406 protein-coding genes and 15 pseudogenes (2 of these 421 running past the window's edge) are annotated in these 452244 nt (G+C 71.7%); 204 read left to right on the top strand and 217 right to left on the bottom strand.

Translation table 11 applies throughout. From position 1 onward, the window contains the following. The 4 genes from ACGFW6_RS05180 to ACGFW6_RS05165 all read left to right on the top strand — a co-directional run. On the top strand, window positions 1-1298 hold the 3' portion of the coding sequence (locus tag ACGFW6_RS05180) for a fumarate reductase/succinate dehydrogenase flavoprotein subunit (RefSeq protein WP_393504781.1). The gene continues 649 nt to the left of window position 1, outside the view; the window shows 1298 of its 1947 coding nt (coding positions 650-1947); its start codon lies off the left edge, out of view; it ends in the stop codon at window positions 1296-1298. Continuing rightward, window positions 1295-2041 carry a succinate dehydrogenase/fumarate reductase iron-sulfur subunit gene (locus ACGFW6_RS05175; RefSeq protein ID WP_393504779.1) on the top strand — a complete coding sequence of 249 codons (747 nt, stop codon included), beginning with the start codon at window positions 1295-1297 and terminating at the stop codon, window positions 2039-2041. Before ACGFW6_RS05180 ends, ACGFW6_RS05175 begins: the two co-directional genes overlap by 4 nt. A 374-nt stretch (window positions 2042-2415) precedes the next feature. After that, complete coding sequence (locus ACGFW6_RS05170) at window positions 2416-3186, top strand: GNAT family N-acetyltransferase (protein WP_393504777.1); 771 nt, start codon at window positions 2416-2418, stop codon at window positions 3184-3186. A 14-nt stretch (window positions 3187-3200) separates the two neighbouring features. Next, window positions 3201-4178 carry a lysophospholipid acyltransferase family protein gene (locus tag ACGFW6_RS05165; protein WP_393504775.1) on the top strand — a complete coding sequence of 326 codons (978 nt, stop codon included), beginning with the start codon at window positions 3201-3203 and terminating at the stop codon, window positions 4176-4178. Here the strand turns inward: ACGFW6_RS05165 and ACGFW6_RS05160 are convergent. Continuing rightward, a complete protein-coding gene (locus tag ACGFW6_RS05160; RefSeq protein ID WP_393504773.1) occupies window positions 4168-6501 on the bottom strand; it encodes an ABC transporter in 2334 nt (777 codons plus the stop codon). The two genes, ACGFW6_RS05165 and ACGFW6_RS05160, sit on opposite strands and share 11 nt — an antisense overlap. Before the next feature lie 168 nt (window positions 6502-6669). Here ACGFW6_RS05160 and ACGFW6_RS05155 point away from each other — a divergent pair, with 168 nt between their 5' ends. Then, window positions 6670-7986, top strand: coding sequence for a phytase (locus ACGFW6_RS05155; RefSeq protein WP_393504771.1), 1317 nt, complete (start codon window positions 6670-6672; stop codon window positions 7984-7986). Between the two features lie 25 nt (window positions 7987-8011). On the opposite strand, the gene ACGFW6_RS05150 is transcribed toward ACGFW6_RS05155, so the two are convergent. From ACGFW6_RS05150 to ACGFW6_RS05130, 5 genes are all read right to left on the bottom strand, one after another. After that, window positions 8012-9010: an LLM class flavin-dependent oxidoreductase gene (locus ACGFW6_RS05150; protein WP_393504769.1), complete on the bottom strand. Its 999-nt coding sequence runs from the start codon at window positions 9008-9010 to the stop codon at window positions 8012-8014. Between the two features lie 85 nt (window positions 9011-9095). Then, the gene (gene rpmF, locus ACGFW6_RS05145; protein ID WP_393504767.1) at window positions 9096-9266 is read right to left on the bottom strand and encodes a 50S ribosomal protein L32; all 171 of its coding nucleotides are present in this window, start codon (window positions 9264-9266) and stop codon (window positions 9096-9098) included. Between the two features lie 96 nt (window positions 9267-9362). Next, window positions 9363-10967, bottom strand: coding sequence for a cation acetate symporter (locus ACGFW6_RS05140; RefSeq protein WP_393505103.1), 1605 nt, complete (start codon window positions 10965-10967; stop codon window positions 9363-9365). Next, window positions 10964-11410, bottom strand: a complete 447-nt coding sequence (locus ACGFW6_RS05135; RefSeq protein WP_393504765.1) for a DUF485 domain-containing protein — start codon at window positions 11408-11410, stop codon at window positions 10964-10966. The genes ACGFW6_RS05140 and ACGFW6_RS05135 overlap by 4 nt, the downstream gene beginning before the upstream one ends. Window positions 11411-11689: 279 nt before the next feature. Continuing rightward, window positions 11690-12382, bottom strand: coding sequence for a class I SAM-dependent methyltransferase (locus ACGFW6_RS05130; protein WP_393504763.1), 693 nt, complete (start codon window positions 12380-12382; stop codon window positions 11690-11692). 113 nt (window positions 12383-12495) lie between these two features. On the opposite strand from ACGFW6_RS05130, the gene pgm reads away from it, so the two are divergent. Together pgm and ACGFW6_RS05120 are read left to right on the top strand one after the other, a co-directional pair. After that, window positions 12496-14136 (top strand): phosphoglucomutase (alpha-D-glucose-1,6-bisphosphate-dependent), encoded by a 1641-nt coding sequence (gene pgm / locus ACGFW6_RS05125; protein WP_393504761.1) that lies wholly within the window; start codon window positions 12496-12498, stop codon window positions 14134-14136. Window positions 14137-14316: 180 nt separating this feature from the next. After that, entirely contained in the window at window positions 14317-14808 is a 492-nt protein-coding gene (locus ACGFW6_RS05120) for a hypothetical protein (RefSeq protein ID WP_393504759.1), read from the top strand. Between the two features lie 31 nt (window positions 14809-14839). Here ACGFW6_RS05120 and ACGFW6_RS05115 read toward each other — a convergent pair whose 3' ends face one another. The 5 genes from ACGFW6_RS05115 to egtA all read right to left on the bottom strand — a co-directional run bounded on the left by ACGFW6_RS05115 (window position 14840) and on the right by egtA (window position 19492). After that, window positions 14840-15055, bottom strand: a complete 216-nt coding sequence (locus ACGFW6_RS05115; RefSeq protein WP_380845274.1) for a dodecin — start codon at window positions 15053-15055, stop codon at window positions 14840-14842. A 66-nt stretch (window positions 15056-15121) separates the two neighbouring features. Then, the gene (gene egtD, locus ACGFW6_RS05110; protein WP_393504757.1) at window positions 15122-16084 is read right to left on the bottom strand and encodes an L-histidine N(alpha)-methyltransferase; all 963 of its coding nucleotides are present in this window, start codon (window positions 16082-16084) and stop codon (window positions 15122-15124) included. Continuing rightward, window positions 16081-16872, bottom strand: coding sequence for an ergothioneine biosynthesis protein EgtC (gene egtC, locus ACGFW6_RS05105; RefSeq protein WP_393504755.1), 792 nt, complete (start codon window positions 16870-16872; stop codon window positions 16081-16083). The genes egtD and egtC overlap by 4 nt, the downstream gene beginning before the upstream one ends. Then, window positions 16872-18191, bottom strand: coding sequence for an ergothioneine biosynthesis protein EgtB (gene egtB, locus ACGFW6_RS05100; RefSeq protein ID WP_393504753.1), 1320 nt, complete (start codon window positions 18189-18191; stop codon window positions 16872-16874). Before egtB ends, egtC begins: the two co-directional genes overlap by 1 nt. Next, window positions 18188-19492 (bottom strand): ergothioneine biosynthesis glutamate--cysteine ligase EgtA, encoded by a 1305-nt coding sequence (gene egtA, locus ACGFW6_RS05095; protein WP_393504751.1) that lies wholly within the window; start codon window positions 19490-19492, stop codon window positions 18188-18190. The genes egtB and egtA overlap by 4 nt, the downstream gene beginning before the upstream one ends. Window positions 19493-19705: 213 nt before the next feature. Between egtA and ACGFW6_RS05090 the strand changes: the two genes are divergently transcribed. Both ACGFW6_RS05090 and ACGFW6_RS05085 read left to right on the top strand, forming a co-directional pair. Then, the gene (locus ACGFW6_RS05090) at window positions 19706-19843 is read left to right on the top strand and encodes a hypothetical protein (protein ID WP_393504749.1); all 138 of its coding nucleotides are present in this window, start codon (window positions 19706-19708) and stop codon (window positions 19841-19843) included. Then, entirely contained in the window at window positions 19840-20652 is an 813-nt protein-coding gene (locus tag ACGFW6_RS05085; protein WP_393504747.1) for a TIGR02452 family protein, read from the top strand. The genes ACGFW6_RS05090 and ACGFW6_RS05085 overlap by 4 nt, the downstream gene beginning before the upstream one ends. Before the next feature lie 16 nt (window positions 20653-20668). Here ACGFW6_RS05085 and ACGFW6_RS05080 read toward each other — a convergent pair whose 3' ends face one another. The 4 genes from ACGFW6_RS05080 to ACGFW6_RS05065 all read right to left on the bottom strand — a co-directional run bounded on the left by ACGFW6_RS05080 (window position 20669) and on the right by ACGFW6_RS05065 (window position 24485). Next, entirely contained in the window at window positions 20669-21115 is a 447-nt protein-coding gene (locus ACGFW6_RS05080) for a type II toxin-antitoxin system PemK/MazF family toxin (protein ID WP_393504745.1), read from the bottom strand. Between the two features lie 77 nt (window positions 21116-21192). Then, a complete protein-coding gene (locus ACGFW6_RS05075) occupies window positions 21193-22668 on the bottom strand; it encodes a flotillin family protein (RefSeq protein ID WP_393504743.1) in 1476 nt (491 codons plus the stop codon). A 134-nt stretch (window positions 22669-22802) separates the two neighbouring features. Further along, window positions 22803-23021, bottom strand: coding sequence for a hypothetical protein (locus tag ACGFW6_RS05070; protein WP_228049104.1), 219 nt, complete (start codon window positions 23019-23021; stop codon window positions 22803-22805). Window positions 23022-23060: 39 nt separating this feature from the next. Then, a complete protein-coding gene (locus ACGFW6_RS05065) occupies window positions 23061-24485 on the bottom strand; it encodes an amidase (RefSeq protein WP_393504741.1) in 1425 nt (474 codons plus the stop codon). Window positions 24486-24731: 246 nt separating this feature from the next. On the opposite strand from ACGFW6_RS05065, the gene ACGFW6_RS05060 reads away from it, so the two are divergent. The 3 genes from ACGFW6_RS05060 (at window position 24732) to ACGFW6_RS05050 (ending at window position 29815) form a co-directional block, all read left to right on the top strand. Next, entirely contained in the window at window positions 24732-26120 is a 1389-nt protein-coding gene (locus tag ACGFW6_RS05060; RefSeq protein ID WP_393504739.1) for a glycoside hydrolase family 43 protein, read from the top strand. A 149-nt stretch (window positions 26121-26269) separates the two neighbouring features. After that, window positions 26270-27967, top strand: a complete 1698-nt coding sequence (locus ACGFW6_RS05055) for a stealth family protein (protein ID WP_393504737.1) — start codon at window positions 26270-26272, stop codon at window positions 27965-27967. A gap of 21 nt (window positions 27968-27988) precedes the next feature. Next, window positions 27989-29815 carry a stealth conserved region 3 domain-containing protein gene (locus ACGFW6_RS05050; protein WP_393504735.1) on the top strand — a complete coding sequence of 609 codons (1827 nt, stop codon included), beginning with the start codon at window positions 27989-27991 and terminating at the stop codon, window positions 29813-29815. Here the strand turns inward: ACGFW6_RS05050 and ACGFW6_RS05045 are convergent. Together ACGFW6_RS05045 and ACGFW6_RS05040 are read right to left on the bottom strand one after the other, a co-directional pair. Further along, window positions 29751-30779 (bottom strand): RNA polymerase sigma-70 factor, encoded by a 1029-nt coding sequence (locus ACGFW6_RS05045; RefSeq protein ID WP_393504733.1) that lies wholly within the window; start codon window positions 30777-30779, stop codon window positions 29751-29753. The genes ACGFW6_RS05050 and ACGFW6_RS05045 overlap by 65 nt on opposite strands. A gap of 153 nt (window positions 30780-30932) precedes the next feature. Further along, window positions 30933-31790 (bottom strand): RNA polymerase subunit sigma, encoded by an 858-nt coding sequence (locus ACGFW6_RS05040; RefSeq protein WP_393504731.1) that lies wholly within the window; start codon window positions 31788-31790, stop codon window positions 30933-30935. Window positions 31791-31996: 206 nt separating this feature from the next. On the opposite strand from ACGFW6_RS05040, the gene ACGFW6_RS05035 reads away from it, so the two are divergent. Continuing rightward, window positions 31997-32245, top strand: coding sequence for a WhiB family transcriptional regulator (locus ACGFW6_RS05035; protein WP_393504729.1), 249 nt, complete (start codon window positions 31997-31999; stop codon window positions 32243-32245). Window positions 32246-32382: 137 nt separating this feature from the next. Beyond that, a complete protein-coding gene (locus ACGFW6_RS05030; RefSeq protein ID WP_393504727.1) occupies window positions 32383-33063 on the top strand; it encodes a sigma-70 family RNA polymerase sigma factor in 681 nt (226 codons plus the stop codon). 126 nt (window positions 33064-33189) lie between these two features. Here ACGFW6_RS05030 and ACGFW6_RS05025 read toward each other — a convergent pair whose 3' ends face one another. The 4 genes from ACGFW6_RS05025 to ACGFW6_RS05010 form a co-directional block, all read right to left on the bottom strand. Then, a complete protein-coding gene (locus ACGFW6_RS05025; RefSeq protein ID WP_393504726.1) occupies window positions 33190-33936 on the bottom strand; it encodes an SDR family oxidoreductase in 747 nt (248 codons plus the stop codon). A gap of 112 nt (window positions 33937-34048) precedes the next feature. Further along, window positions 34049-35749: an FAD-binding protein gene (locus ACGFW6_RS05020; RefSeq protein ID WP_393505101.1), complete on the bottom strand. Its 1701-nt coding sequence runs from the start codon at window positions 35747-35749 to the stop codon at window positions 34049-34051. A gap of 192 nt (window positions 35750-35941) precedes the next feature. Further along, entirely contained in the window at window positions 35942-36838 is an 897-nt protein-coding gene (locus ACGFW6_RS05015; protein ID WP_393504724.1) for an RNA polymerase sigma-70 factor, read from the bottom strand. A gap of 83 nt (window positions 36839-36921) precedes the next feature. Then, window positions 36922-37692 carry a class I SAM-dependent methyltransferase gene (locus ACGFW6_RS05010; protein ID WP_393504722.1) on the bottom strand — a complete coding sequence of 257 codons (771 nt, stop codon included), beginning with the start codon at window positions 37690-37692 and terminating at the stop codon, window positions 36922-36924. Window positions 37693-37869: 177 nt separating this feature from the next. Here ACGFW6_RS05010 and ACGFW6_RS05005 point away from each other — a divergent pair, with 177 nt between their 5' ends. Next, the gene (locus ACGFW6_RS05005; RefSeq protein ID WP_393504720.1) at window positions 37870-38769 is read left to right on the top strand and encodes a UTP--glucose-1-phosphate uridylyltransferase; all 900 of its coding nucleotides are present in this window, start codon (window positions 37870-37872) and stop codon (window positions 38767-38769) included. Window positions 38770-38778: 9 nt separating this feature from the next. Here ACGFW6_RS05005 and ACGFW6_RS05000 read toward each other — a convergent pair whose 3' ends face one another. The 6 genes from ACGFW6_RS05000 to ACGFW6_RS04975 all read right to left on the bottom strand — a co-directional run bounded on the left by ACGFW6_RS05000 (window position 38779) and on the right by ACGFW6_RS04975 (window position 43096). Then, complete coding sequence (locus ACGFW6_RS05000; RefSeq protein WP_393504718.1) at window positions 38779-39720, bottom strand: hypothetical protein; 942 nt, start codon at window positions 39718-39720, stop codon at window positions 38779-38781. Continuing rightward, window positions 39717-40202, bottom strand: coding sequence for a hypothetical protein (locus ACGFW6_RS04995; RefSeq protein ID WP_393504717.1), 486 nt, complete (start codon window positions 40200-40202; stop codon window positions 39717-39719). The genes ACGFW6_RS05000 and ACGFW6_RS04995 overlap by 4 nt, the downstream gene beginning before the upstream one ends. 3 nt (window positions 40203-40205) lie before the next feature. Beyond that, window positions 40206-41429: a macrolide family glycosyltransferase gene (locus ACGFW6_RS04990; RefSeq protein ID WP_393504715.1), complete on the bottom strand. Its 1224-nt coding sequence runs from the start codon at window positions 41427-41429 to the stop codon at window positions 40206-40208. Beyond that, window positions 41426-41989 carry a patatin-like phospholipase family protein gene (locus ACGFW6_RS04985; protein ID WP_393504713.1) on the bottom strand — a complete coding sequence of 188 codons (564 nt, stop codon included), beginning with the start codon at window positions 41987-41989 and terminating at the stop codon, window positions 41426-41428. Before ACGFW6_RS04985 ends, ACGFW6_RS04990 begins: the two co-directional genes overlap by 4 nt. A 116-nt stretch (window positions 41990-42105) precedes the next feature. Further along, window positions 42106-42588 (bottom strand): cupin domain-containing protein, encoded by a 483-nt coding sequence (locus ACGFW6_RS04980; RefSeq protein ID WP_393504711.1) that lies wholly within the window; start codon window positions 42586-42588, stop codon window positions 42106-42108. 34 nt (window positions 42589-42622) lie between these two features. Next, entirely contained in the window at window positions 42623-43096 is a 474-nt protein-coding gene (locus ACGFW6_RS04975; RefSeq protein WP_393504709.1) for a carboxymuconolactone decarboxylase family protein, read from the bottom strand. Window positions 43097-43551: 455 nt separating this feature from the next. On the opposite strand from ACGFW6_RS04975, the gene ACGFW6_RS04970 reads away from it, so the two are divergent. Continuing rightward, on the top strand, window positions 43552-46401 hold the full coding sequence (locus ACGFW6_RS04970; protein WP_393504707.1) for an ATP-binding protein: 2850 nt from the start codon (window positions 43552-43554) through the stop codon (window positions 46399-46401). 248 nt (window positions 46402-46649) lie between these two features. On the opposite strand, the gene ACGFW6_RS04965 is transcribed toward ACGFW6_RS04970, so the two are convergent. The 3 genes from ACGFW6_RS04965 to ACGFW6_RS04955 form a co-directional block, all read right to left on the bottom strand. Continuing rightward, window positions 46650-47342, bottom strand: coding sequence for a LuxR C-terminal-related transcriptional regulator (locus tag ACGFW6_RS04965; RefSeq protein ID WP_393504705.1), 693 nt, complete (start codon window positions 47340-47342; stop codon window positions 46650-46652). A gap of 421 nt (window positions 47343-47763) precedes the next feature. Beyond that, window positions 47764-50538 carry an AAA family ATPase gene (locus ACGFW6_RS04960; RefSeq protein WP_393504703.1) on the bottom strand — a complete coding sequence of 925 codons (2775 nt, stop codon included), beginning with the start codon at window positions 50536-50538 and terminating at the stop codon, window positions 47764-47766. 3 nt (window positions 50539-50541) lie between these two features. Continuing rightward, window positions 50542-53154, bottom strand: a complete 2613-nt coding sequence (locus ACGFW6_RS04955) for an AAA family ATPase (RefSeq protein ID WP_393504701.1) — start codon at window positions 53152-53154, stop codon at window positions 50542-50544. Window positions 53155-53864: 710 nt separating this feature from the next. Between ACGFW6_RS04955 and ACGFW6_RS04950 the strand changes: the two genes are divergently transcribed. From ACGFW6_RS04950 to ACGFW6_RS04930, 5 genes are read left to right on the top strand one after another with little or no spacing between them, the layout of a single operon-like run. Continuing rightward, on the top strand, window positions 53865-54050 hold the full coding sequence (locus ACGFW6_RS04950; protein ID WP_393504700.1) for a hypothetical protein: 186 nt from the start codon (window positions 53865-53867) through the stop codon (window positions 54048-54050). Between the two features lie 22 nt (window positions 54051-54072). After that, window positions 54073-54783, top strand: coding sequence for a hypothetical protein (locus tag ACGFW6_RS04945; protein ID WP_393504698.1), 711 nt, complete (start codon window positions 54073-54075; stop codon window positions 54781-54783). Next, window positions 54780-55796, top strand: a complete 1017-nt coding sequence (locus ACGFW6_RS04940) for a DUF6895 family protein (protein WP_393504696.1) — start codon at window positions 54780-54782, stop codon at window positions 55794-55796. Before ACGFW6_RS04945 ends, ACGFW6_RS04940 begins: the two co-directional genes overlap by 4 nt. Further along, window positions 55793-56713: a DUF6895 family protein gene (locus ACGFW6_RS04935; protein ID WP_393504694.1), complete on the top strand. Its 921-nt coding sequence runs from the start codon at window positions 55793-55795 to the stop codon at window positions 56711-56713. The genes ACGFW6_RS04940 and ACGFW6_RS04935 overlap by 4 nt, the downstream gene beginning before the upstream one ends. After that, complete coding sequence (locus tag ACGFW6_RS04930) at window positions 56710-57816, top strand: serine hydrolase domain-containing protein (RefSeq protein ID WP_393504692.1); 1107 nt, start codon at window positions 56710-56712, stop codon at window positions 57814-57816. The genes ACGFW6_RS04935 and ACGFW6_RS04930 overlap by 4 nt, the downstream gene beginning before the upstream one ends. 83 nt (window positions 57817-57899) lie before the next feature. Here ACGFW6_RS04930 and ACGFW6_RS04925 read toward each other — a convergent pair whose 3' ends face one another. Next, window positions 57900-59270, bottom strand: coding sequence for an alpha-lytic protease prodomain-containing protein (locus ACGFW6_RS04925; RefSeq protein WP_393504690.1), 1371 nt, complete (start codon window positions 59268-59270; stop codon window positions 57900-57902). A 200-nt stretch (window positions 59271-59470) separates the two neighbouring features. Here ACGFW6_RS04925 and ACGFW6_RS04920 point away from each other — a divergent pair, with 200 nt between their 5' ends. The 7 genes from ACGFW6_RS04920 to ACGFW6_RS04890 all read left to right on the top strand — a co-directional run bounded on the left by ACGFW6_RS04920 (window position 59471) and on the right by ACGFW6_RS04890 (window position 66066). Continuing rightward, the gene (locus ACGFW6_RS04920; RefSeq protein ID WP_393504688.1) at window positions 59471-59920 is read left to right on the top strand and encodes a Fur family transcriptional regulator; all 450 of its coding nucleotides are present in this window, start codon (window positions 59471-59473) and stop codon (window positions 59918-59920) included. A 24-nt stretch (window positions 59921-59944) separates the two neighbouring features. Next, window positions 59945-62158 (top strand): catalase/peroxidase HPI, encoded by a 2214-nt coding sequence (gene katG / locus ACGFW6_RS04915; protein WP_393504686.1) that lies wholly within the window; start codon window positions 59945-59947, stop codon window positions 62156-62158. Window positions 62159-62389: 231 nt separating this feature from the next. Then, window positions 62390-63496 carry an NAD(P)/FAD-dependent oxidoreductase gene (locus ACGFW6_RS04910; RefSeq protein ID WP_393504684.1) on the top strand — a complete coding sequence of 369 codons (1107 nt, stop codon included), beginning with the start codon at window positions 62390-62392 and terminating at the stop codon, window positions 63494-63496. Window positions 63497-63656: 160 nt separating this feature from the next. Further along, a complete protein-coding gene (locus tag ACGFW6_RS04905) occupies window positions 63657-64349 on the top strand; it encodes a nucleotidyltransferase family protein (protein WP_393504682.1) in 693 nt (230 codons plus the stop codon). Beyond that, window positions 64346-64633 carry a BON domain-containing protein gene (locus ACGFW6_RS04900; protein ID WP_393504680.1) on the top strand — a complete coding sequence of 96 codons (288 nt, stop codon included), beginning with the start codon at window positions 64346-64348 and terminating at the stop codon, window positions 64631-64633. The genes ACGFW6_RS04905 and ACGFW6_RS04900 overlap by 4 nt, the downstream gene beginning before the upstream one ends. Next, the gene (locus ACGFW6_RS04895) at window positions 64630-65379 is read left to right on the top strand and encodes a metallophosphoesterase (protein WP_393504678.1); all 750 of its coding nucleotides are present in this window, start codon (window positions 64630-64632) and stop codon (window positions 65377-65379) included. Before ACGFW6_RS04900 ends, ACGFW6_RS04895 begins: the two co-directional genes overlap by 4 nt. A gap of 159 nt (window positions 65380-65538) precedes the next feature. Next, window positions 65539-66066: a hypothetical protein gene (locus tag ACGFW6_RS04890; protein ID WP_393504676.1), complete on the top strand. Its 528-nt coding sequence runs from the start codon at window positions 65539-65541 to the stop codon at window positions 66064-66066. Window positions 66067-66124: 58 nt separating this feature from the next. Here the strand turns inward: ACGFW6_RS04890 and ACGFW6_RS04885 are convergent, their stop codons facing one another. Beyond that, window positions 66125-66688 carry a hemerythrin domain-containing protein gene (locus ACGFW6_RS04885; protein WP_393504674.1) on the bottom strand — a complete coding sequence of 188 codons (564 nt, stop codon included), beginning with the start codon at window positions 66686-66688 and terminating at the stop codon, window positions 66125-66127. A 130-nt stretch (window positions 66689-66818) separates the two neighbouring features. Between ACGFW6_RS04885 and ACGFW6_RS04880 the strand changes: the two genes are divergently transcribed. Further along, entirely contained in the window at window positions 66819-67598 is a 780-nt protein-coding gene (locus ACGFW6_RS04880; RefSeq protein ID WP_393504672.1) for an SDR family NAD(P)-dependent oxidoreductase, read from the top strand. An 89-nt stretch (window positions 67599-67687) separates the two neighbouring features. Here the strand turns inward: ACGFW6_RS04880 and ACGFW6_RS04875 are convergent, their stop codons facing one another. Together ACGFW6_RS04875 and ACGFW6_RS04870 are read right to left on the bottom strand one after the other, a co-directional pair. After that, a complete protein-coding gene (locus ACGFW6_RS04875; protein ID WP_393504670.1) occupies window positions 67688-68260 on the bottom strand; it encodes a GNAT family N-acetyltransferase in 573 nt (190 codons plus the stop codon). A gap of 67 nt (window positions 68261-68327) precedes the next feature. After that, complete coding sequence (locus tag ACGFW6_RS04870; protein WP_393504668.1) at window positions 68328-68981, bottom strand: phosphoribosyltransferase; 654 nt, start codon at window positions 68979-68981, stop codon at window positions 68328-68330. A 278-nt stretch (window positions 68982-69259) separates the two neighbouring features. Here ACGFW6_RS04870 and ACGFW6_RS04865 point away from each other — a divergent pair, with 278 nt between their 5' ends. The 3 genes from ACGFW6_RS04865 (at window position 69260) to ACGFW6_RS04855 (ending at window position 70646) form a co-directional block, all read left to right on the top strand. Continuing rightward, a complete protein-coding gene (locus tag ACGFW6_RS04865) occupies window positions 69260-69499 on the top strand; it encodes a hypothetical protein (RefSeq protein WP_393504667.1) in 240 nt (79 codons plus the stop codon). A gap of 103 nt (window positions 69500-69602) precedes the next feature. Beyond that, window positions 69603-69935 (top strand): hypothetical protein, encoded by a 333-nt coding sequence (locus tag ACGFW6_RS04860; RefSeq protein WP_393504665.1) that lies wholly within the window; start codon window positions 69603-69605, stop codon window positions 69933-69935. Window positions 69936-70004: 69 nt separating this feature from the next. Further along, window positions 70005-70646: a phosphoribosyltransferase gene (locus ACGFW6_RS04855; protein ID WP_393504663.1), complete on the top strand. Its 642-nt coding sequence runs from the start codon at window positions 70005-70007 to the stop codon at window positions 70644-70646. A 3-nt stretch (window positions 70647-70649) separates the two neighbouring features. On the opposite strand, the gene ACGFW6_RS04850 is transcribed toward ACGFW6_RS04855, so the two are convergent. Together ACGFW6_RS04850 and ACGFW6_RS04845 are read right to left on the bottom strand one after the other, a co-directional pair. Then, entirely contained in the window at window positions 70650-71768 is a 1119-nt protein-coding gene (locus ACGFW6_RS04850; RefSeq protein ID WP_393504661.1) for a CapA family protein, read from the bottom strand. A gap of 31 nt (window positions 71769-71799) precedes the next feature. Then, entirely contained in the window at window positions 71800-72255 is a 456-nt protein-coding gene (locus ACGFW6_RS04845) for an archease (protein WP_393505099.1), read from the bottom strand. A gap of 105 nt (window positions 72256-72360) precedes the next feature. Between ACGFW6_RS04845 and ACGFW6_RS04840 the strand changes: the two genes are divergently transcribed. The 3 genes from ACGFW6_RS04840 (at window position 72361) to ACGFW6_RS04830 (ending at window position 75662) form a co-directional block, all read left to right on the top strand. After that, window positions 72361-72813, top strand: a complete 453-nt coding sequence (locus ACGFW6_RS04840; protein ID WP_393504659.1) for a TIGR03668 family PPOX class F420-dependent oxidoreductase — start codon at window positions 72361-72363, stop codon at window positions 72811-72813. Window positions 72814-72966: 153 nt separating this feature from the next. After that, window positions 72967-74304 carry a gluconate:H+ symporter gene (locus tag ACGFW6_RS04835; RefSeq protein ID WP_393504657.1) on the top strand — a complete coding sequence of 446 codons (1338 nt, stop codon included), beginning with the start codon at window positions 72967-72969 and terminating at the stop codon, window positions 74302-74304. A gap of 29 nt (window positions 74305-74333) precedes the next feature. After that, window positions 74334-75662, top strand: coding sequence for an enolase C-terminal domain-like protein (locus ACGFW6_RS04830; protein WP_393504655.1), 1329 nt, complete (start codon window positions 74334-74336; stop codon window positions 75660-75662). A 9-nt stretch (window positions 75663-75671) separates the two neighbouring features. Here the strand turns inward: ACGFW6_RS04830 and ACGFW6_RS04825 are convergent, their stop codons facing one another. Beyond that, complete coding sequence (locus tag ACGFW6_RS04825; protein WP_393504653.1) at window positions 75672-76484, bottom strand: amidohydrolase family protein; 813 nt, start codon at window positions 76482-76484, stop codon at window positions 75672-75674. A 32-nt stretch (window positions 76485-76516) separates the two neighbouring features. Further along, entirely contained in the window at window positions 76517-76942 is a 426-nt protein-coding gene (locus ACGFW6_RS04820; protein WP_393504651.1) for a PaaI family thioesterase, read from the bottom strand. Window positions 76943-77010: 68 nt separating this feature from the next. Here ACGFW6_RS04820 and ACGFW6_RS04815 point away from each other — a divergent pair, with 68 nt between their 5' ends. From ACGFW6_RS04815 to ppk2, 3 genes are all read left to right on the top strand, one after another. Continuing rightward, complete coding sequence (locus ACGFW6_RS04815; RefSeq protein WP_393504649.1) at window positions 77011-77451, top strand: MarR family winged helix-turn-helix transcriptional regulator; 441 nt, start codon at window positions 77011-77013, stop codon at window positions 77449-77451. Window positions 77452-77520: 69 nt separating this feature from the next. Next, entirely contained in the window at window positions 77521-78000 is a 480-nt protein-coding gene (locus ACGFW6_RS04810) for an SRPBCC domain-containing protein (RefSeq protein WP_393504647.1), read from the top strand. Window positions 78001-78107: 107 nt separating this feature from the next. Then, entirely contained in the window at window positions 78108-79001 is an 894-nt protein-coding gene (ppk2, locus tag ACGFW6_RS04805; protein ID WP_393504645.1) for a polyphosphate kinase 2, read from the top strand. Window positions 79002-79013: 12 nt separating this feature from the next. Here the strand turns inward: ppk2 and ACGFW6_RS04800 are convergent, their stop codons facing one another. From ACGFW6_RS04800 to ACGFW6_RS04780, 5 genes are all read right to left on the bottom strand, one after another. Continuing rightward, window positions 79014-79397, bottom strand: a complete 384-nt coding sequence (locus ACGFW6_RS04800; protein WP_393504643.1) for a luciferase family protein — start codon at window positions 79395-79397, stop codon at window positions 79014-79016. A 103-nt stretch (window positions 79398-79500) separates the two neighbouring features. Further along, window positions 79501-80403 carry a YceI family protein gene (locus ACGFW6_RS04795; RefSeq protein WP_393504641.1) on the bottom strand — a complete coding sequence of 301 codons (903 nt, stop codon included), beginning with the start codon at window positions 80401-80403 and terminating at the stop codon, window positions 79501-79503. 67 nt (window positions 80404-80470) lie between these two features. Continuing rightward, window positions 80471-81553, bottom strand: coding sequence for a maleylacetate reductase (locus tag ACGFW6_RS04790; RefSeq protein WP_393504639.1), 1083 nt, complete (start codon window positions 81551-81553; stop codon window positions 80471-80473). Continuing rightward, complete coding sequence (locus tag ACGFW6_RS04785) at window positions 81550-82413, bottom strand: intradiol ring-cleavage dioxygenase (RefSeq protein ID WP_393504637.1); 864 nt, start codon at window positions 82411-82413, stop codon at window positions 81550-81552. Before ACGFW6_RS04785 ends, ACGFW6_RS04790 begins: the two co-directional genes overlap by 4 nt. A 76-nt stretch (window positions 82414-82489) precedes the next feature. Next, complete coding sequence (locus tag ACGFW6_RS04780; RefSeq protein WP_393504635.1) at window positions 82490-84229, bottom strand: FAD-dependent oxidoreductase; 1740 nt, start codon at window positions 84227-84229, stop codon at window positions 82490-82492. Window positions 84230-84395: 166 nt separating this feature from the next. Between ACGFW6_RS04780 and ACGFW6_RS04775 the strand changes: the two genes are divergently transcribed. Further along, complete coding sequence (locus ACGFW6_RS04775) at window positions 84396-86120, top strand: helix-turn-helix domain-containing protein (protein ID WP_393504633.1); 1725 nt, start codon at window positions 84396-84398, stop codon at window positions 86118-86120. An 11-nt stretch (window positions 86121-86131) separates the two neighbouring features. On the opposite strand, the gene ACGFW6_RS04770 is transcribed toward ACGFW6_RS04775, so the two are convergent. Beyond that, a complete protein-coding gene (locus tag ACGFW6_RS04770) occupies window positions 86132-86713 on the bottom strand; it encodes a hypothetical protein (protein WP_393504631.1) in 582 nt (193 codons plus the stop codon). A 217-nt stretch (window positions 86714-86930) separates the two neighbouring features. Between ACGFW6_RS04770 and ACGFW6_RS04765 the strand changes: the two genes are divergently transcribed. The 4 genes from ACGFW6_RS04765 (at window position 86931) to ACGFW6_RS04750 (ending at window position 91696) form a co-directional block, all read left to right on the top strand. Continuing rightward, window positions 86931-88097, top strand: a complete 1167-nt coding sequence (locus tag ACGFW6_RS04765; RefSeq protein WP_393504629.1) for an FAD-dependent oxidoreductase — start codon at window positions 86931-86933, stop codon at window positions 88095-88097. A gap of 120 nt (window positions 88098-88217) precedes the next feature. Then, window positions 88218-90314: a molybdopterin cofactor-binding domain-containing protein gene (locus tag ACGFW6_RS04760; RefSeq protein WP_393505097.1), complete on the top strand. Its 2097-nt coding sequence runs from the start codon at window positions 88218-88220 to the stop codon at window positions 90312-90314. Window positions 90315-90336: 22 nt separating this feature from the next. Continuing rightward, window positions 90337-90792 (top strand): (2Fe-2S)-binding protein, encoded by a 456-nt coding sequence (locus ACGFW6_RS04755; RefSeq protein WP_393504628.1) that lies wholly within the window; start codon window positions 90337-90339, stop codon window positions 90790-90792. Between the two features lie 37 nt (window positions 90793-90829). After that, a complete protein-coding gene (locus ACGFW6_RS04750) occupies window positions 90830-91696 on the top strand; it encodes a fructosamine kinase family protein (protein WP_393504626.1) in 867 nt (288 codons plus the stop codon). 21 nt (window positions 91697-91717) lie between these two features. Here ACGFW6_RS04750 and ACGFW6_RS04745 read toward each other — a convergent pair whose 3' ends face one another. Both ACGFW6_RS04745 and ACGFW6_RS04740 read right to left on the bottom strand, forming a co-directional pair. Then, window positions 91718-92578: a hypothetical protein gene (locus tag ACGFW6_RS04745; protein WP_393504625.1), complete on the bottom strand. Its 861-nt coding sequence runs from the start codon at window positions 92576-92578 to the stop codon at window positions 91718-91720. Window positions 92579-92669: 91 nt separating this feature from the next. Further along, window positions 92670-93506, bottom strand: a complete 837-nt coding sequence (locus ACGFW6_RS04740) for a helix-turn-helix domain-containing protein (RefSeq protein WP_393504623.1) — start codon at window positions 93504-93506, stop codon at window positions 92670-92672. A 101-nt stretch (window positions 93507-93607) separates the two neighbouring features. Between ACGFW6_RS04740 and ACGFW6_RS04735 the strand changes: the two genes are divergently transcribed. Beyond that, window positions 93608-94315, top strand: a complete 708-nt coding sequence (locus ACGFW6_RS04735; protein WP_393504621.1) for an SDR family oxidoreductase — start codon at window positions 93608-93610, stop codon at window positions 94313-94315. A 21-nt stretch (window positions 94316-94336) separates the two neighbouring features. Here ACGFW6_RS04735 and ACGFW6_RS04730 read toward each other — a convergent pair whose 3' ends face one another. Both ACGFW6_RS04730 and ACGFW6_RS04725 read right to left on the bottom strand, forming a co-directional pair. Beyond that, window positions 94337-95530, bottom strand: coding sequence for a CaiB/BaiF CoA transferase family protein (locus ACGFW6_RS04730; protein WP_393504619.1), 1194 nt, complete (start codon window positions 95528-95530; stop codon window positions 94337-94339). 113 nt (window positions 95531-95643) lie between these two features. Then, window positions 95644-96102, bottom strand: coding sequence for a MarR family winged helix-turn-helix transcriptional regulator (locus ACGFW6_RS04725; RefSeq protein WP_393504617.1), 459 nt, complete (start codon window positions 96100-96102; stop codon window positions 95644-95646). Window positions 96103-96248: 146 nt separating this feature from the next. On the opposite strand from ACGFW6_RS04725, the gene ACGFW6_RS04720 reads away from it, so the two are divergent. After that, entirely contained in the window at window positions 96249-96608 is a 360-nt protein-coding gene (locus tag ACGFW6_RS04720; protein WP_393504615.1) for a hypothetical protein, read from the top strand. Window positions 96609-96905: 297 nt separating this feature from the next. Here the strand turns inward: ACGFW6_RS04720 and ACGFW6_RS04715 are convergent, their stop codons facing one another. The 3 genes from ACGFW6_RS04715 to ACGFW6_RS04705 all read right to left on the bottom strand — a co-directional run bounded on the left by ACGFW6_RS04715 (window position 96906) and on the right by ACGFW6_RS04705 (window position 101281). After that, the gene (locus ACGFW6_RS04715; RefSeq protein ID WP_393504613.1) at window positions 96906-98174 is read right to left on the bottom strand and encodes a helix-turn-helix domain-containing protein; all 1269 of its coding nucleotides are present in this window, start codon (window positions 98172-98174) and stop codon (window positions 96906-96908) included. 443 nt (window positions 98175-98617) lie between these two features. After that, complete coding sequence (locus tag ACGFW6_RS04710) at window positions 98618-99592, bottom strand: alpha/beta hydrolase (RefSeq protein ID WP_393504611.1); 975 nt, start codon at window positions 99590-99592, stop codon at window positions 98618-98620. A gap of 159 nt (window positions 99593-99751) precedes the next feature. Further along, complete coding sequence (locus ACGFW6_RS04705; RefSeq protein WP_393504609.1) at window positions 99752-101281, bottom strand: MFS transporter; 1530 nt, start codon at window positions 101279-101281, stop codon at window positions 99752-99754. Between the two features lie 55 nt (window positions 101282-101336). Here ACGFW6_RS04705 and ACGFW6_RS04700 point away from each other — a divergent pair, with 55 nt between their 5' ends. Continuing rightward, a complete protein-coding gene (locus ACGFW6_RS04700) occupies window positions 101337-102317 on the top strand; it encodes an ArsR/SmtB family transcription factor (protein ID WP_393504607.1) in 981 nt (326 codons plus the stop codon). Between the two features lie 68 nt (window positions 102318-102385). Then, window positions 102386-103267 carry an LLM class F420-dependent oxidoreductase gene (locus ACGFW6_RS04695; protein ID WP_393504605.1) on the top strand — a complete coding sequence of 294 codons (882 nt, stop codon included), beginning with the start codon at window positions 102386-102388 and terminating at the stop codon, window positions 103265-103267. A 9-nt stretch (window positions 103268-103276) separates the two neighbouring features. On the opposite strand, the gene ACGFW6_RS04690 is transcribed toward ACGFW6_RS04695, so the two are convergent. Beyond that, on the bottom strand, window positions 103277-103501 hold the full coding sequence (locus tag ACGFW6_RS04690) for a hypothetical protein (protein ID WP_393504603.1): 225 nt from the start codon (window positions 103499-103501) through the stop codon (window positions 103277-103279). Between the two features lie 116 nt (window positions 103502-103617). Here ACGFW6_RS04690 and ACGFW6_RS04685 point away from each other — a divergent pair, with 116 nt between their 5' ends. Then, window positions 103618-104523: a LysR family transcriptional regulator gene (locus tag ACGFW6_RS04685; protein ID WP_393504602.1), complete on the top strand. Its 906-nt coding sequence runs from the start codon at window positions 103618-103620 to the stop codon at window positions 104521-104523. Between the two features lie 84 nt (window positions 104524-104607). Here ACGFW6_RS04685 and ACGFW6_RS04680 read toward each other — a convergent pair whose 3' ends face one another. Next, window positions 104608-105171, bottom strand: coding sequence for an NAD(P)H-dependent oxidoreductase (locus ACGFW6_RS04680; RefSeq protein WP_393504600.1), 564 nt, complete (start codon window positions 105169-105171; stop codon window positions 104608-104610). Window positions 105172-105272: 101 nt separating this feature from the next. On the opposite strand from ACGFW6_RS04680, the gene ACGFW6_RS04675 reads away from it, so the two are divergent. From ACGFW6_RS04675 to ACGFW6_RS04660, 4 genes are all read left to right on the top strand, one after another. After that, window positions 105273-105947 (top strand): TetR/AcrR family transcriptional regulator, encoded by a 675-nt coding sequence (locus tag ACGFW6_RS04675; RefSeq protein WP_393504598.1) that lies wholly within the window; start codon window positions 105273-105275, stop codon window positions 105945-105947. Between the two features lie 90 nt (window positions 105948-106037). After that, the gene (locus ACGFW6_RS04670) at window positions 106038-107072 is read left to right on the top strand and encodes a LacI family DNA-binding transcriptional regulator (protein ID WP_393504596.1); all 1035 of its coding nucleotides are present in this window, start codon (window positions 106038-106040) and stop codon (window positions 107070-107072) included. A 79-nt stretch (window positions 107073-107151) separates the two neighbouring features. Next, a complete protein-coding gene (locus ACGFW6_RS04665; protein ID WP_393504594.1) occupies window positions 107152-108330 on the top strand; it encodes a 4-hydroxybenzoate 3-monooxygenase in 1179 nt (392 codons plus the stop codon). Between the two features lie 30 nt (window positions 108331-108360). Beyond that, a complete protein-coding gene (locus tag ACGFW6_RS04660) occupies window positions 108361-109797 on the top strand; it encodes an aldehyde dehydrogenase family protein (protein WP_393504592.1) in 1437 nt (478 codons plus the stop codon). 46 nt (window positions 109798-109843) lie between these two features. On the opposite strand, the gene trxA is transcribed toward ACGFW6_RS04660, so the two are convergent. Then, the gene (gene trxA / locus ACGFW6_RS04655; RefSeq protein ID WP_393504590.1) at window positions 109844-110230 is read right to left on the bottom strand and encodes a thioredoxin; all 387 of its coding nucleotides are present in this window, start codon (window positions 110228-110230) and stop codon (window positions 109844-109846) included. Between the two features lie 122 nt (window positions 110231-110352). Between trxA and ACGFW6_RS04650 the strand changes: the two genes are divergently transcribed. Then, complete coding sequence (locus tag ACGFW6_RS04650) at window positions 110353-111786, top strand: dihydrolipoyl dehydrogenase family protein (RefSeq protein WP_393504588.1); 1434 nt, start codon at window positions 110353-110355, stop codon at window positions 111784-111786. A gap of 21 nt (window positions 111787-111807) precedes the next feature. Here the strand turns inward: ACGFW6_RS04650 and ACGFW6_RS04645 are convergent, their stop codons facing one another. Beyond that, window positions 111808-112455: a peptide deformylase gene (locus ACGFW6_RS04645; RefSeq protein WP_393504587.1), complete on the bottom strand. Its 648-nt coding sequence runs from the start codon at window positions 112453-112455 to the stop codon at window positions 111808-111810. 145 nt (window positions 112456-112600) lie between these two features. Between ACGFW6_RS04645 and ACGFW6_RS04640 the strand changes: the two genes are divergently transcribed. Then, window positions 112601-114013 (top strand): PepSY-associated TM helix domain-containing protein, encoded by a 1413-nt coding sequence (locus tag ACGFW6_RS04640; RefSeq protein ID WP_393504585.1) that lies wholly within the window; start codon window positions 112601-112603, stop codon window positions 114011-114013. A 75-nt stretch (window positions 114014-114088) separates the two neighbouring features. Here ACGFW6_RS04640 and ACGFW6_RS04635 read toward each other — a convergent pair whose 3' ends face one another. Genes ACGFW6_RS04635 through ACGFW6_RS04625 form a run of 3 tightly spaced genes read right to left on the bottom strand, consistent with a single transcriptional unit; the run spans window position 114089 to window position 115429 of the window. Continuing rightward, window positions 114089-114436, bottom strand: coding sequence for a tetratricopeptide repeat protein (locus ACGFW6_RS04635; protein ID WP_393504583.1), 348 nt, complete (start codon window positions 114434-114436; stop codon window positions 114089-114091). 49 nt (window positions 114437-114485) lie between these two features. After that, window positions 114486-114941, bottom strand: a complete 456-nt coding sequence (locus ACGFW6_RS04630) for a MarR family transcriptional regulator (protein WP_393504581.1) — start codon at window positions 114939-114941, stop codon at window positions 114486-114488. Continuing rightward, window positions 114938-115429 carry a MarR family winged helix-turn-helix transcriptional regulator gene (locus tag ACGFW6_RS04625; RefSeq protein ID WP_393504579.1) on the bottom strand — a complete coding sequence of 164 codons (492 nt, stop codon included), beginning with the start codon at window positions 115427-115429 and terminating at the stop codon, window positions 114938-114940. The genes ACGFW6_RS04630 and ACGFW6_RS04625 overlap by 4 nt, the downstream gene beginning before the upstream one ends. A gap of 113 nt (window positions 115430-115542) precedes the next feature. Here ACGFW6_RS04625 and ACGFW6_RS04620 point away from each other — a divergent pair, with 113 nt between their 5' ends. Beyond that, window positions 115543-116508: a pirin family protein gene (locus ACGFW6_RS04620; protein WP_393504577.1), complete on the top strand. Its 966-nt coding sequence runs from the start codon at window positions 115543-115545 to the stop codon at window positions 116506-116508. Between the two features lie 1615 nt (window positions 116509-118123). Next, on the top strand, window positions 118124-119284 hold the full coding sequence (locus ACGFW6_RS04615; protein ID WP_393505095.1) for a glutathione-independent formaldehyde dehydrogenase: 1161 nt from the start codon (window positions 118124-118126) through the stop codon (window positions 119282-119284). Between the two features lie 209 nt (window positions 119285-119493). Here the strand turns inward: ACGFW6_RS04615 and ACGFW6_RS04610 are convergent, their stop codons facing one another. Beyond that, complete coding sequence (locus tag ACGFW6_RS04610; RefSeq protein ID WP_393504575.1) at window positions 119494-120111, bottom strand: cysteine hydrolase family protein; 618 nt, start codon at window positions 120109-120111, stop codon at window positions 119494-119496. 39 nt (window positions 120112-120150) lie between these two features. Beyond that, on the bottom strand, window positions 120151-121107 hold the full coding sequence (locus ACGFW6_RS04605) for an LLM class F420-dependent oxidoreductase (protein ID WP_393504573.1): 957 nt from the start codon (window positions 121105-121107) through the stop codon (window positions 120151-120153). A 215-nt stretch (window positions 121108-121322) separates the two neighbouring features. Between ACGFW6_RS04605 and ACGFW6_RS04600 the strand changes: the two genes are divergently transcribed. Further along, window positions 121323-121919: a diguanylate cyclase gene (locus tag ACGFW6_RS04600; RefSeq protein WP_393504571.1), complete on the top strand. Its 597-nt coding sequence runs from the start codon at window positions 121323-121325 to the stop codon at window positions 121917-121919. 257 nt (window positions 121920-122176) lie between these two features. Continuing rightward, window positions 122177-122503, top strand: a complete 327-nt coding sequence (locus tag ACGFW6_RS04595; protein WP_393504569.1) for a plasmid stabilization protein — start codon at window positions 122177-122179, stop codon at window positions 122501-122503. A 361-nt stretch (window positions 122504-122864) separates the two neighbouring features. Here ACGFW6_RS04595 and ACGFW6_RS04590 read toward each other — a convergent pair whose 3' ends face one another. The 3 genes from ACGFW6_RS04590 to ACGFW6_RS04580 form a co-directional block, all read right to left on the bottom strand. Continuing rightward, window positions 122865-124391, bottom strand: coding sequence for an FAD-dependent oxidoreductase (locus ACGFW6_RS04590; RefSeq protein ID WP_393504567.1), 1527 nt, complete (start codon window positions 124389-124391; stop codon window positions 122865-122867). Window positions 124392-124464: 73 nt separating this feature from the next. Further along, window positions 124465-124683, bottom strand: coding sequence for a DUF6480 family protein (locus tag ACGFW6_RS04585; protein ID WP_393504565.1), 219 nt, complete (start codon window positions 124681-124683; stop codon window positions 124465-124467). 37 nt (window positions 124684-124720) lie between these two features. Next, window positions 124721-125143 carry a CBS domain-containing protein gene (locus tag ACGFW6_RS04580; protein ID WP_393504563.1) on the bottom strand — a complete coding sequence of 141 codons (423 nt, stop codon included), beginning with the start codon at window positions 125141-125143 and terminating at the stop codon, window positions 124721-124723. 196 nt (window positions 125144-125339) lie between these two features. Between ACGFW6_RS04580 and ACGFW6_RS04575 the strand changes: the two genes are divergently transcribed. From ACGFW6_RS04575 to ACGFW6_RS04555, 5 genes and pseudogenes are all read left to right on the top strand, one after another. Then, window positions 125340-125696 (top strand): DUF6479 family protein, encoded by a 357-nt coding sequence (locus ACGFW6_RS04575; RefSeq protein ID WP_393504561.1) that lies wholly within the window; start codon window positions 125340-125342, stop codon window positions 125694-125696. A gap of 949 nt (window positions 125697-126645) precedes the next feature. After that, window positions 126646-127551: an SDR family oxidoreductase gene (locus ACGFW6_RS04570; RefSeq protein WP_393504559.1), complete on the top strand. Its 906-nt coding sequence runs from the start codon at window positions 126646-126648 to the stop codon at window positions 127549-127551. Between the two features lie 876 nt (window positions 127552-128427). Beyond that, window positions 128428-129441 carry an SDR family oxidoreductase gene (locus ACGFW6_RS04565; protein ID WP_393504557.1) on the top strand — a complete coding sequence of 338 codons (1014 nt, stop codon included), beginning with the start codon at window positions 128428-128430 and terminating at the stop codon, window positions 129439-129441. A gap of 141 nt (window positions 129442-129582) precedes the next feature. After that, window positions 129583-130142, top strand: a pseudogene (locus ACGFW6_RS04560) (hemerythrin domain-containing protein). A gap of 75 nt (window positions 130143-130217) precedes the next feature. Beyond that, window positions 130218-133289 carry an FAD-binding and (Fe-S)-binding domain-containing protein gene (locus ACGFW6_RS04555; protein ID WP_393504555.1) on the top strand — a complete coding sequence of 1024 codons (3072 nt, stop codon included), beginning with the start codon at window positions 130218-130220 and terminating at the stop codon, window positions 133287-133289. Between the two features lie 100 nt (window positions 133290-133389). Here ACGFW6_RS04555 and ACGFW6_RS04550 read toward each other — a convergent pair whose 3' ends face one another. Beyond that, complete coding sequence (locus tag ACGFW6_RS04550) at window positions 133390-134514, bottom strand: enolase C-terminal domain-like protein (RefSeq protein WP_393504553.1); 1125 nt, start codon at window positions 134512-134514, stop codon at window positions 133390-133392. Then, a complete protein-coding gene (locus ACGFW6_RS04545) occupies window positions 134511-136355 on the bottom strand; it encodes a thiamine pyrophosphate-requiring protein (RefSeq protein ID WP_393504551.1) in 1845 nt (614 codons plus the stop codon). Before ACGFW6_RS04545 ends, ACGFW6_RS04550 begins: the two co-directional genes overlap by 4 nt. 290 nt (window positions 136356-136645) lie before the next feature. On the opposite strand from ACGFW6_RS04545, the gene ACGFW6_RS04540 reads away from it, so the two are divergent. From ACGFW6_RS04540 to ACGFW6_RS04530, 3 genes are all read left to right on the top strand, one after another. Then, on the top strand, window positions 136646-136867 hold the full coding sequence (locus ACGFW6_RS04540; RefSeq protein WP_393504549.1) for an HAD family hydrolase: 222 nt from the start codon (window positions 136646-136648) through the stop codon (window positions 136865-136867). A 27-nt stretch (window positions 136868-136894) separates the two neighbouring features. Then, the gene (locus tag ACGFW6_RS04535) at window positions 136895-137020 is read left to right on the top strand and encodes a hypothetical protein (RefSeq protein ID WP_393504547.1); all 126 of its coding nucleotides are present in this window, start codon (window positions 136895-136897) and stop codon (window positions 137018-137020) included. Window positions 137021-137162: 142 nt separating this feature from the next. Next, the gene (locus ACGFW6_RS04530; RefSeq protein WP_393504545.1) at window positions 137163-137669 is read left to right on the top strand and encodes a DinB family protein; all 507 of its coding nucleotides are present in this window, start codon (window positions 137163-137165) and stop codon (window positions 137667-137669) included. A gap of 85 nt (window positions 137670-137754) precedes the next feature. Here ACGFW6_RS04530 and ACGFW6_RS04525 read toward each other — a convergent pair whose 3' ends face one another. Both ACGFW6_RS04525 and ACGFW6_RS04520 read right to left on the bottom strand, forming a co-directional pair. Further along, entirely contained in the window at window positions 137755-138141 is a 387-nt protein-coding gene (locus ACGFW6_RS04525) for a hypothetical protein (protein ID WP_393504543.1), read from the bottom strand. 210 nt (window positions 138142-138351) lie between these two features. After that, window positions 138352-139431, bottom strand: a complete 1080-nt coding sequence (locus ACGFW6_RS04520) for a glutamate--cysteine ligase (protein WP_393504542.1) — start codon at window positions 139429-139431, stop codon at window positions 138352-138354. Window positions 139432-140213: 782 nt separating this feature from the next. Between ACGFW6_RS04520 and ACGFW6_RS04515 the strand changes: the two genes are divergently transcribed. Then, window positions 140214-141563, top strand: a complete 1350-nt coding sequence (locus ACGFW6_RS04515) for a PP2C family protein-serine/threonine phosphatase (RefSeq protein WP_393504540.1) — start codon at window positions 140214-140216, stop codon at window positions 141561-141563. Between the two features lie 27 nt (window positions 141564-141590). Here ACGFW6_RS04515 and ACGFW6_RS04510 read toward each other — a convergent pair whose 3' ends face one another. Then, window positions 141591-142265 carry a type III effector protein gene (locus tag ACGFW6_RS04510; RefSeq protein ID WP_393504538.1) on the bottom strand — a complete coding sequence of 225 codons (675 nt, stop codon included), beginning with the start codon at window positions 142263-142265 and terminating at the stop codon, window positions 141591-141593. Between the two features lie 127 nt (window positions 142266-142392). Here ACGFW6_RS04510 and ACGFW6_RS04505 point away from each other — a divergent pair. The 3 genes and pseudogenes from ACGFW6_RS04505 to ACGFW6_RS04495 all read left to right on the top strand — a co-directional run bounded on the left by ACGFW6_RS04505 (window position 142393) and on the right by ACGFW6_RS04495 (window position 144338). Continuing rightward, window positions 142393-142824, top strand: a pseudogene (locus tag ACGFW6_RS04505) (Hsp20/alpha crystallin family protein). Between the two features lie 163 nt (window positions 142825-142987). Further along, entirely contained in the window at window positions 142988-143425 is a 438-nt protein-coding gene (locus tag ACGFW6_RS04500) for a DUF2267 domain-containing protein (protein ID WP_393504536.1), read from the top strand. Window positions 143426-143675: 250 nt separating this feature from the next. After that, the gene (locus ACGFW6_RS04495; RefSeq protein ID WP_393505093.1) at window positions 143676-144338 is read left to right on the top strand and encodes a GAF and ANTAR domain-containing protein; all 663 of its coding nucleotides are present in this window, start codon (window positions 143676-143678) and stop codon (window positions 144336-144338) included. A gap of 47 nt (window positions 144339-144385) precedes the next feature. Here the strand turns inward: ACGFW6_RS04495 and ACGFW6_RS04490 are convergent, their stop codons facing one another. The 4 genes from ACGFW6_RS04490 to ACGFW6_RS04475 form a co-directional block, all read right to left on the bottom strand. Continuing rightward, window positions 144386-145393, bottom strand: coding sequence for a Ppx/GppA family phosphatase (locus tag ACGFW6_RS04490; RefSeq protein WP_393504534.1), 1008 nt, complete (start codon window positions 145391-145393; stop codon window positions 144386-144388). A 66-nt stretch (window positions 145394-145459) separates the two neighbouring features. Beyond that, window positions 145460-146218 (bottom strand): aminopeptidase P family N-terminal domain-containing protein, encoded by a 759-nt coding sequence (locus tag ACGFW6_RS04485; RefSeq protein ID WP_393504532.1) that lies wholly within the window; start codon window positions 146216-146218, stop codon window positions 145460-145462. 142 nt (window positions 146219-146360) lie between these two features. Then, window positions 146361-146597 carry a hypothetical protein gene (locus tag ACGFW6_RS04480; protein ID WP_126897549.1) on the bottom strand — a complete coding sequence of 79 codons (237 nt, stop codon included), beginning with the start codon at window positions 146595-146597 and terminating at the stop codon, window positions 146361-146363. Window positions 146598-146721: 124 nt separating this feature from the next. Next, window positions 146722-147192, bottom strand: a complete 471-nt coding sequence (locus tag ACGFW6_RS04475; RefSeq protein ID WP_393504530.1) for an ATP-binding protein — start codon at window positions 147190-147192, stop codon at window positions 146722-146724. 138 nt (window positions 147193-147330) lie between these two features. On the opposite strand from ACGFW6_RS04475, the gene ACGFW6_RS04470 reads away from it, so the two are divergent. Beyond that, window positions 147331-147708: an STAS domain-containing protein gene (locus ACGFW6_RS04470; RefSeq protein ID WP_393504528.1), complete on the top strand. Its 378-nt coding sequence runs from the start codon at window positions 147331-147333 to the stop codon at window positions 147706-147708. A 96-nt stretch (window positions 147709-147804) separates the two neighbouring features. Here ACGFW6_RS04470 and ACGFW6_RS04465 read toward each other — a convergent pair. The 15 genes and pseudogenes from ACGFW6_RS04465 to ACGFW6_RS04395 form a co-directional block, all read right to left on the bottom strand. Further along, window positions 147805-148171: pseudogene (locus tag ACGFW6_RS04465) on the bottom strand (hypothetical protein); the annotation flags it as partial. Window positions 148172-148330: 159 nt separating this feature from the next. Beyond that, window positions 148331-148615, bottom strand: a complete 285-nt coding sequence (locus ACGFW6_RS04460) for a hypothetical protein (RefSeq protein WP_393504526.1) — start codon at window positions 148613-148615, stop codon at window positions 148331-148333. 356 nt (window positions 148616-148971) lie between these two features. Next, a pseudogene (locus tag ACGFW6_RS04455) lies at window positions 148972-149710 on the bottom strand (SDR family oxidoreductase); the annotation flags it as partial. Window positions 149711-149739: 29 nt separating this feature from the next. Further along, window positions 149740-151358, bottom strand: a pseudogene (locus ACGFW6_RS04450) (phytoene desaturase family protein). Beyond that, window positions 151351-151836: an SRPBCC family protein gene (locus tag ACGFW6_RS04445; protein ID WP_393504525.1), complete on the bottom strand. Its 486-nt coding sequence runs from the start codon at window positions 151834-151836 to the stop codon at window positions 151351-151353. Before ACGFW6_RS04445 ends, ACGFW6_RS04450 begins: the two are co-directional and overlap by 8 nt. A 177-nt stretch (window positions 151837-152013) precedes the next feature. Continuing rightward, window positions 152014-152505, bottom strand: coding sequence for a hypothetical protein (locus ACGFW6_RS04440; RefSeq protein WP_393504523.1), 492 nt, complete (start codon window positions 152503-152505; stop codon window positions 152014-152016). Next, a complete protein-coding gene (locus ACGFW6_RS04435; protein ID WP_393504521.1) occupies window positions 152502-154961 on the bottom strand; it encodes a molybdopterin oxidoreductase family protein in 2460 nt (819 codons plus the stop codon). The genes ACGFW6_RS04440 and ACGFW6_RS04435 overlap by 4 nt, the downstream gene beginning before the upstream one ends. Window positions 154962-154972: 11 nt before the next feature. Further along, window positions 154973-155299 carry a plasmid stabilization protein gene (locus tag ACGFW6_RS04430; RefSeq protein WP_393504519.1) on the bottom strand — a complete coding sequence of 109 codons (327 nt, stop codon included), beginning with the start codon at window positions 155297-155299 and terminating at the stop codon, window positions 154973-154975. Window positions 155300-155570: 271 nt separating this feature from the next. Next, on the bottom strand, window positions 155571-156176 hold the full coding sequence (locus ACGFW6_RS04425; protein ID WP_393504517.1) for a flavodoxin family protein: 606 nt from the start codon (window positions 156174-156176) through the stop codon (window positions 155571-155573). 641 nt (window positions 156177-156817) lie between these two features. After that, window positions 156818-156976 (bottom strand): annotated as a pseudogene (locus tag ACGFW6_RS04420) (DUF5133 domain-containing protein); the annotation flags it as partial. 122 nt (window positions 156977-157098) lie between these two features. Then, on the bottom strand, window positions 157099-157365 hold the full coding sequence (locus tag ACGFW6_RS04415) for a DUF4235 domain-containing protein (RefSeq protein ID WP_126897560.1): 267 nt from the start codon (window positions 157363-157365) through the stop codon (window positions 157099-157101). Between the two features lie 5 nt (window positions 157366-157370). Beyond that, the gene (locus ACGFW6_RS04410; RefSeq protein ID WP_393504515.1) at window positions 157371-157817 is read right to left on the bottom strand and encodes a DUF3618 domain-containing protein; all 447 of its coding nucleotides are present in this window, start codon (window positions 157815-157817) and stop codon (window positions 157371-157373) included. Beyond that, entirely contained in the window at window positions 157814-158185 is a 372-nt protein-coding gene (locus ACGFW6_RS04405; protein ID WP_393504513.1) for a phage holin family protein, read from the bottom strand. The genes ACGFW6_RS04410 and ACGFW6_RS04405 overlap by 4 nt, the downstream gene beginning before the upstream one ends. Before the next feature lie 248 nt (window positions 158186-158433). Next, a complete protein-coding gene (locus ACGFW6_RS04400) occupies window positions 158434-158982 on the bottom strand; it encodes a phosphatase PAP2 family protein (protein WP_393504511.1) in 549 nt (182 codons plus the stop codon). Between the two features lie 71 nt (window positions 158983-159053). Further along, on the bottom strand, window positions 159054-160118 hold the full coding sequence (locus tag ACGFW6_RS04395; protein WP_393505091.1) for a YihY/virulence factor BrkB family protein: 1065 nt from the start codon (window positions 160116-160118) through the stop codon (window positions 159054-159056). A 403-nt stretch (window positions 160119-160521) separates the two neighbouring features. Here ACGFW6_RS04395 and gvpJ point away from each other — a divergent pair, with 403 nt between their 5' ends. Both gvpJ and ACGFW6_RS04385 read left to right on the top strand, forming a co-directional pair. Further along, complete coding sequence (gene gvpJ, locus ACGFW6_RS04390; protein ID WP_393504509.1) at window positions 160522-160938, top strand: gas vesicle protein GvpJ; 417 nt, start codon at window positions 160522-160524, stop codon at window positions 160936-160938. Continuing rightward, window positions 160935-161684, top strand: a complete 750-nt coding sequence (locus tag ACGFW6_RS04385; protein WP_393504507.1) for a GvpL/GvpF family gas vesicle protein — start codon at window positions 160935-160937, stop codon at window positions 161682-161684. Before gvpJ ends, ACGFW6_RS04385 begins: the two co-directional genes overlap by 4 nt. Here the strand turns inward: ACGFW6_RS04385 and ACGFW6_RS04380 are convergent. Then, window positions 161677-161754 (bottom strand): hypothetical protein, encoded by a 78-nt coding sequence (locus ACGFW6_RS04380; RefSeq protein WP_393505089.1) that lies wholly within the window; start codon window positions 161752-161754, stop codon window positions 161677-161679. The genes ACGFW6_RS04385 and ACGFW6_RS04380 overlap by 8 nt on opposite strands. Window positions 161755-161819: 65 nt before the next feature. Between ACGFW6_RS04380 and ACGFW6_RS04375 the strand changes: the two genes are divergently transcribed. Next, window positions 161820-162146, top strand: coding sequence for a Scr1 family TA system antitoxin-like transcriptional regulator (locus ACGFW6_RS04375; protein ID WP_393505087.1), 327 nt, complete (start codon window positions 161820-161822; stop codon window positions 162144-162146). Window positions 162147-162499: 353 nt separating this feature from the next. Here the strand turns inward: ACGFW6_RS04375 and ACGFW6_RS04370 are convergent, their stop codons facing one another. After that, the gene (locus ACGFW6_RS04370) at window positions 162500-163093 is read right to left on the bottom strand and encodes a dihydrofolate reductase family protein (protein WP_393504505.1); all 594 of its coding nucleotides are present in this window, start codon (window positions 163091-163093) and stop codon (window positions 162500-162502) included. Between the two features lie 69 nt (window positions 163094-163162). Between ACGFW6_RS04370 and ACGFW6_RS04365 the strand changes: the two genes are divergently transcribed. Further along, window positions 163163-163741 carry a TetR/AcrR family transcriptional regulator gene (locus ACGFW6_RS04365; protein WP_393505085.1) on the top strand — a complete coding sequence of 193 codons (579 nt, stop codon included), beginning with the start codon at window positions 163163-163165 and terminating at the stop codon, window positions 163739-163741. A 489-nt stretch (window positions 163742-164230) separates the two neighbouring features. Here ACGFW6_RS04365 and ACGFW6_RS04360 read toward each other — a convergent pair. The 3 genes and pseudogenes from ACGFW6_RS04360 to ACGFW6_RS04350 all read right to left on the bottom strand — a co-directional run. Continuing rightward, a pseudogene (locus tag ACGFW6_RS04360) lies at window positions 164231-164383 on the bottom strand (antitermination regulator); the annotation flags it as partial. Between the two features lie 353 nt (window positions 164384-164736). Beyond that, entirely contained in the window at window positions 164737-165084 is a 348-nt protein-coding gene (locus ACGFW6_RS04355; RefSeq protein ID WP_393504503.1) for an STAS domain-containing protein, read from the bottom strand. Between the two features lie 367 nt (window positions 165085-165451). Further along, window positions 165452-166474, bottom strand: coding sequence for a magnesium and cobalt transport protein CorA (locus ACGFW6_RS04350; protein ID WP_393504501.1), 1023 nt, complete (start codon window positions 166472-166474; stop codon window positions 165452-165454). A gap of 656 nt (window positions 166475-167130) precedes the next feature. On the opposite strand from ACGFW6_RS04350, the gene ACGFW6_RS04345 reads away from it, so the two are divergent. Beyond that, a complete protein-coding gene (locus ACGFW6_RS04345) occupies window positions 167131-167352 on the top strand; it encodes a hypothetical protein (protein ID WP_393504499.1) in 222 nt (73 codons plus the stop codon). 312 nt (window positions 167353-167664) lie between these two features. Here the strand turns inward: ACGFW6_RS04345 and ACGFW6_RS04340 are convergent, their stop codons facing one another. The 10 genes from ACGFW6_RS04340 to ACGFW6_RS04295 all read right to left on the bottom strand — a co-directional run bounded on the left by ACGFW6_RS04340 (window position 167665) and on the right by ACGFW6_RS04295 (window position 180000). Next, complete coding sequence (locus ACGFW6_RS04340; RefSeq protein ID WP_393504497.1) at window positions 167665-168447, bottom strand: Fpg/Nei family DNA glycosylase; 783 nt, start codon at window positions 168445-168447, stop codon at window positions 167665-167667. Window positions 168448-168449: 2 nt separating this feature from the next. Then, on the bottom strand, window positions 168450-169172 hold the full coding sequence (locus ACGFW6_RS04335; RefSeq protein ID WP_393504495.1) for a UdgX family uracil-DNA binding protein: 723 nt from the start codon (window positions 169170-169172) through the stop codon (window positions 168450-168452). 358 nt (window positions 169173-169530) lie between these two features. Then, the gene (locus tag ACGFW6_RS04330; RefSeq protein WP_393504493.1) at window positions 169531-169890 is read right to left on the bottom strand and encodes a hypothetical protein; all 360 of its coding nucleotides are present in this window, start codon (window positions 169888-169890) and stop codon (window positions 169531-169533) included. Between the two features lie 715 nt (window positions 169891-170605). After that, window positions 170606-172657: a CocE/NonD family hydrolase gene (locus ACGFW6_RS04325; protein ID WP_393504491.1), complete on the bottom strand. Its 2052-nt coding sequence runs from the start codon at window positions 172655-172657 to the stop codon at window positions 170606-170608. Between the two features lie 16 nt (window positions 172658-172673). Beyond that, window positions 172674-173969 (bottom strand): acetyl-CoA carboxylase biotin carboxylase subunit family protein, encoded by a 1296-nt coding sequence (locus ACGFW6_RS04320; protein WP_393504489.1) that lies wholly within the window; start codon window positions 173967-173969, stop codon window positions 172674-172676. A 342-nt stretch (window positions 173970-174311) separates the two neighbouring features. Then, window positions 174312-174995 carry a DUF6766 family protein gene (locus ACGFW6_RS04315; RefSeq protein ID WP_393504487.1) on the bottom strand — a complete coding sequence of 228 codons (684 nt, stop codon included), beginning with the start codon at window positions 174993-174995 and terminating at the stop codon, window positions 174312-174314. A 1288-nt stretch (window positions 174996-176283) separates the two neighbouring features. Beyond that, window positions 176284-176538, bottom strand: a complete 255-nt coding sequence (locus tag ACGFW6_RS04310) for a DUF4253 domain-containing protein (protein WP_393504485.1) — start codon at window positions 176536-176538, stop codon at window positions 176284-176286. Between the two features lie 473 nt (window positions 176539-177011). Further along, window positions 177012-178211: a PP2C family protein-serine/threonine phosphatase gene (locus tag ACGFW6_RS04305; protein ID WP_393504483.1), complete on the bottom strand. Its 1200-nt coding sequence runs from the start codon at window positions 178209-178211 to the stop codon at window positions 177012-177014. A 705-nt stretch (window positions 178212-178916) separates the two neighbouring features. Next, complete coding sequence (locus tag ACGFW6_RS04300; protein ID WP_393504481.1) at window positions 178917-179156, bottom strand: ANTAR domain-containing protein; 240 nt, start codon at window positions 179154-179156, stop codon at window positions 178917-178919. Between the two features lie 208 nt (window positions 179157-179364). Continuing rightward, on the bottom strand, window positions 179365-180000 hold the full coding sequence (locus tag ACGFW6_RS04295) for a maleylpyruvate isomerase family mycothiol-dependent enzyme (protein ID WP_393505083.1): 636 nt from the start codon (window positions 179998-180000) through the stop codon (window positions 179365-179367). A 102-nt stretch (window positions 180001-180102) separates the two neighbouring features. On the opposite strand from ACGFW6_RS04295, the gene ACGFW6_RS04290 reads away from it, so the two are divergent. Next, window positions 180103-180543 (top strand): MarR family winged helix-turn-helix transcriptional regulator, encoded by a 441-nt coding sequence (locus tag ACGFW6_RS04290; protein ID WP_393505082.1) that lies wholly within the window; start codon window positions 180103-180105, stop codon window positions 180541-180543. Between the two features lie 113 nt (window positions 180544-180656). Here ACGFW6_RS04290 and ACGFW6_RS04285 read toward each other — a convergent pair whose 3' ends face one another. Beyond that, window positions 180657-181103 (bottom strand): hypothetical protein, encoded by a 447-nt coding sequence (locus tag ACGFW6_RS04285; protein WP_393504479.1) that lies wholly within the window; start codon window positions 181101-181103, stop codon window positions 180657-180659. An 83-nt stretch (window positions 181104-181186) separates the two neighbouring features. Here ACGFW6_RS04285 and ACGFW6_RS04280 point away from each other — a divergent pair, with 83 nt between their 5' ends. Next, window positions 181187-181864 (top strand): helix-turn-helix transcriptional regulator, encoded by a 678-nt coding sequence (locus ACGFW6_RS04280; protein ID WP_393505080.1) that lies wholly within the window; start codon window positions 181187-181189, stop codon window positions 181862-181864. Between the two features lie 49 nt (window positions 181865-181913). On the opposite strand, the gene ACGFW6_RS04275 is transcribed toward ACGFW6_RS04280, so the two are convergent. Genes ACGFW6_RS04275 through ACGFW6_RS04260 form a run of 4 tightly spaced genes read right to left on the bottom strand, consistent with a single transcriptional unit; the run spans window position 181914 to window position 184672 of the window. Further along, entirely contained in the window at window positions 181914-182786 is an 873-nt protein-coding gene (locus ACGFW6_RS04275) for an SDR family oxidoreductase (protein WP_393504478.1), read from the bottom strand. Then, window positions 182783-183793, bottom strand: a complete 1011-nt coding sequence (locus tag ACGFW6_RS04270; RefSeq protein WP_393504476.1) for an iron-containing redox enzyme family protein — start codon at window positions 183791-183793, stop codon at window positions 182783-182785. The genes ACGFW6_RS04275 and ACGFW6_RS04270 overlap by 4 nt, the downstream gene beginning before the upstream one ends. Beyond that, complete coding sequence (locus ACGFW6_RS04265; RefSeq protein WP_393504474.1) at window positions 183790-184005, bottom strand: CDGSH iron-sulfur domain-containing protein; 216 nt, start codon at window positions 184003-184005, stop codon at window positions 183790-183792. The genes ACGFW6_RS04270 and ACGFW6_RS04265 overlap by 4 nt, the downstream gene beginning before the upstream one ends. After that, the gene (locus ACGFW6_RS04260) at window positions 183989-184672 is read right to left on the bottom strand and encodes a HemK2/MTQ2 family protein methyltransferase (RefSeq protein ID WP_393504472.1); all 684 of its coding nucleotides are present in this window, start codon (window positions 184670-184672) and stop codon (window positions 183989-183991) included. Before ACGFW6_RS04260 ends, ACGFW6_RS04265 begins: the two co-directional genes overlap by 17 nt. Before the next feature lie 322 nt (window positions 184673-184994). Here ACGFW6_RS04260 and ACGFW6_RS04255 point away from each other — a divergent pair, with 322 nt between their 5' ends. Next, window positions 184995-186149 carry an aromatic acid exporter family protein gene (locus tag ACGFW6_RS04255; protein ID WP_393504470.1) on the top strand — a complete coding sequence of 385 codons (1155 nt, stop codon included), beginning with the start codon at window positions 184995-184997 and terminating at the stop codon, window positions 186147-186149. A gap of 904 nt (window positions 186150-187053) precedes the next feature. Beyond that, window positions 187054-187218: pseudogene (locus ACGFW6_RS04250) on the top strand (pirin family protein); the annotation flags it as partial. 171 nt (window positions 187219-187389) lie between these two features. On the opposite strand, the gene ACGFW6_RS04245 reads toward ACGFW6_RS04250, so the two are convergent. The 9 genes from ACGFW6_RS04245 to ACGFW6_RS04205 all read right to left on the bottom strand — a co-directional run bounded on the left by ACGFW6_RS04245 (window position 187390) and on the right by ACGFW6_RS04205 (window position 195745). Beyond that, window positions 187390-188640: an NAD(P)/FAD-dependent oxidoreductase gene (locus ACGFW6_RS04245; RefSeq protein ID WP_393504468.1), complete on the bottom strand. Its 1251-nt coding sequence runs from the start codon at window positions 188638-188640 to the stop codon at window positions 187390-187392. A 180-nt stretch (window positions 188641-188820) separates the two neighbouring features. After that, window positions 188821-189711, bottom strand: coding sequence for a YihY/virulence factor BrkB family protein (locus ACGFW6_RS04240; RefSeq protein ID WP_393504466.1), 891 nt, complete (start codon window positions 189709-189711; stop codon window positions 188821-188823). Window positions 189712-190147: 436 nt separating this feature from the next. Continuing rightward, the gene (locus ACGFW6_RS04235) at window positions 190148-190807 is read right to left on the bottom strand and encodes a fasciclin domain-containing protein (protein ID WP_393504464.1); all 660 of its coding nucleotides are present in this window, start codon (window positions 190805-190807) and stop codon (window positions 190148-190150) included. Between the two features lie 31 nt (window positions 190808-190838). Next, window positions 190839-191231: a hypothetical protein gene (locus ACGFW6_RS04230; protein WP_393504462.1), complete on the bottom strand. Its 393-nt coding sequence runs from the start codon at window positions 191229-191231 to the stop codon at window positions 190839-190841. A gap of 187 nt (window positions 191232-191418) precedes the next feature. Further along, window positions 191419-191724, bottom strand: a complete 306-nt coding sequence (locus ACGFW6_RS04225) for a DUF4429 domain-containing protein (RefSeq protein ID WP_393504460.1) — start codon at window positions 191722-191724, stop codon at window positions 191419-191421. Between the two features lie 138 nt (window positions 191725-191862). Then, complete coding sequence (locus ACGFW6_RS04220) at window positions 191863-192564, bottom strand: response regulator (protein ID WP_393504458.1); 702 nt, start codon at window positions 192562-192564, stop codon at window positions 191863-191865. 169 nt (window positions 192565-192733) lie between these two features. Continuing rightward, window positions 192734-193411, bottom strand: coding sequence for a CBS domain-containing protein (locus ACGFW6_RS04215; protein WP_393504456.1), 678 nt, complete (start codon window positions 193409-193411; stop codon window positions 192734-192736). Between the two features lie 24 nt (window positions 193412-193435). Beyond that, window positions 193436-193900 carry a cyclic nucleotide-binding domain-containing protein gene (locus tag ACGFW6_RS04210; protein ID WP_393504454.1) on the bottom strand — a complete coding sequence of 155 codons (465 nt, stop codon included), beginning with the start codon at window positions 193898-193900 and terminating at the stop codon, window positions 193436-193438. 123 nt (window positions 193901-194023) lie between these two features. After that, window positions 194024-195745 (bottom strand): SulP family inorganic anion transporter, encoded by a 1722-nt coding sequence (locus ACGFW6_RS04205; RefSeq protein WP_393504452.1) that lies wholly within the window; start codon window positions 195743-195745, stop codon window positions 194024-194026. Window positions 195746-196050: 305 nt separating this feature from the next. Between ACGFW6_RS04205 and ACGFW6_RS04200 the strand changes: the two genes are divergently transcribed. The 4 genes from ACGFW6_RS04200 to ACGFW6_RS04185 all read left to right on the top strand — a co-directional run bounded on the left by ACGFW6_RS04200 (window position 196051) and on the right by ACGFW6_RS04185 (window position 201800). Next, window positions 196051-196968 carry a universal stress protein gene (locus tag ACGFW6_RS04200; RefSeq protein WP_393504450.1) on the top strand — a complete coding sequence of 306 codons (918 nt, stop codon included), beginning with the start codon at window positions 196051-196053 and terminating at the stop codon, window positions 196966-196968. A gap of 12 nt (window positions 196969-196980) precedes the next feature. Next, a complete protein-coding gene (locus tag ACGFW6_RS04195; protein ID WP_393504448.1) occupies window positions 196981-197847 on the top strand; it encodes a universal stress protein in 867 nt (288 codons plus the stop codon). A gap of 112 nt (window positions 197848-197959) precedes the next feature. Then, window positions 197960-200341 (top strand): phosphoketolase, encoded by a 2382-nt coding sequence (locus ACGFW6_RS04190; protein ID WP_393504446.1) that lies wholly within the window; start codon window positions 197960-197962, stop codon window positions 200339-200341. 385 nt (window positions 200342-200726) lie between these two features. After that, window positions 200727-201800 carry a zinc-dependent alcohol dehydrogenase family protein gene (locus ACGFW6_RS04185; protein WP_393504444.1) on the top strand — a complete coding sequence of 358 codons (1074 nt, stop codon included), beginning with the start codon at window positions 200727-200729 and terminating at the stop codon, window positions 201798-201800. 97 nt (window positions 201801-201897) lie between these two features. On the opposite strand, the gene ACGFW6_RS04180 is transcribed toward ACGFW6_RS04185, so the two are convergent. After that, entirely contained in the window at window positions 201898-202395 is a 498-nt protein-coding gene (locus ACGFW6_RS04180) for a pyridoxamine 5'-phosphate oxidase family protein (RefSeq protein WP_393504442.1), read from the bottom strand. A gap of 492 nt (window positions 202396-202887) precedes the next feature. On the opposite strand from ACGFW6_RS04180, the gene ACGFW6_RS04175 reads away from it, so the two are divergent. The 11 genes and pseudogenes from ACGFW6_RS04175 to ACGFW6_RS04125 all read left to right on the top strand — a co-directional run bounded on the left by ACGFW6_RS04175 (window position 202888) and on the right by ACGFW6_RS04125 (window position 215063). Further along, complete coding sequence (locus ACGFW6_RS04175; protein ID WP_393504440.1) at window positions 202888-204615, top strand: GAF domain-containing protein; 1728 nt, start codon at window positions 202888-202890, stop codon at window positions 204613-204615. Window positions 204616-204759: 144 nt separating this feature from the next. Further along, on the top strand, window positions 204760-205629 hold the full coding sequence (locus ACGFW6_RS04170) for a universal stress protein (protein ID WP_393504438.1): 870 nt from the start codon (window positions 204760-204762) through the stop codon (window positions 205627-205629). A 225-nt stretch (window positions 205630-205854) separates the two neighbouring features. Then, the gene (locus ACGFW6_RS04165; RefSeq protein WP_393504436.1) at window positions 205855-207021 is read left to right on the top strand and encodes an acyl-CoA dehydrogenase family protein; all 1167 of its coding nucleotides are present in this window, start codon (window positions 205855-205857) and stop codon (window positions 207019-207021) included. A 103-nt stretch (window positions 207022-207124) separates the two neighbouring features. Beyond that, window positions 207125-207871 carry an SOS response-associated peptidase gene (locus ACGFW6_RS04160; RefSeq protein WP_393504434.1) on the top strand — a complete coding sequence of 249 codons (747 nt, stop codon included), beginning with the start codon at window positions 207125-207127 and terminating at the stop codon, window positions 207869-207871. 141 nt (window positions 207872-208012) lie between these two features. Next, window positions 208013-208930, top strand: coding sequence for a metal ABC transporter solute-binding protein, Zn/Mn family (locus tag ACGFW6_RS04155; RefSeq protein WP_393504432.1), 918 nt, complete (start codon window positions 208013-208015; stop codon window positions 208928-208930). A gap of 38 nt (window positions 208931-208968) precedes the next feature. Next, window positions 208969-209765: pseudogene (locus ACGFW6_RS04150) on the top strand (metal ABC transporter ATP-binding protein). Further along, window positions 209762-210634 (top strand): metal ABC transporter permease, encoded by an 873-nt coding sequence (locus ACGFW6_RS04145; protein ID WP_393504430.1) that lies wholly within the window; start codon window positions 209762-209764, stop codon window positions 210632-210634. Before ACGFW6_RS04150 ends, ACGFW6_RS04145 begins: the two are co-directional and overlap by 4 nt. Before the next feature lie 46 nt (window positions 210635-210680). Next, a complete protein-coding gene (locus tag ACGFW6_RS04140; RefSeq protein ID WP_393504428.1) occupies window positions 210681-212657 on the top strand; it encodes a heavy metal translocating P-type ATPase in 1977 nt (658 codons plus the stop codon). Window positions 212658-212844: 187 nt separating this feature from the next. Beyond that, on the top strand, window positions 212845-213561 hold the full coding sequence (locus ACGFW6_RS04135) for a transcriptional regulator (protein ID WP_393504426.1): 717 nt from the start codon (window positions 212845-212847) through the stop codon (window positions 213559-213561). After that, entirely contained in the window at window positions 213558-214544 is a 987-nt protein-coding gene (locus ACGFW6_RS04130) for a pyridoxal-phosphate dependent enzyme (protein ID WP_393504424.1), read from the top strand. The genes ACGFW6_RS04135 and ACGFW6_RS04130 overlap by 4 nt, the downstream gene beginning before the upstream one ends. Window positions 214545-214706: 162 nt before the next feature. Further along, on the top strand, window positions 214707-215063 hold the full coding sequence (locus ACGFW6_RS04125; RefSeq protein WP_346180902.1) for a cupin domain-containing protein: 357 nt from the start codon (window positions 214707-214709) through the stop codon (window positions 215061-215063). Between the two features lie 46 nt (window positions 215064-215109). Here the strand turns inward: ACGFW6_RS04125 and ACGFW6_RS04120 are convergent, their stop codons facing one another. After that, on the bottom strand, window positions 215110-216087 hold the full coding sequence (locus ACGFW6_RS04120; protein ID WP_393504422.1) for an NAD(P)-dependent alcohol dehydrogenase: 978 nt from the start codon (window positions 216085-216087) through the stop codon (window positions 215110-215112). Window positions 216088-216274: 187 nt separating this feature from the next. On the opposite strand from ACGFW6_RS04120, the gene ACGFW6_RS04115 reads away from it, so the two are divergent. Beyond that, a complete protein-coding gene (locus ACGFW6_RS04115; protein WP_393504420.1) occupies window positions 216275-216976 on the top strand; it encodes an SDR family oxidoreductase in 702 nt (233 codons plus the stop codon). Here the strand turns inward: ACGFW6_RS04115 and ACGFW6_RS04110 are convergent, their stop codons facing one another. Further along, window positions 216977-218335 (bottom strand): VWA domain-containing protein, encoded by a 1359-nt coding sequence (locus ACGFW6_RS04110; RefSeq protein ID WP_393504418.1) that lies wholly within the window; start codon window positions 218333-218335, stop codon window positions 216977-216979. After that, window positions 218332-219189, bottom strand: a complete 858-nt coding sequence (locus tag ACGFW6_RS04105; RefSeq protein WP_393505078.1) for an AAA family ATPase — start codon at window positions 219187-219189, stop codon at window positions 218332-218334. The genes ACGFW6_RS04110 and ACGFW6_RS04105 overlap by 4 nt, the downstream gene beginning before the upstream one ends. Window positions 219190-219375: 186 nt before the next feature. Here ACGFW6_RS04105 and ACGFW6_RS04100 point away from each other — a divergent pair, with 186 nt between their 5' ends. After that, window positions 219376-219945, top strand: coding sequence for a TetR/AcrR family transcriptional regulator (locus ACGFW6_RS04100; protein WP_393504416.1), 570 nt, complete (start codon window positions 219376-219378; stop codon window positions 219943-219945). 42 nt (window positions 219946-219987) lie between these two features. Here the strand turns inward: ACGFW6_RS04100 and ACGFW6_RS04095 are convergent, their stop codons facing one another. Continuing rightward, entirely contained in the window at window positions 219988-221298 is a 1311-nt protein-coding gene (locus ACGFW6_RS04095; protein ID WP_393504414.1) for an FtsX-like permease family protein, read from the bottom strand. Between the two features lie 3 nt (window positions 221299-221301). Next, window positions 221302-222093 carry an ABC transporter ATP-binding protein gene (locus tag ACGFW6_RS04090; RefSeq protein ID WP_393504412.1) on the bottom strand — a complete coding sequence of 264 codons (792 nt, stop codon included), beginning with the start codon at window positions 222091-222093 and terminating at the stop codon, window positions 221302-221304. Window positions 222094-222264: 171 nt separating this feature from the next. Here ACGFW6_RS04090 and ACGFW6_RS04085 point away from each other — a divergent pair, with 171 nt between their 5' ends. From ACGFW6_RS04085 to ACGFW6_RS04075, 3 genes are all read left to right on the top strand, one after another. Continuing rightward, window positions 222265-222855 (top strand): hypothetical protein, encoded by a 591-nt coding sequence (locus tag ACGFW6_RS04085; RefSeq protein ID WP_393504410.1) that lies wholly within the window; start codon window positions 222265-222267, stop codon window positions 222853-222855. Window positions 222856-222950: 95 nt separating this feature from the next. Then, window positions 222951-223880: a hypothetical protein gene (locus ACGFW6_RS04080; RefSeq protein WP_393504408.1), complete on the top strand. Its 930-nt coding sequence runs from the start codon at window positions 222951-222953 to the stop codon at window positions 223878-223880. A 177-nt stretch (window positions 223881-224057) separates the two neighbouring features. Further along, entirely contained in the window at window positions 224058-227177 is a 3120-nt protein-coding gene (locus ACGFW6_RS04075; protein WP_393504406.1) for a family 78 glycoside hydrolase catalytic domain, read from the top strand. Here ACGFW6_RS04075 and ACGFW6_RS04070 read toward each other — a convergent pair. The 6 genes from ACGFW6_RS04070 to rhaI all read right to left on the bottom strand — a co-directional run bounded on the left by ACGFW6_RS04070 (window position 227150) and on the right by rhaI (window position 234877). Beyond that, a complete protein-coding gene (locus tag ACGFW6_RS04070) occupies window positions 227150-227821 on the bottom strand; it encodes a lactate utilization protein C (protein ID WP_393504404.1) in 672 nt (223 codons plus the stop codon). The genes ACGFW6_RS04075 and ACGFW6_RS04070 overlap by 28 nt on opposite strands. Then, the gene (locus ACGFW6_RS04065) at window positions 227818-229296 is read right to left on the bottom strand and encodes a LutB/LldF family L-lactate oxidation iron-sulfur protein (protein ID WP_393504402.1); all 1479 of its coding nucleotides are present in this window, start codon (window positions 229294-229296) and stop codon (window positions 227818-227820) included. Before ACGFW6_RS04065 ends, ACGFW6_RS04070 begins: the two co-directional genes overlap by 4 nt. Then, a complete protein-coding gene (locus tag ACGFW6_RS04060) occupies window positions 229293-230048 on the bottom strand; it encodes a (Fe-S)-binding protein (protein WP_393504400.1) in 756 nt (251 codons plus the stop codon). Before ACGFW6_RS04060 ends, ACGFW6_RS04065 begins: the two co-directional genes overlap by 4 nt. 70 nt (window positions 230049-230118) lie before the next feature. Then, complete coding sequence (locus ACGFW6_RS04055) at window positions 230119-231567, bottom strand: rhamnulokinase family protein (RefSeq protein ID WP_393504398.1); 1449 nt, start codon at window positions 231565-231567, stop codon at window positions 230119-230121. Then, window positions 231564-233603 carry a bifunctional aldolase/short-chain dehydrogenase gene (locus ACGFW6_RS04050; protein ID WP_393504396.1) on the bottom strand — a complete coding sequence of 680 codons (2040 nt, stop codon included), beginning with the start codon at window positions 233601-233603 and terminating at the stop codon, window positions 231564-231566. The genes ACGFW6_RS04055 and ACGFW6_RS04050 overlap by 4 nt, the downstream gene beginning before the upstream one ends. A 113-nt stretch (window positions 233604-233716) precedes the next feature. Then, a complete protein-coding gene (rhaI, locus tag ACGFW6_RS04045) occupies window positions 233717-234877 on the bottom strand; it encodes an L-rhamnose isomerase (RefSeq protein WP_393504394.1) in 1161 nt (386 codons plus the stop codon). Between the two features lie 285 nt (window positions 234878-235162). On the opposite strand from rhaI, the gene ACGFW6_RS04040 reads away from it, so the two are divergent. The 10 genes and pseudogenes from ACGFW6_RS04040 (at window position 235163) to sigJ (ACGFW6_RS03995) (ending at window position 245912) form a co-directional block, all read left to right on the top strand. Beyond that, a complete protein-coding gene (locus ACGFW6_RS04040) occupies window positions 235163-236680 on the top strand; it encodes a sugar ABC transporter ATP-binding protein (RefSeq protein WP_393504392.1) in 1518 nt (505 codons plus the stop codon). Beyond that, window positions 236677-237717, top strand: coding sequence for an ABC transporter permease (locus ACGFW6_RS04035; RefSeq protein WP_393504390.1), 1041 nt, complete (start codon window positions 236677-236679; stop codon window positions 237715-237717). Before ACGFW6_RS04040 ends, ACGFW6_RS04035 begins: the two co-directional genes overlap by 4 nt. Continuing rightward, window positions 237710-238684: an ABC transporter permease gene (locus tag ACGFW6_RS04030; RefSeq protein WP_393504389.1), complete on the top strand. Its 975-nt coding sequence runs from the start codon at window positions 237710-237712 to the stop codon at window positions 238682-238684. The genes ACGFW6_RS04035 and ACGFW6_RS04030 overlap by 8 nt, the downstream gene beginning before the upstream one ends. A gap of 101 nt (window positions 238685-238785) precedes the next feature. Then, window positions 238786-239868: a rhamnose ABC transporter substrate-binding protein gene (gene rhaS / locus ACGFW6_RS04025; protein ID WP_393504387.1), complete on the top strand. Its 1083-nt coding sequence runs from the start codon at window positions 238786-238788 to the stop codon at window positions 239866-239868. Between the two features lie 17 nt (window positions 239869-239885). Continuing rightward, window positions 239886-240206, top strand: coding sequence for an L-rhamnose mutarotase (locus ACGFW6_RS04020; RefSeq protein ID WP_393504385.1), 321 nt, complete (start codon window positions 239886-239888; stop codon window positions 240204-240206). Between the two features lie 56 nt (window positions 240207-240262). Beyond that, entirely contained in the window at window positions 240263-241693 is a 1431-nt protein-coding gene (locus tag ACGFW6_RS04015; protein WP_393504383.1) for a BNR repeat-containing protein, read from the top strand. An 84-nt stretch (window positions 241694-241777) separates the two neighbouring features. Continuing rightward, window positions 241778-242791 carry a LacI family DNA-binding transcriptional regulator gene (locus ACGFW6_RS04010; RefSeq protein ID WP_393504381.1) on the top strand — a complete coding sequence of 338 codons (1014 nt, stop codon included), beginning with the start codon at window positions 241778-241780 and terminating at the stop codon, window positions 242789-242791. A gap of 101 nt (window positions 242792-242892) precedes the next feature. Further along, a complete protein-coding gene (locus ACGFW6_RS04005) occupies window positions 242893-244194 on the top strand; it encodes an alpha/beta fold hydrolase (protein WP_393504379.1) in 1302 nt (433 codons plus the stop codon). A 28-nt stretch (window positions 244195-244222) separates the two neighbouring features. Then, window positions 244223-244968: pseudogene (locus ACGFW6_RS04000) on the top strand (PIG-L deacetylase family protein). Between the two features lie 32 nt (window positions 244969-245000). Then, window positions 245001-245912, top strand: a complete 912-nt coding sequence (sigJ, locus tag ACGFW6_RS03995) for an RNA polymerase sigma factor SigJ (RefSeq protein WP_393504377.1) — start codon at window positions 245001-245003, stop codon at window positions 245910-245912. A gap of 1 nt (window position 245913) precedes the next feature. Here sigJ (ACGFW6_RS03995) and ACGFW6_RS03990 read toward each other — a convergent pair whose 3' ends face one another. Continuing rightward, entirely contained in the window at window positions 245914-246114 is a 201-nt protein-coding gene (locus ACGFW6_RS03990; RefSeq protein ID WP_393504375.1) for a DUF5999 family protein, read from the bottom strand. A 158-nt stretch (window positions 246115-246272) separates the two neighbouring features. Between ACGFW6_RS03990 and ACGFW6_RS03985 the strand changes: the two genes are divergently transcribed. Further along, a complete protein-coding gene (locus ACGFW6_RS03985) occupies window positions 246273-247103 on the top strand; it encodes a pentapeptide repeat-containing protein (protein WP_393504373.1) in 831 nt (276 codons plus the stop codon). Here the strand turns inward: ACGFW6_RS03985 and ACGFW6_RS03980 are convergent. Further along, the gene (locus ACGFW6_RS03980; protein WP_393504371.1) at window positions 247065-248582 is read right to left on the bottom strand and encodes a cytochrome P450; all 1518 of its coding nucleotides are present in this window, start codon (window positions 248580-248582) and stop codon (window positions 247065-247067) included. The genes ACGFW6_RS03985 and ACGFW6_RS03980 overlap by 39 nt on opposite strands. Window positions 248583-248699: 117 nt before the next feature. Here ACGFW6_RS03980 and ACGFW6_RS03975 point away from each other — a divergent pair, with 117 nt between their 5' ends. Both ACGFW6_RS03975 and ACGFW6_RS03970 read left to right on the top strand, forming a co-directional pair. Next, window positions 248700-249308: a TetR/AcrR family transcriptional regulator gene (locus tag ACGFW6_RS03975; protein WP_393504369.1), complete on the top strand. Its 609-nt coding sequence runs from the start codon at window positions 248700-248702 to the stop codon at window positions 249306-249308. Between the two features lie 104 nt (window positions 249309-249412). Next, on the top strand, window positions 249413-250138 hold the full coding sequence (locus ACGFW6_RS03970; RefSeq protein ID WP_393504367.1) for a DUF2470 domain-containing protein: 726 nt from the start codon (window positions 249413-249415) through the stop codon (window positions 250136-250138). Here the strand turns inward: ACGFW6_RS03970 and ACGFW6_RS03965 are convergent. From ACGFW6_RS03965 to ACGFW6_RS03950, 4 genes are all read right to left on the bottom strand, one after another. Next, entirely contained in the window at window positions 250106-251323 is a 1218-nt protein-coding gene (locus ACGFW6_RS03965; RefSeq protein WP_393504363.1) for a lactonase family protein, read from the bottom strand. The two genes, ACGFW6_RS03970 and ACGFW6_RS03965, sit on opposite strands and share 33 nt — an antisense overlap. A gap of 133 nt (window positions 251324-251456) precedes the next feature. After that, a complete protein-coding gene (locus tag ACGFW6_RS03960) occupies window positions 251457-252509 on the bottom strand; it encodes a hypothetical protein (RefSeq protein ID WP_393504361.1) in 1053 nt (350 codons plus the stop codon). Between the two features lie 45 nt (window positions 252510-252554). Next, window positions 252555-253811: an aromatic acid exporter family protein gene (locus ACGFW6_RS03955; protein WP_393504360.1), complete on the bottom strand. Its 1257-nt coding sequence runs from the start codon at window positions 253809-253811 to the stop codon at window positions 252555-252557. Between the two features lie 392 nt (window positions 253812-254203). Beyond that, window positions 254204-254698 (bottom strand): FBP domain-containing protein, encoded by a 495-nt coding sequence (locus tag ACGFW6_RS03950; protein WP_393504358.1) that lies wholly within the window; start codon window positions 254696-254698, stop codon window positions 254204-254206. Between the two features lie 135 nt (window positions 254699-254833). Here ACGFW6_RS03950 and ACGFW6_RS03945 point away from each other — a divergent pair, with 135 nt between their 5' ends. Further along, window positions 254834-255706: a DUF3626 domain-containing protein gene (locus ACGFW6_RS03945; protein ID WP_393504356.1), complete on the top strand. Its 873-nt coding sequence runs from the start codon at window positions 254834-254836 to the stop codon at window positions 255704-255706. On the opposite strand, the gene ACGFW6_RS03940 is transcribed toward ACGFW6_RS03945, so the two are convergent. Continuing rightward, entirely contained in the window at window positions 255637-256236 is a 600-nt protein-coding gene (locus tag ACGFW6_RS03940) for a PAS domain S-box protein (protein ID WP_393505076.1), read from the bottom strand. The genes ACGFW6_RS03945 and ACGFW6_RS03940 overlap by 70 nt on opposite strands. Before the next feature lie 189 nt (window positions 256237-256425). On the opposite strand from ACGFW6_RS03940, the gene ACGFW6_RS03935 reads away from it, so the two are divergent. From ACGFW6_RS03935 to ACGFW6_RS03925, 3 genes are all read left to right on the top strand, one after another. Next, complete coding sequence (locus tag ACGFW6_RS03935) at window positions 256426-259587, top strand: cytochrome P450 (RefSeq protein WP_393504354.1); 3162 nt, start codon at window positions 256426-256428, stop codon at window positions 259585-259587. Between the two features lie 60 nt (window positions 259588-259647). Continuing rightward, window positions 259648-260931 (top strand): ROK family protein, encoded by a 1284-nt coding sequence (locus ACGFW6_RS03930; protein ID WP_393504352.1) that lies wholly within the window; start codon window positions 259648-259650, stop codon window positions 260929-260931. Between the two features lie 65 nt (window positions 260932-260996). Then, window positions 260997-261236 carry a hypothetical protein gene (locus tag ACGFW6_RS03925; RefSeq protein ID WP_393504350.1) on the top strand — a complete coding sequence of 80 codons (240 nt, stop codon included), beginning with the start codon at window positions 260997-260999 and terminating at the stop codon, window positions 261234-261236. 18 nt (window positions 261237-261254) lie between these two features. On the opposite strand, the gene ACGFW6_RS03920 is transcribed toward ACGFW6_RS03925, so the two are convergent. From ACGFW6_RS03920 to ACGFW6_RS03910, 3 genes are all read right to left on the bottom strand, one after another. After that, window positions 261255-262283 (bottom strand): SDR family oxidoreductase, encoded by a 1029-nt coding sequence (locus ACGFW6_RS03920; RefSeq protein WP_393504349.1) that lies wholly within the window; start codon window positions 262281-262283, stop codon window positions 261255-261257. Window positions 262284-262365: 82 nt separating this feature from the next. Continuing rightward, window positions 262366-263328: an SDR family NAD(P)-dependent oxidoreductase gene (locus tag ACGFW6_RS03915; protein WP_393504347.1), complete on the bottom strand. Its 963-nt coding sequence runs from the start codon at window positions 263326-263328 to the stop codon at window positions 262366-262368. A gap of 309 nt (window positions 263329-263637) precedes the next feature. Further along, a complete protein-coding gene (locus ACGFW6_RS03910; protein ID WP_393504345.1) occupies window positions 263638-264645 on the bottom strand; it encodes a PHP domain-containing protein in 1008 nt (335 codons plus the stop codon). A 125-nt stretch (window positions 264646-264770) separates the two neighbouring features. Between ACGFW6_RS03910 and ACGFW6_RS03905 the strand changes: the two genes are divergently transcribed. Further along, entirely contained in the window at window positions 264771-265007 is a 237-nt protein-coding gene (locus ACGFW6_RS03905) for a hypothetical protein (protein ID WP_393504343.1), read from the top strand. A 9-nt stretch (window positions 265008-265016) separates the two neighbouring features. Here ACGFW6_RS03905 and ACGFW6_RS03900 read toward each other — a convergent pair whose 3' ends face one another. Continuing rightward, on the bottom strand, window positions 265017-266246 hold the full coding sequence (locus tag ACGFW6_RS03900; protein WP_393504341.1) for an RICIN domain-containing protein: 1230 nt from the start codon (window positions 266244-266246) through the stop codon (window positions 265017-265019). 216 nt (window positions 266247-266462) lie between these two features. Between ACGFW6_RS03900 and ACGFW6_RS03895 the strand changes: the two genes are divergently transcribed. Beyond that, on the top strand, window positions 266463-267239 hold the full coding sequence (locus tag ACGFW6_RS03895; RefSeq protein ID WP_393504340.1) for a sulfite exporter TauE/SafE family protein: 777 nt from the start codon (window positions 266463-266465) through the stop codon (window positions 267237-267239). Between the two features lie 4 nt (window positions 267240-267243). On the opposite strand, the gene ACGFW6_RS03890 is transcribed toward ACGFW6_RS03895, so the two are convergent. After that, window positions 267244-267699 carry a VanZ family protein gene (locus tag ACGFW6_RS03890; RefSeq protein ID WP_393505074.1) on the bottom strand — a complete coding sequence of 152 codons (456 nt, stop codon included), beginning with the start codon at window positions 267697-267699 and terminating at the stop codon, window positions 267244-267246. A 521-nt stretch (window positions 267700-268220) separates the two neighbouring features. Here ACGFW6_RS03890 and ACGFW6_RS03885 point away from each other — a divergent pair. Genes ACGFW6_RS03885 through ACGFW6_RS03860 form a run of 6 tightly spaced genes read left to right on the top strand, consistent with a single transcriptional unit; the run spans window position 268221 to window position 271951 of the window. Continuing rightward, complete coding sequence (locus tag ACGFW6_RS03885) at window positions 268221-268403, top strand: hypothetical protein (RefSeq protein WP_393504338.1); 183 nt, start codon at window positions 268221-268223, stop codon at window positions 268401-268403. Further along, window positions 268400-268852 carry a monovalent cation/H+ antiporter complex subunit F gene (locus ACGFW6_RS03880; protein WP_393504336.1) on the top strand — a complete coding sequence of 151 codons (453 nt, stop codon included), beginning with the start codon at window positions 268400-268402 and terminating at the stop codon, window positions 268850-268852. Before ACGFW6_RS03885 ends, ACGFW6_RS03880 begins: the two co-directional genes overlap by 4 nt. After that, on the top strand, window positions 268845-269096 hold the full coding sequence (locus tag ACGFW6_RS03875; RefSeq protein ID WP_393504334.1) for a Na(+)/H(+) antiporter subunit B: 252 nt from the start codon (window positions 268845-268847) through the stop codon (window positions 269094-269096). Before ACGFW6_RS03880 ends, ACGFW6_RS03875 begins: the two co-directional genes overlap by 8 nt. Beyond that, window positions 269093-269833: an MnhB domain-containing protein gene (locus ACGFW6_RS03870; protein ID WP_393504332.1), complete on the top strand. Its 741-nt coding sequence runs from the start codon at window positions 269093-269095 to the stop codon at window positions 269831-269833. Before ACGFW6_RS03875 ends, ACGFW6_RS03870 begins: the two co-directional genes overlap by 4 nt. A 10-nt stretch (window positions 269834-269843) precedes the next feature. Further along, window positions 269844-270191: a sodium:proton antiporter gene (locus ACGFW6_RS03865; protein WP_393505073.1), complete on the top strand. Its 348-nt coding sequence runs from the start codon at window positions 269844-269846 to the stop codon at window positions 270189-270191. Beyond that, on the top strand, window positions 270191-271951 hold the full coding sequence (locus tag ACGFW6_RS03860; protein ID WP_393505071.1) for a complex I subunit 5 family protein: 1761 nt from the start codon (window positions 270191-270193) through the stop codon (window positions 271949-271951). The genes ACGFW6_RS03865 and ACGFW6_RS03860 overlap by 1 nt, the downstream gene beginning before the upstream one ends. Window positions 271952-271954: 3 nt before the next feature. Here ACGFW6_RS03860 and ACGFW6_RS03855 read toward each other — a convergent pair whose 3' ends face one another. Then, window positions 271955-272617 (bottom strand): DUF4230 domain-containing protein, encoded by a 663-nt coding sequence (locus ACGFW6_RS03855; RefSeq protein WP_269639657.1) that lies wholly within the window; start codon window positions 272615-272617, stop codon window positions 271955-271957. A gap of 200 nt (window positions 272618-272817) precedes the next feature. On the opposite strand from ACGFW6_RS03855, the gene ACGFW6_RS03850 reads away from it, so the two are divergent. Further along, window positions 272818-273771 (top strand): ribose-phosphate diphosphokinase, encoded by a 954-nt coding sequence (locus tag ACGFW6_RS03850; RefSeq protein WP_393504330.1) that lies wholly within the window; start codon window positions 272818-272820, stop codon window positions 273769-273771. A gap of 12 nt (window positions 273772-273783) precedes the next feature. On the opposite strand, the gene ACGFW6_RS03845 is transcribed toward ACGFW6_RS03850, so the two are convergent. Next, entirely contained in the window at window positions 273784-274164 is a 381-nt protein-coding gene (locus ACGFW6_RS03845) for an anti-sigma factor antagonist (RefSeq protein ID WP_393504328.1), read from the bottom strand. Between the two features lie 153 nt (window positions 274165-274317). Then, entirely contained in the window at window positions 274318-274755 is a 438-nt protein-coding gene (locus tag ACGFW6_RS03840) for a MarR family winged helix-turn-helix transcriptional regulator (RefSeq protein WP_393504326.1), read from the bottom strand. Between the two features lie 103 nt (window positions 274756-274858). On the opposite strand from ACGFW6_RS03840, the gene ACGFW6_RS03835 reads away from it, so the two are divergent. Next, window positions 274859-276310: an aldehyde dehydrogenase family protein gene (locus tag ACGFW6_RS03835; protein WP_393504324.1), complete on the top strand. Its 1452-nt coding sequence runs from the start codon at window positions 274859-274861 to the stop codon at window positions 276308-276310. Window positions 276311-276334: 24 nt separating this feature from the next. Beyond that, the gene (locus ACGFW6_RS03830) at window positions 276335-277441 is read left to right on the top strand and encodes an NAD(P)-dependent alcohol dehydrogenase (RefSeq protein WP_393504322.1); all 1107 of its coding nucleotides are present in this window, start codon (window positions 276335-276337) and stop codon (window positions 277439-277441) included. A gap of 19 nt (window positions 277442-277460) precedes the next feature. Here ACGFW6_RS03830 and ACGFW6_RS03825 read toward each other — a convergent pair whose 3' ends face one another. Further along, a complete protein-coding gene (locus tag ACGFW6_RS03825) occupies window positions 277461-278411 on the bottom strand; it encodes an NADP-dependent oxidoreductase (protein ID WP_393504320.1) in 951 nt (316 codons plus the stop codon). Between the two features lie 71 nt (window positions 278412-278482). Between ACGFW6_RS03825 and ACGFW6_RS03820 the strand changes: the two genes are divergently transcribed. Beyond that, complete coding sequence (locus ACGFW6_RS03820; RefSeq protein WP_393504318.1) at window positions 278483-279445, top strand: GlxA family transcriptional regulator; 963 nt, start codon at window positions 278483-278485, stop codon at window positions 279443-279445. Window positions 279446-279461: 16 nt separating this feature from the next. On the opposite strand, the gene ACGFW6_RS03815 is transcribed toward ACGFW6_RS03820, so the two are convergent. After that, window positions 279462-281096, bottom strand: a complete 1635-nt coding sequence (locus ACGFW6_RS03815) for an amidohydrolase (RefSeq protein WP_393504317.1) — start codon at window positions 281094-281096, stop codon at window positions 279462-279464. A 21-nt stretch (window positions 281097-281117) separates the two neighbouring features. Beyond that, window positions 281118-282626: an APC family permease gene (locus ACGFW6_RS03810; protein WP_393504315.1), complete on the bottom strand. Its 1509-nt coding sequence runs from the start codon at window positions 282624-282626 to the stop codon at window positions 281118-281120. A 126-nt stretch (window positions 282627-282752) separates the two neighbouring features. Between ACGFW6_RS03810 and ACGFW6_RS03805 the strand changes: the two genes are divergently transcribed. The 3 genes from ACGFW6_RS03805 (at window position 282753) to ACGFW6_RS03795 (ending at window position 284463) form a co-directional block, all read left to right on the top strand. Then, window positions 282753-283511: a TetR/AcrR family transcriptional regulator gene (locus tag ACGFW6_RS03805; RefSeq protein ID WP_393504313.1), complete on the top strand. Its 759-nt coding sequence runs from the start codon at window positions 282753-282755 to the stop codon at window positions 283509-283511. Window positions 283512-283526: 15 nt separating this feature from the next. Continuing rightward, the gene (locus ACGFW6_RS03800; protein WP_393504311.1) at window positions 283527-283991 is read left to right on the top strand and encodes a pyridoxamine 5'-phosphate oxidase family protein; all 465 of its coding nucleotides are present in this window, start codon (window positions 283527-283529) and stop codon (window positions 283989-283991) included. A gap of 79 nt (window positions 283992-284070) precedes the next feature. Then, window positions 284071-284463: a VOC family protein gene (locus ACGFW6_RS03795; RefSeq protein WP_393504309.1), complete on the top strand. Its 393-nt coding sequence runs from the start codon at window positions 284071-284073 to the stop codon at window positions 284461-284463. Window positions 284464-284704: 241 nt separating this feature from the next. Here ACGFW6_RS03795 and ACGFW6_RS03790 read toward each other — a convergent pair whose 3' ends face one another. After that, window positions 284705-285019 carry a DUF4235 domain-containing protein gene (locus ACGFW6_RS03790; RefSeq protein WP_393504307.1) on the bottom strand — a complete coding sequence of 105 codons (315 nt, stop codon included), beginning with the start codon at window positions 285017-285019 and terminating at the stop codon, window positions 284705-284707. Window positions 285020-285043: 24 nt separating this feature from the next. Further along, window positions 285044-286057, bottom strand: a complete 1014-nt coding sequence (locus ACGFW6_RS03785) for a glutathione S-transferase family protein (RefSeq protein WP_393504305.1) — start codon at window positions 286055-286057, stop codon at window positions 285044-285046. A 158-nt stretch (window positions 286058-286215) separates the two neighbouring features. Here ACGFW6_RS03785 and ACGFW6_RS03780 point away from each other — a divergent pair, with 158 nt between their 5' ends. Next, window positions 286216-287187 (top strand): cation diffusion facilitator family transporter, encoded by a 972-nt coding sequence (locus ACGFW6_RS03780; protein WP_393504303.1) that lies wholly within the window; start codon window positions 286216-286218, stop codon window positions 287185-287187. A gap of 63 nt (window positions 287188-287250) precedes the next feature. Here the strand turns inward: ACGFW6_RS03780 and ACGFW6_RS03775 are convergent, their stop codons facing one another. The 3 genes from ACGFW6_RS03775 to ACGFW6_RS03765 all read right to left on the bottom strand — a co-directional run bounded on the left by ACGFW6_RS03775 (window position 287251) and on the right by ACGFW6_RS03765 (window position 288737). Beyond that, window positions 287251-287700, bottom strand: coding sequence for a nitroreductase family deazaflavin-dependent oxidoreductase (locus ACGFW6_RS03775; RefSeq protein WP_393504302.1), 450 nt, complete (start codon window positions 287698-287700; stop codon window positions 287251-287253). Between the two features lie 81 nt (window positions 287701-287781). Further along, window positions 287782-288408, bottom strand: a complete 627-nt coding sequence (locus ACGFW6_RS03770; RefSeq protein WP_393504301.1) for a LysE/ArgO family amino acid transporter — start codon at window positions 288406-288408, stop codon at window positions 287782-287784. Continuing rightward, the gene (locus ACGFW6_RS03765; RefSeq protein ID WP_393505125.1) at window positions 288405-288737 is read right to left on the bottom strand and encodes a hypothetical protein; all 333 of its coding nucleotides are present in this window, start codon (window positions 288735-288737) and stop codon (window positions 288405-288407) included. Before ACGFW6_RS03765 ends, ACGFW6_RS03770 begins: the two co-directional genes overlap by 4 nt. On the opposite strand from ACGFW6_RS03765, the gene ACGFW6_RS03760 reads away from it, so the two are divergent. Both ACGFW6_RS03760 and ACGFW6_RS03755 read left to right on the top strand, forming a co-directional pair. Next, window positions 288727-289935 carry a cytochrome P450 gene (locus ACGFW6_RS03760; RefSeq protein ID WP_393504299.1) on the top strand — a complete coding sequence of 403 codons (1209 nt, stop codon included), beginning with the start codon at window positions 288727-288729 and terminating at the stop codon, window positions 289933-289935. The genes ACGFW6_RS03765 and ACGFW6_RS03760 overlap by 11 nt on opposite strands. A gap of 42 nt (window positions 289936-289977) precedes the next feature. Next, entirely contained in the window at window positions 289978-290178 is a 201-nt protein-coding gene (locus tag ACGFW6_RS03755) for a ferredoxin (protein ID WP_393505069.1), read from the top strand. An 80-nt stretch (window positions 290179-290258) separates the two neighbouring features. Here the strand turns inward: ACGFW6_RS03755 and ACGFW6_RS03750 are convergent, their stop codons facing one another. Further along, window positions 290259-290813 (bottom strand): TetR/AcrR family transcriptional regulator, encoded by a 555-nt coding sequence (locus ACGFW6_RS03750; RefSeq protein ID WP_393504297.1) that lies wholly within the window; start codon window positions 290811-290813, stop codon window positions 290259-290261. A 107-nt stretch (window positions 290814-290920) separates the two neighbouring features. Between ACGFW6_RS03750 and ACGFW6_RS03745 the strand changes: the two genes are divergently transcribed. From ACGFW6_RS03745 to ACGFW6_RS03735, 3 genes are all read left to right on the top strand, one after another. After that, the gene (locus tag ACGFW6_RS03745; protein WP_393504295.1) at window positions 290921-291388 is read left to right on the top strand and encodes a nuclear transport factor 2 family protein; all 468 of its coding nucleotides are present in this window, start codon (window positions 290921-290923) and stop codon (window positions 291386-291388) included. Window positions 291389-291401: 13 nt separating this feature from the next. Continuing rightward, window positions 291402-291950, top strand: a complete 549-nt coding sequence (locus tag ACGFW6_RS03740; protein ID WP_393504293.1) for a flavoprotein — start codon at window positions 291402-291404, stop codon at window positions 291948-291950. A gap of 97 nt (window positions 291951-292047) precedes the next feature. Continuing rightward, window positions 292048-293016 (top strand): aldo/keto reductase, encoded by a 969-nt coding sequence (locus ACGFW6_RS03735; RefSeq protein WP_393504291.1) that lies wholly within the window; start codon window positions 292048-292050, stop codon window positions 293014-293016. Window positions 293017-293077: 61 nt separating this feature from the next. Here the strand turns inward: ACGFW6_RS03735 and ACGFW6_RS03730 are convergent, their stop codons facing one another. Next, on the bottom strand, window positions 293078-293899 hold the full coding sequence (locus tag ACGFW6_RS03730; protein WP_393504289.1) for a phytanoyl-CoA dioxygenase family protein: 822 nt from the start codon (window positions 293897-293899) through the stop codon (window positions 293078-293080). Window positions 293900-293962: 63 nt separating this feature from the next. Here ACGFW6_RS03730 and ACGFW6_RS03725 point away from each other — a divergent pair, with 63 nt between their 5' ends. Beyond that, the gene (locus tag ACGFW6_RS03725; RefSeq protein WP_393504287.1) at window positions 293963-294970 is read left to right on the top strand and encodes a helix-turn-helix domain-containing protein; all 1008 of its coding nucleotides are present in this window, start codon (window positions 293963-293965) and stop codon (window positions 294968-294970) included. A gap of 349 nt (window positions 294971-295319) precedes the next feature. Then, the gene (locus tag ACGFW6_RS03720) at window positions 295320-297953 is read left to right on the top strand and encodes a ricin-type beta-trefoil lectin domain protein (protein WP_393504286.1); all 2634 of its coding nucleotides are present in this window, start codon (window positions 295320-295322) and stop codon (window positions 297951-297953) included. A 9-nt stretch (window positions 297954-297962) separates the two neighbouring features. Here the strand turns inward: ACGFW6_RS03720 and ACGFW6_RS03715 are convergent, their stop codons facing one another. Further along, the gene (locus ACGFW6_RS03715; RefSeq protein WP_393504284.1) at window positions 297963-298649 is read right to left on the bottom strand and encodes a DUF4232 domain-containing protein; all 687 of its coding nucleotides are present in this window, start codon (window positions 298647-298649) and stop codon (window positions 297963-297965) included. 32 nt (window positions 298650-298681) lie between these two features. Continuing rightward, window positions 298682-301066 carry a SpoIIE family protein phosphatase gene (locus ACGFW6_RS03710; protein WP_393504283.1) on the bottom strand — a complete coding sequence of 795 codons (2385 nt, stop codon included), beginning with the start codon at window positions 301064-301066 and terminating at the stop codon, window positions 298682-298684. Between the two features lie 190 nt (window positions 301067-301256). Here ACGFW6_RS03710 and ACGFW6_RS03705 point away from each other — a divergent pair, with 190 nt between their 5' ends. Both ACGFW6_RS03705 and ACGFW6_RS03700 read left to right on the top strand, forming a co-directional pair. Then, a complete protein-coding gene (locus ACGFW6_RS03705) occupies window positions 301257-304355 on the top strand; it encodes a glycoside hydrolase family 2 TIM barrel-domain containing protein (protein ID WP_393504281.1) in 3099 nt (1032 codons plus the stop codon). A gap of 201 nt (window positions 304356-304556) precedes the next feature. Beyond that, on the top strand, window positions 304557-306800 hold the full coding sequence (locus tag ACGFW6_RS03700) for a glycoside hydrolase family 9 protein (RefSeq protein WP_393504279.1): 2244 nt from the start codon (window positions 304557-304559) through the stop codon (window positions 306798-306800). 76 nt (window positions 306801-306876) lie between these two features. Here the strand turns inward: ACGFW6_RS03700 and ACGFW6_RS03695 are convergent, their stop codons facing one another. The 3 genes from ACGFW6_RS03695 to sigJ (ACGFW6_RS03685) form a co-directional block, all read right to left on the bottom strand. Beyond that, window positions 306877-307671 (bottom strand): acyl carrier protein, encoded by a 795-nt coding sequence (locus ACGFW6_RS03695; RefSeq protein ID WP_393504277.1) that lies wholly within the window; start codon window positions 307669-307671, stop codon window positions 306877-306879. Between the two features lie 141 nt (window positions 307672-307812). Continuing rightward, window positions 307813-309297, bottom strand: coding sequence for a cytochrome bc complex cytochrome b subunit (locus ACGFW6_RS03690; RefSeq protein WP_393504275.1), 1485 nt, complete (start codon window positions 309295-309297; stop codon window positions 307813-307815). Continuing rightward, complete coding sequence (gene sigJ, locus ACGFW6_RS03685) at window positions 309294-310226, bottom strand: RNA polymerase sigma factor SigJ (RefSeq protein ID WP_393504273.1); 933 nt, start codon at window positions 310224-310226, stop codon at window positions 309294-309296. The genes ACGFW6_RS03690 and sigJ (ACGFW6_RS03685) overlap by 4 nt, the downstream gene beginning before the upstream one ends. Window positions 310227-310437: 211 nt before the next feature. On the opposite strand from sigJ (ACGFW6_RS03685), the gene ACGFW6_RS03680 reads away from it, so the two are divergent. From ACGFW6_RS03680 to ACGFW6_RS03670, 3 genes are all read left to right on the top strand, one after another. Beyond that, window positions 310438-310683, top strand: a complete 246-nt coding sequence (locus ACGFW6_RS03680; RefSeq protein WP_393504271.1) for a hypothetical protein — start codon at window positions 310438-310440, stop codon at window positions 310681-310683. 3 nt (window positions 310684-310686) lie between these two features. Then, window positions 310687-311064, top strand: a complete 378-nt coding sequence (locus ACGFW6_RS03675; RefSeq protein WP_393504269.1) for a toxin Doc — start codon at window positions 310687-310689, stop codon at window positions 311062-311064. A gap of 525 nt (window positions 311065-311589) precedes the next feature. Beyond that, a complete protein-coding gene (locus ACGFW6_RS03670) occupies window positions 311590-313206 on the top strand; it encodes an RICIN domain-containing protein (RefSeq protein WP_393504267.1) in 1617 nt (538 codons plus the stop codon). Between the two features lie 105 nt (window positions 313207-313311). On the opposite strand, the gene ACGFW6_RS03665 is transcribed toward ACGFW6_RS03670, so the two are convergent. From ACGFW6_RS03665 to ACGFW6_RS03645, 5 genes are all read right to left on the bottom strand, one after another. Further along, complete coding sequence (locus ACGFW6_RS03665; protein WP_393504265.1) at window positions 313312-314289, bottom strand: 2-hydroxyacid dehydrogenase; 978 nt, start codon at window positions 314287-314289, stop codon at window positions 313312-313314. Beyond that, the gene (locus ACGFW6_RS03660; RefSeq protein ID WP_393504263.1) at window positions 314286-315455 is read right to left on the bottom strand and encodes a lactate 2-monooxygenase; all 1170 of its coding nucleotides are present in this window, start codon (window positions 315453-315455) and stop codon (window positions 314286-314288) included. Before ACGFW6_RS03660 ends, ACGFW6_RS03665 begins: the two co-directional genes overlap by 4 nt. 73 nt (window positions 315456-315528) lie before the next feature. Continuing rightward, window positions 315529-316227, bottom strand: a complete 699-nt coding sequence (locus ACGFW6_RS03655) for an alpha/beta fold hydrolase (protein WP_393504261.1) — start codon at window positions 316225-316227, stop codon at window positions 315529-315531. Further along, on the bottom strand, window positions 316224-317798 hold the full coding sequence (locus tag ACGFW6_RS03650) for a purine-cytosine permease family protein (protein ID WP_393504260.1): 1575 nt from the start codon (window positions 317796-317798) through the stop codon (window positions 316224-316226). Before ACGFW6_RS03650 ends, ACGFW6_RS03655 begins: the two co-directional genes overlap by 4 nt. Before the next feature lie 195 nt (window positions 317799-317993). Next, the gene (locus ACGFW6_RS03645) at window positions 317994-318545 is read right to left on the bottom strand and encodes a hypothetical protein (protein ID WP_393504258.1); all 552 of its coding nucleotides are present in this window, start codon (window positions 318543-318545) and stop codon (window positions 317994-317996) included. Window positions 318546-318869: 324 nt separating this feature from the next. Here ACGFW6_RS03645 and ACGFW6_RS03640 point away from each other — a divergent pair, with 324 nt between their 5' ends. Further along, window positions 318870-319304: a protease inhibitor gene (locus ACGFW6_RS03640; RefSeq protein WP_393504256.1), complete on the top strand. Its 435-nt coding sequence runs from the start codon at window positions 318870-318872 to the stop codon at window positions 319302-319304. A 143-nt stretch (window positions 319305-319447) separates the two neighbouring features. Here the strand turns inward: ACGFW6_RS03640 and ACGFW6_RS03635 are convergent, their stop codons facing one another. After that, on the bottom strand, window positions 319448-319864 hold the full coding sequence (locus ACGFW6_RS03635; protein ID WP_393504254.1) for an STAS domain-containing protein: 417 nt from the start codon (window positions 319862-319864) through the stop codon (window positions 319448-319450). Window positions 319865-320067: 203 nt separating this feature from the next. On the opposite strand from ACGFW6_RS03635, the gene ACGFW6_RS03630 reads away from it, so the two are divergent. Together ACGFW6_RS03630 and ACGFW6_RS03625 are read left to right on the top strand one after the other, a co-directional pair. After that, complete coding sequence (locus ACGFW6_RS03630; protein ID WP_393504252.1) at window positions 320068-320436, top strand: ArsR/SmtB family transcription factor; 369 nt, start codon at window positions 320068-320070, stop codon at window positions 320434-320436. Window positions 320437-320442: 6 nt separating this feature from the next. Beyond that, complete coding sequence (locus ACGFW6_RS03625) at window positions 320443-320973, top strand: SRPBCC family protein (protein WP_393504250.1); 531 nt, start codon at window positions 320443-320445, stop codon at window positions 320971-320973. A 4-nt stretch (window positions 320974-320977) separates the two neighbouring features. On the opposite strand, the gene ACGFW6_RS03620 is transcribed toward ACGFW6_RS03625, so the two are convergent. The 5 genes from ACGFW6_RS03620 to ACGFW6_RS03600 all read right to left on the bottom strand — a co-directional run bounded on the left by ACGFW6_RS03620 (window position 320978) and on the right by ACGFW6_RS03600 (window position 328070). After that, window positions 320978-323794 carry an NHLP bacteriocin export ABC transporter permease/ATPase subunit gene (locus ACGFW6_RS03620; RefSeq protein ID WP_393504248.1) on the bottom strand — a complete coding sequence of 939 codons (2817 nt, stop codon included), beginning with the start codon at window positions 323792-323794 and terminating at the stop codon, window positions 320978-320980. A 1-nt stretch (window position 323795) separates the two neighbouring features. Continuing rightward, the gene (locus tag ACGFW6_RS03615; RefSeq protein WP_393504246.1) at window positions 323796-326018 is read right to left on the bottom strand and encodes an NHLP family bacteriocin export ABC transporter peptidase/permease/ATPase subunit; all 2223 of its coding nucleotides are present in this window, start codon (window positions 326016-326018) and stop codon (window positions 323796-323798) included. Continuing rightward, window positions 326015-326821 carry an HlyD family efflux transporter periplasmic adaptor subunit gene (locus ACGFW6_RS03610; protein WP_393504244.1) on the bottom strand — a complete coding sequence of 269 codons (807 nt, stop codon included), beginning with the start codon at window positions 326819-326821 and terminating at the stop codon, window positions 326015-326017. Before ACGFW6_RS03610 ends, ACGFW6_RS03615 begins: the two co-directional genes overlap by 4 nt. 144 nt (window positions 326822-326965) lie before the next feature. Further along, the gene (locus tag ACGFW6_RS03605) at window positions 326966-327181 is read right to left on the bottom strand and encodes a hypothetical protein (protein WP_030950723.1); all 216 of its coding nucleotides are present in this window, start codon (window positions 327179-327181) and stop codon (window positions 326966-326968) included. A 475-nt stretch (window positions 327182-327656) separates the two neighbouring features. Next, window positions 327657-328070 (bottom strand): PaaI family thioesterase, encoded by a 414-nt coding sequence (locus ACGFW6_RS03600; RefSeq protein WP_393504242.1) that lies wholly within the window; start codon window positions 328068-328070, stop codon window positions 327657-327659. Window positions 328071-328258: 188 nt separating this feature from the next. Between ACGFW6_RS03600 and ACGFW6_RS03595 the strand changes: the two genes are divergently transcribed. Next, window positions 328259-329590 (top strand): S1 family peptidase, encoded by a 1332-nt coding sequence (locus ACGFW6_RS03595; RefSeq protein ID WP_393504240.1) that lies wholly within the window; start codon window positions 328259-328261, stop codon window positions 329588-329590. 165 nt (window positions 329591-329755) lie between these two features. Here ACGFW6_RS03595 and ACGFW6_RS03590 read toward each other — a convergent pair whose 3' ends face one another. Continuing rightward, window positions 329756-331906 (bottom strand): SpoIIE family protein phosphatase, encoded by a 2151-nt coding sequence (locus ACGFW6_RS03590; RefSeq protein WP_393504238.1) that lies wholly within the window; start codon window positions 331904-331906, stop codon window positions 329756-329758. 296 nt (window positions 331907-332202) lie between these two features. On the opposite strand from ACGFW6_RS03590, the gene ACGFW6_RS03585 reads away from it, so the two are divergent. Next, window positions 332203-332811 (top strand): LuxR C-terminal-related transcriptional regulator, encoded by a 609-nt coding sequence (locus ACGFW6_RS03585; RefSeq protein WP_393504237.1) that lies wholly within the window; start codon window positions 332203-332205, stop codon window positions 332809-332811. Between the two features lie 237 nt (window positions 332812-333048). Here the strand turns inward: ACGFW6_RS03585 and ACGFW6_RS03580 are convergent. The 4 genes and pseudogenes from ACGFW6_RS03580 to lanKC form a co-directional block, all read right to left on the bottom strand. Continuing rightward, window positions 333049-334347: pseudogene (locus ACGFW6_RS03580) on the bottom strand (ATP-binding cassette domain-containing protein); the annotation flags it as partial. Window positions 334348-334727: 380 nt separating this feature from the next. Beyond that, window positions 334728-336461 carry an ABC transporter transmembrane domain-containing protein gene (locus tag ACGFW6_RS03575; protein ID WP_393504235.1) on the bottom strand — a complete coding sequence of 578 codons (1734 nt, stop codon included), beginning with the start codon at window positions 336459-336461 and terminating at the stop codon, window positions 334728-334730. 94 nt (window positions 336462-336555) lie between these two features. Further along, on the bottom strand, window positions 336556-336666 hold the full coding sequence (locus tag ACGFW6_RS03570; RefSeq protein ID WP_030956464.1) for a SapB/AmfS family lanthipeptide: 111 nt from the start codon (window positions 336664-336666) through the stop codon (window positions 336556-336558). 47 nt (window positions 336667-336713) lie between these two features. After that, on the bottom strand, window positions 336714-339353 hold the full coding sequence (gene lanKC / locus ACGFW6_RS03565) for a class III lanthionine synthetase LanKC (protein WP_393504233.1): 2640 nt from the start codon (window positions 339351-339353) through the stop codon (window positions 336714-336716). Between the two features lie 190 nt (window positions 339354-339543). On the opposite strand from lanKC, the gene ACGFW6_RS03560 reads away from it, so the two are divergent. From ACGFW6_RS03560 to ACGFW6_RS03540, 5 genes are all read left to right on the top strand, one after another. Then, window positions 339544-341994, top strand: coding sequence for a SpoIIE family protein phosphatase (locus ACGFW6_RS03560; protein WP_393504231.1), 2451 nt, complete (start codon window positions 339544-339546; stop codon window positions 341992-341994). A gap of 94 nt (window positions 341995-342088) precedes the next feature. Then, window positions 342089-343156: a glucose-1-phosphate thymidylyltransferase gene (locus tag ACGFW6_RS03555; RefSeq protein ID WP_393504229.1), complete on the top strand. Its 1068-nt coding sequence runs from the start codon at window positions 342089-342091 to the stop codon at window positions 343154-343156. Next, complete coding sequence (gene rfbB, locus ACGFW6_RS03550) at window positions 343153-344142, top strand: dTDP-glucose 4,6-dehydratase (protein ID WP_393504227.1); 990 nt, start codon at window positions 343153-343155, stop codon at window positions 344140-344142. Before ACGFW6_RS03555 ends, rfbB begins: the two co-directional genes overlap by 4 nt. Continuing rightward, entirely contained in the window at window positions 344139-345020 is an 882-nt protein-coding gene (rfbD, locus tag ACGFW6_RS03545; protein ID WP_393504225.1) for a dTDP-4-dehydrorhamnose reductase, read from the top strand. The genes rfbB and rfbD overlap by 4 nt, the downstream gene beginning before the upstream one ends. Beyond that, the gene (locus ACGFW6_RS03540; RefSeq protein WP_393504224.1) at window positions 345007-345810 is read left to right on the top strand and encodes a class I SAM-dependent methyltransferase; all 804 of its coding nucleotides are present in this window, start codon (window positions 345007-345009) and stop codon (window positions 345808-345810) included. The genes rfbD and ACGFW6_RS03540 overlap by 14 nt, the downstream gene beginning before the upstream one ends. A 153-nt stretch (window positions 345811-345963) precedes the next feature. Here ACGFW6_RS03540 and rfbC read toward each other — a convergent pair whose 3' ends face one another. Beyond that, complete coding sequence (gene rfbC / locus ACGFW6_RS03535) at window positions 345964-346566, bottom strand: dTDP-4-dehydrorhamnose 3,5-epimerase (RefSeq protein ID WP_393504222.1); 603 nt, start codon at window positions 346564-346566, stop codon at window positions 345964-345966. 4 nt (window positions 346567-346570) lie between these two features. Beyond that, window positions 346571-348514 (bottom strand): glycosyltransferase, encoded by a 1944-nt coding sequence (locus tag ACGFW6_RS03530; protein WP_393504220.1) that lies wholly within the window; start codon window positions 348512-348514, stop codon window positions 346571-346573. A 194-nt stretch (window positions 348515-348708) separates the two neighbouring features. Between ACGFW6_RS03530 and ACGFW6_RS03525 the strand changes: the two genes are divergently transcribed. Next, window positions 348709-349209 carry a metallophosphoesterase family protein gene (locus tag ACGFW6_RS03525; protein WP_393504218.1) on the top strand — a complete coding sequence of 167 codons (501 nt, stop codon included), beginning with the start codon at window positions 348709-348711 and terminating at the stop codon, window positions 349207-349209. 217 nt (window positions 349210-349426) lie between these two features. Here the strand turns inward: ACGFW6_RS03525 and ACGFW6_RS03520 are convergent, their stop codons facing one another. Further along, entirely contained in the window at window positions 349427-350539 is a 1113-nt protein-coding gene (locus tag ACGFW6_RS03520; protein ID WP_393504216.1) for an XdhC family protein, read from the bottom strand. Window positions 350540-350871: 332 nt separating this feature from the next. Here ACGFW6_RS03520 and ACGFW6_RS03515 point away from each other — a divergent pair, with 332 nt between their 5' ends. The 3 genes from ACGFW6_RS03515 (at window position 350872) to ACGFW6_RS03505 (ending at window position 354015) form a co-directional block, all read left to right on the top strand. Then, window positions 350872-351228: a DUF6479 family protein gene (locus ACGFW6_RS03515; RefSeq protein WP_393504214.1), complete on the top strand. Its 357-nt coding sequence runs from the start codon at window positions 350872-350874 to the stop codon at window positions 351226-351228. An 87-nt stretch (window positions 351229-351315) separates the two neighbouring features. Further along, complete coding sequence (locus tag ACGFW6_RS03510) at window positions 351316-351666, top strand: hypothetical protein (protein ID WP_393504212.1); 351 nt, start codon at window positions 351316-351318, stop codon at window positions 351664-351666. Window positions 351667-351897: 231 nt separating this feature from the next. Then, window positions 351898-354015 (top strand): SpoIIE family protein phosphatase, encoded by a 2118-nt coding sequence (locus tag ACGFW6_RS03505; protein ID WP_393504210.1) that lies wholly within the window; start codon window positions 351898-351900, stop codon window positions 354013-354015. Between the two features lie 7 nt (window positions 354016-354022). Here ACGFW6_RS03505 and ACGFW6_RS03500 read toward each other — a convergent pair whose 3' ends face one another. Further along, window positions 354023-354544 (bottom strand): hypothetical protein, encoded by a 522-nt coding sequence (locus ACGFW6_RS03500; RefSeq protein WP_393504208.1) that lies wholly within the window; start codon window positions 354542-354544, stop codon window positions 354023-354025. A 278-nt stretch (window positions 354545-354822) separates the two neighbouring features. Here ACGFW6_RS03500 and ACGFW6_RS03495 point away from each other — a divergent pair, with 278 nt between their 5' ends. From ACGFW6_RS03495 to ACGFW6_RS03480, 4 genes and pseudogenes are all read left to right on the top strand, one after another. After that, window positions 354823-356874: a GTP-binding protein gene (locus ACGFW6_RS03495; RefSeq protein WP_393504206.1), complete on the top strand. Its 2052-nt coding sequence runs from the start codon at window positions 354823-354825 to the stop codon at window positions 356872-356874. Window positions 356875-356947: 73 nt separating this feature from the next. Beyond that, window positions 356948-358807, top strand: coding sequence for a cellulase family glycosylhydrolase (locus ACGFW6_RS03490; protein ID WP_393504204.1), 1860 nt, complete (start codon window positions 356948-356950; stop codon window positions 358805-358807). Window positions 358808-358872: 65 nt separating this feature from the next. Continuing rightward, window positions 358873-359109: pseudogene (locus ACGFW6_RS03485) on the top strand (MerR family transcriptional regulator); the annotation flags it as partial. Between the two features lie 5 nt (window positions 359110-359114). Next, window positions 359115-360241 (top strand): annotated as a pseudogene (locus tag ACGFW6_RS03480) (glycosyltransferase). On the opposite strand, the gene ACGFW6_RS03475 reads toward ACGFW6_RS03480, so the two are convergent. After that, complete coding sequence (locus ACGFW6_RS03475) at window positions 360242-361495, bottom strand: YncE family protein (protein ID WP_393504202.1); 1254 nt, start codon at window positions 361493-361495, stop codon at window positions 360242-360244. A gap of 187 nt (window positions 361496-361682) precedes the next feature. Here ACGFW6_RS03475 and ACGFW6_RS03470 point away from each other — a divergent pair, with 187 nt between their 5' ends. Next, a complete protein-coding gene (locus ACGFW6_RS03470) occupies window positions 361683-362345 on the top strand; it encodes a TetR/AcrR family transcriptional regulator (RefSeq protein ID WP_393504200.1) in 663 nt (220 codons plus the stop codon). A gap of 29 nt (window positions 362346-362374) precedes the next feature. Here ACGFW6_RS03470 and ACGFW6_RS03465 read toward each other — a convergent pair whose 3' ends face one another. Next, window positions 362375-363598 (bottom strand): glycosyltransferase, encoded by a 1224-nt coding sequence (locus ACGFW6_RS03465; RefSeq protein ID WP_393504198.1) that lies wholly within the window; start codon window positions 363596-363598, stop codon window positions 362375-362377. 211 nt (window positions 363599-363809) lie between these two features. Between ACGFW6_RS03465 and ACGFW6_RS03460 the strand changes: the two genes are divergently transcribed. Then, window positions 363810-365774 carry a ricin-type beta-trefoil lectin domain protein gene (locus ACGFW6_RS03460; protein ID WP_393504196.1) on the top strand — a complete coding sequence of 655 codons (1965 nt, stop codon included), beginning with the start codon at window positions 363810-363812 and terminating at the stop codon, window positions 365772-365774. Window positions 365775-365784: 10 nt separating this feature from the next. On the opposite strand, the gene ACGFW6_RS03455 is transcribed toward ACGFW6_RS03460, so the two are convergent. Both ACGFW6_RS03455 and ctaD read right to left on the bottom strand, forming a co-directional pair. After that, window positions 365785-366108, bottom strand: coding sequence for a hypothetical protein (locus tag ACGFW6_RS03455; protein WP_393504194.1), 324 nt, complete (start codon window positions 366106-366108; stop codon window positions 365785-365787). Continuing rightward, complete coding sequence (gene ctaD / locus ACGFW6_RS03450; RefSeq protein ID WP_393504192.1) at window positions 366105-367727, bottom strand: cytochrome c oxidase subunit I; 1623 nt, start codon at window positions 367725-367727, stop codon at window positions 366105-366107. Before ctaD ends, ACGFW6_RS03455 begins: the two co-directional genes overlap by 4 nt. Window positions 367728-367832: 105 nt before the next feature. Between ctaD and ACGFW6_RS03445 the strand changes: the two genes are divergently transcribed. After that, a complete protein-coding gene (locus ACGFW6_RS03445; RefSeq protein ID WP_393504190.1) occupies window positions 367833-368366 on the top strand; it encodes an RNA polymerase sigma factor in 534 nt (177 codons plus the stop codon). Continuing rightward, window positions 368359-369348, top strand: coding sequence for a CU044_5270 family protein (locus ACGFW6_RS03440; RefSeq protein ID WP_393504188.1), 990 nt, complete (start codon window positions 368359-368361; stop codon window positions 369346-369348). The genes ACGFW6_RS03445 and ACGFW6_RS03440 overlap by 8 nt, the downstream gene beginning before the upstream one ends. Window positions 369349-369537: 189 nt before the next feature. Here the strand turns inward: ACGFW6_RS03440 and ACGFW6_RS03435 are convergent, their stop codons facing one another. Further along, window positions 369538-369903: a nuclear transport factor 2 family protein gene (locus tag ACGFW6_RS03435; protein WP_393504186.1), complete on the bottom strand. Its 366-nt coding sequence runs from the start codon at window positions 369901-369903 to the stop codon at window positions 369538-369540. A gap of 170 nt (window positions 369904-370073) precedes the next feature. On the opposite strand from ACGFW6_RS03435, the gene ACGFW6_RS03430 reads away from it, so the two are divergent. Further along, complete coding sequence (locus tag ACGFW6_RS03430) at window positions 370074-370379, top strand: hypothetical protein (protein ID WP_393504184.1); 306 nt, start codon at window positions 370074-370076, stop codon at window positions 370377-370379. A gap of 78 nt (window positions 370380-370457) precedes the next feature. Here the strand turns inward: ACGFW6_RS03430 and ACGFW6_RS03425 are convergent, their stop codons facing one another. The 4 genes from ACGFW6_RS03425 to ACGFW6_RS03410 all read right to left on the bottom strand — a co-directional run bounded on the left by ACGFW6_RS03425 (window position 370458) and on the right by ACGFW6_RS03410 (window position 376439). After that, the gene (locus ACGFW6_RS03425; RefSeq protein WP_393504182.1) at window positions 370458-371687 is read right to left on the bottom strand and encodes a type III PLP-dependent enzyme; all 1230 of its coding nucleotides are present in this window, start codon (window positions 371685-371687) and stop codon (window positions 370458-370460) included. After that, window positions 371684-373435 carry an IucA/IucC family protein gene (locus tag ACGFW6_RS03420; protein WP_393504180.1) on the bottom strand — a complete coding sequence of 584 codons (1752 nt, stop codon included), beginning with the start codon at window positions 373433-373435 and terminating at the stop codon, window positions 371684-371686. Before ACGFW6_RS03420 ends, ACGFW6_RS03425 begins: the two co-directional genes overlap by 4 nt. A 152-nt stretch (window positions 373436-373587) precedes the next feature. Further along, window positions 373588-375240, bottom strand: coding sequence for an IucA/IucC family protein (locus ACGFW6_RS03415; protein ID WP_393505067.1), 1653 nt, complete (start codon window positions 375238-375240; stop codon window positions 373588-373590). A 23-nt stretch (window positions 375241-375263) separates the two neighbouring features. Beyond that, a complete protein-coding gene (locus ACGFW6_RS03410; protein ID WP_393504178.1) occupies window positions 375264-376439 on the bottom strand; it encodes an acetyl-CoA carboxylase biotin carboxylase subunit family protein in 1176 nt (391 codons plus the stop codon). 434 nt (window positions 376440-376873) lie between these two features. On the opposite strand from ACGFW6_RS03410, the gene ACGFW6_RS03405 reads away from it, so the two are divergent. Further along, entirely contained in the window at window positions 376874-377710 is an 837-nt protein-coding gene (locus ACGFW6_RS03405; protein WP_393504176.1) for a (2Fe-2S)-binding protein, read from the top strand. Between the two features lie 92 nt (window positions 377711-377802). Here ACGFW6_RS03405 and ACGFW6_RS03400 read toward each other — a convergent pair whose 3' ends face one another. Further along, entirely contained in the window at window positions 377803-379557 is a 1755-nt protein-coding gene (locus ACGFW6_RS03400; protein ID WP_393504174.1) for an ABC transporter ATP-binding protein, read from the bottom strand. A gap of 124 nt (window positions 379558-379681) precedes the next feature. Then, entirely contained in the window at window positions 379682-380260 is a 579-nt protein-coding gene (locus ACGFW6_RS03395) for a rhodanese-like domain-containing protein (RefSeq protein ID WP_393504172.1), read from the bottom strand. A gap of 62 nt (window positions 380261-380322) precedes the next feature. On the opposite strand from ACGFW6_RS03395, the gene ACGFW6_RS03390 reads away from it, so the two are divergent. Continuing rightward, on the top strand, window positions 380323-380610 hold the full coding sequence (locus tag ACGFW6_RS03390) for a metal-sensitive transcriptional regulator (RefSeq protein WP_393504171.1): 288 nt from the start codon (window positions 380323-380325) through the stop codon (window positions 380608-380610). Window positions 380611-380655: 45 nt separating this feature from the next. Here the strand turns inward: ACGFW6_RS03390 and ACGFW6_RS03385 are convergent, their stop codons facing one another. Both ACGFW6_RS03385 and ACGFW6_RS03380 read right to left on the bottom strand, forming a co-directional pair. Further along, window positions 380656-381405, bottom strand: coding sequence for a sulfite exporter TauE/SafE family protein (locus tag ACGFW6_RS03385; RefSeq protein WP_393504169.1), 750 nt, complete (start codon window positions 381403-381405; stop codon window positions 380656-380658). Between the two features lie 51 nt (window positions 381406-381456). Further along, a complete protein-coding gene (locus ACGFW6_RS03380; RefSeq protein ID WP_393504167.1) occupies window positions 381457-383130 on the bottom strand; it encodes a rhodanese-like domain-containing protein in 1674 nt (557 codons plus the stop codon). Between the two features lie 217 nt (window positions 383131-383347). Between ACGFW6_RS03380 and ACGFW6_RS03375 the strand changes: the two genes are divergently transcribed. The 3 genes from ACGFW6_RS03375 (at window position 383348) to ACGFW6_RS03365 (ending at window position 386107) form a co-directional block, all read left to right on the top strand. Next, window positions 383348-384439 carry an S-(hydroxymethyl)mycothiol dehydrogenase gene (locus tag ACGFW6_RS03375; protein WP_393504165.1) on the top strand — a complete coding sequence of 364 codons (1092 nt, stop codon included), beginning with the start codon at window positions 383348-383350 and terminating at the stop codon, window positions 384437-384439. After that, a complete protein-coding gene (locus ACGFW6_RS03370) occupies window positions 384436-385065 on the top strand; it encodes an MBL fold metallo-hydrolase (RefSeq protein ID WP_393504163.1) in 630 nt (209 codons plus the stop codon). Before ACGFW6_RS03375 ends, ACGFW6_RS03370 begins: the two co-directional genes overlap by 4 nt. Before the next feature lie 127 nt (window positions 385066-385192). Beyond that, on the top strand, window positions 385193-386107 hold the full coding sequence (locus tag ACGFW6_RS03365; protein ID WP_393504161.1) for an SDR family oxidoreductase: 915 nt from the start codon (window positions 385193-385195) through the stop codon (window positions 386105-386107). Here the strand turns inward: ACGFW6_RS03365 and ACGFW6_RS03360 are convergent. After that, the gene (locus ACGFW6_RS03360) at window positions 386098-386646 is read right to left on the bottom strand and encodes a hypothetical protein (protein ID WP_393504159.1); all 549 of its coding nucleotides are present in this window, start codon (window positions 386644-386646) and stop codon (window positions 386098-386100) included. The genes ACGFW6_RS03365 and ACGFW6_RS03360 overlap by 10 nt on opposite strands. A gap of 50 nt (window positions 386647-386696) precedes the next feature. On the opposite strand from ACGFW6_RS03360, the gene ACGFW6_RS03355 reads away from it, so the two are divergent. Both ACGFW6_RS03355 and ACGFW6_RS03350 read left to right on the top strand, forming a co-directional pair. Then, the gene (locus tag ACGFW6_RS03355) at window positions 386697-387494 is read left to right on the top strand and encodes an SDR family NAD(P)-dependent oxidoreductase (protein ID WP_393504157.1); all 798 of its coding nucleotides are present in this window, start codon (window positions 386697-386699) and stop codon (window positions 387492-387494) included. 147 nt (window positions 387495-387641) lie between these two features. Then, the gene (locus ACGFW6_RS03350; protein ID WP_393504155.1) at window positions 387642-388343 is read left to right on the top strand and encodes a L,D-transpeptidase family protein; all 702 of its coding nucleotides are present in this window, start codon (window positions 387642-387644) and stop codon (window positions 388341-388343) included. Window positions 388344-388386: 43 nt separating this feature from the next. Here the strand turns inward: ACGFW6_RS03350 and ACGFW6_RS03345 are convergent, their stop codons facing one another. Genes ACGFW6_RS03345 through ACGFW6_RS03330 form a run of 4 tightly spaced genes read right to left on the bottom strand, consistent with a single transcriptional unit; the run spans window position 388387 to window position 392865 of the window. Further along, the gene (locus ACGFW6_RS03345) at window positions 388387-389589 is read right to left on the bottom strand and encodes a Gfo/Idh/MocA family protein (RefSeq protein WP_393504153.1); all 1203 of its coding nucleotides are present in this window, start codon (window positions 389587-389589) and stop codon (window positions 388387-388389) included. Window positions 389590-389603: 14 nt separating this feature from the next. Beyond that, window positions 389604-390953 carry an ABC transporter substrate-binding protein gene (locus ACGFW6_RS03340; RefSeq protein WP_393504151.1) on the bottom strand — a complete coding sequence of 450 codons (1350 nt, stop codon included), beginning with the start codon at window positions 390951-390953 and terminating at the stop codon, window positions 389604-389606. 10 nt (window positions 390954-390963) lie between these two features. After that, a complete protein-coding gene (locus ACGFW6_RS03335) occupies window positions 390964-391881 on the bottom strand; it encodes a carbohydrate ABC transporter permease (RefSeq protein WP_393504149.1) in 918 nt (305 codons plus the stop codon). A gap of 18 nt (window positions 391882-391899) precedes the next feature. Next, window positions 391900-392865, bottom strand: a complete 966-nt coding sequence (locus ACGFW6_RS03330; RefSeq protein WP_393504147.1) for a carbohydrate ABC transporter permease — start codon at window positions 392863-392865, stop codon at window positions 391900-391902. A 166-nt stretch (window positions 392866-393031) separates the two neighbouring features. Between ACGFW6_RS03330 and ACGFW6_RS03325 the strand changes: the two genes are divergently transcribed. Both ACGFW6_RS03325 and ACGFW6_RS03320 read left to right on the top strand, forming a co-directional pair. Continuing rightward, a complete protein-coding gene (locus ACGFW6_RS03325; RefSeq protein WP_393504145.1) occupies window positions 393032-394192 on the top strand; it encodes an ROK family protein in 1161 nt (386 codons plus the stop codon). Between the two features lie 99 nt (window positions 394193-394291). After that, entirely contained in the window at window positions 394292-394477 is a 186-nt protein-coding gene (locus ACGFW6_RS03320) for a hypothetical protein (RefSeq protein ID WP_190070112.1), read from the top strand. Between the two features lie 153 nt (window positions 394478-394630). Here ACGFW6_RS03320 and ACGFW6_RS03315 read toward each other — a convergent pair whose 3' ends face one another. After that, the gene (locus tag ACGFW6_RS03315; RefSeq protein ID WP_393504143.1) at window positions 394631-395986 is read right to left on the bottom strand and encodes a S1 family peptidase; all 1356 of its coding nucleotides are present in this window, start codon (window positions 395984-395986) and stop codon (window positions 394631-394633) included. A gap of 217 nt (window positions 395987-396203) precedes the next feature. Here ACGFW6_RS03315 and ACGFW6_RS03310 point away from each other — a divergent pair, with 217 nt between their 5' ends. Then, window positions 396204-397382, top strand: coding sequence for a MalY/PatB family protein (locus ACGFW6_RS03310; protein ID WP_393504141.1), 1179 nt, complete (start codon window positions 396204-396206; stop codon window positions 397380-397382). A 51-nt stretch (window positions 397383-397433) separates the two neighbouring features. Next, window positions 397434-397820 carry a PPOX class F420-dependent oxidoreductase gene (locus ACGFW6_RS03305; RefSeq protein ID WP_393504139.1) on the top strand — a complete coding sequence of 129 codons (387 nt, stop codon included), beginning with the start codon at window positions 397434-397436 and terminating at the stop codon, window positions 397818-397820. 27 nt (window positions 397821-397847) lie between these two features. Here the strand turns inward: ACGFW6_RS03305 and ACGFW6_RS03300 are convergent, their stop codons facing one another. Continuing rightward, window positions 397848-400622 carry a hypothetical protein gene (locus ACGFW6_RS03300; protein ID WP_393504137.1) on the bottom strand — a complete coding sequence of 925 codons (2775 nt, stop codon included), beginning with the start codon at window positions 400620-400622 and terminating at the stop codon, window positions 397848-397850. A 281-nt stretch (window positions 400623-400903) separates the two neighbouring features. On the opposite strand from ACGFW6_RS03300, the gene ACGFW6_RS03295 reads away from it, so the two are divergent. Beyond that, complete coding sequence (locus ACGFW6_RS03295) at window positions 400904-402340, top strand: Gfo/Idh/MocA family protein (protein WP_393504135.1); 1437 nt, start codon at window positions 400904-400906, stop codon at window positions 402338-402340. Here ACGFW6_RS03295 and ACGFW6_RS03290 read toward each other — a convergent pair. Both ACGFW6_RS03290 and ACGFW6_RS03285 read right to left on the bottom strand, forming a co-directional pair. Continuing rightward, window positions 402322-402735, bottom strand: a complete 414-nt coding sequence (locus ACGFW6_RS03290; protein WP_393505065.1) for a Zn-ribbon domain-containing OB-fold protein — start codon at window positions 402733-402735, stop codon at window positions 402322-402324. The genes ACGFW6_RS03295 and ACGFW6_RS03290 overlap by 19 nt on opposite strands. Window positions 402736-402901: 166 nt before the next feature. Then, window positions 402902-403666, bottom strand: coding sequence for a TetR family transcriptional regulator (locus ACGFW6_RS03285; RefSeq protein WP_393504133.1), 765 nt, complete (start codon window positions 403664-403666; stop codon window positions 402902-402904). A gap of 152 nt (window positions 403667-403818) precedes the next feature. On the opposite strand from ACGFW6_RS03285, the gene ACGFW6_RS03280 reads away from it, so the two are divergent. Both ACGFW6_RS03280 and ACGFW6_RS03275 read left to right on the top strand, forming a co-directional pair. Next, window positions 403819-404652, top strand: coding sequence for a hypothetical protein (locus tag ACGFW6_RS03280; protein WP_393504131.1), 834 nt, complete (start codon window positions 403819-403821; stop codon window positions 404650-404652). Window positions 404653-404760: 108 nt separating this feature from the next. Further along, a complete protein-coding gene (locus ACGFW6_RS03275) occupies window positions 404761-405546 on the top strand; it encodes a cellulose binding domain-containing protein (protein WP_393504129.1) in 786 nt (261 codons plus the stop codon). Window positions 405547-405599: 53 nt separating this feature from the next. Here the strand turns inward: ACGFW6_RS03275 and ACGFW6_RS03270 are convergent, their stop codons facing one another. From ACGFW6_RS03270 to ACGFW6_RS03250, 5 genes are all read right to left on the bottom strand, one after another. Next, the gene (locus ACGFW6_RS03270) at window positions 405600-405974 is read right to left on the bottom strand and encodes a hypothetical protein (protein WP_030959331.1); all 375 of its coding nucleotides are present in this window, start codon (window positions 405972-405974) and stop codon (window positions 405600-405602) included. Window positions 405975-406361: 387 nt separating this feature from the next. Continuing rightward, on the bottom strand, window positions 406362-407285 hold the full coding sequence (locus ACGFW6_RS03265; protein WP_393504127.1) for a MurR/RpiR family transcriptional regulator: 924 nt from the start codon (window positions 407283-407285) through the stop codon (window positions 406362-406364). Window positions 407286-407364: 79 nt separating this feature from the next. Next, window positions 407365-409104 (bottom strand): ArnT family glycosyltransferase, encoded by a 1740-nt coding sequence (locus tag ACGFW6_RS03260; RefSeq protein WP_393504125.1) that lies wholly within the window; start codon window positions 409102-409104, stop codon window positions 407365-407367. A 36-nt stretch (window positions 409105-409140) separates the two neighbouring features. After that, window positions 409141-411057 carry a phosphatase PAP2 family protein gene (locus ACGFW6_RS03255; protein ID WP_393504123.1) on the bottom strand — a complete coding sequence of 639 codons (1917 nt, stop codon included), beginning with the start codon at window positions 411055-411057 and terminating at the stop codon, window positions 409141-409143. A 186-nt stretch (window positions 411058-411243) separates the two neighbouring features. Continuing rightward, window positions 411244-412140 (bottom strand): N-acetylglucosamine kinase, encoded by an 897-nt coding sequence (locus ACGFW6_RS03250; protein WP_393504121.1) that lies wholly within the window; start codon window positions 412138-412140, stop codon window positions 411244-411246. A gap of 256 nt (window positions 412141-412396) precedes the next feature. Here ACGFW6_RS03250 and ACGFW6_RS03245 point away from each other — a divergent pair, with 256 nt between their 5' ends. From ACGFW6_RS03245 to ACGFW6_RS03220, 6 genes are all read left to right on the top strand, one after another. Then, window positions 412397-413530 (top strand): ROK family transcriptional regulator, encoded by a 1134-nt coding sequence (locus ACGFW6_RS03245; protein WP_393504119.1) that lies wholly within the window; start codon window positions 412397-412399, stop codon window positions 413528-413530. A gap of 274 nt (window positions 413531-413804) precedes the next feature. Further along, window positions 413805-415136 carry an extracellular solute-binding protein gene (locus ACGFW6_RS03240; protein WP_393504117.1) on the top strand — a complete coding sequence of 444 codons (1332 nt, stop codon included), beginning with the start codon at window positions 413805-413807 and terminating at the stop codon, window positions 415134-415136. A gap of 115 nt (window positions 415137-415251) precedes the next feature. Next, window positions 415252-416163, top strand: coding sequence for a carbohydrate ABC transporter permease (locus ACGFW6_RS03235; protein ID WP_393504115.1), 912 nt, complete (start codon window positions 415252-415254; stop codon window positions 416161-416163). Then, entirely contained in the window at window positions 416160-417062 is a 903-nt protein-coding gene (locus tag ACGFW6_RS03230; RefSeq protein ID WP_393504114.1) for a carbohydrate ABC transporter permease, read from the top strand. Before ACGFW6_RS03235 ends, ACGFW6_RS03230 begins: the two co-directional genes overlap by 4 nt. 2 nt (window positions 417063-417064) lie before the next feature. Next, window positions 417065-418819 carry a hypothetical protein gene (locus ACGFW6_RS03225; protein ID WP_393504112.1) on the top strand — a complete coding sequence of 585 codons (1755 nt, stop codon included), beginning with the start codon at window positions 417065-417067 and terminating at the stop codon, window positions 418817-418819. Between the two features lie 13 nt (window positions 418820-418832). Next, window positions 418833-420665 carry a hypothetical protein gene (locus ACGFW6_RS03220; protein ID WP_393504110.1) on the top strand — a complete coding sequence of 611 codons (1833 nt, stop codon included), beginning with the start codon at window positions 418833-418835 and terminating at the stop codon, window positions 420663-420665. An 8-nt stretch (window positions 420666-420673) separates the two neighbouring features. Here the strand turns inward: ACGFW6_RS03220 and ACGFW6_RS03215 are convergent, their stop codons facing one another. Continuing rightward, window positions 420674-421354: a nucleoside/nucleotide kinase family protein gene (locus ACGFW6_RS03215; RefSeq protein WP_393504108.1), complete on the bottom strand. Its 681-nt coding sequence runs from the start codon at window positions 421352-421354 to the stop codon at window positions 420674-420676. Window positions 421355-421581: 227 nt separating this feature from the next. On the opposite strand from ACGFW6_RS03215, the gene ACGFW6_RS03210 reads away from it, so the two are divergent. Together ACGFW6_RS03210 and ACGFW6_RS03205 are read left to right on the top strand one after the other, a co-directional pair. Continuing rightward, window positions 421582-423078, top strand: a complete 1497-nt coding sequence (locus tag ACGFW6_RS03210; protein ID WP_393504106.1) for a hypothetical protein — start codon at window positions 421582-421584, stop codon at window positions 423076-423078. Then, the gene (locus ACGFW6_RS03205) at window positions 423075-424019 is read left to right on the top strand and encodes a YbhN family protein (protein ID WP_393504104.1); all 945 of its coding nucleotides are present in this window, start codon (window positions 423075-423077) and stop codon (window positions 424017-424019) included. The genes ACGFW6_RS03210 and ACGFW6_RS03205 overlap by 4 nt, the downstream gene beginning before the upstream one ends. Before the next feature lie 74 nt (window positions 424020-424093). On the opposite strand, the gene ACGFW6_RS03200 is transcribed toward ACGFW6_RS03205, so the two are convergent. Beyond that, window positions 424094-425065: a hypothetical protein gene (locus ACGFW6_RS03200; RefSeq protein WP_393504102.1), complete on the bottom strand. Its 972-nt coding sequence runs from the start codon at window positions 425063-425065 to the stop codon at window positions 424094-424096. 11 nt (window positions 425066-425076) lie between these two features. Next, entirely contained in the window at window positions 425077-426552 is a 1476-nt protein-coding gene (locus tag ACGFW6_RS03195) for an APC family permease (RefSeq protein WP_393504100.1), read from the bottom strand. A 312-nt stretch (window positions 426553-426864) separates the two neighbouring features. On the opposite strand from ACGFW6_RS03195, the pseudogene ACGFW6_RS03190 reads away from it, so the two are divergent. After that, a pseudogene (locus tag ACGFW6_RS03190) lies at window positions 426865-427218 on the top strand (DUF5709 domain-containing protein). Between the two features lie 25 nt (window positions 427219-427243). Here ACGFW6_RS03190 and sthA read toward each other — a convergent pair. Beyond that, window positions 427244-428647 carry a Si-specific NAD(P)(+) transhydrogenase gene (gene sthA, locus ACGFW6_RS03185; RefSeq protein ID WP_393504098.1) on the bottom strand — a complete coding sequence of 468 codons (1404 nt, stop codon included), beginning with the start codon at window positions 428645-428647 and terminating at the stop codon, window positions 427244-427246. 167 nt (window positions 428648-428814) lie between these two features. Between sthA and ACGFW6_RS03180 the strand changes: the two genes are divergently transcribed. Beyond that, window positions 428815-430023, top strand: a complete 1209-nt coding sequence (locus tag ACGFW6_RS03180; RefSeq protein WP_393504096.1) for a sulfite oxidase — start codon at window positions 428815-428817, stop codon at window positions 430021-430023. Between the two features lie 163 nt (window positions 430024-430186). On the opposite strand, the gene ACGFW6_RS03175 is transcribed toward ACGFW6_RS03180, so the two are convergent. Next, complete coding sequence (locus ACGFW6_RS03175; protein WP_393505063.1) at window positions 430187-430393, bottom strand: hypothetical protein; 207 nt, start codon at window positions 430391-430393, stop codon at window positions 430187-430189. Between the two features lie 126 nt (window positions 430394-430519). After that, complete coding sequence (locus ACGFW6_RS03170) at window positions 430520-431725, bottom strand: beta-1,3-glucanase family protein (RefSeq protein WP_393504094.1); 1206 nt, start codon at window positions 431723-431725, stop codon at window positions 430520-430522. A gap of 487 nt (window positions 431726-432212) precedes the next feature. Here ACGFW6_RS03170 and ACGFW6_RS03165 point away from each other — a divergent pair, with 487 nt between their 5' ends. Next, the gene (locus ACGFW6_RS03165; RefSeq protein WP_393504092.1) at window positions 432213-433109 is read left to right on the top strand and encodes a GNAT family N-acetyltransferase; all 897 of its coding nucleotides are present in this window, start codon (window positions 432213-432215) and stop codon (window positions 433107-433109) included. 168 nt (window positions 433110-433277) lie between these two features. Beyond that, window positions 433278-433603: pseudogene (locus ACGFW6_RS03160) on the top strand (hypothetical protein). A 12-nt stretch (window positions 433604-433615) separates the two neighbouring features. Here the strand turns inward: ACGFW6_RS03160 and ACGFW6_RS03155 are convergent. Next, window positions 433616-434521 carry an AraC family transcriptional regulator N-terminal domain-containing protein gene (locus ACGFW6_RS03155; protein ID WP_393504090.1) on the bottom strand — a complete coding sequence of 302 codons (906 nt, stop codon included), beginning with the start codon at window positions 434519-434521 and terminating at the stop codon, window positions 433616-433618. 146 nt (window positions 434522-434667) lie between these two features. Between ACGFW6_RS03155 and ACGFW6_RS03150 the strand changes: the two genes are divergently transcribed. Then, complete coding sequence (locus tag ACGFW6_RS03150) at window positions 434668-435429, top strand: SDR family NAD(P)-dependent oxidoreductase (protein ID WP_393504088.1); 762 nt, start codon at window positions 434668-434670, stop codon at window positions 435427-435429. Here the strand turns inward: ACGFW6_RS03150 and ACGFW6_RS03145 are convergent. After that, window positions 435426-436313 (bottom strand): Gfo/Idh/MocA family protein, encoded by an 888-nt coding sequence (locus tag ACGFW6_RS03145; protein WP_393504087.1) that lies wholly within the window; start codon window positions 436311-436313, stop codon window positions 435426-435428. The genes ACGFW6_RS03150 and ACGFW6_RS03145 overlap by 4 nt on opposite strands. Before the next feature lie 324 nt (window positions 436314-436637). Between ACGFW6_RS03145 and ACGFW6_RS03140 the strand changes: the two genes are divergently transcribed. Then, entirely contained in the window at window positions 436638-437495 is an 858-nt protein-coding gene (locus tag ACGFW6_RS03140) for an aldo/keto reductase (protein ID WP_393504085.1), read from the top strand. A 115-nt stretch (window positions 437496-437610) separates the two neighbouring features. Then, window positions 437611-439377, top strand: coding sequence for an ABC transporter ATP-binding protein (locus ACGFW6_RS03135; RefSeq protein ID WP_393504083.1), 1767 nt, complete (start codon window positions 437611-437613; stop codon window positions 439375-439377). A gap of 58 nt (window positions 439378-439435) precedes the next feature. Here ACGFW6_RS03135 and ACGFW6_RS03130 read toward each other — a convergent pair whose 3' ends face one another. Together ACGFW6_RS03130 and ACGFW6_RS03125 are read right to left on the bottom strand one after the other, a co-directional pair. Next, entirely contained in the window at window positions 439436-441901 is a 2466-nt protein-coding gene (locus ACGFW6_RS03130) for a CBM35 domain-containing protein (RefSeq protein ID WP_393504081.1), read from the bottom strand. Window positions 441902-442007: 106 nt separating this feature from the next. Further along, window positions 442008-443045 (bottom strand): LacI family DNA-binding transcriptional regulator, encoded by a 1038-nt coding sequence (locus ACGFW6_RS03125; RefSeq protein ID WP_393504079.1) that lies wholly within the window; start codon window positions 443043-443045, stop codon window positions 442008-442010. A 93-nt stretch (window positions 443046-443138) separates the two neighbouring features. Between ACGFW6_RS03125 and ACGFW6_RS03120 the strand changes: the two genes are divergently transcribed. The 4 genes from ACGFW6_RS03120 to ACGFW6_RS03105 all read left to right on the top strand — a co-directional run bounded on the left by ACGFW6_RS03120 (window position 443139) and on the right by ACGFW6_RS03105 (window position 448281). Then, window positions 443139-445247 carry an alpha-galactosidase gene (locus ACGFW6_RS03120; RefSeq protein WP_393504077.1) on the top strand — a complete coding sequence of 703 codons (2109 nt, stop codon included), beginning with the start codon at window positions 443139-443141 and terminating at the stop codon, window positions 445245-445247. A 64-nt stretch (window positions 445248-445311) separates the two neighbouring features. Continuing rightward, window positions 445312-446577 carry a glycosyltransferase family 4 protein gene (locus tag ACGFW6_RS03115; protein WP_393504075.1) on the top strand — a complete coding sequence of 422 codons (1266 nt, stop codon included), beginning with the start codon at window positions 445312-445314 and terminating at the stop codon, window positions 446575-446577. Next, window positions 446574-447407: a transferase gene (locus ACGFW6_RS03110; protein ID WP_393504073.1), complete on the top strand. Its 834-nt coding sequence runs from the start codon at window positions 446574-446576 to the stop codon at window positions 447405-447407. Before ACGFW6_RS03115 ends, ACGFW6_RS03110 begins: the two co-directional genes overlap by 4 nt. Window positions 447408-447432: 25 nt before the next feature. After that, on the top strand, window positions 447433-448281 hold the full coding sequence (locus ACGFW6_RS03105; RefSeq protein ID WP_393504071.1) for an SDR family oxidoreductase: 849 nt from the start codon (window positions 447433-447435) through the stop codon (window positions 448279-448281). Here the strand turns inward: ACGFW6_RS03105 and ACGFW6_RS03100 are convergent. Together ACGFW6_RS03100 and ACGFW6_RS03095 are read right to left on the bottom strand one after the other, a co-directional pair. Next, window positions 448278-448910 (bottom strand): TetR/AcrR family transcriptional regulator, encoded by a 633-nt coding sequence (locus ACGFW6_RS03100; protein ID WP_393504069.1) that lies wholly within the window; start codon window positions 448908-448910, stop codon window positions 448278-448280. The genes ACGFW6_RS03105 and ACGFW6_RS03100 overlap by 4 nt on opposite strands. A gap of 127 nt (window positions 448911-449037) precedes the next feature. Continuing rightward, window positions 449038-449688, bottom strand: coding sequence for a TetR/AcrR family transcriptional regulator (locus tag ACGFW6_RS03095; RefSeq protein ID WP_393504067.1), 651 nt, complete (start codon window positions 449686-449688; stop codon window positions 449038-449040). 129 nt (window positions 449689-449817) lie between these two features. Between ACGFW6_RS03095 and ACGFW6_RS03090 the strand changes: the two genes are divergently transcribed. The 3 genes in view from ACGFW6_RS03090 to ACGFW6_RS03080 are tightly spaced (each overlapping or abutting the next) and all read left to right on the top strand, a layout consistent with a single transcriptional unit that may run on beyond the window. Beyond that, window positions 449818-450951 (top strand): VOC family protein, encoded by a 1134-nt coding sequence (locus ACGFW6_RS03090; RefSeq protein WP_393504066.1) that lies wholly within the window; start codon window positions 449818-449820, stop codon window positions 450949-450951. Further along, window positions 450948-451910: a fumarylacetoacetate hydrolase family protein gene (locus ACGFW6_RS03085; RefSeq protein WP_393504064.1), complete on the top strand. Its 963-nt coding sequence runs from the start codon at window positions 450948-450950 to the stop codon at window positions 451908-451910. The genes ACGFW6_RS03090 and ACGFW6_RS03085 overlap by 4 nt, the downstream gene beginning before the upstream one ends. Beyond that, window positions 451907-452244, top strand: partial view of an acyl-CoA synthetase gene (locus ACGFW6_RS03080; protein WP_393504062.1) — the 5' portion only. It continues 1564 nt past the right edge of the window; only the first 338 of its 1902 coding nucleotides appear in the window; it begins with the start codon at window positions 451907-451909; its stop codon lies beyond the right edge, outside the window. The genes ACGFW6_RS03085 and ACGFW6_RS03080 overlap by 4 nt, the downstream gene beginning before the upstream one ends.

Raw genomic sequence — 452244 nt, 5'->3', positions numbered from 1 at the left:
GCGACCTGATCACCGGCCGCATCGACACGTACTTCGCGGACGCGGTCGTCCTCGCCAGCGGCGGCTACGGCAACGTCTTCTACCTGTCGACGAACGCCATGAACTCCAACGCCACCGCCGTCTGGCGGGCGCACCGGCGCGGCGCCTACTTCGCCAACCCCTGTTTCACGCAGATCCACCCGACGTGCATCCCGCGTACCGGCGACCACCAGTCCAAGCTGACGCTGATGAGCGAGTCGCTGCGCAACGACGGCCGGATCTGGGTGCCGAAGGCCAAGGGCGACGACCGCCCCGCGAACAAGATCCCCGAGGACGAGCGCGACTACTACCTGGAGCGCATCTACCCGTCCTTCGGCAACCTCGTGCCCCGCGACATCGCCTCGCGCGCCGCGAAGAACGTGTGCGACGAGGGCAGGGGCGTCGGGCCCGGCGGACAGGGCGTCTACCTCGACTTCGCGGATGCGATCGAGCGCATGGGCCGCAAGGCCGTCGAGGCCAAGTACGGCAACCTCTTCGACATGTACCAGCGGATCACCGACGAGGATCCGTACGAGGTGCCGATGCGGATCTACCCGGCCGTGCACTACACGATGGGCGGCCTGTGGGTGGACTACGACCTGCAGACCACCGTCCCCGGCCTGTTCGCGATCGGTGAGGCCAACTTCTCCGACCACGGCGCGAACCGCCTCGGCGCGTCCGCCCTGATGCAGGGCCTGGCCGACGGCTACTTCGTGCTGCCGGCCACCATCAACGACTACCTCGCCCGCAACCCCCACCACGAGCAGGTCACCGACGACCACCCCGTGGTCCAGGAGACGCTCGCCGAGACCCAGGACCGGCTCAACCTGCTGCTCGCCGTGGACGGAGACCGCACACCGGACTCCTTCCACCGCGAGGTCGGCGAGCTGATGTGGGAGTTCTGCGGCATGGCCCGTACGGAGAGCGGGCTGCGCAAGGCCCTGGAGCGGATCCCGCAGATCCGTGAGGAGTTCTGGCGCCGGATCAAGGTGCCCGGCACCGGCGAGGAGTTCAACCAGTCGCTGGAGAAGGCCAACCGTGTCGTCGACTACCTCGAGCTCGCCGAGCTGATGTGCCTCGACGCGCTGCACCGCGACGAGTCGTGCGGCGGCCACTTCCGCGAGGAGTCGCAGACGCCGGACGGCGAGGCGGCCCGCAAGGACGACGAGTTCGCCTACGCGGCGGCCTGGGAGTTCACCGACACGGGCGCCGCTCCCGTGCTGCACAAGGAAGACCTGGTCTTCGAGTACGTCCACCCCACCCAGCGGAGCTACGCATGAAGCTCACCCTGCGCGTCTGGCGGCAGAAGAACGCCGACGCCGACGGCGCCATGTCCACGTACGAGGTGGACGGCATCTCCTCCGACATGTCCTTCCTGGAGATGCTCGACACCCTCAACGAGGAGCTCATCCTCAAGGGCGAGGACCCGGTCGCCTTCGACCACGACTGCCGCGAGGGCATCTGCGGCGCGTGCTCGCTCGTCATCAACGGCGACGCGCACGGGCCCGAACGCACGACGACCTGCCAACTGCACATGCGGTCCTTCCAGGACGGCGACACGATCGACATCGAGCCGTGGCGGGCGTCGGCGTTCCCGGTGATCAAGGACCTGGTCGTCGATCGTTCGGCGTTCGACCGGATCATCCAGGCGGGCGGATACATCACGGCGCCGACGGGGGCGGCTCCCGAAGCGCATGCGACGCCGGTGCCGAAGCCGGACGCCGACCTCGCCTTCGAGCACGCCGAGTGCATCGGATGCGGCGCGTGTGTGGCGGCGTGCCCCAACGGGGCGGCGATGCTGTTCACCTCCGCCAAGATCAACCATCTGAACGTGCTGCCGCAGGGGGCGCCCGAGCGGGAGACGCGGGTGCTGGACATGGTGGCGCAGATGGACGACGAGGGGTTCGGGGGGTGCACGCTGGCCGGCGAGTGCGCGACGACGTGCCCCAAGGGCATTCCGCTGATGTCGATCACGAGCATGAACAAGGAGTGGCTGCGGGCTACGCGGAAGGTGAAGCGGTAGCGCCGTAGCGGGGACGGCGGTTCGGCGGGTGCGGGCTCGTCGTGGCTTGTCGCGCAGTTCCCCGCGCCCCTTCGGGGCGTTGCAGTGGACGTTCGCCGTCAGGTGCGGACGGGCGGGGCCGGAGTGGTGCTCTCCGGCCCCGTTTCGCCTTTCCCGCACCCGTCAGGTGAACGGCGCCGGACCTTCCGGCTGACCGGACGGGCACCGGAATGTGGACGACCGGTACCGGCCCACGCCGTTCAACATCCGCACATCCGCGCTCCTGGCACAGGTCACGCGTACGCCAACCGGCATAGGAAGAACAGGGGCGGCACACCGCACCGTTCGCACCTGCCCGCCGCTCGCCGTCCCCGGCCCGTGACCAGGAGTAAGCCATGACCGGCGTACTGACCGTCGACCGTCCCCCGCAGCCCACGGCACCCACCCGTTACACCGTGGGGCTCGCCCGCAACGAGGAGGACGTGCGCGCCGCCCAGCGGCTGCGGCACGACGTCTTCGCCGGCGAGATGGGAGCCCTGCTGACCACCCCGCAGCCGGGCCACGACATCGATGCCTTCGACGCGTACTGCGACCACCTGCTCGTCCGTGAGGAGGTGTCCGGACAGGTCGTCGGCACCTACCGGCTGCTCCCGCCGGAGCGGGCCGCGGTCGCGGGCCGACTCTACTCCGAGGGCGAGTTCGACCTCACCCGGATCGACTCCCTTCGTCCGAATCTGGTCGAGGTGGGCCGCTCCTGCGTCCACCCCGACCACCGCGACGGCGCCGTGATCAGCCTCATCTGGGCCGGCATCGCCCGCTACATGGTCGACCGCGGCCACGAGTGGCTCGCCGGCTGCTGCTCGATCCCGCTCGCGGACGGCGGCACCCTCGCCGCCGCGACCTGGGACCGCGTGCAGGCCAAGCACCTGGCCCCGGAGGAGTACCGGGTACGGCCGCTGCGGCCCTGGGAGCCGACCGCCCCGGCCCCCGCCACGCGCGTCGAACTCCCCGCCCTCCTGCGCGGCTACATCCGCCTGGGCGCCTGGGTGTGCGGCGAGGCCGCCCACGACCCGGAGTTCGGCGTCGCCGACCTGTACGTGCTGCTGTCGATGCGCCGGGTCAACTCGCGCTATCTGCGGCACTTCCTCTCGCTCGCCCCGGCGTGAGCGACGTGGCGGCCATGAGCACCTCCTCCCTCGGTGCCGTGGGTGTCCCCACGGCCGTCGCCCCCTCGGCCGGCACACCGGCCGAGGGCCGCACGAGGCACGCGGCCGACGCCGGAACCCTGTGGCGGCCCAGTGCTCCCTGCACCCCGCGGACCTGCATCGAGGGCACCGGTCCGGCCAGGGCCGTGCCGCTGGCCGCCCTGCGGATCGTGGCGGTCCTGTTCCTGCTGGCCCTCGGGTGCGCGGCCATCCCCCTCGGCGGGCGGATCCCCGCCGGACTGATCCGCCGCTGGAGCCGGTGGGTCGTACGGGCCGCGGGGGTCCGGGTACGGATCACCGGCCCCGCGGCGCCCGGGGGCGGGCTGCTGCTGGTCGCCAACCACGTCTCCTGGCTGGACATCCCGCTGCTCGCCGCCGTGCGCCCGGCCCGGATGCTCGCGAAGTCGGAGATCCGTGACTGGCCGGTCGCGGGATGGCTGACCGCGCGCAGCGGCGCGCTGTTCATCGACCGCGACCGGATCCGCGCGCTGCCGGAGACGGTGGCCCGGATCGCCGGGGCCCTGCGGGCCGGCGAGGCGGTGACCGTCTTCCCCGAGGGCAGCACCTGGTGCGGCCGGGCCCAGGGCAGCTTCCGACGCGCCGCCTTCCAGGCCGCCCTCGACGCGGGGGCCCCCGTGCAGCCGGTGCGGCTGAGCTACCGCGTGACGGACGGCGCCGCCGGCACGTCCGCCGCCTTCGTCGGCGACGACTCGCTGCTGGCGTCGGTGTGGCGGGTGACCAGGGCACGCGCACTGGTCGCCGAGGCGGAGGTGCGGGAGCCGATCGTGCCGGGCGGCCGATGCGACCGCCGCTCGCTGGCCGAGGCGGCCGAGGCGTCCGCGCTGCCGCGGGAGCGTCCGGTCCGGGTTCCCCGGCAGCAGCGCGCCGTGCCCGTCACCGCGGCGGATCAGCCGGTGTCGCCGACCCCGTCGTGCGAGCCCCTCACGGCATGACCCGGGTGAGATAGGGAGCGGTCGCGCTCCCCGTCTCCTGTGCCACCCGAGCGGGCGGACCCGCCGCCACGATGTGTCCGCCCGCGTCACCGCCGCCCGGCCCCAGGTCGATCACCCAGTCCGCGCCCGCGACGACGGACATGTCGTGCTCGACGACCACGACCGTGTTCCCGGCGTCGACCAGCCCGTGCAGCTGACGCATCAGCACCTCGACGTCGGCCGGGTGCAGTCCGGTCGTCGGCTCGTCCAGCAGGTAGAGCGTGTGGCCGCGCCGGCCACGCTGCAACTCGCTCGCCAGCTTGATGCGCTGTGCCTCGCCGCCGGACAGCTCGGTGGCGGGCTGGCCCAGCCGGAGGTAGCCGAGACCCACGTCGAGGAGGGTGGCCAGGCTGCGCGCCACCGTCGCGGTGTCCGCGAAGAACTCCGCCGCGCTCTCCACCGTCAGGTCCAGCACCTGCGCGATGTTTTGTCCCCGGTAGGTCACTCGCAGCGTCTCGGGGTTGTAGCGGGCTCCGTTGCAGTCCGGGCAGGGCGCGTACGTGCTCGGCAGGAACAGCAGCTCGACGCTGACGAACCCCTCGCCCTGACAGGTCTCGCAGCGGCCTCCCGCGACGTTGAACGAGAAGCGCCCGACGCCGTACCCACGCGCCCGCGCCTCGTCGGTGGCCGCGAACACCTTGCGCACGACGTCGAAGAGGCCGGTGTACGTGGCGAGATTGGAGCGCGGGGTACGGCCGATGGGCCTCTGGTCGACCGAGACCAGGCGCCCCACCCCCACCAGGTCCTCGGTGATCTCGCCGATCAGCGTCGACTTGCCGGAGCCGGAGACGCCCGTCACGGCCGTGAACACGCCGAGCGGGAACTCGGCGGTCACTCCGCGCAGGTTGTGCCGGGTCACCGGCCCGACCTTCAACCGGCCGTGCGGGGAGCGCACTTGGCGTGCGGCGGCGGGGGAGTCGTCGAACAGGAAACGTGCCGTCGCCGACTCCGCGACCGACGCCAGCTCGGCCACCGGACCGCTGTGCAGCACCCGCCCGCCGTGTTCACCGGCACGTGGCCCCACGTCGACCAGCCAGTCGGCGCCCCGCATGACGTCGAGGTGGTGCTCGACGACGAACACCGTGTTCCCGGCGGCCTTCAGCCGTGCCAGCACCCGCAGCAGAGCCTCCGTGTCCGCCGGGTGCAGCCCGGCGGACGGCTCGTCCAGGACGTACACGACTCCGAAGAGCCCGGACCGGAGCTGGGTGGCGAGCCGCAGGCGCTGGAGCTCACCGGCCGAGAGGGTGGGTGTCGCCCGGTCCAGGCTGAGGTAGCCGAGACCGAGCTCGACGACGGGCCCGATACGGGACTTGAGGTCCTCGGTGAGGACACGGGCCGTCTCCGAGGCGCCGCCCTCCAGCGAGCCCGCCAGCTCGGTCAGCGGCAGCGCCGCCAGCTCGGCGATCGTGCGGCCCGCGAAGGTCACCGCCAGCGCCTCGGGCCGCAGCCTGCTGCCGCCGCACGCCGGGCAGGGCGCGGCCGCCAGGAACCGCTCCGCCTTCGCCCGCAGGGTCGTGCTCCTGGAGTCGGAGAACGTCTTCATCACATAGCGGCGGGCACTCATGTACGTGCCCTGGTACGGCCGTTGGATACGGTCCGCGTCGCGCACCGGGTGCACGGTGACGACCGGCTGCTCGTCGGTGAACAGGATCCACTCCCGCTCGCCGGCGGGCAGCTCGCGCCAGGGCCGGTCGACGTCGTACCCGAGCGCGTCGAGGATGTCGCGCAGGTTCTTGCCCTGCCAGGCGCCCGGCCAGGCGGCGATCGCGCCCTCGCGGATCGACAGCGCGGGATCGGGGACCAGCAACTCCTCCGTCGTGCGGTGCACCTGGCCCAGCCCGTGGCACTGCGGGCACGCCCCGGCGGCCGTGTTCGGCGAGAACGAGTCCGAGTCGAGCCGCTCCGCGCCCGGCGGGTACCGACCGGCCCGGGAGTACAGCATCCGCAGGGAGTTGGAGAGGTTGGTGACCGTGCCGACGGAGGAGCGCGACATCGGTGCCGAGCGGCGCTGCTGCAGCGAGACCGCGGGCGGCAGCCCGGTGATCTCGCCGACCTTCGGCGCGCCGACCTGGTGGATCAGCCGGCGGGCGTACGGCGCGACCGACTCGAAGTAGCGGCGCTGGGCCTCGGCGTAGATCGTGCCGAAGGCGAGCGACGACTTCCCGGACCCGGACACCCCCGTGAACACGGCCAGCACATCCCGCGGAATGTCGACGTCCACGCTCTTGAGGTTGTGCTCACGGGCGCCACGGACACGGACGTTCGGATCGTGCGGGGAGTGCATGGGCGGACGCTCCGGAGGGTGGGCGGTCGGAGTGCGGGCAAACCCCGCGATTGTATGCGAACCAGGCGCGCCGCCCGCATGAGCCACCTGTTGTTCACGACGGCGTCGGCTCTCCCACACCGGTCGCCCATAGCGTCTCGCCAGTCTCTCTTCCTACCGAGGAGTATCGTGAGCGCTTCCGCTCTGAGCACTCTCACCGCCGCGCTGCTGATGGTCACGGGCGCCTCCGCCCCGCAGCCGGTCTCCGTCTCCGCGCGCGCGGAGACCCCCGCCGTGTACGACGACGAGGCGGGCGGCAACGCCGACGCCGACGACCCGGCCGTCTGGGTCGACCCCCGCGACCCGGGCCGCAGCCTCGTCATCGGCACCCTGAAGGAGGCCGGCCTCGACGTCTACGACCTGGCCGGCCGGCGTCTGCAGCACATAGCCGCCCCCGCCGCGCCGGGCGAGGACGCCGCGCCGGGCCGCTTCAACAACGTCGACGTCGTGTACGGCTTCGAACTGGGCGGCAAGAAGACCGACTTGGCCCTGGTCAGCGACCGCGGCCGGGACCGCGTGCGGGCCTACGCCATCGACCCGGCGGCCGTGGCCGCGGGCCGGCCCCCGCTGAGGGACGTCACGGCGGCGAACGCCGCGCCGGTCTTCTCCGCGGGCGAGAGCGAGGTGGACGACCAGCGCACGGCCTACGGCCTGGCGGCCTTCAGCGACGACGACAACGCCTACGCCGTCGTCTCGCGCCGCTCGGAGACCCGTGTCCGGCTGCTGCGGCTGGAGGACCGGGGCGGCCGCGTCGGCTACAGGACCGAGGACACCCTCGACCTGCCCGGCTCCTTCACCCTGCCGAACGGCAGCAGCTGGACGCCGTGCGCCGACCCCGGCGATCACGCGCAGGTCGAGGGCATGGTCGTCGACCAGGAGAAGCACGTCCTGTACGCCGCCCAGGAGGACGTCGGGCTGTGGCGGGTCCGGCTCGACGACGAGGAGTTCGAGCGGCCCGAGCTGATCGACCGGGTGCGTGAGTACGGCACGCCGTGGACCTACGACGCCGAGGAGGAGGAGTGCGTCATCGACACCGCCCACGACCCCGGCTTCGGCGGTGACCACCTCAGCGCCGACGCCGAGGGCGCCGCGATCTACCACGCCGCCGACGGCAAGGGGTACCTGCTCGCCTCCAGCCAGGGCGACAACACCTTCGCCGTGTACGAGCGTCAGGGCCGCGGCGCCTACCTCGGCTCCTTCGCCGTCACCGACAGTGCCGCCACCGACGGCGTGCAGCACTCCGACGGCGCGACCGTCGTCAACGTCCCGCTGGGCCGGTCCTTCCCCAAGGGCCTGCTGGTCACCCACGACGGTGAGGCGGCGCCCGCGGACGGCGACCGGGAGGGCACCAACTTCAAGTTCACGCCCTGGGAGTCGGTGGCCCGCGCGTTCCCGAAGCCGCTGACGATCGACACCAGGTCCTTCGACCCGCGCGACACGGACTGACGCGCCGTCCGGCGGCCCGCCCGGATCACCCCGCGGCGATCCGGGCGAGCCGCCGGTAGGAGTCCACCAGCGCCGCGCGGTCGTAGGTACTCGTCGTGACCAGCACCTCCTGCGCCCCGGTCTCCTTCAGCACCGTCTCCAGCTCGTGCGCGACCTGGTCCTCCGTACCGGCGATGTGGCCCGTCAGGCCGCCCTCGTAGAAGCCGCGCTCCTTGTCCGTCAGGGGGAGTCCCTCGACGCGCTCGGCCGGTGGCAGCGGCGGGAAGGTGCCACGGGTGCGCGAGTGGGCCATCGACCAGGCCTCCGGCACGAGCAGCCGGCGGGCCTCCTCGGGGCTCCCGGCCACCGCGATCGTGCCGGAGATCACGACGTACGGCTCGCTCGCCCACGGGGAGGGCCGGAAGTGCTCTCGGTAGTGGTCGATGCCGCGCCGCATCTTCTCCCGGTTCCGCAGGTCACCGATCACCATCGGCAGCCCGGCGCGGGCCGCGATGTCCGCGCCCTCGCCCATCGCCAGCACGAACGGCGGCACGGCCAGCCCTTCGGCGGGCCGCGCGTGCACCCCGGTCGGCGAGGTGCCCTCGAACCAGCCGAGCAGCTCCTGGATCTGCGCCGCGAAGTCCTCCGCGTCCCCCTTGTCCCGGCCCAGCGCCCTGCGCACGCCGTCGGTGAAACCCACGGACCGCCCGATCCCCATGTCGATCCGGCCGGGGAACAGGGACTCCAGTACCCCGAACTGCTCGGCCACGACCAGAGGCCGGTGGTTGGGCAGCATCACCCCGCCGGTGCCGACCCGGATGGAGTGCGTGGCACCGGCCACGGCGGCCGCCAGCACGGTCGGCGCCGAACCGGCGACCCCGGGCACGCCGTGGTGCTCCGAGACCCAGAACCGGTGGTAGCCGAGCGCCTCGGCCTCCCGCGCCAGCCCGACGGTGTCGCGCAGCGCCTCCGCGTTCGTATGGCCCTCCCGGGTGCGGGAGCGGTCGAGAACGGAGAAGCGGGTCGCGGCGATCACGGAGCTCATACAGGGTTCAACACCACGGAGCCCGCAGGATTCCTCAGCGGTTCTCAGGGTGCGACGGTGTGATTCGCCGGAACGGGTCGCCCGGTCAGCCCTCGGGGCGCAGCAGGCCCCGTTCGTACGCCTTCACCAGGTGCTGCGGCACGAGGTGGCGCACGCCGTCGATCGTCACGGGGACGAGCGACGGCGTGGTCGCCTTCCACTGGGCGCGGCGGTGGCGGGTGTTGCTGCGGGACATCTTCCGCTTGGGAACAGCCATGAGGGTCCTCCTCGGTGAACGAACACCGAGGAAGCTACATGAAAATGGATCCCATTAACAATTGGTGGACGGTGTGGTCCGGCGTCGCTGCGGGGCTCACTCCTTGGTGCCCACGAGCATCCGCACTTCGAACTCCTCGTAGGCGGTGTCGTCCTCCGGTCGCCGCCGGTCGCTCAGTACGGTGCCGAGCCAGCCGAGGAGGAAGCCCGCCGGGATCGAGACGATGCCCGGGTTCTGGAGCGGGAACCAGGCGAAGTCGGAGTCCGGGTAGAACGAGTCCGGGGTGGAGGAGACCACCGGCGAGAACAGCACCAGCAGGACCGAGCAGAGCAGGCCGCCCCAGAGGCCGAGCAGCGCTCCCTCGCCCGTGAAGCGGCGCCAGAAGAGGGTGTAGACGATCGTCGGCAGGATCGCGGACGCCGCGATGGCGAAGGCGAGGAACGCGAGCGTGGCGGTGTTGGCGCCCCAGGAGACGAGCGCGAGCAGCATCGCCAGGACGCCGATGACGACCGCGGACAGTCGGGCCACCATCAGCTCCTCGGTCTCGCTCGCGCGGCCCCCGCGGATCACCTCGCCGTACAGGTCGTGGGCGAGCGAGGAGGCCGCGGCCAGGGTGAGGCCGGCCGCGACGGCGAGCAGGGTGACGAAGGCGAGGCAGGACAGCAGGGCCGTGAGGATCCCGCCGCCGAGGGCGTTGGCGAGGAGCAGGACGGCCGCGTCGCCCTTGTGGTCGGTCTCGGCGATGGTCTCCCGGCCGACGACCGCGGTGGCGCCGAGTCCGAGGACGCCGGCCGCGAGGCAGACCAGACCCACCAGGCCCACCGCCCATACGAGGGAGGAGCGCAGCACGTCGACCTTGCGCGGCGCCAGCAGACGCATCAGGACGTGGGGCAGTGCGGCGAGCCCCAGCACGATCGCCAGTTCCAGGCTGAGGAAGTCGAGCTTGCTGGCGGTGCTGGCGCCGTAGCGCAACCCCGGTTCGAGGAACCGGGCGCCGGCCCCGCTGTGGTCGGCGGCGGCCGTCAGCAGGGCGCCCGGGTTCCAGTCGTAGCGGTGCAGCACCATGACGGCGGTGAGCGTCACGCCGGCCAGCAGCATGACGGCCTTGATGATCTGGATGACCGTGGCGCCGGGCATACCGCCGATGGCCGCGTACACGATCACCACGGTGCCGATCACGATCACGCACAGGGTGCGGGTGGCGGGGCTGGGCTCCCCCGTGAACTGGGTCAGCAGGGCGATGCTGCCGACGAGCTGGGCGACCAGGTAGAGGGTCGTGATGACCAGCGTGCACACCGCGAGGGCGAGCCGCGCGGGCCGTTGCAGCCGGGTCAGGCGCAGTGCCAGGGTGTCGCCGAGCGTGAACCTGCCCGCGCGGCGCAGGGGTTCGGCGATCAGCAGCAGCACCGTCATCCAGGCGACCACGGTGCCGCCCAGGTACAGCAGGCCGTCGTAGCCGGTCAGGGCGACCAGCCCGGTGCTGCCGAGCAGCGTCGCGGCCGACACGTAGTCGCCGCACATCGCGAGGCCGTTGCGCAGCGGGGACATGGTGCGGTTGCCGAGGTAGAACTCGCTGATCTCGTCGCGCTGCGGGGCCGTCAGCAGCGCCATGAACAGCGTGACCACGACCACCGACAGGAACAGCACGAAGGTCAGTTGCAGGCTGAACCGGTCGACGATGCCCTGGGACAGGGTGGTCACCACGTGCGGTACCCCCTGGAGCCGGGACGGGCGGTCCGCCCGGCCCCGCCGTGCCGGGAGGGTGCGCGCAGCCGGGCCGTCTCGTGCTGGTGCAGACGCGAGCCGAGGCCGCGGGCGATCGGGTCGACCCGGGTGCGCATGTGGCGCAGGTACCACCAGGCCGTCAGGCCCATCACGGCGAACTGGCCCAGACCGATGGCCAGGCCGAGGGTCAGGTCACCGGTCAGACGCCGGTTCATCAGGCCGGGAACGGAGTGCGACACCAACACGTAGAGCAGGAATCCGCCGGCCGACAGGAGCGTCGCGCGGACACCGAACCTGCGTTGCGTGCGGCGCAGGGTACGGAATTCTGGATCTTTGGATATGCGTGAGGCGGGCGCCGGTTCGATAGTGGGCGAACCGTATGTGAGGGAATTGTCGTGCCATGGTGAAAACTCGGGCACAGGCGCACCTTCTTCGCTGCGTCATGCCGAACGCACTGGTGGGTGCGGGCTGGTGGGGGACGCTTGACGGGGGAGGGGGAGCGGTGACGGGTGGGGCGGCGAAAAGCCGGAAGCCGGAGTATGTCAGCGGCCTCATTCAACAATCAACCGTCGTGGTGAATTACCGGTCCCCGGTGGCGCATTAACGCCGGTCCCGAAATGTTTCGCTGTCTTCCGATGCCTGCGCAAAAGAGCTGTCCGGTGCGGCATCCGGCAATTGGTCCGTACCGTGGGTTTCGCTTACACGTGGGCGTCGGAGTGCGGGTGCACGTCCCGGCGGCAGTACAGGAACACGTGCGGCTCGGGGCCCGCGCCCGGATGGGCCGGGGTGAACGTGGTGCTCCGGTGGGCCAGTACCGTCAGGCCCGTCGTCCGCAGCAGGGCGGTGAGGTCGTCCTCGGGGAAGCTCGTCGCGAGGGCTCGGTGGCCCATGAAGGAGACCTCGACGTTCTCCACGTCGGCGGGCACCGTGGCCAGTACCAGGTGGCCGCCCGGCTTCAGGGCCCGGCTAAGTCGCCCGATCAGGGCCGACTGCTCGGCGCGGGTCATCTGGAGCAGGGAGAAGAACACACAGACGCCGTCGAACGACTCCGCGTCGAGGGGGAGCTCGCGGATGTCGGCGCGGCGGAACTCGGCCCCGGGGACCTGGCGGGCGGCGAGTTCGGTCATGACGGGGGAGACGTCGACACCCAGCACCGAGTGCCCGGCCCCGACGAGCGCGGCCGCGGTGGGCCGTCCGGTGCCGCTGCCCACGTCCAGCGTCCGCGCGGCCGGCGGCAGCCGCTCGAGCAGCCACTCCAGCGCGGCCAGGTGCGCGGGGGCATGGGCGAACGCCTTCTCGTAGTCCGGGCCCAGTGCGTCGAACAGCACGGCCGCGGGCGGCCGTTGGTCCTCGTGCCCCACGTCGGTGTCCCTTCGCTCGCCGACCGGCATCCTCGCATCCGTACGACGCGTGCCACAACGGGCGCCCGGTGCGCGCCCGGACGGTCGGGGCAGGGGAGAATGAGGGCCGTACCCAACGGTCGACCTTGCGGAGGAGCCCGGACATGCAGGACGAGCGAGCGGGGCAGGTCGCCCGGCCCGAGGACCTCATCGACGTGGCCCGTCTGGTCACGGCGTACTACGCGCTGCACCCCGACCCGGCCGAGCCAGGGCAGCGCGTGGCGTTCGGCACCTCGGGGCACCGCGGATCAGCCCTCGCCACGGCGTTCAACGAGGACCACATCGCCGCCACCAGCCAGGCCATCTGCGAGTACCGCACCGCCCAGGGCACCGACGGCCCCCTCTTCCTCGGCGCCGACACCCACGCCCTGTCCGAACCGGCCCGGGTCACGGCACTGGAGGTCTTCGCCGCCAACGACGTGACCGTCCTCATCGACCAGGCCGACGGCTACACGCCCACCCCGGCCGTCTCCCACGCCATCCTCACCGCCAACCGCGGCCGCACCACCGGCCTCGCCGACGGCGTGGTGGTCACCCCCTCGCACAACCCGCCCGCCGACGGCGGGTTCAAGTACAACCCGCCCAGCGGCGGCCCCGCCGGCTCCGCGGCGACCTCCTGGATCCAGGACCGCGCCAACGAGATCATCACCGGCGGCATGAAGGACGTACGGCGCATCCCCTGGACCCGGGCCCTGGCCGCCCCCGGCACCGGCCGCCACGACTTCCTCGGGCAGTACGTGGCAGACCTGCCGAACGTGCTGGACCTGGAGGCGATCCGGTCCGCCGGCGTACGCATCGGCGCCGACCCGCTCGGCGGCGCCTCGGTCGCGTACTGGGGCCGCATCGCCGAACAGCACCGGCTCGACCTCACCGTCGTGAACCCGCTCACCGACCCCACCTGGCGCTTCATGACGCTGGACTGGGACGGCAAGATCCGCATGGACTGCTCCTCGCCGTACGCCATGGCCTCGCTCATCGAACAGCGTGACCGGTTCGACATCGCCACCGGCAACGACGCCGACGCCGACCGGCACGGCATCGTCACCCCGGACGCGGGCCTGATGAACCCCAACCACTACCTGGCCGTGGCGATTTCCTACCTCTTCTCGCACCGGGAGCGGTGGCCCGCGGGCGCCGGGATCGGCAAGACCCTGGTGTCGTCCAGCATGATCGACCGGGTCGCGGCGGACGTCGGCCGCACGCTCGTCGAAGTCCCCGTCGGCTTCAAGTGGTTCGTGGACGGCCTCTCCGACGGCACTCTCGGCTTCGGCGGCGAGGAGTCGGCCGGCGCGTCCTTCCTGCGCCGCGACGGCTCGGTGTGGACCACCGACAAGGACGGCATCATCCTGGCGCTGCTCGCCTCCGAGATCACGGCGGTCACCGGCAGGACCCCGTCGCAGCACTACGCCGCGCTCACCGACCGCTTCGGCGCCCCCGCCTACGCCCGCGTCGACGCGCCGGCCTCCCGCGAGGAGAAGGCGCTGCTCGCCAAGCTGTCCCCGCGCCAGGTCACCGCCGACACCCTCGCCGGAGAACCCGTCACCAAGGTCCTCACCGAGGCCCCCGGCAACGGCGCCGCCCTCGGCGGCATCAAGGTCGCCACCGACAACGCCTGGTTCGCGGCCCGCCCTTCGGGCACCGAGGACGTCTACAAGATCTACGCGGAGTCCTTCCTCGGCCCGGACCACCTGAGCCGGGTCCAGGAGGGGGCCAGGTCGGTCGTACTGACCGCGCTGGGCGGCTGAGGTACGGCACGCGAGGAGAGCGAGAGCGACGGGGGCGCCGCCCACGCCGCCGCGGTCCCCGACCCTTGTCAGGGACCGCCCGCGCTTCGGCTCGCCACATGTGCGGCGCGAGGACCGAGGGGGCTGCCCCGGGAGTCGACCCGACGGGGCCGGTCGGGGCCGTCTCGTAGGGTGAGCGGTGTGACCGACAGCAACAAGCCCCCGCTCGCCGTGTTCGACCTGGACAACACCCTCGCCGACACCGCGCACCGGCAGCGGTTCCTGGAGCGCAAGCCGCGCGACTGGGACGCCTTCTTCGCGGCCGCCCCGCAGGACCCGCCCCTCGAGGAGGGGGTCGCCATGGCGCGGGAGAGCGCCGGGGAGTGCGAGGTCGTCTACCTGACGGGACGCCCCGAGCGCTGCCGGCGCGACACGCTCGACTGGCTCGCGGCGCACGGGCTGCCGGAGGGGCGGCTGTACATGCGGCGCAACGACGACCGCAGGCCCGCCCGGCGCACCAAGCTCACGGTCCTGCGCGACCTCGCCCGCACCCGTGAGATCCGGGTGCTGGTGGACGACGACGAGCTCGTGTGCGAGGACGCCGAACGGGCCGGGTTCACCGTCGTACGGGCCCGCTGGACCGCCCCCTCCGCAGCGCTGAAGGCGGCGCAGGAGCGGGAGGGGCGGACCTGAGGACCTGGGTCCGGGGGCGGTACCCGGCGTGCTACCCGGCTTCGTCCAGACGGAAGCCGACCTTCATGGTCACCTGCCAGTGCGCGATCTGCCCCTCTTCGAGCTGGCCGCGCACCTCGGTCACCTCGAACCAGTCCAGATTGCGCAGGGTCTGCGAGGCTCGCTCGATACCGTTGCGGATGGCCTGGTCCACGCCCTCCGGCGAGGTGCCGACGATATCGGTGACCCGGTAGGTGTGGTTCGACATGTGGGTGCTCCTCTCACACGCGTCACTCCACGGTGCCCCAAGGCGGGGCAACGCGCGAGCCGTCGGTCACCGTGCCACGCTCAGTGACAGCGCGAACCGGCCCTGACCGTCCGTCCACCAGTGCGCCAGCTCCAGTCCGGCCGCCGACAACTCCGCACGGACACCGTCCCTGCGGAACTTCGCCGACACCTCGGTGCGCATCTCCTCACCGGCGGCGAAGTGCACGGCGAGGTCCAGCGCCGGCACCTTCACGGTCTGCGCCGTACGGGAGCGCAGCCGCATCTCGATCCACTCGTGGTCCGCGTCCCAGACGGCCACGTGCTCGAAGGCGCCGGGATCGAAGTCGGCGCCCAACTCGCGGTCGATCACCGTCAGGACGTTCTTGTTGAACGCGGCCGTCACCCCGGCGGCGTCGTCGTACGCCGCGACGAGGACGCGTTCGTCCTTGACCAGGTCCGTGCCGAGCAGCAGCGCGTCACCGGGGGAGAGCAGGGCCCGCACGGCGGCGAGGAACGCGGCGCGCTCGGCCGGCAGCAGATTGCCGATCGTGCCGCCGAGGAACGCCACCAGCCGGGGCCCCGGTGTGTCCGGCAGGACCAGCCCGGCGGTGAAGTCCGCGATCAGGGCATGCACGTCCAGCCCCGGCCGCTCCTCCACCAGCGCCTGTCCCGCCTGGGTGAGCGCGCTCTCGCTGACGTCCACGGGCACGTACGTGTGCAGCCCGCTCAGCGCGTCGAGGAGGAACCGCGTCTTCTCGGACGAGCCGGAGCCCAGCTCGACCAGGGTGCGGGCGCCGGTGGCCGCGGCGATCTCGCCGGCCCGGTCGACGAGGATCTCGCGCTCGGCCCGCGTGGGGTAGTACTCGGGCAACTCGGTGATCTTCTCGAAGAGTTCGCTGCCCTGCGCGTCGTAGAACCACTTCGGAGGCAAGGTCTTGGGCGTACTCGTCAGGCCCTTGAGGACGTCGGCGCGCAGTGCGGCGTCGGTGGCGTCCTCGGGCAGGGTGCGGGTGAGAAGGAACGGACTCACGTGCTGGGCTCCTTCGGTGGTGCCGGTACCAGGGTGTCGCTCGGGTCCTTGAGCGGGGTGAGCAGCACATCGGTGCCGCTCGCGGCGAGGAGGGTCCGGTCGGGGACCTCCTGCCAGTGCGGATCGTCGTCGTAGGGCTCGGAGGCCACGACGGTGCCGCCGCCCGGCCGGGTCAGATACCAGAGGGTGTCGCCCCAGGCCGTCGCGGCGATGCTCTCGCCGTTGGTGAGCAGCAGGTTGAGCCGGGAGCCGGGGGCCGCCTCGGCGACCTCCACGACCGTGTCGGCCAGCGCCTGGCCCTCCTCGTCGCCGCCGCGCAGCCGCGCGAGCACCAGCGCCCACACGAACGCGGAGTCGTTGCGGGCCTCCAGCGACAGCAGATCCACCGCGGGAAGGCCGGCCACGAGCGGTGCCAGCGAGCCGGGCCAGCCCTTCACCGCGCCGTTGTGGCTGAACAGCCAGGGGCCCGTGGCGAACGGGGCCGCCGCGGCCTCCTGGTCGGCGCCCGGCACCGTCGCGTCCCGCACGGCGGCGAGCAGCGCGGTGCTCCGCACCACCCGCGCGATGTCGGCGAAGGACGGATCGGCCCAGATGGGCCCGGCCCGGCGGTAGCGGGCCGGCGCCGGGTCCCCCTCGGCGTACCAACCGACCCCGAAACCATCGGCGTTGACGGTTCCGTACCGCTGCCGCCGTGGTGCCCACGACTGGTGGAACAGACCGTGCGGGGGCGCCACGAGGAGCCGGCCGAGCGGCTCCTCGGGCCCCAGATAGGCCAGATGACGGCACATCAGACGTCCCCCGCGGAACGGGCCGTGCGGAATCCGGAGAAGATCTGGCGCCGGATCGGATAGTCCCAGTTGCGGAAGGTGCCCCGGCAGGCGACGGCGTCCACCGCGAACGCGCCGCCGCGCAGCACCTTGTACTCGGGCCCGAAGAACACCTCCGAGTACTCCTTGTACGGGAACGCCTGGAACCCCGGGTACGGCAGGAAGTCGCTCGCCGTCCACTCCCACACGTCACCGATCAACTGGCGTATCCCGAGCGGCGATTCGCCCTCCGGGTAGCTCCCGGCCGGAGCCGGCCGCAGATGGCGCTGGCCGAGGTTGGCGTGCTCCGGCGCGGGATCGGCGTCGCCCCACGGGTAGCGCCTGGAGCGGCCGGAGGCCGGGTCGTGCCGGGCCGCCTTCTCCCACTCGGCCTCGGTCGGCAGCCGGCGGCCGGCCCAGCGGGCGTAGGCGTCGGCCTCGTACCAGCACACGTGCAGCACCGGCTCGTCGGGCGGGACGACCTCGGTGACGCCGAAGCGGCGCCGGAGCCACTGCTTGCCGTCCCGGTGCCAGTACAGCGGCGCGTGGATCGAGTGCTGCCGGATGTGCGCCCAGCCCTCCGGCGTCCACCAGCGCTCGGTGTCGTAGCCGCCGTCCGCGATGAACGCCTGGAACGCGGCGTTCGTCACCGGTGTGGTGTCCATGTAGAACGCCGGCACCTCCCGCCGGTGCGCCGGGCGTTCGTTGTCCAGCGCCCACGGTTCGGTGGACGTGCCCATGGTGAACGGGCCGCCGGGTACCAGGACTTCGGACGGACCCGTGAACAGGGGCACCGGGTCCGGGTCCGGGGCGGTCAGAGCCTGCGGGCCCTTGCGCAGCTGATGGGTGATCAGCATCGTCTCGTCGTGCTGCTGCTCGTGCTGCGCGATCATCCCGAAGGCGAAGCCCGCCTCGGTCAGCCGTGTCCCGTGGAACGCGGTGCTCTCCAGGATGTCCAGCACCCGGCCGCGCACCTCGGAGGCGTAGTGCCGGGCCTCGGCCGGCGGCAGCAGCGGCAGCGAGGGACGTTCGGAGCGCGGGTGCTCGAAGGCGTCGTAGAGGCCGTCGATCTCGGGCCGCATCGCCTCGCGCCCCCCGACCGCCCTCAGGAGCCACATCTCCTCCTGGTTGCCGATGTGGGCGAGGTCCCACACCAGCGGCGACATCAGCGGTGAGTGCTGGGCGGTCAGGTCGGGCTCCTCCACGCAGGAGGTGAGCAGCGTCGTGCGGGCACGTGCGGTGGTCAGAGTGGTCAGCGCCCGCTCGCGGAGAGTGTCGGCGTCGAAAGCGGGGTCGGTCATGTGCGGATGTCCTTCCCGAGCAGAGTGCGGTCCGTGCCGTAGAGCTCGTCCAGCAGGTCGTCGGCGGGGCAGCGGCCCCGTGCGACATAACGGTCCCGGTACGCGGCCACCGCGTCCGTGACCTCGGTCGTGGCGCCCAGCCGGGGCAGGGCCTCCAGCGCCGCCGCGAAACAGGCGACCGCCACTTCCCGCAACTCGGGGTCGGCGAGGCCCGAACGGGCCGCGTCGAGCCACAGCGGGTTGTGCGGCGCGGGCCGCGACACGGCGCGTTCGGCCAGCGGCTTCACGGCCCGGTAGGCGGTCTCGGCGGCCTCCGGATCGTCGAAGAGCGCGGTCGTCACGGCGAGCGGCACGATCCAGCCGTCCTCGCCGGGCTGCGCGTCGATCATGCGCAGCTCCAGATGACCGCGCGGTCTGACCGGCGGGAACAGCGTGGTGAGGTGGTAGTCCAGATCCTCCTGCGTGGGCGGTCTGGGCGCCCCCGATCTGGTCCACTCCCGGAACGACAGGCCCTCGGGCACGTCCCACGGGCCACCGTCCTGCCGTACGCACATCACCGGCGCGTCCACGACGTGCCGCGCCCAGGCGGCCCGGGGGTCGCCGTCCAGCGGGGGAGCCCCCGCACGGTCGGGGCCTATCTCCATCCACAGCAGCTGCCGGGTGGAGAGCCAGCCGGTGGGCTCGTGCCCGGCCAGCGGCGAGTTCGCGAAGGCCGCGACCAGGACCGCGCCGAGCTGGTGCGCCAGCCACCAGCGCCGGCCGTGCCCGAGCGGGCCGGGCTCCTCGTAGCCGGCGTCCAGGCACACCTGTACCGAGGCCGAGGTGCACATCATGGCCCGGCCGGCGGGGCCGGCGCGGTCGAGGCAGGTCTCCATGGCGTCGTAGCGCGGCTGGCGCAGGAAGCGCCGCGGCGTGTGCCAGGGGTCGTTGCCGATGCCGACCAGACCCAGATCGTGCTCGCGCAGTACGGCGCGGGCGGTGTCGAGGTCGGCGGAGACGGTACCGATGCACTCCATCAGCGAGGCGGCGGGCGGCGAGCTCAGTTCCAGCTGGCCGCCGGGTTCGACGGTGAGCGCCGACCTCAGGGGCACGGTCCGCAGGGCGGCGTAGGCCGCTTCGAGTCGTTCGGGTGGGACGGGGAGCTGCGGGCTGCGCAGCTCGTGGACGAGCCATTCCACTTCGACCCCGAGGGTGCGGGGCGGGCCGGTCTTGAAGCAGATGCCCCGGACCAGGGCCTCCACCTCTGCTTCGGTGACTGCGGTGCGGGGTCGCTCCGTACAGTCACTTACCGAATCGGACATATCGGGATCCTCCTGAAGAGTCCAGAGTGCCACCGGCCCGGATCTTCGGGCCGGGTCGGCACACTCGACCCACCCAAGACCCTCGCGTCGATTCGCACAAGGGTGCGTACCGGCACGTTCCGGGGCGGTAATATCCGCTCTCCGGGCGTTAGCAGGGGCTTTCCCGGTCGTTCTCTCGTTCGGCTTCGGGACCCGGGAATTCTGTTGCACCGCATGACCAGCATCGCTCAGGATGCCGGAGTGAGCACGGCGGGGGAGATCGCACACGGCCGCAACGGCCGCAACGGCTGCAACGGCCGGAAGACGGGGACGGCGCACGGCGTCAGGACATGCCCGGCGGTGACGCCGTGAGCGCGCGCCTGCGCGGCATCGCGCAACAGACGGAGCAGATCGTGGCGGCGGGAATCTACCGCGCCCCGGACGGCCGGGACGTCTCCCTCGCGGCGGCGATCGAGGCGGCCAGGTCCGGCACGCGGATGTACGGACCGGAGCCGGTGGAGGTGCCGCGGATCCCCGAGGGCGAGACGTTCTTCGAGGTCACCGGGGAGAGCAGCCTGGAGGCCGCCCGCCGGCTCGGGGGCGATCCGGCCGTACTGAACTTCGCCTCGGCCCGCAACCCGGGCGGCGGATATCTCAACGGCGCCCAGGCCCAGGAAGAGGCCCTGTGCCGCGCATCGGCGCTGTACGCCTGCCTGGTCGGGGTCCGGGCGTTCTACGACCATCACCGCGCCCACCGCGACCCGTTCTACACGGACCGTGTCATCCACTCACCCGGCGTGCCGGTGTTCCGGGACGACCGCGGCCGGCTGCTGGACGAGCCGTACACCGCGGGCTTCCTCACGGCCGCCGCCCCGAACGCCGGCGTCGTACGGCGCACGGCTCCCGGGCGCGCCCCCGAGCTGCCCCGCGCACTCGCGATCCGCGCCGAACGGGTGCTGGAGACCGCTGTCGCGCACGGGTACCGGCGACTGGTGCTGGGTGCCTGGGGCTGCGGGGTGTTCCGGAACGACCCCGCGCAGGTGGCGGGGGCGTTCCGCGCGCTGCTCGGGCCCGGCGGACGGTTCGCCGGGGCCTTCGAGCACGTGGTGTTCGGGATCCTGGACCGCACGCCGGACAGCGCGGCCCGAGCGGCGTTCGCACGGGCCTTCCCCGAGGGGTGAGCCGTGCCGGCGGCCCTCAGGTCCAGCCGTAGCGCTCGTGCAGCCGCTTCCTGACCAGGTTGAACCGCCCCCGGTCCAGCGCGCACGCCTCACGGCGCATGCCCTGCTCGTGCAGTCGCAGGATGCGGTCCACGTCCACCCACGAGTCGCGGCCCGACCGGTCCCAGGGCCCGCTGCCGATCGCCACCCACTCGCGGTCCCCGTCGTGCCGTTTGCTGGAGAGCTGCACGGCGAGGACGGTCCCGCCGGCCTCCCGCGCGACGACGAGGACGGGGCGGTCCTTGCCCCGGCCGTCGTTCTCCTCGTAGGGCACCCAGGTCCAGACGATCTCCCCGGGGTCGGGGTCGCCGTCGTGCGCGGGGGAGTACTCGGTGCGCACCTTGCCGACCGCGCGCGGGTCGGCCTCGGTCGTGGCGGTGGGGCCGAAGCGGCCCGGGACGTTCTCGTCGGTGTACGTGCTCACGGGGGCACCTTAGGGGCTGCCCCCGTGAGTGGTGCGTGAAGGGTTACTTCCCGTCCACCGTCACTTCTTGTCCACCGTCACTTCTCGTCCACCGGGACCTTCTGGTTCGGTGTGAGCCCGTTGAGCGGCGCGGCCTCTCTCGGCGCCTGTCCGTTCTGCTGCATCGAGGCGAGCAGCTGACGAGCCAGACCCAGCCCCGTACCGCCCATGGTGAGCGCCTTGGCGAACATGTCCGCCATGCCGTCGGCGCCGTTGAGCAGCACCATGTTGTCGACGTTGCCGAACGCGGACGCGCCCGCCCGGACGATCTCCGGCCAGTTCTCGGCCAGTTGCTGGGCGACGACGGCCTCCTGGTTCTCGGCGAGCGCGGCGGCACGGGCCTTGATGGCCTCCGCCTCCGCGAGCCCCTTGGCCTTGGTCGCCTCGGCGTGGGCGAGCCCCCTGGCCTGCGCCGCGGCGGCCTCGGCCTCGCCGGTGGCGCGGGTCGCGGACGCCGTGGCCGCACCGCGCGTCTTGGTCGCCTCGGCCTCGGCGCCCGCGGCCGTCTTGACCCGGGTCGCCTCCGCGGCGGCCGCCAGCTCCGTCTCCTTCGCCTTGGCTTGCGCCGCCGAGATCCGCGCGTCGCGCTCGGCCTCGGCCAGCGTCCGCTTCTCGTAGGCACTGGCGTCGGCGGGCTTGCGGACATCGGCCTGCAGTTGCTGTTCGCGCCGGTGCGCCTCCAGCTCCGCCACCCGTGTCTCCTGGACGACGACCTCCTGCCGGGCGGCCGCGTCGGCGAGCGGCCCCGCCTGCCGGGCCTTGGCGCCCGCCTTGTCGCGCTCGGCCTGATAGCCGGCCTGCAGGATCTCGCTGTCCCGGGTCGCCTCCGCCATCCGCGCGTAACTCTGCTGCTCCGCCTCGGTGGCCAGCCGGTTCGCCTCGGCCTGCGCGATACGCGCGTCGCGCTGCACCGCCGCCGCGTGCGGGGCGGCCAGGTTCTGGATGTAGCCCGTCGGGTCCTCGATCTCATGGATCTGGAGCGAGTCGACGATGAGCCCCAGCTTCTCCATCTCCGTGCCGCACGCGGCACGCGTCTGCCCGGTGAGCTTGTCCCGGTCGCGGATCATGTCCTCGACCGTCAACCCGCCGACGATGGAGCGCAGATGACCCGCGAAGACGTTGTGCACCCGCTCCGACATCAGCTTCTGCTGGTCCAGGAACCGGCGGGCCGCGTTGGCGATCGACACGAAGTCGTCGCCCACCTTGAAGATGACCACGCCCCGCACCTTCAGCGGAATGCCCTGGTGGGTCACGCAGTCCACGTGCAGTTCGGTCTCGTTCAGGTCGAGCGACAGCTTGCGCACCGCCTGCACCCCGGGGAGCACGAGGGTGCCGCGCCCGGTGACGATCCGGAAGCCCATCCCCTCCTCCAGGCCCTCCGTGCGGTGCTTGGAGCCCGAGATGACCAGAGCCTCGTTGGGTTCGGCGACCCGCCACATCATCTTGAACAGACCGATCAGAACGAGAACGGCGGCAACCGCCACCCCCGCCACGACGCCGACAACCATCGGCATACGCCCCCTTTGCATGGTGCCCTTTCGGCACCGAACGAATGGGAGTGTGCGCCTGCGCGGAGCGGAGGTACAGACGTTGACGGATCCTTGTCGCAACCTTGACACACAGGTCTCTCACCTGCGGGAGAGCGAGCTCAACTGTCGTACGCCGCTTGGACGTAGACCGTGCGCGGCGGCTGGTACTCCACCACCATCACCACCGTGCCGCGCTCGATCCGGTCGGTTCCGGTGGCCGGATAGGCGAGGAAGTGCTCGGCGCCGCCGCGCACGCGCACGATCACCTCGCCGACGAGCCCCGGTCCGACCGTCCCCGTGACCCGCCCCATGAGCCCGACCATCGACGCGTCGTCCATGGTCACAGCGTAGGGCCTGGGCCGAGGAGTTGGTCCGGCTCAGGCGACCGCGCTCGGTGCCGTCTCGTCCTGCTGCGGCGGCCACAGCTCGTGCCACCGCAGCTCCGCCTCCAGTTGCGCGGCCAGCGAGATCAGCAGCGGCTCGCTGTTCGCGGGGCCGAGCAACTGGCCGCCGACGGGCAGTTCGCCCACGAATCCGGCGGGGACGTTCACGCCGGGCCAGCCCAGCACGTTCCACGGCCAGGCGTAGGGGCAGGCGGCGATCATCGCGCGGTCGGTGGCGAAACCGCCGAGGCCGAGCATCGCGCCGATCCGGGGCGGGGGCGCGGCCGTCGTGGGCGCGAGGACGACGTCGTACGACTCGTAGAACCTGCCGATACGGCGGTGCAGTGCCGCCTCCGCGCGCCGGGCCGCCCGCAGCGGGGCCCCGCCGAGGAGCCGGCCCAGGCGGGCGGCGCTCCTGGTGCGCGGGTCGAGCAGCGCGGGGGAGGGCACCTCGTCGGCCCACTCGGCGATCCCGGCCGTCGCGCGCGGGAGGAATGTCAGCCCGATCTGGCCGTAGGGCGGGTCGGCCTGCTCGACGTGATGCCCCAACGCGCTCAGTTTCTCGCCGAGTTCGACGATCCGGGCGCGCACCCGGGCGTCCAGCCGGGCGGGCAGGGCGGTGAACGGCGGCTTCAGCGCGAGCGCGATGCGCAGTCTGCCCGGGTCACGGCCGACCGCCGCGGAGGCGTCGATCGACGGCGGGCGGTGCGGGTCGAGTTCGTGGTTGCCGGCGGCGGCGTCCAGCAGCAGGGCCGCGTCGGCCACCGTGCGGGCCAGGGTGCCGTTGACGGTGATGCCCTTGAAGGACTCACCGCGCGGCCAGGTGGAGACACGGCCGCGCTGCGGCTTGATGCCGATCAGATGGGTCCACGACGCCGGGATCCGTACCGAACCGGCGCCGTCCGAGCCGAGCGCGGCGGGCACGAGCCCGGCGGCGACGGCCGCGGCCGAACCGCCGGACGAGCCGCCCGGCGTGTGCTCACGGTGCCACGGATTACGGGTCGCGCCGAACGCGGGCCCTTCGGTGAACGGCCATTGCCCCAGCTCACAGGTGTTGGTCTTGCCGACGATCACCGCGCCGGCCGCGCGTAGCCGCCGTACCGCCTCGGCGTCCTGCGCGGCGGGCGGGAACTGGCCCGAACAGCCGAACGCGGTGGGTTCGCCCGCGACATCCGTGTCGTCCTTCACCGCGATCGGCACCCCGAGAAGCGGTCGCCGCTCACCGGCCGCCAGCTCCCGGTCGGCGGCGTCCGCCTCGGCGAGCGCGGCCTCGGCCCGCACCACCCGGAAGGCGTTGAGGGAGCCCTGGGACGCCTCGATCCGCGCGAGCGCCTCCTCGACCAGGGTCCGCGACGTCACCTCCCCGTCGGCCAGCGCACGGGCGGACTCGACGAGGCCTGCGGGACGATCGGGCGTCATACGGGCACCTCCGGGACGACGTTGTCTACCGAACGGTAACCTCCGGTGGCGCGACGGCGGAACGTTTTCGCCCGGTGCGGCTCCCAGGTTCACCACAGGTTTCCGCCGGCCCCCTCCTCCTCGTGCGCGAACCATTGACGCGCCGGAACCCCACCCCTACCTTCTGATCGAATTTCCGAACCACGTTCGAGATGACGAACGCTCGCCGGGTCGGAGTCGTCCCTTGAGCCGTAGGGAGAGCCGCACGTGACCAGACGTCCGCACACCCCGTCCCGCCGCACCCTGCTCCGCGCGATGGCCGCCCTGCCCGCCTCGGCGCTGCTCCTGGGCGAGGCCCCCGGTCTGCTCGGCACCGCGTCGGCGGCCGCGCCGCCGAGCGGCTCGGCCACCCGGTACACGATCGTGCCGTTCCTGAACAGCGACGACGGGACGGTGAACGTCTATCAGTCGGACGACGCCCATGACTTCCGCCTCGCCCGTGCCTCCGCCTACACGCCGCCGAGCAACCGCATCCGCGACGCGAGCATCTTCAAGCACTCCAACGGCTTCTACTACCTCACCTACACGACCCACACCTGGCAGGACACCAGCACGACCATCGGCTTCGCGCGCGGCACCGACCGGGTCAACTGGACGTTCCTGTACGACTACACGGTCCCGATCGCCGGCCTCTCCCGCGCCTGGGCGCCGGAGTGGTTCGTCGACAGCGACGGCAGCGTGAACGTCATCGTGTCCTGCTCCACCGGCGACGACGAGTGGATCTTCACGCCGTACCTGCTGAGGGCCACCAACTCCACCCTGACGGCTTGGAGTTCGCCCGTCGCCCTGTCCGGCATCGGCGAGAACCACATCGACACCTTCCTCGTCAGGACCGGCTCCACCTACCACGCGTTCACGAAGAACGAGACCACGAAGTACATCGAGTACGCGACGGCCCCCTCGCTCACCGGCCCCTACACGATCTCCAGGACCGGCGACTGGGCCGGCTGGGGCAGCTACCGCGAGGGCCCCGCCCTCGTCCAGCTGGACAACGGCGGCTGGCGGATCTTCTTCGACGGCTACGGCGACGGCACGTACTACCACAGCGACAGCTACGACTCCTTCGCCACCTGGTCCGCCCCGGCCGCCCTGCCCGCCGTCTCCGGAACGGCCCGCCACTTCACGGTCGTCAAGGAGACCGTCTCCGGTGGCCCGGCCCTGGCGAGGAACGTCACCCGCTCCTTCCGGTCGGCCAACTACGGCACCCGCTACTGGCAGACGCAGTCCTCCCTGCTCAACCTCCCGGTGGTCAGCGCCTCCAGCACCACCGCCGAGAAGCAGGCGTCCACGTTCACCGTCGTGCCCGGGCTCGCCGACGCGAACGGCTACTCCTTCCGCGACTCGTCGGGCAAGTACCTGCGCCACTGGGACTTCCGCGCCCGGTTCGACACCACCGACGGGACGTCGACGTTCGCCGAGGACGCCACGTTCATCGCCCGCACGGGCACCGCGAGCGGCTCGATCCGCTGGGAGTCCTACAACTACCCCGGCCACTACCTGCGGCACTACGACTACCAACTGCGGGTGGACCGGGCGGACGGCACGGATCTGTTCCGGCAGGACAGTTCGTTCGTACCGGTGACGGCCTGGGCCTGACGGCTCACTATCACACGCAGATGTGGGGCTGTTGTGCGGACAGCCCTTCATTCGTTAATTCTCGGAGAACTCTTCTACAACCTTCCGTCCCGTGCGTCTGTCTGGCTAACGCAGGGATGTTCAAGGGTCGATGAAGAGGAGCTCAGAACGTGACCGTGCGTTCCTTTGCCCGGCGGATGCGACCGCGAGTGGAGCGGAAAGCCGCCGAACAGGTCTGGCAACTGCGCACCATGCGGCGACGCCGCAGGGCGGCGGTCGACGACCTGGCGCTCCGCCCGGTGGCGGTGCGCGGCCAGCGGCTCTACGGGCGGGTGGTGACCCGGTTCAGCGCCGCTGAGGCCGCCGCCGCCAACCTCGGCCTGGTCACCGCCGCCCTGGAGCAGGCGGGCATCGGGTACTTCCTCGTACCGGCCTCGCGTACGCGCCACACGGTCGGCGTGAACTCCGTGGACCGGGAGCGCTTCCTCACCGTCCTCGAGGAACAGAACGCGGGCAGGGCGGTGTTCATCGGCAGACCACTGCCCGGCGGCAAGCTCAGGAACCCCGCGCTGTTCCTGGACGGTGTACTGCCGGCCCCGCTGCGCAGGGCCGCCGTCCTGCGGATCGGGGAGAACCACCTCGGACCCTCCGGGCAGTTGCTCGCCGGACCCGAGCTGGCCTGCGACGTGGAGTTCTGGGACGACGGGGCACAGCTCCTCGCCTCCGACGACGGGCCCCGCCGACTGGCCAAGGTGCAGCCGCAGGCGTCCGAGGACATCTTCGCGGAGTCCCTCGTCGCGCCGCGGAACAACGGCATCACGGACGTGCTGCCGGCGTCCGAGCAGCAGCCGGCCGTGGTGCGGGTGGGGACACGGGAACTGCCGAGCTTCGCGCCGCTCACGCTGCCCACCGTGCACGACGTGACCTTCCCCGTCGACGTCGTCTACACCTGGGTGGACGGCGAGGAGCCGCAGATGCGGGTCAAGCGGGCCCGGTACCAGGAGCACGGCATGGCCGAGATCCTGGACAAGGAGACCAACGCCTCGCGCTACACCAGCCATGACGAGCTGAAGTACTCGCTGCGCTCCCTCGCGATGTACGCGGACTTCGTCCGGCACATCTACCTCGTGACCGACGGCCAGAAGCCGCACTGGCTCGACGACCGGGCCCCGGGCCTCACGGTCGTCGACCACCGCGACATCTTCCCCGAGGGCGTCCTGCCGGTGTTCAACTCGCACGCGATCGAGACCCGGCTGCACCACATCCCCGGCCTGTCGGAGCACTACCTGTACTTCAACGACGACGTGTTCGTCGGACGCCGGGTCACCGCGGAGCACTTCTTCCACGGCAGCGGTCTGATGAGGATCCCCGTCTCCCCGCTCAAGATGGGCGTCGGCAAGCCGCACGCCGAGGAGACCGCCACCAACTCCGCGAACAAGAACGTCCGGCGGCTGCTGCTGGAGAAGTTCGGGCGGATGACCACGAACAACTTCATGCACACCCCGCTGCCGCAGCAGCGCGAGATGCTTCGGGCGCTGGAAGAGCTCTTCCCGCAGGACGTCGGCCGCACCACGGCGTCCCGCTTCCGCTCCCCGCAGGACGTCGCCATGACGGCTCCGCTGCTGTACCAGTACGCGCTGATGACCGGCCGCGGAGTACCGGGGAAGTACAGCTTCCGGTACGTGAACATCAGCCGCCCGGACGCCGAAGGACGCCTGGCAGATCTGCGCCGCACCCGGCGTTTCGACTTCTTCTGCCTCAACGACGTCGATGTGCCGCCCGAGGAGCGCGAGCGGGTCGGTCTTCGGATGAACGCGTTCCTCGAGGACTACTTTCCCTTCCCGAGCCCCTTCGAGAAGCAGAACTGACGGGGGCCGGGGGACATGCGCATGGGGGGCATGGACATCCGTCGGCGTCTGGGAACGTCCGGGGGCCTGCGGGCCGTGCGGGACTCCCTGGTGCGACTCGGGCTCTGGCTGTCGGCCCGGCTGTGGGCGCTGCGCGCGACCCGCTCCCGACGGCGCCTGCGAGCCGCCGACCCGGGACTGCGCCGGGTCACCTTCGGACCGACACGCCTGTACGGCCGTACCGTCGTCCGGTACACCGCCGCGGACGCCCTCGAAGCCGATCTCGACCGGGTGTGCGCCCTGCTGGAGGAGCTGGGCGTCCCGTACTTCCTCGTTCCCGCCGACCCCGGGCAGGGCGGGCCGCGGCAGGTCGTCGGCGTCGAGGAGCGACACCGCGGCGCCGTCCTCGCGCAGGCCGCCCGGCGCTTCGCCGGCACCGCAGCGTATGTCGGCGCCGTCGGTCCGGACGGAGCCGTGACGAGCGCGGCACTGTGGGCGGACGGGAGGCTGCCGCGCGCGCTCGAGCGGGCCGCGGTGCTGCGCACCGGCGTGGTGCGCCTGGGCCCGGGAGGGCAGGTGCTCGCCGGCCTCGAAACGGGCTGCGACATCGAGTTCTGGCGGCACGGCCGGGACCTCGGCACCGCCCCGGGCAAGGACCCGTCCTGGGTCACCGTGCCCGGCGGCGGACTGCCGGACGCCTTCGGCCCGGCGCTCGTCGCCCCGCGCCGCAACCCCGTGTCGGAAGTGCTGCCGCTGTCCGCGCAGCAACCGGCCGCGGTGGTGCGCCGCAGCCGCAGCGTGCCGACGTTCGCGCCCTTCGCCGAGTCGCGCGTCGACGAGGTGTGCTTTCCCGTCGACGCCGTCTACACCTGGGTGGACGGGGACGACCCCGTGCTGGCCGCGAAGCGGCGCACCCATCAGGCGCTCTGCGACGACGCCATCGCCCCGCGCGAGACCGGAGCCTCCCGCTACACCGACCACGACGAACTGAAGTACGCGCTGCGCTCGTTGGAGATGTACGCCGGCTTCGTCCGGCACGTCTACCTCGTGACCGACTCCCAGCTCCCCGCCTGGCTGGACCCGGAGGCGGAGGGCCTGACCGTGGTCGACCACCGGGAGATCCTCCCGGCCGACGCGCTCCCCGTCTTCAACTCGCACGCGATAGAGAGCAGGTTGCACCACATCCGCGGCCTGTCGGAGCACTACCTCTACTTCAACGACGACGTCTTCATCAATCGCCCGGTACGGGCCGAGCACTTCTTCCACGGCAACGGCATCGCCCGGATCCCGCTGTCACCGTGGAAGCTCGGTGTCGGAGCCCCGCATCCACTGGAGCCGGCCCCGAACTCCGCGGGCAAGAACGCCCGTGAGGTGATCAGACGCTTCCACGGCCGGCACATCACCCACAAGTCACTGCACACCCCGCATCCCCAACTGCTGTCGGTCATGCGGGAGATGGAGAGCCTCGGCATCGAGGAACTGGAGCGGACCTCCTACTCACGCTTCCGCTCCACCTCGGATGTCGCTCCGGCGTCCACGCTGCACCACCACTGGGCCATCACGACCGGCCGGGCCGTCCCGGCCGACTACCGGTTCCGTTACGTGCAGCTGGGCACACCGGACATGCGGCACCGGCTGGCCCGGCTGGCGGCCGGTGAGGACATCGACTTCTTCTGCCTCAACGACGTGGACACCGCACCGGCCGCCCGATCGGCGGCGCAGGCGGTCATCCACGACTTCCTGGAACGCAAGTACCCGTTCCCGAGCCGGTTCGAAGGGGCCCACCCGACCACCCCGCCCCCGGTCACGCCACGTGCGGAGAGTCTCCCGCCGCAGCCGGTCCGAAGGGCAGCTCAGCTTCACGACTGACGGGGCGCGCACCCGCGCGAGGGGGCCGCGGGGTGCGTTCGTCGCAGAGGGCCAGAGCCCTGGTGGTGCGGGTGGCGGAGTCCAGGAACGCGGCGATCTTGCTCGGGTCGAACACCCACATCACCTGGTGGATGCCCTCGCGCGAGGCCGCGAGGGTCATGAACGCCGACGGTCTGCCGTCCCGGTGGAGCAGGACGCCGGCGCGTCCGTTGGCCTCGACCCGGCGGACGTCCGCCCCGCGCCAGAACCGCCGGGTGGCCGTGGCCAGGTTCGCCACGCGCGCGCGACCGAGGACGGGGACACGAGCGGCGCCCCGGACGCCGTTGCCGTCGGAGAGGCTGACGGCGTCCGGCGTGAGGACGGCCTCCAGCGACGCGACGTCGCCGTCGCGCGCCGCCGACACGAAGGCGTCGAGGAGTTGGCGATGCGCCACCGTGTCCACGACCTCCCGCCGCCCGTCGTCGATGTGCCGCCGGGCCCGGCTCACGATCTTGCGTACGTTGGCGGGGCTGAGCCGCAGCATGCGCGCGATCTCGGGGTAGGCGTAGTCGAACGCCTCCCGCAGCACATAGGCGGCCCGTTCCGTGGGATTGAGTTTCTCCAGCAGCAGGAGCAGCGCGAATTCCAGGGCCTCCGCGCGCTCGGCCCCCACGTGGGGATCGTCGCTGGTGTCGACCGGTTCGGGCAGCCACGGGCCGACGTAGGTCTCGCGCCGGACGCGGGCGGACCGGGCGACGTTGATGGCCAGCCGGGTGGTGGTGCTCGACAGATACGCGGCGGGGCTGATCACCGCCGAGCGGTCGGTCCGCTGCCACCGCATCCACACCTCCTGCACCACGTCCTCCGCCTCGGCCGCGCTTCCCAGTACGCGGTACGCGATGCCGAACAACCGCGGCCGCAGTTCCACGAAGACAGAAACGGCCTCGTCCAGGGTGTGTTCCGTGGGGGACGTCTCCAGACGCATGATCCTGGTGTCTCCGTTCCTCCGAGCGGCGCCGCCCGGTGGTGGTCACCGGACCTCGACGGCTCTTCCCGACTCGTCCTCCCTGATTGACCGGTGGGCTTCCCGTTCTGTGACAGGTCCGCCGCACCGGAACACGAGATGAGGGCCCCGGTGTCAGAGGGACCGGACCGGGTGATTCCAGGAGCGCAGTTTGTCGGGGTTGAGGGTGACCCAGACCTGCACGACCTGTGCGCCGGCGACGTCGAGGCTGACGACCGCGCCGACCTGGCGGCCGTAGCGCACGACCAGTCCGGTCCGGCCGTTGACCGCGTGCGTGACCAGCGTGGTCCGCGGATGCCGCGCCAGCAGGGTCACCAGGCTCCGGGCCACCGGGACGTCCCCGTGCACCGGGCCGGCCGGCGCCCGGACCTTGCCACCACTGTCGAAGACGGCGGTCGCGTCCGCCGCGAGCAGCGACGTCAGCACCCGTTCGTCCTCACCCGCACATGCCTCGCGCACCGCCCCCACCACCGCGTCGTGCTCTCCCGCCGACGTCGGACGCGCCCGCCGGTCACGCAGACTCCGCCGCGCCCGCTCCGCCGGCTCCACGCACTGCGGCTCGCTGCGCCGGACGGTGCGGGCGGCCGCCTCCGGCGTCGTCCCGAACACATCGTTCGCCACGAACGCCGAGCCCTGCGCCGGGGACAACGCCTCCGGAGCCTCCAGCGGCACCTCACCGCCTCCGTCCGCGACGACACCCGCCCTGTCCGGTCCGGGCCCCGCCGACCGGTCCTGCCCGGGCCCCGCCGCCCGGGAAAGACACACGCCCCCCACCACCCGTACCAGCCACGACCACGGCTCCTCGATCCGTGCCCGCTCCGCCTCCGGCAGCCCGAACCACCGCCGGTACGCCTCGTCGATCACCCGTTCGGCCCCGGGTCCGCCGCCGAGCAACCGGCACGCCACGTCCAGCAGGTGCCGCCGCTCCTCCAGCAGCTCCACCAGCGACACCGCACCGCCCGCACCCGCCACCGCCCGACCTCCCTCGTGCGCAGCCCCCTACGACGACCACCGCACCGATCGCGTGATGCGTCCGCTCGTCAGGTGTGACCGGGCAGCCCTGTGTCCTGTGACACGCGCCCGCATGTCACATCCGCGCCCGCCGATCGGTCTCCCTTTACGACAGACCGTGCCGCGCCCCATGCGGCACCGGCAGTCGATCGCCGAGGAGGGCTTCCGTGGAGTGGCGTGAGAGGGCGATCTGCCTGGCCGAGGACCCTGACCTGTTCTTTCCCGTCGGGAACAGCGGCAGTGGCCCGACCTTGATCCAGACGGACGAGGCGAAGGCCGTGTGCCGGCGCTGCCCGGTGCGGGAGCAGTGCCTCGACTGGGCCCTCGACGCCGGCCCGATGGACGGCATCTGGGGTGGCACCACGGAGCAGGAGCGCCGTGCCATGGCCCGCCGCCTGGTCCCCTCCGGCGGATGAGAGCAGGGCGTGCCGGGCCGGGCGCGGCGGTGAGAACACGCCGTCGTGCCCGCCGTGAGGTGCGGCCGGCCGCCCGTGGCGAGATGTTGGAGTAGGCCGCTTCGGGGCCGCCCACTCACCGAGCTAGGGAGCCGGTCGTGGAGACACATCTGGTCGAAGCCGGGCCGGGCCGGAGGCGGGCAGGCCCGGCCCAGGCCCCGGCGATGGTCGTACCCGACGACGTGACCTCGGTGTTCGTGCAGGCCAGACCAGGGCTCCTCAAGATCGCCCATCGGATCGTCGGGGACCGGAACGAGGCCGAGGACGTCATCCAGGAGACCTGGCTGCGCTGGCAGCGAGCCGACCGTACGGTCGTGCGCAACCCGTCGGCGCTGCTCAGGACGACCACCGCCCGGCTGGCGATCAACCTCGTCCGGTCGGCCTGGAAGCGCCGGGAGACCTGCGCCGGTCCCTGGCTCCCGGAATCGACGGACCTCGACGCCACGCCGGAGGCGGTGGCGGAGCGGCACGACGCCGCCGAGGAAGCGGTTCTGCTGCTGATGGAGTCACTGACGCCCAGGCAGCGCGCGGCGTACGTGCTGCGGGAGGGATTCGACTATCCGTACGGCCGCATCGCCGAACTGCTGGGCATCGGCGTCGCCAACACCAGGCAGCAGGTCTCCCGGGCCCAGGAGCGGCTCGCCGCGGACCGGGCCCGGCGGCCCGTGGACGCCGTCGCACACCGGCGGCTCGTACAGGCCTTCCTCGCGGCGGCCCAGTACGGCGACCTCGCGCGCCTGGAAGCGGTCCTCGCGGCGGAGGCGAGGTCGCCCGCATAGGCCGTTCCGGCGTCCGCGCATTGTCTTCGCGTGTGTGTGCCGGAACGTGTGTGTGCCGGAAAGGGAAAAGAATTCAGGAACCCGAAGTGGCCCCGGCCCGCCGGCGGGGGCCACGTCGACGGTTCTCTACTTCTGCTGAGCCATCCAGTCGGACAACTTGGTCTCCGCGATGTGGGCGTCGGGACCGGGCAGGAGCGTGGCGTCCTCGAGCTGGGCTCCGGAGTACGCCGCCTTCGGGTCCGTGACGACCGTGCGGGGGTCGTCGTTGTCGGCGAGCGTCCGGCGGATCAGCTCGTCGAGCTGGAACACGTCGGGCCCCGCGATCTCCACCACGCCGTTGACGGGAGCGCCGACCGCGGTGCGGCCGACGGCCGCGGCCACGTCGTCGGAGTAGATCGGCTGGAACTTGGCGGGGGGCAGGTGCACGGTGTCGCCGTCCGTGGAGATGTCCGCGATCCCCTTGATGAACTCGAAGAACTGGGTGGCGTGGACGATGGAGTACGGCATGCCGGACGCCTTGATCAGCTCTTCCTGCGCCTGCTTGGCCCGGAAGTACCCGCTCTCCTGGAGCCGGTCCGTGCCGACCACGGACAGCGCGACGTGGTGCGTCACACCGGCCTCGGCCTCGGCCTGCAGGAGGTTGGTCGTGGAGGTCCGGAAGAAGGTCAGGACGGCGTCGTCCTCCCACGAGGGGGAGTTGGAGACGTCGACCACGACCGAGGCGCCCTTCAGGACGTCGGCGAGACCCTCGCCCGTCAGCGTGTTGACGCCGGTGTTGGGCGCGGCCGCCACCGCCTCGTGCCCGTGCTCCTTGAGCTTGCCGACCAGCTTCGAGCCGATGAGCCCGGTTCCACCGATCACTACGACCTTCATGAGGAATTCCTCTCGGAGAAAATTCGGTCTGCACTGGAAGAGACAGGACAGGGGTTCTGTCTGTGACAGGCCCCGGGCGGAAATCCGGAATTCCTCCGCCCGGAGACCCGGCTCACTCGACGAGCTTTCCCTCGGTCGAGACCTCCTGCATCAGCGCGGAAATCTCCTCCGGCACATCCGGGATGCTTTCGCGGGTCACACCGGTCGTCGGGGACCACACGAGATTGACGCGCAGGGCCGGATCCTGGTCCGGGTGGTCGCTGCGGTTGTGGCAGCCACGGGTCTCACGGCGCTCCAGCGCCGATTCGAGGGTGGCCCGCGCGGCCATGGCCGCGGACTTCAGGTCGAAGGCGTGCGCGAGGTCCTGATAGCCGGCGATGTCCGGGTGCACGCCGACGTCCGCCATCCGCTTCTCGATCACGGAGAGCTCCGCGAGTCCGGCGCGCAGGCCCTCCTCGTCGCGTACGACACCCGCGTGCTCCGTCATGGTGTTGCGGAGGGCGCGCTGCAGTGCGCGCACGTTCTCCGGACCGTCCGCGGCGAGCAGGTCGTCGACCTCCGCGCGGGCCTCGGCCACGGCCGCCGCCGAACGCCGCTGCGCGGTCAGCGACTGCGAGTAGGCGGCCGCCGCCCGCCCCGTGATCCGGCCGAAGACCAGCAGCTCGATGAGGCTGTTCCCGCCGAGCCGGTTCGCGCCGTGCAGCCCGCTCGACGCCTCACCGATGGCGTACAGGCCCGCGACATCGGTGCTGTGGTCCTCGGGACGCACCCACACCCCGCCCATCGAGTAGTGCGCGGTGGGCGCGATCTCGATCGGCTCGCGGGTGATGTCCAGCATCTGCAGGTCCAGCATCGTCTGGTAGACGCGGGGCAGCCGCGTCATGATCGTCTGCCGGGGCAGATGGGAGACGTCGAGCCACACGGCCCCCTTCGGGGTGCCCCGCCCCTCCTTGATCTCCGTGTAGGAGGCCAGAGCCACCCGGTCGCGGGTGGACAGCTCCATGCGCTCGGGGTCGTAGCGGGCCATGAACCGTTCCCCGAGGGCGTTGCGCAGGATCCCGCCCTCGCCGCGGGCGGCCTCGCTGACCAGGGTCCCGGCCGCGTTCTCCGGCTCGATGATCCCGGAGGGGTGGAACTGGACCAGTTCGGCGTCGCGCAGCCGGGCGCCGGCCTCCACGGCCAGCCGGAAGGAGTCACCGGTGTTCTCGTCACGCCGTGAGGAGGTGCGCCGCCAGATCCGGGTGTGGCCGCCCGCGGCGAGGATGACCGCGTCCGCGTGGATCAGGTAGCGCCGTCCGCTCGCCAGGTCGAAGCCGTAGGCACCGAAGACGGCGCCGTCGTGCACCAGCAGCCGGGTGATGTAGACGCCGTCCAGCACGGGGATGTCGAGCTGCTGGGCGCGCCGGATGAGCGTGCGCTGGATCTCCAGACCGGTGTAGTCGCCGGCGAACGCGGTCCGCCGGAACCTGTGCGCGCCGAAGAACCGCTGCGAGATACGGCCGTCCTCCTCGCGGGCGAACGCCATGCCGTACCGCTCCAGGTCGTCGATGCCCCGGGCGGCGCCCTGGGTGACGATCTCGACGGTGCGGGGGTCGGCGAGGAGATAGCTCTCCTTGATCGTGTCCGCCGCGTGCTGCTGCCAGCTGTCCTCGGGGTCCATCGTGGCCAGAGCCGCGTTGATGCCGCCGGCGGCGAGCGCCGTGTGGGCGTCCTCCTTGGGGCGCTTGCCGACCGCGAGGACGTCGACGCCGGCCTCCGCCAGTTCGATCGCCGCACGCAGACCGGCACCGCCGGTGCCGATCACCAGCACCATGGTGGAAAGACGTTGTTCGGTGATAGCCACGGGTCTTCTCCGATCGCGGGATGTCACCCATTACGACCGGGCCGCCGCCTCATCTGTGACAGCGTTCCGGCGTCAGGGCACCCGTTCGGGGTGTGTCCGTGGTCACCTGCCGGGTCCGGCCACCTCGACGGACCGCACGGCTCGGGCGCGCGGTCATCGCTCTCAGTCCGTCAGCGAGGCGACGTAGGGAGCCAGCTTGGCCGGGTTCATGACCCACATGATGCGTTCGATTCCCCGCTCGGAGACATCGACGCAGAGCAGCGCCACGGGGTGTCCGTCGGCCGAGACGAGGACGGCCGGCCTGCCGTTGGCCTCGACCCAGCGGACCTCCGCCGGAGGCCAGAAGCGCGGCGCGAACGCGGCGAGGTACTTGGAGACGTGCGGACGGCCGACGACGGGGATCCTGGACGCCCCGCGGATGCCGCCGCCGTCGGAGTAGCTGACCACGTCCTCCGCGAGGACGTTCTCCAGCCCCGACAGGCTGCCGGTCCGGGCCGCGTCGAGGAACACCTCCAGCAGGCGCCGGTGATCGCTCGAACTGACCGGCTCCTTGCGCTCCGCCGCCAGGTGCTTGCGGGCACGTGTCACCAACTGGCGGGTGTGGACCTCGTTCGTCTCCAGGATCTCCGCGATCCGCTTGTACGGGTAGTCGAAGGCCTCCCGCAGCACATAGGCGGCGCGTTCCACGGGGTTGAGCCGCTCCAGGAGCAGCAGCACCGCCATGTCGAGCGCCTCGGCCCGCTCCGCGCCCAGCTGCGGATCCGCCCGGGTGTCGACCGGCTCCGGAAGCCAGGGCCCGGTGTACGACTCACGCCGCATCCTGGCGGACTGGGCCACGTTGATCGCCAGCCGGGCGGTGACGGTGGCCAGGAACGCGGCCGGCTCCTTGATCTCGGTGCGGTCGGTCTTCTGCCACCGCACCCACGCGTCCTGGACGACGTCCTCCGCCTCCGCCGCGGTCCCGAGGACGCGGTAGGCGATACCGAACAGCTGGGGGCGCGCCGCCATGAACTGCTGTGCTGCCCGGTCGAGGGAGTCTGTGCCGTCCTCGGCGCGCATGGATGTCCTCCAGTCCTGGACGCCCCAATCTACAAGCGGGCACCGCCGCACGCGCGGCCGGGCCGGTCCTCGCCGGACGTCCGTCAGGGCCGGCCGAGCCGGACCGCCAGCACGGCGGGGTCGGCCCGCTCGGGCAGCGCGACGAACCCGGAACCGGCGAGCTCCGCGATCACCTCCGCACGGGCGGCGGGCCACATCCAGAACGTCTCGGTGTACTCGCGCAGGACACCCCGCGCACCGCGCACCCAGTACTCGAACCGCGTGCGGATCCGGTCCGTGTCGGCCGACATCACCATGCGTCCGCCGTACAGGTGCTGGCCCACCTTCTGGGCCGGCAGGACGTGGGTGGCCTCGCCGTGGGGGAGGCGGTCGGGCGGGAGGTGGACGAGGAGCACTCCGCCGGGCACGAGGGCGTCGGCGACGGCCGGCCACAGGGCGCGGCGCGCGTCCGGCGCCAGACAGCCGACCGTGTTGTGGCATATCGCCACGTCGGCGACGTGGCGCAGCCCGGCCTCGCCGAGCCCCTGGGGATGCACGGTGACCCGCCCCCTCAGGTCGGCGGGCAGCGCCGCCAGCCGCGTCATCAGCAGCGACCGCATGGAACGCGCCGGCTCGACCGCGTGCACCGCGACCCGCGATCCGGCGAGGCTCATGAACGTGACCCGCCCGGTACCGGCACCCACGTCCAGCACGCCCAGGCGGGCGGCCCGCACGTCCCGGGCGTAGAACCGGTGCACGCGGGCCCTGTCGCGGTCCGCCTGCAGGATGTCGTAGAACTCGGCACTGACCTCGTAGGCGTCCCGTGGCTCCGGGCGCGGAGACTCAACGGTGACATCTGGCAGGAAAGGGAGCATATAGAGATAGACCGGCCGGCCGGCCCATCTGTGACAGCGGGCTCGACCGGGCTCACGGGCCCACAGGCGCCCCGCGGCCCTGCTCGGTGGGCGCCGGGCAGGGGCACGGCGGGCGTTGGTAGCGTCGACCGTGCCGCGCCCGCCGGTGCGACGCGCCGACCGACCGAGAGAGATGCGATGTCCCCGACGATCCGCAGGGCTGTGATCCCCGCCGCCGGACTCGGCTCCCGACTGCTGCCGCTGACGAAGGCGACACCCAAGGAGATGCTCCCGGTCGGCGACAAGCCGGTCATCGAGCACACCGTGCGCGAGCTGGTGGACTCCGGAATCACCGACATCACCATCGTGGTCTCCGGCGGCAAGAGCCTCATCCAGGAGCACTTCCGGCCCAACCCCGCCCTCGTCGAACAGCTCCGCGCCGACGGCAAGACCGCCTACGCCGACGCCGTGGAGGAGGTCGCCGAGCTGGCCCGCAAGGGCCACATCACCTACCTCGACCAGTACGGCCCCTACGGCAACGGCACCCCCGTGCTGAACGCCGCCCGCTCCTTCGGCGACGAGCCCGTGCTGGTGCTCTGGCCCGACGACGTCTTCGTGGCCGAGGTGCCCCGCGCCCAGCAGCTGATCCGCGCCTACGAGCAGACCGGCTGCCCGGTCCTCGCCCTCCTGCCCATGGATCCGACCGAGTCCCAGCGCTACGGCGTCCCGATAGTCAAGGAGGACCTCGGGGACGGCCAGCTGCGCATCACCGGTCTCGTCGAGAAGCCCGAGCCCGCCGCCGCCCCGTCGTCGTACGCGGCCATCGGCGGTTACGTCGTCACCCCCGGCATCATCGACGAACTGCGCGAGCAGACCCGCCGCTGGTACGAGCACCGGACCGGCGAGGTGTATCTGACCGACGCCATCAACGCCTACGCCGCCAGCCGCGCGGTGTACGGGCAGGTCATCAAGGGCCGCTGGTACGACACGGGCAACCCGGCCGACTACCTCGTCGCCCAGATGGCGTCCGCCCTCGCCCACCCGGAGTACGGCCCCCTCCTGCGCGGCCTGGTCGCCGGACTCGACGACGGCAGCTGACCTCGTCGCTCACGGCACCGGCCGGTCCGGCGTCGCCGTCGTGGCGCCCTGCCGCGCCCGGACGAGGGAGACCACCGTGTCGGTCGTGCGGTCGAGCAGGCTGCGCCCGTCGGGGAGTCCGTGCTCCGGACTGATGTAGCTGCGCGGACCGAGGTGGGTCGCCGGATCGAGGCGATGCACGGTGATCTTCCCGGCGCGGCGGGCACGGTTCCAGCCGCTGCGGCGGAACAGGCGCCAGCGCTGCGGGAAGATCCAGGTGCCGACCCGCTCGATCCGGTCGTACGCGCTGGTGAGCTGGTGCAGGTGCTCGGCCCGTGAGAGGTCGTTGGCGCCGTTGTGGAACCCGCCCAGCGTGATCACCACGAGCGGGCAGCGCAGCCGGGTGTGCAGCGCGTCGACCGCGCCGGTGGCGACCTGCGCCCCGCCGCTGTAGCTGAGCAGCACGACGGGCACCCCGCTGTCGGGCCGGTAGCCGGCGAGCCGCAGCTGTGTGGCGATCTGGGAGCCGACGGCCCGGTTGTACAGGGGCCGGTAGCGGTGGTCCGCGGCGACGAAGATCTGCATGACGTTGTGCAGGAACAGCAGCAGGCCGATGCGGCGGCGCAGCCACGCCCACACCGGACGGTCGGCGAGCGGGTCGGCCAGCGGCGAGTAGGGCTGCACCTGGCCGAGCACCCGCAGCTCGGGCGCCGCGGCGAGCACGGCCCTGACGAGCTGGCCGCCGTCCCGGGTGTCGCGGACGCGGCGCTTGCCGATGCCGTCGAGGTAGACCAGGTAGGCGTCCGGGGGAGCGTCGGCCGCCGCGCCCCGGGCGTAGGGCATGCCCTCGGGCAGCTCGATCGTCGGTGCCCGGAAGCCGGCGCTGTAGGCCAGCACCTCGTAGCGGGCCAGCAGGCCCTCGGCGAGCAGCACGGGCCCGAGCACACAGGCCCAGAGCAGGAAGTCGTTCATGAGACCCCCTCCGTCGTCCGGGGCGCACCGAGCCCCACGACCAGCCGCCGCACGGCCTCCACGGCGAGGCCGAGTCCGGCCCCGGCGGCGGCCACGCAGCCGGCCGCGCCCCACCAGCCCAGCTCGGTCGCTGTCGCGAGCGGTTCGGCCAGACCGGCCCCGACGCCCATCAGGAGCAGCAGGTGGAGCAGGGGTCCGAGCAGCGGGAACGCCAGCACGGCGCACAGCAGCAGGGGAGCGGCGAGGCCCGGCGTCCATGCCAGGGAGTCGCCCGGTGGGGAGGTGGACGTCACCAGTTCGGCCAGCGTCCACGCGGTCAGCGGCCACAGCGTGAACACCGCGGCCTCGACCAGACCGGCGCCGAACAGCAGCCCGACGACGAGCGTCCTCGGCATGCCGGGCCGCCGGGCCAGCAGCGGCAGGATGCGCCCGGCGGCCTCCGACAGCCCCGCGAACAGCAGCAGCACGATGACGAAGGACATGACTCAGCCTCGCTGTGCGGGATCGGCGGGGAGCGGCGGGCGGGCCGCGCCGGCCGCGTTCAGGTACCGCTCCAGTTCGTCGGCGGCCCGCCGGTAGCCGCCCGCGTCGCGCTGGGCGGCCTTCAGGGCGGTCGCGGCGGCCCGGAACCCGGGTTCGTGCAGCAGACGTCGGGCGAGGGCCCGCACGGAGCCCTTGGTGACGTCCTCGGTGCGGATCGACAGGCCCGCGCCGAGCTCGACCACCCGGGCCGCGGTCATCGGCTGGTCGGCGCCCTGCGGGATCACCAGCATCGGGACGCCGGCGTACATGGCCTCGTTGACGCTGTTCATCCCGCCATGGGTGACGAACAGCGCCGCACGGTCCAGCACCTCCGGCTGCGGCACGGAACGGCGCGGGAGCACATGGGCGGGCAGCGGGCCGAGCGCGTCGGGGTCGGTCTGTCCCGTGGAGACGATCACGGTGCCGGCCAGCGGGGCCAGCGCGACGGCGAACGTGCGCAGCAGCCCCGGGTCGGCGCCGAACACCGTGCCCAGCGAGGCGTACAGCACCGGGCTCCGGAGCCGCTCGGTCTCGAACGACGGATCGGCCGGGCGGGCGCCGATGCTCGGGCCGACGAAGCGGTACGAGTCGTCGAAGTGCTCGACGGCCGGCTGGAACGCCCGTGACGTGTAGACGAGGTTGAGCGGCCGGCGGATGTTCAGCAGGTCGAAGAAGGGCAGCCCGCGCGCGTCGAACCGGCGGCTCAGCTCACCGCGGGCCCGCATGTAGGCCAGGACACCGCGGCGTCGTCCGCGCTCCCCGGCGAACAGCTCCCACGAGGCGCGGGTGGGGCTGGGCACGTGCCGGTTGAAGGCGAAGGTGGTGAACGACGAGGCCGCCGGCACGCCCAGTTCGCGTGCCGCCACCGCGCCCCACGGACAGGAGGCGTCGTGGACGATCAGGTCGGGCCGGTCGCGGCGCAGGTCGTCCAGCACGGCGGGCAGCAGACGCAGGCTCGTGCTCGCGAGCGACTCCAGCAGGGTGAGCGGCGTCGGCGGATCGGGCAGCGGCTGCTCACCGCCGGGGTAGAGGCGCACGGCGGCACCGGCGGCCTCGATCTCCTGACGGAACGCGGGCGAGGTGTGGTACGTGACGGTGTGGCCGCGCCGGACGAGCTCGGCCACGACCGGCAGGGTCGGGTTGATGTGCCCGTGCATACCGATGTTGAGGAACGCGACGGTGCTCACAGGCCCGCCTTCCGCACGGAAGATGTCGACGCCACGCCCGGACCGGTGGCCGTCGCCATGCCCGGTACCGCCGCGCCGGCGAGCAGCGCGGACTCCAGGTCCCCGCGGTCGAGCAACGCCGGAGCGCCGGTGTCCGGGTCCAGGGCCACCGCGGTGAAGGGGACCGCCAACTCCTCGATGCGAGAGGGTAGTTCGGCGCGGGCGATCAGCCGGCGCAGTCCGCGGTCGGTGAAGACGCTGCCGCGCGCCGAGAGCCGCCCGGGCGGATACACCTCACGACGGCGCAGCCGGGTCCCCACGTGGTCCAGCCACGGTGCCGCCCGGTCGGGATGGGCGGCCGCGACGGCGCCGTTGAGAGCGCCCACCGACGTGCCGATGATCATGTCCGGCACGAATGCGCGCTGCTCCGGCGCGTGGCCGGCACCGACATGTGCCGCGCCCAGCACTCCGCCGGCGCCGACCACGACGGCGACGGGACGGGGCAGGGCGTCCAGCCCCGTCGCCGGGTCCCCGGTCGACGGGACCGGCGACAGATGACGGGCCCGCTCGGTTCGCGTCATGATCCACCTCTCGTCCTGAACCGGGTGCTGACAACAAGGACCGGGCAGCGGCCCGACGTGTGACATCCGGCCGGGGGAGCCGTGTGCCCTCGGCCGCCGCCCGGCCCGGTCCGGGCCTAGTCCACGAAGTACGAGTCGTGCTCGTCGAAGAACCTCGCGCGTTCCTCGTGCGTGGCGTCGGCCAGCTGTGACAGCCCCTCGAAGTACGCCTCGCGCGGCGCCCCCGGTGTGAAGAGGAGCAGCATCTCGGCAGGGGCGTCGGAGTCGTTGCGGAAGGCGTGCAGTCCGCCCTGCGGCACATGCAGGAAGTCGCCCTGCCGGGCGTCCACCCACTGATCGCCGTCGAAGAGACGAACCGTGCCGCCCAGGATGAAGAACGACTCCGAGATGGTGCGGTGGAAGTGGGTCTTCGGACCGCCCGCCCGCGCGCTCATCCGGACTCGGTAGAGCCCGAACTCGCCGCGCGTGGTGGTCGTGGTCGCGAGGTAGTGAATCGCGTCCTGACCGGCTGTGCCGAGCTCCGGCGGGGTGTCCGCCGGCCGGAAGTCCGCGTTGATCTCGCCGCCGTCACCGTCGTAGACCCGCTGCGGATACGACATGCCGACCGCTCCTTTCGTACGGGTGGCGTGCCGGTCAGCCGAACTGGCCGGGCTGGTAGTCCCCGGCGGGCTGCTGGTTGATGACGTTGATGCGGTTGTAGGCGTTGATGACGCCGAGCAGCGAGATCAGCGCGACGAGCTGCTCCTCGTCGAAGTGCTTGGCCGCGTCGGCCCAGGCCTCGTCGGTGACGCCGCCGGCCGCGTCCGCGATCCGGGTGCCCTGCTCGGCCAGCTCCAGGGCGGCACGCTCGGCCTCCGTGAAGACCTTGGCCTCCCGCCAGGCCGCGACCAGGTGCAGACGCTGCACGGTCTCACCGGCCTCGGCGGCGTCCTTGGTGTGCATGTCCGTGCAGAAGCCGCAGCCGTTGATCTGGCTCGCGCGGATCTTCACCAGTTCCTGGATCGTGGTCGGCAGGGACGAGTCCGAGAGCAGCTTGCTCGCCGAGTTGATGTGCCGCAGCACCTTTCCCGCGAGGGGGTTGCCGAAGTAGTCGAGACGGGGTTCCACGGTGTTCTCTCCTTGCCGTTGGGATGGGCTACACACCACTGACCGGACTGGGCCGGAAGGTGTGACAGCACGGCGGGTGTGAACCACGTCTCACCCTTGTTCGCCGAGGCCGTCGCCGGGCGCAGCCACGAGCGGGCCCCGCCCGCGGGCTCGCACCCCATTTATGTGGGGTGCGCCACATTCGAAGGTGAATCGCACTCACCTTCCGTGTCCCGGACGCGGATTGAACCGGACCAGGCGAATCCGCTCCACCGTCTGACCGGCGGAAGGGTGTGACGGGCCGGTGGTGTGCGGGCGGACGCGAACGTGCGAACGCCTCGTCGGAGGGGGTGCGACCGCGCTGGGCGCGGGCCGGGAACACCCCTGCTCGTGCGTATGATCGGACGAGGGAAACGGTCGTTCGGTTCGTACATTCCGCCAACTGCTCGGTGTGGCGGCGCAATACAGGAGACGCGGTGGCGTTAACCCCCGGCCTCAAGGCGGATGACGAGCCCACGCTCGTCGGTCGAGACCTGGAACTGGCCCTGATCCGTGAGCATCTCCACGGCACGGCCGAAGGCCGCGCGGTCCTGCTGCGCGGACCCGCCGGGATCGGCAAGACCCGGCTGATGCACGAGATGATCGCCGACCTCGACGCCCACGCGCGTGTCCTCACCGTCAAGTGCCAGGAGACGGGCGGCGCCGCCTACGCGGCCGTGCGCGGGCTGCTGGAACCGCTCGGCCTCACCGACGGCGACCCCGCCCGCCATCCGCTGCTCGCCGACCGTCCCGAGTTGGCGGGCAGCGCCGCGCTCGCCCTGCCCGCCCTCACGACGGACGGCGCCCCCGACGGCCGGCCCGCCGACATGTACGGCGTCATGCACGGCCTGTACTGGCTCACCGCCTCGCTCGCCGCCGAGCGCCCCCTCGTCCTGGCCGTCGACGACCTCCAGTGGTGCGACGAGGCGTCGCTGAGCTGGCTCGGTTTCCTGCTGCGACGGGCCGAGGGCCTGCCGCTGTCCCTGCTCGTCACCCTGCGCACCGAGGTCGAGCCCGCGCGCCCCGACGTGCTGGACGAGATGGCCGACGCCCCCTCCTGCCTCACCGTCGACGTCGAACCGCTCACCGACGACGCCGTACGGGACATGCTCGCCGCGTCGCTGGCCGCCGCACCGGACGCCTCCGTCGTCGCACGCTGCATGGAACTCACCGGCGGCATCCCGTTCCTGGTCCAGCTGCTCACCCGTGAACTCGGGGACGCACCGGACGCCGTACTCGACGCCGACGCACTGCGCGGCGGCCTCGGGCACGACACCGTCGCCCGCTTCCACCTCGACCGGCTCACCCCCGAGCGCCTCGCCGTGGCGAAGGCGCTCGCGGTCCTGGAGTCCGACGACACGGAGACCGTCGCGGCCCTGGCCGGCACCACCCCGGGCCCCGCCGCCGGCGCCGTCGAGGCCCTGCGCGCCGCCGGACTGCTGCGCCCCGACTCCCTCGCCTACCGCCACGACCTCATGCGGCAGGCCGTCCTGGACGCCACGCCGGCCGACGAACGCCGTGCGCTGCGCGAACGCGCCGCACGCCTGCTCAACGACTCCGGACACCCCAGTGACCAGGTCGCCGTCCAGCTGATGCACCTGCCCGCGGTGCCCGAACCCTGGATGGTCACCGTCCTGCGCTCCGCCGCCCTCGGCGCCGAGCAGCGCGGCGCACCCGCCATCGCGGGCCAGTACCTCTCCCGCGCCCTGCGCCACGATCCCGACGACATCGAGCTGCTGTCCGCCTCCGCCCGCGTCCTCGCCCACTCCGACCACCCCACCGCGCTCAGCCGGCTGGAACGCGCGCTGTCCCTCGCCACCGACCCGCGCCTGCGCTGCCGTCTCGTCCTTCAGTACGTCATCACCTCCCTCGGCGTGCAGAACTCGCTGCGCGCCTTCGAGTTGGTCGGCGAGACGGTGCCCGTGATCGACGCCGAGCTCGGTGACGCGCCCGACGAACAGGCACTGCGCACCCTCATGGAGGCGATGGCGCTGGTCTCCGGGCTGGACGAGAAGGCCACCGTCCGCCGCGTCAGCGAGCGCTTCCGCGACCACGGCATGCCGCCCGGCGAGACCGCCGAGGAGCGGCTGCTGCTCGGCATGCTGTGCGCGCTCGGCACCCTCGAGGGCCGGCCCGCCGCCGAACTGGTCCCCGCCGCCCAGCGGGTCCTGCGGGTCGGGGACGTCTCGCTGGGCGGCTGGGGCGCTCTCGGCGCCAGCCTCACCCTGTACCTCGCCGACGAGATCGAGCCCGTCGAGCTGGTGCTGACCACGCTGCTCGAACACGCCCAGAAGCGCGGCCAGGCGTGGAACAGCGCCCTGGCGTCCAACACCCGCGCCCAGGTGCACCTGTGGGCCGGCAACATCACCCAGGCGCTGGCGGACGCGCAGCTCGCCTTCGACCTCGTCCACCGCGACCTGCAGGTGCAGAGCGCCGTCGGCCCGCAGTGCACCCTCGCCGACGTCCTGGTCCTGCGGGGCGACGCCCGCCGCGCCGAGGAACTCCTCGATCTGGTGCGCCGGCCCCGCCTGGACGAGTTCGCACTGGAGTCGCACACCTACCTGATGAGCCGGGCCCGCACCCGCGCCGCGCTCGGCGACCCGGAGGGCGCCCTCGGCCACCTCCTGCGGTGCGGCGACAGCCTGGCCGAGGCCGGCATCGGCAACCCCGTGCTGGCGCCCTGGTGGTACGAGGCCGCCCAACTGCTCGCCGAACTGGGCCGGTACGGCGAAGGGAAGGACGTCGTCGACCGGGTCGCCCCCGCGGTGCGGCGCTGGGGCACATCCCGGGCCCGGGGCATGCTCGCCGTCGCCCGAGGCGTCCTGACCCCGGGCGACACCGGCATCGACGAACTGACCGAGGCGGCCGAACTCCTCGACGCCGGTCCGGGCCGTCTGGAGCAGGCCCGCGCCGAGTACCTGCTGGGCCGGCGGCTGCTGGAGCGCGGTGACTTCGAGGGGGCCCGCGAACGGCTGCGCCGCGCCATCGACATCGCCGTGCTGTGCGGCGACCGGCAACTCCTCGACCGGGCGGTGCCCGCCCTGGGCGCGGCGGGCGGCCGGCTGCGGCGCGGTACCGAGTCACCGACCGACGCGCTGAGCGGCAGTGAACGCCAGGTCGCCGAGCGGGCTGCCGGGGGAGCCACCAACAGGGAGATCGCCGAGGCCCTCTTCCTCACCCAGCGCACCGTGGAGTTCCACCTCACCAGCGTGTACCGCAAGCTCGGCATCCGAGGGCGGGGCGAACTGGAGGCCGTCCTCGCCGCCGAGCGCAGGCCCGTCGCCTGAGACGGCCGCGGCGGTGTGCTCGGCGGGGCATGTCTGGGGTTTTGCGGGTGGCGGCCCGGGTTCAATGGGCGGCGACGGCGGGCCGGTTGCCGCTGTCGCACTGACCGCAGCCCTGGAAAGGACGCCCATGCCGCGTGACGCCCCCCGGGTGTGGCCGCGTACGGCTGTATCCACCCGGTGCGGGTGCGCTCCGCCCCGAAGGCCCCGCCGGGGGAAGCGGCAGGGCCTCGAAGCGGCGGAACGGGCGATCAGTCGGACACGAACTCCGGGCGTACCCGCGGTGGCCACTGGCCCAGGGCGAAGACACCGAGGGAATAGCTCTTCGATATCAGCGCCGGCCGGTTGGTCACCTTCATCTTCCGCAACAGCGAGGAGACGTGATACTCCACTCCGCCGCGGCTGAGGAAGAGTTTCGTGGCGAGCTGTACCGTCGACTCACCTGATGCCACTCCCTCCAGAATGCGGGCGTGCATCGGGCTGAACAGTTCGCGCCGGGCGTGGGCGAGTCGGGGACCGTTCTCGGACTCCTCCGGGTCGACCAGCACCAGAATGCGGTCCACTCTGCCGACACCGCTCCGCACCGCTATCCCTGTCATTTCGCCGCGGAATACGGCGTCCTTCGCGCCCAGTGCGACCAAGTGGTCCGCGAACCGAGGGCTCTGACCGTCCGCCAGGCGGATCAACTCGTTCTTCAGCTTGCTCTGCACGCTGGGATGCAGGAGTTTACAGAAATCTATTCCCGTGCCCTGCCCGGGTGTCCAGTCGAATTGCCGGGCGAAGGATCGATTGGCTTCCATTATCCGGAATTCAAGATCGAGGTTCGCGATGCAGGCCGGGGACTGCTCGAAAAGAGCCAGATAATTTTCGCGATAGGGTTCAGGAGACCAGTTCCGTGGCGTGTCGGGGAGGATCTCTGCAGAGTCTGGGCCGACGTTCTTCATGGGGGGTGGGCCACTCTCTCTCAGCGCTCATGACCGGTGGTGCGTCCCGCAGCGGGGAGTGTTCCTTCATCTGTGACATTGCCACCGAATGAAAATGCATGTCAAGGCGCACCGGGTTGGCGAGGCCCTATTCTCCGTTAAGACTGCGGTGCCCGCCGGCGGTGGTTCGGTGCGCATTGCGGTTCCGTACGCGGCGCCTTTCGAGTACCGTTCGGTAACCGGCGAACGGGACGTGCGGCAGCGGCGACACGAGGAAACGTGCAGGTCGGAGCGACCCCCTCACCTTCCGGTGGGGGCGCCCCGGGTGTGCGGTGGTGAAGATGACGGAAATCAGCGGCTTCGGGTTCCCCGGATTCCGTGAACACAATGAACAAAACTCCGCGGGGGTCGGCGAGCATGGATCAATGCCGTCCGGGGAAGATCAGTCGGTTGCGTCCATTCCCATGGCGTGGGCCAGTTGTTCCCGGCCGGTAATGCGGAATTTTCGGTACGTGCTCGTGAGGTGTCTTTCCACGGCCCGCAGACTCGTATCGAGTTCCTCGGCGATCTCCCGGTTGCTCAGACCACGTGCCGCGCGTTCCGCCACCTTGGTCTCGGCCGGTGTGAGCCCGGCCGTGCGCGCCCGCGCCGGGCGCGCCGCGGTGCCGGAGTCCGCACGCGTGTCGGTCAGTTCCGCGGTCAGGCGACGGCCGCGCCGGGTGAGCCGGTCGCCGTCCGGGAGGGACTCCCGTTGCAGACGTCGGCCCAGTTCGACCAGGGCGTGGGCCAACTCCAGCCTGCTGCCGTCCGTTTCCACGAGGTCGACGGCCTGCCGCAGCAGCGCGGTTCCCGGTGGCCCCTCGGTGACGACGCCGAGCACGCGCAGCGCCCGGCTCAGTGTGGTCGGCGCGCCCCAGGCCAGGGCCCGCTCGTGATGGGTCCGGGCGGCGGCGAGGGCCTCGGCGGTCCGGCCCGCGCGGTGGTGGATCAGCGCGACGCGGACCTGCCAGTGCGCGAACGCCGCGTTCATCCACCCGGCGCGTTCCAGGACGCGCCCGCAGTCCAGATAGTGGGCCAGGGCCAGCGGCAGATTCCCTCGCTTCTCCGCGAGCATCCCGTGCAGATTCCCGAACAGGGCCGACATCCGCAGGTCGGTGGGCGGTTCCGCGGGGCGCAGCAGTCGTTCGGCGAGCTCGGCGTCGCCCGCCGCGAGAGCGACCCGGCCCAGGACGAGCGTGGCGTGCACCGTGTCCCCGGGCGCCCCGCCCCCGGCCAGCGCGAGCGCGCGCACCCCGAACTCCCGGGCGGCGCCGACCTCGCCCCGCGACAGCAGCGCCAGCCCCTGCACCGCCTCGATGAGGGACAGCGTCGTGCGGTCGCCCTCCTGCGAGGCGTGCAGACGCGCCGCGCCCAGCCAGGAGGCGGCGAGGTGCGGGCTGTCCGTGCAGTGGAGGACCGAGGGCAGCAGTTCGAGCGCCAGACCGGACAGGGCGCTGTGCGCGGGCTCCTCCTCCAGGACCTGCCGGGCCGTCCGGGCCACCGTGCGGTGATCGGCCTGCCCGCCCATGGCGGCCGAGAACACCAGGACGGTACGCAGTTCGCGCTCGGCGGCCGAGATGCCGTAGCGCTGCTCGCCGAGGTCGAGCAGCCGGCGCGCCGCCGACCTCACCAGGCCGGGATCCTCCAGCCCGGCGTACCGCAGGCGGGCCTCCAGCCGCATCGCGAGGTAGCCGCCCTGCCGGTCGCCCTCCCGCGGAGTTCCGAGGCCGGCGGCGGTCTCCCGGACGAGAGCGGCGACCTCGGGATCGCTGCGCACGATGTCCATCGGGGTGCTGGAGAGGACCTCGGCGCGGCGCCGCAGCCGCGGCATCAGCCGCGCCGCCTGCACGAAGTGACGGCCCGCCGCGGGGGACTTGAGGTCCAGCTCGGTGACCCCGAGTTCGTACAGCAACTCGGCGCGGACATGGCTGCCGGCCGGCACGTCGACGAGGGCGCGGCCGAGATAGCGCACGGCCGCCTCCGGAGCGCCCCGGCGACGCGCGGCCGCGGCGGCGGCGCGCAACTGGTGGATCTCCCACGGGTCGCCGAGCCGGTCGACATGCAACAGGGGCCGCACGACGTCCTCCGGTCCGGCGCCGCACGCGTCGAGCACGGCGGACGCCCGCCGGTGGAGGTGGGAGCTCTCCTCGTCCCCCATGGTCCGCAGGACGACCGCGCAGGCCGCGCGGGTGTGGGCGGCCCCGTCGTCGCCGGGCGCGGGCGGCCAGGCGTGCGTGAGGACGTCACGGGCGTACGCGCACTGCTGCCCCGTCAGCTCCGCGACCCGGGCGACGAGGTCGTCCGTGGCGTGGTCGGCGAGCACGGCGCTGGCCTTGAGGAAGGCGTCGAGGACGGGTTCGCGTCGCAGCAGCGACAGCAGCCGCTCGCGGCGCAGCGACTCGCCCAGCCCGCGCAGGCGCTGCGTGTGCCAGTGGGGTGCGCCGAGCCGCCGGAGCCGGGCCCGGTCGCACAGCACCCGCAGTTCCTTGGGCCGGCCGCCGGTGACGTCGTGGCAGGTCCGGCGGAAGTCGTCGGGGCAGCCGTCGCCGAAGTGACGGGTCACCAGTGCCGCCGAGCCGCGGTGGGACAGGCCGCGGGCCCGGACGCGGTGGGTGGCGGCCGCCGAGATCTCGCCGACGAGCGGGTCGCGGGAGCCGAGGCCGTCCTTGCTGACCACGGCCAGCAGCATGCGCAGGCCGTCGCGGCGGGCCGCGAGATGGGCGAGCGCCTCCAGCGAGTCGTCGTCGACCCAGCCCAGGTCGTCGACGGCGACCGTCACGGTCCGCTCGGCGCTCAGGCCGGCGAACAGGATGTGCAGCCAGTGCAGGACGTCGGCGCGCACGGCGGCGTCGGCCTCGCCGTCCGGGCACGAGGGGCTCGGGCCGGTGGCGGTGGTCGGTACCGCGGTGAACAGGGGTGCGGGCAGGTCGCGTTCGGCGACCAGCGGAAGCACGAGCCGGCGCAGCGCACCGAAGGGGACGGTCCGTTCGGCGGGGATGCCGCCGGAGCGCAGGACCAGGGCGCCGGCCGCCGTCGCCCGCTCGGCCAGCCGGTTCAGCAGGGCCGTGGTGCCGGTGCCGGTACCGCCCTCGACGACGAGGAGGACGCCGTCGCCCGACCGGGCCGCGGCGACCGCGTCGTCGAGTACGGTCAGCTCCCGCTCGCGCTCCAGCAGCATGGATCAGCCGGCCGTGTGCCGGGCTCGCAGCTGGGCGACGAGGGCCGCGCGCCCCTTCACGCCGAGCTTGCGGTAGGTGTGCGTCAGCCGTAACTCGACGGTGCGGGTGGCCAGGCCCAGTCGGTGGGCGATCTCACGGTTGGCCAGTCCGGCCAGGACGAGGTCGGCCACGTCACGCTCGGACGGTGTGAGCGGGTCGCGCTCCGGGGCGTTCGCGTCGGTCACCGCCGTGGGCCCGTTGGGGGAGGGCGGCGAGGTCCGGGCGGAGGGTGGTTCGGCCGCGGCGGCCGCCCAGGGGACTTCGACGCCGTTGCGCTTCAGCGCCGCGTGGGTGTGGGCGCGCAGTGCCGTGAAGGCGCCCCACGTGCCCCAGCGCTCGGCGACTTCCCCTTCCCTGAGGAGCAGGTCGTCCGCGGTGGCCGGGGCGCCGAGGTGATGGTGGGCGACGGCCGCGGCGCTGCGCCACGGCAGGAGCAGGGGGTTGCGCCAGCGCTTGGCCCGCAGCATGCGGCCGCACTCCTCCAGCAGGAGCAGGGCACGGGCCGCGTCCTGATCGATGAGGGCGAGTTCGGCGCGGGCGTACAGCAGGAACGGCGTGGTGACGCTGTGCCCCTCGGGCCGGCTGTGAGCGCTCTCCGAGACGCGCCGGGCCTCGGCCACCCGGCCGCAGCGGATCAGGGCGAGGATCTCGGCCGCGGCGAGGCGCGGGGCGAGGAGGCTGTGCCACGACGGGGGCGGCAGGGCGCGGGTGGCGGCGGTCAGGTCACGCAGCGTCTCCTCGCCGCGGCCGACGCGTAAGTGTGCCTCGGCCCGGCTGAGCAGGGCCTGTGCGGCCGCCGCGAGGGCGTCGCGGCGGCGGGCGTCGGCGGCGACCGCGTCCAGCTGGTCGAGGCCGGTGGACAGGTCGTCCGCGCACAGCAGGGCCCGCGCCGCGGCGATACGGCACATGAACGGCACGGATGCGGGCTCGTCCAGGGCCGTTCGGGCGAGTTCGAGGACCCCGGCCCGGTTCTCGGCGCGGGTGGCGAGGGTCCAGGCGAGCACCGCGGACTGCGCGGGGTGTCCCGGCCGGTCGGAGTGGGCGGGGGGCGGGGCGACCAGCGGCAGGCCGCTCTTCTCCTTGTGGGCGAGCCGGCCGAGGGCGCGCAGCGGACGCAGCTCGTCGTCGGGGATCTTGGTCAGGGCCCGCTGGTGCACGTCGGCGATCACCCACCGCGCGGTCTCGGCGTCACCACGGCTGAGCAGCAGGTCGGCGGCGTCGAGTACGTCCGGCCAGGTCTCGCGGCTGAGGTGGCGCAGCATCACCTGGCGCAGCCGGCCGTCGGCCGCCTGCGGGGCGGTGACGGTCTCGGCGGCCGCCAGGCGGATCAGGCGGCGGGCGCGCTCGACCTCGGTCACCGGCTCGCCCAGCGAGTGCCGCAGCGTCGCGGTGGCGAGGTCGGCGGTCTGCCGCGGGGGCGGGGAGGCGGCGAGGTCCGAGGGTGTCCACGGGCACGCGGGCGAGGTGGCGCCGCCGGGGAGTTGGGCGTTCGCGCCGGAGCAGGAGCTCTCCCGGCCGTGCAGTGCGGCGGCGCGGCGGTGCAGCAGGTCGCGCTCGGGTCCCGTCATGCCCGCCAGGACGTCGTCGGCGAACCAGGGGTGGCGCAGTCGGGGTGTGCCGGTGTCGGCGAGCAGCCCGCAGGCCCGCAGCGCGTCCACGGCGTCGGTGAACGCGCCGTCGTCGAGGCCGGCGAGCGCCGCGAGCCGCCCCGGGTCGAGTCGCTGACCGCCGACGGCGGTGGCCCGCAGCAGCGACACCACGCTCTTGGGCAGGCCGCGCAGGGTCGTCAGGGCGCGGGCCGACCAGGCCGTGCGGGCCGCGGCGGTGAGTTGGGGTACGGCGTCGCCGCCCAGGGGGCGCCCGAGCGCGGCGATCCGGTCGGCGACGGCGTGCAGCACGGCGGGGGACCAGCCCGCGACCCCGGCCACCGTGAGCACGGACCGCGGCACGGGGTGGCCCACGCGGGCCTCGAGAACGCAGCGCGCCTCGGCGGTGGTGAGGGCGCCGAGGCGCAGGGTGCGCACCGGGCGGGGCGCCGCGGGCCGGGCTCCCGCCGCGGTCAGGACCTGACGGACCGGCACCGGGGTGGTGACGACGGCGAGGACGGCGCCCTGCAGGGCGCGGTGGATCAGGCCGACCAGCCGGCGCAGGGAGTGCGGGTCGGCGAGATGGAGGTCGTCCAGCGCCAGCAGCACGGGCCGGCCGGCCGACAGGGCCAGGAGCGTGTCGCACATACGGGCCACGGTGTCCGTGGGCCTGCTCGTGGGGCCGATGCCGGAGGCGAGCGCACCGATCCGGGAGGGGCGGCACAGTGTGCCCAGGAGCTGGGTGATGGCGCCGTACGGGAGCCGTGACTCACGCGGTGAACAGCGGGCGACGCCCACGGCGAGACCGGAGGCGCGAGCCCGGTCGACGGCCCATTGCAGGACGGCACTGCGTCCGGAGCCCACGGGACCGGTGACGACAACGATGTCCGAGACGCCGCTCTCCAGCCGTCGCACGAACCCGTCGAGGGAGTCGAGAACGGCCTGCCGGCCGACGAGTTGAGGGGAGGAAGAAGCGGGGATGGCGGTCATGGGCGATCCTGGGGGGTCACGGCACGCACCTGCTGGGCGGTGAGGGGCCGATGGGCGAGCCGCGGACGGTTGCGCATGCGCACCTCTCGTCTGATGACTGCGGGTGACCTGCTCCTCCTTCGAATCGGAGATTAGCGAGCCATGCACCACTACTACAGGTTCACCCGGGAATCCCTGAGCTTTTTTTGAGGTTGCCCGGTAATCAACACGCGTTGATAAGCACAACGACACCCGTAGGGCGTGTCGGCCGAATGCCGCGGCGCTCTGCCGGAGGTTCCCGGTCGGCCTCAACCGGGCTGATCAGGCCAGGTACTTGGTCCCTTACCGGCCATCGGCGGGCCATCTGCGAGAAACTGGCCGGTAACACTGATGAAGGCCGGATTCCCGTTCCCGGAACCATAGTTGGGCGGGCCGCCACCCGGTGGCGCGAAAACGAATCCGGGCAGCCCGGGGACAGCTCACTGACTGTCTTTCAGTCGACTCGCACGGCATTTCCCGGACCGGCCCGGGCGACCGGCGCGACCCTCGTCCCCTCAAGGAGGAGCGGCGGGCGGGGAGCGCCTGGGTGCCCCCTTGTTGGGGCCCATGGCGCGCGCCCGGGAATGTTGAACAAGTGACGTATGGCGCCCTGTGGGAAAAGATGCGCGCTTTGTGACTGTGTGGTGCTCTTGGTTGTGGAGGCTATGGCTGACCCCAGAGGAGATGGTGATATGCCTTCCATTGACAAGGCGATCGAGGAAACGACCGGCGTGCGGACCGACCTCGAAGCGGCACTCGACCCGGCCGAACCCGACGGCGTCTTCCGCGACAGCCGCGAGTGCGCAGCACTGGCGCTGCTCTCCGCGGACACCAAGCTGCTGCTGTCCCCGCCGACCCCTCGCCCGAAGAAGGGCTGAGCGGACGAACGGGAGCGACTGAATGGAGCAGTCAGGCACTTCGGCCCTCTTGCAGGGCGCTGTGCAGGACATTGCGTCCGACGTGGTCTCCGCCCTTCGGGGCGGAGACCACGTGCGCATGTCAGGCACCGCGGCGATGAACGACGTCGAAGGAGGCATGGCCCTCGCGGCCGTACGCGTGGTGGGAGCGGACCTGCTGCTGCCGCACGTCCTCTTTCCGACTCCGCCCGCCCCGGAGGCACTTGAGGCGTTCCGCAGGACGGTGGAGGCATTCCCGCCGCGTCCCGACGCGGCACCCACCGTGATGTGGAGCCACTGGGCCATGCGCCGCACCCTGGTGCGGCTGGACCCGTCCCTGACCGGCACACCCGCCGGTGAACCCGACACCCGACCCGGCGCCGACTGGCTCGAGGAGGCGCCCTGGCAGTACCTGACCCACCAACTCGCGGTCCTGGCACCCCTCGCCCTGCCCGGCGAGGACTGTGCCGTGGCCCGCGTGGCCCGCGGCCGGCCGGTCGACGTGGCCCGCGGCTTCGTACGGGCCGTGCGCCGCAGGGACTGGCAACAGGCGGCCGGCGCCGGTCGCTGGCTGACCCTGCTGGACGGCGTACCGGACACGCTCGGCCTCGAAACGGGCCTGGACTTCGTGGAGTTGATGGGCGGAAGCGATCCCCGGGTGGCTCTGCAGGTGCAGGCCGCACGGGTGATGCGGGCGGCCGGAGCACTCGTATGACGGCGACCGCCATGGGTGTCGCGGACATGCGCGAGGTGGCCGCCGCGGCGTTCGCCTGGCTGTCCGCGCACACCGCCGACTTCGCGCTGGACGAGGACGCGTTCACCGAGGACGGCCACGTCGACGTCACCTGGAAGCCCCTCGGGGAACTGGCCCAGACCTGCCAGAGCGTACGGTCGCACCTGCCGCCGTCGGACCCGCTGCACGGGTGCGCGTCGGACCTGCTGCGGTTCGCGTGGCAGCAGACGGGCCGCGGCGAACTCTTCCTCCGCCTCCAGCGGTTGGAGCCCTTCGCCACCTACCCCCTGGAGGTCTACTCGGTGTTCGCCGCGGCAGGACTGCGGCATCCCGGGTACGAGGCGGCGGCCGCCACGACCGCCCGGACCCGGGGCTGGCGGCTCACCGAACAGGAACCCACCCGCCGGCTCGGCGTGCTGAAGGCCGAACGGCGCAGCGGGATCGAACGGCCCGACGAGTCCGCCCAGGTGCTGCGGCGCACCTGGCTGGGCGGCCTGCCGGAACCCTGGACGTTCGAGCGGTCCTCGGGGTACGCGCTCACCCACGTCGTCTTCCACCTCACCGACTGGGGACGCGCCCCCGCGGGCGTCCCCGCCGACCTCGCCGCCTATCTCGCCCACTGGCTGCCGTCCTGGCTCGACACCTGCCTCGACGCCACGATGTGGGACCTGAGCTGCGAACTGCTGGTCGTGGCCGCGAGCCTGCCGGCCCCGCCCGACCTGCCCGCCTTCCAGTCCGCCTGGACCCGGATCGCGCGGGCGCAGCACGACTCCGGAGCGCTGCCGCAGGAGGGCCCCGGCGCCGACGCGGGGGGCCCGGAGCCGGACTTCCTGCGCTGCTACCACTCCACCCTGATGGCCGCCTTCGCGGCGGCACAGACCGTCAAGCGCCTCACCGGCGAGGGCGACGACGACTTCGACGCGGGCGGTGACGGTCACCGATCGCGAGCGGGCCGCGCGCGGACCCGCCACGACGGACAAGGAGTGCCCGGATGACCGACACCCGTCTGATGCACACCGTCGGCGTGCGCGCCCTGGAGTGGCTGTGGGCCCACCGCGACGGGTTCCGCCTGGAGCCCGACGTCGACCCCGAGGTGGGCTTCCTGGAACGCTTCAAGCCGGTCGGTGAACTCGCCCTGATCTGCCGGGTGCTGTTCCGTGAGGGCGTCGCCGGGTCCCGGCAGGCCGACCTCGCCCGCCGGCTGCTGGACCACACCTGGCGGCACACCCTGGACGGCGGTCGCATGCTGGCGCGCGGCCAGCGCATCGAGCCGATGTCGCCGATCCCCTTCGAGGTGTACCTGCCGTACAAGGAACTCGGGTACAGCGAGCCCGAGGTGGAGCGCGCCACCGTCCTCTACCACCGGCTCGAGAGCTGGTCGGCCCTCGAACTCGACCCGACCCGGCGCCTCGGACTGGCCGCGTTCCAGCGCCGCTTCGGCCTCACGCCCCGCCCGCCGGAGGCGGCGCTCGTCGGCCCGACCTGGCTCGCCCGAAGGCCCGAACCCTGGACGGTCAGCGGGCACATCGCCTACGACGTCACCCACACGGTGTTCCACCTCACCGACTGGGGCGCACACCCCGAGGCCCTGCCGCCGGACATCGCCGACTACCTCGCCACCTGGCTGCCGGTCTGGATCGACGACTGGCTGGACCTGAAGCGCTGGGACCTGCTCGGCGAACTCCTCGTGGTCGACGCCTGCCTGCCCAGGCCCACCCTGGACGAGCGGGCCTGGGAGGGCTTCGCCGCCGCACAGCAGCCCGACGGGGCCATGCCGGCCGTGCGGTCGATGCCGGAGGGCGAACCCGACGAGGTCTTCGACATGATCTACCACCCCACGCTGGTGGCCGCGTTCGCCTCGCTGCTGGCCACCTCCCGCGCCCTCACCGAGCTGACCCACGCCACCTCATGACCGCCGGGCTGATGCCGTGGCCGGGCGTCGACGACGACAAGGACGCGGCGCGGGAGGACGGCGGCCCCGGCAACGCCGGGAGGGACCCGTCCGGTCCGAGCGCGGGCTCCCTGTACGAGCGGCTCGCGCGTGCCGTCGACGCCGTCGACGCGCCCGACGTGGTCTTCGCCGTCTCGCGGTCCGGCCTGCGCACCGTGTACTGCGGGGGCGGCACCCCGCATCCCGCCGTGCCCCGGGAGGACCTGCGGTACGAGATCGGCTCGGCCTCGAAGACGTTCACCGGCCTGCTGCTGGCCCGGCTCATCGAGCGCGGGCTGCTGACCGGGGGCGAACCGGCCGCCGCGTGGCTCGACCCGGGCCGCCGTACCGGCGCGACCTCGGCGACTCTCGCGCACCTGGTCACGCACACGGCCGGACTGCCCACCCTGCCCGCCGACTTCTACCGCCGCGCGCTGCCCGCCTGGCGCACCAACCCCTACGGCCGCTACCCCGCCGAACGGGTGGTCGACGCCTTCCTGCGCCACCGCCCACGGCATCGGCCGGGCACCCGGTGGCGGTACTCCAACTTCGGCGTCGCCGTACTCGGCCACGCACTCGCCGCCGCGACCGGCACGGCCTGGGAGGACCTCCTCGGCACGCACGTGCTGCGTCCGCTCGGCCTCGGCGGCACGGCCCTGCGGCCGGAGGACCCGAAGACCGACGCCGTCGGCCACGGCAAGGACGGCCGTACGCCCACGCTCGCCTTCGACTCCGGAGGGTTCGAGGCGGCCGGCGCCGTGCGCGCGACGCCGCACGATCTGCTGACGTTCCTGGAGGCCCACCTCGACCCGGCGGGCTCCCCGCTGGCCGGAGCCCTCGGCGCGGTCCGCACCCCTGTACTGCGCCGGGGCCTCGGGCACCGGCATGTGCACACGATGGCGTGGTTCCGGCACCCCACGGACGGCGGGCCGCTGTACTTCCACAGCGGGGCGACCCTCGGCCAGCAGGCATTCCTGGGCTTCCGACCCGACACGGGCACGGCCCTGGCCGCGCTGTGCACCCGCCGCTTCCGCGCCCGCGACACCTTCATCGCCACCGCGTACGGCCTCCTGGCCGACCAGTGACCGGACCGGCCCGTCCGGAACGACGGACGGTGCGGGGCAGGCGCCCCGCACCGTGAACCGTACGACGCGTGCATCCGCCCCGGTTACATCCGCTGCCACAGGGCCGGAGTGGCACCCGGAGACCAGCGGCCCTGCGCCTGGTGGCTCTGCAGGCACTGGTAGCGCACGCCCGCGTGGGTCACCGTGGCACCCGCCTCGTAGACCCGGCCCGCGGCCCATGCCGACGCCCCGTTGTCCTGCGGGGCGGGGGAGCCGGCCTGCGCGGTCGCGGTCTTCAGGACCAGGCCGAAGTCGCTGAGGATCGGGTTGATCGGCTGGTAGAAGGTGGTCCCGCCGCTCGTGCAGTCGCCCGAACCGCCCGAGGTCACGCCCTGCGCCTGCGAGCCGGACAGGTACGGGCCGCCGGAGTCACCCGGTTCGGCGCACACGGTCGTCTCGGTGACGCCGTTCACGGTGCCCTCGGAGTAGCTGACGCTCGTGTCGTGCTGCTCGATGGTTCCGCAGTGCCAGCCGGTGGTGGAGCCGGAGCGGCAGATCGAGGCGCCGACGAGCGCCTGGACCGAGCCGGTGACCTGCGTGCGCTGGCCGCCCTCGCCCTTCACGTCCGGCGTGGCCGTCCAGTTGCTGTTCACACCCACCCAGGACATGTCCTTGCCGGGGAACGTGGACGCCTTGAAGGTGCCCTGCGCGGCCATGTTGAACCCGGCGGTCGAGTCCGCGGCGTTGCCGCAGTGGCCCGCCGAGGCGAAGCCCTGCTGGGTGTCCTTGGTCACGGAGAACCCGATGGAGCAGCGGGCGGAGCCCTCGATGTAATAGGCCTCGCCGCCGACCAGGTCCGCCAGCGGGCGCGGCCGTGCCGCCGACACCCGCACGGTCACGCCCTTGTCCTGGACACCGGCGGCCTTGATGAACGCGGTCGCGGCCGGCCGCTTGATCGCCTGGACGACCACGCGGTTCGTCGGCACATCGACGTACCAGACCGGGGTGTCGCGGGTGTTCGCGCTGGTCGCGGCCTTGTCCAGCTTCGCCTTGACGGCCTGGAGCTCGCTCAGGGGGTGCTTGACGACGACGGCCTTCGCGCCCTGCGCCTCGATGGCCGACACGTCGTCGGCGTGTGTGGTGGCGACCGCGAGCTCGGCGGAGGTCGCGCCCCGCAGCCAGGCGCCCGCGAAGCGCTTGCCCAGCGAGTTGCGCAGGCGTCCCGCGCGGACGCCCGCCTCCGCCTCGTTGACCAGCCGCTCGGCAGCCTGCCCGGGCTTCAGCTTCAGGTCACGCTCCATGGCGCGCACCACCGCGGCCGGCGGCCGGTCGGCCCCGAGCGTCTGCGCGGCGGTGGACGCGGGCGCCGGGGGCGGCGGCGCGGCCGTGGCGGCCGTGGTGACGCCGGTGAGCACGAGAGCGCCGAGAGCGGTGAGGGCGGCGCGGCGACCGGCCGCGGTATGTCTGCGGAGCATGCGATGTGCCTCCATCGAGTACGCGTGGGATTCCGAGCAGATGGAGGTCTTGACGCAAAGACATGAGTCAATGTCAGAAAAGATGCTTTTTCGCGCTTTGGGGGGTCCCGTTGGCTGCCATGTGCGCCAGCGGGAGGATCACCAGAGTTTCATCGTTCGTTTTCTTGAATCGTTCGTGTTTAGAGAGGTAGGTTGGCCACATGACCGCATCCCAGACTCCGACCCCCGCCGAGGAGCTGCGCGGTGCCGGCCTGAGGGTGACGGCGGCGCGGGTCGCGCTGCTCGACGCCGTCCGGGCCGGTGACCACCTCGGTGTCGAGGCCATCGCCTCCGGGGTGCGTGATCGCGTGGGTCATGTCTCCCTGCAAGCCGTGTACGAGGGCCTCCACGCGCTCACCGCGGCGGGACTCATACGTCGTATCGAACCGGCCGGCAGCCCGGCCCGGTTCGAGGGGCGTGTCGGCGACAACCACCACCACATCGTGTGCCGCTCCTGCGGTGTCGTCGCCGATGTCGACTGCGAGGTCGGCGAGGCGCCCTGCCTGACCGCGTCCGACGACCACGGCTTCGCGATCGACGAGGCCGAGGTCATCTACTGGGGCCTGTGCCCCGACTGTTCCACTGCCGGCAGTGCACCCCGAGCACTGTGATCCACCTAGTTCGGAAGGTTTCCCATGGCTGAGAACCCCGATGCGATCGTCACTGACGCGAAGACGGAGGGCACCGGTGGCTGCCCCGTCGCGCACGGTCGCGCCGCGCACCCCACGCAGGGCGGCGGCAACCGTCAGTGGTGGCCGGAACGGCTCAACCTGAAGATCCTCGCCAAGGACCCCGTCGTCGCCAACCCGCTCGGTGCGGAGTTCGACTACGCGGAGGCGTTCGGCGCCCTCGACCTGGCGGCCGTGAAACAGGACATCGCCGAGGTGCTGACCACCTCGCAGGACTGGTGGCCCGCGGACTTCGGCAACTACGGCCCGCTGATGATCCGGATGGCCTGGCACAGCGCCGGCACCTACCGGATCAGCGACGGCCGCGGCGGTGGCGGCCGTGGTCAGCAGCGCTTCGCGCCCCTGAACAGCTGGCCGGACAACGGCAACCTCGACAAGGCCCGCCGTCTGCTGTGGCCGGTCAAGAAGAAGTACGGCCAGTCCATCTCCTGGGCCGACCTCATGATCCTCACCGGCAACGTCGCCCTGGAGCAGATGGGCTTCGAGACCTTCGGCTTCGGCGGCGGCCGCGCCGACGTCTGGGAGGCCGACGAGGACGTGTACTGGGGTCCCGAGACCACCTGGCTCGACGACCAGCGCTACACCGGCGACCGTGAGCTGGAGAACCCGCTCGGCGCCGTCCAGATGGGTCTGATCTACGTCAACCCCGAGGGCCCGAACGGCAACCCGGACCCGATCGCCGCGGCCCGCGACATCCGCGAGACGTTCCGCCGCATGGCGATGAACGACGAGGAGACCGTCGCCCTGATCGCCGGTGGTCACACCTTCGGCAAGACCCACGGCGCCGGCCCGGCCGACGCGGTCGGCAACGACCCCGAGGCCGCCGACATGGAGCAGCAGGGCCTGGGCTGGAAGTCGACCTACGCCTCCGGCAAGGCCGGCGACGCGATCACCAGTGGTCTGGAGGTCACCTGGACCACCAAGCCCACCCAGTGGAGCAACGACTTCTTCGACATCCTCTTCGGCTACGAGTGGGAGCTGACCCAGTCCCCGGCCGGCGCCAACCAGTGGGTGGCCAAGGACGCGCAGGAGATCATCCCCGACGCGCACGACCCGTCGAAGAAGCGTCTGCCCACGATGCTCACCACGGACCTCTCGCTGCGCTTCGACCCGATCTACGGCCCGATCTCGAAGCGCTTCCACGAGAACCCGGCCGAGTTCGCGGACGCCTTCGCCCGCGCCTGGTACAAGCTCACCCACCGTGACCTGGGCCCGAAGTCCCTGTACCTCGGCCCGGAGGTCCCCGCGGAGACCCTGCTGTGGCAGGACCCGCTGCCCGCCGCCGAGGGCGAGGCCATCGACGCCGCCGACGCGACGGCGCTCAAGGCCAAGATCCTCGACTCCGGCCTGACCGTCCCGCAGCTGGTCAAGGCCGCGTGGGCGTCCGCCGCCACGCACCGCGCCAGCGACAAGCGCGGTGGCGCCAACGGCGGCCGCATCCGCCTGGAGCCGCAGCGCGGCTGGGAGGTCAACGACCCGGACGAGCTCGCCCAGGTCCTGCGCACCCTGGAGAACATCCAGGGCGAGTTCAACTCGGGCGCCAAGAAGGTCTCCCTGGCCGACCTGATCGTCCTCGGTGGTTCCGCCGCCGTGGAGAAGGCCGCCAAGGACGCCGGTGTCGAGGTCGAGGTGCCCTTCACCGCGGGCCGTGTCGACGCGACCGAGGAGCACACCGACGTCGAGTCGTTCGCCGCGCTGGAGCCGTCGTACGACGGGTTCCGCAACTACCTCGGCAAGGGCAACCGCCTGCCGGCCGAGTACCTGCTGCTGGACCGCGCCAACCTGCTCGCGCTGAGCGCCCCCGAGATGACCGTCCTGGTCGGCGGTCTGCGTGTCCTGGGCGCGAACCAGAACGGGTCCAAGCACGGCGTGCTCACCGAGACCCCGGGCAAGCTGACCAACGACTTCTTCGTCAACCTGCTCGACCTGGGCACGACGTGGAAGTCCACCTCCGAGGACCAGACCACGTTCGAGGGCCGTGACGCCTCGGGCCAGGTCAAGTGGACCGGCACCCGTGCCGACCTCGTGTTCGGCTCCAACTCCGAGCTGCGCGCCCTCGCCGAGGTCTACGCGAGCGACGACGCGAAGGAGAAGTTCGTCAAGGACTTCGTCGCGGCGTGGGTCAAGGTCATGAACCTGGACCGGTTCGACCTCGTCTGATCAGTCCCCGCAAGACGTCCAGGCCGGCCCGCACGGGTCGGCCCGGACGTTTTTCGTCTGCGCGCGAGCGGTGCCTCACGCGTCCCACCCTTCACAGAACGCACACCCCGCCCCAGCAATTATTTAGGTTTCAAGCGATAGTCTCGCGGCACCAGGGGAGAGGCCGACGACGGCCCACCCGTCGCGCCACTCGCTCCTCCTGCCCCCCCCCACCAGCACAGGAGACTCGGCGTGGTTGACGGCGACGTAGTGGTGATCGGCGGCGGCTATGCCGGCGTCCGTCTGGCCAAACGACTCGACACGACCGCGCGGGTCACGCTCGTGGACCGCAAAGAGGTCTTCTTCCACCGCATCGCCTCCCTGCGCGCCGGAGTGCGTCCGGACTGGTCGCACAGCCCGTTCATCCCCTACGACCGGCTGCTGCGCAACGGCCGCGTAGCCGTGGGCAAGGCGGTCCGCATCGACACCGGCGAGCGAGAGGTCGTCCTCGCCACGGGCGAGCGGCTCCCGTACGACGTCCTGGTGATCGCCACCGGCGCGGACTACCCCGAGCCGGCCCGCTTCAGCGGCACCACCACCGACGAGGCGGTGAAGTCCTTCGTCACGCACCAGCAGCACATCGCCGAGGCCGAACACGTCCTGGTCGTCGGCGGCGGGCCCTCCGGTGTCGAGCTCGTGGCCGAGATCCGGCTCGCCCGGCCCGACGCCCGGGTCACCCTCGCCCACTCCGGGCCGGAACTGCTGCACTCCACGGGCAGCGCGCGGGCCGGACGCAAGGCGCGCGGCTGGCTGGAGTCCCACGGAGTGGAGGTACGGCTCGACTCCTTCATGTCCCCGGGCAACGACTTCGGCACCTACCGTGACGCCCGCGGCACCATCATCGAGGCGGACCGTTCCTTCTGGGCGACCGGCACCACGCCCAACACGCTCTGGCTGCGGCTGGCCGGCCACGGGGACTGGCTGAACGCCACGGGTCACGTCAAGGTCGACGAGGCGCTCCGGCTGCGGGGATGGCTCGAGGTGTTCGCGGTCGGCGACGTCAACGACGCCACCGACCTGAAGATCACCCCGGCCGCGCTCGCCCAGGCAGACCTGGCCGCCCACAACATCCGCGCCTACCTCAACAGCACCGGCAGGCACCGCAAGCAGCCCCGCTTCTACCGGCCGGTCCACCGCACCCCCCTCATCGTCCCGTTCGGCCCGGCCGACGGTGTGACGGTTCTGCCGGTGCCGGGCGGCGAGACGGCCGTCCTGGGCAGCCGCACCACGACCGTCGCGAAGGCCAGGAACCTCATGACGCCCTACATGCGACGGCAACTCGGCTACACCGCCGCATAGCCGCATAGCCGCACAGCCGCATAGCCGCTCCGCCGGCCGCGTCGACTTGCGGCTCCGCGTCCCGCAACGGCTCCTGCCGGCTGTATCGAATCCGGGCGCCCCGGGTACTCGAAGCCTCCGCAGAAACCCGGCACGGCGCCGGGTGGCGAACGGAGGCGTGATGACGCGGAACCGGGAGAGGGCGACATCCACTCGGCCACCGGGATTTCCCGACCTGCGCCCGGTGGCGGGAGGGGCGGATCAGCCGGCGCTTCAGCCGCTGCCGCCGAACCACCAGGAGCCGTCCCCCGACCGCAGCCAGCAGATCCTGGAGGCGGCGAAGCAGGTCGGCGCACTGCTCAAACGCGAGGGGTACCCCTTCGCCCTGGCCGGGAGCGTGGCCGTGTACGCCCACGGCGGCAGCGGCCATCTGCGGCACGACGCCGACTTCTGCGTGCGCCGCTCGGACGCCGAAGCGGTGACGCGGACCCTGACCGACGCCGGGCTCACGGTGCGTACACCGCCGGAGGACTGGCTGATGAAGACCACATGCCTCGGCCAGGAGGTCGACATCCTCTTCGAACTGGCGCACCGCCCGGTCACCGAGGACATGCTGGACCGGGCGCAGGAGGTCCCGGTCGACTCCGTGCACATGCCCGTCCTCGCCCCGACGGACCTCGTACGGGGCCTGATCGAGGCGTTCTCGGAGCACTACTGCGACTTCGGGCCGGTCCTCGCCGCGGCCCGGGCCCTGCGCGAGAAGGTCGACTGGCAGGACGTACGCGCCTCCTGCGGCGAGGAACCGATGCCGGCGGCGTTCCTCTATCTCCTCGAACGCCTGAACGTGATCGCGCCGCCGCGGGAGCACCGATGAGCGGGCAGGCCGGCCCGCCGGCTCCCGGCGCGGGCGCGGCGCGTCACCTGGACTACCGCGTCGCCCACGTCGCCGAACACCTGGCCGCGGGCGACCTCGGCGAGCTGGGCGTACGGATCGAGATCCGCGGCGAGTCGGTCCTGCTGACCGGCACGGTGCCCTCCGCGCGATGCCGGGACGACGTCCTGCGTCTGGCCCGCGACGAACTGCCCGGAACGCCCGTGCACTGCGACATCGTGGTCGCGGACACCTCCGCGCCCGACCGTGCCGAGGAGGTCGGATGATCCGGATCGCGGCCGTCGGCGACATCCATCTGGGCCCCGAGAGCGAGGGCACGCTGCGCCCCTCCTTCGAGACCCTGCACGAGAACGCCGACGTCCTGCTGCTCGCCGGGGACCTCACCCGCCACGGCACCCGCGAGGAGGCCCAGGTGGTCGCACGGGAGATCAAGGACCTCGGGGTCCCCGTGGTCGCGGTCCTCGGCAACCACGATCACCACGCCGACTGCCCCGAGGAGGTCGCCGCCGTGCTCCGGGAGGCGGGCGCGCGGGTCCTGGAAGGGCAGTCGACCGTGGTCGGCAACGGCGACGTGCGCATCGGAGTGGCCGGGACCAAGGGCTTCGGCGGCGGGTTCGTGGGCCGGTGCGCCGGCGAGTTCGGTGAGCCGATCATGAAGGAGTTCGTCAGGTACTCGCGCCGGCTCGCGGACGGTCTGCGCGCCGGTCTCGAGGAACTGCGCGGACAGGACTGCGACGCACGCATCGCACTGACCCATTTCTCCCCGGTGCCGGACACACTCGCCGGCGAACCGCCCGAGATCCACCCGTTCCTCGGCAGCTATCTGCTCGCCGAGGCGATCGACACGGCGGGCGCCGACCTCGCGGTGCACGGACACGCGCACCTCGGTACGGAACACGGCACGACCAGCGGCGGCGTGAAGGTGCGCAACGTCGCACAGCCCGTGATCGGCCGGGCGTTCCACGTCTACCACCTGACGCGGCCCGGGCCACCGGGCACCCCGGAGGGCTGAGTGGCCGTCCCGGTGTGGGGGAGGCCACGCCGCGCACCACGGTCCGGCCATTTCGGCGGGCGGGGCCACGGGCTACCGTTTGGTGGAGTCCCGTACCTCTGACGGTCCCCGTCCGTCAGCGGAAGCCCGCCCCTCGCCAGTACCTCGGACGGCCCGGCAGTGCTCGCAGATCTCTCGCCGCTCATCGCGGCGACCACCGAATGGCTCACGCGCTCCTACCCGGCGTGCGGCGGCGCCCTCCAGGCTGCCCTGGGTGAGGTGCAGGCCCGCCAGGCCGTCACGGCCGCGGCGTGGCTGCGCTACCCGACGCCGATGGACGCCGCCCTGGTCCACATGGCCGGCCCCGGCGGCTCGGCCGCGCTGGACTGGATCACCGGCGCCGACCCGGCGGGCCTCGCGGAGCCGGACGACGTCGCCTGGCGCACCTGGGTCGACGAGGTCGTGGCGAGCTGGGCCGCCTGTCTGCTCACCGACCCCGAACTGGCCCGGCTCGCGATCGCCGCGATCGCCGACGGCGGGCACACGAGGGCCGCCCCGGTCGAGTTCCGGCGCCTGGTGTCCCCCGACGCCGACGACCGCGAGGCGGCGGCCCTGCTGCGCCATCCCGATCTCCTCGCCCCGGTGGCGTCCCTGCACCGCCCGGCCCTCCACGAGCGGCTCGACCCCGGCCGGGCCCTCATCGCCTGAGGGGACACCGGCGAGGACGGCCGTATGCATGAGGCGTACGGAACCGGCGAGACAGGCCTCAGGGCTTCTTGCCGCGGCCCGTGAGCGCGTCGCGCAGCCGGTCGACCAGGCCGGCACCGGGCGCCAGCATCTTGTTGGCCGGCGGCTTGTCCGGAGCGGACGGGTGCGGGCGGGTCGGCGCGACCTTCTTGGCCTGACGCACCTTGTCGCCCAGGTCGTCGAGCGCGTCCGGCGCACAGGCCGCCCGGAGCTGCGGGAAGAGGTTCTGCTCCTCGTCGGCGATGTGCGAGCGGACCTCCGACATCAGCATCCCGATCAGCCGGTCGAACTCGGGATCGCCGGCGTCGCACGCCTCCAGGTCCTTCATGATGCGCTCGGCCGTGGAGTGGTCCTCGATCTCCCGGTCGGCGATCTCGTCGCCGCCCGCCACATGCTTGCGCACGGCCGGATACAGGTAGGCCTCCTCGGCCACCGAGTGCCGTACCAGCTCCATCGTGACCTGGTCGGCGTACAGCTTGCGGTTCTTGCTGCCGGGCGTGAGCCCCTCGATCCGGCCGAAGAGCTCCTCGACCTCGCGGTGATCGGTCATCAGCTCGTCGATGACGTTCCCGCCGTGACCCATGTTCTCCACCTCCAGCCTCGACCGGCGGCCCGGGCGGGCACGCCGTGCGCATCGAGTGCCCGCACGGGACGGCCTCACACGACACCGCCCCGAGCGTCGGCGCCGCGCGCACCCGGCCTAGGGTGCGGGCATGACCTCGCAGGGATACCTCTCCGAACTGTTCTCGCTGGATGGCCGGGTCGCCGTGGTGACCGGTGGCAGTTCCGGCATCGGCCGCGCCATCACCGAGGCCCTCGCCCGGGCGGGCGCGAGCGTCGTGGTCGTGGCACGCAGGGAGGCGGAGCTGGCCGCGACCGTCGGCGAGCTGGAGACCCACGGCTGCCGCGCGGCCTCGGTCAGTGCGGACCTGGGCACCCGCGAGGGGGTGCGAGCCGCCGCCGAGGAGGCGGCGCGGGCATTCGGCGAGCCCGACATCCTCGTCAACTGCGCCGGGATCAACCTGCGGCCCCCGATGGACGAGCTCGGCGAGGACGTCTGGGACACCACCATGGCCCTGAACCTGGACGCGCCCCACCTGCTCGGACAGCGGTTCGGACCCGGCATGGCGGAGCGCGGATTCGGACGGATCATCCACATCACCTCGCAGCAGGCGCACCGGGCGTTCGTCCAGAGCGGCGCCTACGGCGTCTCCAAGGGGGCGCTGGAATCGCTGGCCCGCTCCCAGGCGGAGGCGTGGTCGCCGTACGGCGTCACCTGCAACACGCTCGTGCCCGGGTTCGTCATGACACCGCTGAACACGCGCCTGTCGTCCGACCCGGACAAGGTGGCCGCGCTCGCCGCTCGGACGATGGTCGGACGCAACGGCCTCGCGGAGGACTTCGCCGGCGCGGCCGTGTTCCTCGCGAGCCGAGCCTCGGCCTACGTCACCGGACAGTCGATCTTCGTCGACGGCGGCTTCTCGGTGCACTGAGACGGGGCTTCTCGGTGCACTGAGACGGGGCCGCTCGGTGCACCGAGAAGGCGGTTTCCCGGTGCACCGAGCCCGCGCGAGCCGGCTCGTCAGCGCAGGTCGAGCCGCATCAGGATCCGCGGATGACCGGCCAGGACCGAGGTCGTGTCGGCGGCGTGGACGAACCCGGCACGCTCGAAGTTCCTGCGGATCCCGGCGTACGCCATCGTCAGATCGACCCGCGCGTCACCGTTGTCGAGCGGGTACGCCTCGATCACCGGGGCGCCCCGGTCGCGGGCGAACGCGACCGCTCCGGCGATCAGGGCGTGGGTGATGCCCTGCTTGCGATGGCCGGGGCGGACGCGGACGCACCACAGCGACCAGACCGGCAGGTCGTCGACGTGCGGGATCTTGCGGTTGCGGGCGAAGGACGTGGCCGAGCGCGGCGCCACCGCTGCCCAGCCGACCGGTTCGTCACCGTCGTAGGCCAGCACCCCGGGTGGGGGATCCGCGCGGCACAGCTCCGCGACGTACGCGCCGCGGGCCGGTCCGCGCAGCTCGTTGTTGAGTTTCGACGGGATGCGGTAGCTCAGGCACCAACAGACGTTCGCCGTCGGCGACTTCGGGCCGATGACCGCACGCACGTCCTCGAAGACGGATGCCGGACGGACTTCTATGGCCATGGCACCACCCTGTCACGGCAGCCGGCCGGGCGCCGGGTGCTCCGAGGAGCGGACGGCCCGCCCCGCGTCACGCTGTGGCGTGGAACGCGTGCAGTGTCCTCGCGACCTGGGTGTCGGTGATCCGGCCGAAGTCCTCGTACCACTCGCCGGCCACATGCAGGCCCGGCGGCTGTTCGAGGCACACGAGGTCGTCGCACTCGGGGCGCAGCGCGGCGACGGTCCGCGCGCTGCCGACGGGGACGGCCAGGACGAGCCGCGCCGGACCGTGGCGGCGCAGGAAGCGCAGCGCGGCCGAGGCGGTCAGTCCCGTGGTCAGGCCGTCGTCGACGAGGACGACCGTGCGGCCGCCGACGGACGGTGGCGGGCGGCGGCCGCGGTAGAGGTATTCGCGGCGGTGCAGCTCGTTCCGCTCGTGGACGACGACGTCGCCGAGCCGGTCCTCGGACAGGTGCATCATGGCCAGGCTCCGCCGGTCGTACAGCGGCGGATCGTCGGCGACGACCGCGCCGATCGGCGTCTCCGGCCGGATCGGGGTACTGATCTCACCGGCGGCCAGCACGTCCAGCGGGGCGTGCAGGGCACGGGCGACCTCGCAGGCCACGGGCACACCGCCCGGGGGCAGGGCCAGCACCAGCACGTCGGTCGGGTCGCCCGGTCCGGCCCACTCGACCAGCCGCAGGCCGAGTTCCTGTCCGGCGTGGGTACGGTCGCGGAACGGCACGGCGCACCTCCCTCGCGATCGGCGCAGCCGCCGAGTGCCCGGCCCGACGCACGGCGAAACGAGCAGAACCCGCCGGGAACGGCCGAACCGGGTGTTGCCGTCGCCAGGGATGGGTAGTGCGGCGCATGAAGTCCGTCGCCGTCGTGGGGTCGGTGTCCGGCGGGCGGGCGATGCCGCTGCGCCGGTACGCCGAACACCGACAACCCGAATTGATGACGATTCAACTGTGGCCGGTACGCCGGGCTGCGTACACGCCACTCAGAGCGCATGGTGGTGGCATGAGCACGCGTCCCCCCGTGGTGGTGTCGCCGCCGGAGCCGGACGGCGGGCGTCAGGTGACGATCCGTGACGAGCCGACGGGCACCGCCTACAGCCTGTTCGACGTCATGGACCTGGTGCACCGCGCGGGTCTGCCCGCCGAGGACCGGGCCGTCGACGACCCCGAGCTGATCGAGTGGCGCGGCGGCGGGCCCTACGACTGGAACAGCCCGGACCCCTCCGACAAGGCCAAGGGGTGAGGGGCGAGTGCCACCCTGGTAAGTCCGAGGTTCCCGGTGCGGAGCCCGTGGCCTTCACTGAAGTCGGCACGTACGAACGGACCACGACTTCACGGGGACTGACATGAACCGCAGGAAGAGCATCGTCGCGGCAGGCCTGACCACCACCCTCTCCGCCCTCGCCCTCACCCTCGGCGGCCCGGCCGCCCCCGCGCAGGCGGCGGGCACCGTCGACTGCGACGGCTGGGTGCACAACAACAACCCGGACTACGGCATCGCCGGCTGCCACAACAACACCGACCGCACCGTCACCTTCCGCGCCGAGATCGTCTGCGGCTGGGCCCCGGACGTCTCCGGCCAGTGGGTGACGCTGGCACCGGGCCAGTACGGCGAGTCCTCCGGTGTCTGCGCGATCTACAGCTCGGGCGTCGGCAGCGTCGGCTGGACCATCCAGTAGCGGCCGAGTCCGGTGGGGTGTCCGATACCGGAGCCCGGGGTACGCGGCGACGGACGGAAGGGGAGACCCATGCGGTTCCGTGACCGCGCCCAAGCCGGGCGGGAGCTGGCGGAACAACTGCGCATCCGGCAGGACAAGGGAGAACTCCCGCAGCCGGTCGTGCTCGCGCTGCCCCGCGGGGGCGTCGCGGTCGCCCGGGAGATCGCCGCGGTGCTCGAAGCCCCGCTGGACGTGCTCGTCGTACGCAAGATCGGGGCGCCCTTCCACGAGGAGTTCGGGGTCGGCGCGCTCGCGGGGGAGGACCCTCCGCTCCTCGACGAGCGGACCCTCTACCGGCTGGGGCTGAGCGAGGCGGACCTCGCGCCGGTCGTCGAGCGGGAGCGCGAGGAGCTGCGGCGGCGCGAGGAACGCTATCGGCAGGGCCGCCCGGCGCCCGAGCTGCGCGGTCGTACCGCGGTGGTCGTGGACGACGGGGTGGCGACCGGCTCCACCGCCCGCGTCGCGCTGCGCGCCGTACGCAACCGGTCGCCCGAACGGCTGGTCCTCGCCGTGCCCGTCTGCGCTCCGGAGGCGGCCGAGGCACTGCGCCGGGAGGTGGACGAGTTCGTCTGCCTGCATCAGCCGCGGCTGTTCAGCGCGGTCGGCGAGTGGTACGAGGACTTCCGTCAGCTCACCGACGCCGATGTGCTGGAGGCGCTGCGGGACGGCTGAGTCTCACCCCGGGGCCGCCGGCAGGCGCAGGGCGAGCGCGCCGTCCGGGCCGAGGGTGACGTGGGCGCCGTAGCCGATGCGGTCGAGGGTCGTGCGCAGCCAGCCGCGGGCCTCCGCCGGCGCCGGCTCCAGACGCATCCGGCGGGCCAGCAGGGGCTCCATGCGCAGTCCGGCGAGTTCGCCGGTGTCCGGCGCCAGCGTCACGAGGTAGGCGATGCGCAGGTCGTCGCGGTACTGCTCGTAGCCGGGGATGCCCTCGTAGTCGTCGATGAAGTCGCCGCAGCCGTGCAGGATCAGCCGGCTCCGGTAGACCTCGACGGCCCGCGGGTGGTGCGAGGAGTGGCCGTGGACGACGTCGGCGCCGCCGTCCACCAGGGCGTGGGCGAAGCGGCGCTGCTCGCGGGGGACCGGGTAGCCCCAGTTCGAGCCCCAGTGCACGGACACGACCACCAGGTCGCCGGCCCGTTTCACCTGCCGTATCCGCCGTACCGCCGCGGCGGCGGTGGCCGGCGACAGTTCGGGCACGTAGGCGACACCGGACCGGTCCGTGGTCGCCGCCCAGCCCGCGGGGATGCCGCTGTCCGCGGCGCCCAGCGCGAAGACCAGCACCCGGCCGCCCTGGGGGAGCGGCAGCGCCACGGGCGCGTACGCCTCCTGCGCGGCACGTCCCGCGCCGGCCGTGCGCAGGCCGGCCCCGTGCAGCACGTCGAGCGTCTCCCTCAGGCCCGGGCGGCCGAAGTCCAGCACATGGTTGTTGGCCAGGACGCAGACGTCGGGCCGGGCCACCGTGAGAGCCGGCAGATTGGCCGGGTGCATGCGGTAGTGGACCGCCTTGCCCGGCTCGAACGCGTCACCGCGCGTCACGGACGTCTCCAGGTTGACGATCCTGACGTCCGCGCCGCCCGCGTCCAGCAGCGCCAGCGCCTCGCCCCACGGCCACGACGCGTCCACCGGGGCCGGGATCGGGCCGCTCACCGACTCCGCCATGCTCACGTAGGCACGGGCGTCCGTGAGGTAGCCCTCCCGCAGCTCCGGGTCGCCGGGCCGGGCCAGGATCTGGTCGACACCGCGTCCGAGCATCACGTCGCCGCAGACGAACAGCGTGACCGTGCCGCCGCTCATCCCTCCACGGTACGAGGCCCGGCCCGTCGCCTCACACGTCCAGGGTCACCGCGCAGGACCACCCGTACGGGCCGGGTCCGATGCGCAGCCCGTGCCAGGAGACGTTCCTGGGGTCGGTGCCGGTGACCGCCACGTCGGAGAGTTCGGCGAGGGCGAGCCGTACGTCGAGCTCTCCTTCCGTGACATCCGCCTCCAGGTCCACCGGTACCCGGCCGTCCTCGTCGAGGCGTACGGCGACCTCGTCCAGGAGCGCCGTCAGGAGCCCCTCGTCGCTGTCCTCGGCGAGCCGCACCCGCTCCACGGAGGTGGGTCGTACCGTGGTGACGTCGGCGAAGCACTCCACCATCCCCAGCGCGGCCTCCACCAGGCACCGCTCGCGACTCACCCCCCACGCCTCGATCCGTACGTCGTCCGGGTGCGGTACGGCCCGATGGCCGCTCTCGCCGCGCCGCCGCGCCTGGATGTCGTCGTCCGTGTCGCCGACCATCGGCATCACCTGATCCACCGAGTCGTCCCCGAGGAGAGCTACACGGACAGGGATACCCGACACGGGGCCGGGCGTACCGCCACCGCACAGGCCGAAGGAGCCGAGATGCCGGACATGGAGCAGGACGAAGCACGCGACCGGTTCGCCGCGGCGCCCGTCGCGCGGTTGGCGACGGTCGACCCCGAGGGCCGGCCGCATCTGGTGCCGGTCGTGTTCGCGTCGGACGGCGACGAGATCGTGACCGCCGTGGACGCCAAGCCGAAGCGGTCCAAGGGGCTCAAGCGGCTGCACAACATCTCCGTGCGCCCGGCCGTCTGTCTGCTCGCCGACGAGTACGACGCCGACTGGGACCGGCTGTGGTGGGTCAGAGCGGACGGCGGCGCCCGGATCCTGTCGCCCGGCGCGCAGGACCGGGCCACGCGCGCCGAGTACGCCGATGCCGTGGAGCGGCTGCGGCAGAAGTACCCCCAGTACCGGCAGGAGCCCCCGGAAGGGGCCGTCATCGTGATCACTGTGCTGCACTGGAGCGGATGGCGGGCCGTGCAGAACGGCGCCTGATCCCACCGGCCGGGCAATCGGCATCCGCACACCCATTGACCTTGACCATCCACGAACATAATCTCCGTCCTCATATGTAGATGACGTCTTCATGTGAGGACCCCATTCAGTGGGGTGAACGTAGGCGGCCGGCGTTCGAAGGAGAACTGACATATGCCGCTCGTGGTGGTGGGGATCAGCGTGCTGGTCCTGCTCGTCCTGATGACCCGGCTCAAACTGAACGGCTTCGCGGCCCTGCTCCTGGTGGCGGTGGGCGTCGCCCTGGTCCAGGGCATCGCGATGGAGAAGATCCCCGACGTCCTCGCCGAGGGCATCGGCGACCAGATCGGCGACACCATGCTCACCATCGGACTGGGCGCGATGGTCGGCCGGGTGCTCGGCGACTCCGGCGCAGCCCAGCGAATAGCCGGCCGGCTCCTGGAGGTGTGCGGACCGCGCTGGGTGCAGGTGGCCATGGTGCTGACCGCCATGCTCATCGGCGTGACGATGTTCTACGAGGTGGCCTTCGTCATCATCGTCCCGATCGCGTTCACCCTGGTCCGGGTCACCCGCGCGAACCTGCTCTGGGTGGGCCTGCCGATGTCGATCGCCCTGTCCACCATGCACAGCTTCCTGCCGCCCCACCCCGGCCCCACCGCGGTGGCCGCCACCTTCCACGCCTCGGTCGGACTGACCCTGTTCTACGGCCTGTTCATCGCCGTCCCCGTCGGTGCGTTCATCGCCCTGCTGTGGCCGCGCCTGCCGTTCGTGCGGGCCATGAATCCGAGCATCCCCAAGGGCCTGGTCAGCGAACGGGTCTTCGAGGACGACGAGATGCCCGCCATGGGCTGGTCGCTGTCGGTCGCCCTGCTGCCCGTCGTGCTGATCGCCGGAGCGGCCGTCGCGGACCTGGCCGGAGCGGGCGACGGCGGCCTGATGCACTTCGTGGCGTTCCTCGGCTCCGCGCCGATCGCCCTGCTGCTGACCCTGCTCGTCGCGATCTGGGCGTTCGGGCCGCGCATCGGCCGCAGCCTGGCCGAGGTCAGCGCCTCCTGCAAGGAGGCCGCCCAGGCCATGGCGATGATCCTGCTCGTGATCGGCGCGGGCGGCGCCTTCAAGAACGTCCTCGTGGAGGGCGGGATATCCGACTACATCAAGGACGCCACCGACGGCTGGTCCATCTCCCCGATCATCCTGGCCTGGCTGATCGCGGCCATCCTGCGCGTCGCCCTCGGCTCCGCGACCGTCGCCGTCGTCACCGCCTCCGGCGTCGCTCTGCCCCTGCTCGCGGGCAGCGGCGTCCACCCCGAGGTACTGGTCCTCGCCGTCTCCTGCGGCTCGATCGCCCTGTCCCACGTCAACGACCCGGGCTTCTGGATGTTCAAGGAGTACTTCAACCTGTCCGTCCTCGACGCCATCAAGGCCCGCACCACGTACACGACGGTCCTCGCGATCCTCGGCCTCGGCGGCGTCCTGGTCCTGGAACAGGTCCTCGACGCCCTCAGCATCTGACCTCCTCACGAGAACGGCATCCGCCAGCCATGAGCCAGCCCGTCATCACCCGCTTCTCCGTGTATCCGGTCGCCGGCCGGGACTCGATGCTCCTCAACCTCTCCGGAGCCCACGCCCCGTACTTCACCCGCAACGTCGTCGTCCTGGAGGACTCCGAGGGCCGTACCGGTCTCGGCGAGGTGCCCGGCGGGGAGAAGATCACGCGGACCCTGCGGGACGCCGAATCCCTCGTCGTCGGCGCCCGCGTGGGCGACTACAAGAGCGTCCTGCGCGCGATCGGGTCCACGTTCGCCGATCGCGACGCGGGCGGCCGCGGTGCGCAGACCTTCGACCTGCGCACGACCGTGCACGCGGTCACCGCCGTCGAGTCCGCGCTGCTCGACCTGCTCGGGCAGCACCTTCAGGTCCCGGTCGCCGCCCTGCTGGGCGACGGCAAACAGCGCGACGCGGTACGGGTGCTGGGCTACCTCTTCTACGTCGGCGACCCGGACCGCACCGACCTGGACTACGTCCGCGCACCCGACGCGGACGTCGAGTGGTACCGCGTCCGGCACGAGGAGGCGCTGACCCCCGAGGCGATCGTCCGCCAGGCCGAGGCCACCTACGACCACTACGGCTTCCGCGACTTCAAGCTCAAGGGCGGCGTCCTCGCCGGAGCGGAGGAGGTCAAGGCCGTGACCGCGCTCAAGGAACGGTTCCCCGACGCACGGATCACCCTCGACCCCAACGGCGCATGGTCCCTGCGTGAGGCCGTCGAGCTGTGCCGCCCCCTCCTCGGCACCCTCGCCTACGCCGAGGACCCCTGCGGGGCGGAGGCCGGCTACTCGGGGCGGGAGATCCTCGCGGAGTTCCGCCGGGCCACCGGTCTGCCCACGGCGACCAACATGATCGCCACGGACTGGCGCCAGCTGACGCACGCCCTGGCCCTGCAGTCGGTGTCGATCCCGCTCGCCGACCCGCACTTCTGGACCCTGCAGGGCTCGGTCCGGGTCGCCCAGCTCTGCAACGCGATGGGGCTGACCTGGGGCTGCCACTCCAACAACCACTTCGACATCTCACTGGCGATGATGGCCCACTGCGGGGCCGCCGCGCCCGGTGAGTACAACGCCCTGGACACGCACTGGATCTGGCAGGAGGGCCGGGAACGGCTCACGGCCGAGCCGCCGCGGATCACCGGCGGCGAGGTCGCCGTACCCGACACGCCCGGACTGGGAGTCGACCTGGACAGGGACCGGCTCCTGGCCGCGCACGAGCTCTATCAGCAGAAGGCGCTGTCCGGCCGGGACGACGCGGTCGGGATGCGGTACCTGGTGGAGGGCTGGACGTTCGACGCGAAGCGGCCGTGCCTCGTGCGCTGAGGATCGCCGTCACAGGGCGAAGACGCGGCGGGCGTTGCCGTGCAGGAACAGCTCCCGCGTCTCCTCGTCCAGGCCCAGGCCGTCCAGGTGCTCGAGCGCCCGACTCGGCGTGATCATGGGGTAGTTGGAGCCGAACAGCACCTTGCGGCGGCCCCGGCCGCGCAGGTACTCCACCAGCTCCGGCGGAAACCGGCGCACGGTGTAGGCGCTCGTGTCGATGAAGACGTTCTCGTGCTTGTCGGCGACCGCGATCATCTCCGTCGTCCACGGGTGGCCGATGTGCCCGCACACGATCGTCAGCTCGGGGAAGTCCAGCGCCACCTGGTCGATGTACGGGATGGGCCGGCCGGTCTCCGACGGCCGCAGCGGGCCGGTGTGCCCGACCTGGGTGCAGAAGGGCACGCCGAGGTCCACGCAGGCCGCGTACAGCGGGTAGTACAGCCGGTAGGTGGGCGCCAGCCCCCACAGCCACGGCACCACGCGCAGGGCCACGAAGCCCAGCTCCCGCACGGCGCGGCGCAGTTCCCGTACCGCCGTCATGGGGCGGGCGAGGTCGGCGCCTGCCACGCCGCGCAGCCTCCCGCCGGACTGCTCGACGAACTCGGCCACCTCGTCGTTGTCGATCAGCGGACCCTGCGGCCCGTACCAGGCCGCCGCGAGGCCGGTCTCCACGTCCGCGGCCGCCAGCGCCGCCACCGTGACCTCGACGGGCAGCGGCTCGTCGAGCTGCTCCATGCCGGTCCACCGGCGCAGCGACGCGAACATCTCCTGGTTGGCGTGGCGCGGGGTCGGGTGCTGCATCCAGGCGTCGATGACGGGCACGGGGCGGCCTCTCTGCACGGTCGGGGGCGGGATCAGCGAGCGGGTCCGGTGACGGCGACGGTGCCCTGGGCCACGGCGCACAGCGTGGCGGTGCCGTCGGTGTCGATCGTGGTCAGGTCGCAGCGGCACACCGCGCGGGTCCGGCCGGCGCGGATCACGCGAGCCTGGGAGCGCAGCAGTTCGCCCTTGGCGGGGCGCAGGAAGTCGACGGTGAGTCCGGCGGTCACCAGGCCGGGGCCGAGCGCGCTGCCGGCGGCGAACGCCGCCGCGTTCTCGGCCGCGTAGCCGAGGACACCGCCGTGGACCCGGCCGTGCTGGTTCAGCAGTTCCTCGCGCAGGTCCAGTTCCAACGTCGCCTCGCCGTCACCGAAGGCCGTGAGCCTGGCACCCAGCAGCACGCTGAAGGGCTGGGCCGCCAGCACCTTGCGGGCGAGGGGCAGATCGAGGGTCCCGTGCATGCCGCACACCTCACTTCACTAGTGAAGTGAGCATGGCGCCGCCCCTTCGGGTCTGTCAACATCGGTCCATGTCCGAGCCCGATCAGCGTCTGTACTTCCTGCTCCAGCGAGCGGCACACCGACTGCGCACCGCTTCCGACCGGCGGCTGGTGGCCACCGCCGGGATCACCACGGCCCAGCTGGGCGCGCTGTTCGCGGTCCGCGACGAGCCGGGCATCACCCAGCAGGGGCTGGCCCGCGCCCTCGGGCTGCGCGAGTCCGCCGTCACCGGGCTCGTCGGCCGGCTCACCGGGGCCGGCCTGGTCTACAAGCGGGCCCACCCCCGCGAACACCGCGCGGTGGTACTGGAGTTGACCGAAGCCGGCGCCGCCGCGCTCGACGCCGCGCAGCCGGAAGTCGACCGCTTCAACGCGCAGGCCCGGGCACTGCTGGGCGAGGAGGGGTTCACACGGACCGCGGCGGCGCTGCGGACCCTGGCGCACTGGGAGTCGCCCGAAACGGAAGGGTGACCGGGCGAGCGACCGCGGCTCAGTCCCGTCCCGACAGCCTTCGCGCGTCCCCGCCGCTATCGTGAGCCCATGCACTCGACGCGAGTCACCCGGCATGTCGACGCCCCGCGCGCGGCCGTCTACCGCGCGCTGCTGGACGCGGACGCCGTCGCGCGATGGCGGGTGCCGGACGGCATGAGCGCGCGGGTGCACGCGTTCGACGGCCGGGAAGGCGGCAGCTTCCGCGTCTCGCTCACCTATGACGTGCCCACCGGCACCGGCAAGTCGGACGCGCGGACCGACACCTATCACGGGCGATTCGTGCGGCTGCTGGCGGACGAACTGGTCGTCGAGGAGGTCGAGTTCGAGACCGACGACCCCGCCCTCCAGGGCGCGATGACCATGACGACCACCCTCGTCGACGCGACGGGCGGCGGCACCGACGTCACGATCGCGCACGAGGGGATCCCCGACTCCGTGTCCGCCGCGGACAACGAGACGGGCACCCGGATGGCCCTGGCCAACCTCGCCCGGCTCGTGGAGAGCGCACCGCCGCCTGCTCACGCGTGAGCCGTGCTCACGACGCGTCGGGCCTCACTCACACGTGGTCCGGCGGTTACGTGATCTTTGCCCTGGGTTCGCCTCGCGTACGAAAGCGCTCGCTTCCATGCGGAAGTATGGACACCGAACTGCTGTCAGGGCTGCGCGTCGACTACACCGACCAGGACGACCCCGTACTGATCCGGCCGGACGGCAGCCCGGTGGACACCTGGCGGGAGAACTACCCGTACCAGGAACGCATGGAGCGTCCCGAGTACGAGTGGTACAAGCGGCTCCAGCAGATCGAGCTGCTGAAGCTGCAGAGCTGGATCAAGGAGTCCGGCCGCCGGCTCGTCATCGTGTTCGAGGGGCGGGACGCGGCCGGCAAGGGCGGCACCATCAAGCGCTTCACCGAGCACCTGAACCCGCGCGGCGCCCGGGTGGTGGCGCTGGAGAAGCCGACCGAGCGGGAACGCGGGCAGTGGTACTTCCAGCGGTACGTCGAGCATCTGCCGACCGCCGGCGAGATCGTGCTGTTCGACCGGTCCTGGTACAACCGGGCGGGCGTCGAGCGCGTGATGGACTTCTGCTCCGACGACGAGTACCGGCGCTTCATGCGGCAGGCCCCGGCCTTCGAGCGGATGCTCGTGGACGACGGCGTCGACCTGGTGAAGTTCTGGTTCTCGGTCTCCCAGGGAGAGCAGCGCACCCGCTTCACCATCCGCCAGGTCGACCCCGTACGGCAGTGGAAGCTCAGCCCCATGGACCTGGCCTCACTGGACCGCTGGGACGACTACACCGCCGCCAAGGTCGCCATGTTCCGTGAGACGGACACCGAGCACGCGCCGTGGACCGTGGTGAAGAGCAACGACAAGAAGCGGGCCCGCGTCGAGGCCATGCGCAGTGTGCTGGCCCGCTTCGACTACGCCGACAAGGACGAGGAGGTCGTCGGCGCCCCCGACCCGCGGATCATCGGCGCCGCCGCCGGTCTGCTGGAGGCCGGCGAGGACGACACCGGCGACGAGGGCTAGGCCGCCCCGGCGCTAGCCGCGGGGAAGTACCGTGACGCGACGGAAGTTGCAGGGCTTCCCCGTCGGCTGTCCGGCCGGATCCGACCGATGCTGATGGGCCTTGAGCGCGGCGCTGACCAGGCTCATCAGCAGGTCGACGTCCGTGTCGCAGTCGAGGTGCACGGTCACCCAGTCCGACCCCGGGACGAGGTGGATCGCGGTGGAGACCCGAAGGTCGTCGCGCAGCCGCCGGATGGCCGGCACGGTCAGGTGCAGGTCCACGTCCCGGTCGGAGTGGAAGTGCACGATCTCGCTGTGGACGGTGCGCAGTGCCCGCCCGGTGCCGCAACCGGCCTGGCCCGAGCTGAGATCGGGCCAGGCCTGCAGTTGTTCGATGGCACGTTGGGCCAGTGTCATACCCCCATAGTCACCCGATCACCGCGTCGCAACCAGAGGTTGAACGATTCGTAACCGGTGTGTGAGGTGTCTGACAGCCGCCCGCCGTCGGGTGTGAGGGCTCCTAGTCCGGTGGCGTCGGGGTGTCGTGCGTGCGGTACATCGCCTGTACGTCCAGCTCCAGCTGGACCGTCGGCCCGACCACCGCGATGCCGCGGGCCAGCATGCTGCGCCAGTTCAGGGTGAAGTCCTCCCGGTGCAGCTCGGCCCTCGCCAGCGCCGCGCACCGCAGCTCCTCGCCGTAGCCGCCGTTGACCGACCCCAGGTAGGTGGTGTCCAGGTCCACGGAGCGGCTCACGCCGTGCATGGTGAGCGAGCCGTGCAGCGTCCACTTCGCCCCGCCCCGGTAGGCGAAGCGGGTGCTCGCGAAGTCGATGTACGGGTAGCGCTCGACGTCCAGGAAGTCCCCCGAACGCAAGTGGGCGTCCCGGGTGTTGTTGCCCGTCGTGATGCTGGCCGCGTCGATGCGCACGGACACCTGTGAGGCCGCCATGTCCGGCGCCACCCGGATGCCGCCCGTGAACCGCTCGAAACGGCCGTGGACATGGGCCATGCCGACGTGCTTGGCGATGAACCGGATCGCCGTGTGCGGCGGGTCGAACAGCCAGGTGCCGGGCGCCGGAAGTTCCAGCTGCCGGGCCGACGCCAACCGGACGCGGACGGCGGGCCGGTCCGTACCGGCGACCACGTCCAGCGGTTCGCGGTGCGGGGAGAGGCCCTCGGCCGTGATCATGAGGCTGTAGCGGCCCGGCGGCAGGGCGGCGAAGAAGAGGCCGTACGGGTCCGTCGTCCCGGACGCCACGACCTCGTGCGAGTCCAGCGCGGTCACGGTCACGTCGGCGCCGCGCATCGGAAGCCCCATCGGATCCACGACCTCGCGGCCCACGACGCCCGCTTCGGGCGGCACGGGCAGGGGGACACCCGGGGCTCCTCGGGAGCGTCGACTCCTGAGCAGACCGAGGGGCATGCTGATCACCTTTTCTTCCGGCGTGGGGGGAACTGCGGACGAGTGGGGGGCGAGTTCGGGGGAGGGATCAGCCGGCGACCGTGGCCGGCGGAGCGCCCTCGTGGGCGGCACGCAGCAGGGCGAGCACGCCGTCCACCGTCACCGGGCGGGGGTTGGCGTACGCCTGTCCCGCGGCCTGCCCGGCGGCCGTCGCCAGGTCGGCTTCGGTGAGACCCAGTCCGGCCAGCGAGCGGGGCGCGCCGAGGCGCCCGGCCAGCTCCCACAGGGCCGTCGGCGCGTCGGAGGCGTCCAGCGCGCGGGCCACGGCGGCCGCCGCGTCCGGGGCGGCCGGGGCGTTGTACGCCAGGACGTACGGCAGCACCACCGTGTGCGTCTCGGCGTGCGGCAGCGAGAAGGTGCCGCCCAGGACATGGCACAGCTTGTGATGCAGGCCCATCGTGGTCGCACCCAGGCAGGACCCGCACAGCCAGGCCCCGTACAGGGCACGCCCGCGTGCCTCCCGCGACGCGGGGTCCGCGGCCACCGCCGGGAGCGCCCGCGCCATCGCCCGTACGCCCTCCTCGGCCATCAGCGCGACCAGCGGCGAGGTGTCGGGGGCGTACAGGGCCTCCACGGCGTGCGCGATCGCGTTGACACCGCTGGTCACCGACAGCGGTACCGGCAGCGACAGGGTGAGCTCGGGGTCGTAGACCACGCTGCGGGGCAGCACCTTCGCGTCGCGGCCGGTGCGCTTGACGCCGTTCTCGGTCAGGCCCCACACCGGGGTCATCTCCGAGCCGGAGTACGTCGAGGGCACGGCGATCAGCGGCAGGCCGGTGCGCAGCGCGATCGCCTTGCCCAGCCCGATCGACGAGCCGCCGCCCACCGCCACGCAGCCGTCGGCGCCCACCGCGCGAGCCGCCCGCACGGCCGCGTCGGCGACCTCGGCGGGGACGTGCATCCTGGCCCGGTCGTGCAGCCCGGCGCACGCCGGACCGAGCGCGTCCGCGACCGCCCGCGCGGTGTCCGCGCCCCGCGTCCCGCACACCACCAGCACCCGCCGCAGCCCGAGCCGCTCCACCTCGCCGGGGGTCGCCGACACGGCCGCGCCGGCACGGAAGACGACCCGCACGGGCCGGCTCTCGTAGGAGAAGTCGAGGGCGTGCGTCACGACGGCTCCAGCACTAGGTCGAAGCGAGCCCGCCGGAAGGGGCTCGCCACGCCGAACTCCCGTGCCGCGGACGGGTCGTCGACGACGACGAAGTCGGTGACGAGGCCCGGCTTGACGGCGAACACCGCGTCCGAGTCCAGGAAGTCGCCGCCCGCCACGAAGATGTGCGTGGTCACCGGGGTGTGTCCGTCGGCCGACGCGATGAAGTGGATGTGCGCGGGCCGGTAGGGGTGCCGTCCGGTGGCCCGCAGCAGCCCGCCGACCGGTCCGTCTGTCGGGATCGGATACGGGCTCGGCACACACGTGCGGAACCAGAACCGGCCCTCGCCGTCCGCGGTGAACAGCCCGCGGCCGTTGCCGGCGGGCTGCACGTCCGGCTGCTGCACGTCGTAGAAGCCGTTGCCGTCGGCCTGCCAGACGTCGACCAGCGCGCCCGGCAGCGGGGTGCCGCCCCGGGACAGCACCCGCCCGCTGACCACGCACGGCTCGCCCGTGCCCACCAGGTCGAGGTCCGCGCCCAGCTCACGCACGGGCGAGGCGGTCATGTGGAAGGGGCCGAGCACCGTCGACTCGGTGGCGCCCGCGCCGCGCCGGTCGTTGACCGTCTCCACCAGCATCGACAGGCCGAGCACGTCCGACAGCAGGATGAACTCCTGCCGGGTGTCCGTGCACATCTGCCCGGTCGCCGTCAGGAACTCGACCGCCCGCTCCCACTCCCGCTGCGTCAGCCGCGTCTCCCGGGCGAAGGCGTGCAGATGCCGCACCAGCCCGCCGAGCAGTTCCCGCAGCCGCGGATCGGCGGTGTCCCGCAGACTGGCGACGACCTCGTCGGTGACTGTCGGCTCGTCCGAGTCCGCCATGTCGGCTCCCTCTCCGTGCTCCCGCACGCCCGTCCCGGCCGTGCCCGTCCCAGCTCCGCCCATCCGGCCGTACCTCTCAACCGTGCCCGAGAATCCGCCGCAGCGCGTCCGTGAGCAACCGCTCCGCGTCCTCGGGCGCGTCCGCGTGCCGGAACGCCACGTACCCGTCGGGACGGACGAGCAGAGCGCCCCCGTCGGAGATCTCGCTCCGGGCCGCCCAGTCGCCGTAGGGGTCCTCGAACTCCTGCCCGGGGCCCACGACGACCGTCGCGATGTCCAGGCGCTGAGCCCCGGCCGCCCGCAGCCACGCCTCGCCCCCGATGCCGGTGAGCAGCGTGAACCGGCCCCTGCCCACAGTGTCGAGGGTGGACAGTGTCCGCGTCCCGGAGGTGATCCAGGCGTGCGGGAGCTTCGCGCCGGGGCGGGAGGTGGGCTGGTGGTGCAGCTCGGGATCGCGCGCGGGGACGGGCTCGGGCGTGCCGTCGGGCACGATCGCGGCGGAGGTGTAGCGCTGGTTGAGGTCCACTCCGTGCGCGTTGAACTCGTACACCTTGAGGGCGATGGCCTCGCGCAGCGCGGCCCGCTGCTTCGCGGCGGCCTCGGTGGCCTCCTTGCGGGCGGCGATGTTGGCCCACAGCCGCTCCGGTGTCTGCGGGGACAGCCCGTCGAGCGCCTCGAAGATCGGCGCGGTCTCCGCGATGGACTTGTTGGCGCGGGTCACCACCTGTCTGCCGATCGGCGCCCGCTCCGCGCTGTAGGTGTCGAGCAGCCGTGGCGAGGCCTGACCTTCGAGGACGAGCTTCAGCTTCCAGGCCAGGTTGTAGGAGTCCTGGATGGAGGTGTTGGAGCCGAGCCCGTTGGACGGCGGGTGCCGGTGCACGGCGTCCCCCGCGCAGAACACCCGCCCGGCGGCGTACGTCTCGGCGTACATCTCGTTGACCGTCCACGCCGAGGACGACCTGATCGTCACCGGGATCTCGTCGTCGCCGACCAACTGCCGTACGACGGACAGGGCGTACTCCTGCGTGAGGTCGGGGGCGCCCGCCGTCACGTCGTAGCCCCACACGATCAGCCACTCGTTCCAGGGCCGCACACAGCGCACCAGGCCCGCGCCGATGCCGCCGACGGTGGCGCCGGGCGCGAGCACCCAGTACAGGGTGGAGGGGCGGTGCGCGGTGTACTTGCTCAGGTCCGCGTCGAAGACGATGTTGATGCTGCCCGCGACCCCCATCCGCCCGCCCATGGGCAGCCCGGCGTCCTCGGCGACCTGGGATCGGCCGCCGTCGGCGCCGATCAGATAACGGGCGCGGATCGTGTACGCGTCGCCGCGCAGCCGGTCCTCGACGGTGACCGTCACGCCCGAGTCGTCCTGGACGAAGGAACGGTAGACCGTGCTGAAGCGGAAGTCGGTGCCGCGGGCGATCGCCGCGTTCACCAGCACCGGCTCCATCAGATGCTGCGGCATGTCGCACATACGGGTCGGGCCGGCCAGCTCGTGCGCGGCCTGCACGAGCGGATCGTTGCCCCACGAGCGGACCCGGCCGAGCTCCTCACCGGCCAGACTCGTGCAGAACGTCGTGTTGCCCATCAGGTGCTGGGGCGTCGCCAGGGCGACCACGTCCTGCTCGACGCCGAGATCGCGCAGCACCTCCATGGTGCGCTGGTTGGTGATGTGCGCGCGGGGCGTGTCGGCGAGGCTCGCGTACCGCGTGACGACCATGTTGCGCACGCCGTACGTGCTCAGCGCGAGCGCGGCCGACGCGCCCGCCGGGCCGCTGCCCACGATCAGTACATCGGTCTCGACGACGGTGTGCACGACAGAACGCTCCAGGAGATGAGAACCGGCCCCGGTCTTTCAAGATCATGGAACGGAGCGGCCGTTCGCGGGTGTCTCATTACGAGACAATCTCCGGTCCCCGGCGTGGGGTGGGACGACCCGCCCTCGCCCCGCGTGCGGCGCCCCGGATACGGTGAGGGACGCCATGACCACAGCGGAACCATCCCTTGCTCTCGCCCCGCTGCGCCAGGCCCGCGAACGGTTCCTGACGGGGCGTCCCCTCCCGGACGGTGTACCGGACGACGTCGTGGCCGCCTGGCGGCGCGCCCGCTTCTTCGGCGTACGGCCCGATCTCGACGGCCCCGTACGGGAGTCGGCCCACCCGGCCGACTCGCCCCTGCTGGACGCGGCCCGCCCCGCGCTCACCCGCATCGCCCCGGCCCTCGACGCCGGACGCACGGCGCTGGTGCTCACCGACGACCGGCTCCGGGTGCTCTGGTCGACCGGCAGCGCGCCCGGCGACGAAACCTGCGCCGACCTGTCCGAGCGGGAGGTCGGCCACAACAGCGCCGCGCTCGCGCTGCGCATCCGCGGCCGGGCCGAGGTGCACGGCCCCGAGCACTTCCTCGACGTCTGGCAGGACGTCTCCGCGGTCAGCGTGCCGGTTCTCTCCCCGCAGACGGGGCAGGTGCTCGGCACCGTGACGGTGGCCCGCGCCCTGGGGGCGGGCTGCCGTCCGCATCCCGGCGCCGCCCTCGCCGAGGCGGCGGCCGGCGCGGTGGAGGCGGAACTGCGGGCACGCGCGCGTACCGCGGAACGGACGCTGCTCGACGCCTACGAGCGTGCCGTGCGGGGACGCGAGCGGGCGGTGGTCGCCCTGGACGGCCGCAACCGCCTGATCAGCGATGCGGCGGCCGCGCTCGCCTCACCGCAGGTCCTGGAGGCGCTGGAGCGCGGAGCGCGGGCCTGGGGGAGGGGGAGCGGCGAGGCGTACGACGTCGCGCTGCCCGACGACGCCGGCTGCACCGCCGAGATCACCGCGGTGCGGCACGAGGGCCGGGCTGTCGGTCTGGTCGCCGTGCTCGCCCCGCGTCCCGTGGCGCCGGTGCAGTCGGCGCCGGGCCCGGCCGGCGCGCTCGTGGGCGGCTCGGTGCCGTGGCGGCACGCGGTCGCCCGGGCGGCGGAGCTGTTCCGTACGCCGGGTCCCGTGCTGGTCACCGGCGAGCGGGGAACGGGCAAGACCGCCCTGGCCCTGGAACTCCTCGACGGCACGGACCCGTTGGTCGTGGACGCCGCCGAGTCACCCGAACTCGGCCTCAGGGACGGGGCATGGGACGACGGGCGCCCCGTGCTCCTGCGCCACACCGAACGCCTCTCCCAACCGGACGTCGCCGCCCTCAACTCCCTCCTGGAAGGGCGCCCGGACGCCCGCCTGGTCGCCACCCACACCCCCGGAACCTCGCCCGGGCCCTGCCTCCAGCGCCTCCTCGACACCCTGGGGGCACGCTCGGTGACCCTGCCCGCCCTGCGCGAACGCCGGGAGGACATCAAGGAGTTGCTGCCCGTCCTCACGCCCGGGCCCCGACCCGGCAGCCCGCCGTTGACCTGGACACTGGACGCGCTGCGCGCGCTGGAACAGCACCCGTGGCCGGGGAACGTCACGGAACTCGCGCACCTGGTGCGGGCGTTGGCCGGCCGGCGCCGGGTCTTCGGGCCGGTGCGGCGCGGCGAACTGCCCGATCCCGTCCGTGAGGGACCGGCCGGACGCACCCTCAGCCCGATGGAGCTCGCCGAACGCGCCGCGATCCTGGAGGCGCTGCGCCGCCACGGCGGCAACAAGGCACGCGCCGCGGCGGCGTTGGGCATCGCCCGCGCCACGCTCTACCGGAAGCTGCGCGAGTACCGGGATGCGGGCCCTGAACGCCCCTGACCCGTCCGTGTTCAGCGGGCCCCGGTCCAGTTGTGGGCGACGTCGACGACGACGCGGCCGGCGGCCACCCACACCCGGAACGGGAGCCGGGCGCGGACGCCGAGCCCGATCTGCGTGTCCCCCTCGAAGCTGCCGACGAACCGGGCGTCGCGGAACGTGCGGTAGCCCGTCAGGTTCACGCCCGTCAGACGCTGACCCGCCTTCGCGGGGTACGTCGGCTTCCCGGTGGCGGGGTCGTACGCGGGCGCCGCCACGCGCACCTCGATGACGGCGCCGCCGCCGACGGTGATCTGCCGGCCCGAGCCGTCCTGGTAGAGGCGGCTGACGTACCGGACGGAGTAGCCGAGTTCGGCCGAGTCCGCCCCCGGGACGTCGACGACCATCCGGTCGAAGCAGGCGTGCCGGCCCGTCCTGATGTTCGTCACCGGCTCCGACGTGGCGGCCGACCGGGTCTCGGCCAGGCTGCCCCAGCCGGTGGGGCAGGCCGTTGCCTGCGCGCCGGTGGCGGCGGTGGCCTGGGCCGGGACCGCAGCCACGCCCAGCGTGGCGACCATGAGTGCCGCCGTCGCCCAAGCGGTTCTGTTTCGTGCCATTGCGTCCCCCGAGAGGTGATGTGCCTGATATCAGAGAAGACAACCGACTTGGCCCGATGGTTGCACTGTTGCGGAGCCCGGCGGTCCGGACTTCCCCGCGATCCTCTGCGCGATCGGCGGCCCGCTCGGGAACCCGTGCCGGACCTGGGACGTTCCACGAGGGACGGCCGCGATCAGCGGGCGCCGAAGACCTGCCGAGGACGTAACAGGGGGCGATGTGACGCGGTTACTGGTCGTAGGGGGCGGAATCGCCGGCACCGGGGCGGCACTGGCCCTGCACAAGGCCGGATGCGACGTCGCCGTGTACGAGGCGCACCCCGACTCCGCTGAGGACATCGGCGCGTTCCTCACCCTCGCGAGCAACGGCATGCGCGCCCTGGCGGAGGTGGACGCCTCGGCGGCGGTCACGTCGATCGGATTTCCGCTGACCTCGATGCGTGTCCTCGACGACACCGGCTCCGAGGTCGCCCAAGTGCCGCTGGGCGACGCCGGAACACCGCATCTGCGGTACCGGTGCGTGCGGCGCGGCGACCTCAACGCCGCCCTCCAGAAAGAGGTCACCCGCCGCGGTATCGGCATCCGGCACGGCATGCGGCTGATCACGGTCGACGACGGCCCCGACGGCGTCACCGCCCACTTCGCCGACGGCAGCACCGCCACCGGCGACCTCCTCATCGGCGCCGACGGCCTCAACTCCACCGTCCGCGGGCTCACCGACCCCGGCAGCCGGCCGGCCCACGCCGGGCAGCAGGTCTTCTACGGCTACACCCGCGAAGCGCCCCCGCAGGCCCGGCCCGAGACCATCACCATGGTGCGCGGCAGCGCCGTCGCCTTCGGGTACGCGGTCTCGCCCGAGGGAGAGACGTACTGGTTCGCCCGCGTCGCCGCCGAGCCCCTGGCCTCGGACGACATCGAGCACGCCACCCCGGCCCGTCTGCGCGACCTGCTGCTGCCGCTGCTGAGCAAGGACACCACCCCGGCCGCGGACCTCGTCGCCGCCACCTCCGACGACCTCATGGTCACCGACGCCACCGAGCTGCCCACCGGCACGCCCTGGCGCTCCGGCCGGACCCTGCTCATCGGCGACGCGGCCCACGCGGCGTCCCCCGCCACCGGACAGGGCGCGTCGATGGCGCTGGAGGACGCCGTCGTCCTCGCCAAGGCCCTGCGCGACGCACCGGACACCGGCGCCGCACTGTCCCTCTACGAGACCCTGCGACGCCCCCGCGTGGAACACAACGTCACCGTCAGCGGCAACATCTCCCGAGGCACCCACAACCCGGCGGCCCGCGGCCCCGGCGGCGCCCCGCCGACCCGGCCCGGCGACGACGCGCTCGCGCGGCACCTTGCGTGGGACACCGCGCTCCAACTCCCCGCGACATAAGTCGATGCAGAGGCCAACCGGCGCAACCCCGCAGCGCACAGGCCCCTCATAGAGGTCGAACCACTCCGGGTTCGCCGAGAGGAGCCCCTGTTGGCCCGTCAGTTGTCCCGTCGACAGTTCGTGGTCCATTCCCTCGCGGCGACCACCCTGACCGTCGCGGCCCCGCTCGGCTGCGACGGCTCCACCGCCGAGGGCGCCGAGCGAGCGGACGGCGCACGCGGCCCGTCCGACGTCCTGGTCACCGGAACCGACGAGGAGATGCTGGTCCTCGAGGTCACCCAGGCCAACAAGATCGTCGTCCGGCTGCCGCGCGTCGAGGTCGGACAGGGTGTCACCACCGCGGTCGCCATGATGATCGCCGAGGAGCTCGACGCCCGGCTCGCCGACGTCGAGATCCCGCTCGCGGAGGCCCGTAGCAAGGGCAACCAGTTCACCGGCGGCTCCAGCTCGGTCAGTTCGCTGTACGGCCCGGCCCGGCAGCTCGCGGCCACGGCCCGCGCCAAGCTCGTCACCGCCGCCTCCCGTCGCTGGCACGTCCCCGCACGGACCCTGCGCACCCGCGGCACCCGGGTCATCGCACCCGACGGCCGCATGGCCACCTACGGATCGCTGACCAGGAGCGCCGCCCCGATCACGCGACCCACCGTGCCGGCCACGCCCAAACCCGCGTCCCAGCACCGGCTGATCGGCCGGCCGACGAACCGGATCGACGCCCGCGACATCGTCACCGGCAAGGCCGAGTACACCGGCGACCTCGCGGTGGCCGGAGCGAAACCGACGGTCGTGGCCCGGCCGCCGACGCTCGGCGGGAAGATCGTCTCGGTGGACTCGACGGCAGCCCGCGCCATGCCCGGCGTACACGCGGTCGTCCGGTTCACCGGCGGCGTCGCCGTCGTCGCGGAGACCTTCCACCACGCCTTGCGGGCCCGCGACGCGCTGCGCGTCAAGTGGGCGCCGGGACCGCTGGCGGGCGTCTCCGACGCCCAGATCCGCTCCCGGCTGCGTGCCGCGGTCCCGAAGCTGGGCAACCCGCCGGGCGGATCCGCGCAGACCGAGGCCGAGTTCGAGTTCGCCTTCGTCAGCCACGCGCCCATGGAGGTCCTGACGGCCGTGGCGGACGTACGGCCACAGCGCGCCGAGATCTGGTTCTCCGCCCAGACGCCCATGTCCGCGCGGGAGGACATCGCCGCCACCATCGGCGTGCCCGTCTCGAAGGTGCGGGTCCATGTGATGCGCGGCGGCGGCTCGTTCGGACGGCGCCTCGATCACGACGCCGCGATCGAGGCGGCCGTCATCTCCAAGAAGGCGCGCCGCCCGGTGAAGCTGATGTGGAGCCGGACCGACGACATCCGCCACGGCCGGATGCGCCCGGCCTCCCACCACCGGGTGCGGGCCAGCCATGCCCAGGGCCGGGTGGTGGCCTTCGCGCACGCGACCGCCTCGGTCAGCGAGTCCTACGACGAGCGCGGCCTGTCCGCCCAGGGCGGCGCGCGCTCCGCCGTACGTGCCCCCGCTGCGGCGCCACTCCCCAGCGACAGCGGCCTCTACCACTTCGGCCGCCTCTCCGGCGACTCCGGCTCGGTCGAACTCGCGATCCCGCTCGGCGCCTGGCGCTCGGTGGACTCCGGCACCGTCCGCACCGCCGAGGAGATCGTCGTGGACGAGGTCGCCCGCGCCCTCGGCCGGGACCCCGTCGCCTTCCGCCGTACGACCCTGCGGAGCAAGGCGGTCAGGGCCGTACTGGACAAGGCCGCGGCCGCCGGGAAATGGGGCCGGACCCTGCCCCGGGGGCACGGACAGGGGGTCGCCGTGCACGAGGAGTACGGCTCCTGCGTGGCCTGCCTCGTCGAGATCGACGCCGCCGATCCGAAGAACCCGCGGGTGACCAAGGTCGTGATGGCCGCCGACGTCGGAACGGCCGTCAACCCGCGCGGCCTCGAGGCCCAGCTCATGGGCACCGCCGTCGACGGCATCTCCACCGTGCTGCGCGCCGGACTGCACATCGACAAGGGCGCCGTGCGCGAGAGCAGCTTCGCCGACTTCCACTACGCCCGCCAGCGGCACGCCCCCCTGCACTTCGAGGCGCACATCCTGCCCTCCCGGCGCGAGCCCGGCGGAGCCGGTGAACTCGGCGTGCCCGCCGCGGCCGGAGCCGTCGCCAACGCCTACGCCCGGGCGACCGGCACCAAGCCGCGCCGCTTCCCCCTGAACTTCTGAGCCACCCGAAGAGAAGGTCCTGATGCCCTCCTACTCCTTCACCCTCAACGGGAAGCGGGTCACCGTCGAGGCACCCGCCGACATGCCCCTGCTGTGGGTGCTGCGCGACCTGCTCGACGTCACCGGCCCCAAGTACGGCTGCGGGGTCGGCGCCTGTCGCGCCTGCACCAGCCACCTCGACGGCGACGAGATCCAGCCCTGCGTCGTCCCGGTCGCCGACTGCGCCGGCCGCGACGTCACCACCATCGAGGGCCTCGCCGACGGCGACCGGCTGCACCCCGTGCAACAGGCCTGGCTCGACTGCGACGTCGCCCAGTGCGGCTTCTGCCAGCCCGGCCAGATCATGGCCGCGGCCGCTCTGCTGAAGAAGACGCCCCGGCCGACGGACGCCGACATCGACGGCATCGAGAACGTCTGCCGGTGCGGCACCTACTCCCGGATCCGCGAGGCGATCAACAAGGCCGCCGCCAACGGCTGACTTCGGCAGCGCTCCGGACCGCCGTACGCTGAGGCCCGTGCACACCACCTCCGAGGGCCCGGGGGCCACGGCCGCGCGGTTCACCGGGCTCGCGGTGACCGGTGAACGCCGGCTGTCCGCGACGCTCGCCGAAGTCACCCTCGACGACGGCCGAGTGGTCATGGTCAAACGAGGCGACGGCGACCGGGCCACCTGGGCCGAGGCGGCCGGACTGCGCTGGCTGGCCGAGGCCGGCACCGTCCGTGTCCCCGCGGTGCACGGCCGGGACGCACACTGGCTGGTCACCGACCGCGTGGCGACCGGCCGGCCCGACGCCGGGGCGGCCGAGCGGCTCGGCCGGGAACTGGCCGGCCTGCACGCCCGCGGGGCACGCGCGTTCGGCACTCCGCCGCCCGGCGGCCCCGAGGACGCCTACATCGGGCTCGCCCCGATGCGCAACGTCACCGGCCCCGACTGGCCCCGCTGGTACGCCGAGCACCGCGTGCTGCCGTATCTGCGCGGCGCGGTCGACGGTGGCACGATCCGCCCCACCGAGGCACCCGTCATCGAGCGGGTCTGTGAACGGCTCCCCGAACTGGCCGGACCCGCCGAGCCGCCCGCCCGGCTGCACGGCGACCTGTGGAACGGCAACGTCCTGTGGGGAACCGACGGCCACGCCTGGCTGATCGACCCGGCCGCCCACGGCGGCCACCGCGAGACCGACCTGGCCATGCTGCACCTCTTCGGCTGCCCCCACCTGGACCGGATCCTCGACGGCTACCGGGACGCCGCGCCCCTCGCCGACGGCTGGACCGACCGCATCGCCCTCCACCAACTGTTCCCGCTCCTGGTGCACGCCGTCCTCTTCGGCCGCGGCTACGCCGAACAGGCCCTCGCGGCCGCCGGATCGGCCCTCACGGGCTGACCGAGCGGCGGAACACGACAGTCACCCGGCGCCGCGCACGGGGCGGCCCGTGAACGCGTCCAGCAGGATCCGGTCGCCGAGCGGCCGGTCCAGTTCGACCGTCACCTTCTTCGCCAGCAACTGCGCCGTGCAGACACCGTCCTTGGTTCCCACCATGTAGCCGGACAGCACCACACTGCCCTTCGTCTCCAGCACGTCCACCGCCGGACCGTCGTCGCATGCCCCGTGGTGGGCCCGCACGGTGACGGACCGCCCGTCAGAGGCCACCCCGACGACCTGGTTGAGCTCCCACAGTTCGGAACTGAGCGAGCCGACCGGCGCGATGGGCGGCTTCGGCGGCTTCGCAGGGCTGAGGGCGACACGCTTGAGCGGAGTGTCGTAGCCCTCGATCGTGAACAGCCAGGCCGGGACGGTGGCCGGGCCCCGGCTGGTCACCAGCGTCGTCTCGCCGAGCTTCGCGCCGGTCACGGTCAGGCGCGGCCCGGGGCGGTCGTTGCCACCGAGCGTGTCGTACGCCGCCCGCGCGTCGATGAGCGGGAGGGTGAGCGAGTCGCCGTTGCGCCACGTCACCTTCGCCTTCCGCGGACTCTCGGGGAGGTCGGCGCGCAGGGCGAGGTTCTGCGAGAGGTACGCCTCCTTGTCGGCGCCGCTGTGGAAGGCGCCGTCGGGCAGTTGTACCGGGTCGCCGATTGGGTAGTAGCCGGAGCGCCAGACCTCGGCGGCCGTCGAGCCGTCCCAGGCCTCGGCCACCGCGAGCGCACGGGCCCTGGTGTGCGGTGCCGGGCTGGATTCGTCGGAGCCTGCCGTTCCGGTACCGCATCCGGCGGTGAGCAGGCCGAGCGCGGTGAACGACAGGACAGTGCGGTGAGCGGTCGAGCGCATGGATACCCCCGAGTGGACGGCGACGAGCCGGTCGAGGCGGCGTCGGCGCGCCGCCCGACACTGAGACGCACGAGGCACGCTCCGCGTTCGGTCAGACCAGGGACTGCGTGCCGAGCACACCGAGCAGCGCGAGGCGCTCCGCGTCCTCGGTACCGGGTGCCGCCGTGTAGACCATCAGCCGCAGATCGCTGCCCGCCACCGTGAGGATGTCGCAGTCCAGGGTCAGGGGGCCGACCTGCGGATGGTCGATGATCTTGTGGCCGGCCTCGTGGCGCCCGATGGTGCCCGTGTCCCACAGTGCCGAGAAGCGCGCGCTGTACGCGCGCAACTCGGCGATCATCCGCCGCAGTTGCGGGTCCGACGGGTAGCGGCTCGCGGTCGCACGCAGGTCCGCGACGATGCCCGCCTCGAACGCGGCCCTCTCCCGCGGGGTCTGCCGTGCCCGGCCGCGCGGGCCGAGGAACGCCCGCCACACGCCGTTGCGTTCGAAGCCGCGCCAACCGGACGGGTCGCCCATCAGAGCCGCGTAGTGGGGGTTGGCCATGAGCAGCGTCCAGGCCGCGTCGTGGACCCCGACGGGTGTGCCGCTCAGCCGGTCCAGCAGACGCTGCACACTCGGCGTGATGTGGGCGGGGACCGTGTCCGGGCCGGGCGGCGCCAGGCCGGCCAGCCGGAACAGGTGCCCGCGTTCGTCCGCCGACAGCCGCAGCGCCCGGGCCAGGGCCTCCACGATCTGCGCGGACGGACTGCTCGCCCGGCCCTGTTCCAGGCGCGTGACGTAGTCGACCGAGATCCCGGCCAGCAGCGCCAGCTCCTCGCGGCGCAGTCCCGCCGCGCGCCGGTGCCCGCCCGCGGGCAGACCCGCCGATTCGGGTGTGACCCGGTCGCGCCAGCGGCGCAGGGCCTGGCCGAGTTCCGTCGCCGTCATGCCCCCAGTGAACACCTCGGGCCCGACGCGTGCCTGGTACCCGTGGTCCCAGGAAGACGGTACGGCTGGTTGACCGGCGCGCGGCGCAGGACGCTGAGGACATGACGACAACACTCATCACCGGAGCGAACAAGGGACTCGGCTTCGAGACCGCCCGTCGGCTCACCGAAGCGGGTCACACCGTCTACGTCGGAGCCCGGGACGCCGAGCGCGGCCGCCGCGCCGCCGAACAGCTCGGCGCCCGCTTCGTCCAGCTGGACGTCACCGACGACGCCTCCGTCCGGGCGGCCGTGAAGACCGTCGAGGCCGACGGCGGACTCGACGTCCTGGTCAACAACGCCGGCGTCGAGGTGCGCGGCGAGAACAACGGCATCCCGGCCGCCGCGGACACCACCGCCGACGAGCTGCGGACGGTCTTCGAGACGAACGTCTTCGGCGTCGTCCGTGTCATCCACGCCTTCCTGCCGCTGCTCCAGCGGTCCGAGGCACCCGTCGTGGTGAACGTCAGCAGCGGCCTGGCCTCGCTGACGACGCTGTCCGACCCGCGGTCGCCGGCCCACTTCTACCAGGCCGTCGCGTATCCGACCTCGAAGACGGCGGTCAACATGATCACCGTGCAGTACGCGAAGGCGTTCCCGCGGATGCGGATCAACGCCGTCGAGCCCGGCTTCACCGCCACGGACCTCAACGGGCGCACCGGCACCCAGACCGTCGCCGAAGGGGCCGAGATCATCGTCCGCATGGCCCAGATCGGCCCCGACGGCCCGACCGGCGGCTATGTGGACGTGAACGGGCCGCTGCCCTGGTGACGGAGGTCCCGGCCGGGCCCCTCAGATGACGGCGTCGGCGCGCAAGGCCTCGATCTCCTCGGCGGTACGGCCGAGTTCGGTCAGGATCGCCTCGGTGTGCTCGCCCACGGCGGGCACCGGGTCCATGCGCGCGGGCACCCCCGCGAGGTCGGCCGGCGGCAGCAGGGCCCGCGCCGTCGCGCCCCCGGGCACCGCCACGTCGCGCCAGCGGTCGCGGCCGGCCAGCACCGGGTGGTCCAGGAACGCGGCGACGTCGTTGACCCCGGCGCAGGCGATGTTGATCGACTCCAGGTCCTTCAGGATCTCCTCGGCGTCGGAGCGGGCGCAGCGCTCGGCGACGACGGCGTTGAGCGCCTCGCGGTGGGCGACGCGGGCCGAGGACGTGGCGAAGCGCGGATCGTCGACCAGGTCGGCCCGGCCGAGGAACTCCCCGCACAGCACCGCCCACTCGCGTTCGTTCTGGATGGAGAACAGCACCTCCTTGCCGTCGGCGGCCGGGTAGGCGCCGTACGGGGCGAGGGTGGGGTGCTGGGTGCCGAGCCGGGGAGGCTGGGTCCCGCCGTACTGCGTGTAGTAGGCGGGCTGGCCCATCCACTCCGCCAGCGCCTCGAACAGTGACACCTCCACGGGGCGGGCCGTGCCGGTGGTGGCGCGTGTGTACAGGGCGGTGAGGATGCCGCTGTAGGCGTACATCCCGGCGGCGATGTCGGCGACGGAGATCCCGACGCGCGCGCTCTCCTCGGCGGTGCCGGTCAGGGACACTAGCCCCGTCTGGCACTGCACCAGCAGGTCGTACGACTTCCGCCCGGCCCACGGCCCGGACGTGCCGTACCCGGAGATCGTGCACGGGATCAGCCGCGGCCACCGCTCGCCGAGCGCCTCGACGCCGAGGCCGAGACGGTCGGCGGCGCCCGGCGCGAGGTTCTGCACGAACACGTCCGCGGTGTCGAGGAGCCGGTGCAGGATCTCCCGGCCCCGCGGGGCCTTCAGATCCAGGGTGAGGGACTCCTTGGACCGGTTGAGCCAGACGAAGTAGCTGGACTGCCCGTGCACCGTCGTGTCGTACCGGCGGGCGAAGTCCCCGTCCCCCGGCCGCTCGACCTTGATCACCCGCGCCCCGAGATCGGCCAGCTGCCGGGTGGCGTACGGGGCGGCCACGGCCTGTTCGAGGCTGACGACGGTGACGCCGGACAGGGGGAGGTGGGGCGTGTTCATGAGGCCATTCGTACGGCCCCGGCGGAGATCCCGTCAACGCCGCCCCTCGCCGGAGCGCGCCAGACGCGGGGGACGCGCTCGCGAAGGGCGGAGACGGCGGAGGCGGTGCCGGCTCAGACCGGTACGCGAAGCGTCTCGACGGCCCGGACGAGCGGCGCCAGTTCGGGATTGCGGGCGGCCTCGTCCAGGGCCTCGCGCAGCGCCGACTCGTTCGTCGGGCGGGCTTCCTCCAGCAGTTGGAGGCCGGCGTCGGTGACGTCGGTGTAGATGCCGCGGCGGTCGGTGGGGCAGAGGTAGCGGGAGAGCAGACCGCGGTCCTCGAGGCGGGTGACGAGGCGGGTGGTGGCGCTCTGGCTGAGGACGACGGCGTCGGCGACCTGTTTCATCTGGAGGTGGCCGCCTTCGCCGTGGTGCTGGCGGCTGAGGACGTCGAGCAGGGAGTACTCGCGCACGCTGAGGTCGTGGCGGGTCTGCAGGGCGCGTTCGATGTGCGTCTCGATCCTGCCGTGGAGCAGGGAGAGGGCGCACCAGCCCTGGGCGAGGGCGGTGAGCGCGGGGTCCGTCGCGGTCATGGCGCCGGTGTCCTCCGTCCGGGGTGAATGACTCTCAAGGATAGGGCATCTGCGAAATTTCCAGCGATTGCGTGTAGAGCGCGCGTGCAAGGACCCGGCGCACACTCCGTGGCCCCGCTCCCATGACCCGGATATCGTCAGCGCCCATGATCGGCAGGCCCCCGACCACCACGCTCTGGCGACCCACCGGCCCCGTGGAACTCGACCTCGTGCGCGCGCTGAACTGGCGCGCCTGGCCGCCCCGGCTGCCCGAGCAGCCGATCTTCTACCCGGTGCTCAACGAGGACTACGCGGTCAGAATCGCCCGGGACTGGAACGTCAAGCACGACGGCGCCGGGTACGTGACCCGCTTCGAGGTCGACTCGGAGTTCCTGTCCCGGTATCCCGTCCGGCAGGCGGGCGGCGAGACGATCCTGGAACTGTGGGTGCCGGCCGAGGACCTCGACGAGTTCAACCGGCACATCGCCGGCGCGATCGAGCTCGTGCACGAGTTCCACGCGGCGTAGCTGTCGAGGCCGAGCTCCAGGGGCGCCGGCTGCCGGGCCGGGGGCGGCGCCGGGTCGGGGGTGGTGCTGGGCCGGGGGTGGCGCCGGGTCGGGGGTGGTGCTGGGCCGCGGGTGGTGCTGGGCGGGGGGTGGTGCCTCGGCGGCGGCCTAGGGCGGCGCTGGGCGGGGGGTGGCGCTGAGCGGGGTGGTGCCCCGGCGGCGGCCGAGGGTGGCGCCGGGCCGGAAGTGGTGCCTCGGCGGCGGCCCAGGGCGGCGCTGGGCCGGGGGTAGCGCTGGGCCGGCGGCGGCGCCGGGCCGCTAACCCCGTGCGAGGTGCCGCATCGCCAGCGCCAGGCCCAGTCTGAACCGGCCCTGCGGTGTACGCAGCGCCCAGCCCAGCAACTGCTCGGCGTGCGCCAGCCGTTCCTGCAGCGTGGAGTGGTGCACGTTGACCTCGGCCGCCGCCGCCCGCAGGCTCACCGTCGAGGCGACCGCGTGCAGCGTGCCGAGCAGCCAGGGCGCCGCCGCCGCGGCCGCCTCCAGCGCCTGCACGTCGGGCGGCGGCTCGGCGCCGGGCGCGACGAGGTCGGCGAGGAGGGCGACACCGCCCAGCTCCTCGGCGTGGACGACACCGGGACCCGGGTCCTGAGCAGTGCCCTCGGCCGTGAACCGCAGCGCGACACGCGCCTCGGACCAGGACCGCGGCAACTCGAGCACCGGAACAGCGGAGCCGACACCGACGCGGCCGAGGGTCGGCGCGAGGCTTGGGTGGGCGGCCGTTCCGGCGCGGCCGGGGGCGGGGGTGGGGGTGGGGCCTGGGTGGGCAGGTACCCCGGTGCGGCTGACGGTGGGCGCGAGGCCCGGGCGGGCGGGCGTTCCGACGTGACCGGGGGCGGGGGCGAGGCCCGGGTGGGCAGGTACCCCGGTGCGGCCGAGGGGCGGCGCGGCGCCTGGGTGGGCCGGCACTCCGGTGCGGCCGAGGGGCGGCGCGGCGCCTGGTCGGCCGGGCACTCCGGCGCGGCCGAGGATCGACTCGACATCCGCGTGGGCGGGCACGACCAGGGGACGTCCGTCCAGCGGCACCAGTACCCGGGCCGGGGCGGCGGGGTCGAGCCCCAGCCGCCGGGCGGCGTGCAGCCGTGCCGCCTCCGGCGCGGACGCGTCGAGAACGGTCTCGACCAGCGCGGGATCATCGGCCGGCGCCCTGCCTCGCGTGCGGTCGAGTACCAGCCGTATGACACCCGCGGCCCGCTCCAGGATCACCGCGTCCACGACACTCGGCTCCGCCTGCTCGGCCCGCTCCAGCCACAGCGCGGCGGCACCGCCCGGCGTCAGCGCGGCCGACGGCCAGGCGGGGTCGGTCGCGACCTCGGACTCCCGGCGCGTCCCGTCCGCCTCGACCCGGACATGCACCCGCCGCTCCACGTCCACCAGCCGCGCCGGCACCCCGGCCAATACGGCGGCCCCCCGTACCAACGCCTCCAGCCCGGCCCGCCCCTCAGCGAGTCGATCAAAGTAGGCGATGACCCGAACAGCGGCCCCCGCATCCGGATCCAGCGCAGTCAACCGCCCGGCCAGCTCTTTCATGGGCCCATGGTGCGCCATGCCCCCGGAATCGAGGGAGGCCCGAGACCATGCTGAACTCAGAACACCGCCCCACGCAGCCGACCCGAGGACGCGCGGGAAACCCAGCACGCCGCCAGCGGCACACGCTCAGTCCCACCACCCCCACCCCACCACACCGGCCCGGCCGGCCCACGTGAAGGGGCGCGGGGAACTGCGCGACCAGCCACCCACAACCGGCACCCGACGATCCACCGAACCCCGCAGCTCGCCGACCCTGTCCGTCACACCGGTCCAGCCGGCCCACCTGAAGGGGCGAACCCCGCAGCTCGCCGACCCCGCCCGTCACACCGGTCCAGCCGGCCCACCTGAAGGGGTCGCGGGGAACTGCGCGACCAGCCACCCACAACCGGCATCCGACGATCCACCGAACCCGGTAATCCCTCACCCCCTCGCCCCCTCACCCCTCACCGGCTCAACAACCGCCGCAACCACCCCACCTGCGCCCCCCGACACGCCCGCGACACCGCCGCCTGCGGGGCGAATCCGTCGAAGCCATGAAATCCCCCGGGCCACACATGAAGCTCCGCCACACCCCCCGCCTGCCAGATCCGCGAGGCATACGCCACCACCTCGTCCCGAAACGTCTCCGCCGAACCGACGTCCAGAAAGGCCGGCGGCAGCCCGGACAGATCCCCGGCCCGGGCCGGCGCGGCATACGCCGGCACATCCGCCCCACCCCGCCGCTCCCCGAGCAGCGCGGTCCACCCGGTCTCGTTCGCCGTACGGTCCCAGACCCCCAGCCCCGCCATCTGGTAGGTGGACGGACTGTCGTTCCGGTCGTCCAGCATCGGACACATCAGCATCTGCCCGATCAGCTCGGGCCCCTTGCGGTCCCGGGCCAGCAACGCCACCGCCGCCGAGAGCCCGCCCCCGGCGCTGGCCCCCGCCACCACCACCCGCTCCGCGTCGCCACCGAACTCGCCCGCGTGCGCAGCCGTCCACTCCAGACCGGCGTACACATCCTCCACCGGCGCCGGATGCGGATGCTCGGGCGCCAGCCGGTACTCCACCGACACCACCACCGCGTCCAACTCCTTCGCCCACGCCAACGGAGCGTCGACGCCGACACGGTTGTTGCCGATGATCATCCCGCCGCCGTGGACGTGGTAGATCACCGGTCGCGGTCCCGGATCGACCGGAGCGGCGGGCCGGCAGATCAGCACCGAGATGTCCGGGGCACCCACGGGGCCCGGCACCGTCCGGTCCTCGACCTCGAAGTACCCGTCCATCGTCAGGTCGAGGTCGGCCAGCAGTTGGATCCCCGCACCCTGACGGACGTCGGCTATCTCCTCCATTGTGAGGCCGGGTGAGATCACGTCCTTGATGAGCTCCAGCGCGGCGGCGAGCTCCGGATCGAACGGGGGCGGGGCCTGGGTCATGGCTACTCCTCACACAGGGGGCACACACGTGCCTCGCGGCTCTGCGGTCAGCATCCGCGCACCCGCCCTTGCCGCGGGGCCGCCGGGCGGCGGAAGCTGCCCGCCGCTCGGCGGGTGGCACACCGGTTCCCCGGAGCCTGCCAGGAGACGACCCGCTGTTCACCCGTCCTGCGAGGATCGGATCACGGGCGCCGACAACGCCCCCAGAGCGCATGCCCTCGAAGCGCATGCCCCCAAAGCGCATGCTCTCGAAGCGCACGCCCCCGAAGCGCACGCCCTCGAAACGCAGGTCGCCACGGCACACGTCCCCGAAGCGCACGACGGCAACCGGCCCCGAGCCGCCCCGCTCACGGCCGACCGACCCACCCGCCACGCCGACCGACCCACCCGCCACGAGGAAGCAGCGGCGCTCAGCGGCCGACCCAGCGGCCGAACCAACGGCCGAACCAGCGGCCGAACCAGCGGCCGAACCAGCGGCCGAACCAGCGGCCGACCCAACGGCCGAACCCTCCCGAACTCATGCAGCAGATGCCGTACGAGCGCCACTCCCGTCAGCACCGCGACCAGCGCGCACACACCGAGCCAGCCGAAACGGCCGTAGGCGCGCGCGGCCAGCCACGAGCCCGCGGTGCCGCCGAGGTAGGCGCAGGTCATGTACGCGGTGTTCAACCGGCTGCGGACATCGGCGCCGAGGCCGTAGATCCGCACCTGGTTGGCCACCTGCCCGGACTGCATGCCGACGTCGAGCAGGAGCGTGCCGACGACCAGCGCGCTCAGCCCCGGTCCGCCGCCGACACCGCCGAGCGCCAGAACGGGCGCCGCCCCGCCGACCAGGAGCAGGCACACCAGGCTGACGCGGTCCGGGCCGTGGCGGTCCACCAGCCGTCCCGCGACCGGCGTGCACAGCATCGTCGCCGCGTTGACCAGGGCCAGCAGCCCGGCCGCCGTTGCGTCCAGGCCGTACGCCGGACCCGTGAGCAGCAGTGCCACGCCCGTCCACACCGCGGAGAACCCGGCGAACACCATGGCCTGGTACAGGCACGAGCGGCGCAACTCGGGCTCGGCGCGCAGCAGACGCAGGGGCGCGGCGAGCAGGGCCGGGTAGGGCTCCTGGGTGGAGGGGGCCGGCGACGGCAGCATGCGGGCCAGCAGCACGGCGACCGTGAGGGACAGCGCGGCGGCGGCGACGTACGGCGCCCGCCAGCCCAGCCAGTCGCCGAGGGCGCCGCCGAGCGCGCGGGACAGCAGCATGCCGGCCAGGCAGCCGCTGAGCAGCGTGCCGCCGACGACGCCCTGCCGCTCGGCGGGTACGAGACCGGCCGCCAGCGGGCCGGCGAGCGGGGCGATCACCGTCGCCGCGCCGACCAGGACGCTCGCGGCGGCGAGGGGCACGAGCGTCGGCGCGGCAGACGCGGCGAGCAGACCGAGGCCGGTCACCGTGAGCAGGGTGACGAGCAGCCGGCGCGGCGGCAGCCGGTCGCCGAGCGGGACGAGCAGGAAGATGCCGGCGGCGTAGCCGAACTGGGTCGCCGTCACCACTGTCGTCGCCGCGTCGGGGGAGACCCCGAGCCCGGAGGCCACCAACGGGCCGATCGCCTGCGGGAAGTAGACATTGCCCACGGCGACTCCGCAGGCGAAGGCGAGCAGCGCGACCGCGGCGGTAGTCTGCCGGTCGTGGAGATCCGTCATGTGAGAAGTCCACGCCGGTGACGGCCGGTTGCCAAAGGATGTAGCCCGGGGCTCAATGATCAGCTTCCTGCTCGACGTCGACGACCTCGCGGACACCCGGTTCGCGATCTCGCCGCTGCGTGAGGTCATGGGCAGCCTGCGGGCCCTGTGCGCCCCCGCCCTCTTCCCGTTGCACACCCCGTGGCGCCGCAGGGTGCTCGACCGTCTCGACCCCGCCGACGCCCGGCTGCTGCGGGCCCTGGTCGGACAGAACCTCGTCCTCCCCGACTTCCTCACCCCACGCCCGAGGAACTTCGCGCCGGCGCTGGAGGACCAGCTCGCCGTCGTACGGGCGACGCCGCCCGAGCTCGTACGCCGCGACCTGGGCGCCACCCATGCCCCGCGCCCCCTCCCCGACGCCCTGCGGCAGATCACCGCGCCCGGTGACGGGCCGGTGGCGGAGCTGCTGGAGGAGCTGTCCGAACTCCTTTTGAGGTACTGGGAGTTGGCCATCGCACCGGACTGGCCGCGGATGCGGCTGGTGCTGGAGGCCGACATCACGCATCGCGCCCGGCAGCTGGCCACCGGTGGCGCCCAGCTCCTCTTCTCCGATCTGCACCGCAATGTGCGCTGGCACGAGGGAGTCCTGCGTGTCGCGCAGATGATCGGCCGGCACGAGGTGGACGGGGCCGGGCGCGGACTGCGCCTGGTGCCGTCCCTGTTCGCCCACAAACCGGCCCCTCCGGTGAGCGCCGACGAACCGCCGATGCTGGCCTACCCGGGCCGGGGCGCGGCCACCCTGTGGGAACCACGGCCCGAGCCCGACGCCTCCGCGCTCACCGCGCTGCTCGGCGCACCCCGCAGCACGGTGCTGCGTCTGCTCGCCGAACCGCTCCCCACGGTCGAACTCGCCCGCCGCCTCGGCGTGACGCCCAGCGCGGTCTCCCAGCACCTGAAGGTGCTGCACGCGACGGGCCTCGTCACCCGGGCCCGCGACGGACGGCACGTGCTCTACCGGCGTACCGGACTCGGCGACCGGTTGGCCGACGGGGCTTGACTTCGAGAGCGCTCGAAGTTCTAGCGTCGTAAGGGACGGGGCAAGGTCCGGGCGAACGGAGACAGGACATGCGGGTCGGCGTGCACATCAACCGGTTCGACCATCCCGGAGGGGGCCCCGCGCTCGGCGCGGAACTCGCCGCCGCGGGCGCCGCCGCCGAGGCGGCGGGCCTGAGCTGGCTGTCGGTGATGGACCACTACTTCCAGATGGAGTTCAACGACCGGGCCGAGGACCCCATGCTGGAGGCGTACACGACCCTCGGCTTCCTCGCCGGGCACACCTCCACGGTCCGCCTCGGCGCCCTGGTGACCGGTGTGACGTACCGCTACCCCGGTCTGCTCGCCAAGATCGCCACCACGCTCGACGTGCTCTCCGGCGGCCGGGCGACCCTCGGCATCGGTGCCGCCTGGTACGACCGGGAGCACGCCGGCCTCGGCGTGCCGTTCCCGCCGGTCGCGGAGCGCTTCGAGCGGCTGGAGGAGACCCTGCGGGTCTGCCTGCAGATGTGGGACCCGGACGCGAACGGTCCGTTCGAGGGCAGGCACTACCGGCCGGCCGAGACCCTCTGCGTCCCGGCACCCGTCAGCGCCCCGCACCCCGAGATCATGATCGGCGGGGGCGGCGAGAAGAAGACGCTGCGGCTCGTGGCCCGGTACGGCGACGCGTGCAACCTGTTCACCAGCTCGCCGGAGGAGGTCCGGCACAAGCTCGACGTGCTGCGCGGCCACTGCGACACCGAGGGACGTGACTATGACGCCATCCGCAAGACCGTCCTCTACTCGGGCGAGCCCGCCATCACGGGCGATCTGGAGGCGTTCACCCGCGACATCGCGGGCTACACGAAGCTCGGTATCGACACGGTGATCCTCGGTCCCCGTACGGGGGAGCCCGCGGCGTTCATCGAGAACTTCGCGGCGCCCGCCGTACAGCGGCTGGCCGGGCTCGACTGAGCCGGGGGTTCATCGGCACGGGGTGTCCGAGCGGGTGCCGGCGTCGGCGGGGCGGCTGCGCGAGACGATCCGCATCCCGCGGGCGTCGACGACCCGGACCTGCAGCGAACCGCAGCCGCACCGCGTCCACACGGTGCTGCCCGCCGCCGTGCTGTGCCGGGAGATGATCCGGAAGGGCTCGGCGCCGTCCGGCCACCCGCAGTGCGGGCAGACGGTGCCGGTCGTGCTGGTCATGGTGACTCCTCGTTCCTCGTGCGGCTGATCGACCGTCGCGACACGTCCAAGGGTGCGATGAGCCTTCGTACACGTCCAGGTTGACTTTGTGGATGTCACCTTGAAGCGTGGGCTTCATGATTGACCTGCGCCGACTGCACGTACTGAGGGCCGTGGCGCACTACGGCACGGTCACCGCGGCCGCCCGCGCGCTGCACTTCACACCGTCCGCCGCCTCGCAGCAGATCCGGCAACTGGCCCGCGAGCTGGGCGTCGACCTGCTGGAGCCGCAGGGGCGCGGGGTGCGCCTCACCTCGGCGGCCGAGAGTCTGCTCCAGCACGCGGACGCCATTCAGGCGCGCTGGGAACAGGCGGAGCTCGATCTGCGCGCCGACCACGGCGCGCCGGCGGGGCTGCTGCGGGCGAGCGGCTTCCCGCTGGCCGTCTCGGTGTTGCTCGCGCCCATGGCGTCGCGGCTGCGCACACGTCATCCGCGCCTCGGTGTCCGGATCCGGGAGACGGAGGTGCCGGTCAGCTTCGACCTGCTCTTCGAGGGCGAGATCGACCTGGCCGTCGTCGAGGCGACGATCTACAACCCGCCCCTCAGCGACGGCCGCTTCGACCAGCAGCCGCTTCTGGACGACCCGTTCGACCTCGTCGTGCACGAGGACCACGCGCTCGCCGGGCGCGACGGCGTCGACCTGGCGGAGGCGGCGCACGAGGAGTGGGTCGCGCCGGTGCCGGAGAGTCCCTGCCGCCCGCATGTGCTGTCGGCGTGCGGTGAGGCCGGCTTCACCCCGGACATCGTCCATCACGCGATGGACTGGAACGTCATGGCCCACCTCGTCGCCCATCGCCTGGGTGTCGCCCTGATCCCCCGTCTCGCCCAGCTGACCCCGCACCTGCCGATCACGCGGGTCCGCTGCACGGGCAACCCGCACCGCAAGCTGCTGACCTGCACACGAGGTGGCGGCCACGCACGGCCGGCGGTCGCGGCCGCTCTGTCGGAACTGCGCGTACTGGCGCCCGAGGCGGTGGCCTGAGACACGAGAGGAAGCCGCTGGAGACACGGAGAAGGGCCGGAGCTCCCGGCTCCGGCCCTTCTCCTGCGGTCACCCGTGGTGGGATCAGGCGGCGACGGTCTCGTCCGCGTGGCCGTGCACGCGCGCGACGACCTCGGTCAGCTGGGCGGCGACCTCGGCGTCGTCGACGGGGTGGATCTCGGCGAAACGGGTCACGGAGCCGGGGATGGACAGCTTGACGTCCTCCAGCACCTTGCCGCCGGCGATGCCCACGGCCTTGCGGGTCTCGTCCTGCGCCCACACGCCGCCGTACTGGCCGAAGGCGGTGCCGACCACGGCGACCGGCTTGCCGCCGAAGGCGCCGGAGCCGTACGGGCGCGACAGCCAGTCGATGGCGTTCTTCAGGACGGCCGGGATCGTGCCGTTGTACTCGGGGGAGAAGAACAGGAACGCGTCGGAGGACTGCGCGGCCTCACGCAGCTTCGCGGCGGCGGCAGGGACACCGCCCTCGACGTCGATGTCCTCGTTGTAGAAGGGGATGTCGGCGAGGCCCTCGAAGAGCACGACCTCGGCGCCCTCGGGGGCGAGCTTGACGGCCGCCTCGGCCAGCTGACGGTTGTGCGAACCGGCACGAAGGCTGCCGACGAGCGCGAGGATGCGAACAGACATACGAACTCCAAGGGGGGCTGAAACACTGCCGTAACGAACCGGACCGAGGTCCGCTTACGTTTCTAGCACCCTAACCGGACCGCGGTCCAGTTTCATTCCCGATGCTTTACGCTGGCTTCATGTCCGCCGCCCTGCCCCCCTTCCCCAGGCCCGAGGAGCCCGACGGCACGCCCGGGCTGCTGGAGGTCGGCTCCGCCCCCGACGAGCCCTGCCTGCGCGCCGACGCGGCCCGCAACCGTGCCCGGCTGCTGGAGGCCGCCTCCGAGCTGATCGCCGAGCACGGCGCCGCCGGGGTCACCATGGAGGCGGTGGCGGCCGCGGCCGGCGTGGGCAAGGGGACCGTCTTCCGCCGCTTCGGTGACCGGACCGGACTGCTGACGGCGCTGCTCGACCACTCCGCGCGCAAGCTCCAGGGCGACTTCCTGGGCGGACCGCCGCCGCTGGGCCCCGGCGCGCCCCCGGTCGAGCGGCTGCGCGCGTTCGGCGTGGCGGTGCTCTACCGGACGGCCGAGCAGCTCGACCTGCAGATGGCGGCCCAGCCCGAGCCGGCCCGGCGCTTCAGCCACCCCTCGGTCAAGGCGCTGCACACCCACGTCGCGGTGCTGCTGCGCCAGATACAGCCGGGCGCCGACTGCGACCTCCTCGCCCAGACCCTGCTGGCGTACCTCGACCCGGCCCTGATCCACCACCTGACCAGGCAGTGCGGGATGCCCATGGACCGGCTGGAGGCGGGCTGGCTCGACCTGGTGGACCGGGTGACGGACACGCAGGTGTGAACGTTCCGGGGGCCCCGGAACGCCTCAACGGGGCGGCCGCGCACCCTCATCGGAACCGCGCGCACAGGTTCTGCAAAGATGCCGTACGTCATGGTGCAGATACCGAAAACGCCCGCGCCCGCTTCGCCCGCACAGCGCTCGGTACCCACGAGCGCCGACGTGGCCCGCCTGGCCGGCGTCTCGCGCGCGACCGTCTCCTACGTCCTCAACAACACCAGTGCCGTCCGGATCAGCGAGCCCACCCGCCGCCGCGTCCACGAGGCCGCGAAGGAACTCGGCTACGTCCCGCACGCCGCCGCCCGCAGCCTGCGCGCCGGGCACAGCCGCATGGTCCTGATGCCCGCGCCGAGCTTCCCCGTCGGCTCCCTGTACAGCCGCTTCCTCAGCGACCTCCAGCTGGCCCTCGGCCGCCTCGACTACACGGTCGTCCAGCACGGCAGCGTCGGCCTGCACGGCGACGAGGCCGCCCGCGCCTGGGCCGAGCTGCGGCCCGTCGCCGTCCTGGTGTCGGGCACCGGCCTCGGCCCCAAGGGCGTGACGGTCCTCAAACGCTCCGGCGCGCGGGCCGTGGTCACCCTCGGCCCCGAGTCCGTCGACGGGGCGCACGCCCTGCTCATGGACTACGAGGCCGTGGGCCACTGCGCCGCCCGTCACCTCTACGACCGCGGCCGGCGCCGGATCGGCGTCGTCGTGCCCGAGGAGGACGGCCTGGAGTCCTTCTCGGCGCCCCGTCTCGAAGGGGTGCGCCGCGCTCTGCACGGCACCGACGCCACCCTCACCGAGCTGCCCCTCGCCTACGAGGAGGCGTCCGCGGCGCGGCTCGCCGCACGCTGGCGCGACCTCGGCCTCGACGGCGTCTTCGCCTACAACGACGAGTACGCGATGCTGCTGACGCGTGCCCTCCAGGACGAGGGCGTCCGCGTCCCCGCCGACACGGCCGTCATCGGCGCCGACGACCTGATGCTCGGACGCCTGCTGCGCCCTAGGCTGAGCACCGTCCACATCGAACTGCCGTCCGGCCGGGACCTCGCGGCGCTGGTCGACGGCGCGGTGCGCAACCCCGGCGCCGCGCCCGGGACGCACACGGTGCTGGGGGCGACGGTGGTGCACCGCGAGTCCAGCTGAGCCCGCCGCGCCTGCCGCGGGGCGTCCAGCAGGCCCTGACGCGCCCGGCCGTCGTACCGTCGAACTCAGGGAGGCGTGAATGCGCACGACGGTCGGCATCATCGGCGGCGGGCCCGCCGGGCTGCTCCTCGCCCGGCTGCTGCACCGCGCGGGCATCGACTGCGTGGTCCTGGAGGCCAGGACCCGCGAGTACGTCGAGCAGCGTCAGCGTGCCGGAATGCTGGAACAGGGCACGGTCGACGCGCTGCGCGAGGCCGGCGCCGACGAGCGGCTGACGGCCGAGGGGCTGGTGCACCAGGGCATCGAGCTGCGCTTCGACCGGGAACGCCACCACATCGACTTCCCGGCCCTGACCGGCGGCCGTACGGTGACGATCTACGCCCAGACCGAGATCGTGAAGGACCTCGTCGCGCTGCAACTCGCCGACGGACCACCGCTGTTGTTCGAGGCCGAGGCGCTCGCCGTCGAGAAGCCGGAGAGCGCTGCACCCGTCGTACGGTTCCTGCACGAGGGCCGCGAGCGCACGCTGGCCTGCGACTGGATCGCCGGCTGCGACGGCTTCCACGGCGTCTCCCGTGACGTCTTCCCGGCGGGAGCCGTCCGCTCGTACGCGCACGAGTACCCGTACTCCTGGCTCGGTGTCATGGCCGAAGTCGCCCCGTCCTGCGACGAGTTGATCTACGCGCGCGGTGAGCGCGGCTTCGCGCTGCACAGCATGCGCTCACCGTCGGTCTCCCGGCTGTACCTCCAGGTCCCCAACGGCACCGAACCGGACGACTGGCCCGACGACCGCATCTGGGACGAACTCGCCGCCCGCTTCGCGATCGACGGCGACTGGACCCTGGAGCGGGGCCCCATCACCGCCAAGTCGGTGACGGTGATGCGCAGTTACGTCCACGAGCCGATGCGGCACGGCCGGCTGCTGCTCGCCGGGGACGCCGCGCACATCGTTCCGCCGACAGGCGCCAAGGGCCTCAACCTCGCCGTGTCGGACGTCAGGGTGCTGGCCCGCGCCCTCATCGGGCTGCACCGCACAGGGGACACACAACTCCTCGACAGATACTCGGAGTTGTGCCTCCAGCGGGTGTGGCAGGCCACCCGGTTCTCGGACGACATGACTAGGATGTTGCATGCTCAACCAGATGGGGACGCGTTCGACCACCGGATGCAGCTCGCACGTCTGCGCCGGATCACCGCATCCCGCCACGCCGCCGCCGAACTGGCGGTGAACTACTCGGGACTTCCGCTCCCGTTGTGAGTCCCGCCGGTGATCGAACGGAGAGTCGCCATGCCGTTGCTCGACCCCAGCACCTGGCAGTCCCCCTCCCTCTCGGGAGGCGAGCACGCCGTCACCGAACCCGCCACGGGTGAGAAGCTCGGCACCGTCACCCTGGCCGGCGCCGAGGACGTCGCCGCCGCGACGACGGCCGCCCGTGCCGCCCGGACGGAGTGGGGCCGTGTCCCGCACTTCGTCCGGGCCGCGGTGCTGCGCAAGGCCGGCGACCTGTTCACCGCGCACGCCGACGAGCTGAGCGGATGGCTCGTCCGGGAGTCCGGCTCCATCCCCGGCAAGGCCGCCTTCGAGCTGCACGTCGCCGCCCAGGAGTGCTACGAGGCCGCCGCGCTCGCCTCCCGTCCCGCCGGACAGGTCCTGCCCAGCGAGGCACCCCGGCTGTCGTACACCCGCAGGGTCCCGGTCGGCGTGGTCGGCGTCATCGCGCCGTTCAACGCCCCGCTGATCCTCTCCATCCGCTCCGTCGCCCCGGCTCTCGCGCTCGGCAACGCCGTGGTGCTGAAGCCGGACCCGCGCACGGCGGTCTGCGGCGGCCTGGCGCTCGCCGCGGTCTTCGCGGAGGCCGGTCTGCCCGAGGGACTGCTGCACGTGCTGCCGGGCGGCCCGGAGGCGGGCCAGGCGCTGGTCGCCGACCCGCGTGTGCCGGTGATCTCCTTCACCGGCTCCACGGCCGCGGGCCGGGCCGTCGGGGAGGCGGCCGGGCGCCTTCTCAAGCGCGCGCACCTGGAACTAGGCGGCAACTCGGCCCTGATCGTGCTGGAGGACGCCGACCTCGACGCGGTGATCTCGACGGCCGCCTGGGGGTCCTTCTTCCACCAGGGCCAGATCTGCATGACGACCGGCCGCCACCTCGTCCACCGGTCGCTGTACGAGGAGTACGTGGAGCGGCTCGCCGCCAAGGCGGACTCCCTCGCGGTCGGCGACCCGCACCGCGCCGAGGTCCATCTCGGCCCGCTCATCGACTCCGGTCAGCTCGGCAAGGTGCACGGCCTGGTGGAGGCCAGCACCTCACGGGGCGCGAAGCTGGCCGCGGGCGGCACCCACGAGCAGCTGTTCTACCGGCCCACCGTGCTCGCCGGGGTGGACGACGAGACTCCCGCGTACACCGAGGAGGTGTTCGGGCCGGTCGCGCCGGTCCGTTCCTTCGGCACGGCCGACGAGGCCGCGGCCCTCGCCGCGGCGAGCCCCTACGGGCTCTCCCTGGGCATCGTCACCCGTGACGCGGCCCGGGGCCTCGACCTGGCCGAACGGATCCCGACCGGCATCGTGCACATCAACGACCAGACCGTGAACGACGAGGCCGTCGCCCCCTTCGGAGGTGTCGCCGCCTCCGGCACCGGCGCCCGCTTCGGCGGCGAGGCCAACCTGGAGGCGTTCACCGACGTGCGCTGGACGACGGTGCGCGGCGACGTGGCGCCGTACCCCTTCTAGGCCGGGCCTCCGACGGCCGCCTTCTGGATCCGGTCCGTGCGGGTTCCTACTGGCCGTCCTGCTCGGCCTGGTCCTGCTGGGCGGCGACGGCCTTGCGGACCTCGTCCATGTCGAGCTTGCGGGCCTGCCCGATGACGTCCGTGAGGGCGGTCTCGGGCAGGGCGCCCGGCTGCGCGAACACGGCGACACGGTCGCGGACGATCATCAGCGTCGGGATCGACTGGATGCCGAAGGCGGCGGCCAGCTCCGGCTGCGCCTCGGTGTCGACCTTGCCGAACACGAGGTCCGGGTTCTCCTCGGCCGCCTTCTCGTACACGGGGGCGAACTGACGGCAGGGCCCGCACCAGGACGCCCAGAAGTCGATCAGAACGAACTCGTTGTCCGTGACCGTCTGGTCGAAGTTCTCCTTGGTGAGCTCCACGGTGCTGCTCATGGCGTAATTCCCTCTTCCTGGTGTCGGGGGCGAAGCCGTCGGCGACAACACGACCGTACGGTCACGTATTCCGCGCGCGTACCCGTGTGGCCACGCCGCACACCACCCGTAAGACTGACCCCATGACGGAAACGGATTCCATCGCTTACGACGTCGTGGTGCTCGGTGCGGGGCCTGTCGGGGAGAACATCGCGGACCGCACCCGTGCGGCGGGCCTGTCCACAGCGGTCGTGGAGAGCGAGCTCGTCGGCGGCGAATGCTCGTACTGGGCCTGCATGCCCAGCAAGGCCCTGCTGCGTCCCGGTCTCGCCCAGGCCGACGCCCGCCGCCTCCCGGGCCTCTCCCAGGCCGTGCAGGGCCCCCTGGACGCGGCCGCCGTCCTCGCCCGGCGCAACGCCTTCACCGGGAACTGGAACGACGACGGTCAGATCCAGTGGCTGGACAGCATCGATGTCGACTTCTACCGCGGCCACGGCCGCCTCGCCGGACCCCGAACGGTGGAGGTGACCGGCTCGGACGGCGCACGGCACGTCCTGACCGCCCGGCACGCCGTCGCCCTGTCCACGGGCACCCGGGCCGTCCTGCCGGACCTGCCGGGACTCGCCGAGGTCAAGCCCTGGACCAGCCGCGAGGCCACCAGTGCGCAGAGCGTGCCCGGCCGGCTCATCGTGGTCGGCGGGGGAGTGGTCGCCACCGAGATGGCCACGGCCTGGCACGCCCTCGGCTCACAGGTCACGCTCCTCGTGCGCGGCAAGGGCCTGCTCAACCGCATGGAGCCCTTCGCCGGAGAAATGGTCGCCGAGGCGCTCACCGAGGCGGGCGTGGACGTCCGCACCGGCACCTCGGTCACCTCGGTGACCAGGGAGAACGGCACCGTCGTGGCCGTCACCGACACCGGCGACCGCATCGAGGCCGACGAGATCCTCTTCGCGACCGGCCGCGCCCCGCGCACCGACGACATCGGCCTGGACACGGTCGGCCTGGAGCCCGGCTCCTGGCTGGAGGTCGACGACAGCCTGCGTGTCACCGGCAGCGAGTGGCTGTACGCCGTCGGCGACATCAACCACCGCGCGCTCCTCACCCATCAGGGCAAGTACCAGGCCCGGATCGCGGGCGCGGCCATCGCCGCCCGTGCCTCCGGTGTCTCCCTGCTCGAATCGGAGCCGTGGAGCGCCCACGCCGCCACCGCCGACCACGCCGCCGTCCCGCAGGTCGTCTTCACCGACCCGGAGGCCGCCGCCGTCGGTCTGTCCCTGGCGGAGGCGGAAGCGGCCGGTCACCGGGTGCGTGCCGTCGACTACGACCTCGGCTCCGTCGCGGGCGCCTCGCTGTACGGCGACAACTACCGGGGCCGCGCCCGGATGGTCGTCGACCTGGAGCGCGAGATCCTCCTCGGCGTGACCTTCGTCGGTCCCGGCGTCGGCGAGCTCATCCACTCGGCGACGATCGCGGTCGTCGGCCAGGTGCCGATCAGCCGGCTCTGGCACGCGGTCCCGTCGTATCCGACGATCAGCGAGGTGTGGCTGCGGCTGCTGGAGTCGTACCGCGACAACTGACGCACGCGCCGCCCCGCCCGCTCACTCCGGCAGCGGGAAGCCGAGGGCCCTGGCCGCCTCGTCCGGGGCGGGCTGGGCCCAGTGCTCCGCCATCGCCTGATGGGACGACAGCGAGCGCAGTTCGGCCCGGTCCAGATAGAGCACACCGTCGAGGTGGTCCGTCTCGTGCTGCACGATGCGGGCGGGCCACCCCGAGAACACCTCGTCCACGGCACGTCCCCTCTCGTCCTCGCCGGTCAGCCGCACCTCGGCGGGCCGCGCCACCACGGCCTGATAGCCCGGGACGCTCAGACAGCCCTCGAAGAACGCGGCACGCCCGCCGCCGAGCGCCTCGTACGACGGGTTCACCAGCACCCGGAACGGCTGCGGCACCCGCCCGCGCACCAGCCGCACCTCCTCCGGCACGGGTGCCGGATCCTCGATCACGGCGATCCGCAGTGAGACGCCCACCTGGGGCGCGGCGACGCCGACGCCCGGCGCCGCGCGCATGGTGATCCGCAGGGCCTCCACGAAGCGCGCCAGCAGCGCCGGCTCCAGCTGACCGTCGAAACGCTCGGTGGGGCGCCGCAGCACCGGGTCGCCCGCCGCCACGATGGGCAACGGACCCTCGGTGGCCAGGAGTTGCTCGACCTGCTCGGCCAGCGGTGCGCGATGGTTCGGAAGTGCCATCGCGCCAGGATGCCACGGCCCCCGCGCCACGGCCGGACTTCCTTGTGGCGTACGTCACTTGAGTTGCCGGGAACTCGGCGGCCCCGCGCTCCGACTACTGGACCGCCACTGCACAGAAACTCCCCACTCCCCGGAGAAGCCGCCGATGTCCACCGCTCCCACGACCACCAAGGCGGAGGCGTCCCCGCCCGACGCCCCGGCGTCGTCGCCCCGCAGATGGGCACCGCTGCGCCCGCTGATCCTGCGTCTGCACTTCTACGCCGGCGTCCTCGTCGCGCCGTTCCTCCTCGTCGCCGCGACCACCGGGTTCCTCTACGCCGGGGCTTTCCAGGCCGAGAAGCTCGTGTACTCGCACGAGATGACGGTCCCGGTCGGCGACACGAAGCTGCCGATATCCGAGCAGGTCGCCGCCGCGCGCAAGGCCCACCCCGAGGGCACGGTCTCGGCGGTACGGCCCTCCCCGGCCGACGACGAGTCGACCCGGGTCATGCTGTCCGGGGTCGAGGGCGTCGACGCCGACCACGCGCTCGCGGTGTTCGTCGACCCGTACACCGCCGAGGTGCGCGGCGCTCTCGAACAGTACGGCTCGACCGGCGCGCTGCCCCTGCGCACCTGGATCGACGAGTTCCACCGCGACCTCCACCTCGGGGAAACCGGCCGTCTCTACAGCGAGTTGGCGGCCAGCTGGCTCTGGGTGATCGCGGCCGGCGGTCTGGTGCTGTGGTTCTCGCGCCGCCGCGCCCTGCGCAAGGTGCGGGGCACCAGCGGTCGCCGCCGCACGCTCGGCCTGCACGGCACCGTCGGCGTCTGGGCCGCCCTCGGCTTCCTCTTCCTCTCCGCGACCGGGCTGACCTGGTCGACGTACGCGGGCGCCAACATCGACGAACTGCGCACCTCGCTGCGCCAGGCCACCCCTTCCCTCTCGGTCTCGGCGGGCGGCGAGCACGGCGGTCACGGTGGAGCCGCCGGCGAGGGCGGCAGCGGCGACCACGGGGTCGGCCTCGACAAGGTCCTGGCCACCGCGCGCGCCGAGGGCCTGGGCGACCCGGTGGAGATCGTGCCGCCCGCGGACGCCTCCTCCGCGTACGTCGTGAAGCAGGTCCAGCGCAGCTGGCCGACCAAGGGCGACTCGGTCGCGATCGACCCGGCGAGCGGCGAGGTGACCGACGTGCTGCGGTTCGCCGACTACCCGGTGCTCGCCAAGCTGACCCGCTGGGGCATCGACCTGCACACCGGGGTCCTGTTCGGCCTGGCCAACCAGATCCTCCTGATGGGGCTGACCCTCGCCCTGATCCTGCTGATCGTGTGGGGCTATCGCATGTGGTGGCAGCGCGGCCGCGGCTCCGCCTTCGGCCGGCCCGTTCCGCGCGGCGCCTGGCAGCAGGTGCCGCCGCAGATCCTGGTCCCGCTGGTGGCGGTCGTCGCGGTGATCGGCTACGTCGTGCCGCTGCTCGGCATCTCGCTGGCGGCCTTCGTCGCCGTGGACGTCGTGCTCGGCGAGATCTCCCATCGGCGGGGGAAGCGGACGCCGGCGGAGCCCGGCGAGAGCGCCGGCTAGTACGCGTGCACGGCTCGGGGCCCGGTTCCGGGGGGAACCGGGCCCCGCTCGCGGCAACGCGCCGGCGAACCGGCCTCAGAGCTGCTCGAAGTCACCCGTCAGCGCGGCCGCGAGACGGATGTGCGGCTCCGCCTCCTCGTCCCGTCCCTGACGCTGGAGCGTGCGGCCCAGCATCAGCCGGGCGTACTGCTCGACCGGGTCGCGCTCGACGATGACGCGCAACTCGGTCTCCGCGCGCCGCAGTTGGGCCGAGTGGTAGTAGGCGCGCGCCAGCAGCAACCGCGGACCCGTCTGCTCCGGCACCTCCTCGACCAGCGTGCCGAGGACGCGCGCGGCGCCCGCGTAGTCCTTGGCGTCGAAGAACAGCTGCGCGCGCTCCCAGCGCTCGGCCGGTGTTCCGTGGTCGTAGTACGTCGTCTCCACTCTGACCTCCTTCGTCGCGCTCAACGAAGGCGAGTGGTTCAATATTCCACTACTTGGCCGCGGTGGTCAGGGCCGCCAACTCGGCGTCGGCGCGTTCGGTGATGAGCGTCAGCACCCTTCCGGCTACGGCCAGGTCCTCCTGCGGAATGCCGTCGTAGATACGGGCGGTGAGGGGGGCGGTCGCGGCGGACGTGCTCGTGAAGCGCTCCCGACCGACGTCCGTGATCCGCACCGCGGACGGCTCCTGGGCGGCCAGCAGTCCTGCCGCGATCAACTCGTCGACGACGGAGCGGACCTCCGCCGCGTCGGCCTTCAGGGCGCCGACGACGCCGGCGACCAGGGCGTCGCGGTCGACCGGGCCCTCGGCCACCGCCACCAGGCGCAGTGTGACGGACTGCTGGAAGGTCGCGCCGTGCCGGTCCAGCACGTTCTCCAGCAGGGCGCGGCTCGCGTAGTGGGCCAGGGCTATGACTCGGGGATCGACCAGGGGAGTGGTGGTGGTCATGACTGCTCCTTGTCGGACTCGCTGTCGATGACGGACGGGTCGAGAGGTACGTCGAGCAGGGTCGTCAACTCGCGGGTGAACTCCCGTGTGCGCGCGCTGTGGAGCCCGCCGAGGGGTGCCAGCAGCTGTTGCAGGAGTGCCTGGACGACCTCGATCGCCTGCCGGGTCCGCTCCCGCCCCTGCTCGGTCAGCGCGAGCTGTACGGCGCGCGGGTCGCGCGGATCCCGGGTGCGTTCGAGGAGGCCGGCCGACTCCAGGGAGCGCGCCAGCTTGGAGACGTAGAGCGCTTCCAGTCCGGTGTGGTCGGCGAGGCGCCGCTGACTGGGGCGCTCTCCGCGGTGCTGCATGCCGTAGAGCGAGGCCACCAGTGCGTACTGCGCGTGGGTGAGCCCCAGCGGGGTGACGGCCCGGTCGACCGCGACCCGCCATTTCGTGGACAGGCGCCACACCAGGAACCCCGGTGAGACGTTCTCGGAACCCTTGCTCATGGCAAATACAGTACATGGCGATTATATCCATGGCTACTATTTCCTCGAACGCATCGAGCCAGCCCGGGGGTACGGACTGACGAGGCGGCCCCGGCAGGGCTAGGTTGGGCCTCATGAGCAATCTTGATCGCGAAGCGGTGCCCGCCGTCTGCGGCGGCCGCGGCTTCGTCGTGGCGGAGCCCGTACGCGAACTTCTCAGCCCGCGCCGCGTCAAGCTCGGCGAATCCACCGAGGTCCGTCGCCTGCTGCCCAACCTGGGCCGTCGCATGGTCGGCGCCTGGTGCTTCGTCGATCACTACGGTCCCGACGACATCGCCGAAGAGCCCGGCATGCAGGTGCCACCGCACCCGCACATGGGCCTTCAGACCGTGAGCTGGCTCCACCAGGGCGAGGTGCTGCACCGCGACTCCACGGGCAGCCTCCAGACGATCCGCCCGCGCGAGCTGGGCCTGATGACCTCGGGCCGGGCGATCAGCCACTCCGAGGAGAGCCCCAAGTCGCACGCCCGCTTCCTGCACGGCGCACAGCTGTGGGTCGCCCTGCCCGACAGCCACCGGCACACCGACCCACACTTCGAACACCACGGCGAGCTGCCGCTCGTCACGGCACCGGGTCTGCGCGCCACGCTCATCCTCGGTGACCTCGACGGCGCGACCTCGCCCGGCACGACGTACACCCCGATCGTCGGCGCCGACCTGACCCTGACCCGCGGCGCCGACGTACGCCTCCCGCTGGAGCCCGACTTCGAGTACGCCGTCCTGGCCATGTCCGGCGAGGCCCGCGTGGACGGCGTGCCGGTGCTGCCCGGCTCCATGCTCTACCTCGGCTGCGGCCGCACCGAACTCCCGCTGCGCGCCGAGTCGGACGCCGGCCTGATGCTCCTCGGCGGTGAGCCGTTCGAGGAGGAACTGATCATGTTCTGGAACTGGATCGGGCGCACCCAGGCGGAGATCGAGCAGGCCCGCGAGGACTGGATGCGGGGCTCACGCTTCGGCGAGGTGAAGGGGTACGACGGGGATCCGCTGCCGGCCCCCGACCTGCCTCCGGTGGCTCTGAAGCCGCGGGGAAGGGTCCGCTGACCCCGGCGGACGACGGGATCGCCGATCGACGGGCGGCTGGGCGTGCCGCTGCGGCTCGGCCCCTGCCCGTCGGCCCCACGCGGGATTCGTCCTCCACCGCTTGGTGCCGTTGAGGACCCAGCCGGAGTCGATGCGGTGTGCCTGGGTCTGTACGGCGTTCGGGGAGAGGCCGCTGGATGCGCAGGGCTCGCTGGTGGCGAACGCGCCAACGGTGCGGCCGGCGACCAGTGGGCGCAGGCAGCGCTGCCGCTGTTCGTCGGCGGCGTGCAGGACGGCCTTCCTGCGAGGTTGCAGTGCAGGTCGAGGAGGGCGGCGATGGTGTGCGCTGTGGGTGCCACGACCTCGTCCGGGCTGAGGATCTCGTGGTAGAGCCGGGCGGACTGGCGGATGACAGCGGCGGCGTACAACCATCCCGTTGCCGACCAGCCTTCGACGCGGGCGGTAACATCCGCGCACGGATAGCCACCCTGAGTTCTCCTTCGCGACCAGCCCCCCATCACGCGTGCTCGATCACCTTGCCGAACAACCGACGTGGGGCACCGACTGGGCGGCGTGCCCCTGGCTCGGTGTCACCCTGTCACAATCGGCGGCCGGCGACGTCGCCGCCGGAGCTGCCGGCGAGCACGATCGTTGTGGTGATGCGTTTGCCTACGGGTTCGTGGTGAATGGCGAAGCTCCAGCCGACCGCCATGACGACAGACCAGATGAGGATACGTCTCGGCGCAGTACTCGAACGGAGGGTTGAGCCGCGGCTCGCGGGTTACCCGCGCGGCTGCGGCCCTGGTGCGTCGCGGCGGCGGCCCGGGCGGCTTGTCCGCGTGTGTCTGGCAGTTGGGGCTGCCGGGCATGCAAGCCGGCCCGCTCATGCAGGTTCCGAGCGGGTCGGCGCACGCATGAGAACCCAGCGGGTGCTGACAGCGACATTGTGGGTGGCCGGGGGCCAGCGGGTCGCCACCGCCAGGGCGCTGGTGAACAACCGATGCGGCTGGGCTGAGTCCGGTCGCCTTGACCACCTGCGGCTGTTCAGCGTCATCCACAAACGGGTGATCCGCCGCTCCTGAGGCTCTGCGACTCCTCTGCTCGTTTGACCAGGCTGCCGCGGCTCCGAACGCTTCCGCGGTGCGGCACCCGGCCTGCTGGGACGAAGGGTGTCGACGAAGCTGTAGGGCGGCAACCGTCCGCTCTGCGTCAGTCGCCTCGCGTGCGTGTCGTCCACCGTTGCGTCTGAAGGCCAGACCGTGTTGAGCGGCGACCTAGGGCGCCTTCGCCACGACCTGGTCGCCGGCCCCTCCTCGACGGTCGTCACGACGAGTCGGCGCAGCGCGCCGTTGCAATACGCGAGGGCCGCTTCGGGGTCGTTCCTGGGAGTTCCGCGACGACCCTGCGCGCCGGGCGTTCCGGCCCGCCCTCCCGTCGTACGCGGTCGGGCGTCTCTTGCTGGAGTGCGGTGCGGTCCCTGGTACCGGACCGTTGGGGCTGCGGGCAGACGGTGAGAGGTAGTAGGTCATTCATCCGTTTCGTCGGAATCAAGGGCGGGGACCCGGTGCGGACCGGTAACAGGCCAGTCAGCTGCCCTTTCGGTCGACAGGATCGGGGCGGTGTGAAGGGAGCGATCGTGAAGGCCGCCGTCTACGAAGGACCGCGTACCGTGACTGTCAAGGACGTGCCGGACGCGAAGATCGAGCACCCCTGCGACATCATCGTCAAGATCACCAGCACCAACATCTGCGGTTCCGATCTGCACATGTACGAGGGCCGCACGTCCTTTGAGACGGGCCGCAGCCTGGGGCACGAGAACCTCGGTGAGGTGGTGGAGGTCGGGCCGGCCGTCAGCAAGGTGAAGGTCGGCGAATACGTCGTCCTCCCCTTCAACATCGCCTGCGGCTTCTGCAAGCAGTGCGAGCAGGGACTGACCAATTACTGCCTCACCATGCAGCCGGAGCCAGCGCTGGCCGGGGCCGCCTACGGATTCGCGGAGATGGGGCCCTACGCGGGCGGCCAGGCCGAGTATCTGCGGGTCCCGTACGGCGACTTCAACGCCCTGCGCCTGGGCGAGGACGCTGTCGAGCGGCAGAAAGATTACGTGATGCTCGCGGACATCTTCCCGACGGGCTATCACGCCACCGAGATGGCCAATGTGGGTCCCGGTGACCAGACCATCGTCTACGGCGCCGGGCCAGTCGGGTTGATGGCCGCCTACTCAGCAGTCCTGCGGGGCGCCGGCCGGGTGTGGGTCGCCGACCATCAGCAGGACCGGTTGCGCAAGGCCGAAGAGATCGGCGCCATCGCGATCGACACGGCCAGCGAGGACCCGGCCGAGGTCGTCAAGGAGGCCACGCTCGGGCTCGGCGCCGACAATGGCTGCGAGTGTGTTGGCTACCAGGCCCACGACTCGAGCGGACAGGAGGACGCCGCCCTCACCCTGAATGGTCTGATCGACAGCGTCCGATTCACCGGATCCCTCGGCGTGGTCGGAGTGTTCCTCCCCGAGGACCCGGGCGGCGTCGAGGCCCAGGGCGAGCACGAGGCCCGCGGCAAAATCCCGTTCGACTACGGTCGGCTGTGGTTCAAGGGCCAGCGCATGGGCACCGGCCAGGCTCCCGTGAAGAGGTACAACCGCGCACTCCGCGACCTGATCGCCGGGGGCAGGGCCGAACCCGGATTCGTGGTCTCGCACGAACTGAGCCTCGACGAAGCCTCGTCGGCCTACGAGCACTTCGACAATCGGGACGAGGGCTGGACCAAGGTGATCCTGCACCCTGACGGCCACGGGTGAGGCACCCAACGCGGCCGGCTCCTTCGGGGAATTCGCTCAAGGAGCCGGCCCTGCCTTCCCGGCGCCGACGACAGTCACCGTCGGCCCGGCGGAGAGAGGTCCAGGAGGAATCGAACAGCACCGACCAAGCCCACCCGGGCGACCATCGTGCCCAGGCCCTTCCTCAACGTGGCAGACCGAGGCGTCGAGGGTGGCTTTCTGGGGCCCGATCACCGGACTTGGGTGTGTGCGGAACCGTTCTGTGGCGAGGCGGGCGCCCTTGTGTCGGGGCGATCGAAGTCGATCTCCTTCGCCGTGGTGATCCGGGCTCCCATGTTGCGTTGCATCATTTCCAGGGCGGCGGAAGCCAGGTGGGGGTGGATGGAGGCGACAGCGTCCCTGGGCACAGTGACCCCCAGGTGGCGGATGTGTGCGTCCAGGGCGGAGTAGAGGACACATTGCTCGGTGACCTGTCCGCTCAGCACGACCTGTTCCGCGCCCAGCCGTGAGAGGAGGTAGGCCAGGGGAGTCTCGTAGAAGACGGAATGCCGGGCCTTGACGACGAAGAGCGACTCGTCGTCCGGCCTGATCGGTTCGATCAGGTCTGCGTGCGGACGGTCCAGCGCGGTGCTTACCAGTTCGCCGTGGTGGGAACGCCACAGTCCGAAGTTGTCGTTGGTGTAGATCACCGGTACGTCCGTCTTCCGGGCTCGGGCGATCAGATCCGCCAGAACGGGTACGACCCGCTGGACGGACGGTACGAGCAGTTCGGCGTCCTCGTGGTCGTATGTGTTGATCATGTCGATCACGATCAGAGCGAGCTGCGTCGAGTTTGCCGTTCGTTCCACGGCCGTCACCGCCCGTCTCGTCCGGTGCTTGCGGTCCCGCTAGCCGCGCAGTTGCGGCAGGACCTTCGTGCGGTAGAAGTCGAAGAATCCCCGCTGGTCCTTGCCGATCTGGTTGACGTACACGGTGTCGAATCCGGCGTCGACGAATGGGGCCAAGGCCTCGGTATGCGCGTCGGGGTCGTCTCCGCACGGTACTGCGGACGCCACTTGGTCCTCGGTGACCAGCTCGGATGCCTGCTCGAAGTGGTGCGGGGTCGGCAGGATCTGGGGGAGTTCTCCGGGAAGCTGCTCATTGGCCCACAAGCGGTGTGCGGTGCGGACCGCGTCCTGGCGGTCCGAGCCCCAGCACACCTTGAGCCCGCCCTGGACCGGCTTGGTGCCGCCCCCGCCGCGACGGAAGCGTTCGACCTGGGCGGGGTCGGGCATCATCGTGATCAGGCCGTCGCCGATGCGGGCCGCGGTCTCGGCGGCCTGTGGGCCGAAGGCGGAGACGTCGATGGGCACCTGCTCGTCGGGCAGGGTGTACAAGCGGGCGTTCTGCACCGTGTAGTGCTTGCCGTGATGGCTCGTTTGTTCACCGGTGAACAGCTGCCGGATGATCTGCAGTGCTTCCTCCAGCATCTCGAGACGCACCGATGCTTCGGGCCAGGGGGTGCCGAGGACGTGTTCGTTGAGTGCCTCGCCTGTGCCGACTCCCAGGCGAAACCGGCCGCCGAGCTGGGTGGCGCTGGTGGCGGCCGCCTGAGCGATGACAGCGGGGTGCGTGCGGATGAGGGGGCACGTCACGGCTGTCTCCACCGGCACTGAGACAGCCTGTGACAGGGCGCCGATCACATTCCACACGAACGGACTCTGACCCTGGCGGTCGTTCCACGGGTGGTAGTGGTCGGAGATCCAGAGGGAGTCGAAGCCGGCCTGCTCGGCCATCCGGGCCTGATCGACGAGTTCGGCGGGGGTGTGTTCCTCGCACGACAGGAAGTATCCGAAATCCGGCATGTGCTTCTCTCCGGGGACGTCGTGACGGCGGTACTGCGACGTGCCCGCGAGTACCCGGTGGGCTGCGGGGTCTAACTACGGCGTGCGCGCGTTCCCGGTGCGAGGGAGGGTACTGGGAGGCGGTCCACCGCAGGTGCGGGTCAGGCAACCGGGGGTCTTCACAGGAGGATGTCATGGGAATGGAGCGACTTCTCCCACGTAGGAGTTTGCGTCGGTTGCGCCGCGCCGGCGCTCAGCAGCCCGCGCCGACCCCCACGGACGTCGAGTCGGCGGCCCGCCGGTTCCTGCTGCTCGGGATCCTCCCCCTTTGGGTGGTGCCCGGCCTCGCCGACTGGTGGTTGCACCGGCGCACACGCATCGAGCGCACCAGCGGCGCCAAGGAGTCCGCGGTGCACGCGCTGATGATGACCGAGACCGGCGTACCGGTGGTCATGGGGCTGCTCGCCCGAGTCAACCCTCTGGTGCTGACCACGATGGGGGCGGCAGCGATCGCACACGGTGCCACCGCGGTGTACGACGTGTCGCTGGCCACCGGTGAACGGGAGGTACGGCCGATCGAGCAGCACATCCATAGTTTCCTGGAAGTGCTGCCCCTCACCGCGTTGGCCTTCACCGCTTGCCTGCACCCGGACCAGGTCCGCTCGACGCTGCGCGGCGGACCGCAAGCGCAGGACTGGCGCCTGCTGCCCAAGGAGCATCCGCTGCCGCCCGCATATCTCGCAGGGCTGGCCTGCGTGATCGGACTGGGCGTAGTCGTGCCTTACGCCGAGGAGCTACGACGGTGTCTCCGAGCACGTCCCGGTGCGGCTTAGGGCGTGGGGCGGGGCGAGCCGTACTGGCCTGGCCAGCCTCTTCGGGGAAGAAGTCGATTTGTGCGAATCCCTCACGCGAACCAGGCCCCACAAGTGTCCTATCCCGGCAAGGGAAACAGCGCCGCAGCCAGCTGAGCAGCCCTGATCGGAAAGTTCCTGCGATGCCCGTCGCTGCGGGGCGGTCTCGCAAATGCAAGCCGCAGGTTGACCGCGTTGGGAGGATCTCACCGCGGTGCTGATGCGAGAGGAGAACCGTCATGCCGGCAGGTTCGAGTTCGAAACGGGAGCGCCAGTACGAGCACGTCAAGGAGAGCGCCCGGGATCGTGGCGAGTCGCCCAAGCGGGCCAAAGAGATCGCCGCACGGACGGTCAACAAAGAGCGGGCGAGGTCGGGGGAGTCGAAGACGTCAAGCAAGACCTCGACCCGCGATCCGAGGTCCGCGTCCCAGCGCGGCGGACAGCGCTCGCACAGCGGGGCCGAAGGGCCGACCAAGGACCAGCTTTACGAAGAGGCCAAGAAACGAAACATTCAGGGCCGGTCCTCGATGACGAAGAAGCAGTTGGAGAACGCCCTCGGCCGCTGACACGCCGGGCTGGCCTGCTGGTTTACGCGTGTCTCCGCCTCCGTCGGATCGGACGAACGGCGTCGGCGGCTGGTGTCGCACAACCACACCAGCAGCGATGCCGTACTGCGGCCGGAGGCCGACCGACCCGGCGGGCGGGTTCAGGCGTGCTCGGCACGGATCAGTGCCGCTCCTCGGCTGAGCGGTCAGCCCTCGGACGCTGACCGCTCAGCCTCTGATCAGCTGATGGCCGCAAAGGCGGCACGGACCCGGTCCGTGCCGCCTTTGCGAGGTTGGTTCCACTCCACGGTCGGCCTGGGAGTCAAGCCTGTGGGGTTTTCATCCAACCGCGCTCGGGCACGTGCAGGCTTCCTCGTCTGCCTTACAGGTCGCGCTTCTTCAGCGGCCGTACCGCGGGGCCTTGGAGGACTTGGCCGTCCGGGGCGAAGCGGGAGCCGTGGCACGGGCATTCCCATGCCTTTTCCGCACGGTTGAAGGCGACGGCGCAGCCGAGATGCGTGCAACTGGCCGAGACCGCGTGGAGTTGGCCGGCCTCGTCGCGGTGCACGGCATACTGCCCCGCGCCCATCCGTACCACGGCGCCGTCGCCCCGGGCGATGTCGTCCGGCGCCAGCCCGGTCAGTGGCGGTATCCGCTCACCGACGAAGTGCCGGGCCACCTTGGCCTGATGCTTCAGGAACGCCCCTCCCTCGCGCACGACGGAGGCGATCCGGCGGGGATCGTAGAGCCCGCTCCACTCGACCGTTTGTCCGGCGATGAGGTCGCTCAGCAGTTGGCCCGCCATGATGCCGCCGCTGAGACCCCAGCCGCCGAAGCCCGTCGCCACGTAGGTGTGGCGGCTGCCGGGGCGGAGCGGTCCGATGAGGGGGACGGAGTCGGTGGAGTCGTTGTCCTGGGTGGCCCATCGATGGGTGACTGCGACTCCGGGGAAGCGGGCCTCGGCCCAGCACGACAGCCGGGCGAAGCGTTCCTCGACGTCGGCCGTGCCGGGAGTGAAGTGCTCCCCGGTGACGATCAGCAGGCGTCGGCCGTCGCCGAGGGGTGCCGTGCGCACGGAGCGGGTCGACTGCTCGGGGGTGATGTACATGTTGCGAGGCGCTCGCTCTTCGTCGATGACCCCGGCCACGACCAGTTCCCGGCGTGGGGACAGCCGGGTGAACAGCAGGGCCCGGTCGAAGACGGGGTAATGCGTGGCGATCACGACCTCGCGGGCGCGCACCGACACCCCCGCTTCGGTCGCCAGCATGCAGGGTTCGCCCTCGGTGAGGCCGACGACCCGGGTGTTCTCGTACACCGAGCCGCCGCGTCGTCGCAGGTCGTCCGCGAGCGCCAGCAGGTACTTCCGGGGATGGAACTGGGCCTGGCCGGTCACTTGGACTGCTCCGGCGACGGGGAACGGCAAGTCCGTCTCCGTGACGTATTCGGCAGGCAGGCCCGCCTGAGAAGCCGCTTCCGCCTCCGCGCGAAGTTTCTCGGCGTGGCGCGGGTTCTCGATGTAGGTGAAGGCTGTCGCTTCCTCCCAGTCGCAGTCGATGTTCAGCTCGTCCACGATGTCCTCGGCATGCCGGATCGCGGCGGTCTGCGAGCGGGCGTACAACCGGGCGCCTTCGGGACCACGGGTACGACGCAGATGGTCGTAGATCAGGGTGTGCAGTGCGGTGAGTTTGGCGGTCGTGTGCCCGGTGACGCCGGCTGCGAGGCGTCCGGCTTCGAGGACGGCGACCTCGCGTCCGCGGCGTGCGAGTTCCCACGCCGTGCTGAGTCCCGCGATACCGCCGCCGACAACGGCGACATCGACGCTCAGCTTGTCTTCCGGTGGGGGAGCGGGGTCACCCGCCGGTGCGGAATCGAGCCAGTAGGAGCTTTGCGACGCTCGCTCTGCGTTCATGGCCGCCGAGTTCCCCCTCCATCGACATGGCACTCGGACGATTCGGCCCGCGCCTTCCGATTCCCTCCCGACGTCACAGAGCGATGGCCATGGCGATCAGTCCGATCACCACCAGGACCACCACGACCATGATCACGATCAGGGGCATTGCGCCCCATCCCTTGCGCAGTTCGGGCGGGTCCGGGTGCGTGCCGAAGGTGCCCCCTTCGGCGGGTGGGGTCTCCCCCGGGAAGACCTGACCGCCTGGCTCGAGTCCAGGAGTCCGGGTGGGCTCGGGGTCGGGAGTGGTCATGACTGCCCTCCTTCCGGCTACTGGCCGGGCGGAACGGTCAGGTATTGGGACTGGCGGCACTGATGTCCCCCAGTGCCGAGTGGGGATCACGCTCGATGGCCAGGTCGCCGAGGGAGACGACACCCACCGCGTGCTGCTTCTGGTCGACGACCGGGACACGGCGTACGGAGTGCTCACGCATCACGTCGATCGCGTGCTCGAGGTCGTCTCCGGGCCCCACTGTGATCATCTCGTCGCTGCACGCGTCGATGACGGTCGTGCTGCCCGGGTCGTGTCCTGCCGCCACCGAGCGAACGACCAGGTCGCGGTCCGTGACCAGCCCGCGCAGCTGTTCACCGTCGGTTACTAGTACGGCTCCGACGTCCTCGTCTCGCATCATCTCGGCGACGGATATCACCGATGCCTGGGGTGCGACGGTCACGAGGTCGGTCGTCATGACGTCGCGGACATGCTGAGCCATGGGAAGCGTCCCTTCATGCGATGGGCGGTGCGGTTCCCCGCCGCTGTGGCCCGAGTACCCGCAGATGACCGCACCCCACATCGCTACGAACTGGGCTCACCTCGACCTTTGCCTGAGCCCAGGGTTCTTCGCGCGCAAGGCGACTCAGTTGGCGGGGCCACAGGTGAATGTCTGATGCCAGGGGTACTCGCGCGACATGGATATCGCTTGGACTGACATCGCGGCGCGTGGCGCACTCGGCATCGGATTGATCGTCGCCGGTCTGGTGGTTGTGGGGCTGCTCATCGGTGCTTTCGTGGTGGGTGCTCGGATCAGGCGCCGGGCACCATCTCCGCCCCGCCCTCAGGAACAGCCACGGCGGCCCGAGGACGGCCCGGTTCACGAGGCCAGCGAGCGGCGGGAGCCGGACGAGGTGCCCAGAAGCGACCACCGGTTGACCCCGCACGAGATGCCCGGCCACGGCAACATGCCCTCCCGCCGGAGCTCGTCCCAGCAGCGGCCCCGTTGGGACGACGGCAGAAGTGGATCGTTCGGCAGCGGCGGACAGGGCTAAGACCGGCGCCGCCGAGAGCCTGACCGCGAGCTGACTGGCTGCAAGGACCTGGCGCTGATCAGCGGCAGCATTGGAAGGGCGATCACGTGCAGGTTTTCACCTGTGGTGGCATGGCTACGGTGAGGCCCCTTTCGTTCACAGGAGCTTTGTGCCATGACGTGTGGTGCGCTGCCCGGCTGACCGCTGGTAGCGCAATAATTGCACCCGTCGGTGGCATGGCGTGTAGCCCCGCAAGCTCTCGGCTGGCTCGCCCGTGTGCCCAGGTGTGGCACGTAACGCCGGCCCGCTCAGCGGGTTGGGCGGGCCGACGGGCTCCGATACGGCCGCCCCCCGGCTGCGGCTCCGCTCCTCGCCCGCGACATCCTTCGACGCGGATGTACTAACTGTCGGTTCTCCGCCCCGCGTTCGTGTGAGAGGACCGTTGGGCGGGGCCTCGGTGGATATGTCCGTTCCTCGTCGTTGACCCGGTACTGGCGTGCGGTCGCGCCGCGCTGCCGAGCTGGTTCAGAGGACGCGAAGGGAGACTCCTCGACCGGCACGGCCGTCCCCAGATCCCAGGCGCCCCCGCTAGCCGGCACGCTCACCGCCTGGCCGTGCTTTGTCGCGCCACCAAAGCGGGGTAGCCCGCCACCTCGGTGAACGAGGCCGCCCGTCCTGAGCCTGAGTGGCCCACCGGCGGGAGGTCCCAGTCGTCGCCCCTCACGATGTTGCCTTCGAGCCCGCGCCTGAGCTGTATGTCATCTCCGTCCACGGTTGCCCGCACACACGTCCTGATCCTGCGACCGCGCAGGCGCCGTGCCCTGGCCCACTCGGTGTAGGGCCTGCGTATCGTGCTTCCGGACCAGTCGATTGATTGGTCGCCGGCGGACTGGGAACGCGACGCCCGCAAGCACGGTTCGGCCCGAACAAACACGGCCCGCCGCGAGCAACTCTGCTGAAGGGAAACGCTTTGCACTCCGAGCAGGAAGCGTCCGCACCGCAGGTAGTCTCCGAGCCCGCTCCTCCTTACGACTCCGACAAGCAGCAGCGGCCCGGTCTGGAAGCCGACATGCGCTCCGCCCCGCGCTACCGGGCCAGCCGGTACCGTGCCAGCGGGAAGCTGGAGGGCAAGGTTGCCTTGATCACCGGCGGTGATTCCGGCATCGGACGGGCGGTCGCGTTGCTGTATGCAAGGGAAGGCGCTGATGTCGCCATAGTCCACCTTCCCGATGAACGAAGCGACGCCGAACAGATACAGCGTGAGGTGCAGGACGAGGGCCGTCGCTGCCTGCTGTTGCCCGGCGACCTCATCGACCCTGCATTCTGCAGCGAGGCCGTCGAACGGACCAGGGCTGAGCTCGGCGGATTGAACATCCTGGTGAGCAACGCCGCTTACCTGAACAGCAAGCTGGAACTGGAGCAGCTGACCGCCGAGGACTTCGACCGAACGTTCAAAGTCAACATCTACGCGTACTTCCACCTGCTCATGGCGGCGCTGCCCCACTTTCAACCGGGGGACGCGGTCATCGCCACGGCGACAGAGGAAGCCCTCAAGGGCAGTGAGACGATGATTGATTACGCCGCATCCAAGGCAGCGTTGATCGCCTTGACCAAGTCCGTCGCCATCCACCTGGCCCAGCGCGGGGTGCGGGCGAATGTGGTCGCCCCCGGCCCGACCTGGACGCCGCTCAACGAGGCGGACCAGCACATGCCACCCGATGGCCTGGCCCAGATCGGAAGCGACGCCCCGCTGGGCCGCGCAGCCCAGCCGGAGGAGATCGCCCCAACGTACGTCTACCTCGCCTCCGACGCCGACTCCAGCTACACCGTCGGCGAAGTGATCGCCGTAACCGGCGGCATGGTCGACACCCGGTAGGAGACCCAGGGCCTCACTTCAGCCTCCACAGCGCGCCGCACCTCGAACCCGCGGGGACAGGGCTTCGACCATCGACTCGGTTTTGGTATGTGTGGGGTCGCCGCAGGAACGCCCAGCTGGGCGGGGAGGAACCGTTTCGACCTCCCCAGGCGTGCAACAGCCCCTCCCCGCCAAGCACGAATCCGGCTACCCCAACCATCCGCGCTCAAGCCTGAGTTGCCGTAGCGCGCCCGCGCTCCGTAATGATTCGGGTGACACGTAAGTTGCTCCGGAATGGCTCGCCCTCGACTGGGAAACCCTCGCCTGCGCAGCCGACCCCGACCAACTCGTCGTCTGGACCGCCGCTCCTGACACCACCAGCTACGACAACCAGCAGGCCGAAGGGGATCTTTTAGGCCGAGCAGGATGAGGCCGAGGTAGCTGGCCAGCAGGCGCCGGGGTATGGCTCGGCCTCCAGGAGCGCCCCTCGGCCTCGGCCGCGGGGCCAGGGCTGCGGAGGCGGGGCCCTCGGCGAGGTCTCGATCCAGTCGGGATTGCCTAGTTTGCGGCGCAGGGGTTGCGGAACTTGGTGGTTATGCCATGGCTACGTGGAACAGCGCGCCTACCTGGGAGAGGTAAACGTGCTGGTCAGACGGTGTGCCCCCGGCAGGATTCGAACCTGCGACCCCCACTCTACGAGGGCGGCTGTGTGCTGCGGAGGGCATTGCCCGAGCACCGGTCCTTCCTACTGGGCAAGATCGCCCTGTGCAGCTTCAAGGTCTGCTGCTCGCCGGCGTCTGACTGAACGTTGTTCTCCCACCCTCCATAACGGAGGTTGTCCACCACGGCTCGTACAGGCCGCTTCGAGGGGTGGGTGCGGGCAAGCGAGGAGGATCGATGAGCGGGACGACAGGGCAGACGGTCGTGGTCACCGGGGCGAGTGCCGGAATCGGGCGAGCCACCGCCGTCGTGTTCGCCGCACGCGGTGCCAAGGTCGCTCTGCTGGCCCGCGGGCAGGCCGGACTCGACGCGGCCGCGGCCGACGTGCGGGCGGTCGGCGGGCAGGCACTGCCCATCGTCACCGACGTGGCTGAGTGGGATCAGGTGGAGCGCGCCGCCCGCCGCGCCGAGGAGGAATTCGGGCCGGTCGACGTCTGGGTGAACAATGCCTTCACGGCGGCATTCGGCAAGTTCACCGACGTGTCCCCCGAGGAGTTCTCGCAGGCGACGCGGTCGACGTACCTCGGTTACGTGCACGGCACACGGGCGGCACTGCAGAGCATGGTCCCGCGCGATCGCGGCACTGTCGTGCAGGTCGGTTCAGCGCTCGCCTACCGGGGGATTCCGCTGCAGAGCGCGTACTGCGGCGCCAAGCACGCCATCCAGGGCTTCACCGAGTCCGTGCGCTGCGAACTGCTGCACGACAAGTCGGCGGTGCGGGTCACCATGGTCCAGATGCCGGCGGTCAACACCCCGCAGTTCACCTGGCTGCGCACCCACCTGCCGCGCCACGCTCAGCCGGTGCCGCCGATCTACCAGCCCGAGGTTGCCGCCCGCGCCGTACTGCGCGCCGCGGACCACCCTCAGCGACGCGAGTACTGGGTAGGGACGTCCACGGCCCTGACGTTGCTGGCCAACGCCGTCGTGCCCGGGTTGCTCGACCGCTATCTGGCGCGCACCGCGTTCGACTCGCAGCAGTCCGACGCCCTTCCGCAGCCCGAGGGACACGGCAACCTCCTCACGCCGGCGGACGAGAAGGAGGACTACGGGGCGCACGGCGTGTTCGACGACCAGGCACACACCTTCGACCCGCAGGTGTGGGCGAGCCGGCATCACATGGGCAAGGCGGTCGCCGCCGCGAGTCTCGTCGGCGCGGGATACGCACTGCTGCGCCGTCGAGGCAGCCACTGAGCCCGACCGGCCCGTGTGCAGTCCGCACGGTCGCGCGTGGGCCATCCGATGCGATGCACCGAATGCCTCGCCGGTTTGCGGACGCGGCGCCGGGGTTACACGGTCGAGGCGTTCCGGTCAGCGCGCGGAAGGGGAGCACCCATGGGGCACGGCGGGGATGTCATCGCGGAACTGACCACCGATCACCGCGAGGTGGAAGAGCTGTTCGGGAAGATCGCCGCCCTGCCCTCGGGGAACGAGCAGCGCAAGGAGTACGCCGATCAGGCCGTGATCGAGCTGGTGCGGCACTCGATCGCCGAAGAGGTGTACCTCTATCCGGCCGTGCGCGAGGTCTTGCCCGACGGTGACACGGTCGCCGACAAGGAACTCAAGGACCATGCCGAGGCGGAGCGGACGATGAAGGCGCTCGAAGGAGTCGACGCTGCAGACGCGGAGTTCGACCGGCTCATCGGCGAGCTGATGACCGAGATCCGTTCGCACGTCCGGGACGAGGAGGAAAATCTCACCCCTCGGTTGCGGTCGGCGGTCTCCGAGGACGAGCTGATGAAGCTGGGCGACAACGTCCGCCAGGCCAAGAAGCTCGCTCCCGCCCGGCCGCATCCGTCGGATATCCGGACACGCCACCGGCCAACAAGCTGGTCCCGGGCGTGGGCATGGTGGACCGGATCAGGAAGGTCCTGACGGGACCCGGCTGGGACTGACGGCAAACGTCGGCCGTCCCGACACCGCCTTCCCCGTAGTCAACAACCCATTTGCTGCCCAGTGGAGTTTCGTCCATGGAACCGGTCGATCTGCCCCTTCCCGTCGCCAGGCGCACGCAGGCGCCGGCAGATGTGAGCTCTCTGGAGCGTGATCTTCGCGCTCGGGTCGACGGGGAGGTCCGCTTCGACGCGGGTACGCGCGCGGCGTATTCGACGGACGGTTCCAATTACCGGCAGGTGCCGATCGGGGTGGTCGTCCCGCGGACGGTGGAGGCGGCCGTCGAGGCGGTGACGGTCTGCCGGGAGCACGAGGCACCACTGCTGTCCCGAGGGGGCGGCACGAGCCTGGCCGGCGAGTGCTGCAACATCGCGGTGGTGGTGGACTGGAGCAAGTACTGCAACCGGCTGCTGTCGGTGGACCCGGAGAACCGGCGCTGCGTGGTCGAACCGGGCATCGTCCTCGACGAGCTGAACAGGCAACTGGCCGAGTACGGCCTGCAGTACGGGCCCCGGCCGGCCACCCATCCGAACTGCACCATCGGCGGGATGATCGGCAACAACTCGTGCGGGTCGACGGCACAGGCGTACGGCAAGGTCGTCGACAATCTCCACCGCCTGGAGGTCCTCACCTACGACGGTGTGCGGACGTGGGTGGGGCGGACCGGCGACGGCGAACTGGAACGGCTGACCGCTGCCGAGGGGCGGCAGGCGGAGCTGTACCGGGGCATGGTGGCCCTGCGCGACAGGTACGCCGAGCTGGTGCGCGAGCGCTACCCCGACGTCCCGCGACGGGTGTCCGGCTACAACCTGGACTCGCTGCTGTCCGAGCACGGGTTCGACGTCGCCGGACTCCTCACCGGCTCGGAATCCACGCTGGTGACCGTCCTGCACGCGGAACTGGAGCTCGTACCCGTGCCGAAGCACACCGCCCTGGTCGTGCTCGGCTACGAGGACATCTGCCAGGCGGCCGACCATGTGCCGGATGTTCTTCGGCACGAGCCGGCTGCCCTGGAGGGCGTGGATCACCAGCTGATCCACTTCCAGCAGGTCAAACACCTCAACCCGGACGCCCTGGGGGAGTTGCCCGAAGGCCGGGCCTACCTGATGGTGCAGCTCACCGCGGACACGCGTGAGGAGGTGGAGGCCAAGGCCAGGGCGCTGATCGACGCCAAGCCGGACGACGTGGACCACACCTGGTACGACGACTACCAGCACGTCCAGGAACTGTGGCTGATCCGCGAGTCCGGCCTGGGCGCCACCGCGCATGTCCCCGGCAAGCCGGACACCTGGGAGGGCTGGGAGGACTCTGCGGTCCCGGTCGACCGCCTCGGCGACTACCTGCGCGACCTCAAGCGGCTGTACGAGGAGTTCGACTACGGGCACCCGTCCGTGTACGGGCATTTCGGCCACGGCTGCGTCCACACCCGCATCCCCTTCGACCTGGAGTCCGAGCATGGCGTCGCACGGATGCGGGCCTTCGTGGAGAAGGCCGCCGACCTGGTGGTGTCCTACGGCGGATCGCTCTCGGGCGAGCACGGAGACGGCCAGTCCCGGGGCGAGCTGCTGGAGAAGATGTTCGGACCGGAACTGATCGAGGGCTTCGAGCGGCTGAAGGGACTGTTCGATCCTGGAAACCGCATGAACCCGGGGAAGATCGTTTTGCCGTACCGTCTCGACGAGAACCTGCGCTTGGGCGCGGACTACCTGCCGTGGGAGCCGGAGACCGTCTTCTCCTTCCCCCACGACGAAGGCAAGTTCAGCCGGGCCGCCGCGCGCTGTGTCGGCGTCGGCAAGTGCCGCTCCTTGGAGGGCGGCGTGATGTGCCCCAGCTACCGGGCCACCCGAGAGGAGGAGCACTCCACCCGGGGCCGTGCCCGGCTGCTGTTCGAGATGGTCAACAACGACGGCGACTCGCCGATCGGGGACGGCTGGCGATCCCACGAGGTCCACGACGCGCTGGACCTGTGCCTGGCCTGCAAGGGCTGCAAGACGGACTGCCCGGTCAACGTGGACATGGCCACGTACAAGGCGGAGTTCCTGCACCACCACTACAAGCGCCGGCTGCGGCCCCTCGCTCACTACTCCATGGGCTGGCTGCCGGCGGTCGCGCGGGTGGTCGCCCTCGCCCCGCGCAGTGTCAACGCGCTCACGTCGGTGCCGTGGGCGGCTCGCGTGGCCAAGGCGCTCGGCGGCGTCGCCCCGGAGCGCGCCGTGCCCCTCTTCGCCGAGCAGCGCTTCACGCAGTGGTGGCGTGCGCGGGGCGGCCCGCGTGGCGAGGGGCACCGGGGTGAGGTCGTGGTGTGGCCCGACACTTTCACCGACCACTTCCACCCCGCGATCGGCAGGGCCGCGGTAGAGGTCCTGGAAGCGGCCGGGTTCCGGGTCAAGGTGCCCGAGTCGGCGGTGTGCTGCGGTCTGACCTGGATCTCCACCGGGCAGTTGGACGTCGCCAGGCGGATCCTCGGGAACACGATCGACGTGCTGCGCGAGGAGTTGCGCCGCGGCACTCCCGTGGTCGGCCTGGAACCGAGTTGTACGGCCGTCTTCCGCGCGGACGCGGCCGAACTCCTGCCGAAGGACCCCGATGTGACGCGGCTGCGCGAGCAGACCCGAACGCTGGCCGAACTCCTCGTCGAACGAGCCGGGGACTGGCAGCCGCCACGCGTCGACGCACGCGCGGTCGTCCAGCGCCACTGCCACCAGTACGCCGTCCTGGGCTTCGACGCCGACCGGGAAATCCTGAAACGCGCCGGAGTCGACGCCGACGTCCTGGACGCCGGCTGCTGCGGACTGGCCGGCAACTTCGGCTTCGAGAAGGGGCACTACGAGGTGTCCATGGCCTGCGCCGAGGCGGGACTGCTCCCGGCCGTGCGGGAGGCGGACGACGCGACGCTGGTGCTCGCGGACGGTTTCAGTTGCCGTACCCAGGTCGACCAGGCCGGCACCGGGCGGACTCCACTGCACCTGGCGGAAGTTCTGGCGGCCCGGCTGACGGGCCAGGAGGCCGTTCCGGAGAGGCCCGAAGCGCCCGGGCCCCGGGCCCTGCTGCCGTGGGGCATCCTCGGTGCGGCCGTGGGGACGCTTGCGGTGCTGGCCGGTGTGCGGCGCTGGTGTCGTACGCGCTGCGCGGGCCGGCTTCGGAGGTGAGCCGGCCCCGCCGCGAGACCGGGATCGCTGCCCGGTCTGGCCCCACGATCCAACGGCAGCATCGTGATCAGGAGGCCATCGGTCGGTGAACCGGGCCTGGTCAGGTGATGCGGTGGCGATCGGCGGCCGTCCGGTTCAGGGTGAGGCCGTGGCCCGGTTCGCCGGAGGCGCCGGGCGTGACGGTGCCGCCCTGCGGGTCGAGTGTGCCGTGGAACAGCATGTCCTCGATGCGGACGTGGTCGTGGAACCACTCCAGATGACGGGTGTTGGGCACGGCCGCGGCGACGTGGGCGTGCAGGTGCGGTGCGCAGTGGCCCGATATGTGCAGACCGAGCCCTTCGGCCAAGGCGGCGGCGCGGAGCCAGACGGTGATGCCGCCGCAGCGGGTGACGTCGGCCTGTAGGCAGTCGACGGCGCCCGAGGCGGCCATCCGGGCGAAGTACGGGAGGTCGTAGCCGTATTCGCCGGCAGCGACATCGGCGGCGACGGCTTCGCGTACGTCGCGCAGGCCGGTCAGGTCGTCGGAGGAGACGGGTTCCTCCAACCAGGTGACACCGAAGTCCGTCATGGCGGCTGCCATCCGTACGGCCTGCTTGCGGGTGTAGCCGCCGTTCGCGTCGACGTACAGTTCGGCCCCGTCACCCACGACACGGCGGGCCAGCGCGGTGCGGTGCAGGTCGTGCGCCTCGCGGCGGCCCCAGGACTCGGCGACCTTGATCTTCACGCGGTCGATGCCCTGCTCGGCCCAGCCGCGCAGCTGCTCTTCGAGCTGCCGGTCGTCGTACGTGGTCAGGCCGCCGCTGCCGTACACCGCGACCTCGTCGCGGGCCGCGCCCAGCAGACGCACGAGCGGCAGACCCAGAATGCGGGCCTTGAGGTCCCACAACGCGGTGTCGACGGCGGACACTGCGCCGGCGGCGATTCCGGGCCTGCCCGCGTTGCGCAGAGCCCGGCTCATGCGGTCGTTGGCGGCGGGGACGTCGAAGACATCGTGCCTGACGACGAGGTCCGCCAGTTCGTGCTCGATGACGGGGGCGGTGGCGGGTGAGCCGTAGGTGAAGCCGAGGCCCGTTCGGCCCGCCGCGGTGGCCTCGATCAGCACCAGGGTGGTCGCGTCCCAGGTCAGGGTCGCGTCTCCGCCCGGCAGGTCCGTGGGAATCCGGTACGCCGAGGCGTCCAGGCGCTCCACGACCGGCCCGTCGAGGTGTGGTGCCTCCTCGGTCACTTGTCCTCTTCGGCGCTGTCGTGCGGACCGGCGCCGGGGCGGTCGTGGCGGTGGCGGCTGCCGGGCAGCATTTCCTGGACCTTCGCCTTGAAGCCCTGCTTCACCATTGAACCGCGGTCGCTGTCGCCCTTGAGGATCGCGGTGGCCGCTGCCTCGATCTGGTCCAGTGAGGCGTGCGGCGGGATCGGCGGGACGGCCGGGTCGGTGCGGAAGTCGATGACGAAGGGCCGGTCCGCGGCGAGGGCCCGGTCCCACGCGGACTCCACCTGCTTGGGCTTTTCCACCCGGACGCCGTCCAGGCCCATTCGCTGGGCGAGGTCCGCGTACGGCAGGTCGGGGATGTGCTGGGACTCCTCGAACTGCGGTGCGCCGGACATGGCGCGCATCTCCCAGGTGACCTGGTTGAGGTCGCCGTTGTTCAGCACGGCGACGATCAGCCTCGGGTCCGACCACTCGCGGTAGTACTTCGCCGCGGTGACCAGCTCCATCAAGCCGTTCATCTGCATGGCACCGTCCCCGACAAGGGCGATGGCGGGCCGGTCGGGGTGGGCGAACTTCGCGCCGATGGCGTACGGCACGCCGGGGCCCATCGTCGCCAGGGTGCCGGACAGCGAGCCGCGCATCCGGCCGCGCAGCCGCAGGTGGCGGGCGTACCAGTTGGCGGCCGAGCCGGAGTCGGCGGCGAGGATGACGTCGTCGGGCAGCTTGCCGTCCAGGGCGTGGACGACGTACTCCGGGTTGACCGGGTCGGCGCTGACGGCGGCGCGCCGCTGCATGACCTCCCACCAGCGGGCGACGTTCTTCTCGATCTTCTCCCGCCATGCCCGGTCCTCCTTGCGGTGCAGCCGGGGCAGCAGCCGCTGCAGGGTCTCGCGGGCGTCACCGACGAGGTTGACCTCGTTCGGGTAACGCAGGCCGATCATGTGCGGGTCGATGTCGATCTGCACCGCACGGGCCTGGTCCAGCTCCGGCATGAACTGGGTGTACGGGAAACTGGATCCGATCATCAGCAGGGTGTCGCACTCCTGCATCAGCTCGTACGAGGGACGGGTGCCGAGCAGCCCGATGGAGCCGGTGACGTAGGGCAGGTCGTCGGCCAGGGCGTCCTTGCCGAGCAGGGCCTTGGCCACGCCGGCGCCGAGGACGTCCGCCAGCCGTTCGACCTCGGCGCGGGCGCCGCGGGCTCCCTGTCCGATCAGGACCGCGACCCGCTCGCCGGAGTTCAGCACGTCGGCGGCACGCTGGACGTCCTCGTCGGCCGGGACCGGTGCGTACCTTCCCAGACCGAGGCTGGAGGGCACCATCTTGAAGGCGTGCGTGGGCGGGCTGTAGTCCAGCTCCTGCACGTCGGCGGGGATGATGATCGCGGTGACGGTGCGCTTGGCGTACGCGGTGCGGAAGGCCCGGTCGATCAGGTTCGGCAGCTGTTCGGGAACCATGACCGTCTCGCAGAAGTCCGAGGCGACGTCCTTGTACAGGCTGGCCAGGTCGACTTCCTGCTGGTAGGAGCCGCCCATGGCGCTGCGGTTGGTCTGCCCGACCAGTGCCACGACCGGAACGTGGTCGAGCTTGGCGTCGTAGAGCCCGTTCAGCAGGTGGATCGCGCCCGGTCCGGAGGTGGCCGCGCACACCCCGACCTTGCCGGAGAACTTCGCGTAGCCGACGGCCTGGAAGGCGGACATCTCCTCGTGCCGGGACTGGACGAACTTCGGCTTGTTGTCCGCGCGGCCCCACGCGGCCAGCAGCCCGTTGATGCCGTCACCCGCATAGGCGAAGACATGATCGACGTCCCACTCGCGCAGGCGCTGGAGGATGTAGTCGGACACCTTCGTGCTGGCCATGCGAGCTCCGTTTCTGACACCTGGTGAATGGCTGTCCCCGGCGTCGGGACGCATGGGGGCACGACATTCCATGGGTAACCGTGCGGATAGGCGGGAAACGTCGCCCGCGCGGGGCGATGGACTGTACGCAGGCCGCCCTCGTCCAAAACTGGCAGCGGACCGACAGGGCCGCCTCCCGGGGCACGGCCGGGAAGGCTGCTGGATCGCGTCCAGGGAATCCTCGCTCGTCGCACGGTCTCCGTGTGGGCCCCGGGTGGGTGGGTAGCCGGTGGGCGTAACCAAATCCGTCATTGAAGGAACGCGGTCACCGACTGGTGCTGGCCAGCTCCGGCAAGCAGCGTCACGTCGACGCTTTCCTGGACAAGCTGGAGGCTCGGGGCATCGCCGACGACTGGACCAGCAGCGCCGATGTCGAGTCCTCCAAGCCGGCACCCGATCTGCTGCACGTGGCACTGAAGAAACTGGGTGCTCCGACCGACGCGTCGAGTGTGATGGTCGGCGACTCGGTCTGAGACGTCGAGGCGGCGAAGAGGGCCGGGATGCCGGCGATCGCCGTCCGTTCCGGCGGCTTCGGCGACGACGGACTGCAAGAAGCCGGCGCCATCGCCATCTACGACACCCCCGGCGACCTCGCGAAGGCAGCGGACGACACACCGCTCGCCTGAAGCCTGTCCGGGCAGAGCCTGCCGGGAGGCCCTGCGGCGCGGAATCGCTGTAGCGACCTGCTGGATGAGGAGCTGGGGGAGCAGGTTGCACCCGGCGGTAAACCCTCGACATCGGTCGCGGTGATCGGGGACGCTTCGCGCGATGACCAGAATCGATGACACGCCGCCCGCGTGGGACGAGCGCAGCCAGCTCACCACGTTTCTCGACTACGCACGTGACACCGCCCGCGCCAAGTGCGCCGGCGTCTCGGCCGAGAACGCGCGCAAGGCGCTCCTGCCGGGCTCACCGCTGATGACCATGTGCGGAGTGATCAACCATCTCCGCTGGGTGGAGTACTACTGGTTCCAAGTGGTCTTCCTGGCCGAGGAGGACCGGGGCCCCTGGACCGACGAGGACCCTGACCGCGAGATGCGTATCGCCGTCGATTTCCCGCTCCCGCAGCTTCTTGACGAATACGCTGAACAGAGCGCCCGCTACCGCGAACTGGTCGCCGGGAACGACCTGAACAAGCATGCCGGGCGAGCCGTCCGCAACGGCCTCCACGTCGACTTGCGCTGGATCCTCCTCCACGTCACCGAGGAGACGGCCCGCCACAACGGCCACCTGGACATCCTGCGCGAGATGCTCGACGGCACGACCGGCGGTTAGGAGGCTTCTGGGCGGAGCCGGAGCGGATCGAGGCCGGATGACAGTGCGGTGGATGATGCGCGACGATGACGGGCCTCAGCGGGATTTATCGCGGGCGGCGTCGGGATGGTGGGTCCTGAGGGTCGACGCCGGTCACCGCGGAGGCGTCCTTGGTGCCGCTCGGGCGCTGAGAACGGCCCCGGCGCCCCGTGTCCCGCCTGCCTTTCTCGTCCCCACCGGCGTGCTCCTCGCCCCGCTTGCTGCTGCTCTTGACCGTGTCACCCGGCACGGACTTCGTCTCCTCCTTGGACTTCGTCCTCCCCGGGCCCTTTCCGCCGCCGTACTCGGCGGTGCGGAAGGAGCGCTCGGCACTCGGATTGTCCTGCTGACGGGTCTCGTCCACGTCGGTGGCCCAGCCGTGCTGACCGGTGCCCCCCTGACGGCTTGGGCCCTGACCCTGGGCCGGCTCTGATGCGTCTGGCTTCTTCGTCATGGGATGACCTGCCTTCGAAGAGAGGCGGTGCAGATGTAGGCATCCGCCCTTTGCTTGCCCCTCGCCGCCGAGTGCCCTCTGTGGTGGGTGGTATGTACCGATATGGAAAATTCTCCCGGCGAGTGTGCGGCGGACTGCCAGGCGGCCATGTCCACATCACCGGGGACGGTGCCCGGCAGCGCTGTCCGCCCTCGACGCGGCTCGGTCGGTCTAACCGGCGATGAGGTCGGTCACTGCCGGGAGGCCGCCCGCGGCCAGCGCCGCGCGCTGCCGGGCCGCGCCGGTTCCCTCCTGGAGGAGCCGGCGACACCCGGCAGTCACCTGCCGGGTGTCGCCGGCCGCGTCGAGCGCGGGGGTGACATGCCGAAGGAGTTCGAAGAGCGCTTCCTCCGCCGGGCGGGTGTTGCGCTCCAAGTCGACGAGAGTGTCGTTGAGACCGTGCCGGGCGGCATGCCACAGGCCGGCCCGCAGCAGCTCGGGGTGCCATTCGGGCGCTGGGGCACCGGCCGAGACCGCTTCGAGCTCCGTGGTGACGAGGGCCCTCACGAGACCTGCGAGCATCACCGCGTCGTCGACGCGCAACTGTACGTCCAGGCACCGCACTTCGACCGTGGGGTATCGGGCGGACAGGCGGATCACCCAGTACAGCTGCCCGATGTCCGCGATCAGCCCGCTCTTCAAGAGCCGCTGGACTCGTCGGTCGTAGTCGGCCACGTCCTGGAAATACGGGGGCATGCCGCTGACCGGCCAGCGGCTGAAGACCACCGTGCGCCAGCTGGCGAAACCGGTGTCGTGACCGTCCCACAGAGGCGAGTTCGCCGACATGGCCGTCAGCGTCGGCAGCCAGACCAGGAGCCGGTTCATGATCTGGATGCCCTCTTCGCGGCTGGGTACGGCGACATGGACGTGCATGCCGTTGACCAACTGCTCGGCAACCAGTTGTGGCGCCTGTGAGTGCATGGCCCGGTAGCGGGCCTCGTCGGTCACGGCCTCGGGGCGGTCGTGACGCCGCGGGGACGTCCCGCAGGGCGCCGGCCGGCACCCGTGCTGTTCGGCCGCCGTCCAGACGGCATGCCGCAGCCGCAGCAGATGGCTGCCGACCTCCTCCAGCGTGTCGCACACCGGGGTAGCCACCTCGACCTGGGCCTGAAGCAGTTCCCTCTGTACCTCCTGGCCCGTCGCGAAGGGCGTCAGGCCGGCCGCCGCGCGCACTTTGCCGGCCAGCGGTACGGGCAGGCCCGTGGCCGGGTCGAGCAACAGGTACTCCTCTTCCACACCGATCGTCGTCATCGGCCGCTCTCTGTTCCGCCCCGTCGCCGGGAGTCCCGATCTGACCGTGGCGGCCACCGCAGGCGGGTGCACGCTCACCGGTTACCGAGTGCCGCGGAACCGGTGGGAGAAATGGAATTGCTGACGCATGTGCCGGATCCGGTCACGCCCGAGACCCGGCGGCGGGAGCACCTGCAACAGTCCTGGCAGCACCGCACCCGAATCCGGATAGCCGCCCACACAGTCCGGGCGGAGGCAACCCGAACGCCTGGTGTCTACAACCCGGCCCGCTCAGGCCCAGGGAAAGTACGCCGGATCGAGCCGGTCCCAACGGGCGCCAGCGTGCCAATGTGGAATGGGCCGCTGCCAAGGGCCGGTCCACTGCGGCGGTCACTCCCGCGCGAGGGACGCGCCGTTCCCCCAGCGTGAACCTCTGGCGCGGGTCAAGGCGATCGACTTCACCTCCGAGTACGCCTGGGCGGACCGGAAGCAGTCACGGTCCGAGCCCTGTGGCACGGGAGTCACGCAGAGGCGCGACCCGGCGTTGCACGAGAACGTGTGTGCTACAAATGGCGCTGTGGCCTTTCGTGGCCGCTCGGTCGGTTGTTGGGGAAACAGCAGCCATCACCAGGTAGTTCCTCACATCGTCAAGCACCGACCGCAGCACATCGCCCGGCACCGCAGGGACCGGGCGTTCGCCGTCACCCGCCCGCGAACGTTGTCCGCTCACCGCGGGTGAGCGTGCCGCCGGGCTTTGGCTGCTCCGTTCTGCGCCGCGTGGCACGGCTCGACAAGGAGCGGTCATGACCGACACCACCATCGAACCTGGAGTGCGGCCCGTTTCGCCCCCGGTCGCGCCCGCCCGAGCCCTGTCGGAGCTGGAACGGCTGGCGCTGCTCGCCGACACCACCGCGCAGCTCATCTCCAACAACGACGTGGACGAGGCGCTGAACCGAGTGGTCGCTCTGGTGCTGCCTCGTCTCGCGGAGTGGGCTGTCATCGACCTGATCACGGAGAGTGGCGATGTGTCACGGTACCGGGTGGTCCGCGCCGATGCCGAGGGCCTGACCGCGCGCGAGGACCTCCAGGGCCCTATGCCGCCGGTCTCCGACGCCTCCCTAATGCCGCTGTCCAGAGCTCTGCGAGGAATGGCCTCCAACCTCGCCGGCCCGCAGACCTACGAAGGAGAACCGGACAGCGGCATCGCCGTCGAGCAGCGCAAGCTGTTCCAGGTGACGGGGATCAAGACCGCGGCCATCGCCCCCATCCGGGGGCCGTGGGAGGTGCTGGGTGCGCTCACGCTCGGCCGCTCCGACGCCAGCGAGGCCTTCACCATGCACGACCTGGCTCTGCTGGAGGACATCGCCCGGCGAATCGGCCTCGCGCTGGAGAACGCCCGCCACTACCAGCGCCAGCGCCAGGTCGCCGAGACCATGCAGCGCTATCTGCTGCCCCAGCTGCCTCATCTGCCGGGTGTCGGCATGACAGCCCGCTACCTCTCCGCCCCGGATGCCTCCTACGTCGGCGGCGACTGGTACGACGCGTTCCACCTCCCCGGTGGGGACACCGCGCTGGTCATCGGTGACGTCGTCGGTCACGACCTCGAAGCGGCGGCCGGCATGGCGCAGTTGCGCAACATGATCCGCGCGTTCACCTGGTCGCAGGACCAGCCGACGCACGGCGTCGTCCAGCATCTGAACGAAGCGATGACGCAGATCACCGATGTCCGCATGGCGACAATGATTCTGGCCCGGCTGGCGATCGACGCGGCCGGCGCCTGGCAGCTGCGGTGGAGCAGCGCCGGTCACCCGCCGCCGCTGCTCGTCGGTCGTGACGGACTGACCCGCTATCTCTCCGAGGCCAACGGACTCCTGCTCGGCATGGCCTCGTCCCACCCGCGTTCCGAGGCATGCATCACCCTCCCCGCGGCCTCGACACTCGTCTTCTACACGGACGGCCTGATCGAATCCCGCAGACAGCCGCTGGACGTGGGCATGGAGAACCTGCGCCGGCACGCCGCCTCTCTGGCCCACCGCGACCTGGATGCCTTCGCCGACCAACTGCTGCAACGCTCCCGGCCCCACGACAACGACGACGACGTCGCCCTTCTTGCCATCCGCCTCCCGGCCGACACCGGCAGCCGAGCCTCCTGAACCCGACCCAGGGGCAATAGCCGGTCGTCAGGTCCGGTTGCCGCGCTCATTTCCGCTGTGCCAGCGGAGTTGGTCGGTGTGGCAGGTCAGGTCCTCGACGCGCGCGGCGATGTCGGGGTGGCCGGATGCCAGATACGGCTGCGTGTCCGCCAGGGGTGCGAGGAGGGCGGCCGGGTCGTTGTCGGCGAGGGCGGCGGTGAGCTCGGCGAGCGGAGCGCGTACGGAGAGGTCGGTGAGGGTGGTGATCTGTCCGGCGAGCCGGCGCAGGTCGCCGGCGTTGGCGCGGGCCCAGGCAGTGACGCTGCGGTCGGCGGCGCGGCGGTCGCGGGTGGCCTGCACCCGCTGTTCGCCTGTGGAGCCGGGGTTTCCGGGGCGGCCGCGCAGGTAGCGGCGTTCGGCGGCCTGGCGACTGGCGACGCCGAGGGGGTGAGCGAGGTCGGCCCAGCTGGCTCCGGCGTCGCGGGCGGTTTCGATCAGTCCCGTCTCCCATCCGGCGAGCTGCTCGCGCACGTGCCGCAGCAGCAACAGCGAGGCCAGCGCCTGCTCCGCCCCGGGACCGGGCGCCTGTGGAGTATCCGGGGACCCCCGCTGGGCGTCACGCAGGGCGTCGTCAATGGCGGTGAGGGCCGCTTCGGCGGCGAGAAATGAGTCCGGGCTGTGGGCGTTCGCATGGGACGTGGGCGGCTGGTCGGCTGCGGTCACGGGCGCCCCCTGAGATCGTCATCATGTAGACGACATCGTGTTTGTCATCCATTGGATGACATGTTACAACCGTGTCAGTGGGGCGCATTGGCAGTGACTGCCTGGACCCGCTGGAGGTATTTTCACGATGTTGATGCGCACTGACCCCTTCCGTGAGCTGGACCGGCTGGCGCAACAGCTGACGCGCCCGGGCACCTGGTCGAAGCCGTCGGCGATGCCGATGGATGCCTAACGCGAGGGCGACGCGTACGTGGTGGCCTTCGACATCCCCGGCGTCACCGCCGACGCGATCGACATCGACGTCGAGCGGAACATGCTCACCGTCAAGGCCGAGCGCCGGCCGGCGGCGAAGGCCGACGACGTGCAGATGGAGCTGTCCGAGCGGCCGCTGGGGGCCTTCTCCCGCCAGATCGTGCTCGCCGACACCCTCGACACCGAGCACATCCAGGCCGATTACGACGCCGGCGTGCTCACCCTGCGTATCCCGATCGCCGAGCGCGCCAAACCCCGCAAGATCTTTATCGGCGTCGGATCCCGCCGCAAGGAGATCTCCGGCTGACACCGGCCTGACCCAGCGGAGGGCGGGCGCCGGAGCCCCCGTACCCGCCCTCGCACCCCCGCGGCCAGTCCGCACGACCTGCTGTTCGGACGCCCTCGGTCTACGCCACCGCCCGCACGCCGGTACCCGAAACCCGGCCACAGCATGAAAGGCAACCACCCCAGTGAGCTCCGACCGGCACGCATCGCCCCAGCAGCTGTACGGGACGGCATACGAGCAGATGCTGGAGAAGGTCCGCTACGAGGGCGCCTACCCCACCCGTGAGAGAGCCGACGAAGCCGTCCGCCTGGTTCTCGCCGGGCTGGGACGACAGCTGACCGGCGACGAACACGTTGACCTGGCACGCTGCCTGCCCCTGGAAGCAGCACGCGCGCTGACCGCGCAGATCCCCGACACCCAGCCCCTGACCGGCTGGGCCTTCGTCAAGGACCTCGCCGCCCGCACCGGCGCCTCCCAGGCCACCACCCGCTGGGACACCGGATCCGTCCTCTCCGCCGTCGCCGCCTACGCCGGCCCCGACCTGATCACCCGCATCCTCCACCAACTTCCCAGCGGGTACGCCCTACTGTTCGGCCGTGCCGAACTCATGCAAGCCGCATAGGACGACGCAACCGCTCAGGCGGGCGCGAACGACACGCTGACACACGCGGACGAACGCACCCTTCAGCCGGTAGGAACGCCGGCAGCGTCCGCAACACGATGAGTGCCGCGTAGGCGAGGCGCCCGCCGCACCACCCGTCGGGTCGACGACCGAGTTCACCGCGCGGATCGCGTGGAAAGCTGGGTACAAGACTTGTCCAGGCGGATGAGTGACGGAGGACGAAGTGGACTGGGGTCGGTTCGCGCAGGAGATGGCCACGATGGCACGGGACCTTCTGGCGCAGGCTTCGGTGACAGCCACGCTGGAGCGGATCACTGCTTCGGCCACCGAACTGGTGGAAGGCTGCGACGCGGCCGGAATCCTCGTGCTGCACGACAGCACGGTGCAATCGCTGGCCCCCACTCACCAAATGGTCATCGACAGCGACCAGTTGCAACAGCGCCTCGGCGAAGGACCTTGCTTCGATGCCGCTCGTACCGCGCAAGGCGAACGCGTCTTCCGCATCGCCGACCTCACCGGATTGCAGCAGCGCTGGCCTGCCTACGCTCCCCAGGCCCACGCCCTCGGAGTGGGCAGCATGATGGGTTTCCTGCTCTTCACCGAGGACGAAGACCTCGGCGCCCTCAACCTCTACTCCCACAAGCCCGGCGCCTTCACCGATGCCAGCGAAGTGGCCGGCTGGCTGCTGGCCTCCCACGCCGCGGTCGCCTTCTCCAGCGCCCGTACCCACGCCCAGATGGAGCAGGCTGTCGCCACCCGCCACCTCATCGGCCAAGCGATGGGCATCCTGATGGGGAGCCGTCACCTCACCGAAGAGCAAGCCTTCGACGTGCTGCGCCGCTATTCCCAGGAGAACAACATCAAGCTTCGTGAGGTCGCCCGCCTGGTCTGCGAACAAGGCGGCCTTTCATAACCCTGCGGGCGGCTCCCGCAGCACGTTGCGGGTCCCTCAGGGAGAGTTCAGTGCGGCGGGGTCGCGATCCGCAGGGGCGCTCCGCCGACCGGCACAGGAGCCTCGCTACGCTTCGCAATCTCAGACCACCAGCCGGCGCCGTCCTCGATGTAGCGCAGCAGCACGCCTTCCCGGATCGCCCACGGGGAGATGGCAGCGGTCTTGATCCCGGTGAGCTTCATGACGGTGTGCCCGACCACCGCGCCCGCCAGGCTCTGCTCGGCCCGCGGTGCGGAGATCCCCGGCAGCTCCGCACGCTCGAGCGCAGACAACTCGGAGAGAGTGTCGATACAGCTCCGGAGGTCACGGCGAGCCAGGTGGCGGGAGACGAATGGGCCCTCCCGGCCCGGGGCAGCCCCGCACAGACGCCCCAGCTGCTGGAAAGTCCGCGAGGTCGCCACCGCCGTACGAGGACCCTCCCAGCGGACCCGCTCAGCGACATCACGCAACTGGTGGCGCACCTTGCGACGAAGGGCCTTGACCGCCAGCGCGCTAGGCCGGCCCTCCTCGTGGAAGAACTGCCTGGTCAGCCGGTTCGCTCCGAGTGGCAGCGAGGCCGTGAAGTCGGGCAGCCGGCCGAGCCCGAAGGCCACCTCCAATGAACCGCCGCCGATGTCGAACAGAGCCAGTGGCCCCGCCCGCCAACCCAGCCAACGTCGCGCACCGAGAAACGTCAGCTCGGCCTCCAACTCGCCCGGCATCGTGCAGATGGGCACACCCGTCCCGGAACGGACCGCATCCAGCACCTCCCGCCGGTTCGGGGCGTTGCGGACCACCGCCGTCGCAAAGGCCAACGGTCCGGCTGCACCCCACCGCTGGGCCGTCCTGCCCGCTGCGGCAACCGCCTCCACCAACCGCGCAACAGAATCCTCGGACAGGCGCCCATCGGGAGCGACGTGCTCGGAAAGCCTCAGCTTCCACTTGGCCGTATGCACAGGCAGCGGCACTCCGTCCTCCGCGTCCGCCACCACCAGCCGGACCGTATTCGAGCCCACATCCACCACACTCAGCCGCATGGGCCCCCGAGTACCCGCGCAACGCCCCACCAGTCCGCCATGCAACCACACGGCTGCCCCGGGTCGTCACAGGCGCTGCGGCCGAGCATGTACCGGAGCAAGGCTGCGGCGCAGTCCTGTGCGGTTATGCGGGGAGCACGGGATATCGCGGCGTGGCGGGAGGGGTTCGCCGCCCTCGCTCTGTTCGACAGGCCGCACGAGGGGCACGAATCCCGGGTGGTCGCTTCCAGCCGACAGCATCGCGTCCTGTATCGCACCTACGACCTCCCCGCCCGAGCACTCGCCCGCGGCGGCGTCGATACCGGCCTCGACGCCGATGTCGGACAGCCTGCCGGCCTCGCGCAGGCAAGCGATCTCGAGGTCGGTGCGAATTGCCTGCGCCTCGGCCAGCACCCCCGCGCAATCGACCCACACCGGAGAGCTGAGACGACGGTCCATGCCTCGCCATACGGCCACGGGCAACGACAGGGAATCAGGCTGATGGCCGACCCGCCGCTCGTCGCCCGTCAGCGGCTGAACCACCTCGTACAGCACGTCGCACGGATCCTGGCCGTCCCGGTAGCCGGCGAACGCGCAGCCGTCGGCTTGCTGCGCTGCCGTCGCAGCCTCCATCTCTCGCGCCACCAGCGTCGCGGTCCGCGAACGTGTGTCCAGTACCAGTGCGGTGAAGACGAAGTGCCCCTGGTTGTGCAGGCCGCTGAGGTAGTACACGTCCTCCGGGGCCGTGACGATCGCGGCAGTGACCTGCGACTCCGCCAGCAGAGCCAGGGCCTCGGCGCGGCGCCGCTCGTATTCCTCGACTGGGAACGTCACTGCCGAAGCCATGGAACCTCCGTGCGCAAGACGGGTCAGCATCGAAACCGCCAGCAAGCCCCGAGGTAGACGGCGCCACTGACCACGGCGACCGGGGGATACGGAAGCGGGCCGCCGCATGCGGCGGCCCGCTAGCGCGAGACCCGAGGGCGAGTCAGCTGTCGTTGAGCCGCGTGCGCAGCAACGTCTTGCCGAGTTCTGCGCCCTTGCGGCTGTCGGCCTGCGCCTTGCGGAATAGGTCAGCCACCTCGGTGTCCTTCGTCCGCTCCGCGTCCTGGATGTAACCCTCAAGGCGTAGAGCGTTACTCAGGCACGCTTCCACGTACCAGACAAGGTTGTAGTCCTTGTCCTGTGTACCGGTCGCGCCGCCGGTCTCGCTGGTGCTGGTCATGTGCGCCTCCTCCATCGAACGAGTCGCTCTAGACCGCCCGAGTACCCGGTCCGGACTGAACATGCAGTACTGAGTTTCCGATGGACCCACCACCGGTCTCAAGGTCGCGCAGCGGAGCGAGTCTCTACCGGGGGCTGCGCCCGGGGGAGTCGGTCTCCTCTTGCAGGGCGATGCGGGCGGTGACGCGTTTGCCGACCGGCTCGGGGGCGACGGACAAATTCTCGGTGACTGCCTGGACGATCTCCAGGCCGTGCTGCCCGATTCTGCCGGGATCCGCGGCCCGCGCAGTGGGAATGGTGGGATCGCTGTCCCACACCACGATGTCCACGGCTCGAGCGGTGATCCGCAACTCCATCAGCACCGGGCCGGGAGCGTATTTGCGGGCGTTGGTGACCAGCTCGCTCACCACCAACTGGGTGAGCTCCAGAACCTGCTGCGAGACCGGAAGGCCGTCCTCTTGTGCCTGGGAGAGGAATTCCGTGGCCCGGTGACGGGCCTCGGCGATGCTGGTGCCGCCCCCTTCCAAGGCCAGGGCAGTCTGCATCACCCGACAGCCGCTCCCCGCAGTGTCGTTTCCTCCCGCGTCTGATCCCATCGCGGTGTTGCCCTCATTCCCCGTGTCAGACTTCCGCGCGTACCCCGGAAATCATCAATAACTCTCTGCTCGTGACGCTCCAGTAAACCGGTGGCTCGGCTCTACGGGATAGCGGCCGGGTGTGCCACGATCACTCGCATGACTGACGGGCGAGAAGGACGAACCGAACGGGCTGGGCAGCCGGGACGGCTGTCAGTCAAGACCAGCGTGAGCGACGGTATCCGCGTGGTCACAGTGGCCGGGGCGATCGACTACGACACCTGCGAGGAGCTCCAGCAGGCCCTCGAACCCTCCGGTCCATTGCCGCCGCGCGTGGTCGTCGACATGCACCAGGTCACCTTCATGGACTCCAGCGGCATCAACGTCCTTCTCGGCGCCTACCGCACCCACAGCACAGCCGACGGGTGGCTGCGCCTGGCAGGACCTACCGGCGCGGCGAAGCGCGCCCTGCAGCTCGTCGGCCTCGATACCGTTATCAGCTGCCACGAAACGCTCGACCAAGCACTCAACGCCTGAGAAGTCCGCATTCAGAGGTTCCCCGACAGGGCAGCGGCGGCCGCGCCCTCACCATGGCCCGCGGCCGGTGGCCGACAGTTGATGCGGTGCGGGGGGTCATTCGTCGGATTCGTCGCTGCCTGGAGGCCGTGCGGTGTGGTGGGGATGGCCGACGGTGCGTCGTGTCTCTTTCATCTCGGCCTCGTACAGGTGGCTGCGGCCCTGGGCCAGTCGATCGACGGCTTCACGCTCCAGGAGCGTGAACGGCCGGTGGTAGGTGGCGTCGTATGCCTCCACGATCTGAAAGGTCCAGTGGCCCGGGATGACGTTTCGGCCCAGGATTTCCGACCGCACCCGGTCTGCCCACTGAGGGTGACCGGCTCGGCAGCAGCTCAACTGCCTGATCCAGCTGGAAATCGGCGGTGCCGGTCAGCTGATGGAAGCTGTAGAGGTGGCCTCTGGCGCATTCCGTGGTCTCCAGTGCAATGTCCCTTTCTCGTGATCACCGGCGCCCCAATGGGACGGCGAACCGCAGCCCAGCTGGTCAGACAGCCCTTACGGCTCATTTCATCCTCACGAGAGGCCCATATCGATCAGCGCGCCGACGGCGCTCAAACTGCGAGGGCATTGACGGCGGCTGTTCTCACGCCTCCGTGGTCAGCGCGGTGGCAGTCGCGATCGCCGTATCGGCGCGGGCGTGGATGACCAGCCGTATGCCTCCCGGGCCGGCACCGGCTGCGAGGAGACGCCGTACGGGGGCGCTGTGCGTAGCCACGGACAGCACCAGGTCGAGGCGGCTGCACAAGTGGTGGGCGTGGAGAACCACGTTGAGGGCGGCCTGGGTCGGCGAAGGCTGGGCGAGGATGATCACTACCGAAGCGGGCTTGTGTCCGTGGACGAGATCGCTGATCTCAGTCAGCAGGGCCACTCGCGCATCGACGCCGGGGTCGTCATGCATCGTGATGACAAGGACACGTTTTTTGAGTGTGTGAGACATCATCACAGTTCATTACCTTCCGCCCATGTCCGCCCACATTCGGACTACCCTGGTCTGGGCATTCAATTCGATACGAGCCCTACACTGCGCCGGGCGTACGCGGTGGGGGAGAGGTTGCGGCCGATGCGCTGCAGGGATGGCACGGACCGGATGCCTGGTCCGCAGGAATCGAGCCGGTGCTGGTACGTCCGAGAAGGGTCTGCGTGCGGTCGCCCGCTCACTTCTTGCGCAGCACGGAAGGGTTGTGGAGGCTTCACTGCCTGCGCGTGGACGCCGCGTGGTCAGCCAGGCAGGGTGAGACGTAGCCACGCCGGCGCGTACACGGCCGTACGGCGGTGTTCCAGTCCGCGCACGAGGCGGGTGGCGACCGTTTCCACCTGGGACACGCGGCGGGCGGGTCCGGGCATGTGAGCCCGCAGCTCCCGCAGGACGGCGAACCGGTCGGCGTCGCGGATCATGTCGGTGTCCGTCCAGTTGAGATAGGCGATTCCTACAGCGACCCCCCGGTGCGCCACTTCCGCCCGAAGGGCGTGCGCAAAGGCCTCGGCACCCGCCTTGGAGGCGCAGTAGGAACTCATCAGAGGTGCGGCGCCGATCGACGCCGACGACGCGATCTGGAGGAAGTACCCCGCCGTGTCGAAGAGGTCCGGCAGGAAAGCACGGGCCGTGTGGGCAGAGCCGGTGAGATTGACGTCGATGACGCGGCGCCAGGCCGCCGGGTCCGTGGCCAGAACGGGTCGCCCTCTGCGATGCCGGCGTTCGCTACCACGGCCGAGGGACGCCCGAGGCCGGCCCGTACTGCGCGTGCCGCGGCGTCCAGGGCGCCGGGGCGGTGACGTCGACCTCGATGGCCAGAGCCGGAGTTGGCAAGGACTCCGCCACTGCCTCCAGCGCGGCCTTCTCGAGGCCGACGAGCGCCACCCGTGCGCCGCGTCGCGCGGTTTCGTGCGCCAGCGCCGCGCCGACGCCACGTGCGGCGCCGGTAACGACGACCGTACGGTCGGCGAGCGGAGTGCTGCTGCGCATGATCGGCTCCTGCCTTGCCTACGACCCGGTCAGCGCCGGGTTCCGGTGCGGTCGCGGTGCGTCAGGAGCCGTTGGGCGCGGGCGAGGCCGGGGGGCCGGCGGCGGTGCAGCGCGGCACGAGCGGCGTTCGCTCCCGGGGCGCCGTGCACGCCGCCACCCGGATGGGCACCGGCGGAGGCCAGGAAGAGACCTGGTATCGGGGTCTCGGGGCGCCCGGTGCCGGGCACGGGGCGGAAGACGAGCTGTTGGTGGATCGCGGTCGTGCCCCCGTTGATGGCGCCGCCGCACAGATTGGCGTCGAGTGCCTCCAAGGTGGGGGGCGCCAGGATGCGGCGGGCACGGATCAGGGCGCGGAAGCCGGGTGCGAAGCGTTCCACCTGGCGTTCCACACGGTCCGCCATGAGTTCCTGGTCCTGAGTGTCCCACCGGCCGCTGATGCCCTCGTCGGCGGCGTCGCCGGTGATATCGCGGGAGACGTGGGTGTACGCCCAGGCGGACTCCGTGCCCAGCGGCGAGCGGGTGGCGTCGGAGGTGGTCATCTGGCCGAACAGCAGGAAGGGGCGGTCCGGGACCTGGCGCATGGCGATCTGCGCGGTGAATCGGGTGAGCTCGTCCAAGCCGTCGGCGAGATGGACGGTGCCCGCCCGGGAAGCCTGCTCCGCCTGCCAGGGCACCGGGCCGTCGAGTGCCCAGTCCACCTTGAAGGTGGCGAAATCCCACTGGAAGCGTCGCAGGTCGGCCAAGAGCTGCGCGGGCACGTGCTCGGGGTCGAGAAGTTCGTCGTAGAGGGCGGGCACCGACACGTCGGCCAGCACTGCGCGGCGGGCCGGGACGGTGTCGCCGGCCGCTGTACGTACCCCCACGGCCCGCCCGCCGCGGACCACGATCCGCTCGACGCGCTGTTCGCAGCGCACGCGCCCGCCCTGTGCCCGAAGGCGCTGGATCAGGGCCTGGGTCAGCGCGCCCGACCCGCCCGTGGGCAGGGGGAATCCGTACGTCTGCCCCAGCATGGCCATCAGCCGGCCGAAGCCGCCGCTGCCCGCCGACTCCGGGGCGAGGCCGGCGTGCAGGGCGTTGCCCGCCAGCAGCAGCCGCCCGCCGTCGCCCTGGAACTCCTCCTCGCCCAGGCGGCGCACCGGCAGGACGAGGGAGCGTGCGATGCGTAGTCCGCCCGCGGCCCGTAGCCGCAGCGCCAGCCGCGCTGTCGAGCGGATGGGCGGGAACGGGGTGAACAGTGAGTTCAGCAGGTCGGGGTGCAGGCGCTGCCACACGTTGTGCAGTCGCCTCCAGGCGTCTCCTCGCCCGGCGCGAAGGCTTCGAGAGACGCGGCTGTGGTGTCGAGGTCCCGGTTCAGTACGGCGCAGCTGCCGTCGGTGAGGGGATGCGCCAGCACACTGGGCGCGTGACTCCACCGCAGGCCGTGGTCCTGCAGACGCAGCGCGGCCAGGACGGGCGAGGCGGCAGCGAGCGGGTAGAAGGAGCTGAAGAGGTCGTTGACGAAGGCGGGGTCGACGCCGCGGTCGTGGCGCACTGCTCCTCCCGGCTCCGGCTGCTCCTCCAGCACCTCTACGCTCCACCCCGAGTCCGCCAGCAGGTTGGCGGCCACCAGGCCGTTGGGGCCGGCACCGATCACGACGTCGTCAGGCATGACCGGCTCCGTCCGCACCCGGCATCGCCGCCACGACCGGGGGCTTCTCCTCGTGCGCCTCGCTCTCGCACAGCCGGGCGAGCATGGCTCGATGACGCAGTTGGATGAGCGCCTCGAAGCCGACGTTGTGCAGTCGGCCGCCCGCTCCCTGGAGGGGGTGCTCGTCGACGATCACCAAGCACAGCTCGCCCCACGGCCGCAGCTCGATGGCGATCCGTGCCGTGCCCAGAACGCCGGCATGAGCCTCCAGCTCCAGACGGACGCCCTCCTCGCAGTGGCGGACAACCGTCTCGTTGACCAGCTGGATCGGGCCGAGACGGACTTCGTGGCGGATCGCCGCATCCAGGTGTGGCCACTGCCCGCGAACCGGGCGGGACCGAGAGGTTCCCACCACCCGGTCCGCATACCGGCTGCCGTCGGCGAGCACGGCCCACACGGCATTCGGACTCGTGTGGACAGGACGGTGGCGAACGGCCACGGAGACCTCCAGGGGATGTCTGAGACCGGGTCGACCATCGGCCTTGGCCCGAGTGCCCGTGCATCCGGCCTTGGCCCGAGTGCCCGTGCATCACTGGCCCAACCAGTGCCACCGGCTTTCAAATGCAGATAGGCGGATCAGGTCGCTCGGATTCCAGCAGTGACTTGCCCCTCGCGATCACAGGCTGGTGAGCAGCTGGGGCGACAGGGTTTTGATCATGGTGTTGGTCCAGCGGAGCTGGCGCAGGGTCTGGGGATGGCAGTCGGCAGCAAGGTCGAGAAGGCGGGTGTCCTTGGCGGCCTGTGCGACCTGGGCGAGCATCTCCCAGCTCAGGGAGTTCTCGGTGGCCGTGAGGTGAAGGTCGCGCAGATCGCGCAGCAGGAGGAGACCGGGAGCGGGCTGCCGGCCGACGGACCGGCCCAGGGCCTCGCGCACGGTCGGCAGCCGGCCGGGCTCCGGATGGTTCATGGAGCTGGGCAGACGCAGGTCGTGCGATGCGGCGGCGCGGGTGATGCGTTCGGCGTGCTCGTGGGACCAGCGGGCGACGTCCTTGGCGACATGGCGAAACTCGGGCTCGGCGCGATGACGGTCGGCTGCGGCGAGGAGCTGCCGCTCCAGCTCGCGTTCGCCGTCGTGCAGGGCACGCAGGACGATCGGGATGCCGTTCACTGCGGGTCTCCGCTCTGGCCGGCCGTGGCTGCCGGCCCGCCCGCTGTGGGTGAGGCGTGCCGTGGGTCCACCGGGGCCGACGCGGTCGTGGTCGGGGCTGTGCAGTCGGTGCCGTCGCCGCGCTCGACCAGGGTCAGGCGGGCCACGGCGGTCTTGAACAACGGTTGCTTGGAGACGGGGTCCCAGTCGGTGATCGTCGTCTCGTTCGCGGCGCGGCCGCCGTGTGCGCCGGGGCGGTGGCCTGCGGGAGTGTCCCAGTAGCCGTAGTGGAACGGCAGGAACACCAGTCCGTCACGGATGCCGGTGATCCGCAGCCGCCCGCGCACCGAGCCACGAGAGCTCGTGACATCGACCAGATCACCCTCTGCCACACCGTGCCGCAGCGCCTCCGCGGCGGACAGCTCCACCCAGACCTCGGGGGCCGCGCGGTTCAGCTGTGGGGTGCGGCCCGTCTTGGTGCGGGTGTGGAAGTGGTACAGGGTCCGACCCGTGGTCAGTTGGAGGGGGTAGTTCTCGTCGGTCGTCTCAGAGGGAGGCACGTACTCGGCGGCCTTCAGTACGGCCTTGCCGCCGGAGTTGAGCGCGCGGTACTCGGTCTCGGAGACGGACGCGCCGGTCACCAGGTCACGGCCGTACGTCTCGCAGTCGTCGGGAGCGGCCCACCGGATGCCGTCGGCGTACAGCCGCTCGGTGCCGTCCGGCGACTGCCCGGTGCAGGGCCACTGGATACCGCCGGCGCTGCGCAGCCGCTCGTAGGTGAGCCCGGTGTAGTCGCACGGCCGGCCGCGGCTGCACTCCTTCCACGCCTCGAAGGCGGACTCGGCGTCGTGCCAGGCCACGAGCGGACGGCCGTCCCTGTCACGGAAATCCATCCGGCGGGCGAAGTCCAGCAGGATGTCCAGGTCCGGCCGGGCCTCGCCCGGTGGATCGACGGCCTTCTCGGACAGATGGACCGTCCGGTCGGCGTTGGTGAAGGTGCCGGTCTTCTCCGCCCAGGTCGCCGCCGGCAGGACGACATCGGCCAGCTGGGCGGTCTCAGTCACGTACAGATCCTGTACGACGGTGAAGAGCTGCTCCTGGCCGAGGATCTCCCGGATCCGATGGAGGTCGGGGAGAGAGACCAGTGGGTTGGTGCCGGAGATCCACAGCATCCGGACCGAGCCCTGCTCGGCGTAGCGGAAGATCTGCATGGCCGGGGTGGGAGGAGCGTAGTGCGGGATGCGGGAAGGATCGACGTTCCAGATCCTCGCCAGTTCCTTGACGTGGGCGTCGTTCTCCCAATTGCGGAAGCCCGGCAGATCGCCGTCGGCGCCGCACTCCCGGGTGTTCTCGGCTGTGGGCTGGCCGTTCATCTGCAGGACGCCGCAGCCCGGCCGGCCGAGCATGCCGCGGATCAGCTGCAGGTTGTTGACCTGACAGGCCGCTGCTGTGGCCTGGTGGGACTGGTAGACGCCCTGGAGGACGGTGGACAGCAGCCGCTCGGCATCGCCCAGGATCTCCGCGGCCCCGGTGATCTTCCCGGCAGGTACGTCGCAGATGCCGGCGGCCCAGGCAGGCGTGCAGTCGGAGACCTGCTCGGCGAGTTCATCGAAACCCACCGTGTGCGCCTCGATGAAGGTGCGGTCGATCCGATCGGTGCGGATGATCTCGTGCAGCAGTGCGTTCAGCAGGGCGACATTGGTGCCCGCGCGAGGGGCGAGGTGGACGGTCGCACGGCGGGCTACCGGGGTGGGGCGCGGATCGACGCACACCAGGCGCGGCGGATCGGGACCTTCCAGCCGGTCCAGGACACGCATCCACAGCACCGGCTGGGTCTCGGCCATGTTGTGCCCGAACAGGGAGATGACGTCGGCGTGGTCGACGTCCGTGAAGGAGGCGGGCTGGCCGTCGCAGCCAAAGGTCTCCTTCAGGGACTCGGCGGCGGTGGCGGTGCACAGCCGCGTGTTGCCGTCGAGGTGGTTGGTGCCGATGCCGGCGCGGGCGATCACCGACAGGGTGTAGTAGTCCTCCAGGAAGAGCTGGCCGCTGGTGTAGAAGCCGATGGATCCGGGGCCGCTGTCGTCCATCAGCTCCCGGGTCCGGTCGGCGATCCGGTCCATGGCGGTGTCCCAGCCGCACGGGACCAGATGCCCGTCCTTCCGGACCAGGGGAGTGGTCAGCCGGTCGGTGGCGTGGTTGGCCTGCCATCCGAACAGATCCTTCGGACCCAGTCGGCCGTGGTTCACCCGGTCATCGGGCCGCCCGCGGACCCCGACGATGCGCCCGCCGGCGACCGCGACGTCCATCGCGTCCCCGTTGGAGTGCAGCAGCGACGCCGTCGGGACCCATCGCTCGACCATGTCGGCCGTGACGCCGGGTTCGAGGTACGAGTCGACCCGCACCGGCCATACCGCACCGCGGCCGTACGGCGTGCGATCACCCCAGGGCGCCGCGATCCTGTCCACCTCGGGCCGCATCGGCATCAGCCTCAACGGCCGAGGGCGTTCTGCAGTTGCTTCTTCGTCATCGAGGAGCGGCCCTCGATGTTGCGCTTCTTCGCCTCCGCGTACAGCTGATCTTTCGTCGGCCCCTGCGCGCCGCTGTGCGACCGCTGCCCGCCGCGCTGGGACGCCGATTTCGGATCACGCGTCGAGGTCTTGCTGCTCGTATTCGACTCACCCGACCTCGCCCGCTCCTTGTTGACCGTCCGCGCGGCGATCTCCTTGGCCCGCTTCGGCGACTCACCACGGTCCCGGGCACTGCTCTTCACGTGTTCGTACTGACGTTCCCGCTTGGAACTCGATCCGGCAGGCATGCTGCCCTCCTCACATTGGCCTGGGCCGCAGGACTTTGCATGCCCTCAGTGGCTTGACTGATCGGACCGCTGGTCCGCAGGCACGGGCCCCGAGTTCCCCGAAAATGTCGTCCGACCCGTCGGTCCTGCCGCTGCACGTCAGCCGGTGAACGGCCCGTCCTGGACCGCTCTCAGCCGCAGTTCCTCCAGCGTGTTCACTAGCGCTCGGCCCGTCGGGTTCCGGCTCATCGAGGCGGCTGCCCGCCTCGGTCAAGTGCGCACTGTCGAGGGTTCAGGAGGGCGGTGCGGGCAGTGGACTGGTGGTGAGGGCCTGGGCGGTGTGGACGAGGTTGGAGGCCATCGCGCGGCCGGTGGAGAGGGACCAGTCGTGGCCGCGGTCGTCGTCGAGGTAGTCCGGGCCGGGCCCTGGACCGAGATGCCAGTAAGTCCACGCCTGGCCGGGGATCGTGTAGCCGATGTCGCCGAGCGCTCCGCTGATCTCGCTGATGACGTGATGGGCACCGTCCTCGTTGCCGGTGACCAGGACGCCTGCCACGCGGTTGTAGGCGACGGGGCGGTTGTCGTCGTCGGTCTCGCTCAGCATGGCGTCCATGCGCTCCAGGACACGCTGGGCGACCGAGGAAGGCCGGCCGAGCCAGGTGGGTGAAGCGATGACCAGGATCTGCGAAGCCAGCAGCTTGTCGTGTACGGCGGGCCAGTCGTCGCCCTCACCCATGTCGGTCTCCACGCCGGGTTTGAGGTTCAGGTCGACGGCCCGCACGATGTCGACCTCCACGCCGTAGCCCTGCAACGCCGTGATGACAGCGCCGGCAAGGGCCTCGGTATTGGATGTCTGCGGTGAGGGCTTGAGAGTGCAGTTGATCACCAGAGCATGCATGGCTCCCACAGTTCCCTCAACGGGAGGCACTAACCTGAGGGGCCGCGCCGGGGTTCACCCGACCGCACCGGACGATCGGGCTACTCGTCGATGCCCCGGGGGTGGAGCGAGGGTCTTCAGCCCGGCATCGAAGCCCGCACGACGACCAGCTCTTCCCTCTGGTCCACGGCGGAAAGCAAGCCGCACTCCCGAAACCAGACCTCCCGGGATCCCAGCACGGGCCGCAGAAATCTCCTGAAGGCGGGCCACTGACGCCGTCAAGCCCGCCCTCGTTCAGGTCCTCCAGCGTCCGGTCGGGGCGGCTGCGAGTGCAAGACCAGGAGGAGCCCCGCAGGGCGCAGGAGGGCGGCAGCCCCTAGAAGACATTCGCGCCTCGTGGCAGTGACTCGTACCGCAGGGCATCGATGACCAGATCGGTGTCTTCTCGAGAGGGAGTAGACACACTGCCCCCTTCAGCCAGCCGAGCGGCTCGGGTGCTTCACTCGGCCTGATGCCAGGCCCCCACAGTCGCCGCATGTGGAGGCTGAGTGACTTTCCTGTGACACGAAACGGTGCCGGGAACGACAGAAGCCCGCACGGTGGCAGGCCGTCGTAACGTCTGGGTTCGGGCCCTCCTACGAAGCCTGCGGGCATGAGTTGGCCTACGCGACCAGTGTCTCTTGCTCGTGCGTGGCGCTCTGCCCATTCGCGCGATACCGCTGCAGCAGTGCATCCGCCGCGAGCAGAGCCTGGTCGGCGGCACGAACTCCAGTCATCACGCAGAGCGTGTATGTCATGTCTTCGAGAGCGCGGATGGTGCGAGGGCTCCGGCTGGAGGGTGGTGATTCGGCCTCGAGACCGCTTGGCCAACCTCTACGAGGTGGCGTGGGTCTGAACGACCGTTCTCAGGGGCCGGGTCCTGTCGACGCACCACAGGTGCAGGTCAGCCTGGCCAAGTGCCGGTCAGACGGCGGGTTGCGGTGGCTCCGCTCCGATCGACTGCTGCCTTGACCGCGGCGAAGATCGCGCCCTGCAAGGTCGCGGCAAGCACCACTTCGGGCCAGGTGCGCTCCTCATCGGTGGCGTCAGGCGCGTCCTCGTCGTGGCCGAGCATCTTCCACGCCTGCTTGAACATGGCGCCGGCGATCACGCCGCTGACGGCGCCGAGGGCTAGGCCGAGCGGCTTGTAGGCGATCTTGGATGCTTTCATTCCTTTCACCCCTTCCGGCGGCGGCAGGCAAGCCACATCAGTGTGGCCGCGCCTGTGGTCGCCAGCAGCAGTGTGCGGTTCTCGCGTGCCGTCCGGGCGCCCTGGGCGGTTTTCTGACGTACCGGTTCGGGGGCCTTGTCCTGCCACAGCTGGCCGGCCTGCGCTGTCTTCAGGCCTGCCTGTTCGGCGGCCTGGTTGGCCTTGTCCTTGACCGGGGCGGGCATTTTGTCGCGGGCTTGATGTGTCAGATCGGCGGCCTCGGCCTTCAGTTCGCCGGCCTTGACCGTGGCTTGTTCCCTGGCCGCGGTGGCCTTTTCCTGGGCCCGGCTTTTGAGGTCGGTCTTGGCGGTGAGCGCCTGGACGGTTTCGCCGCGTTCGGCGCGGGTCTGCTCGACCTGCTCGCGCAGTTCCTCGGGGCTGGCCGTGGTGGGGTCGGGTTCGGGCTGGGTCATCGGCGTGCGCTCTCCTTGATCTCGGCCACGTCGGCCTTGACGTTCTGGACGGTCTGCTCGGGTGCTGGCGGAGCTGCCTGGCTGACCTGCTTCTTTCCACTCAGGGCCATCACCGCGGCGATTACACCCAGCGCGGCGGTCACGATCAGCGCCGCAGCCCAGACAGGCAGCGGTACGGCCAGCGCCGCGATGACGGTTGCCACCATTGCCTGCAGCATCAGGAAGCCGACCACACCTGCGCCGCCGAACAGCCCTCCACCCTTGCCGTAGCGCTTGCCCTTGTCCTTCATCTCCGCCTGCGCCAGGCGCAGTTCACCGCGCACCAGCTCGGCCAGCTGCTGCGAGGCCTGCTGTACCAGCTCACTCACCGGCTCCTGGCCGGAGTGACGCGGATTGTGATCAGGCCCGGACGCATACGGCTGTGTGCCCGTCACGGCGCTCACCTCCCGTCCCATTCATTTCTTGGCCGGCCGGTCCGGCCTACCGCGCGCGAGTACCCGACCCGCTTCAGGAGACATGGGGCCAGATTTCGTAAATCACTCCTTATGGCGTTCGAGCGGTACGGTCCCTGACCGGCCGCGCCAGTCCCGCATAGCGACAGCAGGCACGCTTCGGGCTACGGCCATCGGCGCAAAAGCAGGCCCGGGACATGTCGGGTGAGCCAGGCGCTGGCCAACCCGATCACGACGCCGGCGGCGACGTCGCTGGGGTAGTGGGCTCCCGACTGCACCCTCTCGACGGCCACCACGGCGGTCGGTATTGCGCACAGGGCGCCTACGGCCGGCCATGCGGTCGTGACAGCGGCGGTGAAGGCGACCGCGGCCGTGGTGTGTCCGGAGGGGAATGACGAAGAGTCGGGGCGGTCGGCGGTCTCGTCGTGCGGGATCCACTCCTCGGGCGGTCTGGGGCGGTCGGTGAGCTGCTTGGCCAGGCCGTTCGACGCCAGCTGCGCCATCACCAGTGCACCCAGGCCTGCGGCCGCCGCCTTACGGCCGCGCCACCCGCCCAGCCAGGCCATTGCGGCGCCAGCACCGCACCACAGCTTGGTGCTCTCCGCCGCTTCCTCCACCATCGACAGCGCCTTGCCCAGGCCCGTCGGTATGCGGGACGCTGCACCCTTGGTCAGCGCCCGGTCGGCATCCTGCAATCCCGTCAGTAGCCTCATGAACTGCGGTTCTCCTCAAAGCGCTCCGCGATGAGCCAGTTGCGATCAGGACCAGATCGCCTGGCCGACGGTCAGGTTTCGTCCAGGCGGCGCAGGTCCTCCTCGTCCCACTTCCGGGTGTCGCGCGGCTGCGTGTAGGGCTCTTTCTCGGGCGGCAGGCCGCCGGCGATCGCCCGTTGCCGGACGGTCTCCGCGTCGAATTCCAGGCCCAAGAGGATCGCGAGATTGCTGATCCACAGCCAAAGCAGGAAGACGATGACACCGGCCATGGTGCCGTAGGTCTTGTTGTAGGAGGCGAAGTTCGCCACGTAGACGGCGAACCCGGCGGAGGCGACCATCCAGATCAGCAAGGCGAGGAAGCTGCCCGGCGTGATCCACCGGAACCCCTTCACCCTGGCGTTCGGGGTGGCCCAGTACAGGATCGCGATCATGATCGTGACCAGTGCCACCAGCACGGGCCACTTGGCGATGGACCACACCGTCAGGGCGGTGTCCCCGATGCCGAGCGTCTTGCCCGCCTGCCGGGCAAGGGCGCCGGTGAAAACCACGATCAGGGCGCTGGCCACGGCCATCACCATGAGCACGACCGTCACTCCGACGCGCACCGGCAGGATCTTCCACACCGGGCGGCCCTCTGGAATGTCATAGACCCGGTTGGCCGCGCGGATGAAGGCGGCCACGTACCCGGATGCCGACCACACTGCCAGGAGCACGCCGACGATCGCCATGATTGAGCCGACGCCGGCGTTGTTCTGCAGCTGTTGCACGGCTCCCGTGATGATGTCGCGGGCGGCGCCGGGAGTGAACTGCTGGAGATTGTTGAGCACCGTGTCCGTGGCGGACTTGCCGGTCAGGCCGAGTATCGACACCAGGACCAGCAAGGCCGGGAAGAGCGACAAGATGCCGTAGTAGGTCAGCGCGGCGGCCCGGTCGGTCAACTCATCGTCTTTGAACTCTCGCAGACTTCCTTTCAGTACCGCCTTCCAAGCCGTCTTCGGGAGCTTCGTCGGGGCGTCCGGTGCCTGGCGCTCCACCGCGGGTCCGGGTCCCACCTCCTCGGGCGACGGGACCTCACGCTGCGGGGCCTCGTCGGTGCTGTCGTGCTCTTTCCGTCCGGGCATATGCAGCAGCTTCATGCGCCGCCGTGTACCCCCGGTGGCCGCGTTCACAAATCCCTCACCACATTGTTTCGCCCAGCTCGGGACGATCCGTCCGTCGGCGCTACGAAGCGAACGAGCCGACGCTGGGCAATCTCATCCCGTGCAGCGGCGCTGTACCGGCCAAAACTCATCACGGGCCAGCGGGTCTAAGCCTGCGGCGGTGGTCACCTGGCGCGAGAGGCTCGTAGCCGAGCGACAGCACCGGCCGGGCGGTGGGGGCGGCCCCGCTCACAAACCTCCGGCATCGACATGTACGTCGTTTGGCTCAGCAGGGCGCGGTTACTCGTGCGTGTTCGGCGTACTGCGGTGGGAGCCGGTGCCGAGCTGGCTGCCGTACCGAAAACGCATGTCAGCCGCGGGACCCAAGGAGCTGGTCAATATGACTGTGACTACGCAAGGCGGTGGGGGCGGTGGCTCCAGCGGACTCTACGACGTGTTGGAGTTGGTGCTTGACCGGGGCTTGGTGATCGACGCGTTCATCCGGGTCTCCTTGGTCGGTATCGAGATCCTGAAGATCGATGTGCGGGTGGTGGTGGCGAGCGTGGACACCTACCTGCGCTTTGCCGAGGCGTGCAACCGCTTGGATCTGGAAGCCGGGTCGCGCAAGCCGGCCGGGCTCCCAGAGGTGGTCGGCGGCCAACTCGCGCAATCCGGCGGCGAAGCCAAGACAAAGGGTGCCCTGTCCGGAGCGGCCGAGACCATATCGGACGCCTCCCGGCAGGCCCGTGGCGAGGACCGGGACCGGGAACCCGAAGAGGCGGCACGGCCCCGCCGGCGCCGGAAGGATGAGCGATGAGTGTCTATGTCTACGGCATCGCCGAAGCCGCGAACCCTTCACTTCCGGAGCAGGCCGACGGCATCGGCGACCCGCCACACCCTGTGCGCGTCCTGCGGGAGGGCGACCTGGCTGCCGTCGTCAGCGACGCGCCCGAGGATCTGCGCCCCAAACGGCGTGACCTGCTGGCCCACCAGCACGTTCTCACCCAGGCCGGCATTAGCGGCCCCGTGCTGCCGATGCGTTTCGGCAGCCTTGCCCCGGACGACTCTGCGGTGACGGCTGCCCTGGCCGAGCGTGCCGCCCACTACGTGCAACGGCTGCGGGACCTTGCGGGCACGGTCGAGTACAACGTCAAGGCCAGCCACCACGAAGAGGCCGCCCTGCACCTGGTCCTGGCACAGAACGAAGCCATCCACGCTCTGGTCAAGGAGACCCGCCAAGCGGGAGGCGGCAGTCAGCAGGTGAAGCTGGAGCTCGGAGAAATGATCGCCACAGCCGTGCAGGCCCAGGAGAGGCGCGACGCGGCCCTGCTGCAGCAGGAACTGCAACCGGCCGCCGAGGCCGTCAGCGTCGGACAGCAGGGCACCGGCTGGTTGGCGAACCTGTCCTTCCTGGTGGACCGCGACCACATTGATCCGTTCCTGGCTGCGGTCGACCAGGTGCGGGGAGATCATCCGCACCTGAACATCGAGGTCAACGGCCCGTTGCCGCCCTACAGCTTCGTCGAACCGCCACCACGACCGCGGACATGGCCGGCTACTTGACCTCGTACCGGTCGTGCGGGATGGCCCGCTCCCAGACTCGCTCGAACGCCGCGGCATGCTGGCGGATCAAGTCGGGATCGTCGCAGAGTTCCTTACTGATCCACTCGCCGTCAAGGCGACCACCGATTCGCCACCCTGATCGATGTCCTCAACCAGCGAATCGGCGACCAGGACGTGATGGCCGGCCAACTCGGCAACCTCCTCGCTGCGATGACCTTGCCCTCTATGTCGATCGGCATCATTCCGACCGCAGCCGCACGTGAAGGAGTCATGTGGCCACTGGAACAGTTCACCGTGTTCGACGACTCCCGCATCCACGTGGAGCTGCTCGCCGCGAAGGTGACCGTCACCGCCCCGGGGGAGCTGGACATCTACCTCCGAGCATTCGCCCGGCTCACGGAACTCGCGGTGTACGGAGCCGAGGCCCGAGCCCCCATCCTGGAAGCCATCGAGGCACTCTGAGGATCTGGGCCCGGAGGCGCACTTCCGCGACAGGGCGCCGGTGATCCGCCAACCGACCCGCCTCACTTGCCCAGTTGGCGGGTGGGGCAACGGAAACCCTCGTGGGTGTTCCTGAGCGTCTTGGAGGGCCCTTTAAGTGGCCGCACCGGGCCTCCTTTCGTGACAACCCGACGCGTTGATCACGCAGACCCCATGAGTGGGACAGGCTGCCCCCGAGACGGGCCGAGCGGCTCTTGGCCACGGGGGTACCCGGACAATGTCGTCAGCAGGCGGAAGTGGCTCCGCCTGGTCGACCACGGGTGCCCGAGGACGGACGAGCTCCCGAACGCCCATGTGATCGCCCGGACAGGGCCCTAGCGGCGGGTGAGGCGGGTGAAGGTGGCCCCGTTGGGGAAGGCGGTGCGCTCGGCGACGTCGAAGACGGTGGGGTCGAAGACGCCGTCGACTACCGCGACTCCGGTGCCGGCAATGACCGGATACGTCTTGATCAGCAGCTCGTCAATCTCGGGCAGCAGGGTGCCCGCGAGCCGGCCGCCCCCGCAGAGCCAGATGTCCAGTTCGGTGCCCACCTCTCCCTTGAGCTCGCGGACGAGGGCAATCGGGTCGCTCGGCACGACGGTGACGGCTGGGTCGGTGTCCGGCTTGAGAGTGCTGGATACGACGTACTGGCGCAGGTGGACGTACGGGCTGGTGATTCCGTTGTCGAGGGCTGGGCGGTAAGTGCCGAGGCCCATGATGACAGTGTCGAAACGCCGGTTGGGCGCGTCGGCGACGCCGACGGCCGCGCGATAGGCGGTCGGGATGGTCTCCGGGTACAGCGCATTCATCCAAGTCGAATAGGCGGCGGCTTGCTGCTCGTCGCCCTGCGGAAAGAAGTCGAACTCGCCTCCGGGACCGGCGATGCGGCCGTCGAGCGTGACGCCGATGTAGTACACGAGTTTCCGCAAAGTGGTCCCCCACACGTAGTACTCTGGTTGAAGTGGTTTGAACGTAGTACTGCATCTGGAGTGGTGTCAATGGTGAGACGGAATGACCGGCGGCGCGCGGCCCTCGTCGACGCGGCGATCGAGGTGCTGGCCCGGGATGGCGCGCGTGGCCTGACTTTGCGGGCCGTGGATGCTGAGGCGGCCGTTCCCGCCGGTACGGCGTCCAACTACTTCTCCAGCCGCGACGACCTGTTCACTCAGGCAGGCGCCCGGGTCTACGAGCGACTCCAGCCTGACGAGGCCACGATTGCCCGCCAGCAGGCGGCCGGCCGCGACCGGGCCACCTACGTGGAGCTGATGCGTGAACTCGTGGGCCGCGTCGCCTCCTTCCGCACCGGTTACCTCGCGCTGCTGGAACTCCGCCTCGAAGCCACTCGCCGCCCCGAATTGCGCAAGGTCCTCACGGAGCGAGTCCGGGCCGACGTGGATGCCAATATCGCCTATCACGAGACTTCCGGCCTCCCCGGCGACACCACGGCGGTCAAGCTCCTCATGCTGACGCTGAACTGGCTGATCGTCGAACAGCTCACCCTGCCGGACGTCTTCACGGAGGCAGAGCGTGAACAACTGGTAACGGCCGCAGTGGAGCGCATCGTGGCGGCGGAGTAGCCACCGGCCCAGGGTCACTCCAGTCTGCAGCGGTGGCAGCGGGCTGGACCGGACCGGCCTCGGCAGTCACCTGCTCTTGGATTCGTCTGCTGATCCGAACGAAGCGGCCTAGCCCACGCCGGGCTTCGTCGATGGCCAGGGAACGATCTGCCGGCGCTGCACCACTTTTCTCGCGGGCCGAGACCGACCGCCCACCTTCCGGCCCGTACGCGGACGTTCGCGTGGCAGTTCTGGCGGCTCGCACGAACTGGCTGAACCACGGTGTATGTCCACGCCCTGGCCCCCAACACGCTTTCCCACTGTGGGGTGGGGCTGTGGGCTGAGTTCAGGGACGTGCACCTGCGTTCACGGGTGGCGCGGCCTATGGTCCCACCGGGACCGTGGTCTCCTCTGAATGGTCGTGAAGCCCGATGGACGAGACGGGAACTGAGATGGGACCACTGCGACTTCGCGAGTTGCGACAGTCGGAGGCGGCCGATAGGCGATCCGGGTAGGGGCGAGGGTCTGCACCTTGGTGTCGTGCAGCGCGAGGATACCGGCCGCGTCGCAGCCCTCGACCAACTCGGTGACCGATGCCGTGATCCGTTGCAGCATGGCCTCGACGGACTCCTGTGCGAGCAGGTCGCGTGCCATCAAGGCCATCTGCTGGGCGAACCGAGCCCAGTCCGCAACCGTCCTCCCCGTTCGGCCGGAAACTTCGGCAGGTTGGTCATCCTCCTGCCCCGACTTCCGGGGCAGCCACCTCGGGGATGACGCCACGCGCTGCACGGATCTTTGGCGACACGAACGGACCATCTTGGGAGCAGGCCAGCACGGGCGTTTACGCCTGGCGCCTTGATCTTCAAGGGGGTTGCGAGCGCACCTTTGAACTTCGGGCGTAGCCGTAGTGGGGTGCTTATCTTTCGGCGTAGATCTTGTACCGGGGGATGTCCCTCGCGGCGAGCGCGTCGCGGCCACCCGTCTGATTGCTCAGGGCCGGCAGCCCGCTGCCTGCGTCAGGCCGAGTGCTTGAGCAGCGACGGTCCTGTTTTCGTGAGCTGGAACAACCGGGCGACCACGGGCGCAACCGGACCGCGCACGCAAAAGTAGGACCCTGCCCGCAGTGCGCGAGCACGGGCATCCAGCAAGGCGGTTAAGCCGGAGCAGTCACAGAACTCAACCCGGCGGAAGTCGACCTCGATATATGGGGCCCCACTGGTCACGGCGGTGTCCAGCTCTGCCCTGAGCCGGGGCAGCGTTGCGAAGTCGACCTCGCCCACCACCGGCACTGTCACCCGGTCCTTTGCCCTCGCGCTGGACACACGCACTCGCAGATCAGCCTTCTGTCCGTGCTTGTGCCTCATACCCATGTCCCCAGCCTGCCCCAGCCGTCAGCAGGCACAAGTTAGGTCGGCGACATTGACACACAGTCTTCAGAAAACCGTCCTCACCAACGCTGCATGTCACTGTCCGAACTTCATCGGGCAGTCGACACAGAACCGGCGCTGTCCCGCCGGCCGAGGGCCGGTGCTCTTGGCGCGACGCATCCGGTCACTCAGGCGCTTCGGAGCAAAGGACGAGCCCCCCGAGCACGCCAAGGAAGTATTCCGCGACGTCTTGGACGTCGCGCCAGTGCCTCCCCCTCAACAACGCCACGTGGTCACCACCCGCGTGCCTTGAGTGATCACCTTCACCGCGCGGAGCGGGCAGTTGGCCCGGCCCGGTTTGCTCTCACAGCCAGCCGTTGCGCCGGAAAGCCCGATACAACAGCCCCGCGCCGAGGGCCATCGCGGCTAGTGCGCACGGGTAGCCGTAGCGCCAGTCGAGTTCGGGCATGTGGGCAAAGTTCATGCCGTAGATGCCGGCGACCATGGTGGGAATGGCGAGGATGGCTGCCCAGGCGCTGATGCGGCGCATGTCGTCGTTCTGCCAGGTGCCCACCTTCGCAAGGTGAGCGTCCAGGGCGGAGCCGAGGAGGTCGTCCAAGGCTCGGACTTCGGCGTCGGTGCGGGTGAGGTGGTCGGCGACGTCGCGGAAGTACGGCACGATCTGCCGCGGCCAGTCCTGCCGGACCGTGGTGAAGGGCTGCAGGACCGGGACCAGGGGCTGGATGGCGTCACGGAACTCCACCACCTCGCGTTTGAGCGAGTAGATCCGCTCGGTCAGGTCTTCGCGGGCGGGTGAGAACACCTGCCGCTCCAGTTCCGTCAGGTCCGTCCGCACCTGGGCGGCGGCCTGGCCGTATGCGTCGACGATCACGTCGGTCACCGCGTGCAGGACGGCGACCGGCCCGAGCTGTGCCATATCCGGCTGCTGCGCGAGCCGGCGCTCCGCCTCCACGGTGGGATCGGTGGCGCCGTGCCGTACGGTCAGCACGAACGACGGGCCCAGGAAGATCATCACTTCGCCGGTCTCCACATCGGCGGTCTGCTCGATGAACCACAGCGTCTTCAGCGCGACCGCGAGCACGTCGCCGTAGTGTTCCTGTTTTGGCCGTTGGTGAGCCTGGACGGCGTCCTCGATGGCCAGAGGGTGGAGATTCAGAGATTCGCCCATCCGCTGCAGCTCCTCCTGGCGCGGCCCATCCATGCGGATCCAGGCGAACTCGTCCGGCTTCAGGCCCGCCAGACTGTCGAGGGCGGCCTGAGACCCTCCCTCCGCCTGCCGGCAGTCGATCCGCTCGCCCGCACCCGTCTGTTCCCGGTAAATCACACACTCCATGCCTTCTCGGGTGCTTCCGCGGCCGCGTTCCATGCCTCAGGGAGCGCTAGACCCGCAGTGGTGAGCGGTTCGCGCCCGGCGCTCACCAGATGTGCTGCTCATGGTCGTCTTCTCAACCTTCAATTGCAGGCGGTGGGACGAAGGGCTCCCGCGAGGACGTGACTCGCGGGAGCCCTTCGGGTGTCTCCGGAAGCCCACCGACCAGGAGCGGCCGTCGAGTTGGATGCGGCTCCGCGTGGAGGCGCACCTCAGGTCCTCATTCGGTTGCCAACGGCCCGTTACGTGGAGAGCTCACCACGGCGGACCCAATTGCCCTGTAGGTTGCAGGAAAGCTCCTTCCCCCGAGTGGGTCCTACTCGGGGCCCCCGACGAGGGCATGGACGACGCAGGCACGCTCAAGCCGCCCGTCGCAGACTTCCTGGGGCCGTCTGGTTAGTAGCCGGGGGTCAGCAGTACGAGCAGATCGGCCGGCCTGAGCCCTGCCCGGCGGGTCGGCCGATCACCGTCCTGCCGACCGGGACGTCCGGACTTGCCGGGGTCTCGCCCTCCGTCCTGCGCCGAGATCTCCGAAAGCGCACGGTGACAGGAAACGGGACGCCGACACATGCACTGCGCGAACACTCTCGCCCCGCGGCGGGCGGCATGCTGGACCCAATACTGGGAGGCGGGTCGGAATGGCTGTCTAGAACGTGGTCGAGCATATCGGTGTGCTGGCTCCTGACTCGGTGGCCCGCATGCCCGATTACCAGGCGGCCGCGGTGCACGCCCAATCGCAGATCCGTGCCTTCCTGGCCGCCACCGGGCTCGCCGATGAGATCGCAGAGGACGGCGTCAGTTCTCGTGCCGGGGAACGGTCCGCACAGTTTTCCGACACCGACTGGAGCCGGTGCGTCTGGATGACTCCATACTGAGCGACCGAGCCGAAGTCATCGTCAGGGTGGTTGCCCGTTGTCCACGGCTGAGAGGCTGCTGAGCTTCCGTCTATGCTCCGGCGCCGCTCCGTGTCAGCTGAGGGTGTGCGCGGCATACAGCGCGCCCAGGTGCGGCGAGTGTGCCGAGGAGAAGGCGCAGAGCTGCCTCGGGCAGGTGGGGCTGGAGGCGAGACCTCGGGCTCGACGGCCATGGGTGAGACGGCGGGACCGATTTCCCCGGCGACTGGGCATTTCAGGTCGGTGGAGTGGGCGAGGACGCCGCGCGCCGTCGGGCTGAGCGCGGCCCTGCGATCAGTGCTGGCAGTGTTCGCACCAGACGGTACGTCGGCCGGCAACGCGGCGTGCCCGCAGCCCTCGGCCGCAGCGGGGGCAGGCCGGTTCGCGGTCGTCGCGATGACCCGTGAGCCAGTTTCGCCTCGGCGGTACGCACCCGGCGCGGATAGCAGTGGCGAGCACGCCGCGCATCGCCGTGAACACATGACGTGCCTCTGTGTCGTCAAGGGCCCTCGCCGGTCGCCGGGGCACCACTCGGGCCCGCCAGAGGATCTCGTCGCTGAGCAAGTTGCCGAGACCGGCGATGAGGGACTGGTCCATCAGCACGCCCTTGACCGCGCCCCGTCGCTCGGCGAGAAGGTCCACGAAGTCCTCGCGGGTCATATCCAGGGCGTCAGGACCGAGCCGGTCCAGCAGTCGCGCCAGCGCGCTTTGATCCATGGTCAGCCGTATGCCCTGGAGTTTGCGCTGGTCGCGGTAGCGCAGTTGACGTTCGTCATCGAGAGTCAGGACGACCCGGTCATGAGCGACCGGCGGTTCGTCCGCTCCCGCGCAGATCAGTTCGCCAGTCATGCCGAAGTGCCAGACGAGAGCGGGCCCGTCAGAGAATGGGACGACCAGCAACTTCCCGTGACGCCATGGCCGACCGAGGCGCTGCCCCTCCACCTCCCCGCGTAGGCGTCGGGCGCTGACTCCGCGCAGTACGCCCGTGTCGCGCACCTCGACCCGCTGGACGCACCGGCCGCTGCCACATCCGTCCAGTACCTCACGGAAACCCTCGACATCGGGCAACTCCGGCATGTCTAACTCCTGGTGCCGTTCTCGGCTTGTCGGCCGGACCTGTCGCCGCCTCCCAGCAGGTCGGCCACGATGCCTAGATCGGCGACAAGGCCGTCGTAGACACGTGTGCGGTCGGAGTCGTCGGCGCGCAGCACGGCGGACGGATGGATCGTTGCCACCAGCCCGCTGATCCCTTTGGCACCGCCCGTATCGTCTTCGTCGCCGAGGCCGGGCCAGGGCAGCAGGGCGCCTCGCTGCTCCGTCACCCGGAATCCCGAGCCGAGCAAGGCCTTGCCCGCCGTCCCGCCTAGCGCGACGACCACGTCTGGTTCCACGACTCTCAGCTCGGCCATGAGCCAGGGCCGGCAGGCCGTCATCTCGCGGAGGGTCGGGGCCTTGTGGATACGGCGTTTACGGCCCTCGGGGATCGTGAACTTGAAGTGCTTGACCGCGTTGGTCACGTATGCCCCATCCGGTTCGATGCCGGCGTCCGCGAGGGCGCGTCGCAGTACTCTGCCCGCAGGGCCGACGAACGGTTTGCCCTGGCGGTCCTCTTGGTCGCCGGGCTGCTCACCGAGGAGCAGGACGCGTGCGTCCGTGTGGCCCTCGCCGAACACGGTCTGGGTCGCGTCCTGGTACAGGGGGCACCCCCGGCAGTCCGCGGCCGCCTTACGCAGCCCTGGCAGCCGCGCGCGCCGTCCCGGGAGGAAGGGGGTCGCATCATATTCCTGACTGTTCCCCGTCATGGCTCGTCACCTTTTCTCCTTCGGGGCCGCTGCTCTGCGGTGGCCCTGCGGCCCCTCGACATCCAGTGGGAGTGGCATCGGCCGGCGCGAGCGGACCCGGTGGCAAAGCTCTGCGGATTCGCGGCGGCGTCCACGGCTGTGAGGACTGCGATCTTGAGGGCGCGGGTCGCTGCCGTACGCTCCCCGCCCTCCGCCCCGGCGATACCGATGGACTCGGTGCCATGGTTGACGAGGAGGACGCGGATCTCGTCGTACGGCTCCGTGGCGTCGAGGTACTGAGTGGGTGCGCCGCGGCAGGTCTGGGTGCTGAAGACGGCCCAGTCTGATGCTGCGGGGTATCCAGGGCGACCGGTGGTCCTCATGCTGCCGTCGTCCGTGCTGTGGCTGTCGCGATCGCTGTGTCGGCGCGGGCGGGGATGACCAGTCCGATGTCCCTTGTGCCGGCGCCGACCGCGAGGAGGCGTCGAACGTGGGCATCAGGGGTGGCCACGAACGTCACGAGGCCGAGGTGGCTGCACAGATGGTGGGCTCGCAGGACCACGCTGAGCGCTGCCTGGGTCGGTGAGGGCTGGTCGAGGAGGATCACGACGGAGGCAGGCTTGTGCCCCTGGACGAGATCGCTGATCTGAGCGAGCAGGGCGGCCCTCATGGCAATGCCGGGGTCCTCGTGCATTGTGATGACGAGAACACCTTGCTCGAAGGCGTGGGTCATCATCATGGGTCGGTCCTTTACCCACCAGAACAGGACATATTCGGACTACCCTCTTATTGAGTTTTCAATACGACACGTGGCCATGCGGCGGCAAAAGCATGAGGTGGGCTCGCGACGGGACATGCTTGCTCGACCCGCGTCGTGCTCGCGCGCCCCGCGGCCCCCAGTCGGCGGCAGCGCGCCGGAGCGCACCGCGACCAGGCCGTTCAGTGAACCGCTCAATCAGGTGGCGGCGCTCGCGCGGCAGGTGATGTCCACTATGGTGACTCGACCACCGGAGCGGGCCGCCACCATCGTGAGAAGGTCGCTCCCGGTGCCGAGAGTCTGCCACTGCGGTGATCGCCTTGTGGTGCTTCGCCCGACCCAGGAGTTAGGCGCCGATCTGCGGGGGATAGGTGCCCCGAAGCCACATGGTCGTGGCGAGAGGATGATCTTCCTCGTCCGTCTCGGACATCGTCGCGCCCATGCGCTTGGCCACAGCCATACCGAGCTCCTGGAGTCGGAGATATTGATCATCGCTTCGCCCAGGGGCGTTACTCGCCGCAGATGACTTCGATGGGGGCGGCGTAGTGGTCGGACCGGAGGCCGTGGCGGCCACGGCCAGGGTCCGCCCCTCTCCTGCCCCGCAAGGCGCGGACTGGTTCCAGCGACGGAGGCAGCTAGGGCCAGGGCACCTTGAAGTAGTTCAACAGTGCAGACCGGCAACGTACTGCACCGAGTTCTACAGCAAATCCCGCGGCACGGTCTCGTTCCAGGTGCGCGAGAACACCCGACGGTCGGCCTCGTACGCGTCCAGGCTTGCGTCCACGAAGAAGCTCGTTTCGTTGCAGCTGAGCTGGGTGCGCGTTACGACGCGTACGTCCCAGTCGTCGCGCCGGAAGCGCATGGTCCACGTGGACGAGCCGTTGGCCGAGGTGAAGTCATCGGCAACCGTCGTGTAGCGCTCGTGGGCACGGCGGCCCGCCTCGAGCCCGATGTCTTCGAAGCGGACCGTGCCCCGGTCCTTCACGATGTCCAGCTCGGCGTGATAGCCGACCAGGTCCCGCTTGACCTCCCAGCGCTCCTCGGGCGGCGTCACCTGGCTGGTGGCGAGCGGTGGCGCGCCCTCGGGCTCGCCGAAGGGGGCCGACGGCACCTCGTCGGGTTCGTCCACCGGCCTCACGGGCAGGGTGAGTGTGCTGGAGCGCTCATGGACGCTGAGCAGTGCGGGCTTCGGCGGCGGCCAGGCGAGTGGCCAGTAGGACGTGGAGAGGGAGAGCCTGATGCGGTGGCCCGGCGGGAACGCCTGCGCCACTCCGTTCAATGGGATGGTGGCGCGGTAGCGCCGTCCCGGTTCCAGAGGCTCGGGAGCCTCTGGACTGTTTCGGCGGGTGAGGTTCAGCAGGCCGTACGAGACACGGGTCGCGGCGCCGTCCGGGCTGACGTCGGACAGGCGCGCGGCCACCATGGCGACCGGTTCATCGGCCGACAGATCGAGCTCCACGCTCGGCGAGCCGAGTATCTCCAGCGGTTCGGCCAAGGGCTCGCTGTCGAAGACGAGTGAACCGCCGTCCTCCTCGCGCTGGTCGTACGGCAAATCCGGAGGCGCGTTGTAGGAGGCCCACTTGCCGGCGAACTGGCCTACGGACAGCGGTGACTGCACGGTCATCGTGTCACCGTCGTGCGTCTGGACCGGGTCCGCTGTGTCCGCCGCGTCCCGCGGAGGTTCGATCGTGTGACGGGTGAGCGCATACGCGACCGGCCGGATGTGGGGAGAGGGCCATTCGGGCTCCCCAACCCAGCGTCCCGGCCGCTCTTCGTAGGAGGTGGAGGGCGGCACGCTGTCCTGCATCCACGCCCGCAGCATGGGACCGTCCATCACGCCGTTGTCGACGCCCTTGAGCCAGTGGTCCCACCACCGCACGACCTCCTGGAGGTAGCCGATGGCGGGGCCGGGCTCCCCGAGGTGGGGGAACTTGTGCGACCACGGACCGATCAGACCCTTGCGTGGCACGTCCAGGTGGCCGAGCAGCCTCGTCACGGCGTTGGAGTAGCCGTCCGCCCATCCGCTGGAGGCCAGGACCGGGCAGCGTACGCTGCTGTAGTCCTCGCACACCGAGGCGTGGCGCCAGTAGTCGTCGCGGCGCTGGTGGCGCAGCCACGGAAGGACCCAGGGCTCGGTGTGCTCCAGTCGTTCGTGCCACATCTCGCGCCAGTGGTCGCCCACGACGGCGGGGTCGGGCGGGCAGGTGGCGTAGGCGAACATGGTGCCCGCCTCGGCCAGGCTGTCCGACAGCAGGGCGCCGCCCATGTAGTGCATGTCGTCGGCGTGTCGGTCGTCGGTGAAAGACGCGATGACGATGGCCTTCAGGCTGGGTGGGCGGCGAGCTGCCACCTGGAGTGCCGCGAACGCACCCCAGGAGATGCCCATCATCCCCGTGCCGCCGTCGCACCATGGCTGCTCCGCCAGCCAGGCCAGGACCTCCTCGGCGTCGGCCTGCTCGCGTTCCAGGTACTCGTCCCGCAGCACGCCTTGCGAGTCGCCGGTGCCGCGCAGGTCGACGCGGACGCAGGCATAGCCGTGTCCGGCGATGTAGGGGTGGTGGATCGAGTCCCGTACGGCCGTCAGGTCGCGCTTGCGGTACGGGATGTACTCCAGCACCGCCGGCACCGGCTCGTGGTCAGAGGAGGTGGGACGCCAGATGTGCGCGGAGAGCCGGACCCCGTCGGACATGGGAATCGTGACGTGTTCTTCTTCCTTGGTCACGTACGGCAGGTTGGTCACATAGTGCATCGGACCGACGTCCTCCTTACTCGCGCGGGACTTCGTCAAAGGTGAGGCTCAGGGCCGCCACGCATTGGTCGTACTTCTCTCGCAGCTCCTCCTCGCTCGCCCCTCCCGTGAAGATGTGCGCCAACTCGAAGCTGTAGCTGTCCTGTTGGGGGAGCTCCGAGAGCCGGCTGCCCTTTTCGGGGATCACCTCGACCCGTACACCCGGTATCTCCCGCTCGATGCGGGCGATGTCCTCGGGCCCGGGGACGTGGCACAGCACGCCGTCGGTGAACCAGCGGTGGTACCACTTCGCAGCCATCGCGTACGGGCCCTCACGGTGCGGCATGCGCGGGTCCTCGCCGAGCGCGAGGCTGACCATGCAGTGGTGGTTGGGCACGCCGTCGACGTACTGAAACAGCTCGGCGTGCGACTGGGAGTGCCGGGGGTTGATCTCCAGCAGGTTGATCTGGCGCGTCCGCGGGTCGTAGAAGTATTCGACGCTGAAGGTGGCCGAGTCCATGCCGATGCGCCGCATCACGCGCTCGGTGACGTCGTGGAGCTGCGCGATGACCGGCTGGGGCAGCATTGAGGGGTACTGGTGGCGCAGGAAGGAGCGGGAGTCCGGGTAGTTGATGGAGTCCAGGACCCCGTAGACCGTGACCTCGCCCTGGTGGACATAGCCCTCCACGGCCACCTGGACGCCGGACAATGCTTCCTCGGCGAGGCAGACCCGGCCGCCGACGCCATCCATCTGTGGGGGCAGGTCGACGCGTTCAAGGATGTTCTCGAAGGGGCGGCCGATGCGGGCGATTCCCTCGCGGATCTCGGAGACGGCCGTGCGGAACTCCTGCTCGTCGCGGACTCCGAAGGCGAGTTCGGAGGAGTACGACAGGGCTGGCTTGACCCACATCGGGAACCCGACATCCTCCGGTGGGCGTGGCGGCTCGGCTGTCAGGTCGACCCTGTCGAAGCGTGGGTGCCGGTCGGTGACCTCCTGCTGCTCCAGCCGGCTCCAGTACTTGTGCTCGCACTTGACCACCGACTCCAGGCTGGTGCTGCGGGTGCCGTAGCGTTCGCTGAGTATCGGGACGAGGGTGCTGGCGGGGAAGTCCCAATAGCCGACGATTGCGTCGATGCTGCCGTCGAAGGCATCCAGCATGCCTTGCGCTTTCTCGATCAGGGCGGGCAGATCCACCTCGCCGAGCTGTAGCTCCTCGATCGTCAGCAGCTGGTGGAAGCGCAGTGAACGTGCTCCCGGCACCTGCTTCAGCGTCGGCAGATTGGCCTCGTCGAGTCCGATCACGAAGACGTTCTTCACCTTTTCGCCAGGCACGGTTCTCCTTCCGAGTGGTCCGGCTCAGGGGCCGGTCTCCCAAGATCGTCGGAGTACCCGTTCGCGCGGCGGTCAATCTGGCTCGGACCGCCCTCGGCATGGCGGAGCGACGGCCAGGCACGGGGTGCGCGCCTGGCGCCGTAGTCCGCGTCGAGGCGCTCTGCTCCGCCTGTGGAGGACACCTCACATGAGGCAAGCCAGTCGTGCAATTCATCTGTGTCCACATCGTCGGACGCAGCCAAATGGCCCGGTGCGCTGCCCACTTTCTCGACGGCGTCGCCCCTCTCGGCATCCGCCTCCCCCTTGGCGGCCGTGGAGACCTACGGTCCGTCGGCTGAACGTCTATCCCTCGACGCCGGTCGAGGTATGGGCCGCGCCTACTGGCTTGGATTCGGGGGAGCCTCTTTGGCGCAAGTACACCGAGAGGATGGCCATCGATGCGACTGCCAGGAGTTCGGACTGCCAGTTCTGCAGGGTGCGATTCCAGAAGTCGGCGGAGCCGAGGTACTGCGTCCACGGGATGGGGGCCTGCAGATCACGTAGGTGCTGCTCGTTGTAGGCGGCTGAACCGTTGATGGACTGGGCAAGCCAGGACCACACGAAGATTGCGGCCATAACGGTGCCCAGGGAGCGTGAGTACAGTTTCTGGCGCCACCCCCTGTCGGCGGCCCACCGAGGCGAGTGAGTTCCGGCATGTTCGCCGACCCTTTGCTCGTGGTTGCTCTCCACGCCGGCCTTGTGGAGTTCTTTCGATTCCGGTGAGCCGCGTTGAAGCAGCCATACAGTGCCGAAGATATAGAGGAAGAATTGCAGATACTCCGACTGCCAGTTCTCGGTGACATCAACGGCGAAGTCGGAGGTCGCAAGATATTGCCAGAAGCTCAGCGGATGCAGTCCCTGGGCTACGAGTTGATTGTTGAAGTCTGCGTGGCCGGAGACGGCTTGCCCGGTCAGAGTGAGCAAGAACCCGGTACCGAAGGCGAGGGTGAGGCTGTTGTGCTTCACGAACTGGGTCAGGGAGCTCATCGCTGCATCAGCCCAATGGCGGTGAAATACGCCAGGCCGGCTCCGACCGTCAGCAGCAGCAGAGTGAACAGGACGCGCACGGTCCGGTCACCCGCCCTTGACCTGGCAAGCGTAGGGCTGATGAGGGCGCGGCACACAGCCGGCTGCGGTGATCCTCCAACCGGCGGGGAAGGAGGACAGGAACAGAGTGTCGGCAGTGAGGACAGCCCGGGCCTGCTGCCCATACACCTCAATACTTTGCAGTGCCCCCGCCCCCGGCAGCTGCGAGTCGAGAATGGCCTTGGCGCACGAGGTCTTCGCGGACTGCTCGAGTTCCTGGCGCGTTTCCGGGGCCAATGCCGCGCAGGCGCGCGCCCCATCGGAGTGACGAACGCTGTTCGCGAAGTTCTCGGCGGCCGCCGACGCCGCCGTCTCACGCTCGCCAGGGGTGCTGCAGCCGGTGAGGACAGCGCACGCGAGGGCGAGCAGCGCTGCGCATCTCGACTGTGGCAAGGAAACCTCCACTCGGAAACCGGGCCTGTCGAGCCATGCTGATGGGGCGCGGGTGCATCGAGCGGGAGCCGCTCCGACCGCTGGGTCAACCTCGTGCGTTTGGGCTATGCGGCCAGCAGCACGATCCTGCCGTTCAGGCGCTTATCGATCAGCGCGGCGGAGCGAGCCGTGGGGCGGACCAAGCCATGGCTGGTCGAGGAGCGGAGCCGGGAGGCCGGTCTGATGCTCTCCCACGACACGGCCTGGCAGGCCCTCGGCCCCATGTTCAACTCGCGCTCCCGTTCAGCGGTGTCCACTCGCCCGCAGTCGACGCGCCGCCCCGGATTCTGTCGAGCAGCATCGTCAACTTGCGCGTGGCCTGGCGCCAGCCCATCAACCGCTCGAACTCTTCTGCGCCCCGGGCCGGCTGTCGTTCCGGGCCGACTGCTCCTGGCGCCGGGCATGTCGGTCGGTGAGTATGGGTGGGCTGACTGTGGCTGCCTCACCAAGCAGCGCCCCGCCGAGAGCACCGGCCAACCCGTACCTCGCTTCTGACACAAAGTCATGGTGCCGCGCCGAGCCCATCTGTCTGGGCAACCACTGCATGATGATGTCTGAGCTCTCCACTGCGCGGCCGTCGTGCGCGTAGTACTGAATCTGCCACGGAGGAACAGGCATCCCTGCGCGGCCTCATCACTGGCGACCTGGTCCTAGCCAACGAAGCGGCCGCGGGCCTCGACGGTGCCGTGCACCAGCAGCAGTCCGGAGTGAAACACGGTGTGTGCGACCAGCTCCCACAGCAAGCGTAATAGGTTTCTCAGTCCCACCAGAAAAACCAGGCACCGGTCGGGACCTGCCGGGAGGCGGCCTCGGGCAGCCCCCCGACGGCCTGGTCGAGGTCAGGACAGTAGGCGTAGTGCTCGATCGCGACCCGTGCTGTCTCGAAGGGGTCTGACGGGGGGTGCTCGACGGACAGCAGTACCGCATGGGACTCGAGGGAGCAGATCTCCTCTCCCCCGCGTGACCGGCGCTCACGTTTGAGGCGGGCCGACGGTCGCCGGCTCCCACACACTCCTGGATCTCACGGGGCACGACGCGTTCCATCGGCCACCGACACCGATTCTGGCTGGTGACAGAGTCGTATCACCAGGCCATTTCCCCGAGGGCGCCCGCAGCGCGCCGAAGCCCAACCCCTCGCCCGAGACGGAACTTGCCTTCTACGTCCGAGTTCCGCTTCCCGTCGTTCCGGTCAGTGCCTCGGCCAACGTCAGTCGGCAGGGCAGCTCTCGGGACCGGATGGTCTCGGAGACTTCGTCGTCTACGGCGTGACGCGGACGGTGCGGCCTCGTTGAGCAGCCCACCCCCCGACCGGGCCCCAGGTATGTCTGCTCTTCCTGGGGCCCGTGGTGTGCGTAGCGTGCTGATCCGTCACGTCCGGCTGCCATGGTGAAGGCGCGGATGGCGGGCTTGGGCAGGGCAGGTGCTGCTGCCTGAGGGACCTCGCTGTCGGGTGCCCGTTGGCGTGCTGTGTCTCGGGCGCTGCTGTCAGGTGGGGTGCCAGTGCGCGAGCAGCAGGGTGGCGTCGTCGCGCAGTTGATGGTCGTGGTGGATGTTCTGCAGGAGACGTCGCAGGGTTTCGGGCGCGTTGTCGCCTGAGGTCATGGAGCGGATGACGGTGTCGCCCAGGCGCTGTTCGCCGAAGAGGGTGCCTTCGGTCGTGCGGGCTTCGATGACGCCGTCGCTGTAGAGGAGGATGCGGTCGCCGGGCTGAAGGCGGGTGTGGTTCTCGGCGGGCGGATTGCCTGTGTCGAGTCCCAGGCCGAGGGGCGGCAGGGGGGAGCGTTCGAGGGCCTGCGGCAGGACGTGGCCGTCGCGGATCAGCAGCGGTGTGGGGTGGCCGCAGTTGATCCAGGTGAGCGAGCCGTCGGTGACATCGAGGCGAGCGATGACGGCGGTCATCATGCGGTCGGGGATCCACTGATTCAGCGTGTCGTCGATGGTGATGGCGATGTCGGTGAGGGTGCCGCCGTCGCGGTGGGTGGCGCGGGAGGCGGCAAGAGCGGCCGCGCTGGCGCCGCCGGAGGCCAGGTCGTGGCCCATGGCGTCCAGCAGGCTCAGGTGCAGGACGTTGTCGGTGAGGCTGTGGTCGAAAGCGTCGCCGCCAGCGTCGTAGGCAGGCTCCAGGAGAGCACTGGACGTGACCTGCCGGGTGCCGATGGTGCGCGGAGGCATGAAGGCCCACAGCAGCTCCGCCTGGATCGTCATGGCACGGGTGCGCTCTTGGGTGATCAGCTCTTCGGTATAGGTGGATTTGGACACCACCAGCAGTGCGACCACTCCTGCCAGTGCCGCCGAGGCTTCGAGCAGTTCAGGTTCCATGGTGGGAGCGGTGGCCTTCAGGACGCCGAGCCGTTCGACTCCGTCGATCAGCGGTACCCAGGCCGTGGCGCCGTCACGGGATGGCTGGGTTTCCTGGGTACGGTAGGCGAGGCCTGCCAGCGAACCGTCGATATCCAGCGTCGCGCCGCCGTCCGGCGCTGCGTCTGCGGACAGGGCGACCAGCCGGCTCTGCTGCAGATCAACCAGGTACACCCGCGCCCCTGACAGGCCAAGGTGGCGTCCCGCTGCCTCGACAAGCGATGGGATCTCCCCGGCGGACACACGGTGTGAGCGCGCCACAAGCTCTGACAATGCGGCATCACCGCTGGCCACAGTCGCTCCCGGTGCCCTGGGCAGCGTCCACATGCGCCGCCCTCTCCTCATACTCGCCGACGTGGCCATCGATGGCAGCCTGAGAGCGATTGGGCAGGGTGCAGTGGAACCCTCGCAGAGGTGGGGGTCAGGCGGCCCTCTTCTTGCGCCCGCCGGTCTGGGCGAGGCGTCAACCAGATAGTCCCGGCAGCTCTTAGACCGGCCTGCGACGTTGCGCTCGGTGGCCGGTTGGTACAACACCGCCTGGTTGAGTTTGCGCAGTTCGCCCTTGGTGACAGCGGTGCCCTGCACCGCCGACGAGGTCTTCTTGCCGCGGGACTGCTTTGCCGATGACTTACGTTCAGACTTGCTCTGCCGTGTCTTGCGCTTCGTGCCGCCAGCCTGCTCGGGACTGCTCTCGAGCACAGACGTCACGTCCAAGGTGTCGGCGCCTTTTCGTCGACCGCGTTCTCCTCGCCCTCCGACTTCACCAGTGGCTGCACCTGCTCCTGGAAGGTGTCGCGGTCGCGGGCCAGCTGCCGGGGCGCGCTCAGGGCGTCGATCAGTTGGACCCCACGGCATCCCGTTCTTTGCCTTCGGCGGCCCGCTGCGTGGGCAGCTCAGGTAGCTCCTTCCCCGGGTCGTGACCAGGTCCTGACGCCTGCATGCAGGTCGGCCCGCAGCAGCAGCCGGCGTTTGTTCCCCGTGGGCTCCGGCAGCGGAGCCCACGGGCTCTTTGGCGTCCAGACGGGAATGTGGCTACTCGTGTTCGGGTGTGGTGCCCGGGACCTGGGTGGGGCCGTTGCGGTCGAGAGCGTCTTCGAGTTCGGCGCGGATCGCGGAGGGAATCTGGCCCTCGCGTCCCCACAGCACGACCAGCTCGGCGACGCGGCGCGGCTTGATGTTGGTGTGCTGCGAGACCTCACGCAGCACGGCCCAATCCTGATCTGGGGTGACACGGCCCAGCGCCACCATCATTCCGATGGCCTGGTCCACCACCGTTCACCCGTACGGTCGCAGCCGTCGGTTCCCGGCGCATCCTGAACGAGGGGACTCCCGTTCGTGAGCTGGGCTTTTCGTCCTGGCCGACTGGCTGTTGCGGAGTATGTCCGACTGTGGTCATGCTGAGGCTCGCGCGGACTGCGATGGGCGTGAGCTGGTGGCGAGACGGCCGGTCTCTGAGTTCCCTCTGACCGTGCCGCAGCGCTCACTGCTCCGGTACGTCCGCCCTGGCTTGCCCGAACCATGTTTTCGCCGCCTCCGGACGCCCGGTGAGCAGCAGTAGAAGCGCGGCGATCGGGCCACGGATCTCCTCGCCCTCGCCGCGGGTCCATGCGATGTCGGTGGCGGCGAGCTTGTTGCGCGGCAGGGGCCAGGGCCGGGGCGGGAGCCGCATCGTCCACACGCGGTCGGCGGCGTCGCGGGCGCCTTCGGGCGGGATCTCGCGCATCCGGCCGAGTGCGAGGGCGATGTCCTGGCCGTGGACCAGTACGTCGAGGAGTGATTCGCGAGGCGTGGTGAGCACCGCCATGCGCCGGGAGCCGACGATTGAGCGGAGGTTGGCCACGATCTCGGTGATGGGCAGCTCTGCCTCGCGGATGGCGGAGTCGTGGATCATCCGGTCCAAGTTGCCACGGGCGCGCGCCGCTTCTCGCAGGACGGTCCGCAGCGGATAGCGGGCACCGATGGTCAGATGCGCGGCGACGTCCCGCACCCTCCAGTCGCCGCACGCGGTTGGCGTCTCCCACTCCTGAGCGCCCAGCCCGTCCAGCAGATCGGCCAGGCTCGCACGCTCACGGTCCACGATCTGCCAGAGCTCGTCCGTCCCCAGCACCGCGCCCATCGGGATCACCACCTACTCAAGTGGTAAGCTTCTCTGACTAAAGTAGTCAGAGAAGCTTACGAGTGTCAATGGGCGAGGCAGGGAGGGGGCGTGGCGTCGGCGATGGCGGCCGGGACCGAGCTCAACACGGGGCTACTCCTGTTCATCCCGTACCGCGCCCTGGAGACTCGTATATTCGCGGTGCTCGCCGAGGCCGGCTTCGACGACCTCACGCCCGCCCAGGCCCGGGTCCTCCAGCGTGTCGGTCCGGACGGCACGCGTCTGACCGAGCTGGCCGACCAGGCCCAGGTCACCAAGCAGACGGCCGGCTTCCTGGTTGATCAACTGGAGAAGGCGGGCTACGTACGCCGAGTGCCGGATCCGACCGACAAGCGCGCCCGGCTGGTGTGCCTGGCGAGCCGGGCGCTGGCGGCCAAGGAGATCGCCGACGGCGTGGTCGCAGAGGTCGAGCACGAGTGGGAGGCGCACCTCGGCAAGCGGCGCATGAAGCAATTGAGAGAAGCCTTGACTCTGCTTCGGGAGATCACCGACCCCTGGGCCTAGGGAGGTCGCATTACGCGTAGCTCCGCAGCAGCATGCGCAATGCGAGGTCGTTGACTTGGGACGCCGGGGGCGGTCACCCGGGCTTCGGCTCCCGGTGACCGCCCTCCCGTCCGTCACCGCCGCACAGTGCCGTGGTACCGCTGCGCCAGCCGTGCGAGTGCGACCGCGCCGAGCAGCAGGCCGAAGTCGCGAAGTGCGACGTCGTAGTAGTCAGGGATTGTCAGCAGGTTGATGATGATCCCCGCGAGCCAGCCGGCCACCAGCCAGCCCCCGAAGCGAGGGGCCACCGCGACGACCAGTCCGGCGATGATCTCGATGACGCCGACGGCGTGCATGGCGCTCTGTGCGCTGCCGGGGACCACGTCGTTGATCCACGGGGCGAGGTAGCCCGGCCAGTCGACGAGCAGGTTGGCGAATTTGTCGAGCCCGAACAGCACGGGGGCGACGGTGAACCCGACGCGGAGGATCCAGAAGGCCTGGTAGCCGGGGTCGGTGGTGATGGCTTGCCGCGCTGTGACGGGTGAGGCGGTTGAGGGTGCGGGTGCAGGAGCGGATGACATGACGCTCTCCTTCTATGAACAACTTCCCTTGTCGATAGAAGCGCATCCAGTTTCTTTAGTCAATGGCAGTGGGTTTTACACTGGTGTTCGTGGAGCACTCGAAGGAAGCACCCCGCGACGATCTCTCCGCCGTAGCGGCGCTGGACGAGCCGACGCGCCGTCGGCTGTACGAGCACGTGGCGCGCAGTTCCGGCGCCGTGGGCCGGGACGACGCGGCCGAGGCGCTGGGCCTGGCCCGGCAGACCGCGGCGTTCCATCTGGACCGCCTGGCCGACGAAGGGCTGCTGGACGTCGTCTACGAGCGGCGCAGCGGACGAAGCGGACCCGGGGCCGGGCGGCCGGCCAAGCTGTACCGCCGCTCCGAGCGGGAGGTCGGCGTCAGCGTGCCCGCGCGGCAGTACGAGATGGCCGGGCAGCTGCTGGCCGAGGCGGTGGAGGAGTCCGACAGCACCGGCGAACCGGTCCGCGCGGTGCTGTACCGCAAGGCGGCCGAGCTGGGTGAGCGGCTGGGCGGCGAGGCCATGACGGGCATCATCGACCTGCTTGAGCGGTACGGCTTCGAGCCGCGCCGTGAGGGGGAAACCGTCGTCCTCGGGAACTGTCCCTTCCACCTGCTGGCGCGCAAGCACGTCGAAACGGTGTGCGGGATGAACCTCCACCTGTTGCGCGGAGCGCTCGCCACCTCTGGAGACACCGCCTACCAGGCATGCCTGGCGCCGGCTCCCGGTCGCTGTTGTGTGGTGCTGGAGCCGGCTTCCTGAGACTTCGGGCCGGAGTCGGCGCACTCAGGCGCAGGTGGGGAAGGGCCGGTCAGGGCAGGGGAGTACCTCCGGTGGCATTGAGGATCTCCGCCGTGATGAAGCTGGCGCGCGGCGAGGCGAGGAAGACGTACGCGGGTGCCATCTCGGCGGGTTGGGCGGGTCGGCCCAGCGGGGCCTGCTTTCCGAACTCGACCGTGTCCGGCATCGTCGCCGGGATCAACGGCGTCCACACCGGGCCGGGTGCCACCGCGTTGACCCGTATGCCGTCACCGGCCACCATCTGCGCGAGCCCCTGTGTGAAGGTCACGATGGCGCCCTTGGTCATCGCGTAGTCCAGCAGGTGTGGGCTGGGCTTGTATGCCTGCACGGATGCGGAGTTGATGATGGAGCCGCCCGAGGGGATGTGCGGCAGGGCCATCTTGCACAGCCAGAACATGCCGTAGAGATTCGTCCGTACGACACGGTCGAACTGGTCCGTGGAGATGGCTTCTATGCCGTCCGGCTGTGACATCTGATAGGCGGCGTTGTTGACGAGGACGTCGATACGTCCGAATTCGTCGACGGCGCGATCCACCAGCTGCCGGCACGCGTCCTCCGTACGGATGTCGCAGGGCACGGCGACGGCCTTGCGGCCCGCCTCCTCCACGAGGGCGGTGGTCTCCTCGGCGTCCTCCTTCTCGTCCGGCAGGTAGGTGAAGAGCACATCGGCGCCCTCGCGGGCGTAGGCGAGCGCGACGGCCCGGCCGATGCCGGAGTCTCCGCCGGTCACCACAGTCTTGCGATCGGCGAGGAGACCACTGCCTTCGTAGGAGCCCTCGCCGTGGTCGGGCGGCGGGTCCATGGGGCCGGTCCAGCCCGGGTGTTGTTGATCCTGGGCGGGAAAGTCGGGGCGGGGGTGCTTCTGAGTGGGGTCCTGGGTCATGTCTGCCGGCCTCCTTCGGCGTCGTTCAACGGCATACGCAGGGCGCTGTGCTGCTGTCTCCAGGCCTTGAGCAGATGGGCGCTCAGCCGGTCCTCGAGGAAGCCGGTGGCGTGGACGCCGAAGGCGATGTCGGGCCCCAGGTGCGGCTCGTCGGCCAAGAGTCCGCCGACCACCTCGTGGCGTACGACCTGCTCGTGCACCGCGTCCGCTGTCACGTGCTCGTCGTAGAAGCGCTGGGCGGCCGCACCCGCGCCCATGCGGCGCAGCGCCGCGGCCAGTCGGCGGGAGCCCGGCGACGACGTCACCTCCACTGTCGCGAAGTGGCCGACGAGCGCGCCGCGCAGGGCCCGGCGCAGTCCGAACAGGGACATCAGGTTCACGGTGGCGAGGGCTTCGGCGGGGGCGGCGTCCAGGTAGTGGCCGTAGGCCGTCTCCAGGCCGAGGTCATCCATCAGGTTGGAGAAGAGCCGGGCGTGGATCTCCTCCGCTCGGCCGGCGCCGAACTCGTCGTACTCGATCGCCACCATGCCCGCCTTGGCCCGGCCGCGCAGCCGTGGGATGACCCAGGCGTGCGGGTCGGCCTCCTTGAGGTGGTAGAGGGAGCGCATGGCGGCGTACTCGCGGAAATGCCACAGCTCGCCGTCCCGTTGCAGGTGATGGCTCACGCTCGCGTCGTCGTGCCCCGCCGGTTCCACCAGCAGGGCGCCCAGCGCCTGTTCGGCGTCGGTGTGCGGCTGCGGGACGTTGCTGCGCAGGGCGTCGAGGAACCGTTGCTCCAGGGGCCGGCGCACGGCCAGTAGGTTCGGGTCCCATTCGCGGTCGTCCGGTACGCCCTCGAAGCCGTGGTAGTGGAGTTCGTAGAGCATGTAGAGGGCGAGCTGCAGGTCGTCGCCGTACGGGTCGCAGGCGTCGCGGGGTGGGGCCAGTGGTCGGCCCTCTTGCAGCCCGCTGAGCACAGCGGCGGACAACTCGCCTCGGGCAGTGGGGAGTTGGGGTGCGGTCGTCACTTCGGGTCCCGGTCCGGCTTCGTACGGCGGCGGTGGCTGGTGTCGCACCACGGGTACGTACGGCTGCGGCGGCACGTGCAGATCGCGGCCATGAAGCGCCGGGAAGTGGCGTGGCTGCCGTCGGCGAGCTGCACCTCCACCGGGCCCTCCACGAGAAGCGGGCCGCCGGGCTCGACGGTCGCGCGGCGCGGACGCTCAGGCGTGTTCGGCACGGATCACCACCAGTTCCTCTCGGTTCTCGGCGAGGCCGACCAGGCCTTCCTGGACGAGCCATCGCTTCCGGGACCGCAGTACCGGGCCGTACGGCACCGTGGCGCGATCCGTGACGCAGGCGCGCAGCCCGGCGTCCGACAGGCGTCGGAGGGTGGTTCGGCTGTCGCACAGGCCGGAGTGCACCATCAGGAGAACGCCGCCGGGGCGCAGGACACTTGGCGCGGTGGTGCAGATCCGGTCCACCAACGCGCGCCCGTCCCGGCCCGCCTCCCAGGCCCGGGAACGGCCGCGGAGGGGCAGTCGGGCTGCGGGCGACGGTACGTAGGGCGGATTGCTGACCACGAGGTCGTACGAGCGTCCCGGCACCGCGTCGGCCAGGTCGCCGCGACGGACGCGGACTCGCCGGCGGGCCAGCAGTGCGTTGATCCGCGCGGTGAGCACGGCCAGCCGGGAGATGTCGACGGCCGTCACCCGAGCGCCCAGCCGCGCGGCCTGTATAGCGAGGGCGCCGCTGCCGGTTCCCAGGTCCAGTACCTCGGTCGCGGAGCCGACGTTCTCCCGGCCCAGGGCGCGCGCCAGCAGGCCGGTGTCCCACTGCGGGGTGTAGACGCCGGGCGGCGTCCAAGGGAGAACCGGCGGGGCGAGCGCCACTGTGTCAGCCGTCATCACACATCTCCGTTCCGCGGGGCGCCCACAGCGGGGCATCGGTCGCACACCTTCCTCACCCTGTTCTGCTCCTCATCACCGAGATTCACCATGTGATGACTTATGGGTAACAGTGCGGATGTGCGCCGGAATGCTTCACCGCGCTGGGTGCCCAGCCCTCGGTGATCCACACACATTTCGAGCGTGTGCTGTCTTTCCGGCGCCGCACGGTGACGTCACTCGCGTCGTGCGGTGATGCCGGAGATCGTGAAGATGGCGGGTCGGAGAACTTGAGTGGCCTGGGCGTGTGTGTTCCCACCTCTGGAGTGGCACCTGCTGTCCCATGGAGTGGGTGCGCAGTGCGACAGAGCAGGTCCGGCGCCGCACCGCGGCAGCCGCGCTCGCGGTGCGGCACGCGTGGGCGGGGCCGGGCCCCGAGCGGGACATGGCGGTGCAGGCAGGGAAGGCCGCGCTGGCCGCCTGGGTGGCGTGGGCGGTCGTGGGCTGGTGGCTCCAGGCCCCGATGGCGTTCGTGGCGCCGTGGGTCGCGGTCCTGCTGGTGGAGTCGACGGTGTACCGGTCGATGGCCCACGGACTGCAGCAACTCGCGGCGATCGCGGTGGGCACGGTGATCGCGACGGCGGTGGCCCTGCTGCTCGGCAGCACGATGGTCACGATGGCCCTCGTCCTTCCGGCAGTGCTGCTCCTGGGGCAGTGGCAGCGCCTGGGAAGCCAGGGCATCTACGCCGCCACCGGTGCGCTGTTCGTGCTGACCGGTGGTCAGGTGACCGTCACCTCGTCGGCCGCACGCATCGCCGAGGCGGTGTTCGGCGCCTTGGTCGGCGTGGTGGTCAACGCGCTGATCCGCCCGCCGGTGTACTGGCGCGACGCCCGCTCCGCGCTGGAACACACCGCCGGAGAGGCGCAGAAGATCCTGACCGCGGTGGCCGACGGCCTGGCCACGGGGGAGTGGGACCGACACGTGGCCCGGGACTGGCACGAGCGCGCGTTGCGCCTGAGTCGGCTGGTCGACCAGACCCGGTCCGCGATCGGCTGGGGCCACGAAAGCATGCGCGGCAATCCGAGCGCGCGCCGTGCACGGACTGCTCACCCGTCAGCCGAGGCGTACGCGGATGCAGTGGTCGTGCTCGACTACGTGGCCGTCCACACAGCGGGCGTGACCCGGACGGTGTGGGAGGCCGCCGACAGCGTGAAGGCGGTTCCGCCGACCGCCGGGCTCACCCGTGCCTACGCGCGTTTCCTGCGCCACACCGCACACACCATCGGGCTGTACGGCCGGAGCCGGCTCGCCCCGGACGGCCACGACGGCTTGGCCGTGGAACGGCTGCGGGAGGCGGTCGAAGAGCTGCACGGGACGCTCGAGGAGTTCCGCGGGCAGCTGCCGCGGGGCATGCCCGACGACCCGGACGCGCTGGTGATCTACGGGACTCTGCTGGCGCAGGCGCATCGCCTGACCGATCAGCTCGTCGCTGTCTGACGCCGGCGGCCGCCGTGGTGTGACGCTCAATGCTGCGAGGAGGCCGGCTTCGTTCGGGCGAGACCCAGCGGCGGCAGTGACCTGCTCGGTGATGCGGTAGACGTCGTCGGCGACGATGTTGTTGAGGTTGACCGCGAACGCCTCACCGTTGCGCATGCCGCACCCGCTCATCAGATCGGCGACCAGTAGGAAGCTGTCGTCGCCGGCGGTGCGTATCTGACCCAGCTGCTCGGGGGAGGGGATCACCACTCGCTTGGGGTCGTACTGGGGCGGCTTGATGCCGGCCACCGGGTTGTCGTCGAACAGCCCGAGCCGGTTCGCGTCCAGCAGGATCGCCTTCAGCTTGTCGTAGGCGTTCGCCTGAGCGGCCAGGCCGATGCCATTACGTTCCATGCTCTGCAGGAACCCCTCGACCACCTTGTGGTCGAAGGAGTTCATCCGCCGGCTGCCCAGCAGCGGCAGCAGATGGATGTTCAGCAGCGACTCCAGGTGCACCACAGACGCCGGCCCCAGATCCCGCTGCCCGGCCTTCCACTCGCCGGCGTACTCCTCAAACCGCACCGCCCCGTACCGGGCGATCCGCTCCGCCTTCGCCTGGCCCCGCGGGGCCGCCTTCCTCGCCTTGTAGATCTCCGTCAAACGCTCGATGGCCGCATCCTGGGTCGCGAACCCGGACTCCTCCAACTGCCGCCCCGCCGCCGACCGGTACCGGGCCTTGTAAGGGTGAGGGCACTTCGACCACCGCGACCGCGGATGCTCACACTCCTTGAAAAACGAACCCATCCCACGAACCAGGACAGCGGAACCCATGGTTGCTGACTCCTCCACGACCGATGCTGGCAGCTTGCTGACCCTCACCGGCTCGGTACAGCGCTGACCTGCACTGATGCGCGCAGGATCCGCTATGTTCTGGAACTGGATCGGGCGCACCCAGGCGGAGATCGAGCAGGCCCGCGAGGACTGGATGTGGGGCTCACGCTTCGGCGAGGTGAAGGGGTACGACGGGGATCCGCTGCCGGCCCCCGACCTGCCGCCGGTGGCTCTGAAGCCGCGGGGAAGGGTCCGCTGACCCCGGCGGACGGCGGGATCGCCGATCGACGGGCGGGTGGCGTGCCGCCGCGGCTCGGCCCCTGCCCGTCGGCCCCACGCGGGAAGGCGGCCGGGGCCGACGCCGCTTCGCCGTCCGATGCCGAGCGGTCCCTCGTCCCACCGTCCGCGGCAGGACAGTCGCCCACCCTTGTCAGCGGCCTGCCGAATCAGCCCTGACCTCCCTGGCGGCGCGGGTCCCCGAGGCCAGCGCCCCCTGTACCGATCCGGTGGCCCGGTGATCACCGCACACGTACCGGCCCGAGCCGAAACGGGTCGGGCGGCTCAGCGGCCACGGCGGCCGCATGACGGGCAGCGCGTACGGGACGGTGCAGGTGCCCACGTGGCGCCATCCGCTCGTATCGGCGTCGTACATCTCGGCCAGGCGCCGCAGCACGGCATCCTGGGCGCCCGGTTCGTCCGCGGCCGGCACGGACGTCGAGACCAGCGAGGTTCCGGGCGGCGCGTAGGAGGCGGCCACCTCCGTCAGGACGCACGTGTTGAGCACCGAGCCGGTGCCGTCCACCAGGAGGGTCGGCTCCGTCATGGGCCTGGTGTCGGCCGCGTGGTAGTAGGTGGTGACCGTCCGTCCGTCGGGCACGGGCAGCCCCGGCAGCAGGCGGGCCGCCGTGGCCCCGTCCGTGGCGACCACGACGGTCGGCGCCGTGAGTTCCTCCCCGTCCGCGAGCAGCACACCCGACGCGGTCACGTCCGCGACGGGTGTCTCCAACCGCAGGACGCCGTCGGGCAGGTGCCGGGCGAGCTGGGCGGGTACGGCGCCGATCCCCTCGGCCGGCAGGCACAGGGTTCCGCGGACCATGCTCCGCCAGACCAGGTGGAAGAAGCGGGCCGACGTCTCCAGCCGGTCCTCCAGGAACACACCGGACAGGAAGGGCCTCAGCAGGTCGTGCACCGTGGCGTCCGACAGCCCTGCCCGGGTGAGGGAGGCCGCCACGGTGCTGTCGGTCCGGCGCTTGAGCAGCCGGGCGGGCAGCAGCGCGTCCGCGGCCGTGATCGCTGCCAGCGCGGCCAGATCGCGGGGCGGCAGGGCGTGGCGCTTCAGCAGGGAGACCGCGGCCTTCCGGTCACGGGTGGGATCCGTGAGCCGTACGGGCCCGGAGGGAGTGTGCGCGACGAAGCCGGGAGTGAAGGGGCGCAGCCTCAGCCCTCGAAGATCCATACGGCGTTTCACCTGCGGGTAGGCGGTGTTGAAGACCTGGAACCCGCGATCGAGCAGGAAACCGTCCCGCGTGTCCGTTCTCATTCGCCCGCCGACGCCGTCCGACGCCTCCAGAAGGGCCACGCGCCGGCCGGCGCGGCAGAGGTCCAGAGCGCAGGCGAGTCCGGCGAGCCCCGCACCCACCACAACGGTGTCGAGCCGTCCGTCCCGACGACGAAGGGTCATCGTGCTCCTCCTCGGTCTCGGCACGGGCGCCTCGGGTCGGCGCGGCGCCAGTTCACAGCATCACGTCGTCGCACCGAACGCCAGGCGCCATGGCGGCCGCGCGGCGAAGGGCTCCGCCCTGTCACCCCGTCACCGCAGATTCAGGCGCCCCGGAGGCAGCCGACCGCCGCCCCAGGACGGCTACGACACCGTGGACTTCCCCGCGCTCCGTTCCTTGGACCCCGCGAGTTCCGCGGCGAACTGTGCTCCCGTCAGCAGCGCCAGGTTCGACAGCCACAACCAGACCAGGAAGACGACGACGCCCGCCAGCGAGCCGTACAGCCGGTTGTAGGCGGCGAGCGTCGAGGCGTACAGGGAGAAGCCGGCGGACACGGCGAGCCACAGCGTGGCGGCCAGCACCCCACCGGGCAGGCTGTGCGCGCGGCGGCGGGCTGTCGCCGGACCGGTGTGGAAGACCACCACGACCAGCAGGGCGACGAGACACACCAGCAGGGGCCAGCGCAGCAGGCCCCACACCCAGGCCGCGGTGGCGTCCACACCGAGCGGGCGGCCCACGGCCTGGGTGAGCGGGCCGCTCAGTAGCAACGTCAGCGTGCCGACCAGGAGCAGTCCGACCAGCGCGAGAGCCGTGAGCACGATCCGGTGCGCCGTGCGCCAGGGCGAGCGGCGGTCCTCGACGCGGTGCATGTGGTGCAGGGCGCGGCGGAACACGGCCAGATAGCTGGCGGCCGACCACAGCGCGCTGGCCGCGCCGATCGCCATCAGGGACCAGGCCGCGCCGCCCCTGCTCAGCGCCCGGGTGAGGACGGCGTGCAGCTCGGCACCGGACTGCGCCGGCGCGTACGTGGTGACGTGGGTGACGAACTGCTCGGCGGTGTCGGGGCTGATCATCCCGAACGCCAGGACGGTGGCCGGCAGCGCCGGAAGCACGGCCAGGATCGAGTAGTACGTCAGCGCCGCCGCGTAGTCCGATATGTCGTCGTTCCACAAGGACAGCGGCGTGCGCCGCAGCGCCGGCCACCAGGCCGTGTGCGGCCGTGTCCGGCCGGCGGCGCCGGCTTCAGCGGACATGGGGCGTGCGGTGCGAGGCCGCGCTCGCCGGATCCTGGCACGGATGGTGCCGGGCGCCACGGCCGGCTCTGCTTCCGCCGCCAGGGCTCGTGGTCCGGACAGGGACGTCGCACGGGCGGACAGGACTTCGGCCAGGGCTCCGCCGCTCTCGAGCCGGCGGCCCGATGCCCGGCCCGGGCCGCCGAGCGCGGCCATGAGCCGGACGGCCCGGAACCCGCCGGCCAATGCCTGGGCCGTGCCCGCGCCCGTCCCCACCCACGGGGTCCTCATACCGATCCGCCTCTCACCCGGTTCCGCTCCTGTCATTCCTCGTGCCCGGGAGCCGCCGCTCCACGCAGGTCACGTCGGTGGCCGTGCGCGGCCGGGGTCCTGTCGCCGGATCCACCGTCGTGACGGCCGGACACCACGGGTGCGGTGTCCGGCAGGCGGGTGCGTGTCAGCTGCTGGGCATCAGCACGGTGTCGATGATGTACACGTTGGCGTTGGCGGTCTTGACGTTGCCGCACACGACCTTGGCGGAGTCGTTGACGGTGTAGGTCTCGCCGGAGCCGGAGGTGTTGAGCTTCGACTTCTCCAGCGTGTCGAAGGAGCCGTTCTCCAGATCCTGCGGCGTGAGCTTCTGGCCCACGACGTGGTAGGTGAGGATCTTCGTCAGCTGGGCCTTGTCGTTGAGGACCTTGTCCAGCGTCGCCTTGGGAATCTTGGCGAACGCGTCGTTGGTCGGCGCGAACACGGTGATGTTCTGGGCGTTGTTGAGGGTGTCGACCAGGCCGGCCTTCTTGACGGCCGTCACCAGCGTGGACAGTGCCGGGTTGTTGGAGGCGGCGGTGGCGACGGGGTCCTCGGCCATGCCGTCGAAGGAGCCGGCGCCGCTCGTCGGAACGGCGGAGCAGGCGGGTCCGAACGGCTCGTCCGCGGAGGCGGTGCCGCCGGAACCCGTCATGCCCGGGTCCGATGTGGAGGCGGACGCGGACGCCTTCGACGAGGAGTCGGACTTCGCGGAGGCGCTGCCGCTGTCGGAACAGGCACTCAGAGCCAGCGGCAGGACGGCCGCGGCGGCCAGGGTGACGGCGGTGCGGCGGATACGGGTGTTCATGATGTGTCTCCTGTTCACGGGAACTGCCTGATCAGGGGGGAGGGCTCGCGGAAGGCGGCTCGGGGGTGTCCGCCGGCGCGCCGATCGCACCGAACTGCATTGACCCCGCACGCCCGGAGCGCCTGAAACGCGGCGCGACCATTCCCGGCAGCAGCACGAAAAGAGCCCGCGCCGTCAGAATTCCGAGCGGGAGAACGAGTTTGTCGTCAGTGCCGAATTGGCGGATCGCCCAATCCTTCACCGTGGCGGGCGTACGGTCGATCGCGGTGCCACCGACGGCCACGACGGGACCGGCCTGCGGGCGGACCGCGCCCGCCACCAGCCCGGCAACCGCGAGCGCGGCGAAACCGGTCAGCACACCGCTGAGGGCGCCCAGCGCCACCAGGCCGGGCTGGATCCGGTATTCCTTGTCGGTTTCGGTCACGTGGGGAATCCGGCCCCGGAGCCCCGGTGGATTGGTCTCTCCCACGATCGGATTAATTTTTCTCCCGGGCCCATCCAAAACGGCTCCGGCTACGGATCACACGAAACTGCACTGTTTTCGCGCCCCGTATCCGTGCTCGGTACGGGAGAGCTCAGCAAGGTGGGTTGCGGCGAACCCCCGTCGCCGGCTAGCCGCGGGCCTGCTCCACGGCGGCCAGCAGTTGGGCGGCATCGGCGTTCCGGTCCTTGCCGAAGTCCACACGATGCTCGTCGCGAAGGACGCGCTCGCTCCTGCCTTCCCGGGTGACGAGGGCCTTCGGGACGCTGAACTGCAGGTGCCCGTTACGCCACGATCCCCCGGACCTGTAGCGGGAGGCTGTGACATCGGCTGCGCGGAAGCGGACGGTTGCCTCCTGCGGCGTCGCGGGGTTCCTGCTGACGGTGATCCAGCCGTCCTCGAACCGGATCAAGGCCATCACGCATGTGATCTCCACGGCGTCATCCCCCTCGCGGTAGTCGCTGGAGGGGATATGGCAGCACTGTTCAAGGCGAAGCGGAAGGGCGTGAGACGGGAAGCCCCGGAGATGAGTGCGCTGATGCCGGCCCTTGCTTCCGGGCACCGTGTGGTGCGCTCACCGGGTCGGACGGTCGCCGTTGTCCGGCTGCTCCAGGTGGGAGGCCAGGACCGCCGCCTGGACGCGGCGCTGTACGCCCAGCTTGGCCAGCAGCCGTGAGATGTGGTTCTTGACGGTCTTCTCCGAGAGATAGAGCTTCTTGCCGATCTCGCGGTTGGTCAGGCCGTCACCGATGAGGGCGAGGATGTCCCGCTCACGAGGGGACAGGCTCGCCAGCTCCGGGGGCACGGCCGGTGTCTCGGCGGGATCGGCGCGCAGCGAGCGCATCAGGCGGGCCGTCGTCGCGGGGTCCAGCATGGACTGGCCCGAGGCGACCGTGCGGACCGCCGAGACCAGGTCGGAGCCCCTGATCTGCTTGAGGACGTATCCCGAGGCGCCGGCCATGATCGCGTCGAGCAGGGCGTCCTCGTCGTCGAACGACGTCAGCATCAGACAGGCCAGCTCCGGCATCTGGCTGCGCAGTTCACGGCAGACGGTGATGCCGTCGCCGTCCGGGAGGCGTACGTCGAGCACGGCGACGTGCGGGCGCAGGGCCGGGCCGCGGACCAGTGCGTGCTCGACGGTGTCCGCGTCGCCGACCACGGAGATGTCCGGTTCGGCGTCGAGCAGGTCGGTCAGGCCCCGGCGTACGACCTCGTGGTCGTCCAGCAGGAACACGCGGATCGGGTTCTGCTCCGTGAAGGCGCCTTGCCCAGTCATGACGACCCCTTGTGCCCGGTGTGGCTTCTGATGACGATCATCGCTCGCCGGGGCCGGACGCACCAGGGCCGACCGGCCCCACTCGGCCACGAGAACCGGCCCGCTCGGCCACGAGAACCGGCCCCGCTCGGCCACGAGGAGTGCCCCTGTCGGCCCGGGCCAGGCACCTTCACCGGCTCGTGACGGCGCTGTCGCTCACCCCCAGAGGGGCTTCCAGGGCGAAGTCCACGTCGACCACTCCCTCGACGGCACGGATCAGACGGGCGGCGACGGGGATCAGGGACGTGTCCCGGACGCGCCCGGCGAGGCTCACCACACCGTCCTGAACCTCGACCCGGATCGCCGCGGACGACACGGGGAACAGATGGGCGACCACCTCGCGCCGCGCCTCCTCGGCGATCTCGTCGTCGCCGCGCAGGAAGACCTTCAGCAGGTCGGACCGGCTGACGACGCCCTCCAGCATGCCCAGCTCGTTGACCACCGGCAGCCGCTTGACCTTGGCGCGGGCCATGGTCCGGGCGGCCTGGGCCAGCGTGGCGTCCGGGCGCGTGGTGAGCGCCGGTGCGGTCATCAGCTCCTCCGCCGTGATCGCGCCGGCCTTCGCCAGGTCGGACAGCCGGCGCAGCTGGGTGTACCGGTCGGGGTCGCTGTCGCGGAACTCCTCCTTGGGCAGCAGGTCGGCCTCGGAGACGACACCGACCACCCGGCCCTCGCCCTCCAGCACCGGCAGGGCGCTGACCTTCCAGTCCTGCATCAGCCGCACGATCTCCACGAACGTGGCCCGGCGGCCGACCGCGGCGACGGTGTGGGTCATCACGTCGCTGACGATGTGCGGATTGCCGTACATGATCGCTCCTCCTCGCGTGCCGGGTCAGACGGTGCTGCCGGCGCCGTACGGGGCGTACAGGTCCAGCAGCCTGGTCCGGGCCGAGCGCAGCCGGTGCGCCAGCACGTCGCCGACCCACTGCGCGATCGCGTTGCCCAGCGCCGGATCCTCCCGGCACATCGTGCGCACGGTCGCCGCGTCGAACTCGTACGCCCGCACGGGGGTCGTCGTCGCGGCGCCCAGGTGCCAGACGTGCGGGGTGAACAGCCAGGACCAGCCGACGAGTTCGTTGTGCCGCAGGCTCTCGATGACGGCCGGCCGGCGGCCCGGTACGCGCATGTCGAGTTCGACGGTGCCGGTGCGGATGATCCAGAACCGGTCGGCCCTGCCGCCCTCCTCGAACAGGCGCGTCCCTTCCGCGAAGGACACCTCACGGGCCATGTGCATGAGCCGTTGCCGGTGTTCGGCCGGCAGCGCCCGCAGCATGCTGGGCGTAGGGGTGGTGATCATGGCGTGCCTCCCGACGGGGTGCAGGGACTTCCACTGCCAGCGTCCGCCCGCCGGGCACGGTGGACCATGGGCCACCCGGCCCCTGGCCACGGGCCATCCGGCTCCGGCCGGCCCGGGCCCCGTCTACCGGTCGCCCGACCACGCCCGGTACGCGGAGACCGCGGTCGGCAGCGTCGGGAAGATCCGGTCCGCGCCGACCGAGTCCGCGAGGCCGTACGCCCGGAGCTCCTCCAGAAGGTCCTGCTTCACGCGGGCGAGGGCGAACACGATCCCGCGGTCCGTGAGCTCACGGCGCAGCTCGTCGACGGCGTCCAGCGCCGTGATGTCGACCTCCACATTGGCCTCGGCGTTGAGGACGAACCAGCGGACCCGGGTGGTCTGCTCGTCCACGGCCGCAAGGGCGCGGCGGCGGAAGTTCTCGGCGTTGGCGAAGAACAGCGGGGAGTCGTAGCGGTAGACCAGCAGCCCCGGGATGGTGCGGGCGGTCGGGTAGTCGTCGACGTCGTGCATGCCGGCGATCCCGGGCACCACGCCCTGGACCGCGTCGTGCGGCCGGGCGACCCTGCTCAGCAGCTCGGCCACCGACAGGCCGACCGCGACGAGGACGCCGTACAGGATGTCCAGGGCGAGTACGCCGGCCAGGCAGCCGAGCGCGAGCAGGAGTTCGCGGCGGCGGAACGACGCCAGGCGGCGGAAGCCCGCGAGGTCGATCATGCGCACCGCCGCGTACACGACGAGCGCGCCGAGCACGGCGGACGGTGTGCGGCTGAGCAGCGGGCTGAGGAAGAGCAGCACAGCGAGGACCACGGCTCCGGCGACCAGCGAGTACACCTGACTGCGCGCGCCCGACGAGGAGGCGAGCGCCGTACGGCTCGCGCTGCTGCTGACGGGGAAGCCGTGCAGGGCGGCGGCGCCGAGGTTGGCCGCGCCCAGCGCCAGGAACTCCTGGTCGGCGTCGAGCTCGGGGCCGTCGTCCGCGTCGTCCGCGGAGCCGGAGAACGCCCGCGCGGTCAGGATGAAGTCCGTGTAACCGACCAGGAGTACGCCGAGGGCGGGCAGCACCAGACCCGGCACCTCGGCCCAGTCCGGCCCGGCGAGTCCGGGCAGGCCCGAGGGGATGTCGCCGATCACCTTGACGCCGTGCCGCTCGTCCAGGTCGAACAGCACCACGACGAGCGTGCCGAGGATCACCGCGAGCAGCGGACCGGGCACGGCACGGGCGTACCTCGCCATGAGGAAGAGCAGGACGAGCGCGGCGGCCGAGAGCAGGACCGTGGGCGCGTGGGCCTCGGCGAGGTCGCCCGCGAACGACCACACCTGGGGGAAGAACTTGGATCCCGTCGTCTCGACCCCGGTCAGCTTGGTGAGCTGGTCCGCCATCATGATCAGCGCCACGCCCGCCATGTAGCCGATCAGCACCGGCCGGGAGAGCAGGTCCGCGAGGAAGCCGAGCCGCACCGCCCGCGCGACCAGACACAGCAGACCGACCGTGACCGCGAGGGTGACGGCCAGGGTGGCGTACCGGTCGGGGTCGCCGGCGGCGAGCGGGGCGACCACGGTGGCCGTCATCAGCGCGGTCGTGGACTCGGGGCCGACGGACAGCAGGCGCGAGGATCCGAACAGCGCGTAGAGGACCAGCGCGGGCAGGATCGCCCACAGTCCGGCGACCGGCGGCAGCCCGGCCACGCCCGCGTACGCCATCACCTGCGGGACGAGATACGCCGCGACGGTGACGCCGGCGAGGACGTCGCCGCGCAGCCAGGAGCGCCGGTAGCCGAGGAGGGTGACGACTCCCGGCACCAGACGCCGCCACTGCGCAACGTGCCCGTTCTTGCCCTGCTCCATCGGCCACCTTTCTCCTTCGGGCCTCAGGATCCACCGGCGTGCCCACGGCCGCGGGAGGTGAACCGATCCCGGCCGAGCATGCACCCCGACGAGCCCTCCCGGCACCTCCGTTCAGCCCACCGCCGCCTCGACGGCGCCCCCGTCGTCCCCGCGTCCGGGCCGGACCGCCTCCGGCGCGCCGCGGCGAACGGCGAGGGCCGGTCGGCCCCTTGCAGGGACTAGCGGCCCCTGCCGGGCGGGGCAACCCATGGACGACGCTCGGATCGGGACCCCGACCCAGGCCCCCCGACTCAGGAGGTGGAACCATGACCCGCACCGTCACTCTCAGCGTGACCGCCGGTCTCGACGGCTCGCGTGAGAGCCGCGCGGCGGCCGAGTGGGCGGCTCGCGAAGCACAGTTGCTCGGTCTGCCGCTGAAACTGGTCCAAGTGTGGGAGCCCGTACCGGAACCCATGGCGCAGGCGCCCCTCCTCGGAGCCGAGACCCAGCAGCACTGGACCGAACGCATTCCGCGGGACGCGGCCGAAGGCATCCGGGCGCGCCACCCCGGCCTGGCCGTACAGGTCGAGCAGTTGTCCGGGCAGCCCGCCGAGGTGCTGGCCGACGAGGCGAAGGACGCCGAGCTTCTCGTCCTCGGCTCCCGCGGACTCAGCGGTCTGCGGGGGTTCCTCGTCGGCTCGGTCGGACTCTCCGTCGTGGCCCGCGCCGACCGGCCGGTCGTGCTGGTCCGCGCCGGCGAACAGGCCGCCGACGAGCACGAGAGCGACCCCGTCGGCATCCCGTCGGCCGCGACCCCGTTCCGGCCCGTCGTCCTCGGCCTCGACATCGACAGCCCCGACCGGGAGCTGATCGAGTTCGCGTTCGCCGCCGCCGCCCGCCGGGGCACCTCCCTGCGGGTCGTACACGGCTGGAACCCGCCCCCGTACTACGCTTACGGCCTGTCCGCGGACCTCGAACTCCATGCGTCCCTCGCACAGCGCGAGACCACGGTCCTGACCGAGGTCATGCGCCCGTGGCGCAAGAAGTTCCCGGAGGTCGAGGTCACCGAGGAATCCCACTACGGCACCCCCGGCAGCCATCTCGTCGACGCCTCCCGCGAAGCCTCTCTGGTCGTCGTCGGACGCCGGATCCGCCGCGGTCCGCTGGGCGCCCACATCGGTCCCGTCACCCACGCCGTGCTCCATCACGCCGTGGCCCCCGTCGCCGTCGTACCGCACAACTGAGGGAGTCGAGCCATGAGGGCGACGGACCTGCCGATCGTCGTCGGCGTCGACGGCTCGGAGCCCGGCCTGCGGGCCGTCGACTGGGCCGCCGACGAGGCCGCGCTGCGCGGCCTGCCGCTGCGGCTGGTGTACGCCTCGCTGTGGGAGCGGTACGAGGGCGACGCGCTCGCCCACGACCTGGGCAGACCGTCCGGACAAGTGCGGGCCCAGGACGTCGTCACGACCGCGGCCCGGCGCGCCCACCGCCGCCAGGCCGACGTGAAGGTCCTGACCGACACGCTGCCCGAGGAACCCGAGTACGCGCTGGTGCGGGAGAGCCGCAGCGCGGCGCTGCTGGTGACGGGCACCCGAGGCCGCGGCGGTATGGCGGAGGCACTGCTCGGCTCCGTGAGTCTGACCGTCGCCGGGCACGCGCACTGCCCGATGGTCGTCGTGCGCGGCGGCCACGACCACGCGGTCCGGCCCGGCGGCCGGATCGTCGTGGGGGTCGGCGCGGAGGCACCGGTACGGTTCGCCTTCGAGGAGGCGCGGCTGCGCGGAGCGTCGGTGGACGCCGTACGGGCCTGGCGGGTCCCCGCCCGGGAGACCACCGATCACCCACTGCTCGCCGGCGCACCCGCCCGACTGCACGAGCAGCAGGCCGCGCAGGCCCTGGAAGCAGCCCTGCGGGGGACACCGGCCGATGTCGAGGTGCACCGGCGGCTCGTGGAGGGCCACGCCAGGACCGTGCTGGCGGACGCCTCCCGCGACGCCGACCTGCTCATAGTCGGCGCCCGGCGCCGTCCGCGGCACTTCGGGCTCCAACTGGGCCGTGTGGCCCACGGGGTGCTGCATCACTCCGTCTGCCCGGTCGTCGTCGTGCCCGAGCACGAGGGATGAGGCGCACCGGGGTACCCGGCCGGGCGAACAGCCGACCGACTTTCACTTCGATCACCGACCAGCCCTGAAAACAAGGCAGTTCGAAACAACGACGACTTGCGGAGTCGCCTCCATGTCCAAGGCCGAGCACCAGGACACCACCGAACTCTCCGACGACGAGCTGCGCACGCTGGACGCCCACTGGCGGGCCGCCAACTACCTGGCCGCGGGCCAGATCTACCTGATGTCCAACCCTCTGCTGACCGAGCCGCTGACGCCGGAACACATCAAGCCGCGGCTCCTCGGCCACTGGGGCACCTCACCGGGCCTGAACCTCGTGTACACCCACCTCAACCGGGTGATCGGGGCGCGCGGCCTCGACACCCTGTGCGTGTGGGGTCCGGGACACGGAGGGCCGTCCGTGCTCGCCGGGTCCTGGCTGGACGGCAGCTACAGCGAGACCTACCCGGACGTGTCGCGCGACGGCGAGGGGATGGCGCGGCTGTTCCGGCAGTTCTCCTTCCCGGGCGGCGTGCCGAGCCATGTGGCCCCCGAAGTGCCGGGATCCATCCACGAGGGCGGCGAGCTCGGCTACTCCCTCGCCCACGCCTACGGCGCCGCCTTCGACAACCCGGACCTGCTCGTCGCCTGTGTGATCGGCGACGGCGAGGCGGAGACCGGGCCGCTGGCCGCCTCCTGGCACTCCAACAAGTTCCTCGACCCCGTCCACGACGGCGCCGTCCTGCCGATCCTGCACCTCAACGGCTACAAGATCGCCAATCCGACGGTGCTGTCCCGGCTGCCCGTCGCCGAACTCGACCAGCTCCTGCGCGGCTACGGCCACGACCCGCTCCACGTCACCGGTGACGACCCCGCCACCGTCCACCGGGCGATGGCCCGCGCCCTCGACGAGGCGCTGGACCGGATCGCGCTCATGCAACGGTCGGCCCGGGACGGCGGCGTCGCCGAGCGCGTGCACTGGCCGATGATCGTGCTGCGCACACCGAAGGGCTGGACCGGCCCCGCAGAGGTCGACGGCCTGCCGGTGGAGGGAACCTGGCGCGCCCATCAGGTCCCGCTCGCCGGGGTGCGGGAGAACCCGGAGCACCTGCGGCAGCTGGAGGCATGGCTGCGCTCCTACCGGCCCGAGGAACTCTTCCACCCGGACGGCAGGCCCGTCGACGACGTCCTCGCCTGCGTCCCCGACGGCTCCCGCCGCCTGGGCGCCACGCCGTACGCCAACGGCGGGCTCATGGTGCGGGACCTGCCGATCGACTCCCTCGACTCCTTCGCCGTACCCGTCGACAAGCCCGGCGCGACCCTGCACGAGCCGACCCGGGTCCTCGGGGACCTGCTGAGCCAGGTCATGCGGGACACCCGCACCCGCCGTGACTTCCGGGTCGTCGGCCCGGACGAGACCGCCTCCAACCGGCTTCAGGCGCTCTACGACGCCAGCGGCAAGGCGTGGCAGGCGGAGACCCTGCCGGTCGACGAACACCTCGACCGGCACGGCCGTGTGCTGGAGATCCTGTCCGAACACACCTGTCAGGGCTGGCTGGAGGGCTACCTCCTGACCGGACGGCACGGACTGTTCTCCTGCTACGAGGCCTTCGTCCACATCGTCGACTCCATGGTCAACCAGCACATCAAGTGGCTCAGGACGGCCCGGCGGCTGCCCTGGCGCGCCCCCATCGCCTCCCTCAACTACCTGCTGACCTCGCACGTCTGGCGGCAGGACCACAACGGCTTCTCGCATCAGGACCCCGGGTTCGTCGATCACGTGCTGAACAAGAGCCCCGAGGTCGTCCGGGTCTATCTGCCGCCGGACGCCAACACCCTGCTCTCCGTCGCCGATCACGCGCTGCGCAGCCGCGACTACGTCAATGTGATCGTCGCCGGCAAGCAGCCCTGCTTCGACTGGCTGTCCATGGACGCCGCCCGCGTCCACTGCGCGCGCGGCGCGGGCATCTGGGACTGGGCCGGCACGGAGAACGGCGACGAACCGGACGTGGTGCTCGCCTGCGCCGGGGACGTGCCCACGCAGGAGGTGCTGGCCGCCGCGCAACTGCTGCGCCGGCACCTGCCCGGCGTCGCGGTGCGGGTGGTCAACGTCGTCGACATGACCCGGCTCATGCCGCGCGAGGAACACCCGCACGGCATGACCGACTTCGAGTACGACGGCCTGTTCACCGCCGACAAACCGGTGATCTTCGCGTACCACGGCTACCCGTGGCTGATCCACCGCCTCGCCTACCGCCGTGCCGGCCACCGGAACCTGCATGTGCGCGGCTACAAGGAGTCCGGCACCACGACCACACCCTTCGACATGGTCGTCCGTAACGACCTCGACCGTTTCCGCCTGGTCATGGACGTCATCGACCGTGTCCCCGGCCTCGCCGTGCGCGCCGCCGCCTTGCGCCAGCAGATGGCCGACGCCCGCACCCGGCACCACGAGTGGATCCGGGAGCACGGCACCGACCTGCCCGAGATCGCCGAGTGGACCTGGAGCACCTGACGGACCCGGAGGGGGCCGGCGCCGCCGATCGCCGGTCCCCTCCGTCAGGGCCCGCCGGGGTACCGCGTTCCGGGCCGAACGGCCACCGGGACGGCCCCGGGCGACCCATCGGAGCCGACGGTCGTCCGCGGCACGGTGGGAACGAAGACCGAGGAGTGGGCGGGGCGCGTGGCCGCCGAGCTGCGGTAGCGCGGAGGTAGGGAGGTAGAGGTACCCCTTCCGGTCCCGCCGGCGTCCCGTCCGGCCCAAGCGGGGTCCGCGCATTCGCGCCAAGCTGGAACTGCGGGGCGATTCCGGCACAGGGGAGCCGGTGGGCGCGTACCGCCCGCGAGACCTCCCCGTCGGGCCCGCGTTCCGCGACACGTCGAGTGGGGTGAGGAGCGTCATGAAAGGCTACGTGTTCCACGGCGCCGGACAGTCCGCCTGGGAAGAGGTCCCGGACCCGGCCATCAAGGAGCCCACCGACGCCATCGTGCGCGTCGGAGCGGTCACCATCTGCGGCACGGACCTGCATATCCTCAAGGGCGACGTGCCCGAGGTACAGCCCGGCACCGTCCTCGGCCACGAGGCGGTCGGCGAGATCGTCGAGGCCGGCAGCGACGTACGGACCGTGCGGCCCGGGGACCGGGTCCTGGTCTCCTGCATCACCTCGTGCGGGCGCTGCTCCTACTGCCGTCGGGCGGCGTACGGCCAGTGCCGGGGCGGTGGCGGCTGGATCCTCGGGCATCTGATCGACGGCACCCAGGCCGAGTACGTCCGCGTGCCCCACGCCGACCTGTCCGTGCACCCGCTGCCCGGTGCCATGGACAGCAAGGACGCCGTGCTGCTGGCCGACATCCTCCCGACGTCCTACGAGGTGGGTGTGCTCAACGGGCACGTCCGGCCCGGCGACACCGTCGTCGTGGTCGGCGCCGGGCCCATCGGGCTGGCGGCCATCGCCACCGCCCGGCTGTTCTCGCCCGAACGGATCGTCGCCGTCGACCTGGCCCCCTCCCGTCTGGAGGCCGCCCGGCAGCTCGGCGCCGACGCGGTGGCCGACGCCGGCGAGGCCCCGGAACAGCTCGTCACCGATCTGACGGACGGGCTCGGCGCGGACGTCGTCATCGAGGCGGTCGGCGTGCCGGGGACCTTCGAGCTGTGCACCAGGATGGTCCGGCCCGGCGGGCGCGTCGCCAACGTCGGCGTGCACGGTGCCCCCGCGACCCTGCACCTCGAAGACCTGTGGATCAAGAACATCACCATCACGACCGGCCTGGTCGACACCTACTCCACCCCGACCCTGCTGCGGATGACGGCCGCCGGCCGGCTGCCCACCTCACAGCTGGTCACCCACGCCTTCCCGCTGGACCTCATGGAGGAGGCGTACGACGTGTTCGGCGGCGCCGCCGACACCGGGGCCCTGAAGGTCGTGCTGGGCGAGGAGCGGCACCAGGAGGTCCTCCCCGTGAGCGGCACCTGAGAGAGGGGGAACCCGAGTCGCGGACGGAACGGCCCCGCCCCGCGGGGCCGTTCGCCGTGTTCGCGAGGCGGTGCGTGCGGGTGACCGCCGACGAGGTTCAGGCGGCGCCCGGGCTGCGGTCCGCGGTGAGGAGCATGCCCGTGACGAGGTCCGGACGGATGCGGACGGCCTGGTCCATCGTCTGATCCACCCACGGCCGCACCAGCGTCCGGCAGCGGGCGAGATCGTCGGGGTCGGTCACCAGCCGGGCGTACCCGGTCACCACCACGCTCCAGCCGAGATGGGTCAGCGGGTCGATGGCGTCGGCCTCGTAGGCGACGACGACCCCCGGATCGTCGGCCCGCCGGGCGTGCGAGGTCAGGGCGGCGCCCTCGTGGGTGCGGATGACGATGTCCCCGCCGTCCAGGGCGTGGTTGACCGGGCGTACGGTCGGCAGGGCGTGGCGCGTGAAGACGATCCTGCCGAGCGAGACGCTGCCCAGCAGCCGCAGCGCCTCGGTGCCGTCGAGCTCGATGCGGTGGCGCGGACCTGAAAGGGCCGGCCGGCTGTCGTCGTCGTGGACCATGACGGGCTTCCGTTGGGGTGCGTTGCTCATGGACTGGGTCTGCACAGGCACGGAGCGACACCGCGGGGGATCGGTGCCGCTCCTGTCTCCACCCTCTCTCGCGTCACCGCCGGGTGCCAGGGCCGATGGGCCCCGATCACGGTCCGGACGGCCCGGCCGCGTCAAATCGGCCAGGTTCCCGTCCCCGTCGTCCGGCGGACCCGCCGGGTCCCGGCGGCAGGGGTCGAGGTCGTGCGGATGACGGACCATGGCGCTGCGCTCCTCGGGTCGGCCGGTCCCGCCCGGCACTGCGGACGCGTCGCAGGTCCACCGTCGGACGCGGACAGGGCGGACCGCCAGGTACCGACCGTCCCCGGCGACAGGGCCGAACGGCCCGGAGTGCCGCCTCGTACGCGCCGGGACACGCGCCGGACCACGGCTGCGACGGGTCCGATTCCGTACCGTCGCGCGCCGCGGGCCGGTAGCGTGACCGGTGTCCGGAGCGGTCGGTGTCCGACCGCCCACGGAACGGAGGAGACGCAGGTGGGAAGCTCCGAGGAGCCCCGGGAGGCCCGCATTCGGCTGCCGCAGCTGAGGCTGGACGAGCTGCTGGAGGAGCTCCAGGCCCGGCTGGACGCGGCCCGCGGCACCCGCGACCGGGTGCACAGCCTGCTGGAGGCCGTGCTCTCCGTCGGCCGGGAGCTCGACCTGGAACAGGCGCTGCACAGCATCGTGGAGGCCGCCGCGGTGCTGGTCGACGCCGAGTACGCCGCCCTCGGGGTGATCGGCCCCGACGGCAAGCGGCTGTCGGGCTTCCACACCGTCGGGATCGCCGAGGAGCAGATCGCCAGGATCGGGCACTACCCGGAGGGCCACGGCATCCTCGGCGAGCTCATCCACCACCCCGAGCCGCTGCGCCTGGCGAAGATCTCCGAGCATCCGGCGTCGTACGGCTTCCCGCCGAACCACCCGCCGATGAACACCTTCCTCGGCGTCCCCATCCGGGTGCGCGACCAGATCTTCGGCAATCTGTACCTGACCGAGAAGCGGGGCGGGGCGCAGTTCGACGAGGAGGACGTCGCCGTGACGTCGACCCTCGCGGTCGCGGCGGGCGTCGCCATCGACAACGCCCGCCTCTACGAGGAGTCCCGGCTGCGCGAGCGATGGCTGCGGGCGACGGCGGAGATCACCCACACCCTGATGTCCGGCGCCGAGCGCGGCGAGGTGCTCGGACTGATCGCCGACCGCGCCCGGGAGATCACGGGCGCGGCGCTGGCCGTGGTCGCGATGCCGATGGAGGACACCGACTCGCTCGGCGTGGAGCTCGCCATCGGGGTGGAGGCGCAGGCGCTGCGCGGACTGGTGCTGCCCGGCGACAGCGGCCTGCTCGGCGAGGCCTTCTCCACGGCCGCTCCCGCCATCAGCCCGGACGTCTTCCAGGACGAACGGATCTCGGCGGGGCTCCCGCGCCTCACCGGCCTGGGACCGGCCGTCGCCGTTCCCGTCGGCACGGGGGAGGGCGGAGTGCGGGGTGTCGTGCTGCTCGTCCGCGGAGCGGGGCGGACCGTGTTCACGGGCAAGGGGATCGAACCGCTGCAGGGCTTCGCCGCGCAGGCCGCCGTCGCCATGGAGCTCGCGGAACGCCGCCAGGACGCGGCCGAGGTCGCCGTGCTCAAGGACCGCGACCGCATCGCCCGTGACCTGCACGACCTGGCCATCCAGCGGCTGTTCGCCACCGGGATGACCCTGCAGAGCGCGGGCCGCTTCATCGAGCACCCGGAGGCGTCCGAGCGTGTGGTGCGCGCCGTCGACGACCTCGACGAGACCATCAAGATCATCAGGTCGACCATCTTCGGCCTGCGCTCACGCGAGGGCGTCGCCGGGGCCGGGCTGCGGGCGCGCGTGGTGCGGCTCGCCGGCGAGGCGGCACCGGTCCTGGGGTTCGCACCCAGCGTGCGCATGGAGGGCCTGGTGGACACACAGGTGCCGCGCGAGATCGCCGACCACGTGATCGCCGTGCTGTCCGAGGCACTCACCAACATCGCCCGCCACGCCCACGCCGCCCGCGCCGACGTCTCCCTCACCGCCGACTCCCGTCAGGTCCGCCTCACCGTCGGGGACAACGGCGTCGGCATCCCGGACGGCGGGCGCCGCAGCGGGCTGCGCAACATGGCCGAGCGGGCGCGGCACCTCGGCGGAGCACTGGAACTGAGCAGTCCGCAGGGCGGCGGCACCACGCTGGTGTGGTGGGTGCCGATACCGGCCGAGTAGCTCCCCGGTCGGCACCCGCCCGGATGGGCCGAACGGCCTCCGCATTGCCCCATCCGCCTCTCGTGACCGCCCCCGACGGGTGCGACGGTGAGATCAGAGCCCCGGCTGCCCGGCACGGCAGCCCGGCAAGAGGTGGTGAGGACGATGACACTCCCCCTGGTCGTAGGCGTCGACGGATCGGACGCGAGCCTGCCGGCCGTCGACTGGGCCGTGGACGAGGCAGCCCGCGGCGAGCGGCCACTGCGGCTGGTGTACGCCTCCCTCTGGGAGCGCTACGAGGGGGCCGTACCGTCGACCGGACGGGAACGCCCCGCCGAACGCGTGCCGGCCGAGCACATCGTCGCCGCGGCCGCCGAACGCGCCGCACTGCGCCGACCGGACGTGAGGGTGACGACCGGCATCATCTCTGCGGACCCGGTCGACGCCCTGCTGCACGAGGGCAACAACGCCTTCGCCCTGGTGACGGGAGAGCGCGGCCGGGGCGAGCTGAAGGGACTGCTCCTCGGGTCCGTGAGCCTGGGCGTGGCGGCCCGCGCGCACTGCCCGGTGATCGTGGTCCGGGGCGACGAGACGGGACTGGCCGGCGTGCACGAACAGGTCCTGTTCGGTGCCGGGGACCCGGCGACCGGCGCGCAGGCCGTGCGCTTCGCGCTCCGCGAGGCCGAGGAACGCGGATGCGCCCTGGACGCCGTACGCGCCTGGCGCTGCCCCGCACTCGACGGCGCGTCCGCAATCGCCGACGCGCCCGCGCACGAGCACGCGGAACGCGCGGCGGCCCAGCTCGACGAACTGCTGAGCGAGGCAGTGGCCGAACACCCCGGCGTCCTGGTACGCCGTGCCACCGTCGAGGGCCCGGCCCACCGGATCCTGGTGGAGCGTTCGGCCACGGCCGACCTCGTGGTGATCGGCGCGCGCCACCGGCACGGCCACTTCGGCCTGCAACTCGGCCGCGTCGGCCACACCCTGCTGCACCACGCCCACTGCCCCGTCGCGGTCGTCCCGCAGATGGCGTGAGCGTCCCCGGCACGTCAGGTGTGTGACACGCCGGCAACGAGACCGGAACCCTCTCCGGGCTCGTCGCCGGCTTCTCTCTGCACGTGGTCAAGTCCCGCCCGGCTTCCCGCCGTTGCGCGCATGCGCGTCGCGCGCCCGCTCCCCGCCCCGTGTCGCGGCGTTCCCCGGACCCGGTCATGGGCGACGATGAGGGGGATCCGGCGGGCCCACCGAAGGAGCCGCAGCGTGAGCACCCTCGATCTCCTGTCCGAGGACGAGCAGTTGGTCGTCAGGACCGTGCGGGACTTCGTGGACAAGGAGGTCAGGCCCGTCGCCCGGGAGCTGGAGCACGCCGACACCTATCCCGAGGCGCTCATCGAGCGGATGAAGGAACTCGGCGTCTTCGGCCTCGCCGTCCCCCAGGAGTACGGCGGCACTCCCGTCTCCATGTCGTGCTACGTCCTGGTCACCGAGGAGCTCGCCCGGGGCTGGATGAGCCTGGCCGGCGCGATGGGCGGGCACACCGTCGTCGCCAAGCTGCTGCTGCGCTTCGGCACCGAGGAGCAGCGGCGGCGCCATCTGCCGCGGATGGCCACCGGTGAGACCCGCGCGACGATGGCGCTGACCGAGCCCGGCGGCGGCTCCGACCTCGGGGCGATGCGGACCGTCGCCCGCAGGGACGGTGACGGCTATGCGGTGAACGGCGTGAAGACCTGGATCACCAACTCCCGCCGCTCACAGCTCATCGCCCTGCTGTGCAAAACCGACCCGGACGCCGACCCCGCGCACCGGGGCATGTCCGTCCTGCTCGTCGGGCACGGGCCCGGCCTGACGGTCTCCCGCGATCTGCCCAGGCTCGGCTACAAGGGCGTGGAGAGCTGCGAGCTGTCCTTCGAGGACCATCGCGCACCCGCTGACGCGCTGCTCGGGGGAGTGGAGGGGCGGGGCTTCGCCCAGATGATGAACGGGCTGGAGACCGGCCGCCTCCAGGTCGCCGCCCGGGCCCTCGGCGTGGGCCGCGCCGCCCTGGAGGACGCGCTCGCCCACGCCCGGCAACGCGAGTCCTTCGGCAAGCCGATCTGGCAGCACCAGTCCATCGGCAACTACCTGGCGGACATGGCGACCTCACTCACCGCCGCACGCCAGCTCACCCTGTACGCCGCCCGTCGGGCGGACGCCGGTCACCGGGTGGACATGGAGGCCGGCATGGCGAAGCTGTTCGCCTCCGAGACGGCCCTGCAGATCGCCCTCAACGCCGTCCGCATCCACGGCGGCTACGGCTACTCGACCGAGTTCGACGTCGAGCGCTACTTCCGGGACGCGCCACTGATGATCGTCGGGGAGGGCACCAACGAGATCCAGCGCAACATCATCGCGAGCCGGCTGGTGGAACGCGGAGGACTGGACGTGTGAGCCGCACCGTCCGGCTCACCGCACGACACGAGCGGCCGAGCCGGCGTCACACCCCCGCCCGCGCCGTCAGGACCGGCACCCCCCGCCGTGGCACAGTGGCGGTATGTGCGGCCGCTACGCCTCCACCCGCAGCCCCCAGGACCTGGCCCAGTTGTTCGAGGTCACCCAGTGGCACCCCGAGGAGACCCTCGCGCCGAGTTGGAACGTGGCCCCGACCGACGACGTGTGGGCGGTCCTGGAGCGCGCCCCGCGCGGCGCCGACGAGGACGCTCCGGCCCTGCGCCGGCTGCGGCCGCTGCGCTGGGGCCTGGTGCCCTCCTGGGCGAAGGACGTGAAGATCGGCGCGAGGCTGATCAACGCGCGCGTGGAGACCGTGCACGAGAAGCCCGCCTTCCGCCGCGCGTTCGTCAAGCGCCGCTGCCTGCTGCCGGCCGACGGGTTCTTCGAATGGGACCAGATCAAGGACGCCCGGTCCGGCAAGGTCCGTAAGCAGCCCTACTTCATCCACCCCGAGGACGGGCAGGTCCTGGCCCTCGCCGGTCTGTACGAGTTCTGGCGCGACCCGGCGGTCAAGGACGGCGACGACCCTGCCGCCTGGCTGCTGACCTGCACCATCATCACCACCGAGGCCACCGACGCGGCCGGCCGCATCCACCCCCGCATGCCGCTCGCCCTCACCCCCGAGCACTACGACGCCTGGCTCGACCCCCACCACGAGTCCACCGACGATCTGCGCGCCCTGCTGACCACACCGGCGGACGGCCGGCTGAACGCCCGTCCCGTGTCGCCGGCCGTGAACAGCGTCAGCAACAACGGCCCCCAGCTCCTGGACGAGGTCCCCGCTCCGTGACGACGGCCAAGGTGAGCTCTCGGTAAGGGTTGGCACGCGGGACCGCCCCGGAGCAGTTTTGACATCCATTTTCATTTAGCGTGGAGCCGCCGCCGGGGCGGATCGGGCTCGGCGGACCATTCGCCCTGCTCGGAGGTATCCATGCCCCTGCCCTCGTCCCGCCTGTCCGCGGCCCTGCTGACCTGCACCTGCCTGACCCTCCTCGCGGGCTGCGCCGACTCCCCGGGCGCGCGGAGCTCCGCCGCGTCCTCCGTCATCCCGGTCGTGGCCTCGACGAACGTCTACGGAGACCTGGCCGCGCGCATAGGCGGCGCCAGGGTCCAGGTCACCTCGATCATCAGCGATCCCGACCAGGACCCGCACTCCTACGAGGCCGACACCCGCAACCAACTCGCGCTCTCCCAGGCCGAGGTGGTCATCGAGAACGGCGGCGGCTACGACGACTTCGTCGACCGCATGCTGAAGAGCTCCGACTCGTCCCCCGACGTCGTCAACGCCGTCAAGCTCTCCGGGAAGACCGCCCCGGCGGGCGGCGAGCTCAACGAGCACGTCTGGTACGACCTCCCGACCGTCGCCCGACTCGCCGGCCGGATCGCGGCCGTCCTCGCCGAGGCCGACCCGGCCGACGCCGCCGCCTTCACCGGGAACGCGAAGGACTTCGTCCGCCGGCTCCGGCCGCTGGAACGGACAGAGGCCCGGATCAGGGCCGAGCACGGCGGAGAGGCGGTGGCCATCACCGAGCCCGTTCCGCTGTACATGATCGAGGCCGACGGGCTCAGGAACGCCACACCCGAGGAGTTCAGCGAGGCCGTCGAGGAGGGTGACGACGTCTCACCGAAGATCCTCCAGGACACCCTGGCCCTGTTCACCGGGAAGAAGGTGAGGGCGCTCGTCTACAACGAACAGACCTCCGGCCCGCAGACCGAGAAGGTGCAGCGGGCGGCCGCGGCGGCCGGTGTTCCGGTCGTGCCCGTGACCGAGACCCTGCCCAAGGGCAAGGACTACCTCGGCTGGATGACCGCCAACGTGGACGCGCTCGCGAGCGCGCTGGGCGCGTGACCACCCCCGGCGCGTCCCGCGACGGCGCGCGAGCCACGCTGATCAGCCTGCGACGAGCGGCCCTGTCGTACGGCGAGCGTGAGGTGTGGCGGGATATCGATCTCGACGTGCGGCAGGGCGAGTTCCTCGCCGTGCTCGGGCCCAACGGAGCCGGGAAGACCAGCTTCGTGCGCGCCCTGCTGGGGCAGCGTCCGCTGACCGCCGGCACGCTCACGGTGCTGGGCCGCCCACCCGGACACGGCAGCAGACACATCGGCTACGTCCCCCAGCAGGCGAGCCTGTCCGCGCAGGCGATGCTGCGTGCCCGGGACCTGTCCGTCTCGGTGTCGACGGGCACCGCTTCGGACCCCGGCCGCGCACGGCCGGCGTACGCCGCCGGGTGGACGAGATCCTCGCCTCCGTCGGCGCCTCCGGGTACGCGGACCTGCCCCTCGCCCGGCTCTCCGGCGGCGAACGGCAACGGGTGCGCATCGGACAGGCCCTCGCGGCCGATCCCCGGATCCTGCTCTGCGACGAACCGCTGCTCTCCCTCGACCTGCACCACCAGCGGGCTGTCACGGAACTGATCGACGCCCGGCGCCGCTCCCACGGCACGGCGGTGGTCTTCGTGACCCACGAGATCAACCCCGTGCTGGGCCTGGTGGACCGCGTGCTGTACCTGGCGCGCGGCGGCCACCGCATCGGCGCGCCCGACGAGGTGCTCACCTCCGAGGTGCTGTCGCGGCTGTACGGCACGCAGGTCGACGTCGTCCGCGTCCGCGACCGCGTGGTGGTCGTGGGCGCCACCGGCGAGTCGCCGCACCCCGCCCAACCGCCCCGCGGGGTACGGCCATGACCCATGCAGAGGGGATCTGGCAGCAGATCTTCGCCTTCGACCACTACGGCGAACTGCTCGGCCTGGTCCGCAACTCCCTTGTCGCCGGGGCCGCGCTGGGCCTGGTCGGCGGACTGGTGGGCGTGTTCGTGATCATGCGGGACCTGCCGTTCGCGGTGCACGGGATCAGCGAGTTGTCGTTCGCCGGAGCCTCGGCCGCGCTGCTGCTGGGCGTGAACATCGTGGCCGGCTCGATCGTCGGCTCGCTCGTCGCGGCGGGGGCGATCGGACTGCTCGGCGCGCGGGCCCGGGACCGCAACTCGGTGATCGGCGTCATCATGCCGTTCGGGCTCGGTCTCGGCGTGCTGTTCCTCGCGTTGTACAAGGGTCGCGCGGCGAACAAGTTCGGCCTGCTGACCGGGCAGATCGTCGCCGTCGACACCCCGCAGACGTCCTGGCTGCTCGGCACGTCGGCGGTGGTGCTGGTCGCCCTCGCGCTCATGTGGCGACCGCTCGTCTTCGCCAGCGCCGACGCGGAGGTGGCCGAGGCGCGCGGCGTGCCGGTGCGGGGGCTGTCGTTCGCGTTCATGATCGTGCTGGGACTCGCGGTCGCGCTGTCCGTCCAGACAGTCGGCGCCCTGCTGGTCCTCACCCTGGTCGTCACGCCCGCGGCGGCCGCGGCGCGGATCACGGCCTCGCCGGTGCTGCTTCCCGCCCTGAGCGTGGTGTTCGCGGTGGCCTCCATCGAGGGCGGCATCCTGCTGGCCCTCGGCGGCAGCATCCCCATCAGCCCGTACGTCACGACGATCTCGTTCGGGATCTACCTCGTGTGCAGGCGGGCCGGTCGCCGCCGGGCCCGGGCCGCCGGACGAGCTACCGTGGGAGGCTGACATGAAGACATGAACGGGTCTTCATTTATTCCTCTATGGTGGGGGCATGACTGCCACACTCACCCCACCCGCGGCCGATCCGCACTCCGCGCGCGCCGCGGCCGTCCCGCGGCGGCGCACCCGGCTGCTCGCGCTGCCCGAGGTCCGCTGGGCCGTCGCGGCCACCGCCCTGTTCCTGCTCGCGCTGCCTCTTCAGCTCGGCGGAGCGCCGGCCTGGATCTGGGGTCCGCTGTACGCGCTGTCGTACGCGACCGGCGGCTGGGAGCCGGGCTGGGAGGGGCTCAAGGCGCTCAAGGACAGGACCCTCGACGTCGACCTGCTGATGGTCGTCGCCGCGCTCGGGGCCGCCTCCATCGGGCAGGTCATGGACGGCGCCCTGCTCATCGTCATCTTCGCGACCTCGGGCGCACTGGAGGCGCTCGCCGCCGCCCGCACCGCGGACTCGGTGCGCGGCCTGCTCGACCTGGCGCCCGCGACGGCCACCCGGATCACCTCCGACGGCTCCGAACGAACCGTCGCCGTCGAGGAGTTGACGGTCGGCGACACCGTCCTCGTGCGGCCCGGCGAGCGTGTCGGAGCCGACGGGCGGGTGCTGGCCGGAACCAGCGAGGTGGACCAGGCGAGCATCACCGGTGAACCCCTCCCGGCCGCGAAGGAGCCGGGGGACGAGGTCTTCGCGGGCACCCTCAATGGCACCGGCGCGCTGCGGGTCCGGGTCGAACGGGACGCCTCCGACTCCGTGATCGCCCGCATCGTACGGATGGTGCAGGAGGCGTCCGGGACGAAGGCGCCCACGCAGTTGTTCATCGAGAAGGTCGAACAGCGCTACTCGCTGGGCATGGTGGCCGCGACGCTCGCCGTGTTCGCGGTACCGCTCGCGTTCGGTGAGGCGTTCTCCGAGGCGCTGCTGCGCGCGATGACCTTCATGATCGTGGCCTCGCCGTGCGCGGTCGTCCTGGCCACCATGCCGCCGCTGCTGTCGGCCATCGCCAACGCCGGCCGGCACGGTGTGCTGGTCAAGTCGGCCGTGGTGATGGAGCGCCTGGGTCAGATCGACGCCGTGGCGCTGGACAAGACGGGCACGCTCACCGAGGGGACGCCTCGGGTCGTCGAGGTCCGGCCGCTGCCCGAACGCGGCCTGGACGGGGACGAGTTGCTGGTGCTCGCCGCGGCGGCCGAGCACCCCAGCGAGCACCCACTCGCCCGGGCCGTGGTGGACGCGGCACGCGAGCGCGGTCTCGAACTGCCGGCCGCCGAGGACTTCACGTCCGCGCCCGGGGTCGGCGTCCGCGCCGTCGTCCGGGGCCGCACGGTCGAGGTGGGTGCTCCGGCCCGGCTGCTCGCCGAACCCGACGACGCGGTCATGGCGCTTGCCGGGGAACTGGAGGGGTCCGGCCGTACCGCCGTCCTCGTGGTCGTCGACGGCGGCCCCGCCGGCCTGCTCGGCATCGCCGACCGGCTCCGTCCCGACGCGGCCGTCACCGTGGCCGCCCTGGCCGCCCTCACCGGCACCGCTCCGACCCTCCTGACCGGGGACAATCCCCGGGCGGCCGCCCACCTGGCCGCCGAGGCAGGCATCGAGGAGGTGCGGGCAGGGCTGCTGCCGCAGGACAAGCTGGGCGCGGTGCGGGAGTGGCAGGCCGCGGGCCGCAGGGTGATGGTCGTCGGGGACGGGGTCAACGACGCGCCCGCGCTGGCCGCCGCGCACATCGGCGTCGCCATGGGCCGGGCCGGCTCCGACCTCGCCCTGGAGACCGCCGACGCGGTGGTCGTACGCGACGAACTCGCCGCGGTCCCCGCCACCGTCGCCCTGTCCCGCCGGGCTCGCGACCTCGTCGTGCAGAACCTCGTCATCGCGGGCGTGTTCATCGCCGGCCTCGTCGTCTGGGACCTGGTCGGCACGCTGCCGCTGCCGCTCGGCGTCGCGGGCCACGAGGGCTCCACGGTCCTCGTCGGCCTGAACGGCCTGCGGCTGCTGCGGGACACGGCCTGGAACCGGGCGGTGGCCGAGGGGGTGGGCTGAGCGGGGAGGGGCGGCGGGCCGGTGGCATCGCCGGGCAGGAAGGACTGGGCGGGGAAGGGGCGCGGCTGACTGACCGGGAAGGGCCGGGGGCTCGAATTGGACTGTCAGTACAAGCCTTGGACGGGTAGTCTAGATGCTACAGCTCGGCGCATGCGGTGTCGGGTGCCGGTGGAGCGAGGAGTGCGCGATGGCGGGCGATGAGGCGCTGGAGGCGGAGCGGGACGCGATCGTCGCCGCGCTGAGGCCGGTCGCCGACGGGCTCGTGGCGACGTTCGGGCCGATGTGCGAGGTCGTGCTGCACGACTACCGGCGGCCGGAGGAATCCGTGGTCGCCGTCGCCGGTTCGGTCACCGGGCGGGACGTGGGCGGCGCGATGAGTGAGATCGGCCTGCGGATCGTCGCGCGCGGAGACGGCGCGGGCGACGAGCTGAACTACGTCACCCGGACCGGCGGCGGCAAGCTGGTCAAGGCCTCCACCATGGTCCTGCGCGACTCGACGGGCACGGTGTTCGGTGCCCTGTGTGTCAACCTCGACATCACCGCCGTGAACGACGCCCACGCCCTGCTCGGCGCCCTCGCCGGCATCGGCGCCGCCCCGGCCGAGGTGCCGGTCACCACCTTCGGCAACGACATCGACTCCGTCGTCGACGCCATCCTCGACGCCCACCAGCTCCGGCAGAACGGCAGCTGGGCCGCTCTCGACCGCGCCCGGCGCCTGGAGCTGTTCCGCGGCCTCGACGAGCGGGGCGTGTTCGCCGTGCGGCGCGCGATCGAGCAGGTCGCGGGTCGGCTCGGCATCTCCCGCGCATCCGCCTACAGCTATCTGTCGCAGGCCCGTGCGGAGGCCGGGGCGGCGACCGACCGGACAGCGACCGTCCACACACCCCCTGGAGGACACGCGTGACGACCACGACCCCGCCGGTCACCCTCGACGACGTCCGTGATGCCGCCGAGCGGCTCAAGGGCGTCGCCCACCGCACCCCCGTGCTGCGCTCCCGCACGCTCGACGAGCTCGTCGGCGCCGAGGTCTTCCTCAAGTGCGAGAACTTCCAGCGGGTCGGCGCCTTCAAGTTCCGCGGCGCCTACAACGCCGCCTCCCGCCTGACGCCGGAACAGCTCGGCAGGGGCATCGCCGCCTACTCGTCCGGGAACCACGCCCAGGCCGTCGCCCTGGCCGCCCGGGAACTCGGCACCACGGCCGTCATCGTCATGCCCGAGGACGCCCCGCCCTCGAAGCGCGCGGCGACCGAGGGCTACGGCGCCGAGATCGTCACGTACGACCGCTACACCGGCGACCGGGTCGCGATCGCCGAGGCCCTCGCCGCCGAGCGCGGTCTCACCGTGATCCCGCCTTACGAGCACCCGCACGTCATGGCCGGTCAGGGCACCGCCGCCCTCGAACTCCTGGAGGAGACGGGGGAGCTGGGTGCCCTGCTGACTCCGGTCGGCGGTGGCGGGCTCATGGCCGGCAGCGCCACCGTGGCCAAGGGGCTGTACCCGGACATCCGGACGATCGGTGTCGAACCGGAGGCCGGGGACGACACCAAGCGTTCCCTGGAGGCGGGGCGGCGCGTCAGCATCCCGGTGCCGCACACCATCGCCGACGGACAGGCCCTGCACGTTCCCGGGGAGCTGACCTTCTCCGTGAACCGCCGGCTCGTCGACGCGATCGCGCTGGTCGCCGACGACGAGATCCGGGAGGCGATGCGGTTCGCCTTCGAGCGCTTGAAGATCGTCGTCGAGCCGAGCGGCGCCACCCCGCTTGCCGCGCTGCTCACCGGCCGGGCGGGTGTCCTGCCGCGCCGGATCGGCGTGATCATCTCCGGCGGGAACGTCGACGCCGCACGCTTCGCCGAGCTCTGCGGAACCGGATCCGGGCGAACCTGAGCGGGTGCCTCCCGGTCGGCGGGCGGGCCTTCCCCCGGTTGGCGGCCCCGGATGGACAGGCGGACGATTGAGGGGTAGGAGGCCGGCCTTCGACGGCGGTGTCCAGGGCCGCCGGGCAGACCGGCGCGGCCGCGGTGAAACACGGCCGGAAGGGAGCGCGTCATGCTGGAAGTGAAGACGCTCGACAAGCCCGACGAGCGGCGTGATTTCCCCCGCGGTCACCTCGAAGCCGTGCACATGTCCGAACTCGACTTCGCGGTGGCGACCTTCGAGCCCGGTTGGCGCTGGACGGAGTCCGTGGCCCCGCTGGCGGGCACCGAGACCTGCCAGATGCACCACAACGGCTACATCCTCCAGGGCCACCTCCACATCCGCATGGACGACGGCACCGAGACCGACGTGGGCCCCGGCGACGTCTTCGTCTGCACCCCCGGGCACGACGCCTGGGTGGTGGGCGACGAGCAGGTCGTGACCTACGACTTCCAGGGTCAGACGGCCCGGGAGTTCGCGAAGAAGTAGCCGCCGACGCGTGCGGGAGTCGGCCGTGGGGCCCCGCGCCGGCATGTCACACGGTGACGACGACCTTGGCGCGCGCGTGCTCCACCTCCAGGTAACGGATGGCCTCGGCCGCCTCGCTCAGCGGATACGTCCGCTCGACGACCGGGGTGATCCTCCCGGACTCGGCCAGCTCCCGCAGCGTCTCCAGGTTCGCCCTGCTCTGCCGCGCGGCGATCTCCAGCAGCTGGTGGTTCCGTGCGAACGGAGCCACCAGCCGCCGCTTGATGAAGAGCCCCATCGGCCCGACGACGCTGCCGCCCTCGTACACCCCGCCGCCGGACAGCACGAGGGTCGCCACGGGCTTCAGCACGCGCCGGAACTCCCCGAGCGAGTGGTTGCCCACCAGGTCCAGCACCACGTCGTAGCGGGCGTCGCCGCGGGTGAAGTCCTCCTGGGTGTAGTCGACGACCCGGTCGGCGCCCAGTGAGCGCACCAGGTCGATGTTGCGGGTGCTGCACACGGCCGTCACCTCGGCGCCGTACGCCTTGGCGAGCTGCACGGCGAACGTGCCCACGCCGCCCGACGCCCCGTTCACCAGGACCGCCTGTCCCGGGCGCACCCGGGCGACGTCGCGCAGGCCGATGAGGGCGGTGTTCCCGGCCAGCGGCATCGCCGCCGCCTGCTCGAAGGAGAGGTTGGCGGGCTTCGGGCCCACCTCGGTCTCCCGGGCGCACACGTACTCCGCGAACGCGCCGTCGGCCTCGCCGTAGACCTCGTCGCCGGGCCCGAGTCCCGTGACGCCGGAGCCCACCGCCTCCACCACGCCCGCGAAGTCCCGGCCCCGCACCGGCGCCTTGGGCCTGCGCCACCCCATCATGGTGCGGCCGATCACCGGGTCGCCGTGCATGAGGTGCCAGTCGTACGCGTTGACCGAGGCCGCGTGCACCCGCACCAGCACCTCGCCGGGCGCCGGCACCGGCCGGTCGACGTCCCTGAACTCCAGGACGTCCGCCGAGCCGTACCGGTCCTGAATCACTGCCTTCATGGGATCCCCCTCCGCTCCTGCCGAGCGTAGGGAAGCCGCCGGGTGCGGACCATCGGGGGCGGACCCTGATTTTCTCCGGGGTCGGCCCTCCCCTTGCCCTGAGGAAACCGATCGGTTTACGCTTCTGGTGATGGGAAACCGATCGGTTTCCGATCTGGATCGTGCTGAGTACTGTGAGGAGATCCCCATGACCACCATCGAAGGTTCCGTGGCCCTGGTCACCGGCGGGAGCCGCGGCATCGGCCGCGCCCTGGTCGCCGCCCTCTACGAGCGGGGCGCGAAGAAGGTGTACGCCACCGCCCGCGACCCGCACACCGTCACGCACCCCGACGCCGTGCCGCTGGCCCTGGAGGTGACCGACCCCGCGTCCGTCGCGGCGGCCGCCGAGCAGGCGCAGGACGTCACCCTGCTGATCAACAACGCGGGCGCCGCGGTGAACGCGAACTTCCTCGACTCGCCGGTCGACGACGTCCGGCGCGAGTTCGAGACCAACTTCTACGGACCGCTCCTGGTCACCCGGGCCTTCGTCCCCGTCATCGAGCGCAACGGCGGCGGCCACATCCTCAACGTCCACTCCGTGCTGTCGTGGGTCGGCATCGCCGGGTCCTACAGCGCCTCCAAGGCCGCCTTCTGGTCGCAGACCAACTCGCTGCGCCTGGACCTGAAGCCGCGCGGCATCGACGTCACAGGTCTGCACGTCGGCTACGTCGACACCGACCTGGCCGCCCATGTCGACGCGCCCAAGTCCACGGCCGAGAGCGTCGCGGCGCAGGCCCTGGACGGGATCGCGTCGGGCGCCTACGAGGTGCTGGCCGACGACATCTCGCGGCAGGTGAAGGCGGGCCTGGCGGCGGATCCGGCCGCTCTCTACCCGCAGCTCGCCGCCTGACTAGACCGGCAGCAGCCGCTCCACCAGCGCGCTGAGCTGCCGGGCGGTACGGCACTCGTGCATCTCGACCAGCCCGGCGTAGTCGGGCGCGGCGGAGTCCCCCGTGCCCCAGCTGGAACGCTGCTCGGGATTCAGCCAGTACACGCGGCGGGCCTGCCCGGCGATCTGCCGTACGGCGGGCAGGTTCGGGTCGCTCATGTTCGTGCGGGCGTCGCCGAGGACGAACACCGTCGTGCGCGGACCGACCGCGTCGCCGTACCGCTCGGCGAACTCGCCCAGCGCCATGCCGTAGTCGCTGCTGCCGTGGTAGCCCGTGAGCGTGGCCTCCGCCTCGATCCGGGTGCTCAGTCCCTCCGGATCGGCGGTACCGCGCTGCAGCAGCCCCGTCACCTCGTCGATCCGGTTGACGAAGGCGAACACGCGCACCTTGCTGAACTGGTCGTGCAGCGCCTGCACCAGCAGCATCGTGAAGTCCGAGAAGCCGGAGACCGACCCCGACACATCGCACAGCAGCACCAGTTCGGGGCGGGCCGGACGCCGTCTGCGCAGCACCGGCTTCATCGGCACCCCACCCGTCGAGAGCGATCCGCGCAGGGTGCGCCGCAGATCGATCGTGCCCCGCGCGGCGCGGCGCCGGCGTGCGGCGAGCCGGGTCGCGAGCTTGCGGGCGAGCGGCTGGACGGCCCGGCGCAACTCGGCGAGCTGGGCCTTCCCGGCGAACAGGAAGTCGACCCGGTCGGCGGTCGGGGCGATGGCCCGCCGGGCGATCTCGTCGCGCCCGCGCCGCTCGGCGACCCGGCGCCGCGCCTCCGCGGCCACCAGCCTGCGGAAGGTCTCGATCCGCCGTCGGATCTCGTCCTCCAGCAGCCGGTCCGCGAACCCCGAACTCGCCCCCCGCCCACGTACGTCGTCCCGCACCCGGGCCAGCAGGGTCTGCGGGCGCAGCCGCTCCAGCGTCTGGTACGACGAGAAGCCGTCCGACTCCGGAGAGGAGCCGTAGCCCCCGAAGCCGTCCACCGCCTCGACCGCCAGGCGGCCCAGCATCGCCCGGTCGTCGGCCGCCAGTGCCGCCGCCAGCCGGTCCCGCAGATCGTCGCGTCCCGCCGCCTGCTGCTCCGGGTCGCCGACACCGCGCGGGAAATACAGGTCGAAGACCGGGTCGAACACCGGCCGTTGCCCGGCGCCGTGCAGCAGCGTCGCCGCCAGCCCCTCGCGCAGCAGTTCCCGGTCCGCGAACCCGAGTGCCTCGATCGCCTGCGCGGCGTCCACCGTCTCGCCGGTGCCGATCCGGATGCCGTGCGCGCGCAACGCGCCGACCAGGGACGTCAGTCGCTCCGCGACGCCCGCCTGCGTCGTCACAGGGCGTCCAGGTCGAGTTTCGCCGTCGCCTTCAGCACGTCGTCCTGGTGCTTGAGCAGAACGCCGAGCGTGGCCTGTACGACCGTCTCGTCCAGCGAGTCGGCGCCGAGCGCGAGCAGGGTGCGCGCCCAGTCGATGGTCTCGGCGACCGACGGCACCTTGCGCAGGTCCATCGCCCGCAGCGCGCCCACGACCCGTACGACCGAGCGGGCCAGCGCCTCGTCGAGCCCCGGCACCTTCAGCCGTACGATCCGGCGCTCCAGCTCCTCGTCCGGGAAACCGATGTGCAGAAAGAGACAGCGGCGGCGCAGCGCCTCGGACAGCTCCCTGCTCGCGTTGGAGGTGAGCACGACGAAGGGGCGGCGCGTCGCGGTGATGGTGCCCAGCTCCGGGACCGTGACCTGGAAGTCGCTGAGCACCTCCAGGAGCAGACCCTCCACCTCGACGTCGGCCTTGTCGGTCTCGTCGATGAGCAGCACCTTGGGGTCCTCGCCCCGGATGGCCGTCAGCAGCGGCCGGGTGAGCAGGAACTCCTCGCTGAAGATGTCCGTGCGGGTCTCGTCCCACGTCTCGTCGCGGCCGGCGCTGATACGCAGCAGCTGCTTGGCGTGATTCCACTCGTACAGCGCCCGGGACTCGTCGACCCCTTCGTAGCACTGGAGCCGCACGAGCTGTGCGTCCGCGACCTGGGCGACGGCCTTGGCGAGTTCCGTCTTGCCGACCCCGGCCGGCCCCTCCACCAGGAGCGGCTTGCCGAGACGGTCGGCGAGGAAGACGGTCGTGGCGACCGCGGGCGAGGCGAGATAGCCGGTCTCGGCCAGGCGCGCGGAGACGTCGTCGACGGATGTGAACAACGGGGCCTCCAGCTCGGCGGCGTCGGTGAGGACGGTCGGGCCGGTCGGGATCGCCGTGGACGGACGGGCCGGACCGGGCACCTGTCTAAGCGCTTGTTCACTGATGATGCCACGGAGATTCCGCCCACCGAAAGGTGGTAGACCGATCGGTTTCCTCTGGGCTTCCGGAGAGGTAACCTCGCCGGTATGGCCACCACTGACAAGGCGTCCACCAGGGACCGGCTGCTCGACGCGGCGGCCGAGCTCTTCTACCGCGACGGCGTCTCCATCGGCGTCGAGGCGCTGTGCCGCACGGCCGGTGTCTCGAAGAGGTCCATGTACCAGCTCTTCACGAGCAAGGACGAGGTCCTCGCCGCCAGCCTGGCCCGGCAACTGCCCGCGTACGAGGCCCAGCTGGCGCCGGACGCCGAGGGCCCCGCCACCCCGCGCGAGCGCGTCCTGCGCGTCTTCGAACGGCTGGAGAAGGCGTCCGCCGAGCCCGCCTACCAGGGCTGCCCCTTTCTCGCCGCGCTCGTCGAGCTCAAGAACCCGGAGCACCCCGCGAGCGAGGTCGCCCGCGGGGCGAAGGACTGGATGAAGGGCTACTTCCGCACCCAGGCCGAGGACGGCGGCGCCCGGGACGCGGAACTGCTCGCCCGTCAGCTGATGCTGGTCTTCGACGGGGCCAGCGCACGGTCCGGGGCCCGGGTCGAGACGCTGGACGGGCTGACCGTCGCGACGGCGACCACACTGCTGGACGCGGCCGGCGTGAAATGACGAGGCGGCCGCCGCAGCGACCGCCCCTGACGTCCTCCCCTTTCACGAGGCGACGGCGACCGCTGCCACGGCCGGCGTACGCAGCATCCGCCGGGCCGTGCCCAGAGCGGTCCCCAGCGTCACCGCCGCCGCGACGGCGGTGACCGCGAGCCCGATGCCGTAGACCTCGCCCGGCAGCACCTCGTCGGAGCGGACCACGGCGAACGGGACGATTCCCGCCAGCGCGGCCAGCGCGCCGAAGACGACGCCCGTGATCAACAGGATCAGCCCCTCGGCACCCACCGTCCCGAGCACCTGCCCCGCAGTCGCCCCCGCGAGCCGCTGCTGCCCGAACTCCCGCGCGCGGTAACTCGTCGCCGCGTAGAGCGAGTTGACCAGCATCACGCAGACGAAGACCACGATGATCCCGACGACCGTGAAGTTCAGCGTCTCCAGGTTCTTGTCGTCGATCGACCTGGTGATGCCGAGCGCCTCGACGGTGTCGCTCTCCACCGCCTGCATGGTGAGGGTCGCCGTGGCCACCGCCGTGAACAGGATCAGCGACATCAGGATCCCGGCCAGATGACCGGCCCGCTCCCGCAGGTTGCGCACCGCCAGCCAGCCGCTCGCGCCGTTCAGCGGCAGCCTGTTCAGCACTCCCTCCAGCAGCCGCGGGGCCAGCAGCGCGAAGCCCACCGACAGCAGGATCGCCCCGTAGGCGGGCGGCGCCATCAGGGCCGCGTCGGACGCCGAGAACGCGAACGTGGAGGTGACCGACGCCGCTCCGGTGAGCAGCGCCCCGTACGCGAGGAACGTCCGTGCCCCGCCCCGCTTCTCCCGCTCGCGCCTCGCCCGCCGTCCGGCGAGGAACGCGGCGCCGGCGGACGCCACGAGCGTGATGCCGACGCCCGAGGCGAACGCGATCGCGCCGAAGGCGTGCGGGACGGACCCGGCGACCTGGCCGCTGTCCTGGAACAGGTCCAGCAGCGCCCGGCCGCCCAGCACCGCCGGGCCGGTCGCCAGTGCCGCGCCCACCAGGGCCACGACCACGGCCTCGCCCACCACCATCCGCCCGAGCTGCGCGGGAGTCGCCCCCGAGCAGCGCAGCAGCTCCAGCTCGGCCGCCCGCTGACGGACGTTGACCGTCAGGGTCGAGGCCACGGCGAAGAAGACCAGCAGCGTCCCGTAGCCGCCGACGACGCCCGCCGCGGTGGACAGGGTCTCCGCGCTGGTCGCGTCGACGCCGTCCTGCCCCGCCGTGTCGTGCATCGAGTTGAACGTCATGATGACGGCCGCGCCCAGGAACGCGGACAGCAGTGTCGCGAGGAACCGTCCGGGGCGGTGCCGGATCGAACGCAGGGCCAGCATGAACATCGCTCACACCCCCAGTGCCACGTCGTCGCCCAGGTGCGCCAGCCGCTCGGCGACGGCGTCCGGGGTCGGCGCGTCCATCCGTCCGGCCAGCCGGCCGTCCGCCAGGAACAGCACCGAGTCCGCGTAGGAGGCGGCCACCGGGTCGTGGGTGACCATCACGACGGTCCGGCCGTGCACCCGCACCGCCTGCTGGAGCAACCGCAGCACATCACGCGCGCTGCGGGTGTCCAGGGCACCCGTCGGCTCGTCGGCGAAGATCACCCGCGGCTCGGTCACCAGCGCGCGGGCGATGGCCACCCGCTGCCGCTGGCCGCCGGACAGCTGGTCGGGGCGGTGCCCGAGCCGGTCGCCGAGGCCGACGGAGGTCAGGATCTCCCTGGCCCGCGCCCGGTCGACGCGCTGCCCGGCGAGCTTGAGCGGCAGCACGGTGTTCTGCGCGACCGTCAGCGTCTCCAGCAGGTTGTACTGCTGGAACACGAACCCGATCCGGCCCCGCCGGAACCTCGTCAGTTCCGCCTCGCCGCCCCCGGTCAGTTCGGTGCCGTCCACCCGGACGATGCCGCTGTCGGGCCGGTCGAGCCCGGCCGCGCAGTGCAGCAGGGTGCTCTTGCCGGACCCCGACGGTCCCATCACGGCGGTGAAGGTGCCGCGCCCCAGACCGAGCGTGATCCCGTCCAGAGCGGTCACGGCACTGTCCTGCGCGCCGTAGGTCCTGGTGACCTTCACCAGCCGCAGCGCCTCGGCGGCGGGCTGCGTGTCGTGCGTGCGTCGCGAACCTGCGCGAAACATCGTCATCACTCTCCGTCCGGGCACCCCCTGTGCCCTGCCGAAAAAGCTACGGAGACGGCGCGCGGACCACATGGGGCGCAGAACCCGTTTTGCCGGGTGTACTCAGCGACACCTGCGACGGGGGGCCGGCCCCGGTCGCCGACGGCGTTGTCAGTGGCGGGCGGTACCTTGCGGGACATGGGGATCTACCTGGTGAACGTGGGCGCGCACGAGTGGTTCGGCGAGGACGAGGAGGGCCGCGGGGACGTCGCCGCGGCGCTGAACGAGGAGTTGGGGCGGCGCGGGCTCCCGCCGTACACGGGCGTCCCCGAGGAGACGGACTTCGCACCCGGCTCCGGGACGGCCTTCGAGGAGAAACTCGTCCCGCCCATGGACGGCTTCGTGGCACTCTGCCGGGCGCACCTGACCACTGCCGAGCAGGAACTCCTCCTCGGCTGGACGGTGCTGGTGCCGGTGCCGCTCGACGAGGAGATCGAGCTGCCGATCGAGTCCGCCCACGACCTGACGACGACCGTCGCCGGAGCGCCACAGGTCCTCGCCCTCGCCGAGCGGCTCGCGGCGGCCGTGGAACTGCCGGCCGACGTGATGCCGGCGACGTCCGACAACCTGGAGCTGACCGGGTGGTTCCTGGACGGTGCGGCGAAGCGGACCGCGGCGGCCCGGCCGGGACCGTGGGCCGACGATCTCGACACGGCCTTCTACACGGCGGTGTACCTGCGCGCCGCCCAGCACTCGATACGACGCGGCTGCCCGATCGTCTACTCCTGACCGCCGGCGGACGTCGCCGCTCCGTGAAATCGGTGACAGGACTGGTGCCTCGGAGGACTTCCCCACGTCACCGCGCTGCCGGTACAGGTGTGCCCATGACGGAAAACGGGGGACGCCGCCAGACGCGGTGGCGGGGAATGCGGGAGTCGGTCCAGGGGGCGGACACCGAGTTGTGGCCCGAAGGACTGGCCGATGTGGTGCCGGTCGGATTCGAGCCCGCCTATGTGCAGTTCGGTGATCTGTACCCCGAGCAGCAGCTGCAGTTACAGCTGCTGTACGGCGCCTCGCAGCGCGCCTTCGAGCGCAGGACGCGGGTCTCCGCGCGGGTCACCGTGGTGCGCGTGCTCGGCAACGCGCTGAGCGACCCACGACTGCGCGACCCCGAGGCGAACGAGCATCTGACCGAGTATCTCGACCAGGAGATCGCCGACCTGCGAGGGCGGCTGGCCCAGGACAGCGCGACCGCCGTCAGCCGTGGCCTCAACTTCGGCCTCGCCATGGGCGCGGCCGCCGGCCTGGCACTGCTCGTCGTCCCGCTGCTCTGGGGCGTCGACCTGCTCGGCCTCCTCGGCGTGACGCTGAACTGCACCAACCGCTGGAGCCTGCTGGGCGCGTTCGTGTGCGGGGGAGTCGGTGCGTTCGGGGCCGTGCTCAGCGTGCTGGTACGGCTGCGGGGGAGCGCGGACCTGCTGGCGCGCCGTCAGACCAATGGCCGTGAGGGCATCGTGGTCCCCGGTCAGATGGCCCGCAGCATGCGCCACGAGGGCGTCTACCGGGTGTTCGTCGGCTGGATCCTCGCCCTGGCCGTCTACTTCCTGCTCAGCGGCGGCATCGTGACCGTCTTCGAGCCGCCGGCCACCACGGCCGAGATCTGTCCCGTCCCGGGCAGGCCGGGATCGGCCGCCGCGGGCACCGAGTTCTGGGGCTTCTGGTGCGCCATCGGCTTCGTCGCGGGCTTCAACGAGCGATGGGCGTTCGGCATCCTCAGCCGTGACTCCACGAGGCGACCGGGCAAGAATTCCTGATTCCGGTTTTGAACGGTTTCAATAACAGACCTCTGCGGTTGGGGAGTTCTGTTGGATTCTGCACGCTACTTGTCCTGATCGTGGCATGGACACTGACCACTTCTGCCACTAGCTTCAACCGTCGTTCGAGCTGAATCGTTCCAACTCCGACCCGAACCCAGCCGAAGGGACAACGGCATGAACGACGGAGTCGACAGCACGAAGGGCGCAGGGGTGCGCCGCCGCACCGTGCTCACCACGGCACTCGGCGCCGCACCACTGGCCGTGGCCGGCGGCGTCGTCGGAGGCACGCCCGCCGCGGCCGCACCGACCTCGCCCCGCACCGCCGTCGAGGGCCTCACGGTCGAGCACCGCACGAACCCCCTCGGCGTGGACGCCGAACACCCCAGGTTCGGCTGGCGCACGACCTCTCCGATACGCGGCCGCCGCCAGTCGGCGTACCGGATCCTGGTGGCCACGGCCCCCGACCGGCTGACACCCTCCCGCGCGGACGTCTGGAACAGCGGCCGGGTCACCTCACCGGACTCGGTCGCCGTCCGCTACGACGGCCCCGCCCTGCGCCCCTCCACCCGCTACCACTGGACGGTGACGGTGTGGGACGAGACCGGCCGCGCCGCCCCCGCCGCGCCGACCGCCCGTTTCGAGACCGGCCTGCTCACCTCCGACGGCGTCGCCGGCTGGGACGGCGCCCGGTGGATCGCCATGGCGGGCAAGCGTCCCCACACCCCGGGCGCCCCCCTCCTGCGCCGCCAGGCCCGGCTGACCGGGCGCCAAGTGAGCACCGCCCGGCTCTACATCAGCGCCCTCGGCGTGTACGACGCCCACATCAACGGCCACCGCGTCGCCGTGCCCCAGGGCGACGGCACCACCCACGAACTGCTGACGCCGGGCTGGACCAACTACGACAGCACCGTCAACTACTTCACCTACGACGTCACGGACCTGGTCGCGGGGCAACGGCGGCAGGGCCAGGTCACCCTCGCCGCCGTGCTCGGCAACGGCTGGTACAACAGCCGCGTCTCCGAGAACAGCGCCTACTGGTCCGCAGACGGCCACCCGCTCGCCCTCAAGGCCAAGCTCCTGATCCGGTACGCCGACGGCTCCGAGCAGACCGTCGTCACCGCGCCCGGCGACGACTGGCGGGCCACCGACACCGGCCCCTACCGTGCCGACGACATCTACGACGGCCAGACCTACGACGCCCGCGCCGACCTCCCCGGCTGGACGGCGAACGGCTTCGACGCCTCCGGCTGGGCGGGCGTGACCGAGCACGACCACGACACCCGGTTCCCCGACGCGAAGCTGGTCGCCTACCCCGGCGAGAGCGCACGGGTGATGCCCGCATGGGATCGCCGGCCGCGATCCGTCACCGTGTACACCGGCGTGACGGGGCAGAGCGGCAGCCCCAACGGCAAGGGACACATCGTCGTCGACCCCGCCCGCACTGTCACCGACCCGGCCGGCGCGGCCACCGCCTTGGTGACCCTGCGCCCCGGTGACACCGCCGTGCTCGACCTCGGCCAGAACATGGTCGGCGTGCCCCGCTACACGCTGCGCGGCCCGGCCGGAGCCCAAGTCGTCCTCGAACCCGGCGAGATGCTCAACGACGACAGCGAGGGCGCCGACGGCCCCGCCGGGTCCGTGTACCGGGCCAACCTGCGCAGCGCCAAGGCCACCAGCACCTACATCCTCAAGGGTGACCCGAACGGCGAGACCCACCAGGACTCGCTGACGTTCTACGGCTTCCGCTACGTCTCCGTCACCGCGACGGACACCGTCACCCTGACCCGGTTCACGGGCCGGGTCGCGAGCTCCGCCCTCCGCGACATCGGCACCATCACCACCGACGACTCCGACGTCAACCAGCTGATCAGCAACGTCCGTTGGGGCCAGCGCGGCAACTACCTCTGGGTGCCCACCGACTGCCCCCAGCGCGACGAACGCCTCGGCTGGACCGGCGACACCCAGCTCTTCTCCCACACCGGCCTCTACAACGCCGACGCCGTCAACTTCCTCAGCCACTTTCAGGACACCCTGATCGACTCGCAGAAGACCTACGGCCAGGACGGCGCGCAGTTCACGTGGGTCGCACCCGGCTCCCGCTACAACCAGCCCATCCCCGCGAGCGGTTGGGCGGACTGCGGGGTCGTCGTGCCCTGGACGGTGTGGCAGATGTCCGGCGACAGCACGGTGATCGACCGCAGCTGGGCCGCCATGACGAAGTACCTGGACTGGATCCGGGCCCGCACCGGCGACACCTACGCCGGACAGGGCGCGATCTTCGGCGACTGGCTGGCCTTCCAGGACACCAGCACCCAGCTCATCAGCGACGTCTACTACGGCTACAGCGCCCGCCTGATGGCCGACATGGCCCGCGCCACCGGCCGCAGCGCCGAGACCCGCGCCTACGAGGACCTCTTCGCCCACATCAAGCGGGCGTTCGTCACCAAGTACCTGGCCACCGACGCCAACGGGAAGGTCACCGTCCGCTCCAGCCTCGGCGACGCGCCGCCCACGGGCGGAAGGACGGAGGACGACAGCCAGACCGCCCTGCTGTGGGTCCTCAAACTCGGCTTCTACGACACCGAGGCCCAGCGCCGCCGGCTCGTGACGCTGCTCGCCGACAACATCGGCAACGACGAGGCCTACAAGGAGGCGCACCCCGACAGCACCCGCGTGAGGTACGCCGAGAACACCCTGTCCGTCGGCTTCCTCGGCGTGAACGTCCTCGCCCCCGTCCTCACCACCGAGGGCCGTGTCGACCTGGCGTACCGGCTGCTGCACCAGGACGCCATGCCGTCCTGGCTGTACTCGGTGCGCAACGGCGCCACCACCATCTGGGAGCGCTGGAACTCGTACTCGAAGGAGGACGGTTTCGGCCCCGTCGACATGAACTCCTTCAACCACTACTCCTACGGCGCGATCATGGAGTGGATGTACGAGAGCATGGCCGGCATCGCCAAGGACCCGGCCCACCCGGGCTTCCGGCACTTCTTCCTCGGCCCCCACCTCGACCCGACCGGCAAGGTCACCGAGGTCGCCGCCGCCCATCTCTCGCCCTATGGCGAGATCGTGAGCGAGTGGCACCAGGAGGACCGGAAGCTCACCTACCGGGCCGTGGTGCCCGCCAACAGCACCGCGACCCTGCGCCTGCCCACCACCGACCCGTCGACCGTCCGCGAGGGCCGGACGCCCCTGGCCGAGGCCGACGGTGTCGAATACCTCGGCTTCTCGGACGGTGTCGCCTCCTACCGGCTGCCGTCCGGCCGTTACACGGTCACCTCGGCGCTCGCCTGATCCTCTCCCACCAGCACCACCTCCAGGGTGCGCGGACCGTGCACCCCCTCGACCCGGTCCAGCTCGATGTCGCTGGTCGCCGACGGACCGGAGATCCACGTCAACGGGCGGGCCGGGTCGAGGCGTTCGAGGGCCTGCGGGACGGCCGAGACGACCTGCTGCGGGACCCGTACGACACAGATGTGATGGTCGGGGACCAGCGTGATGCGGCGCCGGCCCTGGTCGGGGGAACCGTCCAGGACGATGGTGCCGGTCTCGGCCACCGCCACCGCGCACGCCGTGACGACGCTGTCGACCGCGTCCAGTTCGCGCGGGGTGCTCTCCGGCCGGTCCGCGATCCGCTCGGCGTCGGCCGCCGAGACCCAGTCGGTGTCGAGGCCGGGCGGTACGAGCACCGTCTTCGCGCCGCGTGCCGCGAGCATCCCGGCGATCGTCGCCGCGAGGTCGGCGGGCGTGCAGCGGTGCACGATCGCCCGGTAGTCCGCCAGGTTCTCGGCCAGCAGATCCACGGTCTGCGCGACACTCCGGTCCCCGTGCTCGCGCAGATAGTCCCGCGGAACCGCCTGCTCGTACGACGGCTCCTCGCGCGGTACGTCCGCGAGCGCGCGCCGCACCCGGCCCAGAATCCGTTCCCTGCTGCTCACTCGGCCCCGTCCTTTCCGCCCTGCGTGCGCTGCCACCAGTCCCGGAACGGCTCCGCGGGCACCGCCGGCAGGTCCCGTGTCCCGCTCCACGCCCTGCCGGGTCCGGGCAGTGCGCGCGGATGCAGCCGCCGGGTGCGCGAGGCGAGCCGCTGCCCGGCGCGCAGGGCACCGGGATGGCTGAACGCCCAGCGCGCCGCCCGCATCGCGGCCCGCTCGGCGGCGTGCCCCTTGGCGGGCTTCAGCACCACCTTGTTGCCCTTCGACGTCACCTCGCCGCCCGCCACGACCCGCTCCCGCAAGTGCACCAGCACCTCGGGGATGTCGATGGCGACCGGACACACCTCGTAGCAGGCGCCGCACAGCGACGACGCGTACGGCAGCGAGGCGTCGATCTCGCTCGTCACCCCGCGCAGCTGCGGGCTGAGGATGGCGCCGATCGGGCCCGGATACACCGAGCCGTAGGCGTGCCCGCCGGCCCGCTCGTACACCGGGCACACATTGAGACACGCCGAGCAGCGGATGCAGCGCAGGGCCTGTCGGCCGACCTCGTCGGACAGCGTGTCGGTCCGGCCGTTGTCGAGGAGGACCAGGTGGAAGGTGCTCGGCCCGTCGCCGTCCGTCGTGCCGGTCCACATGGTGGTGTACGGGTTCATGCGCTCGGCGGTGGAGGAGCGGGGGAGGGTCTGGAGGAACACCTCCAGGTCCTGCCACGTGGGCACGATCTTCTCGATGCCGACGACCGAGATCAGGGTCTTGGGCAGGGTCAGGCACATCCGCCCGTTGCCCTCGGACTCGACGACCACCAGGGTGCCGGTCTCGGCGACCATGAAGTTGGCCCCGGAGATGCCGACCTCGGCCCGCAGGAACTTCTCCCGCAGATGCAGGCGCGCGGCCTCGGCGAGCTCGGCGGGCGTGTCGGTGAGGCCCTCGGGCGCGGGGCGGCCCCACTCGCTCATCTCGCGCGCGAAGATGTCGCGGATCTCGCCCCGGTTGCGATGGATCGCCGGCACCAGGATGTGCGAGGGCCGGTCCTTGCCCAACTGCACGATCAGCTCGGCCAGATCGGTCTCGTAGGCGCGGATGCCCTCCGCCTCCAGGGCCTCGTTCAGCCCGATCTCCTGCGTGGCCATCGACTTGACCTTGACGACCTCCGACTCCCCGGTCGCCTTGACGAGATCGGCCACGATCCGGTTCGCCTCGTCGGCGTCGGCGGCCCAGTGGACGGTGCCGCCCGCCGCCGTCACCGACTCCTCCAACTGCACCAGATACCGGTCGAGATGGCGCAGCGTGTGGTCCTTGATCTGCTTGCCCGCCTCGCGCAGCGCCGCCCAGTCGGAGACCTCCGCGACGGCCTTCGCCCGCTTGGCGCGGATGGTGTGCGTGGCGTGGCGCAGATTGCCCCGCAGGGTCGCGTCGTGCACGGCCTCGTGCGCCGCCTCGGGAAAGGCCGGCATTCCCAGATAGGTCCCGCTCATACGGCCGGCTCCTCCTCCGTGCTCGCCAGGATCTCCGCGATGTGCACCGGCCGCATGCCCGTCCGCAGCCGGGCCATGGTCCCGCCGATGTGCATCAGACAGGAGTTGTCGGCCGCGCACAGCACGTCCGCGCCCGTCGACTCGGCGTTGCGCACCTTGTCCGCGCCCATCGCCGCCGAGACATCGGAGTTCTTCAGGGCGAAGGTGCCGCCGAAACCGCAGCACTCGTCTGCCCCCGGCAACTCCGCCAACTCCAGCCCCCGCACGGCCTGCAGCAGCCGCCGGGGCCGGTCCCCGAGTCCCAGGCCGCGCAGCCCGTGGCAGGTCGGGTGGTACGTCACCCGGTGCGGGTAGTAGGCGCCCACGTCCGTCACCTCGAGCACGTCCACCAGGAACTCCGTGAGTTCGTACGTCTTCGGCACCACCGGCGCCAGGGTCGCGGCGAGGGTGTCCCCGCGCCCCTCGGCCCGGGCCCGTTCACCCATCCGCGGATACAGCTCCCGCACCATCGCGCCGCACGACCCGGACGGGGTGACGATCGCGTCGTACTCCCCGAAGACATCGGAGAAATGCCGGGCCAGCGGCTCGGCCTCCCGCCGGTATCCGGTGTTGTAGTGTGCCTGCCCGCAGCAGGTCTGAGCCATCGGGAAGTCGACGTCGACGCCCAGCCTGGTCAGCAGTTTCACCACGGCGCGACCCGTGTCCGGATAGAGCGTGTCGTTGACGCAGGTCAGGAACAGGGCGACACGCATCGCGGCTCCTTGTGATCGATCATCGGATGAGTGCAGCGTAATAGGGCACGGGCCCCTGGGGGAGACCCCGTCACCCGCCGGTGAGCCGGGCTTCCGCCGCGCGCCAGCGCGCCGCGTCCCCGCGCGGCTCGTACCGGGTCAACGGCTGGGTACGGGCGAGCAGGCGGCGCCCGTCGCCGAGGTCGCGGACCAGGCCGTGGGTCCGTGCCTGGACGAGGACGTTCCCGAGGGCGGCGGCCTCCGCCGGACCGGCCACCACCGGCAGCCCGCAGGCGTCGGCGGTCAGCTGGCACAGCAGGGCGTTGCGGGTGCCGCCGCCGACGACGTGCACGACGTCGACGGGGTGGCCTGCGAGCCGCTGCGCCTCGTCGATCGCCCTGCGGTGGGCAAGGGCCAGCGAGTCGAGGATGCACCGCGTCACCTCGGCGGGCGAGACCGGCACCGGCTGCCCGGAGGCCCGGCACGCCTCGGCGATCCGCTCCGGCATCCGCCCCGGCGCCAGGAACGCCGCGTCCCCGGCGTCCACGACCGACCGCAGCGCCGGCACATCGCCCGCCTCCAGCAGCAGCGCACCCAACTCCGGCTCGCCCCACGCCCGTAGGCACTCCTGGAGCAGCCACAGCCCCATGATGTTCCGCAGATACCGGACCGTGCCGTCCAGCCCCAGCTCATTGGTGAAGTTGGCGGCCCGGCTCTCCTCGGTGAGCACGGGCGCGTCCAGTTCGAGACCGGCCAGCGACCAGGTGCCGGTGCAGATGTACGCGAACCGCTCGCCGTCGGCCGGCACGGCGGCCACCGCGGAGGCGGTGTCGTGCGACCCGACCGCCGTCACCGGCACCGGCCCGGAGAGCCCGGTCTCCTCCAGCACCTCGGCACGCAACAGGCCCGCCGGATCACCGGGTTGCCTGAGCGGCGCGAACAGCCCCAGGTCGATGCCCAGGCGGGAGGCGATGTCGTACGACCAGTCGCGGGTGCGGGGATCGATGAGCTGAGTCGTGGAGGCGTTGGTGAGTTCGGTGCCCTGCTCGCCGGTGAGCCAGTACGTCAGCAGGTCCGGGACGAGCAGGAGCCGCTGGGCGTGGGCCAGTTGGGAGGTACCGCGTGCCGCCGTCAGCTGGTACAGGGTGTTGAAGGGCGCGTACTGCAGCCCGGTCGCCGCGTACAGCTGCGCCGCCGGAACGGTCGCCCACACCTTCTCGGCGACCCCCTCCGTCCGCGCGTCCCGGTAGTGCACGGGGTTGCCGAGCAGCGCCCCGTCCGCGTCCAGCAGCCCGTAGTCCACGGCCCAGCTGTCGATACCGACGGAGTCCACCCGCCCGGCCGCCCGCAGCCCGTCCAGCACTCCGGCGTACAGGCCGAGGACGTCCCAGCGCAGCCCCTCGGGGATGCGCACCGGCCGGTTCGGGAAGCGGTGCGCCTCGGTCAGCTCCAGACGGTCGGGGCCGACGCGGCCGACCATGACACGTCCGCTGGACGCGCCGAGATCGACCGCGGCGTACGACTTCACGGGGCCGCTCACCGCAGGAACGCGGCCGCGACGCCGGCGTCGACGGGGATGTGCAGCCCGGTGGTGTGCGTCAGGTCGCCGCCGGTGAGGGCGAAGACGGCGTTCGCGACATGCTCGGGCAGCACCTCGCGCTTGAGGAGGGTGCGCTGGGCGTAGAACTCACCCAGCTTCGCCTCCTCGACCCCGTACACGGCGGCACGCTGCGCGCCCCACCCGCCGGCGAAGATGCCCGATCCGCGCACGACACCGTCCGGGTTGATCCCGTTGACGCGGATGCCGTGCTCGCCCAGCTCGGCGGCCAGCAGCCGTACCTGGTGGGCCTGGTCGGCCTTGGTGGCGGAGTAGGCGATGTTGTTGGGTCCGGCGAAGACGGCGTTCTTGGAGGCGATGTAGACGATGTCGCCGCCCAGCCCCTGCGCGATCATCACCCGGGCCGCCTCGCGGGAGACGAGGAAGGAACCGCGGGCCATGATGTCGTGCTGCAGGTCCCAGTCCTTGGCGGAGGTCTCCAGCAGGGGCTTGGAGATGGAGATGCCGGCGTTGTTGACCACCAGGTCCACGCCGCCGAAGGCGAGCACGGCTGCCTGGAAGGCGTCGGCGATCTGCTCCTCGGAGGTGACGTCCACGGTCACGGCGACGGCCCTGTCGGGCCCGCCGAGCTCCTCGGCGACGGCCGTGGCCTTCCCGGCGTCGAGGTCGGCGACCACGACACAGGCGCCCTCGGCGACCAGCCGGTGCGCGATGGCCCTGCCGATCCCGCTGCCGGCGCCGGTCACCAGCGCCACCCGGGTCGCGAGCGGCTTGGGCGCGGGCATCCGCTGGAGCTTGGCCTCCTCCAGCGCCCAGTACTCGATGCGGAACTTCTCCGACTCCTCGATCGGCGCGTACGCCGAGACGGCCTCGGCGCCCCGCATCACGTTGATGGCGTTGAGGTAGAACTCGCCGGCCACCCGGGCGGTCTGCTTGTCCTTGCCGAAGCTGAACATGCCGACACCCGGGACCAGCACGATCGCCGGATCGGCGCCCCGCATCGCGGGCGAGTCGGGCAGGGCGTGCCGCCGGTAGTAGGCGGCGTACTCCTCGCGGTACTCGGCGTGCAGCTCCTTGAGCCGGGCCACGGCCTCGTCGAGAGGCGCGGTGGGCGGCAGGTCCAGGACGAGCGGGCGCACCTTGGTCCGCAGGAAGTGGTCCGGGCAGGAGGTCCCGAGCGCGGCGAGCCGCGGGTGCTCGGCCCGCGCCAGGAAGTCCAGGACGGCCTCGGAGTCGTCGAAGTGCCCGACCTGGGCCCTGTCCTGGGAGGCGAGGGCGCGGACGTACGGCGCGAGGGCGGCGGCACGCTCATGGCGCCGGGAGGGCTCCAGCGCGCCGTACCCCTCGAGGACGGCTCCGAAGGGCTCCTGCTTGCCGCGTTCCGCCAGGAACTCCTCGGCGGTGCGGATGATGTGCAGCGAGTTGCGCTCGCACTCCTCGGAGGTGTCGCCCCAGGCGGTGATCCCGTGCCCGCCGAGGACACACCCGATGGCCCGCGGGTGGGCGGCCTTCACCGCGGCGATGTCCAGCCCCAGCTGGAACCCCGGCCGCCGCCACGGCACCCACACCACGGTGTCCCCGAAGCACTCGGCGGTCAGCTTCTCCCCGTCGGCGGCACACGCCAGCGCGATGCCGGAGTCCGGGTGCAGATGATCGACGTGCGCCGCCTCCACGAGCCCGTGCATGGCGGTGTCGATGGACGGAGCCGCCCCGCCCTTGCCGTGCAGGCAGTAGTCGAAGGCGGCGACCATCTCGTCCTCGCGCTCGACGCCGGGGTAGACGTCCACGAGCGCCCGCATACGGTCCAGCCGCAGCACGGCCAGCCCCGCCTCGGTGAGCGTCCCGAGGTCACCACCGGACCCCTTGACCCACATCAGCTCGACCTCACCACCCGTGACGGGGTCGACGTCGGTGCCCTTGGCGGACGCGTTGCCACCGGCGTAGTTGGTGTTACGGGGATCGGAGCCGAGCCGCCGGGACCGGGCGAGCAGGGCGGCGGCTTCAAGATGGGGAGCCATGAGAATGCAGTCCTATCCGAGAAAGGGTGGGGAAACGCCCCCAGGGGCGCGGGGAACTGCGCGTCCGGCCACTACCGGTCCGCAGTCCGCAGACGACAGAAGTCGGAAGACGCTTACGCCCCCCACCCGGCCTGCTGCCCACCGACCCGCTCGGCCACGATCTTCTCGGCCCACCCGGACCGGCGGTACGCAGCCATCGGGTCGGCGTCGAGGCCCATCTCTTCCCGCACCTCGGCGAGCAACGGCCGCACATCCGTGTTGTACGCGTCCATGACCACGGCGTTCGCGCCGAGCACATCCCCGCCGGCCTGCGCCGCGGCCAACGCGGCCCCATCGACCAGCAGCGCCTTCGCCGTGGCCTCCTGCACGTTCATCACCGACCGGATGATCGCCGGAATCTTCGCCTCGATGTTGTGGCACTGGTCGAGCATGAACGCCACGTCCGAGGTGAACCCGCCCCCGCGCACGACCTCGTACATGATCCGGAACAGCTGGAACGGATCGGCCGCCCCCACCATCAGGTCGTCGTCCGCGTAGAACCGGGAGTTGAAGTCGAACCCGCCGAGCTTGCCCTCGCGCAGCAGCGTGGCGACGATGAACTCGATGTTGGTGCCCGGCGCGTGATGCCCGGTGTCGACCACGACCTGCGCCTTCGGCCCGAGCTTCAGGCAGTGCGCGTACGCCGTCCCCCAGTCCGGCACGTCCGTCGTGTAGAAGGCCGGCTCGAAGAACTTGTACTCCAGCAGCATCCGCTGCCCGTCCCCGAGCCGCTGGTACACCTCCGCGAGCCCTTCGGCCAGCCGGTCCTGACGCCCCCGGATGTCGTCCTGGCCGGGATAGTTCGTGCCGTCCGCGAACCACAGCTTCAGATCCTGCGAGCCCGTCGCGTCCATGATGTCGACGCACTCCAGCAGATGATCGACGGCCTTGCGCCGCACCACCGCGTCCGGATGACAGATGCTGCCCAGCTTGTAGTCGTCGTCCTGGAAAGTGTTGGAGTTGATCGCGCCCAGCCGCACCCCACGCTCCTCGGCGTGCTTGGCCAGCACCGCGTAGTCGTCGACCCTGTCCCAGGGGATGTGCAGCGCGACCGTCGGCGCGACACCGGTGAACTCGTGCACCTTCGCGGCGTCGTCCAGCTTCTCCCGCGGTGTGCGGGGCACGCCCTGCTGGGCGAACACCTTGAACCGCGTCCCCGAGTTCCCGTACGCCCACGACGGCGTCTCGACGGCCTGGGTCTTGAGTGCGGCCTTCACCGCGGCGAGCTCGGTCACTTCGGGGCTCCTGTGACGTCGGGACGGAAGTGTCGGACGGTGGACAACTGAAACGCTTCACTGTGAAACGATTCAAGACGGGAACGTAGGGGCCACCCGAAGAGGTGTCAAGCCCCATGGCCCAGTCCGCTTCCCGTGACTCGGCCGTGACCTACGTCCATCGAAACTTTTTCGACACGGACCCATTGACGGGACATGGGCTCCGTGCCTAACGTCCCGGCAACCAAGTTGAAACCTTTCACGACGCCGGGAGGCCCGTCCCGCCGGTGTCGTCGAGGAGCCCTCATGACCCACCCGTCCACCACGGGTCCGGCCCCGGTTCTGGCGCTCAGGGACATCTCCAAGTCCTTCGGCGCGGTCCGCGCCCTGCGGGACGTCTCCCTGGAGCTGTTCCCCGGGGAGGTGCACGCCCTCGCCGGGGAGAACGGCGCGGGCAAGTCGACCCTCATCAAGACGCTCGCCGGCGTGCACCGGCCCGACGCCGGCCAGGTGCTGCTCGACGGCGCGCCCGTCGTCTTCCACGGCCCCGGCGACGCCCGCGACGCCGGCATCGCCGTGATCTACCAGGAGCCGACCCTCTTCCCCGACCTTTCGATCGCCGAGAACATCTTCATGGGCCGCCGCCCGCGGCGCGCGCTCGGCCGCATCGACCACAAGGCCACGCACACCGCGACCCTGGCCCTGATGCGGCGCCTCGGCGTCGAACTGGACCCCGACCGTCCCGCGCGCGGCCTGTCCATCGCCGACCAGCAGATCGTCGAGATCGCCAAGGCGCTCTCCTTCGACGCCCGCGTCCTGATCATGGACGAGCCGACCGCCGCCCTCACCGGCAGCGAGGTCGCCCGTCTCTTCGGCGTCGTGCGCACCTTGCGCGAACAGGGCGCCGCCGTCCTGTTCATCTCCCACCGGCTGGAGGAGATCTTCCAGATCTGCCGGCGGGTGACGACCCTGCGCGACGGCGCCTGGATCGCCAGCGAGCCGGTGGAGGGCATGACCGAGGACGACCTCGTGCGCCGGATGGTCGGCCGCGACCTCGACGAGCTGTATCCCAAGCAGGACGTGCGGCCGGGCGAGATCGCCCTGAGCGTGCGCCGGCTGACCCGGGAGGGCGTCTTCACCGACGTCTCCTTCGACGTGCGGCGCGGTGAGATCGTCGGCCTCGCCGGACTCGTCGGCGCCGGCCGCACGGAAGTCGCGCGGGCGGTGTTCGGCATCGACCGCTGGGACGCCGGCGAGGTGTCCGTCGGCGGCACGGCGCTCACCAACGGCGCCCCCTCCACCGCCATGGCCTGCGGGCTCGCCCTCGTCCCCGAGGACCGGCGCGCCCAGGGCCTGGTGATGGACATGTCCATCGAACGCAACATCGGCCTCACCGGACTGCGTACGACGGTGCGGGCCGGACTGATGGACCGCGGCGCCGAACGCAGCCGCTCCCTCGACTGGGCCGTCAAACTCCAGGTCAAGTACGCCCGGATCGCCGACACGGTCAACACCCTGTCCGGCGGCAACCAGCAGAAGGTCGTCCTCGCCAAGTGGCTGGCCACCGGCCCCAAGGTGCTCATCGTCGACGAACCCACCCGAGGCATCGACGTCGGTACGAAGGCCGAAGTGCACCGGCTGCTCAGCGAGTTGGCCGCCGACGGCGTGGCCGTTCTGATGATCTCCTCCGACCTGCCCGAGATCCTCGGCATGGCCGACCGCGTGCTCGTGATGCACGAGGGCCGCCTCACCGCCGAGATCCCGCGCTCCGAAGCAACCGAGGAAACCGTGATGGCCGCAGCCACCGGGAGGGCCGCCGCATGACGGTGACCACCTCCGAAGAGGCTCCCGTGACCGACGTGGCCAAGTCCAGCGGCACCCGCCTGGTCGACCGCGTCTTCAAGATGCGCGAACTCGCCATCCTGGCCGTCTTCGTGGTGATGATCGTCGTCACCCAGCTGGGCAACAGCGAGTTCCTCACCGAGCAGGGCATCAAGGACCTGCTGCTCAACGCGACGATCCTCGTCCTGGTCGCCACGGGCCAGTCCCTGGTGGTGATCACGCGGAACGTCGACCTGTCGGTCGGCTCCACGCTCGGCATCAGCGCCTTCGCCGCCGGCACCTTCCTCCAGGGCGGCGGCAACCCGGTCCTCGCCGTGCTCCTGGCGATCCTGATGGGCGTCGGCTTCGGTCTGCTGAACGGCCTGCTCGTCAGCCTCGGCCAGGTGCCCGCGCTCGTGGTCACCCTCGGCACGCTGTACATCATCCGCGGCATCGACTCCATCTGGGTCGGCTCCCGCCAGATCACCGCGTCCGACCTCCCCGACGGCTTCGTCGACTTCGGCTCCGGCGGCATCTCAGCCGTGCCGTGGCTGGCACTGATCGCCCTCGTCGTCCTCGTCGTCACCGGGTACTACCTCAAGCACTACGGCAGCGGCCGCGAGCTGTACGCCCTCGGCTCCAACCCGGAGGCCGCCCGCCTCGCCGGCATCCCGGTGCGCAAGCGGATCCTCGCCGCCTACACCTTCTGCGGAGGGCTCGCCGGACTCGCCGGTGCCCTGTACCTGGCCCGGTTCGGCAACGTCGACTCCGGCACCGGCAACGGCTACGAACTCACCGTCGTCAGCGCCGTCGTGGTCGGCGGCGTCGTCTTCACCGGCGGCTCCGGCAGCGTCTACGGCGCCGCGCTCGGCGCGCTGCTGCTGACCTCCATCAACAGCGTGCTGCCCGCCCTCGGCGTCAGCTCCGTCTGGGTGCTCGCCATCAACGGCATCCTGCTCATCCTCGCCATCGCGGTCGACCGGATCGTCGCGCTGCGCGTGGCCACCGCCCTGAAGAAGAGGAACGCCCGCCATGGCTGACTTCTCGCTCGCGCGCGCCGTGCGCTGGGACACCGTCGTCGGCGCCCTCCTGATCGTCGTGCTCCTGCTGTCGTTCACCACCGTCGACGGCTTCGGCAACGCCCTCAACCTGTCGTTCCTGATCGGCAACACGCTGCCCATCGCACTGATCGCCCTGCCGATGACCCTGCTCGTGGTCTCCGGCGAGATCGACCTGTCGGTGGCCTCGACGGCGGGACTGTCCGGCGCGGTCATGGGCGCCCTGTGGAACCAGGGCATGACGATCGAGACCATCATCCCGATCTGTCTGCTGCTCGGAGTGGTGTGCGGCCTGATCAACGGACTGCTGGTGACCAGGCTGGGGCTGCCGTCCCTCGCCGTCACGATCGGCACCCTCGCCGCGTATCGCGGTATCGCGCAGATCGTGCTGGGGTCGGATGCGGTGACCGACTTCCCGACGCAGTATCTGGACTTCGCCGCCGGGCGGATCGGCGACACGTTCATTCCCTACGCTCTCCTGCCCTTCCTGGTCCTGCTCGCCATCGCCGTGGTCGCGCTGCACGCCACGCCGTTCGGGCGGTCGCTGTTCGCGATCGGGGCGAGCGAGGAGGCGGCACGGTTCGCCGGGATCCGGGTCAAGCGGCAGAAGCTGATCCTGTTCACGGTGACGGGGCTGATGGCTTCCCTCACCGGGATCTTCTGGGCGCTGCATTACGCGAGTGCCCGCTATGACAACGCGACCGGGCTCGAACTGTCGGTCGTGGCCGCCGTGTTGCTCGGTGGTATCGACTTCGACGGCGGCAAGGGCACGTTGGGCGGTGCGATCGCCGGGGTGTTCCTGCTGGGGGCACTGCAGAACGTGATGAGCCTTCAGGACGTCTCCGCGCAGTCGCAGATCGTCGTCACCGGTGTGTTGCTCGTTCTCTCCGTCCTCGGGCCGCGGGTGGCGCGGCAGATCGCCGTCGTGCGGGCTCAGTCGTCCGGCTGAAGGCCGTACGTGGTCGATCGCGCCCACGCGGCGGAGCCGCACATCGAATACGGCCCCGCGCCCCCCACAGCTTCCACTCACCTCTGTCAGAAGGAACCGTCATGCGTAAGTCATCCCTCCGGCGTGTCTGTGTGACCCTCGCCGCCGTCACCTCCCTCGCTCTCGCGGCCACCGCCTGCGGCGGTACCACCAAGGAGGACGTCAAGGACGAAGGCGCCTCCGCCGCGACCGCCGGCAAGGCCGATCCGAATGCCGAGCTGAAGAAGGGGCTGACCGTCGGGTTCCTGCCCAAGCAGGTCAACAACCCCTACTTCACCTCCGCCGACAAGGGCGGCGAGGCCGCGCTGAAGGAGCTGGGCTCCAGCTACAAGGAGGTCGGGCCGAGCAGCGCCACCGACACCGCCGGGCAGGTGAGCTACGTCAACACGCTCACCCAGCAGCAGGTCGACGCGATGGCCGTGTCCGCGCAGGACCCGGGCGCCCTGTGCACCGCGCTCAAGCAGGCCATGAAGAACGGCATCAAGGTCGTCACCTACGACTCCGACACCACCGCCGGCTGCCGCAACGCCTTCGTCTCGCAGGCCTCCGCCGAGGACCTGGGCCGCACCGAGGTGCAGCTGCTCGCCGAGCAGCTGGACTACAAGGGCGAGATCGCGATCCTGTCCGCCGCGCAGACCGCGACGAACCAGAACACCTGGATCGACTTCATGAAGGACGAGCTCAAGGACCCGAAGTACAAGGACATGAAGCTCGTCAAGGTCGCCTACGGTGACGACGACGCCCAGAAGTCCTTCCAGCAGACCCAGGGCCTGCTCCAGGAGTACCCGAACCTGAAGGGGATCATCTCCCCGACCACGGTCGGCATCAAGGCCGCCGCCCAGTACCTGTCGGGCTCCAAGTACAAGGGCAAGGTCAAGCTGACCGGCCTCGGCACCCCCAACGACATGCGCAAGTACGTCAAGAACGGCACCGTCGAGGGGTTCGAGCTGTGGGACCCGGCGAAGCTCGGCGAGCTCGCCGCCCGTACCGCCGTGGCCCTGGTCTCCGGGCAGATCACCGGCAAGGAGGGCGAGACCTTCAAGGCCGGTGACATGGGCGAGTACACCATCGGCAAGGACGGTGTGATCAGCCTCGGCAAGCCGACCGTCTTCGACGCCAAGAACATCGACCAGTTCAACTTCTGACCTTCGGAGGGTTGTTGATGCAGCGCGTGTGCTTCCTGCTGAAGGTCAGGGCGGACCGCCTCGACGAGTACCGCGAACGGCACGCGGCCGTGTGGCCCGAGATGCTCCAAGCGCTCTCGGCCACCGGCTGGCACAACTACTCGCTCTTCCTGCGCGACGACGGCCTGCTCGTCGGCTACCTGGAGACCGAGGACTTCGCCGCCGCCGTGGCCGGCATGGAAGCCACCGACGTCAACGCCCGCTGGCAGTCGGACATGGCGCCGTTCTTCGAGTCACTGGACGGCGCCCGGCCCGACGAGGCCATGAAGCCCCTCACGGAAGTGTTCCACCTCGCCTGACCCCCCACCCCGCACGACCCCCGCCTCGCACCTCGCCGACCCTGGAGTCCCCCGAGATGAAGAGACGCACCCTGCTGGGCGCCGCACTCGCCGGAGCCGTCGTGACCCCCGCCCTCACCTCCGGCACCGCGCGCGCCGCCGACCCCGGCCCGTCCCTCACCCTGACGGGCACCACCACCCTCGACACCCAGGCCATCTACTTCGTGTCGTACGACGGCCTGGTCAACAACAACTCCTTCCAGAAGAACGGCCTGCTGACCTACAAGGGCCATCAGTACGCTGCCTGGTACACCGCCGACCGGGGCGCCGTCATCGGCCGCCGCGCGCTCGGCGCGGGCACCTGGTCCACGGTGAAGGCCGGCCACACCCTGCGCTACGACGACTCCCACAACGTCATCTCGATGGGAATCTCCAAGGCCGACGGGCGCCTCCACCTCAACATGGACTCGCACAGCGACGGCTTCACCTACATCAAGTCGGTCGCCGGGCTGGTGGACGACCCGGCCGGCCTGAGCTGGACCGCGAGCCGCTTCGGCGCACCCCAGTCGACGCTCGACGGACTGGCCCTCACCTCGCAGTTCACCTACCCGCAGTTCGTCTCCACCCCCGAGGGCAAACTCCAGCTCAGCTACCGCGTCGCCGTCTCCGGCAACGGCCGCAACGCCCTCGCCGAGTACGACGGCTCGGCCTGGACGAACCTCGGGGAGTGGAGCAGCTCCACCGGCACCTACACCAGCGAGCACGGCTCCTCCACCGCCCGCAACATGTACCTGCACGGCATCGACTACGACCGCAACGGACGCCTGCACTCCTTCTTCACCTGGCGCGAGCAGAACGGCGCTGTGATGTGCTCCAGCGGCGGCATCACCAATCACGACACCGGTTACGTCTACTCCGACGACCGCGGCCGCACCTGGCGCAACAACGCCGGCACCGTCGTCGGCACCACCGGCGGCTCCGACAAGGTCGCCGTCACCGACGGCGGACTGGTGATCGACGCGCTCAACCCGGACCACTCCCTGATGAACCAGGAGAGCCAGTTCACCGACTCCGCCGGCCTGCCGCACGCGATCATCAGCTACGTCCCGGGCCGGTTCGGGCAGTGCACCACCCACTACGTCGCCGACCGCACCGCGAACGGCCGTGCCTTCCACGTCCGGAAAAACGCCGCGGGCACCTGGCAGAAGACCGAGATCCCCGTCCCGCTCAACTCCAGCCAGCGCACCAAGCTGATCCTCGACAAGTACGACAACGCGTACGCGATCTTCCCGTACTGCCGGATCGCCGGAGCCTCCAAAGCCTCCGGGTACACGGACTGGACGCTCCTGTACGACGGCGTCGGCGCCGGGCTCAACGCCTTCGGGGAGGTCGTCGTCGACGAGACCCGTGTCGCCCAGGACCACTTCCTGTCGATCATGTACCAGGAGAAGTCCAGCGGTACGACGCCGTCGGCGCTGCGTAACCTCAACTTCCGCCTGCCTGCCTGATCGCAGCCGTTGTGGGCGGCATGACGGTAATGTTCCTTCGCGCCGCTCCCACGCACCACGAGACTCTCTGGAGGTCCCTGCCCGATGGCCCAGTCGGTGGGTATCAAGGACGTCGCCCGCGCCGCCGGAGTCTCCGTCGGCACGGTCTCCAACGTCATCAACCGTCCGGACACGGTCGCGACCGAGACCCGGGCGCGGGTGCAGTCCGCGATAGACCGGCTGGGCTACGTCCGCAGCGAGTCCGCGCGGCAGCTGCGCGCGGGCCGCAGCCGGATCATGGGCCTGCTCGTCCTCGACATGGGCAACCCCTTCTTCGTCGACGTGGCGCGCGGCGCCGAGCGCACCGCACGGGACGCCGGGCTCGGCGTGATGGTCTGCAACAGCGCGCAGAGCGCGAGCGAGGAGGCCGACTACCTGTCGCTCTTCGCCGAGCAGCGGGTGCGGGGCGTGCTGCTCACCCCCGCCGACGCCACCGGCCGCAACATCGAGACGTTCCGCCGGCACAACATCCCCTTCGTCCTCGTCGACCGGGTCGCCGAGGGCACCACAGAGTGCTCGGTCTCCGTCGACGACGTCGCGGGCGGCGCCCTGGCCGTACGCCACCTCGTCGACGCCGGGCACCGCTCCATCGCCTACGTCAGCGGTCCGCCCGGCCTCAACCAAGTCCGCGACCGCCGCACCGGCGCGCTGAACGCGCTGGCGGAGGCCGGGCTCGGCCCGGAGAACCTGCGCGAGCTGCCCACCGAGCGGCTCGACGTCGCCGCGGGCCGGGACGCCGGCGCCCGACTGCTCGGCCTCGCCGAGCGCCCCACCGCCGTGTTCTGCGCGAACGACCTGCTCGCCCTCGGCGTGCTCCAGGCCATGTACGCCGCGGGCGTCGGAGTCCCCGACGACCTGGCCATCGTCGGCTACGACGACATCGAGTTCGCGGCCGCCGCGGCCGTCCCGCTGACCTCCGTCCGGCAGCCCGCGGTCACCATGGGCACCCTCGCCGCCGAGATGCTGCTGGAGGAGACGGAGGCGGAGAAGCACGAGCACCGGCGGGTCGTCCTGCAGCCGGAGCTGGTGGTCCGGCGGTCCAGCCTCTCGGCCCGCTGATCGGCCGTTCAGTACGATTTCATGATCCCAGGGCTCGGTCGGCGCAGGAACATGTGCTGAACTGGGACGCGGCCCGAAAACCCTCCGTCCCGGGAGCCCTGTTGACCGTCAGTTACCGCCAGCCCGGCGTCGTCCTCACCGACCGCCGCTTCACCGTGCCCCTCGACCACGCCGACCCGGCGGGGGAGACGATCGAGCTCTACGCCCGCGAGGTCGTCGCGGGCGACAAGGCGCACCAGGAACAGCCCTGGCTGGTCTACCTCCAGGGCGGCCCCGGCTTCGGGGCGAACCGTTTCGTCGGCAAGGGGGCCTGGCTCGGCCGGGCGCTCAAGGACTTCCGCGTCCTGCTGCTGGACCAGCGCGGCACCGGCCACTCCACGCCCGCCAACCGCCAGACGCTCCCGCTGCGCGGCGGCCCCGCCGAACAGGCCGACTACCTCACGCACTTCCGCGCCGACTCGATCGTCCGCGACTGCGAACTGATCCGCCGGGAGGTCACCGGCGGCGCCCCCTGGACCGTCCTCGGCCAGAGCTTCGGCGGCTTCTGCACGGTCAACTACCTGTCCACCGCCCCCGAGGGCCTGACCGCCGCTGTGATCACCGGCGGCCTGCCCTCCCTGGACGCACACGCCGACGACGTCTACCGGGCGGCCTACCCGCGCATCGAGCGCAAGGTCGCCGCGCACTACGCCCGCTACCCGCAGGACGTCGAACGCGCCCGCCGCATCGCCGACCACCTCCTCGCGAACGACGTGGTCCTGCCGAACGGCTACCGCTTCACCGCCGAGGCCTTCCAGTCCCTCGGCATCCTGCTCGGCGGCGGCGAGGGCAGCCACCGCCTGCACTACCTGCTGGAGCACGCCTTCGTCCGCACCCCGCGGGGCGCCGCCCTCTCGGACGCCTTCCAGGAAGAGGCGCAGAACCTGCTGTCGTACGCGGGACACCCCCTGTACGCCCTGGTCCACGAGGCGATCTACGGCCAGGACGACCGGCCCACCGCCTGGTCCGCCGAGCGGGTGCGCGCCGAGTTCCCCCAGTTCGACGCGGCCAAGACGCTCGCCGGGGACGGCCCGCTGCTGTTCACCGGAGAGTCGATCCACCCCTGGATGTTCGACTGCGACCCGGCGCTGCGCCCGCTGCGCGAGACCGCCGAACTCCTCGCCGCCCGCACCGACTGGACGCCCCTGTACGACTCCGCGCGCCTGGCCGCCAACGAGGTACCGGTCGCCGCGGCCGTCTACCACGACGACATGTACGTCGACACCGCCCACTCCCTGGCCACCGCCCGTGCCGTGCGCGGCCTGCGGACCTGGGTGACGGACGAGTTCGAGCACGACGGTGTCCGGGCGGGCGGACCCCGTGTCCTGGACCGGCTGCTCGCGCTCACCCGTGACGAAGCGTGATCACGGGGTGACGCGTTAGGGTGCGGGCATGACCGAGCCGGTGATCACTCAGCTCCAGCCCATGCCCGACGACTGGCAGCGTGCGCTCGCCGTCGTCGCGCACCCGGACGACCTCGAGTACGGCTGCTCGGCGGCGATCGCCGGGTGGACCGACGCGGGCCGCGAGGTCGCCTATGTCCTGGCGACCCGCGGCGAGGCCGGTATCGACACCCTGGAACCCGAGAAGTGCGCCCCGCTGCGCGAGCGCGAGCAGCGGGCCAGTGCGGCGGTCGTCGGTGTGACGGCGGTGGAGTTCCTCGACCACAAGGACGGCGTGATCGAGTACGGCACCGCCCTGCGCCGCGACATCGCCGGGGCGATCCGCGCACACCGGCCCGAGCTGGTGATCACGCTCAACCACCGGGACACCTGGGGCGGCGTCGCCTGGAACACACCGGACCATGTGGCCGTCGGCCGGGCCACGCTGGACGCGGCCGGTGACGCGGGCAACCGCTGGATCTTCCCGGAGCTGATCGAACAGGGCCTTCAGCCGTGGAACGGCGTCCGCTGGGTCGCGGTGGCCGGCTCCAGCACCCCGACGCACGCGGTCGACGCGACACCGGGCCTGGAGCGGGCGGTGCACTCCCTGCTCGAACACCGCACCTACACATCGAGGTGTTGACCGACGAGGACCCCGAGACGTACGTCCGCCGCTTCCTCACCGAGACCTCCCGGTCGACCGGGGAGCGGTTCGGCGGCACACCGGCCGTGGCGTTCGAACTGTTCAGCCGCTAGTACCGGCCGGCGACGCGGAGGACGGGGGCACGGTGAACGACACCAACGGCACGCACGGCGACGAACTGCTGGCGGCGCGCTTCGAGGAGCATCGCGGCCACCTCAAGGCGGTCGCCTACCGCATGCTCGGCTCGCTCGCCGAGGCGGAGGACGCCGTCCAGGAAGCCTGGCTGAAGCTGAGCCGGACGGACGCGGACGCCATCGGCAACCTCGGCGGCTGGCTGACCACGGTGGTCGGCCGGGTCTGCCTGGACCTGCTCCGCTCCCGTGCGCGGCGCCACGAGGAACCCTTGGACGACACCTTCGTACCGGACCCCGTGATCCGCCCCCTGGGGCAGATCGACCCGGAACAGGAGGTGCTCCAGGCCGACTCGGTGGGACTGGCGCTGCTCGTGGTGCTGGAGACGCTGGAGCCCGCCGAGCGGATCGCGTTCGTCCTGCACGACATGTTCGCGGTGCCGTTCGACGACATCGCGCCGATCGTGGAACGTTCCTCGGCCGCCACCCGGCAGCTCGCGAGCCGTGCCCGGCGCCGGGTGAAGGGCGCCACCCCGTCGAGCGAGCCCGACCTCGGGCGGCAGCGGCAGGTCCTCGACGCCTTCATGGCCGCCGCCCGCGCGGGTGACTTCGAGGCGCTGCTCGCGGTCCTCGACCCGGAGGTGGTGCTGCGCGCCGACTCCGGACCGCTGGTGCGGGGCGCGGCGGCGTCCAAGCTGGTGCGCGGTGCGAAGCCGGTCGCCGAACAGGCCCTGCTGTTCGCGCAGTTGGCACAGTACGCGCAGCTGGTGCTGGTCAACGGGGAGATCGGGGTCCTGCACGCGCCCGAAGGGCGGCCGCAGTCGGTCATGGGCGTCAGCATCTCCGGCGGCCGGATCACGCACCTGTACATCCTGGCGGACCCGGAGCGGCTCGGCGGCCTGGGCCTGTCGGGCCTTCCGGGTTGAGTCAGGCCGCCACGGCCGGCGTGCCGACCCCGCGGCGCGGGCCGGCCATCCGCCCGTCGGGGAACAGCTCACCGGTGTCGTCGAAGACGATGGTGCCGTTGCACAGCAGGCTCCAGCCCTGTTCGGGGTGGGCCGAGACGGCGGCGGCGGCGTGCGGGGCGGAGCTGCCGGCGGTGGGGCACGGGGGCTGGTGGCTGCACATGACGTCTCCTCGGAATCCTCGATGCGGTGCTGTTCCTGCTTTCGTCGGCCTGTCTCTATGTGGTAGCCGAACTTGTTTTCCGTTGGATGAGAGGACGCCCACAGTGCCGGAAACTCATCGGTGAGTTCCGGTGCCGGGCCGGACATTAGGGTGGTGACATGCAAGATCACGCCGGCGACCTCACCGACCTGCACGGAGACTGCGCGAACTGCTTCGGACTGTGCTGCGTCGCGCTGCCCTTCTCCGCCTCGGCGGACTTCGCGCACGACAAGGACGCCGGTACGCCCTGCCGGAACCTTCAGGACGACCACCGCTGCGGCATCCACGCCCGGCTCCGGCAGAGCGGCTTCAGCGGGTGCACGGTCTACGACTGCTTCGGCGCCGGGCAGAAGGTCTCGCAGGTCACCTTCGCGGGGAAGGACTGGCGCGCCGCCTCCCGCGAGCACGCCCGGCGGATGGCCGACGTCTTCCCCGTCGTCCGCCAACTGCACGAGCTGCTCTGGTATCTGACCGAGGCACTCACCCTGCCCGCCGCCCGCCCCGTCCACGCCGAGCTGCGCGAACTCCTGGACGCCACGGACGCCCTCACACGCCGGACCGCGGAGGAACTCGCCGCGCTGGACGTGGCCGCCCACCGGCAGAAGGTCAACGTCCTGCTGCTGCGGACCAGCGAGCTGGCGCGGGCGGGTACGCGCGGACGCAGGAAGGAACGCCGGGGCGCGGACCTGATGGGCGCCCGTCTGCGGGGCGCGGATCTGCGGGGGGCGAACCTGCGCGGTGCCTATCTCATCGCCGCCGATCTGACCGGCGCCGATCTGCGCGGGGCGGACCTCATCGGTGCCGACCTGCGCGACACCGACCTCACGGACGCCGATCTGACCGGCGCCTTCTTCCTGACCCAGCCCCAGCTGAACGCGGCCCGGGGCGGTGCGGGCACCCGGCTGCCCGCGTCAGTCAGCCGCCCCGTGCACTGGACAGCCGAGAGCTGACGGCGCGTCCTGCCCGGCCGGGGACGCCTCGGCCCGGCCGGGCACGGGCGTCCGCCGCTCCAGGTGGAGCCGCAGCCCCTCCGGCATCAGCGTCAGACGCTCCGTCACCCGCAGCCGGTACGCCGGATCGGCCTCGAACTCGTAGCGGCGCAGCAGCAGCCCCAGCACCAAAGTGGCCTCGTGCAGGGCGAACTGGCGCCCGATGCACGCCCGGGCGCCCGTCCCGAACGGCTTGAAGGTGTGCGGTGCCCGCGTCCGCACGGCCTTCGGGTCGAAGCGGTCCGGGTCGAACCGCTCGGCGTCCGCGCCCCAGACCTGCGGATCGCGGTGCAGCATCGCCGTGAGCACCAGCGCCCAGGCGCCCCGGCGCATCGGATGGACCCCGCCGAGCACGGTGTCCTCGCGGGCCTCCCGGGCGAAGGCGGGAGCCGTCGGCCACAGCCGCAGTGCCTCGTCGAGCACCCGGCGCACATAGCGCAGCCGCGCCACCTGGTCGTAGCCGGGCGTCGCCGTGTCGCCCCAGACGCGGTCGACCTCGGCGCGGGCGCGGGCGGCGACGTCGGGGTGCCGGGAGAGGTAGTGCAGGGCGAAGGAGAGCGCGCCCGAGGTGGTCTCGTGGCCGGCCACCAGGAAGGTGATCACCTGCCGGCGGACGTTCTCCGCGGACAGCCGCTCACCGGTCTCGGGATGCGAGGTCTCGAGCATGCGGTCGAGCAGGTCGCCGTCCCCGGGCCCGCCGGCGATCCGGGCGCGGACCAGTTCGTCGACCGTGTCGTTGAGGTGGGCGATGTCGGCGTCGTTGCGGCGCGCGGCGCGCCGCAGCAGGAACGGCCACGGCACGGTGTTGAGGCGCTGGGCGTAGCTGAGCGTGCCGACCATCGCCGTCACGAAGGGGTGCGGGCGGGCCCGTTCGAAGGAGCCGAAGTCGTGCCCGAAGCCGGTGCCCGCGATGGTCTCCAGGGTCAGCTTGGTCATGTCGCCGGGCACGTCCACCGCCCGGCCCGCGGTGAGCTCGCGGTCCCAGTGGTCCATGAGCCGGTCGGCGACGGCCTGCATCATCGGGTGATAGCCGGCCATGGCCTCCCGGCTGAACCCGGGCGCCAGCACGTCGTGCGCCAACTGCCAGTTCGGCTCGTGGTTGTACGCGGTGAACAGACCGTCCCCGGCGACCGGCCGCAGATTGGCGACACCGAGCCCGACATGCTTGGCGAAGCGCGCCTCGTCCGCCATGTCGGCCGCGAGTTCCGCGCCCCACACGAAGACGAACTCCCGGTCGAACGCCCGGCGTCGGAAGATCGGCCCCAGCTGACGGGCGAAGCGCAGGGAGTCCTGCAGCGGCGTGCGCCTGCTCGCGCCCAGCACATCGCCGAGCAGCGGGAGCCGGTGCGGGGGGTGGGGTATGCGGAACAGCTCCGGCCAGCCCTGCTCGGCACTGCGGAAACCTTTCGGAAGTCCGGTCCCGGTCGTCGTCTCCGCCATGACGCGATCTCCCTCGCTCCGGTGACACCTGGCGACGCGGCGCTCGTTGTACGCGGGTTCAATAACGCGGGATCAGTCTGGTCCCGCTATTGAATCCACGTCAAGTAAGGTGCGGGCATGGCCGCGAACCAGGGTGAGCGCACACGACGCCGGCTCAGTACCGAGGAGCGTCGTGAGCAGCTTCTCGCGGTCGGGGCACGGCTGTTCTCGGAGAGTCCGTACGACGAGGTGTGGATCGAGCAGGTCGCCGAGATCGCCGGAGTCTCACGCGGGCTGCTCTATCACTACTTCCCGACCAAGCGGGACTTCTTCGCCGCCGTCGTCGAGCGCGAGAGCGAGCGCATGCTGCGGATGACGGCCGCCGTGCCCGGCGTCCCGGTGCGCGAACAGCTCGGCGCCGGCCTCGACACGTTCCTGGAGTACGTCCAGGCCCACGCCCACGGTTACCGCGCCTTCCATCGCGCCGACGCGGCCGGGGACCAGGCCGTGCGCAAGGTCTACCAACGGGCCCTGGCGGCGCAGGAGAAGCAGATCCTCGCGGCGATGGCGGCCGACCCCGAGTTCGGTCCGGTCTGCGCGCAGCGGCCGGATGTCCCGCTCGCCGTGCGGGGCTGGCTGGCGTTCACCACGGCGGTCTGCCTGGAGTGGCTACGGGGCGCCGACCTCTCCCGGGACCAGGTGCGCGACCTGTGCACCCGGGCCCTGCTGGGTGTCATCGCTCCCTGATCTCCCCTCACCTCCGCAAAGACATCGCACAGGATCGGCGGTGCCGGTTGGCCTGCGGCCCGATCTTCGATAGGTTAGGCAAGCCTTGCCTTAGGAGGAACGGGATGGGTGACAGCCAAACCTGGACGGCCGCGCCTTCCGCGGCGGAACGGGCCCGGTCGGTGCTGGCCGGCGCGTGGTCCTGCTCGGTGACCGCGGAGAACTGCCGTGAGGAACTCGTCGGCGCGCACACCGTGACCGACGACGGCCGTGTCCTGCTGGAGGTGCCGGAGGCCAGTGTGCTGGTCACGGCCGCGATCTGCGCGCCGCGCGGAGAGCCCTCCGCGGTCCTGGAGTTCGCCGACGTCGCCCCCGTGCCCGTCCGCAAGCGGATCCGCACCCGGCTCTGGCTGTCCGGCTGGTTCACTCCCGAGGACGGCAAACTCGCCTTCCGGGCGACGCGCGTGGTGCTGCGGCAGCCGTCCGGCGCCAAGGTCGTCGACCTGGAGGAGTTCGCCACCGCCGCGCCCGACCCGCTGGCCACCGCCGAGGCCCGGCTGCTCACCCATCTCGCGGACTGCCACCCGGACGCCGTCGAGCGGCTGACCCGCCTCGTCGACTCCGACAGCCTGCACGGCGCCGTCCGCGTCCAGCCGCTCGCCGTCGACCGGCACGGACTCACCCTGCGCATCGAGCGCGCCCGCTCCCACGGCGACGTACGGCTGCCGTTCCACCGGCCCGCCGACGACGTCGCCCAGCTCACCGAGCGCATGCACATCCTGCTCTCCCAGGCCAGCGCCGCCTCCTGCCCGCGCGCCCTACAGCGGCAGCGCACAGACGGCGACGGGTGACGCGAACGGCTCGCCCGCGAGCCGCAGTTCACCGCTCGCCTCGTCGACGCGGAAGACGCTGACACTGCCGGAGCGCTGGTTGGCCGCGAACAGCAGCCCGCCGTCCGGTGACAGGGCGATCTGCCGCGGGAAGTCCCCGGACACCGGCACCGTGTCGAGCAGCCGGAGCCGGGCGCCCTTCGCCTCCACCGCGTAGCGCGTGAGGCTGTTGTGGCCCCGGTTGGCGAGGTAGGCGAAGCGGCCGTTCGGCGTCACCACGATCTGTGCCGGATAGCTGGTGCCCGAGCCCGTGCCCGTCTCCTGCTCCGCGCCGACGGTCAGCCGGCCCGTGGCAGGGTCGTACCCGCAGACCGCGACGGTGTTGTCGACCTCGTTGGCCAGATAGGCGTGGCGGCCGCCCGGGTGGAACGTGAGATGACGCGGGCCCGCGCCCGGCTCGGTCCGGGCCCGGGCGACCTCGCTGAGAGTGCCCGCCTTCTCGTCGAGGCGGTAGGTGTAGACGGTGTCCGTGCCCAGGTCGACGGCGAGTACATGGCGGCCGTCGGGGCTGGTGACGATCTGGTGGGCGTGCGGGCCGTCCTGGCCGGGGCCGGGCGCGGGGCTGGAGTGCGTGACCAGGTCGGTGCGCTCACCGAGCACGCCGGAGGCGTCGATCGGGTGCACGGCCACGCTGCCGGTGCCGTAGTTGGCGCTCAGCAGCCAGCGGCCGCGCGGATGCACCGACAGGTGGCAGGGCGCCGCGCCGCCCGTGCCGCGGCTGCCCAGAACCTCGCGGTCGGCGACGCGGACGGCGGTCACGGCGCCGTCCTCGCGCTCGTTCACCGCGTACAGCGTCCGGCCGCCGGGGTGCAGGGCCAGGTACGACGGGTCGGCTACGCCCTCGATGGTGCCGGTGCCGGTGACGGCGCCCGTGGCCGGATCGTACGTGGCGAGGCCGATGCCCTTGCCGCCGCCTTCGGCGGACGTGTAGGTGCCGAGGTACAGCGGGCGCGGGCCGGACGGGCCCCGGCTCTCGGACTGGGCGCTCGGACGGGTCCCGGGGCCGGTCCCGGACGTCGACGTGCCGGACGTGTCCGCGGGGGCGGGCGCGTCGTCGCACGCCGTGGCCGCCGGGAGGGTCACCCCGGCGGCCGACCCCGCGAGGGCTCCGACGAATCGGCGCCTGCTCAGCCCACCACTGCCCATGTCCACACCTCAGGTCGTCGGTCGTCGTGGTCGCGACAGCAACCTTGGCGTGGATCACCCGCCCCGCGCAAGAACAGCAACGGGCGTTGCATACTGCGCAATGACGGGGGGGGGGTAGGCCACCGAGTGCCGCCTACCAGTCGCCGTCCTCCACCGGCTTGCCCTGCGCGTCCTTCAAAGGCAGCACCTGGCCCGGCGTCGGCGCCTGCCAGGGCGCGTGGTCGTCGCCGAGCCAGTCACCGACCGGCTGCACCGCCCCCAGTGTGTCGGTCGGGGCGAGGTCTCCGGCGTCCTCGTCGTAGTAGTCGAACCAGGGCAGCCCCGCGCGGGTGTACGCCGCCCGGTCGACCGGCGACGGCGGGGGAGCCTCACCGGTGATCCGGCGCCACTCCGGAGGCGTCACCAGATGGACGAACACCCGTCCGCCGGGCCGCTCGGCCCAGTCCGACAGCGGACGGTCGTCCGCGTAGACCTCCTGGCGCATCGAACCGCCGACGCCCAGCCCCATCGCCGCGGCGGCCCGCGGCGCCCCGCCCCCGGGCCGCCGCGGCGACGGGGCCGAACCCGGAGCGGGCGGAGCCGCCATCGGCATCGCGGCGCCGTAGCCCCCGAACTGCGGCATCGGCGGAACCTGCACCCGGCGCCGCTGCTCCTCGCGCCAGGCCGCCAGCTTCGGCTCCTTCAGCGCGAAGGACTGCAGCTGTACGCCGCCCCAGACCTCCTCGCCGGTGACCTGGCCCTCGACGGTCGCGCCGAGCCCCAGTGGCACCGCCACGAACTGGCGGACCGTGCCCTTGCCGGAGTTGATTCCGTCCAGCCATGGCTGCCGGGGGAGTACGACGTAGTTCTGCGGCTCGCGGACGAGCCGGTCGCTCCACGGCTTCCCCGAGACCGCGCACACCTTGCCCACCCCGACCTGCAGGGCGGCCGGCTCCGTGGTGCCGCCGAAGCTCAGCCACATGGCCTCACGCAGATACACCGGGAGCATCACCCCGCCGCGCGCCCGCCACGCCTCGGGCACGGTGTCCGGGAAGTCCGCCACCCTCCGGACCGGGAACTCGCCGAGCCCCGGCGGCAGCGGATGCGTGCCCGACTCCGGCAGCCGCAGCGTGCGGATGAACCGCACCGCCACATCACCCGGCAGCCGCAGGGTGTTCCCGTCGATCCGTACGGTCGTGTCCGCCATCCGCCCGCTCCCTCGCGTCCGGCGCCGACCCCGTCCCGGCGCTCCCTAGCGGGAAGAACGTCCGTCCATGCCGGTACGGTTCCGCCACAGTTGCTCCTGGACGCCCATGCGCTCCCGCAGCCGGTTCAGCCGGGGCATCCGTACGCGGCTGTCCTGCGACACCCGGTCCAGCTCCTCCAGCAGCCGGCGCGAGCGGTGCTCGGTGTCGAGCTCGTCGAGCATGCGGTTCACCTCGGTCAGGACGGCGCCGAGCAACTGCCAGCGCTCCGTCTCGCGGTCGGCCTCCTCGCGCAGCAGCAGGGCCAGCTTGTCGCGGGTGCCCGCCGCCGTGCGCAGTTCGGCCGACAGCCGGGACTCCGCCGCGTCGGCGTTGCTGCTGACGTGCGTGGTGACCAGAACCGAGAAGCTGACCACCGCGTCCGCGATCTCGGACAGCAGCTGCTCCAGGACCGCGCCCGTCTCGTTCGTGAACAGCGGATCGGGCTCGCGGTCCTTGGCGAGGTCGGTGATGGTACGCGCGAGCACCCGCAGCACGACCGTGCAGATCTCCAGCGTGTCCAGCCCGGTGCGCAGCACCACGCGGTGCAGCAGGCTGTCCCGCACGCGGGGATTGAGCCGCAGGCTGTCCTCCGCCTGCCGGAGGTCCGCGTCGACCTCGACGATGTCGTGGTCGAGCCGGCGCGCCTCGTGCAGCCGGGCCGCGGCCTGCACGTAGGCCGGTCGGCCGGCGGCCTCCTCGCCGATGCGCAGCATCAACTGGCGCAGCCGCCGGGCCAGTGCCTCCATCGACTCCCCGGCCTCGTCCACCCATACCGGGGGCGCGAGCAGCAGGTTGAAGCCGAGGCCGACCACCGCGCCGATCAGCGTCTCCAGCACCCGCGCCCACGCCGTGTCCCCGACGGTCGTGACACCGAGGACCAGCATCGCGCTGATCGCCACCTCGGGAACGTACTCGTTCACCCGCACGAGATGTCCGACGGCCAGCGAGGCCACGATCAGCAGGGCGAGGCTCCACCAGGTCAGGCCGACCAGGAGACTGAAGGCGATGGCCACCAGGACCCCGGCCACCACGGAGTTCACCCGGCGGATGCCGTTGGTGAGTGTGGCGTAGAAGGTGACCTGGACGACCAGCAGTGCCGTCAGGGGCGCGGTCAGCGGCGCGGCCTCGGGACTCAGGCGCAGCGCGATGACGTACGCGATCGTCGCCGCGGCCGCCGACCGCAGCGTCTGGACGACCACGGGGTCCCGGCTCAGCTTCGTCAGCCGCTCCCGGTAGGGCGTCTCCGTACGTGCCACTTGCATCCTCGGGCTGTTCCCTTTCGCCGATGCCTCCCGCACACCGCTTGCGGAACGTAACGGTCCGCAAGGAACCCCAGATTGATCGCTGTGGCCGTGTCACGGCAAGGGGCCGGGCCGGTGATCGTCGACACCCGTTCGAGGCCGGGCGGCCGACCGGGCCCGGGACAGGGGAGAACCCCCGCCGTCACCCCGTGGTTGTCCGCATCCGGGCACCGGGGACCGCCGGATGGTCCCCGCGCGCCCGCGGCGCAAGCCTTGGATCATGAGACGGCATCGGACCGGATTAGTACTGACCCTGTTCATCATCCTCGCCGCCCTGACGACCGGCATCCCGGCCACGGCGGCGCCGGCCCCCGGGCGGCGCGGCTGCGGGACCGCCAGGGCGGCGGTGTCTCTCAGGCGTACAGCGTGTCGAGGAAGGAGGACAGATTGCCCCGCGTCCGGGTGATCTGCTCCTCCACCGTCAGGCTCTCCTCGAAGCGGCTCCCCGGCCCCGGCGCCTTCTTGCCGCGGACGTAGAGGGAACACGCGAGGTCGGTGCACATGTACAGGCCGACCGAGTTGCCCTCGCGGCCGGCCGCACCCGCCTTGCGGGCCGTCATCAGCGAGACCCCGCCGCCCGGATGGGTGGTCAGGCACAGGGAGCACATGCTGCGGTGCAGGAACCCGCGCCGGGAGGAGGGGAAGCGGAAGGTGACGCCGAGGAGGTGCCCGTCCCGCTCGGTCACGAGATAGCTACGGTCGGGTGCCCCCGGATCCCGCCAGCCCAGGAAGTCGAGGTCGTCCCAGGGGCGTTCGTCGAGATCGCGGGGGAGGGACACGCGCTTGGCCTCGCCCTTGGAGCAGTTGATAAATGAGTTGCGGATGTCCTGCTCGGCGAGTGCCCTCATGGGGAGCCTCCTGGGAGTCGGTCTGCGAAACCTAGGGGTCCTAGGTTTTGAACTAGATTAGGCAGGCTGGACGAAGGGGAGCCAGTGGATTTCGGCGATCTCGGTGCGCCTCGGGCCCGGGCGGCACTGCGGCACGTGGGGGCCTCCTCCGCGGGGCCGGCCCTCGACCCCGCCGCGCGCGTCACCCTCAACTTCCATCCGGACCGGCTCGTGCGGGGCGTGCCGATCCTGCGCGCGCTGGCCGAGGACGGCACCTACCACTCGCAGTTCGTCACCGGTACCAGCAACGGCGGTCTCACCGCCCACCCCGGCGGCGACAGGTGGCGCTGGGAGAGCCGGATCTTCGGCGGGGCGTACGACGAGGCGACGCCGCCCGAGCGGCCGGTGTACGGCGCGCTGAACTTCCGGCGCCAAGTCGTCGGCGCCGCCCCGCGGTTCGGCTCCTCGCACTTCCGCCTGACCGGCGAGACCCTCGCCCGCGCCACCTTCTGCTACCCCGACAGCGCCGCCGAACCCACCGACTTCGGCGTCGCCACCGGCCTGCATCTGCTCGCCCTCGCGGAGGCCGACGACCGGGACGCCCTCGACGACTACGTCGAGGCACAGATCCACGGCGGAGTGGTCCTCGCGCGGGACGTGGAGGCCGTGGTCCTGGACGCCGCTTATCGCGGCACCCCGGTCGAGACCGCGGCCCGCCTGCTGCCCTGCCCGGTCGAATGGCACCCGGGCTACCGCCTCACCGTGCCCGAGCTGCGCCGGCACGCGGAGTACCGCGGTCAGGAGTACGTCGACCTGGGCGCCCGGATCGCCGAGGACGGCCACGTCGACCCGCGCGTCATCGGGAACGCCGCGCGCACCGGACGCCACGAGCTCCAGGACCTGAAGAAGGTGTGGCACACCCTGGCGCGGTTCGGTGCCCCCGAGGGCGCCGGGACCGCCTACTCCGACGCGGCCGAGGGGCTCACCGCCGGTGGCCACACCCCGGCGGTGAGCACGCCCAGCGCATAGGCGCGGCCCACCAGTTCCGTGCGGTTGGCCGCGTTCCAGCGGGACGACAGGCGCCGGAGGTGGTAGTTCACGCCGTCCACGGTGAGGTCGGTCTCCCGGGCGGCGCGCGCGGTGGTGGCGCCCCCGGCGAGCAGCGCCAGGATGCGCCCCTCCATCGGCGTGACCCGGGTGGGCGGCGCCTCGGGCGACGGCTCGCGCTCACCGAGGACGCGGAGCATCACCAGCAGCGCGGGCGTCTCCTCCACGGTGTCGCTCACCGGGTCCGCCGTCAGCTCCCCGTGGCGCTCCGTGCCGTCGGGCGAGCGCCAGCACACCGACACCTGGTAGCGCGACCGGTGCCGCAGCCGCAGCGCCTGAGCGATCCGCTCGACCTGCGTGGCCTCCTGCGGCCGGAACAGCTCCAGCACGTCCCGGCCGCGCAGTCGCCCCGGGGTCGTGCCGCACTCCGCCGCCATCGCGGGATTGGCCAGCTGGACCGCGCCGTACACATCGCAGACCGCGACCGGCACGGCGACGCGGTCGAAGACCATCAGGGCGCGGTTGCGCCAGACGACGGCATCCGGGTGGGTCCGGTCCACCAGCACCTCCGGTGACTCGGGGCAAGAGCGGCTCGTGCCCGCGCACTACACAATCATGTAGTTCGGGCGCTCCGGCCGGCGGGACCGGTCGACCAACCTGGACCGCAGTACTCCCGTACCGCGAAAGGCAGTTGTCGCGCCATGCCCCCCACCGCGCTCGACCCGCAGACCGCAGACACCCTCCCCGGCGTCCCCGTCGCCGACATCTCCGCCACCGGACCCGGCGGCACGCCCGTGCAGCAGGCCATGGAGCTGATGCGCGAGCACGGTCCCGTGTTCGTGCGGCGGCTGTACGGCCGGGACGCCCTGTTCGTGGGCGACCCGGACCTGGTGGCCGAGCTCGCCGACGAGAGCCGGTTCGCCAAGCACGTCGGGCCCGGCCTGCAGAACGTCCGCGAGTTCGCCGCGGACGGCCTGTTCACCGCGTACGACGACGAGCCCAACTGGGCCAAGGCGCACGACATCCTCATGCCCGCCTTCGCGCTCGGCTCGATGCGCACCTACCACCCCGTGATGCTGAAGGTGGCCCGCCGGCTCATCGACTCCTGGGACCGCGACGCCCGCGCCGGCCGGCCGGTGAACGTCCCCGACGACATGACCCGCATGACCCTGGACACCATCGGGCTGGCCGGGTTCGACTACGACTTCGGCTCCTTCGAGCGGCCCGAGCCGCACCCCTTCGTCGAGTCCATGGTCCGCTGCCTGGAGTGGAGCATGAAGCGGCTCGCCCGGGTGCCCGGCCGGGACTACTCGGCGGCCGACGCGGCCTTCCGAAACGACGCCGACCACCTCGCGCAGGTCGTCGACGACGTCATCGCCGCCCGCACCGGCACCGACCAGAGCGCCGCCGAGGACCTCCTCGGCCTGATGCTCACCGCCACGCACCCCGCCGACGGCACCACCCTGGACACCGCCAACATCCGCAACCAGGTCATCACCTTCCTGATCGCCGGCCACGAGACCACCTCCGGCGCGATGTCCTTCGCGCTGTACTACCTCGCCAAGCACCCGACGGCACTGGAACTCGTGCGGCGCGAGGTCGACGCCCTGTGGGGCGACCGGGCCGACCCGGAGCCGGCGTACGACGAGATCGGCAGGCTGACGTACACCCGGCAGGTCCTCAACGAGGCATTGCGGCTGTGGCCGACCGCGGCCGTGTTCTCCCGCCAGGCCCGCGAGGACACCCTGCTCGGCGGCCGCATCCCGCTGCGCGCCGGACAGGCCGCCCTCGTGCTCACCCCCATGCTCCACCGGCAGCCCGTCTGGGGCGACAACCCCGAGCTGTTCGACCCCGCCCGCTTCACGGCGGAGGCGGAGGAGGCCCGGCCGGTGCACGCCTTCAAACCCTTCGGGACCGGTGAACGCGCCTGCATCGGGCGGCAGTTCGCGCTGCACGAGGCGACCATGCTGCTGGCGATGCTCGTCCACCGCTACCGGCTGCACGACCACGCCGACTACCGCCTCACCGTCAAGGAGACCCTCACCCTCAAGCCCGAGGGCTTCACCCTCACCCTGACCCCGCGCACCGGCGCCGAGCGGCACCACCCGCCGCTGCCCGGCAGCGCGCCGGCGGAGGCACCGGGCGACGTCGGGACGGCGGCACTGCCCGCCCGCGTCCGCCCCGGCACCCGTGCCCTCTTCCTGCACGGCAGCAACTACGGCACCTGCCGGGAGTTCGCCGCGTCCCTCGCCGACGAGGCGGCGGCCGTCGGCTGCGAGACCGAGATCGCGCCCCTGGACGCCTACGCGGGCGGCCTGCCCGCCGACCGGCCCGTGGTGATCACCGCCGCCTCGTACAACGGCCGCCCCACCGACGACGCCACCGTCTTCACCGCCCGGCTGCAGGACACGCGGGACCTGACGGACGTCAGCTACGCCGTCCTCGGCGTCGGCGACCGCAACTGGGCCGCCACCTACCAGCAGGTCCCCACCCGCATCGACGACCGCCTCGCCGACCTCGGCGCCACCCGCCTCCTCGACCGCGCCGCCGCCGACGCCTCCGGCGACCTCACCGGCACCGTCCGCGACTTCACGAACCGCCTGCGCACCGCCCTGCTGGAGCGGTACGGAGACCCCGACGCGGCCGCCCGGGCCGACGACGAGCCCACGACGGCGTACGAGGTCCGCACCCTGACCGGCGGCCCGCTGGACGCCGCCGCCGAACGGCACGGACTTCTCCCCATGAAGGTCACCGAGGCGTACGACCTCACCGCGCCCGACCACCCGCGCCGCAAGCGCTTCGTCCGCCTCGCCCTCCCGGACGGCGTCACCTACCGCACCGCCGACCACCTCACCGTGCTGCCCGCCAACGCCCCGGCCCTGGTCGAGCGGTTCGCCGCCGCGCTCGGCGTCGACCCGGACGCCGTCCTGGACATCCGTGCCACCCGCCCGCGCCGCGACGGCCTGGCCGTGGACCGCCCCCTGAGCGTGCGGCAACTCCTCACCCACCACGTCGAGTTGCTGGAACGCCCGAGCGCCGCCCAGCTCGGCGTGCTCGCCGCCGCCGACCCGTGCCCGCCGGAGCGGACGGCCCTCGCGGCGCTGAGCGACGATCCACGCACCCTGGTCGAGGTGATCGAGGACTTCCCGGCGCTGCGCGGCGCCCTCGACTGGCCGACGCTCCTCGACCTGCTCACCCCGCTGCGACCGCGCCACTACTCGATCTCCTCCTCGCCCGCCGTCGACCCCGGCCACGCGGAGCTGATGATCTCCCTGCTCGAGGCGCCCGCCCGCTCGGGCAAGGGCATCCACCGGGGCACCGGATCCGGCTACCTCACCGACGTCCGCCCCGGCGACACGGTGTACGCCCGCGTCCAGCCGTGCCGGGAGGTCTTCCGCGTCGAACCCGGCGCCCCGGTCGTGATGATCGCCGCGGGCACCGGCCTCGCCCCGTTCCGCGGCGCCGTGGCCGACCGTACGGCGGCCCTCGCGGCGGGCGCCGAACTCGCCCCGGCCCTGTGCTACTTCGGCTGCGACGCCCCCGACGCCGACTTCCTGCACGCCGGGGAACTGCGCGCCGCCGAGTCGGCCGGGGCCGTCTCGCTCCGGCCCGCCTTCAGCACCGCCGGAACCTTCGTCCAGCACCGCATCGCGGCCGAGGCCGACGACGTCTGGGAACTGCTCGGCGCGGGTGCCCGCGTCCACGTCTGCGGCGACGGCTCCCGGATGGCGCCCGGCGTACGGGACGCCTTCCGTACCCTGTACCGGGACCGCACGCCGGGCGCCGACGACGCCGCGGCCGGGCGGTGGCTGGACGCCCTGATCGCGGACGGCCGGTACGTGGAGGACGTCTACGCGGCGTAGGTCACAATGGGAGTCGGTCCGAACACGGCGGGGGACCGGGGCTGATCCGGAGGGAGCCGCATGGCGGGGCGTAATGGGCGCACGGTACGGGACCTCAGGCGGGGTAACCGTACCGCGGTACTTCAGCGCCTGTACTTCGACGGCCCGCTCAGCCGCTTCGAGCTCGGCCCGGCCACCGGCCTCAGCTCCGGCTCCGTCAGCAACGTCGTCGCCGAGCTGATCGCCGACGGTCTGGTCGAGGAGGCCGGCAGCGTCGACTCCGACGGCGGCCGGCCCCGCATCCTGCTGCGCGTCGCCCCCGGCAGCGGCCACATGATCGGCGTCGACGTCGGCGAGACCCGCGTGCGGATCGGCCTGTTCGACCTGACCCTCACCGAACTCGCCCGCGCGGAGCGGCCGTTGACGCGCGAGCGGTACGAGGTCGAGGGCATCGTCGGGCACATCCGGGACGGTGTCGCCGAGGTGCTCGCGGAGGCCGGCATCGGTCCCGAGCGGCTGCTCGGCGTCGGCATAGGGGTCCCCGGCATCGTCGAGGACACCGGCGGGCTCGGCGCCGTGGTGCACGGCCAGACCATCGGCTGGGACGCCGTACCGCTGGAGAAGCTCCTGCGCGACGGCTCCCAGCTCCCCGGCGACGTGCCGTACTTCATCGACAACGGCGCGCGGACCCTCGGCCAGGCCGAGATGTGGTTCGGGGGCGGGCGCGGCGCCCGCAACGCCGTCGTCGTGCTCTTCGGCTCCGGTGTCGGCGCCTGCCTGGTCACCCCCGAGGTGGAGCACGGGCGGGCCGTCGAGTGGGGCCATCTGACGGTACGGGTCAGGGGGCGCCGCTGCCGCTGCGGAGCACTCGGCTGTCTGGAGGCCTACGCGGGCGCCGAGTCACTGCTCGACCGCTGGCGCGAGCAGGGCGGGGACGTGCCCGAGGGCGCCGACGAGGAGACCGCGCTGACGGCGATGCTGGCCGGCGCGTACCCGGCCGAGGGCCGCGAGGCCGACCCGGTGGCCGTCGCCGTGCTGGAGGAGACCGCCGAGTACGTGGGCGCCGGCCTGTCGGACCTGATCAACCTCTTCCAGCCCGAGCGCATCCTGATCGGCGGCTGGGCCGGTCTCCAGCTCGGCTCCCGCTTCCTTCCCGCGGTACGCCGCCACGCGGCCTCCTACGCCCTGCGGCATCCCGCCCACAAGGTCACCATCGACCTCGGGCGGCTCGGCCCGGACGCGGTCACCGTCGGCGCCGCGATCCTGCCGCTGGCCGACTTCTTCGCCCACGGCGGCCGCCGCGCCGAGTCCGCTCCCGAGACGTCGTCCCTGCCCGGCTCGGTCGCGGAGCGGGTGCCGCACTGAGGTTTCGCCACCGGCGGGGGACGGTACTCGCGGGCCCTCGGGGGCGATACGAAGGAGGTGCCACCATGGCCGACGGTCGTCGAGGAACAGCCGACCGCACGGACGAGCCGGTGCCGAGGGACCTGCCGGACCAGCAGGCCGACACCGGGGAGGACCCGTGGGAGGTGTCCGTCGAGCCCGACGACACCACCACCGAGGCGGACGACGTGCCCGACACGGACGAGGCGGGCACGGGCCGGCAGGGAGGCCGGCAAGGGGGAGCGGTCCACCCGGAGCACCCGGCGCCGCAGGAGTCGCCCGGCTGAGCCGGCCCACTCGCCGAGTCAGCCCGCCTTGCGGCCTCGAAGCGGCTCCGTGTCCGCGCCCGCGCCCTGCTGGAGCCCCTGGAGGAACTCCTCCAGCACCTCGGGCGCGGTGCGCTCCGGATGCCAGCCCAGCTCCGTACGCGCGCGGGTGCAGTTCATCAGCGGCAGCCTGAGAACCGCGTCGAACAGATGCGGTGAGGCGGGCAGCAGACGCAGCCCCCACGCGACGGCGACCGCCGACCGGACCGCCGTGCGGGGCAGGCGCACCGGGCGAGCCCCGAGCATCTCGCCCAGCAGGGCGGCGTCGACCGGAGGGTCGGCCGCGAGATTGAAAGCGCCGCGGACGTCGGACTTCACCGCCAGCAGATACGCCCGCGCCGCGTCGTCGGTGTGCAGCGCCTGCACCCGCAGCCCCGGGATGTCGGGCAGGAACGGCAGCAGCTCCGGGCGGGCCGCGGGGCCCGGCAGGAAACGGCCGCCGAAGATCCGGCGCTGCTCGCTCGCCGACTCCCGCTTGAACAGGAACGCCGGCCGCATCCGCACCACGCGTACCAGGGGATGGGCGCGGTCGAAGGTGTCCAGCACCCGTTCCAGATAGGCCTTCTCCCGGCAGTACGCGGCGTCCGGCCAGCCGTGCGTCGGCCAGGACTCGTCCACGGCGTGGTCCTTCGGGCCCGGCGAGTAGGCGCCGACCGACGACGCGTGGACCAGCTTCGGCACCCTGGCCGCGGCGGCCGCCTCGAACACGTGCAGGCCGCCCAGCACATTGGTGCGCCAGGTCGTCGCCGGATCGTGCGTGGGCTGGAACGCCCAGGCCAGATGGATCACGGCCGTGGCGTCCGCGAACAGATCCGCCAGATCGCTCCGCTCGGAGGCCAGGTCGACCGCCGCCCAGTCGGTCTTCGGCGGGGACCAGTCGGGGATGCGGCGGGCCAGCCCCAGGACGGAGCCGACCTCCGGATCCTCCGAGAGGAGTCGCACCACGCTGGTACCGACATTGCCGGTGGCGCCGGTGACCACGATCCTGCGGGCCGCTTCAGTGCTCACCTGCGGCTCCTCCCGGAGAGTGGGGACGGGAGGCTGCGAGTACCCCGTTGCCGGGGGTTCGCACGCCCGCGGCCCGCCCCCGCTACGCGCCGAACGCGTTCACGCCCGTCAGCTCGGCCGACAGCGTCCACAGCCGGGCGGCCTGCTCCGGGTCGGTCGCCCAGCCCTTGACGCCGCTGCGCTCCTCGCCGTCGACGGCGGGCTCGGCGATGTCGCAGTCCTCCAGATAGACCCCGCCCATGCCGTCGAGCTGCGGGGACGTGGCGGCCCACACCTGGGTCGCCGCACCCTGCGCGGGGCTCTTGAAGCCCGCCGGGTTGAGGACGTTGCCCTGCTCGTCGATCCAGCCGCGCTGCACCATCTCCTCCTTCGGGAGGTGGCGCTGCAGCGGGGTGATGATGCCGCCGGGGTGCAGCGCGAAGGCCCGTACTCCCCGGTCGGCGGCGAGGCGGTCGAGGTGGACGGCGAACAGGACGTTCGCGGTCTTGGCCTGGCCGTAGGCCTCCCACTTGTCGTAGCCGTGCGTCCAGTGCACGTCGTCCCAGCGGATGCCGGAGAAGTGGTGGCCGCGCGAGGACACCGACACCACGCGGGCGCCGCCGGGCTCGATGGCCGGCCACAGGCGGTTGACCAGGGCGAAGTGGCCGAGGTGGTTGGTCGCGAACTGCGCCTCCCAGCCCGGGCCCACACGGGTCTCCGGGCAGGCCATGATCCCCGCGTTGTCGATCATGAAGTCGATCGTGCGGCCGGAGGCCAGGAACCGCTCGGCGAAGCCGCGCACGCTCTCCAGGTCACCCAGGTCCAGCTCGTCCACCTCGACCCCGTCGAGGCCGGCCAGGGCCTCCTCGGCGGTGGCACGGCGGCGGGCGGGGACCACGACCCGCGCGCCCGCCCTGGTGAGAGCCCGGGTGGTCTCCAGGCCGAGTCCCGAGTAGCCGCCGGTGACGACCGCGAGCTTCCCGGTCAGGTCGATGCCCGTGAGGACGTCGTGGGCGGTGCTGGTCGCCCCGAAACCGGAGCCGATCTTGTGCTGTGCAGTGCTCATGTCCAGAACGCTACGAATTGGAGTGCTCTCGAAGTCAAGCCGGGCCGGGGACACGCGTCAGGGCAAGAGAAAGCCCCGGCCGGACGGGGGATTCCGGTCGGGGCGGTCAGAGGTGGGCACGGATGGCGGTCGCCTCTCGGCGAAAGGCTCCACAGGGCTTCAGCCGAACGATCTTCCCTGTGGGCGAATGGTGAGGCCCGGGGACACTGTCCCATCCGCACCCACGGCTGGTTCAACGGGAAACTACCGGCGGGTGTTCCTGCGTTCGCCGTGAAGGGCGGTGATCTGCGTCACGCCGGGAGGGGACGGTCACTTCCCGCGCGTCCACGCCAGCAGCTCCTCCGCGGTCCAGGTCGTCAGCACCCGCTCCGCGGGCACCCCGCACTCCTCGGCGCGGGCACAGCCGTAGCGCTGCCAGTCGAGCTGCCCCGGCGCGTGCGCGTCGGTGTCGACGGAGAACAGCACACCCGCGTCCACGGCCCGGCGCAGCAGCCGCCGGGGCGGGTCCAGCCGCTCGGGCCTGCTGTTGATCTCCACCGCCGTACCGGACTCCGCGCAGGCGGCGAACACCTCGTCCGCGTCGAACTCCGACTCCGGGCGGCCCCGCCCCGTGATCAGCCGTCCGGTGCAGTGGCCGAGGATGTCCGCGTTCGGGTCTCGTACGGCGGTGACCATCCGGCGGGTCATCGCGCGGGCCTCCATGCGCAGCTTGGAGTGCACGGACACCACCACGACGTCGAGCCGCTCCAGCAGCTCGGGTTCCTGGTCGAGGGAGCCGTCCTCCAGGATGTCGCACTCGATGCCGGTGAGCAGCCGGAACGGCGCCCAGGTCGCGTTCAGCCCCGCCACCACGTCCAGCTGCTCGCGCAGCCGGTCGGCGGACAGCCCGCGGGCGACGGTCAGCCGGGGCGAGTGGTCCGTCAGCACCGCCCACTCGTGGCCCAGCTCGGCCGCCGTGCGGCCCATCTCCTCGATCGGGCTGCCGCCGTCGGACCAGTCGGAGTGCAGATGGCAGTCACCGCGCAGCGCCTCCCACAGCGGCCCGCCCTCGGGCGGCTCGGTCTCCGGCCGGTCCTCCAGGTCCGACAGGTATCCGGGCACCTGCCCGGCCAGTGCCTCGCGCACCACCTTCGCCGTCTTGGGGCCGACGCCCCGCAGCGACTCCAGCGTCCCGGCCCCGGCCCGTGCCCGCACCTCGTCCTCGGGCAGGTCCGCCAGGACCCGGGCGGCCGTACGGAAGGCGCGTACGCGATAGGTCGGTGCCAGGGACCGTTCCAGCAGAAAGGCGATCCGGTCCAGCGCCTGCACGGGATCCATCGCCACCTCCTTCTCCAGGGTTCCCCGGCGGCGCCGCCCGCGCACGGCGGGCGGGCGGCCCGGATCCGCCCGCCGGGGAGGATCTGGAGGATTCGTTGACGCGTGTCGCGCTCTACGCTCTATTCATGACCGAAAGCGCGAGTCCGCACATCTCCCAACCGCGGATCATGGTGCTCGGGGTTCAGCCGGGCACGCCTCCGTTCCGCATCATGGAGATCGACGGTGTGGTCGTCGGATCGGCGAGAGCCGTCACCGACGTCCTGGAGACAGCAGCCCTCTACGGCATCAGGGTCCACGACCTGGACGACCCGGACGTGGTCCGCTGGGTGGGCGGCGACAAGTTCACCTGGCACCGCCACTAGCCGGACGCGTCAGCCGACCGTCCACTTCTGGTTGGCGCCGCCGGTGCAGGTCCAGATCTGCAGCCGGGTGCCGTTGGCCGAGTTGTTCCCGGTCACGTCGAGGCACTTGTCGGCCTGTGGATTGACGATGTCGCGCGCCCCCGTGACGGTCCATCTCTGGTTCGGTCCGCCGGTGCAGTCCCACAGCTGGACGGTCGTCCCGTCCGCCGTGCCGTTGCCGGTGGCGTCCAGGCACTTGCCGAGCGCGCGGAGCGTGCCGTCCGAGCCGGCGGTCCACTGCTGGGCGGCGGTGCCGTTGCAGTCGTAGAGCTGCACGGGTGTGCCGTTCGCGGAGTTCGCGCCCGCCACGTCGACGCACTTGCCGCCGAGCCCCCTGATCGCGCCGCCGCTCGCGCTGTCACCGGTCGTCACCGAGACGTGGTCCACCACGAGCTGCTGCGGGAACACCGTGGAGCCGTCCGGGTCGCCGGGCCAGTAGCCGCCCACCGCGAGGTTCAGGATCAGGAAGTACGGCTTGTTGAAGACCCACTGCCTGCCGCCCAGGTCGGCCGGTGTGCGCCGCTGGTAGACGTTGCCGTCCACGGACCAGGTGATGGAGTCGGGCGCCCAGTCCACGGCGAAGGTGTGGAAGGCGTCGGCGAAGGCCTGGCCGCCCGGCAGGGAGTAGCCGGCGCCTATGCCGCCCGACCCCGAGTAGCCCGGGCCGTGGATGGTGCCGTGCACGGTCGAGGGCTCGAAGCCGACGTTCTCCATGATGTCGATCTCCCCCGAGTCCGGCCAGTTCACGGGGGTGCCCAGCATCCAGAACGCGGGCCACATGCCCTGACCCCGCGGCACCTTCATTCGGGCCTCGACGTGCCCGTACTGGGCGGTGAACTTCCCGGAGGTGTTCAGCCGCGCCGATGTGTACTGGCAAGTGCCGTACCAGCACTGGTAGTTGGAAGGGTTCTCGCGCCGGGCCGTGATCACCAGATGGCCCTGGCCGTCCAGCGCCGCGTTCTTGTTGCCGGACGTGTAGTACTGCCGCTCGTGGTTGTTGACGTTGTCGCCGGTCTCGATCTGCCACTTCGACGAGTCGACCGCGGCACCCGCGGGTCCGTCGAAGGTGTCGGAGAAGGTCACCGCGGCGGCCGCGACTTCGGGGGGTTCCGCCTGGGCGGGCCCGATCGCGGCGGCCGCGACCAGGACGCCGGAGAGAGCGGCGAGCAGAGCGCCGCGGAGCAGGCGTGGGGAGGCCATGGTGCTCCCTTCCGTGCGGCGACCCGATGGAGGGGTGCGCCGACCGTGGTGGGGGGTGAAGGTGTCGCCACTTGATTTAAGGAGTGAGGTAAGGGGTCGTCAAGACTTTGGTACGGACCAGTGACAGGCCGGGACGACGACTGACCGGATCGGGCCGATCCGTCCACCGGCACCCTTCGTCCACCACCGAACCCTCGGCTTCCTACGCTTCTCGCCATGGACGCCGCACACATGGGCGAGCTGCTCGCCGTGCTGGGCGCCGGCACAGCCGCCGGTGCCGTCAACGCCGTCGTGGGCTCGGGCACGCTGATCACGTTCCCCGTGCTGCTCGCGACCGGCCTGCCGCCCGTGACCGCCACGGTCTCCAACGCGCTCGGCCTGATCCCCGGCTCCATCAGCGGAGCCATCGGCTACCGGCGCGAACTGCGCGGTCAGCGCCGGCGCGTCCTGAAGTGGGGCGCCGGCGCCCTGCTCGGCGGGCTCACCGGCGCGACGCTGCTGCTCACCCTGCCCGCCTCGGCGTTCGAACGGATCGTGCCGGTCCTGGTCGGGCTCGCCCTGGTGCTCGTCGTCCTCCAGCCGCTGATCAGCAGGAGGCTGCGCGACCGCAGGGCCCGCGCGGGGCGCTCCGCACGGCCCGACGGCGGACCCCTGCTGCTCGTCGGACTGACCCTGGCCAGCGTGTACGGCGGCTACTTCTCGGCCGCCCAAGGCATCATCTACGTCGCCCTGATGGGCATGCTCCTCGACGACGACCTGCAACGCCTCACCGCGGTCAAGAACGTGCTCGTCGCGGTGGTCAACTCGGTCGCCGCGCTGTTCTTCCTCGTCGTCGCCGAGTTCGACTGGACGGCCGTGGCCCTGCTCGCGGTCGGGTCCGCGGCCGGCGGCCACTTCGGAGCCACCGTGGGCCGCCGGCTGCGTCCCGCCGTACTGCGCGCGTTCATCGTCGTGGTCGGTACGGTCGCGATAGTCCAGCTCGTGCTGCGCTAGCCGGTCAGGTGGAGCGGGGCTTGCGCGCGTGCACCACGCGACTCAGGCGCCGTCCCAGCAGCACGTAGCCGATCAGGGCGCCGGTCGTGTTGAGGATGACGTCGTCGATGTCGAAGGCCCGTCCCGTGACCATCGCTCCCTGCGCGAACTCGACGAGGAGCATCACGGTCGCCGTCAGCAGCAGCACCCGCAGGACGCCGCGCGTCCTCGGGGCGACGACGGGGACCAGGACGCCGAACGGAACACCCAGCAGCACGTTGCCGCCGATCTGCTTGACGGCGTCCCGCAGTTCGGGCTGGTCGAGATAGGCCCGCAGGGTGCTGCCGGGCTGGAGGTTGGTGTGCGTCAGGGCCTCGGAAGCGGGCGACGGCTGCAGCGTGAGCTTCGCCAGTACGACGGCGAAGGCGACCATGAAGATGAAGGCGCACAGCATCGCCACCAGGCGGCCGAGAATGCGCAGGGGGCTTCGCGAGGGTCGCGGGGCGGGCCTGGACCCGCCCGGTGGCTTGGACTTGGCGGTGCCTCCCGACCTGGAGGCGCGAGAGAACCATGACGTGCCGCCCGGCTTGGCCGACTTCTCGGACTTCGAGCCACCGCCCTTCGACTTCGCGCCCGCCCTCGGCTTCGCGCCCGCGCCCCTGGACTTCGCGCCGCCGGTGGACTTCGCACCGCCCTTCGACTTCGCGGCGCCCGACGTCCTGGGAATGCCGAGGTGCAACGCGACACGCGAACGTGGGGTCCCACCGGCCATGTTGTCCTCCAGTCTTCAACTTCCCTTGGTGGTTAGCCGCTTACCCGCGAACCGGGCCGCGATGCGGTCGCTTTTCGCCGCTCGCGCACACGCCCCGCCGGTTTCCCCTCGCGTTGCCGGGGCACTCCGGGCGGAGACCCGCGCGTGCCGCCGTCCCTGGCGCACGCAGCGGTGCTTGGATGGCGCGGGACGAAGGAAATCGGACATACCGGGCTTGGGGAGGTGGCTGCGTGCACCGGCGTACGACGCTGCTCACCGCGGCCGAGTTCCTGGCCTGGTGGATCGCGCTCGCCCTGCTGTGGCTCGTGCTGATCAGCACCGTGGACACCCTGGAACTCGCGGTCGGCGCGGGCGCCGCCGCGGTGTCGGCTCTCGCGGCGGTGGCCGCGCGCCGGGCGGTGACCGGACGATGAACGGCTGGCTCCTCGCGGCGGCCCTCGTGCTCGGCGGGGGAGTGGGCGCCGCCCTCTGGGGCGTCGCCACCGGACCGCTGCGCCGCCGCGTCGTGGCCCAGAACCTGTCCACCGCCCTGGCCTGTCCCGGACTGCTCCTGCTCGCCCAGGGCTACGACCGCCCCGCCTACGTCGACCTCGCGCTCGTCCTCGCCCTGCTCGGCCCGGTCGGCACCCTCGTCTTCGCCCGGCTGCTGACCGACGAACTCGCCGCAGATCCGCCCCGTGCCCGGGCCCTGACCTGGGCGGCCGCGGCGCTCGGCGCGGCGGTGGTCCTGGCACTGTGCGCGGCAGCCGGACCCGGCAGGGCGATGATCAAGCTCCTCGTCACGGGCGCGCTGCTGATCGGCGGGAACATCGTCGCCTCCCGTGCGCTGTCCGGCGGCATCGCGGGGGTGCGCGGTGGCTGACGTACTGATCGTCGTGGCGCTGCTGCTGGTGGCCGGATGCGCGACCGTGGCCGTACTGGTCCGCGACCCCGAGCGCCAGGCCCTCGTCCTGGCCGTCCTCGGCGTCGCGCTCGCCGTGCTGTTCACGGTCCTGCAGGCACCCGACGTCGCCCTCTCCCAACTGGCGGTCGGCGGCGCCCTCACCCCCCTGCTGCTGCTCCTGTCGGTCCGCAAGGTCAAACGACGCAAGGGACGCGAGCGGTGACCCCGCGCACCCGCCTGTGGCTCGTGGCCGTCGGCATCGCCGGAGTCGCCGCGCTCCTCGTCGCCGCCTGCCTGGACCTGCCGCGCTTCGGCGGAGCGTCGCACCCGTACGGCGACCGCGCGGTGCGCACCTCCCTCGACCGGCACACCGCGAACACCATCGCCTCCGTCAACTTCGACCAGCGCGCCTTCGACACCCTCGGCGAGATGACCATCCTCTTCGCGGCCGTCGTCGGCTGTGTCGTCCTGCTGCGGCAGACCCGCGACGAGCACCGCGCCAGGCCCGCACCCGCCGACGTGGCCCCGCCCGTGCGCCGGTACGCCCTGCTGGTCCTGCCGGTCGCCCTGCTCACCGGCCTGTACGTCATCGCGCACGGACAGCTCAGCCCCGGCGGCGGCTTCCAGGGCGGCGTCGTCGCCGCGACCGCCCTGCACCTGCTCTATCTCGGCGCCGACTACCGCGCCCTGGAACGGATCCGCCCCGTCGGCCTGTTCGAGGTCGGCGACGCCGTGTCCGCCTCGGCCTATCTGGTCACGGGCCTGGCGGGCCTCATCGGCGGCACGGCCTTCCTGGCCAACACCCTGCTGCCGTACGGCACGTTCAACACCCTGTCCTCCGGCGGCACCGTGCCGCTGCTGAACGCGGCCGTCGGCATGGAGGTCGCCTGCGCGGTCGTCGTGCTGCTCGCCCGTTTCCTGGACCAGGCCGTCGAGATCGAGGAGGAGAGCGGGAGGTGAGCGCACCGTGATGGACGTCCTGCCCTACCTCGTCGCCGCCTGGGTCTTCCTCGTCGGCTGCTACGGCCTGGCCACCAGCCGCAATCTCATCCACGCCGTCGGCTGTCTGTCCGTGTGCCAGTGCGGCACCTACGTCCTGCTGCTGGCCGTCGGCTACCGCGACGACGCCACCGCTCCCGTCTTCTCCGACCTCGAACCGGGCTCCCGCCCCGTCGTCGACCCGGTCGTCCAGGCACTCGCCCTCACCGACGTCGTGGTCGGCGCCACCGTCACCGCCCTGCTGCTCGCCCTCGTCGTCCAGGTCGCCAAGCGGCACGGCACCGTCGACCCCGACGAACTCTCCGAGCTGCGCGGATGATGAACAACCTGCTCCCGCTGCTGGTCGCCGTGCCGCTCCTCGGGGCCGCCGTCCTGGTCGCCGCCGGACGCCGTGTGCCGCGCGTCCTCGCGGACTCGGTGGGATGCGCGGTCTCGGCGGGCACCGCGGGACTCGCGATCACCCTGCTGCTGAACTCCTCGCCGCCGATGGCCGAATGGGCCGGTGGCTGGACGCCCGTCGACGGCCACAGCGTCGGCATCGTCCTGATCGGCGACGGCCCCGGGCTCGGCATGGCGGCCCTGGCCTCCGTCCTGACGCTGGCCGCACAGGCGTACTCCTGGCGCTACTTCGACGAACCCCCGCGTCGGCACGCGGGTTCGTTCCCCGCGCTGATGCTGCTCCTGCAGGCCGGCATGTGCGGGTTCGCCATCGCGGGCGACCTGTTCAACGCGTTCGTGTGGTTCGAACTGATGAGCGTCGTCGCCTACGCCCTGACCGGCACCCGCGTCGAGGAGGCCAAGGCCGTGCAGGGCGCGCTGACCTTCGGCGTCGTCACCTCCCTCGGCGCGTACGCCATGCTCATGGGCATCGGGCTGCTCTACGCCCGCACCGGCGAGCTCGCCATGGCGCGGATCGGCCGTGCGCTCGACGCGCAGGGGCCGCCGGACGGACTGGTCCTCGCCGCCTTCGTCCTCGTCCTGACCGGCCTGCTGATCAAGTCCGCGGCCGTCCCCTTCCACTTCTGGCTCCCCGACGCCCACGCCGTCGCGCCCACCCCGGTGTGCATGCTGCTGTCGGGAGTGATGGTCGAACTCGGCGTCTACGGGGTCTGGCGCGTCTACGGCACCGTCTTCGCCGGACCCGGCGGCATCCCGGCGGCCGACCTGCAGCGGGCCCTGCTCGTGCTCGGCTCCGTGACGGCGCTGACCGGCGCCGCCATGTGCTGGTACCAGCGCCACATCAAACGGCTCCTGGCGTACTCGACGGTCGCCCACACCGGCCTGTTCCTGATCGGTGTAGGGGTACTGACCCCCGAGGCCGACGACGGGATCGCGCTGTACGTCCTCGGGCACGCCGGCGTGAAGGCCGCGCTGTTCGCCTGCACCGGCATCCTCCTCGACCGGTACGGCAACGTCGACGAGCACGCGCTGCACGGCCGCGCCCGCGAACTGCGCGGTGTCGCCGTGATGTACGCCGTCGGCGGGCTGGCGCTCGCCGGACTCCCGCCCTTCGGCACGGGGTTCGGCAAGGCGGTCACGGAGGAAGCCGTGGGCGGCGGGCTGGTCGCCCTGTACGTCGTCGCGAGCGCGGTCACCGCCGGGGCGGTCCTGCGGGTCGCGGCCCGGGTGTTCCTCGGCCTCGGCCCGGCCCCCGAGAACGGCACCGAGTACGAGACGACCGGCACCGGCGAGCGGCCCGAGACCCGGCACCGGCTCAGCCGGATCCCCGACACGATGACCGCCGTCCCCGCGCTGCTGCTCGCCGGATCGCTCGCCGTCGGCGTCGCTCCCGGATTCGGAGAGGTGGTCTCGCACGCCGTCAACGAGGCCGGGTCCGGCGGTGCCGTGGTGCCGGCACCGCACTGGAGCCCGGCCGGTGTGCTGCTGGACCTCGCCTCGACCGCGCTGGCGCTCGGCCTCGCGGCGGTGGCGGTCACCCGGCCGGGGCTGCTCGCCGCCCCGCGCCGGGCCCTGCCGCTGCGGCGCCTGCAGTCCGGGCACGTCGGGGACTACGTGGCCTGGGTCCTGGTGGGCGCCACCGTGCTCGGCGCACTGGCGTTGCCGAGCCTGCCGGGGTAGGGGTCAGGCCGCGTACGTCACCTTCACCTCCTTGAAGCCCAGGGAGTGGAGCAGCCCTTCGAGCATGTCGGTCGTGTTGGTCTCGGCACGCCTGGTCAGCCCGCTCTCCTTGGCGGCGTCGCCGATGTGCCGCACGGCCAGCTTCTGGACGGCCTGTTCGCTGTTGGGGTTGTCCGAGAAGAGGTCACCCAGGCGGTCCAGCAGACCGCGCTGCTTGGAGACGGCGTAGGAGCGGTCGGGGTCGAGGGACGGCTCGCCGAGGGCGGCGTGCGGCAGACGGAGTGTGGCGGAGGTCCGGTCGTCATTGACCGTGACGTCGTCGGCGCCGACCTTTCCGAGGTCGACATAGGCGTCCACGGTGCCCGCGCCGACGTACAGCGTGCGGGTGCCGCGGATCGCGTCGGGCAGGAACTTGGCGTCCTTCTCCAGATCCACGACGATCTGGAAGTTGCCGGAGGCGGCGTCGTAACGGCTCATGTCCTGGATGGACTGGAGCAGTGCCGGACCGGAACGGTCGTTGGTCTCGGTGCCGAACAGGTCCTTCAGGCCCGGGAGCACGCTCAGCCGGATCCCGGCGAAGAAGACGACGAGCACCAGGACCAGGGCACTCACCGCCTTCGCCCAGCCGGGCATGCGCTTGTTGATGCGCTTGATGGAAGTCGTCATGTCGACGTTCCTCCTTCCCTGTGAGGGGAGTACCCCCAAATCCCTTGGCGGACCTTTCTGTTGGCCGATTGCCGCCCCCGGCGGGAACGGGGCGGTGCGCCAGGGGGCGGTCGCGACGCGCGCGCCGGTGGGCAGCAACGTTTCTGCTCAGGTAAGTAGCATGAGTCCGCCACCCGGAATGATCATGCGAGGAGCGGATCGTGCGAGAGATCGCCGTGTTCAGCGGTAGTGCCCACCCCGAACTGGCGGCGGAGGTCTGCGCTCATCTGGGGGTACCGCTCAGTCCGACCCGGGTCAGCCGCTTCGCCAACGACTGCCTGGAGGTGCAGCTCCAGGCCAACTGCCGGGAGCGGGACGTCTTCCTGATCCAGCCGCTGGTCAGGCCCGTCCAGGAGCACCTGGTGGAGCTGCTGCTGATGTGCGACGCGGCCCGCGGGGCGTCCGCGAGCCGGATCACCGTCGTGATGCCGCACTACTCCTACGCTCGCTCCGACAAGAAGGACGCGCCGCGCATCTCCCTCGGCGGCCGGCTCGTCGCCGACCTGATGGTGGCGGCCGGCGCGAGCCGGGTGCTGGCCATGACCCTGCACGCGCCCCAGGTCCACGGCTTCTTCACGGTGCCGGTCGACCACCTGCACGCGCTGCGCGAGCTCGCCGCGCACTTCCGCCGGTACGACCTCTCCCGTACGACCGTCGTCTCCCCGGACCTCGGCAACGCCAAGGAGGCCGCCGCGTTCGCCCGGCTGATCGGCGCCCAGGTCGCCGCCGGCGCCAAGCAGCGGTTCGCCGACGACCGGGTCAGCATCAGCTCCGTCATCGGCGAGGTGACCGGGCGCGATGTCATCATCCTGGACGACGAGATCGCCAAGGGCAGCACGGTGATCGAACTGCTCGACCGGCTGCGGGAGCTGGGCCCGCGATCGATCCGCGTCGCGTGTACGCACGGCCTGTTCGCGGGCGGCGCGCTCAAGCGGATCGGCGAACAGCCGGACGTCCTGGAGATCGTGTGCACCAACACCGTGCCGATCCAGGCCGAGGAGCGCACCGAGAAGCTGAAGGTCCTCTCCATCGCCCCGGCGCTCGCCGAGGCCGTGCGCCGCATTCACAACGGGGAGTCCGTCAGCGCCCTGTTCGACGCGCCGGGAACCGAATAGACAGCAAGTCCTTCATAACGTGCCGGACGTGGCCTCGGGCTGGCCGAGGGCCGCGTCCGGCGTCGGATGCGGCGGCAGCAGACGGTTCAGCCCGGTGATCCTCAGCACGCGCAGGGTCAGCGGGTGGGTGCAGACCAGGTGCAGCTGCCCGCCGTGGTCGTGCGTCCGGCTCAGGGCCCGGTACAGCAGGCGCAGTCCGGAGCAGTCGAAGAACTCGATGCTCCGCAGGTCGATCACGATCCGCGCCCCGGGATGAGCCGTCACCCGGTCCAGGTAAGGGGCGATCTCCACCGCGGCCGCGATGTCGATCTCGCCGAGGAACTCCAGCACCGTGTGGTCAGGGTGCCGGTGGACGCGCAGATGCCGGCTGAACGGCGCAGGATCCTGCTGCACGACGACTTCGCCTCCCACCTCTTCACTTGCTGCGGGGTGCTCAAATCCAGTCCCCGCACTGCAAGTTACCCTCGATTGAGCGAATCTGAGCATGTTCGATTGACATATGTCTTCGAATTGCGACAGATGCTTCGGGTGATGTGCGAGGCGTGACTACGACAGCGCGTGCCATGCCCTGGAGAGTGCCTGGCGGAACTGTTCGGTCTGGTGTGCCGTGAGGTCCCGCACCATCCGTTCCTCCAGCTCCCGTACGGGTCCCTCGTGCCGGGCGAGCAGCTCACGGGCGGCGTCGGTCAGCAGGATCAGCAGCTCGCGGCGGTTGTGCGGATTGCGCTCCCGGCGCACCAGCCCGCGGGTCTCCAGGCTGCGGACCAGATCGGCGATCGACTGCGCCGTGACGAAGGAGTCCCTGGCCAGCTGGGCCGCCGACAGTCCGTCGTGCCGCTGGAGCACGGTCAGCGCCGTGTACTGCAGGGCGGTGATCCCGGACGGCCTGACCAGCTCGTCCAGATGCGAACGCACCACGAGCTCCACCTGTTTGACCATGTAGAGCAGCGACGGAGGCACCTTGGCGGGCGAGGTATCGAGCATGGGTTCAGCCTAGAGCATTGACAGGAATCCTGTCCGTAAAGAGACTGCGGACAGACAGGAATCCTGTTGGTTGAAATCTTGGCGATGAAGCTGAGGAGTGGCGATGACCACCTTCGAGATCGAACCCGGTCGGCTGTTCGTCGGGGGCCGGTGGCACGAAGCCGCCGACGGAGCGCGCACCGAGGTGGTCGACCCGTCCCGCGGCACGGTCCTCACCACCGTCGCGGACGCCGGCGCCGCCGACGTGGACGCGGCCGTACGCGCCGCCCGTGACGCCTTCGACGACGGCGCCTGGTCCGGCCTCAGCGGCCGGGAACGCGGCCGGATCCTGTACCGGGTCGCCGAGCTGATCCGGGAGAACGCCGACCGGATCGCCCGACTGGAGAGCCGTGACGTCGGCAAGCCGATCACGCTCGCGCACGCCGTGGACGTCACCAACGCGGCCAACGACTACGAGCACTTCGCCGCCCTCGCCCACGGCATGGGCGGCGCCGTCCGCGACACCCCCATGAACGCCCTCGCCTACGTCCGGCGCCGCCCGATCGGCGTGGTCGCCGCGATCACGCCGTACAACTTCCCCCTGATCCTGGCCGGTTCGAAGATCGCCCCGGCGCTCGCGGCCGGCAACACGGTCGTGCACAAGCCGGCCGAGGAGACGCCGCTGAGCGCCCTGTACATGGCCGACCTCTTCAAGCGGGCCGGCGTCCCCGACGGCGTGGTCAACGTCGTCACCGGCGGACCCGTGGCCGGCGAGGCGCTGCTGCGGCACCCCGGCGTGGACAAGGTCGCCTTCACGGGTTCGACCGCCGTCGGCCGCAAGGTCGCCGCCGTCGCCGGCGAGGCGCTCAAGCCCGTCACCATGGAACTCGGCGGCAACGCCGCCCACGTCGTCTTCGAGGACGCCGACCTGGCGAAGGCTGTCGGCGCGATCATCAAGGGATTCGTCTTCAACACCGGGCAGTTCTGCATGGGCGGACCCCGGCTGCTGGTGGCGCGCCAGGTCTACGGCACCCTGCTCGGCATCCTCGCCGACGCGGTGCCCGGCGTCCCGGTCGGCGACCCGCGGGAGGCCGGGACCGTGGTCGGCCCGATGGCGGGGGAGCGGCACCTGCGCAAGGTCGAGGAGTACGTCGAACTGGCCCGCAAGGAGGGCGGCACCGTCGTCTGCGGCGGCGAACGGCTCGATCTCGACGGCGGCTACTACTACCGGCCCACCGTCATCGCCGACCTGCCGAACGACTCCCGGGTGATCCAGGAGGAGATCTTCGGCCCGGTCCTCACCGTCCAGCCTTTCGACACCGAGGACGAGGCCGTCGAACTCGCCAACTCCACGCCGTACGGCCTGGCCTCGGGCGTGCAGACCGGGAACCTGGCCCGTGCCCACCGGGTCGCCGACCGGCTGGACGCCGGGATCGTCTGGGTCAACGACTGGGCGATGCTCGACCCCGCGGTCCCCTTCGGCGGGGTCAAGGACTCCGGCTTCGGCCGCGAGTACGGGCCCGAGGCACTGGACGCCTACACCACCACCAAGTCCGTCGTCGTCTCGCTCGACTGAGCGCCCCGCCAAGGAGATCCAGCGATGTCCATCCCCACCCGCGCCGCCGTCGTCGAGTCGGGCGGAGCCCCCTTCACCCTGTGCGACGTGCGGCTGGCGGAGCCCGGACCGCACGAGGCGATCGTCCGGATGGCCGCGGCCGGCCTGTGCCACACCGACCTCGGCGTGGCGAGCGGTGCGCTGCCCTTCCCGCTGCCCGGCGTCCTCGGCCACGAAGGCGCCGGCGTCGTGGAGACCGTCGGCCCCGCCGTGACCGGTGTCGCGCCCGGCGACCACGTCGTGCTGTCGTTCACCTCCTGCGGAGGCTGCCGCGACTGCCGCGGCGGCCACCCCGCGTACTGCGCGACCTGGCTGCCGCTGAACCTCATCGGCGGCCGCCGGGCCGACGGGACCGGCACCGTCAGCCGTGCCGGGGAGGACCTCGGCGGGCACTTCTTCGGCCAGTCCTCCTTCGCCGAACGGGCGTTGGTGGACGAGCGCAGCCTGGTCAAGGTCGACCCGGAGGTGCCGCTCGCCTCGATCGCCCCGCTCGGCTGCGGGGTGCAGACCGGGGTCGGCGCCGTCTGGAACGTACTGCGGCCGGACGCCGGCAGCACGGTCGTCGTCCTCGGCGCCGGAGCGGTCGGCCTGTCCGCCGTCATGGCCGCCGCCCTGACCCCCGCCACCGAGATCGTCGCCGTCGACCGGTTCGCCGAACGCCTTTCACTGGCAAGGGAGTTGGGTGCCACCCACACCGTCGACGCGTCCGGCACCGACCTCGCGGGCGCGCTCGCCGGCATCACCGGCGGGCGGGGCGCCGACGGGGTCGTCGAGACCACCGGCGACGTCGGGGTGCTGCGCCGGGGCGTGGACGCGCTCGCCGCCCGCGGCACCCTGGTCGTGGTGGGCGCCCCGCCCTTCGGCACCGAGGTCGCCCTCGACGTCAACGGGCTGCTCGGCGGCAAGCGGATCGTCGGCCTCACGCTCGGCGACGCCGAGACGCAAGCCTTCGTCCCGGCCCTGGTCCGGCTGGTGAAGGAAGGACGGCTCCCGCTGCACCGCCTGATCAGCACCTACCCGTTCACGGACATCGACCGGGCGGTACGGGACATGCGCGCGGGCAGGGCGATCAAGCCCGTGCTCACCTTCTGAGCCGGCCCGTCGTTGCGGCTCAGTCGACCGTCAGGACCAGCTTCCCGGTCGTCCGGCCGGTGTCGCCCAGGGCGTGCGCCTCGGCGGCATCGGCCAGCGGGAAGGTCCCGGCGATCTCCGGGCGCAGCTTCCCCTGCTCGACCAGGTCCGCGATCGCCCGCATGTCGGCACGGTCGGCGTCCACCAGCATCCGCACCGCCCGTACACCGAGCCGCTCGGCCTCCGCACCGAACTCGTCCGACCCGACCGGCAGGATCGAGACGACGATGCCGCCCGGACGCAGCACCCGCAGCGAACGCACCGAGGTCTCACCGCCCAGCGTGTCCAGGACGACGTCGACGTCCTTGACGGCCTCGGTGAAGTCCGTCTCCCGGTAGTCGATCACCTCGTCCGCGCCCAGAGAGCGCAGGAACTCGTGCTTGCCCGCGCTGGCCGTGCCGATCACATGGGCGCCGCGTGCCTTGGCGATCTGCACCGCCACGTGCCCGACGCCGCCGGCCGCCGCGTGGATCAGCACCCGCTGCCCCGGGCGGACGTCGGAGTGCTCGACCAGCGCCTGCCACGCGGTGAGGGACACCAGCGGCAGCGCCCCCGCCTCCGTGTGGCCGATCGAGGACGGCTTGTGGGTGAGGGCCCGCACCGGGGCGATGACGTACTCGGCGTGCGAGCCGTGGCCGAAGGGGTACGGCAGCATGCCGAAGACCTCGTCGCCGGGGCGGAAGGCGGCGACGCCGATGCCGACCGCCTCGACCACGCCGGAGACGTCCCACCCGAGGACGAACGGCGGCTCGCCCAGGAAACCGCCGGTCTCGCGGTGCTTCCAGTCGGTCGGGTTGACGCCGGCCGCGCGGACGCGGACCAGTACCTCGTTCGGGCGCGGCGCCGGGCGCTCGATCTGGACTTCCTTCAGGACCTCGGGACCGCCGAGGACGTCCTGGCTGATGGCTCGCATGGTGTTCACAGTGCTCATGGTGAAACAGCCTGCCGGTGCCCGCCGCCGAAGGAAATGGCATGAATGCCAATCTCCGATAAGATCGTGCCATGCGTGGTGAACGACAGGTGGAACGGGTCGTGGTGCTGGCCCTGGACGGCGTCTACCCCTTCGAGCTGGGCATCCCCAGCCGGATCTTCGGCGCCGCCGACGGCCGGTACGAGGTGCTGACGTGCAGCGTCGACGGCGAGCCGGTGCGCAGCAACGCCGACTTCACGATCGGCGTCCAGCACGGGCCGGAGATCCTCGCCACCGCCGACACCGTGGTGGTCGCCTCCGTCGGCGTCGCGTACATCCCCGAGGAACTGCCCGCCGAGGTCGTCGCGGCGCTCGCCCGGATCCGCCCGCAGGCGCGCATCGTGTCGATCTGCACCGCCGCCTTCGTCCTGGCCGCCGCGGGCCTGCTGGACGGCCGCCGCGCCACCACGCACTGGCATGTCACGGACCTGTTCCGGCGCCGCTATCCGCAGGTCGACCTCGACCCGGACGTCCTGTTCGTCCACGACGGCCGGGTCCTCACCTCGGCCGGCGCCGCCTCCGGCGTCGACGTCTGCCTGCACATCGTGCGCACCGACCACGGCAGCCACCTGGCCAACGCGGTCGCCCGGCGCTGTGTCGTACCCCCGTTCCGGGACGGCGGCCAGGCCCAGTACATCGAGCAGCCCGTCCCGGAGAGCGGAGCCGCCGGCACCGCCGCCACCCGCGCCTGGGCCCTGGAGCGCCTCGACGAACCGCTGACCCTGACCGACCTCGCCGCCCACGCCCGGATGAGCCTGCGCACCTTCGCCCGCCGCTTCAACGACGAGGTCGGCCTCAGCCCCGGCCGCTGGCTGATCCAGCAACGCGTCGGCCGCGCCCGCCACCTGCTGGAGTCCAGCGACCTGCCGGTCGACCGGATCGCCATCGAGGTCGGCTTCGCCACCGGCGCCTCGCTGCGCCAGCACCTGCACGCCGCGATCGGGGTGTCACCGCAGGCGTACCGCCGCACGTTCCAGGCGGCAGAGGTCCGCTAGCGCGGCCGTACGCGGCTCAGGAGTCCTCAGCCGCGTACACCTGCGCGCCCCCCACATACGTCCGCGTGACCCGGGTCCGCGCGATCGCCTCCACCGGGCCGTCGAACGGGTCGCGGTCCAGGACCACGAGGTCGGCCAGCGCCCCCACGCGCACCTCGCCGGTGTCGTCGAGGTGGTTCGCGTACGCCGAGCCCGCCGTGTACGCGGCGAGCGCCTCGGCGAGCCCGATCCGCTCGCCCGGCAGGAACACCGGTGTGCCGTCGCCGTCCGGCGCCACCCGGTTGACCGCGACATGGATGCCCTGCAGCGGGTCGGGGCTGCTCACCGGCCAGTCGCTGCCCGCCGCGAGCCGCGCCCCGGAACGCAGCAGGGCGCCGAACGGGTACTGCCACGCGGCCCGTTCGGGGCCGAGGAACGGAATCGTCAGCTCGTCCATCTGCGGCTCGTGCGCGGCCCACAGCGGCTGGATGTTCGCGATCGCCCCGAGCCGCGCGAAACGCGGCACGTCGGCGGGCTGGACGACCTGGAGGTGGGCCAGGTGAGGGCGGGTGTCGCTGGGCCCGTTGGTGCCGCGCGCGGCCTCGATCGCGTCCAGCGCGTCGCGTACGGCCCGGTCGCCCAGGGCGTGGAAGTGGCACTGGAAGCCGAGCGCGTCCAACTCGGTGACGTACTTGGGCAGTTGCTCCGGGTCGATGAAGCTGGTGCCCCGGTTGGCGGTGGCGCAGCCGCACCTGTCGAGATAGGGGTCCACCAGCGCGGCGGTGCCGGTCTCGGCGACGCCGTCCAGCATCAGCTTGACGCTGGTCGCCCGGAACCGTCCGTGACTCAACGCCGCCCGCCGCTCGGCCAGTTCGGGAATCTGCTCGAAGCCGCGCTCACGGTCCCACCACAGGGCGCCGACCACCCGTGCGGTGAGCGAGCCGTCCCGCGCGGCCGCGAGATACGCCTGCGCCGGGTCGTCCATGCCGAGGAAGTCCCCGACCAGCGCGTCCTGCCAGGCGGTGATGCCGAGCGCGTGCAGATGCCGCTGGGCGTGCAGCAGGGCCGCCACCCGGTCGGCCTGCGTGGCGGGCGGAGTCAGCCGCCCCACCAGCTGCATCGCGCCTTCCTGGAGCGTCCCGCCCGGTTCCCCGGAGGCGTCCCGGTCGATCCGCCCGTCGGCCGGATCGGGCGTGTCGCGTGTGATCCCGGCGAGCGCGAGGGCACGGCTGTTCACCCAGGCTCCGTGATGGTCCCGGTTCGGCAGGTACACCGGCCGGTCGGGCACCACCGAGTCCAGCAGCTCCTTCGTCGGCGTACCGCCCTCGAACGCCTCCATCGACCAGCCGCCGCCGGTGATCCACTCCCGCTCGGGGTGCGCGTCGGCGTAGGCGCGCACCGCCGCGAGGGTCTCGTCCGCCGTCCTCGTGCCGGTCAGATCGCACTGGGTGAGCTCCAGCCCGGCCGGCACCGGATGCACGTGCGCGTCCTGGAACCCGGGCAGCAGCAGCCGCCCGGCGAGGTCCACCACCTCGGTCCGCGGCCCGGCGAGATCGTGCACCTCCTCCCGCCCCACGGCCGTGATGCGCTCGCCGGTGACGGCCACGGCGGTCGCGGTACGGCCCTCGGGGGTGAGGACGGGGCCGCCGGTGAAGAGGAGATCTGCGTACATGTTCCTTTTCCTGAGGGTGAGTTATCGGGAGGTGGCGAGCAGCTGCGGCGCGTCGGCGTCGGTGCCCTTGCCGGTGTGGAAGTACGGCGACCTGCGCACCCACCGGGCCCACGCGGCGGCCACGAAGCCGGACGCGATCATCGCCAGGGGAGTGAGGAGCAGGAACCACCCGTTGTCCGCGCTGACTTCGAAGTGGTCGGCGGAGGTGTAGAACGACCAGCCCAGATAGCCGCCGAGACCGAGCAGCGCGAGCGCGCTCAGCGTGGGCAGGACCACCGCGCGCACCCCCTGCCACAGGTCCTCGCGCAGCAGGGCGCGGAAGCGGACGGCGGCCGCGAGGGCGGTGAGGGCGTAGGACAGGGCGACCACGATGCCCACGGCGTTCACCGTCGCCATGATCATGTCGGCGAGCCGCGGGATGACGAGTGCGAGCACCGCGACCGCCACGGCCAGCGCGCCGATCAGTATCGTGCCGACGGCCGGAGTGCCGTAGCGCGGGCTGACCTTGGACCACACCGGCCCGAGCGTACGGTCCCGGCTCATCGCGAACATCCCGCGGGCCGTGGGGATCACCCCGGCCTGGAGCGAGGCGACGGCCGAGAACATCAGCGCGACCAGGGGGAGCGCCGCCCACGGCTGGGAAGCCAGCCGCTCGCCGAAGAAGGCGAGGCCCTCCGGTCCGTGACCGACCAACTCCTCCTCGGACAGCACGCGTTGGAAGGCGACCGAGCCGAGCAGGAACAGCCCGAGCATGGTGAACAGGGTGATGACGCCTGCCCGGGACGCGTCGCGCGGGTCGCGCACCTCCTCGTTGACGGTGAACGCCGACTCGAAGCCCCAGTAACAGAACACCGACAGCAGCAGTCCCTGCGCCAGCGCGGTCGCCGACGGGATCGCGAACGGGTCGAACCAGCTGAGGCTGAAGTCGTGCGGGCCGGTGACGATGCCGTAGCCGCAGAAGCCGAGCAGGACGATGTACTCGAAGACCAGCAGGCCGGCCTGGAGCCGTGCGGCGGTACGGATGCCGGTCACGGCGGTCAGCGTGACCGCCACCAGCACCAGGATGCCGACCGCCGTGGTCTGTGCGGTCGAACCCGGGTCCAGCGCGAGGCCGCCCACCCGGTGCAGCCCCGCGTCGCCCGCCAGCTGGAGCAGGGCCGAGCCGGTGACCGCGGTGGTGTACGCGAGGAACGCCACCACCGCCACGATGTTCACCCAGCCGACCATGAACCCCAGCCAGGGCGTGAGCGAGCGGCCCACCCACACATAGCCGTTGCCCGCGTTGGGCTCGACCTTGTTGAGCCGGGCGTAGGCGCCCGCGATGCCGAGGACCGGCAGGAACGCCAGCAGCATGATCGCCGGCAGATGCAGGCCGACCACTCCGGCGGTGACCCCGAGGCCGATGCCGATGCTGGTGGTCGCGGCCGTGCTGGACGCGGCGATGGCGATGCCGTCCAGGACACCGAGGGACTTGCGCAGCTCGGGCCGCGCCGGAGGGTCGACGACGCTGGGGGACTGCTGATCGGACATGGCCGGATCTCCGCTCGCATCGGGGGGCCGGGCGGCCCCGATGAGCGGACATGAAACTGAACGAGGGCTTAACAGGTCAACGGTGTTGTCATAAGGTGTGGGGCACCGGCCCCAGGGAGGCAGTCCATGAGCGAGCGCGTCGTCCCGCCCGCCGCCCGGCGGCGCAGGCGCCCCACCAAGCAGGGCGTGGTCCTGTCCGAGGACCTGATCGTCGGCACGGCCCTGCGGCTCATCGAGGAACACGGCGCCGACGCCCTGTCGGTGCGCCGCCTCGGGCGGGCGCTCGGCGCCGACCCCAGCTCGCTGTACCGGTACTTCCGGACCACGGACGACCTGATGCTCGCCGTCGCCGACGAACTCATCGGCCGTACCCTGCGCACCTGGCGTCCCACCGGGGACTGGCGTGCCGACCTGCGTGACCTGGGCCTGCGCATGCACGCCGGCGCCCTCGCGCATCCACGGGCCGCGGTGCTCAGCTCGTACCGGGTGACCGGGCGGGCGCATGAGATCCAGGCCGTCGAGACCATCCTCGGTGTGCTGCGCCGCGCCGGCTTCCCCGGCCCCGACGCGGTGCGGATCTACCACGTCTTCGTCGACCAGGCCCTCGCGCACGGCGCCCTCGACTCGGCGAGCGTGGCGATGCCGAAGGCCGCCCGGGACGCGGAGGACGCCGTCTGGCGGGCGACGTACGCGCGGCTGCCCGCCGACACCCACCCGCACATCGCGGCCACCGCACGGCACCTCGTGGCCGACATGGCGCGCAGCTCCTATCCGGCGGCGCTGGACCTGCTGCTCGGCGCCGCGGCGGCCCGGCTGGCAGAAATCCGTTCCCGGCCCGTCGCCCCGGCGGCCACACTGGACCCTTCCGGCAAAGCAGCCCCGTGACAAGGGAGTTCACCGATGGCACCGTCCTCCGCACGCCCCGCCGAGCAGCGCAAGCGGGACACCCTGCACCGTCTGGAGCATGACGAGGACGTCTGGGTCGCGACCGCCGACGCGGGCGGCGGAGTGCCGTTCCTCGTGCCCCTGTCCTTCCTCTGGGACGGCTCGACCCTGCTGCTGGCCACGCCCGCCGCCGGCCCGACCGGCCGCAACCTCAGGGCGACCGGCAGAACGCGCCTCGGCATCGGCCCGACCCGCGACGTCGTCATGATCGAGGGCACGGTCGAGACGATCGCGAGGGAAGAGCTGTCCGAGGAGGAGGGCGATCGCTTCGCGGCGAAGACCGGTTTCGATCCGCGCCGCCTCAGCACGCCCTACCTGTACTTCCGCGTCCAGCCGACCCGGGTGCAGGCCTGGCGCGAGGCCGACGAGCTGGCCGGGCGAGAGCTGATGCGGGACGGGAAGTGGCTGGTGGCGGACTGAAACGGGCTGACCTGGACACCCGTCGGGGACAGGGCGGCGGGGCAGGACGCCCCGCGCCCAGGACTCCTGCGGAGGAACCATGCCAGTGGTGAAAGCGGGCTTCGTGGTGCTGGACTGCGCCGAGCCCGAGAAGCTCGCCGTCTTCTACACGGAACTCCTGGAAGGCGAGCAGACGAACGCGACCGCCAACCGCGTCGAGATCAGGGGCGCCGACGGGACGCGGCTCGCCTTCCGCCGCGACATGAACGCGACCCCGCCGAGCTGGCCGCGCCCCGAGAACTCCCTCCAGGCCCATCTGGACTTCGTGGTGGAGGACCTCGACGAGGCCGAGCGCCGCATCGTCGGGCTCGGCGGCCGTCCCGTCGAGACGAAGGAGCCCGCCGGTCCGTACGAGGAGCGCGGCTACTCCGACCCGGCCGGCCACTCCTTCACGCTGCGCCGCGTCACGGCGACGGCACCGAAACAGGGCTGAGGGGGAGCGGAGCGGGCGGCGGCGAGGGGAGGCCGGTCGCCCGCGCCCCGGCGGGGCCGGACTGGAGACCGTTGCGCCCGCATCCACCGTTGCGCCCGCATCCTGGGAGAGCCTGGGGTGGCGCGCCCGCACCGTGCCGGGACCGGGGGACTCGCCCTCGGCTTCCCGTGCCGCACGCAGGGCCGGCGTCAGCCCCCGGGTCCGGGTCGACGGGACCGGACCCGGGCCCGGGGGCCGCTCATCAGTCCCGGCCGCCCTGGTCGGCGACCGGCCACACGCCCGTCGAACGTTCGATCGCCTTCGCACCCGTGCGGTCCGCGAGGCTGCGCGCCACCGCGAAGAGGGCGCCCTGGACCGCCGCGGCGAGCAGGATCTCGCCCCACCCGCGCTCCCGGTCCAGGGCGTCGGGTGCGTCCTCCTCGTTCCGGATCGCCATCCAGGTCTTGCGGAAGGCGACCCCCGCCAGCGCCCCGCTCGCCCAGCCCAGGGCGAATCCCAGGGGCTTGTAGGCCAGGGGGAGTTTCAGCTTCTTCTGCTTGTTGTTGTTCTTCGCCATGCGCGCCTGCGCCTCCTCAGTCGATCAGGGCCGTCCGCTCGCCGGGATCCGCTCGGTCTCGGGCACCGGCCCGGGCGGTGTCCCGTCGCCGAACGGCCGGCCGCCCAGCTCCTCGCGGTGGTGCGGTGTCAGCCAGCCCGCCAGGTCCGGCCCCGCGGGCACGATCCCGGTCGGGTTGATACCGCTGTGCACCTGGTAGTAGTGCCGTTTGATGTGGTCGAAGTCGACGGTGTCACCGAATCCCGGCGTCTGGTAGAGATCACGGACGTACGCCCACAGAACCCGGTTCTCCGTCAACTTCCAGCGATTGCACTTGAAGTGGCCGTGATACACGGCGTCGAAACGGACCAGTGTGGTGAACAGCCGGATGTCCGCCTCGGTGAGAGTGTCGCCGACCAGATAACGCTGCCCGGACAGCCGCTCCGCCAGCAGTTCCAGCCGCCGGAAGAGCCGGGCGTACGCGTCGTCGTACCGTGCCTGGTCGGTGGCGAACCCCGCCCGGTACACACCGTTGTTGACGTCCTCGTAGACGTCCGTCATCACGGCGTCGATCTCGTCCCGCAGTGCCTTCGGGTAGAGGTCGGGCGCCCCCTCGCGATGCAGGGCCGTCCACTCGGTGGCGAGGTCGAGGGTGATCCGCTGGTAGTCGTTGGTGACCAGCCGGCCGCTGGGCACGTCCACGATCGCGGGCACGCTCACACCGCCGGGATAGCCGGTCTCCCGCCGGTCGTAGGCCTCGCTCAGGTGGCCGATGCCGAGCACCGGGTCGCGATCGCCGGGATCCAGGGTGAAACGCCAGCTGCGGTCGTCCTGGATCGGGTCGGCGACCGCCAGCGACAGGGCGCTCTCCAGCCCGAGCAGCCGCCGTGACACCAGGGACCGGCTCGCCCACGGGCAGGCACGGCTCACCACCAGACGGTAGCGGCCCGCCTCCACCGGCCAGCCGTCTCTGCCGTCCGCGGTGATCCGGTCCGTGAAATGCGCCCGGGACCGCTGGAACGGCTTCCTCCCGTACGCGGTGTTGCCCGCGCCGCTCATGTCCGGCACTCCTCTCCTCCGTATGCCTCGTCTTCCGGCGTACGCCTCTCCCGGACGCCGCGCTACCGCAGTACCCCGAATTCCCCGGTACCACCGAGTCCCCCGATTTCCGTCGACGGCACAGTGTGAGGCCGACCCATCTGGGGATTCGGCGTTAGATGAGCAGCCAGAACGAGACGCCGAGCACGGACCGCAGGACCCGGGTCACCGTGCTGGTGGCACTCACCGCCAACCTCGTCATCGCCGTCGCCAAGGCCGCCGGAGGGCTCTTCGCCCACTCTCCCGCGCTGCTGTCGGAGGCGGCGCACTCCGTGGCGGACAGCCTGAACGAGGTCTTCCTGCTGGCCGCGCTGCGCCGCAGCCGCCGCCCCGCCGACGCCCGCCATCCCTTCGGCTACGGCAAGGAGCGCTTCTTCTGGTCGCTGCTGGCGGCCGTCGGCATCTTCGTGATGGGCGGCTGCTTCTCGTTCTTCCAGGGCTTCGAGGCGCTGCGCGGCGGAGGCGAGGAGCAGTTCAGCGGCTATGTGGCGGGCATGATCGTGCTGGGGGTGGCGTTCGTCGCGGAAGGGCTGTCGCTGGTGCGGGCGCTGCATCAGGTGCGCCGGCAGGGAGGTCTCGCGAGCGGCCTGCGCGACCCGGCCCTGCGCACGGTCGTCGCCGAGGACGCCACGGCGGTGCTCGGTGTGACGCTCGCCTTCGCGGGCATGGCACTGCACATGATCACCGGGCAGGTCGTGTGGGAGGCGTCCGCCTCACTCGCGATCGGCGCACTGCTCGTCTACGTCGCCTTCCGGCTCGGCCGCGACGCCCGCGACCAGCTGATCGGGGAGGCCGCCGACCCGGAGGCGGACGCCAGGATCCGTGCGCTGCTGGCCGCGCAGCCGGAGATCGACAGCGTCGAGGCGCTGTTCACCATGAAGACGGGCCTGGACACGGCTCTGGTGGCGGCCCGCGTCGATCTGGTCCCCGGGCTCGACAGCGAACAGGTCGAGGAGGTCGCCGTGCGCATCAAGCAGTCGATCGGCAACACGGTGGCCGAGGCGGACCAGATCTTCCTCGACGTGACCGAGCGCTCCGCCCGGGAGGCATACGGAAGCCCCGCCGCGACGGGGGAGCGCGGCGGGGCCTGACGCACGTGTGCCCGGCGTCGGACGGTTCATGCACACCGGGTGAGAAGAATTTTTCGAAGCCGATCAGTCCTGATCGACGGGCTCCAGCACGAACAGCGGGATCAGCCGGTCCGTCTTCGTCTGGTACTCCGCGTAGGGCGGGTACGCCGCGACGGCCCGCTCCCACCACTCGGCCTTCTCGGCGCCGGTGACCTCGCGGGCCCTCATGTCCCACACCTGGGTGCCGTCCCGCAGCTCCACACGCGGATCCGCCTTGACGTTGTGGTACCAGACGGGGTGCTTGGGCGCCCCGCCCAGCGAGGCCACGGCGGCGTAGCGGCCCTCGTGCTCGACACGCATCAGGGGCGTCTTGCGGATCTTGCCGCTCTTGGCGCCGCGGGTGGTGAGCAGGATCACGGGCATCCCTGTGTCCATGAGGGTCGTGCCCTGGGTGCCGCCGGAGCTCTCGTACAACTCGACCTGCTTGCGGACCCAATCGGTCGGGCTGGGTTCGTACTCGCCCTCAAGAGGCATGACATCGGTCCCATCGTCGTGTCCTGTGCTGACTGCCACCGTTTCTCAACACCGGCCGGTGCGTGATTCATCCTGCCGGTCCTACAGCAGCATTCTCACAGCCAGCAGCAGGATCACGCCGCTGGACACCAGCGCTGTCACCAGACGTCCCTGACGCCCCGTCATCAGCCGCCCCAGCAGCGTCCCGCCGCAGGCGAGCAGCAGCTGCCAGCTCGCCGACGCGACGAACGCGGCCAGGACGAACACGCCCTGCTCCGAGGGAGAGGCGGCGTCCGCCGCGCGGGTGCCGAGGACCAGGGCCGCGAAGTAGATCACGGTGGTCGGGTTGAGCAGGGTGATGCCGAGCAGCGCCAGATAGGCGCGCGCCGGGCTCGGCGGCGGGGGAGTCTGGGATCGGCCGGCGAGCCGGTGGCGGCGGTGGTCGCGTACGGCGATGACCGCGCCCCGGATCGCGAGGACCGCCAGCACCAGGGCGGAGGCCCAGCGCAGCGGCACCAGCACCGGACGCAGTGCCGCGGCCGGCGCCGAGCCGCCGACGGTGGCCACGAGCGCGTAGAGCCCGTCGGCGGTCGCGACGCCGAGCGCGGCGCAGACTCCGGTCCGCAGGGACGTACGGGCGGTGAGGGAGACGAGATAGGTCGCGACCGCGCCGACCGGGACGGCGATGCCGTAGCCCGCGAGCAGCCCCGCGACGAGCGCGGCGGTCACGACGTGGGAAGCGAGGGCCTCCACGGTCGGCCGGGCTGCTGCTGGGCGCGCACCGGACGGACGGCGGCGGTCAGCGGCAGGACGGCGAGGATCGTAGGCATGGCCGGATTCTGGGGGTGGCGGCGGCCCGCCGACAAGCGAATTTCACGGGCGGGCCGCGCGGCACCGGTCCGAGGCGCACCGGACCGAAGCTCTGTGCGACGATCCCCGGCCAGAATGCCCGCGCGCCTGATCTGGCCGAACTTGACGTCGTCAGCTAGATGCCCCAGGCATCTAATGAAGATCGGCACGACGCACTCTTCGTCTGCGAGGTCTTCGATGACGGACATGACGGAACCCCCCACCGTCGCCTTCCCCCAGAACCGCACCTGCCCCTACCACCCGCCCACGGCCTACGACCCGCTGCGTGACGCGCGCCCCCTGGCCCGCATCACCCTCTACGACGGCCGCCCGGCCTGGCTGGTCACCGGACACGCCCTCGCCCGCACCCTGCTCGCCGACCCGAGGCTGTCCTCGGACCGCTCCCGGCCCGAATTCCCCGCGCCCACCGAGCGGTTCGCGGCGGTGCGCGACCGCAAGTCGGCGCTGCTGGGCGTCGACGACCCCGAACACCGGGTGCAGCGGCGGATGATGGTCCCCAGTTTCACGCTGCGTCGCGCCGCCGAACTGCGCCCGCAGATCCAGCGGATCGTGGACGAACGGCTCGACGCGATGATCGCCCAGGGCGCACCGGCCGACCTGGTGACCGCCTTCGCGCTGCCGGTGCCCTCGATGGTCATCTGCGCCCTGCTGGGCGTGCCCTACGCCGACCACGACTTCTTCGAGGGCCAGTCACGACGCCTGCTGCGCGGTCCCGCGGCCGCTGACACGAGGGACGCCCGCGACCGGCTGGAGGCGTACTTCAACGAGCTGATCGACCGCAAGCAGAAGGAGCCGGAGCCGGGTGACGGCGTCCTCGACGAACTCGTCCACCGTCAGCTGCGCGACGGCGACCTCGACCGCGAGGAGGTCGTCGCCTTCGCGACCATCCTGCTGGTCGCCGGCCACGAGACCACCGCCAACATGATCTCGCTCGGCACCTTCACCCTGCTCCGGCACCCGGAACGGCTGGCCGAACTGCGCGCCGATCCCGGCCTGCTGCCGGCCTCGGTCGAGGAGCTCATGCGGATGCTGTCGATCGCCGACGGGCTGCTCCGCGTCGCCGTGGCGGACATCGACACGGACGGCGGAACGATCCGGGCGGGTGACGGCGTGGTCTTCTCGACCTCGGTCATCAACCGCGACGAGTCGGTCTACCCCGAACCCGACGCCCTCGACTGGCACCGCCCCGCCCGCCACCACGTCGCCTTCGGGTTCGGCATCCACCAGTGCCTCGGCCAGAACCTGGCCCGCGCCGAGATGGAGATCGCCCTGCGCACCCTCTTCGAGCGCGTGCCGAACCTGCGCCTTGCCGTCCCCGCGGAGGAAATCCCCTTCAAACCCGGCGACACGATCCAGGGGATGCTGGAACTCCCCGTGACCTGGTAAGAGGCTCCGGTCATGCACAACGAAACGCACGAATCAGGCCATATCCACATCGACATCGACCACGACGTCTGCGTCGGCGCGGGTCAGTGCGCCCTCGCCGCCCCGTCCGTGTTCACGCAGGACGACGACGGGTTCAGTGCCCTGCTCCCCGGCCGGGAGGACGGCGGCGGCGACCCCATGGTGCGGGAGGCGGCCCGGGCCTGCCCGGTCAGCGCCATCACCGTGTCCGAAGGGGGGAGTTGACGGCAGGCGCCCCGTCGGGCGCACGCGCGCGTGGGCGGGTCCGCAGCCGGTGCGGACCCGCCCGCCGGCGGACCCGCCCCTCAGCGCGCGGCCGCCATCAGGGCCCGCGCGGCCTCCCGTGCCTCCGCCGCCGGCCGCGTACCGCCCGTGATCCCCGCCGTGACCATCGCCCCCTCGGCCAGCAGATACAGCGGCCCGGTCAGCGCGTCCGGCAGCCCGGCGCCGGCCACCAGTGAGCCGAGATAGTCGCGGAACGCCCGCTTGTGCGCCCGGACCTGGTCCGCCACCCGCTCCGAGCGCGCGCCCAGCTCGCCGTAGGAGTTGATCCAGGCGCACCCGCGGAAGCCCTCCTCGGTGAACCACTCCTCCAGCCAGTCGAAGACGGCGAGGATCCGTTCCTCCGGGTCCGGCTGCCGCTCCCCATGCGCGGCGAGATCGCCGCGCCAGCGCACGTCGCGCCGCTCCAGATACGCCTCGACCAGCTGCTCCTTCGCCGGAAAGAGCTGGTAGAGCCGCTTGAGCGAGACCCCGGACGCGCCCCGGATGTCGTCCATGCCGACGGACTGGATGCCGCGCCCGTAGAACAGCGTCTCCGCTGCGTCCAGTGCCTGATCCCGGGCGGTTGCGCTGTCCATGTACGACCTCTCCTTGACGCGAGAACGAGCGTTCTCCTACGGTAGCAGTCAGCGAGAGAACGCACGTTCTCCCGTTGGCCCACCGCCGACACGGCCCGGAGGATGACATGACCGACCGCCCGCCCCTGCCCCCGTTCACCCGCGAGAGCGCGGCACAGAAGGTGCAGGCCGCCGAGGACGCCTGGAACACCCGCGACCCGCACAAGGTGTCGCTCGCCTACTCGGAGGACTCGGTCTGGCGCAACCGCGACACCTTCGTCACCGGACGCGCGGCGATCGTCGAGCTGCTCACCGCGAAGTGGGCGCGCGAGCGGGAGTACGCGCTGCGCAAGGACCTGTGGGCCTTCGACGGCGACCGCATCGCGGTCCGCTTCCAGTACGAGTGCCAGGACGCCGACGGGCAGTGGTGGCGGTCCTACGGCAACGAGCTGTGGGAGTTCGACGAGCACGGTCTGATGACCCGCCGCGAGGCGAGCATCAACGACGTGCCGATCGAGGAGAAGGAGCGCCGCATCTTCGGCCCGCGACCGGAGAACGAGCGCGGGCTGACCTTCCCGGTGCACCAGGCCGGCTGAGTAAGGTTCCCGGGTGACCGAACAAGCCCGGAAACCCTTCCTCTACGTCGTCGTCTGCGCCGCCGGGATCGCCGTGGACGTCAGCAAACTGATCGGCGCCGCGCAGGAGCGGGACTGGGAGGTCGGCGTCATCGCGACCCCGGTCGCCATGAACGGCTTCTTCGACACCGCCGCCGTCGAGGCCCTGACCGGCCGCCCGATCCGCTCGGCGTGGCGCACCCCCGCAGATCCACGCCCCTTCCCGCCGCCGGACGCCGTCGTCGTCGCCCCGGCCACCTTCAACACGATCAACAAGTGGGCCGCCGGCATCTCCGACACCCTCGCCCTGGGCACCCTGTGCGAGGCGTACGGGCTCGGCGTCCCGATCGCCGTCCTGCCCTGCGTGGCCGACGCGCTGGCCGCCCATCCCGCCTACGGCGACAGCCTGATACGGCTGCGCGGGATGGGCGTGCGCTTCGGTGATCCGTACACCGGCGAGGCCGGGGAGGACGGCAGGCGCCCGGAGTTCGGCTGGGAGCGGGCGCTGGATCTGCTGGAGAGCGGCCCGGCGGCCGCCGGTTGACGAGATCCGGTGGGGCGCCGCACCGGGAATCGGCCCGGAGCGCGGACCACGACGTACGCTCCCCAGGTACCCCACCCCGAAGGCAGGAGCAGCAACGATGCAGTACGTGAAGCTCGGTTCGACGGGCCTGGACGTGTCGCGGATCTGTCTGGGCTGCATGACCTACGGGCTCCCGGACCGCGGCACGCACGAGTGGACCCTCGACGAGGAGGCGTCGCGGCCGCTGATCCGCCAGGCGCTGGACGCCGGGATCAACTTCTTCGACACCGCCAACGTCTACTCCGACGGCACCAGTGAGGAGATCGTCGGCAAGGCGCTGCGGGACTTCGCGAGCCGGGACGAGATCGTGCTCGCGACGAAGGTCAACGGCCGGATGCGGCCGGGCCCGAACGGCGCCGGGCTCTCCCGCAAGGCCATCATGACGGAGATCGACCACAGCCTCGCCCGCCTCGGCACCGACTACGTCGACCTCTACCAGATCCACCGCTTCGACCCGCACACCCCGGTCGAGGAGACGATGGAGGCACTGCACGACCTGGTGAAGGCGGGCAAGGTCCGCTACATCGGGGCGAGTTCGATGTACGCCTGGCAGTTCTCCAAGATGCAGTACACCGCCGAGCGGCACGGCTGGACCAGGTTCGTCTCGATGCAGAACTACTACAACCTCCTCTACCGCGAGGAGGAGCGCGAGATGCTGCCGCTCTGCGCCGACCAGGGCGTCGGCGTCCTGCCGTGGAGCCCGCTGGCCCGCGGCCGGCTGACGAGGGACTGGGGCACGGTCACGGACCGCAGCGCGGGCGACGACTTCGGCAGCCGTCTGTACGTCGACAGCGACCGGGTCGTCGTCGACGCCGTCACCCGCGTGGCGGACGATCGCGGTGTCCCGCGCGCCCAGGTCGCCCTGGCCTGGCTGCTGCACCAGGACACGGTGACGGCCCCGATCATCGGCGCCGGCCGGCCGGGCCACCTCGAGGACGCGGTGGCCGCGGTGGAACTGGAGCTGAGCGAGAAGGAGTTGGAGGAGCTGGAGCGGTCCTACGCTCCCCATCCGGTCATCGGCCACTGAAGCGCCCGAGGGGCGCGGGGAACCGCGCGACCGGCCACCTCGACGGTCGGCAGCCGGCGCGCTAGTGGGGCCCGGACGGCGCGAACTCGGTGCCGCACGGCCCCGCCCCCTCGCTCTCGGCCAACGGCACACGGTCGCCGCTCATCGAGAGCGTCCGGTAGTACGGCCCGATCCGCTCGGCCGAACGCCCCACGTAGTGACCGATGAACGACCGGCGGAAGCGGTCCCGCGTACGGTTGGGCTGCGAGCCGTGCACCAGACTGCCGTTGAAGAACAGCACGTCTCCCGGCCGCATGTCGACCGGCACCGCCCGCAGGCCGGGAGGCGGTGCCACGTACTCCCGCGCGAAGGACACCTCCTCGTCCGCGACCTCCGGGCAGAACAGGTCCATGGCGTGCGTGCCGGGGACGACCTCGAGCCCTCCGTTGTCCCGGTCGATCACATCGCAGGCGATCCACGCCGCCACGCATGTGCCCGGCTCGACCCGCAGATAGAAGTTGTCCTGGTGCAGGGCCTGCCCCCGCGCGCCCGGCGGCTTGAAGTAGAACATGCTCTGCGCGGCCAGCACCTCCTCCCCGAGCAGCACCTCCAGCACGCCCCGCAGCCGGGGATCGAGCAGCACCCGCAGCGACAGGTCGTCGATCTCGTGCGGCTGCATCACCCGCGGGTACACCCGCAGCGGATCGCGCGTCCGCGGCCGGGGCTCGAAGTGCCCGGGCACCGGACCGGCCGCGTGCAGCGCGGCGAACCGCTCGCACAGCCGGGCGATCTCGTCGTGTCCGAACAGTCCGCGTACGACGGTGAAGCCGTCCTCGCGGAACTGGCGGAGCCCGGCCCCGGGCAGGATGGGAGCTCCGGCGGCGCCGATGTCCGTGGCTGTCATGCGTCCACTCCTCAGTCGGATGTCCCTTGCCTGTCACGCTAGGCCGAGGCACGTTCCAGGAGGATGACCGTGAGCGCTGACGGATTGCCCGAGACCGCTGCCGGGCCCGGTGTCCCCGCCCCGCCGCCCGGCCTGGTCGTGGTCGGGCACTTCGACCAGCCGCCCGGGTACCGGATCGAGCGGCCGCGCGGCGCGGACAGCTGGCTGTTCACCTGGACGACCGGCGGCCGGGGCCGGCTGCGGCACGGCGGCACCGAGGCGCGGGCCGGGGCGGGGGACCTGGTGGTGCTGGCGCCGGGTGTGCCGCACGGCTACGGCGTCGAACCGGGCGCGCCGCACTGGGAGTTCTGGTGGGCGCACTGCCAGGCCCGCCCCACCTGGCGGTCATGGCTGCGTCCTTACGACTCCGGGGAGGGCCTGTACGTCGTCACTCCGACGCCGGACACGGTCCACGCCCGTATCGGGACAGCGTTCCGCCGCATGCTCGCGGACGCCCGCTGGACCGGCACGGAGGCACCGCCCGCCCCGGCGGCGGAGGAATCGGCGGCAGTGGCGGAATCGGCGGCAGGGGAGGAGTCGGCGGCAGTGGAGAAACCGGTCGCGGCGGAGAAACCCGTCGCGCTGGTGGAGGAATCGGTCGCCGTGGCCCATGGCGCCGCGGCCCGCGAACTCGCCCTGTGCTCACTGGAGGAGGTCGTCCTGCTCGCCGCGGCCACCGCGCGGACGGCACCGGTCGGCCCCGGAATCGACCCCCGGGTGCGCCGGGCGCAGGCACTGATCGACGCCGACCCGGCCGCTCCGCACACCGTTCGGTCGCTGGCGGAGCACGTCGCGCTGTCGCCCTCGCGGTTCGCCCACCTCTTCACCGGGCAGCTCGGCCATGCGCCGATGCGCGCACTGCGCGAGGCACGACTGCGGCACGCCGCCCGGCTGCTGGAGAACACAGGGCTCTCCGTGGACCGGGTGGCGGCCGCCTCGGGGTTCGCCAGTCCCCCCCACTTCAACCGTGCATTCCGGGAGCGGTACGGCAGACCACCGGGCGCCTACCGGGCGGGGTGGTCCAATGGTTGACATCTCACTTGTGAAGGCCCGGTGAAGGCCGGTGTGCCCACATGACCAGGCATGAAAGTGACACGGGGCCTGTTCAATGGTTTGCGCCGCGACTCGCGACGCGATGAGTGAATACCGTTTCCAATTGTCCCGGCGATATTTCGAATGATCGAAGCGCGCTATTGACCACTCGTCAAATAGTGAGCGGCGCGGATGCAAAGCGCAAAAACAGCGGTCGCTTGTTCTCCGCCCCTGACCTGTGCAAAGGTGTGCCTCGCTCCTTTACGTCCCACGCTTCACAAGAGCTGCGCCGGAGCATACCCCTTGGTATGGACCTTCAATGCCGCATGCCCTCCGGAGGAATGCCGCCGTGCATGACGCAGGCCTGTCGAATTCCCCGAACGACGCCCGCATCTTTGAAGTCACGGACGCTCAACTGAGCGCCGAACTCAAGAAGTGGACGGGGGTGTCGCCGGCGCTGCACCCGGTCGGTGAACTTCTCGACCGGCACTGGGAGGCGGGTTTCGCCTATGCACGGCTGTGCACGGCGGACGCCCGGTCGGCGGGCATGCTGACCACCGCGGCGTTCACCCGGCTCTTCGGCGAGACCCTGCGGCACACCGGCCCGACGGCGGCCTGGCGCCCCCGACTGCTCGTCACCGTGCGCCGTATCGCGGCGGAGTGGGACACCGACCGCAGACGGGAACTGCTCCACCCCGAGCTGCGGTCCGAGGGAGAGGGCGCGGAGCGTGTGGCCGCCCGACTGCTGCCGCCGGCGGACCGCAGGCTGCTGTCCGGGGCCTTCCAGCGGCTTCCCCAGTCGGCCCGCTGCCTGCTCTGGCACACCGAGGTCGAGGCCGAACCGCTGTCCGTGCCGGCCGGCCTTCTCGGCCTCGACGAGGAGTCCGCGCGCCTCGAACTCGACCGGGCCCGCGACCGGTTGCGCGAGGAGTGCCTCCAGGTCCACCGCGAGCTCGCCCCGGAGCAGGAGTGCCGCCAGTACCTGCGGATGCTGGACGTGACCTACCGGCGGGGCGGCATCGACGTCGACCCCGATCTGGGCGCGCACCTCAACCGCTGCGCGCACTGCAGCGAGACCGCCGGCCAGCTCACGTTCTTCAACGAGGGGCTCGGCGTCGCGCTGGCCGAGGCGGTGCTCGGCTGGGGCGCCAGGGACTACCTCCTGCGGAGAGCCGGCCTGCTGGACGGGATGGCCGACGCCGAGTCGGTGGCGCCGCCCGCTCCCATGCCGGCGACTGCCGCGACGACGCGAATCGCGGGCGAGTCCTTCTTCGCGGACACCCCCGCGCCCCCGCCGCCACGCCGCGCCACCGCGCCCCCGCCGCCACGCCGCGCCCCCGCGCCGCCGCCGCCACACCGCGCCCCCGCGCCGCCGCGCCACGCGCCCGCCCCCGCGGCCGGGGGTACCGCGCCTGCGGCCGAGTCCTTCGCCCCCGCGGGGGAGTCCCTTCCTCCTGAGGCCGAGAACTTCGCAGACGCGGGCACGGGCTTCGGGCCCGCGGCCGAGGGCTTCGGGCAGGCAGGTGCGGGCTTCGGGTCGGCAGCCGAGGACTTCGGGCACGCGGGTGACGGATACGGGCCCACGGCCGAGAACTACGGGCGCGCAGGCGCGGGCTTCGGGCCCACGGCCGAGGACTTCGAGCACGCGGCCGACGGCTTCGGCGCCTCCGTCGAGGACTTCGGGCACGCGGGCGCCGGCTTCGGCCCCGCGGCCGAGAACTTCGCCCCCACGGCCGACGGCTTCGGCAACGTGGGCGAACCCTTCGCTCCCCACGCCGAGTCCTTCGCGCCTGCCGCCGAGGCGTTCGCGCCGAGGGGAGAGGCTTCCGCCCCGGGGAACCGGCCTTTCGCCGCCGCTGCGAACGCGTCCTTCGCCGCTCCCGCCACCCAGCCTTTCCCCACCGTCGCGAACCGGACCTCCCCCTCCGCCGACCCGCTCGCCTCACCCACGGAACCCGGCCCCCGAAGGTCACGCCGGGCCGCCCGCCGGACCGAGGCCGGCGCACCCACCGAAGCGGCCGCCGGCAACACCCGCACCTGCTCCGGCCGCGCCGCCCTCAAGGCGGCCCGCCGGGCCACCCGGCGCCGCAATCTCACCGCGGCCGTCGCGACCGTCAGCGCCCTCGTCGTCCTGCCCCTGGTCATCTGGTCCGTCGGCGGATCCGGCGACGACTCCTCGCCGGCGGCCGGCGACCGCCCCTCCGAGGCGCCCGACACCGGCCCGGGCACCGCCACCAAGAACCCCTCCTGGGCGGGCGCCGCCGAGGCGGCGAAGGGCGATCTGCGGGGCCGGCTGCACAACATCGGGTCGGGGCTGTGTGTCGGCATCGCCGGCGGCAAGGCCGTGGAGGGCGCGGAGACCGAACTCGCCAAGTGCTCCTCGACGCCCGGCCAGCAGTGGGCGTACGAGATGGACGGCCTGCTCCGCAGCGGCGCCGACCCGGGCCTGTGCCTCGACTCCCACCTCGGCTACTCGGTGCGGCTCGCCCGCTGCACGGGCACCACCGACACCGAGAACGACTACGTCCGCTACGACTTCACCCTCCAGGGCACCTTGGTGCCGCGCTTCGCCCAGGACCTGGCTCTCAGCCCCGCCGCCACCGACGGCTCGGGCGCCCTGGTCCTGAAGACCCGCGAGGACGACGGCGACGCCCAGCACTGGGTCATCGACACGTCGCAGACGGAACTCCAACTCGCCGTCGTCAACTGGGACTCGGCGGCCGAGACGCGGAAGACGGCCACACCGGCCCCGACCCCCACGCCCGAGGCGTCGCGGACGCCCCCGGCCACGCCGCCCCCCTCCGTGACCCCGTCGACCGCGCAGCCGGGGAGCGCGAGCGCTTCGCCGACCGACGACTCCTGCTCGTACGACCCGTACTCCTGCTCCTGGGACGGCGACGACGGCTGGTCGGGCGGCGGGTACGGCGGCGGCTACGGGGGAGGTTACGGCGGTGGCTACGGCCACGGCGGCGGCCGTCACTGAGCGGCAGGATCAGCCACCGGTGCCCGGCTGGACCACCGTGACGAACACCGACGACTCGTTCCCGGCCACGGGCACCTCACCGGCCGTCCACGCCACCTTCAGCGGATCCCGCTCGTCCGGCGGCGTCACGATCAGCGTCTGCGGCAGCGCCGTGCGCGCCCCGCTGATCTCGGGACTGGCGAAGGTCAGCCCCGCCCAGGCACTGCGGCCCGGCGTCAGCGTGACGGTTGTGGGTGTGTCGGGGGAGCGCTTCGGATCCGGGCCGAGCTGCTTGCCGGCGGCGTCCACGAAGGCCGCGCCGGGATAGCCCCGCACGGTGCACGTGTGGTCGCCGGTGTTGGTCAGCACGATCGGGAAGTTGCGCTGTCCCGCGCCAGGACTGGGACGGCCGATCGACGCGCGCAGCTGGGAGGTGTGGCAGCGCGTGCCGGGGCCGCCCGACTGGGTCGCGGGGCTGGTGGTGTCGACGGACGGCGGCCCGGTCGTCGCCGGTTCGCCGGACGTCGGCCCGCTCGGCGTGTTCCCGGTGCCGGTCGTGGCCGGCGCGGTCGTGGGGCTGCCGGTGCCGGCCGGGGTCTGGACGGCGCCCGTGGAGTCGCCGCCGCTGCCGCACGCCGTGAGCAGGCCCAGCAGCGCGACGGCGCTGACGAGGGGAGTCGCTCGGTGTAACGAGGGGAGTACCCGTGCAGGTCCCATGTATCACGACTCCCCGTTTTGACAGCGGCTACTCACTCCTCGTCGAGCAGCCCGATCTCCGCCCAGATGGTCTTGCCGTCCGTTGTGTGCCGGCTGCCCCAGCGCTGGGTCAGCTGGGCGACCAGCAGCAGCCCGCGGCCGCCCTCGTCGAAGGTCTTGGCGCGGCGCAGATGCGGTGCCGTGTGGCTGGTGTCCGACACCTCGCAGATCAAGGTCGTCGCGTCGTGGATCAGCCGGAGCCGGATGGGGTGGGTGCCGTAGCGGATGGCGTTCGTGACCAGCTCGCTCACCACCAGTTCGGCGGTGAACGAGGCCGAGCTGAGTTTCCAGACCTCCAGTTGCTCCACGACCTGCTTGCGGATGGGGGCGACGAGCGCCGGGTCCGCCGGGATGTCCCAGGTCGCCACCCGGGACGTGGGCAGGCCCTGGGTGCGGGCCAGCAGCAGGGCCACGTCGTCCGCGACACCGCCGGGCGGGAGCAGGACGTGCAGGACGCGGTCGCACGTCTCGTCGAGCGAGTCGGGCAGGGCCGACAGTGCCTCGCGCAGGAGCGCGTGGCTGGCGTCGACGTCGCGTTCCCGGGTCTCGATCAGGCCGTCGGTGTAGAGGGCGAGCACGGTGCCCTCGCGCAGTTCGATCTCGGCCGACTCGAACGGCAGCCCGCCCAGACCCAGCGGCGGTCCGGCCGGCAGCTCGATCTCCCTCGGCTCGCCGCCGGGCGGGACCATGACGGGCGAGGGGTGCCCGGCCCGGGCGAGTGTGCAGCGCCGGGAGACCGGGTCGTACACCGCGTACAGGCAGGTGGCGCCGACCTCGCCGGGCCCGGCCTCGGTGCCCGCCTCCTCGGACAGCCGTACCACCAGGTCGTCGAGGTGGGTGAGCAGTTCGTCGGGTGCGAGGTCGATGTCGGCCAGGGTGCGCACGGCGGTACGCAGCCGGCCCATGGTGGCCGACGCCTGGATGCCGTGTCCGACGACGTCGCCGACGACCATCGCCACCCGCATCCCGGACAGCGGGATCACGTCGAACCAGTCGCCGCCCACCCCGGAACGGGCCGCCGGGAGGTAGCGGGAGGCCGCTTCGAGCGCGGCGGTGCGCGGCAGGGAGCGGGGGAGCAGGCTGCGCTGGAGCGCGAGGGCGGTCTCGCGTTCGCGGGAGTAGCGGCGGGCGTTGTCGATGCAGACGGCGGCGCGGGCCGTGACCTCCTCGGCCAGCAGCGCGTCGTCGGGCGTGAACGGCTGGCGGTTCCGGAACCGGGTGAGGACGGCGACGCCGAGTGTGGTGCCACGGGCCCGGATCGGTACGGACATGGTCGTGTGGATGCCGTACTCGCTGATCCGCTCGGAGCGTGCCGGGTCCCAGGCGAGCCACTCCTCCAGGTCGCCGGTCGACATCGCCGCCACGATGGTGTGGCCCGCCAGGAGCGCGTCGGCCTGGGGCGACGGGGTGGGGTACACGTCGAGACGGCCGGGCTCGACCACCGCCTCGGGGCTGCCCGGATTGACGGAACTGTGCGCGGCCCGGCGCAGGCTGAGCGGTGCGGACAGGCGGCCGGTCGGGGCGTCGCCGCCGTGCTCCGGCGGATCCAGCAGATCGACGCTGACGAAGTCCGCCAGGGCGGGGACGCAGACGTCCGCCAGCTCCTGCGCGGTGCGGGTGACGTCGAGGGTGGTGCCGATGCGCACGCTCGCCTCGTTGACCAACTGGAGCCGTTCCTGGGCCAGGTACTGGTCGGTGAAGTCGTGCGCGGCGACGGACACGCCGCGCACCCGCCCCTTGGCGTCGGTGATCGGGGCCATCCGGGCCAGCCAGGCATGGGTGCTGTCACCGCCGACGGGCACGTACGTCCGTACGTCGGTGCCCCGGCCCGTGGTGAGCACACGCAGGAGCTGCCGCTCGATGTCGAAGCTCTGCCGGCGGCCCGTCAGCTCGGGCGCCCGCAGCCCGCGCACGTTCTCCTCGGAGAGGCGGAGGACCTCGGACATCACCGAGTTGATCCTGCGCAGCCGGAGCCGGTCGTCGTAGATCGCGATCGCGCAGGGGGACGCCAGCAGCCCCACCTCGTCCAGCGGGTCGCCGGGCGGACGCGGGGCGTCCTGCTCGATCGGCGTGACCACGAGCCAGTGCGGGGGACCGTCCTCTTCGGGCCGGACACGGTGGGCGAGCAGCCACACCGGCAGCGTGCCGCCGTCACGACGGCGCAGGGTGAGGACACCGTCCCAGCGGTCGCCGTCCGGGGTGAGGGAGCCGCGGTCGGCCTCGTCGGCCAGCAGATGCGCGGCCGGGCGCCCCACGACCTCGTCCGCCGCATGGCCGAGGAGTCGCTCGGCGCCGGCGTTCCACTCGACGAGCAGGCCGCTGTCGTCGACGACCGCCCGGGCCGTCGCGGCCTCGTCGAACGGATAGTCCGGGCTCATGGTCGCCACTCCAACGCGCACACACACGGTGAACAAGCGTGCTCACTCGGGCTCCAGCCTAGTGCTTCGGGGACATTCACGGAGCGAACCCGCGACCGCACTCTTGACTGCCACGCGGGCCGCGGCGTCAGAATCTGTTTGTTCACGATCAGTTATGAGTGCTTCTGGGCCCTGGTGAGGGAGTGCCGCCATGACAGTCTCACGAAGATCGTTACTGCTCGCCTCGACGGCCGCCCCGGCGGCCGGGGCACTGACGGGCATCCCGTCGGCACGGGCCGAGGAGGCCGCCGGCGCCGCGCCCGCGCGGCACACCGTTCCCCTGCGTGACGGCTGGCGCTTCGCCCTGGTGAACCCGGACGGCATCACCGACCCGACGGGCGCCTTCGCCGACGCCGCCGACCCCGGTCACGACGACTCGGGCTGGCGGCAGGTGGCGGTGCCGCACGACTGGAGCATCGAGTTCGCCCCGACCACCGACCACGGCACCACGAGCGGCACCGGCTTCTTCCCCGGCGGCCTCGGCTGGTACCGCGTCGCCTTCACCCTGCCGGCCGCCCTCGCGGGCAAGCGGATATCGGTGGAGTTCGACGGCGTCCAGATGGACGCGTACGTCTACTGCAACGGCGTCGAGGTCGGCCGCCACCCCTACGGCTACACCGGCTTCGCCCTCGATCTCACCGACCGGCTCCACACCGACGGCAGCACCGAGAACGTGCTCGCGGTCAAGGTGCAGAACCGTCTGCCCAGCAGCCGCTGGTACTCGGGCAGCGGCATCTACCGCGAGGCCCGTCTGGTCGTCACCGAGCCGGTGCACGTGGAGCGCTGGGGAACGTACGTCACGACACCGGATATCACCGCCGCCCGTGGCGTCGTCCGGGTGCGCACGTCTGTCGTGAACGCCACCGGCACCGGCACCGACGTCGAGGTCGTCTCGCGGATCACCGACCCCCGCGGCCGCACCGTCGCCCGTACGTCCTCCGTGATCGCCGTCTCCGACCGGGCGACCGGGACCCATGAACTCACCGTCCCCGAACCGAAGGTGTGGGACTTCGCCACCCCGCATCACCGCTACACCCTGAACACCGAGCTGCGCGTCGGCGGCAGGACGACCGACACCCACCGCACGGCCTTCGGGTTCCGCACCTTCCGTTTCGACCCGGACGAGGGATTCCACCTCAACGGCGTCCACCACAAGATCAAGGGCGTGGACCTCCACCACGACCTCGGCGCCCTGGGCGCCGCCGTGAGCATCGACGCGATCCGGCGGCAGATGACCATCATGAGGTCGATGGGCGTCAACGCCTTCCGCACCTCCCACAACCCGCCCTCGCCGGAGATGGTCCAGGTCTGCGAGGAACTCGGCATCGTGATGCTGGTGGAGGCGTTCGACTGCTGGCGGACCGGCAAGACGCGCTACGACTACGGCCGTTTCTTCGACGAGTGGGCCGAACGCGACGCCACCGAGATGGTGCTGGCGGCCCGCAACTCGCCCGCCGTCCTCATGTGGTCCATCGGCAACGAGGTCCCCGACTCCACGTCCACCGCCGGGCTCGCCATGGCCGATCGGATCATCGACGCCATCAGGGCCGCCGACGACACCCGCCCCCTGGTCATCGGGTCCGACAAGTACCGCCGGCTGCCCGCCGAGGGCTCCGCCGCCGATCTGATGCTGGCCAAGCTGGACGGCCTCGGCCTGAACTACAACACGGCCAAGTCGGTGGACCAGCTGCACGCCGCCTACCCGCACCTGTTCCTCTTCGAGTCCGAGTCGTCCTCCGAGACCTCCACGCGCGGCACCTACCAGGAGCCCGAGCACCTCAACACCGGCGAGAACCACACCCCCGGCCGGCGGGCCACCTCGTCGTACGACAACAACCTCGCCTCGTGGACCATGAGCGGCGAGTACGGCCACAAGAAGGACCGCGACCGCAAGTGGTTCACGGGGCAGTTCCTGTGGTCGGGCATCGACTACATCGGCGAGCCCACGCCGTACGACGTCTTCCCGGTGAAGGCGTCCTTCTTCGGCGCGGTCGACACGGCCGGCTTCCCCAAGGACATGTACTACCTGTTCCAGAGCCAGTGGATCGCCGAACCCATGGTCCATCTGCTGCCGATGACCTGGAACCACCGGGAGGGCGACACGGTCGAGGTGTGGGCGTACTCCAACGTCGACACCGTCGAGCTGTTCCTCGACGGCGAGTCCCTCGGCACGCGCACCTTCGACACCAAGAAGACCCTCGACGGCCGGGTCTACCTGGAGACCACCGAGGCGACCGGCGACGACAAGACCTTCAGCGACGGCCCCTACCCCGGCAGTTACACCAGTCCCAACGGCAGCGCGGGCAAACTCCACCTCACCTGGAAAGTGCCGTACCGGCCGGGGGAGTTGAGGGCGGTGGCCCGCCGGGGCGGCCGGACGGTCGCCACCGATGTGCTGCGCACGGCCGGCCCGGCGCGGGCCGTACGCCTGTCGGCGGACCGCGAGTCCCTGGCCGCGGACGGCCGTTCCCTGCTCTTCGTGACCGCCGAGATCGTCGACGCGCACGGCGTCGTGGTGCCCGACGCCGAGCACCTGATCTCCTTCGGCGTACGGGGCGGCTCGCTCGCCGGCCTCGACAACGGGCGCCAGGAGAGCGCCGAGCGGTACCGGGCGAGCACGCGTACGGCCTTCCACGGCAAGGCGCTGGCGATCGTCCGCTCGGGTACGCAGGCCGGCACTCTGAAGGTGACCGCACGGGCCGAGGGCCTGCGGGCGGGTGTCCTGACCGTGCGGACGACGCCGGCGGGACCGGCCGCGCTCACCCCGGCCCAGGCCTTCGAGCCGGATCACCCGACGCCGCCGAACTACCCCTGTGCGGACGCCAGTTACTCCGGACGGCCGGACACCCTCCCGGCCGCAATGCTGGACGGCGACCCCGCCACCGGCTGGTCCAACGGCTTCACCAAGGCCGCCACGGCGCTGCTGCCCGCCTTCCACGGAGCCCGGCGGGAGGACTGGGTCTCGGTGGACTTCGGCCGGGCACGGAACCTGGACCGGGTGGAGGTCTCCTTCACGGTGGACGCCACGCACACGCTGCCGACAGCGGTCGTGGCAGAGGTGTGGGACGGCCGCGGGTATGTGCCGGTGCAGGGGACGGCCGTGGATTGGGCCACGACCTCGGATGCCCCGACGGTAGTCACCTTCGAGTCGGCACGGGGCTCCCGGCTACGACTCACCCTGACCAGCGCCTATCCGGGGGAGGCGCGAGGGGCGATACGCATCAGCAGGCTGGAGGCACCGGCCACCTGACCCACGTCACGGTCCGGGCGCCCCCGCGCCCCCGAAGGGGCGCGGGGAACTGCGCGACCGGCCACAACGGTGCCGCAGCCGGAAACCGCCCGTCCTGACCGTTGACGTACTGTCATGTCGCCAACAAACATGGCCTGCGTCCGCATCTGGGAGCGCTCCCACCGTCGAGCGCCACCCGCACCTCCCCAGAGGAGCCCAGCTGTGAAACGCCGCAGAACCACCCTGCTGACCCTGTCGGCCCTGCTGGCCGCAGGCCTCACCGCACTTCCGGCAGCCCCCGCCGGCGCCGAGGAGGTCGAGCAGCTCAAGAACGGGACGTTCGACAGCACCACCGACCCGTGGTGGGCCACCGGCAACGTCACCGCGGGCCTGTCCGAGGGCCGGCTCTGCGCCGACGTGCCCGGCGGCACCGCCAACCCCTGGGACGCGGCCGTCGGCCAGAACGACATCACGCTCGTGAAGGGCGAGTCGTACCGCTTCTCCTTCACCGCCGACGGCTCGCCCGAGGGCCATGCCGTGCGCGCGATCGTCGGCCTGTCGGCGGCGCCGTACGACACCTACTTCGAGGTCACCCCGGAGCTGAGCGTCTCCGGGAACTCCTACGCGTACACCTTCACCTCACCCGTCGACACCCCGCAGGGCCAGGTCGCCTTCCAGGTCGGCGGCGGCGCGGACGCGTGGCGGTTCTGCATGGACGACGCCTCGCTGCTGGGCGGTGTCCCGCCCGAGGTGTACGAGCCCGACACCGGGCCCCGCGTGCGGGTGAACCAGGTCGCCTATCTGCCCGCCGGACCGAAGAACGCCACGCTGGTCACCGACGCCACCGGCAGGCTGCCCTGGCAGCTGAAGAACGCCGCCGGGACCGTCGTCGCCCACGGCTGGACCGTCCCGCGCGGCACCGACGCCTCCTCCGCGCAGAACGTCCACTCCCTCGACTTCGGCGCCTACCGCAAGCAGGGCGAGGACTTCACGCTGGTCGCCGACGGAGAGGTGAGCCGACCCTTCGACATCGGGACGGCCGCCTACGAGCGGCTGCGGCTGGACGCCGTGAAGTACTACTACACCCAGCGCAGCGGCATCGCGATCCGCGACGACCTGCGCCCGGGCTACGCCCGCCCCGCCGGACACGTCGACGTCGCACCCAACCAGGGCGACGGCGCGGTGCCCTGCCGGCCCGGCGTGTGCGACTACGAGCTCGACGTGAGAGGCGGTTGGTACGACGCGGGCGACCACGGCAAGTACGTCGTCAACGGCGGCATCTCCGTCTGGGAGCTGCTGAGCACCTACGAGCGCGAGATGCTCGCCCGCACCGGCGAGCCGGAGCGGCTCGGCGACGGCACGCTCGCCATCCCCGAGAGCGGCAACAAGGTGCCGGACATCCTGGACGAGGTCCGCTGGGAGCTGGAGTTCCTGCTGAAGATGCAGGTCCCCGCGGGCCGGCCGCTGGCCGGCATGGCCCATCACAAGATCCACGACGAGCAGTGGACGGGCCTGCCGCTGCTGCCGAGCGACGACCCGCAGAAGCGTGAACTGCACGCGCCGTCCACCGCCGCGACCCTGAACCTGGCGGCGACGGCCGCACAGGCGGCGCGCCTCTACAAGCCCTACGACCGGCAGTTCGCGGCGAGGACGCTGGCCGCCGCCCGCACGGCCTGGTCGGCGGCGCTCGCCCACCCCGACCTGTACGCCTCGGAGAGCGACGGCATCGGCGGCGGCACCTACGCCGACAGCGACGTCAGCGACGAGTTCTACTGGGCCGCGGCCGAGCTGTATCTCAGCACGGGGGAGCGGGAGTTCGCGGAGCATGTGCTGAACTCGCCCGTCCACACGGCAGACGTCTTCGGCGCCCTGGGCTACGACTGGGCCCGGACGGCCGCCGCGGCCCGGCTGGACCTGGCGACGGTGCCGAGCAGACTGCCCGGCAGGGACAAGGTCCGCCAGTCCGTGATCCAGGGCGCCGACCGCTACCTCGCCACGCTGAAGGCACAGCCATACGGCATGCCGTACGCCCCCGACGGCAACCTCTACGACTGGGGCTCGAACCACCAGATCCTGCACAACGCCGTCGTCATCGCCGCCGCGTACGACATCAGCGGGGCCTCGAAGTACCGTGACGGCGCGGTGCAGAGCATGGACTACCTGCTCGGGCGCAACGCGCTGAACATCTCGTACGTCACCGGCTACGGCGAGGTCAACTCCCACAACCAGCACGCCCGTTGGTACGCCCACCAGCTCGACCCGGACCAGCCGAACCCGCCGGCCGGCACGCTGGCGGGCGGGCCGAACTCGAGCATCCAGGACCCCTACGCGCAGAGCAGACTCCAGGGCTGCGTGGGTCAGTTCTGCTACATCGACGACATCCAGTCATGGTCGACGAACGAGCACACGATCAACTGGAACTCCGCCCTGACCCGGATGGCCTCCTTCGTGGCGGACCAGGGGTGAGGACCGGGCCGTGACGGACGGGAGGCCCGCTGCCGGCCGGTGCGGCAGCGGGCCTCCTCGTGCGCCGGGTGCCGGGTCACGGAGTGACGTTCTTGACCGGCAGGTTCTTGCTGGCGCCCGCCAGGTAGTAGTCCCCCGGGGCCGAGAAGACCACGAACTCGTTGTCGTAGTCGCGGATCTTGGCGCGCACGGTGAAGTTGCCGCGCGCGTCGGTGGTCGTCCGGGCGTTGTAGGAGCTCTCGTAGTACGTCCGCAGGAACACCCGGGTGCCCGCGATCGGGCCGTGCCCGGCCGGCCAGGCGACCCGGCCCTTCACGACGAGGGTGTCACCCTCGCGCACGGTGGTCCTGTTCACCCGGTAGCTGATGGCGCTGGTCACGGGCTGCACCTCGACCACGGTGTCCGCGAACGCCATGTGGTTGTCGGTGGGGTCGGTGTCGTGGATCGCCCGGAACATCACCTGGTGACGCGGGAACAGGTAGGGGCTGGGCTGGTCCTCGACGCGGTCCGCGGGGACGTCCTGGAGGGTGAAGCGGCCCTGGGAGTCCGTGCGGACGGTGCCCAGGTCACGGGTCTCCCACTCGGTGGGGTCGATGGGATCGCCCCACGGGTTCCAGGTGTCGAACAGCACCGACTCCTCGAGCCGGACGGGGGCGTCGGCCACGGGAGAGCCGTCGGTGCGGGTCAGGGTGCCGGTCAGGTCGACCGTGCGATGGGTGTAGTCGGTCGTGGCGGTGTCGCTGTCGAGCGTCACCGTGTAGTCGTCGCCGTCCGCCGCGTGGGCGGACGGCACGGCGAGGAGGCCGGCCAGGGCGGCGGCCAGGGCGAGAGCGGCGGCGGTCGGCCGGGTGGCCGTTGAACGCTTGTGCACGTGAACTCCGTTGGTGAGGTGAGCCGTTGGGGTGCCCGGAACACCAGTGGTGTCGGTATCGGGTCTGACCGCGGGACCTCACCCGGGGTTGTAGGGGCCGCATCGCCGATACGGCTCCGGTACACGTCGTTCGACCGCGCTTCACCGGGGGTTGCCCCGCGGTTCGTGCTCCACGAGCTCGCCGGCCCGGCGATGCGCGGTGAGCGTGTGGAGCTGTGCCCGGCTCAACGGCTCGTGGACCTCGACGTACTCGCCGTGCGGAAGGCGCTTGATGACCCCGGTCTCCCGGCCGTGCAACACCCTTTCCCTGTCCCGGAGTTGAAGACCCAGACAGATCCGGCGGGTGACGACGAACACGACCGCGGGGACGGCGAAGACGGCGACGCGGACCGCCCAGGTCACCGTGTTGATCGACAGATGGAGCCGGGTCGCCACGATGTCGTTGCCGCCGCCCGCGAGCAGCACCAGGTAGAGGCTGATCCAGGCCGCGCCGATCCCGGTGCGCACCGGACGGTTGCGGGGGCGGTCCAGCAGGTGGTGCTCCCGCTGGTCGCCCGTGACCCGGGCCTCCAGGAACGGGTACACGCCGATGAAGACCAGCAGGAGCGGGAAGACCACGACCGGGATCAGCACCCCGAGGACGAGTGTGTGGCCCCACAGCGTGATCTCCCAGCCCGGCATGATCCGCACGAGTCCCTCGGCGAAGCCCAGATACCAGTCCGGCTGCGCGCCGGTGGAGACCTGATCGGCACGGTAGGGGCCGTAGGACCAGACCGGGTTGATCGTCGCGAGGGCCGCCATCAGGGCGAGGGCGCCGAAGACCAGGAAGAAGAAACCGCCCGCCTTCGCCAGGTACACGGGCATGAACGGCGCCCCGACGACATTGCGTTCGGTGCGCCCGGGGCCCGCGAACTGCGTGTGCTTGTGGTACACGACCAGCAGGATGTGCGCGACGACCAGCGCCGCCATGATGCCGGGGATCACCAGGATGTGCAGCGAGTAGAAGCGCGCCACGATGTCGTGGCCCGGGTACTCGCCGCCGAACAGGAACATCGACAGATACGTCCCGACGACCGGGACGGACAGCAGCGCCCCGTTCACGAACCGCATGCCCGTGCCCGACAGCAGATCGTCCGGCAGCGAGTAGCCGAACAGGCCCTCGAACAGGCCGAGGAACAGCAGGGTCCAGCCGAACAGCCAGTTGATCTCCCGCGGTTTGCGGAACGACCCCGTGAAGAAGTGCCGCATCATGTGCGTGAGCATCCCGGCGACGAAGACCAGCGCCGCCCAGTGGTGCACCTGCCGCATCAGCAGGCCGCCGCGCACGTCGAAGCTGATGTCCAGCGTGGAGGCGTACGCCTCCGACATGCGGACGCCGTTCAGCGGCACATAACTGCCGTGATACGTCACCTCGTTCATCGACGGATGGAAGAACAGGGTGAGGTACACGCCGGTCAGGATCAGCACGACGAAGCTGTACAGGCAGATCTCGCCGAGCAGGAAGGACCAGTGGTCCGGGAACACCTTGCGCAGATACCTGCGGCCCAGCGTGTGGATGCCGAGCCGGCCGTCGAACCAGTCGGCGACCCGCTCCCCAGTGCCGGGCCGCTCCCGGGTGCCGCTCATGCCTGCCCCCGGTGCACATGTGTGAGCTTGTCGGGGTTGCTGACCACGTAGACGCCCGACACACGCTCGCCGTCCGGCGTGAGGTCCAGGACCAGCACGGCGTACGGCTCGTCGCCCTCGAACAGCACCGCCGCGTCGTCGCCGTTGACCCGCCGGTGGCGCAGCTCCAGGTGGGCGCCTCCCGCGCCGCCCCGGCGCGCGAACGAGTCGAAGAGCCGGACCGCCTTGTCCCGGCCGTGCACGGGACGCAGCCCCGCCCGCTTCCGCTTGCCGCCGCCGTCCGTCCACACCGTCACGTCCGGCGCGAGGATCTCCATCAGCTCGGCGATGTCCCCGCCCACGGCGGCCCGCACGAACCGTTCCGTCGCCTCCCTCCGCACCCGCGGATGCGCCTCGTACAACGGCCGCCGCGCGTGCACGTGCTCGCGTGCGCGATGCGCCAGCTGCCGTACGGCCGCCGGACTGCGGTCGATGATCTCCGCGATCTCCTTGTGCGGGTAGCCGAACACCTCGTGCAGCACGAACACCGCGCGCTCCAGCGGGGTCAGCGACTCCAGGACCACCAGCATCGCGAGCGACACCGACTCGGCGCGCAGGGCCGGGTCCTCGACGCCGACCGGCTCGCCCTCCGTGACCAGCGGCTCCGGCAGCCACGGGCCGACGTACGTCTCGCGCCTGCGGCTGATCGCGGCCCGCCGCGTCAGGGCGTGGTTGACGGCGATCCGCACCAGATAGGCCCGGGGGTTCTCGACCCCGTCCAGCGGAGCGCCGCCGCCCCGTGCCGTCCACGACAGCCAGGTCTCCTGCAGGACGTCCTCGGTGTCGGCGACGCTGCCGAGCATGTTGTAGACGACGCCGAACATCAGCTCACGGTGCTGGACGAAGACGACGGTCGCGTCGTCGGTGACGGTTGCGGGGATGTCGGACATGCGTGGGGCCTCCCGGTACGCGCTCACTACTGCGAGGGCCGGAGCGGGCCGGAATGTGACATCCCACGGTTGAATGTGACCCACGTCTCGGCGGGAACGGCGGCCCGGCCGCTCGGCCCGGAGGGCTGGTTCAGCCGCCCCGGTACCGGCCTACATCACACTTGACCTGCTGGTATTTACGCGTAAGTACCCGAGCGGTACCGTGAGGAGCATGCCAGCTCTCAACGTGGAGTTCAGCGACCGCGAGCTAGAGGACCTGCGGCAGATCGCCAAGGAACGCGGTACGTCGATGAAGGCGCTCGTGCGGGAGGCCGCCGCGGCGGACATAGCCCGGCACCGGGCGCTGCAGGAAGGCGCCGCGGCGTTCCGCCGCTTCTTCTCGTCGCACGCCGACGAGTTCGCGGCCGCCTTCCCCGACGACGAGCCGCCCGCCAAGGGCGAGGGACGAGCCGCCTGACCGATGGCACCCGTCATCCACATCGACGTGCCCTGGCTGCTCCAGCGGCACGAAGAGGTGCTGCCCGAGCAGCCCACGATCAACGACTTCTCCGCGTTGGTCGCCGCCGTCGCCCGCCATCGCGTGGATCCGCCCCGGCTGGGCGTCGACTCCGACCCGGCCTGGCGGGCCGCCGCGCTGCTGCACACCCTCGCCCTGCTCAAGCCGCTGCCCTCGGCCAACGCCCGCTTCGCGTGCTCCGCCGCGGTGGCGTACATGTTCGTCAGCGGCGTCGGCATCGACCCGCCCTACGGCACCCTCGTCGATCTCGCCCGCGACCTGATCTCCGGCAAGGTCGACGTGTACGGCGCTGCCGACCGGCTCCGCTCCTGGCAGATCTAGGGCTCTCCCCGCCGGCACCCGGCTCCGCGGGCCCGGCGGTCCCCGTTCCTTCCGCCCCGGGGGCCGCCGACCGAGGGCGGGAGGAACGGGGTCGGCGGCCCGTCGCACGCAGGGGAGCCGCCGTCCTGCGCGGGGCCTTCCGAGAGGGCCGATCCCAGTGGACTACGCCCGCGCGTGCGCCGGGGAGCGTGCGTGGTGCTCCGGTGCGTGCGTCGGTTTCACACGGGGTGCATGGAATGCCTAAAGGTGGCGCGCGTGCGGCGAGTTGCCGCCGTATCTGACTTTCTTTCAATGGGGCTGATGTTGCCCAAGTGCCTTGTTGGCCATCCGTGCGCTGTGCAAGGGTGAAGTACCCGTGGGGGGTGGAAAAGGCCGTAGCTCATTCGTTCCGCGGGGGAACCGGTGCGGATGGGCGTCGGTGAATTCGTGCTCCCCGCGCACGCGTCGAAGAGGTACACACCAAGTCACCGTTCCTTTTCGGCGATCAGAACTTCTGTGTCTTGCGCGTGGGAAGGAATCCGTTCAGTGCCCACCCCCCACCCCCCTCGCCCTCCTTACCCCCCGCCCGGCGGGGTTCCCGAGGAATCCGACGAAGGTCTCGCCGCGAGACTTCGGGGCCGGCCCGACGGTGAGGCCGCCCCGTCCGTCGCCCTGCTCATGGCGCGCCACTGGGAGCCGGCCCGCGCCTACGCGGTGATCTGTCTCGCCTCCCCGGCCGATGTCGTGGATCTGGTCACGGCGGCCGCGTTCCATCAGGTTCTCGACCGTCTGGCGCTCGGCGAACCGGCCGCCGCGCTGCGTCCCCGGCTCCTCGTCGCCGTCCGGGACACCGTGCGGCAGTGGTCCTCCGACGATCGAATAGCGGACGTGCTGCCGGAGTTGGGGAAACCCGCGGGCGGTCGCGGTATGCGCGCGGCGAAGTCCATGACGCCCGAAAATCGCAAGCTTGCCGATCGGTCATTCCAGGCGCTTCCCGGACTTGCCCGATGCCTCCTGTGGCACACCGAGGTCGAAGCCGAGCCGCTAAGCATCCCCGCCGGGCTGCTGGGCCTGGATACCGTTACCGCCTCGGCCGCGCTCGAACAGGCGCGTGATAAATTCCGAGAAGGTTGTGTACATGCCCATAGGGAACTCGCGCCGACGAAGGATTGCCGGTTCTACAACCGTCTCCTCGACGTCCCGATTCGCCGTGGCGGGGCCCTGCTGCCGGATGTCCAGCAGCATCTGACGGAGTGCCGCTACTGCCGCAACGCCGCCGAACAACTGAGTCATTTCGAGGGCGGGTTGGGCGTGCTGATCGCCGAGTCCGTGCTCGGCTGGGGCGCACGCCGCTATCTGGACACCCGCCCGGGCCGCAACCAGGAGACCGCGGTCAGGGCGCGCGGCTCCGCCCGGCACGGTGCCGGCCGCCGACGGCTGCTGCCGCGCGTCCCCGAACGGATGCGCCGGCCGGCAGGCGGACCGCACTCCTCACGGACCCTGCTCACGGGCGTGGGCCTGGCCTCGGCCGGACTCGTCGCGATCATGCTCGCCGCCGGTCTGCTGTCGGACGACGACGGCGTCGACCCGGCCGCGTCGGCCACCAACGGCGGCACGGCGACCCAGGCGCCCCCGACCGTGTCCCCCTCGCCCCCCGGCACGGCCCAACTCCCCAACGCCCCCCGGCGGACCGCACTGCGCAACGCGGAGGCCGACCTGTGCCTCGACATCCGGGGCGCCGCCGAGGCCGGCGCCGGGACGGAACTCGCCACGTGCTCGGACGACGACACCCAGCAGTGGTCGTACGAGAAGGACGGCCTCCTGCGCAGCGTGGCGGAGCCCGGACTGTGCCTGGACTCGCACGCGGACGCCGGTGTGGTGATCCTCGGCAAGTGCGTCGACGCGGACTCGGAACGCGCCGACGACGTGCGCTACGACCTCACCGTCCGGGGCGAGTTACTGCCGCGCTGGGACGAACAACTCGCCCTGGCGGCCACCACGGCGGACGTGGGCGCCGACATCGTCGTCAAGGTCCGCGACGGCTCCGAGGGACAACGCTGGCTCACCGATCCGACGACGTCGGCCACCCCCGGGTCCCTGTCCGGCGCGGAGGCGGAGACACCGGGGGCGCGGGCGGTCCGACTGGGGGAGGAGGACGCGTAGCCTGCGGTCCGGCAGCGCCGGCCAGGGGCGCGGGGGAACCGCGCGACCAGCCACGACGCCTGAGCGGACGAGCGACGACGCGATGCGGCACCACCCAGGGAGCGCTCAGTTCACGACGTCCCGAGGAGTCCCGCCCGCCAGGAAGTCCGTCACGTTGCGCACCGCGGCCAGGGCGATGCGCACCAGGGTCTCGCGGGTGACGCCGCCGGCGTGCGGGGACAGCACCACGTTCGGGGCACGCAGCAGGCGCAGGGCCGGGGTGGGTGGTTCGGGGTCGAAGACGTCGATGCCCGCCCCGGCCAGGGCGCCCTTCTCCAGCGCGCCGGCGAGGGCGTCCTGGTCGATGAGGGCGCCGCGCGCGGTGTTGATGACGAACGCCGTCGGCTTCAGCAGCGCCAGCCGCTCGGCGTCGAGCAGGTGCCGGGTCTCGTCGGTGAGCGGGGTGTGCAGGGAGACGTAGTCGGCGGTGCTCAGGAGTTCGTCGAGCGGGACGTGCCGGGCCGGGCCGAACGCGGCCTCCGTCTCGGGCGGCAGCCGGCGGCGTCCCGCGTAGACGACGTTCATGTCGAAGGCGACCGCCCGCCGGGCGACCTCCCGGCCGATCTGGCCCAGGCCCACGATGCCGAGCGTCTTGCCGCACAGCTCCGTCAGCGAGTTCTGGAGGCGGGGGAGTGCCCAGTCCGCCTCCACCAGCGCGGTGTGCGCGGGGATCAGCTGCTTGGCGAGCGCGAGCATCAGGGCGAAGGTCTGCTCGGCGACGTTCTGCGCCTCGGCGCCGCTGGAGCCGATGTTGCACACCCGCACCGAGCGCTCGCGTGCCACGTCCACGTCGACGTAGTCGAAGCCGTGACTCGCGCACTGCACGAGCCGCAACTCCGGTGCCGCCGCGAGGTGTTCGGCTGTCACCGGCGCCAGTGCGGTGATGACGACGTGCGCCGAGCGCAGCGCGTCCGGGTCCTCGTCGGCCCTCTCCACGACGGTCACGTGCGCGTCCGCGGGGAAGAGCGTGGCGAGGCCGGCGCCGATGCCGCGGCCGCCCACGTGGGGCGAGACGACGGCCAGGACGTTCTGCCGGGCGGTCATGCGGTTGCCTCGATGAGGTCGGCGGGGCCGAGCGTGGCGGGACCGGCGTGCCCGGACAGGGCGAGGGTCAGGTCGAGTTCGGCGAGCAGGCAGCGGATGACGTGCTCGACGCCCGCCTGACCGTCGAGGCCGAGCCCGTAGGCGTACGGCCGTCCGACGAGCACCGCCTTCGCGCCGAGGGCGAGCGCCTTGAAGATGTCGTCGCCGGTGCGGATGCCGCTGTCGAACAGCACCGTCAGCCGGTCGCCGACCGCCTCCACGATCCGGGGCAGCGCGTCGGCCGCGCCGAGGGAGCCGGCGACCTGGCGGCCACCGTGGTTGGAGACCACGACCCCGTCCATTGCGGCGTCCGCGGCGGCGCGGGCGTCGTCCGGGTGCAGGATGCCCTTCAAGACGATCGGACCGTCCCAGTGCTCCCGCAGGAACGCCAGGTCCGGCCAGGTCTTCGCGGGGTCGGAGAACATGCCGACGAAGTGCATGACGGCCGCGTTCGGATCCTCGTGCACCGGCTTGGCCAGCCCGGCCTGGAAAGCCGGGTCGGAGAAGTAGTTGGCGGTGCCCACGCCGTGCAGGAACGGCAGATACGCCTGGTCGAGGTCGCGGGGCCGCCAGGCGAGCATCGGGGTGTCCAGGGTGACGACGAGCGTGCTGAACCCGGCCGCCTTCGCCCGGCTCAGGAAACTCCGGGCCACCTCCGGGTCCTTGGGCCAGTACAGCTGGAACCACCGCTCGGCGTCGCCCATGGCCTGAGCGACCTGCTCCATGGGGGTGCTGGACGCGGAGGACAGGGTGAACGGCACACCCTGCGCGGCGGCGGCCCGGGCGGCGGCGCACTCCGCGTCCGGGTGCATGATCGACAGCACCCCGATCGGTGCCAGGGCCAGCGGCGCGGGAAGAGTGCGGCCCAGCACCTCGACGGACAGGTCGCGTTCGTGCACGTCGCGCAGCATCCGGGGCACGATCCGGCGCCGCCGCAGGGCCGCCCGGTTGGCACGGGCGGTACTGCCCTCGCCCGCGCTGCCCGCCACATAGCCGACGGGGCCGGGACCGAGACGCTGCTCGGTGAGTTCCTCCAGCCGCGTCAGATCGGTGGGCAGCCGGGGTACGGCCCCCGACATCCCGTTCAGATAGATCTCGTACTGGAAATCCGCCCAGTGCTTGCCCATGCGTACGCCCCGCCTCTCGTCACTGAGAACGCGCTGTACGCAGACCATACCGACCGGTAGGCGTGCGAGTGGATCAGGGGGCGGTCACGGATCTGTGCAGGACGCGGGCCAGGTCGTGCGGCCGGGAGAACATCGGCCAGTGGCCGGTGTCCATGGTCACCAGGTTCCACCGGTCGCTCTCGAGGAGCTCGGCCGCCGCACCCCACGGTTCCTCGCCGTCGAGCAGGCACTTGACGTAGGTGCCCGGGACCTCGCTCAACGGGCGGGGCATCACCGCCGGTCCGGTGAGCGTGGCGCCCGGGTGCGGGGTCGAGCCGTCGATGAAACGGGCGCTCTGCTCGTCCGTCAGGTCCTGGCCCGCGCACTCGTCAGCCGTGAGCGGCGGCCAGAAGCCGTCGTTCTTCGCGATCGAGGCCCGCACCTCGTCGCTCGGCCAGCCCGCCAGGAACGACTCCCCGTCGACGGGGACGTTCGCGTCCACCAGCACCACGCCCCGCAGCCGGTCACCGATCCGCACGGCCGCCTGTCCGACCGGCACGCCCGAGTAGCTGTGCCCGACCAGGACGACGTCCCGCAGATCGAGGCGTGCCACCTCGGCGAGGATGTCCTCGACATGGGTCTGCTGCCCGGGCGCCGGCTCGCTCCGCCTCTCGGCGAGGCCGGAGAGGGTCAGCGGATGGACGCCATGGCCGCCCGCGCGCAGTTCCGCGGCCACCTCGTCCCACGCCCACGCCCCGAGCCACGCCCCCGCCACCAGCACGAAATTGGTCATGCCCGCAACGTAGCCGACGGCACTGACAACGCCCCCGGCCCGCTGATCGGCGGCACCGGCACCTCGACGGTCCGGGCCAGCCTCGGCCCGTCGGGCCCGTAGACCGCCCGCGGTTCGGGGAACAGCCGCAGCAGCGCCAGGAACAGCACGGCGGCCACCGCCAGCGACAGCGGCAGGCCGATGTCCACTCCGCCCGCCAGGTCGCCGAGCGGGCCGACGAACTGCCCGGGGATGTTGGTGAACAGCACGCCGACCACCGCGGCCACCCACCACGCGGTCATGCCCCGCCAGTTCCAGCCGTGCGCGAACCAGTAACGCCCGCCGCGCTGACGCCGGTTGAAGACCTGGAGCGCCTCGGGGTCGTACCAGCCGCGCCGGGTCCAGTAGCCGAGCATCATCACGACCATCCACGGTGTGGTGCAGGTGATGATCATGGTGGCGAACGTCGAGATCGACTGCACCAGGTCGAGCCCGAACCGCCCGACGAAGATGAACGCGATCGACAACGCGCCGACCAGCAGCGTCGCCCGCACCCGCGACAGCCGCGGGAACACCGACGAGAAGTCGAGGCCGGTGCCGTACAGCGCGGTCGTGCCCGTCGCCATGCCGCCGATCAGGGCCAGCAGGCACACCGGCAGGAAGTACCAGCCGGGCGAGATCGCCAGCAGCCCGCCCACGAAGTCGGGGGCCGCCGGATCGACGTACGTGGGAGCCTTCGTGGCGATGATGCTCGCGGTCGCCAGGCCGAAGAGGAACGGCAGCAGGGTCGCGATCTGCGACAGGAACGCGGCGCCGATCACCTTGCGGCGCGGAGTGTTCGCCGGGATGTAGCGGGACCAGTCGCCGAGGAACGCCCCGAACGAGACGGGGTTGGAGAGCACGATCAGCGCCGCGCCGATGAACGACGGCCAGAACAGCGACCGGGTCGCCGCGTCCGCGGAGTCGGTGAACACGCCCGCGTAGGACGGATCGAAGTCGCCGGCGAAGGCGAGCGCGCCGATCAGGAACAACGCGCTCGCCGCGGGCACGGCGATCTTGTTGACGAACAGCATGAACCGGAAGCCGTACACGCACACCGCGAGGACCAGTCCCGCGAAGAGCGCGTACGCGACGACGTACGACAGGTTGCCGCGGTCCAGGCCGAAGAGCCGGTGCGCGCCGCCGACCAGGGCGTCGCCGGAGCTCCACACCGAGAGGGAGAAGAACGCGACCGCCGTCAGGAGGGACAGGAAGGAACCGATCACCCGGCCGTGCACGCCGAGGTGCGCGGAGGACGACACCGCGTTGTTGGTGCCGTTGACGGGTCCGAACACCGCCATGGGGCACAGGATCAGCGCGCCCGCGACGACCCCGAGCAGTGTGGCGGCGAGGCCCTGCCAGAAGGAGAGGCCGAACAGGATCGGGAAGGCGCCGAGGACACAGGTGGAGAAGGTGTTCGCGCCGCCGAAGGCGAGCCGGAACAGGTCCAGCGGGCTCGCGGTGCGCTCGGCGTCGGGAATGCGGTCGACGCCGTGGGACTCGACCTCCGTCAAGGAGGGAGCGGGGGAGGGGACTTCGGGCTGAGGGGACACGGGGGCTCCAGCGGGGGCGGGACGGTGGAGCGCGTTGTGGCGCGGCGTGGGGTGACGGCCCATGCCTGCCGCTGGGGTGTGCGGGCAGCGCGGATGCCGTCCTCTCGGGGATCAGCAGACCGTACGGCCGTGCCGAAGATCCGCACCAGAGGACGGTTCATCCATCTTCGCTGCCGTGACTGGACGATTCCTCCCTCACTCGGTGTCCGTGGACGTGTCCTTCGTTTCACTGTCCGGTCCCTGCGCCCGCACCCGCTGGACGTGCTCCAGGGACTCGCGCAGCTCGCTCAGCCAGTCGTCGGTGTGCTGCTGGACCAGCCGTACGCACCAGGCGAGGGCCTCGCTGCGGCTGCGGGCGACCCCGCCCGCGATCAGGGTGTCCAGGACCTGACGCTCCGGCTGGCGCAGCCGGGTCATCACGGGCGCGGCCACATGCGTGAACAGGGCACGCTCGCCGCCGCACTCCACGCCCCAGGACACCTTCCTGCGGAACTTGTGCTCGGCCTCGCGGGCCACCTCGATCCGGGACTCCCTGGTGCGCTCGCGGAACTCCTGGATCCGGCCCTCCAGGGCCGCCTCCCGTTCGGCGGCCGAGACGTCCTCACCCTGCTGAGGTGCGGGAATGCGGCCGATCACGGTGATCTCCTCGCGGTCGACCGTCACCTCGGTCAACTCCTCGAAGAGGTCGTCGGGCAGACGGCCGGCGAACCAGCCGCGCAGCTTCTCTCGTTGTTCGCTGGTAATCATGTAATCACCATTACTCCGTCGCGAGACGAACGCAAGGGTGCGGCGGACGTGTCAGCCGAGGGCTCAACCGGAATGTTTCAGGCCTATTAATCAGCGTGCGGGATCCGGCCACTGAGGCACTTGGAACGATCAAGAGGCGCCAAGTTTCGGCGTTGGAACGTTCGAACTCCGTTACTTCACGCCACTGATTCAATACGCAAGGTTACTGAAACCGGTGGTGTCGATGTGAGTTTCGGAGCCGGACTCGGCAGACTCCCGCTCGTCGTCCGGCACCGATCGCGCTGGATCCGACACACACCCGACTCAAGCGGAAGGATGCACACAATGCGGAACACCGCGCGCTGGGCAGCGACTCTTGCTCTCACGGCCACCGCCGTCTGCGGACCCCTCACCGGGTCCGCCCTGGCTGCCCCCGACGCCGCCCCCGCCTCGCTCTACGCCCCTTCGGCCCTGGTGCTCACCATGGGCTACGGCGACAGCGCCGCCCTGTCCTCGCCGGCCCGCGCCGTCACTCTGAGCTGCGCCCCGACGGCCACGGGCACCCATCCCGCGGCGGGCTCGGCCTGCGCCGAACTGCGCGGAGTGAACGGCGACTTCGAAGCCTTGAGAGCCAGGGAGGGCGCGCTGTGCACCAAGCAGTACGACCCCGTGGTGGTCACGGTCGTCGGGGTCTGGCAGGGCCAGCGCGTCTCCTATGAGCGCACCTTCGCGAACGAGTGCGTGAAGAGCTCCTACGGAGCGAGCCTCTTCGCGTTCTAGGACCGGGATCGTACGGTCCCCGTGCAGTTCGGCGCGGGCTCGCGGATGGGGAGTGCGAGTCGTGTCGAGGGGGACCCCGCGGTCTCGTATCGGGGGTCGGCCGGGCGGAGTGGGGCCGCCCGGTCGGCACCTCGTGATCAGCGTCAGTGCACGTCCTCCCAGGGGATCCCGGGGAGGAGCGGGAAGCGGCCGAGCAGGCCGGCGCCGCGCAACAGCCGCCGTATCCGCGGCGCGTCCGAGACCACGCGCAGGCGACCGCCGTGGTCCCTGGCCCGTGTCTCGGCCCGGCACAGGGCGCGCAGCCCCGAGCAGTCGAAGAAGGCCACCTGCCGCAGGTCGACCAGCACGTCCGCCTCCGGCCCGGCGGCCGCGGCGTTCAGATGCTCGGTGAGCAGCACCTCCGAGGCCAGATCGATCTCGCCCAGGACCTCGACGACGATGAACGGCCCGCATCTGCGGGTGCGGGCATGGGGATTGGCCGGGGGCGGTGCGGACCGGGTGGGGTCCATGGCCGGGTCCTCGGTCGGATAGGGGGCGCGGTCGTCGGCGTCCGGCGTCATGTCCGCTCCACCTCGGCAGGGGCGCATTTGATCCGGGTTGTTACCCGTGGGCGGGGATGAGCATCCCTGAGGCGCCCTGCGCAAGATCTAGTTCACTCGACCAGGTGAATTTCACCCCCGAGGGGTTGACTGCCTCCGGCAGGCGTCCGCGGTTTCTTCTGTATTCCTTGACGAGAATATAACCGTCGAGGCATATTGGTCTCATGTCCGACGACGCCTCCCTCTGGAGCGCCCTCTCCGATCCGCATCGGCGGGCCATCGTCGCGCTGCTCCTGGAGCGGCCGCGGTCCGTCGGGGAGATCGTGGAGGAGTGCGGGCTGAGCCAGCCGAGCACCTCGAAGCATCTGAAGGTGCTGCGGGAGGCCGGCCTGGTGCGGGTGCGGCAGGACGCGCAACGCCGCGTCTACGCCCTGGATCCCGCGCCGATCGCCGCGCTCGACGCCTGGCTCGCCCCGTACCGGAAGCTGTGGAACCGCAGCCTGGACGCGTTGGGCCGCCGTCTCGACGAGACCGCGCCCGTGGCGCCGGAGGACATCCCGTACGACCCCGAGGGACCCACCACGAAGGACTGATCCACCATGACCGCCGACCTCACCGGCACCTACCTGACCCTCGATGACGGCCGCCCCGCCATCCGCTTCAGCCGTACCTACGACCATCCCGTCGAGCGTGTCTGGCGGTTCGTGACCGACGTCGACGAACTGGCCCACTGGTTCCCGTCCCGCGCCGAGATCGAACTGCGCCCCGGCGGCACGATCACCTTCGGCGGCGACCCGAACATGGAGGACTCCACGGGCCGCGTCATCGCCGTCGAAGCGCCCCGCCACCTGTCCTTCGAGTGGGGCGGCGACGAACTGCGCTTCGACCTGGAGGCGCTGGACGAGAAGCGCACCCGCTTCACCCTCACCAATGTCCTCGACGCCGAGAACACCGCCGCCCGCAACGGCGCCGGCTGGGAGGTCTGCCTCGACGCGCTCGACGCGCACGCCCGCGGGAAGGACTTCGGGGGGCCGCACGCCGGGGCCGAGGCCCCCTGGAAGGGGTTCTACGACGGCTATGTGGCCGCCGGATTCCCCTCCGGCGCCCCCATCCCCGGCGACGACGCCTGACGGCTCAGGCCATCTGACGGCGCACCAGCTCGTGCAGCCGCCCGCTCGTGTCCGCGAGAAGCCGCGCGGGTGGGCCCTGCTGGGCGACCTTGCCGTCCTCCATCACGATGACGCGGTCGGCGTCGAGCACCGTGGACAGGCGGTGCGCGATGACGATGCGGGTGGCGTTGAGGGCCCGCGTGGACTCGATGACCGTGCGCTGCGTCTCGTTGTCGAGGGCGCTGGTCGCCTCGTCGAAGAAGAGGATGCGCGGCCGGCGGATCAGTGCCTGGGCGATCATCAGACGCTGGCGCTGCCCGCCCGAGATCGCCCCGCTGCCCGAGACGATGGTGTGCAGCCCCATCGGCATCCGCTTGATGTCCTCGGCGAGGCCCGCCATCTCGGCCGCCGCCATCGCCTCCTCCGGCGTGTACGGCTCGGTGCCGCAGATGACGTCCATGATCGACCCGGTGAACGGCTGCGCGTGCTGGAGCACGACCCCGCACTGGCGGCGCACGGCCGACTGGTCGAGCGCCGCCAGGTCCTGCCCGTCGTACAGCACACTGCCCGAAACCGGCTTGTCGAAGCCGATCAGCAGCCTCAGAAGTGTCGACTTGCCGCAGCCGCTGGGGCCGACGATCGCCACGAACTCGCCCGGCCGGATGTCGAAGGAGACGTCGTCCAGGACCAGGGGACCGTCGTCGGAGTACCGGAAGGACAGCCGGCGCGCCTCGATCGACCCGGTCAGCGGGCCCGGCCGGGTGCTCGCCGTGCGCACCTCCGGCGTGGCCTCCAGGACCGGCTTGATCTCCTCGAACAACGGCAGCGCGGCCACCGCCGACACGAACGCGCCCGTCAGCTGCGTGACGGAGGTCAGCAGCATCGTCACGGAGGTGTTGAAGGTGAGGAACGCCGCCGCCGACATCGTCCCGCGGGCCGGTCCCGCCAGCAGCATGAACATCAGCAGGGTGCACAGCGGCAGATACACCGCGCCCATCACCGTGGTGAGGTTCTTGATCCGCCCCACCTTCTGCTGGAGTTCACGGCTGTGCGCGAACTGCGACGCCCAGGCCGCGTACGCGTAGTTCTCGGCCGCCGCGACCCGCAGTTTCGGCAGGCCGCGCAGCGTCTGGAACGCCTGGTTGTTGAGCTTGTTGTTCAGCACCACCAGCCGCCGCTGCCAGCGCACCTGCCACAGCCCCAGCCCCAGGAACACGGCGGCGATGACGACGAGCATGCCGATCGCCGCCAGCGCCATCGGCACGCTGTACCAGAACAGCAGCGTCAGGTTCATCGCGCCCACCGTCACCGACGAGGCCACGACCGGCCCGACCCCGGCCATCAGCCGGCGGATCGCGCTGATGCCCATGGCCTGGCTGGCCAGTTCACCGGTCGAGCGCTGCGTGAAGAACTTCGTGGGCAGCCGCAGCAGCCGGTCCCACAGGGCCGGTTGCAGGGTCGCCTCGATACGGCCCTCCAGCCGCAGGATCGTCAGGTTCTGCAGCAGCATGAACGCCGCCGCCACGACACTGCTGATCATCACGGCCAGACAGAACTGCACGATCAGCCCGGTCTGCGCCTTCGGCACGAACTCGCCGAGCACCTTGCCGGTCGCGATCGGCACCAGCGCGCCGATCCCGACGGTCACCAGACCACTGGCGATCAGACCGGTGAGGTCGCCGCCCGTGCCCCGCATGCTGAACCGCAGCAGCCGCAAGGGGCTCAACGCGCGGTCGGGCAGCGGACGGTAGAACATCACCGCACGCGGCTCGAACTCCTCCGCGTTCGCCTTCTCGATCGGGGTCTCCCGACCGGTCGCCGGATGCACCGCCACATAGCCGCCCCGCCGCCACAGCAGCGCGACCGGCGCACCGGACAGCGCCCGGTGACCGACGAGCGGTCCGACGTTGTCCCGCCACCACCGCCCGTCCAGGCGCACGGCCCTGGTGCGCACCCGCGAGGCGATGGCCACGCGCTCCACCGGGTCGATCCGGTCGCTCTCGGTGCCGCTCTGCGCGGGCTCGGACAAAGCGATCCCGGCCGCCTCGGCGACCAGTTTGCACGCGGCGTAGCTGGCGTCCGCGTCGGCGGCCGTCGCCCGCTTGTCGCCTCGTTTGCCGATGGACGCCAGCAGCGTCCGGTCGGCCTGCGCGCGCACCGCCTCGCCGGCCTTGATGCCCGCGGCGGTACGGGTCTCATGCGTGCGTTCGAGCTGCTCGATCCAGCGGTCCAGCGTGGTCAGCAGGCGGTACTGCTGATCGACCATGGACTGCCAGACGGCGGGGTCCATCAGCAGGTCGGCGGCCGCCTCCGCGCCGTACAGCGAGCCGTACTGGACGCTGCCGGGCGGCACCTGCATCCAGAAGACGTCGTCGTCCGTGACCTCCGCCGCCCGCTCGGTGGCCATCGGCGCCTGGAAGAGGATGGTGAGGCTGCGGCCGACGCCCAGCGCGAGGGCGTACTCCAGGGGGCTCGTCTGCGGCGGGACGTACTGCGGGTTGCCGTACTCGTCGTAGGACCAGGTCTGGGTGTTCGCGGGCTGGTACAGCTCGCGCAGCCCGATGCGGTGCACCACGCAGTCCCTGAGGGGGCGGGCGACCAGCGTGTGCTGCGGGCCGGGCACCGGGCCGAGCAGCAGCGAGCCCGCCTCCAGCCGGCCCAGGTGATGCCAGTGGCCCTGCTGCCCGGCGTCCACCGCGAACAGGTCCACGGCACCGGACGCCACCAGCCACAGCACCTGCGGGCCTTCGAGGTCGATCCGGTTGAAACCGGCGCAGTCGATGCGCGTGCCCATCTGACCGAGCGCGTCGAGGACGAGGTCACCCTCGTGGACGGAGGTCATCTCACCGCTCCCTGACCAGAGCCGCGTACGCGCCACCGCGCGCCACCAGCTCCTCGTGCCGCCCGCGTTCGACGATCGTGCCGTGCTCGAGTACGACGATCTCGTCGCTGTCGCGCACGGTGCTGAGCCGGTGCGCGATCACCACACAGGCACAGCCGCGCTTGCGCAGGTTGTCCATGACGACCAGTTCGGTCTCCGCGTCCAGCGCGCTCGTCACCTCGTCCAGGACCAAGATGCTGGGGCGGCGCACCAGCGCCCGCGCGATCTCCAGGCGCTGGCGCTGCCCGCCGGAGAAGTTGCGGCCGTCCTGCTCGACCCTGCTGTGGATGCCGCCGGGACGGCGTGTCACCACGTCGTACAGTGCCGCGTCCCGCAGCGCGTCCACCACCGCGTCGTCGGGGATCGACGGGTCCCACAGCGCCACGTTGTCGCGGACGGTGCCCTCGAAGAGGAACACCTCCTGGTCGACGAAGGAGACGGAGGCGGCGAGCGCGCCGCGCGGGATGTCGTCGATGCGCTGGTCGTCGATGCGGATGACGCCCTCCCAGGGGGCGTACAGGCCCGAGATCAGCCGGGACACCGTCGACTTGCCGCTGCCCGAGCCGCCGACCAGCGCCACCTGCTGGCCCGGGCCGACCGTCAGGTCGAAGCCGGTGAGCAGGGGCTTGTCCAGGGGGCTGTAGCCGAAGGTGATGTTCTGGAGCTCGACGTGGCCGTGCAGCCGGCGGGTGGAGTCACCGGTGCCGGGACGCCCGTAGAGCGGATCCGCCTCGAAGTTCTCGACGTCCTTCAGTCGGGCCACGTCGGCGGCGAAGTCCTGGATGCGGCCCGCGACGCCGTTGAGCCGGGTGATCGGGGCGGTGAAGCGGGTCACCAGGGCCTGGAAGGCGACCAGCAGACCGACGGATATGCCGCCCTCGATCGCGCGCATGCCGCCTATCCAGAGGATGAGCGCGCTGTTCAGGGTGGCGAGCGTCGGGGCGACGACGCCGAGCCAGGCGCTGGGCACGCCGAGCCGCTGCTGTTCCTCCAGCGTGGTGGCGTGCTGTCCGGCCCACTTGCGGAAGTAGCCGTCCTCACCGCCGGTCGCCTTCATCGTCTCGATCAGCTGAAGACCGGTGTAGGCGGTGTTGGTGAGCCGGGCGTTGTCCGCGCGCAGCTTCGCGGTGCGGGTGGCGCGCAGCCGGATGACGACCCGCATGGCGACCACGTTGAGCAGCGCCACGCCTATGCCGACGAACGTGAGCTGCGGGTCGTAGGTGTAGAGGAGGATCGCGTACAGGACGACGACCACCGCGTCCACGCCCGCCGCCGCGAGGTCGCGGGCCAGGGTCTCGGAGACGGCGTCGTTCGACTGGAGGCGCTGCACCAGGTCGGCCGGGCTGCGCTGGGAGAAGAACGTCACCGGCAGCCGCAGCAGATGGCGCAGGAACCTGGCGCTCGACAGGGTCGAGGAGATGATGCGGCCGCGCAGCAGGTTCGCCTGCTGCAGCCAGGTCAGCACCACCGACAGCGCGACACAGGTCCCCATCGAGGCGAACAGCACGCCCAGCAGGGAGGTCTGGCCGCCGATGAGGAACATGTCGATGTAGGTGCGGCTGAGCGCGGGCACCGCCGCGCCGACCACGACCAGGAGCAGGCTCGCGAGGACGGCGGCCGGCATCGTGCCTGCGGTGCCGCGCATCCGGGCCGGCATCGCGCCGAGCACTCCCGGCTTGCGCCCGCCCTTGGCGAAGTCCTCACCGGGCTCCATCACCAGGACGACGCCGGTGAAGCTGCCGTCGAAGTCCTCCATGGGCACGAAACGGCGGCCCTTGGCGGGGTCGTTGATGTAGACGCCGCGGCGGCCGAAGCGACGGCCCATGCCGTCGTAGACGACGTAGTGGTTGAACTCCCAGAACAGGACGGCCGGTGTCTTCACCTCGGCGAGGGCGGCCGTGTCCATCTGCATGCCCTTGGCCGTCAGCCCGTAGCTGCGGGCGGCTTTGAGCAGGTTGCTGGCGCGTGAGCCGTCGCGGGAGACGCCGCACGCGATGCGCAGTTCCTCCAGCGGGACATGGCGGCCGTAGTGGCCGAGCACCATCGCCAGGGAGGCGGCGCCGCACTCCACGGCCTCCATCTGGAGCACGGTGGGCGTACGGACGGTCTTCGCCCTGCCCTTGGGCACGGGGCGTTTGGGCGGAGCGGCGCGGCGCCTGCTCCGCGTCTCCTGTGCGGGGCTCACGGCAGCAGCCAATCGACGGGACGCTCGTCGGCCAGCCGGATCGAGGCGTCGGCCATGGTCATGGAGGTGAGGGAGAACGGCGGCCCGTCGGCCGACGACCACTTGTAGCCGCTCTCGGTGCTCGACCTGCGGTCCAGCTTCACGAGCACGGCGACCGGGCGGCCGTCCTTGGTGAACTGCTCGCCGAGCTGGCTGTCCCCGAGGAACGCGGCGATCTGCTGCGCCGACTGAGCGGAGCGGTCCACCGACTTCACATGGCCGCGCAGCACTCCGTACTCCTGTGTGGGCACGGAGGAGACGGTGAGGTCCACGGCCGCCTTGTCGGGGATGGACGCCGCGTTCGCGGCGGGGACGTACACCGTCGCGTACAGCGGGTCCTCGGCATGGGCGACCTTCTCGACGGCGGCGACGTTCGCGCCGGTGGAGATGATCTGCCCGATGGTCGCGGCGAGCCCGGTGACCCGGCCGGCGGCGACCGTGCGCACGACCGTCTCGCCCTCGGCGGTACGGACCTTCAGCACGGGGGCGTCGGCCTTCAGTTGCTGGCCCTGCTCGGCGAGGACCTCGGTGACCTGGCCGGCGACCGGGCTCTGGAGGATGTAGCTGCCCTGGCCGTGGGTGAGGATGGCGGGCGCGCCGACCGTGGAGGCGACCGAGCCGGTCACCGCCCACACGGACGCGGCGGCCATGACGACCACGGTCACGGAGAGCACCAGCCAGCCCTGCGGGCGGGCGAAGCGCACCGGAAGGTCGAGCTCCTCCGGTGACTGGAGCTTGGCGAGGGCCTGTTGGCGGAACTGCACGGAACTTTCCCTCACCTGAGGATGAGTGGAGACCGGCGCGCGTGGGCCGGTCGTGTTGCGGAGCGGTGCCTGGTCGTCCCACGGCACCCGAAGAGCCCCGGAGCCGGGGAACGGCTCCGGGACTCAGCGGCTACAAAGGCGCGATCAGAGACCGGCGACCAGGCCGGTGACCGGGGCGGTGTTCAGGCCGGTGACACCCTCCACGGTGCCGACGACCGTGTCGACCAGGCCGGAAACCGGGGCGATGCCGTTGACAGCGTCGAGGGCACCGTTCACGGCGTTGACCTGCAGGCCGCCGGAGACGTTGTCGAGCTCGGCGTCGGAGATCTCGACGGTCGCAACCTGGGGGGTGGAGTTCATGATGGAACTTCCCTTCCTAATGGGTATTTCACAAGGGGGAGCGGCCCCCTCTGGGGACAGATGACGGCCGCGACCGCGGGCGTTCGGCGCCCGTTTCCGGGAACCGTTCGTGGCCCCCGCGGTGCGATGGATCAAAGCACGCTGCGGGTGCGGCCTTCCAATCAAACGTAGGCCTCACCAGGGAACTTGAGTCCCAGGTGCCCCGATCCGTGCAGACGCGGGCACGTCTCGTCGGCGACTTCTTCACATGCGTCACAGCATCGGCTCGGCCGGGCTGTTGCCTCGGGTCGGGGGACCCCGGTCGATGCGGTGGCGAATCCGACACTCCCGCCTCAAGGGGGTGACCGCCGGTAGCCCCCTTGTGCAGAACCTCGGCGCCCGGTGACTTGGTTGAGTATTGAATGTGCAGATTCCCTGAAGCCAAGATTCCGCTCGGGATTCTCAACCGACCGTTACTGATCGGTGGCAGATCGTGTCAGCCCAGAAGGGCGTACACCGTGCTGGCACGGGCCGCGATTTCCCCCGAACTCTCGTCCGTCATCGCCATGTCGGCGAACGCCATCCGGCGGCCCAGCTTCGTCACGACCGCTTCGATCAGGACATCCGAACCGAGCACCGCGCGCTGGAACGACGTCGACTGCTGCACCGTCGTCATCGGCCCGTACGCCCCGCGTGCCGCCGACACGGCGATCACGGTCGCGGTGTCGGCGGCGGCCATCAGCGCCTGCCCCGACAGGGCGCCGCCCTCCCGGGCCAGCGCCTGTGACCAGGGCAGGCGCAGGACCACGCGGTCGTCCGCCACCGCCTCGACGGTGAGCCCGAGCTGGAGCACCCAGGGGGCGAAGTTGGCGGAGAGGATCTTGTCGGCTTCGGCGCTGGTCATCGTCATATGAGGGATTGTTCCCGGCGCCGGCCCGTCGGACGAGGTCCCTGGCCGATTCGGTGTGCCGAGTCGGTTCCGCGTAAACGGAATTGAACGCCCCACCCGGCCCGTGCGTACCAACTGCCAACCAGGCGCCCCGAAGAGCTGCCGCAGAGACGGCGGCACAGACCCCGTCCCCCAGGAGGTCGAGAAGTTTGAGTCACAAGCGAATCCCGAAGCGCAAGGCCGCGATAGCCGCGGGCAGCGTGGTGGCGCTCGGAGCGGCCGCGATCCTGCTGCCGAACGCCAACGCGTCACAGGACGGCGCGTCGGACGACGCCGCCGCTCCCAAGACCCTGAAGTCCGCGGACGCCTCGGATCTCGCCTCGCAGCTCGCGGGCCTGCTCGGCGACGCCTTCGCCGGTTCCTACTACGACGCCGAGAGCCAGCAGCTCGTCGTCAACGTCATCCCCGGCGACAACAACAACGTGATCGTCCAGGCGAAGAAGGCCGGCGCGAAGGTCCGCGAGGTCGAGAACAGCCTGTCCGAGCTGGCGTCCGGCGCGCAGACCCTGAAGTCCGAGGCGACCATCCCCGGTACGGCCTGGGCGGTCGACCCCAGAACGAACAAGATTCTCGTCACCGCCGACAGCACCGTCACCGGCGACAAGTGGGACACGCTGGAGTCGACCGTCGACAGCCTCGGTTCGGGCATGGCGACCATCAAGAAGTCGGCCGGCACCTTCAAGACGTTCCTCTCCGGCGGCGACGCGATCTTCGCCGGCGGCGCCCGCTGCTCCGCGGGCTTCAACGTCACCGCGGGCGACGGCACCCCCGCCTTCCTGACCGCCGGCCACTGCGGAGTCGCGGCCGAGCAGTGGTCGGACGCCGAGGGCGGCCAGCCGATCGCCACCGTCGACCAGGCCACCTTCCCCGGCGACGGCGACTTCGCCCTCGTCAAGTACGACGACCCGGCGACCCAGGCACCGAGCGAGGTCAACCTGGGCGACCAGACCCTCGCGATCAGCCAGGCGGCGGACGCCGAGGTCGGTCTCCAGGTCTTCCGGATGGGCAGCACCACCGGACTGAGCGACGGTCAGGTCCTCGGCCTCGACGCCACCGTGAACTACCCGGAGGGCACGGTCACCGGGCTCATCCAGACCGACGTCTGCGCCGAGCCCGGCGACAGCGGCGGCTCCCTGTTCACCCAGGACGGGCTGGCCATCGGCCTGACCTCCGGCGGCAGCGGCGACTGCACGGTCGGCGGCGAGACCTTCTTCCAGCCGGTGACCACCGCCCTGGAAGCGGTCGGCGCGACCCTCGGCGACGCCGCGGGCGGCGCGGGTGCCGGTGATGAGGCCGGCGCGGGCGACGAAGCGGGCGCCGGTGACGAGGCGGGTGCCGGCGCCGGCGAGGAAGCCGGTGCGGGTGAGGAAGCCGGAGCCGGTGAGGAGGCCGGAGCCGGAGAAGGCGTCGGCAACGGCAACGCCGACGGCACCGGCAACGGCCTCGGCGAGATCGTCGGCAACGGCGTCGGGAACAACTGACGCCCTGACACCGGCACACGGATCCCAGTGATCCGGACACATTCCGAGTGACGCGGACGCACGTGGTCCGGCCCTCCGGCGGGAGGGCCGGACCGCTCCGTTTCCGGAGCCCTCAGCCCGGCATCCCTCGGGGGCTCCCCGGCTCGGCCTCCTTCATGAGGCTCCTCAGCCGCGCGCACGCAACAGCAGCAGCGCGACGTCGTCGACCCGCTCGCGCACCGACGCGCTGTGCCGCACCAGCAGATCGGCCAGCTCGTCCAGCGGACGGTCCCCGACCTCGGTGAGCAGCCGGCCGAGGTCGGCGAGCGCGTCCTCGATGTCCACGCCGGGCGACTCGATCAGCCCGTCCGTGTACAGCACGAGCACACAGCCGGGCGTGAGGTCCACCTCCGCCGTCGGATAGGCGGGCGAACCGTCGATGCCCAGCAGCGGCCCACCGGCGAGGTCGAGCACCCGCACCTTCCCGTCCGGTCGCCTCAGCAGCGGCGGCGGATGCCCGGCACGGGCCATCACCGCACGCCCTCGCTCCGGGTCGAGCCACAGGTACAGGCAGCTGGCGAACAGATCGGAACCGAGGTCGATCAGCAGCCGGTTGGTGCTGCGCATGACCTCCTCGGGAGCGTGCCCCTCGGTCGTGTACGCCCGTACGGCGGTGCGGATCTGGCCCATCAGCCCGGCCGCCGTGACGTTGTGGCCCTGCACGTCCCCGATCACCGCGGCCGTCGGCCCCAGTTCCGTCGGCACCAGGTCGTAGAAGTCGCCGCCGATCTCCATGCCCTGGGTCGCGGGCAGATAGCGCGCGGCCGCCTCGATGCCCGGCAGCGTCGGCAGCGAGTGGGGGAGCAGGGCGGCCTGGAGTCCGTGCGCCAGCTGGTGCTTGGCGTCGTAGAGCTGGGCCCGCTCCAGCGCCTGGGCGATGAGCCCGCCCAGACTGGTCAGCACCGCGCGCTCGTCCGCCGGGAAGGGATGCCGCTCGGCGTAGGCGAGCACACAGGTGCCGACCGGCCGGCCGGAAGCGATGAGCGGGAGATACGCCCAGGCCGCGAACCCGTCGGGGGCCGCGTACCGCGGCGGATACAGCCGCTCCAGCTCCTGCCGCGAGTCGAAGAACGCGGGCACGCCGGTGCTCAGGACCTGCGCGCCCGCGGTCCGCTCGGCCAGGGGCAGCCCGTCGAACCGCTCCACGACGCGCGGGTCGGGATAACCGCGATGACCGAGGACGTGCAGCCGCCCCGAGCGCGACCCCAGGACCATCAGCCCCTGGCTGCCGACGGCCGGGGCGATCTCGTCCGCGACGAGCTGCACCACGTCCTGCACGCTCGCCGCTTCGGTGAGCGCGCCGGCCAGGCTGAGCACCTGGGAGATGGTCACCAGCCGGGACGGCGCGTCACCGGGCTGGGGCCCGCGGCGGGCCATCTCGGCCACCGCCCGTGCCCTGCTGATCCGCACGCTCAGACCGGTCGTGCTCGGATACATGCGGAAGGACAGCCAGTCACCGGGCGGGCGCAGCGCCACGAACGACGTGGTCTGCTGACTGAACAGCGCGGCCCGGTAACGGTCCTCGTAGACGGGGTCGTTCAGCCAGGGCACCGCCGCCCACAGCTGGTTGCCGAGCAGCCGGCTGACGGGCAGTCCGATCAGCTCGGCCGCCGCCGGATTGGCGAAACCGACCCGGCCGTTCAGGTCCAGCGAGCACAGGCCGTACGGCAACCGCGACACCATGCGCGCCGCCTCCACCGTGCCGAACAGTCCGGCCGAGCCGCTGAACGCCGGGCCGGCGAGCAGATCGGGCTCCGGCAGGGGCGGGCGGCTCGCCTCGAAGGCGCGCTCCAGCCGCACGGCGAGCCGTCGGCACGCGGCGGTCAGATGGTCCCGGTCCCGGTCCGACAGCTCCGGCGGATGCGAACCGGGCCAGGTCACGAAGATCGCGCCGTAGGCGGTGGTCTCGCTGGCCACGGGCAGCGCGGCCAGCGCGAACGGATACGGCAGCACCACCGCGATCCGCGGAAAGCGGGCCGCCATCTCCTCCTCGCCGGAGATCCAGACGAGCCGCCGCTCACGGACCGCCTCGGCGACCGGGATCGGCGCGCTCAGCCCGACCCGCTCCCACGGTGCCGCGAACGCCCGGGGCAGCCCGGCCATCACGGCCATCTCCAGCACGGGCTCGTCGGCCGCGAGCAGGTAGACCCCACCGGAGTGCGCGTGCACCTCGTCCATCATGGAGGCCAGCGCCAGGGACAGCAGAGGCCGGCCGACCCGCGTGCGCGGGGTCGCCGGAGCCTGGGCGGACGTCTGTCCGTCGGACACGCCGACCACCTCCTCCGCGGAGCCGCGCGACGGTCCCAGGGCTCAAATCTCCCCCCAGAAGGCGCGCCGCGCACGGCGAGCGGCGCCCCGCGGGCCGGGAGAGGGCCCGCCCTTACCCCATGGCTGCGCGCCCATGCCCCCGCAGTCGATGCGCGATGCGGCGTATGGGCGCCTCGCGTGCGCCCCCGCGCAACCTGATGGCCGGTTCTTCGCGCCCGTGGGAGGTCATGAACGCCAACAATGGGGCACGCGCTCTACACCATGAAAGCGACGGAAGCGGCGAACGGCGAGCTGGAGGGGCGGCAGTGATCCGTGTCCTTGTGGTGCACGACGCGTGTCTGGTGCGATCGGTGCTGGCGGAGTGGTTACGCAGACAACCTGACCTGGAGGTCTGCGACACCCCCTGGCGCAACGCCCCCGCACGTGTGCGATCGGTACGCCCGGACGTGTGCGCGGCGGACCTGGAGTACTCGGACGCGTACGGCATCCCGCCGCTCGGCGAGCTGCGGACCCGGGAGATCGGCCGCACTCCGCCGCACCTTCTCGTCCTGGCCGGCGCGAGGCGGCCGGGGCTGCTCCGGCGGGCCCTGGAGGCGGGGGCGCTCGGCTACGTCGACAAGGAGGGCTCACCGGACAATCTCGTGCGCGCGATCCGCCGCGTGGCTCAGGGGGAACGTTTCGTCGACGACTCGCTGGGCTTCGGCTTCCTCAAGGCCGCCGAGATGCCGCTGACCCGGCGCGAACTCAGCGTGTTATCCCTCGCCGCCGAAGGCGCGTCCGTCGCGGAGATCGCGGGGAGCCTGCACCTGTCCCACGGGACCGTGCGCAACTACATGGCGGCCATCACCCGCAAGACCGGAGCCCGCAACCGCATCGACGCCATCCGGATCTCGCAGGGCGAGGGATGGCTCTGAGCCCTCGTGCCCCGAGGGCGTCCAGGCACCGACGAGCTCGCGGTAGCGGGCCGAGCGGCTCACCAGCTCGTCGTGCGTTCCGTACGCCGTGTCGCGGCCGTCCATCATCAGCACCCGGTCCGCGCGCCGGGCCGAGGTGATGCGGTGGGCGACGACGACCAGGGTGCCGCCGGGACGGGCCGCGAAGGCGCGTTCCGCGCGTTCCTCCGCCGCCGGATCCAGGTGAGAGGTCGCCTCGTCCAGCAGGGCCAGCGGGGCGTGCGAGAGGTAGGCCCTGGCCAGCGCTATCAGCTGCCGCTCGCCGGCCGAGAGCGCCGTCGGGTCGACCCGGCCGTCCGGCCCGCCCAGCGCTTCGAGCAGCGGTACGAGCCCCACCGCGCGGGCCGCCGCGAGGATCTCCTCCTCGGGGACGGGGTCCGGCCGCAGCTGGGCGAGGTTCTCGGCGAGGCTGCCGGTGAACACGTACGCCTCCTGCGGAATGAGCACCCGCCTCGCGAGGGCGTCCGGCCCCGGCACGACCTGCCCGCACACCCGCACCCGGCCGCACCGCGGCTCCAGGAGCCCGGCCACCAACGCCGTCAGCGTCGACTTCCCGATCCCGCTCGGTCCGACGACGGCCAGGTGCGAGCCGGAGGGGACGGTCAGGTCGAGGTCCTCGATGACGGGGACCGCGGTGGGGCCGTAGGCGAAGGTCACGCAGGACAGAGCCACGGCGGGCGGTTCGGTCGGGGGCCGGGGGCTCCCCGGGGGACGAGAGGCGCGGGCCCGGGCGGCCACCGCGGGTACGGAGGGGGCGTCACGGGCGGTCGGGGCGAGGGCGCGCGTCGGCAGGCTCTCGTCGGCCCGGCCCCGGGCCTGTTCCCCGTCGCCGTCGGCCCGGCGCTGTCCCCCGTCGCCGTCGGCCTGGCCTTGGTCCCCGTCCGCCTGGCCCTGGGTTCCGTCGCCGTCGGCCCGGCCCTGTTCCCGGTCGCCGTCGGCCCCGTGCCGCGGGCCTGTCTCCTGCGGGGCCAGACGCCGTAGCACCACGGTCAGTCGTGAACCGCTGGTACCCAGCCCGTGGACGAGGTTGTGCAGGGCGGGCAGGAGGGACTGGGTGACGTAGGCCAGGGCGCCGACCAGGGCGCCGGTGGTGACGCCGTGCCGCAGCAGCCAGGGGGCCGTGGCCAGCAGCAGCACGAGCGGGAGCTGCCCGCCGAGGGCGAGGGCGGCGACACGTACGACGCCGAACCGGGCCAGGGAACCCGCGGCCCGCTGCTCGGCGTCCACCAGGCGCCCCACGTCGGCGGCGGTCCGGTCCTCCGCACCCGACGCCGTGATGTCCCGCAGCCCGGGGCACACGGCACCGAACCGGTCGGCCAGCGCCTCGTCGGCCGCGAGGAACGCCTCCTGCCGGCGGGCCAGCGGCCGCAGCGTCACCGCGAACAGACCGACGCCCGCGGCGAGCGGAGGCAGCACGACGAGCAGCAGCAGCGGGGCGAGCGAGAACAGGCCCGCGAGCGCGCCGACGGCGGTGAAGACGAACGACCGCGAGACCATCACCAGCCCGGCGAAGGTGTCCCGTGCGATCTCCACCTGCTGGGTGAGCCCCGACAGCGCCCCACGGTCCGCCGTACGCACCCCGCGGGCCACGACCCGCCGCACGAGCAGGTCCCTGAGCGGTTCGACCAGCGCCGCGACCGCCGCGTACACACGCGCCGTGCCGTACGCGCCCACCACGACACCCAGTCCGGCGACACCGAGCCACGCGAGCCCGGTCGCCGTACGCCCCGGTAGGAACCCGTCGTCCAGCGCGCGGGCCGGGGCGTAGCCGATGAGGAAGCTCTGCCCCGTCTCCAGCACCGACCAGAGGCCGAGCCGTACGACGACGCGCCACCGGGCCCGCAGGAATCGCAGCCCACGGGTGGGCAGACGGCCGCTCACGAGCGGGTCCCGGCGGCCGGCGGTGCGGGGTCTGCCGTGGTTCCCGTGAGCGCCTCCCGGTACGCGGGGTCCCCCCACAGCTCCGCGTGCCGGCCCACCGCCCGCACCCGCCCGCCGTCCAGCCATGCCACGGCGTCGGCCCGGGCCGCGGTGGCCGCCCGGTGGGCGATGAGCAGACGGGTGGCGGAGGAGTCGCCGCCGGCCAGCGCCCGGGTGATGCGGGCCTCCGTCACCGTGTCCAGGCTGGACAGCGCGTCGTCGAGGATCAGCAGGCGGCCACCGTGGGCGAACGCCCGGGCGAGACCGAGGCGTTGGGACTCGCCGCCCGAGCGCGGGGCGTCGGCCAGGGCGGTGGCGTACCCCGCCGGCAGGCGTATGACGAAGTCGTCGGCGTGGGCGGTGCGGGCGGCCTGCCGGACCCGGGCGGGGGAGGGGGCGGTGAGCGCGAGGCCGATCGCGTCCTCGACCGTGCCGCCCAGCAGGACGGGGCGTTCGAACGCGTAGGCGACGGCGCCGCGCAGACCGTCACGGGTCAGGTCGCGCAGCGGTACCCCGTCGAGCAGGACCTCGCCGTCGTCCGGGTCGGCGAGCCGTCCGGCGAGGGCCGCGAGCACCGACTTGCCCGTGCCGGAGCGGCCCACCACCGCGAGGGTGGTGCCGCCGGGCACGACCAGGTCGACGCCGTCCAGCACGACGTGTCCGCCGCGCCGGGCCGTCACGCCGCGCAGCTCCAGCCGGCCGGGCCCGGGAGGCAGCCGGCGCGTGCCGTGCGCCGGGGTGGGCAGGGCGACGACCTCGCCGAGGCGTCCGGTCGCCGCCCGGGCCCGGGCCACCGCCGCGAGCTGTGCGACCAGCAGGCCGACGCCGGTCGCCAGGACCGCGTAGCGGGAGGCGGCGAGCACCTCGCCGACGGACAGCCGGTGGCGGGCGAGCAGCGCGCCGGCGACGGCGATCACGCCGAGTTGCAGGAGCGGGGCCACGGCGACGGCCTGGGCGGCGGCCCTGCCCTGCACCCGCCACATGCGGTGCCCCGCGCGGGAGAGTTCGGGCAGCGGCCGCAGGATCCGAGCTGTCTCCCGGTCCGCCGCGCCGGCCGCCGCGATGGTGCGGTGACCGTCGACGGCCTCGGCGAGCGCGGCCGCGATCCGGCCCTGTTCCCGCTGGTAGTCGGTCGCGCACCGGGAGGTGTCCCGGGCGAACGCCCGCAGCAGCAGGGCGAGTACCGGGGCCCCGGCGAGGAACGCTGCCGCGAGCCACGGGTCGATCAGGGCGAGGGCGGCGATGCCCCCGACCGGTCCGGCGAGCGCGGCGAGCAGGATGGCGCGGGCGGCCGTCGCGGTGCCGGCCTGCGCGGCGTTGCCGACGAGCCGGGCCACCAGGTCGCCCGCCCCGAAGCGGCCCCCCGCCCGTGGGCCCATGGCCAGGACGTGCCCGGTGAGCCGGTGGCGCAGCCAGGCCGTGGTGCGGGCGTCGACGGTGCCGACCAGAACGCTCTGGAGCGCGTCGAGCAGGGCCAGCGCGACGACGAGTGCGGCGCAGCACAGCACCCAGGCCGTCGCGGGGGTGCCCGCCAGCAGAAGGTCCAGGGTGCGGCCGAGCGCGGCGGGCAGCAGCAGCCCCGCACCGGTCGCGGCGGTGCTCACCAGGACCAGCGTCACGGTGCGGGCGCGGCTGTGCCGGCCGGCCGAGCGGGCCAGGGTCCGGGAAGGGTCGTCGGCAGGGGTGGTCATGCTGCTCCGGCCTTGTTCCGCGGTGCTGAAAAAGGGCCCGGACGGCCCCTCCGCAGAGGAGGGGAACCGCCCGGAACCGTCACTGCACGAAGTGTCAGAGACAGAGGCTGATGCTGGCCTGGCTGGCGCAGAGCAGCAGGCTGAGCGTGCTGCCGCCGCCGGTGTGCTGCTCGGTCTCCATCGTCTGCAGGTCGAGAAGTGCCATCTCGTTTCCTCTCCTTCTCATGGGGACGGGGTGGTGTCACGACTCCGTCAGTTCGCGGAGCCGCGTTCTGTGTGCCGCGCAAGCGGCGGCAGGAAGGGCAGGTGGGCCGGTGCCGCACCCGCCTCGTCGGTGCCGAGGGCCGCACGGAGAGCCAGCAGACAGCCGGCCGTTCCGGTGCCCAGGTCCATGGAGAGCCGCATCATCTGGTGCCCGGGGAAGGCCAGTTGGCCCTGGTAGGACATCGCGTACCAGCCGAGCCCGGCGATCTGGGCGGCGAGCCGGTCCGCGTTCGCGCCCGGCGTGGTCGTACGGCTGAGGTGCAGGATCATCCCGGCACGGCCCTGGAACAGGCCGGGCTGGGCGTAGAAGCGGGAGGTGGCGGCGGTGAGGATGCCGGCCCGGGCACGCTCGAACACGTCGGTGTCGTCGTCCGCGCGGGCGAGGTAGTCGTCGAGGACCATGCCCACGCCCACGCTGCCGTCGCCCAGGTAGGGCATGCTCCGCCAGCCCTCGTCGACCTCCAGCGAGCCGCCCTTCTGCTCGACGCAGCAGGCGAGGTCCCGGCGCAGTGCCTCGCCGGCCGCGTCCAGCAGTGCACGTTCGCCGGTCCGCTCGTGACGCCGCAGCAGGAACAGCGCGGGCCCGCTCGCACCCCGCAGCAGCCCGGCACGCGGGCGTTGGCCGTCCGGGACCGGTTCGGCGAGACGCCGGACGAGGATGTCCGCGGCCTCCGCGGCCCGCTCGCGCAGCTCCGGCTCGCCGGTGGTGTGTGCCAGGTCGTCCAGGACCAGGCCCAGCCCGGCCAGCCCGCCCCGCAGGTCGGAGGAGAGCCGCTGCCACCGCTCGCGCAGGATCGTGTCCATCAGGTCCAGGGCGCGCTGCCGGTGACCCAGCAGACCGAGGACGTGGGCCACCCCCGCGAGTCCGTCGTACAGGCCCAGCGGGGTGCCGGACGGAGGCGGGTCCGTGCGGTCCAACAGCCAGCGCTCGCCCTCGTCGTAGCGTTCGGCGCCGCATGCCGCGAGGGCGTACAGCACGCCGGCCGCGCCATGGGCCAGGCCCAGTCCGCCGCCGTCGGAGAACTGGCCGATGTCGCCGGGGAAGAGCCGGTCCTCGCGCTCCGGGGTGGCCGAGGCGAGCAGCGCCTTGACCATCGAGTCGCGGCTGTAGGGCCAGTCGCCGGGCTCCACGAACGACGCCGGGACGGAGCGGGGTGCGGACGGCGTCGGCGGGCGGCCGGCGGGCACGTCCCGGGTGATCTCGGTGACCGCCTCGTCGAGGAACTGCCGTGGCACGTCCGGGAACCGGTCCGCGATCACCTCCGCCAGATGCGCCGCCTTGCCGCGGTCCACGACGAACAACGTGGTGACCGGCAGGAACATCGCCAGCCGCAGACAGGCCAGCGCGTAGCGGTCGACGTCCGCGCCCCTGCGGTCCGGCGGGGCCATGAAGCCGGGGTGGGCGACGACCTGCCGGCCGTTCTCACCGACCTGCGCCGCCGCCTCGAAGTCGAGGAGGGACACCGACTCCTCGTCCGGGGCGACCATGATGTTGAAGACATGCAGGTCGTTGAAGACGATCCCGCGCGCGTGCACCGCCTCCACGGCACGCTCGACCGCTCCGTGGATGCGCAGCGCCCAGGCCGTGTAGTCGGCCACCGCGCGCGGGTCGGGGTCCGGGCCGATCAACGGGTGGCGTTCGGCGAAGAACGAGTTCAGCGGGCGCCCCGGCACGAAGTCCATCACCAGGAAGCGGTGGTCGCCGAGCAGGAACCAGTCCCGTACCTCGGGCACCACCCCGGTGCCCGCCAACTGCTCCAGCGCGAACTTCTCCCGCTCCAGCCGGGCGACGGCGTCCGCCCCGTCCGCGGCGAGCCCCGCGTGCGGCCGGCCCTCCTTCAGCACGACCTTGCGACCGTCACGCGTGTCGGTGCCCGCGTACACCCCGCCGCCGTTGGAGAAGTGCAGCGCCTTCTCGATGCGGTACGGCAGCTCGCCGACGGTCGTGGTGTTGCGGGCCGCGAGATGCGGGGCCAGGAAGGCCGGCAGCGTCACCCACTCGGGCACCTGGAACGACGGCGCCCGCCGGTCCGGCACCAGCCGTCCCTCGCCGTCCCGCACCGCGGGCACCAGCGAACCGCGCTCGTCGACGACGAACAGCCGCGCGAAGGCGCCGTACCGGACGTACAGCGGACCCTCGCCCCAACGCAGGTCGGTCAGGACGTACGGCCCCTCGAAGCCCTCCAGCAGCCGGCCCAGTTCCCGCAGCACCGTGTGGAGTTGCTCGTCGTCGGCCGGATAGACGGTGACGAACTTGCCGCTGGAGTCCCGGCCCGCGTACTTGGCGTTGCGCAGATGCAGCAGGTGCGGGCCCGGCACGAACTTGAAGGCGACACCCCGCGGCACGCAGTAGTCCCACACGATCCGCGCGATCCGCTCGGCGTTCGCGAGGGTCGCCGAGACATGGATCTTCCAGCCCTGGGCGCGGTCCGGCAGCGCGGTGCCGTCCGGGCCGAGCGGCGCGAGGTTCAGCCAGTCGCCGGTCCGCGCGGCCCGCCAGCCCTCGGGCGCCTCGCGCCGCGCTGTCTCGTACAGCGGCGCGGCTCCCGTGCCGTCGGCGGACAACCGGTCCGGCGTCTCGTAGAAGTGCCTGTCCGCCAGCGCGTACACCTCGTAGCGCTTGTCCATACGTCCCCCCTCCGCAGGCCCGGCACAGAGCCTTCCAGCGGGCCGGTGGCCACGGACAGTCACGTCTGTCACGAGATCACCGTGCGGAACGCATGCGTAAAGACATGTTCGGCTCGTTTTCGAGCGCCGTACGGGTTTCGGCTGCACGGAACGCTCACAGGGGCTGCGCGGGTGGCTCATAAGCGCTGTAATGGCGGACGTGGTCAGTGAGGGCACCGCGGGAGGCAGGACGAGAAGTCTGCGCGCCGAAGGGGCCCTGAAGGCGCTTTCCGAGGACCCCGACTCGCCCGACCGGCTGCGACGGGTCCTGGAACAGGCGCTCGTCTTCGCCGGAGCGACCCTGGCCGCGGTGTACACACCTAGTGAGGACGGCGAGTTGCTCTGCCTCGCCGAGGCCGCGGGCGTGCCCCGCACCCTGTACGGGCTGCGCGACGGATACGCGCCGACCGGAAGCTCCCCGCTCGCCGACGCCCGGCGCACCGGCCGCGCCGTCTGGCTCGGCCCGGAACAACTCGCCGGGCGCGCGGAGTCCCGGCGTGCCCCGTCCCAGGACTTCTCCCTGGCCGTCCTGCCCGCCGAGGGCGACGGCGGCTGCCTGCTGGCCGTGAGCGAGCGCCTCGGCGGCTTCGACGCCGAGGACCGCAGGTGCCTGGAGCTGGTCGCCGCGGCCATCACCTACCCCGCCCCGGCCGCGGCCTTCGAAGGGGGCGAACTGCCGGTCAACGCGTTCAGCCTCGCCATGGACACCGGCCGCGTCGAGGTCGGCGACGGTCTCCTCGGACTGTTCGGCATCGGACCGCAGCAGTTCGACGGCAGGGTCGAGACCCTGCTGGGCCTCACCGTCCCGGAGGACCTGCCGTCACTGATGTCGGTCGTCGAGGCCGACCACATGTCCATCGGCGACCGTGAACTGGAGTTCCGGGTCCTCCAGCCCGCCGGCCCGCCCAGATGGCTCAGGCTGCGCGGCCGCCTGCTGCCCGGCGGCGAGGGCCGCCCGGCCCGGCTCGTCGGCACCGTCGCCGACGCCTCCACCCTGCGCCCCGAAGTCACCGACGTGGCCCGCGTCCAGCGCCTCGCCGCGGCCCTCGCCACCGCCGGCACCGTCCGCGACGTCAGCCACGCCGTCGTCACCGCCCTGCGCAAGCCGCTGCGCGCCGACCGCATCGCCCTCGCCGAGCTGGAGCACGACCGTCTCGTCGTGACCGTGCTCGACCCGCCCGAACCCGAGTCCTGGCCGGAGCTGTGGCGCCTGGAGTGGCGCACCGAGTGGCCGGACGCGCCCGTGCGCGCCATGCCCACCCTCGCCGCGGCACTGCGCGAGGGCCGGGCCCGGATCTGGCCGGCCGGCACTCCGCTGGAACCCGCCCTCGCCGACGTCGGCCCCGGCGGGCTGGCCGTCCTGCCGCTGCCCGCCGGGGGCCGGATGGCCGGCGCCTGCCTCATCGGCTGGGACACCCCGCACGAGTTCGGCCCCGACGAACGGGCCCTGCTCACCGCCTCCGCGGGCCTCGCCGGCCAGGCGCTGATGCGTGCCCACGCCTTCGACGCCGAACACGAACTCGTCGGCATGCTCCAGCGGCAGCTGCTGCCCCGCCGGCTGCCCCGGCTGCCCGGCGCGGAGGCCGTCGCCCGCTATCTGCCCACCACGGCAGGACTGGAGGTCGGCGGCGACTGGTACGACCTGATCCCGCTGCCCGACAACCACGTCGCCCTCGTCATCGGCGACGTCCAGGGCCACAGCGCGGCCGCCGCCACCCTCATGGGGCAGATGCGCACCGCACTGCGCGCCTACGCCGCCGAAGGGCACCCCCCGGACGTCGTCGTGCACCACGCCAACCGCCTGCTGATGGACATGGAGACCGATCTCTTCGCCACCTGCTGCTACGTCGACGTCGACCTGGAGGAGGGCTCCGGCTGGTGCGTGCGGGCCGGACACCTCCCGCCGGTCCTGCGCCGGCCGGACGGCGGCACGGAGATCGCCGAGGCGGAGGGCGGCCCGCCGCTCGGTGTGCTGCGGCAGGCCGACTTTCCGATGAGCCCGCTCCGGCTGACCCCGGGCACCATCGTCGCGCTGACCACGGACGGCCTCGTCGAGTCCGCCCAGGACGACATCGACACCGGCATGGACCGGCTCGCCCGTGAACTCGCCCGCTCCGACCCCGCCCACCTCGGCCTCGTCGCCGACGCCCTGCTCGTCGGCGCCCGCCGCGACGACGACATCGCCCTGCTCCTGCTGCGCTACGACGGCATGGCCGTACGGCCCCTGCGCGAGAGCTGGACCGTCTGGCGCGTCCCGGAGGCCGTCGGACACGCCCGCCGCTTCACCCGCCGCACCCTGCGGGCCTGGGGCGTGGCGCAGCGGGAGGCGGACACCGTGCTGCTCGTCGTGTCCGAACTCGTCACCAACGCCCTCGTGCACACCGATGGCCGAGTCCGCCTCGATCTGACGCGCGTCAACGACCGGGTCCGCGTCGCGGTCGCCGACGCCTCGCCCCGCAGCCCGGTCAAGCCCACCAGCCTGAGCTGGGAGGCGACCGGCGGGCGCGGAATCCTGCTGGTCGAGGCCATGTCGACAACGTGGGGCACCGTGCCGGTCAGTGGCGGAAAACAGGTGTGGAGCGAGATCGTCGCCGACGACTGAAGCTCCGATTCCGGTGAACACCGGGCAGCCCCGGGATGGCGCAGAGGCCAACCGAACCCATCAAAATGGCGGAATCGCGGCTAAGGTGAAGCAGATGAAGGCTCTTGTGCTGTCCGGCGGTGCCGGTACGCGCCTGAGGCCGATCACGCACACTTCGGCCAAACAGCTCGTGCCGGTGGCAAACAAACCCGTGCTCTTCTATGGGCTGGAATCCATCGCCGCGGCCGGCATCACCGACGTCGGTGTGATCGTCGGTGACACCGCCGCGGAGATCCAGGACGCCGTGGGCGACGGATCCAAATTCGGCCTGGAGATCACCTACATCCCCCAGGAACGCCCCCTTGGGCTGGCGCACGCCGTGCAGATCGCCCGGGACTACCTGGGCGACGACGACTTCGTCATGTACCTCGGCGACAACTTCATCGTCGGCGGCATCGCCGACCTCGTGGAGGAGTTCCGCGGCAACCGCCCCGACGCCCAGATCCTGCTGACCCATGTGCAGGACCCCCGTTCTTTCGGCGTTGCCGAACTGGACGAGGCGGGCCAGGTCGTGGGCCTGGAGGAGAAACCCGAACACCCCAAGAGCGACCTCGCGCTGGTCGGTGTCTATCTGTTCACCCCGGTCATCCATGACGCGGTCCGCTCCATCACCCCGTCCTGGCGCGGCGAACTGGAGATCACCCACGCCATCCAGCACCTGATCGACTCCCACGCCGACGTGCGCTGCACCGTCATCCAGGGCTACTGGAAGGACACCGGGAACGTCGCCGACATGCTGGAGGTGAACCGGACCGTCCTGGAGAGCCTCAGCCGGCGCATCGACGGCGAGGTCGACGAGGCGTCGGAGGCCGTCGGGCGCGTCGTCGTCGAGGAAGGGGCACGCGTCGTCAACTCGCGCATCGTCGGCCCCGCCGTCGTCGGCGCCGGCACCGTCGTGGAGGACTCCTTCGTCGGCCCGTTCACCTCGATCGCCGAGAACTGCCGCGTCGTCGACAGCGAGCTGGAGTTCTCCATCGTGCTGCGGGACTCCACCATCCACGGGGTGGGCCGCATCGAGTCCTCGCTCATCGGCCGGCACGCCGAGGTCACCCCGGCGCCCAGCGTCCCCAGCGCCCACCACCTCGTCCTCGGCGACCACAGCAAGGTGCAGATCCACACATGAACCTTCTCGTCACCGGCGCCGCCGGCTTCATCGGATCGACCTACGTCCGCACCCTGCTCGCCCGCGACGCACCGGACGCGCCCGACGCGCCACGCGTCACCGTGCTGGACAAGCTCACCTACGCCGGCACCCTCGACAACCTCGAACTCGACCACCCCCGGCTGGAGTTCGTCCGCGGGGACATCCGGGACGCCGAACTGGTCGACAAACTGATGGCCGAGGCCGACCAGGTGGTGCACTTCGCCGCCGAGTCCCACGTCGACCGTTCGATCGACGGCGCCGGCGACTTCGTCCTCACCAACGTCGTCGGCACCCAGACCCTGCTGGACGCGGCCCTGCGCTACCGCGTCGAACCCTTCGTGCACATCTCCACCGACGAGGTCTACGGCTCCGTCGAGGCGGGCTCCTCCACCGAGGAGGACCTCCTGCGGCCCAGCTCGCCGTACTCCGCCTCCAAGGCCTCCTCCGACCTGCTCGCCCTGGCCTACCACCGCACCCACGGCCTCGACGTGCGCGTCACCCGCTGCTCCAACAACTACGGCCCGCACCAGTTCCCCGAGAAGGTCGTCCCGCTGTTCATCACCAACCTCCTCGACGGCGAGCAGGTGCCCCTCTACGGCGAGGGACTCAACGTGCGGGACTGGCTGCACGTCGACGACCACTGCCAGGGCATCGAACTCGTCCGCGCCAAGGGCCGCCCCGGCGAGATCTACAACATCGGCGGCGGCACCGAACTGAGCAACCGGGACCTCACCGGGCTGCTGCTGACGGCCTGCGGCGCCGACTGGGACCGGGTGCGGCACGTCGAGGACCGCAAGGGCCACGATTTGCGCTACTCCGTCGACTGGACCAAGGCCCGCACCGAACTCGGCTACCGGCCCCGCCACGACTTCACCGCCGGCCTCGCCACCACCGTCGAGTGGTACCGCGACCACCGCTCCTGGTGGGAGCCGCTGAAACGGCGCGCCGGTGAGGAGCACGGATGAGGTGGCTGGTCACCGGCGCGGGCGGCATGCTCGGCCACGACCTCGTCGGCGAACTCCGCGCCCGCGGCGAGCAGGTGACCGCCCTCGACCACGCCGCCCTCGACATCACCGCCCCCGAGTCCGTCGAGCGCGCCTTCGCCGCCCACCGCCCCGACCTGCTCGTGAACTGCGCCGCCTACACGGCCGTCGACGACGCGGAACAGGACGAGGCACAAGCCCTGCGCGTCAACGGCGACGGCCCGCGCCTCCTCGCCAGGGCCTGCGCCGCCCACGGGACCCGACTGATCCACGTCTCCACCGACTACGTCTTCGCCGGAGACGCCGGCACCCCCTACCCGGAGGACGAGCCCCCGGCGCCCCGCACCGCCTACGGCCGCACCAAACTGGCCGGTGAGCAGGGTGTCGTGGACGAACTCCCGGACGCGAGCGCGGTGGTGCGCACGGCCTGGCTGTACGGCGTCCACGGCCGCAGCTTCGTCCGTACGATGATCGAGCTCGAGGCCCGCCTGGACACCGTGGACGTCGTCGACGACCAGCGCGGGCAGCCCACCTGGAGCGCCGACGTCGCCGCTTTCCTCGCCGACCTCGGCCCACGGATCGGCGGCGGCACGACCGGCGTCCTGCACGCCACCAACTCCGGTGCGGCCACCTGGTACGACCTGGCCCGGGAGGTGTTCCGGCTCCTGGACGCCGACCCCGACCGGGTACGCCCCGTCAGCAGCGCGGCCTTTCCCCGGCCCGCGCCCCGCCCCGCGTACAGCGTCCTCGCGCACGGCCGCCGGCAGCGGCTCGGCCTCGCACCGGCGCGCGACTGGCGCACCGCCCTGCACGAAGCACTGCCCCGGATCCGCAAGGAGACCCTTCGTGAAACGCCATGAGTTCCTGAAGGAACTGCACAAGGTCAGCGGCAACCGCAACTACCTGGAGATCGGCGTCAACGACGGCCGCAGTCTCCGGCTCTCCCGCGTCCCCACCATCGCCGTCGACCCCGCCTTCAAGGTCGTCACGGAGATCCGCTGCGACGTCCACCTGGTCAAGGCCACCAGCGACGACTTCTTCGCCCGCGCCAAACCGCTCATCCACCTCAAGGGCGGCCGTCATCCGCTGCGGAACCTGCGCCGGGGGCGCCCTCCGTTCGCCTACTGGCGGCGTACCGTCCTCGACCTGTCGTTCATCGACGGGATGCACCTGTTCGAGTACGCGCTGCGGGACTTCATGAACATCGAACGGCACTCGGACTGGACGAGTGTGATCGTCTTCGACGACATGCTGCCGCGCAACGTCGACGAGGCCGCCCGCGACCGGCACACCGGCGCGTGGACGGGCGACGTGTACAAGCTCGCCGAGATCCTCGGGCGGTACCGCCCCGATCTGGTGACGGTCCTCGTCGACACCCAGCCCACCGGGCAGCTCGTCGTGTTCGGCGCCGATCACCGCAACACGGTGCTGCGCGACCGGTACGACGAGATCGTCGCCGAGTACGACGTGCCCGATCCGCAGAAGGTGCCCGAGACGATCCTGGACCGCGGTGCGGCGGTGGCGCCGGAGGCGCTGCTCGGGGCGAGCTTCTGGAAGCCGTTGGCGCGGGCCCGGCGGCTGGGTGTGGGGCGGTCGCGGGGGTGGGAGCCGCTGCGGGCGTCCGTCGAGCGGGTTGCCTCCGGCGGTTGAGCGGGTTGCCTCCGGCGGTTGAGCCGGTTGTGGGTGGTGGCGGGTTCTGTCGTCGGGTGGCCGCGGGTTCGCCGTGGCTTGTCGCGCAGTTCCCCGCGCCCCTTACGGCGTTGCCGGTCCCGGCGCCGGGCGGGGCCGTTTCGTGTCCCGGCGTCAGGTGGGGCCGTTTCGTAGGTGTTCGTAGTGGGCCATGCAGGTTTCGTAGGTCGGGAGCAGGCCCGCCTCGCGGGCCTGGGCCAGGGACGGGGCCTGGGCGTCCTTCGGGGACAGGACGGGTGGGATGTGCTCGGGCCAGTCGATGGCCAGTTCCGGGTCCAGCGGGTTCACCCCGTGTTCGCGCTCGGGGGCGTAGCCGGTCGAGCACAGGTAGACCACCGTGGCCTCGTCGGTGAGGGCCATGAAGGCGTGGCCCAGTCCCTCGGCGAGGAACAGGGCGTGGTGGCTGTCGTCGTCGAGGCGGATCGCCTCCCAGCGGCCGAAGGTGGGGGAGCCGACGCGGATGTCGACCACCACGTCCAGGACGGCGCCGTGCAGACAGGTCACGTACTTGGCCTGTCCCGGCGGCACGTCGGAGAAGTGCACTCCGCGCAGGACGCCCCAGCGGGAGACCGAGCAGTTGGCCTGGGCCAGGCTCAGGTCGTAGCCGGTGGCCTCGCGGAACTCCGCGCCCCGGTACCACTCGTGGAAGCTGCCCCGGTCGTCCGGGAAGACCTTGGGCTCCAGTGCCCACGCGCCCTCGATGCCGAGCGAGCGCATGCCGTCACCTCCTGCCGGTCCGGGCCCGCAGCCGGGTCGCGGTACGGCCCAGTGCGGTACCGAGCCTGCGCCGGGCCCTGCGGACGAGTCGTCGGAGCGCGCCTGGCCCGGGGACGCGGACGACGCGCACCCCGCCGACGCCCGGGCCGGCGCGCAGGGCGAACGGCAGGGCGAGGAAGCGCGGTCCCGGCGTGCCGAGCGCCACCCGCCAGGTCGTGCCTCGCAGGTCGTCCAGGGGCAGCGCCGCCTCCAGCAACGCGCCGGAGACCCGCGGGGAGAGCGTGGCGGGCACCTGGAGGGTGGCGCGGGAGGAGGAGGTGAGACGGAGGGCGGCCTCGGCGCCGTCGCCGGGGACGTGGAACGGCAGCGGCATCCGCAGCCGCCCGCCCGCGGTCGTCACGTCGTCCGGGGAGAGCGTGCCCAGCCCCAGACGGCCGGTCGCCCGGTCCACGTCGAGGGCGAGGTGCGCGTGCGGCGAGGTCCAGTACGGCAGGACGACATGGCCGCCGGCCAGCGCCGGGGGCGGCGTGGGGCGGGCTCCTCGCGGCGCCGGACCGAGGCGGCACTCCTTGGTCCAGCCGCCCAGCCGGACACGCACCAGGGCGTCCCAGACACCGGCCTGGGGGAGGGCGGCGGGGTCGACGGTGGCCGTCGCGCGCAGCACCAGGCGGACCCGGCCGTCGTCACCGGCCGGCACCTCCTCGCGGGTGAACTCCACCGGCTGGAAGTACTGGGCGGCACTGGCCCGCTCCCGCACCAGCAGATCCGCGGTCGCCTGCTGGAACCGGGCGGCGGTGTCCGCGCTCACCCACGCGACGGCGGCGGCCAGGTCGCCGGGCGCACCGTCCAGCGGGGCGGGCGCCGTGCCGGCGACGAAGGTCATCGGCTCGGCGGCGGAGGTGTACTCGGCGCTGAAACCGACCCGCAGCCGGCCGTCCTCCCAGGCCACGCGCTCGGGGACGGCCGTGAGGGCGATGCCGGCCTCCCACTCGGCGAACGCCTCGACGTCGTCGTACCGGTCGGCGGTGATCAGTGCGGCGACGACCTGCTGCGTGGGCTGGAGCCCGGACGCGACACCCGGACCGAAGCGTTCCACGACGACCTGGTGCATCTCGGCGAACAGCTCGCGGCGGTAGTCCGCCGGCAGGGCGAGCAGCCGTCGCGCGCGCATCCGCTCGACCATCTCCACCCGCAGCCAGCGCCGGAAGAGCCGGTCCCGCAGTGGTCCCGGCTCGGTGTACTGCTCGACGACGTCCAGGGCCTCCCGCAGGTTCTTGAAGTAGCCGCCGGGATCGAAGCGCTGGAATCCGGCGTTCGAGGCGTCGTCGCGGCGGACGTGGTAGTAGCAGACGTAGTCGCCGAGGACCGAGACGTTGGCGGCGCGCAGGTACGCCTCCGTGACGAAGACGTGGTCCTCCAGGCGCCGCGGGCCCTCCGGGAAGCGCAGCCCGATGTCGTCGAGGAAGGCGCGGCGGAACATCTTGTGCGGGGTGAGGCTGTCGATCAGCGGCGCGTTCTCGACGGTGGCCCTGGGGTGGTTGCGGCGGAACAGCTCCACCGGGACGCCGCGGCCCTTGCCGGCCATCTTGCCGACGACGACGTCGGCGCCGTGGGCCACGCCGTAGTCGTACATCCGCTCCAGGGCCTCGTCGCCGAGGTAGTCGTCGTTGTCGACGAACATCACGTACTCGCCCCGGGCGGCGCCGATGCCGACGTTGCGGGGCTTGCCCGACCAGCCGGAGTTCTCCTGGTGAACGACGGTGACCCGGGACTCCGCGGCGGCGAGCGCGTCGAGCCGGGCGGGTGTCTCGTCGGTGGAGCCGTCGTCGACGAAGATCACTTCGTATTCGTCGGGGGGCAGCGACTGGCGCAGGAGGGAGTCGATGCAGTCCTCGACATAGACCCCGGGGTTGTACACGGGCACGACCACGCTGACCTTGATCGGCATCGGTCTCCGAGCCCCCTAGGGGTCGCTGGGCGTTTGCGTCAGATTACGGCGCTCGTGGCCAGATGCTAACCCTGTATCGGCTTTTGTCCACCGCTCAACGACACGGCGTGGCACGGCGAATCGGCGGCTCGGGGAGGTCGTACGAGCGGAGAACCGGCAGGTCGGTGATCCCTTTCCGCCGGTAGCCTGGCGTCGTGCGTCTGCTTCTGATGTCCGACACCCATCTGCCCCAGCGCGCCAAGGCCCTGCCCGATCGGCTGCTCGCCGAACTGCCGGGCGCCGATGTCGTGTTCCACGCCGGGGACTGGGTGGACACCGCCACGCTCGACCTGCTGGAGAGGCACAGCGCCAGGCTCGTCGCGGTCCACGGCAACAACGACGGGCCGGATCTGCGGGCGAGGCTGCCCGAGGTGGCGTACGTCGAGCTGGGCGGTCTGCGCTTCGGGGTCGTCCACGAGACGGGCCCGGCGCAGGGCCGCGAGGCGCGCTGCGCGGCCCGCTTCCCCGATCTCGACGTCCTGGTCTTCGGCCACAGCCACATCCCGTGGGACACCACCGCCGCCACCGGCCTGCGCCTGCTGAATCCGGGCTCTCCCACGGACCGCCGCCGACAGCCGCACTGCACCTACATGACGGCGACCGTGTCCGGAAGCGGCCTCGAGGACGTGGAGCTGCACCGGCTGCCACAGCGCTGACGCCCGGCGTCAACGGGGCATGCGCCCGCACAGGATCCGGGCCGCTCCGTGTGCAGGGAAGCGGCCCGGGCGCTGCAAGTGCGCTGTCATGGACCTCCTTCCCGCTCAGAGGCTGTGCTCCGGGGGCAAGAAATGCCTCCGACGTGGCGCGACTACCCGTACGCCCGCGCCTTACACATCGGCCGTCGGCCGAGTCGCCGGCCGGGCCTCGCCCCGGTCACCTCCGGCGGGTGCCGCGCGGGTGGATCGCCCCCGCGGTCGCCGTCAGCGGCGTACCGCTGCCGCCCCAGCGCAGCGCGACGATCTCGGCGGCCACGGACACCGCGACCTCCTCGGGCGTACGGGCCCCCAGGTCGAGCCCGACCGGCGAGCGCAGCCGCGCCAACTCCCGCTCGCCGAGGCCCGCTTCGGCCAGCCGCCGCATCCGGTCGTCATGGGTGCGTCGGCTGCCCATCGCCCCGATGTACGCCGCCGGGCGCCGCAGCGCCTCCTGGAGCAGCGGCACGTCGAACTTCGGGTCGTGGGTGAGCACGCAGATCACCGTGCGGTCGTCGGTGTCCGTGCCGCTCAGGTAGCGGTGCGGCCAGTCCACGACGACCTCCACGCCCTGCGGGAAACGCCGCGGCGTGGCGAAGACCGCGCGCGCGTCGCACACCGTGACCCGGTAGCCCAGAAAGTCACCGATACGGGCCACGGCGGCCGCGTAGTCGATCGCGCCGAAGACCAGCATGCGGGGCGGCGGGGCGAACGAGTGCAGGAAGACGGTGACCGCGTCCTCGCGCCGCTCGCCGTGCGGACCGTAGTGCCTCAGGCCCGTGGCGCCCTGGGCGAGCTCGCCGCGCGCGTCGGCGCTCACCGCCACGTCCAGGCCGGGCGTGCCCAGCGTGCCCGTCACCCGGTCGGGCCACACGGCGAGCGTCGCACCGCGCGGCGCCGGCCCGTCGGTCACCGTCGCCACGGTCACCGGGCGGCCCGCCGCGACCGACTCCGTGACCTCGCCGAAGGCCGGGTCGTTCTGCGGCGTCACGGGTCGCACCAGCAGGGTGATCTCGCCGCCGCAGGTCAGCCCGACCGCGAACGCGTCCTCGTCGCTGTACCCGAAGGTCTCCAGCCGCGGCTCGCCGCTCGCCACCACCTCACGCGCGAGCTCGAACACGGCACCTTCCACGCACCCGCCCGACACGCTGCCCACGACCTCGTCGCCGGGGCCCACCGCCATCGCGGCACCCGGGTCGCGCGGCGCGCTGCGGCTGGTGGCGACCACGGTGGCCAGCCCGAACGGCGCTCCGGCCGCGTACCAGCCACCGATCACCGGGAGGATGTCACGCATGACCGCGGGTCCTCCTCGTGGGTCGGACGGACCGGGTCGCCGGGTCAGCGGCCCTGGTGACGGCCGGTCAGGTCCCCGTGGTGTCACCCGGGGCCGGCCCGGAGCGCGCACCGGCGTGCCGAGCGCGCCGCTTCCAGCAGTATCGACCGTGCGGCGGCGAAGTTCATGCGCGCCGACCGCGCCGACCGCGCCGACCGCGCCGACCGCGCCGACCGCGCCGACCGCGCCGACCGCGCCGATCCCGGGGCCGGGCGTTCGGTGGAGCTCGCGGGCGCTTCGGTTCACCCGGTTCACCCGGTTCACCTGTGGTGCCCGGGGGTACTCGCGCGCCCATGGACATCGCAAGGACGGACATCGCCGCGGAAGGCGCGCTGGGCATCGGCCTGGTCGTCGCCGGACTGGTCGTCGTAGGGCTGCTGCTCGGAGGCTTCGTACTGGGGTACCGGGTCAGGCGCCGTGAATCCGCTCCGCCGCGCCCCGAGGAACAGCCCCGACTGCCCGACGAAGGGCCGGTGCGGGAGGTCCGGGAGCGCCGGGAGCCCGACGTGGTGCCCAGGAGCGACCACCGGCTGACCCCGCACGAAATGCCCGGACACGGCAACATGCCCTCACGTCGCAGCTCGTTGAAGGGGCGGCGGCGGTGGAACGAGGGCCGCAGCGGCTCGTTCGGCAGCGGTGGCTCGGGCTGAGTCCCGCCGTCACCCGCGGAACGGGTCGTCCGACCGGCCCCGTGGCGTCCGCCGATCGGGGCCGTCGCACCCAGGGAAGTGAGAGCCATGGCGGATCCCGCCCGTAACACCCTGCCGCTGCCCGACTACGACCATCTGCCGATCGGCGGGCTGGAGAGCCGGGTACGGTCGCTGTCCTCCGGGGAGGTGGAGGAGCTGATGGCCTACGAGCGCTCGCACGGCGACCGGCTCCCGGTCACCTCACTGCTGGCCGCACGTCTGGATCAGCTGGACGCCGGTGCCGAGCCCACCTCCGGCGATCCGGGCGCCCTGCGGCCCGAGAGCGGCGCCCGCCGTGCGGGTTCCCCGGCCTCGCCCGCGACATCGGCGCAGCCCTTCAGCCCGCCGCCGCACGGCACCCCCGACCAGCGCGGCAGGCCCAAGGGCGACCGCGCCTGACGGCCGGGCTCCAAGGCCCGAGCCCCGAGAGCCGGAACTTGCCCCGGACTCGGCGGCCGTGGACCCGGTGCCCGTGAGACCGGTGACGCCGGCCTCACAGGCCGCGTTCGGGGAACGCCGTTCGACCCGCCTGTCACGTGCCGAGCACTCCCCAGGGGCGTAACGTCGCCATATGGATCAACTCGGGTAGACGCGGCCGTGCCGTGCCGCGTCCCGAGGGGAGCGGAAGGCATGACCGCTACGGGAGATCCGGCCCTCGGCGCCGACGCGCTGGATGCCGCGTTCGCCGAGACGATGCGCCGGACCGGAGCGTCGATCGGCGCCCTGTACCTGCTCGCGCCGGACGGGCCGGTGCTGTACCTGGACGTGCTGAGCGGGATGCCCGTCGACTTCGCCGCACCGTGGACCAGGGTTCCGCTGGCCTCCCCGGCGCCCGTGGCCGACGCCGTCCGCGAGGACCGTGTGGTGTGGGTCGGCAGCCAGGAGGAGATGGTCCGCTGCTACCCCCGCACCGCCCTGGCACTGCCATACCCGCTGGCGCTGGCGGCGGCGCCGGTGAGCGGCGCACGGACCTGGGGATCCCTGCTGCTGATGTGGCCGGCCACCCGCCCGCCGTTCATGACGCGCCGGGAACTGGGCAACATCAATTCCAGTTGCCGTCGGCTCGCGCGGCTGCTGGAGGAGGGCGCCGGGCGAGCCGGCGCCGCCGCGCGCGGCGAACGGCCACGCGTCGTCTCCGCCACCATCCGTGGCCGCGCGGCGAGTCCGGAGCCGGCCGTCGCCGACTTCGTCGAGCGGCTGCCCGGCGGCAGTTGCGCCCTGGACCTGGAGGGGCGCGTCACGTACGTGAGCTCGGGCGCCTGCGAGCTGCTCGGACGCGAGGCCGGTGAGCTGCTGGGCACGCTGCCGTGGCAGTCCGTGCGCTGGCTCGACGACCCCACCTACGAGGACCGCTACCGTGCCGCGGTGATCAGCAGGGAGCCCGTCGCGTTCACCGTGTGCCGCCCTCCGGACCACTGGCTGGACATTCACCTGTACCCGGACGCCGGCGGCATCAGCGCCCGTATCGTGCCCGCCGGTGCCCAGGCGCCGCCGGCGCCCGCGCCCCGCCGCTCCACGAGCACCGTCACACCGGCCCGCGCCGGCCGGCTGTACCAGCTCACGCACCTGGCCGCCGGCCTGACCGAGGTGGTCGGCGTCCAGGACGTCGTCGATCTGGTCGCCGACCAGATCATGCCGGCCTTCGGCGCCCAGGGCCTGGTCCTGTCCACCGCCGAGGCCGGCCGGCTGCGCATCACCGGTCACCGCGGCTACTCCGCCGAGACCATCAGGCGCCTCGACGGCCTGCCGCTCGACACCACGTTCACCCCGGCCGGACAGGCCCTCGGCAGCGGAGTCCCCGCCTTCTTCGCCGACCCCGAGGAGATGCGGCGCACCTACCCCGAGGCCCCCCTGGTCAGCGGGAAGAAGGCCTGGGCCTTCCTGCCGCTGATCATCTCCAGCCGGCCCGTCGGCGTCTGCATCCTGTCGTACGACAGCCCTCACGAGTTCCCGGCCGAGGAACGCGCCGTCATGACGTCGCTCGCCGGACTCATCGCCCAGGCCTTCGACCGCGCCCGGCTGTACGACATCAAGCACGACCTCGCCCACGGCCTCCAGGAGGCCCTGCTCCCGCGCGGCCTGCCCGCGCTCGACGGCCTGCGGGTCGCCTCCCGCTACCTGCCCGCGACCCGGGGCATGGAGATCGGCGGGGACTTCTACGACCTGATCCGGCTCGGCGACAGCGCCGCGGCGGCCGTCATCGGCGACGTCCAGGGGCATAACGTGGCGGCCGCGGCCCTGATGGGCCAGGTGCGCACGGCCGTGCACGCCCACGCGACCCTCGGCACGTCCCCCGACCAGGTCCTGCACCGGACCAACCGGCTCCTGACGGACCTCGCCCCCGACCTGTTCACCAGCTGTCTCTACGCGCATCTCGACCTCGGCCGCCGCCGCGTGACACTCGCCAGTGCCGGCCACCCGCCGCCGCTGCTCCGCCTGCCCGACGGCGACACCCGGGCCGTCGTCGTCCCGCCCGGACCGCTCCTGGGCATCGACCCCGACGCCGTCTTCCACCCGGCCGAGATCCCGCTCACCGAGGGCATGCTGCTCGCCTTCTACACCGACGGTCTCGTGGAGACACCGGGCATCGACCTCGAGGACGCGATCAGCCGTCTCGCGCAGCACCTCGCGGATGCCGACGACCGTGACCTGGACCGGCTCATCGACACGCTGCTGGGCGGCGCCGCCTCCACCGCCCAGCGGCTCGACGACATCGCCCTGCTGGTGCTCCGGAGCGAGCAGCGCTGAGCGTCGCTCAGACCGTGCGCAGCGCAGGCCCGATCTGCCGGCGGCGCAGTTCCTCCAGCGCGCCCTGCTGCCGTCGGGCCCGTTCGAGGAGGTGGTCGAGGAGGTCGGGGTCGAGGCGCTGCTCGACGTCGGCCAGGTCACGCAGCGTCTGCCAGGCGGCCGCCTTGCCCTCCACGCCCACCCGCAGCGCCTCCAGCTCCACCAACGGGCTCAGCGGGGAACGCCGTACGAGCCGGCCGTTGCTCTTCCACCGGCCCGCCCGCTCGGCCACCCGGCCGGCGTAGATCTTGTAGTGCCGCACCGGGATGTCGAGCCGCTCCATGAGGTCGAGCAGCATGGCCCGGTCCTCGGTGATCTCGGCGGAGATCGGCTCCATCGCCGTCGCGAGGTCCGTGCCCCGGTACGACCGTGTCATGTGGCGTGCCCGCTCGGCACCGCCGGTGGCGCCCGCCAGATGGTCGTTGAGGTAGACGCCCAGCAGTGTCGTCCCCGTGTGGGTGTGCGCGTCGGATCGCGTTCGGTGGTTCATGGCGTGTCCCTTTCGCCGCGGGGCCGGTGAGCGTTCGCGACCGGGCCGCGATGGGCGGGTGTGCCCCGGGTGCCCGTCGTCCTCGGCAGGAAACGCAGGCCACAGGAGGGAGAACCGTTTCCGCCGTGCGGCGGTCCCGCGTTTATTCCGTTGCCGCCGTGCGACCGGGTCTGCTGCACTGCTCGGACCCGTCGTCACACGGCAAGGAGCCACGATGCGCACTGCGTTCATGTCCCCCCAGGCAGGAACCACCCCCTCGTCAAAGGACATGACGCTTCGTGCACTTGCTCAACCTCGGAATCCTCGCCCATGTCGACGCCGGTAAGACCAGCCTGACCGAGCGCCTGCTGCAATCGGCCGGCGTGATCGACGAGATCGGCAGCGTCGACGCCGGGAGCACACAGACCGACTCCCTCGCGCTGGAGCGGCAGCGCGGCATCACCATCAAGTCCGCGGTCGTGTCGTTCACGTGGGACGACGTGACGGTCAACCTCATCGACACCCCCGGCCACCCGGACTTCATCGCCGAGGTCGAGCGGGTGCTCGGAGTCCTCGACGGTGCCGTGCTGGTCGTCTCGGCCGTCGAGGGTGTCCAGCCGCAGACCCGCGTCCTGATGCGCACGCTGCAACGGCTGCGTATCCCCACGCTGGTGTTCGTCAACAAGATCGACCGACGCGGCGCCCGGTACGACGCCGTCCTGCGGGCCGTCTCCGAACGGCTCACCGCGGCCGTCGTCCCGATGGGCACGGCCACCGCACTCGGCACGCCCGCCGCGCGGTTCCTGCCCGGCCTCGGCACGGCGGCGCTCGACGTGCTGGCCGGCCTCGACGACGACCTGCTGACCGCGTACGTCGAGGGCGAGGTCACCGGCGAACGCCTCCGCGCCGCCCTGGCCGCCCGCACCCGTGAGGCGCTCGTGCACCCGGTGTACTTCGGCTCCGCCATCACGGGCGCCGGGGTGGACGCGCTGAGCGTCGGCATCAGAGAACTGCTGCCCGCGGCGGCCGGTGACCCCGGCGGTCCCGTCTCCGGCACCGTCTTCAAGGTGGAGCGTGGCCCGGCGGGGGAGAAGGTCGCCTACGCGCGGATGTTCTCCGGGACGCTGCGCACCCGGGACCGGATCCGCTTCGGCGCGTCCGAGGCGACCGGCGCGCCGGCCGACTCGAGTGACGGGGGCGGCCTCGCGCACAGCACGGCCACGCCCGGCCACGGCGACACGCGTGCCGAAGGCCGTGTCACCGCCATCAGCGTCTTCGACCGGGGCACGGACGTCAGGGTGGCGCAGGTGGCGGCCGGCCGGATCGCCAGACTGTGGGGCCTGGCCGACATCCGGATCGGCGACACGATCGGCGAACCCCGCAAGGCGTACGGGCACTTCTTCGCCCCGCCCACCCTGGAGACGATCGTCGCCCCGGCCGACGGCGTGGACCGGCGGGCCCTGCACCGCGCCCTCACCCGGCTGGCCGAGCAGGACCCGCTGATCGACCTGCGCCACGACGAGGTGCGCCAGGAGACCTTCGTCTCCCTCTACGGCGAGGTGCAGAAGGAGGTCATCCAGGCCACGCTCGCCGACGACTTCGGACTCGACGTCACCTTCCGCGAGACCACGCCGCTGTGCATCGAGCGGCCCGTCGGCTCGGGCTCGGCGGTGGAGTTCAACAAGAAGGACGGCAACCCCTTCCTCGCGACGGTCGGCCTGCGCGTCGACCCCGCGCCGGCCGGGTCCGGCGTGGAGTTCCGGCTGGAGGTGGAGCTGGGTTCGATGCCGTACGCCTTCTTCAAGGCCGTCGAGGACACCGTCCGCGAGACCCTCGGCCAGGGGCTGCACGGCTGGCAGGTCCCCGACTGCACGGTCACCATGACCCACTCCGGCTACTCGCCCCGGCAGAGCCACGCCCACCAGGGCTTCGACAAGAGCATGTCCAGCACCGGCTACGACTTCCGGGGTGTGACCCCGCTGGTCCTGATCGAGGCGCTGCGCCGGGCGGGCACGCGGGTGCACGAGCCTTTGCACCACTTCCGCCTGGAGGCGCCGAGCGACACCCTGGCCGCGCTGCTGCCGGTCCTGACCAGGCTGCGCGCCACTGCGCAGACCACGCAGACCCGCGGCGCCTTTTGCCGGTTGGAGGGCTCGGTTCCCGCGGCCCATGTCCATGAACTGGAGCAGCAGTTGCCGGGACTGACGCGCGGTGAGGGCGAGCTGGAGAGTGCCTTCGAGCACTACGCGCCCGCCCCGCGCGGCACGCTCCCGCAGCGCCGCCGCACCGACCTGAACCCGCTGAACCGGAAGGAGTACCTGTTGAACCTGACGCGCAGAGTGGGCAACTGAGCTGACAGAGAACCAACTTACTCGTGAGTCAGAAGTATTGACGGTGTCCTGATATCACCAGACTGTAGTGGACATGCCGAACATTCGGACGCGTCTACTGGTTGTCCTGGTCGTCCTCTTCGGATCCCTCACGGTGGCGGGCCCCTCTCCCGCCACCGCCGCCTCCCTGCCCGACTCCCTCTGGTTCGACGAAGCGCCGCTCACCGTGCGGAGCGGTCGCTTCGTCGACGCCCACGGCCGCGAGGTCGTCCTGCGCGGCTACAACGTCTCCGGCGAGACGAAACTGAAGGAGAACAACGGCCTGCCCTTCGCGTCGACCGCCGACGCGAGGAAGTCCGCGACCGCGCTGCGCGCCCTCGGCGGCGGCAACTCGGTGCGCTTCCTGCTCTCCTGGGCCTATGCGGAGCCCGTGCGCGGCCAGGTCGACACGACGTACCTCGCGAAGGCCACCGACCAGATGCGTGCCTTCCTGGACGCCGGGATCCGCGTGTACCCGGACTTCCACCAGGACCTCTACTCACGCTGGCTGTTCGACACGGACAGCTGGTACACCGGCGACGGCGCCCCCGAATGGGCCGTCGACCTCGGCGACTACCCCGACGAGTACTGCGGGATCTGCCCGTTCTGGGGTCAGAACATCACCTCGAACGAAGCCGTCAAGCAGTCGACGTACGACTTCTGGCACAACGAATACGGTCTCCAGGACGCCTTCCTCGACACCGCTCAGGAGACGATGACGTACCTGAGGCAGAACCTCACCGCCGACCGGTTCGCGGGCGTCGTCGGCTTCGACCCCTACAACGAGCCGCACGCCGGAAGCTACGACTCCGGGCAGAGCAGCCGCACCTGGGAACGGGACGTGCTCTGGCCGTTCTACGAGAGGTTCCGGGCCCGCATGGACGCGGCCGGCTGGCAGGACAAGCCGCTCTTCGCCGAGCCGAACCTCTTCTGGAACGCCAACCTGGACTTCCAGAAGCAGGAGGGCGGCCTGCTCGACGCCGGCCCACTCGGCCCGCGCTATGTGTTCAACACCCACTTCTACGACCAGAAGGCCATCTCCGGCATCTTCATGTGGGGCAAGGCGGCCGACGGCCAGTACGCCGGCGACTTCGGGACCGTCCGCGACCGCGCCGCCGCCACCGGCACGGCCGCGATCATCAGCGAGTTCGGGCACCCGCTGAGCGGATCCGTCTCCGACAAGGCGCCGACGGTCTACAAGGCGATGTACCAGGCCCTCGACTCCCGTGTGAAAGGCGCGAGTTGGTGGTCGGACTCAGCGGGCTCCGGTCCCGTCCTCTCCGGCTCCCAGTGGCAGTGGGACATCTACAACGGCCGCCACCACGAGCTGATGAACGACAACCCGGACAAGGTGCAGACCGCCGGCGACGCCTGGAACGGCGAGGACCTCTCCGCCGTACGCCTCGACAACTCCGGCACGCCGGTGCTGCGCCAGGACGCCCGGCTGCTCGACCGGATCTACCCGAGCGCCACCTCCGGTACGACGGTCGCCTTCACCTACGAGGACCGCTCCCGGGACGGCGACACCACCCTGACCTGGAACCCGGTGCCGAGCTCGCTGCCCGGCGTGGCCCAACTGGTCGGATCCGGGCAGTACGGCCTGCTGCTGTGGCGCTCGAACAGCGGCACGGCCCCGACCGAATTGCACCTCCCGGCCTCCTTCCCGACCGGGTCCACCACCGTGGTCTCCGACCTGGGCACGGTGTACGCGCCCCCGTCGTACACCGCGGCCACCCCGGTCGGCGTGGCCGCGGAACCGGGCGGCACGGGCAGCCGCCGGCTGCTGCTCGGCGACACCGACTCCGGCGTCCCGCACTACGCGCTGGTCACGAACGGGGCGAGGGAGCCCTCGGCCGAGCTGCTGAACGCCGCCCGGTCGGAGCTCTCCGCCTGGGCGGCCCGCACCACCGGATGACGAACGGCGTTTGACCCTCCCCTTACGTCAGGCTGCACCCTGGACCTCGACGAAAAGGCAGGTGAATGAGCTACTCCGTGGGGAGGGTCGCGGCCTTCGCCGGGGTGACCGTGCGCACGCTGCACCACTACGACCGGGCGGGACTGCTCTCGCCCGGTGGCCGCAGCGGCGCCGGTTACCGGCTGTACGACGACGCCGACCTGGCCAGGCTCCAGCAGATCCTCTTCTACCGCGAACTCGGCTTCTCGCTCGACGAGATCGCCGCGATCCTGCGGGACCCGCAGGCGAACGCCCTGGAGCATCGGGACTGCGGGAAGCCGGGCACGAGGTCACCGTGGCCACGACGGACGCCTTCGCCCCCCAAGTGCGGGAAGCGGGCCTGGGCTTTCGGAGCCTTTCCGGCCGCCCGTGGACGCAAGGCGGCGTCGCGGGGCGGCGTGAACTGCTGCGCACAGCCGCCGCGTTCGTCACCGAACTCGGTCAGGGCTTCGCCGACGCGGTGGACGAGCGCACGGATCTGCTCCTGCTGTCGACCACCACGGCGCCGCTCGGACTGCACGTGGCCGAGGCCATGGACATCCCGGCCGTCGGCGCCCACCTCCAACCCACCGCCCCGACCGGCGACTTCCCGCCCACCGTCATGGGCACCCGCTCCTTCGGCCGCCTCGGCAACCGCGCGGCCGGCCGCCTCGCCCTGCGCATGGCCGACCGGGTCTACACGGATGCCGCTGCCGCGCTGCGCCGCCGCCTCGACCTGCCACCCCTGACCCCGGCCCGGATGCGCCGACGTCAGGAGAGGGCGAACCTGACCGTCCTGCACGGCTTCAGCACGGCGCTGGTGCCGCGCCCGTCCGACTGGCGCGAGGGACTCGACGTCGTCGGCACCTGGTGGCCGTATCTCGCACCGGACCGCCGGCTGCCCGCCGAGGTGGAGGACTTCCTCGCGGCCGGAGCGCGCCCGGTGTTCATCGGGTTCGGCAGCATGGCGGCCGGACACGGCGAGCGCCTGAGCGAGATCGCCGTCGAGGCGCTGCGCGGCGCCGGGCTGCGGGGCATCGTGCAGGCCGGCAGTGCCCGGCTCGCGGTCGACGCCGACGACGTCCTGACCGTCGGCGACCTGCCGCACGCCCTGCTTTTCCCCAGGGTGGCCGCGGTGGTGCAGCACGCCGGAGCGGGCACCTCGGCGGCCGCGTTGCGCGCCGGAGCGCCCTCGGTCCCGGTGCCGGTGACCGCGGACCAGCCTGGGCGGACCGGCTGCACGCGATCGGTGCCGCCACCGCCCCGATCCCCTTCGCCTCCCTCACCGCCGGGAGGCTCGCGGACGCGCTGCGCCGGACCGTGCGGCAGCAGGCGTACGCCCGTGCCGCCTCGGTCGCCGCACGGCACATGGCGACCGAGGACGGGGTGGGCGCGGTGCTGAAGGCCCTGGGCTGATCAGCTCGCCGACGGACTCGTCCAGCCGCTCTGCACATGCCCGATCCGGACCCGCTGCGGGTGGTCGCCGACGGGGACCGACACCTGCTTCCGCCCGGTGGCGAAGTCGATGGCGGTGACCTGGTCGGTGCCGCTCTCGGAGACCACACAGGACTTCCCGTCACCGCTGACCGTGGCCCAGTAGGGCTTGGAGGCGGTGACGAGCGGGCCCTCCTGGAGCGTGGTGCGGTTGACGACCGTGGCGTAGTCGTCCATCGTCCCCGCGACGCACAGCTTGCTGCCGTCGGGGCTCATCGAGATGCCGTGGTGGCGTGAGTCGTTGACGAAGGTGGTGCGGTCGTCGCTGGTCGCCGGGTTCTTCGGCAGGGTCTTGGTGCGGGTGATCTTGTCGGTGGCCAGGTCGTACTCGAAGAAGCCGTTGAAGAACGACACCTGGAAGTACAGCTTCGACTCGTCCGGTGAGAACACGGCGGGGCGTACCGCGTCGGAGTAGTCCGTCAGGCCGATCGCGTCCAGCTTCGGGCGCATGTCGATGACCTTGACCTGCTGGTACGTGTTCGCGTCGACGACCGTGATGCGCCGGTCGCCCTTCGTCCAGTCCAGCCAGGGGGCATCGGTCTGCGTGTTCACGTCGCCGATCGCCATGTTGTAGATGTACTTGCCGTCCTGGGTGAAGATGTTCTCGTGCGGCTTGTCGCCGGTGCCGAACCTGCCCAGCTCCCTGCCGCTGTCGATGTCCAGGACGTGCACGGTGTTGGAGGTCGAGGCCGACACGGCGACCCGCTTGCCGTCGGGGGAGACGGCCATGTGGTCGGCGCGGTAACCGGACACGGGGAAGCGCCAGTTGACCGCACCCGTGGCCAGGTCGAGGGAGACCACGTCCGCGAAACTGGGACGCGAGACGACGACCGACTTCCCGTCCGGCGTCGAGTACATGTCGTCGACGAACTGGTCGTGCCCTTCGCCGACGCTGTTGCGGATCGCCATGAAGTAGATCCACTTGATCGGGTTCGCGTTGATCTCCGCCATCCGCTCGTCCTTGTCGGGGACGACGTCGATACGGCCGATCTTCGCGAAGTCGCCGGACGACTTGATGACGTCGGCGGTGCCGTCCCAGTTGTTGCCGACGAACAGCACCTCGCGCAGCGCGGCGTCGGAGGAGCCGGCGGCGGTGGCGGCGCTCGCGGAGGCGGAGACGGTCAGGGCGAGGGCGGCGGCTACGGAGCACAGGTGCCTGGGTCTGATGGCAGGCATGACTGCTCTCTCTTCCTCTGGAGGGGGTGGGCGTCATGAACGGGGCATGCCAAAGCGGAGCGCTGAATCTGAACACAAGTGCTTTCAGAGTCAACTTACTGAAAAGTAAGGAGGGGGTGCCCTTCTCCACAAGAGTGCGTACACGACAAAATTGATCGTCGGGACGGCGAGACGGCGGGAGGACAGCGTGGCGGGCAGGATCAAGGCGCCCACCGGCCGTTACGGCGGCAAGTCGGCCGAGGAGCGGCAGGCCGAGCGCCGCCGGCGCTTCCTCGACGCGGCGCTGCGGCTGTTCGGCGACACCCCCGGTTTCCGCGGGACGACCGTCGCGGCACTCAGCGAGGCCGCCGGACTGTCGACTCGTCAGTTCTACGAGGAGTTCCGCACCCTGGAGGATGTGCTGGCCGCCCTCCACCTCCAGGTCAACGGGTGGGCGGAGGAGGCCGTCATGGCCGCGGTCGCCGAGGCGGAGAACCTGCCCCTCGCCGAACGCGCCACCGTGATCTTCCGCGCGTACGCCGCGAACGTCACCTCGGACCGGCGCCGTATCCGCATCACCTTCGTCGAGATCATCGGAGTCAGCCCCCGCCTGGAGGAACAGCGCCTCGCCCGGCGCGCCGGCTGGATCGACCTCGTGTGCGCCGAGGTGGCGGGTGCCGTGGCCCGCGGGGAGGCGGCACCGCGTGACTACCGCCTGGCGGTGACGGCGTTCATCGGCAGCGTCAACGGGCTGCTGCACGACTGGAGCGCCGGCTGGGTGGACGCGACCCTCGACGAGGTCGTGGACGAACTCGTCCGCATCCTGCTCGGCATCCTCCAGCCGGTGGGGCCACGGCTCACCGGGCCCTGACGGCCGGCGGCGACGAGCCGGGCGGGGGCTCAGCCGCCGAGCCGGTGCACCGCCTCCAGTACGGGAGCGGTGCCGTCCTCGGCGCGCAGCTCCCCGGCCAGGGCGCGGGCCCGGTCGCCGTAGGCCGGGTCGCCGGTCGCCCGCCGCAGCGCGGCCGTGAGCGCTTCGGGCGTGAACCTGCGCAGTGGCAGGACGCGTGGGGCGACGCCGAGTGCGACCAGCCGGGCGCCCCAGAAGCCCTCGTCGAACTGGATCGGCACCGGCACCGCGGGGACCCCGGCGCGCAGTCCGGCGGCGGTCGTTCCCGCGCCGCAGTGATGGACGACGGCGGCCATCCGGGGGAACAGCGCGGAGTGCGGTACCTCGTCGATGGTCAACACGTCGTCGCCGGTGGCGGCCAGGCCGCCCCACCCCCGTTGGATCACCGCCCGCAGCCCGGCGGCGCGCACGGCACGTACGACCTCCGCGCTCAGCCCCGCCGGATCGGGCACGGTCGCGCTGCCCAGGCCCACGAACACCGGCGGCGGGCCCGCGTCGATGAAGTCCCGCAGCTCGGCCGGGAGTTCAGCGGTGCCGTCGAAGGGCCACCAGTACCCCGTCACCCGCAGATGCGGGCCCCAGTCGTGCGGCCGGGGCACCACCAGGGAGCTGAAGCCGTGGAGCACGGTGCCGTCCGGTCGGCCGCGTCGCGCACCGCGAGTCCGTTCGCGCTGCAGGCCGAGGCGGGTGCGCGCGTCGGGGACGGCCGCGGAGAAGACCCGCTCGATGGCCAGGTTCACGGCATGCCCGCCGACCCGGTTCGGCAGGCTGCCCCAGGAGCCGCCGCCGAGCATCGCGGGCGCGAACTCCCGCGTGGGTGCGAGGGGCTGGAGCGGCAGATCGATGCTGGGCAGGGACAGGCCCTCGGCGATGACGTGTCCGAGCGGCGCGGTGGAGGGGGCCAGGAGCAGGGCGTCGCTCCGCCGCGCGGCGGCCAGCATGTCGTCCGTCAGTGACCCGGCCAGACTCCGGGCCAGACCCACCACACGCACGAGCTTGCCGAGGCCGGTTCCGCTGCGGTGCAGACTCCGCCCACGCGCGGACTCCAGCTCCGCCCGTGGGTCGATGGGCAACGGGTGGAACCGTACGCCTGACCTCGTGACCAGCCGCTCGAAGCAGCCGTGCGTCACCAGGGTCACCTCGTGCCCGGCCCGGGACAGGGCGTGGCCGAGTCCGGTGTAGGGAGCCACGTCGCCCCGGGAGCCCGCTGTCATGATCGCCACCCTCACCTCGCCAGTATGGCGGCGCCGGGCCGCACGAGCGCCAACTGGACGCGCGAACGGGCGACTTCAGGTCCGTCCCATCCGTTGACTTCCCCCTCTCGCGGCCCTAATTTCGGCGCCACGCGTTCGATGTTCCGAATCATGTTCGAAATGACGAACCCTTTCGTCTCCGCTTCCCCCGCTTCCCGCGTGAAGGAGCCGCATGAACCCCCCGCCCCGCACCACCCTGGTCCACCGCCTCAGATCCGCCGTCACCCGCGCCCTGGTCCTGGCGCTCACCGCGACGGCCGCCCTGCTCTTCGCGTCACCCGCCCCGGCGCAGGCCGCCACGACGGCCCGGCAGATCCCGGTGCCCGCCGCCCCCATGGGCTGGGCCTCCTGGAACGCGTTCGCCGCCAAGGTCGACCACGGCGTGATCAAGCGGCAGGTCGACGCGTTCGTGGCGGCGGGACTGCCCGAGGCCGGCTACGAGTACATCAACATCGACGAGGGCTGGTGGCAGGGCACCCGCGACGGCGCCGGCAACATCACCGTCGACGAGACGGAGTGGCCCGGCGGGATGAAGGCCATCGCCGACTACATCCACAGCAAGGGCCTGAAGGCCGGCATCTACACCGACGCCGGAAAGGACGGCTGCGGCTACTACTTCCCGACCGGACGCCCCGCCGCGCCCGGTTCGGGCAGCGAAGGGCATTACCAGCAGGACATGCTCCAGTTCTCCCGCTGGGGCTTCGACTTCGTGAAGGTCGACTGGTGCGGCGGCGACGCCGAGGGCCTCGACCCGAGGACGACCTACCGGGCGATCAGCGACGCGGTGGCCGCCGCGACCGCCACCACGGGCCGCCCCCTCGCGCTCTCCCTGTGCAACTGGGGCTACGACAACCCCTGGAACTGGGCGCCCGGCATGGGTCCGATGTGGCGGACGAACACGGACATCTTCTTCCATGGCGGCACCCCGGCCTACAGCAACGTCCTGACCGCCTTCGACCGCAACATCCACCCCACGGCCCAGCACACCGGCTACTACAACGATCCCGACATGATGGTCGTCGGCATGACGGGACTGACCGCCGCCCAGAACCGCAGCCACATGAACCTGTGGGCGATCTCCGGCGCCCCGCTGCTCGCCGGCCTCGACCTCACCACCCTCACCGCCGAGACGGCGAGCATCCTCACCAACCCGGAGGTCATCGCCGTCGACCAGGACCCGCGGGGCCTCCAGGGCGTGGAGGTGGCCGAGGACACCGCCGGCCTCCAGGTGTACGGCAAGGTCCTCGCCGGCAGCGGCAATCGTGCCGTCGTCCTGCTCAACCGCACCTCGACCACGCAGAACATGACCGTCCGCTGGTCCGACCTCGGCCTGACGAACGCCACCGCGACCGTCCGCGACCTGTGGGCCCGCCAGAACGTCGCCACCACCGGCACCAGCCACACCGCCAGTGTCCCGGCCGGCGGTTCCGTGATGCTGACCGTCACCGGCGGCACCGAGCAGTCCGCGAGCACCTACAGCGGCACGTCGAGCTTCTCCGGGGTGGTCGCGGGAAACGCCGGTCCGAAGACCGTCGAGGTCTCCTACACCAACAGCACCTCCACCGCCCGCACGGCCACGCTCACCGTCAACGGCCAGACCCCGACCAAGGTCTCCTTCCCGCCGACCGGCGCCGCCGCGGGCAACATCTCCGTCAACGTCACGCTCGCCAAGGGCAACGCCAACACGATCGCCTTCACCGGCGCCCCGGCTCTCGAAGGCATCGCCGTCCGGCCGCTGCCCGGCGCGAACGGCACCCTGATCACGGGCACCGGGTCCGGACGCTGTGTGGACATCGACGACAACACCATCGCCAACGGCACCGACGCCCAGCTGTGGGACTGCAACGCCGGTCAGAACCAGGTGTGGCGGTACCACAGCACCCGCAAGGCACTCGTGGTCTACGGCAACAAGTGCCTGGACGCCTACAACCTCGGCACCACCAACGGCACCCGTGTCGTCATCTGGGACTGCAACGGCCAGAACAACCAGAAGTGGAACCTGAACGGCGACGGCACCCTCACCAACGTGAACGCCGGGCTCTGCCTCGACGCCAACGGCGCCGCCACGGCCAACGGCACGAAGCTGGTGCTCTGGGCCTGCAACGGCCAGGACAACCAGAAGTGGACGGTGAGCTAGCGCGGCAGGACTAGGCGAGGGACACGAGAAGAACCCCGAGGACCACGGCACAGGTCAGCAGCCAGCAGGCCAGCATCCTGCGCCGCAGATGGCGGTACGTCGCCTCGTACTCGTCCCGCAGGCTCCCGGCACGCTCCGCCGTCCGCTGCCAGGAGAGCCGGGCGAGTGCGAGGTACTCCGCCTCGAACCGCCGCTCCACCTCGCCCCGCTGCCCGTCCGTCAGCCAGTGCAGCGGGGCGCTGAAGCGAGCGGCGGCCGTACGCCCCTCCTCGCGGGTCGCGGCGAGCAGCAGATGCCCCTCGATGTCGTTGAGGAATCCGTCGGTGACGCTCACAGAGCGCTCAACTCCTTCTTCTCCGGCGCGGGGGCGTGATGCAGATCGAACGCCGGGGACTCGGACCGGATTCTCGGCAGGGACAGGAAGTTGTGGCGCGGCGGCGGGCAGGACGTGGCCCACTCCAGCGAGCGGCCATAGCCCCACGGGTCGTCGGCCTCGACCTTCTTGCCGTATTTCGCGGTCTTCCAGATGTTGTAGAAGAACGGCAGCAGGGACGCGCCGAGCACGAACGAGAACACGGACGACAGTGAGTTGAGCGTCGTGAGACCTTCCACCGCGAGATAGTCCGGAATCCGGCGCTGCATTCCGTTCACGCCCAGCCAGTGCTGGACCAGGAAGGTGCCGTGAAAGCCGACGAACAGCGTCCAGAAGGTCATCTTGCCCAGGCGCTCGTCGAGCATCTTGCCGGTGAACTTGGGCCACCAGAAATGGAATCCGGCGAACATCGCGAACACGACGGTGCCGAAGACGACGTAGTGGAAGTGCGCCACCACGAAGTACGAGTCGGACACGTGGAAGTCCAACGGCGGCGAGGCCAGGATGACACCCGTCAGACCACCGAAGACGAAGGTGATCAGGAAGCCGACCGCCCAGAGCATCGGTGTCTCGAAGGACAACGAGCCCTTCCACATCGTTCCGATCCAGTTGAAGAACTTCACGCCTGTGGGGACGGCGATGAGGAACGTCATGAAGGCGAAGAACGGCAACAGCACACCGCCCGTGACATACATGTGGTGCGCCCACACCGTCACGGACAGACCCGCGATCGAGATGGTCGCCGCGATCAGACCCATGTAGCCGAACATCGGTTTACGGGAGAAGACCGGGATGACCTCACTGATGATGCCGAAGAACGGCAACGCGATGATGTACACCTCCGGGTGCCCGAAGAACCAGAACAAGTGCTGCCACAGCAATGCTCCACCGTTCGCCGCGTCGAAGACGTGGGCGCCGAACTTGCGGTCCGCCTCCAGCGCGAAGAGCGCCGCCGCGAGGACGGGGAAGGCGAGCAGGACCAGCACCGCGGTCAGCAGCACGTTCCACACGAAGATCGGCATGCGGAACATCGTCATGCCGGGCGCGCGCATGCAGATGATCGTGGTGATGAAGTTGACCGAGCCGAGGATGGTGCCGAAGCCGGAGAAGGCCAGGCCCATGATCCACATGTCGGCGCCGATGCCCGGCGAGCGGACCGCGTCGGAGAGCGGGCTGTAGGCGAACCAGCCGAAGTCGGCCGCGCCCTCCGGAGTCAGGAAGCCACCGACCGCGATGAGCGAGCCGAACAGGTACAGCCAGTAGGCGAACATGTTCAGCCGGGGGAAGGCCACGTCCGGCGCGCCGATCTGCAGCGGCATGATCCAGTTGGCGAAGCCGGCGAACAGCGGCGTCGCGAACATCAGCAGCATGATCGTGCCGTGCATCGTGAACGCCTGGTTGAACTGCTCGTTCGACATGATCTGCAGCCCGGGCCGGGCGAGCTCGGCGCGCATGAACAGCGCCATCACGCCACCGAGGCAGAAGAAGCCGAACGAGGTGACCAGATAGAGCGTGCCGATGGTCTTGTGGTCCGTGGTGGTCAGCCACTGGACGGCCTTGAAGTCTTTGATCCTCTTCACGCCCCGCCTGTGTCCGCACCCCACGCGCACGTCACACTCGACTGACGCGACGAGCATCACGAAAGAGGGTGTGACGATCCGGCCGGTGCCGGACACGAACGGAACATGAGCAACGACGAGACCTTCGCCGCTGCCTATCGCGAGCACTACTGGGCGGTCAGCCGCTATGTCGCGCGGCGACTGGACGGGCGTACGAGTGAGGTCGAGGAAGTGGTGGCCGAGGTGTTCACCGTGGCGTGGCGCCGCCGGGCCGACCTGCCGGCCGCCCCGCTGCCCTGGCTGTACGGCGTGGCACGCAACTGCCTGGCGAACGCGGTACGCGGCTACGGCCGCCGCCGGCGGCTGGTCGACCGGATGGGCAACGACCATGCCGCGCACGGCCGGCACATCGTGGACAGCCCCGACACGGAAGCGCCCGGCGCCTGGGTGCACGAGGCGCTGGCCCGGCTGTCGGCGGCCGACCAGGAGGTGCTGCGGCTGACGGCGTGGGAGGAACTCGGCGTCGAGGAACTCGCCGTCGCCCTCGGCTGCGGCAGCCGGGCCGCCTCGATGCGGCTGCACCGCGCCCGCCGCCGGCTGAGAGCCGAGATAGACCGTGTGAGCCCGACGACCGTGCCCAAGGAACGAAGCCATGGCTGACGAACTCGAACTGTTGCGCCGAGCCAACCCCGTACCGGTCGACGGCCCCCACCACGGCGACGGCCCGCTGGACCACACCGCCGAACGACACCTCGACCGGCTGCTGCGCGAGCGCCCGGCGGCGCCCCGCCGCCGCACCCGGCTGGCCTGGGGCCTCGCGGCGTCCGCCGTGGTCGCGGCGCTCGTGTCGGCACTGCTGTTCACCGGCCAGACCACCGCCCCCGCGGCCGCCGCACCGCGCCCGCTGGTCGTGCGGGCCGACTCCACGCCCGTGTCCATGGCACTGCTGGCCGAGCGCGCCGAGCAGGCGGCGTCGCAGGACTCGCCCGAGCTGCGCAAGGGCACGCACGTGCAGTCGTGGAGTCTGGCCATGAGCGACCAGGACCCGCCGATCACCCTGCCGCAGGAGACGATCGTGCGCTGGAACGCCGACGACAGCCACACCGAGCTCGTCGTGGCGACCGACCCCCGCCACCCCGGCAGGCCGGTCCTCACCGACGAGGGCGGCGCACCCCGCCTCGTCGACGACGGCCACGTCCTCAGCAGGCGGACCTACCCGCCGAGTTGGAGCGACGCCCCGCCCGAGTCGCCGCCACCGCACGAGGCGGCTGCTCTGCACGACTACCTGGAGGAGGCCGAGCGTGCCTTCCTTGCGGACCACACCAAGCCGCTGTCCACCGCCGAACTCCTCGACGCCACCGAGATCCTGCTGGACCACTGGACTCTCGGCTCTCGCGAGTCGGCCGCGCTGGCCGGCCTGCTGGCGGACGCCGAGGGGCTACGGCCCGTCGGTCAGGTCACGGATCGCCTCGGCCGGCGCGGACAGGCGTACGTGTACGACGGTGAGGGCAGCCGCCGGATGCTGATCATGGACGCCGCCGACGGTTCCGTCCTGGGACTGGAGCAGACCTTCACCAGGGACGACCCCCCGTTCGGCGTGAAAGCCGGCGACGTGATGACGTACAGCGCCTGGATGCGCTGATCGGGGGCAGCTGCCGCGGCCCGGCCGACCGCAGCGCCGACCGCGACAGGGCGCCGGCGACCAGCCTGCCCGCCGCGGCGATCGGCCAGGCCCGCCCAGGCCGGACGGGACGTGTCCGGCCCGCCGCGGCACGTGCCCGGAAGGTCCAGGTCAGCCGGGCCGAGACCTGGACCTTCGGCCACGTCCTCCCTACTCGTCCCATGCCTCGATGATGATCTGCTGGGAGATCTTCCCGTCCCGCAGCGTGATCATCGACTCGGACATCACCCGCACGCCGTCCGCGTACTCGCACGACTCGCTGTACGCGGCGCGGTCGCCCTGGACCACACAGCCCTCCAGCTTGTGCGTCATGTCGCGGCTGTAGACGTCGGTGAGCATCTCGGCGATCTGGTTCCGGCCGCTGACCACCTTCGGGTGGCTCGGCTGCGCGTTGCGGTTCACGACGCGGATCTCCGCGTCGTCCGTGTACAGCGAGAGAAGCGAGTCCGGGCTCTGCCCTTCGACGGCTCGGCGCAGTGTGTCGGTGCTGAATGACGGTGTTGCGGTGGTGCCCATGGTGACCTCCTCCGAGGCCCGCGGCAGGACGAGGGGCGGCCGCGGGGGCCTCACCTCTGAGAGTCCTCCGCGGCGCGGGGCTCGGCAAGCGCTGCCGATGCGCTCGGCCTGACGGGTGAGGGGTGCCGGGCGGCCGTGTCCGGCGGCGGGCCCGCACCGTTGCCCCAGACATGATCTCAACACGACGTATCGCCACAGCCGTTGGTCTCGCGGCCGGCCTCACCGGCCTCGCCGCCCCGCTGGCGAACGCGGCCCCGGTGGATCCCCCCAGCGCCGGCATGCTCAACCCCGTGACCGCCCTCGACTCCCTCGCGGCCACCGGCGTGCCCGCGGACCGCAGGGCCAAGATGCCCCGCCCCTCCGAGCAGCTGACCCGCCTCGACCAGCTCAAGGAGCTGAACCGGGCGCAGCGGCCGCAGCAGTTCCGGCCGGTCGACACCCCGGTCACCAGGATGCTGCCCGCCGTCGACGTCTGACGCGCCGCACACCCCCGAGCGAAAGGGCCGCCCCTCGACCGGGCGGCCCTTTCGCGTGCGCCGAGAGTGACGGGCCGTCTACGCGGTGGAGCGAAGGAAGTGGAAGCCGGGCTTCGGATGCATCAGGAAGTCGTGGTGCGAGATGTTCCACGCGTACGCCCCGGCCAGCGCGAACACCACCCGGTCCCCGGCCCGCAGGCCACCCGCCGGCACCCGGCGGGCGAGCACGTCCTTCGGGGTGCACAGCTGCCCGGCCAGGGTGATCCGCCCGCGCTCCCGGTCCGGGGCGACCCCTGCCACGCCCTGGGCGGCCGGACGCGGCCATGAGTGGGGCCATGCGTCGACCGGCAGGACGGAGAACGGCTGGTCGTGCCCCTTGGTCGCCGGGGTCCGCAGATGATGTGTGCCGCCCCGGACCACGGCGAACTCCTCACCGTGGCTGAGCTTCACGTCCAGCACCTCGGTGGCGTACCAGCCGCAGTACGCCGTCAGCGCCCGGCCCGGCTCGATGCGCAGCGTCAGCCGTGGATGCCGCTCGGTGATCCGGGCGAGCCCGGCACCGTAGGCGGCCCAGTCGAAGCGGCGCCCGGGGTCGCCGTAGTCGACGTGCATGCCGCCGCCGACGTTCACCTCCCCGAGCCGGACCCCGAGGCCCGTCGCCCACGAGACGACGGACTCGGCCACCGCGATCTGCTCCGCGGCCTGCAGTCCGCTCGCCAAGTGGGCGTGGACGCCGAGCAGTTCGAGGTGCGGGAACGTGCCGCCGGCCAGTTGCCGGATCACCGGAGCGGCCTGCGCCGGGTCCATGCCGAACGGGGTCGGCCGGCCCCCCATCGCGAGCGAGCTGCCCGCCAGCGAGCCGTCGGCCACCGGCAGGTTGACGCGCGGCAGGACCGCCACCCGCCGCGCCGGAGCCACCCGTCGCGCCGACTCGGCCAGTACGCGCAGCTCGTGTTCGCTCTCCACGTGGAAGCGCTCGACGCCCCGCTCCAGCGCGGCGGTGATCTCCTCCGGCGTCTTGCCCGGGCCGCCGAACGCGAGCGGGTGACCGGCGACGGCCTTGGCGACATGGGCGAGTTCACCGCCCGAGGACACCTCGAAGCCGTCCACGTACGGGCGAAGCGCGGTGAGGATCTCCGGCTCCGGGTTGGCCTTGGCGGCGTAGTACAGCTCGACCCGCTCGGGCAGCGCGTCCCGCACGGCGGCCGCGTGGGCACCCAGGGCGTCCAGGTCGTAGACGTAAGCCGGGAGGTCCGTGGACGGCAGGGACAGGACGCGGTCGTGGACCGCGGGCGTGGGCCGTGTCATCGCGTGGCGCTCCCGGTCGTGTCGCGCAGGAAGTCCTCGGCCAGCGGGGACGGCAGCCGGACGTAGCCCGCCTCCCGGTCGGCCTTGCGTTCCCAGCGGGTGAGGAGGTTGGCCTTGGCGGGCAGCGGCACCCCGGCGAGGAGCGCGGCCAACCGCGGCGGGCAGCCGTGACCGGCGGCGTACGCCCGCAGCGTGTCGCGCACCCGGGCCCACAGCGCGGCCTCCGTACGCGGGTGCAGGTCGGCGAGGGCGGCGAGCAGCTCGGCGACATGGTTGACCAGCAGACAGTAGACGACGCGGTCCCAGCCGCGCCGCGCGTCGTAGGTCATCGGCCCCGCGACCTCGGGCGGCAGCGCGCCGAGGGTGTCGGCGTGATGGTCAAGGAGCAGCTTGGTGCCCTCCAGGTCGCGGAAGAGCACCTGGGCGGGCCGGCCGTCGCCGTCGACGCAGATCAGCACGTTCTGCAGATGCGGCTCCAGGACCAGGCCGTGGTCGAAGTAGGCGGCCAGGACCGGCGGGACGAGAAGCTGGAGATACGCCGACCACCAGTCGAGGGCCGCCCGCTCGTCGGCGCCCGCGAGGAGCCGGGAGATGTGCGCGCCGCCGGTCGGGTACTCGTCGGCGACGGCCGCCGCGAGCAGGGGAGTGGTGCCCGGCGTGAGCCGGTCCGGCAGTCCCTCGCGGACGATCACGCCGAAGCCCTCCAGCAGGGCTCGGTCGGGTGTGCCGTCGGCGCCGGGCAGGGCGAGCGTGCGGTAGGCGGGCTCGCGGAGCATGTCGCTGCCCGGGAACCGCTCGGCGAGATCGGCGAACGCCGGGGCCAGGGCCCGGGTGAGGGCGACGGCACCGGACAGCTCGTAACTGCTGTTCTTGCGCAGGCAGTTGGTGATCCGCACGTTCAGGCTGAACTTCAGGAACGTCCTCCCGTCGTACAGCGTGCGCACCGACGCGGTGGCCGCGAACGGGGCGCCCGCGAGGCCCAGATCGACGACGTCGCCGCGTGCCAGGGCGGCGCGCAGGAGCGGATGCTCGCGGAGCGTCTCGAACTGCCAGGGGTGGGCGGGCAGCAGCCGGTAGCCGTCGGGCACGTCCGTGCGCTGTGCGTCCAGCGGGGCGACGGACGCCGGGTCGGTGTACTCCTCGGCGATCAGGTGGGTGCGTACGGCGAGGTGCCGCAGCGGGAAGGACGCGCCGACCTCGGGGGCGTAGGCGGACCAGGCACGCGGGTCGCCGGTGCGGGCCTTCGGCGTGGGGTGGAAGCGGTGGCCGAAGAGGAGGGACTGCTCGGAGGCGACATAGGAGGACAGCGGGTTCCCGGGGGCGCGGGCCGGGCGGGCGGCGGCCATGGCCGCCGAGATGGCCCCGTGGCTGGAGGCGATCTGTTCCAGGAACTCCTCGTTGCGCACGCCGGTCCGCAGCGACAGCTCGTCCTGGGTGTACTCGGCGAGGCGTCGCCAGTCCACCTCCGTCCACGCACCGCCCCGCTGCTCGCTCACCGGGCCGGTGAACCGGTGGGCGCCCAGCAGCGAGGTGCGGCGCAGCGCCACGCGCAGCAGGACGCCGCGGCGCGGCAGCCGCAGCAGCAGCAGCCGGCCGCCGGTGACGACGCTCTGGCGCTCGGGGCCGGAGACCTCGCGCAGCAGGCAGTTGAGCAGGGTGTGCGCCACGACCTCGTCGGCGGCGGGCAGTCGCGGGCGGTCGACCGGGGCGGTGCCCTGCTCGGGGAGCGTGTCGGTCAGGGTGGGCATCAGCGGCTCCAGCGGGTGGGCGGGTGCGGGGTGGGCGGGGGAGCGGCCGTGCCGGCCTCCGCGAAGGGACGGCAGGCCCCGGGAAGGGCGCGGCAGGCTCGGTGAAGGGCGTGGCAGGCTTCGGCGACGGGACGGCATGCTTGCTTCGGCGCTCATGCCGGAGCCCCGTCAGGCAGCAGGTAGTTGGGCCCGCTGGTGTAGTGCTTGTTGATGTCGGCCGCGCCCGACCGCTCCTTGGACAGCAGCGTCCCGGCTGTCACCATCGCCTTCACCGGCAGCTTTGGCGCGTGCAGGACGCGCGCCCGCAGGACCTCCGCCGCGTCGCCGCCCAGCCGGTCGACGGACTGCGTCAGCCGGGTCCGCACGAGATCGAGCAGTTCGCGGCGCTGCCGGGGGAGCCCGAAGGCGTACGCGCCCGCGCACAGATGCACGGTGATCGTGGTGAACAGGTCGGTGACCGGCCCGTCGTCCACACCGAGGATCCGCGCGTCGTCGAAGGCCCATGGACCCGGGAGCGCGGCCTTGAGCCGCTCGGTGTTGACGCGCGGCCCGTCGTTGTCCTTGAACAGCAGACGCGGACCGTCCGGCCGCAGCACCAGGGAGACGTTCTGCTGATGCGACTCCAGGGCGACGCCGTGGCCGAACAGCGTGGTCTGCCAGTCGAACAGCAGCGTGAACACCGAGTCGAGCAGAGCGAATTGGTCGCCGCCGTGAAAGCGGTCGGCGAGATGGCCGAGCACCGTTCGGCCGTCCGGCGCCTCCGCGAGAAGCGCCGCCATCGGCACCACCACCGTGTCGTCGAGGCCGGCCGGGTAGCGGCGGCACAGCACCGCGAGCAGCTCGTGCCCGGCGTGAGCGTACGTGGTCTCGTCCGCGTGCAGGATCACGTCCCGGAACCGCGGCTCGCGGTCGATCACCGCCTCCACCAGCCGCTGCCCGACAGCGCCGTCGACGAGCGTGCCCGGTTTGACGGTCCGCTTGTTGCGCAGGCCCAACGTGGCGGTGGCGAGGGGGAGTTTGAGATGGACGGACGGATCGGCGACCGTCGCCACCGTCCGCATGGACAGCGTCGGCACGACCTCCAGATGGGCCCGCCCGGCGAGCACGGCCCCGTCGGGCAGGCCGGCCTCGCGCAGGGCGTCCACGGTCAGCGGATGCACGGGCAGCATCACATGGGTGCCGTGCAGGTCGATCAGTCCGAGGCGCGCGGGCGTGGGCCAGAACTCCGGCAGCGCGCCCGAGAGAGTCACGGTGTCTCGCGGGACGGCGACCCAGCGCAGGGCGAACGTGGGCTGGAACTCCGGTGCGTACGCCCGCAGTTGCTCCTCACCCAGCCCTGAGCGGCCGCGTGCCGTCGGATAGACGGGATGGTCGAGCCGGGCCGCTAGCGCGTCGTACGCCAGGCTGCCGCCGAGGCCCGTCCCGAACGTCAGCCGGTCCATGACCTCGTCCCGCGTGGCCGCGTGCAGCCTCATCGTCGCCAGCGTCTGACGGCACTCCTCGGCGAAGGCGTCGAATCCGCCCCGGTCCCCGGGCTCGGCGAGCGCGCGCAGAGCGTCGAGCACGCTGTCGCACGACGACAGTCGGGTGCCGTCCGACTCGCGCACCAGCAGCGGCAGCCGGGCGGCGTACACGCCCTGGTAGCCGTCCGAGGTGACGGGCAGCAGCAGCGCGTCGCCCGGCACCGGCAGGCGTACCCAGTCCCCGTCCGGACGTCGTAGCGGCGTGCCCCGGCTGCGCAGCCCGGCCACGTCCTCGCGCAGCAGGGCGCCGAGGACCCGGGTGAGCAGCTCGGCCTCGCACATGTCCGTGGTGGTGGTCGGCACGGTCACGGCTGGATCTCCCAGCGCCGCTCGGCCAGGAAGCCCGCGACCGCCCGGTCCACGGCCGCCTGGTCGGTGCCGGTGCCGCGCAGCACGCCGAGGTAGTCGCGGTTGGTGCGGTACAGCTCGTGCCGCTCGCCGACCGCGCGCAGCGGACGGTACGTCAGATGGACGCCGCCCAGATCTAGTTCGGTGGCCTCGGGGGCGGCGACGAGGGTTCCGGCGCGGTCGGCGCACGGGTACTCCAGGCGGGCGGCGCCGTCCCGCCGGGCGCCGAGGGCGGCCGGCAGGGGCTCGCCCAGGTGGGTGCGCAGGACGTGCTCGAAGAGCGGGATCTCCAGCAGCCCGGCCAGCAGCAGATCGCACTGGTCGCCGATGGCGCGGTAGTTGACCTCGATGATCCGCGCGCGCCCCTCGTGGACCACGAACTCGGTGTGGCAGGCCCCGAACCCGACTCCGAGCGCGTCCAGTTGCTCCAGGACCTGCGCGACGACCGGCCCGGGGTGCGCGGCGACGAAGGTGAGACGTTCCTCGATGAAGTACGGCGGTGGGGAGAGCTCGGTGCGAAAGCCGCCCAGGACGTGGCGGACGTTCCCGTCGCCGAGGGTCTCCAGGGTGCACAGGTCGCCCGGGAGGTACTCCTCGACGACCAGGGTGGCACCGGGGCGGCGCTCCAGGATCTCCTTGGCATGGGCCACGAGTTCCTCCGCGCCGTCGACGAGGACGACGTCCTCGCTGGCCACGCCCTCGCGCGGCTTGAGCACACAGGGGTACGGCGCGTCGCCGGGCGCCACCGGGTCGGTCAGCTCGGCCGACCACACGGTGTCGACGCCGGCCGCCGCGAGCCGGCGCCGCATCTCCGCCTTGTCCTTGCAGCGCAGGGCGGCCCGCCAGTCCTTGCCCGGCAGAGCGAAGTAGGCGGCGGCCAGGGCGGCCTGCGTCTGGAGATGGTCGCTGTTGGTGAAGACGGCGTCCGGCCGGTGGTGGGACGAGACACGGCTGATCACGGCCCGGAAGTCACGCACGTCGCACTCCAGGACCTCGATCTCCGGATGGGCGCGGCGATGGGCCGCGGGCTGGTCGGTGAGGACGGTGACATCCAGGCCGAGCCGGGCCGCCGCGGGCAGGAAGCCCTCGGAGACGGCGTCGGTCGGGTTGAGGGCGAGCAGGTACAGGCGCATGGCGATGAACCGACTTCCGCTGGCGGGTGGAGGGTCGCGGGCCGCGCCCGCAGAGGGGTCCTGCCGAGCACCGTCATCGGGCTCGCGGCCGGCGCCGCGCTCGGGGCCGCGCGGACGGTCGCCCCGGGCATCACCCGTGAGCCGCTCGCCCCGCGGACGACGCCGCCCGGCACAGGGGCGGCGGCTCCGGAGGGGAGGAGCGGGACGTGCCTGAGGGCACGGAAGGGCACACCGAACGGTGCGCCCCGTCGGGTCGCGGTCACAAGCAGTGAGCTTAGGTGAGCCTTGCTTTACCTCTCAAATGCCGCACCGCCACTGGGGTGTTGGAGGTGGTCGATCCATGGGCGCGTGGCCCACCTGGCGTTCTCTGCTTGATCGCAAGTGTAAGGTAAGCCTTACCTATCTGACTTGAGGACACACGCAGGGGAGCAACGATGTCCCTGGCCCCGACGACCACCGCCGTCGCACATACGCTCGGTGACGTCTACACGCGGCTCACCGACCTGTGCGAGGTGCTGTCCGTGCGGGTCGCCGAACCCGGTGCGAGATATGCCGCAGCGGGCGTCTCCGCCGCGGAACTGGTGAAGGACGGGGCCGTACTCGACGCCTTCGTGGCCGCCGAGGAAGCCCGGATCCACGATCGGTACGGCGTCGTCGCGCGGCCGCACGTCGCCGCCTCGCGTGCCCTGCACGACTACGCCTGGTCGGTGTCGCTCCTGATGAGCGGAGCCTGGTACCTCGAACGCCGCGTGCCGCGGATCCGGCCCGAGGACCTGCGGCTGGACTTCGCCACGGCCGAGTTCACCGTCACGCCCGGAAGCGACCTCGCCTGTCTTGCCGACGATCCGGCGGCGGCCCTGCCCGGGGTGCTGACGGTTCCTCACGAAGAGGCTCTGCGCGCCGAGTTGCGGGCTGCGGTCGCCGATCACATGGCACCGCTGCTGGAGGCGATCGGCCCTCTCGCGCGACGCGGCTCCCGCGCCCTGTGGGGCCTGGTCTGCGACGACCTCGTCTCCGGCATCTGGTACCTCGGACGCGTGCTGGGCGACGAGGACGAGGCCGTGCGGGCGGCCACCCGGCTGCTGCCGTCGGCGGTGGCCCCGTACCCGAGCGGTGCCGGTTTCCGGCACCTGACGACGGACGACGGCCGCCGCCACCCGACGCGCACCCGCGCGGGCTGCTGCATGTACTACACGATCCGCCCCGACGAGGCGTGCGCCACCTGCCCGCGCACCTGCGACGCCGAACGAGTGCGCCGACTCCAGGGCTGAGGGCGGTCGATCGGCGCCCGCGCGGGCCCGAAGAGCCGCCGCCGGCGGCGGGCCACCGACGTCCCTTCGGTCGGCACGGCCGACGGGAGGGCTCAGTCCGCCGTCGCCAGGAACTGCGTCGCCGCCAGCTCCGCGTAGAGCGGGTCGCCCGCGACGAGTTCGCGGTGCGTGCCCACCGCGCGCACCCGGCCCGCGTCCATCACCACGATCCGGTCGGCCATCGTCACCGTCGACAGCCGGTGCGCGACGACCAGCACGGTGGTCGTACGGGCGACGTCGGCGACGGTGTCCCGCAGCGCCGCCTCGTTCACCGCGTCCAGCTGCGACGTGGCCTCGTCGAGGAGCAGCAGCCGCGGCCGGCGCAGCAGGGCCCGGGCGATGGCCACGCGCTGGCGCTCACCGCCCGACAGCTTGGTGCCCCGATGCCCCACGAGCGTCTCCAGGCCGTCGGGCAGCCGCGCGACCAGGCCGTCCAGCCGGGTCGTCTTCACCACCCGGGTCACGGCGTCCTCGTCCGCGTCCGGATTGCCGAGCAGCAGGTTGGCGCGCAGGGAGCCCGACAGAACCGGCGCGTCCTGCTCCACGTACCCGATCGCCGAACGCAGCTGCACCAGTTCCCAGTCCGCCAGGTCCCGCCCGTCGAGCGTGATGGTCCCGTCCTCCGGGTCGTAGAACCGCTCGATGAGCGAGAACACCGTGGTCTTGCCCGCGCCCGACGGGCCGACGAACGCCGTCATGCCCTGCGCGGGGACGTCGAACGTCACGCCGTGATGGACGTACGGCAGGTCCTCGGCGTACCGGAAGCGCACGTCCTCGAAGGCCAGTGTGGCGGGCCGCGCACCGGCGGACGGCAACGGGGCGGGCAGGGCGGCCGGTTCGGCGGGCAGCCGCAGCGCCTCCTGGATCCTGGCGAGCGCCGCCGAACCCGTCTGGTACTGCGTGATCGCGCCGACGACCTCCTGGATCGGCGACATCAGATAGAAGACGTACAGCAGGAACGCGACCAGCGTGCCGATGTCGATCGCGCCGGTCGCCACCCGCGCCCCGCCCACCGCGAGCACCGTGATGAAGGCGATCTGCATGGCGAGCCCGGCCGTGTTGCCCGCCGCGGCCGCCCACTTGGCGGCCCGCACGCTCTGCCGCCAGGACTCCTCGGCGGCGTCGTGCAGCGTCCGTTCCTCCCGGTGCTCGGCGCCGGACGCCTTCACCGTGCGCAGCGCGCCGAGGATCCGCTCCAGCGAGGCGCCCATCACCCCGACCGCGTCCTGCGCCCGCCGGCTGGCCTGGTTGATGCGCGGCACGATCACCCCGAGGACCGTGCCGGCGCCCAGGATCACGGCGAGCGTGACCGCGAGGAGTACCGGATCCACCAGGCCCATCATGACGACCGTCGCCACGAGCGTGAGCCCGCCCGTGCCGAGGCCCACGAGCGAGTCGGTCGTGACCTCGCGCAGCAGCGTGGTGTCCGAGGTGACGCGCGCCATCAGATCGCCCGGCTCGCTGCGGTCCACGGCGGTGATGCGCAGCCGCAGCAGATACGACGACAGGGCGCGCCGCGCGCCGAGCACCACCGACTCCGCGGTCCGCCGCAGCACGTACGAACCCAACGCGCCCAGCGCCGCGTTGCCCACCACCAGCGCCGACATGATCAGCAGCGTCCGGGTGATCGCCCGGTCGTGCGACAGGTCGTCGATGAGCTCCCGTGCGACCAGCGGCAGGAGCAGCCCGGTCGCGCCCGTGACCAGCGAGAGCACCGCGCCCGCCAGCAGGGCCCACCGGTGCGGGCGCACATAGCCCAGGAGCAGCCGCCAGGCGGGCAGGGCGGGTTGGGGGTCGGCGATGCTCACGGGGCTCCTCGGGAGTCGTACGGAGCATTCAGGCTACGTCGGCTCCCTCCCGCCGGGCCCGTGGGTTTCCCGGGAGAGGGCCGCCCTCGGCCGGCACGGCGGGACCGCGCGTGGTGCGCGCCGTCTACGCGCGCCGGGCCAGGGCGGCCAGGGTCGCGTCGAGTTCGGCGGGCCGCGGGCGGTTGTGCGGCAGCTTCGAGAGCATCGCGGCCATGCCGCAGGTGTTGGTGAGCGCCGAGAGGACCAGGCCGCCGGCGACACCGGCGGACAGCAACTGCCAGGCCGGGTGCAGCAGTCCGAGCGCCAGCCCGACCAGGACGATCGAGCCCGCGGTGAACCGCACCTGCCGCTCCATGGACCAGGTGCGGCGCCCGCCGGACGCGGGTCGGTCGAGCTCGTGCCCGCTCCGCGCCCAGCCCTGCGTGCCGCCGGTCAGCGTCATGGCCGCCATGCCGTGCTCGGCGAGGAGCCGGCAGGCGTTCTCGGAACGGGCTCCGGAGGCGCAGACCACCAGCAGCTCGCCGTGGTGCCGGCGCAGTGCGGGCAGCGCGCGGTCGAGCTGGTCCAAGGGGATGTTGAGGGCGCCGGGCAGATGTCCGGAGGCGTATTCGCCGGGTGTGCGGACATCGATGACGGTCAGACCGGACAGCCGGGCGCGGGCCGCGTCGACGTCGAGGGCGCGGGGGTCGAGGGGGGAGGTCATGCGCAATGAGATCCTTTCAGAGGGGAGGTAAAATACCCCCAAGGGTATGTAGAGGAGTGATCGTGGAGCTTCAGTTCGAGGGCGATGACCTCAAGTCGGTGCTCAACCGGCTGCGCCGGGCGCAGGGGCAGATCTCCGGAGTGATCAAGATGATCGAGGAGGGCCGCGACTGCGAGGACGTGGTCACCCAGCTCGCCGCCGCCTCGCGCGCCCTGGACCGGGCGGGCTTCGCGATCATCGCGACCGGGTTGCAGCAGTGCCTCACCGACACCGAGAAGGGGCGCGCCGACGGCGAGACGACGCAGCAGATGAAGGCCCGCCTGGAGAAGCTCTTCCTGTCGCTGGCATGACCGCGGGCAAGCAGCGGGGGGACGGGGTCGCGGGCGGTGCCCGGTTCATACGACCGCGTCGACCAGCATGAACAACGCCACGGCCAGCAGGACCCAGGCGAACAACTGCCGCAGCCGGTCGCCGGAGACCTTCCCGGCGAGACGCCTGCCGTCCCAGGCGCCGAGGACGGCGGCCGCCGTGAACGGGGCCACGGCGGTCCAGTCGATCGGCGCCTGAGTGCCGGCCCGAGCCGCCAGGGCGACCAGCGAGTTGACGGTGATCACCAGCAGGCTGGTGCCCACGGCGGCCCGCATGCGCAGTCCGACGACGTTCACCAGTGCCGGTACGGCGAGGAAGCCGCCGCCGACACCGAGCACACCGGTCACCGCGCCGAGTCCCGCCCCGGCCCGTACGACCTGCCAGGACCGCACCGGCACGTCCTCGTGCCGTACGGACGCCGCCGGCCGCAGCATGCGCAGCGCCGCGAGAGCGGCGACCACCGCGAACGCGCCGGTGAGCAGCCAGGGCGGCAGCCGTCCCGACACCACGCCGCCCACCGCGGCCGGGGCCAGTCCGGCCGCCGCGAACAGCGCCCCGCCACGCCAGAGCACGGTGCCCGCACGGGCGTGCGCGCCGAGCGCGGTGGCGGAGGTGACGCCCACCACGAGCAGGCTCGCGGTGGCCGCGGCCGCCGGACTGAAGTCGAGCAGGTAGATCAGCGCCGGCACCGCCAGCACGCTGCCGCCCCCGCCCAGTGCGCCGAGCGCGAGCCCGGTCGCACCGCCGGCGAGGAGCCCGAGGAGCAGGGTGGTCACGACGGCGCTCCGGGGGTGGGTGCCCTGCGGCGACCGACGTCGACGCGGACCTCACTCCCCACCGGACGCCCCTGACCCGGTCACCACCGGAAGCCCGGCCTCCGCCCATGCGCGCATCCCTCCGACCACGTCTACGACCTCCGTGCCGCGCGCGGAGAGCAGAGCCGCCGCCTCGCGGGAGCGCCGGCCGGAGCGGCAGATGGCGACGACCGGGCCGGACCGCGCGGACTCGGGCAGCGGCTCGCCCGCGGCCAGCGCCGAGAGGGGAGCGAGCACCGCGCCCGGCGCGTGCCCCTCGGCCCACTCCGCCTCCTCGCGGACGTCCACGAGGACCGCGCCCGCGTCCGTCCGCTCCCGCGCCTCGGCCGGGGTGACACGGGCCATGGGCAGCCCGGCGGCACGGGCCGCGTCGAAGGCGTCGTCGACGGCGACGACCTCGCGGCCCGCCGCGTCGAGCAGCGAGGCGGCGATCCCGGCGCGCATCCCGCCGGCGCAGTGCACCCACACCGTGCCGTCCGGTATCTCGGCCAGCCGGCCGCGCAGCTCGTGCACCGGTATGTGGAGCGAGCCCTTGATGTACCCGGCCTGACGCTCGGAGTCGCGTCGTACGTCCAGCGTGATCACGTCGTCCCGGGCCGCGAGGTCGGCGAAGGTGCCCCGGGGGAAGGAGCGCGGGCGCTCGCCGGGGCGTATCCAGTCCGCCGGGGAACCGGTGGCCGCGGCGGCGGGCCGGTCGATGCCGACGCGGACCAGCTCGCGCTGGGCGTCGGCGAGTTGGTCGGGCGTCTCGGCCAGCAGCGTCACCGGCTTGCCCCACGGCAGCAGCCAGGCCAGATAGGTGGCCGGCTGCCCCTCGGCCTCGAAGTTGACCGACCCGGCCACATGGCCCTCGGCGAACGCGACCCGATGACGCAGGTCCACGACCCACTCCCCGGCGGCCAGCCGCGCCGCGATCTCCTCGGCGTCGGCCGGGCGGGGCGGCGTCAGATCCACCGGTGCCGGGCCCTGTGTGTTGGCGGGCCCCATGTGTGCGTAGTACGCCGGCACGTCGTCCAGCGTGGCGAGCAGCTCGGCGACAAAGGTGTCCACGTCCTTGACCAGGGCGTCGTTGACCTGCCGCTCGCGCCCGATGGTCGTCGCCGTTGCACCGGCCGGCGGACCGGCCGAGCAGAAACTGCCGAAGCCGTGGGTGGGCAGGACCCGCGTCTCGTCCGGCAGCTCGGCCGCCAGCCGGTGCGCCGAGTCGTACTGCGCCCGTGCCAGCCCGCCGGTCAGCCCCGGCTCGACCAGGTCGGGCCGCCCCACGGTGCCGATCAGCAGGGAGCCGCCCGTGAAGACGGCCACGGACCGTCCGGCCTCCTCCAGCACGTACGAGGTGTGGTGCGGGGTGTGCCCGGGGGTGGCCAGGGCGCGCAGCACCAGCTCGCCCTCGATCGGTGTACGGTCCCCGTCGGCGACCGGCACGCGCGCGTAGGCGACCCGGGCCGCGGCAGGAACGAGATAGACGGCGCCCGTGAGCCGGGCCAGTTCCAGGCCGCCGGACACATAGTCGTTGTGGATATGGGTCTCCACCACATGGGTGATGCGCACATCCCGCCGTGCGGCGGCCGTGATCACCCGGTCGATGTCGCGTGGTGGATCGACCACCACGGCGCTGTGCGCACCGCCCGCCAGATAGCCGCGGTTGCCCAGTCCCGGCACCTCGATGGTGTCGACGAAGTACACGGCAGCACTCCTCTCCTGATCCTGGTGACGCCCCTGCCCACCCCGGCGGCAGAATTACCCCCGGGGGTATGCAATCCACAGTAGCAGGGTACCCCGGGGGGTATTCGGGGGCGATGGCCGGAAGCGCATGGGCGGACCCCCGTTCCATGCCCTTACTGATCAGTTGCGTCTAGGGTCGGAAGTGGACGGAGATCCGCGGAGGGAAGGGCTGAGCACCATGGCGCAGGAAGTGCGGGGCGTGATCGCACCGGGCAAGGACGAGGCCGTGCGCGTGGAGACGATCGTCGTGCCGGATCCGGGGCCGGGAGAAGCCGTCGTACAGGTACAGGCCTGCGGGGTCTGCCACACCGACCTGCACTACAAGCAGGGCGGCATCAGCGACGACTTCCCCTTCCTGCTCGGCCATGAGGCGGCGGGCGTGGTGGAGTCCGTCGGCGACGGCGTCACGGACGTGGCGCCCGGTGACTTCGTCATCCTCAACTGGCGTGCCGTGTGCGGGAACTGCCGCGCCTGTCTGCGCGGCCGGCCCTGGTACTGCTTCAACACCCACAACGCCGGCCGGAAGATGACCCTCGCCGCCACCGGCCAGGAACTCTCGCCGGCGCTCGGCATCGGCGCCTTCGCCGAGAAGACGCTGGTCGCCGCCGGACAGTGCACCAAGGTGGACCCGTCGGTCGCCCCGGCGGTCGCCGGGCTGCTGGGCTGCGGGGTGATGGCCGGCATCGGCGCGGCGATCAACACCGGGAACGTCGGCCGCGGCGACAGCGTGGCCGTCATCGGCTGCGGCGGGGTCGGCGACGCGGCCATCGCGGGCTCGAACCTCGCCGGAGCGGCGAAGATCATCGCCGTCGACATCGACGACCGCAAGCTGGAGAAGGCCCGCTCCATGGGCGCCACGCACACGATCAACTCCCGCGAGACCGACCCGGTCGAGGCGATCCGCGAGCTGACCGGCGGGTTCGGCGCCGACGTCGTCATCGAGGCCGTCGGCCGCCCGGAGACCTACCGGCAGGCCTTCTACGCCCGCGACCTCGCCGGCACCGTCGTCCTGGTCGGTGTGCCGACCCCCGAGATGAAGCTGGAACTGCCGCTGCTCGACGTCTTCGGCCGCGGCGGAGCCCTGAAGTCCTCCTGGTACGGCGACTGCCTGCCGAGCAGGGACTTCCCGATGCTGATCGACCTGCATCTGCAGGGCCGACTGGACCTGGCGGCGTTCGTCACCGAGACGATCGAACTCACCGACGTGGAGAAGGCTTTCGAGCGGATGCACCAGGGTGACGTCCTGCGCTCGGTGGTGATGTTCCGATGACCACGCGCATCGAACGCCTCGTCACCTCCGGGCAGTTCAGCCTCGACGGCGGCACCTGGGACGTCGAGAACAACGTATGGCTGGTCGGGGACGACCACGAGGTGATCGTCATCGACGCCGCCCACGACGCCGACGCCATCGCCGAGGCCGTCGGCGGACGTCGGCTGAAGGCGATCGTCTGCACCCACGCGCACAACGACCACATCGACGCCGCGCCCGCCCTGGCGGACCGCACCGGCGCCCTGATCTGGCTGCACCCCGACGACATGCCGCTGTGGAAGCTGACCCACCCGGACCGCGACCCCGACGCACATCTGCTGGACGGGCAGGTCATCGAGGCCGCCGGCGCCGACCTCACCGTCCTGCACACCCCCGGCCACGCGCCGGGAGCCGTATGCCTGCACGACCCCGGCCTCGGCGTGATCTTCACCGGGGACACCCTCTTCCAGGGCGGCCCCGGCGCCACCGGGCGCTCGTACTCCCACTTCCCGACGATCATCGGCTCGATCCGCGACCGGCTGCTCACCCTCCCGCCCGAGACGAAGGTCCTCACCGGCCACGGCGACCCGACCACCATCGGCGACGAGGCACCGCACCTCCAGGAGTGGATCGACCGGGGCCACTGAGACCGCGCCCGGCCGGGTGACCCTTGCCGCGCAAGCGGGCACCCGCCCGGAAAAGACGACAGAAGATGTCCGGCTTCCCCGGCACCCTCGATGACGACACCACACACGAGGGCACGGGAGGCCGGACATGTCACAACCGCTCGAAGGCAAGGTCGCACTGGTCGCCGGGGCGACACGGGGCGCCGGACGCGGCATCGCCGTGGAACTCGGCGCGGCCGGCGCCACGGTCTACGTGACCGGACGCAGCACCCGCGCCCGGCGCTCGGAGTACGACCGCCCGGAGACGATCGAGGACACCGCCGACCTGGTCACCGCGGCGGGCGGCCGAGGCATCGCCGTACCCACCGACCACCTCGACCCCGCGCAGGTCCGCACCCTCGTCGACCGGATCACGGACGAGCAGGACCGCCTCGACGTCCTCGTCAACGACGTCTGGGGCGGCGAGAAACTCTTCGCCTGGGACAGCCCCCTCTGGGAGCACGACCTCGACAACGGCCTGCACCTGCTGCGCCTCGCGGTCGAGACGCACGCGATCACCAGCCACCACGCCCTGCCCCTGCTGCTGCGGAACCCGGGCGGACTGGTCGTGGAGATGACCGACGGCACGGCGGACTACAACAGCGTCAACTACCGCACCTCCTTCTTCTACGACCTCGCCAAGGCGTCCGTCCTGCGGATGGCCTTCTCCCTCGGCCACGAGCTCGGACCCCGCGGCGCCACCGCCGTCGCGCTGACCCCGGGCTGGCTGCGCTCGGAGATGATGCTCGACGCCTTCGAGGTGCGCGAGGACAACTGGCGCGACGCCCTCGAACGCGTCCCGCACTTCGCGATCTCCGAGACCCCGCGCTACGTCGGCCGGGCCGTCGCCGCCCTCGCCGCCGACCCCGACCTCGCCCGCTTCAACGGCGAGTCCCTCTCCAGTGGGCAGCTCGCGCGGGTCTACGGCTTCACGGACCTCGACGGCACTCGCCCCGACGCCTGGCGGTACCTCGTCGAGGTCCAGGACGCGGGGAAGCCGGCGGACACGACCGGCTACCGCTGAGGCGTCACCGGCTCGGCCTCGGGGAGCGGCCAGCGCGCGGAGTGGCCCGGTGGCAGACCGAGGTCGTCGCGGACAGCCGCGTAGTAGCCCTCGCGCCCCGCGCGCTGGCGCTCCAGCAGCGCCCGCCAGCGCTCCGGGTCCCGGTGGCCCTCGCGCACGAACCGCTCCATCTCCATCGCCGTCACCACCCAGGCCCGGGCCCGGTCCACCACGGCCCGGCTGCCCAGCATGATCAGCGCCTCCCCGGACGGATCCCGCCCGGTCGTCGCCTCAGCCAGCAGGGGGCGGGCCTCCTCGAGGGTCAGCGGGTCCGGATGCGGGTCGTTGCCCAGCCCGGCGGCGACCCGGTACGTCACGGTGACCGTCTTCTTCACCGACTGCGCGTAGTCGGCGTACACCGCGAGCCGACGCTCCTCCCAGCGCGCCGTCTGTTCCCGCCGGAACCGCATCCGGTCGCCGCGCACGACCGCGACGTAGGAACCGAGCGCGCCGATCACGACGCCCATGAGCGCGGGGAGTTGCTGAAGGAACACGGACATGTACGTACGCTATCTGCCCGGATGATCGTCCCGGGACTACGGTTCGGTCCATGACGGACACCATGCGCTTCGCAGACCACGCGGTCCTGATCACCGGCGCCGCGCGCGGCATCGGTGCCGCCACCGCGCGCCGCTTCGCCGAGGAGGGCGCCCGCGTCCTGCTCACCGACCGGGACGGACCCGAGACCGAGAGCACCGCGGCGCGACTGCGCGACCGCGGACTCACGACCCGGGCCCTGGCCTGCGACGTGGCCGACCGCGCCTCCGTCGAGGCGGCCGTCGCGCATACGGTCGCGGAGTTCGGCTCCCTCGACGTCCTCGTGAACTGCGCGGCCTCCTGCACCCCCGACACCGAGCTCTTCGAGGACGGTCCGGACGACGCCTGGGCCCTCGACCTCGACATCACCCTGACCGGCACCTACCGCTGCTGCCGCGCCGCGCTCCCGCACCTGGCCGCCTCCGGCCGCGGTGCCATCGTGAACATCGGCTCCGTCAACGGCGTCCAGGACTTCGGCAACCACGCCTACAGCGCCGCCAAGGCCGGCCTCGGCTCCCTCACCCGCACCCTCGCCGGGCACGCCGCCGCCCGCGGTGTCCGCGTGAACCTCGTGACACCGGGCACGGTGCGCACCTCCGCGTGGGAGGGGCGGGACGAGGAGCTTGACGCGATCCGGGGCCTGTACCCGCTGGGCCGCGTCGGCGAGCCCGAGGACATCGCCGCGGCCGTCGCCTTCATGGCGTCCGGCGACGCGGCCTGGATCACCGGCACCACCCTCACCGTCGACGGTGGCCTGACCGCGGTGAACACCGGATTCCTGGCGGCGGTCAGGCCCGCGGACGACGCCTGAGACGGCCGGCGCCCCGGCCGAGGCCCGCCCTGGCGCCTGGCGAAATTTCACTGTTCGGTCACAGCCGGGCCGGCAGCACAACCGATGCCCCCGGATACGGGTCTACCTGGCAGAAGTCCACAGAACTCGTCAGGGAGAGGCCCGGCCATGGGGGACATACGCAGACGGCGCGCCGTCGCACTCGGCATCACCGGCGGACTGGTCGCACCGCTCACGCTCACGCTCGCCGCCGCTCCGGCGCAGGCGGCGCCGAGCTGCACGACCCAGACCGGCCCGTATCAGAAGCAGGTGGAGAAGTTCCTGGGCCGCCCGGTCGACGGCAAGCAGTCCAGCGCCGACTGCAAGGCCATCCAGGCCTTCCAGACCAAGCACGGCATCAGCCCGAACGCCGGCTACGCGGGTCCCGTGACCTGGGGCGTGATGAACCTGATGAACAAGCAGAAGGCCGTCGGCAAGAACCCCAACAAGGACGGCAAGTGCCCGGTCAACAAGGGCCGCATCGCCTGTGTGAACCTCACCCTCCAGCTGAGCTGGATCCAGGACGGCAGCAGGCTGGTGTACGGCCCGGTCCCGGTCCGCACCGGCCGTAACGGCTACGAGACCCGCACCGGCCTGAAGAAGATCTACTGGCGCAACATCGACCACGTGTCGAGCATCTACAACGTGCCGATGCCCTACGCCCAGTTCTTCGACGGCGGCCAGGCCTTCCACTCCGTCGGAGTGAGCATGTGGAACCCGCCGGGCTCCCACGGCTGCGTGAACATGACGAAGACGGACGCCAAGAAGTACTGGTCGCTGCTGAAGAACGGCGACGACGTCTACGTGTACGGCCGCAAGCCGGGCACCTGAGTCAGGACAGGCACCCGGCTCACGGGTCGGTCTCGGGGAGACGTCACGCCTCGGGCGCGTCCCCGAAGTCCGGGATCTCCAGCCTGACCCCGCCCTGCCGCGCCGACTCGTGCGCGACGATGCCCGGCAGGGTGTAGCGGGCCGCCACCCACGCGTTCACGGACGGCAGGGTGCGGTCGTTGACCGCGGTCACGAAGTCGTCCACCAGGAAGTGGTGGCTGCCCTCGTGACCGTTGTGCAGGTTGTCGAAGGACCGCGGCAGCCGGGCGCGGTCGTGCACCGGCGCCGACCCCGAGGTGAAGGCCGCCCGCAGGTCCGGTGCGATGTGCTGCAGCGACGGGTCGTCCGGGGACAGGGTGGGCTTGGGCTCCAGCAGCTCACTGATGTCCTTGACGCCCTTTTTGTCCTGCCACAGGGCGACCGTGGCGAGCTGCTCCATGCTCGCCTCGGTGCCGAAGAACCTGAACCGCGACTCCCGTATGTGGGACGGGTAGCCGACCCGGCGGAACTCGTTCGTACGGAACGAGCCGCCGCCCGCGACCTCGAACAGCGCGGTCGCGTTCGACACGTCGTTGCCGAACTGGCTGACCTCCTTGTCGAAGACCCCGTCGCCGCGGTCGTCCACGACGCCGATCGCCGACACGCTCACGGCGTGCGTCTGCCAGGCGCCCAGCACACCGCCCACCGCGTGCGTCGGGTACAGCAGCGGGGGATAGGAGGCGGTCGCCTTCCAGTTCTCCCCGCCGCTGTACTGGTACGCCTCGTAGAACCCCAGGTCCATGTCGTGGACGTAGTCGCCCTCGGCGTAGAAGAGCCGCCCGAAGGCGCCCTCGGCGATCTGGTTGCGGGCGTGCACGGTGGCCGGGTTGTACTGGCTGGTCTCACCCATCATGTACGTCAGCCCGGTCGCCCTGACCGCGTCGATGATCGCCGCGATCTCCTCCGTGGTGATCGCCATGGGGACCGCCGAGTAGACGTGCTTGCCGGCGTTCAGGCCCTGGAGGACCAGCGGGCCGTGGGTCCAGCGCTGGGTGAAGATCGCGACCGCGTCGACGGCCTTCGACTCAAGCATCGCCTCGTACGAGGGGAAGGTGCCGGCCAGTCCCTGCGCGTCGGCGAGCTGCTCGGCCCGCTCGGGCAGCAGATCGGTGACGTACACGTCGCTGACACCGGGGTGGGCCTGGAACAGCGTGGCGAACTGGCCGGAGAACTGGCCGGCGCCGACGATGCCGAGGGAGAACGTCATGGAGTGTGTGCCTTTCACTGGCCGAGGATGAGGTTGATCTGGTCGTTGGTCCTGGTCAGACCGCTCACCGGGGCGTCGTTGGCGTAGACGTCCTGCATGGCGGGGCGCATCAGGGAGTACACGTCCGCCGCGTAGTCGGTGATCGGGAAGGAGAAGGTCGTGGAGTTCTTCTTGTCGGTGACCGGTTCGGTGAAGGCGGACACGTCGATGCCCTTCTTCTCGTACGCGGCCACCGCCGCCGCCGTGCCGTCAGGGGTGGCGGGGAAGACGATGCCGTAGCCGCCGACGGTCTTCTGGCACTCGTTCGAGGCCAGGTACCGCACCCACTTCTTCGCGCCCTCCTTGTTGCGGGCGTTCTTGGTGACGGAGTCGGCGAGGCCGTTCATCATGGTGGCCCGCTTACCGGTCGGGCCGACCGGCGTGGGCGCGGTGCCGACCTTCAGGCCCTTGGTGCCGTAGTAGGTGGAGATCATCCAGGCACCGTCGAGGGAGGTCGCCGCCTTGCCGGAGGCGACCTGGGCGTTGGCCGGGTTGGCGCCGTCGGTGTAGTCGGTGAAGGGCGCCAGGTAGCCCTTCTTCGCCAGGCCGAAGTACCAGTCGACGACCGACTGGAACGTCTTGCTGCCGTACTGGTACTCGGTGCCCCAGCGCGCCTTGTCGGTGTACTTCCAGCCCGCCGAGGAGACGAACGGGCTCCATGTGGTCTGGCCGTCGGCGTCCCCCGCGCCGCCCGTCGCCATTCCGTACACCTTGACGTTGTTCCTGTCGAAGCCCTCCTCGTCACCGCGCGTGCCGTTCCTGTCGACCGTCAGATGCGCGATGGCCTTCTCGAAGGTGCCGCCGTCCTCCGGGTTCCAGGAGAGGGAGTTGAGCTGGTCGGCGGTGAGTCCGGCCTCCTCGGCCAGTTTCCGGTTGTAGAAGAGGGCGACGGTGTCCCAGTCCTTGGGCGCGCCGTAGCGATGGCCGTCCTGGCCCGTCCAGTTGGCGCCGAGCCCCGCCTGGTAGGCGGAGTTGTCGATGCCCAGGTCGTCCAGCGGTTCCAGCACCTTCAGGTCGGCGAACTGCCCGAACTTCTGGATGTGGTCGGTGAAGACGTCCGGTTCGGTGCCCGCGATGAAGCTCGCGGTGAGCTTGGTCCAGTAGTCGGCCCAGCCCATCTGGGTGATCTTCACCTTCAGGCCCGGGTTCTGCTTCTCGAACCCCTTGGCGCAGGCCTGGTAGGCGGGCAGCTGGTTGGCGTCCCACAGCCAGTACGTCACCGTGTTCCCGCCCGACCCGGCCGCGCCGCCCTGCGCGCAGCCGGTGGCCAGGGACAGCGCCAGCGCCCCGGTCAGCGCCAGGATCGTACGTGTACGAACTCGCATCCCCGTCCCCTTACTTGATGCCTGTGAAGCTGATGGAACCGACGATGCGACGCGCGAAGAAGCCGAAGAGCACGAGCATCGGGAGCGCGGCGATGAGGGTGGCCGCCATGAGGCCGGACCAGTCGTAGCCGGTCTGCGGGGTCTGGGCCCGGAAGATGGCCAGCGCCACGGTGAGGACCCGCGAACTGTCGCTGTAGGACACCATCAGCGGCCAGAAGTAGTCGTTCCAGGCGGTGATGTACGTCAGCAGCCCCAGCGTCAGGATCGGCGTGGACGCCATCGGCAGCATCACCCGGAAGAAGATCCGTATCTTCCCGGCGCCGTCCAGCAGCGCCGCCTCCTCCACCTCGCGGGGCACGTTCATGAAGAACTGCCGCAGGAAGAACACCGCGAACGGCGTCATGAACATCGTCGGCAGCGCCACGCCCAGCAGGGAGTCCACCAGGCCGAGTTGCTTGATGAGCACGAAGTTCGGCAGCAGGGTGAAGATGGTCGGCACCATCAGGCCGGCCAGGAACAGGCCGAACACCTTCTCCCGCCCGCGCCAGCGCAGCCGGGCGAAGGCGTACGCGGCCATGGCGGAGAAGAAGATCTGGCAGACGGTGATCAGCGTCGAGACGATCACCGAATTGATCAGATACCGCCAGAACTTGAGCCCGCCGCCCGAGCCGCCCTGGGCGATCGCCTCCTCGGTCGACTGGAGGCCGAGGGCCCGCTCGAAGCCTCCGGTCGTCGCGTCGACCGGTAGCAGATCGCCGGGATGGGCGGCGAGCGCGGTGTTGGAGGACAGCGCGGTGCGCAGGATCCAGTAGAACGGCAACAGCGTGATGAGCACGATGGCGGCCATCACCGCCCAGGCCACGATCCGCCCGGGTGAGGGCAGGCGCCGGGCGCGCCGTACGGTCGTCGTGTCTGCCACAACAGCCATGTCGGTGTCTCCCTTCCCTCAGCCGAGGTCGCTCTGGCCGGCCCGGGTGAGCCGGTACTGCAGGACGGTGATGGCGCTCAGCACGACCAGCAGGGCCACCGACATCGCCGAGGCGTAGCCGAACTGGAAGCGGCCGAAGGCGGCTCCGTAGATGTAGTACTGCAGGACGTTGGTGGCGTTCGCCGGGCCGCCCGCCGTCGTCACCGCGACCGTGTCGAACACCTGGAACGAACCGATCACCGTCATGATCAGCACGACCGCCAGGACCGGCCTGAGCAGCGGCATCGTGATCCGCCAGAACATCCGCCACTCGCTCGCGCCGTCCACCTTGGCGGCCTCGTACACGTCGTTCGGGATCGCCATGAGCCCGGCGAACAGCAGCAGGGCGGTGTAGCCGACGTGCCGCCACACGTTGATCAGGGCGATCGTCGGGATCGCCCAGGTCTCGTCCGCGAGGAACGGGATCCGGTCGAAGCCGATCCCGGCGATGATCTCGTTGCCGATGCCGAGCTGGGTGTCGAGGATCCAGAGCCAGACGATGCCGGCGACGACGTTGGACATCAGGTACGGCGTGAGCACGATGCCGCGCAGCACCGCCGACTGCGTCAGCCGCTGGAGCAGGACGGCGATGGCGAGCGCCGATACCGTCTGCACGCCGATGTTGATGGCCACGTACTCGACGGTGACCAGGAGCGAGTCCCAGAAGATCGGGTCGTTGACCATCCGGACGTAGTTGTCCAGGCCCACCCACTCCGGCGGTGTGAGCAGGTTGAAGCGGGTGAAGCTCAGATAGACGCCCCGCAGCGTGGGCCAGAGCAGGAAGGCGACGAAGCCCAGCAGCGCCGGCGCGATGAACACCGCCGCGAGCCGTCCGTCCCCCCGCCTCTCGCGGGTCGCCGCCCGTCGTGTCCGCTGTTCGGTGCCCGCCCCCGCGGCGCCGCCCAGGGGGAGACGCGACGGAGGGCTGCTGGAGGCGATGGTCATCGGGAGACTCCCTCGTCTGCGGCTCATCCTCGGCCCCACTTACTTTTGTTGCGGAAGAATCCAGCCGTCAAGAGTCCTGCGAACATCTTCTTCGAGCCGCCGGTGCCGTCATAGACTGGCCTGGTTGGTTTTGAGGAGAAAAAAATCATGTGGGAGCCTGACGACCATGACCGCAGTAGCCGCCAGCTGGCTTCCTCTCAGCCCCGGTGAACGCTCGGTGGCGATCGAGGTGCTTCTCGCCGGCCCCCTGTCGCGCACCGAACTCGCCCGGCGCCTGGACCTCTCCGCCGGCAGCCTCACCCGGCTGACCAAACCGCTGATCGAGTCGGGCCTGCTCATCGAGGTCCCCGAGGCGGGCGGGGTGATGGAGGTGCGTCAGGGCCGCCCCTCCCAGCCCTTGGACGTCGTGGCCGAATCGCGGTCCTTCGTCGGCTACAAGATCACCGAGGACATGGTCTACGGCGTCGTGACCACCCTCCGCAGCGAGATCGTCGCCCGCTACGACCGCCCCCTGACCTCCCAGGAACCGGCCGACGTCGTGTCTCTGCTCGGCGAGATGACCGCGGACCTCGCCGCGAGCCATTCCCGGCTCGCCGGTATCGGTATCGGCGTGGGCGGCCTGGTCGAGGACCGTGCCGTGGTCGGGGAGTCACCGTTCCTGCACTGGCGGGACGTGCCGCTCGCCGAGCTGGTGGAGGAGCGCACCGGGCTGCCGGTCGTGGTGGAGAACGACGTCGCCGCGCTCGTCGAGGCCGAGACCTGGTTCGGCGCCGGCCGCGGCCTCGACCGGTTCGTCGTGCTGACCATCGGCGCCGGTATCGGCTACGGGCTGGTCCTGGGTGGCAAGCGGGTGCCCTACGCGGAGGAGGACCGGGGCTTCGGCAGGCACTGGATCATCAACCCCAACGGCCCGCTGACCCCCGACGGGGCGCGCGGCAGCGCCGTGTCGCTGCTGACCATCCCCAACATCCGCTACCAGGTACGGGCCGCCACCGGCCGTGACCGGACCTACGAGGAGATCCTGCAGCTCGCCGCCGCCGGGGAGCCGATGTCCGCCCGGGTGATCGAGGAGGCGGCGTCCGCGCTGGGTGTCCTGGTCGCGCAGATCGCCAACTTCGTGCTGCCGCAGAAGATCCTTCTCGCCGGGGAGGGGGTGGGGCTGATGGACGTCGCCGGCGGGACTGTGGCGGACACCATGCGCGTCCACCGGCATCCGCTCGCCGCTCCGATCGAGCTGGAGACCAAGGTGTCCGACTTTCACGACTGGGCCCGCGGCGCCGCCGTTCTCGCCATTCAGGTGCTGGTGCTGGGGGCGGCGGACGTCTGAACTCGGCGCTCCCCGTTGAAACATGACGTGATCAGCAACACGGTCCGTTATGTCCGTATTGAGTGTGCTTACTCACAGCGCCTTCACGTGCCGAGCCGTATGCTTCACAGCATGTCCACCACTGTTGAAATCGCCTCCGATCGATCGGCTGACGAGGTCAACGAGGAGATCCGGGCGCTGTGGCGCCGGTCGGGCGGGACACTGAGCGTCGAGCAGCGCGAGGAATACCAGCGCCTCGTCATGGAGTGGGCCAAGGCGGCCCCGCAGACGGTGAAGGCGGCCTGAGCGCCCGACGCGGCAGAGGCCCGAGCACTCCCTCCTCGACCCGCCTCGCCACCCTCGTGATCCTCCCGGGGCACCCCTGATCCAAGGGGTGCCCTTCTCACATCGACCTCTCGCACACCGACCTCGGCCGGCCTCGTCCGCCGGCCGGGACCATCACCCCCAGGTCGCCGAGTAGTACCGCCGGTACGCCTTGCGGTCCTGCTCCGCGCGGATGAAGCGGGTCGCCGCCAGGGCGACCAGACTGCCCGCGATGACCAGCATCCCGGGACCCACGTTCTTCGGATCCGCGAGCCGGGCCAGCAGCGTCGCGGCGTCCTCACCGGTCACCGGAGCCGACGAGCCCGGCGAGGCGTCACCCGGCGCGCCGGCGCCCTGCGACGCCGACGGCGCCGGTGCGGTGCCCTGCCCGTTCTGCGCCGCGACGATCAGCTTGACGTTCAGCGCGGCCATCGCCTTCGTCACGGGCTGGAAGAACGTCGTACCGCCCGAGGCGCAGTCACCGCTGCCGCCGGACGTCACGCCGAGGGCGACCCCCTCGGAGAACATCGGGCCACCGCTGTCCCCGGGTTCGGCGCACACGTTCGTCTCGATGAGCCCGGTGACCGTCCCCTCCGGATAGTTGACCGTGGCGTTGAGCGCCGTCACCTCGCCGTCGCGCAGCCCGCTGGTGCTGCCGCTGCGGAACACCCGCTGGCCCACGGCCGGATCGCCGGATCCGGTGATCCGTACACCCTTGCCGTCACCGATGGACACCACCTCGGCACCGGCGCCGGCCTTGCCGCTCGCGTACTGCACCAGCGAGAAGTCGCCGCCGGGGAAGTTCTGCTGGACGGTCTGCCCGATCTGCTGGGTGCCCCGGTTGTCGGCGAACCACACCGAACCGTCGGGCCCGCAGTGCCCGGCCGTGAGGATGAAGTCGCGCTGCCCGTCGGTGACGTTGAAACCGGCCGAACAGCGCCCGACCGTCGACAGCAGCGGCAGCGCGCCGTTGAGCCGGGTCGTGAACGTGCCCTCGGTGCGCTCCATCCGGACGAAACCGCCCATGCCGTCCGCGAGCTGCGTCATCCGGGACCAGTCGGCGCCCGAGACGGTGCTGTCGCCCTTCACCACGACCTCGTTGGACCGGTAGTCCATCACCCACGCCGTACCGGCGACCCGGGGAGCCGAGCGCAGCGTCGACGTCGCCGACTTCAGCTCGTCCATGCTGTGGTCGACCATCTTCGGCTCGGCGCCCGCCTTGCGGACCTCGGCGGCCGCCTCCTCGTCGGTGACGGCGACGACTGCTTTCCCTGCCGCGCTCAGCCAACTGCCCGCCGTACGGGACGTGCCCAGTCGGGAGACCAGGTCACTGCCGGTGTCGGCGGCCGACGCGGCGTAGGTGCGCGGGACGGAGGTGCCGTTCGGCTCGCTCGCCACGGCGCGTGTGACCATCGTTCCGCCGAGGAGGAGTCCGCCGACGGCCGCCAGCCGTGTCACTCGCCGGACGAGACGTCGTCGTGCGTGCCTCATGCATGGCTCCCGAACCAAGTACAGCGCGGCGTCAACGCCGCGGGGCCCTCCCGGAGTTGAGCACCCTCTCTCCATACGCGGCGCGGCATGCCCGCGTTCACTTCCCAGGTGATCTTTTCTCGGGCCGGCGGACCGCCCGGCGGCTTCCGGGCATCCTCCGGCCGCTGTCCGCCGCGCCCGTTCCGGGCCGCGGTGCGGCCCGCCTATCTTGTGATCCATGACGAGGATCCCGCACGAGACGTCCGGTGAACCGAATCCCCTGCGCGCCCTCCCCCTCGACCGCCTGCGCCGACGTACGAGCATGAAGTGGCGCGCCTACCCCGACGACGTCCTGCCGCTGTGGGTGGCGGAGATGGACGTCCTGCCCGCCGAACCCGTCGTCCGCGCCGTCACCGACGCGCTCGCCCTCGGTGACACCGGCTACCCCGCCGGCACCGGCTACGCCGAGGCGCTCGCGGCATTCGCTCAGAAGCGGTGGGGCTGGAACGGACTGGCCGTGGAGCGGACCGCGATCGTGCCGGACGTGATGCTCGGCGTGGTCGAGATGCTCAAGCTGGTCACCGGACCGGGCGATCCGGTCGTGGTGAACTCGCCCGTGTACCCGCCGTTCTACCAGTTCGTCGAGCACATGGACCGGCAGGTCGTCGAGGCCCCGCTGGGCGCCGGCCTGCGGATCGACCTGGACGTGCTGGAGGAGACCTTCCACCGGGTGACCGAGGGCGGCCGCGACGCCGCCTTCCTGCTGTGCAGCCCGCACAACCCGACCGGCACCGTGCACACCGCCGCCGAACTGGCCGCCGTCGCCGCCCTCGCCGACCGCCACGGGGTACGGGTCGTCATCGACGAGATCCACGCCCCGATCACCGCCGCCGGAGTCGACTTCGTGCCCTATCTGAGCGTCCCCGGCGGAGAGAGGGGACTGTCGCTGATGTCGGCGTCGAAGGCATGGAACCTGGCGGGCCTCAAGGCCGCCCTGGCGATCGCAGGTCCCGAGTCCGCGGCCGACCTGGCCCGGCTGCCCGAAGAGGTCAGCCACGGACCGAGTCACGTCGGCATCATCGCCCACAGCGCGGCCCTGCGCGACGGCACCGGCTGGCTCGACAGCCTGCTGGCGGGCCTCGACGACAACCGGCGGCTGCTCGCCGGCCTGCTGGCCGAGCACCTCCCGGACATCACGCACCGCCCCGCCGAGGCCACCTACCTCGCCTGGCTCGACTGCCGCGCGCTGGGCCTCGGCGACGACCCGGCGGAGGTCTTCCTGCGCCGCGGCCGGGTCGCCCTCAACTCCGGGATCCCCTTCGGCACCGGCGGCGCCGGGCACGTACGGCTCAACCTCGCGACGTCGCCCGAACTGATCGAGGAGGGCGTACGGCGGATGGCGGCGGCGCTCGACTGAGCGGGCCGGGGCGGGCTCCCGCGCCCGAACCAGCCGCCTACACTTCCCGCCATGGACGACACGTCGCTGGAGCAGCTCGGCGCGGGCAAGTATCTGCTCGTCACCAGTTACCGCAAGAACGGCACCCAAGTTCCCACACCGGTCTGGGTGGTGCGGGACGGGGACGCGCTGGGCGTGTGGACGGTCGCCGACTCCTGGAAGGTCAAGCGGATCCGGGCCCGCGGGGACGTCCTCGTCGGCCCGTGCGACCTGCGCGGCAGGCCCACGGGCGAGCAGGTCCCCGCGACCGCGGAGATCTGCGACGAGGCGACCAGCGCCCGCTACCGCCGGCTCATCGCCCGCAAGTACGGGATCACCGGCCGCCTCACGCTCCTCGGCAGCCGCCTGCGCCGCGGCGCCCAGGGCACCGTCGGCGTGCGGATCACGCTGACGCCCTGACCCGGGCCGAGGCGTCAGCGCGAGGGCTCACGAGGCGTCCAGCACCGTGCCCGTGACAACCGGTGCGCCGGGCTGCGGCGCACCGGAGTCGTCGACCGCCTGGAAGCGGACCGACTCGGCCTGTTCCGCCACCTGGTCCTTCACCGTCGGGATCACCAGCTCGGCGGACGTCCTGCCCGCCTCGACGTTCACCCAGAGCGACAGCCCCTCCAGCTTCGACAACGGCCGTTCCGGGTCCGGTGACTGGCCGGTGTTCTCCTCCAGCCAGCGAGGATCGACGTCCTTCGTCGACAACTCCCGGCCGTCGGTGACCGGCAGCACCGCGTACACGCCGCTGATGTCGGCGTCGGCGACCGCCGACAGGGAGACCCGCCACTTCAGGGGCTGTCCCTCGGTCACCCGGTCCGCGAGGGGCGTCACGGAGACCGCCGGCATCGGATCGTCGTTCTGGACGGTCACGCCACCCAGGTGGGCGCCGACCACAGCGGTGCGGACCGCCTTCACGAACACGTCCTGGCCCGAGTCGTAGCCGTAGCGGGTGTTGCCCTCGACCTTCACCGGCACGTCGATCGCGTTCGTGCCGGGCCGGACCGTCACCAGCCGGCTGGTGACCCTGTCCGTGGCCGGGTCGGGGACGAACAGCCGCACCTGCCCGCTGCCGTGCCCGGAGACGCTCACCGGCACCCGGTAGGTCCGTACGCCCGCATCGCCCTCCTTGACGGTCATCCGGCCGATGTCGACGCGGGGCAGCGGGGCCGGTGTCACCGCCGGTGTGCCCGGCCGCCAGGCCCAGGCATCCATCAGCCACGCCTTCCCGGAGCGTGTGCGCGGGGTCAGCGTCAGGGACTTGACGTGCCGCAGGTCGAGCGCGGACACGTCGTCGGCGCCGATCGGCACCCGGACCTCGCGCGCCCAGTACGAGGCGGTCCGGTCCGTCCCGGGCAGCCCGTCGACCTTGACACGGCCGAGGGTCCGGTGCCGTCCGGCGGTGTCGGTGACGGACACGTCCAGCTGCGTCCCGGTGGTGTTCGGCGGGACGATGACCCGCAGCGCCAGCGCCTTCGAACCGGCGAGGGACACCGGCCCCTCCGGGCTGATCCGTGCGCCGGAACCGGCCGCCGACCAGCGCAGCGCGACCGCGCGGCGGCCGGGCTCGCGGTCGGTCTCCCACCGCGCGAAGTGCGGTGACACGCCCGCCGTCTCCGACGACAGACAGGCCTTCGCCGACTCGGGCTCCACCGCCGAGCACAGCCGGGCCCCGCTCACGGCGACCTTCCCGTCCGGCAGGAACCCGGCACCGCGGCCGGCCCCCACCGCGTGGGTGAGGACGCGCGCGGGGTCGGCCGAGGGCGCCCGGCGCTCCGAGCCGTCGAGCAGCGGGCGCACCCGGTCGTCGCCCGCGACGAACAGCCGCGCCGCCGCCGCGATGTAGGTCGCGCCGGCCCTGTGCTGCTGGTCGGCGGTCAGCCGGGTCCCGGTGCCGGGGGAGCACACCGGGTCGCGCTGCTCCTCGTCGTTCCAGAAGTCGTCGTCCGCGGGCGCCTCGGCCTGCCCCGGCGTCCACTCGGTGTTGAAGTAGTTGTGGTTGGCGCCGACCACGTACACCGCACTGTGCAGGGCGGCTCCGCGGCTGACCCGACGGGTGCCGTCGACGTACACCTCGCCCTGGAGATCGGACACGTCCCCGTCGCAGCCGGGCAGGATCGTCACCGACGGCACGTCCGCCACGGGGTTCTGGCCGAAGATGGTCGGGCCGATGAGCACGGTGCCGCGGATGCGCCAGCGCACCGGGCCGTGATGGCCGTCCTGGGCGGCGGGCGGCGCGTACAGGCTGTCCATCGCCGCCCGGTTGACGCCCTCACCGCCACGCGAGTGCCCCACCAGCAGCACCCGGGACAGATCGGCCCGGGGCGCCTGCCGTACGGCCGCCGGGCCCGTGCCCGGGTGGGCGGACCAGTCGGCCCAGCGGGCCAGATGCTGCCGCACCAGCGACGAACGGGCCTGCGCACCGCCGTCGTCGGCCTGCCAGTCCTGGCCGTTGATGCCGTTGGCGGAGACCGACACCGTCACATAGCCCTGGGAGGCCAGCAGGCGCTGGTCGCGCAGATAGCCGCGGTGGCTCGGAATGGCCTGGGAGCCGGCCGCGCAGGGCCAGTCACCGGTCGTCTCACCCTGCGGTGTGTAGCAGGTGGAGTGGCGCCCGTGGAGGAACAGGGCGAGCGGACGGCGGCCCTCGGCGCCCTTGGGAGCCACCACCACGGCCCGCATCTCGACCGGCTGGGCGAAACCGGGCAGCCGCACCGGGGCGAGGTCGTACTCGCCCGTGACGGTCCGGTACGTGCCCGGCTTGCCGGGGTCGACCGGGTTCGCCGGCGGCCGGGGCGCGGCGGTCGCTCCCGCGCGCGGGCCGGAGGACGTGCCGGGTGCGGTGTCGGGCGCGTCCAGCCGGCGCCCCGCTGCCCGGACTTGCAGGTCGCGCACCGAGTCCAGCCGGACTCCGTCGAGGCCGAGCCGGAACGTCCGGCCGTCCTTCGCCGGTGCCGGACGGCCGAGCAGGCGGTCACCGGCGTAGAACTCGACGCGGGCGTTCCCCATGGGCACCCGTGTGTCCGACCGCCACACCAGCCGGCGCGCCGAACCCTCGCCGGTCACGCTCCAGTCCGCCGGCAGGCCGTCGCCGCTGCCGGCCGGCTCCGCTAACGGTCTTGTCTGCGACGCCGGTTGAGCCTGGGCCCACCCTGGCGACGCCCCCACGATCGCGAGCACCGCCAGAGCGGTGACGCATATTCGCCGGGCACGCATCACGTGCCCCTCCTTCCGTTCGCTCCGGGACGGACGGTCCCGGCCCTCAACCCGGGAGGACGGAAGGAGTTGGTCGTGCGTTGCCTGGGACGAGCGAGAAAGGGGAGCAGGGAGAGCGAGTCGACGGGCTGTCGGGCTGCCGGGTCAAGCGACCGGGCTGCCGGGTCAAGGGGACAGGTGCAGGGGACAGGGGGCGAGGAGCGAGGGGGGCGAGCGGGATGAGGGGGCAACGGGCAGGGCGCACGTGACTGGCCGGGTCCGCGGCGGGAAAGGCCCCCACCATGAGCCGAACTCCCCAGCGCCGGGCCGCCGTCGTCGGCACCGGCCACCGCGCCCAGACCTTCACCCGGGCCCTCGCCGAACGCCCCGGCCACCTCGTCGCCGCCCTGTGCGACCCCAGCCCGACCCGCATGGCCTTCCACAACCGGTTGCTGGCCGACGCCGGAGAACCCGCCGCCACGCAGTGGGAGCCCGACCGCTTCGCCGACCTGCTCACCGAGGAGGGCGTCGACGAGGTCGTCGTCACCACGGTCGATGCCGAGCACGACCGCTACATCGTCCCGGCCCTCGCCGCGGGCTGCCGGGTGGTCACCGAGAAGCCGATGACCGTCGACGCGGAACGCTGCGCCCGCATCCTCGACACGGTCCGGACGACCGGCAACTCCCTCACCGTCGCCTTCAACTACCGCTTCAACCCCGTGCACGAGAAGGTCCGCGAGCTGCTCGCCGACGGCGCGGTCGGCGAGATCCTCTCCGTGCACTTCGAATGGCTGCTCGACGTACGCCACGGCGCCGACTACTTCCGCCGCTGGCACCGGGAGAAGGACCGCAGCGGCGGCCTGATGGTGCACAAGTCGAGCCACCACTTCGACCTGGTCAACTGGTGGCTCGCGGACGAGCCGAGGGACGTGTTCGGTTACGGCCGCCTCGGCTTCTACGGCCGTGCGGCGGGCGAACGCCACGGACTGCGCCGGGACTACGACCGCGCCCACGGCGCCGACCGGGCCGCCGACGACCCGTTCGCCCTGGACCTGACGGCCAACGACACCCTGCGCGCGCTCTACCTCGACGCGGAGCCGGACGACGGGTACGTGCGCGACCGGAACGTCTTCGGCGGACCCGTCACCATCGAGGACGACATGGCCGTCCTCGTGCGCTACGCGGGCGGCGCGACGATGACGTACCACCTGACCGCGTACTCCCCGTGGGAGGGCTACCGCGTCATGTTCAACGGCAGCGCCGGCCGGCTGGAACTGGAGGTGGAGGAGAGCCGCTGGCAACCGCCCACGACCCGGATCGCCTCCGCCGGCGGCGCGGTGCACGGGGACACGGCCGCCGAGCACGCGGGCGGGGCGAGGCTCACGCTGCGGCCGTTGTGGCGGCCCCCCGTGGACATCCCCCTCGTGACCGCCCACGAGGCGCACGGCGGGGGAGACCCACGGATGCTCGACGCCCTGTTCGGCCCGGTCGACGCCGCTCGGCCGGCCGGCGCGGGTGCGGTGGCGCATCCGACGGCGACCGAACGGGACGGCGCGCTGGCCCTGGCCGTCGGGCTCGCCGCGAACCGGTGCTTCGAGACCGGACTGCCGGTCGCCGTGCGGGAGTTGGTGCCTGGGCTCCGGCCGGACTCAGCCTCGCACGGGGAGCACCGGGATCACCGGGATCACGGGGAGCACGGGGAGCACGGGGAGCACGGGGATCAGGTCCAGGCCCGGTAGGGCTCGTCGACCAGCTGGAACACCGGCTCGCCCCGGACGGGGTCCTTCGCCGTGGACAGCCGGACCCGGTCGCCGCTGTGGATGCCGATGAGCGGGCCCATGACCCGGCCGCGGATGACGAACCCCTCGGCCATCTCGATGAGCGACACATTGCGCGCGGCGGGGGTGTTGCGGTGCACCACCGTGGAGTGCCGGACCGTGCCGACGCCCTCGCTGCACTCCGTCCGCAGGTCGCTGCCCTGGCAGACCGGGCACAGCAGGCGGTGGTACATCGCGGTGCCGCACCAGGTACAGCGCTGGAAGACGATGGCCTCCGTGTCGGGCGCCGTGCGGTCCAGTACACCCGCCGCGAAGCCGACGGTCTGACGTGCAACGGTTCCTGAGTGGTGGTACACGCTGGTCAACTCCCTGCGCTCGGCCGGAATCCACGTGCCCGGGTCGACCGTGCACGCACGTGCCCGGTTCACCGTGCCACCGTGCACGCCGCCAGCGTATGGCACTCAGTGCCACACGTAAAGGCACTCCGTTCCCTGAATCTGCCGGGATTCCGGAGCGGGTCGATCAGCCGCGGTCGAGCGTCGCCTCGATCTCCTGGACCACCCGCCACAGCGGGGCACCGCGCCGGGACACGACGACGACCACGTCCTCGGGGCCCTCGGCCCGCAACGGGGGCGGGGGAGGGGCGACGCCGAAGGTGGACTGGACGTACCCGAGGGCCTGGTCCACCCCGGCGCTCGCGTCGCCCTGGCCGTCCGAGCGCAGCCAGGAACGCAGGGCGTTGTTGTGGGCCGCGACCACGGCGGCGGCGATCACGTCGGCCTGAAGCGTGCCGTCGCGCCGGGCGGCGAAGCGCTCGCGCAGATACTCGGCCAGGGCGCGCTCGTAGCGCCAGACGACGGACAGCTCGTACGCGCGCAGTCCCGGCACCTTCTTGGTCAGCCGGTAGCGCTGTACCGAGAAGGTCGGGTTCTCGGCGTACATGCGCAGCACCAGCCGGGCCGCGTCGCACACCCGGCGCACCGGCTCGTGCTCCTCGCCGCTCTCGGCGAGGAAGGCCGTCATGTCGGCCAGGCAGTGCTCGTGGTCCGGGAAGACCACGTCCTCCTTGGAGGGGAAGTAGCGGAAGAACGACCGTCGTCCGACGCCGGCCAGCGCGACGATGTCGTCGACGGTCGTCTGCTCGTAGCCCCGCTCCAGGAACAGCCGGAAGGCCGCAGCGACCAGGGCGTCCCGCATCGGGGGCTTCGTCGCCGGGTCCGCGGTGTCCGGCTTGTCCGGCTTCTCGGACCGCTGTCCGCGGCCGGGTGCCGCGCTGCTGGAGCTCATGGACGGAACGTAGCACTCAGAGGTGTACAGATGGCACTCAGTGCACTGGTTGGAGGGAACTGAGTGCTCCCTGAACTCCGGTCACCGAGACATTTGTCCGCCGGACGCCGGTCTGCCTACCATCGCCTGCCGCCGCAGCCGAGGAGCCCCGCATGCCGCCCGCCAGATCACGCATCCTGTACGTCACCGACCTGGCGTACCCGGCCCGCGGGCGCCGCTACTGCGACGAGGACATCCTCCTCACCTCCCGGCTGCGTGACGACTTCGACCTCGCCCTGTGCCACCCCCGGGACGCGGCCGCGCTGATGGGCGCCTTCGACGCGGTCGTCGTCCGCAACAGCGGCCCGGTCCTGACGTACCAGGAGGCGTACGACGACTTCCGCCGGCGTGCGCTCGCCGACGGGATCCGGGTCTACAACCCGCTCTCCGGCAGGGCCGACATGGCCGGCAAGCAGTACCTGCTCGACCTGACCGCCGCCGGACATCCGGTCATCCCCACCGTCGACCGCGCCGAGGACCTGCACCGGCTGCCCGAGGCCGACCGGTATGTCGTCAAGCCCAAGCTCGGCGCCGACTCCATGGGGCTGCGGATCGTGCCGCCGAACGAGGTGCGCGCCGCGGCCGACGGGGACGTCCTCGTCCAGCCGTGCGTCGACTTCGCCTACGAGGTCTCGTTCTACTTCGTCGACCACGACTTCCAGTACGCCCTGTACGCACCGCACACCGACCGGCGCTGGCAGCTGGAGCCGTACGAACCGACCGACGGCGACCTGGAGTTCGCCCGGCGCTTCATCGAGTGGAACGGCCTCGGCCACGGCATCCAGCGCGTGGACGCCTGCCGCGCGCCGGGCGGCGAACTCCTGCTGGTCGAGCTGGAGGACCTCAACCCCTACCTGTCCCTCGACGCCTTGGACGACGCCGGCCGGGACGCGTTCGTCGCGGCCATGAGGACGTCCCTGCACCGCTTCCTCGCCGCGCCCGTCTGACCGCCGCCACGCGCTCGCCGCGCCGGGCTGAACCGGCGGGACGTGTGCCCCGTATCACTCCTCGGGGATTGGCGAGCCCCGTGCAGACGGGGACGGAAGGAGTGCGGTGTGTCCACACGGCCCGATCCCGCGGAGCCGGACGAAGGCCCGGTCCTCGAACCGATCCGCGTCCTGCGGCTCCGCCGTACGGACGCCCTGGCGGAGCTGTTCCGGGAGTGGGAGGAAGGCAACGCCGGTTACGAGACCGTGGCCGTGCCCGGGGCGCTGCCCGGTGCGGAGGACGCGACACAGGAACTGCCCGCCGTCGCGGAGGACTTGCGCGGCGCCCGGCGCCGTGGTGGCCGGGCCGCTTCGGGCGGGTCGGGCCCCGGATTCCGCCGTACCGCCGTCGCGGTGGCCGTGACGGCCGCGGCCGTCGTCGGGTTCGGCGGCGCGATCCTGCTCGCCGGGGGTGAGGACGACTCGGCGGCCCGGGACACCGATCCGTCCGCGAGCGCGTCGGCGTCGGCCGCACCCGAGCCCCCCGCGCCCGGCGGGCCGGACGCACCCGGCGCCGGCGAGCGGGGCGACCCCGACTGCACGGCGTCCTTCCGGACCGTCAACAGCTGGCAGGGCGGTTTTCAGGGCGAGGTGACGGTGACCAACGCACCCGCGTCCTCCGCCTCCGGCTGGACCGCGACGGTCGTACCCCCCGCCGGTGCCCGGCTCACCCAGGTCTGGGACGGCACCCTCTCCGCGACCGCGGACGGCAGGGCGACGGTCTCCAACGCGTCGTGGAACGGCGCCCTGGAACCCGGTGCGAGCGTCACTTTCGGGTTTCTGGCCGCCACTTCGGACCCGGTCGGGGAGCCGTCGGCGACGGTCACCTGCGCGGCGACGGCGGGCGCCTCCTGACCGCCCGCCGGGCCGGCGGTGGGCGCCGGTGTCCGGGGCGCCGGGGCGCGGACTCAGCGCCCGCGGTCGACGAGCGCCTGGGACACCGCGCGCACGCTGCGGGCGATGTGCTGCAGCTGCATGACCTCCGCCGCGTACATCTTGATGGTGTGCTCGATGACCGACTCGGGCATGCCGAGCGCGGGCAGGTCGGCGCGTGCGGTCTGCAGGGCGGTGCGCGCGACCCGGATCTCGTTCTGGACCTGGATCTGAGCGTGCCGGGCGAGCAGGACGGGGTGCCGGATCAGTGCCGGATAGCTGGCGTAGCGGGCCGGAACCAGTTCGCGCAGCCACTTCGCGGCGGAGCGTTCCCAGTCGTAGGAACCGGGGGTCTTGACCTGGCACGGCCAGTCAGGGGTGATGCGCGTGGTCGTCAGAGGCATGGTCATCGCTTCCGGTGTGCGGCGTCGTCGGGGGTGCCCGACGGGGTCGGGGCGGCCCCGGCCTAGGGGATGACCGGGGCCGCCGCCACGGGCGCTCGCGCAGGCGATGCCCGACCGAACAGCCCGAGCGCCGACGCGGGTAGGAGACGGCGTCCACGGCTGTTCGCAATGGCGCCCGGAAGGCAGGCGGCAGTCGCACGACGGATGGGGTGACGTGCGCATGAGCGGTCCGACTGCTTTCGGCGGGCGGGTGGTGCGGTGTGAAGTATTTATATATGCCGTCCGGTTTGCAAGACGTATGAAAACATTCATGCGCGCTTTGATGTGAATGGTGCCCCTGTGATTCGGTATCCACCGGTGTGCGGGAAGTGCCCGGGCGGGCGGAACGGAAGATCAGTCGCGCAGGAAGAACTGGTGCTGGTCGGAGATGTGCTCGTAGTCCTCCAGCCGTGCCTGCGTCCGCTCCGGGTCCGCGTCGGTCATGGCCTGGAGCAGCGCGGCGGCCATCACGCCGGGCGCCGCGTAGGAGTCGAAGACCAGCCGCGATCCGGTGCCGGTGGCGAAGACGACGTCGGCGGTGTCGGCCACCGGACCGAGCGCCAGGTCGGTGATCAGGGCGACCCGCAGTCCCGCGCTGCGCGCGACCCGCACCGCGGTGAGCGTCTCCTGAGCGTGCCGCGGCATGGAGAACGCGAGCACCCAGGTTCCGCCCGCCTCACGTGACTGGAGCAGCGCGTCGTAGGCGACACTGCCGCCCTGCGTCACCAGCCGCACGTCGGGGTGGATACGGCGTGCGGCGTAGGCGAAGTACTCGGCGAGGGAGGCGGCGATCCGCAGCCCGAGGATGGTCAGCGGGGTCGACTGCGACAACAGGCGGCCGATCTCGATGACCTGGTCGGGGTCGGCGAAGTCGCGTCGCAGGTTCTCCAGGTTGTCGATCTCGGCGTCCACGGCCGCCTGCAGCTCGTTGGCGCCGTTCTCCTCGGCCGGCACCGGGCCCCCGGACAGCGCGTCCAGCGCGATCGCCTGGAGCTTCTCCCGTAGCGCGGGGTAACCGCTGAAGCCGACGGCCGCGGCGAAGCGCGTCACGGAGGGCTGGCTGACACCGACCCGCTCGGCGAGATCGGTGATCGACAGGAAGGCCGCCTCGGTGATGTGCTCGATCAGGTACTGGGCGATGCGCCGCTGCCCGGGAGAGAGCCGAGGGTGGTCGAAGAGTGCCCTGAGCTGGGATGTCGGGGACACCCCGACCTCCGGCACCGACTTTCCAGAGGTGATGGCGGATGCCTGTGCGCGCGCCTGCTGGGGCGATGGCACCGGTGCGCCTGTTTTGTCTCCCACAGTGCTTCAACATAGCTCACACACCGTGTCGACCCGGTCCGCTCATGCGCCGTACTCAGCGACGAAAGATCGTGATCGAATGCCCGACCCCGTCGATCGGCCGACTGCTGTCGATCAGTTCGGCCAGTCGTCCGGTCGCCTTCGCCGCCGCGGAGTCCGACACCACCAGCAGCCCGCGCACCTCGCGGACGTCCGCCCGGCGCGGATCCGCGGCACGGATGCCGTAGTACGACGGCACCCCGCTGCCCTTGTAGACGAGCCAGATCCGCTCGCCCCGGTACCGCTCGCGCAACCGGTCCGCGAGCCGCCCCAGGTCCTGCCCCCAGTCCACGTTGGAGTCGTGCAGCCGCAGATGTGTCTTCTCCGGACCGCCGAACGCCTCGTTGGAGTACGGCAGATAATAGGGATACGTCCGCAGCGAACTCACCGCCACGAACAGCACCAGCGAGCCGACCGCCGCCGGCACCCACCGCACGCGCACCACCAGCACACAGCCCGCCGCCACCGCCAGGAACATCGGCACGAAGACGGCGTACCGCGTGCCGAAGTCCCTCGACCCGAGCATGGCCGCGCCGAGCAGCACGGCGGTCGGCACCAGCAGATACGGCGCCACCGGCCGCAGGCGCCGTACGGCCACCAGGGTGAGGGCGCCGGCCGCCCACAGGGCGAGCATGCCGAGCGGCGTCTTCACCAGCAGTGCGGCCGGCAGGTAGTACCAGAGCGACCCCGTGTAGAGCCGGCCGAACAGGAAGCCCTGCCACGGGTAGTCCTCGAAGTCGAACTGCACCCGCATACCGTCCCGGTAGGCCTCCGGGAACGGCAGCAGGTCGACGACCAGCCCCCGCAGGCCGTGCACCGCGGGAACCGGCTGCTCCGGCGCCCAGCGCAGCCGCGGATCGACCACGAGATACGACACCCATACGACCGCGACCGCGGTCAGCGCCAGGACACCGGCGCCCGCGGCCGCCCGGCCCAGCGCCCGGGCACGGGACACCGAGGGCGCCCTCGCGCACCACACCGACAGGCCGGCGAGCGCCATGAGCACCGGGATCGCCGCGAGCATGCTCATCTTCGTCGCGAGGGCCGCGCCGAGTGCCGCCCCGGCCAACGGCACATACGGCCGGGGCCGGTGGCGGGCCCGCCACAGCAGCCAGACCGACGTCAGCACGAACCCGGCCGCCGGTACGTCCAGCGTGGCGAGCGAGCCGTGCGCGACGAGGTCGGGGGAGAAGGTGTACAGGCCGAGCGCCGTCAGACCGCCCGCCGCACCGGCGAGTTCCCGGGCGAACGCGAACGCGACGAGCCCGAACGCGAGCGTCAGGGCGATCACGGGCAGCCTGGCGAACAGCATCAGGCGCCACGGGTCGTTCCCGGACTCGTACAGCAGATGCCGCCCCAGCCGGCCCTGGTCGCCGGTGAAGGAGGCGTCGACGTGCGGATCGGCGAGGGCCACACCGACGGTCACGACCAGCTTGCCGAGCGGCGGATGCTCGGGGTTGTGGACCACCTCGTGCTCGTGCAGGTACTCGGCCGCCGTCCCGACGTACACGGGTTCGTCGATGGTCGGCGTCTGCCCCACGGCGGTCGTCACCATCGCGACGGCCATCTGCCCGAGCAGCAGGACCACCAGGAGCGGGACGAGCAGGCGCCGGGCGACGGGCGGGTCGGCGAGCCCCTCAGGAGCCGTGGTCGGGGGCGTGACCGGCTTCGAGGCCGATTGCTGTTCGAGCGCCATCATCCGCTCCGCGGCACCGTCGGCCCGGGGACGGCGGAAGCTGATTCTCGGGCGGCCCATGGGCCCACTCTGCATCAGCTTCCGCCCGGGACGCGGTTACCGCCTCAGGAGTCGTACCGACAGACCGTCCGTCGTGTAGACGGGTACGGCTCGCAGAGCGGGCGAGTTCACCTCGATCCGGTCGAACTGGCCGCGCAGCCGCTGTGCCCCGATGACAGCAACCGTGGTCCCCGCGACCGGCGGGTGTTCGGGGTCCAGGCGCAGCGACAGCACGGCGCCACGGCCCAGCACGACCCGGCCGGACACCTTGAGCGCCGGGCCGTGGTTCCTGCGCAGCGGCAGGCCGAGGTGCGTGTCGCCCTCCTGGACGTACGCGCCCCGCACCCGCAGCACGTGCGCCACGTCCAGCGTGCCGCCCTGGAGGCGCACGTCGCCCTGGCCGAGGGCGTCGGCGGACGCCGCGACGAGCACGCCGTCCTCGACGACGGTGCCGCCGTGGAAGCGGTTGTGGCCCGTCAGGGTGAGCGTGCCGGTGCCGCGCTTGGTCAGACCTCCCTCGCCGCGGATGTCGTTGCGCCAGCTGTCCGCCGCGCTGAAACCGCCGGCGGCCGCGTCGAGCGTGACGGTCACGTCGGAGTCGAAGGCGCGGTAGCCGTCCGCCGCGGCGAACAGGTCGAGGCGGCCCCACTGTTCGAAGCCGTCCAGCAGGACGTATCCGGCGGGCAGCGCGGTCGTGCGCAGCACCTCGCGGCGCTGGGCCGCGGTCAGATAGGGCTGGCGCGTCTCCAGCAGCACCTCGGCGCCCTTCGGCACGGTCAGCGGCACGTCACGGCCCTGCCGGGTCAGGACGTAGGTCAGCTTGGGCCCGACCGTGCGGGCGTTGGCCCCGCGGTCGGCGTAGGGGTCGGTGTCGGTGCCGGCCGAGTGGGCGTAGGCGTACAGCGTGTCGGCGGTGGTCCCGGTGCGCTCCTGGAAATAGGTCAGGGCCTGGGCGCGGGCGGCGGCCTTGAGAGCGGCGTTGGCCGGGTCGGCGAGTGCGGCGGCGGCCAGGGCCGTGGCCATCACGCGGCCGCCCAGGACGTCGACGGGGGAGTGCATGCCCGCGACGATCCGGGTGTGGCTGAGGTCGAAGGCGCGGGTCACCAGCTCCTGGAAGCGTTCCGGTACGGCATAGGCGTAGGCCAGGGCCGCCAGGTGCAGGGCGTTGGTGTGGCCGCTGGGGAAGCCCCCGTCCTCGGCCGCCGTCTCGCCGCGCTGGCGCAGCAGCTGCGGGGCCACGACGACCCGGGAGTCGTAGACGGGGAAGCCGAAGGTGTCCTTCTGCCCCGTGTCGACGACCTCGCTGTCCTCGTTCATCCGCCACGGACGCGGGTACTGGAAGGCGAACTTGGCCGGGTTGCCGGAGGCGAACGGACCGCGCACCGTGTCGACCAGCCGGGCCACCTGGCCGAGGTCGGAGTCGTAGGAACCGGCGCCGATCGCGGAACCGGCCGGGGCGTCGGCGGGCAGAGCGTCGCTGATCTTCCCGGCCGGCGTGCCGTCCGGGGCGCCGTTGATCGACGTGACCGCCTTCGCGCCGGTCCGGTACAGCTCCGCCAGCGGACCGAGCCCGGCGATCACCGAGTAGCTCTGGTGCTGGCGGTCGATGACGAACGCCTCCTTCGCCTGCGCCTCCGTGCGCGCGGCGGTGATCCGGGCGCAGTAGCGCATGTTGGCGCGCAGCACCTCGGGCATGAGCGGCGTGCCGGTGTTCCAGGCACCGCCGGTCTTCCACACCCGCGCGAAGCCGCCGAGGACGCGGATCACCGCGTTGGTCTCGGGCGTCAGGTTCGCGACGACGTTGGTCCGGTAGTCGTCGACGAACGCGGCCGCGGCCGTCTCGGCATGGGCGGCGGGGAGCCGGCCGGCGACGGCGGGCAGCACCACCAGCGCCGCGCCGCCACCGGCGGAGGTCAGGAGAAAGCGCCTTCTATCGAGGGGCGGGGTGGTGTGCCCCCCGGCGGGTGACGGCATGAGTGCCTCTCTCGAATTTCTTCGGCCGGACGGCCGCAAGGAGTCGAAACGAGCGACTCGACCGGTCGGGCACGCAACGGACGGGCGTGCGGCGCACGAGACGCCGGGAACCGAGATCGAGTCCGACGAGCGAAGATCTACGGGCGAGTCGTGTCGGATCCGGGATGACCCGGCGTCCGGCGGATGTCACACGAGTGAACGCGCGAGCGCCACGGCTCCCTGCACCGGCGGCACTTCCAGGCGCCGCGCCCGGGCCCCCGGCACGAGGTCGGCGAGCGCGGCGCTGAACGCGTCGTACAGGACGGGCTGCGCGAGCACGGTGCTGCCGGCGACCACCACGTCGTCCACCGGCACCCCGCGCGCGGCGAGTCGCCCGACCAGGGCGGCCAGCGAGCGGGCGCCCTCGTCGATCACCGCGCGGGCGAGCGGCGATGCCTCGGCGGCAGCGAACACCACCGGAGCGTGCCGACCCCAGTCCGCGGAGGGGCTCTTCGCGCTCTCCAAAGCCGCCCCGAGCGCGGGCACCTCGGGGACCTGGAACGCGGCGAGGAGCCCGAGCGCCAGCGCGTCGGGCTCCTCGCCGAGGTCGTGGGCCGCCCATACGGCCCGTGCTGCCTCGCGCACCAGACCGGCCGAGCCGCCCTCGTCGCCGAGGACCGCGCCCCAGCCGCCGACCTGGACCGCGGTGCCGTCGGCCAGTCGGCCGACGGCGACGGAACCGGTGCCGGCGACCAGGCCGACGCCCTTGTCCAACCCGGCGGCCGGGACGAGGAGTTCGGCGTCGCCGACCACCGACGCGGGTGCGTCGAAGTGGAGTTGGAGCGCGGTGCGGATCTGGGCGCACTGGCGCGGAGTCTCGCAGGCGTGGCCGCCCACGGCGACGGCCGACGGGCGTACGCCCTGCGGCAGCGCGTCGGCGACCAGCGCGGCCAGCCAGCCGGCGGCGGCCACGGGGTCGTGCGGCCGCCAGCCGCTGCTGGGCCGGACGTGGTCGGCGACCACGGCGTCCCCGGTGCGGGCCCGAAGATGCGTCTTGGTCCCGCCGACGTCGATACCGACCACGAGGGGTGTGGAGTCCTGCACGGAGCCTCTCTCGTCGTTGCGCCGGCACACAGGCGGTTTCGGCACAGCCTGCGGAGCGTCACGGCGGGCGAACCGTGCCTGGAATCAAGGGAGTCGGTGAACTAGGGAAGCCCCGGGACGGGCTTCTGGCGGACACGGCAGGCGAGTACCGTGAAGTTCGTTAGGAAGTTAACTAACGAAGTACAGTGCGTCAAGAGGCATCGCGCACTCGACCACTGAGCGGCCCGTGACCCGTGGGAGAACTGTGATACACGACGTGGCGGAAGCCCCCCGCCTGACCGAGAGCGCAAGCGCGGTCTTCGCTGTGCTCGCCGAGGCGGGCAGCGCGACCCGGCCGCAGCTCGCGAGCCTGGCGGGCCTGTCCAAACCCACCGTCTCCTCCGCCGTCGCGGAGCTGGAGAGCGCCCGGCTGGCGGCCCACTCCGGCACGGCCTCCGGCGGGACGGGGCGCACCGCCGCCGTCTACGGTCTCGGGCCCGCCGCCGGGGCGGTGCTCGCCGTGGACCTCGGACCCGCCCTGACCCGGGTGCGCGGCTGTGCCCTGGACGGCACCCTGCTCGCCCAGGCCACCGGGACCCGCGAGGAGGCCGCCGACGTGGTGCGCGAGGCACTCGGCGCGCTGCCCGCCGGCGCCCCGCTGCGCACCGTCGTCGTCGCGGTCGGCGACGTCACCGCGCGCGAGAAGGAGGGCGCCGGCATGCGGCCCGCCACGGACAAGGCCGGCCCCGTCTTCGACGCCATGGCCGTCGCCCTGCCGCCGGGCGTCCCGGTCCACCTCGAGAACAACGTCAACTGCGCCGCGCTCGCCGAACTGCACGAGGGTGCCGCGCGCGGCCGGCGCACCTTCGGCTACCTGCGGATCGGCGTCGGTATCGGCCTCGGCATCGTCGTCGGCGGCCAGGTGCTGCGCGGAGCCAACGGCGCCGCCGGTGAGCTCGCCCGGCTGCCCTACCCGTGGGACGACGGCCGCGAGCCGCGCCACGAGGCCCTGGAGGAGTACATCGGTGCCCGCTCGCTCCTGCGGCGGGCGGCCGAGGCCTGGCCGGAGGAGGACGGACCGTGCCCGCACACCGCCGAGCAGCTCTTCGCGAGGGCGGGGGAGGGGCGGGCCGCGGCCCGCGCGGTGATCGACCGCCACGCGGTCGACGTCGGCCGTCTCGCCGCCGCCGTGACGGCCGTACTGGACCCCGGGCTGATCGTGCTCGGTGGCAGCACCGGCGCCGACCCGCAGATCCTGCCCGGTGTGCGGGCGGAGCTCGCCCGGCTGAGCTGGCCCACCGAAGTCGTCAGCAGCGTGGTCGGTGACCTGGGCACGGTCGTGGGCGCCGCCCGGCTCGCGGTCACCCGAGGAGTCCAAACCGTGACCGAGACCGCGGGGACGAAGGATTGACGGCCTCCGACTCGATCTGCCAATGTCCGGACAAGCGCTTTCTAAGTCGGCCGGGACGCCGGCTTGGGTTGAGCATCCCGCCCGTACGCGAAGTACGGCAGCCGCACGAGGGCGTGCTTGTGCGACGACGGCCCTCATGGCCGGGGATCCCACCCGTCGAGGCGATGCGGCCGGGCGAGGCCGCGCCCCCGGAAGGCGAAGTTTCCCTCAGAACGCACCCGTGCCGCCTCGGCAGGCCCCGTGCTTCCTCCGCTACGACGAAAAGGGATCGAAGATGACCAGTGTGGGTGTGCGGCGCTCTCGCCGACTCGGTCGCGGCGGTATACGCCGTGTCATTCCCCTCGCTGCTGTGGCCACGGCAGGTGCCCTTCTGCTCTCCGCCTGCGGCGGTTCGGGGTCCGGCTCGGGCGGGACGTCCAAGTCGCTGACGTTCTGGATCTCCACGGTTCCGGGGCAGGACGCGGGCTGGAAGAAGATGGTGGCGCAGTACAAGAAGGAAGCCGGCGTCGACGTCAAGCTCGTCAACATTCCCTACGACGGCTACACCACGAAGCTGCACAACGCCGCGCAGGCGAACTCGCTGCCGGACGTGGCGGCCGTACCGGCGCTGGACCCGATCTGGTCGAACAAGCTGATCGACCTCAGCTCCATCGCCAACAACAAGAGCAACAAGATCAACGCCAACTTCCTCGCCAAGGACTCCTCCGGGAAGGTGCTGTCCATCCCCTCGGACGTCACCGCGTCCGGCCTGTTCATCAACAAGTCCCTCTTCGAGAAGGCGGGCGTCTCCTTCCCGGCCGAGCCGTCGAAGACCTGGACCTGGACCGACTTCATCGCCGCGGCCGACAAGGTCCGCGAGAAGACGGGCGCCAAGTACTCCCTGACCTTCGACCAGTCGCCGTCCCGGCTGCGCGCCATGGTGTACGAGATGGGCGGCAAGTACGTCCACGCGGACTCCTCCGGCAAGTTCTCGGTGGACGCGGCGACCAAGAAGGCCGTGAACACCTTCGTCGGCTGGAACGACGACAAGACCATGCCGAAGTCGGTGTGGACCAGCGGCGCCGACCCGTCCGCCATGTTCCAGAGCGGTGACGTCGTCGCCTACTGGTCCGGCGTGTGGCAGGTGCCGGCCTTCGCCGACAGCATCAAGAAGTTCGAGTGGGCGAGCGTGCCGACCCCGGCCCAGCCGGTGCAGGCCAGCGACGTCAACAGCGGCGGCATGACGGTCGGCTTCAACAACAACGCCGACGCCTCCGAGGCCGCGACGAAGTTCCTGTCCTGGCTGTACGAGCCGGCCCACTACCAGGCGCTGTGCGAGGCGTCCGGGTTCCTGCCGGTCGAGAGCGGTCTGGACCCGAAGTACCCCTTCGAGTCCGAGGCGGCGCAGGCGGCGTTCAAGCTCTACAACGAGTCGATCCCGCTCTACGCCCCGATCTCCGGCTATTTCAACAGCGCGCAGACGAACTGGGTGCTGAAGGGCAAGAGCCTCACCGAGGACCCGACGAAGACGGAGCTCGGCAAGGCGATCAACGGCCAGCAGTCGGCCGACAAGGCCCTGGAGAACATCGTGGCCGGCTACAACCAGCAGGTCGGCGGCGCGTCGTAGACCACAGGGCCGGGCGGTGGCGTGCGACCCGCCGCCCGGCCCTGTACTCCCACGTGATGCCGGGCTCACGGAGTCAGTCCACAGCAACCCATTCCACCAGCACGGAGTCAGGAAGATGACAAAACGCGCCTCGGACGTGTCCGCGAGCCCGCCCAGGAGACGCAGCAAGTACACCCTTGCGCCGCTCGTCCTCATCGCGGCCAACGTTGTGCTCTTCTCACTGTTCTTCGTCTGGCCGGCGGTGATCGGGCTCGTCTACTCCTTCACGAACTACACGGGGGTGGGGGCGTTCCAGTTCGTGGGGCTGGACAACTACAGCAACCTGTTCGGGGACTCCACCTTCTACGACGCGCTGAGCCGGACACTGCTGTACACCGTGCTCGTCGTCCCGCTGAACTTCGTGCTCTCGCTGCTCATCGCCAACCTGGTCGTGAGCAAGCAGGCGAAGGGCGCGTCGATCGCCCGCGTCATCTTCTTCGTCCCGTGGCTCATCTCGCCCATCGTCGTCGGTGTCCTGTGGCGATGGCTGTTCGGTGAGAACTTCGGACTGATCAACTACGTCGTCGAGAAGCTCGGTGGGGACGCGATCGCGTGGCAGTCGAACGCGGACCTGTCGCTGGGCGTGGTGGTCATGGCGGGCGCCTGGTGGGGAACGGCCTTCTCGATGCTGCTGTTCATCGCGGCGATCAAGAACGTGCCCACCTCGTACTACGAGGCCGCCTCCCTCGACGGCGCGGGCCCCTGGCGACAGTTCATCAGCATCACCCTGCCGAGCATCGCGCCCACCTCCTTCATCGTCATCCTGCTCAACACCATCAACGCGATGAAGGAATACCCGCTGTTCGTCTCCCTCAACAACGGCGGACCGGGCACGTCGAACAACCTGCTCGTCCAGTACATCTACCAGACCGGCTTCAACCGGGGCCAGATCGGCTACGCGAGCGCCGCCTCGTTCGTGCTCATGCTCATCCTGATGGCCGTCGCGGTCATCCAGCTGATCGTCAACCGGCGGGTGGAGAACCGATGACAACCACAGACATGCCACGCCCGGTCGACGGCGGGTCCGGACGGACCGTCTCCAAGAAGCGGTCCCGCGGCGGGCGCAGCGGCGGACTCCGGCAGGCGGTGTCCGCGACGACACTGCTGTGGATCATGGCGTGCCTCTACGGGCTGCCGGTGCTGTGGTTCGTCCTCAGCTCCTTCAAGCCGGCCGGGGACCTGTTCTCCCTTCCGCTGACGGTGCTTCCGCACGACCCCACCCTGTCGGGCTACTCGGCGGCGTGGGACAGCGCCAACTTCTCCCAGTACTTCGTCAACACGGCCATCGTGTGCGTGATCACGACGATCCTCACGGTGGGAGCGAGCTGCTGCACGGGGTACGCGCTGGCCAAGTACGACAACACCTGGCTCAAGGTGTTCTTCATGTGCATCCTGGCCACCACGATGCTGCCGTCCGAGGTCATGCTCGCCCCGGAGTTCCTGGTCGTCCGCGACCTCGGCCTCTACAACTCGCTCGGCGGCATCATCCTCCCGGCCGTGCTCACCGCGACCGGATGCTTCATGTTCCGCCAGTTCTTCCTGACGGTCCCCGACGAACTCATCGAGGCCGCCCGCATCGACGGCGCGCGTGAGCTGTCGATCTTCCTGAGGATCATGGTGCCGGTCTCCCGGCCCATCATGCTGACGCTCGCCATCCTGTCGTTCCAGTGGCGGTGGAACGACTACATCTGGCCGCTGCTGATGCTCAACGACCCCGAGAAGTTCACCGTGCAGATCGGCATCCAGAGCCTCGTCGGCGCGCAGAACATCAACTGGTCGGTGCTGCTCGGCGGTTCGGTCATCTCCATGATCCCGCTGATTCTCGTCTTCCTGGTGTTCCAGCGCTACGTCATGAACGCCAACATCAACGCGGGGCTGAAGGACTGACCGTGCAGATCACGCGCGACCGCGAGTTCGTCCGTGCGGTGGCCCGCGCCGCCGACCGGCGGGCCGTCCCGCCGGCGGCCCGCCCGGACGAGGAGCCGGCCGGGATGTCCCATCGCGGTCTGGCCCGCCGGGTGAGGACACTGCTCGCGGCCCACCGTTCACCGGACTCGACACTGCACGGCAGTGACCGGGCCGTCGCCGCCGCGATGACGCACCTCACCGCTCTGCGCGCCGTGCAGACCCCCTCCGGTCTCTTCGCCGGTGGCGACAACGTGCAGTCACCCCCGGATTCCGCGTTCACCGTCAACGACGTGTGCGACGCGCACGTCATCGCCGTGAGCGCGGGACCGGAACTGCGCGAGGTCGCGGACGTCCTCGCCGAGATCGCCGGCGCGGCCTCCGAGAGCCTCCGGACCGGCGGCGTGCACACGCCGAACCACCGGTGGGAACTGTGCGCGGCGCTGGCCCGGCTGCACCGGTCGTTCCCGGACGACCGGCTGCTCGACCGTATCGACGCGTGGCTGGCCGAGGGCGTCGACATCGACGCCGAGGGCCTGTACTCGGAACGCAGCCCCACCTACGCGGCCCATGTCTCCAACCCTTCGCTGCTGTTGCTGGCCGACGTGCTCGACCGCGCCGACCTGCTGGACGCCGTGGAGCGCAACCTCGCCACGACCCTGGACCTCATCAGGCCGGACGGCACGGTGGAGAGCGTCCACTCGCGACGGCAGGACCAGAATCGCCCGTTCCCGCTGGCGCCCTTCCTGCCGCACTACCGGCTGCTCGCGATCCGCACCGGCCGGGGTGACTTCAGCCGGGCGGCACGGCTGGCGGCCGCCGACGGCATCGACGACCCCGACCTGCTCGCCGAGTCCCTCCTCACCCCGGACCTGTGCCGCGTCCTGCCGGCACCGACCGCGGAGACACTCCCGCGCGAGCGGTACATCACCACCGCACGCCTCGCCGTACGCGCCTCGGCCACCGCGCACACGGTGGTGTACGGCGGCTCCGACGTGCCCGAGCACCGGCGCATCCGCTCGGGACTCGCCTGCAATCCCACCTTCCTGCGCCTGTTCGCCGGCGATGCCGTCCTCGACGCGGTCCGGCTCTCCCGGGGATTCTTCGACCTCGGCCCGTTCCGCGCCGAGGGCATGCAGCAGCTCGCCGCCGACCGGTACCGGCTCACCGAGACCCTCACCGCCGCCTACTACCAGCCGCTCCCGCCACATCTGCGACGGGACGACGGCGCCTACCGGATGGCGGACGAGGGACGCTTCTCGGCCGCGATGGCCTTCCCGGACCGGCCCCGGGACGAGGTCTCCCACACGACCCGCGTCGAGGTGGACCTGAGGGAGGACGGCGCCGACCTACGGATCGACATCAGCGGACCACGGGTGCCCTGGGCCGTCGAGATGACATTCCGGCCGGGCGGCGTGCCGCAGGGCGCCGTACCGATCGGCGAAGGACGCTGGTGCCTGACGACCGGGCGGATGACCTACCGGGTCGGTGACGACGAGATCAGGGTCGAGGCCGACGTCGAGGCGGGCGAACCGCTCGCCGGTCCGGACCGCGGGGATGTACTGCGGTACGACCCGGGGCAGGACCACACCGTGGTGGGAGGCACCGACGCTACGACCGGGAACCGTGTCTGCATAGGCGGATTCGGCCCGCACAAGCTCACCGTCGCCGTGCGCGCCCGCCGTACCGCACCTGTCGTGCGACCCCGACGAACCACGCCATGGCCATCCCAGGCATGAAGGGTTGATCCCCGTGCACCTCCCACGCCAGCTCGGTCCCCTGCACGACCTCCCCGACACCCCGGAGGCCTACGACGCCGTCCTCGCCGGTGTCGTCGAGGAGGCCCTCGCCCGGCTCACGCCCGAGGGCAGTCTCGAGCACCCGGACTGCGTCGACGACATCGGTGACACCTCACTCGGCGTCACCTCCCTGCTCGCCCTCGCCTGGCAGCGCGGCAAGGACCCCCGGCTGCCGGAGGCCGTGCGCCGCAGTCTCGCCTTCCATCTGCGGGAGCGCGTGTACACCGAGGACAACCCCGGCTACCCGAACCTGAAGGCCCGCGGCACCGGTCTGCCGTACGCCCGTTACGTGCTCGAGGCGGGCGCTCACCCCATCGGCGACTGGCCGAGCACCGTGTGGGCGCTGCTGCAGTCGGTCGACCTGCTGGACCTGGCGGAAGGGCTCGTCGAGGACGACCAGCGCGCCGAACTCGTCCGAGTGGCCCACGGCTACTGGCACTGGCTGACCGAGGCGACCTTCTTCAACCCGCAGGAGGCCGGCAACCAGGCCATCGGCTGCGTGGTCGGCGGCCTGATGCTGGCCCGCCACCTCCCCGCCGCGGACGGCGACGCGACGCGCGAACGCGCCGTGCGTCTGTACGAGGAGGAGATCCGCGCCCACCGGGTGCGCGACCGGGGCGCCCTGCTGCCTCCCGAGCACGGCGGCGCCTACGACAACAACTACGGCCCGATCTCCCTGTCCTTCCTCGCCCAGGCCCACCGCGTCAGCGGCGAGGCGGTCTTCGCCCGGGACGGCGACGCGCTCGCCCGGTACATCGACGCCCGGCTGCCCGACGGCGGCTTCGACAACGGCGGCCCCCGATACAGCGAGCAGCACAGCGGCTTCGAGTCCGTCCTCGGGCTGCGCTACTTCAGCGCCCGGATCGGCTCCGACCTCGGCCGCTACCGGGGCGACACCCGCTGGGGCCGGCACGCGGTCAAGGCGGACGGGGGCCTCGACGGGCACTTCGCGTGGATGCTGGTCTGGCAGATCCAGGACGGTACGCGCTGGCACCGCGCACCGTCCGCTTCCCCGGCCCGCCACCAACTCCGCGCGGGCGGCGTCTCGGTGGCGTTCGACGACCGGATGACCCCGTCGCTGGTCGAGGCCGCCGGCACCTACTACCTCCCGGCGGCCGTGAACCGGCAGCACGGCTTCGGCCCCGTGACGGACGGCTTCCTGTACTGCCGTCCGATGGGCGAGACCCGTGTCCGGGACGTCGAGGCCGACGGTCTGCGGGCGAAGCTGGTCACCAAGCCGGTCGTCGGCCGCGACCACGTCCTGCGCCATGTCCGGTCCCTGTACGTCACCGACGGCACGAGCCTGTGGACGACGGTCGCGGTGGAACGGCTTCCCGGCACGCCGTACCTGCTGGCGGGCCTGCCGTACGCCGCCGACGACGGCGACCGGGTGCGCCGCACCGCCGAGGGCGAGGTCACGGCGGCCGGTGAACTGCGGCTGACGCACCCCGAGGCGGACGGCGTGGACCACTTCGACGCCCGTGCCGAGCGGACCCAGGAAGAGGCCGCGTTCGCCCTGGCCGCCGACCCCCGCGGCTACGGCAACCCCGACCTGGGCTGGAGCCACCTGGTCGGCTCGACGGCCCTGGAGGCCGAGGCGGCGCCCGGTGCCCCGGACGGGCTGCACGTCTTCGCCGTGCGCTACGGGCCGGCCGGACCCTTCGCCCCCGTCTTCGCCGCCGCCGGTTCAGGTCTGACGGTCCGTACGGAGTCCTTCACCGCCGTGATCGGCGAGCCCGCGGGCGACGCGCAGGGCGAACCGGAGCTGACCCTGACGGCCGTGTAGGCCGTGGCTCACGTCCCCGCACGAGCCGCCGGCGGCTCGTGCGGGGCGGGCAGCGCCGTCACCGGCACCACCAGGTCCGCCCGGCCCCGGGTCGCGGCGACCAGTTCCGCGTTGCGCTGGTCCGAGCGCATCACCCAGGCCACCGCCTGCTCGTGGGACTTGCCGAACCGCTCGTGCCGGGCGATCAGCCGCCGCAGCCGCTCCGTCTCGTCGAGCTCGCAGAACCACACCTCGTCCAGCTGCGACCGCACCCGGACCCAGGCGCCAGTGTCCAGCAGCAGATAGTTTCCCTCGGTCACCACGAGCCCGGCCGTCGGCGGCACCGGCACGGCACCCGCGATCGGCTGCTCCAGCACCCGCTCGAAGCCGGGCGCGTACACGATCTCGTCTTCCGCGTCCTCGTGCAGCCGCCGCAGCAGAGCCGCGTACCCCGCGGCGTCGAACGTGTCGGGCGCGCCCTTGCGGTCCCGCCGCCCGAGCCGGTCCAACTCGACGTCGGCGAGATGGAAGCCGTCCATCGGCACATGCGCGACCCAGGGGTCCCCGGTTCCGTTCAGCTCCCGCACCAGGCGTTCGGCCAGTGTCGTCTTGCCCGCGCCCGGGCTGCCGGCGATACCGAGGACGGCGCGCCGGCCGTCCCGGGGGAGCGACCGGGCACGGGCGAGGAGGTCGTCGAAGGTCAAGGTCACACAGCAGAGTGTGGCATCCGGGCCGCGACGACTCCCGGCGTCGTACCGGACCCACTTGGCCGTGCGATCACCGGCTTTCGTCATTCGGCTGGCCGAACCATGCTCTGCACACCCATCCCCTACGGGTTAGTTTGTCCGTGTTTTGGATCATTTCCGATCCCCGCTGTCCCACTCGCCGGGCTGTGGGGCTCAGCCGCCCTACGGTTCGTAGGGGTGAGGGGTGGACGATGGCTCAGGGCACGAAGCCCATGCTCGTCGGTGCGGGGCGACGTGACGAGGCGCTCGTGCCGGGAAGGCCCCGGCGGACTCGCGGCGACGCCCTGCTCGCGGCGGTGGCCGCCGCCTTCACCGCCCTCCAACTCCTGCTGGTGCGGCCCTCGATGGGCCTCGGCTGGGACGAGGTCGTCTACGTCAGCCAGGTCGGCACCGAGGCGCCGGCTGCCTTCTTCAGCGCGCCCCGCGCGCGAGGCGTCCCCCTGCTGGTGTGGCCCATCGCCTCCTGGTCGGACTCCACCGTCCTGCTGCGGGTCTTCCTCGCCGTCCTGTCCGGACTCGCCCTGTACCTGGCCCTGCGCGCCTGGCGCCGCCTGTTCCCGGCCCGCGTCCTGGCGGGCGCGGGTGCCCTGTTCGCCACCCTGTGGATCACCCTCTTCTACGGCCCCCAGGCCATGCCCAACCTCTGGGTCGCCTTCGGAGCCCTGATCTGCGTCGGCTGTTTCGTGCGCGCCCGCCTCGACCGACTCGACGACCGGGCCCTGTGGGGCGTCCTGGCCGGCGCCGCGCTGATGTCGTGGATGCGGCCCACCGATGCCGTGTACGTCACCCTGCCGCTGCTCGCCGTCGCTCTGGCGGCACGGAACCGGCGCCTCGGGGCCGCGCTCGCCGCAGGGCTTCTCGCCGGCGGTCTCCAGTGGGTGATCGAGGCGTACGTCAGCTACGGCGGCCTGCGGGAGCGGCTGAACGAGGCATCCCGGATCCAGGGCGACCTCGGCTGGAACCTCGCCGTCGACGACCAGTTGCGCAGCCTGGTCGGCAGCACGCTGTGCCGGCCCTGCGACATCGCGACGCCCCCCGTGAGCGTGTACGCCTGGTGGCTCGTGCTCCCCCTGCTCGCCGCCTACGGCCTCGCGCTCGCCGTCCGCTCCGGCCGCACCGCCCGCACCCTGATCCCGCTGGCCTGCGCCACCACAGCCGCCTTCCCCTACCTGTTCCTCATCGGCTACGCGGCCCCCCGCTTCCTGCTGCCCGCCTACGCGCTGCTCGCCGTCCCGGTCGCCGACGCGCTGTTCCACCTCGTCACCGCGCCGAGCCGCCGGTGGCGTCCCGCGGTCGCCGCCGGCGTCGGGCTCGTGCTCGCCGGACATCTGGCCGTGCAGTACGCCGTCCTGGACCGCACCGTGGAGCGCACCACCGCCTCCCGCGTCGCGTGGGCCCGCTCCGCCGCCGAACTGCACCGGCTCGGCGTGCGCCCGCCCTGTCTGCTCACCGGGTACGAGGCCATCCCCGTCGCCTACTACGCCGGTTGCGACTCCGGCGCGATGACCGGCCACAACGCCAACACCACCAGGGCCGACATCCTCCACACCGCGCGCCGGGTCCCGGTCGGCGCCCTCACGGGGCCCGGCCGCAAGCCGCCCCACCACGCCCGTGACTGGGAGCCCCACCGCCTCGACGGCCTGGACGTCCACCTCGCCCCGGCGCCGCTCGCGGGCGGAACGGCATGACGTCGGAGGAGTTCCTCACCCCTCTCCGGCGCAGCAGGCTCTACTGGCACACCGCCCTCACCCTTGTCGTCCTGGTGGCGGTCGCCCTGCTGGCCCGGCGGCACTGGCCGGTGCTGGAGAGCGGCGCGGTCCGGCTGGCCGACGCCGACCGGGGCTGGCTGCTGCTCGCCGCGGCCGCCGCGCTGCTGACCTGGCCGTGCTCGGCACTCGCCCAGCAGGGCGCGGTGCCCCGCCGGTTACCGCCCGGACGGCTGCTCGCGGGACAGTTCGCCGCGTCCGCCGCCAACCAGCTCCTGCCCGCCGGGCTCGGCGCGGCCACGGTGAACCTGCGCTTCCTCATACGCCACGGCATACCGCTCGGTGACGCCGCCACCGCCCTCGCGGTCAAGGGCACCGCGGGCGGGATCGCAAGGGTCGCCCTGATCGCCGTACTCTTCGCGGCCTCCCCGGGCGCACTGCACCTCCCGCAGATCGGCGGCGGGTTCGTCGCCGCCGTGAGCGCCGCGGCCGCCGTCGCGATCCTGCTGCTGCTCGGCCCGCTGCGGCAACGGTGCATGCGGGCCCTGGCGGCGGTGCGCGTGTACGTCGGGGCCGTGCACGCGCGTCCGGCGAGGGCGTCGGCCCTCTGGGGCGGGTCACTGGCCTTCGTGGTCCTGCACTGCGCGGTGCTGACCGCCGTCACCCGCGCCGTCTCCCTGCCCCTGGCCCCGGCCCGGGTGGCGCTGCTCTACCTCGCCGCGAGCGGTGCCGCCGCACTGCTGCCCACACCCGGCGGGCTCGGGTCCCTCGACGCCGCGCTCGCCTTCGCGCTCACCGCCACCGGCGCCCCCGCCGCGGCGGCCGCCTCCGCCGTCCTCGGCTACCGGATGCTGACGGTGTGGCTGCCGCTGCTCCCGGGGCTGACGGTGCTGATCGTGCTCGTCCGGCGCCGGGTCCTGTGACTCGAGCCGCGCACCGAGCCGCAGACGGAGGAGCTGAGCCGCGAGATGGCCGACCGGCTCACCCCCGGGCCGGGTCATCCACGGGCCGTCACCTCCCGGTGCCACTTGACGAACTGCTTGTCCGGGTCGCCGGTGTACACCCACGGCGCGCGGGTGGCCCGGTGGCCGAGCATCCGGAACAGCGCCGCGGCGATGTCGTGGTCGCCCGCGTGACAGGCCGCGTGGGCCAGGTAGTTGAGGTCCCGCAGCTCGCCCGGGGCCACGTCGCCCGCGGGACGGCCCATGATCCAGCGCTCCCAGGTCCGGCGTACGTCGCTGACGGCGCCGTCGTTGCTCCAGTGCTGGCCGATGCCCATGGAGGCGTGCTGTCCCCGGGCCGCGTCCAGGGCGTAGCGGAACTCCTCGACCCGGGCGTACTGCACGAGCACCGGCAGCGGACAGCCGGACGGTGCCACGCCGGCCGCGTCGCGGGCGAAGTCGTACATCACGCCGTGCGTGCCGTGCCAGCGCGCGGAGTAGTAGTGCAGCACCTGGAGATGTCCCTCGACGCTGTACGGGTCGCGCCGGTGCAACTCGTCCCACCAGCGCCCCAGTTCCTGCCGCCGTACGCCCTTCGGATACAGGCGGGCCACCGAGATCAGCGAGATCCACGGCGTCGGGTCGTCCGGACAGGAATCGGCGGCCTTGAGGCACGACAGCACCGCGGTGTCGATGCGCCGCGTGTCGATCGGCACACCCCGGCCCGCGGAGATGGCCACGTTGAACGCCCGGGCCGTCTCCGTGGCCGCCCGCAGCACCAGCGCGTCGCCGCTGTGCGGTTCGGCGGCCAGCCACGACTCCACCGTGGAACTGCTCGCGCAGGCCTGCGCCAGCAGCCGGACCCGGTGGCCCCGCACCAGCCAGTCGGGCCCGGTCGAGCACAGCAGTTCCCGCAGTCCCTGCCAGCGGCCGATGACGATGTCCTGGCGGGCGCTGGTCAGGGCCAGGTCCCCGCAGTCGGGGTCGAACTCGGGAGTGAAGTCGCCTCTGGAGTTGCCTCGCGCCATCGGGGTCTCCCTCAGAAGTCGGTCGGAAGACCCTCGTGGACGAGGGCGTTGTCGCCGCCGCCACCGCCGGCCGGGACGTAGTCCGCCTGGACGGTCTGTGTGGCGTCCAGCTTGGCCGGCCGGTAGTAGTCGCTGCCCTGCCGCCAGTACCAGAACATCGGGATCAGACCGGCCGCGATGCCGCCGAAGCCGATCGCGAGCGCCGAACCGCTCAGCTCGCCCAGCGACTCGAAGAAGATCCAGAACATGAACAGGGCACCGAACAGCGGCCACAGGCCGCCGAGCACGAAGTCGCCCACCGACGTCAGCAGCATCTTGCGGTAGGCGACGACGGCGGCGAGCCCCGTCAATCCGTAGTAGACGGCGATCTGGAGGCCGATCGCCGAGATGGCGTCCGAGAGGATGTCACCCACCGAGCCGAGGGCGTTGGAGGCGATGAACATCCCCAGCGCCACCACGCCGACCACCGCGACCGCCACCCACGGCGTGTTCCAGCGCTGGTGCACCTTGCCCAGCGCGGACGGCATCGTCCGGTCCCGGCCCATCGCGAACAGCGAGCGCGTCACCTGGATGAGTGTGGTCTCCAGCGTGGCTATCGTGGACAGCATCACGGCCACGATCAGCAACTTGCCGCCCCAGCCCGGCCACACCTCCTCACCGAGCACCGCGAGCACATTGGCGTCGTTGTCCTGGATCTGCCGCGAGGAGAGGATGACGTTCACCGCGATCGTGAACACCTCGAACAGCAGAAACACGATGCCCACCCCGATGAGCCCCGCGAGGCCGGTCGTACGGCGGCTGTTGCGGGTCTCCTCACTGAGGTTGCTGGTCACGTCCCAGCCCCAGTAGTAGAACGCGGCGATCAGCGCCCCCGACGCGAACCCCGCCACCCCGTCGAAGTGCCCGAATCCCAGCCACGACCAGTCGAAGACGTGGGCGCTTCCCGAGTGGAAGACGGCGAGCACGGCGAACAGCGCGAGGATGACCAGCTCGACGCCGGACATCACGATCTGTGCCCGGACCGTGAGCCGCGCACCGCCCAGCACCACCAGCAGCATGACCAGGAACCAGCAGGCACCGACCAAGGTCGACAGCGCGGTGTCGTCCGCGAGTTCCTCGTCGAACAGGGCCAGCGTCATCGAGCCGGCGGGCAGCGAACCCGCCACCATGAAGATGGTCGTCGAGATCACCAGCGCCCAGCCGCTGATGAAGCCGAGAAAGGGATGCAGCGTCCGCCCGACCCAGGAGTAACTGGCGCCCGCGTTCACGTCGATACGGCCGAGCCGGCTGAACGCCAGCGCGATGCCCAGCATCGGTATCGCGCAGTACAGCAGCGCCGCCGGGCTGGCCAGGCCCACCGCGCCCACGAGGACCGCCGTGGTCGCGGCGATCGAGTACGCCGGGGCGCTGCCCGCGACCGCCATCACCACCGTGTCGAACGTGCCGAGGACATTGGCCTGCAGCCCTCTGCCCCTGTTGTTGCTCATGGATGCGCCGCTTTCGGTCGTGCACGACGCGAGGGCGACGGCCCCTGCGCCGTAGAGGGGGGTGGGGGGTGGAACAACGCCACGAACCGGAGAGGGATGACCTCGGGTCAGGGGCGGCTGACAACGGGTGGCGGACACTGTACGCCGTTGCGTCGCTGTGCAGTCACGCCGTGTGTCCGAGTGATGATAGCCACACTCTTTGAGGCTTCAAGTGCCACCGGATCTTCCTGGGTTGGAGATCGCGCGACGGGATACGCGGTGACAGGACAGGCACGAACACGCCGGCCGACGCGCGTGAGTGAGGAGGCAGCCATGGGCACCGACCGCACGCCCTTCGATCCGATGGCCGACGATGCGTACCAGCCCACCGGCGGCAACGAGGAACAGTAGGACGCCGCACCGTTCGACCCGCAGGACACCGTGGACGAGCGGAGCTACGACGACACCCTCGACGAGGGCTACTCACCTCCGGAGAAGCCACTCGGCGTGACCCGGTACGGCACCACGGCCGCCGAGCAGCACGACGGCGAGAGCCTCGACCAACGGCTCGCCGAGGAGGTTCCCGACGCCGACCGGGGCATCGACGGCGGGGCGGCCGGTGCCGAGGAGGCCGCGATGCACGTGGTCGACGACGAGCGGCTGCCTCAGGGCGACGAGGGGCCCTGAGGCACGATGTCCGGCCGCTGGTCCCTCAGTCCCCGATGTGGTCGATCTGGCGGAGCCGGTTCGTCGCGTCCAGGGCCGCGACCTTGTAGGACTCGGCCAGCGTCGGGTAGTTGAACACCGCGTCGACGAGATAGTCGACCGTTCCGCCGCAGCCCATCACCGACTGCCCGATGTGGATGAGCTCCGTCGCCCCCGTACCGAAGCAGTGCACGCCGAGCAGCGTGCGGTCCTCCGGGGACACCAGCAGCTTCAGCATGCCGTGCGAGTCGCCGATGATCTGTCCGCGGGCCAGCTCTCGGTAGCGGGAGATGCCGACCTCGAACGGCACCCGGTCCTCGGTGAGCTGGTCCTCGGTGCGCCCCACGAAGCTGATCTCCGGGATGGTGTAGATCCCGATCGGCTGGAGGTTGTGCATCCGCCCGACCGGCTCCCCGCAGGCGTGGTACGCCGCCGAGCGCCCCTGCTCCATCGACGTCGCGGCCAGCGCGGGGAAGCCGATGACGTCGCCGACGGCGTAGATGTGCGGCACCTCGGTGCGATAGTGCTCGTCGACGGTGATCCGGCCGCGCCGGTCCGCGGTCAGCCCGGCCTTGTCGAGGTCCAGTTCGTCGGTCAGGCCCTGCCGGCCCGCCGAGTACATGACCGCGTCGGCGGGGATCTTCTTGCCGCTCTCCAGGATGGTCAGTGTCCCGCGGGCATGCCGCTCCACCGCGGCGACCGTCTCGCCGAAGCGGAACGTCACGGCGAGGTCCCGCAGGTGGTACTTGAGCGACTCGATCACCTCGACGTCGCACATGTCGAGCATCCCCGCGCGCTTCTCCACGACGGTGATCTTGCTGCCGAGCGCGGCGAACATCGAGGCGTACTCCATGCCGATGACCCCGGCGCCCACGATCACCATGGAGCGCGGCACCCGCTCCAGCGCGAGAACGTTGTCGGAGTCCAGGATCGTCCGGCCGTCGAACTCGACACTGTCCGGCCGTGCGGGCCGGGTTCCGGTGGCGATGACGATGTGCTCGGCGGTCAGCAGCCGCTCCTGGCCGGTGACCTCGCGCAGGGCGACGGTGTGCGGGTCGACGAAGCGGCCGGTGCCGGCGTAGAGGGACACGTGGTTGCGGGAGAGCTGGCTGCGGATGACGTCGACCTCACGGCCGACCACGTGCTGGGTACGGGCGGTGAGGTCGGCGACGGTGATGTCGTCCTTGAGCCGGTAGCTCTGGCCGTACAGATCGCGCTGGGTGAGACCGGTCAGGTACAGCACCGCCTCGCGCAGGGTCTTGGAGGGGATGGTCCCGGTGTGGATGGAGACACCGCCGACCATGTCGGGGCGGTCGACCACGGCGACGCGGCGGCCCAGCTTGGCCGCGGCTATCGCGGCCTTCTGGCCGCCGGGGCCGGATCCGATGACGAGCATGTCGAAGTCGGGCACCTCCGGAGTCTGTCAGCCGGGTGACCCCTTTCGAAAGGGTGAGCCGTGCACCATTGCCCGGGCGAAGTGCGCGGAGAGCGGCGGAGGTTGTGCCTCCGCCCCGCCCGAGCCCGGGACGCCCCGCTTCACCGGCGCGATCTCGTGCCCGCGGGTCGATAATGACGGGTATGGGTCATCGACTCGCCGACGCGAGCACGCCGGCCCGGCTGGCCGCCCCGGACGAGGGCATCGGCCGGGACGAACTGGCGCTCGCGACCCGCAACCACGGTCTGCCCCTCGAAGCCCTGCGCCACGACATCACCCCGCCGGGCCTGCACTACGTCCTCACCCACTACGACATCCCGTACGTCCCCGACGGCATGCCCTGGCCCCTGGCCCTGGACGGCCTGGTGCGCCGCCCCCTTCACCTGGACCTCTCCGACCTGCGCGAGTTTCCGCAGGTCACCACGCGCGTCACGCTGGAGTGCGCCGGGAACGGCCGGGCCCTGCTGACCCCCCGGCCGGTGAGCCAGCCCTGGCTGGTGGAAGCCGTCGGCACCGCCGAGTGGACGGGCGTGCCGCTGCGGCTGCTGCTCGCCGAGGCCCAGATCGCGACCGGCGCGGTCGAGGTGGTCTTCACCGGCGCCGATCACGGGGTCGAACGCGGCGTCGAGCAGGACTACCGGCGCGCCCTGCCCGTCGAGGTCGCCACGGGCGACGATCCCGAGGTGCTGGTCGCGTACGCGATGAACGGCGCACCGCTGCCCCCGCAGCACGGCCGCCCGCTCCGGCTGATCGTGCCGGGCTGGTACGGCATGGCCCAGGTGAAGTGGCTGCGCTCCATCACCGTCGTCGACGAGCCGTTCACGGGGTTCCAGCAGGCCGTCGCCTACCGGCTCCGCCGCGACCCCGGGGACGCGGGCGAGCCGGTGACCCGGATCGCGCCGCGCGCCCTGCTCGTGCCACCCGGATTCCCGGACTTCATGTCCCGGCACCGCGTGGTCCGGCCCGGCCCGGTGGCGCTGGAGGGCCGCGCCTGGTCCGGACGCGCGCCGGTGACGCGGGTAGAGGTCAGCACGGACGGAGGCCACACCTGGGAGGACGCCGAGCCGGCACCGGACGACGGGCAGCGGTGGGCCTGGCGGCACTGGCGCCACGACTGGACGGCGACCCCCGGTGAGCATGTGCTCAGCGCACGGGCGACCGACGCCGAGGGCCACAGCCAGCCCCTGGAGCAGCCCTGGAACCGCGGAGGCTTCGCCAACAACCTCGTACAGCGCGTACCCGTGCTGTGTCTGGACGCCGAGGACACCCTGGACGCCGTGCACGCCGAGGACGCCCTGGACGCCGCGGACGGCACCGACGGTGACGAGGCCGAGGAAGCCACGGGGCGTTGATCAGGGGTGAGGGCAGGCGGCCACAGCGGGACCGGCCTGACGCAGGGCGGGGCGGCGGGCATGCAAGCCGGCGGCAGACCCGCAGGTCGGGGTGGCAGGCGCGCGAGGTCGCCCCGGGTTCCTGCCGCCCCGGGGCGGACCGCGCGGATCGGTGGGGTTATCGCTAGGGCAGGAGCTTGTCGAGGGCGGTCGCTCCCTCTGCGGCCAGCTTGCGCTTGGCCCATTCCAGGTTGCGCGGGGTGAGGTCCTTGCCTGAGGCAAGCACGATGTCCTCGGGGGACACCTCGGTGCCGGTGCGGGCGTGGAGCAGGTCGTCCGGGGTGGTGCGGTCCTCGGACGGCCCGGACGCTTCGGGCTGGGACGTCGGCATCATCTCTGCTCCTCGGATCCGGGTGACTTCGGGCCCGGTGCGGTCATCGGGTCTGCTATCACCATTCAACGCCTGAGCGGACCCTGCATCCGGAAGGCCCCGGGACCGCGCCCCCGCACGGCTCGCTCAGCCCTCGAAAGGCGTGAGTGTCAGCGTGATCCCCGTCGGCGCCGTGTCCTGGATGTACGAGGCGAAGTCCGCCACGTCGTCGAAGGCGAAGCCGTACGCCTTGCCGTCCTCGGTGGCGGCGTGCATCGCCCCGGCGTAGTGGTTGCTCAGGTCGGTCCGGTAGAAGGTGGCCGGGTCGGTCGTCGGCTGCGCGGGGTGGCTGAGCAGGGTCGAGCGGTTGAATCCGGCACCGAGGACGGCGGCGACGGGGCCGGTGGTGCCGTCGTTGGGGGCGGCGAGGTTGCCGTCGCAGAACAGCACGTCCCGGGTCGTCGGCCTGGCGAAGGACACCTGGGCCGGTCCGTCGAACGTGAACCGGTCACCGCGCACCCGCCCGGTGAACGTCCCCGCGTTGGTGGTGACGGTCAGATCCCGCCCCGTGTAGGTGCTCCACACCTCGTCGATGTACGGGGCGAAGTAGTCCTTCGCGAACAGCCCGGCGTCCAGTCCGTGCCCCGGGGCGATGATCCGGGTGTCGTCCACGACGAGCCGTGCGAACGCCTCGGCCTCGCGCACCGCGGCGAACGCGGCCGCACGTCCGCCGGAGCGCAGCTTGCCCGTCGACTGGTCCTTGGCGCCGGTGAGCCGGATGCTCATCGGCACGCTGAACATGTCGACCATGGTGGTGTTGCAGAACATCCCCGACGCGTTGTACGTGAACTCGGCGCAGTCGTGCAGCACCGGGTAGTTGGGGTCCGAGGTGACCCAGCCGGCCGGGTACTGCAGCGCCGCGTTGCCGTTGCCGTCCGCGACGGCCTTGAACTTGAGCTTCTCGCCGAGCGCCACATAGATACGGCCGGACATGTAGGGCAGGGAGAGCCTGGTCTCGCCGCCGGACAGGGAGATGGCGTAGTCGGTGAAGCCGTCGGAGCCGTTGTCCGACAGTGCGATCGGCGCGAGGTCGCCGTCCGGCGTGAGGCGGACCTGCTTGCCGTCCTGGTTGCCGACTATGTACAGGTGGATGTTCGCGTTGTCGAAGGAACCGCTGTCGTTGACGACGGTCAGGGGCAGCGAGCCCGCCGCGGCCTGCGCGTCGCCGCTCGCTGACGTGCCCGCGAGTGCGTACGGGGCCACGGTGGCGGCGACGGGGACGGCCACGGCCGCGCCGCCGAGGGCGAACAGGAGCCTGCGACGACCGAGGGGGCGCTGATGACGGGAAGTCATGTGGGGGATCTCCCGGAGTGCTTGTGGGGGTACTGGAGCTGCGGCAACGACCCCTCGCCAGGGTGAGAGCGCTCTCGAAACGCACCGACCCCCGACCGCGGCCGCTACCGATGGGCCCCGATGCTACGCACGACCCGGGTGTCGGCCAATAGGTCCGCACCAAGTCCAAACGCCTCTGAACTGCGGGAACTTGGATGGTCACGGAATGACCACATCCGCTTAACTCTCGTCTAAGGCTCACTTAAGTCAGAAGGGGGCGCGAGAAGCCTTCTGAGAGCGCTCTCGGACTAGGTGTGGGTGACCACGGAAAACCCGTGGACGGACCTCCGAAGATCACGTACTGTGTTGCTCCACGCCCTGAGACGGACGGAAGGAGGCGAGTGCCGTGCAGTTCACCCATGTCCCGCGCTCCCTCTCCCGTTGCCCCGGCGTGCACATCGCGATCTGACCGGGAGCGCTCCAAGCAGCCTGTATCCCGGAGGAATCCGTGACCGATCTGGTCATCCGTACGCTCTCCACGAGCGACGCCCATCTCTTCGACGCACACCCCGACCCGCTCGGCGCCCGTGAGGGGCACCTGCGCACCCGGTTCCGGCCCGAGTGGAAGCGCGTGGCCCTGCGCGACGGCCAGGTCGTCGCCCGTGGCGCCTGGTGGGGCGGCCCCGACGACTCGACGCCCATCAACATCAACTGGTTCGACGTGGCCGAGGGCGAGGAGGAGGCCGGTTCCGAACTCCTGCGCTCCGCCCCGTGGCAGGTCGAGCTCGAGATCAACCTGTCCGGCGGCTGGCGGGACGACCCCGCCCTGAAGGCCGCCGCCGAAGCCCGGTTCTCCGCCGCGCGCGCCGCCGGATACGAACTCCTGGTGGAGCGCTTCCTGTACCGCTGGACCGCGGATCTCGGCCTGCCCGAGCGGCCCGGACGGCTGAGGTTCAGCGCGGAGCCCGACGACGCGGTGTTCTTCGACGTGCTGCGGCGCATCCACTCCGCCACCCTCGACGCGCACGCGTTGCGGGCCATAGGGGAGGGCGGTCTCGACAAGGCCGCCCAGGAAGAGCTCGACTTCTTCCACTGGTGCCCGTCCCCACGGGAGTGGTGGCAGGTCGCGCACACGCCCGACGGCGACCTGGCCGGCATCCACATCCCCGCCCACAACCCCTCCGGGCCGACCGTCGGCTTCATCGGGGTCGTACCGGAACACCGTGGCCACGGCTATGCCTACGACCTGCTCGCGGAGTGCACCCACTTCCTCGTCGAGCAGGGCGCGGAGGTCGTCACCGGCGCGACGGACCTGGGTAACTTCCCCATGGCCAAGAACTTCACCAGGGCCGGTTTCCCGGTGGTCAAGGAGAGGATCAACTTCCAGCCGACGACGTCCGCGTAGGCGCGTAGGCGCGCAGTCGGGTAGTCGCCTGTTCGCCTAGTCGCGGAGTAGCGCCTCTGCCCGCCGTATGACGGACGGCCCGGACCTCGATCGCAGGTGCGGGCCGTCTGTCAGTGCCGGGTGGCATGCCGGCCGACACGTGATCGACAGCGGGGGGCGGAGGCGGGTATGGGCTTCGACGGCGAGGTGTGGCGCCTGCGCGACGGCGACGAGCCGGTGGGCGAGATCCTGATCGACGAGGCCGACTTCCCCTGGCTGGCGGGCCGTTTCACGCCAGGTCCCGGATATGCGGCGGTGCGTGAGCTGTTCGTCCGTGAACTCGCCCTGCTGGAGCGTGACTTCGACGAGGTGGCGGAGGCATGGGAGGCCGCCTACGGCGAGATCCGAAGCCGTGTCTCCCTGTCCTCGCCGGACGGTCCCGTCGCCGAGTTCCTGCTGCACATCGAGGGGGACAGAGCGTGTTCCGGTGGAGCGAGGAGCCGTTCGACGAGTGACCGACCGCAGGCTCAGGCCAGGACCCCCACAGGACTCCGCGCGGCGTCCCGCAGGCGTGCGGCGTCCTGGCTGGGCGGCGCGCCGAACTGACGGCGGTACTCCCGGCTGAACTGTGACGGGTTGTCATAGCCCACGCGCCGACCGACCCCGGTGACGTCGCCGGGGTGCGTGGCGAGCAGCAGCCGGGCCTCCTGGAGCCGGATCTGCTTCTGGAACCGGATGGGGCTCATCGCGGTCACCGCCTGGAAGTTGCGGTAGAAGGCGGAGACGCTCATGCCGGACATCCTGGCCACGTCCTCGACCCGGAAGGGATCCGCGTAGTGCTCGCGGATCCAGCGCACGGCCCGGGAGACATGGCTGAGGCTGCTGTCGGCGAGGCCCAACTGCCGTACCGTCGCCCCCTGTTCGCCGGTGATGACACGCCACAGGATCTCGCGCTTGACCATCGGCGCGAGCACCGCACGGTCGCGGGGCTCGTCGATCAGGCGCAGCAGCCGGACCACCGCGTCCAGCAACTCGGCCGGCGCGTCGGACACGGCGATCCCCGACGGCGGGCCCCCGCCGGGCCGGGGAGTGGCACCCGGTCCGGCCTGGAGCAGCAGTTCCGCCACGGCGGACGGCTCCAGCGTGAGCCCGAAGCCCAGCGCCGGGTGCTCGGGATCCGCCCCGGTGAACTGGCCCGTGACCGGCAGGTCGACCGACGCCACCAGGTACTGCCCGGCGCCGTACTCGAAGACGCGCTCGCCCAGCGCGAGGCGTTTGGCGCCCTGCGCGATGACCGCGAGAACCGTGCCGGACATCGACGGCGCCGGAGGATCCGACCGGTCGACCTTCGAGATCAGGACACCGTCGATCGGGGTGGTCCAGTCGGGACGGGCGTGCCGGTTCAGCAGCGCGCGGAGCTCTTCCGGTGGCATACGGCCATTGCAGCACGGTTGCGCCGGGCGGATCCCGCAAGTGAGAGGATCGTGCACGTGCGGGCGAGCATCGTTCTAACGTTTCCGCAGGTCAGATGGGTTGAATGGAAGCAGTTCACCGATTCCGTTCACTCAGGGGAGAGACCATGAAGATCGCCATCGTCACCGGCGCCAGCTCCGGCATCGGGCGGAGTGCCGCCGTCGAGATCGCCAAGCGCGGGGTCGGGGTCGTCCTGACCTACGGCAGGAACGTCCGGGGCGGGCAGGAGACCGTCGCTGCCATCGAGGAGGCGGGCGGCACGGCCGTCGCGCTGCCGCTGGACGTCGGCGCGAGCGACACGTTCGACGCCTTCCGGGACACCGTGGCCGGCGTGCTCAAGGAGACGTGGGGGCGGGACACGTTCGACCACCTGGTCAACAACGCGGGCATCGCGCAGACCGCGCTGATCGAGGACATGACGGAGGACATGTTCGACCGGCTGACGCGGGTGCTGCTCAAGGGGCCGTACTTCCTGACGCAGAAGCTGCTGCCGCTGATGGCGGACGGCGGCGCCGTCGTCAACACCAGCAGCAACTCGGCGGGCACCACCACCGGCCTGGAGCCCGGCTACTCGGCGTACGCCACCATGAAGGGCGGCCTCGACGTGCTGACCCGGTACATGGCCAAGGAGTTCAGCGGCCGGGGCATCCGGGTCAACGCCGTCTCGCCGGGCGCGACCCGCACCCGGCTCGCCGACGACGCCTTCACCCGGTTCCCCGAGGTGATCCCGGGCCTCGCCGCGAAGACCGCGTTCGGCCGGGTCGGGGAACCCGGCGACATCGGCGCGATGATCGCCACGCTGGTCTCCGACGAGAGCCGCTGGGTCACCGCCCAGAACATCGAGGTCTCCGGTGGCTACAACCTCTAGGCCGGTCGGTCGAGCAACTCCTCGGCCTCGGCGAGGATCTCGGTGACCCGCAGTCCGAACGCCGCGTCGCACGGGTGCGGTTGCCCCGTGCGAGCCGCGGTCAGCAGGGCGTCGGCGGCCCGGGTCAGGGCCGACACCGCCGTCTCGGTGCTCTCCGGCAGCAGCGTCACCCCCGCCGCGCCCCGCAGCTCCACCGTCGCCCCCGCGGCGGCGGGCGGGGCCGTGAGGCTCAGCGCCAGGGTGCTGGAGGCGCCGCCGGCGTGGTCGAGGACGAGGTGGACGGTGTCACCGGGCCCGTGCGCGGCCGCCGTCACCCGGAGTGCGTCGCCCAGCACCGGCAGCAGCACCGACAGCGCGTGCGGGCCCACGTCCCACAGCGCGCCCTTCTCGCGCCGCCACGGCGAGTGGGCGAACGGGTTGGCGTCACCGCTGAACACCGCGCCGAGCCACTGCGCCCGTCCGGTGAACCAGCCCTCCACGCCGGCCTGTTCGGTGATCCACGCCGCGGTCTCCGGCTGGAACCGGGTGGTGAAGAAGACGACCGAGGCGACACCGGCCGCCGTGACGGCCTCGACGACCGCCCGTCCCTGCTCCACCGTCGGCGCGAGCGGCTTGTCGAGCAGCAGATGGCGGCCCGCCCGCGCGGCACGCGCCGCGAGGTCCGCCTGGATCGCCGGCGGCAGGGCGACGGCCACCGCGTCCACGTCGGCGAGCAGCGCGTCGACGTCGTCGTAGGCCCGCACGCCGTAGCTGTCGGCCAGTTCCTTCGTGGGAGCGGTGCGCCGCCCCCACACCCCGACGAAGTCCAGCTCGTCGTGCCCGCTGAGGGCGGGAGCGTGCGCCATCTGCGCCCACGGGCCGGTGCCTAGGAGTCCGATGCGCATGCCGCCGCCTCTCACAGTGCCGGATCGTCCGCGACCGAAGCCTGTCCGGTCGGTCGAGGGTGAGCGTGTCATATCGACCTGGCGGCGACGCAAGGGGAGGACGGACCGCCGGGGCGACCCGCGGTGAACGGATCCAGGGGCACCGCGCTGGACCCGCGGTGAACGGATTCAGTGGCACCGTCGCTGAATCCGTTCACTTTCTTCTATTGGACCTCTGGGGTCCGTACGACGACGCTGGTGTGGTTCCGGTACGGCCCGCGCTTCACCGGTCCGTGCAAGGACGACAACGTTTTCCGCGCGACAGCCGAGAGAGGTCACGAGCTCATGCACACCCGCCGCATCGGGGATGTCGAGGTCAGCGCGATCGGTCTGGGCGGGATGCCCATGTCCATCGAGGGCCGTCCGGACGAGGCGCGTTCCCTCGCCACGATCCACGCCGCGCTCGACGCGGGCGTCACCCTGATCGACACCGCGGACGCCTATCACCGCGACGCCCACGAGGTCGGTCACAACGAGACCCTCATCGCCAAGGCCCTCGCCTCCCACGACCTGGGCGAGGACGTCCTCGTCGCCACGAAGGGCGGCCATCTGCGCCCCGGCGACGGCAGTTGGACCCTGGACGGCAGTCCTCGCCATCTGAAGGAGGCGTGCGAGGCGTCCCTGCGCCGGCTCGGTGTGGAGGCCATCGGGCTCTACCAGTTCCACCGGCCCGACCCGAGGGTGCCGTACGCCGAGTCCGTCGGCGCGATCCGCGACCTGCTCGACGAGGGCAAGATCCGCATGGCCGGGATCTCCAACGCGAACCCGGAGCGCATCAGGGAGGCGAACGACATCCTCGGCGGCCGGCTGGTCTCCGTGCAGAACCAGTTCTCCCCGGCGTTCCGCTCCAGCGAGCCGGAGCTGCGGCTGTGCGACGAACTCGGCATCGCGTTCCTGCCCTGGAGCCCGCTCGGCGGCATCTCCCGAGCCGGTGAACTGGGCTCCGCCTACGCGCCGTTCGCGCGCGTCGCCGAGGCGCACGGCGTGAGCCCGCAGCGGGTGTGCCTGGCGTGGATGCTCGCCAAGTCGCCGGTCGTCGTGCCCATCCCCGGGTCGAGCCGGCCGCAGACCGTCCAGGACTCCCTCGGCGCGGTCGACCTCGTGCTCACGGCGGAGGAGATCGCGGAGTTGGACGCCGTCTGACACCACGCCGGGATCCGTCCCGGAGCACGTGTCCGCTCCTTCCCGGGACGGGATGGGAAAGCGCTTGCTGTACTGGTGGCCGCACTTCATCCGGCCCTCGGGAAGGACCACGCCCATGGCGTCGTCGCAGGAGAGACCCCTCGACCACCGCTACCGGGACGAACACCCCGTCCGCACACTCGCCTACCTGTTCCGCGCCGACCGTCACCGCCTCGCGGCGGCGGTCGGCGTCTTCACGGTCAAGCACAGCCCCGTCTGGCTGCTGCCGCTGATCACCGCGTCCATCATCGACACCGTCGTCCAGCACCAGCCGATCAGCAGGCTCTGGCTGAGCACCGGCGTCATCATGTTCATCCTGCTGGTGAACTACCCCCTGCATCTGCTCTACGTACGCCTGCTGTACGGCAGCGTCCGCCGCATGGGCACCGGCCTGCGCTCGGCGCTGTGCACCCGCATGCAGCAGCTGTCCATCGGCTACCACTCCCGCGTCAGCGCGGGTGTGCTCCAGGCCAAGGTCGTGCGCGACGTCGAGACGGTCGAGCAGATGGTGCAGCAGACCGCGGAGACCGGGCTCGGCGCGACCACCGTCCTCATCGGCGGCCTGGTCATCATCGCCGTCCGCACACCGGAGTTCGTGCCCGTCTTCCTCGTCGTCGTGCCCGCCGCCGCACTGGTCGTCGCCCGACTGCGGGCCAGGCTGCGCACCCACAACGAGCACTTCCGCCACGAGGTGGAGACCCTGTCCTCCCGCGTCACGGAGATGACCCGCCTCATCCCGGTCACGCGCGCCCACGGCCTGGAGGGCAAGGCGCTGCGCCGCATGGACGGCACCCTGCACCGGCTGCTGACCTCCGGCATGCGCCTGGACCTCGTCAACGGCCGCTTCGGCTCGCTCGCCTGGGTCGTGCTGAACGTGGTCGGCGTGCTGGTCCTCGCCGGCGCCGCCCTGATCTCGTACTACGGCGTGTGGGGTGTCACCGCCGGCGACGTCGTCATGCTGAGCGCGTTCCTGACCACCCTCACCAACTCCACGACCACGCTGGCCGGTCTGGCGCCGGTCATCACCAAGGGCCTGGAGTCCGTCCGCTCCGTCGGCGAGGTCCTCCAGGCCCCCGAGCTGGAGGACAACGAGGGCAAGGCCGAACTCGGCTCGCTGCGCGGCGCCGTGACCTTCGAGGGCGTCGGGTACGCCTACGACACCGGCCGCCCCGCCGTCCGTGACCTCACCCTCTCCGTCTCGCCGGGGGAGACGATCGCCCTCGTCGGCGCGTCGGGCGCGGGCAAGTCGACCGTGCTGAACCTCGTCATCGGTTTCATCCGCCCGACCTCCGGCCGACTGCTGCTCGACGGAACGGACATGAACACCCTCGACCTGCGCACCTACCGCCGCTTCCTGTCGGTCGTGCCGCAGGAGTCGATCCTCTTCGACGGCACGATCCGCGAGAACGTCGCCTACGGCATGGACGACGCCGACGAGGAGACGGTGCGGGCCGCGCTGCGCGACGCCAACGCGCTGGAGTTCGTCGACCGCTTGCCGCAGGGCCTGGACACCCTGGTCGGCGAGCGCGGGGCGCGGCTGTCCGGCGGACAGCGGCAGCGCCTCGCGATCGCCCGGGCGCTGATCCGCGACCCGAGGGTGCTGGTCCTGGACGAGGCGACCTCCGCCCTGGACACCCGGTCGGAGGCGCTCGTCCAGCAGGCCCTGGCCCGGCTGCTGCGGGGCCGCACCACCTTCGTGGTGGCCCACCGCCTGTCCACCGTGCGAGGCGCGGACCGGATCGTGGTGCTGGGCGACGGCCGTATCGAGGAGATCGGCACCCACGAGGAACTCCTGCGCCGGGGCGGGGCGTACGCGGCCCTGCACAGCGGTCAGGTCGCCTGACGCCCCGTCCCGCCCGCTCCACCCACGAGATCGCGCGGAGCGGGCGGGACCGGCGAGGCTACGGCATGCCGACCACCCGGCCCAGTTCGATCCGGTCGATGCGCGGCGCCCACGCGGTCGCATTGCCGAACGTCACCTTGTTGGCGCCCTCCTCGAGTTCCACCGGGACGCACACCGTCCAGTAGTCGTCCGGGCTCCAGGTGTTCTTGAAGGTGACCGTCACCGGCGCGGCGTCGCCCACGGTGATGTCGGCCGTGCGGGACACGATGTCGGTGTTGTAGGCGTGGCCGTTGTCGCGCCGGTCGTCGTGCGCGTAGTGGACGACCAGCAGATGACGCCCCGGTCTCGGCGCCTCGACCGTGAACGCGGCCGTGCTGAGCGGGCTGTTGCCGAGCCGGTCGACGCAGGAGCCGGTGGAGGCGTGCGGCGAGCCGACGAGCTCCGCGCCACCCGCGAGGACCGCCGAGGCGGCCGCGCAGCCGAGCGTGCCCTCGGCCGAGCCGTCGCCCGAGACGTCCAGCGAGCGGACGGCGGCCTGCTCCGCGCCCATCGCGAGACGGTTGTTGCCCGCCGCGAGGTACAGACGCAGGGGACGTCCGGGCGCCGCCCTCACCGTCGTGCCGTGCAGCGCGATCTCCACCTCCGCCGACGCCCGCGGCACCACCGTGTAGTAGCCGTCGCGCGGGGCGTGCACGTCGAAGACCGCCCGGTCGCCCGGCCCCAGCACGAGCGCTCCCGTGCCGACCCCGGCCGACGAGGTGTAGTCGTACGACGGGCTGCCGCCGATGTCCGCCAGCGTGGCCTCGTACGAGGCGCTCGGCTCCCCGGTGCGGACGGTCAGGTCGAGGCGGTCGAGGGTGACCTCGCCCGATCCCTTGGCGAGCGTCACCACGTGGCTGCCCGCCGACAGGTGGACCCGGACCTCCTTCCTGGCGCGGTAGGTCCAGTTCTGGGTGGAGGGGTAGGTGACGGTCGTCGGATCACCGCCGTCGACGCGGAGCCGCTGGGTCGCGGGGGCGCCGGACTGATTGCCGTAGAGGATCGCCAGGTCGTACGTCCCGTCGTGCGGCACCGTCACCGTGAAGTCGACCCTGCTGGTGGCCCGGTCGAGGGAGCCGACGTCCCGAGTGCCGGATGCGGCGTAGCCGTTGGGGTTCTCGACGGTGCCGTGGGTACGGATCTCGCCGTCGGTGACCACCGCGTCCTGCGCCTCGTACGACGCGGTCCAGGGCACGTCCGGCGTGGCGGGGGTGCCCTCGCCGCCGGGTACCAGGACGACCCGGTAGGCGGACATCCGGCGCATGCCGCGCAGCGGCACCGTCACCGAACCGTCCTCGGTCACCCGGAGCTTCGTCCGGGCCAGGACAAGGGGTGTCGCGTGCTGTCCCTCGTAGCCGGACCAGGCGGTCTCGGCGACCGTCGCCGTGACCGTGTCGCCGAAGACCGAGCGGGGGATGTGGCGGACGACGACGTCCGCGTCGCCGTCGGAACCGCCCAGCAGCACCTGGGCCCGGCGGCGCGCGGTGTCGAGGCAGGCGAGGCCCTGAAGGGTGTCGACGGCGTGGGCCCGCGGCGGGGTCACCTCGACGGTGTCGCCGGTCAGTCCGGCGTACCAGCGGAAGAACCACCAGCCGCCGTTGGGGATGCCGGAGCGCACCACGTGGCCGCTGAGGTTGCCCGCCGCGTCCCAGTAGGCCGCGTTGGCGTACACCTTGTTCCGCTCGAACATCGAGACCCACTGCACGAGTTGTCCAGGGACCGACAGGTCGCGCCGGTTGCCGTACTCGTCGATGTTGATCTTCAGCGGGGCCACGCCCGCCTCGCGCTCCAGGGAACGGTAGTCGTCGTAGTGGGCCTGGAAGTCCCGCAGCGAGCCGGAGTCCAGCTCGTGCCAGGTCATGACCTGCGGCAGGACGTCCTCGCGCCGGGCGAAGGCGAGGAAGTCCCGCAGCAGGCGGGAGTGGTAGGCCGCCTCGTTGGGGCCGGCGATCCTCGCGCCCGGATCGATCGCCCGGATGCGCCGGTACACCGTCTTCCAGTCCTCGAAGAAGCGGTCGCGGTGGGCCTCGTACCGGACCTGGTCGGCGACGTCGAGCCCGTACCAGATCTGGTCGGGCTCGTTGAACGGGACGTGGACGAAGCGGTCGCGGTCCGGGTCCGCCGCGATCTCCTCGACGATCCTGTCGACCCTGATGAGGTAGTCGTCGATGCCGAGGTCCTCGTACGGCCACTCGGCGTAGACGTCCTGCATCAGCACCAGGATCTCGCCGCCGCCGGTGCGGAAGAACGACCTGGCGACGGAGAGCGCGTCGCCGCCCGGGTGCTGGGCGCCGCCCTCCGGTTTCTGGGTCACGCTGGTGATCCGCAGCGGTTCCAGGGCGGCGTCGCCCGGAACTCCGTCGTCGCTGAGCCCGTACAGCGCGCCGTTGGCACCGAGCAGCACCGGGCCTTCGGAGACGGCGAGATCCACGGTGAGGCGTTGCGGGTCCCGCGCCGGGCCATGGAGAGCGCTTGTCTGCATCATGTGCCTTTCGCGAACGGGCGGTTCGGGGAGAAGGACTCGGGACAGCGGTGCTCAGCCGGGACGGCGTGGTCCGGTCCGGCGCGACCAAGGCTCGTGCGGCGGGTTCTCAGGCGGTGCCGGGCGCCGGGCCTGAACTCTCGCGGATCACCAGCTCCGGCACCGGCACAGGCCGCGGGCCGAGCTCCGCGGCTCCCTCCAACACCCCGTGCAGCAGGGCGAACGCCGCCCTTCCCAGCCCCGTGAAGTCCAGACGCACGGTGGTCAGGGATGGGGTCAGATAGGCGGAGTGCGGCGCGTCGTCGAACCCGGCCACGCTGACCTCGCCGGGCACCGCACGACCGCACTCGTGCAACGCCCGCAGCACGCCGAGCGCGAGGTCGTCGTTGCCGCACAGGATCGCGGTGACCGCGGGATCCCGCGCGAGCCTCAGACCGGCCGCGTGACCGCCCTCGGGTCCCCAACCGCCCTGCACGGGTCGGGGTTCGGGGGCGCCGGCCTCCTTCAGGGCCTGACGCCAGCCGCCGGTGCGGGCGCCGGTGCGGCGGGTGGAGGACGGGATGGCGACGTAGTGGACCGTCTCATGGCCCAGCAAGAGCAGATGCCTGGTCGCCTCGAAGGCGGCCTCGCGGTCGTCGGTCCACACCCGGGGCCGGTCACCGCCGGGCGCGCTCGCCGGAGTCTCGACCACGCCCACGACCGGGAGCCCGGCCGGGACGGCGTCGAGGGCCCGCACCCCGGCCGGGTCGTAGGCGATCACGATCAGCCCGCCGCCCGCGTCCGCCGCCCGCTGCACCTGGGCGGCGACGGCGGCCCGTTCGGCCGACTCCAGTACGCCGATCCCGACCGCGTAGGAGGCCGCGCGCGCCGCCTCCTCCACGCCCCGCAGGAGGCAGGCGTAGCCGTAGTGGGTGGTGTTCGCGGTCAGCACGGTCACGGCCCTGGTGCGGCCGCTGGCCAGGGCCAGCGCGGTCGCGTTGCGGCGGAACCCCAGCTCGTCGACGGCGGCGAGCACCCGGTCGCGGGTGGCGGGCCGGACGCTGGGATGCCCGTTGATCACCCGGGAGACGGTCTGGTGCGAGACACCGGCGGCGGTCGCGACGTCCCGGATGCTGGCCGGGCGGCTTGTGTGACCGGTCACCTGCATGCCAGGATTGTGACCGGTCACATCGGGGTCGTCAAGGGACTGTCGCGGGAACGACGAGAGCGGTACGGACTGCGCGGAGTCGGAAGGGGCGCCATGTCCGACACGGGTGAGGGTCGCCGGTTCAGCTGGGGCCATGCGGCGCTGCGGGCCGAGTTCGCCGTCGCCGCCGACGGAACACCCCGGCTCGTGGGCCTGGACCGGCCGGGAGGGCCGCGCCCCGTCGACCCCGAATCCGCCCTGCCGCTGGTCGAGTTGACCGCGCCGGGGCACGGCAGCGGCTGGTCGGGTCCGCGCTTCACCGGCACGGCACTCGGGACGCGACTGACGTACCGGGACCACCGCACCGGCAGACGCGGCGACTGGAGATGGCTGCACGTCGAACTCCACGACCCGGCCACGGGGTTGACCGCGACGGTCGAGCTGACGTCCCCCGACGGCCTCTCGGTGCTCCGCTCTCGCGTCCGCCTGCGCAACGACGGAACCGGGCCCCTCGTCCTGCAGTCCGTCAGCAGCCTGCTGCTCGGCGGGCTCCCCGCGCCGGACGCCCTCGATGTGCTGCGGGCCCGCAACGACTGGCTCGCGGAGTGCCGTTGGTACACCGAGCCGCTGCGTGCCACCGTCGCCGACATCGGCCCTGCCGTCCACGGTCACGCCAGCCGTGCCGCCCTCGTCCTGACCGGGCGCGGCAGCTGGCCCACCGACGGGCATCTGCCGATGGGGGCGCTGACCGAGCGGGGGAGCGGGCGGACCTGGCTGTGGCAGGTCGAGTCGCCGGCCGGCTGGCGCTGGGACCTGGGCGAGAGCGCGGGCGGCAGCTGGCTCGCGCTGAACGGTCCCACCGACGCCGAACACCAGTGGCGGGTCCGGCTCGGCGCGGGCGAGGAGTTCACCACCGTGCCGGGCGTGCTCGCCGTCGGCGCCGGGCTCGACGAGGCCATGGGCGCGCTGACCTCGTACCGCCGGACCGTACGCCGCCCGCACCCCGACCACGGCACGCTCCCCGTCGTCTTCAACGACTACATGAACACGCTCATGGGCGACCCGACCACCGAGAAGCTGCTGCCCCTGATCGACGCGGCTGCCGTGGTGGGCGCGGAGTACTTCTGCGTCGACGCCGGCTGGTACGACGACTCGGCCGACGGCGGCTGGTGGGACGGCGTCGGCGCGTGGCTGCCCTCGGCACGCCGTTTCTCCGACGGCGGGATCGGCGTGGTCCTCGACCGGATCCGCGAGCGCGGCATGGTGCCCGGGCTGTGGCTGGAGCCGGAGGTCGTCGGCGTACGCAGCCCGGTCGCCGCCGCGCTCCCACCCGACGCCTTCTTCCGGCGCGACGGCATACGCCTCACCGAACAGGGCCGCCACCAGCTCGACCTGCGCCATCCCGCCGCCCGCGCGCACCTCGACCGGACCGTCGACCGGATCGTCGGCGAGTGGGGCGTGGGCTACCTCAAGCTGGACTACAACATCGTGGTCACCCCCGGAACGCTCGCCCCCGGGGACCTCGCACCCGGCGCCGGGCTGCTCGGCCATGCCCACGCCTACCTGGACTGGCTCTGCGAAGTCCTGGACCGGCACCCGCATCTCGTGATCGAGAACTGCGCCTCGGGCGGCATGCGCATGGACGGCGCCACCCTGGCCGTCACCCAGCTCCAGTCCACCAGCGACCAGCAGGACCCGCTGCGTTACCCGCCGATCGCCGCTGCCGCACCGAGTGCCGTACCGCCCGAACAGGGTGCGGTCTGGGCGTATCCCCAACCCGGGTACGACGACGACCTGATCGCCTTCACCCTCGGCGGGGCCCTGCTCGGCCGCATCCATCTGTCGGGCCACCTGGACCGCATGACGAACCGCCAGGTCGCCCTCGTGCGGGACGCGCTGACCACGTACAAGAGCATCCGCCGCGACCTGGCGCGGGCGATGCCGTTCTGGCCGCTGGGGCTGCCCGGATGGACCGACGCATGGCTCGCCCTGGGCATGCGGTCGCCCGACGACCGTACGACGTACGTCTCCGTCTGGCGCCGGGGCGGACCGTCCGAAATGCGCCTGCCGATGAGGCACTTGACGGGTCGGGAGGCGCGCGTGGACATCCTCCACCCGGCCTCGGCGCCGGCCGGTTCGGCCGCATGGGACGGCGACGGGGCACTGCGGGTGACGCTGCCGCGAACACCCGGCGTCGTTCTCGTCCGGCTGTCCGGCACATGACCTGCAAGGCAACGGAGCGGTAACAGCAGGCAACGGAAAGGGACTCGGGGCGGTCTAGTCCGCCATGAAGATCTCTTTCCTGCTCCACAACGCCTACGGGATCGGAGGCACGATCACCACCACGTTCAACCTGGCCCAGGCACTCGCCGAACGCCACGAGGTGGAGATCGTCTCCGCCCTGCGGCACCGGGAACGCCCGAACTTCGCCCTGGACCCGCGGGTCGCGTTGAGGCCACTGGTGGACCTGAGGCGCGAGAAGGAACATCCCCTGCACCGCAGACCGGCGCGGGTGTTCCCCGCCGCCGAGTACCGCTACGGACAGTACAGCGAGCTGACCGACCGCAGGATCGGCGAATGTCTCGCGCAGACCGACGCCGACGTCGTCATCGGTACCCGTCCGGGGCTCAACGTGCACCTCGCACGGCAGGCGCCGGAACACGTCGTCCGCATCGGACAGGAGCACCTCACCCTCGACAACCACTCGCCCCGGCTGCGCACCGCGCTGCGCCGCGCCTACCGCCGGCTCGACGTGCTGACCACGGTCACCGAGGCGGACGCCGCGGCCTACCGGCGCAAGATGCGCCTGCCCGGCGTCCGGGTCGAGGCACTCCCGAACAGCGTCCCCGATCCCGTGCTGCCCCCCGCGGACGGCTCCGCGAAGGTGATCGTCGCGGCCGGCCGGCTGGTCCCGGTGAAGCGCTACGACCTCCTCGTCGAGGCGTTCGCCCCGGTCGCCGCCGCCCACCCGGACTGGCGTCTGCGCATCTACGGCAAGGGCGAGGAGCACGCGCGGCTGCGGCAGCTCATCGAGGACCTCGGCCTCAGCGACCACGCCTTCCTGATGGGGGCGGCGGCGCCCATGGAGGCCGAGTGGGTCAAGGGTTCGATCGGCGCGACCGCGGCCAACTTCGAGCCCTTCGGCATGACGATCGTGGAGGCGATGCGCTGCGGCCTGCCGGTCGTGAGCACCGACTGCCCGTACGGACCGGGGGAGATCATCGAGGACGGCACCGACGGCCGGCTCGTGCCTGTCGGTGACCGTGAGGCGATGAGCGCCGCGCTGCTGGAACTCGTCCGTGACGACGAACGGCGCCGGCGCATGGGGCGCAGGGCCCTGGAGAACGCGCGACGGTTCGCCCCGGTCCCCGTCGTGGAGCAGGCCGAGCGCCTGATCGACGAGGCGAGGGCCGCGCGCGGGGCCGCACGACGCGCGGCACCGGAGCCCGGACGCATACAACGTGCCCTGGTCAGTCAGGGCTTCGCCGCGCGCGACGCCGCGTACGCCGCGGCTTCCGGTGCGCTGCGCACGGTACGGAGGGGACAGCGATGAGCACCGCACACGGCACGACGAGCCCCGTCGACGTCCGTGCCGACTGCACGGCCGACGCGGACGGGCGCCTCACCTTCGTACTCCGGACACCGTCGACCGCGGCCCGACTGCTGCTGCGGCTGCGCCCCGGGAAGGGGCAGCCCGAGAAGGTCCTCCTCACCCTCGACTTCGAAGCGGCGGGGGACGGACGCAGGCGTGCCGTGCTGGAGCCTGGCGCCGAACTCGCCGAGGGCCGCTGGGACGTCTACCTGCTCCCCGGACCCGACGCGCCGCGGCAGCGTCTGCGCCCCGGGCTGCGGGACCTCCGTACCCTCGTCGACGGCCGCCTCCGCGACTGGCCGGCACCGGTCGCCGTGCGCGTCCCGTACGTCACCAAGGACGGCTGCCTCGCCGTGCGGGCGTGGCTGCGGACCGCCCACGCGGAGGTCGAGGGCATCGACGTCACGGACCGCTCGATGACCGTCAGGGCACGGCTGCACGGCGCCGCACTCGGCGGGGATGCCACCGTGCGGCTGCGCCTGCGGGGCAAGGGCGGCACCGAGCGGACCGTCGTGCCGGTGGCCGAGGCTGACGGCCGGGGGTTCTCCTTCACGGTGCACTACGGCGAACTCGCCGACGACGCCGGTCCCGGCAACCGCGTCTGGGACCTGTTCGTCCGTGCCGGCGGAGCGGCCGGCGGGGAGACCCCGGTCCGGATCGGCCGTCTCTTCGACGACATCGCGGACCGCAAGGAGATCTTCGTCCTTCCGGCGGCCGCGCTCGGCGGCACGGTCGTGCGGCCCTATTACACGGTCGACAACGACCTCTCCGTACTTGCGGACAGAACCTGACCGCAAGTCCTCCTACGGTCGTTCCATGACGCAGACACAGCAGGCGCAGAAGATCCTTGTCACCGGAGCGACCGGAACCGTGGGCCGGCAGGTCGTCACCGAACTGCTCGCCCGCGGTCACGCGGTCCGCGCCCTCACCCGGGACCCGGCCGGGGCCGACCTTCCGGCCGGGGCCGAGGTGGTCCGGGGCGACCTGACCGACCCCGAGAGCCTGGTCCCGGCTCTGGAGGGCGTCACCGGTGTCCACCTGATCACCTTCGGCGGGGCCTATTTCGCCCCGCTGGAGACGGGAGGGCGGATCCTGGAGCTGGCCCGGGCGGCGGGCGTGCGCCGGGTCACCGTGCTGCACGGCGGGGAGGCGACACCCCTGGAGCAGGCGGTGCGGGCGGACGACGGCGTGGACTGGACGGTGCTCATGCCGGTCGAGTTCATGGGCAACGCCCTGGAGTGGGCGGACGGCATCGTGACCGCCGGCGAGGTGCGCGAGCCGTTCGTCTCCCGGCTGAGCGCGATGGTCCACGAGGGCGACATCGGCGCCGTCGCCGCGGTGGCCCTCACCGAGGAGGGGCACGGCGGCCAGGAGTACGTGATCACCGGGCCCGAACTCCTCACCGTGGGCGACAAGGTGGCGACCGTCGCCGCTGCCCGCGGCCGGGAGATCACGCTGGTCGAGCTCACCGAGGAGGAGGCCGTCGCGCGGTGGCGGGAGGCGGGTCACTCGCCGGAGGTGATCGGCTTCCTGCTGGAGGCGTACGGCAATACGCCGTTGGTCGGCCGCACGGTCGTCGACACCGTCGAGAAGGTCACCGGCCGGCCCGCCCGCACCTTCGGCCAGTGGGCGGCCGAGCACGCGGACGCGTTCGGGGCGCGCTAGCCCGCCTGACCCCGCGCCAGCCGGGCCGCCGCGTCGTGGACGACCTGTGCGTGCAGTTCGAACAGGGCCACGAGGTCGACGCTGTCGCCCGTGACCTCGCGGTGCACGAACAGGCCGTCCGCGCCGGCGATGGCGTACGTGGTGAGGGTGTCCACGGCGGCCTCGTCCAGCTCCGGGAACAGGGTGGCGGCGACCTCGGCGATCTTCCGGTGGGTGATGTCGCGGACCTGGAGGAACACCGTGCGGCCCCGGGGTTCGGTGGGTCGTCGCTCCAGGGCGAGCATGAGGCCGAGGCGCAGGAAGTCGGGGGCGTCGACGAGTGACCTGGCCACGTTCCCGGCCATGGCGGTGACCCGCTCCACAGGCGTGCCCGACTCCTCGCCCGGCAGTTCCACGGCCGTGAGCCAGGCCTCGAAGCTGCGCTCGATGACCGCGGCGATCAGGTCGTCCTTGTCCTTGAAATGCCAGTAGATGGAACTGGCGGGCAGCCCGCACTTGGCGCTGACGGCCGCGATCGAGGTGCCGTCGTACCCGCGCTCACCGGCGATCTCCACGGCGGCGTCGAGGATGCGCTGGCGTGACTCCACCCCGTTGGCGCGCTTCTTGCGCGTCGTCGGCGCACTGGTCATGGGGTGCCTCCCCGGTCGTACAGCCTCGCCGGCCGCGCCGTCGATCACTGGTGGAACGCATGCTGAAGTGTCCACTCTAATTGGAGCATCCCCTACAGCAGCGGCGGTCCCCGTGGGGCGGCCGGGCTCAGCCGACGAGAGTGTCGACCTCGTCGAGGTCCGGCAGGTCGAGCGAGCAGATCCGCGCGGCCTCGTCGGCCGGGAGGCCGAACTGCCGCAGCAGGTTGCGGGCGAGCAGGTCGGCGGAGTGCGCGTCGTCCCGGTCGGGCTGGGCGTGCAGCAGTGAGCCCAGGGCCAGCGCGGCGGCGGCCGTCGTCGCGAGGGCGAGGTCCAGGTCCTCCACCTCGAACCGCCCCGCGGCCACCGCGGCGCGGATGTCCTGGAACGCGCGCGGCGCCAGGCCCCGCTCGGACCGCGCCAGTTCGAGGCCCTGGTTCAGCAGTACGCGGCTCAGCTCCGGGTGGCGGCGGTGCAGTCGGCCGGTCATGCGGAAGCTCTGCGTGAACGCGACCGCCGGGTCGTCGATGTCCGCGGTGAGCCGGTCCATCAGCGAGCCCCACCACTCCAGGGCCTCCGCCACCGCGACACGGAAGAGCTCTTCCTTGCTGTCGAAGTGGTTGTAGAACGAGCCGACCCCGATGTCGGCCAGCTCGGTGATCTCCAGGATGGGGACGTCGGTCCGGCCCTCGGCCAGCAGCCGCTGGGCCGCCTCCACCAGCGCGGTGCGGGTGCGCGCCCGTCGCCGGTCGACTCGCCCGGGTGCGGTCCGCTCCGCCATCACGCCATCCTTCATCCCGCCGGTCCTGCCTTCACCCCGCACTCTAGCTGCACCGTCCTGTTTCCTGAAGATTTCTTCAGTCCTCTTGACTGAGGTCTCATTCGGAAGTGAATATTTCTTCAGGAGGTGATGGCCGTGAGGGGCACGCACAACGACCTGCATTCCGAGCAGGGCGCACTCCCCGGGGAGCATCCGGGCCGGGCGGCGAACCCGGTGATCAAGGTCCACGACATCGCGTGGCTGGAGTTCCGCAAGCCCGACCTGCATCGGGCCGAGGTCTTCGCCCGCGCGTTCGGCTTCGGCACCTCGTACAAGGACGACCGCGAGCTGCACCTGCGGGGAACACAGGCCGGCGCGCCGTGCGTGCTCATCAGAAAGGGGCGGAAGTCCACGTTCCGCGGCCTCGCCTTCCGAGCCGCCGACACCCGCGACCTGCTGCGGCTGGCGGAGGCCGCCGGCACCCGGGTGCAGCCGCTGCCACAGCAACTGGGCGGTTCCGTCGTGGAGCTGGTCGACCCGAGCGGGCTGCCGGTCCGGGTCGTCGCCGACACCGACGAGCTGCCCGCGCGGGCCGGGCAGGGCACGCGGGCGTTCAACTTCGGCGGCGGACTCGACCGGATCAACGCCACCCAGCGCCCGCCACGGGAACCCGCGGGAGTGCGGCGCCTCGGCCACGTCGTCCTGCAGACGACCGCCTACGCGCGCACCCTGAACTGGTACCTGGAGCACCTCGGCCTGATCGTCAGCGACTTCCTCTACTACGAGGGCCGGCGCGAACGCGGCCCCACCATGTGCTTCATCCGCTGCGACCGCGGCCGGACCCCGACCGACCACCACACCCTGGCCCTGACCCTCGGCCCCTCCAACCGGTACGTGCACTCCGCGTACGAGGTGACCGACCTCGACGCGCTGGCGGCCGGCGGCCGGCACCTGCTCGGCGAGGGCTACCGAAGGTCCTGGGGGATCGGCCGGCACATCCAGGGCAGCCAGATCTTCGACTACTGGCGCGACCCCGACGGCTTCCTGGTCGAGCACTTCACCGACGGCGACATGTTCGACGCCACGCTTGAGCCCGGCTGGGCACCGATGACCGCCTCCGGCCTGGCGCAGTGGGGACCACCCGCCACCAAGGACTTCCTGGGCATCGCCCCCGGACGCGAGTCTCTCGCCGAGCTGCGCTCGATCATCACCGCCCTGAAGTCCGACGACAACGAATTCGACCTCGATCGCCTGCGCGGCCTGCTGAAAGTGGCATCCACATGACCGTCTCCGTCCTTCGTACCGCCGGGGGAGCGTGGTGGGTCGCACTCGACGACGACCACGCCGTACCGGTCGAGACACCCGCGACGACGACCGCCGAACTCCTCGACGACGTCGTAGCCGTGCACATGGCCCTCGCCGAGGCCCGCGCGGGCGTCCCGACGGCGCAGCCCCGCCGTATCGCCGAACTCCGGCTCGTCTCCCCGGTCACCGCGCCCTGCCGGGTGGTCGCGCAGATGACCAACTACGTCTCCCACGTACGCGACTCCGGCATGAACCCCGAGACCGTTCCGCTGACGTTCTTCCGCAAGACCTCCGGCTCCCTGTGCGGCCCCTTCGACGAGATCGTGAAACCGCCCCATGTCCGCTTCCTCGACTACGAGATCGAACTCGGCCTGGTCGTCGGACGCCCCCTCGACGTCGGTGCCACGGTCACCACCGCGAACTGGAGGGACCACATCGCCGGCCTGGTCGTCACCAACGACGTCTCGGCACGCGACGTACAGCTCCCCAAGACCCAGTTCTACGAGGCCAAGTCCTACCCCACCTTCACCCCGGTGGGCCCCGCGCTGGTCCTGCTGGACGCCGACGAACTGGACCGGCTCCGCGAGCTGCGGCTGGTCCTCAAGGTCAACGGTGAGACACGCCAGAGCAGCGATCTCACCGACATGATCTACAGCCCGCTCGAAGCACTGCGGGAACTCTCCCGCTTCCAGGCCCTCGCCACGGGTGACCTGATCCTCACCGGCACACCCGGCGGCACGGCCCTGAAGGCACCGCCCAAGCCGGTGGAGATCATCGGCGCGCTCCTGCCGCCGGCCATGAAGTGGAAGGCGTTCTTCAACTCCCAGGCGAAGAACCAGAAATACCTCCGCGAAGGCGACGTACTGGAGCTGTCCATCCGCACACCCGACGGCTCCATCGACCTCGGCACCCAGCAGAACAAGGTGAGGTACGCGTGAGCACCCAGACCCCCATGGCGTGGCCGCGCTACGACCACCCCGACGACCTGGCCGCCATCGAGGCCGTACCGCTGGCCGCGCGCGGGCTGCCCGCCACCTCCTACGACCTGCTGCGCCGGGCCGCCGACCAGTGGCCCGGGCGGACCGCGCTCACCGTCCTGCCCGACGCCGCGTCCTGGCGCACGCCCCGCGAGCGGACCCACGCGGACCTCCTCGCCGACGTCCACAGGACGGCCAACGCCCTGCACCGCCTGGGCGTCCGCCGCCCGGACGCGGTCGCGCTGCTCGCCCCGAACTGCGACGAGCTCGTCACCGCGCTCCTCGCCGCCCAGCT

It is taken from the genome of Streptomyces sp. Y7 (genome assembly GCF_043195415.1).
Classification (GTDB): Bacteria; Actinomycetota; Actinomycetes; order Streptomycetales; family Streptomycetaceae; genus Streptomyces.
The sequence above is the reverse complement of the archived record's forward strand: the minus strand, read 5'-3'. Positions and strand labels throughout refer to the sequence as shown.

Coding starts and splice junctions, on each gene's coding strand:
- ACGFW6_RS05175 (WP_393504779.1), top strand. CDS start 1,295: ATGAAGCTCACCCTGCGCGTCTGGCGGCAGAAGAACGCCGACGCCGAC.
- ACGFW6_RS05170 (WP_393504777.1), top strand. CDS start 2,416: ATGACCGGCGTACTGACCGTCGACCGTCCCCCGCAGCCCACGGCACCC.
- ACGFW6_RS05165 (WP_393504775.1), top strand. CDS start 3,201: ATGAGCACCTCCTCCCTCGGTGCCGTGGGTGTCCCCACGGCCGTCGCC.
- ACGFW6_RS05160 (WP_393504773.1), bottom strand. CDS start 6,501: ATGCACTCCCCGCACGATCCGAACGTCCGTGTCCGTGGCGCCCGTGAG.
- ACGFW6_RS05150 (WP_393504769.1), bottom strand. CDS start 9,010: ATGAGCTCCGTGATCGCCGCGACCCGCTTCTCCGTTCTCGACCGCTCC.
- rpmF (WP_393504767.1), bottom strand. CDS start 9,266: ATGGCTGTTCCCAAGCGGAAGATGTCCCGCAGCAACACCCGCCACCGC.
- ACGFW6_RS05130 (WP_393504763.1), bottom strand. CDS start 12,382: ATGCCGGTCGGCGAGCGAAGGGACACCGACGTGGGGCACGAGGACCAA.
- pgm (WP_393504761.1), top strand. CDS start 12,496: ATGCAGGACGAGCGAGCGGGGCAGGTCGCCCGGCCCGAGGACCTCATC.
- ACGFW6_RS05115 (WP_380845274.1), bottom strand. CDS start 15,055: ATGTCGAACCACACCTACCGGGTCACCGATATCGTCGGCACCTCGCCG.
- egtC (WP_393504755.1), bottom strand. CDS start 16,872: ATGTGCCGTCATCTGGCCTATCTGGGGCCCGAGGAGCCGCTCGGCCGG.
- egtB (WP_393504753.1), bottom strand. CDS start 18,191: ATGACCGACCCCGCTTTCGACGCCGACACTCTCCGCGAGCGGGCGCTG.
- egtA (WP_393504751.1), bottom strand. CDS start 19,492: ATGTCCGATTCGGTAAGTGACTGTACGGAGCGACCCCGCACCGCAGTC.
- ACGFW6_RS05090 (WP_393504749.1), top strand. CDS start 19,706: ATGACCAGCATCGCTCAGGATGCCGGAGTGAGCACGGCGGGGGAGATC.
- ACGFW6_RS05075 (WP_393504743.1), bottom strand. CDS start 22,668: ATGCCGATGGTTGTCGGCGTCGTGGCGGGGGTGGCGGTTGCCGCCGTT.
- ACGFW6_RS05070 (WP_228049104.1), bottom strand. CDS start 23,021: ATGGACGACGCGTCGATGGTCGGGCTCATGGGGCGGGTCACGGGGACG.
- ACGFW6_RS05065 (WP_393504741.1), bottom strand. CDS start 24,485: ATGACGCCCGATCGTCCCGCAGGCCTCGTCGAGTCCGCCCGTGCGCTG.
- ACGFW6_RS05050 (WP_393504735.1), top strand. CDS start 27,989: ATGGGGGGCATGGACATCCGTCGGCGTCTGGGAACGTCCGGGGGCCTG.
- ACGFW6_RS05045 (WP_393504733.1), bottom strand. CDS start 30,779: ATGCGTCTGGAGACGTCCCCCACGGAACACACCCTGGACGAGGCCGTT.
- ACGFW6_RS05025 (WP_393504726.1), bottom strand. CDS start 33,936: ATGAAGGTCGTAGTGATCGGTGGAACCGGGCTCATCGGCTCGAAGCTG.
- ACGFW6_RS05020 (WP_393505101.1), bottom strand. CDS start 35,749: ATGGTGCTGGTGATCGGCACCGGCGGTGCCGGTCTGCGTGCGGCGATC.
- ACGFW6_RS05015 (WP_393504724.1), bottom strand. CDS start 36,838: ATGCGCGCCGAGGACGGCACAGACTCCCTCGACCGGGCAGCACAGCAG.
- ACGFW6_RS05010 (WP_393504722.1), bottom strand. CDS start 37,692: ATGCTCCCTTTCCTGCCAGATGTCACCGTTGAGTCTCCGCGCCCGGAG.
- ACGFW6_RS05005 (WP_393504720.1), top strand. CDS start 37,870: ATGTCCCCGACGATCCGCAGGGCTGTGATCCCCGCCGCCGGACTCGGC.
- ACGFW6_RS05000 (WP_393504718.1), bottom strand. CDS start 39,720: ATGAACGACTTCCTGCTCTGGGCCTGTGTGCTCGGGCCCGTGCTGCTC.
- ACGFW6_RS04995 (WP_393504717.1), bottom strand. CDS start 40,202: ATGTCCTTCGTCATCGTGCTGCTGCTGTTCGCGGGGCTGTCGGAGGCC.
- ACGFW6_RS04985 (WP_393504713.1), bottom strand. CDS start 41,989: ATGACGCGAACCGAGCGGGCCCGTCATCTGTCGCCGGTCCCGTCGACC.
- ACGFW6_RS04980 (WP_393504711.1), bottom strand. CDS start 42,588: ATGTCGTATCCGCAGCGGGTCTACGACGGTGACGGCGGCGAGATCAAC.
- ACGFW6_RS04965 (WP_393504705.1), bottom strand. CDS start 47,342: ATGAAGAACGTCGGCCCAGACTCTGCAGAGATCCTCCCCGACACGCCA.
- ACGFW6_RS04960 (WP_393504703.1), bottom strand. CDS start 50,538: ATGCTGCTGGAGCGCGAGCGGGAGCTGACCGTACTCGACGACGCGGTC.
- ACGFW6_RS04955 (WP_393504701.1), bottom strand. CDS start 53,154: ATGACCGCCATCCCCGCTTCTTCCTCCCCTCAACTCGTCGGCCGGCAG.
- ACGFW6_RS04950 (WP_393504700.1), top strand. CDS start 53,865: ATGCCTTCCATTGACAAGGCGATCGAGGAAACGACCGGCGTGCGGACC.
- ACGFW6_RS04945 (WP_393504698.1), top strand. CDS start 54,073: ATGGAGCAGTCAGGCACTTCGGCCCTCTTGCAGGGCGCTGTGCAGGAC.
- ACGFW6_RS04940 (WP_393504696.1), top strand. CDS start 54,780: ATGACGGCGACCGCCATGGGTGTCGCGGACATGCGCGAGGTGGCCGCC.
- ACGFW6_RS04935 (WP_393504694.1), top strand. CDS start 55,793: ATGACCGACACCCGTCTGATGCACACCGTCGGCGTGCGCGCCCTGGAG.
- ACGFW6_RS04930 (WP_393504692.1), top strand. CDS start 56,710: ATGACCGCCGGGCTGATGCCGTGGCCGGGCGTCGACGACGACAAGGAC.
- ACGFW6_RS04925 (WP_393504690.1), bottom strand. CDS start 59,270: ATGCTCCGCAGACATACCGCGGCCGGTCGCCGCGCCGCCCTCACCGCT.
- ACGFW6_RS04920 (WP_393504688.1), top strand. CDS start 59,471: ATGACCGCATCCCAGACTCCGACCCCCGCCGAGGAGCTGCGCGGTGCC.
- katG (WP_393504686.1), top strand. CDS start 59,945: ATGGCTGAGAACCCCGATGCGATCGTCACTGACGCGAAGACGGAGGGC.
- ACGFW6_RS04905 (WP_393504682.1), top strand. CDS start 63,657: ATGACGCGGAACCGGGAGAGGGCGACATCCACTCGGCCACCGGGATTT.
- ACGFW6_RS04900 (WP_393504680.1), top strand. CDS start 64,346: ATGAGCGGGCAGGCCGGCCCGCCGGCTCCCGGCGCGGGCGCGGCGCGT.
- ACGFW6_RS04895 (WP_393504678.1), top strand. CDS start 64,630: ATGATCCGGATCGCGGCCGTCGGCGACATCCATCTGGGCCCCGAGAGC.
- ACGFW6_RS04885 (WP_393504674.1), bottom strand. CDS start 66,688: ATGGGTCACGGCGGGAACGTCATCGACGAGCTGATGACCGATCACCGC.
- ACGFW6_RS04880 (WP_393504672.1), top strand. CDS start 66,819: ATGACCTCGCAGGGATACCTCTCCGAACTGTTCTCGCTGGATGGCCGG.
- ACGFW6_RS04875 (WP_393504670.1), bottom strand. CDS start 68,260: ATGGCCATAGAAGTCCGTCCGGCATCCGTCTTCGAGGACGTGCGTGCG.
- ACGFW6_RS04865 (WP_393504667.1), top strand. CDS start 69,260: ATGAGCACGCGTCCCCCCGTGGTGGTGTCGCCGCCGGAGCCGGACGGC.
- ACGFW6_RS04860 (WP_393504665.1), top strand. CDS start 69,603: ATGAACCGCAGGAAGAGCATCGTCGCGGCAGGCCTGACCACCACCCTC.
- ACGFW6_RS04855 (WP_393504663.1), top strand. CDS start 70,005: ATGCGGTTCCGTGACCGCGCCCAAGCCGGGCGGGAGCTGGCGGAACAA.
- ACGFW6_RS04850 (WP_393504661.1), bottom strand. CDS start 71,768: ATGAGCGGCGGCACGGTCACGCTGTTCGTCTGCGGCGACGTGATGCTC.
- ACGFW6_RS04845 (WP_393505099.1), bottom strand. CDS start 72,255: ATGGTCGGCGACACGGACGACGACATCCAGGCGCGGCGGCGCGGCGAG.
- ACGFW6_RS04840 (WP_393504659.1), top strand. CDS start 72,361: ATGCCGGACATGGAGCAGGACGAAGCACGCGACCGGTTCGCCGCGGCG.
- ACGFW6_RS04835 (WP_393504657.1), top strand. CDS start 72,967: ATGCCGCTCGTGGTGGTGGGGATCAGCGTGCTGGTCCTGCTCGTCCTG.
- ACGFW6_RS04830 (WP_393504655.1), top strand. CDS start 74,334: ATGAGCCAGCCCGTCATCACCCGCTTCTCCGTGTATCCGGTCGCCGGC.
- ACGFW6_RS04820 (WP_393504651.1), bottom strand. CDS start 76,942: ATGCACGGGACCCTCGATCTGCCCCTCGCCCGCAAGGTGCTGGCGGCC.
- ACGFW6_RS04815 (WP_393504649.1), top strand. CDS start 77,011: ATGTCCGAGCCCGATCAGCGTCTGTACTTCCTGCTCCAGCGAGCGGCA.
- ACGFW6_RS04810 (WP_393504647.1), top strand. CDS start 77,521: ATGCACTCGACGCGAGTCACCCGGCATGTCGACGCCCCGCGCGCGGCC.
- ppk2 (WP_393504645.1), top strand. CDS start 78,108: ATGGACACCGAACTGCTGTCAGGGCTGCGCGTCGACTACACCGACCAG.
- ACGFW6_RS04800 (WP_393504643.1), bottom strand. CDS start 79,397: ATGACACTGGCCCAACGTGCCATCGAACAACTGCAGGCCTGGCCCGAT.
- ACGFW6_RS04795 (WP_393504641.1), bottom strand. CDS start 80,403: ATGCCCCTCGGTCTGCTCAGGAGTCGACGCTCCCGAGGAGCCCCGGGT.
- ACGFW6_RS04785 (WP_393504637.1), bottom strand. CDS start 82,413: ATGGCGGACTCGGACGAGCCGACAGTCACCGACGAGGTCGTCGCCAGT.
- ACGFW6_RS04775 (WP_393504633.1), top strand. CDS start 84,396: ATGACCACAGCGGAACCATCCCTTGCTCTCGCCCCGCTGCGCCAGGCC.
- ACGFW6_RS04770 (WP_393504631.1), bottom strand. CDS start 86,713: ATGGCACGAAACAGAACCGCTTGGGCGACGGCGGCACTCATGGTCGCC.
- ACGFW6_RS04755 (WP_393504628.1), top strand. CDS start 90,337: ATGCCCTCCTACTCCTTCACCCTCAACGGGAAGCGGGTCACCGTCGAG.
- ACGFW6_RS04745 (WP_393504625.1), bottom strand. CDS start 92,578: ATGCGCTCGACCGCTCACCGCACTGTCCTGTCGTTCACCGCGCTCGGC.
- ACGFW6_RS04740 (WP_393504623.1), bottom strand. CDS start 93,506: ATGACGGCGACGGAACTCGGCCAGGCCCTGCGCCGCTGGCGCGACCGG.
- ACGFW6_RS04735 (WP_393504621.1), top strand. CDS start 93,608: ATGACGACAACACTCATCACCGGAGCGAACAAGGGACTCGGCTTCGAG.
- ACGFW6_RS04730 (WP_393504619.1), bottom strand. CDS start 95,530: ATGAACACGCCCCACCTCCCCCTGTCCGGCGTCACCGTCGTCAGCCTC.
- ACGFW6_RS04725 (WP_393504617.1), bottom strand. CDS start 96,102: ATGACCGCGACGGACCCCGCGCTCACCGCCCTCGCCCAGGGCTGGTGC.
- ACGFW6_RS04720 (WP_393504615.1), top strand. CDS start 96,249: ATGATCGGCAGGCCCCCGACCACCACGCTCTGGCGACCCACCGGCCCC.
- ACGFW6_RS04715 (WP_393504613.1), bottom strand. CDS start 98,174: ATGAAAGAGCTGGCCGGGCGGTTGACTGCGCTGGATCCGGATGCGGGG.
- ACGFW6_RS04710 (WP_393504611.1), bottom strand. CDS start 99,592: ATGACCCAGGCCCCGCCCCCGTTCGATCCGGAGCTCGCCGCCGCGCTG.
- ACGFW6_RS04705 (WP_393504609.1), bottom strand. CDS start 101,281: ATGACGGATCTCCACGACCGGCAGACTACCGCCGCGGTCGCGCTGCTC.
- ACGFW6_RS04700 (WP_393504607.1), top strand. CDS start 101,337: ATGATCAGCTTCCTGCTCGACGTCGACGACCTCGCGGACACCCGGTTC.
- ACGFW6_RS04695 (WP_393504605.1), top strand. CDS start 102,386: ATGCGGGTCGGCGTGCACATCAACCGGTTCGACCATCCCGGAGGGGGC.
- ACGFW6_RS04690 (WP_393504603.1), bottom strand. CDS start 103,501: ATGACCAGCACGACCGGCACCGTCTGCCCGCACTGCGGGTGGCCGGAC.
- ACGFW6_RS04685 (WP_393504602.1), top strand. CDS start 103,618: ATGATTGACCTGCGCCGACTGCACGTACTGAGGGCCGTGGCGCACTAC.
- ACGFW6_RS04680 (WP_393504600.1), bottom strand. CDS start 105,171: ATGTCTGTTCGCATCCTCGCGCTCGTCGGCAGCCTTCGTGCCGGTTCG.
- ACGFW6_RS04675 (WP_393504598.1), top strand. CDS start 105,273: ATGCTTTACGCTGGCTTCATGTCCGCCGCCCTGCCCCCCTTCCCCAGG.
- ACGFW6_RS04670 (WP_393504596.1), top strand. CDS start 106,038: ATGGTGCAGATACCGAAAACGCCCGCGCCCGCTTCGCCCGCACAGCGC.
- ACGFW6_RS04665 (WP_393504594.1), top strand. CDS start 107,152: ATGCGCACGACGGTCGGCATCATCGGCGGCGGGCCCGCCGGGCTGCTC.
- ACGFW6_RS04660 (WP_393504592.1), top strand. CDS start 108,361: ATGCCGTTGCTCGACCCCAGCACCTGGCAGTCCCCCTCCCTCTCGGGA.
- trxA (WP_393504590.1), bottom strand. CDS start 110,230: ATGAGCAGCACCGTGGAGCTCACCAAGGAGAACTTCGACCAGACGGTC.
- ACGFW6_RS04650 (WP_393504588.1), top strand. CDS start 110,353: ATGACGGAAACGGATTCCATCGCTTACGACGTCGTGGTGCTCGGTGCG.
- ACGFW6_RS04645 (WP_393504587.1), bottom strand. CDS start 112,455: ATGGCACTTCCGAACCATCGCGCACCGCTGGCCGAGCAGGTCGAGCAA.
- ACGFW6_RS04640 (WP_393504585.1), top strand. CDS start 112,601: ATGTCCACCGCTCCCACGACCACCAAGGCGGAGGCGTCCCCGCCCGAC.
- ACGFW6_RS04630 (WP_393504581.1), bottom strand. CDS start 114,941: ATGACCACCACCACTCCCCTGGTCGATCCCCGAGTCATAGCCCTGGCC.
- ACGFW6_RS04625 (WP_393504579.1), bottom strand. CDS start 115,429: ATGAGCAAGGGTTCCGAGAACGTCTCACCGGGGTTCCTGGTGTGGCGC.
- ACGFW6_RS04620 (WP_393504577.1), top strand. CDS start 115,543: ATGAGCAATCTTGATCGCGAAGCGGTGCCCGCCGTCTGCGGCGGCCGC.
- ACGFW6_RS04605 (WP_393504573.1), bottom strand. CDS start 121,107: ATGCCGGATTTCGGATACTTCCTGTCGTGCGAGGAACACACCCCCGCC.
- ACGFW6_RS04595 (WP_393504569.1), top strand. CDS start 122,177: ATGCCGGCAGGTTCGAGTTCGAAACGGGAGCGCCAGTACGAGCACGTC.
- ACGFW6_RS04590 (WP_393504567.1), bottom strand. CDS start 124,391: ATGAACGCAGAGCGAGCGTCGCAAAGCTCCTACTGGCTCGATTCCGCA.
- ACGFW6_RS04585 (WP_393504565.1), bottom strand. CDS start 124,683: ATGACCACTCCCGACCCCGAGCCCACCCGGACTCCTGGACTCGAGCCA.
- ACGFW6_RS04580 (WP_393504563.1), bottom strand. CDS start 125,143: ATGGCTCAGCATGTCCGCGACGTCATGACGACCGACCTCGTGACCGTC.
- ACGFW6_RS04575 (WP_393504561.1), top strand. CDS start 125,340: ATGGATATCGCTTGGACTGACATCGCGGCGCGTGGCGCACTCGGCATC.
- ACGFW6_RS04565 (WP_393504557.1), top strand. CDS start 128,428: ATGAGCGGGACGACAGGGCAGACGGTCGTGGTCACCGGGGCGAGTGCC.
- ACGFW6_RS04555 (WP_393504555.1), top strand. CDS start 130,218: ATGGAACCGGTCGATCTGCCCCTTCCCGTCGCCAGGCGCACGCAGGCG.
- ACGFW6_RS04545 (WP_393504551.1), bottom strand. CDS start 136,355: ATGGCCAGCACGAAGGTGTCCGACTACATCCTCCAGCGCCTGCGCGAG.
- ACGFW6_RS04535 (WP_393504547.1), top strand. CDS start 136,895: ATGCCGGCGATCGCCGTCCGTTCCGGCGGCTTCGGCGACGACGGACTG.
- ACGFW6_RS04530 (WP_393504545.1), top strand. CDS start 137,163: ATGACCAGAATCGATGACACGCCGCCCGCGTGGGACGAGCGCAGCCAG.
- ACGFW6_RS04525 (WP_393504543.1), bottom strand. CDS start 138,141: ATGACGAAGAAGCCAGACGCATCAGAGCCGGCCCAGGGTCAGGGCCCA.
- ACGFW6_RS04520 (WP_393504542.1), bottom strand. CDS start 139,431: ATGACGACGATCGGTGTGGAAGAGGAGTACCTGTTGCTCGACCCGGCC.
- ACGFW6_RS04515 (WP_393504540.1), top strand. CDS start 140,214: ATGACCGACACCACCATCGAACCTGGAGTGCGGCCCGTTTCGCCCCCG.
- ACGFW6_RS04495 (WP_393505093.1), top strand. CDS start 143,676: ATGGCCACGATGGCACGGGACCTTCTGGCGCAGGCTTCGGTGACAGCC.
- ACGFW6_RS04490 (WP_393504534.1), bottom strand. CDS start 145,393: ATGCGGCTGAGTGTGGTGGATGTGGGCTCGAATACGGTCCGGCTGGTG.
- ACGFW6_RS04485 (WP_393504532.1), bottom strand. CDS start 146,218: ATGGCTTCGGCAGTGACGTTCCCAGTCGAGGAATACGAGCGGCGCCGC.
- ACGFW6_RS04480 (WP_126897549.1), bottom strand. CDS start 146,597: ATGACCAGCACCAGCGAGACCGGCGGCGCGACCGGTACACAGGACAAG.
- ACGFW6_RS04475 (WP_393504530.1), bottom strand. CDS start 147,192: ATGGGATCAGACGCGGGAGGAAACGACACTGCGGGGAGCGGCTGTCGG.
- ACGFW6_RS04470 (WP_393504528.1), top strand. CDS start 147,331: ATGACTGACGGGCGAGAAGGACGAACCGAACGGGCTGGGCAGCCGGGA.
- ACGFW6_RS04435 (WP_393504521.1), bottom strand. CDS start 154,961: ATGCGGCCCGAGGTGGACAGGATCGCGGCGCCCTGGGGTGATCGCACG.
- ACGFW6_RS04430 (WP_393504519.1), bottom strand. CDS start 155,299: ATGCCTGCCGGATCGAGTTCCAAGCGGGAACGTCAGTACGAACACGTG.
- ACGFW6_RS04425 (WP_393504517.1), bottom strand. CDS start 156,176: ATGCATGCTCTGGTGATCAACTGCACTCTCAAGCCCTCACCGCAGACA.
- ACGFW6_RS04415 (WP_126897560.1), bottom strand. CDS start 157,365: ATGAAAGCATCCAAGATCGCCTACAAGCCGCTCGGCCTAGCCCTCGGC.
- ACGFW6_RS04410 (WP_393504515.1), bottom strand. CDS start 157,817: ATGACCCAGCCCGAACCCGACCCCACCACGGCCAGCCCCGAGGAACTG.
- ACGFW6_RS04400 (WP_393504511.1), bottom strand. CDS start 158,982: ATGAGGCTACTGACGGGATTGCAGGATGCCGACCGGGCGCTGACCAAG.
- ACGFW6_RS04395 (WP_393505091.1), bottom strand. CDS start 160,118: ATGAAGCTGCTGCATATGCCCGGACGGAAAGAGCACGACAGCACCGAC.
- gvpJ (WP_393504509.1), top strand. CDS start 160,522: ATGACTGTGACTACGCAAGGCGGTGGGGGCGGTGGCTCCAGCGGACTC.
- ACGFW6_RS04385 (WP_393504507.1), top strand. CDS start 160,935: ATGAGTGTCTATGTCTACGGCATCGCCGAAGCCGCGAACCCTTCACTT.
- ACGFW6_RS04365 (WP_393505085.1), top strand. CDS start 163,163: ATGGTGAGACGGAATGACCGGCGGCGCGCGGCCCTCGTCGACGCGGCG.
- ACGFW6_RS04355 (WP_393504503.1), bottom strand. CDS start 165,084: ATGAGGCACAAGCACGGACAGAAGGCTGATCTGCGAGTGCGTGTGTCC.
- ACGFW6_RS04350 (WP_393504501.1), bottom strand. CDS start 166,474: ATGGAACGCGGCCGCGGAAGCACCCGAGAAGGCATGGAGTGTGTGATT.
- ACGFW6_RS04340 (WP_393504497.1), bottom strand. CDS start 168,447: ATGCCGGAGTTGCCCGATGTCGAGGGTTTCCGTGAGGTACTGGACGGA.
- ACGFW6_RS04335 (WP_393504495.1), bottom strand. CDS start 169,172: ATGACGGGGAACAGTCAGGAATATGATGCGACCCCCTTCCTCCCGGGA.
- ACGFW6_RS04330 (WP_393504493.1), bottom strand. CDS start 169,890: ATGATGATGACCCACGCCTTCGAGCAAGGTGTTCTCGTCATCACAATG.
- ACGFW6_RS04325 (WP_393504491.1), bottom strand. CDS start 172,657: ATGCACTATGTGACCAACCTGCCGTACGTGACCAAGGAAGAAGAACAC.
- ACGFW6_RS04315 (WP_393504487.1), bottom strand. CDS start 174,995: ATGAGCTCCCTGACCCAGTTCGTGAAGCACAACAGCCTCACCCTCGCC.
- ACGFW6_RS04305 (WP_393504483.1), bottom strand. CDS start 178,211: ATGTGGACGCTGCCCAGGGCACCGGGAGCGACTGTGGCCAGCGGTGAT.
- ACGFW6_RS04295 (WP_393505083.1), bottom strand. CDS start 180,000: ATGGGCGCGGTGCTGGGGACGGACGAGCTCTGGCAGATCGTGGACCGT.
- ACGFW6_RS04290 (WP_393505082.1), top strand. CDS start 180,103: ATGGCGGCCGGGACCGAGCTCAACACGGGGCTACTCCTGTTCATCCCG.
- ACGFW6_RS04285 (WP_393504479.1), bottom strand. CDS start 181,103: ATGTCATCCGCTCCTGCACCCGCACCCTCAACCGCCTCACCCGTCACA.
- ACGFW6_RS04275 (WP_393504478.1), bottom strand. CDS start 182,786: ATGACCCAGGACCCCACTCAGAAGCACCCCCGCCCCGACTTTCCCGCC.
- ACGFW6_RS04260 (WP_393504472.1), bottom strand. CDS start 184,672: ATGACGGCTGACACAGTGGCGCTCGCCCCGCCGGTTCTCCCTTGGACG.
- ACGFW6_RS04255 (WP_393504470.1), top strand. CDS start 184,995: ATGGAGTGGGTGCGCAGTGCGACAGAGCAGGTCCGGCGCCGCACCGCG.
- ACGFW6_RS04245 (WP_393504468.1), bottom strand. CDS start 188,640: ATGACCCTTCGTCGTCGGGACGGACGGCTCGACACCGTTGTGGTGGGT.
- ACGFW6_RS04240 (WP_393504466.1), bottom strand. CDS start 189,711: ATGTCCGCTGAAGCCGGCGCCGCCGGCCGGACACGGCCGCACACGGCC.
- ACGFW6_RS04235 (WP_393504464.1), bottom strand. CDS start 190,807: ATGAACACCCGTATCCGCCGCACCGCCGTCACCCTGGCCGCCGCGGCC.
- ACGFW6_RS04220 (WP_393504458.1), bottom strand. CDS start 192,564: ATGACTGGGCAAGGCGCCTTCACGGAGCAGAACCCGATCCGCGTGTTC.
- ACGFW6_RS04215 (WP_393504456.1), bottom strand. CDS start 193,411: ATGTACGGCAATCCGCACATCGTCAGCGACGTGATGACCCACACCGTC.
- ACGFW6_RS04210 (WP_393504454.1), bottom strand. CDS start 193,900: ATGATCACCACCCCTACGCCCAGCATGCTGCGGGCGCTGCCGGCCGAA.
- ACGFW6_RS04205 (WP_393504452.1), bottom strand. CDS start 195,745: ATGGAGCAGGGCAAGAACGGGCACGTTGCGCAGTGGCGGCGTCTGGTG.
- ACGFW6_RS04200 (WP_393504450.1), top strand. CDS start 196,051: ATGACCCGCACCGTCACTCTCAGCGTGACCGCCGGTCTCGACGGCTCG.
- ACGFW6_RS04195 (WP_393504448.1), top strand. CDS start 196,981: ATGAGGGCGACGGACCTGCCGATCGTCGTCGGCGTCGACGGCTCGGAG.
- ACGFW6_RS04190 (WP_393504446.1), top strand. CDS start 197,960: ATGTCCAAGGCCGAGCACCAGGACACCACCGAACTCTCCGACGACGAG.
- ACGFW6_RS04185 (WP_393504444.1), top strand. CDS start 200,727: ATGAAAGGCTACGTGTTCCACGGCGCCGGACAGTCCGCCTGGGAAGAG.
- ACGFW6_RS04180 (WP_393504442.1), bottom strand. CDS start 202,395: ATGAGCAACGCACCCCAACGGAAGCCCGTCATGGTCCACGACGACGAC.
- ACGFW6_RS04170 (WP_393504438.1), top strand. CDS start 204,760: ATGACACTCCCCCTGGTCGTAGGCGTCGACGGATCGGACGCGAGCCTG.
- ACGFW6_RS04160 (WP_393504434.1), top strand. CDS start 207,125: ATGTGCGGCCGCTACGCCTCCACCCGCAGCCCCCAGGACCTGGCCCAG.
- ACGFW6_RS04155 (WP_393504432.1), top strand. CDS start 208,013: ATGCCCCTGCCCTCGTCCCGCCTGTCCGCGGCCCTGCTGACCTGCACC.
- ACGFW6_RS04145 (WP_393504430.1), top strand. CDS start 209,762: ATGACCCATGCAGAGGGGATCTGGCAGCAGATCTTCGCCTTCGACCAC.
- ACGFW6_RS04140 (WP_393504428.1), top strand. CDS start 210,681: ATGACTGCCACACTCACCCCACCCGCGGCCGATCCGCACTCCGCGCGC.
- ACGFW6_RS04135 (WP_393504426.1), top strand. CDS start 212,845: ATGGCGGGCGATGAGGCGCTGGAGGCGGAGCGGGACGCGATCGTCGCC.
- ACGFW6_RS04125 (WP_346180902.1), top strand. CDS start 214,707: ATGCTGGAAGTGAAGACGCTCGACAAGCCCGACGAGCGGCGTGATTTC.
- ACGFW6_RS04120 (WP_393504422.1), bottom strand. CDS start 216,087: ATGAAGGCAGTGATTCAGGACCGGTACGGCTCGGCGGACGTCCTGGAG.
- ACGFW6_RS04115 (WP_393504420.1), top strand. CDS start 216,275: ATGACCACCATCGAAGGTTCCGTGGCCCTGGTCACCGGCGGGAGCCGC.
- ACGFW6_RS04100 (WP_393504416.1), top strand. CDS start 219,376: ATGGCCACCACTGACAAGGCGTCCACCAGGGACCGGCTGCTCGACGCG.
- ACGFW6_RS04095 (WP_393504414.1), bottom strand. CDS start 221,298: ATGTTCATGCTGGCCCTGCGTTCGATCCGGCACCGCCCCGGACGGTTC.
- ACGFW6_RS04090 (WP_393504412.1), bottom strand. CDS start 222,093: ATGACGATGTTTCGCGCAGGTTCGCGACGCACGCACGACACGCAGCCC.
- ACGFW6_RS04085 (WP_393504410.1), top strand. CDS start 222,265: ATGGGGATCTACCTGGTGAACGTGGGCGCGCACGAGTGGTTCGGCGAG.
- ACGFW6_RS04080 (WP_393504408.1), top strand. CDS start 222,951: ATGACGGAAAACGGGGGACGCCGCCAGACGCGGTGGCGGGGAATGCGG.
- ACGFW6_RS04075 (WP_393504406.1), top strand. CDS start 224,058: ATGAACGACGGAGTCGACAGCACGAAGGGCGCAGGGGTGCGCCGCCGC.
- ACGFW6_RS04065 (WP_393504402.1), bottom strand. CDS start 229,296: ATGAGCGGGACCTATCTGGGAATGCCGGCCTTTCCCGAGGCGGCGCAC.
- ACGFW6_RS04060 (WP_393504400.1), bottom strand. CDS start 230,048: ATGCGTGTCGCCCTGTTCCTGACCTGCGTCAACGACACGCTCTATCCG.
- ACGFW6_RS04050 (WP_393504396.1), bottom strand. CDS start 233,603: ATGGCTCCCCATCTTGAAGCCGCCGCCCTGCTCGCCCGGTCCCGGCGG.
- ACGFW6_RS04040 (WP_393504392.1), top strand. CDS start 235,163: ATGACCCACCCGTCCACCACGGGTCCGGCCCCGGTTCTGGCGCTCAGG.
- ACGFW6_RS04035 (WP_393504390.1), top strand. CDS start 236,677: ATGACGGTGACCACCTCCGAAGAGGCTCCCGTGACCGACGTGGCCAAG.
- ACGFW6_RS04030 (WP_393504389.1), top strand. CDS start 237,710: ATGGCTGACTTCTCGCTCGCGCGCGCCGTGCGCTGGGACACCGTCGTC.
- rhaS (WP_393504387.1), top strand. CDS start 238,786: ATGCGTAAGTCATCCCTCCGGCGTGTCTGTGTGACCCTCGCCGCCGTC.
- ACGFW6_RS04020 (WP_393504385.1), top strand. CDS start 239,886: ATGCAGCGCGTGTGCTTCCTGCTGAAGGTCAGGGCGGACCGCCTCGAC.
- ACGFW6_RS04015 (WP_393504383.1), top strand. CDS start 240,263: ATGAAGAGACGCACCCTGCTGGGCGCCGCACTCGCCGGAGCCGTCGTG.
- ACGFW6_RS04010 (WP_393504381.1), top strand. CDS start 241,778: ATGGCCCAGTCGGTGGGTATCAAGGACGTCGCCCGCGCCGCCGGAGTC.
- ACGFW6_RS03990 (WP_393504375.1), bottom strand. CDS start 246,114: ATGTGCAGCCACCAGCCCCCGTGCCCCACCGCCGGCAGCTCCGCCCCG.
- ACGFW6_RS03985 (WP_393504373.1), top strand. CDS start 246,273: ATGCAAGATCACGCCGGCGACCTCACCGACCTGCACGGAGACTGCGCG.
- ACGFW6_RS03980 (WP_393504371.1), bottom strand. CDS start 248,582: ATGGCGGAGACGACGACCGGGACCGGACTTCCGAAAGGTTTCCGCAGT.
- ACGFW6_RS03975 (WP_393504369.1), top strand. CDS start 248,700: ATGGCCGCGAACCAGGGTGAGCGCACACGACGCCGGCTCAGTACCGAG.
- ACGFW6_RS03970 (WP_393504367.1), top strand. CDS start 249,413: ATGGGTGACAGCCAAACCTGGACGGCCGCGCCTTCCGCGGCGGAACGG.
- ACGFW6_RS03965 (WP_393504363.1), bottom strand. CDS start 251,323: ATGGGCAGTGGTGGGCTGAGCAGGCGCCGATTCGTCGGAGCCCTCGCG.
- ACGFW6_RS03960 (WP_393504361.1), bottom strand. CDS start 252,509: ATGGCGGACACGACCGTACGGATCGACGGGAACACCCTGCGGCTGCCG.
- ACGFW6_RS03955 (WP_393504360.1), bottom strand. CDS start 253,811: ATGCAAGTGGCACGTACGGAGACGCCCTACCGGGAGCGGCTGACGAAG.
- ACGFW6_RS03950 (WP_393504358.1), bottom strand. CDS start 254,698: ATGAGGGCACTCGCCGAGCAGGACATCCGCAACTCATTTATCAACTGC.
- ACGFW6_RS03940 (WP_393505076.1), bottom strand. CDS start 256,236: ATGGTCTTCGACCGCGTCGCCGTGCCGGTCGCGGTCTGCGATGTGTAC.
- ACGFW6_RS03935 (WP_393504354.1), top strand. CDS start 256,426: ATGCCCCCCACCGCGCTCGACCCGCAGACCGCAGACACCCTCCCCGGC.
- ACGFW6_RS03930 (WP_393504352.1), top strand. CDS start 259,648: ATGGCGGGGCGTAATGGGCGCACGGTACGGGACCTCAGGCGGGGTAAC.
- ACGFW6_RS03925 (WP_393504350.1), top strand. CDS start 260,997: ATGGCCGACGGTCGTCGAGGAACAGCCGACCGCACGGACGAGCCGGTG.
- ACGFW6_RS03915 (WP_393504347.1), bottom strand. CDS start 263,328: ATGAGCACTGCACAGCACAAGATCGGCTCCGGTTTCGGGGCGACCAGC.
- ACGFW6_RS03910 (WP_393504345.1), bottom strand. CDS start 264,645: ATGGATCCCGTGCAGGCGCTGGACCGGATCGCCTTTCTGCTGGAACGG.
- ACGFW6_RS03905 (WP_393504343.1), top strand. CDS start 264,771: ATGACCGAAAGCGCGAGTCCGCACATCTCCCAACCGCGGATCATGGTG.
- ACGFW6_RS03900 (WP_393504341.1), bottom strand. CDS start 266,246: ATGGCCTCCCCACGCCTGCTCCGCGGCGCTCTGCTCGCCGCTCTCTCC.
- ACGFW6_RS03895 (WP_393504340.1), top strand. CDS start 266,463: ATGGACGCCGCACACATGGGCGAGCTGCTCGCCGTGCTGGGCGCCGGC.
- ACGFW6_RS03880 (WP_393504336.1), top strand. CDS start 268,400: ATGAACGGCTGGCTCCTCGCGGCGGCCCTCGTGCTCGGCGGGGGAGTG.
- ACGFW6_RS03865 (WP_393505073.1), top strand. CDS start 269,844: ATGGACGTCCTGCCCTACCTCGTCGCCGCCTGGGTCTTCCTCGTCGGC.
- ACGFW6_RS03860 (WP_393505071.1), top strand. CDS start 270,191: ATGAACAACCTGCTCCCGCTGCTGGTCGCCGTGCCGCTCCTCGGGGCC.
- ACGFW6_RS03855 (WP_269639657.1), bottom strand. CDS start 272,617: ATGACGACTTCCATCAAGCGCATCAACAAGCGCATGCCCGGCTGGGCG.
- ACGFW6_RS03840 (WP_393504326.1), bottom strand. CDS start 274,755: ATGCTCGATACCTCGCCCGCCAAGGTGCCTCCGTCGCTGCTCTACATG.
- ACGFW6_RS03835 (WP_393504324.1), top strand. CDS start 274,859: ATGACCACCTTCGAGATCGAACCCGGTCGGCTGTTCGTCGGGGGCCGG.
- ACGFW6_RS03830 (WP_393504322.1), top strand. CDS start 276,335: ATGTCCATCCCCACCCGCGCCGCCGTCGTCGAGTCGGGCGGAGCCCCC.
- ACGFW6_RS03825 (WP_393504320.1), bottom strand. CDS start 278,411: ATGAGCACTGTGAACACCATGCGAGCCATCAGCCAGGACGTCCTCGGC.
- ACGFW6_RS03820 (WP_393504318.1), top strand. CDS start 278,483: ATGCGTGGTGAACGACAGGTGGAACGGGTCGTGGTGCTGGCCCTGGAC.
- ACGFW6_RS03815 (WP_393504317.1), bottom strand. CDS start 281,096: ATGTACGCAGATCTCCTCTTCACCGGCGGCCCCGTCCTCACCCCCGAG.
- ACGFW6_RS03810 (WP_393504315.1), bottom strand. CDS start 282,626: ATGTCCGATCAGCAGTCCCCCAGCGTCGTCGACCCTCCGGCGCGGCCC.
- ACGFW6_RS03805 (WP_393504313.1), top strand. CDS start 282,753: ATGAGCGAGCGCGTCGTCCCGCCCGCCGCCCGGCGGCGCAGGCGCCCC.
- ACGFW6_RS03800 (WP_393504311.1), top strand. CDS start 283,527: ATGGCACCGTCCTCCGCACGCCCCGCCGAGCAGCGCAAGCGGGACACC.
- ACGFW6_RS03795 (WP_393504309.1), top strand. CDS start 284,071: ATGCCAGTGGTGAAAGCGGGCTTCGTGGTGCTGGACTGCGCCGAGCCC.
- ACGFW6_RS03790 (WP_393504307.1), bottom strand. CDS start 285,019: ATGGCGAAGAACAACAACAAGCAGAAGAAGCTGAAACTCCCCCTGGCC.
- ACGFW6_RS03785 (WP_393504305.1), bottom strand. CDS start 286,057: ATGAGCGGCGCGGGCAACACCGCGTACGGGAGGAAGCCGTTCCAGCGG.
- ACGFW6_RS03780 (WP_393504303.1), top strand. CDS start 286,216: ATGAGCAGCCAGAACGAGACGCCGAGCACGGACCGCAGGACCCGGGTC.
- ACGFW6_RS03775 (WP_393504302.1), bottom strand. CDS start 287,700: ATGCCTCTTGAGGGCGAGTACGAACCCAGCCCGACCGATTGGGTCCGC.
- ACGFW6_RS03760 (WP_393504299.1), top strand. CDS start 288,727: ATGACGGACATGACGGAACCCCCCACCGTCGCCTTCCCCCAGAACCGC.
- ACGFW6_RS03765 (WP_393505125.1), bottom strand. CDS start 288,737: ATGTCCGTCATCGAAGACCTCGCAGACGAAGAGTGCGTCGTGCCGATC.
- ACGFW6_RS03750 (WP_393504297.1), bottom strand. CDS start 290,813: ATGGACAGCGCAACCGCCCGGGATCAGGCACTGGACGCAGCGGAGACG.
- ACGFW6_RS03745 (WP_393504295.1), top strand. CDS start 290,921: ATGACCGACCGCCCGCCCCTGCCCCCGTTCACCCGCGAGAGCGCGGCA.
- ACGFW6_RS03735 (WP_393504291.1), top strand. CDS start 292,048: ATGCAGTACGTGAAGCTCGGTTCGACGGGCCTGGACGTGTCGCGGATC.
- ACGFW6_RS03730 (WP_393504289.1), bottom strand. CDS start 293,899: ATGACAGCCACGGACATCGGCGCCGCCGGAGCTCCCATCCTGCCCGGG.
- ACGFW6_RS03725 (WP_393504287.1), top strand. CDS start 293,963: ATGACCGTGAGCGCTGACGGATTGCCCGAGACCGCTGCCGGGCCCGGT.
- ACGFW6_RS03715 (WP_393504284.1), bottom strand. CDS start 298,649: ATGGGACCTGCACGGGTACTCCCCTCGTTACACCGAGCGACTCCCCTC.
- ACGFW6_RS03710 (WP_393504283.1), bottom strand. CDS start 301,066: ATGAGCCCGGACTATCCGTTCGACGAGGCCGCGACGGCCCGGGCGGTC.
- ACGFW6_RS03705 (WP_393504281.1), top strand. CDS start 301,257: ATGACAGTCTCACGAAGATCGTTACTGCTCGCCTCGACGGCCGCCCCG.
- ACGFW6_RS03690 (WP_393504275.1), bottom strand. CDS start 309,297: ATGAGCGGCACCCGGGAGCGGCCCGGCACTGGGGAGCGGGTCGCCGAC.
- sigJ (WP_393504273.1), bottom strand. CDS start 310,226: ATGTCCGACATCCCCGCAACCGTCACCGACGACGCGACCGTCGTCTTC.
- ACGFW6_RS03680 (WP_393504271.1), top strand. CDS start 310,438: ATGCCAGCTCTCAACGTGGAGTTCAGCGACCGCGAGCTAGAGGACCTG.
- ACGFW6_RS03675 (WP_393504269.1), top strand. CDS start 310,687: ATGGCACCCGTCATCCACATCGACGTGCCCTGGCTGCTCCAGCGGCAC.
- ACGFW6_RS03665 (WP_393504265.1), bottom strand. CDS start 314,289: ATGACCGCCCGGCAGAACGTCCTGGCCGTCGTCTCGCCCCACGTGGGC.
- ACGFW6_RS03660 (WP_393504263.1), bottom strand. CDS start 315,455: ATGGGCAAGCACTGGGCGGATTTCCAGTACGAGATCTATCTGAACGGG.
- ACGFW6_RS03655 (WP_393504261.1), bottom strand. CDS start 316,227: ATGACCAATTTCGTGCTGGTGGCGGGGGCGTGGCTCGGGGCGTGGGCG.
- ACGFW6_RS03645 (WP_393504258.1), bottom strand. CDS start 318,545: ATGATTACCAGCGAACAACGAGAGAAGCTGCGCGGCTGGTTCGCCGGC.
- ACGFW6_RS03640 (WP_393504256.1), top strand. CDS start 318,870: ATGCGGAACACCGCGCGCTGGGCAGCGACTCTTGCTCTCACGGCCACC.
- ACGFW6_RS03635 (WP_393504254.1), bottom strand. CDS start 319,864: ATGACGCCGGACGCCGACGACCGCGCCCCCTATCCGACCGAGGACCCG.
- ACGFW6_RS03630 (WP_393504252.1), top strand. CDS start 320,068: ATGTCCGACGACGCCTCCCTCTGGAGCGCCCTCTCCGATCCGCATCGG.
- ACGFW6_RS03625 (WP_393504250.1), top strand. CDS start 320,443: ATGACCGCCGACCTCACCGGCACCTACCTGACCCTCGATGACGGCCGC.
- ACGFW6_RS03620 (WP_393504248.1), bottom strand. CDS start 323,794: ATGACCTCCGTCCACGAGGGTGACCTCGTCCTCGACGCGCTCGGTCAG.
- ACGFW6_RS03605 (WP_030950723.1), bottom strand. CDS start 327,181: ATGAACTCCACCCCCCAGGTTGCGACCGTCGAGATCTCCGACGCCGAG.
- ACGFW6_RS03600 (WP_393504242.1), bottom strand. CDS start 328,070: ATGACGATGACCAGCGCCGAAGCCGACAAGATCCTCTCCGCCAACTTC.
- ACGFW6_RS03575 (WP_393504235.1), bottom strand. CDS start 336,461: ATGACCACCCCTGCCGACGACCCTTCCCGGACCCTGGCCCGCTCGGCC.
- ACGFW6_RS03570 (WP_030956464.1), bottom strand. CDS start 336,666: ATGGCACTTCTCGACCTGCAGACGATGGAGACCGAGCAGCACACCGGC.
- lanKC (WP_393504233.1), bottom strand. CDS start 339,353: ATGGACAAGCGCTACGAGGTGTACGCGCTGGCGGACAGGCACTTCTAC.
- ACGFW6_RS03560 (WP_393504231.1), top strand. CDS start 339,544: ATGGCGGACGTGGTCAGTGAGGGCACCGCGGGAGGCAGGACGAGAAGT.
- ACGFW6_RS03555 (WP_393504229.1), top strand. CDS start 342,089: ATGAAGGCTCTTGTGCTGTCCGGCGGTGCCGGTACGCGCCTGAGGCCG.
- rfbB (WP_393504227.1), top strand. CDS start 343,153: ATGAACCTTCTCGTCACCGGCGCCGCCGGCTTCATCGGATCGACCTAC.
- rfbD (WP_393504225.1), top strand. CDS start 344,139: ATGAGGTGGCTGGTCACCGGCGCGGGCGGCATGCTCGGCCACGACCTC.
- rfbC (WP_393504222.1), bottom strand. CDS start 346,566: ATGCGCTCGCTCGGCATCGAGGGCGCGTGGGCACTGGAGCCCAAGGTC.
- ACGFW6_RS03530 (WP_393504220.1), bottom strand. CDS start 348,514: ATGCCGATCAAGGTCAGCGTGGTCGTGCCCGTGTACAACCCCGGGGTC.
- ACGFW6_RS03520 (WP_393504216.1), bottom strand. CDS start 350,539: ATGCGTGACATCCTCCCGGTGATCGGTGGCTGGTACGCGGCCGGAGCG.
- ACGFW6_RS03515 (WP_393504214.1), top strand. CDS start 350,872: ATGGACATCGCAAGGACGGACATCGCCGCGGAAGGCGCGCTGGGCATC.
- ACGFW6_RS03510 (WP_393504212.1), top strand. CDS start 351,316: ATGGCGGATCCCGCCCGTAACACCCTGCCGCTGCCCGACTACGACCAT.
- ACGFW6_RS03505 (WP_393504210.1), top strand. CDS start 351,898: ATGACCGCTACGGGAGATCCGGCCCTCGGCGCCGACGCGCTGGATGCC.
- ACGFW6_RS03500 (WP_393504208.1), bottom strand. CDS start 354,544: ATGAACCACCGAACGCGATCCGACGCGCACACCCACACGGGGACGACA.
- ACGFW6_RS03490 (WP_393504204.1), top strand. CDS start 356,948: ATGCCGAACATTCGGACGCGTCTACTGGTTGTCCTGGTCGTCCTCTTC.
- ACGFW6_RS03475 (WP_393504202.1), bottom strand. CDS start 361,495: ATGCCTGCCATCAGACCCAGGCACCTGTGCTCCGTAGCCGCCGCCCTC.
- ACGFW6_RS03465 (WP_393504198.1), bottom strand. CDS start 363,598: ATGACAGCGGGCTCCCGGGGCGACGTGGCTCCCTACACCGGACTCGGC.
- ACGFW6_RS03460 (WP_393504196.1), top strand. CDS start 363,810: ATGAACCCCCCGCCCCGCACCACCCTGGTCCACCGCCTCAGATCCGCC.
- ACGFW6_RS03445 (WP_393504190.1), top strand. CDS start 367,833: ATGAGCAACGACGAGACCTTCGCCGCTGCCTATCGCGAGCACTACTGG.
- ACGFW6_RS03440 (WP_393504188.1), top strand. CDS start 368,359: ATGGCTGACGAACTCGAACTGTTGCGCCGAGCCAACCCCGTACCGGTC.
- ACGFW6_RS03435 (WP_393504186.1), bottom strand. CDS start 369,903: ATGGGCACCACCGCAACACCGTCATTCAGCACCGACACACTGCGCCGA.
- ACGFW6_RS03430 (WP_393504184.1), top strand. CDS start 370,074: ATGATCTCAACACGACGTATCGCCACAGCCGTTGGTCTCGCGGCCGGC.
- ACGFW6_RS03425 (WP_393504182.1), bottom strand. CDS start 371,687: ATGACACGGCCCACGCCCGCGGTCCACGACCGCGTCCTGTCCCTGCCG.
- ACGFW6_RS03420 (WP_393504180.1), bottom strand. CDS start 373,435: ATGCCCACCCTGACCGACACGCTCCCCGAGCAGGGCACCGCCCCGGTC.
- ACGFW6_RS03415 (WP_393505067.1), bottom strand. CDS start 375,240: ATGTGCGAGGCCGAGCTGCTCACCCGGGTCCTCGGCGCCCTGCTGCGC.
- ACGFW6_RS03410 (WP_393504178.1), bottom strand. CDS start 376,439: ATGCGCCTGTACCTGCTCGCCCTCAACCCGACCGACGCCGTCTCCGAG.
- ACGFW6_RS03405 (WP_393504176.1), top strand. CDS start 376,874: ATGTCCCTGGCCCCGACGACCACCGCCGTCGCACATACGCTCGGTGAC.
- ACGFW6_RS03395 (WP_393504172.1), bottom strand. CDS start 380,260: ATGACCTCCCCCCTCGACCCCCGCGCCCTCGACGTCGACGCGGCCCGC.
- ACGFW6_RS03375 (WP_393504165.1), top strand. CDS start 383,348: ATGGCGCAGGAAGTGCGGGGCGTGATCGCACCGGGCAAGGACGAGGCC.
- ACGFW6_RS03370 (WP_393504163.1), top strand. CDS start 384,436: ATGACCACGCGCATCGAACGCCTCGTCACCTCCGGGCAGTTCAGCCTC.
- ACGFW6_RS03365 (WP_393504161.1), top strand. CDS start 385,193: ATGTCACAACCGCTCGAAGGCAAGGTCGCACTGGTCGCCGGGGCGACA.
- ACGFW6_RS03360 (WP_393504159.1), bottom strand. CDS start 386,646: ATGTCCGTGTTCCTTCAGCAACTCCCCGCGCTCATGGGCGTCGTGATC.
- ACGFW6_RS03355 (WP_393504157.1), top strand. CDS start 386,697: ATGACGGACACCATGCGCTTCGCAGACCACGCGGTCCTGATCACCGGC.
- ACGFW6_RS03350 (WP_393504155.1), top strand. CDS start 387,642: ATGGGGGACATACGCAGACGGCGCGCCGTCGCACTCGGCATCACCGGC.
- ACGFW6_RS03345 (WP_393504153.1), bottom strand. CDS start 389,589: ATGACGTTCTCCCTCGGCATCGTCGGCGCCGGCCAGTTCTCCGGCCAG.
- ACGFW6_RS03340 (WP_393504151.1), bottom strand. CDS start 390,953: ATGCGAGTTCGTACACGTACGATCCTGGCGCTGACCGGGGCGCTGGCG.
- ACGFW6_RS03335 (WP_393504149.1), bottom strand. CDS start 391,881: ATGGCTGTTGTGGCAGACACGACGACCGTACGGCGCGCCCGGCGCCTG.
- ACGFW6_RS03330 (WP_393504147.1), bottom strand. CDS start 392,865: ATGACCATCGCCTCCAGCAGCCCTCCGTCGCGTCTCCCCCTGGGCGGC.
- ACGFW6_RS03325 (WP_393504145.1), top strand. CDS start 393,032: ATGACCGCAGTAGCCGCCAGCTGGCTTCCTCTCAGCCCCGGTGAACGC.
- ACGFW6_RS03320 (WP_190070112.1), top strand. CDS start 394,292: ATGCTTCACAGCATGTCCACCACTGTTGAAATCGCCTCCGATCGATCG.
- ACGFW6_RS03315 (WP_393504143.1), bottom strand. CDS start 395,986: ATGAGGCACGCACGACGACGTCTCGTCCGGCGAGTGACACGGCTGGCG.
- ACGFW6_RS03310 (WP_393504141.1), top strand. CDS start 396,204: ATGACGAGGATCCCGCACGAGACGTCCGGTGAACCGAATCCCCTGCGC.
- ACGFW6_RS03305 (WP_393504139.1), top strand. CDS start 397,434: ATGGACGACACGTCGCTGGAGCAGCTCGGCGCGGGCAAGTATCTGCTC.
- ACGFW6_RS03300 (WP_393504137.1), bottom strand. CDS start 400,622: ATGCGTGCCCGGCGAATATGCGTCACCGCTCTGGCGGTGCTCGCGATC.
- ACGFW6_RS03295 (WP_393504135.1), top strand. CDS start 400,904: ATGAGCCGAACTCCCCAGCGCCGGGCCGCCGTCGTCGGCACCGGCCAC.
- ACGFW6_RS03285 (WP_393504133.1), bottom strand. CDS start 403,666: ATGAGCTCCAGCAGCGCGGCACCCGGCCGCGGACAGCGGTCCGAGAAG.
- ACGFW6_RS03280 (WP_393504131.1), top strand. CDS start 403,819: ATGCCGCCCGCCAGATCACGCATCCTGTACGTCACCGACCTGGCGTAC.
- ACGFW6_RS03270 (WP_030959331.1), bottom strand. CDS start 405,974: ATGACCATGCCTCTGACGACCACGCGCATCACCCCTGACTGGCCGTGC.
- ACGFW6_RS03260 (WP_393504125.1), bottom strand. CDS start 409,104: ATGGGCCGCCCGAGAATCAGCTTCCGCCGTCCCCGGGCCGACGGTGCC.
- ACGFW6_RS03255 (WP_393504123.1), bottom strand. CDS start 411,057: ATGCCGTCACCCGCCGGGGGGCACACCACCCCGCCCCTCGATAGAAGG.
- ACGFW6_RS03240 (WP_393504117.1), top strand. CDS start 413,805: ATGACCAGTGTGGGTGTGCGGCGCTCTCGCCGACTCGGTCGCGGCGGT.
- ACGFW6_RS03235 (WP_393504115.1), top strand. CDS start 415,252: ATGACAAAACGCGCCTCGGACGTGTCCGCGAGCCCGCCCAGGAGACGC.
- ACGFW6_RS03230 (WP_393504114.1), top strand. CDS start 416,160: ATGACAACCACAGACATGCCACGCCCGGTCGACGGCGGGTCCGGACGG.
- ACGFW6_RS03210 (WP_393504106.1), top strand. CDS start 421,582: ATGGCTCAGGGCACGAAGCCCATGCTCGTCGGTGCGGGGCGACGTGAC.
- ACGFW6_RS03205 (WP_393504104.1), top strand. CDS start 423,075: ATGACGTCGGAGGAGTTCCTCACCCCTCTCCGGCGCAGCAGGCTCTAC.
- ACGFW6_RS03200 (WP_393504102.1), bottom strand. CDS start 425,065: ATGGCGCGAGGCAACTCCAGAGGCGACTTCACTCCCGAGTTCGACCCC.
- ACGFW6_RS03195 (WP_393504100.1), bottom strand. CDS start 426,552: ATGAGCAACAACAGGGGCAGAGGGCTGCAGGCCAATGTCCTCGGCACG.
- ACGFW6_RS03180 (WP_393504096.1), top strand. CDS start 428,815: ATGGGTCATCGACTCGCCGACGCGAGCACGCCGGCCCGGCTGGCCGCC.
- ACGFW6_RS03175 (WP_393505063.1), bottom strand. CDS start 430,393: ATGCCGACGTCCCAGCCCGAAGCGTCCGGGCCGTCCGAGGACCGCACC.
- ACGFW6_RS03170 (WP_393504094.1), bottom strand. CDS start 431,725: ATGACTTCCCGTCATCAGCGCCCCCTCGGTCGTCGCAGGCTCCTGTTC.
- ACGFW6_RS03155 (WP_393504090.1), bottom strand. CDS start 434,521: ATGCCACCGGAAGAGCTCCGCGCGCTGCTGAACCGGCACGCCCGTCCC.
- ACGFW6_RS03150 (WP_393504088.1), top strand. CDS start 434,668: ATGAAGATCGCCATCGTCACCGGCGCCAGCTCCGGCATCGGGCGGAGT.
- ACGFW6_RS03145 (WP_393504087.1), bottom strand. CDS start 436,313: ATGCGCATCGGACTCCTAGGCACCGGCCCGTGGGCGCAGATGGCGCAC.
- ACGFW6_RS03140 (WP_393504085.1), top strand. CDS start 436,638: ATGCACACCCGCCGCATCGGGGATGTCGAGGTCAGCGCGATCGGTCTG.
- ACGFW6_RS03135 (WP_393504083.1), top strand. CDS start 437,611: ATGGCGTCGTCGCAGGAGAGACCCCTCGACCACCGCTACCGGGACGAA.
- ACGFW6_RS03130 (WP_393504081.1), bottom strand. CDS start 441,901: ATGATGCAGACAAGCGCTCTCCATGGCCCGGCGCGGGACCCGCAACGC.
- ACGFW6_RS03125 (WP_393504079.1), bottom strand. CDS start 443,045: ATGCAGGTGACCGGTCACACAAGCCGCCCGGCCAGCATCCGGGACGTC.
- ACGFW6_RS03120 (WP_393504077.1), top strand. CDS start 443,139: ATGTCCGACACGGGTGAGGGTCGCCGGTTCAGCTGGGGCCATGCGGCG.
- ACGFW6_RS03115 (WP_393504075.1), top strand. CDS start 445,312: ATGAAGATCTCTTTCCTGCTCCACAACGCCTACGGGATCGGAGGCACG.
- ACGFW6_RS03110 (WP_393504073.1), top strand. CDS start 446,574: ATGAGCACCGCACACGGCACGACGAGCCCCGTCGACGTCCGTGCCGAC.
- ACGFW6_RS03105 (WP_393504071.1), top strand. CDS start 447,433: ATGACGCAGACACAGCAGGCGCAGAAGATCCTTGTCACCGGAGCGACC.
- ACGFW6_RS03100 (WP_393504069.1), bottom strand. CDS start 448,910: ATGACCAGTGCGCCGACGACGCGCAAGAAGCGCGCCAACGGGGTGGAG.
- ACGFW6_RS03095 (WP_393504067.1), bottom strand. CDS start 449,688: ATGGCGGAGCGGACCGCACCCGGGCGAGTCGACCGGCGACGGGCGCGC.
- ACGFW6_RS03090 (WP_393504066.1), top strand. CDS start 449,818: ATGGCCGTGAGGGGCACGCACAACGACCTGCATTCCGAGCAGGGCGCA.
- ACGFW6_RS03085 (WP_393504064.1), top strand. CDS start 450,948: ATGACCGTCTCCGTCCTTCGTACCGCCGGGGGAGCGTGGTGGGTCGCA.